Source organism: Pseudomonas sp. gcc21 (genome assembly GCF_012844345.1).
GTDB lineage: Bacteria > Pseudomonadota > Gammaproteobacteria > Pseudomonadales > Pseudomonadaceae > Halopseudomonas.
Genome location: NZ_CP051625.1, coordinates 567,698 through 1,029,070, shown reverse-complemented (window position 1 = coordinate 1,029,070; position 461,373 = coordinate 567,698). Strand labels below are relative to the sequence as shown.

The following is a 461,373-nucleotide window of genomic DNA, read 5'->3' as shown; positions in this document are numbered from 1 at the left end:
AGAGACTGGGCCCAGTCCGGCAATGCTGTGTAATGCAGATGGTGCGGGCCTGCCCAGATGTACAAGGCAATGATGGCCCAGAAATGCACGATCGACAGACGATAGGAGTAGATTGGCCGCTCTGCTCGCTTCGGCACAAAGTAGTACATCATTCCCAGAAAACCGACCGAAAGAATAAAGCCGACCACGCTGTGCCCGTACCACCACTGGATCATCGCATCGGTCGCGCCGGCATAGACCGGGTACGCCTCCATCAACGATATCGGTATCGAGATGTGATTGATCACATGAACCATGCCGGTGACGATGATGAATGCGCCGTAAAACCAGTTGCCGACATAAATATGCTTGACCGTACGCCGTGCAATGGTGCGAAAAAACAGCCAGGCGTAGGCAATCCAGACCAGTGTCATCCAGGTTGCAATCGGCCAGATCATCTCAGCGTATTCCTTGCTCGCTGTGTAACCCAGCAGATAGGTGGCTATGATCGCCACCAGCGCCAGCTGCCAACCCCAGAACACGAACTGAGCCAGCCGGTCAGATATCAGTCGGACCCGGCTGGTGCGCTGCACGACGTAGAACGATGTAGCGAACAGCGCCCCGCCGCCGAAAGCAAAGATCACCAGATTGGTGTGGATGGGCCGCAGGCGACCAAAGCTGATCCAGGGCAGGTCAAAGTTAAGGGCGGGCCAAACCAGCTGAGCGGCGATAAACACACCGGTCGCCATACCAATCACACCCCACAACAGCGTTGCGATGGTGAACTGGCGTACCACATGGTAGTTATACGTCGCGGTTGGCTCGGCTGGACGGCTCATAAATCTCCCTGGAAAATATTTACATACAGCTGAGCGCTGCTTCGGAAAGGCGGATATTGTCGGCGTTGGAATGATTCACCGCAAACGAATAAAAATTGTGGTTGAGTTCAATATAATTTGATTTCGATCAAGTCGCGCCAAAGCACATCGGTGCTATGAGGGGATGCTCAGTCAGCCCCTGAACAGGAGGAAAGGCGTAGGCGGCAGGATTGACCTGCACGCCATGTCCCACCGGCAGTCGCACACCGCCGGGGGTCAGGCTGCGCTCAGCTCGCCTTGAGGCCCAGACGCTTAGCCAGCTTGTGCAGGTTGCTGGGGTCGATATCAAGCATCCGCGCGGCAGCGGCCCAGTTGTCGTTGGCCCGCTCCAACGCCGCGCGCAGATGTTGGCGCTGACAGGCATCGGTGAATTGCCTGAGGCTCGCCAGCTCACCTGCGCCATCACCTGGCGTAGCGGAAAGGGAAGCCGCGACCGGCTCATTGGCCGGAGCAGCGGACGCAATATCCAGATGCGCCGCTTCAAGGCTGATGATCCCCTGGCGTGAGCCATTCCGGCCAAGCGCCTTCAGCGCGGCGCGGCTGATGACATGTTCGAGTTCGCGAACATTGCCCGGCCACTGGTATCCGAGCAGCGCCTGCTCTGCTTCAGGAGAGAGGCGCAGACTGCGCACGCCCAGACGGATGCGGTTCAGTTCAAGAAAGTGCCCGGCCAACAACAGGATGTCATTGCCCCGATCGCGCAAAGGCGGGATCGGCACCGGGTAAACCGACAAGCGATGATAAAGATCGGCGCGGAAATCCCCTGCCGCCACCGACTCAGCCAGCTTTCGGTTGGTGGCAGCAATGATCCGCACATCGACCTTGATCGGTTTGTCTGCCCCGATTCGTTGTATCTCACCATTTTGCAACGTACGCAGTAGCTTGGCCTGAATCGACAGCGGCAACTCACCCACTTCATCGAGCAGTATGGTCCCGCCATGCGCTGCGTCGAAGCGTCCTCCCCGATCGGTCATCGCACCGGAGAATGCGCCCTTCACGTGGCCGAACAGTTCACTTTCCGCCAAAGTCTCCGGCAAGGCTGCGCAGTTCACGTGGATCAGCGGCTTGTCGGCGCGGCGAGAATTGCTATGCACCCAGCGTGCGAACAATTCCTTGCCCACACCGGTTTCCCCTGACAACAACACCGGGAGTTCGGAATCGGCAACCACGCTCAGCTCTTCAAGCAGCCCGGTGACAATCGGACTATGGCCGAGCACGTGCTCGTCAATTGCCGGCAGCCCAGGCTGCTCGCCGGTCCGGGAAAGCCGTAGCGTGCGGTTTTCCTGTTCCAGTCGCGTGACCCGCACGCAGGCTTCGATCAATGGAATCATTGCCTGCAATTCGCGCCGCGCCGCCTCGTCAAAGGTGCCGGCGCGCAGCGCATCCATGGTCAATGCGCCCCATAGGCGCCCTTCACCATACAGACTGACGCCCATGCAATCGTGCACGGGCAGCGGCTCGCCAGGTGAACTGTCCAGCAGGCCATCGTAGGGGTCGGGTAACGGGCTGTCAGGGTCGAACCAGGTGGGCTCCTTCCTCGATATCAGTGCCGCCAGGCGTGGATGACTGGCGATCTCGAAGCGCCGTCCGAGCGCCTCCTGAACCAGCCCCGCAGCGGCCAGGGGCTTGAGACAATCTTCGGATCGCTGCAGCAACACCACGGCGCCACACTGGAAATGTTCGCGCAGGACATGGACCAGCCGCTGCATGCGCACCGCTGCAGGCAGCTCAGCTACCAGATCAGGCAATATCAAGGGTTCAATCATGGGTTCAATTAACCATTAGAAGGGCTTTATTACCCTCCAGGAAGTGGGTACAAGCGACCCTTTTATACTAATTTCCATTGAAATTCAAATGCTTGAAACCTGGCACAAGGCTTGCTCGGTCTATTGGGCAACGAACCATCCTCCTATCGAGATATCCGCCATGACACCTGACTACCTGAACACTCCGCTGGGCGATCTGGCCCGCTCCATTCCCGGCGCAACGCGCGTATTTCATTCGCACCGGCTCGATTTCTGTTGCAACGGGCACGTTACCCTGGCCGAAGCAGCCAACCGCAAGCAGATCAGCGCCCAAGCCGTCAGCGACGAGCTGAGCCATCTCCAGACAGGTAGCACGACCGATACCGATTGGCGTCAGGCTTCACCCTCGGCATTGATTGAGCACATTCTTGAGCGCTACCACGATACGCACAGGGAACAGCTCCCGGAACTTATCAGATTGGCTCGGCGCGTCGAACAGGTCCATGGGCAGCGCCCGGACTGCCCGAACGGATTGGCCGACCACCTCGATAACATGCAGCAGGAACTTGAGAGCCACATGTTGAAAGAGGAAAAAATCCTGTTTCCGATGCTTATTGAAGGCCAACACAGCGCAGCGGCAGGGCCCGTCACGGTCATGCGCTTTGAACATGATCAGCATGGAGAGTCGCTGGAAGAATTGATGAGACTGACCAACGACATTACTCCCCCTGCGGGCGCATGCAACACCTGGCAAGCGCTGTATCGGGGGCTTGATGAATTCCGTCAGGATCTGATGCAGCACATCCATCTGGAAAACAACATTCTGTTCACTTTCAGCCCACGTATCGCCGACGAGCCCGCAAATAGCTGCTGCTCTGTCTGCTCTGGCAAATAAGGACGGGCCCATGAGCGGTAGTACCGACTCGTCACGGCCCTTCGGGCAGCGGCTGGTTGATCGCTTTACAGCCGGTCTCGTCTACAGTGGCCATAGCGGCAGGCACAGCGGCCGGCCAGAAGGCGAGAACGGCTATGGCCGGGCCAGGTGCAAGCAAGACACCGGCCAGCGCACTCAGCGGCAGGGTAAGGCAGCCCGGCTTCGCCAGCGCAATGTCTGGACCTGTTGATGTCTGCCAAGGGAACGCATGTCCTATGAGCAAGAGAGAAAATTATGCAAAGCAGTAGCAGACCGATCGCCCTGTTCGGGTTGAGCTTCCGACCGTTCTTCCTGACCGGCGCTGCGTATGCCCTATTTGCCATTCCGCTGTGGATTGCCGCTTTCCTGGGATATCTCCCGGACTGGCAGCCCGCGGGGGGCTGGTTGGCCTGGCATCGGCACGAGATGTTGTTCGGCTTTTCAGTCGCGATCATCGCCGGGTTCCTGTTGACCGCCGTGCAGAACTGGACAGGCGTGCCCGGACTGAGTGGCAAGCCTCTGGCGCTATTGGCAGGATTATGGCTGGCAGCTCGCCTGGCCTGGCTGCTGAACACGCCTATGTGGCTTCTGCTGCCATTGGAACTGGTGTTCCTCCCTGCGGTTGCCGTGGCCTTTGGCTTGAACCTGTGGAAGGTGCGTCAGTATCGAAATTTCCCGATTCTGTTGGTCATCGGGCTGCTCGCGCTGTGCAACCTCTGTTCGATGATCGGCATCCAGACCGGGGATGATTCGCTGCAGCGGCGCGGCGTGTTCGGCGCCCTATGGCTGGTGGCTGCGCTCATGTCGGTCATTGGCGGTCGGGTGATCCCGTTCTTTACCCAGCGTGGTCTGAACTTACCCGCGGCTTCGCCTGCCCTGCCCTGGCTGGATACGGCACTTCTGGTGGGTAGCGTTCTCATCGCCGTTCTGATGCTGGGCGGCTGGGGGCTGGCTTCCAGTGCCTGGCAGATACCGCTATACCTTCTGGTGGCTGCGGGACAGATCGCCCGCCTGGTGCGTTGGTACAATCCGGGCATATGGCGGGTGCCCCTGCTGTGGTCATTACACGTAGCCTACGCCTGGATGGCCGCGGCGCTGCTGGCCATGGCGATGTGGCATTCGGGTTTCGAAATCGGCTTGAGCCAGGCGACGCACCTGCTTGCCATTGGCGGAATGTCCGGCCTGATCCTCGCCATGCTGGCCCGCGTAACACTCGGGCATACTGGCCGGCCGCTGCAACCGCCTGGCTACATGAACCTTGCGTTCATTCTCCTCAGCGTGGCGGTTCCGGCACGGGTCTGGCTGATCGAATGGTCTGCTCTGGCCGGATTCTGGCTCGCGGTACTATGCTGGAGCATCGCATTCGCGCTCTATCTCTGGTACTACGCGCCACTGCTGTGTAAGCCGCGTCCAGACGGTCGACCGGGCTAGACGTGCCCGCGGGCGTCGGGGTTCCCGCCGCCCGCTGGATCGCAGCCGACACGCCTCATGCGCCGGATTATCCGGCGCGTTCGGTCTTGCCAGAGACCCCTCTAACCTGCACGTCGCATGCCGATCAATACCCCTTTATTTCCCCGTCCAGATTTGCCCCTATGCCGGTTCGCTGCTATCACTAAAGCACGTGATTAAACTAAAGCGCCGGGGGTCCTATGCAACGCTTAGTCAGCTCCATGAAAATTATCGGCATTGCCGTACTGTTTTTTATGGTGGTTGCCATTGGTTATGCCGCATTCATGTCAATCAAATACTGGAACGGCATTTCCGTATGAGTTTCGGGAATTCTTTTGACAATCTGGCGGACTGAAAAAAATGAATAAAAGACAAACCAGAATATTCGCTATAGCCTCCACGGCGATTTCGGCTCTGGTATTTCTGATCCTCACGGTCGACAGCCACCGGCAATTTCCAGAACTTACCAACGCGGATACGATTACGCCTCAGGTTACTCACGGCAAGGATGTATGGCATAAATATAACTGTATCAACTGTCATACCCTGTTTGGTGAAGGCGCCTATTACGCGCCGGATCTCACCAAGATTACGCAGCATAGGGGCGAGGCGTATCTGAAAGCCTATATGCGTGATCCGTCCAATTTCTATGATGAAGAAATCCATCGTCGGCTCATGCCCAAACAGGATCTCAGCGAAGAAGAGATCAACGACCTGATCATTTTTCTCGACTGGGTCGCGAATGTTGACAACCAGGGCTGGCCACCCCGTCCGATTCTGGTGACCAACAGTCTCGCGCAACATACGCCTGGAGCGGATGTCACGACTGACCCCAGCGTTACGCCGGTGGAAAGCGGATCCGATCCGCGGGCATTGGGAGAAAAGCTGTTCAACTCGGCCGTGCCCTCCTGTAACGCCTGTCATTCCACCGCGCCGGGCGTGACCATGGCCGGACCCTCGATGGCTGGCCTGGTAGGTCGTACCGAAGAGCTGCTCGCCTCCGGCGATTACGGCGGCGAAGCGGCTGACGTCGAAGCCTATATCCGTGAGTCGATTGTCAGTCCCAGCGCACACCTGGTACCGGGCAGCATGTTTTCGGCGGACGGCGTGTCGTTCATGCCAACTACTTATCCGGAAAGCCTGACCGATGAACAAATAGACCACCTGGTGGCCTATCTGACCTCGCTCAGATGAATCGCGCCGCGCGCCAGAAAAAGTTGACGGAGAACAATCATGCGCTATAAATCCCAGTCGGTTGCCTATTGGTACTTTGCAGTATCGATGGGGCTGTTCGGATTGCAGATGGTATTCGGCCTGTTATCGGCCACCAAATATCTTGGACCGGATCCGCTGTTATACGTCCTGCCTTTTGATGTGACCAAGGTTATCCATACCAACCTGCTGATTGTTTGGGTGCTTGCCGCGTTCATGGGCGGTACCTATTGGTTGGTGCCCGAGGAATCAAGACGCGAATTGCACAGCGTCAAGCTGGCCTATATTCAACTGATACTCTGGGTGCTGATGGGCGTCACCGCGATCATCGGTTACCTGTTCCGTTACGGCACCGGTAATAAGTTGCTGGAACAACCCTTACCGCAGAAACTGGTTATCGTGCTGTGCATGGGGATATTCCTCTACAACATCGGTATGACCATCAAGAAGTCCGGCCGCTTTACCACTACCGAAGGGGTGTTGTTACTCGGTCTGGTCAGTTCTGCCGTCCTGTTCATTCCGGCCTTGCTCCACTACGAAAACTACACCGTGTCGATCTTTTATCGCTGGTGGACCATCCACCTGTGGGTGGAAGGCGTCTGGATGATGATCATGGGCTCGTTCCTCGCCTATCTGTTGATCCGCCTGTCCGGCGCGGATCGTGAGGTCATGGAAAAGTGGCTGTATGTGATCGTCGCACTGGTATTCATCGCGGGTATTCTGGGTACTGCTCACCACTATTACTGGGTTGGCGTGCCGACGTATTGGTTGCCCCTCGGCGGTTTCTTCAGTGCTCTTGAGCCAGCCGCACTGGTTGGCATGGCGATCATGGCCTACGGTGCGATCCGCCGCTCAGGCATGGCGCACCCCAACGCTCTCGCGCTGCACTGGGCGGTGGGCAGTGCTGTATTTACCCTGTTCGGCGCGGGTCTGCTCGGCCTTGCGCACACTTGGCCAGGCATCAACAAATGGACCCATGGCACATTGATTACCGCCATGCATGGCCACGCTGCGTTCTACGGTGCCTACGTGATGATCAACCTGGCGATGATCAGCTACGCGCTACCGGCGCTTACCCGAGGTCGTCCTGAAGGAGGCACCACCATAGGCTACTGGGCGTTCTGGCTGCAGCTGGCAGGTATGTTCGGCATGACCCTGTCCTTCGCCACCGCAGGTATTGGCCAGGTCTATCTTGAACGGGTAATGGGCATGGGCTATCTGGATGCGCAGCTGAAGATCCAGGTTCATTTCCTCATGCTGATTGCCACAGCGTCGATTTTCGTGACCGGGGTAGGCTTGTTCATCTACGACTTCTTCCGGTTCCCGCCGCGCCTGATGATCTCGGACGATACGGAACAGGTATCGCCGCGCGAACCGGTCACTGATGATGCGAGGTCCCGGGTTTGACTGTGATGTCCACACAAGCGCCTCCGCAGCAGGGGGAGGCGCCCTTCTATATCCCTAGCGGAGCTGAAGTAGAATTGTTCGAGCAGTCCCATGCGCGCAACCTGGCAGTCATGCTGAAAGGACCGACGGGTTGCGGCAAGACCCGTTTCGTCGAGCACATGGCCTGGAAACTGGGGCGGCCTCTGGTCACTGTCCAGTGCCATGACGATCTGACCGCCAGCGACCTGGTTGGCCGCTTTCTGATTCGAGCCAACGACACTGTCTGGCAGGACGGTCCGCTTACACGCGCCGTCCGCGAAGGCGCCATCTGCTATCTCGATGAAGTGGTCGAAGCGCGTCAGGACACTGTGGTGATACTGCACTCGCTCACCGACCACCGTCGTATCCTGCCGCTGGACAAGACTGGTGAACAGCTTGTAGCTGCGCCCGGTTTTCAGTTGGTGGTGTCCTATAACCCGGGCTACCAGCGCATGTTGAAGGATCTCAAGCCGAGTACCCGCCAGCGTTTTGTTGCGATGGATCTCGACTTTCCGCCACCTGAGCAGGAGGCCCGGATCGTCGTCACCGAGGGCGCTATAGATGAGCCCACCGCCCACGCATTGGTTGCCCTCGCGCTGCGCCTGCGCGAGCTACGCGATCACGGACTGGCCGAGGTGCCGAGCACGCGCCTGTTGATCGCGGCGGCCAATCTTATTGCCACCGGCATCCCGCCGCGTACGGCGTGCTACGCAGCGGTGATATCCCCCCTGTCCGACGACGAGTCCCTGGTCGCCGCGATGCGAGACCTTGTCGACGCTACCTTTGTCTGAGTAATCATGGCCGAAGCTGAAGACGTAATCACCGACGCCGCACGCTACGCCACGATTTTCACCCGCAATCTCTGGCGCCGGTATCGCCCTCCGCCTCCGGGCCCTGTGCTGGTGGCGCTGGACGATGTAGCCAGCCGCCTCGATCTGCTGTGTACCGGCGTATTTGGCAATCGCTATCCGATCCGCGCCGCGCAAACGGGAGCACGTCCAACGCTGCTGACGCTTCTGTTCAGACGCGATCCTGCGCCGCGGACCCGCGCGGCCGTCCCGGCAACGGACGGCTGCAGCATCTGGCTACCCCGTGATGCGGGCACGCCCGACGTGGCACAGGGATCGTCCTGGTACCGCGTGCTCGCGCTGCAGCAGGCGATGCGCATTCAGCGTGCAAGCGCCACGCTCGTCTCGCCGGAGATGAAACCACTGGTACGTGACCTGTATTTGCTCCTCGAGGCAATGAATGCCGATGAGGATCTGAACCGACTGCTGCCCGGCATGCGCGGCGCACTTGATGCTGCCCGGCAGCAGGCTCTGCAGAACCGGCCCGAGCTGGAAGGGTTCTCTGCGCCGCGCCAGAAACTTGAAGTATTCCTGCGTCGGCTACTCGAGCGGCGCTGTGGTGATCCGCCGGCAGATCTGCTCTGCGCCACGGCGGAACAGTCGCTGCAGCTGGCCTTCCGCCTGGCACCTGAATTTGCGCCAGATGAGCAATCCGTGCGGCTGCTGGGTCTGCGTCCGCTTTACCCGGATTGCTGGACCGGTGCACTCAAGCCCGCCCAGGCCGAAACAGATAACAAGGCGGGGCCCGCTGTGGGCGCAACCGACGAGGCGGACGATGACCCCGCAGCCCCGCGCAGCGCCCGGCTGGAGCGTCGACCGACAATACGGGAAGCCAAGGAAGATGAGGACGATGACTCAGGCCCGGGTCCCTGGATGGTTCATCCTGAGGGGGGACACGAACATGCGGAAGACCCCATGGGCCTCAAACGCCCGGTTGATCTGGACGACGCAGCCAGCGCCGCCGAGTACGGCGAGCTCGTCTCCGAACTTCCGGAGGCCCGACTGATCTCTACCCCGGGCAGGCCCAAGGAAGTACTGCTAACTGATGATCCGCCCGAGGAGCGCGCCCGCCGCGTAGCAGGACGCAGTGATCCCCGCGGCAACCGGATTCGCTATCCGGAATGGGACTATCGCAGCAGCACTTATCGTGATCCCGGCGCTACTGTGCGGCTGCTTGATGCGGTGGCCGGCCCACAGGAATGGGTTGATGAGACACTCAGAAAGCATCGTCCGATGCTGGACTCCATTCGCCGCCACTTCGAGATGCTCCGTGCAGAGCCGGTGTTATTGCGCCGCAGGCAGGACGGCGACGATATCGATCTGGACGCCTATCTGGAAAATCACGCAGACTTTCGGGCCGGGCTTCCACGCTCCGACGCGCTCTACCAGACCCGCCGCGCCATCCGCCGAAACGTCGCGATTACCTTGCTGATCGACGTCAGCGGGTCAACCGATGGTTGGGTGTCGGGCAACAGACGCATCATTGATGTGGAGCGCGAAGCCGTCCTCCTGGTATGCATGGCATTGGAGAGTCTGGGTGAGCCCTACTCTGTCCAGGCGTTTTCCGGAGAGGGCCCGGGCGGCGTCACCGTACGTGAACTCAAGGGTTTCGACGAGCGCTACAGCAACGCCGTAGCCCTTCGCATTTCAGCCCTGGAGCCGGAACACTACACCCGCGCCGGTGCAGCCCTGCGCCACGCCACCAGCGGCCTGATGCGCCAAGCCGCCGAGCATCGCCTGCTGATCCTGCTGTCTGACGGCAAGCCTAACGACATCGACGATTACGAAGGACAGTACGGGGTTGAAGATATGCGCCAGGCCGTTAACGAGGCCTCCCTGCAGGGGATTTTCCCCTTCTGCCTGACAATCGACAGACAGGCTGCAGCCTATTTGCCCAAGGTGTTCGGCGCCAATCGCTATGCGCTGCTGCCCTCCCCTCAGCGTCTACCCGCCGTACTGCTGGAATGGATCAGGCGATTGCTCATCTAGTAGTAGCCTGACCAGCGACCGGATCCAGCCCAATCAGGCGCGCGGTAGAAGCCATCGGCAGCCTCGGCTATCATCTACCCAGAAAGAGGCATGGCTTGATGTAGATCAAGTGCTTACCCTCCCACGCACATCCAAACGCGAATTCAGCCCATGCAATTGCCTGCGCAACATCATCATCGAGTCCTTCAGCATCCAATGCTTTCGTCATTTCCCGCAGAGGTTCAGGCTGAAATGCTGGCCGAGACCGTCTACCGGGAATACCCGGCCCAGGCGCTGATTCTGCGTCAGGGTGATCCGGCCGATCGATTCTTTCTGGTGCTTGAAGGTGCTGTTAAGTTGTTCCGCATCTCACCTGATGGAAAGGAAAAGGTCGTCGAGGTGATTCAAGCAGGCCACACTTTCGCTGAAGCCGTGATGTTCATGCAACGTCCGGTCTATCCTGTTTGTGCCGAAGCATTACAGCCCGTGCAGCTGGCGGGTTTCTCGAACAAACTCATGTTGCGCAGTCTGGAGAGCAATCCGCAAACCTGTCTGCGATTGCTCGGACATTTGAGCGTGCGTCTGCATCAGCGTCTCGATGAGCTGGAAAACCTGACCCTGCAGAATGCCACGCAGCGCTTCGCGCTGTACCTGGTCAGCCAGATCAAGGATCGCTCCGACGATACCGTTGAGCTGGATCTGGGCCTGCCCAAAGGCTTGATCGCTGCACGTCTGTCGATCAAACCCGAAACCTTGTCGCGTGCCATGGCAACGCTGCGGGACCTTGGGCTGATAGGCAGCCAGGGCCGTCATATCCAGATTCCCAGCGTCAGCAAGCTCTTGGCCGAGTTCGCCTGAGACGTTGTGCTCGATTAGCACTCAACGCTGAGTATTCAGCAGGAAACTGAATCATGTTCAGGCAAGTACTATGGCGCACCCTGGCTTCGATCAGCCTCGGACTGGGTGCGCTGGGCATCGTCTTGCCGGGCCTGCCTACGACGCCATTTCTGTTAGTCGCCGCCTGGGCTGGTGCCCGAGGATGGCCCGCCCTGGAAGCACGCCTGCTCGCCCATGAGCGCTATGGCCCGGTGATCCGCGACTGGCGCAATGACCGCGCAGTACCGCGCAAGGCCAAATGGATGGCCTCGTTGCTGATGTTGAGCAGTGTGGTCATGATCTGGTTACTTCCTGCCCCCGACCTTGTCCGCTGGTTGCTGCCAGCTTTTCTGCTGTGCGTCGCCATCTGGCTCTGGACGCGCCCGGAAAGCTGACCGCTGGTCCATTCTCCCCCTGCAGCCGGGTTGCGAATACCCTCACGGTTTAAATGACCCTGTTACAGAATGGTGCATTCCACCCACACCATTAAATATACTGCAGAATCAATTACATAGCGTTCGGCATGAAGCTTGCTTTGATATAGATCAAGAAAACGAAAAAATTCGTTCCCGTTCAAACCAAGGAGTACATCTACATGTCCAGCAAGATTTTAGGCTTATGTCTGGCAACCGCCTTTGCGGTAGCACCGCTCGGTATCACTCATGCCGAAACCCATGACCATGCGCACGGACACGAAGCGCACCAGGCACATGGCATGGGCGAGCACGCCATGCAGTTGAACGACGGCAGCCAATGGGAAACCGACGCCCCGCTGCGCAAGGCCATGGGCATTCTGAGAAACGACATTCGCCCGTTGATGCCGGAGATTCACCAGGACACGCTTGAGGGCGAACGCTACCAGGCACTCGCAAGCAGCGTGACTGAACAGGTGAGCTATATGATCGAACATTGCGAACTGGAGGGCGAAGCAGACGCGCAGTTGCATCTGGTCATTGCGGATCTGATGACCGCCGCCAAGGTAATGCAGGGAGAAGTAGCGGATCAGGCGCAGCGTTTTGGAGCAATTCGAATGGTGGGGGCGTTGAATAACTACGCTACCTATTTCGACGATGCGGGCTTCGAGAAGCTCAGCCATTGATTCGCGGTGCGGCTGCAAAGCTATACGCATGGATTGGCTTAGCGATCCATACGCTGCTTGACCTTGGCGTAGCGCAGGCGCGCTACACCCCCAGGGTTCGCGGTCAGAACACGGCCCCGAAGACTGGGTTTCCTGGGGTTGGTGAGCGCCTGCTCGCCGACGGGGTTGGTTGGCTAAGCCATGCATCCGGACTCGTCTGGCGGGTTTGGCGTTGCTGCAGACCTGGCACGCAGGCGCGCTACACCTCCAGGTTGCATCAGTGCATGGATTGCCCGTGCTGGGTGGAAGCGGCCTGCTGCAATACGTCCTGATCGATATCCTCAAAACGCAATACGCGCCCGCCATGCTCGTGTGCCAGAGCCTGCGCAGCAGATTCATCGGCGAAACTGGCCAGCGTCGCGCCCATAGCACCCTGTAGCGGAATATCGATTACGTAGTAAGCCTGTTTCGCATCCACCAGGTGAGCATCATCGGGCGCGCTCCACTCGCTCTGCCCCATATCGTGAACAAACAACGAAACGTCACTGATGCGGTTTTCTGGCTGCAGCCACCAGCCGAGCATCTCTGCGGTTGAGCAGAATTTGCGTACGCCTTCGTTGCCGACGCTCTGTCCTTTCGGGCCTTCAAATTCGCTGATCACCATTCCGCAAACGTGGCATGAGTCTTCCTCATGGAAGGCCACCGGCTCGCGTGCTACGTCGTCTTCTTCCTGCTTGCCACAGGCCAGCAGGCCCAGACTCAGCAGAGTGATTGCAGCCAGGCGCGCGCTGCGTCCGTGAAGATAGTTCATCATTCTGAAATCCTTAGGGTCACACGACCCGTCGACGAAACAACCAATAGGCCAATAACAGCGAAATACTCACCCACACAACCAGGCATCCCCACAACAGCCAGCCTGATACAGGTAAATCATCGCCCAGTGTCAATACGCCGACGGCGCTGCTGCCGACATCAAAGCCAGACAGGTTGATCAGGCGGTAGATATCGGTTGGGTTGAACAGGAGCAGCCAGGGAAGCAGGTCCGGATTGAACTTGCCCTCGCTGATAACCAGCACCGCCAGCAAAGCGAGATCGAATACCAGTACGAACAGGAACCATAGCCCAAGCGCCAGACCGGCGGCGGTGGACTTTTCCCGGGCCAGGCTGCTCAGCACATAGGCCAGTGCCAGAAATACCCAACCCAGCAGTGTCGATGAGATCATGAACCGACCGAATGCCCATACCAGCAGACTCAGCTCGACATCCTCGACCAGCGCTGCGATGGCCAATGCCGCGCATCCGAAGCCAATCAAGGTGGCCAACGCAAGAATCAGCCCATGACCGAAAAACTTGCCCAGTAATATCTGTCCGCGACCAAGAGGATAGGTCAGCAGCAGCATCAGGGTTCCGCTCTCCTCTTCACCGACGATCGCGTCATAGGCGAGCATCAAGGCGATAAGCGGCATGAGAAAGGTTGCGAGACTGGCGAGGCTGGCGATGGTAGCGGGAATGGACGTAAAGCCGACCTGGCCGGAGGCGGCGGCGCCAAACCAGGCGATGCCGACGGCCAGAAGCGCGAATACCAGACTGATCGCCAGCAACCAGCGATTGCGCAGGCCGTCGCTCAACTCCTTGCGCGCAATATTCCATATCTGGTTCATGCCGGTACTCCGTTTGCCTTGTCCATGTAGTGGCGGTAAAGATCGGTAAGCGATGGCTGGTGGATTTCGATGTCGGTCAGTTTTTCGCCCGCAAGCAGCTGCCGGAGCAGATCAAGCTTCTGGTCGCCACGCGCTACGACTTCGATGCCATCATTGCCGAGCGGCGTGGCGCGGTGCCCTGCTGCATTCCAGCGTTGCATCCACGACTCACGGTCGATCACGCCGCTGACGCGAATGCGCTCCGGCAGTTCCGCTTCGTGGCGCAAGCTTGCCAGCGTACCGACCGCTTGCAAGCGCCCACTGGCAAGGATGGCCCCGCGGTCGATATGCCGCTCGACACCCGGCAATACGTGCGAACACAGAATGACACTGCAACCTTGCTGGCGGAGCCCGTCAATCAGGCTGTACAGATCTTCAGTCGCAACCGGATCCAGCCCCACCGTGGGCTCATCAAGCAGCAGCAGACGGGGCTCGCCGAGCAAGGCCTGGGCCAGCCCGAGACGCTGACGCATGCCTTTTGAATAGGTACGCACTCTGCGGTCCGCTGCATGACTCAGTCCGACCTGCTCCAGCAACTGGTCTGTCTGGCTGGGTGCGGCATCTTTCAAGCGCGCAAAGTGACGCAGCGTTTCCCTGCCGCTGAGCTGCCCGTAGAAGGTCACGTTTTCGGGAAGGTAGCCCAGGGTACGACGCACCTGCGGATCGTTCGGCTCGCGGCCCAGCACCCGCACCTGACCTTCAGTAGCGTTGAGCAAGCCGAGTATGAGCTTCATGGTAGTGGTCTTGCCTGCACCGTTGTGCCCGAACAAGCCAAGCACTTCACCCTCGCCCAGCGTGAGGTCCAATTGCTCGAGCACGGTCATGGCGCCGTAGCGCTGGGTGAGATTCTGGATTTCAACTGCATTCATCGGGTGGTTTCCTGAGCCAGTGCCGGACTGTCCGCCGGTAGCTTCATGAGCGGATGACTGTCCTGCACGCCCGGCGATTTGGTGACCGGGAAAACGCGTTGCACCCAGCGCAACAGTTCGATGGCCGGGCTGTTCATCAGCAAGCGCACCTGGGGATAGAGCCAAAGCAGGCGGTCAATGTTGTCGTTTGGTTCATAGGACACATCGCCAATCCCGTCGTTGTCGCGATCCCAACCCAGGTAATCGCTCCAGTAGTTACCCTGGCCATCGACCGACCATTCCTGGGTGCGTGTCGCCACGTATTTCACTTGTTGCTGGTTTGCCAAAAAGGCGTTGCGGCTGATCTTGTTATCCTCAGAACCAGCCGTAAGATGTATACCTAAGCCGCTGTTTTCGAAGTGGTTATTTTCTATCGTATTGAACAGCGAATTATAGATGAACAACGCCTTCCCCTCGGCTCCCGAGATCATGGTATCGCCCGTGTCGCCTTGATGGGCGTAGGAGACAAAGTTGTCACTTATCGTCGAGTAGGTGATGTAGTTCATCAGAATGCCGTAGTTCTGATCGTGCTCGGACCGGTTGCCGGTAACGGTCAGCTGACGGCTCTGCATCAGCGCATAACCGGTGCGGGTGTTGCGCGTGGTATTGCCAATGACGGTGTTGTCGTGGGAAAACATGTAGTGCACGCCATAACGCAGGTCTTCGAGCGTATTGCCCTCAATCTGATTACCGTTTGAGTTGCCGATATACACGCCGTCCCGGGTGTGGCGCACCTGGTTGTCGATTACTCGGGCGCCCTTGGTGCTGAACAGGTGTATGCCGTTCCCTCGGTTTTGCGAGCGAATACCCTTATCGCCCTGAACATCGTTGCCAATCACGCGTACGTCACTGGTCTGATCGATCCAGATTCCGAAACCCGGGCCGCGCAGGCGGTTGCCTTGCAATGTCGCCCGGTCGGCCTCCGGATGCAGGAAGATGCCAGCATCCAGTTCAGTCAGATTCTGTCCCCAATCCACTAGCGTGCAGTTTTCAAGGGTAACGTCTGGCGCGCTTATCTCAACGACATGTCCCTGGCCCTGCCCGTTCAGTATTGCGCCCTCTTCGCAGCGCAGATGAATGGGCTGGTCGATGAGAAACTGGCCCTGATATTCCCCTTCCGGGAGAAGCCAACGATTGTCACCGTCGGCAGACAGTGGCAGATCAGTGATGTTCTGCGGAGCCGCCTGAACCGCTCCGGAAAAATACAGTAATACACACATGGCACTGAGGCATGAAACCGCTCTCGCCGGTTTATTCGGCACTGCTTTTACCTTCTTCGGATGCTATCGAAAAACAGCCCGGCGGATAGCCGGGCTGCTGAGTCGTGCTGATAGCGGCGCTATCAGGCAGGTTCGACCATCATCCGTCCGCACATTTCCATGTGCAATGCGTGACAGAACCAGCTGCAGTAATACCAGAACAGACCGGGCTTGTCGGCAGTGAAGGTAATGGAAGAGGTCTGCTGCGGACTGATCTCCATGCTCACACCGTGGTTCACCATGACGAAGCCGTGGGTAACATCTTCGATCTGGTCGATGTTGGTAACCGTAACAGTCACCTCATCGCCTTGCTTGACGGTGAATTCGGTAACCCCATAGGCGGGGGCAAAGGAGGTCATGTAAACACGTACCTTGTTGCCGTCGCGGATGACCTTATTGTCGGCTGTCAGGTTGATGCCGTCCTTCTCGGCCATCTTCACTGTTTCAGCAAAGAACGGGTCGTCGCGGTCCCAGACCTTCTTGGTGCGGATCTGATCACGACGCGCCATGATGCAGTCATGCGGCTCCGCAAAAGCCGGGCCGTCGTGGACCAGCTTCATTTCATCGCCGGAAATATCGATCAGCTGATCATTTTCAGGGTGCAACGGGCCGGTCGGCAGGAAGCGGTCCTTGGCAAACTTGCTCAGTACCACCAGCCACTTGCCGTCGGCTTCAGACGTTTCGGTCAGCGAGGCGTGGGTGTGACCCGGCTGGTAATGCACGTCCAGCTTCTGCTTGATGTAGTTGACGTCTTCGCCGTTATAGGCGCGGACGGCTTCTTCCATGTTCCACTTGACGATCTGGCTGTCGATGAACAGCGTGGTATAGCCATTGCCACGACCATCAAAGGTGGTATGCAGCGGTCCGAGGCCCAGTTCGACTTCGGCTGCAACCACTTCCCGCGGGTCATCAAACTTATCGGCAAACAGATCGTCAAGCCGGTCAATGGCGATCATGGTGACCGTCGGGGACAGCTTGCCGGCGGCAATGAAATACTTGCCATCCGGAGAGGTGTTGCAACCGTGGGGGTTCTTCGGAACCGGGATATAACGCGTCAGCTCAGAGCCGGCTCGGCCGTCAACAACCGGTACCTTGGAATCACCCAGCGTGCTGAATTTGCCATCTGCAACGGCTTTTTCTATGCGCGGGATATTGAACACCACTACCCAGTCACGCTCTTCGCGCATCATACCGCCCAGATCGGTGGCTTTTTCTGAGTTGTAGCAGGTAGACGCCGCATATTTGCCGGTGTAGTCCGCGTCAGTATTGTCCAGGTTACCGTCGACGATCACCTGGAAGGCCACTTCCATGCTCTCGGCATCGATCACGTTGAACATGGTGTAGGCGTTTTCCCCAGTGAGATCAAAGCTCGTTCCGTCGTTCGGATGCGGAATGATGAACTCGGCGTTGGCGAAAACGTACTTGGTGTGCGGCACTTTCTGCAGGCGCAGACCATGGATCGACTGGACGTTGGGGATCGTGGTGATCTTGTCCGTCTTCATGATATCCAGACGAATACGGGCGACGCGACTGTTAGCCTTGTCGTTGATAAACAGATACTTACCGTCGTACTTGCCATCAGTCATGGAGATATGCGGGTGATGGCAGTCGCCATTCAGGAACTTGGCACTGTCGCCCATGATCCGCTTACTTTCATTGGTCAGGCCCCAGCCTGTCGCGGAATCGATGTTGAATACCGGGATGCGCATCAATTCGCGCATGGATGGAACGCCCATCACCCGAACCTCACCCTGATGTCCGCCGCTCCAGAAACCGTAGTAATCATCCAGCTCACCCGGGCCCACGTGAGTCTTGGACTTGGCCTCCTTGGCTGCCTGAGCAAAGGCCTCGCGGCTCATGATGGAGCTGCCAAGCGCAGTCGCACCCACGACCGCTGCCCCCGTCATGGCGCTGGCACCGAGAAAGCCCCGGCGGCTTAGTCCCTTGGCTTCGAGTACTTCGGTGTTCTTCTCTTTGTCACTCATCTTTCGGCTCCTTGGATACAGCTTTAGTCTACAAACTCGGATGTACAACGTTTGGTTCAAGTGTTAGTTCAAGGTTCAACCACATGTACCGGAATCAGCTCGGGAACAGGCTCCTTCTTGCCTTTGCGAGCCCGCTTGTTCTTGAGAATCAACGGCGGACATTTTTCGTCATTGTGGTAGGTCATCTGGCAATCCAGGCAGTAATGACATTCGTTGTGGTTGATATGTCCGTCCGGATGAATAGCCTGGATCTCACACTCCTTGGCGCACAGCTGGCACGGGTCGCCACATTCCTTACGGCGCTTGAGCCAGTCAAACAGGCGGAACTTCGATGGAATAGCCAGGGCGGCGCCGAGTGGGCAAATGTATCGGCAGTAGACCTTGCGCGTGAAAATACTGATCACCAGCAGAATCACCGCATAGAGTACAAACCACCATTGGCGATCGAACCTCAGAGTAATCGCCGTCTTGAACGGCTCGACCTCGGCCGCACGTTCTGCGACAGCCATGGATTCCAGCGAAATGGCAAAGAGCACCATGAGCACTATGTACTTGATCGCCCACAGACGCTCATGTACAGCAAAGGGTAGCTCGTACTGGGGCACTTTCAACTTGCGCGCGGCTTCATTGATCAGCTCCTGCAGCGCACCGAAGGGACATAACCAACCGCAGAAAACGCCCCGACCCCACAACAGAATGCTGGCGGCGGTGAAGACCCACAGGATGAAAATGATTGGGTCGGACAGGAACAGCTCCCAGCGAAAGTCTTCGAATACGGCATGCACGAAGGTCAGCACGTTGACGACAGACAGCTGTCCCAGCAGATACCAACCGAGGAATGTGACGGTGAATATCAGATACCCGCGGCGTAGCCAGTGCAGGAAAGTCGGGTGTTTGGTCAGCTTGTCCTGGAAGAACAGGATGCCAAGCAGCACCAGCAGCGCAGTGACCACGACGCCGATCTGCCAGCTCTGCTGATACCAGATATTGACCCACATCGGACGGTTGGCTTCTTCGATCGCCGCCAGTTCCGACTCTGTGAGCGGCGGCCGTTCGATGTACTCTTCAGGCAGCTGATATGGCAGTTCGAAACTGGTAAATACACTGCTTACCGGCCCGGTTTGGCGGCGTACCAGCAACTCCAGCGACCAGGGTGTACCGGGATCGAAGCGATGATTCTCGCGCACGATGAAAATCGACATTTCATCAAAGTCAGGCATGCCTGCAGCGAAGACGTCAGATAGCCGCTCGTGGTCCATATCGCGGAAACTGATCATCTCGCCGAACTGGCGCAGCTGCACCCGATCGAAGATGCCGCCGCGCACATAGCCAGACCCTTTGTAGGAGTAGTCACCCCGGCCCATCACGGCAATGGCGTGCTCGCCCGGTTCAAGGTCTTCCATCAGGAACCGGTACTGGTTGTCGCCCAACAGGTTGCGGCCAATGGTCGGCGGGTTGAGATGCGCGGCATACATGTCGATGAAAGTCGTGTCGACCTGCTCCGGTGCAGCTTCGTCTATGCCTTCTGCTTCGGTCCCCCGAAAGGCTTCGTCGATCTCGCCGTGGGTGAGATGCAGACGGCGAATCGCGCCGTTCCCGGTAAGGGTCGCCCAGTCCGCCTCCTGATACACATCATCGCGCACGGTGGCCGGCTTGGTCCCCGTTGCACTGGCGGCATCAACCAGACCCAGCGATACCGCGACGGTATGAGCTGACCCCATGACAATTTCGCTGACCACCATGACGGTCACCGTTGCTCCGCTTACCGCGTCCACAGTGACGGCGTTTTCGTCACGCGAACGCCCCACCACCACACGCTGGTTAACCGAAATGCCGTCGTATTTGGCGGTGAAGTCGTGCAGCTTCTGCTCGGGAATACCAATCAGCAGGATGGGTTCGTGGTGCTCCAGCACATAGGCATCCTGAATCACGCCTCGCGGATCGATAATCACATGAACATTGATAGGTTTGCCGGAATAGGCAGGAATGTTGGTGACATTGATACTCTCGTAGGCATAACCCACAACCTCTTCGCCGGCATACAGGGTGCGAACGTCGTACTCACCCTCAGGCTCGGAAATAGTGTCAACTTTGGGCAGCGCGGTCTCAATCCGCTGCTGAATCAGGTCTGCATAAACCTGTGCTGCAGCCGTCTGAAACGCCCCCAACCCCAGGATGAGGCAGATGATTGCTCTGCATACCCATGAGACATTGATTGGGTTGTTCATCTAGCAAAACTCCGGAAATAAAGGGGAGGCTTTAGGGTTTGCGGCAAGTGTAGAGATCCATTCAAGCTGCGGATTTGATCAGCGTCAATTTGCATCCTCTACCGTAGCGATAACGAACTTGAACGTTTGCTGCTAATTGGTGACTTATCGATGAATATAGCGGCAGATTGGAGTCAATCATCGAGATCAGCGCGATTGACCAGAGAGCCCCGCGACCCCATGTCGCAGGCGTGAGGCGGAACCAGCCGAAGTTTTCTCCACCCATGTCGGGTCATGGTGAACAACCGGCCGAACAACTGCCATACCCCTTCCTACCTATTGACGCAGACAGTGCTATTGGTCGCTGCCGCAAACGAAACGGTACATCTCACCACTAATGGTGATTATTACCACGCCGCAGCCGGGTCGAAAATACTTGCACGCCTACTTTCTCTTTATAGAACAGTGACTTATAAACTGGCATAGCACTTGCTATTAGTCCTGCACAGGCATCCGATCCGCTTCGACGGCTTAACTACCTTTCGAGCAGGATCCAGATCAGGACGAAACGTATGAACGATCTTGCAAGCACCAGTGCACTCCATCAGCCCGAGCACAACGGCATCTACTACCGGGCCACAGGTAATGAAACCGAACTATTTGAACAGGCCGCCCGGCATCAACTCCCGGTGCTCATCAAGGGTCCCACCGGTTGCGGCAAGACCCGCTTCGTTCAACACATGGCCGAACGTCTGGGGCGCAAGCTGTACACAGTGGCCTGCCATGACGACCTGACCACCGCGGACCTCGTCGGCCGGCACCTCATTGGAACTGACGGCACCTATTGGCAGGACGGCCCTCTGACCCGCGCAGTACGTGAAGGCGCCATCTGCTATCTGGACGAGATTATCGAAGCGCGCAAGGACACCACGGTAGTCCTGCACCCGCTTGCTGATGACCGCCGCATTCTGCCGCTGGATGCGACTGGCGAGTGCCTCGAAGCTGCCCCCGGCTTCATGCTGGTGGTGTCCTACAACCCCGGTTACCGCAACCTGTTGAAAGGACTCAAGCCGAGCACTCGCCAACGGTTCGTGGCGATGACCTTTGACTACCCCGAAGCAGCTGCAGAAATCGACATTCTGGTTCGCGAAGCCGGCATCGAAGTTGCTCTGGCAACACGGCTGGTTCAGCTGTGCAATGCCTTACGCCATCTCGGCACACATGACCTGGAGGAAGCGCCTTCTACCCGACTACTCATACATACCGCTCGCCTGATGCGTGCCGGCCTTGATCCCGTCGCCGCCTGCGAAGCCTGCCTGGCGCAGCCGCTGAGTGACGACCCGACCACTCAGGCCGCCATCCTTGACGTGGTCAAGGCGCACTTCGGGGCGAACACCCACCCTGCGACAACCTTACAACAACTGAAAACCAGCGCCTGAGGAGCTTCTGAAGAACGTAGTTATTCAGAGGATTCCCGAGTCTGATCTGCCACAGCTTCAGAACTACTAACACGATGAGGAAATAATCATGTCGGAGCGTTTTACCAAGGGCATGGCCCGAAATATCTACTACGGGGGCGGCATGTTTTTCATGCTGCTGTTTATCGGACTGACCGTGGACACCGTGGTGGCGATTCCTGAGCGCGAGAACCGCGACCAGCTCACCGCTGAGGTCGCTCACGGCAAGGAGCTCTGGGAAGAGAACAACTGTGTTGGCTGCCATTCACTCCTGGGTGAAGGCGCCTATTTCGCTCCCGAGCTGGGCAACGTCTTTGACCGTCGCGGCATGGGCAACGAAGAAGCCTTTCATGCCTACTTTTCCGCCTGGATGAAGGCGCAGCCGATCGGCGTTCCCGGCCGCCGGAAGATGCCGCAATTCAACCTGACCGAGGAAGAAACACGCGCCCTGTCCGAGTTCCTGATCTGGACATCGCGTATTGATACCAATGACTGGCCGCCGAACAAGGAAGGCTGAGGAAACCTGACCATCGCTCGCTACGTTTTGCAAAGGTTTCCTAGAACTGACCCGGTTCCCATTACGCAAGGATTATCAAATTATGAAATATGCAAGTCAGTCGGTAGCGAAGCCCTACTTCGTTTTCGCCATGATTTTGTTCGTCGGCCAGATCGTTTTCGGCCTGATCCTCGGCACGCAGTACATCATCGGTGACTTCCTGTTCCCGGAGATTCCCTTCAACGTGGCCCGCATGGTCCACACCAACCTGCTGATCGTGTGGCTGCTGTTCGGCTTCATGGGCGCAACCTATTACTTGGTGCCCGAAGAATCCCAGTGTGAGATCTACAGCCCGTTGCTGGCGAAGATCCTGTTCTGGGTTTTCGCGACCGCCGGGACCCTGACTATCGTCGGTTATCTGTCCGTGCCGTACGCCACACTGGCGACGCTCACCGGCAATCATCTACTGCCGACCATGGGCCGCGAGTTCCTTGAACAGCCAACCATCACCAAGATCGGAATTGCCCTGGTCTGCGTAGGCTTTCTGTTCAATGTCTGCATGACCATCCTGCGTGGCCGCAAAACGGTTATCAACATGGTGCTCATGACAGGTCTGATCGGTCTGGCCGTGTTCTGGATGTTCGCTTTCTACAATCCCGTATCGCTGGTGATGGACAAGTACTTCTGGTGGTGGGTTGTGCACCTGTGGGTGGAAGGCGTCTGGGAACTGATTCTGGGTTCGATTCTGGCCTTCATCCTGATCAAGACCACTGGCGTTGACCGTGAAGTCGTTGAAAAGTGGCTGTACCTGATCATCGCCATGGCTCTCATCAGCGGCATCCTGGGTACCGGACACCACTTCTTCTTCATTGGTGCACCCGGCTACTGGCTGTGGATCGGTTCGGTCTTCTCCGCTATCGAGCCGCTGCCGTTCTTCATGATGATGGTATTCGCCTTCAGCATGCTGAAGCGTCGCCGCCGCGACCATCCGAACAAGGCTGCCGTTACCTGGGCTGTCGGCTGCACCATCATGGCGTTCCTCGGCGCCGGTGTATGGGGCTTCCTGCACACTCTGGCTCCAGTCAACTACTACACACACGGGACTCAGCTGACTGCTGCCCACGGCCACCTCGCGTTCTACGGCGCCTACGTGATGATCGTCCTGGCAATCATTTCCTACGCTGCGCCACTGCTGCAAGGTCGTGAAGCCAACAGCCCGCAGGCACAGCGCTGGGAAATCGCATCCTGCTGGACAATGAGCATCTCCATGCTGCTGATCACACTGCTGCTGACCGCTGCAGGCGTGGTACAGATCTGGCTGCAACGTATCCCTGACGATGCCGGCGCGCTGGGCTTCATGGCCACTCAGGATGCGATCACCGTGATCTACTGGATGCGTCTGGCTGCAGGTGTGGGCTTTGGTATCGGCGTGATCATGTATCTGTCGAGCTTCATCGTTGCCCTCCGTCCTAACGAAGTCACTGAGTTACCCGCTGCAGCAGCGTAAAGCCTGTAGCCAAACCATGCCGGCAGTCCCCTGCCGGCATCTCCCTCCGGAATTCACCAAGGAGAGATCCATGCACCAACTGCTCTCCAGCATCCAAATCAATAGTCTCTGCGCCTTGCCGCACCCCCTCCCTGCGATCGAGAAGGACTGAACGATGGAAGAACTCGTAGGCATGCGTTGGCACAATCTGGTGACTCGCCTGGCGCGTACCAGTTATCCCGAAGCCCAGGTTCGACTGGAAGATCAGGGCCCGCGCCTGGCCATGGTGTTTCGCGCGCTGGGCGGCGACCCCGGCCTGGTGATCAAAGCCGCCACCGAGCGCACCTTTCGACCTCCGCGTCACTGGCTCGAAAAAATCGCCGGCACCGGTCGCCAGTACGCCATGGCCTGGCGCGATCACGACAGTGTACGTCTGCCCGCCGTGATCCAGACTTACCCGACCACCGAACTGAACAATGACCTGTATCTATGGCTGGTGGCTCTGGCCAGCCAGAGCGGCTCACCCGCTACAGGCGACTGGCTGGTATGGAACCAGACCCAGGTTACCGCCACGCTGGAACGTTTTCCGGGTTTGGTGTCGCTGTATGAGCGGCTGGCGACTGAACTGGTTCGTATCCGCCCCTCTGTGAACACGCTCTCCGCTGCGCAGGCTCGTCGTGAACGCTGTCTGCAGGCGGCCATCCTCGAGCCTGGAAGTCAGCGAAGTCTGCCCCTAGCCGATGGCGATCCGCTGCCTGTTCCGCTGTGGCTGTATCCGGCGCTGCATCAGGATCAGGCCGCCGTGTCGCGTACCGATGACAACGACGGCACCAGCTCTGGCGCGCCCAAACCCAAGGAAGGCAAGGGCCGCAAGCGCGCCGAATTTGTTGATGACATAGACGGGCGCGACGGGCTAATCGTGTTCCGCCTTGAAAGTCTGTTCTCCTGGTCCGAGTTTGTACCGGTGGACCGCACCGTCGACGACAGCGAAGACGATGATGCGGACCGCGTTGCCGACGATCTCGATTATTTGAGTCTGTCACGCCACGGCGATGCCGGCGCGTCCCGTCTGCGTCTGGATCTGGATCTGCCCTCCGCAGCCGAGGACGACATCCCGCTCGGCGCCGGCTGCCTGTTACCCGAATGGGACTGGCGCAAGGAGCAGCTGGTAGCCCGGCACTGCAAGGTTATCCCGATGCTGCCGAAGGATGCCGTGCCCTGCACCTTGCCGTCGCGCTTGCAGCCACTTGCCGGTGAGCTGCGCCGCCGCTTTGAAGCGCTGCGCCCGCAGCAAGGCTGGAACAAGCGTCAGGCTACTGGCCCCCTGCTGGATATGGAGGCCTGCATCCATTTCGCTACCGCTCGCCGGCGCGGCGAAGCCAACGCCCAGCCGGCGTTATGGCGTCAGCAATCGCCGCAACAGCGTGATCTTGCCTGTCTGGTGCTGGCTGACCTTTCCTTGTCCACCGAAGCCTATGCCGATAACCAGCATCAGGTGATCGACGTCGTGCGCGACAGCCTGGAACTGCTGGGCGAAGCACTGGACGCAGGCGATGACTCCTTCGCGATGTATGGATTCTCCTCGCGTCGACGTGACCACGTGCGTTTCAGTCTGATCAAGAACTTCGCCGAGCCCTGGGGCGCGCCAATACACGGCCGCATTCAGGCGTTACGCCCTGGGTATTACACGCGCATGGGCGCGGCGATCCGTCAGGCAACGGAAATTCTCAAGGAACAGCCCGCCGAGCAGCGCCTGTTGCTGCTGCTGACTGATGGAAAACCAAACGATCTGGACCTGTATGAAGGGCGTTATGGTATGGAAGATACCCGCCATGCCCTGATCGAGGCGCGCCGTGCCGGCCTCGAACCCTTCTGTGTGACCATCGATCACGAGGCGGCGGATTACCTGCCCTATCTGTTCGGCCCACAGCGATTCCATCTGTTGCAAAAAGCCGCTGACCTGCCTGCACTCCTGCCGCAGTTGTATCTCCTGCTGACCGGACGCACGCCATGAACGCACGCGAACGAATAAATTTGCCCTTGGGTGCCGAAGTAACGGAAGCGGAGATACCCGGCGATCTGGCGATGTGGTTCTTCATTTTCGCCGAACTGGCGGTTTTCGCTCTATTGCTGGGCGGGATGGCGTTTGCCCGCGGCACCTGGCCCGAAATGTTCAGCGCCGGTGTGGCAACGCTGCATCCCCAAGCGGGGCTGATCAACACGCTGGCGCTGCTCACCGGAAGCTACTGGGTGGCTCGCGGTGTCGCCGATATGCGTGCGGGGCGGTTGTCGAGCTTGCCGCGATGGTTCTATGCCGGCGCGGGCAGCGGCGTTATCTACGTCGTGATCAAGACTGTTGAATACGTTCAGCTGTTCAGCGCGGGGTACAACCTGCGCACTGACACCTTCTACTTCTTCTACTTTTTCACCACCTTCTTTCACATGATGCACGTGTTACTGGGGATGGTGATCCTGCTCGTAGTCGCCCGGCGCTGGCAGCGCGGCGTGTATCAAACGCCTGGAGCGCGGCGAATGGCAGCGGACTCGGCTGCCAGTTACTGGCACATGGTGGATCTGGTATGGCTGATGCTGTTTCCCCTGCTTTATATACTGCCGTGAGGTACGCATGACGACTAAACTGACGTACAGCTGGCTGGCACTGCTCGGTCTCACCGCGCTGGGCTGGTGGTTGGGGCACTACACCGAAGGGAGTTGGCTGCTATGGGCAATCATTCTCCTCAGCGCGATCAAGGGCCAATGGTTGATTGACCATTTCATGGGACTGGCTCAGGGTCCGAAGTTGTTCCGCGCTATCGTCAGCGGCTGGCTGGTGATCATTCTCGCCAGTATGGCGATGTTTCTGTAAAGGTATCGCATGCGAAGCTGTGATTGCCTGTGTTCAGCCGTCGCCCAATCGCGCAAGATAAGTCATGACCGAAAACACCACCCAATCTGCTGACGTAACCGGGACTGCCGACACGAAACATCGTCATTCCATCGTATCCAGAGCGATCATCGCCTGCGCCACCATCATCTGCATCACCCTGCTGGGCATACTCGGGAACAGCTATGTGACCAACGCGCTGGAGGGAGACGCCGAAGCAATCAACGTAGCCGGCAGCCTGCGCATGCAAGCCTGGCGACTCGCAGCGACCGCGGAAGCCGATCCTGAAGGCCTGCAAGTTTATGTCGAGAAAATGCAGACGACTCTTGAGTCTCCGAGCCTGCGAGCTGCATTGGAGCGCCACCGCGACTCTGCCCTGCCCGCCTTGCATACGGCTGTGGTCGATCAGTGGCAACGCAAGATGCGCCCACTACTCGTTGGCGAGGCGCCCCAGGTACAACCGTTGAGGGAGCAAGCTTCGGTATTCGTCGACCTGTTGAATGGGATTGTCGCCACTCTGCAGCGGCGATCTGAACACAATCTGGCGCTGATACAACGCGTGCAGTTGGGTACGCTCCTGGTCATCCTGCTGAGTACCTGCGTCCTTATATTTGATCTGCGAAAACACCTTGCCGCCCCCTTGCGCCAGCTCTCCGCCCTCGCCCATCAAGTCAGCCGCGGTGACTTCAGTGGCCGAATCAGACCGGGCAGCGGAACAGAACTGGACCTGCTCGCCAGCACCTTCAATAAAATGAACGAAGAACTCGCCGGTCTGTATGCGGACATGGAAACCAAGGTCAAAGACAAAACTGCGGAACTGACCCACACCAACGCCGCGCTGCACCTGCTCTTCGAGAGCGCCCGAATGCTTTACAACCAGCCTGAGGACCCTGTGCGCATGATGGCTCGCTCACTCGCGGCCGTGCGGGAAGCGCTCGGCTGCGGTCCGGTATCGCTTTGCCTGAACAATGGCGCAGGGGGTGGTAACTACGCCGCGGTTAGCTCCGAAGGTAGCGAGCCGCCGCACTACTGCAAATTATCCAGCTGCGCCGAGTGTCCGGCGGACCTGAAGGATTCTGAGCTGGAATGCCTGGATCGGCTGGTCAGTTTCGAACTGCACTCAGGCCGGACTCATCTGGGCAGTTTACGCGTCGAGCAAGTAGACGGCGAACCGCTCAAGCCCTGGCAGGAGCAGGTGCTGATTACGCTCGCCGACTTGTACGCAGCGTCCATGAGCCTGGCCAATATCGGTCAACAGCAGGCGCGTCTTGCATTGATGGAAGAGCGTGCCGTGATCGCCAGGGAGCTACACGATTCCCTCGCACAAGCGCTGTCTGCACAGAAATTGCAATTGGCCAGGCTCAAACGGCAGGTCGAAAAAGGCTGCGGACCGAGCGAGCTGGCTGAAACGCACGAGCAGATCGAACAAGGGCTCGCTGCAGCCTACCGCCAACTGCGTGAGCTGCTAACCACCTTTCGTATACAGGTTAACGAGCCGGGCCTGAAACCGGCGCTGCAGGCCACCGTCAAGGAGTTCAGCCGTAACTCCGGCGTGGAGATCGCGCTGGACTACCAGCTGGATCATTGCCCGCTTTCACCCAATGAAGAGATCCACTGTCTGCAGATTGCCCGTGAGGCACTGAGCAACGTCATCAAGCATGCCCAGGCAGATCAGTGCGGCATTCAGCTGAAGCAGGATGGGCAAGGAACCGTGTCGGTATCAGTCGAGGACGACGGGATCGGGATCGCCGAAACCACCTCCCCTGAGGGTCACTACGGGCTGAGCATCCTGCGCGAACGCGCCAGCAGCCTCGGCGGTACGCTAAATATTCTCAGAAAACAAACTGGCGGAACCCGGATAACGGTGAACTTCCCGCCTGATTATCGAACCGTAGTCCTGAAGGAATACGTTGCACATGAATGAAACAGAGAACATCCGAATTCTGCTAGTGGACGACCACCCCATGATGCGCCGCGGTCTGCGTGACCTGCTGGCCATGGAGCCTGATCTCGATCCGGCCGGGGAAGCCGGCAATGGCGTGGACGCCATCCGCCTTGCCCACGAACTCGAGCCTGACCTGATTTTGCTTGATCTGAACATGCCGGGCATGGGTGGGCTCGAGATTCTGCGCCAGATGCGACTCGAGCAGATTGATGCCCGCATCATCTTCTTTACCGTATCCGACGATCACGACGACGTGCTCGAAGCGCTGCGCAGCGGTGCTGACGGTTATTTGCTCAAGGATATGGACGCAGAACAGCTGGTCGAACAGATACGCCTCGCCGCACTCGGCAAGCTGGCGCTCAGCGCCGAACTGACCATGGTGTTGGCCGATGCCATTCGCAGCCGGCCCGAAGCTGAAGCCCCGGAACCACAGGCTCACCTTACCCGACGGGAGCGGGACGTATTGCGCCAGATCGCCAAGGGCCAAAGCAACAAGATGATTGCCCGGGAACTGGATATCAGCGAAGGCACAGTGAAAGTGCATGTCAAACGGGTGTTGAACAAACTCGGCATGCGCTCGCGTACTGAAGCAGCGGTTTGGGTGGTAGAGCAGAATCTGGCGTAGAGGATGAGAGCACCTGCGCTTGTCCCTCCCGGGGGTGTAGCGCGCCTGCGCTACGCCAGAGTAGCAGCCGATTAAACCTGCTCACCGAAAGCACTGAGCCTGCTTCCGCGAGCCGACAGGGCCGCGCTGACACGCTGCAAGTACATCCCTGTAAGCTCGGTGATGACATCCCTGTCATCAAACGGTCAGCGCAACCCTGTCGCCTCACTCCGCCTAGGAGATTCGAGTTGCCAGCTAATCTCAACATCCGTTTCGTTCTCTCAGCCGCATCCATACCTGATCGAGCCCGCCGACTGTCAGGGTGAAGCAAGTGTTGAAAACAGGGATGTTTTCATCAAGCCCCCAGGGACGGGTTGACGGCGTCTTGCGCAATCCTGGCCGTTGGCGGGCGGATGGCTCCAATATCGCCGTCGCAGCATCGCCGTCGCAACCACTGCAAATTCGAATCCCCCTAGCCCCCTTTTTCAAAGGGGGAACCAGTCTGTGCTTCGTCCCGCCTGATGCGCACGTTTGCTGATATCAATGATGCGGATACAGTTGAAATTCACCGCCATACGGAGGCCCGACCAAGCCGGCCGACTGTCGGGGTGGAGCAAGTGTTGAAAATAGGGATATTTTCACCAAGCCCCCAGGGACGGGTTTACGGCGTCTTGCGCAATCCTGGCAGCTGGCGGGCGGGTGGCTTCAATATCGTCGCCACAGCAACTGCAAATTCGAATCTCCCCGGCCCCTTTTTCAAAGGGGGGACCGGTCCGTGCTTTCTCCAGCCTGATTCGCAAGGGTCAAGAGTCCGTGCTCTTTTCCAAAGAGGGAACGAGTTCGTGCTCCGCCCGGCGCGAATTCATCAGCGCAGCACAGTTAACCTTCGGATCAGCCCCCGCCCGATCAGACTAGATCGCTTCATCCTGGACAGAACGGCTATGGATCAGCTCCACGATCTGTGTCTCCAGTTCGTCGGCCTGTTCCGGCGAGCAGTCCTCACCGAAGCGTTTGCGTACGCCATAGTCGCTCAGGGTGACATGGATATCGGGTGTCACGCCGACATTGTTCAGGCAGGCTTTGGCACACTGCAGCTTGCAGCCGTCCACCGCGATAATCTGGCGGCCTGATTGCGCAGTCTTGACCAGGGGCGCAACCTTGCCACCGACGCCGGCGATGCAGGACATTTCGGCAATACCGGCACGGTCAATCCGCAGGGCGAGCGTATTGGCGAGCTGCGCCACGTTGGAGCAGCCCGAACAGGAATAGATAAGTGGGGAATCTTTTGCATTACTCATTGGCACACCTCCAGGGGCCAATTGTCATGCGCTGGGTTGCTGCACTCCTTGATGCGGATCAATTCCTGTCGCCCCGGCTCCCAACCATTGAATCAGCTGCCACAACCGCGGCGGCAAACGATCAGGGTCCAGACTGTCCATCAGGTTTTTTATTTCCAAACCCAGTTCGGTATCGCCTTCAATGATCAGCCGACGCCGGAAGAACAAGGTATCAGGGTCCTCCTGACGGCTGGCCAGTAACAGGAATTCGCGCCAGTTCCCGCGAATGCACAGATCCGAGGGAGCGGTTCTATCCAGGCGCAGGCCCTTATCCGTGCGGGTTACGTTCCAGGCCAGACCCAGATCTGTCACCTCCAGGCGTAACCAGCGTCCGCGTAGACAGTCAAAATCACCGTCGGCAACCGGCTCGGCGAATATCCTGGCCATGGTCTTTTCGATCACCAGCCGCTGGAGAGCGAAAGGCAGGTGCCGGCTCAATGGAAGGATGGGATCGCCTGCGCGCAATGCCAGACTCGCAAGGTTCAGCATAAGCCGGCCTCCTCTACTCTCAACATACCGGGCTGGCCGTACCAGTAGCCGTTGCAACCATCGATTGCCAGCGGCGGCTCGGCACCTCGTCTGACTTCGTCAAAGGTGCGAATGATATCCAGCGTCCCGTTTGAGGCGGGGCTGATACGCAGGGCGTCAATGCCCATGTCGCGCATGCGTGGATACTCAGCGAGCAGGTTGCTCACCCCGGCGGACATGGTCTGGATGCCATTAAGCGTGAATAAAGGCTGGCCTTCCTGGCTCGTCATGGACAAACCATCAGGATATTCCTGACAGATAAAACCGCAGTCGTCCTTGGGTCTGTTTTCTGCGCGAGCCGTGAAACAGCGCGCTGAATAGGCAAGCGGCAGATGGCCCCAGGCGAATACTTCTATCTCGGGCAGGACGAACCCTTCATCAGCTGCCTGATGCATGACGGCCTGAATCAGCTCGCCGGAACATTCCACCGGCGGCACCCAGCGGACCATGCCCTGCTCAGTCAGTTGCTGCAGCGCCAGCGCGTTGTACAGGTTGAGTGACGAGCCGCCAACAAACGCGACGCCTTTGCTGGTGAGGTAGTGCACCGCGGCCATATCATTGGCTTCCACCATGATCTCGCCGTTGTCGCATAGCCGCCGCAAGCCAGAGAGTTCGGACGCTGCTTCAATCAATGCCAGGCCTGATACAACGACCTGCGCACCGCTCTCGCTGCGCAGGTCGCGCGCCAGCCCAAGCCAGTCATCCAGAGACAATGCGCGACGCTTTGAACAGACTGTTTCACCGATATAGATGACGTCCAGTGGCTCGCTGGCAACGTCGGCATAAAAATCCATGATCTGTTGCCGCGTCCAGTAAAACAGGATAGGTCCCAGTGTTAATTTCATTGCTCTCCCCTCTACTGCCAGGCGCGGTGATAAGCGCCCAGAGTGGTTTGACTGCCTTCTGAAACCTTATCGAGTGCCTGCATCCACGCGGGTTCAACCGAATAGGCCCTTGGATTGGCGGCGAACCGGTCCAACGCCTGACGCCAGACGCCGGTCACCTGCTCAACGTAGGCAGGGCTGCGCTGGCGGCCTTCAATTTTCACTGCCGTTACACCGATGGCAGCCAGTTGCGGTATCAGATCCAGCGTGTTCAGGCTGGTGGGTTCTTCGAGGGCATGAAAACGTTTGCCATTGACCATGAAACGGCCCTTGCAGAGGGTCGGGTAACCCGCCGCCTCGCCCTCATCGTAGCGGTCTATCAGCACATCGTTCAGGCGTGAGCTCAGTACTTCATCTTCCTGGTTCCAACGCACGGCGCTGGCGGGCGAGCAGACGCCGCAGAGATTCGGTGATTCGCCGGTTACGTATGAGGATAAGTGGCAGCGCCCTTCGGCCATGATGCACAGACTGCCAAAGGCGAAGACTTCGACCGGCACCGGGCTGGCCTCTGCCACCTGCCGCACCTGATTCAACGAGAGCACTCTCGGCAGTACTGCCCGGCGAATGCCGTAATGTTCATGGTAATACTGCAAGGCGGCCGCGTTGGTTGCCGAGCCCTGCACAGACAGATGCAGGTTAAGCCCGGGGTGATGTTTGGTTGCATAGGCCAGAACCCCAGGATCCGCCGCGATCAGGGCGTCCACGCCCAGATCCGCAGCGTGATCGACAGCCCGGCGCCAGCGTGCCCACCCATCAGGCAAGGCATAGGTATTGACCGCGATATAGATCTGACGCCCCTTCTGGCGGACCAGATCAACACCGCTCTGCAGTTGTTTGTCTGTGAAATTGAGACCGGCGAAATGGCGCGCGTTGGTGTCGTCGCGAAAACCGGTGTAGATGGCGTCAGCACCCTGACGCAGCGCTGATTTCAGCGCGGGCAGGCTGCCTGCTGGACAGACCAGTTGCATAGTGGCTCCCTGGTGGTGTGAATCGCGGGCCACTTTGCGCTTTTCTGATCCAGCCGGCCTTGATCATGGTCAATGCATCGGTGCTCTCAGGCATCAGGAACGCCGTCAGCACCGTGCGGGTTAGTGCTTGTGGTCAGTGCGCAGCACATCGGGTGGGGTCAGATAATCACTGCTGCTACCCCGTCGCTCTTGACCTGCCTCAATCTCCATCCGGGCAATGCTGCGCAGGTGCACTTCATCAGGCCCGTCAGCGATGCGTAGTGCGCGGGAGCTGATCCACAAATCGGCCAGGGGCGTATCCGGGGTCAAGCCCATGGCACCGAATACCTGCATAGCGCGATCGATTACATTGCCGAGCATGGCGGGTACAACGGCCTTGATCATGGCGATCTCCCGACGTGCCTCGCGCGCGCCGCTCTGGTCAATCATCCAGGCCGTTTTCAATACCAGCAGGCGAGCCTGTTCGATCTCCATACGCGAACGCGCAATCCAGTCGGAAATACTGCCGTGCTGATGCAGATAACGACCGAAGGTACGACGCTCCTGCGCGCGATCGACCATCAGTTCCAGCGCCAGCTCGGCCATACCGATAGCGCGCATGCAATGGTGCACCCTGCCCGGCCCCAGCCGCGCCTGAGCCATCATGAAACCGTCGCCTTCATTACCCAACAGATTGGTTGCTGGCACGCGCACGTTACGGAATACCAGTTCGCTATGCCCCTCAGGTGAGACGTGGTGCATCACAGGAATGTTGCGTACCAACTCCACGCCGGGGGTATCGAACGGCACGATGAGCATGCTCTGCTGTTTGCGCGGCTCTCCGTCCGGATCAGTCTTGCCCATCACGATCAGGAACTTGCAATCAGGGTGTGAGGCATTGGTAATGAACCATTTGCGCCCGTTTACCACATAGTCGTCGCCATCGCGGCGGATCAACGTCTGGATATTGCTGGCGTCCGAGGAGGCCACATCCGGCTCGGTCATGGCAAACGCCGAACGTATTTCGCCTTCAAGCAGTGGCTGCAGCCAACGTTCGCGCTGTTCCGGCGTCGCAAACATATGCAGCAATTCCATGTTGCCGGTATCCGGCGCGTTGCAATTGAACACCTCGGAAGCCCAGCTGACCCTCCCCATGATTTCCGCCAAAGGCGCGTATTCGAGATTGGTCAGACGCGTACCCGGCTCGTCATCACACAAGGACGGCAGAAACAGATTCCACAGTCCCTCCTCACGAGCCAGCGCTTTGAGGTCGGCCATGAACGAAACAGGAAACTGGCCTGCCGCGACTTCACTCTGCCATTGACCCAGGCGTGGCACGATATGCTGGTCAAGAAACTCGCGCACCTGGAGACGCAGCGTTTGGGTGGCGGGACTGTATGCAAAATCCATAATTGCTCCTTTGTTTTGTGCCATGCAGCGCTGGCGTTACAGCGTCATGAAGGGCTCAGCCTGTTGATCGGTAAACTGTTGAATCTCGAAGGGCGAACGCTGCGGTCCTGGCATGCCCGGGCTACCCTGCGGCATCCCGGGCAAGGTGATGCCGTGGATGGCTGGCTGCTGTTTGAACAGCTCGGCTATGGCGTCGTAGGGCACATGCCCTTCCACATGATAGTTGCCGATTTTCATGGTGTGGCACGAGCCGAGCCCGTAAGGCAGCCGCGCCTGCTGTTTGATCTCGGCCATATTGGCGTCGTCAACAATGGTCACCTGTATACCGCGGATTTCGAGGAGACGCGCATATTCGTCGCAACAGGTGCAGTCAGGATTCTTGTAAAGCGTCGCGTCGGTGGGCATTGCTGCCTGGGCGGTGGCAGCCGTACCGAGCAGTGCAGTCGCGACAAGTGCTGAAGTAAAGTTTCGCAGCATGGGACGTCCCCGGGTTGTATGAGTACAGGGTCATTCAATCACCGCTCAGGTGCCGCATCCTTGATCTGGCTCAAGGACTTACGGCGCTCCGCATCCGACTTCTGGACGAGCAGTACCGGCAAAGTTAGCGCCCCAAACGAAAACGCCCCGGAACACTGGGTTCCGGGGCGTGTTGGCTGCGGTGCTGGTTAGTGCCCGCTAGCGTGGTCTACTGCCTCCTCGGTTTCGAAAATCTCCGCGTTAGCTTCACCGTTGACAGTCAGGATACCGACCAGACCTTTTTCTGCGCGGGACAGAGCGTGGTCCACCAGAATGTACTTGCCTGGATATTCAGTATCGAACTCAACCATGGTGGCGCCGCCCGGAGGAACCAGTGTGGTTTGCACATCGGTCAGCGGAGGGCTGGTCAGTGAGGCCTGATCGTATACACGGTCAAAGATCTCGCCAATCACGTGGAAGCTGGACACCAGGTTGGGGCCGCCCACACCGAAGAAGATCCGTACAGTCTCGCCTACTTCAGATTCCATGCTATGGGTGGCAGACAGCGCATCCATGGAGCCGTTGAACATCATGTGCTCAGGACGCTCGTCGAGCAGTTTGTCCAGCGAAAACTCCTGCAGACCGGATGAACCGTGACGCTGTGCAGTGTACAGCTCGCCCTGCATGACATAGTACTCACGATCAACCGGAGACAGACCACCTTCAGGTTCGACCAGAATCATGCCGTACATACCATTGGTGATGTGCTGAGCCACCATCGGCGTAGCGCAGTGGTAAACATACAGGCCGGGCGCCATTGCCTTGAACGAGAAGCTCTTGCTGTGGCCGGGTGCAGCCTGGGTAACCGCAGCACCACCGCCAGGTCCAGTTACCGCATGCAGGTCGATTGAGTGAATGTGCGCGCTATCAATTGAGTTCTTCATGTTGATGTTGACGGTATCGCCTACCCGTACACGCATCATCGGACCCGGAACAGTATTGTTGAAAGTCCAGAACTTATAGCTTGCACCGTCGCTCAGACGACCTTCGACCTCAGTGGTCTCCAGTTCAAAAGTCACTTCCTTCGGTCCGCGATTACCGACCGGCTCACCGACTTCGCTTGGGTTCTTTGACAGATCTGGGAAGTTGCTCGCGGTGGTTTCCTGCGGATCGCCTACGATCAGCTTGCCGAACATCCCCGCAGCCTTATGACCTGGCAGCGTGCAGAGGTATTCGAAGGTGCCGCTCTTGCTGGCACGGAACACCACTGCAGTCGCCGAGCCCTTGCCGCCGATCTGATCGGATTTCACGCTGAAATCGGGAATCGCGAAATCATGGATGGCACCATCGCCGTTCACGACGTTGACCTGCACCACTGCGCCCTCGGCAACCCGCATCTCTGGGTTGATCTGGCCCTTGGTTGGACCCGCTTCACTGACATAGACCAGCTTGCCATCTGCTATATCGGTTCGAAGGGTAAAGACAACGTCCGGCACATACTTGACGTCCGCAGTATCGCCGGGGTGGTCAGCGAATGCAGGCGCGCCGAATCCGACGAGTCCGCAAAAGGTAAAAAGATAGAGAAGGAAGGTTCTCATAGATTCGATCCCAGATCAGGTGAGACCCTGCCACTGCAGAGTCGGAACGTGCCCAGTCGAGAGAACAATCGGCCTGCCTATCAGACCCAACCCCCTCTTCCGAGCTTCAGGTTCAGGCTACAAGCGAGAGGTTAGTTGACCCTTGACGGATATCAAATCGCAGCGCGAGCAATCGACTAGAGAATGCGGTCGTTTGTCGCATGCGAGAAAAGCTGCAGGCTAGAGCTGCCGAGGCGTGACGGACAATGAAGCGGTGACAGCACTGAACAGGGTAAGCGGTAACCGAAGGGACGAAGAACAAGAAAATAGGACAGGATAGGAGGATGCTACTGGAATGGTGCCCGGAGCCGGAATCGAACCGGCACGGAGTTGCCTCCGAGGGATTTTAAGTCCCTTGCGTCTACCAGTTTCGCCATCCGGGCTAGCAGGTACTAAGTCCAGCAGGTACTGAATAATGGAGGCCGAGGTCGGAATCGAACCGGCGTTGACGGATTTGCAATCCGCTGCATGACCACTCTGCCACCCGGCCTCTGAGGGTGTGCTGCATTGGCGAAACCAACACAACATAAAACTGGAGCGGGAAACGAGACTCGAACTCGCGACCCCGACCTTGGCAAGGTCGTGCTCTACCAACTGAGCTATTCCCGCTTTGGAACGGCGCTCATTCTATCTTTCTGCGCCGGCCTGTCAAGTCATTGATTCAGAAAATATTATCTGTCGATCTTTTGATCACTGTCCATGCTCATATACGGCCATGCAGCGCGCAGATACACGTACATCGACCACAGCGTCAGCACCGCAGAAATCATCAACAGCACATAGCCAAGTATCACCCAGTTAGTGATATCCGGAGTGTTGGCCAGCAGCACCACCAGTGCGACCATCTGCGCGGCGGTCTTGTATTTGCCCAACCGGGAGACCGCTACCTGCGCCCGCGCGCCCAGTTCAGCCATCCATTCGCGAAGCGCTGAAATCACGATCTCACGTCCGATAATCACCATCGCCGGGGCAGTCACCCAGAAATTGGCGTGGCTCTGCACCAGCAGCACCAACGCCACCGCCACCATCAGTTTGTCAGCTACAGGATCAAGAAAAGCGCCGAAAGGAGTACTTTGCTCGAGCTTGCGTGCGAGGTAGCCGTCCAGCCAGTCAGTGATGCTGGCCAGGGTGAACACCACAGAAGCGGCCAGGTAGCTCCAGGGATAAGGCAGGTAGTAAAGCAGGATGAAGATCGGAATCAAGCCGACCCGCATCAGGGTCAAAACGTTAGGAATGTTCATGGAGTCTCGGCAACTGGGTTATGCAAGCATTCTAATCACTATGTAGCGCGGCATAAATCTGTTCCGCCAACTTTCTGCTTATACCAGGCGCCTTGCCGATTTCGATGGCGCTGGCGCGCTTCAGTTCCTGCAGGCCACCGAAGTGTCTGAGCAGGTCACGCCGGCGCTTTGGTCCGACGCCTGCGATGCCTTCGAGCGTCGAGGTGTTGCGCGTCTTGCCCCGCCGCTGTCGGTGACCTGTAATGGCGAACCGGTGCGCCTCGTCACGGATCTGCTGGATCAGATGCAGTGCCGGGGAATGGCCGGGCAATACCAGCTCGTTGTGGGGGTCGTTCAGGTACAAGGTTTCCATGCCTGCCTTGCGGGTCACGCCCTTGGCCACACCAAGTAGCGTCAGATCATGCACCATCAGTTCTCCGAGAACGTCCAGGGCCATGCTCATCTGCCCCTTGCCGCCGTCCACCAACAGGATATCCGGCATCTTGCCCTCGCCGTCCTTGAGCCTGTTGAACCGCCGGCTTAAAGCCTGGCGCATGGCGGCGTAGTCATCACCGGCGGTAACGCCTTCGATATTGAAGCGCCGGTAGTCACTCTTGATCGGACCTTCAGGGCCGAACACTACGCAGGAAGCGACAGTCGCCTCCCCGCTCGAGTGGCTTATGTCGTAACACTCCAGGCGGGTCGGCATTTCGTCGAGTTTGAGCGCTTCCTGCAGCGCCTCGAAGCGTGCCTGCATGTTCTGCTTGTTCGATAGCATGCCGGCCAGCGCTGCGTCAGCGTTGGTCACGGCCATGTTCTGCCAGCGGCTGCGCGTACCGCGCACGCGGTGGCTGATCGTCACGCCGAACCCGCGCGCCACGGCCAATGCCTCAGCAATGACCGGCAGATCGTCATGGGTCGCATTGACGATGATTTCCCGTGGCAGCTCACGCTCGGCATCGCCCAGATAGTATTGCGGCAGGAAGGCGGCAAGCACTTCACCTGGCGTCTGTTCGATAGGCACGCGCGGAAAATGGTTCTTGCTGCCCAGCACCCTGCCCTGTCGAACCATGATGACGTGCACGCAGGCGCCACCGGGTGAGACGGAGGCGGCAATTACATCAACATTGCCATGTTCGGTATCGACGTTCTGCTGATCCTGAACCCGGCGCAACAAGGCAATCTGGTCACGCAGTTCAGCGGCGCGTTCGAAATCCAGATTTTCTGCAGCGGCGTCCATCGAACGGTGCAACTCATCGGCCAGCGCGTTGCTGCGCCCCTCGAGAAACATCACCGAATGCCGCACATCCTGTTCGTACTCGAGCTTGTCGACCAGGCCTACGCACGGTCCCTTACAGCGTTTGATCTGGTATTGCAGGCAGGGCCGCGTGCGGTTGCGGTAATAGCTGTCATCACATTGCCGAACCTTGAATGCCTTCTGCAGCAGACCGAGGCTCTCGCGAATCGCGCCGGCACTGGGATAGGGACCGAAATAGCGCCCCTTGGCTCTTTTGGTGCCGCGATGCAGGCCCAGCCGGGGGAAGTCATCTTCGCTGGACAGAAACACGTAGGGATAGGATTTATCGTCCCGCAACAGGATGTTGTACGGCGGCCGGGACGCCTTGATCAGGCTTTGCTCAAGCAGCAGCGCCTCGGTTTCGTTGGCGGTGATGGTGGTGTCGATCTGACGGATGCGCGCGACCAGTGCTTCGGTCTTGGGGCTCAGGCCCGTCTTGCGAAAGTAGCTCGACAGACGCTTCCTGAGGTTCTTTGCCTTGCCGACATAGAGCAGTGTGCCCTGCTCGTCGAGCATACGGTAGACGCCGGGTTTGTTGCTTGCGGTAGCCAGAAAGGCCTGCGCATCGAATTCCGTGTGGATCATGCTCAATAGCGTACGGTTTCGATCATGCCGTGGCGTACAGCAAGCAGCGCCAGCTCGACGTCACTGTGGATACTCAGCTTCTCGAAAATGCGGTAGCGGTAGGTATTGACGGTCTTGGGACTCAGGCAAAGCTTGTCGGAGATGCTCTGCACCTTCTCGCAATTGACGATCATCAGCGCGATCTGCATTTCCCGTTCGGAGAGGCTATCGAATGGACATTCGCTGGACGGATCATAGAGTTTGGTGATCAACAGCTGGGCGATATCAGGACTCATATAGCGCTGCCCCGCGTACACCTTGCGGATCGCCGTCACCATCTCGTCCAGTGCCGCGCCCTTGGTCACGTAACCGGTAGCGCCGGCCTGCATCAGTCGCGTCGGGAACGGCTCTTCGTCGCACACGGTAACCGCGACGACCTTGAGATCCTTGTTCTGCACTATGAGTTTACGGGTGGCTTCCAGGCCGCCGATGCCGGGCATACGTACATCCATCAGCACTACGTCCGGCTTCAGCGCACGGGCCTGCTCGAGAGCGGATTCGCCACTATCGGCCTCGCCTACGACACTGAGGCCCGGCACATCGCTGAGCATGCGACTGATGCCCATGCGTACCAGATCATGGTCATCAACCACGAGTACCTTGATCAAATCCCACCCTCTTGCCAGGAAATCCGGTCGACATATTCTTCCCCAGGGTCTCCGGCAGACCGAGGGGCAGAGCGAGCAGCGCCCGCTCCGTTATTCACTGGCAGCCACAATAGCAAACTGAACCGGTAAGGGAAATGAAGCGTCGATGACCGGATTTGTGCTCGGGTGCGCAGTAAAAGTCCCTGAATAGACGCGCTAGCTTGCCGCGGCGAGTCTGCCACCGGTCAGTTTGGCGGCCAACTCCTCCAGACAGCCCGGATCATCAATGGTCGACGGGATGCTGTACGCTTCGCCGTTGGCCATTTGCCGCATGAGTCGGCGCAGAATCTTGCCGGAGCGGGTCTTGGGCAGACGTGGCACGATCAGCGCACCCTGAAAACACGCGAGCGCGCCGATATCCAGCCGGATCAAGGTACGCAGCTCGGCGCTGAGTTCCTGCTCGGAAATATCTACACCGTTCTTCAGCACCACCAACCCCAGCGGCAGTTCGCCCTTGATCTCGTCAGCCACTCCGATCACCGCGCATTCTGCTACCGCTGAATGCGAGCCAACCACTTCCTCCATTTCGCCGGTGGACAGCCTGTGACCTGCGACATTGATGATGTCGTCCGTACGACCCATGACGAAGACGTAGCCATCGCGGTCGATATATCCGGCATCACCGGACTGATAGTAGCCGGGGAATTTCTCAAGGTATCCGGCGCGGTAGCGCTCGGGATTGCCCCATATCCCTGTGAGACAACCCGGCGGCAAGGGCAGCTTCAAGCAGATATTACCCTGCGTGCCGGATTCGAGAGCCAGGCCCTCGTCATCCAGAATCTCGAGCTGATAACCTGGCATCGGCCAGGTGGCCGAACCGGGCTTGGCCTCCTGAATCTCGTACCCTGCAGGGTTGGCTGCGATCGCCCAGCCGGTTTCCGTTTGCCACCAGTGGTCGATTACCGGGATACCGAAATGCGCCTGCAGCCAGTCCCAGGTCGGCGGATCAAGCCTTTCCCCGGCGAGGAACAACCGCTCAAGCCGGCTCAGATCGTACTGTCGCGCCAGCTCGGCATCGGGATCTTCCTTGCGGATGGCACGGAATGCAGTCGGCGCGGCGAAAAGCGTCTTGACGCCGTATTCCTCGCAGACCCGCCAGAAGGAGCCGGCGTCCGGGGTGCGGACCGGTTTGCCTTCGTACAGCACCGTGGTGCAACCAGCCAGCAGCGGACCGTAGACGATGTATGAATGCCCGACGACCCAGCCCACATCCGACGCAGCCCAGAACACGTCGCCAGTCTGCGCGCCGTAAACCGCCTGCATGCTATAGCGCAGCGCCACCGCATGCCCACCGTGATCGCGCACCACACCCTTGGGCTTGCCGGTCGTGCCGGAGGTATAGAGCACATACAGCGGATCAGTTGAATTCACCGGAACGGCATCGACCGGGTGTGCGCAGTCCATGGCCTGTTTCCAGTCGATATCACGACCGGGTTGCAGGGTAGACGGGCACTGTGGACGCTGAAACACGACACAGTGGCGAACCGGGTGAGCGGCCTCATTGATTGCAGCGTCCACCAGCGGCTTGTAATCGATCAGCCTGTCGGTTTCGATGCCACAGGATGCGGTCAACAGAATATCTGCCTTGGCGTCGTCAATCCGGACCGCAAGCTCGTGCGGAGCGAAACCGCCGAATACAACGCAGTGGACCGCTCCCAGGCGCGCGCAGCCGAGCATGGCGATGACGGCTTCGGGAATCATGGGCATATAGATCACCACGCGATCACCTTTGCCGACCCCCAATTCCTTGAGCATGCCAGCGCAACGCGCCACCTTGGCGGTCAGGCCGTCATAGGTGATCTGCTGTTTGCAGCCGGTCACCGGCGAATCGTAGATAATCGCCGTCTGGCTGCCCCGCCCCGCCTGGACGTGAGCGTCCAGTGCCAACCAGGCGGTATTGAGCTTGCCGTCGGCAAACCACTGATGCTGGCCGTCTTCATCCTGGCTGACGATGTTCGTTGGCTGGGTATGCCACGCCAGTTTGCCGGCCTGTTCGGCCCAGAAGATTTCCGGCTGAGTGATCGATTGCTGATAGTCGTGCTGATAGGTATGGGTTTGGGTCATGGGGGCGTCCTCTTTCTTATGGGTCCAAGACTAGACCTCAGCCCCCGAAAGGGAACTAGACTTATGTCGGTGCCTACTTAGGTAGACCTAGACTTAGGTCGGATGGGAGCCCGCCGGCCCCCGCGGCAGACTCGCAGAACAACCATGACAGGCCATGTCGATGACAAAAGAAGAAGCCTTTTCGCAGGCGGGCAAAACGGCGGTCATGCAGAACGTGCATGGCACCATGGCCTTCCTGCAGAGCTACCCGCCATTCAACGCCATGGAAGCCAGCCATCTCGCCTGGATGGTCGAGCACTGCCAGCTGCGCTTCTATGCCAAAGGCGAGTCGATTATCCGCCCGCAGCAAGGCGTGGTGCAGGACTTCTACGTCGTCAAACAGGGCCTGATTCGCGGGGAACGATTGGTCCCCGGCCAGCCAACGCCTGACACCACGTTCGAGATCGGCGTGGGTGAATGCTTCCCGCTGGCAGCACTGGTCGGCGAACGTGCCACCCGCACAGAGCATATCGCCAGCGAAGACTGTTTTTGCCTGACCCTGCCGCGTGTTCACTTCGTCAAACTGTTCAAGCTATCAACCGTGTTCCGCGACTTTGCGCTGCGTGGCGTGAGCAGCCTGCTCGACCAGGTCAACCAGCAGGCGCAGACCCAAGCGGCCGAACAGCTGGGCGAGCAGTATTCGCTGGAGACCAGACTGGATGTACTGGCAACCCGGGCGCCTGTCACCTGCCAGCCCGATACGCCGGTACGCGAGGCGGTAAAGCGCATGCATGAGGCCAGCGTCGGCAGCATCATCATTACCGATCCAGGAACGCGTCCGCTGGGCATCTTCACGCTTCGCGACCTGCGCGCCATGGTCGCTGACGGCGGTGTCGGGCTCGACGCCGCCATCAGCGAAGTCATGACCGCCTCGCCTTTTCATCTATCGCCGTCCCACACTGCATTCGATGCCGCGATCGCGATGACCAGCCGTCATATTGCTCATGTCTGCGTGGTCCGGGACGACGAGCTGGTAGGTGTTCTTTCCGAGCGTGACCTGTTCTCCCTGCAACGTGTCGACCTGGTGCATCTGGCACGCACCATTCGTCAGGCCCCTGACGTGGACGCATTGGTAGCCATGCGGGAGGATATTCGGCGCCTGGCTGAAAGCATGCTGGCGCACGGTGCGTCCTCTACCCAAATTACACGGATTATCACGCTGCTCAACGACCACACCGTGTGTCGGGTGATCGAGTTGTGCATCGAACAGCATGGCGATCCGGCTGTACCCTTCACCTGGCTGGTCTTTGGCAGCGAGGGCCGGAGCGAGCAGACGCTGCATACCGATCAGGACAACGGCATTCTGTTCGAAGCCGACTCTCCGGCTCAGGCCGAACAGTTTCGTACGCAGCTGCTACCTCTGGCGGATCGTATCAACCATGTCCTCGCCCGATGCGGCTTCACGCTGTGCAAGGGCAACATCATGGCCAACAACCCCGAGCTGTGTCTGTCGCGTACAGAATGGGCCGAGCGTTTCGACCGGTTCATTCGCACCACCACACCGGAAAACCTGCTTTCCTCATCGATCTACTTCGACTTCCGAGTGATCTGGGGTGATGCGTCCGGCGCGCACAGACTGTTCGAGGCAGTGCTGGACAAGGTCGCAAGCAACACCCTGTTCCAGAACCGCATGGCCCAGAACGCGCTGATGTTCCGCCCTCCGATTGGTCGGTTTCGCGACTTCGTACTGGCACGTAGCGGCGCAGAAAAAGACACGCTTGATCTCAAAACGCAGGGTTTAACGCCCTTTGTGGACGGCGCCCGGCTGTTGGCACTTGCCAATGGCATCAGCGAATGCAATACGCTCGAACGATTCCGCCAGCTGTGTGATGCCGGCGTGATCGAACCGCTGGATGCCGGAGCCTATGAAGAGGCTTATCACTTCATTCAATTGACACGTATGCAGCAGCACCAGAAGCAGGCCCGGGCAGGTGAACCCTTCAGTAACCGAGTTGACCCCGACACGCTGAATCACCTGGACCGCCGCATCCTGCGTGAATCCTTTCGCCAGGCCAAACGTCTGCAATCCAGCCTGGCGCTGAGGTATCAGCTATGAGTGCGCTGGCCTGGCTGCCAAGACTGCGCGCACCCAAGCTGACGGAAGAGCAGCAGGAACGCCGCGCCGCCCTGCCCCCCGCGCAGCCCTTCGATGACACGCCCTTGCAGGACACCCGCCTGGTAGTACTTGACCTGGAGACCAGCGGACTGAACGTGCACCGGGACCTGATACTATCCATCGGCGCGGTCGCCATTGAACAGGGCGCCATCCATTTTGGGGAACAGTTTGAACGGACTGTATTTCGTCCCAACCACCAGGTGACCGAGACCGTGCTGATCCACGGCATTTCGCCCAGCGCCATTGAGCAAGGCGGCGCAGCGGCCACGACCTTGCTGGATTTCATGGAATTCGCAGGCGAGTGTGTTTTCCTCGCCTACCACGCGCCCTTCGATTACCGAATGCTATCCCGCGGCCTGCGTCTGGATCTGGGGCACAAGCTGCGGCACAAGTTTGTCGATATCGCCGAGCTGGCGCCGATGGTCTGTCCCGAAGCTGAACTCAACCGCGCCTCACTGGATGACTGGGCAGCCTATTTCGGACTGAACAACAGCCAGCGCCACAACGCGGCGGCGGATGCGATGATAACCGCCGAAATAACACTGATTTTGCTGAGTAAAGCCCGCGCCCAGGGCATTGTGACCCTCGCCGACATGCACACCCGACTGGGCCACTGGCGTCACCTGCGGCAAGCTCGCAGCGGCGGCATCTAGCGCATGACTCTCCGGTCATATCCGCGCTAGAAGCAGCATGATTCCTGCCATTGGCTGCACGTTCGCCATTAATTTCATGACCTCTATGGCTAATCGATAAAAACCTTGGTAATTTCCGCGCCTTCATTTATCCCGGAGTATCGGATGAAAAAGTCTGCCTGGTTCAAAACTACCCTCGCTGTGGCGATCGCCACCGTTTCCAGCCACAGTCTCGCCAATGGCCTGACCATCAACGAACAGAGCGCCAGCAGCATGGGCACTGGTTTCGCTGGTCGTTCCTCATCAGCCATCGATGCCAGCACCGTGTTCGGCAACCCAGCCGGCATGTCCAAACTGGACCGTGCCGAAGTCAGCGGTGGCTTCGCGGTAATCGACGCCAGCACTGACATCAGTGGCGGAGACAACGGACGCGGCACAAACGACGGTGACATGGTCCCGCTGGCAGCCATCCCCTTCGGTTACTACGTACGGCCGCTGAACGAGAAGATGCATTTTGGTCTGGGCATGTACGCGCCCTTCGGTGTGATCAGCGACTATGAAGACGGTTTTGCCGCGCGTAACCACGGTCTGTACAGCAAGGTACAGGTCGTCACCCTGCAGCCGACCCTGAGTTATCAGATCACCGACCGGGTATCGGTGGGTTTCGGTCCGACGATCAACAAGATCGACGGCAAGCTGACCAGCAATCCTTTGACGCCAGTCGGTGAACTTGAAGTGAATATCAAGGGCGACGATGTTGGCTACGGTTTCAATGCCGGCGTGTTGGTTGATGTCACCGACAAGCTTGCTTGGGGCCTGACTTACCACTCGAAAGTCGACTATGAACTGGAAGGACGCACCCGTATTACCGGTGCGCCCGCACCCGTTGGAATCAATGGTAGTTACGATGCCAAGCTGGACTTCACATCCCCCGAATCGGTCGATACATCTGTTACTTACCAGCTTGACGATCAATGGACTCTGCACGCAGGGACTACCTGGACGCGGTGGAGTCAGCTGCAAGAAATCGTGGTCGATAACCGAGGCGTCACCGGGCCGTTCGCTGGAGCCTTCACTTCGATTGACGAACAGCTCACCTGGAACGACACCTGGTCCTTCGCTTTCGGCGCTGCCTACCAGCTGAATCCGCAGTGGGTGCTGCGTACCGGTTTCGCGCTGGATGAATCCCCCACTACCGACGCTGACCGTACTGTCCGCATCCCGGTGGGTGATCGCAAGATTCTGTCCCTGGGTGCCGGCTGGAACGCTACTGACGATCTGACTGTGGATTTTGCCTACGCCTATCTCCGCGAAGACAAATCAGAGGTCAACTACGACGACTACAGCGCCGAGTTCCGCAATACAGCTCATGGCCTGAGCACTCAAGTAACCTACCGCTTCTGATGTACCGAATACGCCCCGCTCTGTCGGGGCGTTTTCATATTGCCCGCTCCAGATTTGGCTCGCCGACGGATTGCGATGTTTTCATCAGTTGGGCGGTCAATATCACGCTCACCACGGACGCCGCGCCCAGCAGCGCAAAGAACCAGCCATAACCCAACGGCTCAGCCAGAAAGCCTGACAGGGATGCGCCAAGAAAGTAGATCAGCAATTCAAAACACACCAGCACGGTGAAATCCGTTGCGGTCTGATTCTCCGAGCATTGCGCCATGAAATGCGCGTACAGGGCCGTCATCGTCAGATAACGGATAGCCAGAATACCCAGCACGCCGAAGGCCAACAGCCCGTCAGTCACCGCTCCCAGCAATAGCATGGCGGCTATCAGTCCATACATGACGCTTCTCAGCCAACCGCACACCAGCAGCCAATAAACCGCACCGTTACGCCGCACCAGCCAGCCGGCGCTGATCGCAGCCAGTACTCCTACCCCGGCGCCGAATACGGAAAACAGTAAACCGATGTGCGTCAGGGACCATCCCGTATCCACCAGCATTGGATTAAGCATGGCCATTGCCGGCGCCTCCACCGTCCTGAACACCAGTATTACCAGCAGCAGACGGCGAATGTCCGGACGAGCCAACACGCGCGCCCAGCTTGGCCGGTCCAGGCGAGCAGCCAGCGTGGGCGCCGGGCCTTCACGCATCTTCAGTACCGCCAGCATGGTGAAGCCAATCAATGCCGCCACGCCCAACACAGCGGTCGTCCAACCGTAGCGCTCATACAGCCAAAGGCTTCCGGCGCCGCCCATCATGCTGCCGAGCGCAACGCCGACACTTTGCGCGCTGCTGGAAAAACTGTGCTGACTGCGCGCTACCGCTTCGATTGCATAGCCATCTATCGCGATATCCTGCGTAGCAGCCAGTGTCGATATTGCCAGTGCGATCAGCACAAACGTCAGAATGCCTGCGCCAGTACCCACCGAAGCCAGCAGTAGAAAACCTGCCAGCACGGCGAGCTGCGTAAAGACTATCCAGGTACGCCGCTTGCCCAGTCGCGGAACGTAGAAGCGGTCGACATAGGGTGCCCAGAGAAACTTTAACGCCCAGGGCAGAAACAACAGCGACAGCATACCTATCCAGCGCAGATCAACTGATTGCTCACGCAATATCGCCGGCACCGCAACGTTGAAAAAGTACAGCGGCAACGAATGCGCCAGATACAGCACCGTGATGGTGGTCAGCGCCAGGCCGGGAAACGCCATGTTTGCAGTATTACGCATTACATAACGCGAGACGCTGCGTTGCCCAGTTCAGCGCCTCTCGCTCGTCCATGGTCACGAAATAAGCGAACGGCCAGGCCTTGTGCATTGATGCAGAATCCAGCCTGTTCAGCTCGTCCGGCGAGCCAGCGATGCGCGCCAGCCCTTTGCAGTGCGCCAGCAGTGCGGCTTTGCTGGCTTTGAACCAGACGGCCTGCAGCTGCCGATATCCTTCGGGCAACTGAACCTGCTCGGATGAGGACGCAATGACGGTGAAGGATTGCTCGCGCGCCAGCATGTTGCTCATTTCATTCAACCAGTCGTTGAATTGCTCTGTACTGATGTTTCCATCAAAGCGGATGCGCACGACCGGCCAGCCACTCTGGACCACGGGCATCAGCGTTCTGCTCCCACTTGCACGCCAAGCGCGCTTGCTTCCCGCGGATAGGTCGCTAGAAACCGGGCGCGCTCGCAAAAATACAGCATGGCTGTTTTTTCCGGCATATGAATCAGCCCCTGGGATTCATAGCACAGCGCTTCGGCGACCACTTCGTAGGCTTTAACGCTATGGTCCGGCTCGCCAACGATCCTGCGCGCCGGGCTGTACTCGAAGATGAAGTGCGACAGCATGCGAACGATCGGCCGTAAGTGGCCCTTGCCGAATGCCGAGAGCTCACCTATCAGCAGATGCCAGCCGAAATCGTCAACCTCAGCGGGATAATAACGGGCAAGCCGATCGCGGGCCGCTTCGTAAATTTCCGCGTAGCCCACCCATTGTCCGTCCACACTGATCAGATACAGCCGCTGATGATCATCGGCGAGCATCTTTTCGAAATGCACATTCAGCTCGGTCATCGGCTTGTTCAGCTGCCACTGCGGAACGACGTGTCCGGCGTGCATCCAGCGGTACAACAGCGGCATATCCTCAGGGTAGCGAACCTGACGCAGCCCTATGCAGGTGTGCTGATAATCGTCCAGCTGATACTGGTCCGGAAGCTGCGAAGAGCGGGTATCAAGCATGGGCAGTTTTTCCTGTGCGGGCCGGAAGACTCCAGCGTTTCAATACGTCCCGGTTGATCGGGTTGGGCATCATGTTCAGTACCACCGGCTCTGGCCGCTCGGCTGCGTCGGCATACCCGCGGGAGAACAACCGCACACGGTTCAGGCAGACCTTTTCGAAGGCCGGACGCTGCAAGGCAAACCGCTGTATGCGTTCTTGCAGCTGCGGATGGGCTCGATGAAATTCATCAACCACATCAGCCAGCAGCTGCCAGAAAGCCACCTCGTCTTTGCCGAAGTCCGTCGTGAAAATAGCGCAGATAAAGCGGTAGTGAACGACAAACAATCCGCTGAATACGAAATGCGCCAGTTCCGCTGCCGGCAGCCGGTTCAGCACACTGGCTTCAGGCGGAAGTGTCTGCAGTTCGGGAAAGGCTTCCTCTACCAGGCAGACGTCATCGACGAAATCCTTCAGCACCATCTTCTTCGGTACGCCGCCTTCATGAACCAACAGGCTGTTCTCGCCGTGGGCGGAAAAAGCCACTCCGTAGCGATAGAGCCAGTGCAATAAAGGCGGAACGCAAACGTGAAAATAAGCGCTCAGCCAGGCTTGAGGTGATAACCCGGAGCGGGATATCAATACCTCCAATACCGATCGACCCTTGCCATCGCGGTGCACCAGGGCGGCCTGGGTAATTGCCTGTTCGCCGCTTTGCAGACGGGGCTCGACACTTTCACGCCACAGGCAGCCAAACAGCTCACGGAACTGGTACGGCGCGCCTTCGATTGCGTCAAATGCCGGCTGGCTAACGGTAACGGTAGCGACTTCGCCGAGCAGAACCAGGCCGCTTTCACGCAGATAATGGTCACTGGCCAGCATCTCCTGCAACCAGGCAGTCACAGCCGGCGCTGCCTTGTTACGGTCATTAGGCAGGCCGCGGTAAACGGCTGTATTAAGGATGCTCAACGACAGCTTTATGTAATGCCCTGCCGGCCGCGAAGCATTGCTGAATGTCCGTATCGATTGCATCGGCAAATGACGCTCACCCGTACTGCCAAGCAGAATAATGCGCTGCGCTGCAATGTCCCCAGCGTAGGATGGCAGAATCCAGTCATGCCATTGCCAGGGGTGTACCGGCAGTAGGAAAAACTCATCCGGATCAACCCCCGTTTCAGCCACTTGAGCGAAAAAACGACTGAGGGTTTGCTCATCCAGCTCTGACTGATAAAGCCGCGTCTGGCTCCACTCGCTGGTGCTGTTGAACTGCGCCAGATCCCGGTGCACCGCAACCCAGGGCAGCGCGAGCGAGGTCCGCCGCTCGGGAGCGTAGGTCAGGTAATCCTCGTAACCAAATCCGACCCGCCCCTTGCTCATCACAATCCAGGGATGGCCGCGCATCACGCCCTCAACCTCGCTGGCAGACAGCTCGATTATCTGATCACTGGGCAATTGCGCGCTTGCCAGCAGATGCGCTTCGGCCAGCCGGGTATTGTTCAATTCGCGCACCAGATGCGTCAACGTGAACGGCTGGACATTCACATGCGCGCCAATGGCAAGGATGAACGCGTTCAAGTCCGAGGCCGGCTCGTTATGTCCCTGCACCCGCGCTGACCCCGGTTCCACCAGCCAATGCCCGAGTTGATAACGCCGGGCGCGGAAGTGGCAGACCAGCTCACCAAGCCTCAATAGATAGGTGCCATCGGTCAGCTTTTGGGGCTCGATGATTTCTTCATAGCTGAACTCGGCAATCAGCATTTCGATCAGGCGCTGCCCTGCCCCGCGCCAGTCCTCGTAGCCGATTTGTAGTTGTGCATATTCCACGATCTAGATTCCCCTGGCCTGGATGGATGAAACAGTGGCGCAGCTGCTGCGGCTGGTGGCAGGCGCGCCAAAACGCTGGAAGCAGTCTGCCCGACCCAGCTGGAAGCGTTCATACCCCAGCAATTGATTGGCTATGATCGCCGCGCGGTGCGCGCCCAATCCAAGATCGGGCGCGCCGACACCGTGGGTGTGTAGTTCGGCGTTCTGTAGAAACAGCCGGCCGTTCGCCGAATGCAGCGCCTGGTAATGCTCGTCGATAATCAGCCTGCCGTGCTGGTCGAGCTCAAGACAGGACTGCAGGCCCTCGACACATCCGGGCAACGCGTGACGATAGCCAGTGGCGGCCACCAGATAATCGGTGCTCAAGGTAAATTCGCGGTGCTGATCGAGTTGTTTGAACTCCATGATGATGCGACCTCCATCAAACCGGGCTGACAGCAGTTCGCTGTGCGCGGACAGGGCGACGTGGCTCTGGGCGCCCCCGACGGTGCGGTGGTAAAGATCTTCATAGATTGACCGGATGGTCTCAAAATCGATGCCCTTGTAGAGCAAGCCCTGATTGGCCAGAAGTTGGTCTTTCCTGCCTTGGGGCAAGCTGAAAAAATGTCGGGTGTAGTCAGGTGAAAAATGTTCCAGACCCAGCGGCGAATACTCCATGGGAAAGAATCCCGGCGAGCGGGTTAGCCAGTTCAATCGAAACCGTGGATCTTCATAGGGATCTAGCTGACGCTCGAACAGGTATTGAAAAGCTTCAGCAGCCGACTGGCCGGAGCCGACTATGCTGACATCCCCCTGCTGGTGTTCATGCATGCGCGGGTGAAATTGGCTGGAGTGGAAACAACGATCCGGGTGCGCGGCGGCCAGCGCCTGCAGGCATTGGGGCAACGCCGGCGCCGTTCCGGTGCCCAGTACCAGGTCACGACACTGGAAATGTTCAAGCTCGCCGCGGTTCATCACCTGGACCTCAAAACCCATGGGCAACGCATGAATCGCCACGACTCTGCTGGCAAACCTCAATCTCTCGATCTGCTTGCTCGCCCACCGGCAATAGTGATTGTATTCGCGTCGGGGGATATGCATGTTTTCAAGAAAATAAAACCGGTAGAGCCGGTCCTGCTGTTTGAGGTAGTTAAGGAAACTGAACCGGTTGGTAGGCTCGACCATGGTGACCAGATCGGCCATGAAAGGCACCTGCAAGGTGGTGTTCGGCAATAGCATGCCGGCGTGCCAGGCAAACTCCGGCTGCTGCTCGAACAGCAGATAATCAAGTGAATCAGTGTCTTCCAGCAATGCCGCCAGGCTCAGATTGAACGGGCCGATACCTATCCCAATGAAATCAAGCACTGGCTACCTCCGTTCGGGTTTCACGCAAGGGGTTGCGAACCTGCACATACACGGACTGCCTGTCCAGCGGCGCCACCAGCTCGTCGAGCCCATGCAGCCGCGTCAACAGGTTGCCCTTGAATGGCAAGGTGTCGTGGCTCAGTAAGGCCTGTATCAGGCCGGGGTTGAGCTGCCGGTGCGCATGCAGAAATTCTCGCAACCGGTAGAGTAAACGGCCTTCGTCAACCAGACCGGTCCCGCCCAGGGCGCCGATCAGACCGAACAGCGTGTTGCCGAAGAAGTAATAGATGAAACGCTCCTCGACAAAGGATTCCGGGCCCACCGAATCGGCCTGCATGCCCAGTTCGGGAAACTGCGCAAGAACGCGCCCGGCCCGCTCGCGAATGTAGTAAAAGCCCTGGTTGTCGCGGAGCCAGAACCGCCCCGGCCACAGGTCGTCCAGCTCAAGCAAAGTATTCTGTTGGTGCGCTTCGAACGCCATGCCGTAGCGGGCATACAACGTCAGCAAGGGCCCAACGGCAATATCCAGAAAGCGCTCCAACCAGCGCATGGCAACCAGCTCGGCCGGTTGTGCAGTCCGCTGTACCAGCGCACTCAGGATGCTATGCAGCCGACCTCGTCCGGTGAGCGGATGATCCTGGCACAGCGAGGCCATGCAGGTAATCTGCTGGTAAGCGGTAAAGGGGTTTTCCCGCAGGATGCAGATGGACTCGCTGACGAGCTGCCCGTTGAGCTTGATACCCAGCCAACCCGGGTCGTTCAGAGCTGCCAGGGTCGGAAACTCTTCTTTCAAAACGACGCCGAATGCACTGCGCCAGAGGCGGCAGCTGATCTCTCCGCGCAGGCATTCATGCGCCAGGTTGATGCGCACTGAGTTGGTGATGGCGACCGATAGCGAGGGCTTGAACATCCAGGGTGCATCGCTGACGAGCGTGCGCACCGAGGTAGTCGGGTGCATGGTCCAGCCGAATGCGCCCAGGCTGATCGCCTGGCTGGCGGCGGTGAGTTGACGCCATAACGGTTGGCCCATCAGAAAGCGCGCCTGCCAGGGATGCAGGGGAAGTAGTTTCCATTGCGGATACTCCGCCATGGTTTGCAAGGCGGATGCGGGTACTGCATCCGCCTGCAGCAAGCTTTTACATAGCAGAGAGCTGATATCGCCTTCTTCCGCGTGCCCTTCGGCCAGAATATCGGGATGCACCAACCAGAAATGCAGCGCGAATTCGCCTTGGGTTTCAGGCGAATAGCGCAGAAATTCGTCATGCATGAAGCCCTGACGGCTTTTCGACGCAGGATGCATGTTATGCCCGAGCAGCAACGCCTGTTCCGACTGCTTGAAGCTTTGTTGCAGCTGCGTCAGCTCATCCAGCCGCTCGGTACGATGCTTGAGAAATACGGCCAGCGCATCACGGCTCTGTACCCAACGTTCGAGCAATCCCGACGCGTCCAGGTTGTTCTCGGCGTTGTGCACGACATCTTCGAGAACCAGCGCGGCCAGCGTAACCGGGCTGGCCTGACGCCATTGGTAGTCGCGCCAGATGCACGGCAGCGAAGCGAATCGATGGCGGCCGACGCTACTGGCGTACTCCAGCGGCACTGCCACGGTGATGCTGAATGGCTCCAGACACAGCCATAACAGCGTGTGCTTCCCACTGAGCGCCAGCTGGGCACGGGTCTGCTCGTCGACCGGAATCAGGCAGCCTCGCCCGGTTTCCTGCAGGTAGGCATTGATCAGCTGTTGCAGGGCGATGCGGTTGGCAACCGCTACCGCATTCATGCCGAAGCCTCCAGGCTACTGGCGAGCCCGGCATGCGCCTGGGTGGTGATCATTTTCAGCAGCGCATCGATATCCTCCAGGATGCACAGCGGATTCAGCAGCGTCAGCTTCAGGCATACCTTGCCGCCCAGACTGGTTACGCCGATATTTGCCTTGCCTGCATTGAACAGCGAGTCGGCAAGGTTCCGGTTCAGCTCATCCAGCCGCGCCCGCTCCAGGTTCGGGCTGGCAAAGCGGAACAACACGCTGGAAAGTTGTGGCTCACATAGCAACTCCAGATCCGGCATTCCACGAATGCGTTGCGCCGTCTCGCTGGCCAGTTGTATGGCATGTTCAATCAGCGCGCCAAAGCACTCGGTACCCAATGCATCGAGACTCATCCAGAGCTTCAATACATCCGCGCGGCGGGTCGTTTGTAGCGAGCGACCTACCAGATTGGGAATGCCCTGTTCTTCGTCGCTTTCAGAGTTCAGATATTCGGCCTGACAATGGATGAACCTGAAGTGGTCGTCATCCCTGAGCAAAAAAGCCCCACAGCTGATCGGCTGCAGAAAGTGCTTGTGAAAGTCGATGGTGATGGAATCAGCCCGTTCCAGTCCGGCCAGCCAATGGCGGTAGCGTGCAGACAGCAGTAACGCCCCGCCCCATGCCGCGTCCACATGCAGCCAGATATCAAACCGCGCGGCCAGATCAGCCAGCGCCGGCAAGGGATCGATAGCACCGGCGTCCGTAGTCCCTGCGGTTCCGACGATAGCGGCAATGTGGTCGCCAGCGCCAAGCAAACCATTGATGGCGCGCTCCAGCTCGACCGTGTCGATCTGGCCGGTTTCGGTGGTTCGCACAGCCACGACCGATGCCCAGCCCAGCCCGAGCAGCGCCATGTTCTTGCCAATGGAAAAGTGCGCCGCCTCTGAACAGAGGATTTTGATTCGATGTGCGTCCGGCGGGAGCCCCTGCTCGCGTACCGAGCGCCCCCATACAGCCTGCACCAGGCGATCCCGCGCCAACAGCAACCCCATCAGATTGCTCTGCGTACCGCCGCTGGTAAAAATACCCGCATCGCCTGGAGGGTAACCGACACGACTGCGCAGCCATTCGATGAGCTTGAGTTCCATCATTGTCGCAGACGGGCCCTGATCCCAGGAATCAAGACTCTGGTTGGCTGCGTTAATCAGCACTTCTGCGGCATGGCTGATGGTCAGCGTTGGACAGTGCAGGTGCGCTGCACACCAGGGATGATGCGGCGCGACGGCGTTGGCCAGAAACAGATCGGCCGCGTGCTGAAGGGCGCGACAGTTGCCAGCGCCGGAACCTGTGAAATCTGCTGAAACCTGCCCGGCGAGGTGTTCAACGCTACAGCCTGAATACATCTGCCGACGCCCCAGCCACTGGCATGCCTCATCGACCGCCTGCTGCATGACCGCACGGTATTGCGCTATCGAGCTGTTCTCACCACTGAGTACCAGCTGCTCGGCGCCGGCGGGCAAGCTTTCGTCTGCCTTCATGTTCGTCCCGTCTGTCTGTTTGAGCGGCTGTTTCGCATTGCAAAAAGCCGCTTTAGCGCGACACAAGCTGAACTGCTTCCGGGAAAAATCACCCGCCACTACCGTGCCATCAAATACGAACTATTATCATTTGCTGTTGATAACGGCTAACGTAGAGGTTATAAAACGTCCTGTCAACAAGACATATTTCAAATTCATCTCATCGTCTGGAGGCTTTCCGATGCCACGTACGTGCGCGCTCACACTCTCTCTTTCCTGTCTGGCAATCGCCTGCGTGGAAGCCGCCGAACAGCACGAGTCAGCGTTGGCATTGCCCGCCACGACTGTTTCCACTACACGTATGCCGGGCACCGTTGCGCAGATAGCCGGAAGCGTGCAGCGGATCGAGGCTGCTGAAATTCAACAACAGAGCGCCGCCGGCACCAAGCTGGCGGATGTGGTGGGCTTTTTGATTCCTTCACTCGGTGCCAGCAGCGGCACCGCCAGTAATTACGGACAAACCATGCGTGGCCGGCAGGTACAGGTACTTATCGACGGCGTTCCGCAGACAGGGTCGCGTGATGTCGCACGCCAACTGAACAGCATCAGCCCTGACTCGATCGAGCATATCGAGGTGCTCAGTGGGGCCACAGCGCTATACGGTGCGGGCGCAACGGGCGGAATCATCAATATCGTAACCAAACAGAGCCAGGGCGAGCCCCTGGCTTTTCGTTCGCGGATCGGTGTGGCGGGCGGTGAGCTCGACGGCGATTCACTGACCTACGAGCTGGGGCAAAGCGTCGCTTTCGCGCGGGAGTCAGTGGACGGATTCTTCGGTATCAACGCAACGGAGCGCGGCGCGCGGCTGGACGCCAGCGGTGATCGGATCGCCCCGGAGCCAGCGCAAACCAGCCGGGAAGATACCCGCACGCTGGACCTCAACGGCCGGCTGAATATTCAACTCGGCGAGGCCCGCCAACTGACGCTCAGTGCCCAGCATTATGATGACGAGCAGGATACCGACTACGGTCCCGATTATGGTCCAGGTCTGGCGGCATTGTTGGTTCCGGGCTTTCAGCCCTCACTGGACGCTGTGGACGGCCTGGTTCTGGATGACCAGCCGCGCACCCGACGCAACCGCTTCAGCGCCACTTACCAGGACGAGGATGTACTCGGCCAGCAACTCACTGCCGAAGCCTATTACCGCAAGGAACGTAGCCGCTTTTATCCCTTCGCTACGCCCTTCTCGGTAAGTAATGCATTGCCGGCATTGATGGCATTGCCCGTCACGCCGGCGGAGCGCGCCGCACTGGCTGAACGCATTCAGGGCAGCGCCATTGCAGTGTTGCAATCGGAGTCCGAGGTTGAAGTCACCGGGCTCCGGCTGGCACTGCAGTCGGGCCTGGACGTCGGCGGGCGGACCACCGAACTGGTCTATGGCGTGGATTACGAGCAGGAGCAGAACAACCAGAATGCCGATAGCTTCGATCTTGCGACCTTCATGACAAGTAACGGGCTGGTGCACGACTTTACCGGGAGCCAATATGCATACGGGCCCGATGTCGAGATCGACAAGCTGGGCGCGTTCTTGCAGACCCGCACGCCACTGACCGAGGCGTTGAGCTTGCAGGCCGGGGTTCGCCACGAACGCATCCGCAGCGAAAGCGACGCGTTCACCCCCACGGCTGAAGCCCTTCTCGCGGACCTGGGCAGCGATTTCGGGCTGGGTTATGCACCGGGTGCGGTCGCCTCAGGCTCGGTGAGACACAACGCAACGCTGTTCAATGTCGGCCTGGTTTATGATCTCGACGACCAGCAGCAATTATTCGTGAATTTCTCCCAGGGCTTCAGTCTGCCGGATATGCAGCGCGTGCTGCGCGACGTGACGCCAGGATTTACGGTCTCTTCCGACAATGTCGAGCCGATCAAGGTGAACAGCGTTGAAACGGGCTGGCGACACGATGGCGCACGTATGGATGCTTCGGTCACGGCGTTCTATAACCGCTCCGACAAGGTGGTGCAGTTCCAGCGCGATTTCAGCGTGAGCGTTGCCGACACCGATGAGCGCGTTTACGGAGCCGAGACCCGCCTCGCCTATCAAGTTGCACCGCAGTGGTCACTCGGCGGCAGCCTCGCCTACACCCGCGGCCAGTTCAAGGACAGCAGCGGCACCTGGCGTGATATGAACAGCTTCCGCGTATCACCGCTGAAAGCCACAATTTATGGCGCCTGGGACCGCAATGGATATGGTGCGCGGTTGCAGATGTTGGCCATTCGCGGAACCGACGATGCCTACGAGGATTCGCTGCGCGCCAGCTTTGATGCCAATGTGCGTCCGACACCGGCCGCACAGATCGACGGCTACGCCGTGACCGATCTGCTCACCTATGCCGAGTTGGCAGAAGGAACACTGGAGCTGGGCATTTACAACCTGTTCGACCGCGATTATCGCTCGGTCTATAGCCAGGAGGCCGAGGCGACCTATGGCAGTTTGTCGGCCATTCCCGCCGAAGGCCGCACGGTTGCGCTGAGTTATTCGCTGGAATATTAGGGTCTGTTGCCGTTCGGTGATTGGAAGCCGACGGCAAGGCTATGGAGGGTCAGGTTCCATCCTGGCCGGCTTATTAGACGGCGATGCCGCTGGTCGAGGTGGAGCTCGACGCTCCATAGCGCCGTGTTTATTTCGGGCAGTGTACTTGTCGGCGACGTCCATGGTCGAGCTGGTGCCCGACCCTCCCAGAAGAACCATTTCACACATTGCAAGGTGTTCGCCGGCATTTTTGTTCGCCTAACGCCTACTGCGGTCCCACAGATTCTGGTACAGGCTGCATAGGTTTTTGTGGGGTGCGTGACTCACGGCGATAACCAGCCATCCGCCCCGCCAATGTCGCTATTGCTCCTTCTCGCTATCATCCGCTCTGAAACCAGAGCTCTGCAGCTATTGCAAACAGCTACGCATACCCCTCAATAGCTATCCAGCCGGCCAATGTCCCGTGTTTGCAGCCGCGCCTCGGCATCCTGATTGTTCGCCAGCATATCGAACAATTCCGTCTCCTCCGGTATCGATGCCAGCTGTGCGCGTAGACGATACATGTCCTTGAGAAGCTGGTGGGCGGTGATCACGTTCGCCAGGATGTCCTGTGTGTCGTGGCAACCAAGGCAAGGAGGGATCCGCTCAAGCACCTGGGGATGACTAAAGTTCTGCGAGTCAGCCAGGTCTTGAGCAGATTGGGATTGGCATTTTCCAGATAATTGGCCATGGATTGATGCATGCGCTGTTCGCGATCAGTCAGAAAGTCGAGCGTCATTCTCATTCGCTCATACTGCTGTTCGCCGGCTAAACGGCGGTACTGGGCGGCCAGTTGATTGTGGAACTCGACGACCCATTCCAGCAGATCCTGCACTTGACGAAACGCCATGGTATTTCTCCCGGATCCTGTTCAACTGCGTTCGGTCAGCCCGCGCTTCAATAACACCGTCGTCAGGCGTGCCGGCCTTGTTCTCTCCAAACACAGTACAGGTTCCAGAATCACAACGGGCAGAGCAAAGGAGTTACCTCTTCTGCGTATTGATGAATTTGGCAGCCTCCTGCCGGAAACGAAGAAGCCCTCATCGCTGAGGGCTTCTTGTGACAGCATCTAGAGCTTAGTGGGCAACTGCTGCCCCTGCTCCGCGTGGCACCCGGATATCCTCGATCAGGTGCTGGATATGCTCCGGTGGTGCCTTGGTGAATGAAGCCACGGCGACCGCAGCAATGAAGTTGAAGATCATGCCGAGTGTGCCAATACCTTCTGGCGAAATGCCAAGCCACCAGTACGCCGCATTATCCATTTCAGGACTGATGAACTTGAAGAACACAATGTAGCTGAAGGTAAATGTCAGACCGACGATCATGCCGGCAATGGCGCCTTCCTTGTTCATCTTCTTGGAGAAGATCCCCATGACGATGACCGGGAAGAACGATGCCGCTGCGAGACCGAAGGCAAACGCCACCACCTGCGCCACAAAGGCCGGCGGATAGATGCCGAATATGCCCGCAATCAGGATCGCCACCCCCGCAGCAATACGTGCGGCCAACAGCTCTTTTTTCTCGCTGATATTCGGCATCATGTTGCTCTTGAGCAGGTCATGCGAAACTGACGTCGAAATCACCAGCAACAGACCCGCCGCGGTGGACAGTGCGGCAGCAAGCCCACCCGCAGCGATCAAGGCGACAACCCAACCAGGCAACCCAGCGATTTCCGGGTTGGCCAGAACCATGATATCGCGGTCTACATAGAGCTCGGTTTCGGCCGGAGTAGGCTCGTTGGTCACCAGGCGCTGACCATACTCACCGGTTTCCCCTGCAAAATTCGGCGCGCCAACGAAAGGTGCGCCAGGGCCGTACTGCACGATGCCGTCGTCGTTCTTGTCCTGCCAGGCAACCAGGCCTGCGATTTCCCACGTTTCGAACCAGTCAGGCAGCTCGGTGTAGGCGGTGTTAGGCACACTGGTCAGCAGATTGGTACGTGCGAAAGCTGCTACAGCGGGCGCTGTGGTATATAGAATCGCAATGAACAGCAAAGCATAACCTGCTGATTTACGGGCATCCCGCACAGTTGGCGTAGTAAAAAAGCGAACAATTACGTGCGGCAGGCCGGCGGTACCTACCATCAACGCCATGGTGATGAAGAACACGTCGATAGTTGATTTGGTGCCGTCGGTATACTCATTGAAACCCAACTCGGTACCCAACCCGTTGAGCCTGTCCAGTACTGACATGTCCGTACCGCTTACTGTGCTACCAAAACCCAGTTGCGGGATGGGGTTGCCGGTAATCAGCAGGGAGATATAGATGGCCGGAACCATGTAGGCGAACATCATCACGCAGTACTGCGCCACCTGGGTATAGGTGATGCCCTTCATGCCGCCCAGTACGGCGTAAAAGAATACGATCGCCATACCGATGATGACGCCGACGTTGATATCAACCTCGAGGTAACGTGAGAACACGATACCGACACCCCGCATCTGACCGGCCACGTAGGTGAACGAGATGAAGATCACGCAGATAACCGCCACCACACGGGCCGTCTGCGAGTAATAACGCTCGCCAACGAACTCAGGGACAGTGAACTTACCGAACTTGCGCAGATAGGGAGCGAGGCACATCGCGAGAAGCACATACCCGCCCGTCCAGCCCATGAGGTAAACGCTGCCATCGTACCCGGTGAAGGAAATGATACCGGCCATGGAGATGAAGGATGCAGCGGACATCCAGTCAGCACCGGTCGCCATCCCGTTTGCAATAGGATGAACGCCTTTACTGGCGACATAGTATTCGCTGGTGCTGCCGGCCCGGGACCATAGCGCGATCCCGATATAGAGCGCAAAGGTTGCGCCGACCACCAGATAGATCAGAGTTTGGGTTTCCATTCATTGGCTCCTGTTTTTATTCTTCGTGGACATCGTATTTACGATCGAGGCGATTCATCTTCCATACATAAACCCAGATGAGTGCCACGAAGGTATAAATGGAGCCCTGTTGAGCAAACCAGAATCCTAGCGGGAAACCGAAAAACCGGATGGTATCCAGTTCATCTACAAACAGAATGCCGGCACCGAAGGACACCACGAACCAGATGACCAGCAGCATGAGCATGAATCGCAGGTTCTCCTTCCAATAGCCGCGCGCTGCGTCTTCTTTCGACAAGGACATAACCATCTCCAATTGTTGTTTTTATTGCATAGTCACGTTAGCACCGCATCGGCAAACGTCGACTACGACTTTCGTAGGAAGTTATCCGAAGACCGCCGTTACATCCTGATGAAAAAAATCAGAATTACTTCACATCACATTGATTTAACTATGATTATTGCGACAGCTTCTCCCGAAAATAGCCAGTGATGCCAGATTGCCTGCTACTAATGTCTTAGTCTTGGATTTGTCTGATACGTCGACAAAAATGTGATCTGACGCACGCCACCTGCCCTGCCGCCCAGTACCAACGTTCCGTTTTCTTACGGCTGGAAGCGCGATGCTTTTGCCCGCGTCCCAGGATGGTTTCCGGCCGCTGCTTCAGGCTGCTCAGGACGAGGACCGATACGCTGGCCGGGGACGCCTGGTCACATTTCCCTCGTTTTTCCTGTATAGTCCTTTACACGACGAAGCAATCCAACCTACAGCGATGCTTCTGACCACATCCTGCTTTACCTTCAAGCTGCTGAATTAGAACAATATTACCCATCGACAGAGGGGTCACCGGCAGCCGTATCATCGTTAGAGGAGATAACTTATATGAGAGTCGCCATTATCGGTGCCGGCCCAAGCGGGCTCGCTCAACTGCGTGCATTTCAATCAGCCCAGCAAAAGGGCTGCGAAATCCCTGAACTGGTTTGCTATGAAAAACAGGCGGACTGGGGCGGATTATGGAATTACACCTGGCGAACCGGCCTCGATCAGCACGGCGAACCCGTGCACGGCAGCATGTACCGTTATCTTTGGTCAAACGGACCGAAGGAATGCCTCGAATTTGCCGATTACACCTTTGAAGAACACTTCGGCAAACCCATTGCCTCCTACCCTCCCCGCGAAGTCCTTTGGGATTACATCAAGGGGCGCGTCGAGAAAGCCGACGTACGCAAATACATTCGCTTCAACTGTCCGGTCCGCCAGGTCACCTACAATGACGATACCGAGCAGTTCACGGTGGTTGCGCACGACCATGAAGCTGACGTGGTGACGACAGAAATCTATGATCACGTCATCGTTGCGTCCGGACATTTTTCCACGCCGAACGTGCCCGAGTTCGAGGGTTTCGAGCGATTCAATGGCCGGATACTGCACGCCCATGACTTCCGCGATGCGCTTGAATTTCGAGGGCAGGACGTGTTGTTGGTAGGTAGCAGCTACTCCGCCGAAGATATCGGTTCGCAATGCTACAAGTATGGCGCACGCAGCATCACCACCAGCTATCGCACGCGTCCTATGGGTTTCGAGTTTCCTGACAACTGGGAAGAGAAACCGCTACTGCTCAGAGTCGATGGCAATACTGCTCATTTCAAGGACGGCACCTCCAAGCGGATCGATGCGATCATTCTGTGCACCGGTTACCTGCACCACTTCCCGTTTCTGGACGAGTCGCTGCGACTGAAGACCAATAACCGCCTGTGGCCGCTCGATTTGTATCAGGGTGTCGTGTGGGAAAACAATCCCAAACTGTTTTACCTCGGCATGCAGGATCAGTGGTACACCTTCAACATGTTTGATGCCCAGGCCTGGTATGTCAGAGACGTACTCCTTGGCCGCATCGCTCTGCCCGATCAGTCTGCGATGCGGGAGGACAGTCAGGCGTGGCGCGCCCGTGAAGAAGCGCTCGATACTGACGAAAGCATGATCGAATTCCAGGGTGATTACGTGCGCACGCTGATCGAGCAGACAGATTACCCAAGCTTCGACATTGATGGTGTGAACAAGACCTTTCTGGTGTGGGAAGAGCACAAGCACGAAAACATCATGACCTTCCGTGACTACTCCTATCGCTCACTGATGACAGGCACCATGGCCCCGCGGCACCACACGCGCTGGCTGGAGGCGATGGATGATTCGCTGGAGGCTTATCTGGCCGAGCCGGAGCACCGCAGCACGAAGGCTTCTACCCGGGCGCCTGCCAAAGCAGTATGACAGTAGCGGCGGCCTGACCGCCCCAGTATGCCGCTGAGCTCTACAGCAAGCCCGCCCCCGTGCGGGCTTGCTGCATTGTGGACGATGCACTTGAGGTACAAGCATTCCTAACCAGCCTGCGCCAGCAAGGCACTCAACCTTTAAGCGATTCGATCTCGCGTAAGGGGACGCCCATATCGCGCCAGTCGGCCGGGTGACAGCTGAACAGTAGAATCTGATGGCGTTGGGCTGCGTCAAACAGGATGCGCTTCATTTGCGCGAAGCGTTGGGCATCACTGTGGACCAGCGCATCGTCGAGAATGATCAATGTCGGGCGACCGGCTTCCTTCAACAGGTCTGCATAGGCAAGCCGACTGATCAGCCCCATCTGTTCACGCGCACCGAAACTGAGCAGTTCGAAATCGCCGCGTTCCTGTCCCCCACGCACCAGCTGTCCTGGAACCAGATTCTCGTCGACCTCAAGCGTCGCCTGCGGAAACAGCAGCTGCAGATAATGATTCAGGTGTCTTTGCAGAGGCGCCTGAAGTTGCCGGGTAAGCGCCTGCCGCTTGCCCTGTAGCAGGCTGGCCAGCAGACTGAGCGCACGGGCACGCTTTTCAAACTGCTGCACTCGCCGCAGCTGCGATGCATGTTCCGTAGCGCTCTTGCCTCTGCGCTCTTCCAGCCCGTCTGCATCCTGCGCCTGGAGCTGACTCTGCAGGCGGATGATCTCTTCCTTACGCTGTCGGTTCGCCAGTTCAAGTTGAGCCGCGCTAGTCTGAAATCGCCTGATATCCTGCTGCAGGATATCCGGGCGAGCGGTCTCGATCAGTTGGGCACGACCGTCGATAGCCTGCTCCAGCTGAGCCTGTTCATGGCGCAGCACAGTGAGCGTTTCATTACAGTCACGCTCCTGCTGCTGGCGCTGCGGGCTAGCCAGGCGCGCTTCAAGCTGACGGCATTCGTTCTCGGCGGTGTGCAATGCCTGCTGACACTGAATAAGCCGTTCCTGCAGCTGACGCTCGGCCAGTTCAGCTTCGCGCAGCGCAGTGGATGCCTGCTCCAATTGCTGCTCAGCCACGTCTGGCTGAATGACAGCGGTGGCGGGATCAACTGGCGCCTGTGCCTGCAACTCCGTCTCGACCTGCAGCACCTGATCGCGCAAAAGCGCCAGCTCATGCCGCAGGGCCTCAATTCCCTGAGGCGCATGGAGCGCCAGCATGCGTTCGTTCCCGTTGATTTCAGTACATAGCATGCGGGTCTGTTCGACTCGCTGAACTGCCTGCGCGACATCGTTCAGCTGCGCTGATTCAAGCTCGGCCGCCAATTTCTCACGCGCCCGGTCCAGCTGACGCGCCAGCTCGCCAAGATCCTGGCCGCCCGGTGCGATACGCAGGGTGCCGATGCCTTCGATCTGTAGCTCGGTCTTCTGCAACAGGCGCCGCACCCCCTTCCCGCTCAACGCCTCGCCATCGAGCAGCAACCGGCGCTCCGCAGCGAGCTCGAACTCCAGTACCGTCGCGATACTTTCCTGACGGATTTCCAGATCGCGCAGCGCATTGGCGAGTTGTTGCAGTCTGGCGAGCTTCGTTTCATCAAGCTGCACCCCTGCGAGTTGACGTTTCTGCTCCTGAAGCGTGACGTCCAGCGCTGTAGCCTGCTCGATGGCGGACGTCAGCTTTACCAGCTGGTCGTTGAGGGTTTGAAGCTTGTGTTCGAGCGCGCGGCGCTGCGCCTGTTGCCGGCTGGCCCGGTCAACTTCGCGCGCCATGTCGTAGGCGGCCGCGGCTTGTTTCAGCGCTTCGTTGGTGCTCAGCTGCTGCTCAGCGAGCTCATTTGCCTGCTGAAAGAGTACGTCCCGTGTGCTTCTACGCTCCGCCAACTCATCAGCCTGTGTCTGAAACCCGTGCAGCTGCTCGATGACCACCTGCATGTGATGACGGCACTTGAGCAATGCTTGCTCGTCTGCGCTTTGCAGCTCCCCAAGCTGCTGGACCTGGGCATATTTCGCTTCGGCCTCCGCTTGCTGAGCGCGTAATGCCTCCCAGGGACACTGAGCATCGTCCATCGCCTGCTGCGCTGTCAGCTCGTTCAAACGGTCGACCTGCTGACGGTATCGGTCCACCCGCTCGTCGAGTTCACCCAGCGCCAGCGAAAGCCTGTCTACCTGTTCGAGGGCCTCCCGATAGGCACCGCGCGGCTTGCCGGTTCGGGTAAGCAATTCCCCGAGTTCACGCTCCACCTGGTCGAGTATTTCATCACCGCTGCTGCTGGTCACTTCTCCCAGGGTTGCCCCAAGCACCGACTTCAAATGATCTCCGGCAAACTCCACGGCCGAGCGCAGCTCATGGCCGCTACCCTGCTCTATCCATAACAGACCAGGAATACCCCAGTATTCAGACCGGCTTGCACCGCGTCCAGGAAACTGAAAGCCAAGCAAAGCAGCCAGACGGTCTTCAGCCTCGTCACCGGACAGGACTTCCTCTCCAATGCTGAGATCGCAGCGTTTACGCGCCAGAAAGCGCTTCTTTAATCTGCAAACCTCACCCGCATGTGCAAACTCAAGCTCGATTTCAGGGGCGGCGCCGGAGTCACCCCATGGGCGCAGATGATCAACACTGCTGGAGCGATGCCGCTCAAAAAAGGCCGCCCGAATGGCCGCAGCGACAGTGCTTTTACCTGACTCGTTTGGTCCGCAGAAGAGGTTCAGGCCGGGATCGAATCCCGTGATTTCAACAGCTTGACGGAACTGGCGGAACTGGTTGATGCGCAGATACCCCAACTTCATTGCGCACCCCCTTCGCTCTGACGATCGCGCAACAGCCCGGATAGAATCACCAGCGCCTCCCGAGCCGTGCCGGCTGCGTCGCCCTGTTGCGCCTGACGCAACTCTTCAATCACCTCACCGAGATAGCCGTCAGCCTGTAAATCGGCAATGTCGGCTTCGGTGGGATACAAACGAAGATCCTGCAGATCGTATTCAAGATAGCGGTGGAACGCCTCCGCCCTGCTCAGGGCCTGATGCAAACGTTGTTCCCCCGCCAGGTCCAGATGGCCAGACAAGGCGATGCTGACGACCGACGGCTGAGCCAGTTGCTGCAGCTGATCAATAAACAGATCCAGATCCGAGGGCAAATCGAGCTGCTGGCTCCACTGCAGCCATGGGAACTGGCCGACAGCAACCGCAGTGACCTGCGGCTCGTCGCCGGGGCGCTCAATGCTGACATCCAGCAGCTGACCCGCACCGTTGCTCTTGAAGCGGTCCTGTTCAGGCGTACCGCTATACCAGGTACGCGCATCGATACGCTTGCAACCATGCCAGTCACCCAGCGCGAGATAATCGAGGCCGGCACGCTCGGCCCGATCCGGCGCGATAGGATTCGGCGAGTCGATATCTTCAGCCAGAATGCCCTGAACGCTGCCATGGGCAATGCCGATACGCAGCAGCCCGGGCGGCGTTTCGGCATGGTCGAACCATTCGGTGAGGTCACTATAGGTGTGCCGCTGCGTCAGCGGACCGGCCAGAACCGCCAGCTGCTGTTCAGCAAAGACCAGCACGCCCGGTTGTAGCGCAACGTGCACGTTATCCGGGATCGCCTCGAGCCGCTCGGCACGGGTCCACACACTTTCGGCCAGCGCGGCGTCGTGGTTGCCGGGAATCAGTATCCAGGGGCCTGCGTATCCTTGCATGGCCATGAACAGACGGCGGATGGTCCGGTCCGAAACCGTTTGCGCGTCAAACACATCGCCCGCGACCAATACCGCGTCAACATTCCGTTGATTGGCGAGCTGAGCTATACGCTCCACCGTACTGATCCGCGTTTCCGCAAGAACCGGCCCGTCTTCCGGACCGAAACGCTCATATTGTCGACCGATCTGCCAGTCGGCGGTGTGCAGGAAACGCGGCATCAGGTGTCCTTGTGGTCTCACTATCCAGCAACGCGGCGACCGGTAAGCAGATAGTAGATGAGTTTCAGGCTGGCGGAAGCGTCGCCATATCAATTACGAACCGGTATTTCACATCGCTCTTGAGCATGCGCTCGTAGGCTTCGTTAATCTGATCCATCGAGATCATTTCAATATCCGAAACGATACCGTGTTCAGCGCAGAAATCGAGCATCTCCTGCGTCTCGGCGATGCCGCCAATCAATGATCCGGCAAGTCGACGGCGACGGAATACCAGGCCAAAGACATCCGGTGATGGATGTGGCGTAGCCGGCGCGCCTACCAGCGTCATCGTTGCATCGCGCTTGAGCAGGACCATATAGGCGTCGAGATTATGCGGTGCGGCAACCGTATTGAGAATAAAGTCGAAGCTATCGCGGTGCGCGTCCATTTCGTCCTGATTCTTCGAAACGACCACTTCGCTCGCGCCCAGACGCAGCGCATCCTTTTTCTTGTCCGGCGAGGTAGTAAAGAGGACGACCCTGGCGCCCATTGCATTGGCAATTTTGACCGCCATGTGGCCAAGCCCGCCTAGCCCGACGACGCCTACCTTCTGACCCGGCCCGACCCTCCACTGACGCAGCGGCGAGTAAGTGGTAATGCCGGCGCAGAGCAAGGGTGCCACAGCGGCCAGGTTCTCCGTGTGGCTGATGCGCAGGACGAATTTCTCATCCACTACGATCTTGCTGGAATAACCGCCATAGGTATTCTCGCCGCCAGCAACCGGGCCGTTGTAGGTACCGGTGAAGCCGTTCTCGCAGTATTGCTCCAACCCCTCTGAACAGGACGCGCAGGCCTGGCAACTGTCGACCATGCAGCCGACGCCAGCCATATCACCCACTTTGAACCCAGTGACCTGCGAGCCCACCGCAGAAACGCGGCCAACAATCTCGTGACCCGGAACGGACGGATAGAGTGTGTTGTTCCAGTCGTTGCGGGCGGTGTGCAGGTCTGAATGGCAGACGCCGCAGTAGAGAATATCGATCTGTATATCCTGGGGGCCAGGTGTCCGGCGTTCGAAACGAAACGGCGCCAGCGGCGCATCAGGATTTGTCGCGGCGTAACCAAGTACTTCAGTCATGGGTTTGCTCCTGCAGAGAGGTGAGGCAGTGCGTCGTGTCATATCTCGACTCGATGCAATGCGTGCAGTTCCGCGCATGGGTCTGTTACAGATATCTGAGGCCGCCCGTCGCGCTGCAAGCGGGCGTTCCATTTTCCAGGAGTTTCATTTTCGGATCTGCGCACCTGCGGGACGTTAAGACACCCTCCTCGCGTATTGCGGTCCGGCAATCAGCTCTTTTGCGATGCCTCTTCGTCCAACGCTGCCAACGCGTCGGCATTATTCTTGAACGCTTTGGCAAAGATATCCCGACGTCTCGCCATGAAGAGGCTCGCCTCCTCGGCCTGTTGTTCTGATAATGAGGGTACGGCTTTTAACAACACCTCACCAAGCGCTTCAGCCAGTTCCAGCATTTTATCGTGACGGTCGGCTTCGGCTTTATCCATGAATAGCTGCTCCGGGTCTCTGCTGCTTCGATACACAATTTCAACGGCCATGCTTCACCTCAGGCTGTACGTGAGTCCTTTTATGCCGGGATCAGGCGAACACTGCCCGCGATCTCGGTCGGGGCATTGTACTGTATAGACATACAGGGTCATAGAGGAACGACTGCATCTGCCAGGTTAGAGGCCTGACAGATGCATGAATGTCGCGTAAGAAGCCGTGCGAAACCTACGAAGGGAAAACCTGAAGGTTAGGAGCAGACCGGTCCGACTGGCTTGATCGGGGCTGTCTGACGACCCGCGATGGGCGCGCTCAGTATCTTGTATACCTCGCTCCACATCGCTTGCGATTGTTTTTTCAACGCCTCAGAACGCAGCATCAGACGGACCGAAAGCTCCTGGGAGCGCTGTTTATCGGTCAGATATTCCAGCACATGGTCCAGCTCTTCTTCGGACATGCTGATATCCAGAATACCCGGCTCGAATCCATAGTCGGCAAACAGCATCTGGTATTTGTGACTCCAGCCAGTGGCCAGTGACGGAACGCCCTGGGACAACGCGCTGACCAGCCCGTGGAAGCGGCTTCCGACCGTACCCCGACACGCACCAAGAATACCCTTGATGGCAAGCGGATTGGCTTCAATGACGACCGGGATTCCCCCGACTGCCTGGGAGACTTCGCGCGCCAGGTTCAGGTCGTCCTCGCCTTCATGTACCAACATGAAGGGCTTGGCACCCTTGTCCAGCAGCCGCTGGGCAGCGCGCTTAAGAAAAGGCACGTAGCCCTTGGCGACCGCTTCACTGGTCTTGTCCATCATCCGGTAATTCGGAACGATGGCGATCTGGTGGGTCGCAGGATCGAAGTAGTCGGGCACCGTACCTTGCAGGAGGTTGGTGAAGTCCGGACACATCTTGATTTTATCCTGCTCGCCGACGATATCGGTCAGGTGCTTGTAGGAGACCGGTTCACGGGCAAAGATCAAATCGCAGTTGCCGACAAACTCCTTTACCGCGGCCTTGCTCCGCTCATCACGGAAGGGACCGAACGCCTGAGGCATGAGAATCACCTTGGTGCCGCGCTTTTTCCAGCGGCGGCTGGCACGGGCCAGTTCCTCGGATAATTGGGCACCCCACTGATCGGTATAGGCGAAACCAGCTGCATCCAGAACCACGTCGATCTCACTATCCAGCACTACGCCATACATTTCGCGCAGACGGGCCGGAACGAAAGCAGCCAAGTCCCCGAAAGGGATGTTCTTGCGCCACAACCAGGCTTTTTGATACAGGCCAAGCTCGGCTCTGCCACGGTAAGGATAGGGGCCGGTTTCCCGGCTCGGTTCCATGACGAGCCTGGCATTGGGGCAATTACGGCGAAGTTGTTGCACCACAGCATGCAGCATCAGCTCGGCGCCCTTGTTCACAAACCCGGCTTTTCGGATTTCAATGTTCATACTAACCTCGCCTCAATTCTTTGATCGTCTCGGGTACGCTGATGAATGCATGAAACAGCATGCTTTTGCTCATCATCACGAACAACGCCCGAGTCTTGCTCGACAGCAGCAGGCTGAAATAGCCTGCTATGGAATAAGAAATCAAAGTAGCAACGGCTGCACCCGCCACGCCATGACTTCTGATAAAAAAGTAATTCAAAACAATATTGCTGATCGCACCGAGTCCCTGGGTAATCAGGGAAAAGATGAAAACTTCTTCCAGAATGATCCACTTGCTGAACAGCGCCCGCATGAATACGAATATCGACGCGAATATGTGGACTGAAAGCACCTGCGCCGCAGCCGAGTAAGCATCGCCATACAGCAGATCAATCACCCAGTCAGAGAGCAGAAATACCACAACAGACAAACAGAAAGCTGAAAGGAACAGCAGGTCGAATATGACTTGCATCAGCCGCTTGTACTTCTCTTCGCTGTGATCACGTACATCAATGATCTTCGGAAAGATGGATGCCATCAATACTGTCGGAATGAGATACCAGGCTTCCGACAGTTTGGAAGCGGCGGCATATTGGCCGACGGCATTATCCCCCAAGATATACTGCAACATGATCTGATCTACCTTGAGGTAGATCACAGCAGACAGTGAACCCAGAAAAATAAGAAAGCTCTTGCCAAGCAATTCCTTGGTCAAGGGCCAGGAAAAGTCGAAACGGAACGAGCGCTTCAGTGCCAGAGCGTAGATGACCAGAATCAGCGAGGTCAGCATAATGATGACCACATGCGCGGCCGCGATCCATACCAAGCCTAGCCCCGCCACCGCAAGGATGATCTTGAGGCCGTTTCCACCCAGCTGGCCTACCGCGCCGGCGATAGCGGCATACTTCGCTTTGACGCGCGCCTGAAACCAGTCGATCAAGACCTCGAAGGGCGTAAAAAACAGCGCCAGTCCGATCAGGGCCAGGACCAGAAAATCCCGGTCCTGGCCAATGAACCAGGTGCTGATCAATATCGCATAGGCGATGAACGATGCGACCACCTTGGTCATAAAAACCGACGAGAGGATACGGTCTTCTTGATCCGGCCTTACCCGCAACTCCTTGACCACCAGACCGGTCAGCCCAAGGTGACAGACAATTGTCAGCAAAGCCACCAGCGACAGCGCGTAGTTAAGATAGCCAAAATCTTCCGGGCCCAGGTAACGCGCCAGCACCACTGTCGCCGTGAGGCCAATGCCCAGCATCAGAATTTTTTCGCCGAGCATCCAGCTGGAATTGGAAAGGTAGCGCTTGAACTCTAAAGCTGCCTTCATTCGCCGTGGGCACCCAGACTGCTATATACGCGCGCCTCGTCGAGGGAGAGTTTTTGTGAATAGGGGACCAGGCCTTCTTCTGCGGCGTAGCCGACAGAAATGAACATCACGATACGTTCGTCGGGCTCAAGGTTCAGCAACCTGGTCGCTGCATCTTCCCGCTCGGGGATGTCTGGCCAGTTGATCGAACAGGAAGCAACGCCCTGGGTTTCCAGCGCAAACATGAACGACATCGCGGCCAATGCGCCGTCGATATATATAACGTGCCGGTCACGCACGTGCGGGTAAGCGCGAAGCCGCCCCACCACCGCTACCATCGCTGGAAAGTTATGGCTAAACCCGGCCACACCCATAGGCAGCTCGGACACCTGCGCTACCGAACCCGGGTCGTCAAAAATCATGAACTTGTAAGGCTGGCGGTTGCAGGCGCTGGGAGATTGGACAGCCATGGCCACGGCGTTATCGATTATGTCACGGGGTACCGGGCGGTCCTGATACCAACGCACCGATCGGCGGCGCATGCACAGTTCTGTAAACGACTGGAAATCCACCGGTGGCGCTTGCATATATGCAGCAAAGGGCACTCTTTCTGAATCGGGATGGCGCAGGCTTGAGGCACAGGAATAAGGTGAAGGCAGCTCTCGGAAAACAGCGCGGGCAGCGTCGATATTCGGATGATTTCCGGCGGTTTCGAAATACGACTTGAGTACGTCGTGCGCCCAGCTGACTTCGTCGCGGTCCACGGTTCCGGCCAGCGAATCGCGATAGGAGTCGACTGTCTGCATGATGTAATCCACCGCAAACACATCGCGGCGAGGCTGCATGATCAGTCCTTTCTCAATGCGATGGATGGCGCGCCTGAGGAAATAATTAACCGATTCGGTACCGGATTGATTCTCTTCATGCCGAAGATGGCCGCCAACCACCGCACGTGCTTCCCGATCAAACGCATCGGAGAAAAAAGCATAATGGAACCGCCGCAGAATAGCTGAACGAGACAATGCACGTAGCCAGGCGAGCGAAAGTTTTCCTTGATACTGCTTCAGACTTTGAATGCTTTCTGGCCGCAGTACTTTCTTCAGGGCTACTTTCAGCTTTTCCATTTTCTTAACTGCACCATGATTAGTTGATACGCTGCGAAGGTCAATAAAGCCTATTTGATATCATCGAAACATCATCGTCGGCCAATACTTAACCATTTGGCTGTCGTTATGATTTCAATGGATAAACTTTACAGGGATATCGCCGATATGACTTTTGAGAGGGCGCGAAGTTTAGTCCTAATCTGCGATTTTTACAATTTGAATACTTTGTCACATTTTAAAACAAGAGAATCACGACCAAAGCTTGCTCGAGATTGCCAAGTTTGTTAAACGACGCATCTGACCTATGCCCCGCTTCGTGAGAAGTGTGGCAGCTTCCACCGCGCGATCCAACTATTCCAGGCTTGAACGCTCACAACCTGGTTATGTCGATATGAGATATCGAACAGCCATACGTTATACTCGCTGCGCCTTGCGCCGTGGAACATCAAGCCGCTTACCCGCCCCTAACGTGTATAGAGTGCCGTCCAGCATAACCTTATGTGGCCCCGCCCAGTCATCTGGCACCGCCAGCCTTACCAAGTCATGAGTGATCTCCAGCTCCAACCAGTGTCCTCTGAAGCGTAGACGCAAGCGCATGGACGACACCTCCTCCGGCAGGCCGACGTCGAGCGAAAGAGTGTCGTCGTGAACCTCGAGCCCGGTCTGGCCGCGCTGGATCAGGTCGACAGTGCCAGCCATGGCACCTAGATGTATTCCCTCAGCAGTTGTACCGCCCTGAACATCGGCAACATCGCTTTCCAGCGCCTCGTTCAATAAAGCCCAGGAGTGACGGCGATCGCGTCGCGCCAGAACCCATGAGGAAACGATTCGACTGAGCGTCGAACCGTGGGAGGTGCGCTTTTCGTAATACTCTATGGTGCGCGTTTTCCAGCCGGCATCCAGCTGATACCCAAGCTGCTCAAAAAGGCTATCGAGCTCATGAGCCGAGAACAAATAGAGCAACATCACTACATCGGCCTGCTTGGATGCTTTGTAACGGTTGACTGTATCGCCCTCCGCTTCCAGCAGACGATCCAGGCGGTGAATATCGCCGTACTTCGCTCGATAGCCATCCCAGTCGAACTCTTCAAGGCGCTCATAATCTTCGAACTGGCTGATGATCCCTTCATCGTGGAACGGCACGAAGAGTTTCCGACTGATGTCGTCCCAGGTATCGGGCTCAGCGGGTGACAGGCTCAACGCCGCGCACAGCTCATTCTGACACTCTGTACCGACTATCCGGTATGCGTCGATTGCGCGCTGCAGCACCCAAGCGACCATGACATTGGTATAGGCGTTATTGTCCAGCCCGGGTCCGTCCCGCCAGGGATACTGATCGTGAAACTCATCCGGCCCCATCACACCACAGATATCGTAGCGCTGACGCTGCGGATTCCAGGTCACGGCGCTGGCCCAGAAACGCGCTATTTCAAACAGCATTTCAGCGCCGAAGAATCCAAGGAATTCCCGGTCGCCGGTGACTTCGTAATACCGCCACACGTTGTAGGCCACCGCAGCATTGACGTGTCGCTGAAGATAGCTGTGATCTTCGATCCAGCGTCCGGACTTGGGATTGAGGTGCACCCGCTGACTTTCTTCCCGGCCATCACTGCCGCTCTGCCACGGGTACATCGCGCCCTTGAATCCGGCCTCGGCGGCTAACCGGCGCGCTTCATCAAGCCGACGGTAACGGTAACGCAGCAACGCGCGGGTTACCTCCGGAATGCGCGAATTGATAAAGGGAAATATGAACAACTCATCCCAGAAGATGTGTCCCCGGTAGGCTTCCCCGTGCAGCCCGCGGGCGGGTACGCCGACATCAAGGTCGATGGTATGTAGCGACGCCGCCTGCAGAAGGTGGAATATATGTAGCCGTAGAATCATCTGCGCACGGTCACTGCCCTCCAACACCACATCGCAGCGATGCCAGAGTCGAGACCACGCCCCGGCATGCGTTTCAAGCAGCTCGGCAAACTTCCCATATCGCTCGATCGCCTGTCGGGCGGCCAGAGCCGGCTCTGAAATGGCGTTGTCCCGGGACGTATAGAGTCCAACTACCTTTTCTATCCGGGTTGCCACGCCCGGCTGTACGTCAAAGCCAAGGGTCTGGCCGACATAATCGTCCTCGACGATCAGGGCGCGATCGACGTTCAACCGTCTGTCTTGCTGGTACGCTTCGGTGCGTGCGGTCTGGGCGATACGCAAGCGCGATTGGCTGGTTTCGCTCAACAGTTCAATTGCATTCTCGCCAGCCGGCCCCGCAGCCAGGGTGATCAAATGCGTGCTTGAGAGCTGGCTGTAACGTGCTACGCCGGCATTGATGACACGCCCATCCAGGGCCGTGCAAACCGTCATCCGGCCGCCCCAGTTTTCAGGTGTGATATCCCAGCTCAACGCGGCCAGGTGCGGATCGCCCATATGCACAAGGCGTCGGGTAGCCAGCGTGGTTTCCCTTCCATCACGGTCGCGAATCCGTAAATTGCGTTCCAAAACCCCATTCTTGAGGTCAAGCTTCTGCTTGTAGCTCAGCACGTCGACCGCAAGGAGATTGAACCAGTCGCCATCCTCGGGCTTAAAGCTCAGACACAGCCAGTTCGGCATATTGACCAGATCTTCGTTAACGATCTCCCGTCCTGCTATTTCCGTAGCCAGACGATTGTAGCCGCCGGCGAGATAGGTGCCGGGGTAATGGATGTCACCCGCTCCAGCCTCCTCTGCCGCACCGCGCGTGGCAAAGTAGCCGTTACCCAGCGTACACAGTGCTTCACGCAGCCCCTCCTGGTCCGGCTCGAAACTGTGATACTCCAGCGACCAGGTGGTCATCAGGTCCGCTCCTGCAGCTGCGTAAGTCTCGACAGAAATTCTGCAACAGAGTGCGTATCAGCAAGACGATAGTGCGCAGCCGTCACACAGGGTTCGGTGGCGACCAGGATGCCGATACCCTTGCGTTCGCGCAGCGCAAGAAAGGCGTCTTCATCGGTCTCGTCATCGCCCAGGTAAATCGGGACTACCTGGTCAGGGTGATCAAGGTCGAGCGCACTTAGCAGCCAACTCAGCGCCTTGCCTTTATCCCACGGCAGACTGGGGCGTAGTTCGAATATTTTCTTGCCGCCAGCCCTGCGCAGGACCGGAGCGGCTTGAGCTATCGCCGCATCGACTGCCGCACTGACGGCTTCGATATCAGAGTCGGCGACTAATCGATAATGCACGGCGATGGCGTAGCGTTTGCGCTCCACCAAGGCGCCCTCAATGGGCGCAAGCTTGTCTCGCAGAAGTCTTTCGGACGAATCCAGTGCGGGCATAACGCCCTCGGCTTGCCTGTTTTCCATGCATAAACCGCTCGGACCCTTGATATCAAAGCCGTGACTGCCGGCATAAATCAGGTTTTCGAGAGCCACCAGTTGTTCAACATCGCGGCGGTCACGGCCGCTGATGATCGCCACGGTATGCCGCTCGGCCAATTGCACCAGCGTCGTGCGGGTCTCGTCGCTGAGCACGGCCATCTCCGGGCGGTCCACAATCGGCGTGAGGGTCCCATCGTAATCCAGAAAGACGACCGGCTTCGCGCGCTCGAGCCGCTTGGCGATAGCGTTGAAGTCCGCCAATGCATCGGGAAGAAGCGATTCGTCAGCTGGCGGCGACAGAACGACCTCACCCAGATCATCAACAACGTGATGTGCGCCGCATTCGAGGAGCTGGTCGCGCATGGTACTGCTGCGGTCTATGCCGATAACCAGCCGGTAACCCGCGTCGCGCGCGGAACGGACACCTGAAAGTGCGTCTTCGACTCCAAGCGCTTGCTGCGCCGGCACGCCCAACAACTCAATGGCCTTCTCGAAAATGTCCGGGTGCGGCTTGCCTTTGAGTCCAAGGCGGATCGACTCCAGGCCATCGACTCGCGCGTCGAACAGATCGCTTAATCCGGTCTTCTCCAGCACCACCAGGGCGTTCTCGCTGGACGTTACAAGAGCGGTCTTCAGGCCGCGCTCGCGTAACCTGCGAATAAGCGCAACCGTGGTGTCGAACACCTCGATTTCGCCCTGCTCGAGGAGATTTTTAAACAATAGATTCTTGCGGTTGCCGAGACCGCAAATAGATTCTTCTTCAGGCGAGTCTTCGGGCGTACCGTACGGCAGGGTTATAGAACGGGATTCAAGAAAGCCCGCGACGCCTTGATAGCGGGGCTTGCCATCCACGTAGCGAAGGTAGTCGGTGTGATCATCGAAGGGCCGAAAAGGCTCGCCGCCCTGCGCGGCCCGCTTAAAAAGATAAGAGTCGAACAGTGTCTTCCAGGCTGCGCTATGGACAGTGGCAGTTCGTGTAAGCACCCCGTCCAGGTCAAATACAGCGGCACTGAATGCTGCGGTATCGATGGTAACCATACTCGCCCCCTGACTTGGCATCTAAGCTCTTAGGTGCCTATGCAGTGTAGTCGTTCCGAGCGATCTTATTATCAAAGGGAGCTGCGCAGATGTCGTCGCCAAGGTCAGTCGGTAAGGCTCGGCGGGTTATTCCGCGGTCATGCCCTGCGCCTGCAGCCGCCACAGCGTATCAAACTCACCAGCCAGATTACGCAGCTCCTGTGGCGAGCCATCTTCCACGAGCTGTCCGTTTTTGAGCACAATGATTCGGTCGAAGGACGCCAGGGTGGAGAGACGGTGGGCTACGGCAATGACGGTACGGTTCTGCACCAGATTATCGAGTGCTAACTGAATCTCCGCTTCCGACTGGCTATCCAGCGCCGATGTCGCCTCATCGAGTATCAGTATTGGCGCATTCTTGAGAAATGCCCGAGCGATCCCGAGACGCTGGCGCTGCCCGCCGGAAAGCATTACGCCCCGCTCTCCCACTAGCGTGTCGTAACCCTGGGGGAGCTCACGGATAAAACCATCGCAAAATGCCTGACGTGCAGCTTCGATAACTTCGCCGTCGCTGGCGTTTGGGCGGCCATAGCGAATGTTCTCGCGGATACTACGGTTGAACAGCGCGGTCTCCTGCGGAACAACGGCGATTTTCTCGCGCAGACTGTCCTGGCTGACGCTGCGTATATCCTGCCCGTCAATGAGGATGCGCCCGCTCTGCACGTCGTCGAGACGCTGGATGAGACTGATGAGTGTCGATTTGCCCGCGCCCGACGGGCCGATGACCCCAACTTTCTGATCCGGGTTGATGCGCAGATTGAAAGCATCGAATACCCGTCGATCTCCGGGATAGCTGTAACCAACGTTGTCGAACAGGATCTCGCCTTCTGCTAACGCCAGCGGTGCGTCCGGATCCTCCAGCCCATGGGGCTGCACAATGATGCGCAAGGTATCGTCAATCGCGCCGATCTGCTGCGTTGTGTCAACCAGCGCCAGAGCCAGATCGCGCGAACCATGCAGAATCCGGAAGGTCAGTGCGCTGACCAATACCACGTCCCCGGCGGTCACCTGACCCGAGGACCATAGCGATATAGCCCAGATCAGCATGCCGCCGGCCATCAGCGCGAGACATATGTCATGTAGAACGCGTGCCTTTTCGAGATACATCCAGCTTCGACGCTGAGCCCTGGCTTCATAGCCAATTTCTGAGGCCAGACGCTCGCTCTCTCTGTCTCTGGCTGAAAACGCCTTGATCGTCCAGACGTTGGATACCGCATCAACCAGCTCCCCGCCAACCCGAGCAGCCTGCGCCGCGAAGCGCTGATGCTTGGCCCGCCCCTGGATTCCGAATCCGGTGATCAACGCGGCGACAATCGCGACGAACAGAACGAGTGCCACCGCCATTCGCCAGTCAACCGTGAACAGCAACACCACTGCGCCGAGAAAATCCACGATTGGCGGTATGATTTTCCAGGCGAGACCGCCGTAAATCGCGCCTGCCGAGGCTCCGAGCGCCGAAATGCGATTCCCCAGCGATCCGGCAAAATGTTCATGAAAATATCGCATCGGGTGGCCGGTGAGATGCTTGAACAGATCCACCCGAATATCCACAACACTGGCGATGACAGTCCGACACCCGAGCCAGCCACCTAACCGCCAGAGTACGTTTTCAATGACTATCAGGCTGAGAAACAACGACAACGGGAACCACACTGAGGCAGTGGCCTGGTTGTCCTCCGCCATCGCATCAACCAGCAGCTTCATTCCGTACTGTACGGCTACGGCGCATCCGGCGGCGCCCACAATCAGCAGAAACAGCCCCCCGAAATGCCACGGCCTCTGAATGACGTAATGCCAGAGAAATGCCAGTGGGCGATTAGGTAACCTGGGCCGTGAAATGGTGGCTGGGCTTTCGATATTATTCATGGCCAAGGTTGGTCAGGACGGCTGGCTCGGCTGATGGATCGAACCGCGCCTGCTGGGTTTTCAACTCATCGGCAAGCCCTTTATGTATCGGACGCTGACCGTTCGCATCAGGAAAACCGAACAGGCCGACTGGGCAATGACGCTCGTCCGTCCACCCGGGATAATCGACGATGGGATACAGGCAGATACCTTCAACCGGAACGCCGTGCTGCATGGCCAGCCAGACCTGCTCGCCTACATAGCGCAACCAGTCTCCACGCAAGTCGCCTTCTGCGCCAGTCTCCGCGACCATAAGCGGCCGCTTGTATCGGTGATATATCTCGCTCAGGATTCCTCTCAGCGGACGATAGTCAGGGCTGCCACGTTCTATCACCGGTCCGTTGAGATACCATTGATTGTCGGAATAGTAATTGACGCCGACGATATCCAGGTACTGCGGCGCCCCGCCCAGCCCAGGCCAAAGCTCGCCGCAGAGCATGTCCCACGCCTGGAACTGGGACAGACGGAAATTTTCAGCGTCGCGCACCGGACCGGGACGATCATTCGAAGCAATAACATGAATTGCCGGGTCGACCTGAACGAAACGTGCGCGTGGCTCAACCTCGCGTATCGCGTCCATAGCCGCGATGGTAGCCCTGATCAACTGGTGCTTCAGCTCAAAACCGCGCCCGCGGGCCATCGGATTGAAATAGGCTTCATCTCCCCCCGCCCATGACCAGAAGGAAATTTCGTTGAGCGGCGAGTAGTACGGCACGGCGTCCGATTCGTCCTTTACCAGCTGCGCAACAGACGCAGCGTAGCGTGCAAAGTGCTCGACAAATTGTGGTCGCCAGATATCAATGTGATCAGGCCATCCATAGTGGCAGAGATCCCAGATCACCTGGGTCCCCTGCCGCTCCGCAGCCTTTAGTATGGGTAGAAAGCTGGACCAGTCGTACTGTCCTGTCGCGGATTCGATTAAATGCCAGCGCAGACCGTCGCGCACGCTGTTAATCCCGAACTGCTGTAATAGGGCATAATCCTGTGAAGCCCATTCAACATGTCCAGTAACATCAAGCATGTCGAGACGTCGCCCGTCACTGCGTCTATGGTTCGAACATTCGAACCCCCCCAGCAGAAAACTTTCGAACAGACTTGGCTGATGCATTGCCCTCTTCCTCTAGCTTGCTACTGGGCCGTGTTGGAGCGCTGTTCCGTAGTGTCACCTGCCATCACTTCTGCACCGGCCTTGGCTTCGATACGCTTATAAAGGGCCAAGGCCTGACCCACCACCTGGTCCATGTTGTAGTACTTGTAAGTCCCGAGTCGCCCCAGAAAGGTGACGTTGCTAACGGTATCGGCGAGCTTCTGATAACGCTTGTAAAGCTCATAATTTTCAGGCCGTGGGACCGGGTAGTACGGATCGCCATCATCCGATGGGAACTCATAAGTGATACTGGTTTTAGCGTGGACCTGACCGGTGAGATGCTTGTATTCACTGATGCGGGTATAAGGTATCTCCTCGTTGGGATAGTTCACTACGGCTACCCGTTGAAATTGCTCCTGGTCCAACGTCCGATGTTCGAATTTCAGGCAGCGATACGGGAGTTCGCCGAACCTGTAGTCGAAAAACTCATCCACAGGACCGCAATATATCAGGTGGTGATAGGCTACTTCGCTCCGAATTTCGCGATAATCCGTGTTCAGCATTATCTGGATATTCGGATGATTCAGCATCGCTTCAAACATCCGGGTATAGCCATGCTTCGGCATTTTCTGAAAGGTGTCAGTGAAATAGCGATCGTCTGTGTTGATACGTGTTGGCACCCGGGAGGTCACCATTTTATCCAGCTGAGACGGGTCCAGGCCCCACTGTTTGCGCGTATAACCACGGAAGAACTTTTCATATAACTCGCGCCCGATCTGGCTTATGACGACATCCTCACTGGTCTTGATATCTCCGACAGGCTCAGCTTTTGAAGCGAGAAACGCAGCGGCCTCGGTATCGCTTGCAAGATGCAGGTCATACAGTTTGTTGAGCGTGGTTCTATTGATCGGAATGGGTAATATCTGACTGTCTACCATCGCCAGAACCCGATGCTCATAGGGTCTCCATTGCGTAAATCGGGAGAGGTAGTCAACAATCCGCTGGGAGTTGGTATGGAAAATATGCGGCCCATAGCGGTGGATTAACACCCCTGCATCATCGTAGAAATCGTATGCATTTCCGCCAATATGAGGCCGCCTGTCGACAACCAGCACCCGCTTGTTCAGGCCTGCAGCGAGCCGCTCGGCAATAACGCTACCGGCAAATCCAGCACCAACAATAAGGTAATCAAAGCTGGCGGTTCGGTTGGGCTTAAGCTCGAAGAGATTTCGCATGCGCGTACTGGAGCCACCCGAGAGTGGGCTAGAAATATCATCAAGTGCTGTTATATCTCGCATCTGATTTTCCCCATCATCAGCTCCCACGTGTTATCCCAGGACATATCACCGAGTACAGCGTCTGCGGCGTCACAGAACTTGGCATGGTCGCTTGCGCTCCTCAGTGCATCCTGCACCGACTCAACAAAGCGATCCGGGGTGTCTCCGATATAAACAACGTCCGTATCCCCGTATGTACGGACCACATCCTTGATGGGAGTGGATACGACCGGGCAACCGCCCGCCAGAAATTCAGGCGTTTTCGTTGGGCTGATGAAACGGGTAGATTCGTTCAATGCGAATGGCATGATAGCTACGTCCCAACCAGCCAGGTATTCCGGCAATTCTTCGTAGGTCTTCGCGCCTAGATAATAAAGATTTGACCGCTGCGGGAGGCTGGCGGGGTCTATCTTCACCACAGGCCCGACCAGCACGATATGCCACTGCGGACGAAGATCTGCGATTTTAGTGACCAGATCGATATCCAGCCGTTCGTCGATGACGCCATAGAAACCGAGGCGCGGGTGTGGAATGTTCGCCTGGTCAAATGGGTCAGTTTGAATATGCCGTGCAGAGGAGAAATGCGCGATGTCCACACTGCTTGGGAACGCGTGAACATTGCAGTGAAGCTCCCGTTTAGCCTCCCACAAGCTGAAACCGCCGGTAAAAACAAGATCTGCGCGCCGCAACAGCTCATGTTCGAGCTCAATCATCTCAAGCGGCGCGCCGCGGAACGCTGAAAGCTCATCCATGCAATCGTAGATTGTCAGGCATGGACGCAAGCCATCGGTAATATTCAATGCCATCGGCGTATAAAACCAAAGCACTGGCTCCTCAACCCCAAGTCGGTAAAGGAAGTCTTCGAGCAGTTCACGCTGCAGTTGCTCAGCCTTCTCTGCTATACAACCCTGGGGAAGATGCGGGATCAACACCCGCACGCCTTGTTCTTCAAGGCGAACTTCAAGCCAGGGCTGTGCGTTATCGGATAGCAGTGGCTCTTCGAAAAAAAGGACATTGAAGTCGCGGGTAAACCTGCACATCAGATGCTGTGGACGCTGGTAAACAAAGTTCCAGCGTAGGTGAGACATAACCAGAAGCGTCGGAAGATGATTGGAAAATGCGAGCCCTGCAGCTGCGAGGCTCGGATTACGAGATTTGCCGATATTGGTTTGGAAGGGGCCCGCCCAGCTCATATTGCACCCTCGATCGACCGGTGCCTACTGGGTTCCACTCATCAGGCGCACGGCGCAAAAAAGTCAGCGCGGCCATGCGCAGATGCGGAATATCAGATAAGAAAAACTTGTTGCAGTCGATACAACAGCGACTTTCAATAGCAGCACCCAGACAAGGAGCGCCTAGCTTATTGACGCAGCGAAAACGAATCGGTTCCCTGTCGTTGACAGGCTTGAAATGAGACGAGCGACGGCCCGATTTTCAGATGAGGTATGGCGAACAGAAAGTAATTTGCGTTGGTGATCTACGTTGGTTCGCTTCAGGGGGGGGGCCAAACGAATTTTCCGTGCCCAAAAGAGAACACCCCGACCTGTATCCAGATCGGGGTGTTCTCGGTATAAGCGCTTGACGATGACCTACTCTCACATGGGGAGACCCCACACTACCATCGGCGATGCATCGTTTCACTTCTGAGTTCGGGATGGGATCAGGTGGTTCCAATGCTCTATGGTCGTCAAGCAATTCGTTGCTGTGCGGCTGTTAGTCCACACGGCGTAAAGGGTTGGGAGCGTGATAGAAGCTCGGACAAGGGGGTAACTGTCATCTCTGCAGTTCCAGACTGTCGTTCAATCGGTGTCTTGTATAACACGGTAAATTGCTTGGGTGTTATATGGTCAAGCCACACGGGCAATTAGTACTGGTTAGCTCAACGCCTTGCAACGCTTACACACCCAGCCTATCAACGTCGTAGTCTTCGACGGCCCTTCAGGGGAGTCAAGCTCCCGGTGAGATCTCATCTTGAGGCAAGTTTCCCGCTTAGATGCTTTCAGCGGTTATCTCTTCCGAACGTAGCTACCCGGCAATGCCACTGGCGTGACAACCGGAACACCAGAGGTTCGTCCACTCCGGTCCTCTCGTACTAGGAGCAGCCCCTCTCAAATCTCAAACGTCCACGGCAGATAGGGACCGAACTGTCTCACGACGTTCTAAACCCAGCTCGCGTACCACTTTAAATGGCGAACAGCCATACCCTTGGGACCGGCTTCAGCCCCAGGATGTGATGAGCCGACATCGAGGTGCCAAACACCGCCGTCGATATGAACTCTTGGGCGGTATCAGCCTGTTATCCCCGGAGTACCTTTTATCCGTTGAGCGATGGCCCTTCCATACAGAACCACCGGATCACTAAGACCTACTTTCGTACCTGCTCGACGTGTTGGTCTCGCAGTCAAGCGCGCTTTTGCCTTTATACTCTACGCACGATTTCCGACCGTGCTGAGCGCACCTTCGTACTCCTCCGTTACTCTTTGGGAGGAGACCGCCCCAGTCAAACTACCCACCATACACTGTCCTCGATCCGGATAACGGACCAGAGTTAGAACCTCAAAGTTGCCAGGGTGGTATTTCAAGGTTGGCTCCACGCGAACTGGCGTCCACGCTTCAAAGCCTCCCACCTATCCTACACAAGCAAATTCAAAGTCCAGTGCAAAGCTATAGTAAAGGTTCACGGGGTCTTTCCGTCTAGCCGCGGATACACTGCATCTTCACAGCGATTTCAATTTCACTGAGTCTCGGGTGGAGACAGCGCCGCCATCATTACGCCATTCGTGCAGGTCGGAACTTACCCGACAAGGAATTTCGCTACCTTAGGACCGTTATAGTTACGGCCGCCGTTTACCGGGGCTTCGATCAAGAGCTTCGCCGAAGCTAACCCCATCAATTAACCTTCCGGCACCGGGCAGGCGTCACACCCTATACGTCCACTTTCGTGTTTGCAGAGTGCTGTGTTTTTAATAAACAGTTGCAGCGGCCTGGTATCTTCGACCAGCCAGAGCTTACGGAGTAAATCCTTCACCCTAGCCGGCGCACCTTCTCCCGAAGTTACGGTGCCATTTTGCCTAGTTCCTTCACCCGAGTTCTCTCAAGCGCCTTGGTATTCTCTACCTGACCACCTGTGTCGGTTTGGGGTACGATTCCTAGTTACCTGAAGCTTAGAGGCTTTTCCTGGAAGCATGGCATCAACCACTTCGCTTTCTTAAAAGAAAGCTCGTCATCGGTTCTCGGCCTTAGGATCCCGGATTTACCTAAGATCCCAGCCTACCGCCTTAAACAAGGACAACCAACGCCTTGCTGGCCTAGCCTTCTCCGTCCCCCCATCGCAGTAACTAGAAGTACGGGAATATTAACCCGTTTCCCATCGACTACGCCTTTCGGCCTCGCCTTAGGGGTCGACTCACCCTGCGTCGATTAACGTTGCGCAGGAACCCTTGGTCTTCCGGCGTGGGAGTTTTTCACTCCCATTGTCGTTACTCATGTCAGCATTCGCACTTCTGATACCTCCAGCCAACTTCTCAATTGACCTTCACAGGCTTACAGAACGCTCCTCTACCGCACATCCTAAGATGCACCCGTAGCTTCGGTGTATGGTTTGAGCCCCGTTACATCTTCCGCGCAGGCCGACTCGACTAGTGAGCTATTACGCTTTCTTTAAAGGATGGCTGCTTCTAAGCCAACCTCCTAGCTGTCTAAGCCTTCCCACATCGTTTCCCACTTAACCATAACTTTGGGACCTTAGCTGACGGTCTGGGTTGTTTCCCTTTTCACGACGGACGTTAGCACCCGCCGTGTGTCTCCCGTGCTCGCACTCACTGGTATTCGGAGTTTGCATGGGGTTGGTAAGTCGGGATGACCCCCTAGCCCAAACAGTGCTCTACCCCCAGTGGTGATACACGAGGCGCTACCTAAATAGCTTTCGAGGAGAACCAGCTATCTCCGAGCTTGATTAGCCTTTCACTCCTATCCACAAGTCATCCGCTAACTTTTCAACGGTAGTCGGTTCGGTCCTCCAGTGCCTGTTACGGCACCTTCAACCTGCCCATGGATAGATCGCCCGGTTTCGGGTCTATACCCTGCGACTGTTCGCCCTATTAAGACTCGGTTTCCCTACGCCTCCCCTATACGGTTAAGCTCGCCACAGAATATAAGTCGCTGACCCATTATACAAAAGGTACGCAGTCACGGAACAAGTCCGCTCCCACTGCTTGTACGCATACGGTTTCAGGTTCTATTTCACTCCCCTCACAGGGGTTCTTTTCGCCTTTCCCTCACGGTACTGGTTCACTATCGGTCAGTCAGGAGTATTTAGCCTTGGAGGATGGTCCCCCCATGTTCAGACAACGTTTCACGTGCGCCGTCCTACTCGATTTCACAGCTAAGAGCCTTTCGTGTACGGGGCTATCACCCACTACGGCCGCCATTTCCAGGGCGTTCCACTAAACTCTAAACTGCTTAAGGGCTGCTCCCCGTTCGCTCGCCACTACTTGGGGAATCTCGGTTGATTTCTTTTCCTCGGGGTACTTAGATGTTTCAGTTCCCCCGGTTCGCCTCACACACCTATGTATTCAGTGTGTGATACCCAGCTTATGCTGGGTGGGTTTCCCCATTCAGAAATGTCCGGATCATAGCTTGTTTGCCAGCTCCCCGAACCTTATCGCAGGCTACAACGTCTTTCATCGCCTCTGACTGCCAAGGCATCCACCGTATGCGCTTATTCACTTGACCATATAACCCCAAACAATCTGTGCTGTTGCCAGCGCGACTGATGAAGTCACATGTTATATCGACATGATTTCACGACAATCCGGAACTTGCGTTGAGATTACAAGTTACCTTAGCCATAACCCTGTGCAGTGAAACACAGCGCTATGTCTTGTCTTACTTCTATCACTTTCCCAAATTTTTAAAGAGCGGCTGGTGTAAAGACCAGACATCAATGATCTACCGTACGGCAATCATTCATGTATGAACTCTAGGTCCAGCTAAGGCGTTGTTGTTGCGTCGGTACGTCGGTACGTCGGTCTGTCTTGGTGGAGCCAAGCGGGATCGAACCGCTGACCTCCTGCGTGCAAGGCAGGCGCTCTCCCAGCTGAGCTATGGCCCCTTTAAGAACCGTCGCACCTCGACAATTGGTGGGTCTGGGCAGATTCGAACTGCCGACCTCACCCTTATCAGGGGTGCGCTCTAACCAACTGAGCTACAGACCCAATTATCTCGGGCTGCTTCGTTATAGCCAGTTCGCTTTGACCTCACCCTACCTTTTATAAAACCAGGAGGCGCGATCTAACCAACTTAGCTACAGACCCAATCGCCTTTCTATTGAATCAAGTAATTCGTGTGAGTGCTTGAAGAGTGTCGAGATCTATCGATTAAGGAGGTGATCCAGCCGCAGGTTCCCCTACGGCTACCTTGTTACGACTTCACCCCAGTCATGAATCACACCGTGGTAACCGTCCTCCCGAAGGTTAGACTAGCTACTTCTGGTGCAACCCACTCCCATGGTGTGACGGGCGGTGTGTACAAGGCCCGGGAACGTATTCACCGTGGCGTTCTGATCCACGATTACTAGCGATTCCGACTTCACGGAGTCGAGTTGCAGACTCCGATCCGGACTACGAACGGTTTTTCGGGATTAGCTCCACCTCGCGGCTTGGCAACCCTTTGTACCGCCCATTGTAGCACGTGTGTAGCCCTGGCCGTAAGGGCCATGATGACTTGACGTCATCCCCACCTTCCTCCGGTTTGTCACCGGCAGTCTCCTTAGAGTGCCCACCATTATGTGCTGGTAACTAAGGACAAGGGTTGCGCTCGTTACGGGACTTAACCCAACATCTCACGACACGAGCTGACGACAGCCATGCAGCACCTGTGTCTGAGTTCCCGAAGGCACCAATCCATCTCTGGAAAGTTCTCAGCATGTCAAGGCCAGGTAAGGTTCTTCGCGTTGCTTCGAATTAAACCACATGCTCCACCGCTTGTGCGGGCCCCCGTCAATTCATTTGAGTTTTAATCTTGCGACCGTACTCCCCAGGCGGTCAACTTAGTGCGTTAGCTGCGCCACTAAGAACTCAAGGTTCCCAACGGCTAGTTGACATCGTTTACGGCGTGGACTACCAGGGTATCTAATCCTGTTTGCTCCCCACGCTTTCGCACCTCAGTGTCAGTATCAGTCCAGGTAGTCGCCTTCGCCACTGGTGTTCCTTCCTATATCTACGCATTTCACCGCTACACAGGAAATTCCACTACCCTCTACCGTACTCTAGTTCAGCAGTTATGAAAGCAGTTCCCAGGTTGAGCCCGGGGATTTCACACCCATCTTACTGAACCACCTACGCGCGCTTTACGCCCAGTAATTCCGATTAACGCTTGCACCCTCTGTATTACCGCGGCTGCTGGCACAGAGTTAGCCGGTGCTTATTCTGTTGGTAACGTCAAAGTTGCTACGTATTAGGCAACAACCCTTCCTCCCAACTTAAAGTGCTTTACAATCCGAAGACCTTCTTCACACACGCGGCATGGCTGGATCAGGCTTGCGCCCATTGTCCAATATTCCCCACTGCTGCCTCCCGTAGGAGTCTGGACCGTGTCTCAGTTCCAGTGTGACTGATCATCCTCTCAGACCAGTTACGGATCGTCGCCTTGGTGAGCCATTACCCCACCAACAAGCTAATCCGACCTGGGCTCATCTGATAGCGCAAGGTCCGAAGATCCCCTGCTTTCTCCCGTAGGACGTACGCGGTATTAGCGCCCGTTTCCGGACGTTATCCCCCACTATCAGGCAGATTCCCAGGTATTACTCACCCGTCCGCCGCTCTCAAGAGAAGCAAGCTTCTCTCTACCGCTCGACTTGCATGTGTTAGGCCTGCCGCCAGCGTTCAATCTGAGCCATGATCAAACTCTTCAGTTAAAAAACTGCTTGGGTTTTGAGAAAACCCTAAACTTGGCTCAGCTTTACAAATAAACTCGATGAATTCACAGAGTAACTTGCTTGGCTGATAATCTTGCGATCATCGAGCAATTCAGCAAGCACCCACACGAATTACTTGATTCAGATTGTTAAAGAGCGATTCGGCCGGCGCTTCCGCCTGACCAAGGCCGCGCATTCTACGCTAACCTTCTGATCCGTCAAGCAATTTTGTGAAGTATTTTTGCTGCTTCACTTGCTGCTTGAGTGGCCTGAACAGCGCTGCTGTTCCGTGCCAGGGAGGCGCATTCTACAGGAGCCAAGCTCGCTGTCAACACCTTCCGCAAACCTTGATGAGCTTCCTCATCGCTGCGAACAACCGATCCAGCCAACCCTTCGCAGAGCGGCGCATTCTACGCCTTCTTCCCAGCCTGTCAATTGAAAAAAATACGCTCTTTCAAGGATTAAAGCCTGTCAGCGTTTTGGCGCGCACTTAAAGCGCGCCAATAAAATGTCGCTGCAGGGCAGCAGAGTGACGCCTGCAGACATTACTTCCAGCGGGGCGATGCATGAACATATGGCAGGTTTTTCACAGTTTGATAAAAACGAGGGAACAATGGATGAGCATCGCAAAGCGGATTGCCTTGATTACTGGCGGAATGGGTGGGATCGGAACATCGGTCAGTCAACGTCTACATAAGGAAGGTTTCATTGTCGTAGTTACCTGCACACCCGGATCCAACCGGAGAGACCAGTGGCTGAATGAGCAACTGGATGCCGGTTTTGAATTTCACTGCGTTGAGTGCGATATCACCGACTGGGGATCGACGTGCAATGCCTTTGAAAGCGTGCGCCAGAACGTGGGCCCGGTTGATGTGCTGGTAAACAACGCCGGTATCACCCGCGACGGCAGCTTTCGCAAGATGACTGCAGAAAACTGGCACGCCGTCATTAATACCAACCTGTGCGGCATGTTCAATACCAGTAAGCAGGTCATCGAAGACATGCTGCAAAAGCGCCGGGGTCGCATTATCAATATCTCATCGATCAACGGACAGCGCGGCCAGTTCGGCCAAACCAATTACTCCGCAGCGAAGGCCGGCGTTCACGGGTTTTCCATGGCCCTCGCCCGCGAGGTGGCCGCCAAGGGCATCACCGTCAACACAGTGTCCCCCGGTTACATCGAGACCGAGATGACCGCCGCCATCCGCGACGACATTCTCGAAAGCATGATCGCCAGCACTCCGGTCGGCCGTCTCGGTCACTCCCAGGAGGTCGCATCCATCGTCGCCTGGCTGGCCTCGAGTGAATCAGCCTATGCAACCGGCGCAGACTTTTCGGTAAATGGCGGGATGAACATGCAATGACCTTCGACGGCCAGTTTTCATAACGCTTCGGATAAAAAACCTGCTCACAAGCAGGGCTGGATCGAAACTTTCGGGATTCCCCGAGGGCATCTGCTTTCAACTGGATTATAAAATATGAACTTACAACAGCCATTCGGTAGTCATTGGTCAGCCCAAACGCCTTTCATGGCCAACATGACTCTGCAACAGATTCGCCTGTTGATCAGCAACCATCCCTGGTTTAAAGGACATAACGTTGACGCATGGTTTGAGCTGCCAGACGAAACTCTGAGCGAGCTGCAATCCGAGTATCAGCAAGAGTGGATCAGCCTCGGCCAGCAGATGTTTACCCTGCAGCCATTCAGTTTCAGTGATCGTCGCTTCGCCAGTGACAAATGGAACGACCCGCTATTCGGTTCCATGGCCGCCTACTACCTGTTGAACTCGGATTTTCTGCTGCGCCTGGTGAATGCAATGCCGATTGAATCTGAAAAGCCCCGCCAGCGGCTGCTCTACCTGATGGAGCAAGCCATCGCTGCATCTGCTCCCAGCAACTTCCTGGCGAGCAACCCCGACGCGCTTTCACGAATGTTCGAGACTCAGGGCGCAAGCCTTTATACCGGCATGCTGCACTTGGCAAGCGATATGCGCGAAGGCAAATTGCGCCAATGCGATGCGGGTGATTTCACCGTTGGTGTGGATCTGGCAATCACGCCCGGCGAAGTGGTGTTTGAAAACGAGCTATTCCAGCTTTTGCAGTACTATCCTCTGACCGAGACTCAGCATCAGCGCCCGGTGTTTATCGTTCCTCCGTCAATCAACAAGTTCTATATCCTGGATATGCGCCCGGAAACCTCCCTTGTGCGGCATTTGCTTGAACAGGGGCATCCAGTGTTTTTGATCTCCTGGCGCAACTTCTCTCAGAAACAGGCGCATATCACCTGGGACGATCAGATTGAGGACGGGATAATCAGAGCCTTGCAGATCACACGCGAAATCAGCGGTGAGCGGCAGCTAAACTGTGTCGGCTATTGCGTCGGCGGCACAATGCTCAGCACTGCGCTTGCCGTATTGGCTGCGCGAGGTGACCGCGACATAGCCAGCCTGAGCCTGCTGGCCACCTTCCTCGATTTCAGGAATACCGGGCAGATCGACGTGTTCGTGGACGAGGAACTTGTGTCATACCGCGAGCGAACCATCGGCGGCCAGGGCGGACCGACAGGCCTGTTCCGTGGCGAAGACATGGGCAATACCTTCTCCATGCTGCGCCCGAACGAGTTGTGGTGGAATTACAGCTCCGAAAAGTACCTCAAGGGGGAGAAACCCGCGCCGCTGGATCTACTGTTCTGGAATAATGACAGCACCAACCTCCCCGGCCCGATGTATTGCTGGTACCTGCGCCATACCTATCTGCAGAATGACCTGAAATCCGGGGATCTCGAATGCTGCGGAGAACGGATGGATCTGCGCGCTCTGGACATGCCTGCCTACCTGGTCGGGACCAAGGAAGATCATATCGTGCCCTGGGATAGCGCCTATGGCAGCACCGGTATTCTCGCTGGTAAAAAACGATTCGTGCTCGGCGCTTCGGGGCACATCGCGGGGATCATCAATCCGCCGGCGCGCAAGAAGCGCCAATACTGGACCAACACTGAGCTGCCGGAAAGTCATGAGGCCTGGCTTGAAACAGCAGAGGCGCATCCGGGGAGCTGGTGGACTGACTGGTTCGAATGGCTCGCTGAACATGCGGGCCCGCAGGTTCCGGCGCGCGACAAGATGGGCACTGCTGACTATCCCATCATCGAACCAGCACCGGGGCGCTACGTCAAAGAATGAGATCGCGCCCGATCCGGCATACATCCGCAAGACTCTTGCTGGCCTGCCAACCTTTCAACAGGCTGCGGCATGCTCCCGGTAACGCCCCGGAGGCATGCCGAACCAGCGAGCGCTGGCCTTGTAAAAGCTGCTTTGATCGTAAAATCCAAGTCGATCAACAATTTCGGTCAGACTGTATCGAGTGCGCCGAAGATAGTAGTCAGCCATTTGCTGGCGTGCTTCGTCGATTACTTCCTTGAACTGAACCCCTTCCCTTTCCAGGCCACGTTGCAGGGTGCGCTTACTGACGCATAGCGCAGCAGCAATGGTATTGATATCGCACTCTCCCCGGCTCATGTGTTCCATTACCAGCGCACGGACACGGCTGCGCAGTGAGCAGCCATTGAGCTCACTCAGACGCGCTTCGGCAAATTCCTCGTGTAACCGCGCGAGCATCTCGTCGGCAGTGCTCAAAGGCAACTGCAAATCCCGCCTGTCAAAGACTATCCCCATGGACGGCATTCCGAAGCGCAACGAACCGCCACACAGCGTCTGGTGTGCTGTTGTGTCAGTGGGCTCGGGATAGGTAAAGTCGACAGCCAACGGCTGCAATACCTGACCGCCGACAAGCCAGCGCAAAAACGCCAAAGCCGCTGCCACCTTCACATCAGCATACAACCGTGGCATAGGGAAGCCCGCTTCGGGAAGTTCGTGTATCTGCAGATGCATTCCGCCAGCTGTCTCGGTCAATGTGATGGATTCGCCATTGCTCAATAACGAGCAGTAACGGCACAGGCTTTCCAATGCATCTTGCAGGGTGGCGCTGGACATCATCACGTAGCCAACCAGCAACATATGCCCTGGCGCCAAGCTGGGATAGACCTTCAGGCCCACATCAGCCGGCACCTGCGCAGCGGCCATCTCTACCAGACGATAAACTTTCTTGCGTGCGTAGAAGGCGTTCTTGTCCTTCAATTTGCGTACGTCCAGCCCAGCCTCTGCGGATAATCTGTCGACATCCAGCCCTTCGGCTTTCAAGGTTCTGATCAAAAGCCCTACATAGCCAGTACTGACTCTGTACATGCCAAATCCTCATCAACCGATACCGGGAGACCCCGGAACCAAAGCAACCATGCGCCAATCGGCTTGCTTCGCCTCCGCACTATTGTTGTTATCCAGCATTACAAAGCGATGCGAAACGGAAATAGTAAAGAGCACAACGTACAACAGATAATAGGCCATGCAAGGCTACCAAAGCATTGATGGCCATATGACTCACGGTGAAGCAGAACTCCTGTTGGGGTAGAGTAATGCACAAACCAAACTTGACGAGCATCTCATGTCAGACCACACCCAAAGCCCGCCCCGGCTGATCAAGAAATACCCAAACCGCCGATTGTACGATACGCACACCAGCAGTCATCTCACGCTGGCCGATATCCGCCGGCTGGTAATCGAGCAGATCCCTTTTCAGATTGTTGATGCCAAAAGTGGCGAAAACATTACCCGCGCCATTCTGCTGCAGATAATCCAGGAAGCCGAAAACGAAGGCGAGCCGATATTTTCCAGCGACATGCTGCAAAGCATCATTCGTTCCTACGGACCCTATCAGGGACTGCTCGGTGATTATCTGGACCAAAGTATCCAGGGCATTCTGGACGCACAGGCTCAAGTCGGCGCTCAAACCGCACAGGTCTGGAGCGAACTCCTGAATAAGCAGGTCCCGGTCATGCAGGACCTGATGCGCCAGTATCAGGAGCAGGCCAGGCATCTGCAGCGGAGCAACCAAGAGCTGTTCGGAATGTTTGGCGGCGTTGTCGGCAAAAAGTCTGACAAGGGAAACGGAACCAAAAAAAATGGCGACGGGGATTAACCCCGTCGCCATTTATCGCGCTTGAGCTGTTACTGGGCAGCGCCAGCTGCCTGTGTAGCGTTACGGCTCGCCTGACCTGCAGCGGAAGTAGCGGCGGCCATGCCGCTTTCCGCCATTTCCGCAGCCTGCTTGGCAGCTTTCTGGGCGTTTCCGTATACCGTGCCTGCGCTTTCAACGGCTGACTTGAGCACAGTCACCGCCGGCTCGGCAGCTGCAGGTGCATTCTTGGCAATAACTTCAACCATGTCCTGTACCTGCCGGGCGCCCGCCTCCACCTGCTGTTCAGCCAACCGGGAAATTTCCGACTGGGTTCCGGACAGTACTTCGTACACCTGTCGGTTGAATTCGCTCAAACGCTCAGCCTGGGCGGTAGGCTGGAATAATGAGGACTGCAACTGGGCAAAGGACTGCGGATCGCGAACAGACAACAGCTTGCCCAGGTTGTCGAACTGCTCCTCGCTGGCAGTGCGTAATGCCTTGAACTGCAGCTGACTGAGCTGTTCGACGCCACTGAATACCGCGCTGTTAACCTGTTGCAGCAGGTCCAGGTAGCTTTTCTGTGCGTTCTGCAATTTTTCCGGTTCGATAAAAGACATGAGCTTCACTCCTGATAGGGGATTAGGCGAAGGCAACCAGCTCAAGCCATCGCATGATGCGGATTATTGCGCTGCAAAATAGTTCTTGCAAGCGTTTTTTGTGCGCTGCACAATCCTTATCATTGAGCGCGCCTCGCTAATTATCTCGTCAACAATGCGCTCTGCCGCCTTTGTCGATGTACAGCGAAGATGAGGAAACCATCATGACTCAGAATAATTATGTTGCAGAGCAACAAAGCAATTACACTGCATTAGAAGAGCTCCCCGGGCGATTGGTTCGGCTGCAGGGGGTGTATCAACAGGCGTTACTGGCGGCTGCCCACCGAAGTCATAAAGAGAGCCTGAAACCGTTTCTCCAGCAGCAGTTACCGCTGCCCTCTACCCTGGACTGGCTGGAATACCTGAACGACGCCGGCCAACGCAGCCTGCTATTCATGGATACGCTGCGGCAACGGGGCGACAACACTCTGGCCCATCAGCGTAATGCCTTTCCTCTGCTGATCAGCTTCGACTATGAAGTGCTCGTTGATGGCAAGGACCTACCGCAACCGGTTAACTACTCACTGCTGCGTATCATTCCCGATGCAAAGCAAACGATAGCTGAGACCAAACAGCCCATCATCATAATTGAACCGCGCGGTGGCTACGGCGCAGGGATTGCGGGCCTGAAACCGGATTCGGAAATTGGCGAGAGCCTGCGAGCGGGGCATCCCACTTACCTTGTATCCTTCAGCCATTCGCCGGTATCCGGGCAAACACTGGAGCATGTCAGGCTGGCACAGGCCCGCTTTATCGAGGCAGTCAGCGCACGGCATCCGGAGGCCAATCAGCCCGTGGTTATTGGCAACTCGCAGGCCGGCTGGGCCTTGATGGGCTTGGCAGCTGCGCGTCCCGAATTGCCCGGATTGGTGATCATCAACGGGGCACCCCTATCCTACTGGGCTGGCGGGGCGGGACGAAACCCGATGCGCTACGCGGGCGGAATGCTGGGCGGCGCATGGTTGACTCGCCTGGGTAGTGATCTCGGGAGCGGCCGTTTCGATGGCGCCTGGCTGGTTAGCAATTTCGATAACCTGGATCCGGCCAACACGCTTTGGGCCAAGTATTACCGGCTGTTTCGCAATATCGACACAGAGCAATCGAGCTTCCTTGATGTCGAACGCTGGCGGGGCAATCCGAGTCTGTTCAACAGCGAAGAGATCGAAACCACTGTGGATGAACTGTTCATTGGCAATCAACTCGTCAATGGACCGAAGAATCCGGGCAGCGGGGTCGATCTGAGCCAGATCACGGCTCCTGTCGTGATGTTCTGCTCCTATGGCGATAACGTCACGCCACCGCAACAGGCATTGAACTGGATCGCCGAGGTATATCCCAGCGATCTGGCTCTTCGCAGTGCCGAGCGCACCATTGTGTATCTGAAGCATGCCACGGTCGGCCATCTGGGCATGTTCATGTCCGGCAAAGTGGTACGGCGCGAACATCGGGCGTTGCTGGGCGCGATTGAAACCATTCAGAATCTGCCAGCAGGCCTATTCGAGATGTTGGTCGATGATGTGCCCGGCACACAAACAGGCAGCGCGCCGGAATATCGGGTTCGCCTGGAACCCAGAAGCATTGCCGATATCATTGAGGAAAATACCGACACGCAGAACGACGAGCGTGAGTTCTGCCTGATTCGCCGTGTCTCCGAGGCCAACAACAGCGTGTATGACTGCTATGTGCGGCCCTGGATGCGGGAATTGGTGCAGGAACCGGCAGCCGAGATGATCCGCAAAACCCATCCCTTCCATCAGCAACAGGTAGTCTGGAGCAGTCTTAATCCGCTGCTATGGTGGCTGCCCGGAACAGCCGAGCAGGTGCGCACGAAACGTCAGCCGGCGCGTGAGAATAACCCGCTGCTGGCCTGGCAGGACATGTTCTCGCAGCAAGTAACCAATTTGTTGGATACCTATCGCGAGGTACGGGACGCAACCCAGGAATATTGTTTCCGCAGTCTCTATGGTGGGCTGAGCTCATTCGCCGAACCACAGCCATCCGGCTCTGGTGTGTCAACCACTCACCCCGAAGTGCAAGAGCCCGCCGCGCAAATACATGAGGCACCCACTCCGGATGAGAAGCTCGATGCAACGCAACAGCAGCCTGTAGCGGTGACGGAGCAACCCGTTCCCGAGGCCAGCCCCGCGCCGAAAAAGACAGCAGCCAAAGCCACCGCAAGCACAAAGTCCGGGCCGGCCAAGCGCACGGCAACCACACGCGCTTCACCGGCCAAGCGCGCAGCCAAACCTGCCGCCACCGCGCGCAAGACAGTCAAAAAGCCGCGTAAGAGCGCAGCAGCTGCTACTGCTCAGCAGGCCAGCCCTACTCCGCCAATGCCGCTAAAACTGCCCAAGACTGATCCAGCCGCAGCGATCCATACAGAGGCAACCGTGCTCAAACAGCAGAAACCGGCCATCAGGAAACCCAAAGCCAAGCAGCCTAAGCCCGATGATCGATCAGCTGATTAAAACTGATCCGCTAACACACTGAAGTGAAACCATAGGGCACCGGCCTGCGTCGATGCCCTCCTGGGCGCAGTTCACAATCATGTACTGGGCGGCAACTGATAGCTCCAGGTCTCAGTCAATATTTTGCTGCCGTTCACCAGGGCCGCGCGCATCTCTACAGGCCGCTGCGGATCCTTCACTTTCAACCGCAACGTCATGCGCCACCCTTCCGTCACCGGGTTGCGTTGCAAAAGGGTTTCCAGCACTTCGGCATTTTCATCAACGCTTACCTGCGGCATGACCTCCGCGTCGCCTGGCAATTTGGTCAGCACCGGCCCTTCGAAATCGATCAGCATGCCGGTGCTCCCATCCAGATGACGGATAAGGTTGCTCTGTTTGATCTCTCCAGGCGTGCGCAAAGTCTGCTGGACCCAGGCGATATTGTCGTCCAGTAGCGCAGGCTCGTTGGTCGTCCAGCGCATCCGGTAGGCAAACTCCAGCGGCTGTCCTTTTTCCGGCATTTCATCAGGCGTCCAGAAGGACACAATGTTGTCGTTGGTTTCGTCCGCCGTCGGGATTTCCACAAGCTCGACCTTGCCTTTGCCCCAGTCACCCACGGGCTCTATCCAGGTGCTGGGTCGCAGATCGTAGCGATCATCAAGATCTTCATAGTCTGAAAAATCACGGCCACGCTGCAACAGACCAAAACCCCGTGGGTTCTCTACCTGAAAAGTACTGACGGAAACCTGCTTGGGATTATTCAGCGGACGCCATAACCACTCGTCGTCGCCTGTATGAATGGCCAGACCATTTGAATCATGAATGGCGGGACGGAAGTTTGCGGTGGGTGAAGGCTGGTTCGGGCCAAACAGGAACATGCTGGTTAGCGGCGCGATGCCCAGCTTGGCGACTGAGCCCCGCATGAACACCTTCGACTCCACATCGACCACTGCATCGCTGCCGGTCTTCAGCGTGAATTTATAGGCGCCCGTAGCACTTGGAGAATCCATCAGCGCATAAAACACCAAGTGAGTGTCTTCGGGCTTGGGTCGTTCAATCCACAGCTCGCGGAAAGCCGGGAACTCCTCACCACTGGGCAGCGCAGTGTCAATTGCCAGGCCGCGACCGGACAGACCATAGATATGGCCTTTGCCGATAACTCGGAAATAACTGGCACCGAGAATGCTCATCACTTCATCCTCCTTGCCTTTCTCGTTGATCGGATAAAGGATCCGCACGCCTGCGTAGCCGAGCTGGCTGGTGGTCTGCCTGTCGAAACGCATATCGCCGAAGTCGAAGCTTTCCGGATCGTATTTGATTTCCTCAACACGCGAGCCAACGATCTCGTTGATCCTTACCGGCGTGTTGAAATGCATCCCCTGATGATAAAAAGCAAGCTTGAATGGTGTGTCCTGCTCCCTCCATTCGAACTTTTCAGGCTTGGGTTGCATTTTCTGGTAATCCGCAAACTCCATCTCGCTGAATTCAGGTGGCAAGTTGCTTACCGGCTCGACATAGGGTTCATTTACCAATGCTCTGGCTTCAGCGGCAACCTCATCCAGAGAAAACGCGTAGACCTCGAAAGGAACAAACAGCGAGGCCGAAGCCAGCCAGAATAAATAGGAAAAAGGTCTGCTGCGCACAGCAACCTTGGTGCGTAAGAGCATCACGGTTGTCCCCCAACTGTGGAAAATAAAGCCGACCCGAGCTATGAGTCCGGCGCTGACTAAGATGCGGATGATTTGCTTTCGTTCACCGGTACCGGGCTGCCGGTCGCCTGGTATTTCGCAACCAGATATTGCCGAACCGGCACGACCGCCCGCTCCTGCACACGCAGACAAAGCAATACGGTCAGCGCCAGAAACAGCGGATAGTATCCAATCGAAAGCATCTGGTTTCCCGCCGCCACGGCACACGCCGGCCAATCGCTGAAGCAGTCATGAGAGGCAACGCTGAGTATTTTTTCTGAACGGGAAAACAGCGTGAATGCCGGTACATGCAAGACAAACAAAGGCAGCGAAGCTGTACCCAGACGTTGAGACCAGGTTCTAAGCCAGTCGCTATCCGGCGCGGCCACCAGGGCGCAAAGGTAGATCAGCGCAAGCTGCGCGGGCAGCATGAGGCCATTGTGGAGCAAGAAGTACCAGAACTGTTCACCCTGCACCAACCTGGCAGCACCGAGAAAGCTGCACAGCACAAAAACCCCCAGTGTCGCTTTGCCCTTCAGTCCCGGCGTGCGTCCTGCATCCTGCATCTGACGAAACAGGCTGTACAACACAATGCCGGCAAGGAATTCGGGCAAGCGCAACAGCGGCATCCGATGCAGCATACCGGTATAGGGCATTCCCAGTTCCTGCTGATATATCACCCAGGCCGGTGGCACCAGGTACAGCAACGTGAGCACTGCGAGCCACAAATACCTGTTTTTCAGAGTCATCAATCGCGGCGCAAGAAACGGGAACGTTATATAGAAGAAAAACAGCGCGGATATCGACCACAGCGGCGGATTGAACGTCAGGTAATAAGGATTCCAGGCCTGCAGCATCAGTAACTGCAATGCCGAATTGATCAGCAGCTCTGTATCGCTCATCCAATGCTCGAGCACGCTACGCGAAGCGCCAGCCAGGTCTTCGTTAGTGTCATACACCACGAAACGCACACTGGCTTTGAGATCGTCAGGCGGTATCGCTAGATGGCTGATAACAAAGATCACGATGACCGTCAGCGCCAATGAGAACAGATGCAACGGATACAGATTGGCGAAACGCTTGAAGAGGAAACTCCCGGCCGGCTCGCGCAATTGACCGTTACGACAATACACATGCGCCAGCAGAAATCCGGACAGAACGAAGAAGGTACTGGTGGCAAAGAACCCCACCCCGCTGAGCTGCTTGATCAGCGGAAGTTTCTGCTCAGGGTAATTGTGCAGAGTATGAAATATGACAATGTACAAGCCCAGCGAAAACCGCAGCCATTCCAACCCGATAAAGTGCTCGGTACGGCTGCGCATCATCCAGCCAGGTGTTCATGACAGGAAAAAGCGAGACAAAAACGGAGGTTCTTCATAACAGAGCGGCTCTCAGAGAATCAACTTTCGGCGCCGAAAAATATCGAACGATGCGCTTGTGACGCTCAGTTGCTTCGATCCGTTCCGTTACCCCGGTACGAGTACCGAGATTTATGACTCATCTGTGAACCCTGCAATTCGGGGCCGTCTCAGTTGGAACATCCGGGAAACATACCGGGAAACAATGTGACATACAGGCGAAACAGCCGGCCCGGGCTGTTTCGCCTTATCGAGCGCGCCTATGCCGCCATGCGCTCACACTCCTCTGCGCACGCCATGCAGGCGTCAGCGCAGCGCTGGCAATGATCCGCCTCGTGCTTCCTGCACTCCTCGCCACAGGCGCGGCATACCTGCGCGCAAACCCTGCAGAAAGCCTTCGCAAATTCGCTATCCCGTGCCATGAGCGCTGCTGCAGTACGGCAGACGTCAGCACAGTCCATATCGGTCTGGATACACCGCGCCATCATCTTCACGTCGTCTTCACGCAGGCAGGACGCAGCGCAGGTGTCACAGGCAACCGCGCACTTCAGGCACGCCTGAATACAAGCTTCATACATGCTGTTGGTCATTGAGATACTCCTCTTTCGGGAAGGGGGCCAGTAACTGACACATAGCTTGGGACAGGACTCGAGCGAAGCAGGTTCAATTCCGGTGAGCAGCGGGCTTTAATCGGGAACAAGCTCCGGTACACAACATACCGAACGCAGTGCCGCCCGTGTAGTCACAAAAAGAGCCCCTTATAAGACAGGTAACTGTGGAAATCGCACTCGTTTTATTGGCCACCCTGATTGCTGGCGTAACCCTTTGTGATCAGTAAGTGACGGTATTCAGCACGGGGATACTACTGCTTGCTGACACAGTGTTTCTTCTCAGCCTTGACGACTCCGGGACGCTCAAAGGCATCACCAAGGAATTGCGCAGCAGCATCGACAACTTCGTTCAATTCAGCCGGGCTGGCGACTCATCAGAGCAATCGTCCGAATCGGAGAAACACAGACTCCACAGCATTGCTTCGAGGCTTGGGCTTGATAGCGGCCAAGAGGCATTTGATGCGACCTTTGAAGAATACCTGCCGAGACGTCGGCGGCTACTCGCACTCTGCGAAGATGGCTGGGCTGTTAACTAACATTCAAGCGCCGGTATGGCTGCGCTTACGAAACGCGAGCCGGGAGAGCGCACCACCTGCCCGTCCAGGGAAACAGTGCGCCCTCCAGGATCTAACGCTCGGTCTTAACGATCAGTCTGCAAACACCTCGCCGATACCGGACTTCACCTCGGCTGCATCGCTCAGCTCGACATACTGCTGGGTCTGGGCGTCATACTCCGGAAAATCCAACTCGCCCGGAATGCCCGGATTACCCGTCTTGGCAAAATTCGTCCAGATGGTGAGCATCCGGTCGATAACCTGGGCATCCGTTTCGTCAAATCCGGCTGACGCAAAGATATCCGCAGGGTCGCCTTTCGATCCCGGCACACCATTACCGTTGAGATCTCCAATCACCAATGACTCGCCCGTCGCCGGGTCTATAACCAGACCAAGCAGATAATGAGTAATCACGCTTTCAGGCATGTTGAACATATAGGCCAGTTCCGCTCCGTGATAGGCCTGCACCCCGCGCGCCTTCCAGCCAGCCGGTTGATGAGAGAACAGCGTGGCGTAGGTTGGTTCACTGTTGAGCGGGGCCATCCACGGGAATACCTCTATCACCGTATTGGTAGGATCCGGCGTGTCGTTCGTATTGATGGTGAACATGAAGGGAACATCATTATCCATGTCAGTCTCGAAGCTGACACGCTCGCTGGTCGGCAGGTAGTGATTATCAACGTTGGTATAAGGAATAAGATTTGCCGCAGCTTCAACCACTTCCAGCCAACTGCGAGAGCGCATTTCCTCCAGCGACGCTGCGTCCAGCTGGGTTTGTAATCGAGTGCCAATGGCTTCTGCCGCATCCAGACTGCGAGTGTCGGGTATCAGTGTGCCGCTCTGGCTGATCGCCTTATGAAACAAGCCGGCAGCCTTAGGCGACGCCATCAGCGAAAGCACCTTGCGCCCTCCTCCGGACTCTCCGAAAATCGTCACGTTGGATGGATCGCCTCCAAATGCAGCGATATTATCCTGCACCCACTCCAGCGCCATGATCAGGTCCATCTGTCCGTAATTGCCGGACCCGCCGTAACCGCTTTCGGCGCTGAGTTCCGGGTGCGCGATATACCCAAATGGCCCGAGCCGCTGATTGACTGACACCTGAACCACACCCTTGCTGGCGACAGCCAAGGGATTGTTAAACGGCTTGGTGTTACTGGTTAACGAGGTAAACCCGCCGCCATGAAACCAGACCATAACCGGAAGGCCATTGGCTTCCTTCGGGGCGGTAATGTTCAGGTATAGCGAGTCTTCGCTCATACCGCCTTCCCCGAAACGCTCCAGGCCGGGATTTTGTGCCGCCTGATCGCTCCAGCTGACCGCCTCGCGGACTCCCTCCCAGCCAATAACGGGCTGCGGAGCTTTCCAGCGCAAATCGCCCAGAGGTGGCTGCGCATAGGGCACGCCGAGAAATTGCCAGGCCGATTCGTCAGCCTCGAAGCCACGCAATTGCCCGCTGGTTGTTTCGACTATCTTCCGCGGGCTGGTTGAACGCGCAAAATGCTCTAGCGCGTCAGCCATGGACGCCGCCTTGCGCGGCCGCGGGTCAGTATCCGAAAACACGCCGGCGGCTTCGAGCCGGGCCAGTATCGGAGCCAGCGCAGCGCTGAAGTCTTCCGGAGATTGATCCAATTGAATGTTGCCAGCACTCAACGAGACCTCCCCCCTGATGGGCTCGCTGAGCTCGATGCCATTATTGAGATTGCCGTCAGCGTCCAGTGACTGCAGCAAAACCAGCATATTGGTCACACGCTGATCCTCGGCAGCCGTTGCGCCTTCGACGATGCTGAGTGGCGTCAGGACATCGCTTCCCGTCGCCGAGCCCAGCTCGAGGTCGCCTATTGAAAAGGTCAATATTTCCCCGTCCACGAAGGAAAACTCTCCCCGCTGGTTGGTCATACCTTCGCCGGTCGTTTCGCCGCTGTAATCCAGCCCGGCTACGGCACTGTCAACAAAGACGCCGGTACGGTTGGTCACATCTTCGTCGTCATCAGAATCTGATGAGCCGTCAAGACAACCTGCCAAGGGCAATACAAATGGCAATAAGGAGACGGCAAACAATGCCTGACGAGTAGACCTGGGTACCCTGAAGTGGTGCATACATACCTCCAATTATTGTTTTTGTAGAGTAGTAGCGCGGCTTGCGAGCAAGGATGAAACGCTCCCCGCCTACGGCTCGGCCACGGCAACTCGATAGAGAGAATAGGTGCGCTTTGTGTGCTCGCCAGGGCTGGAATCCGTACGATTGTGGGGGTGTCTAAAGATGAGGCATGGGGTGCAAGGGAGACGGTCAGCGATAATGGCTCGGTGGTAATTTTATTTGGCTGGCGTTCGGCTCACGCATTGATGGTCGTGCCGTGGCTTCAGTGCGAGCTTGCAGCCCTGGCCGCAAGTCTGAAATGGCGGTGCGCGAGACAACTAAAGCCGCGGACGAGACTCAGGCGCCTGGACTATGAATAGCCATTCACATTATTGATCGCACTGCACGGCTTGCCAGGCAGATGCAAGCGCACATTACCGCTGAACAGGAAGTGTGAGAGTGGCCCGCCGCATAATTCGCTGATGGTATGCGCCATATGCGCGGAGTCGGTAAAACCTGCGTCATGTGCCAGTTCGGTCAGTGACACCGTAGGCCCGCCTCCGGCTCCCAGGTAACCATGACGGTGCACCTGTTCAACCAAGGCAGGGGAATTCAGTAGTAGCTGCGTCGCGCGGTGGAGCTTGAGCCAGTGACAGTAGGTCCGCAGCGGCAGACCAACCGTGTCCGAAAACAGGCGGGACATCCAATGGTATGAAAGGCCAAGCCGGCTGCTCAGCTCATCCAGGGCAATATCGCCCTCCTCTCTGAGCATGACCATGGCGCTGTTGATCCGGGCATCCAGCTTCTTGGCTGCCGGCATCAATTGCGCAGCAATCGAAGCCATTTCGTCATGCAATTGTGTTGCCGTTTCAGCAGAAAGTTCGCCAAGGTAGGCCGCATCCATCGTCGCGTCCAGATGTACAAAAGCGTCACGGTCCAGCGGCAGCGGTCCGCTCGCGTGCAGCGATGCAAAAGCCGGAAAGGCGTCGTGCAGAGGATTCAGATGCACGCTCACCAACTTGATCCCCGGCGCATGCACACTGCGCAATTCCCCGGGCGCGATCGCAACCGCCTGCACGGTTTGGTCAAACTCCCCACACTTCAATCGAAAGGGCGTCCCACAGGCTGTCATCAGGAGCATGACGTAGAAACGTTGGGTGATGCCGACAGACACGCACGGGCTGGTAAACAAATGACCGCGTTCAAGCCAGTACAACTGATCCTTCAGGATGTGCGCGAGATGCCCGAACGGGCGAATGTCTTGTGGGTCCAGCGCGCTCAACCCCTGATGTATGTGACGCACGTCTCATTCCCCGCATTGCCATGACCGAATCCATTGTTCAGCGCAAGTGCATACAATCCTTGGCAATGCATCGGGTCAATTATCGACTCCGGCGCCTGTTCTGCCTGAAGACTACAACCGCGTAGAACAAGGCGCTCGGCCTATATCTGCAGTTCTGGTCGTAGATCACAACAATAATGCTTCGCCCGACTTGGAGGAGACTGCATGGCTCCTTCCGCACGCGCCGGAGCCTCAGCAGGAGACATCCAATGCAAGCGAAAACAAAAACCGGGTTGGTACCTGGACTGGTCGCGCTCACTCTGGCGGCGGTGACGTCCCTTCCGGCAACAGCGCAGACAGAATCCCGGGGTTACACCGAAACACGCTATCCCCTGGTACTGGTTCATGGTCTGGCGGGTTACGACAACATCGGTCCTCTTATCCAGTATTTCAATGGAATACCCGAGACGCTCGAGCGCTATGGCGCGTCAGTGCACGTAGTTCAGGTCGCAGCTTCCAATAGCACAGAAACCCGTGGCGAGCAGCTGCTCGAACAAGTTGAAGACATTCTCGCCGTCACTGGCGCGGAAAAGGTCAACCTGATCGGTCATAGTCACGGCTCCATGACCGCGCGCTATGTTGCCGGTGTTCGTCCGGAACTGGTCGCCTCGGTAACCTCTGCGGGCGGCGTTAACTGGGGTAGCGCCATGGCTGACGTGCTGGGTTCCAGCCGCGCAACCATGGCTTTGGTCAACGCGTTTTCTTCGATCATCGATGCGTTGTCAGGTGGCGGTTACAAGCAGGACGCACAAGCTGCCGCGAGGCAAATGTCCACGGCGGGCGCACTGGTATTCAATCGCGACTTTCCCGCTGGAGTGCCCTCCCGCTACTGCGCTGATGACGGTGCCCATGAGGTTGACGGAGTGCGTTATTACTCCTGGGGCGGAGATCGATTGCTGACCAATGCGCTGGATCTCACCGACAGCATGCTGCTGGTCACTGGCCAGTGGTTCGGTGAGCCCAGCGACGGTGTGGTTTCTGTGTGCAGTCAGAAGCTCGGGCAGATTATCAGCGTCAATTACCCGATGAACCACCTGGATGTGAATAACCAGGTTGCGGGACTGGTCGGGCTGAGCTTACCGCATCCGCTGACCGTTTGGCGTCAGCACGCAAACCGTCTGCGCAACGCAGGTCTTTGAAATGCCGGGCACCGGCAACGGTGCCCTTCTCGGAGATTCAATCATGAGCAACAGAATCATTCTGACGCTGACTGCGGCCAGCGCTGTCGCCCTGGTTGTGGCTGTGGGAAGCTGGAAGCTATCCGGGACGGAGACAACAAGACCCTCCGCACCGGACAATACGCAGGCGGCTGACGTCCCTCCCCTCGCTCATAAGCAGCTAACACCCTCGCCTGATGCGCTTCCTGGCGCAGCGTTGCTCGAAGGTGTCGACGTGATCAATGGCATTACCTTGTATCCAGACGGCGGCCTGCAATACAACCTGCAACTGCGGCATCTGTTCGACCACTTCCTTGGAATGGCGGGATCGTCGGAACGTATACACGCAGCGCGCGAAGCACTGAACCAACACATGCAATCGGCAGCTATTGAGCCGCCACCCCGCGAACAAGCGCTGCAGGCATTTGATCAATACGTCGAATACCTGCGGGAGGCCGAGCTGGTCGAGCTGAACAGCTACGAAGCGGAGGATCTGGAGCGCACCTTTGACGTACTGTTCGGCCTGCGGCGCAGCCTGCTGGGTACAACGCTGGCTGCTGCATTCTTCGGTGATGAGGAAGCACTGGAGCAGATAATCCTGGCGCAGAGACGTATCGCCACCGACACTCAACTCAACCAGGCCGAACGCGAAGCGCTGTACGCAGAACTCGAAGAAAACCTGCCCCCGCACCTACAGGAATCACGGCGTCAGGCTACAGCCGTCACCCGCTTGCATCAGGAAACCGCAAGCCTTCGCTCAGCGGGAGCCTCCCTGAACGCCATCCAGCAGATGCGTGAACAGCAGGTGGGATATGAAGCGGCGCAGCGCCTCGCCGAACTCGATCAGGTCAGAGCTGACTGGGCTGAACGTGTTAAGGACTATCAACGCGAACGTGACGCAATGCTGGAGGCCGATCGGCTAAGTGAGGAGGAGCGTGACGCAACACTTGCTCGCCTACGAGACCGGCTATTCAACGAAAACGAAGCGCGGCGCATTGCAGCGCTGGACAGGATGGGAGATTCACATTGAAGAACATCGGGCTGTACGGTGCTCGCCGCCCAGCCCAATGCCGAATGGCACAGGCCCGATGACTTACATCTGCGCCTGTAGATAGTTTTCCAGGCCAATCAACTTGATCAACCGCAACTGCTGCTCAAGCCAGTAGGCATGGTCTTCTTCGGTATCCTTGAGCTGGACTATGAGAATATCGCGAGTGCCGTAGTCGCGATGCTTCTCACACAGAGCGATCGCGTTGACGAGATTGGCCCGTACCTCGTATTCCAACCTGAGATCAGCAGCCAGCATGTCGGGAACGGTAAAGCCCGGGTGGATCGCCGTCGGCGTCATATCCGGCTTGCCCTGAAGAAACAGGATGCGCTTCAGAATCGCATCGGCGTGTTCGGTTTCCTCTTCCATCTCATGATTGATACGCTCGTACAGCTTGCTGTACCCCATGTCCTCATACAGACGCGAGTGCAGAAAATACTGATCGCGTGCGCCGAGCTCCCCACGCAGCAACTCGATGAGACAGCTAATGACATCCTGATGGCCCTGCATGGTAAAGACTCCAAACTGCAATTCTGTTGACGCGAATTGTGCGCTGATAGCGGCCGGAATGCCACTATGAGGCCACTGCTTGAGACATATTAGGCTCAGCGCGCGGCAGAAAGACTCTCAGTAGCGTGCTCTGCCAAGACAGCCTTAAGCTCTTCGGCACCCTCTTTACCGAGCCAGCGTGTCCCATCCAGCGAGAGATGATCGTCATCGCGGTAAAGCAGGATCCCGTCCGCCCGCGCAGTGCACTGCGTGCGATCGCATAGCAAAGGCGTGGGATCAAATATACGCAGAGTCGGATATCGGGACAGTAGCCCGTTCAGTAAAGGCCGGTACTCCTCAGCCCTCTCGCGAATCACGTCGTAATCAACCGCGCAGGTGGTCCTTGGAACGCGGCTGACGAAGCGGTTGGGGCTCCAGCTGATGCACTCGCGAGTGTGGAACGGCAGTTCGGGCACTGCATGCATGAACACAACCTGTTTACCCGATGCGACCAGCCGGTCCAGCGTAGCGCTCATGGCTTTGCTGAATACAGCTTCACGATCCAGCCCCTGTGCCTCTGGGTCATCGGGAAGCTGCAGGGTTTCATCGGACACATAATCCGGTCCATCCTTGAGCTCCCGACCGGAGATGTAACTCATCCATCGTCCACCGAGAAAGATAGTCTCGATCGCGTCGTCCGAGATTGCGTGATCGAGCGCCGCACCCATGGGCTGCCGGCAGTCATCAAGCACGCCTTCATCGCTGACAGCGACGCCGTACAACGGCATACACCCGCCCTCTGCCAGTTGCATCAGATTCACTCCGAGCGGCGCTAGCTGTTCCGCCATCCCCCAGTAATAGTGATTGGCGTGGCTATCGCCAAGAATGATTGCAGTCGGTCGCCGATCGGGGTCAGCGACAAGGCAGTCCAGATCGATATCGTCGGAGAGCATTCCCTTACACTCATCGCCGCGGTTCAGACTATCGGGCCACTCAAGCGCACGCGATTCGATCTTTGTCTGCGCGTCTTTCAGCCGGAAGCTCAAACCGTCACGTACAAAGATATTGGAAGACGCCCCCATAAGCACAACGCATAGCGTGACAAGACTGGCCACCGGCACCCATCCTTTACGCGACCGGACGGGTGTTTCGATAAAGCGATAACTGAGCCAGGACAGCAAGAATGCTATTGCCACTGCACTAACGACCATAGAGGCGGTGACATCTGTACCCTTGACGATGCGAAGCAGCGACAACAGAGGCCAGTGCCAAAGATACAGAGCAAAGCTGATTAGCCCGACGCTAACCATTACCCTGTTGGATAGCAGGTAGCGGTTGATCGGATTAGCGGGTCCGGCTGCGATCAGACTGACGGCACCGCCCACAGGCAAAAGCGCCCACCAACCCGGGAATGCGTTGTGTTGGTCAATAAGCGCCAAGCCCGCGCTGATAAGAGTGATGCCCAACGCTGCCAGCAATAAGGCACTATGCGACGAAACCTGTAACCGCGCCGGGTGCCGAAACTGGACCCAGGCCAGTGCTGCGCCGGCGAGCAGCTCCCACGCCCTCGCAGGTAACAGAAAGTACGCCGCAGCAGGGCTCGACGCCACTGTAAGCACGTTGATCAAAAACGAGCCTGCAATCGAGATTGCAAGAAACCAGCCCACACACTTGAGTCGCCACGCGACTACCGCAAGCACCGGCCAGAACAGGTAAAACTGCTCCTCGACACCGAGCGACCACAGATGCAACAACGGCTTGAATTCCGCAGCCGTATCAAAGTACCCGCTCTCCTGCCACAGCAGAATGTTCGCGACAAAACCGAAACCACCAAGCGAATGCTTGGCCAGTTGCGCATACTCGACAGGCAATAACGCATGCCACCCAAGCACAAGCGTGGTGGCAATCATGAGGATCAGCGGCGGGAAGATACGCCGTATCCGGCGCGCGTAGAAATCTGCGTAGCTGAATCGTTCTCTCTGCAGCGCCTTGAAGACGATGGTTGAAATCAGATACCCAGAAATGACGAAGAAGATATCGACACCAATGAACCCGCCAGGCAAGAGCACGGGGAAGGCGTGAAAAAGTACGACAGCCAATACGGCGACGGCCCGCAAGCCGTCAATATCGGCTCGGTATTTTAGATCTGAATGTGGTTTCGTCATGTGTCTACATCGTGGGTGTCAGGAGGCGCTCGATGCGCACGTACATGCGCGCCTTCGGGCGCGCCGGCATTGTAACTCAATGAATCTGATAGCCAAGCCGCGGCAAAGCATTAACAGAGCCGCCCTGATTGAGCTCAAGCAAGCGACGGTGCCGCAGAGGTACTGCTTGACCTGATCTGCCACGAGCATGTTGATGTCCGGCGCTCCATTTCGCGCTGGCAGTAACGATTCCATTGGCTGGCAACGACAGGGGTTGCTTTGCGGAAAGCCGAACGGCAAGCGCTAACCAGCCGCTACGCCGGACCAGAACGCCAACTTGCCAAAGCAAGATCTTTGGGCAGAGTGTTGTTCCAATCGCCCGGAAGAAGCTAAGGGTTTCTATCCTACTAAGCGTCCTAAGCGTGATCGGTAAAACTGACAAGACGAGGCATTACCCGCCCGCAATTACCGGGCGGGTTGACCGCAGCACTACAGCTCGATTTCGCTAGTGATCGTGTCACTGGCAAGCATGCTCGCCACCCGGCTTGCCAGCACATCCAGCGTCAAAGGCTTGGTCAATAGCTGCATGTGCGCGCCAAGGAAGTCGCCCTGGGCCATCGCGCTTTCCGCGTAGCCCGTCAGAAACAACACGGGTAACCGCGGCTGTAACTGCTGGATCACCTCAGCCAGCTGGCGGCCATTCATACCGGGCAATCCGACATCCGTGACCAGGAGATCAACCTTCTCGAGCGTATGAAAGCGTCGTAGCGCTTCTTCCGCATCACAGGCTACACATACCTGATAGCCGAGTTCTTCCAGGACTTCCTGGTTGATCAGGCGCACCGAATCATCATCCTCCACAAGCAGGATCGACTGTCCCCGCCCGGACGCCGCAGACTCAGGCACAACCCGGCTGGCGGACGCGACCCTGGAATGCTCGGGCAGATAAATAGAAACAGTCGTGCCAGCATCCGGCACACTACGGATGCTCAGCCGCCCGTCACTTTGCTTGGCGAATCCGTAAACCATCGATAGTCCGAGCCCGGTGCCCTGCCCTATGGGTTTGGTGGTAAAGAACGGCTCCATAACCTTGTCGAGCATATTTTCTGGAATGCCATAGCCCGTATCCTCGACATCGATGCAGACTTGTCCCAGCGACGACGCAACAACCGCATCTGGAGCATCCGCGCTATTCAGGAGCCGGGTACGAACTGACAGATCACCGCCATGGGGCATGGCGTCACGTGCATTGATCACCAGATTCAGGATAGCGTTTTCAAGCTGGTTGGCGTCTGCGCATATCCAGGGGTCTTCGCTGCACAGATCAAGACTCAGCGATATTCGCTCCGAGACTGTTCGTTGAAGCAGGTCCTTGAGGGCGGCAACAAGCTGGTTGATCGACAATGGTTTGGCATCCAACGGCTGCCGCCGGGAAAAGGCCAGCAAGCGCTGGGTCAGACCTGCGGCCCGCTGGGCGGATGTACGCGCGGCTTCCATGAACCGAGCGACATCATCAACCTTCCCCTTAGCAATACGCATCTTGATCAGATCCAGCGCGCTGATGACGCCAGTCAGCATGTTGTTGAAATCGTGCGCGATCCCACCGGTCAATTGGCCTACTGCTTCCATTTTCAGCGAATGCCTGAGCTGTTCTTCGGCGCGTGCTCTTTCGTCGCTTTCGGTGCGCAGGCGCTCTATTGCGGCATTCAATTCCCGGGTGCGTGCCTGCACCTGAACTTCCAATTCTTCGTTAAAGCGTCTCAACGACAGTTCTGCCTGTTTCTCCTCGCTTATATCGAGGATGACCGACGCGGCACCGATAATCTCCCTAGCGTCGTCGTACAGGGGTACAGCGCTGACTCGCATCCAGGACTCGCGATCATCATCACGCAAATGGCAGAAATCGATTCCGTTGACAGGCTCGCCTCTCAGCGCCCTGGCGCCGGGATACATGTTCGGTTCGAGCTGTCTGCCCGCCGCGTCAGAGGCGACCCAACGTGCAGCGATATCGGGTTCCCGGGAGGGAATAACGCCCTCCGGAAGATACTCCCGAAACAGCGGGTTGCTGATTATTGCGCGGCCTGCAGCATCCATGAAGCAAATACCAACCGGTACGTTCTCCAAGAGAATCTGCAGACGACCTCGTTCTTCAGCCAGTTCGGCAAGTCGGTCGCGCATATCAAACTGGCGTTCGCGCGAACCCCATGCGGCGTCAACTGCGCTGATCAGTGACGCGGAGCTGAGGGGACGTTCGAGCACGATTACGTAGCCTGCCGAGGCCGGCAACCGCCGGCGCGCTATTTCTGTGTCACGCCCGGACCGACCATTGTTCGACGCCAGCAGAATGATCGGAATATCTGACCAGCTCGGTTGCTCACTCAACGCCTCGTCAAGCGCTGCAACGCTCCCCAGAAGCGCTTCTTCAGTCAGAATGACCAGGCCCGTCTCGGCGCCTAACGCCGAAGACAGCTCGGTAAGGTTCTGGTGAACCGAAACGGAATATTTCTCGCCGAACAGTTTGCTCAAACTCAGGGTGTCAGCCTTGAACGGCGCAACGATCGATAATGTCCTGTTTCCAGACTGTCGCTCAGTCATCACGCTGGCGTTCTTCCATAAGGGGCCGATCTGCTCCGAAATACTCTGGCGTACCGGTTAACACACCGCGGAAATTTACCAGCGGCTCGCCAACCCGCACGCCTTTGGAATCGATCCGGAGCTCACGAATAGCGTCCTCGTGTGCACCGCCGCGATGCTTCAACACCGAGACCGCTTTGCGCAATCGCCCCTGTGCTTCGAAGAAACGAATCAGGATCACCAAATCAGACACGTAGGAAATATTCAGATTGCTAGCCATCGACCCGACGAGCCCATGCTGGGGATTGATCAGAAAGGTCACTACGCCCAGTTGACTCAGATACGACAGCAGCTCATGCATCTGCAGGACCAGCTGTTTTTCCTGCGGCATCGCAGCCATGTATCCGTTGAGGCTATCAACCACAATCATTCTGCAGCCTCGTTCCTCCACTTCGGTGCGCACCCGCCAAGCGAACTCACCAGGAGAAATTGCCGCAGGATTAATCTGCTGGATTAACAATAGACCGTCCGCAATATACTGGCTGAACCCCAACCCCATGCTGTCCGCTCGACTGATCAGCGTAGCAACCCGCTCGTCGAACTGATAGATCGCGCATCTCTCGCCCCGGCTACAGGCGGCCGCAAGATACACCAACGCCAATGTGGTCTTGCCCGCGCCCGCCGGGCCAGTGATCAACGTGCTCGTACCTCTCAGCGGCCCGCCGGCGAGCAAATCGTCCAGTTCATCGATGCCGCTTTTTGCCGCTTCGCCGGTGAACTGGACATGATGACTGGAGGCTATCAGGCGGGGATATACCTCGAGCCCGCCCTTGCGGATTTCGAAATCATGGTAGCCCGCAACAAAATCGACGCCGCGGAGTTTCTGGACCTGTAATCGCCGCCTTGCGGCGCCAAAATCCAAAGTGAGTCGCGCCAGGGTAATCACCCCATGACACAGACTGTGCAGATGGTTATCACATTCGCCGCCTGAGCCGACCATATCGTCCAATAACAGTACGGTAATATCGCGGCCCGCGAAGTACTGCTTCAGCGCAAGCACCTGGCGCCGATAGCGCAACGGATCCTGCGCGAGCAGCCGCATCTCGGAGAGACTGTCGAAGACAAGCCTTTTGGGTTGCAACGCGTCCACGCGGTCCTGGATCAGCTTGATGGTGTTACCCAGTTCGGCTTCCCAGGGATGCAGAATCGATTGCTCGTAGCTCTCACCCAGCACTTCCGCGGTAGACGCAAACTCGAATAGATTGATCCCATCCAGCGACCAACCGTGCGAGTGAGCGACACTCTCCAGCTCTTCGGCAGTCTCAGAGAGCGTGATATACAGAACCGACTCCCCTGCGGCCACGCCTGCAAGCAGAAACTGAAGGCCCAGCGTTGTCTTACCCGAGCCGGGCGTCCCCTCCAGAAGGTAAAGCCGATTGCATGGCAATCCACCGTTAAGAACTGAGTCCAGCCCGGTATTACCAGACGAGACAATCGGGCGCGCTTTTACCATTCCTATACCTCTCGCAAGGGGCTGAACCCCACTAAGGCGACGTTGCCTTGAGCCGCCAGTATGCAGCCGACGAACCTGCTCGCCAAATCAATTTCCAGTTCAACACCAGCAATTTCAGGGAAAAAGCGGCTTCTATTGACCGACGGAACGCAGCGATATTGGCGCGCTGAGGTTCATTGCCAGAAGCCTCCGGCGCGCCACTGAGCTGAACTAGCGAAGGCAGCGATAACGCTTCAGGATGACGAGTACGCTTTCGGGGATCGCGCCTGCGAAGCCGGCGCAGACAATGCGAACTCGGAGAGAACATAATCAGAAAACAAAAAAGGCCGATCATTTCTGACCGGCCTTTCTGTTCAATATTGGTCGGGACGGAGTGATTCGAACACTCGACCCCTTGCACCCCATGCAAGTGCGCTACCAGGCTGCGCTACGCCCCGACGATGCTTCGACGTTGTCTGTCGAAGCGGGTCGCATCATACAATAACTACCTGAAATGAGAAAGGTTTTTTTCATCTTCAGGTAGCCACCGATGTTACGGCGTCTTGAGCACCTGCAGCACCTCTTCCAGTTCTGAAATCGTCTGGCGGATGAGTTGCTTGTAGTGCGTGACGTCTTCCTTGGCCTCTTCACCGGACAGGCGCTGGCGGGCGCCGCCGATAGTGAAGCCCTGGTCGTACAGCAAAGCACGGATCTGTCGAATCATCAGAACGTCCTGCCGCTGGTAATAACGACGGTTACCCCGACGCTTGACCGGAGAGAGCTGCGGAAATTCCTGTTCCCAGTACCGCAGTACGTGCGGTTTGACTTCGCAAAGCTCGCTCACTTCGCCAATGGTGAAGTAGCGTTTACCAGGTATGGCTGGCAGTTCCTGGTTATGGCTGGGTTCCAGCATAAGCTTCTACTCGGGCCTTGAGTTTTTGCCCCGGGCGAAAAGTCACCACACGACGGGCAGTTATAGGAATCTCTTCACCTGTTTTCGGGTTTCGCCCAGGTCTCTGACGCTTGTCGCGCAGGTCAAAATTACCGAATCCGGACAGTTTGACCTGCTCGTTGCTCTCAAGAGCGTTGCGAATCTCTTCGAAAAACAGCTCCACCAGTTCCTTGGCTTCACGCTTGTTGAAGCCAAGTTCTTCGTGAAGACGTTCTGCCATTTCCGCTTTTGTCAGAGCCGTCATAGGCTATTTCCTTAGTGTGGCGTTGATTCCTTGCTCCAGGGACTCGAGCACCTCGTCCATGACAGCGTTCACCTCATCATCGGTAAGAGTGCGCGATGAATGTTGTAACGTCAAGCCAATGGCCAGGCTTTTGCTATGAGGATCAATGCCCTTACCTTCGTAAACGTCAAACAGTCTGAGGTTTTTCAGGTGCTGACCGGCCACTTCGCGGATCCTGTTGAGCAAATCATCCGCCGCCACAGCCTTATCGACCAGCAGTGCAATATCCCGGCGCACCTCTGGAAAGCGCGATAGCTCGGCGAAGACCGGCAAACGTCCTTCGCTGATACCGGCGAGCTCCAGTTCGAAGACAAAGACCGGGGCGTGCAGATCAAGCTCATCAACCAACAATGGATGCAGAGCACCCAGCCAACCGACCGTTTGGCCATCACGGGTAATCTTCGCAGTCTGACCCGGGTGCAAAGCTGGATGCTCCGCTGGCTCGAATCGAAAGGCCGAACCGCAGCCGCCCTGTCCCAGAATCGACTCGACATCACCTTTGACGTCATGAAAATCCAGTTTGTCATTACCGTTGGCCCAGCCTTCAGGCTGCCGAGCGCCACAGGCGATACCGGCAAGCACTGGCTGCTGTAACAGTGAACCATCGGTCTGGGGCAGGAAGCGTTGACCACTTTCAAACAGACGCACGCGCGACTGCTGACGGTTGAGGTTGTATTCCACAGCTTTGCAAAGGCCTGGCCACAGCGATGTACGCATTACTGCCATATCAGCCGAAATCGGGTTGGCCAGCGCAAGAGGTTCAATCTCAGGGTCAAACAGCTTGTTCAGGCCCGGCTCGATGAAGCTGTAAGTGATGGCTTCGTGATAGCCGCGCGCGACCAGCAGACGACGCAACGCTGGCAGCTCGCCTCTGGATTCCGACTTGGCTGCCAGGTTCAGTGAGGCAGTGGGTGCGGTAGCAGGCAAACGGTTATAGCCGTACAGGCGCGCCAGCTCTTCGATCAGATCAACCTCGATCGAGATATCGAAGCGATAACTGGGGACGTCAACCTGCCACTCACCGGTTCCGCTGGCTTTGACGCCGAGACCCAGACCACCCAGGTAGGACTCGACATCGTCCGCAGGCAGCTCCATACCCAGCATCTGCGTGATGCGTTCATTGCGCAGTGTGATCTGGCTGAGCTTGGGCAGGGCATTTTCATTTACGGCTTCGACAATCGGACCCGGCTCACCGCCGACAATCTCAAGGATCAACGCGGTGGCGCGCTCGATGGCTTCACGCTGCAAGCGCCAGTCAACGCCGCGTTCGAAACGATGCGATGAATCGGTATGCAGACCATACCCGCGTGCCTTGCCGGCGATAGCGATGGTGTCGAAGAACGCACTTTCAAGGAATAGATCAGTGGTTGTCTCACCGACGCCGCTGTGCTCACCACCCATGATGCCGGCCATAGCCAGTGGCCGTTCGTGGTCAGCGATAACCAGCGTGTCGGCGCGCAGTGCAATCTCCTGGCCGTCGAGCAGCACAAGCTTCTCGCCCTCATCTGCCATGCGAACCCGGATGCCGCCGCGAATTTCTGCCAGGTCGAAGGCATGCAGCGGCTGGCCCAGCTCGAGCATGACATAGTTGGTGATATCCACGACTGCATCGATGCTGCGAATGTCGCTGCGACGCAGACGCTCAACCATCCATAACGGGCTCGGACGCGACAGGTCGACATTGCGCACTACGCGGCCCAGATAGCGCGGGCATGCCTCGCTTGCGAGCAGCTCTACGGGGCGGGTTTCGTCGTGTACAGGGGCGATCGCTTCGACCTGCGGGCGGCTCACCTGCTCGCCATAGTTGGCGGCAACTTCACGAGCCAAACCTGCAATGGACAGGCAATCACCGCGGTTCGGTGTCAAATCGACTTCGATAATCGCGTCGTCCAACCCCAGATATTCGCGCAGGTCCTGGCCGACCGTTGCGTCAGCGGGCAGTTCGTACAATCCATCGTGATCATCGGACAGATTCAGTTCAGCCGCAGAACAGAGCATGCCGTGGGATTCGACGCCACGCAGCTTGGCCTTTTTGATCTTGAAGTCTACACCCAGTTTGGCGCCGACCATGGCGAACGGAATCTTGATGCCGGGGCGCGCGTTGGGCGCACCGCACACCACCTGGAACTGCTCATTGCCGCTGCTAACGCTGCACACACGCAGCTTATCGGCGTCCGGATGCTGTTCGGCGCTGATGATCTCGCCCACCACAACACCGCTGAATTCGCCGGCGGCTGGCGTTACGCTGTCGACTTCAAGCCCGGCCATCGACAGGCGGGCTACCAGTTCGTCGCGGCTAACCTGCGGATTAACCCAGGTACGCAACCACTGTTCACTGAATTTCATTATCTATTCCTGCTTTCAAAGAGTTTGGGTGGCGGCTATCAGCGAAACTGCTCGAGGAAACGCAGATCGTTATCAAAGAAGATCCGCAGATCACCCACCCCATAGCGCAGCATTGCCAGGCGCTCTACACCCATGCCGAAGGCGAAGCCCTGGTATTTCTCAGGATCGATACCCGACATCCGCAGAACATTCGGATGCACCATGCCGCAACCAAGCACTTCGAGCCAATCGGCCCTCTCTTCGCCGTTTTTCATCACTACACGGCGAATATCGACCTCGGCCGACGGCTCGGTGAAGGGAAAGAATGACGGCCGGAAACGCACCTCCAGATCGGCCTCGAAGAATTCGCGCAGGAACTGCACGATAGTGCCTTTGAGGTCAGCAAAACTCACGCCCTCATCAATCAGCAACCCTTCCACCTGATGGAACATAGGCGAATGCGTCTGATCCGAGTCGCAGCGATAGACACGGCCCGGACAAACGATCCGGATCGGTGGCTTGCGGGTTTCCATGGTGCGTATCTGTACCGGCGAGGTATGGGTACGCAGCAAGGTATTAGCGTTGAAATAAAAGGTGTCGTGCATTGCCCGAGCCGGGTGATGACCGGGTATGTTGAGCGCCTCGAAGTTATGATAGTCGTCTTCGACTTCGGGGCCTTCCTCGACGGTATAACCGACGTGGGCAAAAATCTCTTCGATCCGTTCCATTGTACGAGTAACCGGATGCAGACCGCCGCTAACCTGGCCACGGCCCGGCAGCGTGACATCGACACGTTCAGCAGCCAGACGCGCATTCAACGCCGCGGCTTCCATGTCGGTCTTGCGTGCATTCAGTTCGCTTTGCACCCGTTCCTTGGCTTCGTTGACCATGGCGCCAACCTTCGGGCGCTCTTCTGCGGGAATATTGCCCAGCGTCTTCATGACCTGAGTGAGCTCGCCCTTCTTGCCAAGATACTGCACGCGGATCTGTTCCAGCGTATTGACGTCAGCGGCTTGCTGAACAGCCTCCAAGGCTTGGGAGACCAGGGCGTCTAGGTTTTCCATTCACACACTCCAGAAACAAAAATAGGGGAAGAGCGATGAGGCTCTTCCCCTATTAATGACGTTGCCAACCGGAGCCAGGCTCCGGTGATTGTCGTAACGAGGGCTTAAGCCAGGCTAGCCTTTGCTTTTTCGACAATCGCGGTAAACGCCGCTTTTTCGTTCACAGCCAGATCGGCCAGAACCTTGCGGTCGATTTCTACGGAAGCCTTCTTCAGGCCAGCAATCAGACGGCTATAGGACATGCCATTCTGACGAGCGCCGGCATTGATACGGGCAATCCACAGAGCACGAAACTGACGCTTGCGCTGCTTGCGGTCACGATAGGCATACTGACCAGCCTTGATGACCGCCTGCTTGGCAACACGGAATACGCGTGAACGCGCACCGTAGTAGCCTTTGGCGAGTTTCAGAATTTTCTTGTGACGCTTACGCGCCATTACACCACGCTTAACACGAGCCATTCTTTAGATCCTCTAACCTTAGACTTAACGGAGACGCAACATGCGTTCAACTTTCTGGACATCAGCAGCGTTGAGCTGAGATGTGCCACGCAGCTGACGCTTACGCTTCGTGCTCATCTTGGTCAGGATGTGGCTCTTGAATGCGTGCTTGTGCTTGAGGCCGCTTCCGGTCTTCTTGAAGCGCTTCGCAGCACCACTTTTGGTTTTCATCTTTGCCATGTTCGTTTCTCCGCTTAGAGCGTTAATAAAGATAATCGCAAGGCCTGGCGTTGCCCTGGAGATTACTTTTTCTTCTTGGGAGCGATGACCATCATCAGCTGACGACCTTCCATTTTCGGGTGCTGTTCGACGGTACCGTATTCAAGCAGGTCCTGTTCGACCCGTTTCAACAGTTCCATCCCCAGCTCCTGATGGGCCATTTCGCGGCCGCGGAATCGCAATGAAACCTTGGCTTTATCCCCGTCACTCAGGAAACGTATCAGGTTTTTCAACTTGACCTTATAGTCTCCCTCTTCCGTCCCTGGACGAAATTTGATTTCTTTGATCTGAATCTGCTTCTGATTCTTCCGTGCAACAGCCTGCTGTTTCTTCTTCTCAAAGATGTGCTTGCCGTAATCCATGAGTCGACAAACTGGCGGCTCTGCGTCGGGGGAGATTTCAACCAGGTCGAGCTTGACCTCCTCTGCGGCGGCCATGGCTTCCTGAATGGACACGATACCGATTTGTTCACCTTCTGCGCCAATCAGGCGCACTTCGCGCGCCGTGATGTTTTCGTTGATCGGCGGGCGTTGTGCGGCTCTTTTGTCTTGTCTCATCTCGCGTTTAATCTTTATAGCTCCGAATTCGGGCGGCCTCGCTGTGCAACGGCACGGGACAGGAACTCGGAGAACTCGGCAACAGTCATGGAACCCAGATCTTTACCCTCCCGCGTGCGCACGGCCACAGTGTGCGATTCGACTTCCCTATCGCCTACTACCAGCAGGTAAGGAGTCTTGTGCAAAGTATGCTCCCGGATTTTAAAGCCGATCTTCTCGTTTCTCAAGTCCGCTACGGCCCGATATCCCATTTCATTCAGCTTTTTCTCCACTTCGGAGCAGAATTCAGCCTGATTATCGGTGATATTCAGAACCGCAGCCTGAGTCGGAGCCAGCCATGCCGGAAAATCGCCTGCGTAATGTTCAATGAGAATGCCGATAAAACGCTCGAAAGAACCCAGAATTGCACGGTGCAACATGACCGGCGTTTTGCGCGAGCCATCTTCAGCTACATACTGCGCGCCCAGCCGGCCCGGAAGCATGAAATCAAGCTGCAAGGTACCGCACTGCCAGACACGGCCGATGCAATCACGCAGGGAGAATTCGATCTTCGGACCGTAGAACGCGCCCTCGCCTGGCTGCAGCTCCCAGTCCAGACCTGCTTCGTTCAAGGCATCTTCCAGGCCTTTTTCAGCCTGATCCCACAGCGCATCATCACCGACACGGCTTTCCGGGCGGGTAGACAGCTTCAGCTCGACATCATCGAAACCGAAGTCGCGGTACACCTGGAGTGTCAGCGCGATGAAGTCAGCGGCTTCGGCTTTCACCTGCTCATCGGTACAGAAGATGTGAGCGTCATCCTGGGTAAAACCACGCACGCGCATCAGGCCGTGTAGCGAACCCGAAGGCTCGTTACGGTGACAGGAGCCAAATTCTGCAAGGCGTAATGGCAGCTCGCGGTAGCTTTTCAGGCCCTGATTGAAGACCTGGATATGGCACGGGCAGTTCATCGGCTTGATCGCGTAGTCGCGACTTTCGGACTCAGTGGTAAACATCGCCGCCGAGTAATGTTCCCAGTGACCGGAGCGCTCCCAGAGGACGCGGTCAACCACTTGCGGCGTGCGGATTTCCTTATAGGAAGCCCCACGCTGTACCTGTCGCATGTACTGCTCAAGGACCTGATAAACAGTCCAGCCATTCGGGTGCCAAAACACCATGCCCGGTGCTTCTTCCTGGGTATGGAACAAGCCCAGACGCTTGCCGATCTTGCGATGGTCGCGTTTTTCGGCTTCTTCCATTCTCTGGATATAGGCCGCAAGCTGCTTCTTGTCTGCCCAGGCAGTGCCGTAAATACGCTGGAGCTGTTCGTTCTTGGCGTCACCGCGCCAGTAGGCGCCAGAAATACGCGTCAACTTGAAAGCTTTCAGAAAGCGCGTATTGGGTACGTGCGGACCGCGGCACATGTCGACATATTCTTCGTGGTAGTACAGACCCATCGCCTGCTCGTCCGGCATGTCCTCAACCAGACGCAGCTTGTACTCCTCCCCGCGGGACTCGAACACTTCAATCACCTGGTCGCGCGGCGTAACCTTTTTGATGACGTCGTATTCGGTATTGATCAGCTCGCGCATCCGCGTTTCGATCGCCGCCATATCCTCAGGCGTAAAAGGACGCTCGAAGGCAATATCGTAATAAAAGCCTTCATCGATGACCGGACCGATGACCATCCTGGCGGTCGGATACAACTGCTTGACCGCATGCCCCACAAGGTGAGCACAGGAGTGGCGAATGATCTCCAGCCCTTCCTCGTTTTTCGGCGTAATGATCTCGAGAGAAGCGTCCTGCTCGATGAGGTCACAGGCGTCGACCAGGCGGCCGTCGATCTTGCCAGCCAGTGTGGCCTTGGCAAGACCGGCACCAATGGATTGAGCGACCTCGGCAACCGAAACCGGGTGATCAAAGCTGCGCTGACTGCCGTCGGGAAGAGTAATAACAGGCATGTGCCGTTCCTTCTCAGTGGTGGCCCCTACGCAAGGCCACATGATGATAATTGCCAACCGACTTCGCCTGATGCAGTTCCTCCGGCAAACGATCGCCGGCAACCTTGGGGTTGCTGCATGGACGCGCCGAATGACGCAAAGGGGGATTTTATCAATGCTTCGAAACTGCAACTCTCTGATTTCAAAGGGAATCAACAACGCGCGAAGCACCGGAAAGGCGGTACTCTATCACAATGGAATCAATAACTTAATCGCTGTGTCAGGGAAGCCGGGCTGCATGGACCTATGATGTTCACGCGGCGCCTTAGCTGGCGTGAATAGCTTGAACTCGAAATCTCCCCTAGCCCCACTTTTTCAAAGAGGGGAGCTGGTTTGTGCGGGCTGTGGACTCCGAACTTGTCACCGTTCATATAGCTCATCACACCCAGACTGTTAAGATCCCAGCCAAGGGTACAAGCTGCCGGGGACTAGGTGCCGGCATTGGTCTCCACACATTTCTCATGCTGCGTCTGGGCGAAATCGGAAATAGCCTTCTGAGGATCGTCCGTGTTGATGGGCTCTTCATAAGCGCTGTTGATGATCGCCCGGGAATCGGGGTCGATTTCGCCGCCAAGCTGCTCCTCCATGTTCGAAATCAGCGTTTCTTTCTCAACGCCCTGCTGCCGCATACGCATGTAGTTTTCCGAAACGCTGCGTGACAGCTCACATGTAGTAGCGGTATCTCCAGGAGGCGGTGCTGCGACAGCTGCAGTCTGTAGTGCGGATAGCCCTACGCTTGCGAAAGCGCAGGTGGTGGCGAGCAGGGTTGAGAACTTCATAACGTGCTTCCTTCTCTGTCTGGCTCAGGGAAACGCATGAGCGTTGATCTGGAGATCGGGAGCGCACACCTCGGAAGGCTGGCGCCGTCTCGATAACAGCAGACTGCCATACCAGGCAAGGATTCCAAAAACATCACAAAAAGCAGACGAAAAAAAAGGCGACCCTGTCGGATCGCCTCTTTCTACCCGTGCAGTTCGGGCTTGTTTGGTAGGCACGAGCGGATTCGAACCGCTGACCCCCACCATGTCAAGGTGCCTGCCTAGCCGGGTTAACCCTTTGATGCTGAAAGGAAACCGCTCTATTTTCAGGCCCCAGAAAAGCGGCACACCTCCCTATAACAATCAATAACTTAGACACTGTATTTTCCTACAGTGGTCTGCCCGCATCCGCCCGTCCGGGCAAATCACATCCCATTCACAGAATCATATGCTTCTCGCACGCAGACAGACCCAGCGGTTGACTACCAACCCTCAAGCACTTAAACCGATTACCCATAGAACCCGCCGGGCGGGTATATATTTTGAATTAAATAGTCAGAAGTCCATTTTTTGCTTGCGAGCAATCACCCACGTTACCACTGGCCATAGAGGATCGTTCCGAGTAGCGGTTTTATGAAGCGGGTGCCACTTTGCGTGAGGAATGCCTGCAAAACGGAGGTGATTCCGAACCACGCCCCAAACGTCGAAATTACCCCATCCGCCGGACTCAAGGATTTCCGCCCATCCTTTATGCAGTAACACCAGCGCCTCGGGGGTGAATCGCCAAAAATCTCCCGGATGTCCGTGGACAGGATTGATGAAACATGTGGTATGGATTGCAATGCCTCCAGGCTTAAGAACCCTAAAGCACTCATCTATGGCTTGCTGGGGATTGCCTTCAATATGTTCTAAGACTTGATCAGACAACACAATATCAAAGGTATTATCATCAAAGTCCAGGCTCAACATATTGTGCTCTGGGTAGTTAGCTTCAAAGACTTCAGACGGGTCGAGCCCAAGCACATCAATTAAAGACTTTGAGTGACTGATGCTGAGCACCTTACCCTCGCGTACTGGCAAACCCTCGCCTACAAATCCGAGGCGCCGATACATCGAATAGCGGGTTATGTGAACGCCTTTCTCTAACCCCAGCGTGCTGGCTAACCATAAAGCACCGCGAAACTTACGAAACATGCTCATTTCTGCTCCCTGAAGTGGCAACCCATAATGGCTCCTTTGTCGTAGGGCGCAATATGACACAGTTACACCTCCACCTCATACTGATCCAAAGCCGGCGCGGGCCCCGCAACCCTGCCGTCCACCACGAATGCCATCAGCCCCACCGCTACGCTCACTCCCTGCACTGCCACGCTGGTGCCGTTGCGCAGCTGTACGTTGCTGGTGCCGTTGTTGCTGTTGATGCTGGTGACTGTGCCGACGGTGCGGACGCCGCCGGGCAGCAGGCCGATGAAGCGTTTCCACGGGTTGACTGTGCTCATGCGCTCTCTCTGTGATGCCGTTCGAGTTTGAGTGATTGTTTGACGCGGCTGGCTCCTACGCCGTCGGCTGTGATTTCAGTTGCCAGGCACAGGCCGCGCCATGTTTCGTCGATGTCGCGCACTTCGCAGAGCATGGCCGGCTGCACCAGGCCCGGTGCTGTTTCGGCATGAAACAGCGGTATGTTCAGGGTGACGATCTCCTGATTGCCGCCTTTGCACATCTCCGCGATGCCGCGATGGCGGGCGGCGTCGGTGCCGGTGAGCCAGTCGGCGTACACGTCAGGCGCTTCCAGCTCGCCTGCTGTGCCTGCGCGGCGCACTTTCATGGCTACGCCGTGGGTGGTGCCGCTGACGTAGCAGCTGTTCCATTCCGGCTGTGGCTGCCATTCGCTGCCCCACTCACTGACCATGGCGGCGGGGATGATGCGGTCCATGATGGCGCTGCTCCACTGCCAAACTGGTTCGCGGTAGCGCGGCAGGATGGTGAGCTCGTCAGTAGCCAGCGCTGGGGATACGACGCCGCCTACGGTTTCGGCTAGGGTGGCTATCACCTGCATGGCGGTTTTGTCCTGATAGCTGAACGCACCGGGTGGCATGGTCCAGTCCGGTGGGCCGAAGGTCCAGGTGTCCCAGTTGAGGGTGAAACCGGTGTACTCGAGTTCGAGCACGGCGGCTTGTTCCGCGTTGATAGGCGCGGTGTTTACCTGGCTGCGCTTGGGCGCGTAAGGCTCGGCCAGCAGCTGAGACCGACTGACGCCTGTGATGCTGTAACGCTCGTCTGCCAGCTTGCCGGTGCCTGAATAGCGCTCGACCATAAACAGCCAGGTGTGGCCGTTGATGGTGGCTTCGATTTCCTTGGGGCCGTTGGCATCCGGGCGCACCTGTGCCAGCGATGTGCGGCCGAACAGTTGCGCGCTCAGCGTCCAGGCGAAGCTGTCAATGTCCAGGTTGATGCGGATACCGGTGGCATCGAGCGGTGTGCGGTCGGGCAGCACTGCCAGCGATACACTGTTGGCGATCATGTAGGTCTCCAGTATGTCCGGCTCGTCAGGATCCGGAACAGGTATAACCACCGGGCCGTCATAGTCCGGGTAGGTGATGCCGGTTATCTTGCCGTCCAACACTTGCGCCTTGCCCCAGGGCAAGCGCAAACGCAGGTCCAGCCGGCGCGATGTACCCCAGCGGACAAAGCCGGACGCATCGATCGGCCCGATGCGCCCGGGTGTGGCTGGCGGTACGTAGAAGTGGAAGAACACGGCAGCGTCAGTGAGCGGTGTATAAAGCCCGCCCCGGAATGTAAAGGCGACTGCCCCGCCTGGGTGGTGCAGGGGCGCGTCATCGCCACGCGGTACGCGCCTGCCGTGCTCGTTGCTGCGCCGATAGCGCGTGCCAACGGTGCTGTCTTTGAATGGTGGGGCTGGGTCGTAAGCAATGCTGACTTTCCAGTCAGTCGAGCGAATACTTGCGTCCCAACCTTGCGCCGTGCCTGAATCCTTCGGCGTCAGGTTGTTCCACTGGCTGCTGGTTGCGCCGTCAGCCGGTGATGCCTGCTCCCAGCCCTGCTGCAGATGAGTATCCTTGACCGGTACGCCGCTCCAGTCGAAGCGGTTACCGCGATCCCTGACAACCGTTTCTCCCCAGGCCGATGCGGTAGCGCCCTGCTTTGCCGGTGCATCGCCCCAGAGTGCCAGCGCGGCCTTGGCTTGCAGCTGCTGCGTCTTCGACCAGGCAGAGCTAACGCCAATGATCAACCCTGGCGGTGGGGCTGGGATATTGGCCGGGGTGCCGCCGGAGTCGAAGGCCAGCGGGGATGGGGGCGTGTAGGCATCACCACCGAACTGGAGGTCGGCTGATCCAGGCTGGTAGGTCATGGGGACTTCCTTGGGTTAGAGAGGCGGGCCTACGTTGGGGAATGGTACGGTTTGTGGTGTGAAGTCTTCGGTATAGCGAGCGATGCCTTTAGTGATACGGAATTCATCGAACTTAGCGGAAGCGCCCCACCTGCTAGATCTGTATGAAGGCATGTACATCATGCCAATGGAAAAAGGCTGGGATGTGTTTTTCCATCCAGTCGAAAACTCCACCTCAATAACCATTAACCCATTAATGAATACTCTATGGTGAGCCCCATCAAAAGTGTGCGCTAGGTGGTATCTCGTAAAGAGTTCAAAAAGAAGATCGTCAGACTGAGCTGACGGATGGGAACTATGTCCTCCACGAAGATCAAGCCATATATTAGTTCCATTTAGCAGACTGAGCCCGTATTCACCGTAGGAACCATCGGAGGGCTGCCCCCATAAGGCGCTTCTCTCTCGGGCTGGCCCGGGAAGGGACGTAAACATCACTGTTGTTTCAATAGTAAACGGTGCAAGGGGATCGTTTATGGGATTAATGGTGCTACATCCGTCATCCGGCCCATCGCATAACAAGCTGCCACTGCCGTAGATTGGGCCGGCGCTTGTTATACTTGCAGCACCATCAAAGCTCCACGCTAGCCCCTTCTCGTCGCTCAAACCCTCGTCAAAATGCAACAACGCCACCACGTTATCCCAATGCGGATCAAACTCCTTCTCCTCCCACTCAATATCACTTACCGGCCCATGCGCTATCGGCTGGTAGTGCCTGATCGCCTGCAGCATCGCCGTGCCCACCGGCTGCGGAATCCCGGCACGGGCGTTCCACCAGTCGGGTTCGGCAGCGGGCAGCGCTCCCGGTTGGGTAACCTGGTACATCCAACCTACAAATTGAGTTGGCCGGATGAGGTCGCCGTAGGCTACCGCCATGCCTGGTGCAAAAGGACGACCCCAATCGTCTATGGCCACTGCATAGATGCGGCTGGTTGGCAGGCCGGTGATGGGTAGCGTGGCGACACCCTCGGCGTTGCTTGCACCTGCACCACACACCCGCCACTCCCCATCAGCCGGGAGCTCAATGGCCACCACCCGACGCGATGCCGGGAGATCTTCTACGCGAACGGTCGCTGTTAGCGTGCCGAACCACAGGTCTGTTTCAGCCATCAGTCTGCATCCCCGCGAATCTGTATCTTGAACTGGTCGTCATCCACCGAGCCCTGGCCGCTGACGACGGTGCGTACTATCCACTGTGGCCCCAAACATGCATCGGTGTTGAACCGCACGGCGTTGCCCGAAGCCCAGCCGGTGCCCCAGCCTGCAGCCCGAATAACGAAGTACGGCACGCTGGTGGCGGGGTTGATGGGTGAGCAGTCGGTGCTGATGTTGCCGGTGGTGATCACGCCGAGCTTTTCTTCTACAACGTTAAAGCTGCTTGCGCTGGTAAAGATGATTGCCCATTTGCCGGCGATCGCGCCCATGTTGGTGATTTCCAGCGGGTAGTTCAGCTGGTTGTATTGCGCGGTGGTGCTGTTGCCCAGCGGGGTGTCGCCCCAGTTGGGGGAACCCTGGTTCCAGGTGGATTGCGTGAACCAGCGATACACCCGCGCTTGCAGATCGCCCCAGGTCACAGCGCTGCTGACGAAGGTTTCGTTGGCGGGCAAGTCCCAGGGCAGTGGCGAGCCGAAGCTGATGGCGCCGCTGATCTGCACTTCAGTGCAGACGGTCATGTGTTCTACCCGATCGCGGATGGTCAGCGGTGGCGTGAGCGGGTTGCCTTCGGCGTCTTCGCTCAGTACCGGATCTGCCCAGGTGAGCGTGCCGAGCTCGCGATCTGTCGTGTATTGGTCCGGGCGCATGGCGATGCCGTTGGCGTCGACCACTTCGATAGCGGCCTGATATTCCCGCTCAAGCTGTACTGTCTGCCCTGCTGCGGGTACCACTTGGGTTTCGGTGGTGTGGTGGATCACTAGCACGTCACCGTCACGGTAGATGGGCACGCGGCCGTCAGCTGGCAGGCGCACCGGGTCCAGGCCCAGCAAATCGGCGGACATCGGCAGGCTGGTTTGCACCACGGCGTTATAGGTCACCAGCACGGCGATCACCGGGACGGATGCCGCGCCGGTTATGTCTTCCGGGTCGGTGGTGAAGCGCAGGCGGACGATACCGCTCTGGATATCCACCGTGCCGTGGATGATGCCGCCGCCGGTGACGTTGCCGTTTAGGTCAGCGGTACCGGTAACGATGGCGCTGTTGTCGGCGCGCACTACGGTCAGCTGCAAGCTGGCCGGGCGCAGCGGCGCACCGGGTGTGCGGAAGACCACCTCTGTGGTGCTGAATCCGCCCGCCTCTGTCAGGCACGCCAGACGGTTGACCGCACCGCCCTGCGCTGCAGGGTAGCTTTGCAACGTGGCAACGCCGGTACTGTAGTCAATCGCACCCACGGCGGTACCGGCGTTGGTCGCGGTACTGATCGCGCGGAACAGTACGCCGGAGCGGTCAATGTAGGTCTCGCCGCCCCACTGGAATATCAGGCTACCAGGCACGATCGGGTTTGCTACGCCCGGCAGCAGATCGATCTGCAGCTGGGGCGCGGCGACGCTGTCGGTTTGCGGTTCGTAGGTCGCGCCGGCGGATTGCGCGCGGACCATGAGCGTGCCGCCGAACATCTCCTGTCGCTGAACCGGCGTCGTGACCGTGCGCGGGACTGAACGGTATTGCTTGCCTGCCACTATGGCCATGTTAAACCTCGATCAGATCGTATTTGACGTCGTATTCGGCGTAGTCGTACAGCTGCTCGACCTTCAGGCTGAATGCGCCGGTGCTGTAGTTGATACTGCCGGTGTAGCCCTGCCAGTTGCCGGCGCCGTCGTCATTGGCTTCATGCTCGACGGTGACCGTGCCGGTATAAGTACCGCCACTGGTGCCCACTGCAGAGGGAACAAGCGCCGTGCGCTGGCACTGCCAGCGGATGTTCACGCTGCCGGGCTCCAGGGGCGCGCCGGCGATGGTGCCGCTGACGATGCCGCCGGTGTCCGGGCTGGCGGTCATGGGTGTGTCGATGTCATGCCCGGCGCGTTCATAAGCAAACTGGACCGTGCTGCCGGCGTCCGGGGTTGCAGTTAGCAGCAGGCTGACTTCACCTGTTGCATATACGATTCGGCCGGTACCGGGCTCGCCGGTCAGTGTTCCGTCGCCGTTATCCGTCAATGGCTTGGCCGAGCCGCCCATGGTGACGGTAGTCGCAAGGCTTCCGGGCTGGATGCCGTCGTGCGGCAAGCGATGCTCAACGCGTATTTCCGGTGCGCTACCGCTGCCCACATGGGTTTGCAGGTTGTTATCCAGCTGGCCGATGTAGCTGTAAATCAGGCTGGTACCGACATCCGGCAAGGCGTTCAAGCTGACGCTGACCGAGCCGCTGGCAAAGTCCACGGTGCCACTGCCCTCGCCTGTCAGTTCGCCGTTCCCCTGGTCGCGTAGCTCGTACCATTTGCCCAGCGCCATGAAGCTGACCGACAGCGTGCCGGGGCGTGGTTTGGCGTTTGCCAGGTTCAGCGTGTAGGCAAAGCCGCGGCTGCCCAGTGTGATATCGATCTCGCCAGTGATGGCCTGGCCGCTGATGGCTGTCGCCGGCCGATAGTTTACGGATGCGCTGCCGGTAAAGGTCGAACTGCGGAAGGCGTTGATCTCGCCAGACTCATAATCAACGGTGATGCGGCTGAAGCTGTTGCTACCGCTGCGGTGCGTCAGCTCACCTTTGCCGTCGTCAGCATAGATGCCGCCGCTGATGCTCAGCTCCACCGATAACTGAAACGCTCCGGTGGTAAGAAACGCCCGGCTTTGGCCAGACGTGACCTGGGTGAAGCTCAGCGTCAGGGAACGACTATCAGGCGTGCTGGGTACTAGATATCGGGCGCGGGCGCCGCCGCTCTGGTTGGTTAGCGCGCTTTCACGCGTGGCGCTGGGCACTAGCTGTGAGTACACAGAATCCACTACGACCGTCATATCACCCGAAAGCGCCGGCTGCGCCAATTGGCTGATGCCGTAATAGCGCGCGGAGTCGGCAACTTCGGTGGCTCGAACCTTGGATTTGTCCTCGCCAGACAGGTTCTTCTCCGAGGTCCCGGCCGGTGTGACCTGCCCGCCCGGATAGAGGGTGGTCAGCGGGCTAGTGATGCCGAGAGTCAGCCGGCGGCGGGTGATAGTAATGAAGTTGCCGCCGCCGTAATCAATGATGAACTCCTCTTCACTGCCTTCCACCGACCCGATGCGGACATACTGATTCACTAAGCCATGCACAAGCTGGTACACCTCCCCAATTTCAGGCAGGCGCGCTTCAAGTCTCTGGATCCCCGTGATTGTTCGCTGCCCCGCGTATTGATCGCCCAGCAACTCGAACTGCGCAATGGTGCTGGGCACCACATAGCCCTCGATCACCGACCGCGCATCCACCCGCTCGTCAGTCTGGCTGCCCGTGTTGAACAGCAGCACCGACACGCGGGGGTCAGCCGGGCCCTTGGTGATGATCGAATGCACGCCCAAATAAGGATCGGCGTTATCAGTCATCACGCCGGCGAAGGTCTTGCGCAGGCTGATACGACCCAGGGTGCGGTCAAGGCGGCTGATATCGGGAAACAGGTTGTTCACTTCGCCATCGGTTACCGCGTCACCGGTGGCGCGGCCGCCACCGTCTTCCTCGTCGGTCAGGCGCTGGGATTTGAGCAGCTTTACGTCTTCGACGTTAATCGTCATGCAATCTCTCCGGCATTAAAAACCCCGCTCGGTGGCGGGGCTCAGGGTTCTGGGTCGGGCTCGGGCTCGGGCGGCGGGGCCACGGTGAGCAGTCGCAGATTGATCAGGTAATCGCTGTCGGGCGTTGGGTACGCTTCGCGGAACAGGGGCTCAGCTGTCAGCGGTGCGCCGTTGCTGCGATTGAAGATCACGTGAAACTGCCTGCCGTCTGCCAGGGTCAGCTGCATGATCCGTCCCGGCTCGTCGCGCATGGCCTCCAGCTGGCGAACCACTGACAGGGGCGTCCAGACGCCGCCATTGCTGCGCAGCTCAATCTCTCTGCCGTGCAGCTTCACGCCGTGCTGCACCAGCAGCGCCCCGGTGATGGAGCGCTCCTGTGTCTGCGCCACCGCGTCATGGTCGAACTCGTTGACCCACTGCAGTTGATCGTCCAGCTGCACATCGTCCAGGGTGATGTACATCAAATGGTCCTCAGTCCGGATTGTTCAAGAATGCTCAGCAGCTGGTCTTCCTGCCCGGGCGGCACGCTCACATCGACCGCACTGCCCCGCGCTGTCTCCAGGCGGATGATGGTGGCGGGTGCCGGTGTGGGTGCTGTGGTGCCGGGCGCTGTGGCCTGTGTGGGTTCGCGTCGGTTCTGTCTGGCTTCCTGCTCCCGTACGCGCGCGGTTTCCGATTCAACGGATCTGAGCAGGACCAAGGCTTCGTTGATATTGGATGCTGCGCTACCGTCCCCAGCGGCGCGGGCTTCGGCCAGTTGGGCCTGCAGGTCACGCCGGCGGCTGGCCATGCGGCGGCGCTCGATCGCTTCTTCATTGCCGCGCAGCTTGTCCAGTTCATCGCGCAAACTGTCCACGGTGCTGCGCGTACTGTCGCCCAAGGACTTCATGCGCTGTTCGGCGCTGGCGATGGCGCTATCAAGCTGTCCCAGGTCGGACTGGTCGAGCAGGTCGAGACTGCCTTTCAACGACATTGCCTGAGTGCGGAAGCCAGCAAGGCTGGTTGCGCCGCTTTCGTAGCGCTCCATCAGCTCCTGCAGGGACAGTTTCTGTTTCAGGTATTCCTTGCGGATCTGCTGGCTCTGGCTGATGTTCTCCGATGCCCACTTGGCCCACGGCCCGCGCATGACGTTGGCCAGCTCGCGCTGGGTCTCGCCCATGGCTTCGTCCAGATGCTTGAGTGATTCGCGGGTGGCCTCGACGCCGCTGGTGTCGATGGTCATATCCGCATTGCTGATATCGTTCATCGAGTCGAACGCGGCCAGCGCTTGCTTGCTGAGCGCGGCCAGCGGTTCGCGGGCTGCGGTCATGACTGAATCGACGTAGCCGCCCCAGGCGTTCATTTCCTGTGCGCGTTCGGCGGCAGCCGCGCTGGCCTCGCTCGCCGCCTGTTGCTCGGCGGCCTTCTTTTCGTTCAGCGCCTTGGTGACGTAGTCGATCTGGCCAGCCAGTGAACGCTCGGACTTGCCATGCTCGTCGGTCGCCTTCTTGACTTCGGCCTTCTGCTTTTCCAGCTCCGCCAGGGCCTGCTTGTATTCATCGGCGGTCAGCTTGCCGTCGCCGTACATCTTGCGGATGGCAGAGCTCAGCTTGGTGATATCAACATCTGTCTGCGCGGTACCAATCGCATTCTGCACATCAGCGAAGCTTTCAAGGCTTTTAACCAGTTCATTGATACCGACGTTGGCGGCGGTCGATGAAGTGCCAAGCTTCTTGATGCGGTCGTTGGTTAGGATCAAGCCAGTGTTGTATTCCTCCTGACTGATGGTGCCGTCGCGGTAGGCTTTGTGCAGGGCATCTTTCAGGCCGTCGAGCTGGTCGACCGTTTCCGCGGCATCGATCAGCTTCATGGCGTTAGCCATGTCGACAATCGCGGCCTTGCCGGTAGCGGCAGCGTCTACTGCGCTTTTGGCGAAGCGTGCGTTGAGCTCTTCAACCTTGGCGGCGGTCGCTTCTGCTGCGGCCAGTTTTTCCTGTTCCGCATCCTTCGCGGCGTCGGCGCCAGCTTTGCTGGTCTTCTTCTGGTGATCGGCTGTGATATCCCAGGCGTTGCGGATGTCCTGGCCATCTTGCTCGATCTGCGCTACGAACCCATCGCGCATACCGTTCAACGCTTCGCGGGCGCTCTTCACGCTCGCGTGAATCTTCTCGCCGCCAAGCAAGTCCGGGATCTTGGCGGAGACGGCTTCGACTGCGCCAAGCATCAGCCCCATGGTGCCGGTGAAGGCAGCGCCGATGCCCGATATCCCAGCCGTCAGGCCGTTGAACAGGGTGCGGAACGGGGCGACGAACAATTGCACCCTGGTGCGGGTTTCGTCGATCTTGGTGCCGAACTGATTCAGCCAGGCTGCACTGTCGTCTGACAGCTGTTTGAAATCGACCGCCCCCAGTTCCTTGGCAAACTCTTCGACTTTCTCAATGCCCTGCACAAACGCATTGCTCAGCGCCTGTGCCAGGTTGTCCAGCGTGCCGTCCTGATCCATGCGATCGATCTGATCGGCAAGACCGGTCATACGCTCCTTGACCTCATCCATGGCGCCGGAATCAGCAATGCGGTCAAGGAATTCAGCGGCGCTGTTGCGCAGCAGGTTCATTTTGCCGGTGAGCGTTTCCAGCCCCGCAGCGGCTGCGCCATCAGCCGTGCGGCCGATCTCGTCAATCAGCAGCTTGACGGCATCGCGGCCCAGCAAGCCCTTGGCTGCCATGTCCTGCAGCTGAGCGGTGGTTTTGCCCATGGCCTTTTCCAGCAACGGCCAGACGACCACACCGCGTTCGGTGAGCTGCAGCACCTCTTCCTGCTGAATCTTTTCCTTGGCCCACATCTGACCGAGCGCGCCGGTAATGCCCTGCAGGCGCTCCATGCCGCCGCCAAGCTGTACGGATTTATCCGTAATGGCTTGCAGGCTGCCGTCCATGGGGTCGAGGCCGTACGCCTTGAGCAAGGCGAAGGCTTCGGTTACATCCGGGATCAGCTGGCCGGTCTGCTTGGCGAAGTCACTGATCCATGCCGTGGCCTTCTCGCCCTCTGCGACCGAGCCCATCAGGCCGGTGATGCGCAACTGCATCTGCTCGAAGTCGCTGCCGGTTTCAAGCATCGAGCGGATGCCGTCACGCACCAGGTTCAGCCCGCCCTGCACCAGGCGCATGGCAGCGTTCAGCGATACATAGGCAGCAGCGAAACCCAGCACGCGCTTGCCGGCTGAATTCATCGCCTCCTTGGCGGAGTCAACGCGGGTCTTGTGCTCGGCAGCGGCGCGGCCAGCCGCACGCTGCTGGCGTTCCAGTTCGCGGAGCTGCTTGGTGTTGCCGGTTACGGCGGTCTTGGCCCTGTCGACTTCGGCGGCCAGGCGCTTCTCTTCTTCGGACAGGTTGCGGGTGTCTATGCCTGCGGCCTGCGCAGCCGCTTCCATCTCCTTGGTCTGAGCGGTCAGGCGGTCCAGCTCACGCGCAGCTTTTGCGGCTTCACGTTCTGCGCTGCGCAGCGATACGGTCAGGCCTTTGCTGGCAGGGTTCTTTTCCAGCTCATCCTGCAACGAGGTGATGCGCTTTTCGGTGCGGTCAAGGGTGGTCTGTGCCCGCTCGGCAGCGGCGCTGGTGTTCTTCAGCCCTAGCGCAAGCCCCTGCGCACCTTTGGCGTTGTCCAACGCTGCAGTCAGCTCCTTGCCTTCGGCGCTGACCTTTTGCAGGGCCTCTGCCGCCTTCTTCGCCTCGGGCGACAGCTCGTCCTTGCCGCGTAGAACAAACTGAATCAGGCGGTCTTTAATGGACATTCGAAGAACTCCAGGCAATAAAAAACCCCGCCGGAGCGAGGTTGGTTGAATCACATGAATGCTAATTCCAGGAGGTTACACAGCCATCTTCAACGTATAGATATTGATGGCCAGGATAAACCCACTGGTCTGCCCCATGTGAACTGCGATTGATTTTCACAGGCTTGCCCCACGACCGGATTGCCTGATCGGTTGTCATGCCTGGGAAAATCTGTTTCTTAACGATCGCTGTTCTAACTGTCTGATCGCTTACGGCGCTGCAGCCGTTTCCTCCACCGACAACCGTAACCGCAGCCCGATCTTTTAGCTGATGCTTCGCCTGCTCAGACGAGCGGGTCGTATCGGCCCACGGTACATAATCGCTTCCTCCGCTTGGAGGATCATTCCTGACAGATAACTTGCCGCCAACAGATCCGTCAGGACACGCCTGCTGACTAAATATGGTTTGCCCGTTTGGTCCTTCGCAACGAAACACTGTCTGAGACGTAACACCGCTGCTGAAAAACACTAAAGCGACCGCCGCAATTCGAAGCATCTTCATCATTCCCTTGCTATATACCAGCCAGTCACACACCCGTGCTGACCAAACGTCACTACCTGGTCTCCTGCTGGATTCCAGTATTCCCATTCATCGCCACCTGGGTAGCGCTGACGGATCTTTGTGGGCTCGCCCCACACTCGCTGGACGTCCGCTGCTTTCATTCCCACCTTGATGATCTGTTTGATCTGAAAGGTACGAATGTCAGAGCTGCTGTAGTTAATACAGCCTGCGTCTTGCGCTGCTGCAGCTTGCGAGGCCAGACCGATGCATACGGTGGCCAGGGAAATGCTCAGCTTTCGAAGTAGTGGAATCATGGCTCCCTCCTGTCCATGCAAGGGAACCATAACCTGCCTACTGGCACAGCGCCAGATTAACTGCCTTTGTGCACAAGCTCCATGGCGCAGAACTTACTGATGCCCGGGTCAGTGACCAGGTCATCGGCCAGCAGTTCGACGGGTGCTTCGAGGCGCAGGTACTCGGTACCGAATACCGGCAGCTCGGAGATCAGGCCGAACTTGGCGCGGCGGGCGCGGACGCTGAAGGGCTCCCCGCTTTGCGCGTCGTTGAGGCCGGCTACGTAGATTTCCAGCTCTACCTGTCCGGCTGTGAGCATCTGCACCACGCTGGCGGGCAACGGGGTGTAGCTGGCCGTTACGCCTGCAGGAGTGAACTTGCTGGCATCCTTGACGATGATGCCGTGGGGCACCAGCTGATAGTCCACGCCGGCAACCAATGGCACGACAGGATCACCCACTGCATTGATGGTGACGGTCTCGTCAGTATCGGGCAGCGTGGCGAAGGGGATCAGCTCGCCGGCGATGCCTTCACACACCAGCGGCTCGTCAGTGATGGCGGCTGCTTCGGTAACCTGAATGGTACCGCGCACGACGCGGGCCAGGTTGGTGGGTGTGAGGTCATACATGCCGATAGTCGCGGTGACATCGGTCACGCTTTCGCGCACGTTGCGGTTACCGCCACCGCCCCGGTAGTTCGGCAATGTGGTGCGGTTGGTGGCGTACGAAACGCTGAAGGTGTCGCAGTTGCCGATATCCAGCAGTGCAGCCTGGGATTGATAGGTGCGGGCGTAGATGGTGCCCTCACCGACAAACGAACGGTCGATCTGTGCCATGGGTGGCAGCTCCTTTACTTGCTTTTAGCTTCAGCCGGCGCAGGCTCGGCAGCGGGTTTGTCGGCCTTGGGCTTGGCGATAAAGCCGTGGGCCTGGGCAAAAGTGACGGCACCCGGTGACAGGTCTTGCACGCCCTTTTTGTAGTGCACAGTGGTGCCGCCCGCGGCGTAGTTGAACGCCTGGGTTACGTTGTGTTTAGGCATGACTGCCTCCGGTTATTTAAGGGGTTGGATGTAGGTGATCTGCAGGGGCATGACGTGCGCGGACCAGCGCTGACCGGGGCCGGCCAGCATGGGGGTTTCCGGCTGAAAGGCTGCGGTCTGTACACCGCTGATCCGGATGCCGGCACTGACGCCTGCCAGCGCGCACTTGATCGCCAGCCGCGCGCCACGCAATGCCGTGCCGGCATGCCGGGTACGGGTGATGGGCGTGATGTTGAGCGTCAGACGCTCGCGAACACTCCCTTGCCCTGCCCGCTCGATCTCTTCGGTAATGCCCGGCTGCACAATAATGAAGCGATCAGGCAGCGAGGTATCATCGGCATCGATGATGCGCATCACGTTGTCCTCTTCCACCAGCGCGCCAAAGTCTGGCACGGCTGCAAGGCGGTCGAGAATGTCGGTGATGATCTGGTGTTGCATGTCGGTGGGCATGTCAGGGCACCTATGGCACGACGTAGAAGGTGATCATGTGGCCATCGTCAGCGGCGATGCCGTCGATGTGCAGTGTTGCCCCATCCACGATAAAGCCGCCCTTGCGGTCCAATGGCTGCACCAGGCTGCGCAGAACGGTGATGGTCACGGCACGGTCTACCATGCCGCTGGCCATATCGATCCGCTCTACGTCCCGGTCCACCATCAGCGCCAGCTGCTCAGCCAGAACGGTCCCGTTTCGGTCAACGTAAGTGCCAGCCGAATCGGCCAGCTGTGTGCTGCCGACGCGGTGCAGGCGCTCTAGGGCGCGACCGAAGCGGGGGCGCATCAGTTGCTCAGCAACAGATCAGCGGTGCCGTTGGCTTCGGCGGTAACCAGCTTGCCGCAGGCGATTGCGCCTTCGGTTGACGCTGCGACTACTTCACCTTCCAGCAAGCCTACAGCAGCGCCGGCTGTGAGGCCGGTTGCGGCTGAGACGGACCAGACACCACCAGTATGAGCGGCGAAGGATTCGCCAGCGGCTGCGGTTGCAACGGCAACGACTACCAGCGCGCCGATGGCATAGATGCCGCCAGACATTACGCCGCCAGCGGGTGCGGTCATGGTTAGGACGCTGCCGTCCTGCTTGTAATTCTTGGCCATGTGGGGAATTCCTCGATTGGCATAAACAGAAAACCCCGCCGGAGCGGGGTTTGATCAGGTCAAGCGGCTATTACGCGCCGGGCATCTTGAGCATGGTGCGGTGGCTCAACGGTGCCACGCCGGCATCGATGCGCACCTTGAACGCTGCGCCGTCGACGGTGAAGCCCTGCGTCTGCTCCAGGTACGGCTTGTCGTTACCGTCCAGATACGCCACCTCGATGGTGTCGTACATGGACTGGTCCGCCGTCATGTAGCTGGTGGTCGGGCTGTGGTCATCCAGACGTGGGTCAGAGATAACCTGCAGCTTGCTGCGCACCGGGTTCGGCACCTTGGCATCAGCCAGGGCCGGGTCAAACTCGGCAGCCAGTAGCGCAATGGCGGTCGGCTCCAGCGCCACTGGAGTCAGCAAGTACTTGGGACGGATGTCCAGAGTCGCCTTGCCGTCCTTCTGGGTGCGCATCTTCTGCATGCCCGCGCCAATGTTGGCGATAGACAGCGCAGCAGCCGCCAGCTGGTTCTTGTGGTCAGCATGGAACAGCGTTTTGCCGTCGGCCATCTGTGGGTTGCCGGTCAGGACTGCATAGACCAGATCGCCCACGGTGCGGATGGCCGCGCGGCCCATCAGTTGCGGAATCCGCGTCAGTGCAGACAGGTCGTCATTGATGACCGCCTGACGAGTGATGCTGAACAGCTTGCCGTAGGTGGCCAGCATGATCTGCTCGCCAGTATCGCCCACAGTGCCGTACTTGTATTCAGCACCCTCCGGCACTACGTCGAGGCTCGGGAAGGTGGACAGATCCACGCGCTTGGAGGCGCGGAAGTCGGTCAGCGTGCCCTTGGCAGTCCACTCTGTGAAAGTCTCTGCCGATTCCAGGAAGCCTTTCAGCATGGCTTTATGCGCCACGTCTGCCAGCAAATTGCCGAAATCCGAGCTGGAGTGAGTGAATGCCAGGCCTACCACGCCAAGGCGATCCATACCGGCGATGCCGATTCCGCGGTGGCTCAGCGAAGCGCGTGCGAGCTCGCCAAGGCTCATGCCGGAGAACTGGTTGCCCGACTCCAGGGTGGCCATCATGGCGCGTGCTTCGATCGCGTTGCGTACCGAGTCGCCGATGATGTTGCCGTTGCCCGCGTGAATGATCACGTTCGGGTTGGTCGACGCTTCGGAGGGCGTGGTGTTCTCGCCCAGCTTGGCCAGCAGCTTGTCCTTGGCTTGATCTGCGGTGACGTTCATGTCGAGCAGGCAGGCGTTGAGCAATTCTGCATGGCTGGTGCCGAACCCGCCGAACGCGGCGGTGATGCCTTCGCGGCGGGTGGTTTCCTGTGCCTGCAGGCGTGCCTTGATGTCCGCCTCAGATGCGGCAGCGGCCGGCGTCTGGGTAGCGGGCGCAACAGGCGCAGCAGGGGTTGGGGTGGCAGCCGGTGGCGTAGTGTTACCTTGCGCGCGGGGCTGCATCAGGGCTTTTAGAGCTTCGGGCATGTGGTCAAACTCCTGCATGCGTTTTGAGGACAGTTGTGCAGCCGCTTGCAGCGGCTCGGTGATTTGGTCGGCAAAGCCGGCCTCGACGGCCTCACGGCCAGTCATCCAGGTCTCGCTCTTGAGCAAGGCCTTGATGTCTTCTTCGGGTTTTCCTGTTTTGGTGACGTAGGCAGAAATCAGCGTGCTTTCGACTTTATCCAGCAGCTCGGCGTAGCGGCGCATATCGTCCGCATCGCCGCCCTGAATGCCCCAGGGCTTGTGCACCATCATCATGGCGTTTTCGGGCATGTAGATGGTGTCGGCAGCCATGGCAATAACGGAGGCCATCGAAGCGGCCAGGCCGTCGATGTGCGCTTCAACCTTGGCCGGGTGATTCTTCAGCAGGTTGTAAATGGCGGTGCCTTCGAACACGTCGCCGCCGGGTGAGTGGATGCGCAGGCTGATCAGTGACAGGTCACCCAGAGCCTTGAGGTCCCGGGCGAACTGCTGCGCGGTGATACCCCACATACCGATCTCGTCATACAGCAGCACTTCGGCTTGCCCTTTGGCGATGGCCTTGAGGCTGTACCAGCTCTGCTGCGGTTTGTTGGTTGCAGTCAGCGCGGCCATTGGCGCCAGCAGCGTCTCACTCTTCAGTTTGCGCATTGGCGCCTCCTTCTGTGGAAAATTCCGGACCCGGTACCGCCAGATTGCCGCCGGCCTGGTTGACCAGGGCGCGGGCCTCTTCCGGTGTGATCATCTTGCCGACGCCGAGATAGACCTTTTGCACCGCTTCCACGGGGCTCATGCCTTCCTTGCGTGCGGCGTGGTAGGCGTCGGAACTGAACACCAGATCCTCGGCCCGGTTGGTCTTGATCTCAGCCACGCGTGAGCGCTTGAGCTCCTGCGGGTTGCGGCCGCGTGCGCGGGCGACTTCGGCTTCATCAGCGAAGCCTGCTTTCACCAGAATCTCCCAGGCGTCCGCCTCTTTCTTCGGATCGATCCATGGCATGACCGGGCCCTGGTAGACAGCGCCAAAGATGGTGCGCGGGTCCACGTCGGCGGGCACCTGGATCTGTCTGGATGCGATGGCAATGGACAGCCATTCGCGGTAGACCGGGCGGCACCAATAGTCGATAAATTCATGCTGCAGCAGGTCGTAACCCAGATGCGCCTCGACCAGCTCCTGGCGCTGCGCGCTGTAGGTGCCGTCGTAGCTGCGGGCGATGGTCGAATACGCGCCGCGGGTACCGGCTGCGACGGCGCGGAGCTGTCCGTTGCGGAAGCCTTCAAGGAAGGGGTTGGGCCGGTTGCTTTCGATCATGCCGATGTCTTCGCCCGGCAACAGGGTGTCGATCACCATGCCGGGGCCGATCGGGAATGTGCGGTCCGTTGCTTGCGTGCCGGGCGTGTAGGCGTCCGGGTTGCCCTTCTTGATGTACATAGCCAGGGCGGCGCTGATGCGGGCGGCTACCCGCTCCGATTCCTCGTAATCCTTGATCTCGGCCAAGCGGATCAGCACCGCATGCAGTAGCGGAACGCCGCGGTTCTGGCCGATGCGTTTGCGGTGGGCAATGTGAATGACGCGGTCCGACTCGACCCGCTTGGTCGTGGTCGAGTCCATCCAGTAGCCCTGCATGTCGCCGGGGTGTTGCTTGTACAGGTGATACGCCCTCACCCGCCGCCATGCGTCGCGCTCGACCCCCTGCAGAATCCCTTTCGAAATCTCGCTGTAATCGAACGGCAGGTAATCTGGCTCAAGCAATTCCAGCGCAAAAGGGATGCTGGTCAGGTGCGTGTAGTTGGCTATGCGGCCCCGCAGCTTCTGTGCCAGGGCTTCACCGTCGCGCAACCAGGTGCGGCAGACCAGCCGCTCCATTTGCGGGCGGCTCAGTTCGCCGGAGGCTTCAGGGCGCAGCGACCATTCCGACCAGGCTGCTTTTATCTGCGCGGCGAACTCCAGATGTACATCGCCGGCGATATCCAGCGGCAGTGGTTCAACGCCGATGCCGGAACCGCCCACCACCCGCTCTTCGAGCCGGTCGAACAGACCAGTGACCAGGTCGTGGTTCTCGTCCAGCCAGCGGGCCTGCTCACGCAAGGATTTGCCGGCCAACTGGATGGCAAGGTCTGCACTGTGCGGCTCGCCCTTGGCTTTATGGGTGCGGCTGGGACGGGCTGCCTCGTAGGCGCGGATCGCCTCGCGGGCACCCAGCCGGGCGACAACCGCGCCAGGGGCGAAGGGCTCTATGATTCTATCGATTAGGTTCTTCATTCGAACGTCGCCAGGGAGTAACCGAACCGCCCGCCTTTGGTGGCTGCAGTCTCGGATGCAACGCGGCGCTCCCACTCTTGCTGGCCATCGCGGATCTGGTTTAGGTCAGCCATGGTCAATGTCCGACCGCCGAAGGTGACGCTGCGCCCTTCCAGCACAGCCATTTCGGCCTCGATGTATTTGTTGAGCATCTGCTGCGCTTGGGTCATAGCCATGAGCTTCCACTGTCGAGTTTCAGCCAGCCACTTGCTGCTGGCTGCTGTGTTGTTTGGGTTGGGGTTTTGCTGATCACTTCGGCTTCAACGGGCCTAGCGGCACTCAGTGCGAGTGCATCAAGGTCCAACCCGAAGCGTTGCTGACTGATACGCAGCGCTGCCAATGCGTACACGAAACAGTCCAATGCTTCGTTGCGCCGCCCGCCTGCGTCCCACCGATATACCCGCTGGCCCTTCTCGATCTTCAGGCGCTTGGTTTCGGCGGTGAGCTGTTTGAGCTCGTCCTCGTCGCAGATCTCGTTATTGGCTGGCAGGTGAATGACGCCCGGTTGCGGCACAGCCTGCAGCGCTATATCCGGTTGCTGCTTGAGCCGGTTGAAGATCAGTTCCTTGGCGTTGTCGGTGCCCACCTCGGTGAGGTACACGCGGCTGCCCTTGGTGCGGGTGCGCGGGAAGTTCGCAATGGGCTTGCCGTACACGTTGGCGCCCTTGATCGGGACGACCCATTGCACGCCATGCTTGCGGCTTTCGGCGTAGACCTCGTCGGTGTAGTGACCGCCTGAGTCCCAGCACCAGCGTTCAACCTTCATCTGGATGCCGTCGGCGCGGGTGTAGAGCTGGTGCAGCTTGAGCCCTACCTTGCGGCGCAGCTCGTCGCTTGCCGGGTCGCCGTTGAGAATCCAGCGATCCACCAGCCAGCATTCCTCACCCTGACCGAATGCCCAGACGCGGGCTTCGTAGCGGTCATCCTGCGTATCGATGCCGCCCATAAGCGCTACCGCCAGCAGTGGCACTTGCGGATAGTTCTCGCGCCGACCATACAGCTGCTCCCACTCGACCTTCTCGCCCTGGTCTTCTTCCCAGGTCTCGCCCAGCGTGGTGTTGGTGAAGGTCTTGAGCTTGCTGATGTCGCCCTTGGCTTTGTAGAAATCGAGAACGATACGGCCCCAGGTGGTGAACGGGCTGTAGGCGGTCCAGATGTGCCAGGTGATGCTGTCGGGCGTCGGTATCGGCTGGTCGTCGGTGTCGAAGTAATCGATCCCGTCGCGCGTCCAGATACCGGTCTTGTCGCAGATCCAGCGGCCAGCGGCGTGCTGGTCCTGCACTTCGTGCTGCTGAATGACGCAGCCGGTGTGCTCGCACACGTACCAGGCGTTCTGTGGCCGCTCGGGATCCCACTTGATGCCGTAGGCGCAATCCTTGCCGCCCCACTTCAGGTATTGCTCTTGCCGGCAGTGCGGGCACGGCACGTGCAACCGGAAGTAGTGCGGCGACTCGCTGGCGGCTGCCTCAATCTGGCAGGTGCCTTTGATCTTGGGCGTACTGCCCCGAATGGACTTGGGGAAGGTCGAGCCTTCAATCCGCTTGTCACCCAGGAAGGTCGGGCTGCCCTCTTTCTCTACGTCTGGCTCGAACGCTGCCAGCTCGTCATAAATAATCGTGTCAACGGACTTTTCGCGGTAGTTCTTCGCGGCCGCGCCACCCAGGCACCAGAGCTGCTTGGAGTGACTGAATCGCTTGGTGTCCAGCGTGTTGTCGCGGTGCTTCTTGCCGTGCCATGGAGCCAGGGCAAAGATGCTCGGCACGTCGCGAATCATCGTTTCAACGTGGGCCTTCATGAAGCCCTGCGCAGCGCCATCAGTCGGCAACAGCAGCAGGATGTTCCGGCGCTTGTGCTCGATCTGGTACGCGGACGCTGCCAGCAGCATCTTGGAGTAGCCAACCCGGGCGGACTTGATGACGTTGACCGTGCGGATCTCGTCATTGCCCATCGAATTGAGAATGGCAACCTGGAACGGCAGGGTCTCCCACCGCCCTTCCTGGTAGCTCGATTCGCTCGACAGGTAGAAGTTCTCGTCGGCCCACTCCACCGGCGTCATCGGGACTGGACGCGACAACGGCGTCAGCCCGGTCCGAATTGCTCCGGCAAGCTCAGTGATCTGTTGACTCGAGATATTCATCCATTAGTCCGGGCAGGCGTTCATCAAGGGTCGCCGCCCGGTTTCGTGCCTTGGCCAGCTCGCGCTGGACCGATTCGATGTGTCTGACCTCAAGGTCTGGGTGGCGACGCTTCAAAGTGAGCGGCAGCGTGTCGAGAATCGAACTGATCTCCGCTGCCACGCGGGACAACACGAAGGTCGCAAACCCGGTCGGCACCGACTTGCGCTCGGAAACTTCGTTCTTCAATTCCTGGCCTTTGGCCTGTGCAGAGGTGAGGCGCAATCGCTCCTGCACCAGCTTGGCCTCAGCCATGGGGTCAAGGTCGCCTTCCGGATCTGTCGGTTGGTGCTTCTCGCTCTGCAGGCTCAGCCGGTTTTCCACGACAGCATGTGCGGTGAAAAACGCTTCGCGGCCGATGCGCGCTACTGGCTCAACCCGCCATTTGTCGAAGGCCTGAACGGAAATCCCCAGGCTTGCGGCCATCTCTGACTTGTTGAGCCAGCCGCGCTGTTTGGTCGGTTCGGATTTGGCCATGATGAAACAACAACCTCGTCCTGAAAAAACCTCATATGAAGCTCGACACCGGGCCTCGAATAACCCTCAGTGGGGGTGGGGCCCGGGAGTACCTTTTGAAATTTTGCGAGGCAGGCGCGGAGCCAGGCCCCATCAGCCCAGAGCATCAGCAATAGCCCTGTCGATAGCGCTTTCAACCAATGCATCATTCTCGATGACCTTGCGTACAGTGCCGTGAAAGTCGAAGCGCGCCGCATAGTCCGGCTCGCTAACGAACAGCAATACCACTTGCATTGAGCTGCCCCGCCGCTCTCCTATACCTATCGGTGCGTCACCCCGGCTCAGCACAAAGAACGCTTGGCCGTGGCCCTTCTTCGAAGACTGTCGACTGCCTGTCGCGTTGTGGTCAGAGCCAGCCCGGTCCATTGCTCTGAGGCCGGACAGGATCTGCATCATGTGCCCGCGCGATATGTTGCCGTACGCATCGAGCCGAGCGCCTTTCCCCGGCGCAATGAACTTGCCGCCTGGCAGTATCCCTGCCTGCCGCAACCATCGCTCCGATGCCTTGACCTCACGCGGACCTCCATACACCTGCGGTGCAAACCAATCCTCCGGCGCCTGCCCCCCACTGCTGCCGCTCTTCTCGTCCTTCACCCAGACCGCAGCTTCTGGGTTGGATGGCTTGGCGTAGGTGATGCGGAATGCATTCAGCGTGAAAGGCGTGGGCCTGTCGAACACGCTCTGTGCCTGGCCGCGCAGCTCTTGCTCTGCGACCTTGACCGTTTCGTTCAGCGCCTGCGCAAGAGCGCGACCGGATCGGGCGGGCCCCAGCTGGTTGAGCGCCTGCATGGCGTCATCCAGATCAGTGACCTTCATGCTGGCTTTCATCTGCAGGTCTCGCGGATGTAGTCTTGCAGGCCTGTCAGCTTGGCGCGGTCCGCTGTCAGTTGCGCTCGTAGGGTGTGATAAGCCTCTCGAGCGTCTGCTGTGAGTTCAGGGGCGGCTCCATCATCCAGGCTGGTGGTGCTGGGGGTGTCGGACACTCTGGGGCAGCTGGCGTTGACGCGCAGCCCGACAGTGCCAGCAACAACAGCGGCACGGAGCTCATCATTCTCACGCTGCGCATCGTGCAACTCCCGGGTGTGCCGGGCATCAAGTGCCGCGGCATCAGTGATCAGTTCACGCTGCAAGCGCAGCGTGTTGGTCAGGCTGTTGGCCTTTGCTTCGGCACGCGACAGCTGATCGGTAACCTTGGCTATCGTTGCGCTATGGCGGTCGAGACGCCACCCCAGCAGCAGCGCTGCCAGTAGCAGCAGGCCGCACAGACTCAACAGGATTCGGTTCATTGCGCACCCCTTCAAGACACAGCTGGCGTTCAGCTTCACGCCGGCGTACAAGCCCGTTCAGCTTGCGACCTCCCGCGTATACCCAGCGCGGCAGCTCATTGCACGCACCGATCAGGTCGCCATTGCGGGCCTTGCGTACCAGCGTTGATCCCTGGAACGCACCGCTGCCCACGTTGTAAACAAAGCTGCCCAGCGCTGCGCGTGTCGCTGGTGGCAAGCCGGGCAACTGAGCATCAACGGTAGCCAGTGCATGGCCCAGATCAGCGAGCAACAAGGCTTCGCACTCCGCCTCGGTCATCACCTGGTCAAGTTCAGCCGTGGCTGTGTGCCCGTAGCACACCGTCGGGATGCCGACCGGGTCCAGATACCCAACCAGCTCGCGGCCTTCAAAATAGCCAACGATGGTCGCGGCAATGGCGGCTGAGCCAGCAATCAATGACTTCTGGACGATGTTCATTTCTTGCCCCATCCCCGGATCATTTCCCGATATTTGGGAACCAGCAGCACGATCTGCAGCACCATATACAGCGCCGTGGTCGCGTACGCGATGGAGGACCAGTCAACTGCGCCGGTTGCCCCTGTTGCAGCAACGACGATGCCGGGCGATGCCTTGGCGGCACCCAGCGCGGCGTCATGGGCGAGTTGAGCTGTATTGGACATCGGGATTCCTCCAGCCGAGGATCAGCGCCCTCCGCACAATAGAACCTGCCTCATCGGCAAGCGGTGTAAGACTGGCTCCGCGATACCGTGCTGCCTGCCGGGGAGCGAAGGTGCAGGCACGGGAGCCAGAAACAGAAAGGCCCAGCGCAATGGCCGGGCCTGAAATAAAAAAAGCCGCACGATTTGAGCTTGAGGCGACCGGGTGACTCCCAATCCGTCCAGAGGCTTGGCGGCTATAAAGGTGCGCAGATAGCGCAGACAAAAACGAAAAAGCCCCGGCTGTTAAGGCCAGGGCTTTATTCTCAAGCGGTAAAACCGCAATCTGCGCACAATCTACCTGTTTCGTGTTAACACAGTCAACACTTAAAACACTATATGTTGTGCTATGCCGCCATCAGCACGTCTATATTTGCCTCGACGTATGCCCTACCCGCTATTAACAGCTCCCGCGCCTTGAGTCTGGACAGGCCCAGCATCCGCCCGACTGCATGCATCGTACGCCCCGTGCAATAGTAGATGCGCAGGCAGTCCGCCATTTGCGGATCACGGCGCCACATACGGGCCACAATGGCGTCAATCATCAGCGCCTCATCGTCGGTAATCGCAGCAGCCGGGGTTGATTCCGTCGCCACGTTGTCCCGCATCAACGCATGCAGTGGGCTGGTGTAGCCCGGCACGCCAGATTGCTGCCAGACCCAGCGGCCCCAGTTCTCCAGCAGGTTCTCGGCATCGGTGCGCGACATAGTTAATCCCCTGTCCAGTGACCACGGTGACCGCCTCGGCCAGTGTCTTGATAGTCGCGTTCAGGGCCTGATGCATGCTGCCCTGCCCGCTCCAGCTGCCGTGCGCGCTCAAGCGTATGGGTCAGCATCCGCCCCAGCTCAATGGTGATGTCCTGCCCTGCACTGGGCAGCCAACCCACGCCAGCGCAGGTGACACAGTCGAGCTCATGAAACAGCCCGCGGGTGAGGCCCTTGCCCTTGCACTCGTGGCAGCGGCACGGCATGCGCAGCGGCTGAATGAAATCAGGTCCGGATCGCTTCATTGGTCGCCCTCCGACAGGAAGGTCAAGCGCACTACGCCACCCTTGATAGGTGTGTCACTGATCGTCGGGGCCGTGCGGAAGCGGGAATCATCGACGCCCAGCGCGTCCGCCACGCCATCGCGGCCCGGCTTGAACGCACCGGTACAGTTATCGTCGTCTCGATGGCGGCGGTCAGGCGGATAGAACACAATCTCAATCGGGATCGGTCCGCTGACGGGGGCCTTCAGCTTCGCCTGCATGGCGAGAATGCGGCAGGTGGAGCGGTAGCGCTTGGCGATGCGGGCTTTCGCTGCCCAATGTGTGCGGGCGTTGGGTGACAGCTCTTTGGGCGGCCATGGCAGATCAATTATCATTTTTCTTGCACCTCTCTATTACCGCTTCCATCGACTTGAATCGCTGCGGCCTCTTCCCAGAGCTGGAGCTGAGCCAGTACACCGGGTGAGGCATCAGCGCGATGTACAGCCTGTACTTGCCGTTGCCCCAGGTGTCCGGCGCAATCTTTGTCCACCTGGTGGAACGGGTCGTCTCTTTCGAACCAGCACTCGCCACAGATCAACCGTGCGGGTCTGTGTAATGCAGGCCGTCATTCGAGTTGCGCCCGATCTGCTCCATGCGCGCCTCGCCTTCCGTCCATAGGTTCTGCAAATCGAGATCAACGCCCCGGCTATCCTCTTCGCGCATCTCCTGCCAGCGCACCAGGCTGTCGATCACATCCTGAATGTCATGGGCCAGATCCTTATGCCCCCGCATGCCAGCGCAAAGCAGCTTCTTAACGGCGTGATCGATGGGGCCTGCTGGAACGTCGAACAGCTCAACCACCCGGTACACATCGACCATGCGCAGATGGGACACGTCTTTCTTGTAGTGCCCGTGATCCCGCTTTTGCTGCTTTTCCATTGAATTGCTGCCTCTCTTTTTACTGTTCCCCGGTAATGCTGCATCCCGCGCCCGCTCTGGCTTAGGCGGCATTTGCGCAAACCGCCTTTTCGCCGTCGATCAAGCCGTGGATTGCATCAAAGCCTCTTGCATCTAACCAGTCATGCCAGCGCTTGAGCGCATCCAGCTTGAGGTCATCCGCCGTGGTGTGAATGTAGGTCTGCGCTGCAAAGCCCATCGCATGGTTCAGCAGCAACTCCCCGATCAGGTAATCCACGCCAAGGTCAGCCCAGCCGGTACGGGCCAGCTTGCGCAGGTCATGGCTCGACCATTCGCCGCCGCTGATGCGATTGAACAGGTAGCTCGCCGCCTTCTCGGACATCGCATTGCCGGGTGTGCCTGGGAACACAAAAGCGCTGTCCTTGTGCCTGAGATTCAGGCTCGCCCGATACCGCTCCAGCAGCGCGCACACCTGCTCGGTTAGCGGCATCACATGCTCAGTGCGGGTCTTGGTTGCATCGGCCGGGATAATCCACACGCGGTCGCTCAGGCTGATATGCCTCCACCGGGCCTGACGGGTTTCCCCTACCCGCGTACCGTGACACAGCATCATCAGCGGGAGCATTGCCTGGGCTGCGTCCTGCTCCCAGATACCTGCGAGCTTCTGCAGCAGTGCCTCGGCATCCATCGAATGAAGCCGTGCTGCCTTGGGCTTAATGCGGGCCTGTACAAACTCACAGAACTTCATGCTGGCCATCGGGTTATCACCGATCAGCTCCAGACGGTGCGCCTGCTTGAATGCCATCGTCAGGATGCGCAGGTTCTGCCGCACATAGCTCAGTGACAGCCGCTCCTGTAGGGGCCACATCAGACGGCGATCGATCACTTCCCGGGTAACCTCTCGCAGCGGCACAGTACCCAGCAACGGCTCGAGATTGCAGTTGATGGCCGATGCCACGCCAGACCGGCGCTTAGCGCTCAAGCTGCGATCACGCTCCACGCGGGCGCGGTACCATTCCAGCAACTCGCCGACAGTGCTCCATTGGGCCGAGCCAACCACAGCAGCCGGATCCGCTGCCAACCGCGCACGCAACTCAGGCAACATCCCCAGCACCGCCTTGGCTGACAGCTCCGGCCAGGTGCCGACCTTGTGCCACTTCTTCGCCCGGATCAGAAACCAGCTTGCGCCGGTACGGTCCTGTCGAAAGCGCAACCGCAACCCGGGGTGGCGAGGGTCCCGCAAATCACCCGCAACACCCTCCGCCTGACGCTTGATCTCCGCCTCGCTCAGCTGCACCTCAGCGCAGCTCATGGCGTACCCCCCAGCAGCCACGCGCACAGCATCACCCCGCCAACGAATCCCACCCACAGCACCATCGTCAGGCCAAGGATGCGCAGCCCCGCCACGCCCACGTACTCAAGCTTTTTCGTCATCACGCGCACGCCCCAGTCAGTGAATTACGCAACCCAGCCAGTGCAGCCCTCGCGGTGGCAGGGTCGCCCTTGCGGTGCACATCACGCGGCAACGCCGGCGCCGGTTCGGCCAGCTGCTCACCCTGCGCCACGCGCTTGAGCACCTCGGCGTAAGCGGCCGCAAACTTCAAACGCCCCACCTCGGCAGGCAGGGTCAGCAGGCTGTGCCGGCTGCACTGGATCGCCGCATGGAATACCGCCACATGGCTCCAGCGCTCATGCCCCGCCACAGACGGGTGGCTGTTGCGCTGCGCCTCCCAGTACGCCGTCTCGGCATCAGGCGCACCCAGCTCCGCAGCGGTTGGCCAGCAGCGCTCGATGAACTTGCCCACCGATGGAATGAAATCACCCGGCTCCTGTCGGCAGCGGGACAGCCCGCGCTCGATCATCGCCCACTCGGTGATGCCCGCATCCAGCAGCGCCTGGGTCCACTCCGCCTTGGTCAGCCGGTACAGCTCCTCGCTGTTCCACGCCTGCTTCCACGCCGGATAGATCGAGCGCAGACGGGCGAACAGATCGTTGATCAGCTTCTCGGTGGCACGCTTGACCTCGGGTGGCAGTTCCTTGGCCTTCACCGGCGCGGCGGGAGCAGCAGGCGACGCAAGCAACTTGCCGGCGGATGGAATCAGTTGGTTAACGGTTTTCATGGTCACTCTCCCAGCCAGCCGGTGGCGGTGTCATCGAAGTTCGCCCCATTGGCCTGTCTGGCCCGCAGCGGCACCACACGAGCACCCTGCACCTGGTCGCGCTTGATCCAGTTGATCAGCGCACTCACAAACTCCGTCTCGGGCTTCACCGTCGCCTTCGCGCTGTGGTGCACCACGAACGGGCCGATGGCATCAGGGGTGAACAGGGTGATATCCAGCCCGGCGCGTTTGGCGTAGGCCGCCAGGGTCTTCGGGTCGGGTTGCCACTCCAGGTGCATGGCGATCACACCGGCTGGCAGATCGTCAGGCGTCGCATGCGGAGTGTGAGGGGGGTTTAAATCTTCTTTAGTTCTAGTTCTAACTCTAGCTCCGGTAGGTGTCCGCTTTTTGTCCGCATCGCTTGCGGACACTTTGCGGACACATGACTTACGCTTTGCGTCCATGCTGCGCCGTTTTGCGGACGCACCGTTGTGTTCATCGAAGTTTACGACACGCAAACCGCCTTCTGCCTTGATCATCCAGCCGATATCAATCAGCGCTTGGCCAAGCCCGGTCACGCCGGTTTTGCGGTCAATGGCGCGCACTGTCAGCTCAGACAAAAAGCCATCCTCTGAATGCTCGTCAGCCATCGCCCACAGCCAGTACAGGCCACCCACTACCATCGCCTCCGGCTGGTCCGTCATATCGCACAGGCGCGACACACGGGGGTCATTCCACAGGTTCGTGCGCATCTTTATCCATTCGCCGGCCATCAGCTCAGCCCTCCCACTTTCAGCGCCAACTCAGCCAGCCCTTTAGGTGTGACGCGAACCTGTGACGCAAGCCGTTGTAACCCTTCGTCACTGCCCAAGACCGTTACCTTGTGCTCGAGCAATCCAGCAGCCAGCCGCGGCTGATAACCCAGCCAATGCGCGCAGCCTTCACGGCGATAGATCCAGCGGTTCACCTGCATCCACTCCAACAACACCTTGCGCTGTACGCCGAGGTGCTTGGCCGCGTCAGTCATGCACAGCGTGCCCCGGGCAGTGGCCAGACGGTTCAGTGCGGCAATCTTCGGCGCCTGCTCTTGTGTGACGAGGCGTAGTGACGTGACCTCATCAGCCAGATCGGCAGCCAAGCGCAATGCTTCGGGTAGGGTTTGGGGGATGCGGAGCTGATTGGCTTCCAGCTCTTGCCAGCGGTCAACGAGACGCGCTGTGAACTCGGGGGATAGTTGGGCGACAACAACGATACTGTCGCGCTTGCCCTGGTCACCGGTGAACAGGTAGTGGCTCGACGGCCTGCCGCCTGTTGAGGGCTTTTCCTCAATCTGAGGAAAAGTGATAACGCCCTGCTCCGCCAGTGTTTCGATGGTGCGCTTCACATTGTCGTGCCGCTTTCCAACCAGGCCAGCTATTTCGCTGCTGCTTAGTGTGATGCTACTGCGTGACGCCCTGTCGTGTGTTGCCTTGATCATGGTATTCATATAATCTTTCCTCATTGCTACTGCTGTATCGAGCCCGGTCTAGCCACCGGGCTTTTTTGTGCCTGCGATTTAGCTGTTCCGTTGTCCTCATCTATCAGTGCAAAGGGAAAGCCCCTCTTTTCCATGGTCTGCACTGAAAAAAATTACTGGATAACTAAACAGGCCCCGCAGTGTTCTTACTTCCCTTGTCCCGCTGATCGATAATGTTTATGTCAAGCAGCCGCCAGCTCAGGCCAGACGACCATCCAGTCGTTCGGGCGAAGCTCTTGGCGGGTAACAAGGCGATTGGTCGCGACCTCAATGCGAGCCGCAGTTGCGGCGGACGCAGCCTTGTTCCCATAGCCGATCTGGCGCAGGTAGCCGCGAGAGGTACCTGTAGCGATAACCTGCTCGTCCGTGGCCGTCTTGACCCAATCGAGCAGATCGTTATGTCGGATTCCCATATGAACCTCCGGTGGTATTGCCCAGCATTATTACCGTCCGGTAATCACAAATCAATACCATCCGGTCATTTACCTTCTAGTAATGGAAATGGATTATTCAGACATGGACATACGCGAAGTGCGCAGACGCAACCTCAAGTCGCTAATGGATCGCGAATTCAATGGAGTTCGTGGGGCGCAGTCGCGCCTGGCGGAGAGACTTGGAAAGCCACAGAATTTTATCTCCCGCTGCTTGGCGGCCCCTGAGCGCGCAGGGTCGAAAACGATCGGAGAGGATTTTGCGCGAGAGATTGAAAAGGCATTCGGGCTAGATTGTTATGCCTTGGATCGCCCTATAGCCGCGTCGGCAGACATAAAAAAACCAGAAAATAATAAAGACAAGGAGAGCAACGTGATCGCTGCTGATTTCTCCAGCAAGGGCAAGCTCAAGGACGGGGAGATATCCATCCCTCAGTACAACGTGCGCGGCGCCCTGGGCCACGGCCAGATACCTGCGGACTACATCGAGACAATCCGGCACGTGACGGTTCATGAGTCTCTGTTGTCCGGGCGCGGCATCTCATTCAGCAAGGCCGATAATCTGGCCATCATCACTGGCTTCGGCCAAAGCATGGAAGGCACCATCAACGACGGCGACCCGCTGATAGTTGACCGCGGCGTCAACCAGTTCATTGGTGACGGTATCTATGTCCTGACCTGGGACAACCTGCTCTACGTCAAACGCCTGCAGAAGCACTCCCCCACCCACTTCGACATGATCAGCGACAACCCCCGGCACAAGGATCAGGTGATCAACATCTCAGATGTGACGGTACACGCACGGGTGTTGCTGGTTTGGAACGCAAAAAAACTTTGAAGCTGGCTATCTATGCACGTGTCTACTAGGGCGCATGCTGCTGGCTTGGAATGCTCGTAACTTATAAATCGACCGCTCTTCAACTTCAAGGAAGGATCCAATGGCAGAGATCGCCATCTCGCGTGTCATCGTGCACGAAATCGTAAAAGAACAGCACAAGTCCATATCCAAAAGACACATCCGAGAAACCGTGCTAAACAGCCAAAATGCTACGGTTAAAAAATTAGTTGAAGGCGTGACGAAGGTCTATGGAACCCGCATGAACGGCGCTCATTACGGGACGTTTAAGACGACCCATGATAGAGGTCCGTTTCCAGATGGCTACAAAACCTACATCAACAGCTCCCAAGGCGATGGCGATTTTATCGCTCTTAGTAAGATAGCTATGGGTGAGCTGTATCGCCTGGCAGAAATCGCCACAGCGTCAACCGGCGGTTATTTCATGTTTGCTGATTACGTGATTGCTGCTGAGCGCTTTCTGCTCGTGGTAATGATCAAGAAAACACCTGGCATCACCATAAGCCCGAACCTTGAGCCTGAGGAACTCGATCGGCTTGAGCTCGATAGAATATCCTCAGCTGCAAAAATCAACATAGCGAAATACGCTGCTTTTTTAAGCGCGAGCGAAGAACAAAAACAATCGATAAACTATCTCAGCTTCATCAGTCCGAGCTCATCCAAAGGCACTTCCGGCTATTTTATCTCAGCAATCGGGTGCTCGAAAGGATCTACGTCTTCTCAAGCCACCAAGCGGGTCCTAACTGAGACAGAGAAATGGTTTACCGAACGAGCAGACTGGAAAGTAAACACTAAAAGACTGAGACAAGAGCTAACGGATTATCTTTCCCAACAGAAAGCAGACGAGAAGTCAGCAAGACTTTCAGACATTGGAGAAATTGTCCGAAAGAGCATTCCGACGAAATATTTGGAACAAGCAGAGACCATTGTCGAAGAACTGACCAAACATCTTAATAGCGAGGACATTGGCGTTCCAGTTGAGTTCCCAGTCCATGCTGGCGAGCTAAAGAAGAATACACATATCAAAGGGAAAACAAAGAACTGGAACCTCGAATTCGACCGTATGGCGCTTGGTAAAAGCGATGCCGCTACCGTATACTACAACAGTAAAAGTCAAACCATCACACTAAAGAACCTTCCTGAAGAGCTGCTGTCAGAAATACAGGCTCAGCTCAAACTTGGTAGCTAGCACGAATGAATATAAGCTCGCTGGTCCAACTCTATAGAATAAGCCATAAAATTTCCTTCGAAGAAGGTATCGTTTCAGGGGTTATTCCTTTCGAGAACGGGCTGCGAATGATTGATGAAATCGCGACCAGTGGCAGTGCAGTAGTTGATCATCTCACGGTAGATGGTGTGTCGGTCGACACAGATTATATGGAAGACGCCCCTTCCCAGGGTTGCGAGATATCCTTTCGGATTCACACGCACTCTCAGAGTTTGTCCACCTTTCACCAAAACTTGACCGCATTGCTCGCCTCCGGCTCAGAGATTTCTCGCGGCGTCTGCCCATCTCAATACTATATCGTGGGACTGGATGCCTATTCGGAAGACATAGAACCCCATTGGGCCGTTGAGGCTATTTCCACCGCCTGCAAAGCTGTTTCCCTTCTCGCCAAGGTTGCACATTATCATGACAGCAAGAGCGAGACAGGTTGTCTTCAGCTCGTATTCGTCGATGCCGGTTCCGCGCAATCAATAAAGCCGTTACTTATCAATACCGTGGTTTCAGAAGAGATCATTTCGATATGCCGCGACATTGACATTACTCTTCTTGAGCAACTAGCCCAGGCGGCACCTGAATCGGATCCGCACTATGCGAGCCGCAGGGGCGTCTTTTATGCAACCGTATCAGAGTTTCTGGGCGGACCCAGCGCAAAAGAAGATAGCTTTAAAAGGCTTCTTTCTGGATGGACTAAATTCTCCGAACTATTCCAGGCTAACCTTAATACATACTTCAGTGGCTTTGCATTTCACAAAGCCAAGAGAGAGGTCGCAGAAGCGGAATTTGACATCGCATCACAATACTCAAAGATCCTTGGAGATATAACAGGGAAATTGCTGGCAATCCCTGTATCTTTCGCAGCACTCATAGCCTTATCCAAGTCTGATGACTTGCTTGAAAGCATATTTCTGGTTCTAGGTCTAACGTTTGCTTCTCTTGTCATCAGCGGAATTGTCCATAATCAGCGTCGGCATTTCAGTCTCATCAAGCAAGCGAAAAATATCGTCATTGATTCCATAGACGGAAAGACTGATTCGTATCCTGAAGATTTGCGCGTCTCCATTGAAAAAATGAAAACATTCCTTAAAGTGGACGAGTGTCGATTACAGTGGACATTGGCCGCACTGCAGATACTCGCCTGGATTCCCGCTCTCATAGGTACCGCGTATCTGTATTACGCCTAGCCTAGAATGTCAGTTCGTGCCGAGACGGCAGACAATGAATTATTAAGACAAGGGCCTGGCTCCCGGCCTCATTCCAAGCACGCATTGCATCTTCCACCCCCTTCCCGCCACTGTGTCTTTCGCTGCTAGGGCAATCCCTTACCCTGTGGTCAGCTACCTCCACCCTTCCCGCTTTGCCCCACAGAAGTCACATACCCGATACGCCCCGTACCACCCATCTCGCCTACGCATATCACCATGACAGCTCAGGCACTCCCCATCGCGTAAGGCCGCATGCCGGCGATACAACCTGTACACATTCCAGGCAAACAACCCGCCGCCTGCTATGGATACCCCTGCGCCAGCGAATATGGAAACCAGCGTAAGCGGATCAGACAGTCCCAGGTAAGGGCTGAACTGTTGCAGCCCGCGCTGAGCCCAGGCCATGACCACCAGGCCAGCGAGAAAAGCCATAAATGGCGGGAGCAAAAAACGGCCGTAACGCAACATCCGTGTGATATCCATATCCCTGTTTTTCCTCAGAAAAAGAACATTCTACCATCCCGGATCGCATCGCGGTTTGATCCTGCCCCGCGTCTTCCGGCGTGGTCCTCCCAGCGCCATGCCGATAAATATTACCTATTGGTATTGACCAATGTATTACCTCACGGTAATCTTTATTTCATCGAAGCAAACCACCGCTTCCCAGGGCAGCAAGCCGGAGCCCAAATCCGGTACAGGGGATGCCTCACCCCGCTCGTGCAGCGTCGATCGAGAAAAGAGAGTGCCGGTAGCCTGCGCGTGACCGGCTGTTGGATCCTCAGGATCCCCGAGAGTGCCAAGGCACAGCCCAGCCCACCGTGGTTTAACGGAGGCACAGAGTTTCCTCATGCACCTGGTCACCGGGTGCATCGGGAAACAGCAAGCAGGAGCAGACACATGAACGCAATTGTTCACAACCAATGGAAAGGATTTCTCGACATGGGCCTGGCCCTGAGAGAGCTGGAATTCACCTTGATGGTAGCCGCCGGCATGACGGGCAAAGAAATAGCAAAGCAAGCCGGCTTGGCCCCCGACAGCGTTAAGAAGCGCATCGCATCGGCCATGTTCAAGCTCAAGGCTTCGAACCGGCCCCAGCTGATCGCCAACGCCATCCGCAACGGCATTATCGCCCCGCTCGCAATACTGCTGATGGTGTGCACGGTAGTAATCGGCGGCACACCCGATCTGGAACGCGCCCCAAGAGGCAAAGTCCGGATAACCAGAATCGCAAAACCCGGCACCCGGGACGACCTGCTCTACAACCCGTTTGATTATGTATAGGCGGGCTTACTAATCGAAACGCCAGACAAGCGCTTCCTCGATGATCTTCGGTGAGGGTCATCCGGGAAACCACAAGGAGAAAGGAAATGGACTTGATCCATAAATCGGCCATGACGATCGCCAGCGCTACGCAAGGCAACCCGGTCATCGCTACGTTCGTTGTCATCATGTTCGTCTTGGGCATACAGATGCTTGAGGTAACCGTGGAACAGCTCATATGGGGCGAGCGCTTCGAGCACTGGCTAGACGTGGTGATCATCGCCGCTTCTATCGCATACGCGGCCTACGTCGTTTACGCCTGCGCATTGTTTAACTCTGGCAGGTGATAACCACCCGTCAACGGATCGGGCCAGCCTCGACTGTTAGCCGCTTGCCTACCTCAAGCACGCGCTGTACACGGCGGCGCAGGCGCACCGAAGGTTAAATCCGCCAGCCAGGATATTTGCTCCCCATACGGCTCACCTGGAGCCGGGCGCCACACAGGCGACTGGCCGGGCGAAAGCGGCCACTTATTCCAGTACTGGTATCAGCAGCCACAAACGATAGATACCCATAGCCGCGACCACAACTGCAATCGAAAACAGGCAAAAAGCTGCAACGTTAAGCTGCCTGGGGCGACCGGATATTTTGGCGTATCCGGGCAGAACAGTGTCCTGGGTAATGATTTCCCGGTAAGGCCTGCAAGCCATCTCACCGATACCCCACAGGGTGCCGGCAAGCGACAGCAATATGACCGTCAGGTTATCGAATTGCAGCTCGAAGGTGAGCGCGGCAAACAATAGTAGAAAACACAGAATCATCATGATCTTGAACCATTCATCGGCGATAAATCGCGCCAAAACAGAGACCGCCATCCGGTCTGCCCTCCTTTGCAAGCTGCGTCGTGTGGTGCGCGCAGCATAGCGCAAAGCCCGTCACCTGGGCAGTGGTGAGCAGCCGGGGCTGACCGGCACCTATTCACCCTGGGCGAACGCTCGATCAGCCCGGCACCTCAAGGAAGAGATCATGAAAACGTTCGAAGCAATCCTTCTCGCAATCGTGCTGTGCCTGGTCGCCGGCGAGCTTGACCGCTCCACCATGGCCCGTCGACCAGCCAGGCCACGCAATACCACCGTCGTCAGAGCGGCGGGCAAGGATCCATCAGCCCCCGTCTTCATCTTTTAAAGGAATCCCCATGTTGATACTCACCCGCCGCATTGGCGAAACCATCCTCGTCGGCGATGACGTACGCATCACCGTTACCGGCGTCGCCGGGCAACAGGTACGGCTGGCAATCGACGCACCGCGCGACGTGCCGGTTCACCGCGAGGAAGTGTACGACCGCATCAAGGCTGACATCGAAGCCGCGCCAGCCAGCTGACAACCCGCCCTACCGCACCCACAAAAGGAAGTGACCATGCAACCGATCATCATTGAATCAGCAGGCCGTCGCGTACTGCCCTCCACACAGCCAAGCGGCACCTGGTGGCAGCTCACCATGGGCGGCCGCGTTATCGGCTGGGCCGAGGGTTATCCCGCCGCCGTCGCCAAGCGCGAGCGCTACGAAGCAGCAAGGAGTAACCGCCATGCCCAATCCAGTTGAAGACCTGAGCCTGAGCGTCGCAACGATAGCGCTGCTGGCCCGGCTGGATGATCTGCATGACCAGCGCAATCCGGAGCGGGCCAACTTCCAGCACGCCTGGTGCCAGGGTTACCTCACCGCGCTGATGATGATCGGCACCATCACACCCGACCAGCGCCAGCGCCTTGCAGAGCTGGCCGCCAACGCCCGGGAGCACGCGCCATGTTTGCAGATAGCGCCATGACCGCAACGCCGCGCGCCGCGGGCACGCCAATAACCCCTATGCGCATCCCGGTGGTGTACATCGCCGGCCCCTACCGCGCCAAGAGCCGCGCCGGCGTTGAGCTGAACATCCAGTCAGCCCGCGCCATGGGCATGCAGACAGTGCGCAAGGGCTGGTCCCCGCTGATACCCCACGCCAACACCGGCGGGCTGGACGAAGCGGCGCCGGATATACCCGATGACTACTGGCTGGCCGCAACCATGGAGCTGATGCGCCGCTGTGATGCGGTCCTGCTCTGCCCCGGCTACCACACCTCAGCCGGTACCGAGGCCGAGGTAGCCGAAGCCGCCCGCCTGGGCATCCCCGTGTACCGCTCGCCCCGCGAGCTACCCAGCGCCAAGAACTGGACATCGATTCGCCTTCACGACCGCTAAGCAGCAGGAGCGCAGTATGCTTGAGCAATCCATTCCCGCCTCACACCTCGCCGCCACCGCAGAGCTTGAAGCCCTGAAGCAAGCCTTCTTCGCCGCCGGCGGCCGCATTGAGCACACAGGCGTTACCGTCGCCAACATCAAGCCGAACAGCCCATCAGGCCTCGCCGCGCACCAGCGCCACAAGGCGCGCCGCGATCGGTACCGCGCCAAGGTGCTAGAGGCCTTCAACAACCGGCTGAAGCTCAGCGAGATAGCCGCACACGCAGACTGCTCCCGCGAGCTGGCTGAATCCATACTCAAGGAAGAAGGCCTGAACCCGACCGAGCATGCGGATAAAGGCCCGACGCCAGAACAGCTGGCTCAGCTACGCAAAGACGCCAAGGCCGGCATCACCCAGCGCAAGGCAGCCGACGCACTCGGCGTGCCGCGCGGCACGCTCAGCCGGTGGTGCAAGAAGTACAACCTGCAGTTCGGGAGGCAGCCCGCATGACCGCCAAAACCAGCGCCCAGCGCATGGCCGAAAAACGCGCCCGCGACAAGCTGCGCGAAGAAGAGCGCCAGCGCCGCCTGCTCGCCTACCGCATGCAGACCGATGTGTATCACGCGACCGCCGAACACCTGGAGCGGATCATGACTGCATGTGAACTGGACGAGAAACAGGATGCCGTCACGCGTTTGATCCACAACGCCTCGCGCCTCACCGACGAACAGTTACGCGACTTCATGCGCAACCCATAGCGTCACACCGCACCGTCACACCAGAAGCAGCCATGACCAGAAACCACACCGGGCACCGGATTGGCGAATGCCATCAGCGGGCCAAGCTGAGCAGTGCCCAGGTAGCCGCCATGCGCGCAGACCACGCCGCCGGCCTCAGCTACCGTCGCCTTGCTCTCAAGTATCACTGCGGCATCAGCACCGCGCGCGACATCTGCACCTACCGCACGCGCTGGGCTGGATAGTCCCGACCTTCGAGGCCGATATGAACGCACGCGTCAAAGCCCCCGTCAGCAGTCCCGCACAGCATCAGAATAACCTCACCAAGCTGCTCGAGCAGAACGCGCACCGGCACCAGCTTTTCGATGTGTTCCGCGACTTTGTGGAAATGTCCGCCCTGGCGATCAGCAACAGCGTTGACCTGGCCAACCAGGCACGGCGCGAAGCCCGCTATATGGACATCATCAAGGCGTACAACAAGGAGGAAGCCGCACGCTTTCCGAAGATGCTGGGTGAGCTGGTCTGTGCGCTGGAGTGCGGGCCGGATGATGTGCTGGGGCAGGTGTTCCACTCGCTGGAGCTGAGCAACGCAGCGCGGGGCCAGCTCTTCACCCCGTACAGCGTGTGCCAGGTGATGGCCCGCATGCAGGTAGGCGATACCCCGGACCTGCGCCAGCGCATCGAGGAACGCGGATTCATCACAGTCAGCGAGCCGGCCTGCGGTGCCGGCGCCATGGTGATCGCAATAGCCGAGACCATGACTGACCGGCGCGTCAACTACCAGCAGCATCTGCATGTCACGGCCGTGGATATCGACCCGCGCGCCGTGCACATGGCCTATCTGCAATTCAGCCTGCTGGGCATTCCCGCTGTCGTGATTCGCGGCAACGCGCTGCTGCTCGAAGAGCTCGAGCACTGGTACACGCCGATGCACGTCACTGGCCTGTGGGATTACAAGCTGCGCCGCGGTTACGCCCTCGGCAGCGCCCTGGACCAGACCGAGCCGGCGCCAGCACCCGCGCTACCGGAACCACCCACCCCTGCACTGCCGCTGCCCGTGCCCACGCACAACCAGGAAGCGCAGTTCGCTTTGTTCTGAGGTAATTCATGACCCGCAAGCCATGGACCGGCCCCGAGCTGGTCCGCCTTGAAACGCTCTACCCCAACACGCCCATGCGCCACCTGGAAGTCATCTTCCAGCGCAACGAGCGGGCGATCTACGCCAAAGCTTATGGCATGGGCCTCAAGCGCAGCGCTGAATACCTCGCCAGCCCGGCAAGCGGCAGGCTGGTACCAGGCGACAAGCGCGGCGCCAACTGCCAGTTTCAAAAAGGCCAGACGCCCTGGAACGCCGGTAAAAAGGGATGGCAGGCAGGCGGCAGAGCGGCGGAAACGCAGTTCAAAAAAGGCGAAATGGCTGGCCGGGCGCAGGCCCTATACAAACCCGTCGGGCATGAGCGCATCACCAAGGACGGCATCCTGCAACGCAAGATCCGCGACGACGGGCCACTCCACCGGCGGTGGAAGTCGGTTCACTCCATTATCTGGGAAGAACAGCACGGCCCCATACCCGCCGGCCATATCGTTGTGTTCACAGACAAAGGCCCGCGCCACACCGACATCACAATAAACCGGCTGGAGTTGATCAGCCGTGCCGAAAACGCGCGGCGCAACACCATCCACCGCTACCCGCCCGAACTCAAGCATGTCATCCGCAAGCTGGCCAAGCTCAAACGAAAAGTACAGGAGAAACAACGTGAAGAATCAAACGGATCTCATTGATCGCATGGCGAGTCTGATGGACAAGATCGAGCAAGGCACTATCGATATCGACAAGGCCGGCGCCGTCATCAAGGCTGCCGATGTCGTCGTCCAGGTGATGAAAACCGAAGCCGCTATCTTCTCCAGCAGCGGCGGCGCCATGCGCCCCACCTTCCTCGCCATGGACTACCAGCCGCGCAAGCCATCGCTACCCGCCCCGGTGGCGGATGAAGAAGCCGAACAGGAACGCGAGCGCCAGCTGATCGCGCAGCGAAAGGCAACGCTTCAAGACAGGCATAACCGCGTATGAACGCCTTCGCAGGGAGACGCCACCCCATGACACCGAACATGATTGAACCCGCACCGATAGCGGAAAGCGTGGATAGCCTGGATGCCGGATCATTGCGGGAGAAGTACAAGGTGCTGATGAATGAGCATCAGGCTCTGGCTGCGAGTTACGAAAGCTTGGTTAGGCAGACGACGCAGTTTGAGCAGGCGTTGGAACTGTTCGCAAAGAGAGCAATTAGCATCTGCGGAGGCGAGGCAGGCGAATGGGATTCGGATGAGGTTATTCCCCAGAAGAACTACGCCCAGGCATGCGAGAACCGAATACGCCGACTGCGCGATGAGTTCCGCGCAGCACTGGCAAAGCAAAGGAGTGATGTATGAGCAAGGAACTGGAAGAATTGAAGCCGTGCCCGTTTTGCGGTGGCGAGGCGAAACGGATCACTTTGGACGATGAGGCGAACTTTGACGGTGACGCCATCGTCTGCACAAGTTGCGATGCATGCTCCCGCGTGGTGTTTGGCGAGAAGGAAGGATTGGTTGATGCATGGAATCGCCGCCAACAAGCCCCGGCAGAGCCGCTACCGTACTGGGAGCCTTGCAACCCAGGTTGCGACCCTGAGTTCAACGGTCAGCGTAGCAAGCATTGCGCGCAGCTATGCCACGGCGCCCGTGCAGCACTGGCAAAGCATGGGGAGGCAGGGGAGTGAGCTATAACCCGCTAATCACCCTCGCGACAAATGCAAAGCGGCGCCACATGGAAATGCAGTGCGACCCGCAATGGGTGCTCGATCTGGCAGCAGAGCGCGACGAACTCCGCACTGCTCTAGCCGCTACTGACAAGCTTGCAAGCGAGACAGCGCAGCGGAATGAGGATATGGGGCGGGTGCTGATCAACTGCAGGGAATGGGTATATCCACCAGAGGGAAACTGCAAGTGTGATTCATGTGCTGACGCTGCAGCGCTTTTGTCGGCCATCGATGCGGCGATTCAGGGAGCCAAGCCATGACGGACCATATTGCTGAGACCCGCAAAATGGTCACGCTGCCTTATGAAGTATCCCGCTGCGCCGGCCGAATGGATCTACTGCCAGACGGCCATTGGTGCAAGCAGCGTGATACCTGCAAGCGGTATCTGGCTTTCGTCGCATGGGACCGTGAGGCGGGCATTCCGGACTACAAGGGCATCCGCGTGACGATGGCAACGCCGGACTGCAAAAACAAGATAGAAGTTGAATCGCGCGGGCAGCCCGCCGATTGAAGGGGAGGTAACAAACCATGGCCAAGGTACTGGCACAGATAACCGTCAACATGCCGCGCCTGATGGAGGCCGCCGAATACCGCAAAATGCGCTATGCCGGTGGCAAGCCCAGCGTTCAGCAGATTAAAAAGTGGATTGAGGAAGGCGAACTGGAGGGTGAGGTCCGAGGCGGCATGCATTTCGTCGACGTGCAATCCGCCCTGCTCGGCTCGGACGATCCGCTGCTGGCTAAAATGCTGGAGGTGGGCTGATGTCTCCGCGGCGCCGGGGCGTCGGCAACCGAACCCTGCCGGCAAACCTCTACCCAAACGGCAAGTATTTCCAATACCGCAACCCGCTGACCGGCAAGAAAACCAGCATCAACAAAACACTGCAGGAGGCCATTAAGCTGGCCAATGCAGCCAACGCGAAGCTGATGCCGCTGGTTGCGGATTCCCGATTATTTGAATTAATCACTGGAGAAGAAGCGCCCAAGTTACTGAAATTGCTGGACCGATTCGAAACCGAATGGCTACCGGAGCGCGACCTGGCACCCCGCACCCTGGCGGAAGTGCGCATCAAGCTGGAGCGCTACCGCAAGGACTTGGGCAGCAAGCTTATCGGGCAGCTGGACGTGCTCGAGCTTGCCGAGTACCTGGACCAGTTCAGCAATAACGCTTACACCAAGCATCGCGGACTGATGATCCAGATATGGACCTTCGCCGTCGCAAAGGGCCTGGCTGATCGTAACGTGGCTGAGCTCACCCTGCGCAAGAAGGAAGCCGAGAAGAAGCGTCAGCGCCACACCGAGGCGGGCGTGAAACGGATACTGGAAGCAGACACCACGCCTGCATGGCTCAAGCGTGCAATCCGCCTTGCCCTGCTCAGCCTGCAACGTCGTGAAGACCTGGTGCGCTGGGAACGCTCAGCCGTTGATATGGCCGCCAACACCATCCGCATCAGCGCCAGCAAGACGCAGAACTATGACAAGCCGGTGCATCTGGAGATCGACATGGGGCCAGACCTGCGGGAGCTGGTGCAGGAGTGCTTGAGCGAACCAATCCTCAGCCCGTATCTGATCTGCTACAAGCCAAAGCGGCGCCAGCGCTCACAGATGGAAGCCAAACTGCACTGGTCAGCAGTCACCGAAGACTATTTCAGTAAGGCCTTCCGCACCGCACGCGATGAATGTGGCGCCTATGACCACATCGCCGAGCCAGCCGCACGGCCAACGGTGCACGAACTGCGCGCACTGGGTGCGTGGATGTATCAGAAGCAAGGCTTCGAGCAGGAATACATTCAGGCACTGATGGGACACGCGACGGAGGAAATGACAGCCTACTACCAGGAGGGACACGAAGCGAAGAAGGGACCGGCATACCTGCGGGTGCAGGCCGGCTTGAAACTATGATGGGTGGATCGTTTTCCCAATCTATTCCCAATCTATTCCCAAACAAAAAGGGCGACCCTCTCGGATCGCCCTCTATGTACCGCCCTAGAGCGGTTTGTTTGGTAGGCACGAGCGGATTCGAACCGCTGACCCCCACCATGTCAAGGTGGTGCTCTAACCAACTGAGCTACGTGCCTGCAATGGCCGCGAATTCTACGCAGCACCCAAAAACCTGTCAAGCATAAGTAGCTGAAAAAACTGAAATTAAAAGGCAACGCAAAAGCACTGCCGGCTAACGCCTTACGCCCGCGTCCTGCCAGGCAATTGAGCCTGCGTGCTGTTCAGTGACCCAGGCCTCAGACCATTCCTATTGCTAGACCTTCATCAACTGCGCGCGCAGCTTCTGAATCTCATCGCGCATTGACGCGGCCTCTTCAAACTCGAGATTACGCGCGTGCTGATACATCTTTTCCTCCGCCTGCTTGATGCGCTTGGTAATCTCGGAAGGCGAACGCAGTTGTCCGGCGTTGTAATCCGCTGCGTCTTCGGCAGCCTTGAGCTGCTTACGCTTGTTTGAGCGGCTATTGCTGCCCGGCACCACTGCACCTTCCAGAATGTCCTTGACGCTTTTGGTCACCCCTACCGGCGTGATGTTGTGCTCGAGATTGAAGCTTATCTGCTTCTCCCTACGGCGCTCGGTCTCACCGATCGCACGCTCCATGGAGCCGGTCATCCGGTCCGCATATAGAATTGCCTTGCCGTTCAGGTTACGCGCCGCGCGGCCTATTGTCTGAATCAGCGAACGCTCGGAACGGAGGAAACCTTCTTTATCGGCATCGAGTATCGCGACCAGCGAAACTTCAGGCATATCAAGGCCTTCTCGAAGCAAGTTAATCCCGACTAACACATCGAAACCACCGATACGCAGGTCGCGGATAATCTCGACACGCTCTACCGTATCAATATCCGAGTGCAGATAGCGCACTCGCACCCCATGATCCGCCAGATAATCCGTCAGATCTTCGGCCATGCGCTTGGTCAAGGTAGTAACCAGTACCCGTTCACCCTGAGCTACGCGCAAACCGATCTCGGATAAGAGATCATCAACCTGACTGGTGGCCGGACGCACCTCGATCTTGGGATCGACCAGACCGGTTGGACGTACAACCTGCTCCACCGTACGTCCTGCGTGCTCCTGCTCATAAGGACCAGGCGTTGCGGAAACGAAGATGGTCTGCGGCGAAATGGCCTCCCATTCATCAAAACGCATCGGCCGGTTGTCCAGTGCCGAAGGCAAACGAAAGCCGTATTCGACCAGTGTTTCCTTACGCGAACGGTCGCCCTTGTACATGGCCCCGACCTGGGGCACTGACACGTGGGATTCATCGATAATCAACAAAGCGTTCTGCGGGAGATAATCAAACAGCGTGGGCGGCGCTTCGCCATGCGGACGGCCGGAGAGATATCGGGAGTAGTTCTCGATGCCATTGCAGTATCCGAGCTCGAGAATCATCTCCATATCGAAACGCGTACGCTGCTCCAGACGCTGCGCCTCGACCAGCTTGTTCTGCCCCGTGAGCGTCTCAAGCCGCTCCTTGAGTTCAATCTTGATCTGCTCCACGGCATCGACAAGCTTTTCTCGTGGCGTCACATAATGTGATTTGGGATAGATAGTTACGCGCGGAACCTTACGTAGTACCTCACCGGTAAGCGGATCAAAGAAGCTAATCGTTTCCACCGTTTCGTCAAACAGCTCGATCCGCACCGCTTCAAGATCGGATTCCGCCGGGAAGATATCAATCACATCGCCGCGCACCCGGTAGTTGGCGCGCGACAACTCCATGTCGTTACGCGTGTACTGCAGTTCGGCCAGCCGGCGCAACAGCGTGCGCTGGTCCAGAATATCGCCACGGTCCACGTGCAAAACCATGCGCAGATACGACTGTGGATCACCGAGACCATAGATAGCCGACACCGTGGCAACGATGATGGCGTCCGGACGCTCGAGCAGTGCTTTGGTAGCGGACAGTCGCATCTGCTCAATGTGATCGTTAATGGAGGCGTCTTTTTCAATAAAGGTGTCTGAAGACGGGACATAGGCTTCAGGCTGGTAATAGTCGTAATAGGAGACGAAATATTCGACGGCGTTGTTCGGAAAGAATTCGCGGAATTCCCCGTACAGCTGTGCAGCCAGTGTCTTGTTCGGCGCCATGATAATCGCTGGACGCTGCACCTGCTGAATGACATTCGCCACGGTAAAAGTCTTGCCTGAGCCCGTTACCCCCAGCAGTGTCTGATGCGATAGCCCGGCTTCAATACCTTCAACCAGCTGGGCGATTGCAGTAGGTTGATCGCCTGCCGGCTTGAAACGGGTTTGCAGGTTGAATTGGCTCATATTCTCGGGTCCACCGGGTAACGGATACCCCGACATGATAGCACCGCGGTCAACCGGTTCCGGGTGACGATCCCGCCGAAAAAGGCGTCGAATGATTTCAGGATACTGCGCCACTCGCAGATAAATGCGGGTCTGTTTATAATGTGCGACCCTGAATGCCACATACCATTCACCTGCCCGAGTCCCCTATACCATGAGTCTGTTCTTCCCCGTCGAAATGGCCCCGCATGATCCAATCCTGGGCCTGAACGAAACGTTCAATGCTGATACCCGCGCGGAAAAGGTCAACCTTGGCGTCGGCGTATATTATGACGAGGCAGGCAAACTGCCGTTACTGAGGGCCGTACAGGCCGCTGAAGAAGCTCGCGTTGCCGAGCACGCGTCCCGCGGTTACCTGCCAATCGATGGTCTTGCTGCCTACGACAAGGCTGTTCAGGAATTGCTGTTCGGTGCCGATTCTTCAATCATGCAATCCGGCCGACTGATCACGGCTCAATCGCTGGGCGGAACCGGCGCGCTCAAACTGGGGGCGGATTTCCTGCATCGCCTGACCGACAAGCGCCTGGTGGCGATCAGTGACCCCAGCTGGGAAAACCATCGCTCACTGTTCGAAGCGGCCGGCTATGAAGTCGTAACCTATCCTTACTACAACCCCGAGACGCACGGACTGAACCTGGCTGGCATGCTTGAAGGCATCGAAGCCCTGCCCGAGGGCAGCGTGGTATTGCTGCACGCCTGCTGCCACAACCCCACCGGGGTAGATCTGGGCCTCGCTGACTGGGCTCGGGTGATCGATGTGATCCAGCGATGCAATCACGTGCCCTTCCTGGATATCGCCTATCAGGGTTTCGGTGAGAATCTGCAGGACGACGCGCTGGCTGTACGCTTGTTCGCCGAGAGCGGTCTGCCCTTTCTGGTGGCCAGCTCGTTCTCCAAGTCCTTTTCCTTGTACGGTGAGCGGGTCGGTGCATTAACCCTGGTCACCCGCGATGCAGACGAGAATGCGCGCGTTTTGTCTCAGCTCAAACGCGTCATTCGTACCAACTATTCCAACCCGCCAACACATGGCGCCAAGATCGTTTCGGCAGTCCTCAACAATGCTGAGTTGTATGCGTTGTGGGAAGACGAACTGGCAGAAATGCGCGAACGCATCCGCGGAATGCGCCAGTCGCTGGCGGAGAAACTGAAAGCCGAAGGCGTCGACCAGGATGTTGAGTTCATTCAACGGCAGCGCGGAATGTTCTCCTATTCAGGGCTGAGCAAGGAGCAGGTGAAGCGTCTGGCTGATGAGTTTGGCATTTATGCCGTTAGCAGTGGTCGGATATGCGTCGCCGCGCTGAATATGAACAACATCGACTACGTCGCCAAAGCCATGGCAACGGTCCTGCGAGAAGCCTGACTAACAGCTGCGCATTGACTCAAAAAGCCTTTTCAAGGCGTTGACTTTGATGGTTATTTTGGTAAAGTGCGCAGCGTTCATTCCGCGATAGCTCAGTTGGTAGAGCAAATGACTGTTAATCATTGGGTCCCAGGTTCGAGTCCTGGTCGCGGAGCCATATCTTGGAAAACCCGGCAAATGCCGGGTTTTTTATTGCCTGGATTTCATGTCCAGATGCCAGCCTTGGCTTCTGAATCTGGGCTGCTCGAAGCCGGACCGATCAGGGATTCACGTTCCGGCAGGTACGTCCGGCTCACAGCTGATGGCCACACGTACGCGATTGATATGCCGGCTGAAGACTTGCGTCACCACGGTGTGCTCGCCAGGATCCAGACGAATACGGCTTTCCGGCGGGCGCTCCGGACCGTTCACGAAGGTGGCGCGACACAATGCCCGTTCGGCGCCCTCGTTTGCCAGCGTAACCGTCGCGATGTTGCTCAGATAGGAGCTACTGGCGATGACCGATACGCCTTTCGACTGGATTTCGACGTCCACCGGAAACGCCCAGGCAGCCAGTGGAAACAGCAACCCAGTCAACAGACCTGCGGAAGATTTGCGCATAATGATCGCTCCGTTCAATGTCTCGTTTGCAGCCTTGGCCAGAGGAAGGACTGATGAAAGCACCCCGCGTCACGTTGGAGCAATGGCGAACCCTCCAGGCAGTGGTTGACCACGGCGGATACGCACAGGCGGCAGAGGCACTGCACCGGTCGCAGTCATCGGTCAGTTACACCGTATCCCGAATGCAGGAACAACTGGGTGTGCCTTTGCTTACGATCGAAGGCCGCAAAGCCGTGCTCACAGAGGCCGGCACGGCATTGCTGCGGCGGTCGCGCAGCCTGATTGCTCAGGCCAGCCAACTCGAAATGCTTGCCTGGAATATGGACCAGGGCTGGGAAGCCGAGGTTCAGTTGGTCGTGGATGCGGCCTACCCCACAGACCGCCTGGCCCGCGCACTCCAGGCGTTCATGCCGCTTAGCCAGGGTTGCCGTGTGCAGGTCCGGGAGGAAGTACTCTCCGGCGTGGAGGAATATCTGATCAGTGGAACGGCCGATCTTGCCATTTCCGGGCTGAGCATTCCGGGCTACCTCCCACAACAACTCAACGCAGCCGAGTTCGTCGCGGTGGCACATCCACAACACCCGCTTCATCAGTTGCAGCGCCAGCTCAATCACCAGGATCTGGAACAACACCTGCAGGTAGTCATCCGCGATTCAGGCAGGCGCCAGCCGCGTGACGCAGGCTGGCTTGGCGCTGAGCAGCGCTGGACTGTCGCGAGCCTCAGTACAGCGGCCAAACTGGTCAGCAGTGGGCTGGGGTTCGCCTGGTTGCCGCTGCATGAAATCACCATGCAACTGGAAACAGGACTGCTAAAGGCACTGCCCCTGCAGCAAGGCGCTCACCGATCCAGCTGGCTGTATCTCTACTCGAACAAGGATAAGCCCCTCGGCCCCGCCGCAAAGATACTTGCCGACCTGATTATCGAGCACTCAACAGCGCCCTAAGCGCTGAAGGCTGGACTTTTGAGCTGATTACAGGTTTGCTTACCGCCTCGGAACAACCATCCAGTCATAACACCTATGGAGTCAGACGAATGTTGAAACGCCTGTTCGGCGCGTGCGCGCTGATGTTGATTGCCAGCTCGGCCGTCGCCGAAAATCCCCATGTGCTGGTAACCACCAGTCTCGGTGAGATCGAATTGGAACTGAATGCAGAAGAGGCACCTATCAGCGTGGAAAACTTCCTGCGCTACGCGGATGCGGGTCATTATGACGGCACGATCTTTCACCGCGTCATTCCCGGCTTCATGGTGCAGGGCGGCGGTTTTACACCTGATATGCGCCAGCGTCCGGTCGGCAAGCCGATCAAGAACGAAGCCGACAACGGCCTGCGCAACGACCGCTACACCGTCGCCATGGCCCGGACCCAGGTGGTGGACAGCGCCACCAGCCAGTTCTTCATTAATCTGACCAACAATGATTTCCTCAACCACGGCGGGCGCGATTTCGGTTATGCCGTATTCGGCAAGGTGGTTGATGGAGAGCACGTTGTCGAGACCATCGCCAAGGTCCCGACCGGCAACCAGGGCGGCCATCAGAACGTGCCGACCAACCCGGTTACCATCGTCAGCGTTGAGCGCATCGACCAGCCCGCCGAGTAACGCTGGCGACGAAAGCCGTTATTCCGCTTGCCGGAACGGCAAATAGCTGCGGGCATCGCTCTGATATTCAAGCATGCCCGCCCGTTCCCGGCGCAGAAAGTCTTCCACCGCTTCATGTAACCCCGGCTGCAATTTATGCCAGGACTGCGTTAGCACGGGTTCAAAACCGCGAATCAGTTTATGTTCGCCTTGTGCTCCGGCATCGAACCGGGAAAAGCCTTCGGCAATGCACCGATCCATCCCCTGGTAAAAACACGTCTCGAAGTGCAATCGGTCGAATTCGTCCAGGCAGCCCCAGTAACGGCCGTATAATGTGTCATCCCCGGCCAGGAACAGCGCACCGGCCACATCCCGGCCATCCAGTCGCGCGAAGACCAGTCGCATCGCATCGGCCATTCCCTCCGTCAACAGACTGAAAAAATCCCGGGTCAAATAGGGATGCTGACCACGCTTCAGGTAGGTGGCTGCGTAGAACGGATAGAAGCGGTCCCAGTCCGCCTCGGTTATATGCTCCGCAACCAACCATTCGAACTCGATTCCCTGAGCCGCCACGGCCTGACGTTCCTTGCGAAAGTTTTTGCGCTTGCGTGAACTGCAGGCAGCCAGAAAGTCCTCGAAATGACAGTAGTCGCGGTTATACCAATGAAACTGACACCCTAAGCGCTGTAGCCAGCCAGCGGACGCCAGCGCCGTGTTTTCTTCGCCCTGATTGAAAAGCAGATGCAGGCTGGATATTTCGTTGCGGTCGAGCATCGAGTCGAGATGAGTGAGAATAGCGGAGCGGCTCTGCTCGCACCGAGCCATCAGGCGCGGGCCCTGAACAGGCGAAAACGGGATAGCTGCCAGATACTTCGGGTAGTATCGCCGCCCTGCCCGCTCCCAGGCATCAGCCCATTGGAAGTCGAAGACGTATTCTCCGTAGGAGTGCAGCTTCTGATACAACGGCAACAGCCCCTGCAGACTGCCGTCGGCGTTCTCCACTACCAAGTGCGAAGCGATCCAGCCTTGTTCAGCCGTGACGGAACCGCTGCTCTCCATTGCTGCGAGAAAGGCGTGCCGCAGGAAGGGATAACCGGAGGGGACCAATGCATCCCACGAAGCAGACGGGACTTCGTTGATGTGGTTGAGTTGACGTATTTGCATGGCGACAAGCATGCCATACGCCGGGACCATTGTGCGGCCTGCAGAAACCAGTTGGTTGACTTCATATGTCTGAATCACGGCGGAACCACGCTGTCATAGCGCGCGTCCCGCCAGCAAGCAGCGGTTACTGCTCCGCCCAGTCCAGAAAGACTTCACGGCTTTCAGGGCTCAGCATCAGCCACAGCTGCTGAAGCGTATTCAGCGTCGCGTCATTATGCGGCAGGGTCTGATCGGGCGCGGCAGCAGCAGAGGGCGTTGAAACCGGCGCAGAAACCGCCTGCGGTGCGCTGTTCAATGGCGCGACGGTAGATTTGGTACTGTCACTTGACGTCTCTCCGCCCAGCAACTGTTTAACCGGGGAAGCCGGTTTTTCGCCTGCTTGCGTGGCGATCCGCTCACCAGTACGCAGGTTCTCTGCCCAGCCGGAAAAACTGTTCTCCATTTTCTGGGCTTCCCGGAGATTGGCGGGCTCCTGGAATGTAAGACGCCAGCGGTCACCAGCTTCACCGTTCAGACTGAAGACGGCACTTCGTGTACGGACCACCTCATGGCTCAAGCCGCCCCCGATGTCGAATATATTCTCGTAGTAGGCACTGATCTGGTACTCGCCCGGCTGCAGATGCAAAGCCTTTGTATCAGCGCCAAACATCGAATTTGCCGCCGGTACCTCTTGTCCATTGATGCTCATGACCTCAAGCGTATCGGGCATCTGCACCACAACCACTTCACCTTTTGGCAACTCGTGCCCTTCATACAACTTGACGTGGGACTGCTGGGCACAGGCAGATAGCAAGCCGGCTAGGGCAATACACATGACGCGACGCATGAAAACTCCTCGGTAAGGTGAGCGAATTGAAGGCTAGCGCCTCAGGGCCTAGCTCTTCATCCGTGTCGGTTACAACTGGGGAACAAGATTAAGAAGAATTGATTGCAATTCGATGACAAAAAAACCGGGTTGTCTCGTAGAGAGCAACCCGGTTCGGCATTGACGAATTTCTAAATGTAATTAGAAATCGTAGCGCAGCCCCACGGACAGGCCTGATGCTTTCTCGCCCAATGCATCGGCGCTCTCCGGGTCAGCAGTACGCGCCTGGCTCCAGGGCGTCAGGTCAGCAAGGTCATCATTATCGACGACCGCATAGTTGGCATAAACGCGCACGGCCTTGTCCAGTTTGTGCTCAACACCCAGCACCCACATATCGCTGTCAGCGTCGTCCGCATCGGCGGAGCGGGTCATCCACATACCTTTCAGCGCCGTATTGGCAGCGATCTTGAATTCGCCGCCCAAACCGTATGTGTCGGAAGTCAACAGGTCTCGTTCCAGAGCTGTAACGCTGTCATTCTTGTAATCAACTGTTTGATAGAAGCCAACCAGCTTGAAGGCGTCATTCAGCTTATAGGCGCCAGCAGCGCGGAGGCCATCACGCTCACCGCGACCGGTGTCTTCCTCAGCCATTTCGTAAGCCAGTGCCGCTTCAAACGGGCCGCCTTCATAGATCAGCGCCATGCTGATTGCGTCGGTGTCCAGCGCATCACCGCTCTCATCAAGCTCGACAGACTGACCTTCGTGAACCGAATAGGCCAACCGGCCAGTGAGCCCGCTGAAGGTCGGGGTGGAATACTGGATAGTATTGTCGTAGCGCTCGTCGAAACGGGCGTCACCGATACGGGTCAGGTTACGCATATCGCCGACCTGATCACCGAACAGGTTGGCCGGGCCGCGAGCGGTCTTGAACGGGCTGTCGAAGCGCCCCATTTGCACAGCACCAAAGTTGCCATCCAGGCCGACAAAGGTATCGCGGGTACTCAAATCAGATCCGCCGTCACTGTTGCCGGTAGTGAAATTAATCTGCTGCTCAATCTGGAAGAACGCACGCAGGTTCGGGTTGATCTCATGGTCGCCTTTGAAGCCAAGGCGTGAAGAGTTGCTCGAAAGGTTGGTTTCGGAATAGTCGGCACCGTCGTCAAGAAAGTCGGTGGATACGTGAGCGCGACCGTAGATATTAATGTCTGCCATTGCCATAGCGGGCATTGCAGCTGCAGCACCAACAACAATCGCAATCAACTTCTTCTTCATCGGAAAAACTCCTTCGGGTTTGTATAACGTCATCCTGCGAGTGACTTGACGTCGTTGTTTCGACCGAAGCGATTATGGAAATCCGATGTGACAGCAAGCTTGCTGTTTTATGAAGGTTTTAAGTCTGCGGAACTTTTTGAGGGGCGTGTTGGTAGGGGTTTTGGAAGCTGGAAGGTAGGAGTGTGGCGTTAGGCTTGGGGCAAGAGAATCAAGCGAGGATTTACGCAGACAGCCAGGGTTTAAAACCCTGGGGCGTCCTGCGGACGCCATCGCGGCGGGTCGCCCCTCCCACAACAACCCGCGGCAATGCTGGCCATGAGGCCAGTCTGATTTACAGCTTGCGCAGAATCACACAGCCAATCGAATACCCCGCTCCGAAGGAGCAAATCACACCGTGGCTACCTGCGGGCAGGTCGTCCTGGTGCTTGTGGAACGCGATAATGGAACCCGCAGAGCTGGTATTGGCATATTCATCCAGTACCACGGGCGCTTCATGCTCTTCCGGATCACGGCCGAGCAGCTTTCGGGCGATGAGCATATTCATGTTCAGGTTCGCCTGGTGCAGCCAGAAGCGTTTGACATCAGTAACCGGCAGGTCCGTCTCCTGCAGATGTTTGCCGATCAAGTCAGCCACCATTGGACAGACCTCCTTGAACACCTTGCGACCCTGCTGGATAAACAGTTTGTCAGGCAGGTCCTGGCCGCTTTCATCGGCCCGGTTGAGAAAACCGAAGTTATTGCGGATAGCGTTAGAGAACTTGGTCAGCAACTTGGTACCGAGCACTTCGAACTGGTTCTTCGAAACCGCTTGATCGGCACGTTCCACAATAACCGCAGTACAGGCATCGCCAAAAATGAAATGGCTGTCACGGTCACGGAAGTTCATGTGGCCGGTACAGATTTCAGGGTTGACCATCAGGATCGCCCGCGCCTGGCCCAGCTGCACCGAGTTGGCAGCTGTCTGGATGCCAAAGGTGGCCGAAGAGCAGGCAACGTTCATGTCGAAGCCAAAGCCCTCGATGCCAAGCGCTTCCTGGACTTCCACGGCAATGGCCGGATAAGGGCGCTGCAGGTTCGAGCAGGCAACAATAACGCCGTCGATGTCCGCTGCCGTACGTCCAGCACGCTCCAGCGCCTCGGTTGCCGCCTTGACCGACATTTCGCACAGGATCGACCACTCATCATTGTTGCGCTCGGGAATGTCAGGCTTCATGCGGTCGACGTCGAGAATGCCGCTCTTGTTCATCACGTAGCGACTTTTGATGCCTGAAGCCTTCTGGATAAACTCGGTACTGGACGGCGACAGCGCCTCCACCTCGCCCCGGCTGATCGCCTCGGCGTTCTCTTCGTTGAATTTCGTCACGAAGGCATTGAAACTCCCGACCAGCTCCTCATTACTGATGCTGTTCGGCGGGGTGTACAAACCTGTTCCGCTTATCACGACTCTATGCACGGTCGGTCCTCGTCAATTAGTGTTGGTGTCGCGCATCGTTGTCTCACGAAGCTGCGACGGTATTTCAGGGCTGTGCTGTTCAAGCCAGGACAGCACCAGCGGGAAGTGATCCACCTCGGCCTGCGGATGCGTCAGCAGGTCATTGTGCCCGTAGTCCCGCGAACAACCGGTGCCCTTCTTCAGTCGTATGATCTGCGCGTCATGTTCGCCCAGCTCGCAGGCAAAGGCCTTGACGTCGGAAAAATGCCCCAGGTGGTGGTCATCATTGCCCGCCAGATACAATCCAGCGGGCCAGGCCAGAGTTCTCAGTGCCAGAGCATAATCGAAAGCGTCCTGCTGATCACGCCATTCACCGCCCCAGGCCCACTGCAGATGCTCTGCGTGCAGTCTGAGCGATACATCAGCCGAGCCAATACCCAGCGAACAGGCGGGGATCAACCCCTTGCGCCGGCCGATGAGCGGCGCCACACGCCGCCATAACAGTTCCGACGGCAGGCTTTGCGGACGCAAGCCAGCCTGGCGCGCACGGCTGCCGGCAAAATGCACCAGACCGGCAACTTTGCCCAGTACCTCTGGTCGGCGAATCAATGCGCTCGCCAGCAAGACACTGCCCCAGCCATGTCCGGCTGCGAAAAAGGGTTCGTCCGGATGGTTGCGTTGAATCAGATCGAAAAAAGCCGGCAGGTCTTCGGTAATGATCTGATGCTGACTGATTTCCATACCCGGTTTGAGCGCCGGCTTGCTCTTGCCGTAACCACGAAGCTCCCCGATGTATACGTCGAACCCCGCTTCTGCGAGAAAGACTGCGAGCCCGCCGCCTGAATTCAGATGGTAGATATGCTTGTCTTCCGCCAGCCCGTGGATCAGCAGAATCGCCGGGCCGCCCGCGCCGGTGCGTACGTGCTGGACGTGCAGCCGTACCTCCGCCGAGAGGGAAAGCAGTTCAGAGCTGATGAGCAGTTGCGTCACAGATTGATCCTTGTATCTAGACTGGCTACAGCGCCGGCATCAGGCGGGGATTTCCTGCCACAGTTTATTCAGCCGCTTGGCCGACACCGGTACGCGAGTGCCTAGCTGCTGGGCAAACAACGATACCCGATATTCTTCCAACAACCAGCGCCAGGTGACCAGGCGATCGTCCCACCGGCCTTCCTGGCGATACTTCTCAGCCCTGGCGCGATACTGCTGCGATAGCTGCTGGATTTCATCGGTCCACACGCGGTCACGCTGCACCTGCGCGGACAATTTGTCCAGCCGCTGATCGAGGGCATTCAGATACCGCGGATACTGGTCCAGCCATTCGGCCGGAACTTCCCGCACGAATCCCTTGAAAACAAGGTTACTCAGTTGCTCGCGGATATCATTCATCGCCAGCGCCCATGACAGGTCGATTTTGCCCTTGAGTCGCTTCTGAATACTGTGCCAGCTCTTGAGAATGTTCAGTACCTGCGCGGCGAGCTTTTCTGCTGCCGGGACGAAGTCCCCACGGCCCTGCTCAAGCAGCTGATCAAGCGTCTGCGGATCTCGCGGCAGCGGTTGCCCGGCTGGCAGGAACACCCGATCTACCGTCGCCAGCAGGACATCATCGGTCAGCTGCTGCTGGTTACCCAGTTCACGGAAGTAGATAGCCGCCTCCTTCATAGCAGGTACTTTCTGCCGTAGGAATTTCACCTGTTCGGGTAACCGTTGCAGCAGTAGCCGCTGCACGCCGCGCCGGTGCGCCTGTTCCGCTTGCCCTTCGATATCGAAAAGCTGCTCGATTACTTCATCGCCCTGATCAACCCAGGCCGGCCAGAACGTCACGGCGATCCCCGCCTGTTTACGGTTCACCGTCTGCGGCAAGACGTATTCGCCGGGTGCTCCGGCAGGCGCCGCCTGCTGCGCCGTCGGGGGGTGCTCCATCGCAGCGACAGTCTGGCCTGACACCTGACGACACAGAGCATTGAAGTCACGACCGGTGGCAATCGGGGTGCCATCCGCATCCACCACTTCGAGTCGCATCAACAGGTGGTCTTCTACCTTGACCTCATCCCATACGTCTTCTGGCAGGCGCGCGCCTGTCATGCGGCTGAGCTCGTGACCGAGCACCTCGGTCAGCTTGCCCTGTCCGAAGGGCATACGCTCAAGCGCAGCGCGGACAAAATCCGGTACGGGAACAAAGTTCTTGCGCAATGCCTTGGGCAACCCACGTACCAGCGCAAGGCATTTGTCATAGATCAGCCCCGGCACCAGCCAGTCGAGACGCTCTTCCGGTAGCTGCCGCAGCAAGGCTGCCGGCACACGGAGCGTTACGCCATCTTCGGCATGCCCTGGTTCAAAACGATAGCTGAGCGGCAATGCAACGCGCTCCCAGCGCCAGGTATCAGGATACTGCTCGACGCTGACTTCGTTGGCATCGCGCTGCAGAAGCTCCTCGCGGGTCATGTGCAACAGCATGGGGTCGGTCTGGCTTTGCTTTTTCAACCAACGTTCGAAACTCGCCAGCTGATAGATATTTGCCGGAATCCGCGCATCAAAGAAACGATAGAGCGTTTCGTCATCGACCAGAATGTCCCGCTTGCGGGCCTTGGCTTCAAGCGCCTCCAGTTCCTCAAGCAACGCCTGGTTGGCCTTGTTGAATGCCGAGCGGCCATGCCATTCGCCTGCCACCAACGCCTGCCGGATGAAAATTTCGCGGGACGCGACGGGGTCAATCGGCCCAAAGTGCACTTTGCGTTTTGGCACTATGATCAGCCCGTACAGGGTGACCTGTTCATAAGCGACGACCTGCCCGCGCCTTTTCTCCCAGTGCGGTTCGCTGTGATTGGTCTTGACCAGGTGCCCTGCCAGCGGCTCGACCCACAGCGGATCGATCTTGGCTGCGAGCCGCCCGTATAACCTGCGCGTCTCGGTCAGCTCGGCGACCATTACCCACGCCGGCCGCTTTTTGGCCAGCGCCGAGGAGGGATGCAGCATGAAGCGACGTTGCCGCGCGCCCAGGTAATCGCCCTCCTCCATCTTGTTTCCGAGCTGACTGAGCAGCCCAGCGAGCAGTGCCTTGTGCACCGCATCGTCAGCTGCCGGTTCCTTGTTTACAGATAGATTGAGTTCTCGGCAGGTCAAAAGTATCTGCCGATGCGTTTCGCGCCACTCGCGCATGCGCAGATAATTTAGAAAGTTACGCCGGCACCAGCTGCGTAGTTGATTCTGGCTCAGCTCCTGACGCTGGGATTCAAACCCGCGCCATAGATTGATGAAGGCGGCAAAGTCGGAATGCTCGTCCTTCCATTGGCTATGCGTCTGATCGGCCGCCTGCTGCCGTTCGATGGGGCGCTCGCGCGGATCCTGTACCGCAAGGGCGCTGGCGATAATGAGTACTTCATCCAGGCTGTTGCGTTCGTTCGCCTCGATCAGCATCCGCCCAATGCGCGGGTCAACCGGCAGGCGTGCGAGTTGACGCCCCACCTCGCTGATAACGCCGGCCTTGTCCACCGCGCCCAGCTCCTGCAACAAGTTGAACCCGTCACTGATGGCCCGGCCATCCGGCGGCTCAATGAACGGGAAATCCTCGATCCGGCCCAGTCGCAGATGCAACATCTGCAGAATGACTGCCGCAAGGTTGGTGCGCAGGATTTCCGGATCAGTAAAGGCAGGACGGCTTTCGAAATCCTGCTCCGAATACAGTCGTACACAGATACCCGGTGCGACCCGCCCGCACCGCCCTTTTCGCTGATTGGCGCTGGCCTGGGAAATCGCCTCGACCGGCAGTCGCTGAACCTTGGAGCGAGGGCTGTAACGGCTTATCCGCGCCTCACCTGGATCAATCACATAGAGAATGCCCGGCACCGTAAGCGATGTTTCCGCCACGTTGGTAGCAAGCACCACCCTGCGTCCGGCATGGGATGCGAAAATCTTCTGCTGCTCGGATACCGACAGGCGCGCATACAACGGCAGGATCTCGGTATGCCGCAGGTTGGCCTTGCGCAGATATTCAGCGGTGTCGCGGATCTCCCGCTCGCCCGGCAAAAATACCAGCGCATCACCCGGCGGCAGACGGTTGGCCCGCTCGTGTGCCTCCATCTCCTGCAGGGCTGCAAGAATCCCCTGATCGATGCTGAGGTCTTCCTCGATCTGGTTGCCCTCCTCGTCATTTTCAGAGGCCAGCGGGCGATACCACAGATCCACCGGATAGGTTCTACCGGACACCTCGATGATGGGGGCGCCGTCGAAATGGTCGGAGAAGCGCTCGAGGTCGATGGTGGCAGAGGTAATGATGATTTTCAGATCAGGGCGCTTGGGCAGGATGGTTTTCAGATAGCCCAGCAGAAAGTCGATGTTGAGGCTGCGTTCGTGCGCCTCGTCGATGATCAGCGTGTCGTACTTGTTCAGGAACCGATCATGCTGGGTTTCGGCCAACAGAATCCCGTCGGTCATCAGCTTGACCAGCGTGCGCTCATTGCTCTGATCAGTGAAACGCACCTGAAAGCCAACCAGTTCTCCGAGCGTGGTGCCTATTTCCTCAGCGACCCGGGTGGCGACTGTGCGTGCAGCCAGCCGCCGTGGTTGCGTGTGTCCGATCAGGCCATGGGCGCCGCGGCCAAGCTCCATACAGATTTTTGGAATCTGCGTGGTTTTGCCCGAGCCGGTTTCGCCGGCAATCACCACCACCTGATTATTGGCTATCGCCTCGGTGATCTCCGCGCGCTTGGCCGCTATCGGCAGGTTGTCGTCATAACGCATCAGCGGGATGCTGGCCCGACGCGATTCGACCTTCGAGCGTGACGTCTCGAACCGCGCAAGCCATTGCTCAAGCCGGGCTGGCTCAGGCTGTTTGCGCAGAGCGTGCAACTGTCTCAGCAAAGGTTGCCGGTCGGCGGACATGGCCTGATCGAGCTTGGCGGCTAATGCATGAAAATCGGTCATTCGTTCCTGTCTGTTTCAGATAGCGGAAAAAGCAAAAACCCCGACCGGGCAACCGGACGGGGCTTATTGTCGCAAAGAACCGTGCGCGGGTGTTATTTCGCGCCGAGCTTCTTCAATTCCTCATCGCGCAATTCGCGTCGCAGAATCTTGCCGACGTTGGTGGTAGGCAATTCTTCACGGAACTCGACCTGACGCGGCACTTTGTAGGCTGTCAGCTTCTCGCGCATGTGGGTTTTGACCTGGTCGGCGGTCAACTCAGCACCCGGCGCCTTGACCAGAAATACCTTGATCGCTTCGCCTGACTTTTCGTCCGGCACGCCGATTGCGGCACATTGCACGACGCCCGGGATCGCAGCCATCACGTCTTCCAGTTCGTTGGGATACACGTTGAAGCCGGAAACCACGATCATGTCCTTCTTCCGGTCGACGATGCGCATATAGCCGTCTTCCTGGATCACAGCGATGTCACCGGTTTGTAGCCAGCCGTCGGCACTGAGTATCTCTTCGGTCGCTTCCCGACGCTTCCAATAGCCCTTCATGACCTGCGGGCCTTTAACGCACAGCTCGCCGCGCTCGCCAATCGCCAGTTCATTACCCTCATCATCGATCACCTTGCACAGGGTCGAGGGTACCGGCAAACCGATCGTACCGAGCTGCACAGCGCTGGACGGGTTCACAGATACCACCGGGCTGGTCTCGGTCATGCCATACCCCTCGCAGACCTGGCTACCCGTCACTTTTTCCCAGCGCTCGGCAGTGGCCTGCTGCAATGCCATACCGCCGGACAGGGTCAGCTTCATACCGCTGAAGTCCAGCTGGCGGAACGCGTCATCGTTGCACAACGCAGCGAACAACGTGTTCAAGCCAACGAAGCCGCTGAATTTGACCTTGGAGATCTCCTTCACAAACGCAGGAATATCGCGCGGGTTGGTAATCAGGATGTTGTGATTACCCGTGACCATGACGGACATGCAGTGAAAGGTGAACGCGTAAATGTGATACAGCGGCAAGGGGCAGATAAACACTTCTTCACCGTCGCGCAGCTCCGCCGGCATGACCGCTTTGCATTGCAGCATGTTGGCTATCAGATTGCGGTGAGTCAGCATCGCACCCTTGGCAACGCCGGTCGTACCGCCGGTGTACTGCAGCACGGCTGTATCGTCGCCCTTGGGGCTGGCTTCAGTCAGCGCTGCGTTCTTGCCAGCGGACATGGCTTTGACGAAGGTCGTCGAACCGGGAATCGAGTAGTCAGGAACCATTTTCTTGACATGCTTGACCACGGCATTGATCAGCAGCCGCTTGAAGGTCGGCAGCATGTCAGCAACTTCTGTCACCACAACGTGCTTCACGCCGGTCTTCGGGACCACTTCCTGCGCCAGGTAAGCCATGTTTGCCAGACAGACCAGTGCCTTGGCTCCAGAGTCGTTGAACTGATGTTCCATTTCCCGAGCGGTATACAACGGATTGGTGTTCACAACCACGAAACCGGCGCGCATGGCACCAAATACAACGATGGGGTATTGCAGGACGTTCGGGAGCTGGATGGCGATGCGGTCGCCTGGCTGCAGCCCGGAGTGCGCTTGGAGGTAGGCAGCAAACTCACCCGATAATTGATAGAGCTCGCCATAGGTAATGGTCTTGCCCAGATTACTGAACGCTGGCTTGTCAGCAAAGCGTTCGCATGATTCCTTCAATACAGCAAGCACACTGGGGTATTGGTCGGGATCGATTTCCGTAACGATGCCAGCCGGATACTTGTCCTTCCAGAAATTCTCGTGCATTAGATGCCCCGCTCCTTAGCTCGACCGGTCATGCCACAGCCGATTCGCTTTTTTTGGGTTTCCGCAATGATGTGACTTTCGATTCAAATATGAATATTTGGCCCAATTGAGTCGAAAAGTGGCCGAAGATTAGCAGTTTTTCTATAGCGCGACCAGTAACTCAATTTCCCTTGTTTGGCGTTGTGACAGTAGGCAAAAAAGCTGGCGTTGACGGGGATAAAAAGGTTTACCGGCCAACAGGCCAGCACTGTCAGTCTGGAGGAAAGACGTTTGCTTGAAGGCTGCCCTGCCGCCCCGACGCAGAACCTGGGGCTTGAAAACAACGCTGCCCATCGCCGGAAGCCGGACGATGGGCAGCTGTCACCTGCGAAAATCACTGGCCGCGCAGTTCGCGGCGCAGAATTTTGCCCACTGGCGTCATAGGCAGAGAGTCGCGCAGCTCGTAATGCCGGGGCACCTTGTAGCCGGTGAAGTTCTCCTTGCAGTACGCCTTGAGCTCTTCGATTGTCAGATCCGGTGAGTTGGGCACTACGAAAAGCTTGACCGCCTCGCCGGACTTCTCGTCTGGCACACCGATAACAGCCGCATTGGCCACCTTCGGGTGAGCCGCCACAACATCTTCAATCTCGTTCGGGTACACGTTGAAGCCGGACACGATCACCAGATCCTTTTTCCGATCCACGATGCGTACGAAACCGTCGTCCTCGATGATGGCGATATCACCGGTCTTCAGCCAGCCATCCTCGATGGCCTCGGCAGTGGCATCAGGCCGCTCCCAATATCCAAGCATCACCTGCGGGCCCTTGACGCACAGCTCGCCACGCTCACCGATAGCCGTTTCGTTGCCATCGTCATCAATGGTTTTCAGCGCGGTGCCCGGTACCGGCAGACCGACATAGCCGAGGCGCTGCAGACCATCGCTTGGGCTGGAGCATACAACCGGGGAGCATTCGGTCAAACCATAGCCCTCGCCAATACCCTTGCCTGTTTTCTTTTCCCAGCGGTCGGCGGTTGCCTTGACCAGCGCGGTGCCGCCAGAGGTAGTGCCTTTCAGATTGGAGAAATCAATCTGGTCGAACTCGGGATGGTCCATCAGGGCCACGAAAAGCGTATTCAGCCCGACCATTGAAGAGAACTTCCATTTCTTCAGCTCCCGCACGAAACCGGGAATATCCCGCGGGTTGGTAATGAGCACGTTATGGTGACCGGCGACCATCATGCACATCAGGTTCACGGTAAAGGCGAAGATGTGATACAGCGGCAGGGGCGCGATAATGACCTCCCCTGAGTCGTTCATGATCTTCTCGCCGTTCTTGTTGAGCTGCTGCATGTTGGCGTAGACCTGCAGCATGTTGGCGACCAGGTTACGGTGCGTCAACATGGCGCCCTTGGAGGGGCCGGTGGTGCCGCCGGTGTATTGCAGAACCGCAACATCGTCCATGGTTTTGCCGACCTGGCGAGGCGAATTGCCCTTGCTGCGGGCCAGAGCAGCCTTGAACGAGACTGCTTGAGGCAGCTTGTATTCCGGCACCAGCTTGCGCACATGTTTAACCGCAAGGTTGGTCAGGGCTCCCTTGAGCGTGGGCAGCATGTCACCCATGCGCGCTTCGAAGAGATGCTTGATCTCGGTATCGGGCAGTACCTGCTCGACCAGATGGCCAAACACGTTCATATACACAAGGGCCTTGGCGCCCGAATCGGTGAACTGATGCCGCATCTCCCGCGCGGTATACAGCGGATTGGTATTCACCACTACCAGACCAGCGCGAATCGCCCCAAACACCGCCACAGGAAACTGCAACACGTTCGGCATCTGAATAGCGATGCGATCACCCGGTTGAAGATCCGTGTGATTCTGCAGATAGCTGGCAAAGGCCCCGGCCTGTTTTTCCAGCTCACCATAGGTAATCGTAGTGCCCATACACGTGAAGGCGGGACGCTCGGCATACTTATTACAAGAGCGCTCAAACACATCAATTATGGAGCTGTATTGGCTAAGGTCTATATCGTTAGGGACGCCGGCGGGCCGTTTATCTTCCCAGAATGCTGCATCCATTATTCTTGTCCTCTCTCCTGATTGGTTTATTTCGCGGCCTACAGCGATCGAGCGGGCGCAACTGTGCTCAGCAAACTACCAGTAACTCGGTTTGGTGCAAATTACAGATCTGCTTCATCAGCAACATGAATATGGCATCTGCACCGGGCTCCGCCAACCCTGTTGACAGCTGCGGTTACAAGTTGCAACTGCGGTAGAATTGACTCATCGCCCTCGCCGCCTACATCGGCAGGATTCATTCGAAACCACCACCTGGAATGCCACTCATGCAAATGCTCGAAAACCGCACCTATGACGAACTCTCGGTTGGCGACAAGGCCAGCGTTACCCACACGGTCACAGAGCGTGACCTGATTCTGTTTGCCGAAGTGTCCGGTGATGTGAACCCGGTCCATCTGGACGAAGCCTTCGCCGCAACAACGCCTTTCAAGGGTCGGATTGCCCACGGCATGCTCGCCGGGTCGTTCATCTCCGCCACCATCGCGTGTGAGCTCCCCGGTCCCGGCTCCATCTATATAGGTCAGGAACTGAGTTTCCTTCGTCCGGTACGCCTGGGTGACGAGATTCGTATTGATCTCGAAGTGCTTGAAAAGCTGCCTAAGAACCGCGTCCGGATCGCCACACCGGTGTTCAATCAGGATGGCAAGAAGGTTGTTGAGGGGGTTGCGACCGTTATGGCACCCACCGAGAAAGTCAGCCTGGCCCGCCCGGTCCTGCCGTCTGTAACAGTCGCGGAGTGATGCGACGCAGTTGGCATTACCGGGGCACCGGTAGTGCCAAACGTAAAGATTTGTTGCAGAGTCCGCCCTATTAAGTAGAATGCGAATTCTTCTCATTTTGATTAGGATTGACACGCATGCTCGCTCCAGCTCTGCATATCCTGTCCCTTGGCGGCCCAGTCGTTTGGGTTTTAACGCTCTTCTCGATCGTTGCGCTTACCGTCGCGCTAGTAAAGCTGGCTCAGTTCTGGAGCATGCGCGACGGCGGCGACGCAGTCGTTAAGCAAGCAATTTCTCACTTCGCCAATGGCGAACATTCGCAAGCGCTGGTCCTGGTTAAAGGCCGGCGTGCGCCCCGTGCACATCTGATCGCACAGGCTTTGCAGCTGATCGACCAGGGCAAGCTGCACGGCGACGCGCTGTCTCAGGAAGTGATGCGCCAGGCGAGACAGGTCATCTCTGACCTGGGCCGATACCTGCGGATTCTCGAAGTCATCGCCACCGTGGCGCCATTGCTGGGGCTGCTGGGCACCGTGTTGGGCATGATCGAAGCCTTTCAGGCGATGGAAGCTGCCGGTGAACAGGTGAATCCCGCGGTTCTTTCGGGAGGGATTTGGGTAGCGCTGCTTACCACCGCCGTCGGGCTCGGCGTAGCGATTCCTGTCTCCCTGGTACATAGCTGGCTGGAACGCCGTGTCGAGTTTCAGGCGGGCGTGATCCAGAACGATCTGGAGCATCTCCTGAGCCTGGATACAGCACGCAGCACCGCGGCGGTGGATGCCAAATCCCACCTGAAGCTTGCCTGATGCAACCCGCCGCCCTATACAACCGCAGGTCACGCAAGATCAGCCTCACGGCGTTGATCGACGTGGTGTTCATTCTGCTGATGTTCTTCATGCTTACCTCCACGTTCAGCCAGTGGAAAGCGGTGGATTTTCATTCACCGGTGAGCACAGATGAACCTGTCGATAGCCAGCCGCTGATGCTGGTTCTGCGCGCCGATGGCTCGATGCGTCTGGCCGATGGCTCACTGGAAATAGGCGCAACTCAAGACGTATCGCCTGCTGCATTTGCCGCGGACAGCACGCTGATACTGCTACCGGAAGCAGATACCCGCGTACAGCTCATTATCAGCCGCCTCGAAGAACTCAAGCGGTTGGGTGTGGCCGTCACCATGGGCGGCGTCGCCTCACCCGGTGCCAACGAAGGGGGCGGACGCTGACCATGCGCGAGCCAACCCTGATGTCCCGTCGCGGATTACGTTCCGCGGACGACAGCCTTATTCCGCTGATCAATATCGTCTTCCTGCTCCTCATTTTTTTCATGGTCGCAGGCCAGATCGCTCAGCCGCAGGATGCGGACATTCGTCCACCGAGTTCAATAAGCCGCCTGGCTCTGGAGCCTGCGGAAATCGAGCTGTCGATGAAGGTGAACGGCGCGCTGATGCTCGATGGAGTGACGGTCGACCCAGACACCCTCGAACGACGACTGAATTCCTTAGCCAGCGAGGAAAGCGCCGTGCGCGTATCGCTGCGAGCCGATCGCGATGCCACTGCAAGCGAGCTGGACAAGGTATTCACACTGCTCCGCGAACTCGGCGTCAGCACGATCACGCTGCATTCCCTGTACAGCGAGGCCGAGTGATGACAGCGCGCACCTGGATCGCCGCCCTGACCGCCGCTCTGGCTTTGCATATTGGTTTCGCTGTGGCTCTGGCCACTCGCTCAACTGAAACAGTCAGCTCAGCCCAGGACGAAGGCGAGTTCGGGCTGGAAGTGGGCCTGGGAATGGCCGGCAGTTACGCAGAGGCTGTTGACCAGACTGCACCGGAACCGTCGGAAACAGTCGAACCGAGCAACGAGCCGGCACCCCAAACCGAGCCGGAGTCCGCACCAGAGCCCGAACCGAAAGCAGAGCCAGTTGTTCAGCCTGCGCCTACGCCCAAGCCCAAACCCAAGCCCACGCCCGAGCCCAAGCCCAAGCCCAAGCCCAGCCCCGAGATCAAACCCGTCACCAAACCCGCGCCTGATGTGGCGGACATCAAGGTTTCCCATACGCAGACGGCATTGCCCGAGAGCAAGCCAGAGACCGCCGAACCGCAGTCACCATCCAGGCCAGCCGATGTGCAGGCGCCGTCCGCCGAGCCTCGCAAGCCCAGCACCGTCGCAACTACCCGCGCAACCGGACGAGAGTCGACGCGACAGGCCGGTGGCAACAAGGGGGATGCCAAGAGCTATTTCGCTGACCTGATGGGTTGGCTGAATCAACACAAGGAATACCCGCCGCACCTGAAGAAGGAAAAGATCCAGGGCACCGTTGTCCTGCAGTTTTCCATCGACCGCGACGGACAGGTTCTGAGCGCATCCATCAAGAAAAGCTCCGGCAATGCCGGGCTGGACCAGGCTGCGCTCGACATGCTGGCCAAGGCTGAACCGCTACCGCCCATCCCGGATTCGATGGGACGCGATCGGATCTCCCTGGCTGTTCCCGTTGAGTACTCCCTCATCACCCGATAGACACCCATAAGGACTGAACGAAAATGTCTGCGAAAACCTTGCGACCCATGACCCTGCGCGCAACCGCGCGCCCTGCCCTGACAGGCCGCAGTGCCCTGGCGATCAGTATTTCAGCTGCCCTGTGTACTCCGTTGGCCTTTGCCCAGGAGGACGAAACCTTCGAGCTGGATACGCTGCAGATCGAAGAGCGCACCCTGGACACAAACCCCTACGCCGAGCCTGGCGCACCCTACAAGGCGAAATATTCCGGAGACCGTCGCAAGGTGATGCCGCTGGCAGAAACGCCGCAGACCATCACCGTTCTTACCCAGACGCAGATTCAGGACTCCGGCAAGGACGACCTGAAGGAAATCCTCGCGGCGCAGCCCGGCATTACTCTGGGTACTGGCGAAAACGGCAACGCTTTCGGCGATCGATACGTCATCCGCGGCCATGAAGCGCGCAGTGACGTATTTGTCGATGGTCTTCGCGATCCGGGCATGACTACGCGTGAAAGCTTCGCGCTGGAACAGGTCGAAATCACCAAGGGCCCGAGTTCGACATTCGCCGGCCGCGGTTCAACAGGCGGCGCCATCAACGGCGTGACGAAACAGGCCAGCTCAGAGTACAGCTTCAACAAGATCCAGGGCGGCATCGGCACTGACGACCACCGCCGCGTTACGCTGGACAGCAACCTCGCGATCAGCGACGACGTCGCCGTACGTCTGAACCTGCTGCACGCCTATGAAGAGGTGCCGGACCGTGATCCGGCTGACCGCGAGCGCAACGGTATAGCCCTGGCTGGCGCCTGGCAGGCAACTGACAAACTCGATTTCAAGGCGGACTATTACTACCTCGACGCCAAGGACATGCCTGATCTCGGCTCCTACCTTGATGCGGACAACGACCCCAACGATGACATCCCGGTCTACGCGCAGCGCAACGACTTCCTCGAATCAGACGTCGAAACCCTGACCTTCCGCGTCGGCTATGACTTCACCGATAACCTGCGCCTGGAAAACGCCATGCGCTACGGCACCACCGAGAACGGCTACATCGTTACCGGCGCGCGCGGCAACACCGACCTGATCTCAGGCACACCCACCATTGGGCTGAGCACGCACAACGGTTGGCAGGAGGTCGATTACTTCGCGAACATCACCAACCTGTATTTCGATACTGAACTCGGCGGCATGCGCAACCAGTTCGTATTCAGTACCGAGTACAGCAAGCACGACGTGGAAAACGGTCGATTCGACATTGCCAACAATGGCGCGCCCAACTGTGTTCTGTCTGGCCGTGGCGGCGCCTCGCCGGGCTATTGCATCATCGACCCGGCCGGCAACGAAGTGGCTGACATCGACGAACTCTTCCAGCGCAGTTATGCGAAGGGAGCCAAATCCTCCGACTATTCCATTGATACGCTTTCGGTATCGCTGATGGACACCATCGATCTCACCGACAGGTGGATCCTGGCGGCCGGCATCCGTGCCGACCGTTTCGATTACACCAACCTGGTAACCGGGCGTGATGGCGTAACGACCAAATATGACTACTCCGATACATTGTGGAATGGCCACCTCGGTCTGACTTATAAAATCAATCAGTACGGCAATGTCTACGCCACTTACAGCACCTCAGCGGAAATCAATGGCGGTGAGTCGGATGTCGGCGGCAACTGCGGCTACGGCGGGCTGTGCGGCAGCGCCGACCTGATCGGTGAAAGCAAACCTGAGAAATCAGTGAACTACGAACTCGGCACCAAGTGGAACTTGATGGATGAGAAACTGCTGCTGACCGCTGCTGCATTCCACATCACCAAGGATGACGTCATGGAAGGCGCCGATTATGAAACGACAGGCACCCTGAATACCGGCAAGAACCGTGTCCACGGCTTCGAAGTCAGCGCAGCCGGTAACATCACCGATAAGCTGAGCACCGTGGTCGGTGCGGCGGTGATGAACGCTGAGATCATCGATAGCGTGGACGAGGAAAACGAAGGCGGAACGTTGGCCCAGTTTGCTGACAAGAGCCTCTATGTACAAATGCGTTACCAACTCACACCGGAGCTCGCAGTGGGCGCAGCAAGCACCTACCGCAGCGAGGTCTATTCAGGTCAGCCTGATGCGGCCGCTGGCGACCGGCATGTACCCTCCTATACCGTTTACGATGCGTTCGCCAACTACCAGTTCAACAAGAACCTGTCGGCTCGCTTGAACGTAAACAACCTGACCAACGAGGACTACTATCTTGCCTCCTACCGTAGCGGCTCGTTTGCCTACATCGGCGACCGGCGCAACGCGCGGCTGACCCTGGCCTACGAATTCTGATTCGTAGCTAGCCTGGACCGGCCCGGTGATATTCTCACCGGGTTCGGCCACGCCGCTCACACACCGGTTCGTCAGGATGCACCATGACAGTTCACCCCCCGCTGGAGCAGATTCCAGCCGACATTCTCGCCGCCGCGGATTATGAAGATCGCGCGGCCCAGCACATTCCCCCGCCAACGCTTGCCTGGCTTGCAGGCGGCAGCGGCACCGAGCAAACCCTGCGCGCCAATCGCGAGGCGTTTATTACCGTGCGGATAACTCCGCGTCTGCTGAACAACTTCCAGACAGCCAGCACCTGTCAAAGCCTGTGCGGCACATCGCTTGAGCATCCGATACTGCTGGCACCCGTTGGTCATCAGCAACTCCTGCATACTGAAGCGGAGCGCGCCGTTGCACGCGCTGCAGACGCCACCGGCACCTGTATGGTCGCCAGCACCCTGAGCTCGCTGCCGCTGGAAGATGTCTGCGCTGCAACCGCCGCAAGCAAATGGTTCCAGCTGTACTGGCAGCCCCGCCGGGAGGATACGCTGCGCCTCTTGAGCCGCGCAGAAGCGGCTGGTTATCAGGCCATTGTCCTGACTCTCGACACGCCGGTTCAGGCGTTAAGCCGCCGCGCGCACATTGCCGGCTTTCGCTTGCCAAGCGATACGCCGCCCAACCTGGCCGAGTGCAAGCCGTTACCGCAGCGCGCGCTTGCACCAGGCCAGAGCATTCTTCTACATGGCATGATGTCCGAAGCGCCAGACTGGGACGATCTGGAGTGGCTGGTGACCCAGACCCGTCTGCCTGTTCTTGCCAAAGGCGTAAGCCATCCGGCTGATGCCGTGCGTTTGAAAACACTGGGTGTCGCCGGACAGATCGTATCCAATCATGGCGGCCGGTCTCTTGATGGCGTGCCCGCCAGTCTGCATTGCCTCGCGGCAGTGCGCGAAGCGGTCGGGGGCAATTACCCGCTGCTGCTGGATAGCGGCATTCGCAGTGGGACGGACGTTTTCAAAGCGCTGGCGCTTGGCGCCGACGCGGTACTGATCGGGCGATTACAGGGTTACGCCCTGGCGACCGCCGGCGCGCTGGGCGTAGCGCATATGCTCAAGCTTCTGCGCGAGGAACTGGAGGTGTGCATGGCGCTTGCCGGCACCCCGACACTGAGCGATATAAACCCGGGCTGTCTGATGGGGGACTGAAAATGCTGATGGTCATCGACAATGTACTGAGCAAAGATGAGGTAAGGGAATGTCGACGCCATCTGGACCAGGCCGACTGGCAGGATGGCTCGCATACAGCCGGCACCCTTGCCGCCGGCGTCAAGCAGAACAGGCAGATCGACGCGAACGCAACTATTGCAGTGGAGCTTGGCAATCACATTGTGCGCAGGCTAGGCAGTCATCCGCTGTTCATTTCCGCCGCCCTGCCGGAGAAGATCTACCCGCCCAGATTCAACAGCTATAGCGATGGGGGCCATTACGGTGCTCATGTGGACGGCGCGGTGATGCCGCTTCCCGGCAGTCATGGCACGCTTCGAAGTGACCTGTCGGCTACGCTCTTTCTGTCTGAACCAGAGGAATACGATGGCGGTGAACTCACCATCGAAACGGCCTTTGGCGCGCAACAGATCAAGCTGGCCGCCGGTGATCTGGTGCTGTATCCATCTACCAGTCTGCATCGGGTCGAACCGGTAACCCGGGGAACGCGGGTGTGCTCGTTCTTCTGGATCCAGAGCATGGTACGTGATGAGGGCAAGCGGAGCTTGCTGTTCGATCTTGATCAGTCCATTCAGGGATTGACGCCGCGCCAGCCGAAGGCTGACCCGGACATCCTCCAGCTGACCGGCGTATACCACAACCTGCTGCGCCGTTGGGCCGAGGTTTAAGCTACAGGTTTTTACGGCTGAACCCGCTCGCCGTTCCGGGCAGCCACCAACTTACTTGGCCAGGTATTTCATCCCCTCTTCCAGACCTTCCAGGGTCAAGGGATACATACGGTCTTCGATCAGGTCACGGATGATGCGCGTCGAGGAAGTGTAATCCCAAGCATCTTTGGGATAGGGATTAATCCAGATGAGTTTTTTGTACTGCTGCATGAACCGCTGAATCCAGACGTGCCCGGCTTCCTCGTTCCAATGCTCGACGCTCCCACCCGGCTGAGTGATCTCATAGGGCGCCATCGCCGCATCGCCAACAAACACCACCTTGTAGTCCGGCCCGTACTTGTGCAGCAGGTCCAGCGTGGAGGTCCGTTCGGCCGTCCGGCGCATATTGTTCTTCCAAACTGATTCGTACACGCAGTTATGGAAGTAGTAGTACTCGAGATGCTTGAATTCAGTGCGACAGGCCGAGAAGAGCTCCTCGCAGACCTTGATATGCGCGTCCATGGAGCCGCCGATATCGAACAGCAACAACAGCTTTACCGCATTACGCCGCTCCGGTCGCATCTGGATATTTAACAGGCCGCCATCACGTGCGGTATGGTCGATGGTACCGTCGATATCCAGTTCGTCAGCCGCACCCTGGCGTGCAAACTTGCGCAGCCGACGCAGCGCGACCTTCATGTTGCGCGTTCCCAGCTCAACCTGGTCATCCAGATTCTTGTATTCGCGCTTGTCCCAGACCTTGGCCGCTTTACCCTGCCGCTGACCCGCATCACCGACGCGGATGCCCTCGGGGTTGTAGCCACCGGAGCCGAAAGGACTGGTGCCACCGGTGCCAATCCACTTGTTGCCGCCGGCGTGACGCTCCTTCTGTTCCTCGAGGCGCTTCTTGAACTCCTCGATCAGCTTGTCCAACCCGCCGAGCGACTTGATCTTCTCGCGCTCTTCGTCGGTCAACATGCGCTCGAATTGCTTGCGCAGCCAATCCTCCGGGATCAGCGCTTCCAGCAACTGATCCAGGTTCTCCAGCCCTTTGAAATAAGCACCGAACGCGCGATCGAACTTGTCGAAATGGCGCTCGTCCTTAACCATGACGGTGCGAGCGAGGTAATAGAATTCGTCCATGTCGGCGAACACCACATGGTGTTTCAACGCATTGATCAAATCCAGCAGCTCCCGCACCGACACCGGCACCTTCGCTGCGCGCATTTCGTTGAACAGGCCCAGTAACATCGGGCACCCCCTTTATCTACGGGTAGACAACATTTCCAGGGTCCGGTGGGCGAACCCCGAATGCATCGCCTGTAATGACACGGCTTCGATAATGGAGCGCGTCCTGGCTCGGTCGCCTGACCGCACTCAACGAAGTTCGATCAGCGATTCTGCCGGCGCGTCATGAATGCCAGGCGTTCCAGCAGATGCACATCCTGCTCGTTCTTCAGCAACGCACCGTACAACGGCGGGATAGCCTTGGTCGGGTCGCGATCACGCAGGACCGCCTCCGGAATCTGGTCAGCCATCAGCAGCTTGAGCCAGTCGACCAGCTCGGATGTGGAGGGTTTCTTTTTCAGGCCGGGCACCTTGCGCACATCGAAGAAGATATCCATTGCTTCGGAAACCAGCTCTTTCTTGATTTCCGGATAGTGGACATCAACGATCTTCTGCATGGTCTCGCGGTCAGGGAAAGCGATGTAGTGGAAGAAACAGCGACGCAGGAAGGCGTCGGGCAGCTCCTTTTCGTTGTTCGAGGTGATGATGATGATCGGGCGTTGCTTGGCCTTTATGGTTTCGTTTGTCTCGTAGACAAAGAACTCCATTTTGTCGAGCTCTTGCAGCAAGTCATTGGGGAACTCGATGTCGGCCTTGTCGATTTCGTCGATTAGCAGGATAGCGCGTTCTTCGGATTCGAACGCCTCCCATAGCTTGCCCTTCTTTATATAGTTGCTGACGTCATGCACCTTGTCGACGCCAAGCTGGGAATCGCGCAGGCGGCTGACCGCATCATATTCATACAAGCCCTGGTGTGCCTTGGTGGTCGACTTGATATGCCAGGTGATCAGTTTGGCGCCCATCGACTCAGCCAACTGTTCGGCCAGCATGGTCTTGCCGGTGCCGGGCTCACCCTTGATCAGCAGTGGGCGTTCCAGAGTAATTGCAGCATTAACCGCCAGCTTCAGGTCGTCAGTGGCGACGTAAGACTGAGTGCCTTCGAACTTCATCGGGGAATTCCTCGGACGAAAGCCCGGTTGAACCAGGCCATACAGGGATAAACGAGGGCGAAACTATAGCTTGGGGCTTGATGGGGTGTAAACGAAGGCGGACCATTCGCCACCTGAATGGATATCAGATTGCCTGTACCCGTCCGGCTCAGGACCCCTCTTCTTCAGTACCCAGCGAGCGTTCGAACTGAGGTGTGAAAGCTTCTACGAACGCATTGCGCAAGATAGCGAAAAAAGCCTGCATTGCACTGACTTCAGGGTCATCCAGCGACCCCTCGAGTTCAATCCGGGTGGCAAACTGGTCAGCTGAGGGATTGGACAGTACCTCTTCCCCGCCATGGACCAGCGCTTCCCATATACCGCGGAAGAAGCCCTTGTCTTCGTTGGCGACATCCTGCTCGAAATCGAACACTTCAACTTCGCGCAGCAAGGGTTTGACGTAGCCACTCAACTGGCTTTCTTCCGCCTCGATCTCCATGACGACCTCGCCGTGACCGGCCTTGAAATCAAAATTGCCGTAGGCCGCGGCAAAATCATTCAACCGGGTCAGATCTAGCCCATCCAGACGCATCCGCGCGTCGAAGTTTTCAAAGCGCAGCAAGGGATCAAAATTGGCCTGGGCTTCAACCGGTGCGTGGTCGAGAAAGTCAGCTGTTCCTTCGAGACGGGCGTCCCTGGATCCGTCCTTGTCTTCCGCGTTGGTTAGGTTGTACACCATGACATCGACGTTGGTGGCATAGACGTTCACGGGCGGCTCGGAGGTGAAATTGCGGAAATGCACGCTGCCGTTGTCGTAATGAAACTCATCGATATCGACTTGCAGGAGTTGCTTCACCGTGTCGCGCCAGTCGACCTCGTCGCCATACTGATCGGCTTCCGCTGGGCCATCGACAAAATTAAGCTCAGGCTCCAGAAGGTGTATCTTGATCGCCAGTATCTGCTCGCGAATCAACGGTGCCCAACGCAGCGACAGGTCCGCTTCGGGCGCCTGAAAAAAGGGAACCTGCTCGTTGTCCTGAACCTTGTGAACGCTGACATTTTTCAGCGTCGCCGCACCGCGCCATATTGCCAGGTCGACATCCTCGACTTCGCCCCGGTAATCTTCGCCCATACTGGCCATTTTTTCGTTCAGCGTATCGCGAACAATACCGGGCAACGCCACGCGTAGCGCGACCAACAGAAGCGCTATAATCACGAGCACGACGAGCAGGATGCTTAAAGGCTTTTTCATACTCAACTGACCCCGCGTCTCGGGCTCAGTTCAGCGAATCCAGTATGACCGAACCGCCCCACCCGTCAGGGCACAGGTGTTAATAAGAGGACCAACCCATGAGCCATATCTTTGCTGATAATTCACAGTCCATCGGTAACACGCCGCTGGTCAGGATCAACCGCCTCGGCCCCAAGGGCGTGGATATCCTGGCGAAGATCGAAGGGCGTAACCCGGCCTACTCCGTCAAGTGCCGCATAGGTGCGAGCATGGTCTGGGATGCCGAAGGCAGCGGTCGCCTGAAACCCGGAATGACCATAGTCGAACCCACTTCAGGTAACACCGGCATCGGTCTGGCTTACGTAGCAGCCGCCCGCGGATACAAACTGATCCTGACCATGCCAGCATCAATGAGCCTGGAGCGGCGCAAGGTTCTCAAGGCACTCGGCGCCGAACTGGTGTTGACCGAGCCGGCACAGGGCATGAAAGGCGCGATTCAGAAAGCACAGGAGATCGCCGCGTCCGACCCGGAACAGCATCTGCTGCTGCAACAGTTTGAAAACCCGTCCAACCCGGATATTCATGAAAAAACCACCGGACCCGAAATCTGGAAAGATACCGACGGGTCAATAGATGTACTGGTCTCAGGGGTAGGCACTGGCGGGACACTGACTGGCGTATCGCGCTATATAAAGAACCAGTGCGGCAAAGCGATAATCTCGGTCGCGGTGGAGCCGGCATCTTCGCCGGTGATCAGCCAGACGCTTGCCGGTGAAGAGGTGAAACCCAGCCCGCACAAGATTCAGGGTATTGGCGCGGGTTTCGTTCCGGCCAACCTGGATCTGAGCATGGTCGATCGCGCCGAGCAAGTCACAGACGAAGAGTCCAAGAGCATGGCCCTGCGCCTGATGCGAGAGGAAGGCATCCTCTGCGGGATCTCGGGCGGCGCAGCCATGGCCGCTGCGGTACGTCTGGCGCAGTTGCCCGAAATGCAGGGCCAGATGATAGTCGTGGTCCTGCCTGACTCTGGCGAACGTTATCTTTCCAGCATGCTCTTTGACGATCTGTTCAGCGAGCAGGAGCTGGTCCAGTAAATCGGCGAGCCTTCGCCACGGCGGGTTCTCTGGCCCGCCGCCCCTTCATTCGCCACAGGCCACTTACCAAACATGCCGTTGATACATGTACGTATTGCCCAGCACATCCTTGTCGGGTTTGATGTCTACAGAGCCCGTTTCCAGGAAATTACCCGCGGCGCGCGCAGCCGTTTCGAGCAGGCGCGCTGGGTCGATATTCAGGACGCTTCGACTGCGCGCATTAACATGTACGAAGAATGCGTCAAAGCGACCGCGCACAGCCTGAACGGGCAATTCGAACTGACCGACATCATGGATGTCCGCAACTGGCCGCACATCCGCGATGCATATATAGAGCTGATCGATCCACGGCTCGATGGAGAGCTGGCAGAGACCTGGTACAACTCGATCTTCTGCCGGTTCCATCGTCACGAACTGATCAGTGACCGCACCATGTTTGTCCACACCACCAGACCGGTAACCCGCCCGCCGTCACGTATACCACTGACCAGAGGATTCATATCCGAAGGCTCGCTGGAAGATCTGGCGCGACAGATTCTTGAGGAATACAGCTTCGAAACGCCATGGCACGACTTCGATGGCGATTGCGCAAAAATCGTCGCCTATCTAAGGCAGGGCTTGCCCGATTGGGCCCAGCTGGATCGCGGATTGACGGTAGAGATAATTCAGAACGTGTTCTACCGCAACAAGGGCGCTTACCTGGTGGGCAGACTCCTCAGCCAGGAAGAGCAATGGCCTTTTGTGTTGCCGCTTGTTCACCATGAAAATCAGGGCATCAGCGTGGATACCCTGATTACCGATGAAGCAGAAGTGTCGATTATCTTCTCCTTCACCCGCTCCTATTTCATGGTCAATGCACCTGTGCCCTGCGAGATGATCAGCTTCATCAAGCGGCTGCTACCGGGCAAGCATATAGCCGAGCTGTACACCGCGATCGGCTTTTATAAACAAGGCAAATCCGAATTCTATCGCGCCCTGATCGAACACCTGGCGCGCAAGGAAGATCGGTTCGTCATGGCGCCGGGGGTACGCGGGATGGTGATGAGCGTTTTTACGCTTCCCGGCTTCAACACCGTATTCAAGATCATCAAGGACCGCTTTGCTCCGTCAAAGAACATTGACCGGGCGACCGTCATCGAAAAATACCGGTTGGTGAAACGCCACGACCGGGTCGGCCGCATGGCCGATACGCAGGAGTTCTCGGACTTCCGTTTTCCGCGCGATCGATTCGACCCCGACTGCCTGGCAGAGCTGCTGGAGGTGGCGGCCCAGACAGTAATAGAAGAAGGCGACGTCATCCTCATACGGCACTGCTGGACCGAACGGCGCATGACGCCCCTTAACATCTATCTCGAAACAGCCAGCGAGACCCAAACTCGCGAAGTGCTGCTGGATTACGGAAAATCGATCAAACAACTAGCCGCTGCGAATATTTTTCCGGGCGACATGCTGCTGAAAAATTTCGGCGTAACCCGCCATGGCCGCGTGGTGTTCTACGATTATGACGAGATCAGTTACCTGACCGAAGTGAACTTCAGGCATATCCCCGAGCCAATGTATCCCGAGCAGGAAATGGCGTCCGAACCGTGGTACTCGGTCGGGCCCAACGATGTCTTTCCGGAGGAATTCCCGGTTTTCCTGTTCGCCGATATCAACCACCGCAAGCTGTTCGCCAGCATGCACGGTGAGCTGTTCGACGCCGACTACTGGAAGATGCTGCAGGAAAAAATCAGCGCTGGGCAGATCATCGATGTATATCCCTACAAACGACCTGGCGTCGAGGCAGGCCGCGCCTCCGTGGATGTTTGATAGCAGCCTTGCCGAGGGCCCGCAGCCCCTCCGATCCGACATTCAGTAAAAAACCGACGAAAGGGATGTTATTTTCTGAAACTGTCGTATACTGAATTTCGTTCATTTGGTGCCTGAACGCGACTGTACAAGCATTGCTTGACAGGATCTGCTTTAAGGCGCACAGTGAGCGCGTAGGTTTTCAAGATAGAGTAGTAGGCTACAAGCGCACTTTTAGTACGTAAGTTTGTCATTCTCGTAATCTTCGATTCCCGCGCTACCATTGAGTCTGCTCACGTGAGTGTTCTCAAGTATTTTAATTTGATAGGAATTATCCGAAATGGCAACTGGTACAGTTAAGTGGTTCAACGACACTAAAGGCTTTGGCTTCATTACTCCGGACGGCGGTGGTGATGATCTGTTCGCCCACTTCTCCGAAATCAAGGTTCAGGGCTTCAAATCCCTCGCCGAGAACCAGAAGGTGTCCTTCGACATCACTACTGGTCCTAAAGGCAAGCAAGCTGCGAACATTCAGATCATCGGTTAATCCGGTATCTGACTAAAAAACCCGGCCCCGGCCGGGTTTTTTTCGTCTGGACTTTGTGTATCGTCTGCTCTGCCCTGTCTCCAACCCTGTCTCCAACCCTGTCTCCGCTTTCGTCCTCCCCCGCGCTAATCTAAAAAAAACTCGCCTGCCCAGCCGGTAAGTCGTACCCTAGGGGCCAACGATCCGAGGGAGCCAAGATCGCTTGAAAACCAGCATCTAGCGCCCGCCACCCATTGTCCGGAAGAGGTTTTCGCAGTGGACAGTAGCAATGAAAAAAAGAGTAACGACGCGCTTCGGTTGAGTCTGTTTCGTGCCGCCGAGGCCATCGTCAGCGAGTTGGGCGCATCCCAGCTTACCTTCGCCAGTCTGAGCGAACGCACCGGCGTTGATGAATCGACCCTTCGCGCCGAGTTTCCAGACCGTGAAGCTCTGCTGTCAGCCATGATCGAACACCGCCTGGAGCGTTTCCGTGTCCGCTGGGGAGCCTATGAAAGCGTTCTGCCCGATGAGCCCATGCGTGAGCTCAAGGCCTTGCTGCTCAGCAACCTGAGTGAATCGACAGAAGAGAAGAATCTCGATTCGGCAATCTTCGCAGCTGCAGCCAGTAATCCAGCGCTACTGCGCACGACGTCCGATGACATACAGGGGCTGTTCGATATTCTGGAGAAATCGCCCCTGGGCCTGGCTCAGGCAAGCATCCTGTTCTTTTCGGTTCGCGGTTATCGACTGTTCGAACAGATCGGCATTTGCCCCATGACTGACAGTCAGCGGACCGATTTCCAGGAACAGATCATGCAGTTGGCAAGAAACATGTACGAGCAGAAAACCGGCGAATGACTTGATGCGGGGCAGCGCACTGCCGCTGCCTCGGCTGCTCCCTGGAGTCTGCGCCTGTTCATCGCGGCTCCGTCCCCTCAGGTTGCGTTTCTCGTAAAGCCATGCAGCCATGCGGCGCTGCGAGACCTGGCAAGTGAACAACCTTTACCTGCGGAACGCCGCTAGGACTGGCGCCATCCGAAACAGCCACGCGGCTCGCAATGAAACGGGAGCAGACCCTAGCGAGCTGCCGCTGCCGACTCGTTACTTCTGCCGCGCCAATGCCGCCAACCGGCACGCAACAGAACCAGCCCTACGTAGGCAATACCCGCGATCACAAGTGCCAGACTGAGATTGCCCAACATTCTGCCCACGTTGTCCCCCGTATCGAATAGCGTATCCAGCAGCCATATAAAGAAAGCCGGAGCCATCCACGGCTCCGCCGGATCAACCCGCGCCGGGACGAATAACAACACCGCAGCGATCACCCAAAGCGGTTCGCGTACGAACCACCATTTGATCCAGCGGGTCATTTGCCACCAGACCAGCCAGGCACAGGCTGCCGCAGCAAGATAAATCATCCAGACAGTCTGGTATTCGGATTCATTCAACATGGGTGGTACAACCGGTGTGAGTGTGCGAGCAGCTATAATATCGTTTTTACCATCCGAGGTCCCAGACTGATGCCACCCGTTGCCCGCCGAGACGAAAAAGCGATAGATCCCTATGCCTGGCTGGAGCAGCGCGATGCTCCGGAAGTCCTGGCATATCTGGAAGAAGAAAACCGTCATACCGAAACATGGCTGGCGGAAAATCAGGATCGTCGCGATCAGCTCTTCGAGGAAATTCGCGGACGCATCCGTGAGACAGACTTGTCGCTTCCCGCCACCAAGGGAGGCTGGCTATATTACCAACGCACCGAGGCCGGTGCCGAATATCCGCGCTTCTACCGGTGCCCCCGTCCGGACAATGGCGGCCTCGAGATTGACCCAGCGACGCAACAACTGCTGCTCGACCTGAACGTATTAGCCGGTGATGACTTTCTGCATCTGGGTGGATTCACGATCAGCCCGGACCACCACTGGCTGGCTTATAGCCTTGACCGTCAGGGTAACGAGACCTATCAGCTTTACCTGAAAGATCTCAGTACCGGTGAGGTAACCGAGCTTGATCTACCCCAGGCTGATGGCAGCCTGACCTGGGCGAATGACAGCACGACGCTGTTTGCGATGAGTATGGACGAGACGTCTCGCCCTTCGACATTGTGGCGATTGCGACCGGGACAGCCTGCGCAAAAGGTATTTCACGAAGCTGACCAGCGCTTCTACGTCCACGCCTACCGCAGCAGCTCCGAGCAGTGGCTGATGCTTGCCTGCGACAGCAAGAACACCAGTGAGGTGCGGGTGTTATCGGCGGATGAGCCTGAAGGCCAGTGGGAACTACTTGCCGAACGCCATGAAGGGCACGAATATCAGGTCGATCATGGCCCGCAGGGTCTGTTCATTCGCAGTAATGCCCAGGGTGAGAATTTCTGCCTTTATCGTTGCGACCCTCTGACTCCTTCGCGGGATCACTGGGAAATGTTCGTAGAAACCGACTCGGCCCGCACACTGGAAGACTTTGATGTACAACAGCACGGGCTGGTTCTGCATTACCGCGACCAGGGGTTGATCGCCCTTGAAGTGCGTCCGCAGGCCGGCGCCGCTTATACCGTACAAATGCCTGATGCCGTCTACAGTTTGCACGTACAAGGCGGCGAAGAATACGTCAGCGAGCGCATCAGACTGCGCTATGAATCGCTGAACCGGCCAGCTCAGGTTCGCGCATTGGACCTATCCAGTGGTGAACAACAGATACTCAAGGAAACGCCGGTAGAAGGACCATTTTCAGCAGACGATTACAGCGTCAGGCGCGAATGGGCGACGGCACCAGACGGCACGCGCATACCTATCAGTCTTGTCGGTCGGCCAGGCAGCCTGAACGCCCTGGCGCCCTGTTATCTGTATGGATACGGCTCCTACGGCGCAAGCATGGATCCCTGGTTTTCCCACGCCCGACTTTCACTGCTGGATCGCGGCTGGGTGTTCGCCATCGCCCATGTGCGCGGCGGCGCAGATATGGGAGAGGCCTGGTATCAGGCGGGCAAACTCGAGCACAAGGAAAATACCTTCAAGGATTTCATTGCCTGCGCGGAGCATCTGATAGAGAGAGGATACACCGACAGCCCGCGACTGGTTGTCGCCGGCGGTAGCGCCGGCGGGCTGCTTATCGGCAACGTCATCAATCAGCGACCTGAGCTGTTCGCTGCAGCGGTGGCAGATGTGCCTTTTGTCGATGTATGGAACACCATGAACAATCCCGCCCTTCCTCTGACCATTGGCGAGTACGAGGAATGGGGCAACCCGGCCGAGACGCAGGTGGCAGAACGCATCAAGGGCTACGCCCCTTATGAACAGGTCCGCAAACAGGATTACCCGGCGTTATTCGTTACGGCCGGATACCACGACATGCGGGTTCAATACTGGGAGGCTGCCAAGTGGGTTGCCAAACTGCGCTATCACAAGACTGACCACCGTCCGCTGCTGCTACGCACTCAGATGAGCGCAGGGCATGGCGGGGCCAGTGGACGTTATCAGGCCATGCGCGAACTGGCCGAAGAATACAGCTTTCTACTTGCGGTTATCGAAGGCTGACGGGAGCCCAGTTATGCCTGCATAGCAACACAGAAAGCAATACTCCAGAGGCGAAGCAAAAAGGGCCGGACTGTCTGCAGTTCGGCCCTTTCCTTTTCTGGATCAGTAGCGATTGGCTACGTCGTCAAAGGTTTCCTGAATGGTTTTAGATGGCTCAGGCGTCAGCAGCGTGACGATCACGATGGCAAGCGTTGCCAGAATGAAGCCGGGGATAATCTCGTACAGACCGATAGTGTCGATCTGTTTGTAGACCACGACGGTTATGCCGCCCACGATGATGCCAGCCAACGCGCCATTGCGGTTCATGCGCTTCCAGAACAACGAGAGGATGACCGCTGGGCCAAATGCAGCGCCAAAGCCGGCCCAGGCATAGGACACCAGGCCCAGCACCGTGCTCTCTGGATTGAATGCAAAGATCAACGCCAGAACGGCGATACCGACCACGGCGAAGCGCCCTACCCAGACCAGTTCGCTCTGGGTGGCATCACGGCGGAACAACGCCTTGTAGAAATCTTCCGCCAGCGCTGAAGACGACACCAACAGCTGCGAGTCAGCGGTGGACATGATGGCAGCCAGCACTGCGGCGAGCAGGATACCCGCCACCAGCGGATGCATCAGTGCCTGGATCAGCGACAGAAACACCGTCTCGGCGTCTTCCAGGCCAGCCTCGCCAAAATAGCCGATTCCTACCCAGCCGGTCATCAACGCAGCGAACAGGCAGACCGCACTCCAGAGCACCGCAATACGCCGCGCGGTAGGCAGCGCTGCGTCATCCCCGACAGCCTTGAAACGCGCAAGGATATGCGGCTGGCCGAAATACCCCAACCCCCAGCCGAACAAGGAAATGATGGCAACGAAGCCGAGCGCCTCCCCATCGACATCGGTGAAAAACGACAGTAATTCGGGGTTGGCTGCTTCCATGGCGTTGCGCGCTTCGCCCCAGCCGCCCATGGTGTTCAGTGTCATCAGCGGAACCACGACCAGTGCCGCTGCCATCAGCAGGCCCTGAATGACGTCAGTCCAGGACACCGCAAGAAAGCCACCGAAAAAGGTGTAGGAAACGATGATCAACGTCCCCACGACGACGGCCAGCTCGTAGCTCAGGCCGAACGTGCTTTCGAACAGCTTGCCTGCAGCAACCAGACCCGAACTGGTATAGAACAGGAAGAACAGCAGGATGAACACAGCCGAGATCACCCGTAGCAGACGGGACTTATCTTCAAAGCGGAATTCGAAATAAGCCGGCAGAGTCAGCGAATCATTAACCGCGTGGGAATACACGCGCAAGCGCCGCGCCACGATCAGCCAGTTTAGATAAGTGCCCGCCAGCAGCCCGGCGGCAATCCAGGTCGCTTCATAGCCAGCGACCAATGCATATCCCGGCAGCCCGAGCAATAACCAGCCACTCATATCCGAGGCCCCGGCGGAAAGCGCTGCAGTACCTGGCCCGATGGTGCGACCACCGAGGATATAGTCGGACAGATTGCTGGTTCGCTTGTAGGCGATAAACCCGATTGCAAGCATGATAGCGATGTAGACGGCGAAGGTAGCCGTCAAAATCCCTGCATTTCCAGTCATGTTTTTAGCTCCTTGGTGCTAGGGCGTCGAATACGGTTCTCATGCCTGCCCCGTTTGGCCCTGGATATCGGGCTCGTTCATCAGATCCCGCCTGATCGGAATGCAATTCTGCCACAGCACGCTCGCCGAAGGTTCATGAATGGCCTGCTGATATCAGCAGTGACAGCCCCGCAGTGTCCCCATTAAGGCACTCAACCCGATACGCATCGATTCAGGCCAGCACAACGCTACCGGCTCTGCATCCACATTAGTTCAAAGTCAGCCATCCGACGAGTCGAACTTGACATTTGAGCACAGCACCTTGCGGTCATAGAGGCGCTATTGAAATACAGCAATGCAGGCACCATCTCATTGCAAGAGACTCACAATATTGAATTCAACCATTACAGGAATCTTCAATGACTGATCAGTCTTCAACGAAACCAGATTTCATCGAAGGGGACGAGCAGGAACATAAACAGGATTTCGAACCTGGCACCGGTCTGGTCATTCCCAACCAGCGGCTGCCGGATAAAATCTACTTGTTGCCCATCCACAACAGGCCGTTCTTCCCGGCCCAGGTCATGCCCGTGGTCATCAACGAGACGCCCTGGGCAGAGACCATCGAGCGGGTCGCCAACACTCCCCACCACGCGCTGGGTCTGTTCTATGTGGACGCGCCGCTGGATGAAAGTGGCGACATTGACAGCACCCATCTCCCGGAGATCGGCTGCGCAGTCAAGATCCATCATGCGGTCAAGGAAGACGGCAAGATCCAGTTCATAGCCCAGGGGCTCACCCGCGTTCGCATATCCAATTGGTTGACTCGCAAGCCGCCCTACCTGGTCGAGGTCGAGTATCCCGAGTCACCGACTGATGAGCGCGACGAAGTGCGCGCCTATGCCATGGCACTGATCAACGCGATCAAGGAGTTGTTGCCGCTGAACCCGCTCTACAGCGAGGAGCTGAAAAACTACCTGAACCGCTTCAGCCCCAATCAGCCTTCGCCGCTGGCGGATTTCGCGGCGGCGCTGACATCCGCACGCGCGGAAGAGCTGCAGGACGTGCTGAACACGATTCCTATCCTGCGGCGCATGGAAAAAGTGCTGGTCATGCTCAAGAAGGAGATCGACGTTGCGCGGCTGCAGGGCGAGATCAGCGCGGAGGTAAACCGCACCATCACCGGGCATCAGCGCAAGTTCTTCCTGAAAGAGCAGCTCAAGGTTATCCAGCGCGAACTGGGATTATCAAAGGACGACCGCACGGCAGATATCGAGCAGTTCCGCCAGCGGCTGGCGGACAAGACATTGCCCGAGCCAGCCAGCAAGAAAATCGAGGAGGAACTGCAGAAGCTATCAATACTGGAGACCGGCTCCCCTGAATACGGCGTAACCCGCAATTACCTGGACTGGGCCACGTCGATCCCCTGGGGCCTGACGCATACCGACAAGCTGGATATCAAACATGCCCGCAAGGTGCTTGACCGTGATCACGATGGGCTCGAAGACGTCAAACAACGCATACTCGAGTTTCTCGCTATCGGTGCGTTCAAAGGCTCGGTTTCAGGCTCGATTATCCTGCTGGTCGGCCCGCCTGGCGTAGGCAAGACCAGCATTGGCCACTCTATAGCGGAAAGCCTGGGGCGCCCGTTCTACCGGTTCAGCGTTGGCGGGATGCGTGACGAAGCCGAGATCAAGGGTCACCGTCGTACCTACATCGGCGCCATGCCGGGTAAGTTCGTACAGGCATTCAAGGATGTTGGCGTGATGAATCCGGTGATCATGCTCGACGAAATCGACAAACTCGGCAGCAGTCATCAGGGCGACCCGGCCTCGGCGCTGCTCGAAACACTGGACCCGGAGCAGAACAGCCAGTTTCTCGATCACTACCTGGATATGCGGCTCGACCTGTCCAAGGTGCTGTTCGTATGTACAGCCAATACGCTGGACAGCATTCCCGGCCCGCTCCTGGACCGCATGGATGTGATTCGCCTGTCCGGGTATATCGCAGAGGAAAAACTGGCCATCGCCAAGCACCATCTCTGGCCGCGACAGCTGGAGCGCGCCGGACTGCGCAAGAGCCAGTTGCGTATTACGGACAAGGCACTGCGCGAGATCATTGAGGGTTATGCACGGGAAGCTGGCGTGCGCAATCTGGAAAAACAGCTGGCCAAGATCATCCGCAAATCGGTCATGCAGCTACTGGACGACCCTGAGCGCAAGGTCAGCATCAAGCCGGACGACCTCAAAACGCTGCTCGGCACCCCCGCATTCCGTACGGAAAAGACACTCAAGGGTGTCGGTATCATTACCGGCCTGGCCTGGACTTCGATGGGTGGCGCAACCTTACCCGTCGAAGCAACCCGCATTCATACTCTTAATCGGGGGTTCAAGCTGACCGGCAAGCTTGGAGACGTGATGAAGGAGTCGGCGGAAATCGCCTATAGCTACGTCTGTGCCAATCTTGGACGGTACAAGGCAGACAAGAGCTTCTTCGATGAAGCCTTCGTGCATCTGCACGTACCCGAGGGCGCGACGCCCAAGGACGGCCCCAGTGCAGGCGTAACCATCGCCAGTGCGCTGCTCTCACTGGCGCGCGACGAGGCGCCACGGGAAGGAATTGCCATGACCGGGGAAATCACGCTGACCGGACAGGTCTTGCCTGTCGGGGGTATCAGAGAGAAGGTTATCGCAGCGCGTCGGCAATCCATTTATGAACTGATACTGCCTGAAGCCAATCGAGGTGATTTCGAGGAGTTGCCGGATTATCTGACCAAGGGGATGACCATCCACTTCGCCAGTCATTTCCGCGATGTGGCCAAGCGACTATTCAGCTAGCGAACCCGTATCAGCTAGCAAACCGGAGCCACTGCGCCCGTCCAGCGTGCAGCCAGACTGGCGCAGTGACCCGATTATCCCTTAACTGTCACGACGCGGTGTTTGCGTGCCCTGCTTGCCAGGGAAGAGGTCCTCGTCGTCATCCAGCTCTTCGACCTCGGGCATCTTGCGCAGACCATCACGGAGCATTTCGTCATCATGCGGCTCCGGTTGCGCCTCGGGGTCCTGACCTTCCGGGTCGCGATTGCCTGGCGCGGGGGTCAGCCCTTCGATCAGGTCCCAGTCAGGATCCAGCGTAAAATCGTTGAGATTCAACTCGCTGGTTTCCTCATCGGCGGCGAGATCGTCTGACGCGTAAGGCTGGGTATTGTCTGCGAACCCATCGAAATCTTCGTCCAGTAATGGCTCGAGTTCATCAATCTGCTCAACCTCATCATTGCGTCCGGCAAACAACGTCGGGTAGCTGGATTTGATTTCATCAATGCGCGCTGAGTTGCCCCCGAGCGCGAGGACCGCCTGTTCCTGCTCGACAAACTGGCGCAGCTCGCCCAGCTCCGCGAGCACTCGCAGCTGCTGATAGCGCAGGTCCAGACGCTTGGGATTCTCTTCAATTGCCCGCTCCACCATCACCAGTGCTTCAGCAAAGCGCCCGTAGGTGATATAGAGCTCCACGCCATCGAGCGGGTCCACCGAGCGCGTCACTCGAGGAGACACAGCTTCTTTAACCATAGTGGTTTGCACTGCAGCCTCGGCCGCCAGGGACGCCGCCGCCGCTTCAGGCACCGTCAGCTCTCGTCCGTCGATTGTCGTTGTGTCTGCTTCCTGCTCATCCTGCTTACGCTTCCACAGCCATGCCAATACTCCAAGCAATGCTGCGAGAAGACCCAATAGCACAGGCCACCAGCGGGTGAAGAACGTCTCGTTGCGGGCTTGCGGCTCAGGCAAGACAACTTCAGCAGCGATAGCCCCGGATTCCGGTTCAGCGCTGCCGGTCGCCGAGACAGTGCCGGTTTCCTCAGTGCCCTCATCAACTGTGCCTACCGGCGCGATATCGTCCGGCGTGCTTTGTGCCTCGGAGGCCTGGGCTGCACGCAATACCTCAAGCTCCGCCTGCAGATTGGCAATCTGGCGGTCACGCGCATCCAGCTCGTTCAACAGCACATTGAATCGCGCCTCCAACGATTGCAGGCGCTCAAGCAGCACCTGATTGTCGGCGATCGCGGTGTCCGGGGTGGTTTCTTCGATCCGGAACCGCGCAGCGGGATTCGACCCGGCCCCTTCCGAACGCACGCGCTCAGTGGATGACGCTGCCTCCGGTGTATCGGACCTGGCCACCCGTTCCGCTGCTGCCTGACCAGGCCGTGCCTCCCGAGCCCCTGCACTGGTTGTGGTCGAGTCTGCCGAGCCGGTCTGCGCTGTGGCCTCAACGCCCAACTGCTCTGCAGTGGGAAGCACCAGCGTGGCATTGCTGCGCAGCCGACCAATATCGCCGCCAATGAACGCGTCTGGATTAAGGGCCTGGATAGCCAGCAGGTTATTGCGGATCGAAACCGAATCGGCCGGACGCGTTTTCTCCGCTATTTCCCAAAGGGTATCGCCGGCGACCGTGGTGTAAGTGCTGGCACCTGGCTGCGCGGATATATCCGGCAATTGCGCTTGCGAGGCAGGCGCAGCAGAGCGATTAGTAGAAGGAGAACCGCTGGCGGTGCGCTGAGTTGGCGCTGCGGATGCTTCACGCACGGGCGTCTGGCTCAACACACCTGAGTTAGGGTCGTACAGCGGTGGGTCGAGCAAGAGCGTGTATTCACGCAACACCCGGCCGTTGGGCTGACGTAGCTCAACCAGGAAATTCAGATAGGGCTCAAGTACCGGCTTGCTTGACTGGATACGGACGGCCAGTTCGTTGCCAGTGACCACTGGCGTAAAGCGCAGGTCGGACAGGAAGAAAGGACGTTCGATACCAGCATTGGCAAAAGCGTCAGCGCCAGCGAGCGATACCCGGATCTCATCCGGAGCGATTCCCTGGCTGCCTTGCAGCTGAATGACGGCGTTCAAGGGCTGATTCAGGGCGGATTGCAGTTCAACCTCTCCTAACCCCAGGGCATTGCTCAAACCTGCATAAAGAGCCGCCACCGAGGCGACGCCGAAAACGAACTGGCGCTTTACTGCCATACCCTATCCTCTGTTATATGAACGACAAACGCTGTGCTGCGTCGTCGCCGTCTCCCCACGCCGACAAGATCTTCCCCTTGCGACAGATATCACTATGACATCACAACGACTGAAAAACGAGCTGCGCAATGACTCAGTCGTCAAAAAATGGTTCGCGGTGCGTATCATAACCGTAATGGTCATTTTCATGACATAGCGGGTCGTCCGGGAGCTGCTGTACTGAGAAGCGCCGGAATCGTCATAAACGCTGAACAGCTGTAGCTACTGCGGTCGCAGTTTGTGCCGTTGAAAGCGGCAAGGCCCACCAAAGGCGCTGGACTGTCCCCGCCCTCTTACGCCTCGTTTTACGCTAAAATCCGAACCTTCAGACGATCCGGACCTGACCATGACGGAAGTAGACAAACTGTTCGCCGCCCCACTGAACCGGGTGGCTGACTTCGTATTCGATCATGATGTGGCGAAAGTTTTTCCCGACATGATCAAACGCTCTGTACCCGGTTATCCCACCATTGTAGAGAGTATTGGGCTGATCGCCGGGCAATACGCTCAACCAGGCAGCCTGATCTATGACCTGGGTTGTTCCCTCGGTGCCGCCAGCCAGTCCATGCGCCGTCACGTGCGCGCCGACGGCTGCCATATCCGCGCCGTCGATAATGCAGAGGCGATGACAGAACGCTGCCGCGAGTATCTCACCGCACAGGATTCGATGGTGGAGGAGCTGACGCCCATCGACGTGGTGCATGGCGATATTCTCAACCTGCGGTTCGAGCCCTGTTCCGTCGTGGTACTGAACTTCACTTTACAGTTCATCAACCCGGAACAGCGCCTGGGCCTGCTTACGCGCATCTACGATGCCTTGTTGCCCGGCGGCATCCTGATCCTGTCCGAGAAGTTGCGCTTCGCTGATGCGAATACTCAACAAAGCCTCGAGTCACTGCACTACGCCTTCAAGCGCGCCAACGGTTATAGCGAACTGGAAATTGCGCAGAAGCGCACCGCGATTGAAAAGGTGATGCTGCCGGACACGCTGGAGACGCATCTACAACGGCTGCAGGAGGCCGGCTTCAAGCACGCCCATAGCTGGTTCCAATGTCTCAACTTCGGCTCGATGATTGCCCATAAATGATTGATTTCGCACCGCTGTATCGCAGCCTGACAGGTACGCCGCTCGAACACTGGTTGGACCCCCTGCCCGCTGCCCTAGAGAAACGTATGGAAACTGCGCGCAAGCACGGCGATCTGCCGCGCTGGCAAGCCTGTCTGGAACTGTTGCCGGACCGCGCGCAGCCAAGCGTTCAGTTGCAGGATCGTGTCACGATCGGCCGGGCCGGCGAGCTGACTGAGGCCGAGCACGCGCAGCTCGAACAGTCGCTGCGAGGCCTGCACCCCTGGCGCAAGGGTCCCTTTGAGCTGTTCGGCATTCATATCGATACCGAATGGCACTCCGACTGGAAGTGGCAGCGCGTAGCGCCGCACCTGTCGCTGGAAGGCAAACGGGTACTGGATGTCGGTTGTGGCAACGGATACTACATGTGGCGAATGTGGCAAACCGGAGCCCGACAGGTTATCGGGGTGGATCCGAACCTGTTGTTCATGACGCAGTTCGAGGCGGTGCGGCATTACCTGCCGGACGCGCCCGTCTGGCTGCTACCGCTAACGCTGGAAGACCTGCCGGAGCCCACCGGCGGTTTTGATACCGTGTTTTCTATGGGGGTGTTCTACCACCGACGTTCCCCGATCGACCATCTGCTACAGCTCAAGGCCTGTATCGCGCGAGGTGGAGAACTGGTGCTGGAAACGCTGGTTATCGAAGGCGACGAGCACAGCTGTCTGATGCCGCAGGACCGCTACGCCCAGATGCGTAATGTGTGGTTCCTGCCGTCGGTGGCGATGCTTGAACGTATGCTGAGTCGCGCGGGGTTCGTCAATATCCGCTGCGTTGATCTTAATCGCACCAGCACCGAAGAGCAGCGCAGTACCGACTGGATGCGCTTCCAGTCGCTACCGGATTTCCTCGATCCCGATAATGCCGCACTGACCTGCGAAGGGTACCCGGCCCCGCTACGCGCGACGCTGATCGCCGAGCTACCCTGACCTTCCGGTAAAGCGCTATCAGCCGAACACTGTGACGGTCTGACGGCTGATAGCAACCAGCTCACCGCGCTCATTCCAGGCTTTGGCTGCGGTATGGCCGTAACCATCCTTGGCGCGCTCGATTTCCGCCCGGTATAGCAGGGATTCGGTATTGCCGACCTGCGGTTGTGGCTGCATGAATTCGATGGTCCAGGTCAGCGTGCTGGCCGGTGCCCGTTGCGACAGGTGCGGTAGCACCGCAGGCGGCCACACATCCATCAGTCCCAGGATATGCCCTTCGTGGATATCGCCTTCGTCGTGGCTGAAGCTCATCCAGCCGCCCATTTCGCGCTTGCGGCTATTGGTAAATGGCAGATCGCCGTAAAGCCAGCGCACCGCGAAGTGCTGAATAAAATCGGGACTGATTCCCTTGACGAAAGGCAGCTCCTTGCACTCCTGCGGAGCCTTCGCCTGCGGCGCCTCTTCAGCGGCGACATCAACAACGGACTCACGGGACGCGCCAAAGCTGCCCTGAATAATGCACATCGTCTGGCCATTCTGCATGGCTCGGCCAAGGATCTGCGTGACTGCCTTGCCTTCTCGCAGTACCTCGGCTTCTACCTGCATCGGTTCTCCGGGCGCGACCGGACCGACAAAGGTAATTGCCAACGACCGAACCGGGCGGCCGCTGGCTTTGGCGCGCATGCCTTCAAATACCAGCGCGGCGATCAAGCCGCCATAGCCAGCCCGACCCTGGGCCCAGGTGGCGGGGACAGTAACCTGATGGTCTGGAGATTCAGCCAGCGCAGCGAGCAGATCAGCGAAAGTCATGGGTGTCTCTCTTATGAATGTTTTCAGTATGTTAGGTGATACTGCCAGGGCCGCAAAGACCTGCTCAGGCATCATCCAGCTGCGGAATGTAGCCTTATGGTGCGGACCCGCCGATCAAGCGCAGCCCGCACAACCAGCCGAGCGCCAGCCAGGCCGCCGGGAGCTCCGGCCAGTCGTGCTCACCCAGACCATTCAGCGTAAAGCCAGGCTCACCCGCCCGCGCGAGCAGTTGAGTCTGCCACCAGACAACATAATTGCCGGAACCCGGCTGGTAACGTTCAAGCATGATAGTACGCAGCCTGAGAGGCAGAGACTCGAACAGAAGCTCATCGATCGCCGGGAAGATCTTCTGTTCGTTTTCCAGATACGCTGATTCGGCAGCAGGCTTCAGATCCAGTTGCCGGGTAAGCACGACCAGTTGCGCAGCGTATTCGCGGTGGCTGTGCAATGGATCCAGCCGCACGCGCCAATCGAGCTGAAGCCGCTCGATTGCCTCTATCAAGGTGTTGGGGCCGGCGCTTGGTGCATCAAGCAAAGACGCCAGCCAGCGACGCTGATGAAGCGGCAAGACCTGCATGAGCAGTCCGAGTTCGTCGCTACTTGAACCCGCCCGCGGCTTCCAACCCGACACTTCCGTGTCAGGGATTGCAAGCATCCGAGCGCAGCGAGCGGACCAATCGGCCGGCTTCAACTGTTTCTGTAGCGCTTCCCAGCGCTTGACCAGCGTTTTGCGCCGCTTGGCCAGCCAGCGCTCCATCAACCAGCGCTGGCGTGACTTATAGGGTTGGTTCATCCTTTACCTTACCTAAGCGTTCCCGAATTCCGTTGATGACGCCGCGGTTGTCCTCGGCCAACATATCGCGGTCCGGCAGCGGCACTGCTCTACACAAATCCAGGGTGAAGTGACCCAGTCGAGCGCTATACAAGCCGACCCCTATCCCCTGCCCTATACGGGCTGCCAGCTTTTCCATTATCCCGGACAGCAGACTGTCACTCAGTGCACCGATGGCCATCTCGGTGCCGCCGGCCAGGGCAATATTGCGCAGCACGTGACGCGCCAATCGCCAGCGCCCGAGCTGTCCCATCGGCAATCCGAAACAGACCGCTACCCGTTGCATCATTCGCAGGTTCCGCCAGACCACCAGCATGAGATCCACCGCGACCCAGGGACTGGTCGCTACCAGCATGCCCGTGCCTATGGCACCGCGACGCACCATTTGCCGCGCCTGCAAATCCAGCGGTTGATAGAACAGCAGATTCAGCCGCCGGCTGATTTCATCAGCACCGTGTGAGCCATCCAGGTCAGCGCAGGCGATGCGCATGCGCGAGGCCAGCGGTGTATTGGCGTACAGGTCCTGTAGGCGATCCAACCAATCCACAGCCAGACGCTCGCGCGGATCAGCCAGCGCCGCCTGCATCTCCAGACGCAACTGCTCGAGCTCGGTCAGTCGCCCGCGATGACGGCGCAGGTCGCGCCAAGCCATTAAACCCGTGCCGGCAATACCGACACCCAGCGCGCCCAGCAACCCACCCGCCACCGGATGCCACTGCCAGGCAGCCAATGTCCAGGTGGACCATTCATACACGGCGCCGCCGAGCGCAACACCCACTGCCGCGCGCCACAAGCGACGCGGCCACAGACTCAGGGGTGGTGCGTTGATCGCGCCGGGCAAAGGTAGCTCTTCGGCAATTTCCTGCTCGCGCGGGGTCATGCTGGCTTCGCCAATAATGCGGGTGCGCGTCAGTTCGGCCTCGGTGGCAGGCTGCTCCCAGGTTTCCAGGATTCGGGTTTTCTCGCGCGGCATCTCGTTCTCTTTCATAGCTGACTCCCATCCACCAGCCAGCCGATCAGGTCATCCATACGGTAGTGGGGAAAGGGTTCGTTGCGATGCAACCCGGGCGGTGGGCGCAACCTGAGCAGTTCAGGTCCTTCGACCTTGAGATCGAGCGGAAGGTGTTCGGGAATACTGCCGGGCTGGTAACGCACCCAACCGGTTTTACCGACCAGCCCGGCCACCAGCGCGTCACCCTCCTGACGCGTCGAACGGATCGCTGCCAGCGGAAAACCGCGCACTTTCACGCCGCCATGCCTGACTTCGGACAGGCTATCGGTAACCAGGTCTTCCAAACACTGTTGCACCGCTCGCTGCTGTCCGGGCACCACCTGATCAACCTTGGTTGCGCAGACCGCCAGCTGGTTGATGCGCGGCTTGAACAACCGCTCGAAGAAACTGTTACGGCCATAGCGGAAACTTTCCAGCACTGACTCAAGCCCTGCTTTAAGGTCGCTTAGTGCATGCTGACCTGCATCCATCGGCGCCAGCATATCGACCAGCAGTATCTGCCGATCCAGCCGACTGAAGTGCTCGTCATAGAACCCCTTGACGATGTAGTCGCGATAATAGTTGAAGCGCGCTTCACACTCGGCCCACCAGCTGCCCTTGCTGCCACTGCTGTGCTGGTTCGCGGATAACAGCGGTACAAACCGCAGCATCTCCGGCGCAACACCACTGCCAGGCAACAGGAATCGGCCGGGCTGGTTGCGTGCCAGCCCCGCCTCGCTGCGGCAGCGCTGTAGAAACGTGGTCCAATCTTCGGTGAGCTTTGCCAGTTGCTCGGGATCGTGCGGCTGGTCAGTTTGCAAGGCCATCAGCTCGTCCCGCAGGGGTCCGGCCAGACTGCGTCTTGGTTCGGTATCCAGCCAGCTGCGCATCTGTTCGCACCACTGGCCGTAGCTCAGGCGCAGTAATGGCAGATCGAGCAGCCACTCGCCCGGATAATCCAGGATCTCGAGCCGCAGTGAACGGGGGCCGTGCAGCTTCTTGAGAAACCCGCGCGAGCGAAAACGTAGATCCACCACAACGCGGGACAAATCGCGGGTGGATTCCGGCCAGCTGGCCGGATCGAGCGACAATGACCGCAGCGCCTCAAGGTACGGAAAAGGCTGCTCGACTGAATCACGCTGCCAGCGGACTGATTCCAGCCGGTCAAAGGGCGCACGTCTGGCCAGCAAACCTCGCTGGTGATTCTCCAGCTGATTGATCAGGCTGGTGATGAAGGTAGTTTTACCGGCGGCGCTGAGTCCGGTTACTCCGATCCGTAATCGCTGGGTAGTGAGACGTCCGGCCTGTTCCCGGGCTTGCTGCACGAGCCCGTTTTTTTTCCGTACTACCATGCACCTGCTCCAGTAATCATTTATGGTTAGGAAGTATTGCACAACAGCTAAAAGGAATTGAGGTAGCACTAATGGCATATTCTGACACTCACAGCAAAACCATCGGTTACCTGCTGTGGATCTTCGGGTTCATGGGCGCTCACCGTTTCTACTACGGCAAACCCTGGACCGGCACGCTGTGGTTCTTCACGCTGGGCCTGTTTTTCATCGGCTGGATTGTCGATCTGTTTCTGATTCCGTCCATGGACGATAAAGCCGATCGGCGCTTTCGCAGCGGCCCGATCAATTTCAATCTCAGCTGGGTATTGCTCACCTTCCTCGGCATTTTTGGCGCTCACCGTCTGTATCTGGGCAAGTGGATCACCGCGATCATTTATTTCTTCACGGGCGGCCTGTTCCTGCTTGGCGTGCTGTATGACTACTGGACGCTGAACGAGCAGATCTCCGAGAAAAATATCCAGCGCTCGTGGTGAAGCGGGCGATGGATATCGGGCGAATCAGGTAAACTGGCGGCCTTTTTTTAGCCGGTCAGACTCATGCTTACGCGTCTTTACCAACTCATAGAACACAGCTGCTGCCGCAATCCGGGTGCGCCTGCGCTTGTCTGGCGCGACCAGGTTCTTGTCTACGCTCAGCTGCGGGAAAGCGTCGAGGCTTTTGCCGGCAGCCTGCAGGCTCTGGGCATTCAGCGTAACGATCGCATCGCTGTCTACCTTCCAAAGCAACCTGAAACCGTGATCGCGCTATTCGGCAGCAACCGCGCAGACGCAGTCTTTGTTCCGGTCAATCCCCAGCTGAAAGCCGACCAGGTCGGCCACATTCTGCGCGATGCAGGCGTTCGCTGGCTGGTTACAAGCGCTCAACGGGCGGGTCAGCTGAAAGACATGCTCACTGACTGCGCTGAGCTGGCCGGCGTCATTCTGGTTGATAAGTCCGCGGAGCTGCCGGTCCGAACGCTTCTCTGGACTGATCTGCCTACCGTCCAGCCAGCACCATCCAGATCGATCGACAGCGATATGGCCGCGTTGCTTTACACCTCCGGCAGTACCGGTCAACCCAAGGGGGTGATGCTCAGCCAGCGCAATATGCTGGTGGGCGCGCAAAGCGTTGCCGGATACCTCGGGAACACACCCGAGGACCGGCTCCTGGCGGTACTCCCATTGTCCTTCGATTACGGCTTGTCGCAGCTCACCACGGCTTTTTTGCGTGGCGCGAGTGTGGTGTTGCTCGACTATCTGCTGCCGCGCGATGTCGTCAAGGCAGTGGCGCGATACCAGGTGACCGGCCTGGCCGGTGTGCCGCCTCTCTGGCAACAGCTGGCCGAACTGGATTGGCCGGACGAAGCCCGCTGTTTGCGTTATTTCACGAATTCCGGCGGCCGCTTGCCCGCAGCCACATTGCAGGTCCTGCGTGCAGCACAGCCCCAAGCGTTGCCCTATCTGATGTATGGCCTGACCGAAGCGTTCAGGTCCACCTGGCTGCCGCCCTCCCGAATCGACGACAAACCCGGTTCGATCGGCATCGCCATTCCAAACGCCGAAGTAATGGTGGTGCGTGACGACGGCAGCCTGTGTGACGACGGAGAAGAAGGCGAGCTTGTACACCGTGGAGCGCTGGTCGGCATGGGGTACTGGAATGATCCTGCACGAACCGCCGAGCGATTCCGGCCGGCACCCTCCCAGCCGCGCCAACAGCCGATCCCGGAACTCGCGGTGTGGTCAGGCGATCGGGTGTATCGCGACGCTGATGGCTTCATGTTTTTCGTCGGTCGGCGGGATGAGCAGATCAAATGTTCCGGGTACCGAATCAGCCCCGATGAGATTGAACAGACATTGCTGGAAAGCGGCCTGATAGATGAGGCTGTGATTACCGCTGCGGAACATCCCGCTCTCGGCCAGGCGCCCATCGCTGTGCTACGTGGCGATCGAAATGTCGAAGCCGAATTGCAGGGCTGGCTCAAGTCGCGGCTACCCAACTATATGCAGCCCCAGGCCTGGATCTGGACCGAAACGATACCGCGCAATGCCAATGGCAAGTACGATCGAAGCCTGTTGCGCCAACGCTACGCACAACAGTTCGATAACGCCTGAGCGCTGCTCAAAAGGCCCAAACGATTCAAGGTAACGCAATGAAACCGGAAGACCTGCAACTACTCCTGACACGGGAGATGCCCTTCGGCAAATACAAGGGCCGACTCATTGCAGATCTACCAGGCCATTATCTGAACTGGTTCGCCCGCGAAGGCTTCCCGCCCGGAGAAATCGGCCGGTTGTTGGAGTTGATGCAGGAAATCGACCACAACGGTCTGTCGTACCTGCTTGATCCGCTGCGTGGCGACGCCCGCCGCGCCAGACCTTAACCTTTGAATCAGGACAGATATGACAACGCACGCCGCCTTTGCCAACCTGCAGATTCAGGCCAACCAACTACTGATAAATGCGCAGACATTGCAGCGACTGACACTGCGTGCCGGCCAGACGCCCTTCTATGCCTATGATCGCGCCATGATTCGGCGTCGCGTTGCAGAACTGCGCAGCGCCCTCCCTGATCGGATTGAGCTCCACTACGCAATCAAGGCAAACCCGATGCCAGCAGTGGTGCAACTGATGGCCAGCGAGGTGGACGGTCTGGATGTCGCATCCATTGGTGAGTTGCGAACAGCTCTGGACACCGGCATGGACCCGAAAGAAATCAGTTTTGCCGGGCCAGCCAAGGGCGACCATGAGCTGGCTGCGGCAATCGCCAGCGGTATCATGCTGAATGTTGAATCCGTTGGTGAGTTGACACGCATCCGGGCGCTCGCCCAACAACTCGGCCTGCAGCCGCGAATCGCCCTGCGCGTAAACCCTGACTTCGAGCTCAAGTCCTCCGGGATGAAAATGGGCGGCGGTGCAAAACCCTTCGGTATCGACGCCGAACAGATCCCTGCCTTGCTGGATACCCTGCGCGAAGGCCCGCTGCAACTCTGCGGCCTGCATATATTCAGCGGTTCACAGAACCTGCGCCAGTCTGCGATCGAAGAGGCCCAGCTACAGACCTTCGCCCTGGCCAAGCGTCTGAGCGACGCCTGGGGCAAGCCCTTTGAACTGATCAACCTGGGTGGCGGGCTGGGTATTCCGTATTTTCCGGGTGAGCAGGCCCTTGAACTACCAGCGGTAGGCAAGCATCTGCAAAGCCTTATCGATGAAAATGCCCAGTGGCTTGGCGAGACCCGGCTGGTCATGGAGTTGGGCCGATATCTGGTTGGCGAAGCGGGCTACTACGTATGCCGCGTGATTGAGCGCAAGGAAAGCCGCGGCCAGACGTACCTGATGTGCGACGGTGGATTGCATCATCATCTGGCCAATTCGGGAAACTTCGGTCAGGTGCTGCGCAAGAACTATCCCGTGCTCATCGGTAACAAGGCCGGGTTGCCGTCAACCGAGACAGTGACGGCCCAGGGCCCGCTATGCACACCATTGGATATCCTGGCTGACAAGATCAGCCTGCCCGAAGCTGAGCCGGGCGATTGGGTAGTCGTCCTGCAATCGGGCGCCTATGGGGCCAGTGCCAGCCCCGCGACCTTTCTTGGACACCCGACCGTGGTGGAGATGCTGGTCTGAAGCAGCGCGCTCTGGTTTATAGCAGCGCCCTTCAGACAGGGTCATTCCGATATAACAGCTCATCCGGAAGGTGAACCAGATAGTCCTCCGGCTCAGGGGGCATCTGCAGGTGATAGCCCTGGCTTTTCAGGTTTTCCATCACCTTGAGCACGTCCTCACGCGCGAGTTTACGTTGCTCGGTCAGGACCAGATCCATGGCGTGTTCCGGCACGCCAAAAACGACCGACAGATGTCCGGGCAGCTCGTCCAGATCCGTTTCTTTCGGAACGTAAAGATACATACCCGGCTTGCGCTTGCTGCGGTAGATCGACACTTCAATTTGCATATTCAGCCTGCATTGGCTACGTTGAGTAATTCGGCGCCCATCAGTTCGCGCCGCCAACCATTCAGTTCGTCGGGCAGGCTGTAAGGGCCTGTTGGATAACCCGTACGTACGATAGCTTCGAGTACCTTTTTTCGAAGCATCACTTCAGGTGCAATATTCAGCCGGACCGCGTGCCGCTGGCCGACCTTGCGCAAAGACTTCAGCAGACGATTGGCATCCGCGGGTAAAGGCTCAGGCAAGGGTTGTGGCCACTCGGATTCGGGTATCGCCTGGCCCTGACGGATCAGCTCGAGCACCATCTCGCCATCGTGCCGGACCGAGCGTGGATGCATGTCTTCGATCCGCGACAAGGCCTGCAAGGTGTCTGGCTGACGCTGGGCAATAGGCACCATCGCCGATTCGCGCAAGATGCGATTACGCGCCTGGTCACGCTGCCGCGCTTCCCTCTCCCTCCATGCCGCAAGCAGCTTGAGAATCGCCAGTTCATCAGGCTTCAGGCGCCAGGCCTGTTTGATGCCCCGATAGGCCTGGTCAGGATCCTGCAAGACCCCGACGTGGCTGCCCTGCTCCGCCGTATCGCTGAGCAACCAGGCGGTGAGACCCGCTGCCTCGATACGCGGAGCCATGCGTTCATATATTTGCGCGAGGTGCAGCGCATCGTCTGCGGCGTATTGTAGCTGCGTCGGACTCAAGGGCCGCTGCAACCAGTCCGACCGCGTTTCATCCTTGGCCAGTTCGATATCGAGCAAGGCCTTTACCAATCGGGAATAGCCCATGGAAAAGTCCATGCCGAGATAGGCAGCCGCCAGCTGTGTATCAAATAACGGTTGCGGCACCACACCACACAGATGATGAAAGACTTCCAGATCTTCGCTACAGGAATGGAATACCTTGATCACCCCGGGAGCGACCAGCAGCTCGACCAGAGGCGCCCACTCGGTGATAGCCAGCGGGTCGATCAGATAGGCATGTTGTCCATCGCCGATCTGGATCAGACCCGCTATCGGGTAGAACGTCTCGGTGCGTACGAACTCGGTATCTACCGCAACATAAGGCAACTCAAGCCATCGCTCACACCACTCTGCGAGCACTTCATTGCGATCAATAAATAATGTTTTCGCCTGGGTCACTTCCATCATGTTTTCCTCGTTTCGCGGCGAGCCCCGACGAAACGTCAACAGACCCAAACCAGACGCAAGTATACCCGATCCGCTTCAGGCCGCACTGCATCGAACCCCGGTAAAAGTTTTGCTATTGCTATCAAGAATATGCGTTACCGACCGATATCAAGGCATACCACTCGGGAAATGGATTAGGCATGGTTTCTTTCAAGCATGTACCGCTGAAATACAAGTTCTGGGCAGTGAACGGGGTTTCCTTCGTCAGCCTGTTGTTACTGGTATTGGTCGCCCTGTACGCCGAGCAAAACGCTTTGCATAGCGAGCGCAAAGCACTAGCCGCGTCATTGATTCATAGCCTGCCTGAAAACCAGGCCATACCCGGCCTGAGCTGGACCAACCCGGCAGCGATACGCAGCCAAGCGAAAGCCGGCGCCGGCACGTCTGGCGTCTGGATCCCGGGAAAAGATCTGACGCAAGCTACTGGCGACCTGTTCGGTGTGTGGGTCGCGCAGGTCGATGGGCAACAACGTGCCCTCGGTGTTCAACGCCAGGTCTATATGGCGTTGCTGTTTTCCAGAATTACTACCTACGCCCCTGCAGTGTTTCTGCTGATGCTCGGCGTTCTGGTGGTCTCCCAGATACTGATCCTGTTTATTACCCGCCATATCATCGCGGTGCGTGACGTCATGTTATCCGTGCAGGAAACCGGTGACTTGCGATTACGTGCCCGCGCTGACACGCGTGATGAAGTCGGCTCCATCGCCAGAGCCTTCAACGCCATGCAAAGTGCCCAGCAAGAAGTAGTAGGCTCGGTTCGCCAGGCAGCCGAGCAGCTGGACCGCAGAGCCAGCGAACTGGCAGGACTGATGGCTCGGGTCCGCGACGGGATGACGGCGCAACAGGGTGAGACCGACATGGTCGCCGCTGCCGTTAACGAAATGGGTGCCACTGTACAGGACATTGCCGGCAACACCGCGCAAACCAGCGAACGCTCCAACCGTACAGACGGCTTGGCGCGCGAAGGTCGTGATCAGGTCGTTCGGGTTAGTCAGACGATTACCGGACTGGCGACCAGCATTGAGCGCTGTACCCAGCATATGCAGAACCTTGAAGGCCACAGCCAGGAAATCAGCGGCGTAGTGAGGGTGATTGGCGAGATTGCCGAACAAACCAACCTGCTTGCGCTGAATGCTGCCATTGAGGCTGCCCGCGCCGGTGAATCCGGGCGCGGTTTCGCCGTGGTAGCGGACGAGGTCAGAGCGCTGGCTCAACGCGTGCAGACATCTACCAACGAGATTCAACGGATGATCGAGGGACTACAGCGCGGCACAGGTGATGCAGTGCGGGACATGCAGGACAGCGCACGTTTGACCCATGAGTCGGTTGAACAGGTAGAACAGGCAGGCGTTTCGTTGGCCGAGATTACCGCAGCGGTCACTGCTATCCGTGACGGCAACTCCGAGATTGCTTCAGCCGTCGAGCAGCAGAGCCAGGCGGCGGAGGCCATTACCCAGAGCGTCATCCAGATACGTGACGTTACAGAACAGACTGTAGATCAGACACGTCAAAGTGCCAGCACCAGCGAACAGCTGGCATCCCTGGCGCATCAGCTGACGGATTCGGTAAGCAGGTTGAAAACCTGAAGTTCTGACTGAGCGTCATTGCCAAGCGAGGTGCAATAACGCCCGTCGAGACAAGGCGGGATCAGCACTTACTGCAGAGCGATGCGGGCACGATTCTTTTCGACAGTGGCCGCGCCAATACCCGAGACTTCAGACAGAGATTCGACGGAGGCAAAATCGCCATTAGCCTCACGGTAAGCAACAATGGCGTCCGCTTTGGCTGCGCCGACGCCCTGCAGAGTTTCGGCGATTTCCGCAGCACTGGCGTTGTTGATGTTGACCGAAATGACCGATGACGGGGCCGCGGTTGTTTCTGCGACAACCGGGAGCGCGAACCAGGACGACAGGACAAACAGAACAGCAAGATATAAAGCTTTCATAGGTTTCTTCCTTGATTTGAGTGAAGCCGCACTGCCTGCGAATACTCGTACGCTGGCCGACTATCCCTGCGGCTTCTCAAACGTAGAACAACCCAACCCCATGAAGCAAAACGGATCACCTGATTTGTGATCCGCTAGCCATAGCTCTCGCCACTACTGTGCGCTACATCTAGATTGCAGACAGCCCCCGCTGCAAATCTGCGCGGAGATCTTCCACGTCTTCCAACCCTACCGCCAAACGGATCAGGCCTTCATTGATACCGGCTGCCAAACGTACCTCGGGTGCCAGTCGACCATGGGTCGTGCTGGCCGGATGGGTGATGGTCGTCTTGCTGTCACCAAGATTCGCGGTGATAGAAAGCATGCGGGTGGCGTCGATAAAACGCCACGCGGCATCGCGACCGCCCTCAACCTCAAAGCTCACCACAGCGCCGAAACCGCTTTGCTGCGACTTGGCCAATTCATGCTGCGGATGAGATGCAAGCCCGGCGTAGTAAACACGCTGGACGGCTGATTGTTGCTCCAGCCACTCGGCAAGAATCTGGGCGTTTGCGCAATGCTCTCTCATGCGCAAACGAAGCGTCTCGAGCCCTTTGAGGAACACCCAGGCATTAAATGGACTGAGTGTGGGACCGGCGGTACGCAAAAACCCGACGACTTCCTTCATCTGCTCACTGCGTCCGGCGACTACGCCGCCGAGGCAACGCCCTTGCCCGTCAATGTATTTGGTTGCCGAATGCACAACGATATGAGCACCCAGCTCAAGCGGCTTCTGCAAGGCCGGCGTGCAGAAGCAATTATCTACAACCAGCCAGGCACCCTGCTCATCTGCCACCGCCGCCAGACCGCGGATATCCACCAGTTCTGCCAGCGGATTGGAGGGAGATTCGACAAAGAACATCCGCGTATTCGGTTTACACGCAGTCTGCCAGCCATCCAGGTCGGCGAGGCGCACATAATCAACCTCAATTCCGAAGCGCTTGAAATACTTGTCAAACAGACTGACGGTAGCTCCGAACACGCTACGCGATACCAGGATATGGTCGCCGGCAGAGCAGAGACTCATGACCGTAGCCAGAATCGCAGCCATGCCCGATGCGGTAGCAACCGCCTGCTCTGCGCCTTCCAACGCGGCGATACGCTCCTCGAAGGTGCGCACAGTCGGGTTCATGTAGCGTGAATAGACGTTGCCCGGCGCATCACCGGCGAAACACGCCGCCGCATCCGCCGCACTGCGAAACACATAGCTGGAAGTCAGAAAAAGCGCTTCGCCGTGTTCCGCCTCGGGACCGCGGCGTTGTCCGGCACGTACCGCCAGCGTATCGAAGCCGGCATCATCGAGATCGCTGTTGAGCCGACCCGGTTCCCATTCTGTTGTCATGTCAGTCTCCGGATCACTCAACCGTTGTGTTTGTGCAGATCAATCATTTCGTTGTGAATCTCGCCGCCAGCCTTGGCTGCGTCGTTACGTGCCTGTTCGATCTTGCCGAGATAGGCTTCATTCACGTCGCCGGTTACATATTCACCATCAAACACCGAACAATCGAAGCGACCGAGTTTCGGGTTGCCCTCGCGCACGGCATCGACCAGATCTTCGAGGTCCTGGTATACCAGCCAATCAGCCCCGATCAGTTCGCAGACTTCTTCTGTCGTGCGGTTATGCGCGATTAATTCATGCACGCTCGGCATATCAATACCGTATACATTAGGGAAGCGAACCGCAGGGGCCGCCGAGCAGAAGTAAACATTCTTGGCGCCGGCTTCCCGGGCCATCTGAATAATCTGTTTGCAGGTAGTGCCGCGTACGATGGAATCGTCAACCAGCATCACGTTCTTGCCGCGGAATTCCAGCTCGATGGCATTGAGCTTCTGGCGAACGGATTTTTTACGTGCTGCCTGGCCCGGCATGATGAATGTGCGGCCGATGTAGCGATTCTTGACAAAACCTTCGCGAAATTTCACGCCCAGGTGATTAGCCAGCTCGACGGCCGACGTGCGGCTGGTATCAGGGATCGGAATGACCACATCAATCCCGTGATCAGGCCGTTCACGCTGAATCTTCTCGGCAAGCTTCTCGCCCATACGCAGGCGCGCCTTGTACACCAGAATGCCGTCAATCATCGAGTCCGGTCTCGCCAGATACACGTGTTCGAAAATGCATGGCGAATACTGGGCGTTATCTGAGCACTGGCGCGTGAACAACTCACCCTGCTCGGTGATGTAAACCGCTTCACCGGGAGCCAGATCACGGATCAGCTCAAAACCCAGTACATCCAGCGATACACTTTCCGAGGCGATCATGTACTCAGTTCCGTTCTCGGTTTCACGCTTACCGAACACGATCGGACGAATGGCGTTGGGATCACGGAAGCCGACGATGCCATAGCCGGTGATCATGGCGATAGCCGCGTAGCCACCCCGGCAGCGGGTATGCACTGCACGCACAGCATTGAAGATATCTTCCTCACCCGGCTGCAACTTGCCTGCCCGCGCGAGCTCGTGAGCGAATACGTTGAGCAATACTTCCGAGTCGGAGTTGGTATTGACGTGACGCAGATCGGACTCGTAAATCTCCCGCGACAGCTGCTCAACGTTCGTCAAGTTGCCGTTGTGCGCAAGGGTGATGCCGTACGGGGAGTTGACATAAAACGGCTGAGCCTCAGCAGAGCTGGACGATCCGGCCGTGGGATAGCGAACATGGCCGATACCCATGTTGCCAATCAGACGCTGCATATGACGCTGATGGAAGACGTCTCGCACCAGGCCGTTATCCTTGCGCAGGAACAGTCGGCCCCTGTCGCTGGTAACGATGCCGGCGGCGTCCTGGCCGCGATGCTGCAGGACGGTCAGGGCGTCATAGAGCGCCTGATTGACGTTCGATCTGCCCACAATGCCAACAATGCCACACATACCTGAACCCTTTCGTTAACGTTGAAACGCGCTCGCCGAGGAAGGCGGAAATCAGCGGCCTATTAAACCCAGGATGAAATCCTTGGACCAGTCGGCCACCAGCAAAAAATGAGGAATGAGCTGGGATTGACGCCACCAGTCATCGGCTTCTACCGGGGCCAGGCTTAGCAACCCGGCCGCCACGACCACCAGCAGGACGCCTCGCGCGGCACCGAAAACCATCCCGAGGAAACGATCAGTACCCGATAGACCGGTCGCTACCACCAGCTGACCGATCAGGTAGTTGAGCAATCCACCCAGTATCAATGTGAGAACGAAAAGAATACCGCAGGCCACGATTACACGCAGCGATGGTGTTTCGATATATCCCGTCAGCAGATCCGCAAAGGCTCCGCCGAACATCCAGGCGACCAGACCAGCGATAACCCAGGTCAGCAAGGACAAGGCTTCCTTGACGAAGCCGCGAGAAAGGCTGATCAGTGCCGATACGACGATGGTCCCGATTATTACCCAATCTACCCAGGTGAATGTCACTATTCGGCGCCCTGCTGCGAAAAGTGCGTCATTCTATCAGAGCGCCGTCGCGGATCGAAACATCATTGCGCGCGATTATCGGCATCGTACGCGACGACCATTCCCTTGCTGCCATGCCTGCGCGCCAGTTCGTCACGCAGGCGGTTAGCGCCCGCACGATCGATCACCGGTCCGACAAATACGCGGGTGACGGACTGACCGTCCACGCTGGAAGATTGGGTATAAGCGTTGTAACCCTGAGTCAACAAGGTTTCGCGCAGACCCTCTGCATTCGCGCTACTGGAAAAGCTTCCCAGCTGCACCACCCAATCGCCAGACGGAGCGGAAGCTGCTCGCTCCGGCTGCGCAGATGCTGGCTCGGCAGGCGCTGGCGGAACTGCGTCAGCAGCGGGTGGCGTCGGTGCCACCGCAACCGCTGGCTCAGGTGGCTCAGACGGTTCTGTAGGTTCGGGCAACGGAATCGGTTGGGGATCGGGCAATGGCGTAGGGGGCAAGTCAGGGACCTGTTCAGGCTGCGGTAACTCCACAGGTGCCGCCACATCGATCTCGCGCTCGTCCATCTGCGGTGCAGGCGGGGCATCAATCTCTACCGTGACCGTTTCGTCCTGTCCGGACAACAGCATGGGCAGGAACACCACGGCAGCTACGATAAGTACCAGTGCGCCGATAATGCGCTGCTTAAGGCCTTGATCCATCGGTCAGCTCCTGAGTGTGTTCGGAAAGCCAGAGTATGGCGTTTGCCACGCAAAAAAACGATCCGAAAATCACTATTTCGGTGGTCGCGGGGGTGTTATCCAGCGCATCCCGCAAGGCGTCTGCGACGGACTCAAAGCGCTCGGCACGCTCGCCTCTTGCAATCAAATGCTCCGCAAGCTCCTCGGCGGGCCGGCTGCGCGGGCTTGGCAGCGGCGTGACAGCCCAGGACTCGAACAATCCGCTCAATGGCGCCACCACACCGGGGAGATCCTTGTCCGAAAGCAACCCGAAAATGGCGTGACGGGTAACCGACCGCTGTCGCAATGACGCGCCCAGGAACGCGGCTGCGTGGGGGTTATGCCCGACATCGAGGCACAGCCTGCGCGGCTGACCAAGCCAGCTGACCGTGCGCCATTCCACGCGCCCTGGCACATAGGCGTCACGCAGGGCCTGGGCTGACAAGGTGTCCGACAAATCCAGACCAGCAGCCCAGAATGCCTGAAGCGCTACGGCCAGGTTGTCCCGGGGAAGGCGTACCGGCGGAAGATTATCAAAGGTGCGCGGCTGGCCATTTCGATCGAGCCCGTGCAAGGTCCAATGTTCGTCTGCGAGAGGCGACCAATCGAAATGCGTGCCGCGCTGCAGCAACGTCGCATTCAGCCGAGTCACCTCCCCAGTGAAGGTCGAAGGAAGATCGCGTTCGCCGCATACGACCGGGCGCCCCTGGCGAAGAATGCCGGCTTTCTCAAAGCCCACCAGCTCTCGCGTATCGCCAAGGTATTCCTGATGATCCAGACCGATGCTGGTGACCACAGCGACATCCGCATCGACCACGTTGACCGCATCCAGCCGACCGCCCAGGCCAACTTCAAGCACGACGGCATCCAGCTTTGCTTCCTTGAACAACCACAACGCCGCAAGCGTACCGAACTCGAAGTAGGTAAGCGAAACGTCTTCCCGGGCCTGCTCGACAGCCTCGAAGGCGAGGCAGAGCTGATCGTCAGTCGCCAGTTGTCCGGCAATGCTGATGCGCTCGTTGTAGCGGACCAGGTGCGGGGAGCTGTAGCAGCCGGCACGCATGCCAGCCTGATGCAGGAGCGACGCAAGCGCGGCGCAGGTACTGCCTTTGCCATTGGTTCCCGTCACGGTGAACACCAGCGGGGCCGGCCGCAGCACGTTCAGCTGACGGGCAACCCGACTGACCCGCGCTAGCCCCATATCAATTTCCTTGGGGTGCAGCCCTTCCAGACGTGTCAACCATTCGGTGAGACTGCGCGGCGTCATCAGACCTCGTCGGCCTCGTCTTCCGCTGTCTCGGTGAGCTCGGTTCCGGGCTGAAGCGCAACGCCGGTCATCATCGACAGAATGCTGGCCACACGGTCGCGCATTTCCAGGCGTGAGACGATCATGTCCAGGGCGCCGTGCTCGAGGAGGAACTCGCTGCGCTGGAATCCGGCCGGCAGCTTCTCACGGACGGTCTGCTCGATCACGCGCGGACCGGCGAACCCGATCAAGGCGTTGGGTTCGGACATGTTCAAATCGCCAAGCATCGCCAGACTCGCCGACACACCGCCATACACCGGATCAGTCATCACGGAAATGAAGGGAATGCCCTCCTCCTTGAGCCGAGCGAGCGCGGCGCTGGTCTTGGCCATCTGCATCAGGGAGAACAGGGCTTCCTGCATCCGCGCCCCGCCGGAGGCCGGAAAGCACACATAGGGAATACGCTCGCGCAGGGCGATCTCAGCACCCCGCACGAAACGCGCGCCGACCACGCTGCCCATGGAACCGCCCATGAAACTGAACTCAAAGGCGCTGGCGACGATGGGCATGCCCTTCAGCTTGCCCTGCATGACCACCAGGGCGTCCTTCTCGCCGGTTTCCTTCTGCGCAGCGGTCAGACGGTCCTTGTATTTCTTGCTGTCGCGAAACTTGAGTTTATCGACTGGCTCCAGTTCAGCCGCCACTTCGCTGCGGCCTTCCTTGTCCAGAAAAATGTCCAGCCTGCGACGGGCATTGATGCGCAAGTGATGTTCACACTTGGGACACACGTCCAGATTCTTTTCCAGCTCCGGCCGATACAGTACCGCATCACAGGAGGGGCATTTACGCCATAGACCTTCTGGTACGCTGCTCTTCTGAGCCTCAGAGCGTACGATGGAAGGAATCAGTTTATCCACCAGCCAGTTGCTCATTGCCAATCCTTATTCAATTTATCTGCTGTTCGAGTTGAACTGCTCACTGATCCATCGCCAGTCGCATATCCCTGATGGTCGCAGCGATCGCTTCGCGAGCCTGTTCCGGCTGGCTGGCGTAGGTCGCGATCTTGTTGACCAGTACCGAACCCACGACCACGCCGTCAGCTACCTTTCCCACCGCCGCAGCGGATTCGCCGTCGCGTATGCCAAACCCGACGCCGATGGGCAGATCGGTGACAGTGCGCAGCGCTTCGAGTTTGCTTGCCACATCGGTGACGTCCAGAGCACTGGATCCGGTCACACCTTTCAGTGAAACATAGTAGACATAGCCGCTGGCCTGTTCGCAGATCCGGCGGGCACGGTCCAGGGTTGTTGTTGGCGACATCAGGAAGATACAGTCCAGATCATGCTGTTTGAAAAAGCCAATCACTTCATCGGCTTCCTCAGGGGGCAGATCAACTGTCAATACGCCGTCAACTCCGGCTTCAGCTGCCTCACGGGCAAAGGTTTCATAGCCCAGGCGCTCGACCGGGTTCAGATACCCCATCAGCACGACAGGTGTAGTCTGGTCGCTTTCACGGAACGCGCGAACCATATCCAGCACCTGCCGCATGCTAACGTGATGCAACAGCGCACGCTCCATCGCCTGCTGGATCACCGGACCGTCTGCCATAGGGTCGGAGAATGGGATGCCCAGCTCGATGATATTGGCGCCCGCCTCGACCAGTGCATGCATCAGAGGTAGCGTCATTGACGGATCCGGGTCGCCTGCGGTGACGTAGGGAATCAGGGCTGTGCGGCCTTCACTGCGCAGGTTCTCAAAACATTGTTGAATTCGGCTCATTTCAGACTCTTCTAGATGCTTATTCCGTCGATGCCTGCAACGGTGTGAATGTCCTTGTCGCCACGCCCGGAAAGGTTAATGACAATCCTCTGATCCTGGCGCATGGTCGCAGCGAGCTTCATGCCGTATGCAACCGCATGACTGGATTCCAGCGCCGGCATGATGCCCTCGATCCGCGTCAGTTCGCGGAACGCGCTAAGCGCTTCGTCATCGGTGATATTCACGTAATTAACCCGACCGATATCCTTGAGCCAGCTGTGTTCCGGCCCGACGCCAGGGTAATCGAGCCCTGCGGAGACGGAATGGGTTTCGATGATCTGACCGGCATCATCCTCCATCAGGTAGGTGCGGTTGCCATGCAGGACACCTGGACGACCGGCGCATAACGGCGCTGCGTGCTGCCCTGTCTCGATACCGCGGCCGCCGGCCTCGACACCGAACATTTGCACTGCAGAATCTTCGAGAAACGGGTGAAACAGACCAATCGCATTGGAGCCACCGCCTACGCAGGCAACCAGCGCATCAGGCAACCCACCAGTCTGATCCAGACATTGCTGACGGGCTTCGCGGCCGATGACACACTGGAAATCACGGACGAGCTTGGGGTAAGGATGCGGACCGGCGACGGTACCGATAATGTAGAAGGTATCGTCCACATTCGTCACCCAGTCTCTCATTGCCTCGTTCATGGCGTCCTTCAGGGTCCTTGACCCGGACGTCACTGGAATGACTTCAGCACCCAGCAACTTCATGCGATAAACGTTCAATGACTGGCGCTGGACATCCTCTGCACCCATGTACACCTGGCATTTCAGGCCCAGTCGGGCAGCCACGGTCGCTGTCGCAACGCCGTGCTGGCCCGCGCCGGTCTCGGCAATCACGCGTGGCTTGCCCATGTGCTTGGCAAGCAGCGCCTGACCGATAGTATTGTTTACTTTGTGCGCACCGGTGTGATTGAGGTCTTCACGCTTGAGATAGATCTGCGCTCCCCCTACCTTAGCGGTGAGACGCTCAGCCAGATAGAGCGGCGACGGACGGCCCACGTAATGTGCGAGATCTCGATCAAATTCGGCTTGAAAGTCGGCATCGGCAGACAAACGGCTGTACAGCGTCTCGAGTTCTTCGAGCGCATCCATCAAGGTCTCGGACACAAAGCGTCCGCCGTAGGGGCCAAAATGCCCCCGGTTATCCGGAACAGCTGAAAAATCGATCGGGTTAGAGTCAGACACGCTTGGCCTCTCTGATAAAAGCATTGATTTTGTCGAAATCTTTCCTGCCCTTTGTAAGCTCTACACCGCCGCTCACGTCGACGGCCCAAGGGTGGGCCTGAGTGATTGCCTGTTGGACATTGGCAGCATCGAGCCCACCTGCCAGTATCAGCGACCACTTTCGCTCAACGGGAATCATGGTCCAGTCAAAGACCTCTCCTGTGCCACCAGGTACGCCAGGGCGATAACTATCGAGCAGGATGCCGCAGGCGCCCGGCCATTGTGCAGCCGCCTCATTGACGTCCTGCCCGGGCCTGACGCGGATGGCTTTCAGATAGGGAATTCCGAATTGCTGGCAGAACTCGTCTGGCTCGTTGCCATGAAATTGCAACATATCCAGGCGAACCTGAGCCAATACTTCGCGAATATCTTCGGCGGTCGCGTCAACAAACAGCCCCACTGTGGAAATAAAAGGGGGCAGCGCCTGCTGAATGGTGCGGGCTTGTTCGATACTGACGGCACGCGGACTGGCTGCATAGAATACCAGGCCAAGGGCATCAGCTCCGGCGGCGGCCGCAGCCAGCGCGTCCTCCACCCGGGTGATGCCACAGATTTTTACTCGTACCATTCGCTACGCCCGTATGAATTCGAGGGCTGACGATAGTAGCAGATCATCCGGGAAGCGTCAGTCGCCCAGAGAATTCAACGCAGACAGAAAATGCGGGCCCATATACCGACGTGGAAGTTGGAACCGCTCCGGATAGGTCACATCAACCAGATACAGACCGAAAGGTGGCGCGGTCAGCCCGCCTTCCCGTCTGTCGCGGCTTTCAAGCACCTCTGCGGCCCACTCCACCGGCCGCTCGCCACATCCGATTTCCATCAAGACGCCGGCAATGTTGCGCACCATGTGATGCAGAAAAGCGTTCGCCCGCACGTCCAGCACGATGAACTGGCCGAAGCGAACCAGGCGCAGATGATGGATCGTCTTGACTGGCGATTTAGCCTGACAGGCCACCGCTCGGTAGGCGGAGAAATCATGCTCACCAACCAACAGCGCCCCGGCCTGTTGCATGCGGTCGATATCGAGCTCCCGATAATTCCACGTCACTTCATGGGCGAGATGCGCCGGCCGCACCGGGTCGTTGTAAATCACATAACGGTATCGACGGGCCTCTGCAGAAAACCGGGCATGGAAGTCCTGCTTCACCGGATGCGCCCACGCCAGGCTGATATCACCTGGCAGGTTGGCGTTCGCGCCATGGAACCAGTTGGCCATGGAGCGCCTCGCATCGCTGTCGAAGTGAATGATCTGACTGGACGCATGAACACCGGCATCCGTCCGTCCCGCACATACAGTCTTGACGGGATGATCAGCCACCCTGGAAAGCGCCTTTTCGACCGCCTCCTGAACACTGCGGACGCCGGCTTGTTGGCGTTGCCAGCCACGATAGGTCGTGCCGCGATACTCGATACAGGCGGCTACCCTTGAAACAACAGCGGCCGCCTCAGGGGCGGCCGCTTCGAAGGTTTGTGAAACCATTTGTCAGGCCAGTTGCTCCATCATTTCACGCGCATCCTTCTGCTGTTGATCATTCCCTTCTTCGATCACTTCAGCGAGGATATCACGTGCACCTTCCTCGTCACCCATATCCACGTAAGCGCGGGCGAGATCCAACTTGGTCGCACATTCATCAGTACCGGACAGGAAGTCGAATTCGTCTTCCATGCTCTCACTCATGGCCTGATCGGTGGGCATATTCCCGGTAAAGGGATCCAGGGCGTCAGGCAAAGACGAAAGCTCTTCGTCTTTGGACTCCTCAGCCTCGGTTTCCGCTTCGATCGACGCGTTGAGTTCGGATTCAAAATCCGCGAGATCGGCATCTGAGAAACCGAAATCATCGTTTGTCTGTTCGTCTTGCGCAGCCTCGCCGGTGCTGGTTGCGGCAGCATCGGTCTCAAGCGGGTCGATGACATCAAACTCGGTCAGCGCGTCATTCTCGTTACGTGGAGGCAACACCAGATCAGAGTCATCGACATCGTCAGCAAACCCAGATGATGCCGTTTCGGTATCAAACTCGTCATCCAGATCGAAATCGAATCCGGCAGCAGATGCTTCATCAGTAGGCTCAGGCTTGGCCAGCTCTTCGGCAAGGGAGTCGTCCAGATCGAAATCCAGATCAAACCCATCGCTCTCAGCCTGCTTGTCTTCGAAAAGACTGTCTTTCGGCTGGGCAGGCTCGTCGAGGTCACCAAAGTCGAAGTGGCGGGCATCTTCTTCGAAGAGTGAGTCGCTCGTATCGTCGGTGCCTGTCGTGGCCGTATCGAGTTCAAGGTCGAACTCATTTTCGTCCAGATCACTGATTACCATGGAAGCGCCGACCAGGCCAGCTGCCATCGCCGGGAAGCGCGCGTTCATTTCCTTGAGCTGCGTATCCGCCCCGCCCAGATGCTCGACCGCTTCAGCCTGCTCCGCGTAGCCCTGGGGATGATCCTGCAGCGCCTCCACCTCCATCAGCTTGAGGCGCAGATCAGTACGTCCCGGCTCTTGATCGATTGCAGAACGCAAAACTTCGGCCGCCTCAGCTAGCTTCCCGTAGGCAATGAGCGCATCAGCTTCGGTAATTACGTCCCGATCAAGACGCTGCTCATCTTCCGGTTCGGCAAATTCGGCCAGAGCGACGTTGAAATCCTCACCATCATGCACACCGGCATCGTTGTCTGTAGCGACTGAAGACGCGAGAAACTCGTCGGACAGCTCCTGCTCGCGGCGTGCGTTGCGGCGCGAAATCGACATAAGGATCAGCAACAAAACGAACAGAGCCGCAGCACCCGCCACCAACATCAGGGTTTGATTTTGCAGGAAGCGCTGCAGTGTCTGCTCAATACCCCCTTCACCGGCTGTGCTGCTTTCTGCCGTGTCGGCAGATTGCACAGGCGCAGCTGCCGCTTCAGGTGAAGGCGTTGCTTCCACAGGCTCAGTGATGGTCGGCGATTCAGCGACAGCGACTGGTTCAACGGGCGCAGCGGTGGACGATTCGGCCTCGTCTTCCAGGCTTGACACTTCCGCCAGAGCGGCTTCGTCCTGCGCATTGGCAGAGTCCGCTTCGTTAACCGGTTCGTCAGTACCTGCCAACTGCGGGTCAACCGGAGTCTCTTCTTCAACAACAGTCTCAGACACGCCAGCCTCGGCGCCCGCCTGCTGCGCTGCTACGCTCCCCATTTGCTCCTGTAACGCTGCAAGCTGAGTGTCTTTTAGCGTCAGCAGCCGCTGCAAGGTCTCCAGTTGACCTTGAACATCTTCGAGACGCGAAGCCAGCTCGGCTTTTTCACTCTCAGCGGAATCCAGCTGTTCCTTGGTGCGGTCAAGCGCATCACGCAATTGTCCTTCGCCGTTTCCACCAGCCGAGTCGGAACCGCCGCCCTCTTCTGATCCGGCAACCAACCGCAACGAGTCACTGGTATCCGCTTCGGCTGGAGCCGGGGCCGCCGTGTCTCGCTGACGTGCGTCAAGCTGGCGTTGCGATGGTTCAGCTGCCCTGCGGCCGCTTTGCCAGGCGCTGGTCTGTTGTGCAACCTGCTCCATTGCGTCAGCCCGGCTTCGCTGCGATGCCTGCTCGGCATCTGGCAGCGTCAACGTCTGGTTTGCCAGCATGGTATTGATGTTCTGATTCAGGAATGCCTGGGGATTGAGATCCTGAATGGCCAGCATCGTCTGGTGTACAGAAGCACCTTGCGGCCGGTGTGCCAGGGCAATTTCCCACAACGTATCGGAAGGACTGGTCCGCAGCGTTCCACCTTCAGAGGCAGCGGACGGAGCCTGCTGAACCGGGCGTGCAGCCGCAGCCTGTTGCGCAGGCCTTGAAGGCGCTGACGCTGGCTGCCGTGGGGCGCTCGGAGGGGTGACAGGCGCAGCTGCGGCGACTGGAGCAGAGGATGACTGATACAGGGGCGGGTCAAGCAGTACGGTAAATTCGCGGAGCACGCGACCTGACGGCCAGCGGACTTCCATCAGGAAATTCAGGAAAGGTTCGTTAACGGGTCTACTGGAGGTGACCTTGATTACCGCTCGCCCGTCGGGCTTGATAACCGGGGTGAAGTTCAGATCGGTGAGAAAAAACGCACGGTCAATCCCTGCCCTGCCGAAATCGTCTACGGACGCAAGGGTCGGCAGGATCTCTTCGCTGGATAAATCCTTGACCTGAAGCAGCTCGATCTCTGCTTCGAGAGGTTGATTCAACGCCGAACGCAGGTTTATATCACCTACTCCCAGAGCCAGAGCCATATTGGAAGACATCAAGGCACTTGCCGCGGTGACAGCCAAAACCAGTTTGCGAACCATAGCGAAAATCCTTTGCTTTATCGTTTTTTCACGCGTCTAAGACTCCGGCAGTCTCGATCGGCCCTGTACTTCCCCCATCCGATAGAGACTGCCCGTGTTACTCGCTAGAGCCTTAAGTAAGTCTGCTTCTGCAAACCTTAACCGCTAAGTCGAAATCCACAGCAAGTATTGATTACAAAAAATCTTTTATCAACAACCCAGCGACTTCAAGACTGTTAAGTGCGACACCTTTTCGCAGATTATCTGACACGGCCCACAGATTGACCGATTGCGGTTCGAGGCGGTCCTGACGCAGACGGCTTATCCATACGTGATCACTGCCGGTAGCATCGCTGACTGGCGTCGGATAACCACCCTCCGCCGGCTTGTCCAGGAGTTTGACTCCCTTGGCTTTGCGCATGAGCGTGCCGAGGCGCTTTTCGGCTATCACCTGTTCGGTACGTGCCTGCACCGCCTGTGCGGTGCCGAAAAAGATCGGCACAAGCACGCAGGTCGCCGAGACCGGGAGCTTCGGCATATCCAGAACCCGTCGCAAGTCGTCTGCAAGGCGCAATTCGGACTGGCTGTCGCCATTCTCGTCTATCTCTCCGATGCGCGGAATCAGATTGAACGCAGCCTGCTTTTCGAATGCGCCCCGCTCTGCAGGCTGACCATTGAGCAGCCGCCCCGTCTGCAATGCCAGAGCCTCGACCTGCTCCTTTCCCTGAGTAGACATGGATTGATAGGTCGCGATATTCACCGAAAGCAGCCCGACCTCATCGCGCAGCGGTTTCAACGCGACAGCAGCCTGGGCGACTTCACTATCAGGGCAGGCAACGATGCGCCGCGCTGCAAATCCGGACAAGGATTCAGGGTTAACCTCAGCGACCACCAATGGGATGTCAGCATCACGAAAGGCACCGGTCGCATCAACCACAGCACAGCCAGCCTGCACGGCCTTTGGAGCCCATTCGGCGGCGAGTTCCATGTCGCTAACAAACAGCACTAGCTGAACCTGGCTGAAGTCGAACTGCTCGACGATTTCCACCCGCTGGCTCTGCCCATGAACCATCAGCCTGCCGCCTGCGGCTTCCCGGGTTTCAAGCAAATGCACCGTAGCGAAGGGAAATGCGTGATCTTCCAACAGACTCATCACGCTCTCACCAACGATCCCGTACACACCTACGATTGCTACATCACATGACTTAGTCATTACAACCTCTTGTTTTAAAACAAAAAGGGCATCCCCGATAGTACGGGAATGCCCTGTCAGGTCTACTCCAACCTGTGAGCCGGATCAGCCTCAGTCTTCTTGCAGAATGTTCAACATACGGCGCAGCGGCTCTGCAGCGCCCCACAGTAACTGGTCGCCTACAGTGAACGCGGACAGATACTGCGAACCCATATTCAGCTTGCGCAAGCGGCCTACCGGAACCGTCAGATTGCCGGTAACAGCCGTGGGAGTAAGGTCCCTGAGGGTCGCTTCCTTCTCGTTCGGCACCACTTTCGACCACGGGCTGTGAGCATCCAGCATCGCCTCGATATCGGCGAGCGGCACATCCTTGTTCAACTTGATGGTCAGCGCCTGGCTGTGGCAGCGCATGGCGCCAATCCGAACACAGATGCCATCTACCGGAATGGGACGACCGCTGCGACCAATAATCTTGTTGGTCTCGGCCTGAGCCTTCCACTCCTCGCGGCTCTGGCCGTTCGGTAACTGCTTGTCGATCCAGGGGATAAGGCTGCCAGCCAAAGGCACGCCAAAATGCTCAACCGGGAAACTGTCGTCACGCAGAGTTGATGCAACAGTGCGATCAATTTCGAGGATCGCACTGGCCGGATCGGCCAGCTTGTCGGCGACAGAGGCATTAATGGTGCCCATCTGGCTGATCAGCTCACGCATATTCTGCGCACCGGATCCGCTGGCTGCCTGGTAGGTCATGGCGCTCATCCATTCGACCAGGCCGTTTTCAAACAAGCCTCCCAAGCCCATCAGCATCAAACTTACCGTACAGTTGCCACCGACATAGGTCTTGACCCCGTCACGCAGCGCCTGGTCAATATTCCGACGGTTAACCGGATCAAGGACAATGACCGCCTCGTCTTCCATGCGCAGCGTGGAAGCAGCATCGATCCAGTAACCATTCCAGCCTTCGGCGCGCAGCTTTGCATACACAGCCTGGGTGTAATCGCCACCCTGACAGGTGATCACAACGTCCAGCGTCTTCAAGGATTCGAGATCGAAGGCGTCCATCAGCGGCGGAATATCCTTACCGATATCCGGACCCTGACCGCCCACATTGGAGGTGGTGAAGAACACCGGCTCGATATTGTCGAAATCGTTTTCTTCACGCATGCGTTGCATCAGCACGGAGCCGACCATGCCACGCCAACCTACCAGTCCAACTCTTTTCATATTCGCCCCCCGGGGGGTAAAAATTCAGGAACAGCTGCATCCGGCATCAGCCGAATGCACGTAGCCGTACAGATTACAGGTTTTTCAATTCCGCTACCACGGCATCACCCATCTCGGCGGTGCCTATCCGACGGCAGCCCTCCGACATGATGTCACCGGTGCGCAGCCCTGTGTCGAGCACCAGGCTCACCGCTTTCTCGATGGCATCAGCGGCAGCTACCTGATTGAAGCTGTAACGCAGCATCATCGAAACAGACAGTATGGTCGCCAGAGGATTGGCGATGCCCTGCCCCGCGATGTCCGGCGCGCTGCCGTGGCACGGCTCATACATGCCCTTGTTGTTGGAGTCCAGCGATGCTGAGGGCAGCATACCAATGGAGCCGGTGAGCATCGATGCCTGGTCGGACAGGATGTCCCCGAACATGTTATCGGTGACGATAACGTCGAACTGCTTGGGTGCGCGCACCAGTTGCATGGCAGCGTTATCGACATACATGTGCGACAGCTCGACCTCGGGGTAATCCCTGGCCACTTCTTCAACCACTTCCCGCCACAACTGGCTGGAGGCGAGTACGTTGGCCTTGTCGACCGAACACAGCTTCTTGTTGCGCACCATAGCCATGTCAAAACCAACCTTGGCGATACGACGAATCTCACCCTCACTGTAGGGCAAAGTGTCATAGGCCTGTCGCTCCCCGTTCTCAAGGGTCCGGCGCTCACGTGGCTGGCCAAAGTAAATACCACCGGTCAATTCGCGCACGATGAGAATATCCAGCCCGGATACCACTTCGGGCTTGAGCGTCGAAGCGTCGGCCAGCTGGGGATAAAGGATGGCCGGACGCAAGTTGCCAAACAGCGCAAGCTCCGAACGGATTTTCAGCAACCCTCGTTCGGGACGCAGAGCCGGGTCAATCGTGTCCCATTTGGGTCCGCCTACTGCACCCAGCAAGATCGCATCGGCCTTACGCGCTCGCTCAAGCGTTTCATCCGCCAGCGGTGAACCATAGCGATCATAGGCAGCGCCACCCAGGTCGTCAGTCTCGAGCTGCATATCGAGGCCGAACTTTTCGACTGCCAGATTAAGCACCTTGACCGCCTCGGCCATAATCTCCGGACCAATACCATCACCGGGTAAAACGAGAATCTGCTTACTCATAATCTCTCTCTGCTAACGCCTCAGCGTCTGGTGAACACGGATCAACGACCGCCCACAGTACAATCACATCAGTGGTGAAAGAGCCGTCGCCTTCTATCTCGAAATAACTTTTAACGTCTGCGCTAACGTCTTGTTGTAACTTACGAATAGCGTTGGCCATAACGTCAGGCGTCCGCATGCGCTCGACCCAGGAGCCAAACTCCAAATGCAATTTCTGCATGCGATAACCCGACACAACCAACCCGGCCGAACCGAACATGTCGCACCATTCGGCCGCAGAGTAATCGCGCACGTGGCTGGTGTCGCGTAACAGCTCAACTGCCTGGAGGTAGGTATCCAGCAGGGCCATACCAGGCGAAGCCACATCGACAAACGCAACTCGACCGCCGGGCTTGAGCACCCGCCTCACTTCGCGCAACGCCTGCAGCGGGTCGTACCAGTGGTGCGCCGAATATCGGCTGAATACAAAATCGAAGCTCTCATCGGCGAAAGGCAATTGCTCCGCCGCGCCCTGCCTGACATGTATATTGCCAAGCTTTTGCGCCGCAGCGCTGGCGGCGACAGCATCAAGCATCGCCTGGGACAGATCATAAGCGACAACGAACTCTGCCAGTGGCGCAACCTGAAAGCTGACATGACCGCCCCCGCAGCCAAGATCCAGTACCCGAGCCTGCGGAATTTGCGTTACCGCCTCTGCCAGCTCCGCGAGCTCTGGCCCAGCCGAATGAACGGCGCTATGCAAATAGGCCTGAGCCTGCTCGCCGAATTGCCGGAGAACGATCTGGTCATGTGTCAATTTATTCATCGCAACCCTCCGACGAGCTGGCACACCAACGCTGATTTACTTGATGGCCCCAAACAGCCACGGGTTGTTCTGTTTGTGCAGCTCTTCAAAGCTCTGGATCGCATCGGCGTCCTGTAGCGTCAGGCCGATATCGTCCAGACCATTAAGCAGGCAATGCTTGCGGAACTCGTCGACTTCGAAGGAATAGCTGACGCCATCTGGCCGAGTAACCGTTTGAGCTTCGAGGTCAATTGTCAGCTGATAACCCTCTTCCGCCTCGGCCTGCTGAAACAGGTCGTCAATATCTTCTTCCGCTAAAACAATAGGTAACAATCCATTCTTAAAACTATTGTTATAAAAGATATCAGCAAAACTTGGCGCAAGGATGGTTCGAAAACCGTATTCTTCCAACGCCCATGGCGCATGCTCGCGGCTCGAGCCGCAACCAAAGTTCTTGCGCGCCAGTAGTACACTTGCCCCCTGATAGCGCGGCTGATTGAGCACAAAGTCGGGGTTCAGTGGGCGGTTTGTCGAGTCCTGTCCCGGGAATCCTTCATCAAGATAACGCAGCTCATCAAACAGGTTCTGACCGAAGCCAGTACGCTTGATGGATTTCAGGAACTGCTTCGGAATAATCAGATCCGTATCGACATTGGCGCGGTCAAGCGGTGCAACCAAACCGGTGTGCTGTGTAAAAGGCTTCATGCGCTTACCTCCTGCTTGAGCATTTCCCGAACGTCGACAAAATGGCCAGCAATAGCGGCCGCGGCTGCCATCGCGGGGCTGACCAGGTGCGTGCGGCCACCGTTGCCCTGACGCCCTTCGAAGTTACGATTGGACGTGGAAGCGCAATGCTCGCCAGCCTGCAGGCGGTCAGGGTTCATTGCCAGACACATCGAACAACCCGGATCGCGCCATTCAAAACCGGCGGCCAGAAAGATCTTGTCCAGCCCCTCGTTTTCAGCCTGTTCCTTGACCAAGCCAGAGCCCGGTACAACCATAGCCTGCTTGATCATCGGCGAAACGTGGCGACCCTTGGCGACAGCCGCTGCGGCGCGCAGATCTTCGATGCGCGAGTTGGTGCAGGAGCCGATGAACACACGATCAAGCTTGATCGAGCTGATCGGCTGGTTGGCTGCGAGCCCCATATACTGAAGGGCGCGCTCATAACCGCTGCGCTTGACGGCGTCCGATTCCTGCGCTGGATCCGGCACCTTGTCATGAATAGCCACGACCATTTCCGGGGACGTGCCCCAGGATACCTGAGGCTGAATCTGCGCCGCGTCCAGCTCGACCACTGTGTCGAACTCAGCGTCGGGATCCGACACCAGGTCCTGCCACGCTGCAACGGCCCGCTCCCAGTCGTCGCCCTTGGGCGCGTAGGGACGCCCCTTGACGTAATCGATGGTCTTTTCGTCGCAGGCAACCAGTCCGACCCGCGCACCCGCCTCGATGGCCATGTTGCAGATGGTCATGCGGCCTTCGATCGACAGGTCCCGGATCGCGGAACCGGCAAATTCGATTGCGTGCCCGTTCCCACCGGCTGTACCGATTTTGCCGATAATGGCCAGAACAATGTCCTTGGCCGTCACGCCAAAGCCTAACGTGCCTTCGACATTGACCAGCATGTTCTTCATTTTCTTGGCAACAAGGCACTGGGTCGCAAGCACGTGCTCGACTTCAGAGGTGCCGATGCCGTGGGCCAGGGCTGCGAAAGCGCCATGCGTTGCGGTATGCGAATCACCACAGACAATGGTCATACCCGGCAAGGTTGCACCCTGCTCCGGGCCGACCACATGCACAATGCCCTGACGGCGATCGGTCATCTGGAACTCCATGATGCCGAAGTCCTGACAGTTGTCGTCCAGGGTGGTGACCTGCAGCTTAGAGACCTGATCGTCGATACCCGCTACGCCCGCCGCCCGGTTGGTCGTCGGCACGTTGTGATCCGGCGTCGCCAGGTTGGCATCAATGCGCCAAGGCTTGCGACCGGCCAACCGCAAACCTTCGAAAGCCTGCGGTGAAGTCACTTCGTGCAAGAGGTGACGATCGATATAAAGCAGTGCGGAACCATCGTCCCGCTGTTTAACCAGATGGTTATCCCAAAGCTTGTCGTAAAGCGTCTTGGCGGACATGCTGATCTCCTGAGTCAGGCCGGAAACGGTCGGACGCCGTTATGCGGAACCTGCGTTGCTAATCATGATGGATATTAAAAGTTGGCTTTCAATAAAACAAATTCATTATATTCATGGTTTGGATTACCAAGTGGAATACCATGGATACTGCCAATTTGTCTGCGTTTCTTGCGGTGGCGGCTAGCGGCTCATTCTCCCGCGCGGCTGAGGCCCTGCATCTTACCCAGCCGGCGATAAGCAAGCGGATCGCCGCCCTCGAGACGCAACTCGGCTCTCGACTGTTTGATCGGATAGGTCGCCACATTACTCTGACGGAGGCAGGCCGTGTGCTCAAACCACGCGCGGAAGACATCATTGGAGTCCTGGGCGACACCCAGCGGGCGCTCAGCAACCTGTCGTCGACGGTGCAGGGACGGTTGTCCCTCGCCACCAGCCATCACATAGGGCTTCACCGGCTACCGCCAGTGCTCCGGCAGTATACCAAGCGCTATCCCGAGGTCGCGCTGGATATCCATTTTCTGGATTCCGAGGTGGCCTACGATCGCGTGATGCATGGCGAAGTCGAACTGGCGGTGATTACCCTGGCACCAAGCGTTGAGCCGCCGATCATTGCCGAGAACATCTGGAACGACGTACTGGAGTTTGTCGTCGCCCCGGATCATCCGCTTGCGGTCAAACAACACGTCACGCTGGAACAGCTCGCCAGCTACCCGGCGGTATTTCCCGGACTGAATACCTTCACCCATCGCGTCGTCAGCCAGGTGTTCGAGCGACACGGTATTAGGCCACTGATCAGCATGAGCACCAATTATCTCGAGACCATAAAGATGATGGTCTCCATCGGCCTGGCGTGGAGCGTATTACCCCGCACTATGCTGGACGATCAGGTGCGCAGCCTGACCGTGCCGGATACTCATCTGGCCAGAGATCTAGGGTGCATCTGGCATAGTGGCAAAACCATGTCAAACGCAGGGCGCGCCATGATAGATATGCTGAAAACGCACCCAGCGCAAGTTTACGGACCGTCGGCCTTGTAGCCCGTTAGCCAACCAGCTATTTTCAAGACAGACCGACTTACCTACCGCCGCAGGAATCTTCCATGGAGTTTGTGTCAGGGGCCTTTGTAGCTGACACCGGGCAATATCAGGATGATGCTTTCGGCATCCTTTTCCATCGTATGCCCACAGCGGGACTTCTGGTGTGCGAGCAATCCAACCGGATCCTGGCCGCGAACAGTGCGTTCGATCAGTTGTTTGGCTGGGAGTCACAGGCGCTGCAAGGCCTGCCGGATGAGCGCTTCCCGCTTTGGTGCGATGCCGCCGAGCGCCGGCGATGGCTTGCTCGATACGCAGCCGGACAGTTTCCGCTAACGCTTGATACATCCCTTCGCTGCCGCGACGGCAAGACGCTGGCGTGTCGCCTCAGCATCGAACGTGTATCCCTTGCAAGCCAGCCTCACCGTCTTTACCTGCTCCAGCCGCTTGTACATTCGACAATCAATGACGGCCCGCTTCAGTCTCGCGCAGCAGAACCCATTCTCCCTGATCAGGATAGCCTGGCTCTCGCGCTGGACGCTTCACAAATGGGCATATGGGAGCTGGATATCAGAAACGGCGTGCTGAACGCCTCGGCACGTTCGGCCGCGCTGCACGGCTGCTCTCCGAATGCCTGGAAAGGGCCGCTTAACATCTTCATGGCGGTTGCGCTCAAAGAGGACCAGCGCGCCATGCGCCGCGCATTCGTCGCCATTTGCCGCGGCCGCCGGCGACGTCACCGTCTCACCTACCGTATAAGCCAACCTGATGGCAGGCTAAGGTGGCTCGAAGCGACGGCGCGCCTGGACCGGGACGCTGAAGATCAACCATTGCGCCTGACCGGGACCCTGCTTGATATCACTGCACGGCGCCGCAGCGAACAGGCACTGGTTGAGAGCCAACAGAAATTCTCGGAGCTGTTCCAGGTCGCACCCGAGCCATACCTGCTGATCTATACGGACAGCGGCGTGATCATTGAACTCAATCGCGCGTTCATTCGCACCTTCGGATACTGCCAGCAGGATCTAATTGGCACGCCGATGAGTAACACCAGCCTGATAGGCTCTTCTAAAGAATCCCAGGCGGTGATCAGTGAACTGCAAGCTGGCAAGACGGTGCACCTGGACGAGATAGAGGTGCGTCATATAGATGGAACGCTACACATCTGCGAACTTTCCAGCGCCCTGTTTACCATCAACAGGCAACATTGCACGCTCGTAAGTCTCAAAGACATTACTGCGCGCAAGGCCGCGGAAAGCGCCTTACGGGCCTCTGAAAACAAATTTTCCCGCGCCTTCCGCGCCAGCCCCGACTCAATCAGCATCACCGAAAAACGCTCGGGCCGACACCTCGACGTCAATGAGGGTTTTACACGCCTTACCGGCTTCACGCCGGTCGAAGCCATTGGTCGTACCAGCGCAGAGCTGGAGTTGTGGGCCGAACCCGGAGAACGCGACGCGATCCTGGCGGAGCTGAAGCGCTGCGGCCGGATACGCCAGCGCGAGCTACGCCTGCGGGATAAATACGACCAGATTCGCATCGTGCTGATATCTGTCGAAACCCTCGACATCAACGGCACCGACTGCCTGCTGACTACCGCCCGTGACATCACCGAACAGAAGTACATAGAAGAACGGGTCCGTCACCTCGCCTACCATGATGCGCTGACCGATCTGCCCAACCGATTGCTACTCAGTGACCGGCTCGTGCAGAACATTGCGCTATATAACCGTCACAGACTGAAAGGCGCGTTGCTGTTTTTTGATCTCGATCGTTTCAAACAGATCAACGATACGCTGGGACATGCGTTCGGTGATGCCGTGTTGTGCGAAGTAACGCGGCGCATGCTCTCGGTAGTACGCAAGGAAGACACAGTCGCGCGGCTGGGCGGCGACGAGTTTGTGGTACTTATCAGCGGTCTTGAAGAAAACGAACAGCCCTTTGCGGAACAGATCAGTCAGAGTGCAATGAAATTGCTCAATGTGCTGGCCGAGCCGATGGATATCGATGGCCACAGCCTGCAACTCAGCACCAGCGTAGGCATCGCGCTGATCCCTGATCACGGCGACAATCCTGAGACCTTGTTGAAGCGCGCCGATATTGCGCTCTACCGGGTGAAAGAAAGCGGCCGAAACGGCATTGCCTTCTTCGAAGAAGCCATGCAGACCCAGGCTGCCGAGCGCCTGGCAATGGAAAAGGAGCTGGCACAGGCTCTGCAGGCTGGTCAGATGCGAATCCGCTATCAACCCCAGTTCGATGTCTCCAGGCAGCGCATTATCGGCGTCGAAGCCTTCCTCTTCTGGGATCATCCTGATCGCGGTTGGTTGGCGCCGGATACATTCGAAGACGCACTGGAGCAAAGCGACACACTGATTGAAACCGGCCACTGGCTACTTGAACAGTCCTGCCAATTGCTTTCCCGGCTGCTGGATGCGGGGCTGGTCGAGCCGGTTCAGTTTCGTGTCAGCGTCAACGTCAGTGCACGACAGTTCCACCACCCCGACTTCAGTCGACATCTTCACCATGCGCTGGAGATCCACGGCGTCCCGCCTCGCTGTCTCAAACTCGGGATACCGGAAAGCGCGGTAATGCAGGACATGAGCGGAACCCTGGCCAGAATGACCGAGCTGCACCAGCAGGGCGTACTGCTCTCGATCAATAATCTGGGCGCTGGTTACTCATCGCTCAATTACCTCAAGCGCTTGCCTGTCGATGTGCTCAAGATCAATCAGTCCTTCGTTCAGGACTGCGCAGCCAGCCCGCACGACGCTGCGGTCGTACGCGCAATCATCGGTATCGCCCATAGCCTCGACCTGGAAGTGGTAATAGAGGGCATTGAAACCCGTGAGCAGCTTGCCGTGTTCGATCAGCTGCCCTGCGACTACTTTCAAGGGCCGCTTTTCTGCCCAGCGGTGGACGCAGCGAGGTTGACCCATATGCTGAACGTTTTCCGCATCGCCCAACAGAGCCCAGCTGCCGACTGATATGCAACCTGCCGCACAATTGTAGAAAGTTAATTCAATATTGAACTATTGCGCATGGGATGATGTCCAAGGCCCGGCATAATCGCCGGCCGTGCCGGAATCCGGAAAAAGGAAGCGTTACCCATGAATAAATCAATGCTGTCAGGAATCGTCATCGGCGCCATCGTGGCCACTGCAGGCGGCGCTATCGCCGGATATAACGCACTGGCGCCCAAGACGCCCACCCATGCAGAAGTCATCAGCGTAGAGGAGATCAAGGAAGACGAGCGCACTGCACGGCAGGTATGTCAGGACGTGGCAGTCACCCGTCAGAAGCCGGTCCAGGATCAGCATCAGATTCTCGGCTCAGTTGCAGGCGCAGTCGTCGGCGGCGTTCTCGGCAATCAGGTTGGTGGCGGCAGCGGCAAGAAGATTGCCACCGTTGCAGGCGCTGCTGCAGGCGGCTACGCCGGCAACAAGGCGCAGGAAAAACTGCAGGCTAACAGCACCTACACCACCATCGAAAACCGCTGCGAAACAGTGTATGACACTAACACCAAAGTGGTTGGTTACCAGGTTGATTACCGCATCGGCGAGGAACAGGGCAGCGTTCGCATGGACGAGCACCCCGGCAAACAGATTGCCCTGACTGACGGCAAACTGAATCTCGATACGCTCTGATCCCTTTTTCGGACCTTAGATGAAGACCGAGCTTGCGCCCGGTCTTTTGGTTTTAAATCTCTGCTTCGGCTTCCCTGCACATTTCCAACCAGCGTTCTATACCCGCGCTGCGAAACTTGTTGCGCTGAAGCACGAAATAGAAACTCCGCTTGAAATCTCGCTGCGGCACCGGCAAGGGCACCAGACTGCCGCGCTTGAAGGCTTCGACCAGCGTAATGGCTGATAGACAGCCGATCCCCAGCCCCGCTTCCACCGCCCGCTTGATCGCCTCAGTATGCTGCAGTTCGAGCTTGAATTGCAGACGCGGCAGCAACCCATGCAGCGCCCATTCGAAGTGCTGACGGGTTCCCGAGCCTCGCTCTCGCACCACCCACTCGGCTTCCACCAACTCCTCGTCTGTCAGCCATGGCTTACCTGCCCAGGGGTGATCCGGCGCGCAGAACACGATGAGCTCATCGTCGCGCCAGTGTTTCATTTCCAGGTCAGGGTGATGTGTTTCGCCTTCAATCAATCCAATATCAAGTTCGAAATTCGCCACTTTACGTACGATCGCTGCGGTATTGGCGACCTCAAGCTCGACGCGGGCGCCGGGCTGCTCGACCATGTAGCGCGCCATGATCTCTACCGCAAGGTAATTGCCGATACTCAGGGTTGCGCCCACCTTGAGATCCCCGACATCGGCATGACTCGCCAAGGCCAGCTCAAGACTCTGCGCCTGATCAATCAAGGCGCGAGCCCTGGGCCGCACGGTGTTTCCCAACTCATTCAGCTGCAACCGCTTACCGACCCGATCGAATAGCTGCACGCCGAATTGTTTCTCCAGATCGCGCAGCGCACTGCTGGCCGCCGACTGTGACATCGAGAGGCTTTCTGCGGCGCGCGTGAGATTCTCGTAAAAGGACGCAGCAAGAAAGACCTCCAGCTGGCGTAGCGTGAATTTCATTATCGGTTTTTCCGTTTAGCCAAATAGATACAAGTCGCTTAACCGATATAGTACCAGAGCGTAATATTCACGCCATCAGACGGGCTAAGGAGCATTTCAAGATGGCTGGATTCAACACCGAACGCGTTCTCAGCGTGCATCATTGGACGGATAATCTGTTCAGTTTCAAGACCACCCGTGATCCGGGGTTCCGCTTCAAGAATGGTCATTTCATCATGATCGGATTGGAAGTAGAGGGTCGCCCCTTGATGCGCGCTTACAGTATCGCCAGCCCGAACTACGAAGATACCTTGGAGTTCTTCAGCATCAAGGTACCGGATGGCCCGCTGACGTCGCGCCTGCAGAATATCAAGGAAGGCGATCAGATCATGCTGAGCCGCAAACCGACCGGCACCCTGGTCCTCGACCATCTGATTCCGGGCCGGAATCTGTACCTGCTCAGCACGGGTACCGGCTTGGCCCCTTTCATCAGCATCGTCCAAGATCCGGAAACCTATGAGCAATACGACAAGGTAATTCTGGTGCACGGTTGCCGGTACGTGCGTGAACTGGCGTATCAGGACCTTATCGGACAGGATCTGCCAAACCATGAATATTTCGGCGACATGGTGCGGGACAAGCTGATCTATTATCCGACCGTCACCCGCGAGCCATTCCGCAATCAGGGTCGACTTACCGACCTGATGAATAGCGGGAAGTTGTTCGATGACATCGGCCTGCCCCCGATTGATACGGAGAACGATCGCTTCATGCTGTGCGGCAGCCCGAACATGCTCAAGGATACCTGCGAAATCCTTGATGCGCAGGGCTTCAAGGAAGCGCGGCACGGCGATCAAGGCCACTATGTGATCGAACGGGCGTTTGTAGAAAAATAGGCTGAACGCCAACACCTGAAGTGCCGGCCTCAAACGAGGCCGGTATTATCTCCGCGTTACAGGCAGGATCAGGCATTACTCGACGTAGAACATCTGCCGGGTCATCCCACCATCAATCAGATAGTTCTGCCCGGTAATGAACCCGGCATCCGGCCCGAGAAGGAATGCTACCAGCGCTGCAACATCAGCGGGTTGCCCTACCCTGCCTGCGGCGTGCTGCTCATGATCAACGACCCTTAGCGGATCGCTGGCTTGCTGAACCGGCGGTCGCGTATCGATCCACCCGGGACTGACCGCATTCACCCTGATCTCAGGCCCCAGGCTTACCGCCATGGCATGCGTCAGCGCTACCAGCCCACCCTTGCTCGCCGCGTAGGCTTCGGTCTGCGCCTCAGACTGGACCGCGCGGGTTGAAGCCATGTTGACGATGGCACCGCCACGCCGGCGTAACAATCCGACCGCATGCTTGGACAGCAGGAAGGCGCCGGTCAGATTGGTGCCGATCAAGCGATTCCAGCTTTCCAGACTCAACTGCTCAAGCGGACCATTATCCGGATCGGCGATGCCGGCGTTATTGACCAGGCCGTCGAGCTGCCCGAAGTCCTCTTCGACGCGCTCCATGCAGGCAATCACGCTGGCTTCGTCTGCCACATCGAGGGTGACGAACTCGACTGTGCCGAGTCGCGCCAGCTCCTCGGCGGCCTCCTGCCCCCCTGCCTCATCTATATCAGCCAGTACCACCGACCACCCGTCCCGTAACAAACGGGTAGCCACGCCATAACCAATACCCCGAGCAGCGCCGGTAACCAGCGCCACCCTACCATCCAACGGAATCATTTATGGAGTCGTCCCACCGCGTGGGCCGGCAAAGAACCAGACGATCAGGCCGATCACCGGCACGATCAGAATGAACAACACCCAAAGCACCTTGGCGAGCGTGCTTGCACCACTCTGCACGATTTTGATGATGGCCCAGATACTCAGAACGAGTATGACCAAACCAATTAGACTGCCGCCTAAATTTTCCATCGCTAAGCCCTTGTTTTGAGAAGTCCTTCTCCAGTCTAGACCAACATCAGAGCTTCGCTTGCGCAATGGATAACGCAGCAGCAACCGAACACAACGATGGCATCACCGGGCTCAGATTTCCGGCAACTCGATGCCCTTGGCCAGACGCTCATCCCGGATGACGCACCGCACCCCTTCCGCGTTATGTCCGAGGCGAACCACCAGGCACTCGGGTCCAGCGCCCTGTCGGAACCAGTGGATCACCCCCGCCGGAACCGAGACCAGGTCTCCCGCCTCACACCCCAGTGCATACAGGTGGTTCGCCTGGTGCAGGCAGAATACACCGCGTCCTTTAACAAACAGGCGCAAGCCTGCCTCAGTGCAGCTTTGTTCGGGTTCGCCAGCGTCTGAGGGAGGCGTTGCGTAACGGGGTATGGCCGGCAACCGGATGATTTTTCTGTGCGGGTAGTCATCGAACCGGCTTTCAAGATTATCGAGAATCCGCGCATCATCCTCGTCGCCATTGAATGCAGCGGCGATATCAATACTGTCGTATCTGATGGAAACCGCTTCCAGCGTGGCGGCGATATCCTCGCGGTGCGTCAGCAGCTTTATCGGGTTCAACAGATTTTCGTGGTGATACACCGCCAGGAAAGTCATGGCTCTCCGCCTCTGATTGTTCGATTGATGGTCTTGGTCATATTCAGCTGTCATTGGGCTCGACCGGGTAGACGCCACTGCAGCATCAGCGCTGCCAACAAGGCAGCAAAACTGGCTATTGCAAAGGTCCAGAACGGCCCGATGCTGGTCCAGCTGTAGCCTGAATATAGCGCACCGAGTGCGCCACCTACCCCGGCCAGCGTCGCGTACAAAGCCTGTCCCTGTCCCTGCATCCTCTCGCTGAAACTCTGCTGGACGAAATGGATCGCGGCGACATGAAAGCTGCCGAATGTTGCAGCGTGGAGCAACTGCGCAAACAACAGTACGACCAGGTGATCAGCCAACCCGCCCAACAATAACCAACGCAGCGCCGCCAGCGCAAAGCTCACCACCAGCATCTGCTTCAAGCTGCAAAAAGCCAGTATTCGGGTCATCAGGGCGAACAGCAGAATTTCGGCGATCACGCCAAACGCCCACATCACGCCAATCACGCTGCGCGTGTAACCGAGCGCTTCCAGATGCAACGTGAGAAAGGTGTAATAAGGCCCGTGGGACAGCTGCATGAGTGCCACACATACAAAGAATGCCGGCACACCCGGGCGACGCAACTGTCTGAAAAATCCCGCCGCCAGCTGGCCGCCCTCCTTCGCCAGGCGCGACGGTGGCGCCGGAACCAGCAGACTACATAGAAAAATGGCCGACATGATAGCGAGCATGACCACCGGGTACACATTCAGATCGTACGCCTGCAGCAGCCAACCCAGGCCCACCACGGTGGCGATAAAGCCCACCGACCCCCACAGCCTTACCTGACTGTAGCGAGCTGACTGGTCGCCCAGATGCGCCAGCGTAATGGCTTCGAATTGAGGCAACACTGCATGCCAGAAGAAACTGTGCAACGCCATGATCAACGCCAGCCACAGATAATCCTGGCGCAGGAAGATGCCGGTGAAGCACAACGCGGTAGCCAGCGCACCACAGCGAACAATCAGCAGGCGCCGCCCGCTTGCATCGCCCAACCAGCCCCACAGGCTGGGCGCCACGCAACGCATCAGCATGGGAATGGCGACCAGCTCACCGATGCGTGCGGCCGAGAAACCCAGGTGATGGAAATACAGCGAGAGAAACGGCGCTATGCCGCCGAGCAACGCGAAATAGGCGAAGTAAAAGCCCGATAGTCGCCAGTACGGCAAGGTCATGCTCCTGGCAGGAATGTCTGATCAGCCCCGCCTGTGCTGGCTTGAACGTCAGCCAGACGGGACGCAGCAGTCAACCGAACGATTACAACTGACCGAGCACGGGCGTGGCCACCTGCACATCTGCATTCTGCCCCCGATGGCGCAACAGATGGTCGAGCAGCACAATGGCAACCATCGCCTCGGCAATCGGTGTGGCACGAATTCCGACGCAGGGGTCGTGTCGCCCCTTGGTAACAACCTCAACAGGATTACCAGCAATATCAATGGATTGGCCAGGAGTCGTGATACTGGATGTAGGCTTTAGCGCCAGGCTTGCGACAATCGGCTGGCCCGATGAAATGCCTCCCAGCACGCCGCCCGCATGGTTGCTCTTGAACCCGGCGGGGGTCATTTCATCGCGATGTTCAGTGCCGCGCTGAGCGACCGAGGCGAAACCGGCACCCATTTCTACGCCCTTCACCGCATTGATATTCATCAGCGCATAGGCCAGCTCGGCATCCAGGCGATCAAAGACCGGCTCGCCGAGACCTGGCGGAACGCCTTCGGCAACCACGGTTATCCTGGCTCCGACAGAATCCTGATCCCTGCGCAGCTGATCCATATAGGTTTCCAGCTCAGCCACCTTGCCTGGATTCGGGCAGAAAAAGGCGTTCTGATCAACCGATTCCCAGGTCTCGAAGGGAATCTCGATCGGACCCAGCTGACTCATGTAGCCGCGAACGGTGATGCCCTGGGATGCCAGATATTTCTTGGCAATAGCACCGGCAGCCACGCGCATGGCTGTCTCCCGTGCAGATGAGCGCCCGCCTCCGCGGTAATCGCGGATGCCGTACTTGTGATGGTAGGTATAGTCGGCATGGGCAGGTCGGAACAGGTCCTTGATTGCCGAGTAGTCCTTGGACTTCTGGTCGGTGTTGCGAATCAGCAGCCCGATCGGGCATCCCGTTGTACGCCCTTCGAATACGCCGGAAACGATCTCGACCTCATCCGCCTCCTGGCGCTGGGTTGTGTGGCGGCTGGTGCCCGGTTTGCGACGGTCCAGCTCATGCTGCAGATCAGCCGTGCTCAGCTCCATGCCCGGAGGGCACCCGTCCACAATAGCCATCAAGGCGGCGCCATGGCTCTCGCCGGCGGTGGTGACAGTGAACAATGTGCCAATGGTATTTCCGGACATGCGCGCAACCCGAAGTCGATGATTGAAGGGCCAGCAGTATAGCGTTCCGTGTCGGAGGGTGACAGCCTGTTGACCCGGCACCGGTCCCGCCCTGCTCGCGAGTTGCGAACCCCGATCCCGGGTTGCGACAACAGCCGAACACACCCTAAGCTTTGGTTTTCGCAGCGACGAGCGTTCCGATGGAAGCGGTTCTGGGATTCATCCTGCCGGCTGGTCTTAATCCGGGACTTGCCACCCTGCTGGTCATCGCCGCCGGAGTCACTTCGGCGATCACCGCGTCACTGGGGATCGGCGGCGGCGTTGCGCTGCTTGCAATCATGGCGTTGGTCATGCCCCCCGCGGCGATCATTCCGGTTCACGGGATGGTGCAACTGGGCTCGAATTTCAACCGCGCCCTGATGACTGCCCGCCACATCAAGCTCACAGTTATCGCCTGGTTTCTCCCCGGGGTGCTTCTGGGAGCCTGGCTCGGCAGCCGGTTTCTGGTGAATCTGCCGCTGGCACTGGTTCAAGTGTGTATCGCGGGTTTCATTCTGCTGCTCTGCTGGGGCCCGCAAATCCCCAGGATCGCCACCGGACCGGCTGGGACCCTGATCGCCGCCACACTGACCACCTTCGTCAGCCTGTTTGTCGGCGCTACCGGTCCGCTAGTGGCTGCCTTTGTCAAACAGCAGCAACAGGGTGACCGCTTCGCCACCGTGGCAACCTTTGCCGCCGCGATGACATTGCAGCATGCACCGAAGGCATTGGTTTACGGCGCCGCCGGGTTCGTATTCGTTGAATGGCTGGGGCTGATACTGGTGATGATCGGGGCTGGCGCAATCGGCACCTGGCTTGGGCTGACGCTATTGAAAAACCTCAGCGATCAACGCTTCGGCTTGTATTTCAATCTGCTGCTGACGGTGCTCGCGATCCGATTGATCTGGGATGCGCTGAGCAGCTGGTAATGATTTCAAGTTTTGGCCCGCGCCGCCGATAAGCCTGTGAACCCTACCGGACATCACTCATGAGCAGCGCGGACCAACCCACCCTCAACGCAACAGAATCCCAGTCGCCACGGGATCCGTTTGCCCGCGCCCGACCCACCGACTTTCACTGGATCTTGCTCAGACCGGTGTCGGTGCTACGCAAAACCATTCAACCGGAAACACTTGCCCAGGTGGCCACCACCCGCGAACGCATCGGCAACCTGGAGCTGTATCGCCTGCAGATCCGGCTGGATGGCGAACAGTGGCAGGAAGATGGCAACCGGCTTGAAGTATTGGTCGACCACAGCCGCCAACGGGTGCGCTTTGGACCCAGCGGCGTGCGCATTGCTCCGGCGCGGCGCGGTATAGCCGGGTATCTGCTCGCTCGGCTGATCGACTGGTGTCAGCGCAATGTTCCGGAATATGTGGTCACGCCGATGATTCTTGATGATCAGGGCCTAAATGAGGAACTACAGGAAGTACGCAGGAAGCTGCTTAAGCGCGCCGGATTCGATATCAGCTTCAATCCGGACGCCCCAGCCCAGGGCCGCGCCCAGACCAGCCATCTGCAGCATCTGATCGGCAGCTGGAACACCGAGCGCGTGCAACCCATCGAGCCGGGAGAACTGCTGCACCAACTGCGCGAGCAGGAAGCGGCCCAGCTGCAACAGCAACGTCAGCTCAATACGCTGCAGGCGTCACTGGAAAGCTATAAACGCAACGATATCGGACACCGCTTCGCAATCGGCTGCCTGATCGTATTCTCGATATTCCAGGCCATATTGCTGTTATGGGTAGTGCTTCGCTAAGTAGCTACAGCGAGGCCTGAAACAGCTCCTGATGGTCGCGGCATTGCGCCGCGCTCAGCACGAATACACCATGCCCGCCGTGTTTGAAGGGTACCCACTCGAAGTCGACTTCAGGCCACTCGGCCATCACGTGAACCATGCTGTTGCCCACTTCGATAACCAGAACGCCATCCTCGGTAAGATGATCAGCGGCTTCTGCAAGAATACGCCGCACCAGATCCAGACCGTCCTCCCCGCATGCCAGACCTATCTCCGGCTCATGCTGATACTCATCCGGCAATCCATCCATATCCTGTGCATCCACGTAGGGAGGATTGCTCACGATCAGATCGAAGCGCTCGCCCGGCATGCCGTCGAGACCGTCCGACCAGCGCGCCTCAACCCGATCCTGAACCTGATGCGCTTCGATGTTGTCCTCCGCCACAGCCAGGGCGTCGGTGGACAGGTCTGCGAGTACCACCTCGGCCTGGGGAAACGCGTAGGCGCAGGCAATACCAATGCAGCCGCTACCGGTACACAGATCCAGAATCCGGACTGGGTCGCGTTCCAGCCAGGGTTCGAAGCGATTGGCTATCAACTCTGCGATCGGCGAGCGTGGCACCAGCACTCTTTCATCGACGATGAAATCAAGGCCGGCAAAGCGTGCGTGCCCGGTCAGGTAGGCTGCGGGAATACGTTGGTCTATTCGTTGCTGCAGCAACGCGATCACCGCTGCACGCTCGCTTTCGGTGACCCGACAATCCATGTAGTCCTGCGGCGTCTCCCAGGGCAGCGACAAGCCACTCAACACCAGCAGGCGCGATTCGTCCCACGCGTTATCCGTGCCATGCCCGAACCACAGGCCGGCCTCATGAAAACGACTCACGCCCCAGCGAACGAGATCCTTGATGGTGGTTAGCGCGGCGAGTTCAGTCATGGCAAAGCGTCCTTGAATCGAAGCCGTCATTCTAGCAGGCAGGTCAAAACCGTGGCGCGGGTTTTCTCGCCCGAGGCATAAGCCATAGGGGCTGGTACACTATGCGTCTGCCAATTATGTGTTGACCATCATGACCCACGATTCCAACGAAACCGACGATCTGGACCTGTTCAGGCAGGCGATCCGGGGCGTAAAACCGATCAAGGTCGATCAGGCCGATACCGGCAAGCCTCGCACTGATCACGCCAGGCTAAAGACGCTGCGTCAGGGCGCCGTCCGGCCGGATAACCGTATCAAGGTCGACGGGCTGTCGGATCAGTTCGTCATGGATGTGCAGCCGGAAGAAGAGCTGGCCTGGGCGTCAAACGGTGTACAGGAAAGCCAGCTGCGTAAACTGAAGACCGGCCAGATACCCTTCGACGGCACCATCGACCTGCATGGCATGACCGTGGAGAAGGCGCGCGAGATTCTCTGGGAGTTCATTGCCGAGGCTAACCGGCTGGAGATCCGCTGCGTACGCGTGACCCACGGTAAAGCCATGCGCAAGGACGGCCGCAAACCTATCCTCAAAAGCCACGTAAATACCTGGCTGCGTCAACACCCCAAGGTGTTGGGTTTTACCTCATGCATTCCGCGCCATGGCGGCACCGGGTCGGTTTACGTTTTGCTAAAGCGAACCATGCTCGAAGGACGGGACGAATAACTGGCCAGACCTGTTGACGCCGTTCACCAGGAACGGCAACAGACCCGGGCGGCTCAGGCTTCGCTGGTCGACCGCTCCGTCAGGTATTCGATAACGGCTCGCTTGTCGCCACTGAACACCACCCGCTGCTCCTTCCCGGCCCGCTGGTAGGCATACATCGGATCGTAATAGTGCGTCAGCAGCCCGGCGATCCAGTCACGGTGGGCGTGCACCTCCCCACTACGCTGCTGAATCTCCAGCGCGTGGCGCATCATTGCTTCGAGAGACTGGAAGCGCTCGCCGCCCAACCGCTTGCGAATACGTAGCAGGCTGCCCAGCAGGAACTCGGAAAACGCGGCGAAGGCGGCCTCGGGCTGCTCGGGATGTAACAGTGCGTATTCAGCGTGCATATCCGTCACATAGTCCTGAAGGATTCGCTCGACACGGTTCTCGAAGCTTTCCTCAAGCCAGATCAGCGGCGCCTCCTGCATGGCGCGGAACAGCTCGATCGGCACCGTACAGCTGCCAACCATGCGGCCCTCGTCCTCCAGCACCAGCGTTTGGTGCCCCTTCGCCCGGACTTGGAGCACTTCAATGGCCAGACGATTCTCGAAATCAATCTGTCCTGGTTGAGGCGTCGAGCGTCGGCCAAAGCTCGAGCCCCGGTGATGGGCATGACCTTCCAGATCCAGACTGGACTCCAGCGCGGCGATCACTTCGGTTTTTCCGGTGCCGGTCAAGCCGGCTACCAGCTTCAGATCGCACTCGCGAATCGCCTCGTCCAGAGTATCGATCAGAAAACGCCGTAACGCCTTGTAGCCACCGGCAACACGCGGGTAATCCACCCCCGCCTCAGCCAGCCACTGCTGGACGATCTGCGAGCGCAAACCGCCACGGAAACAATAGATATAGCCTTCGGGGTGCGCTTGGGCAAAGGCTTTCCAGGCTTCGACGCGCTGCGCCTTGACCTCGCTATTGACCAGCTTGTGACCCAGATCGATAGCCGCCTGCTGGCCCTTCTGCTTGTAACAGATACCCACCTGCTCGCGTTCGTTATCCAGCATGAGCGGCAAGTTGACCACTCCTGGAAAGGCGCCCTTGGCAAACTCGACCGGCGCCCGTACATCCAGCAAGGGTACGTCGTTCAGAAAAAGACGCGAAAAATCCTGCGTGTCCGCGCGCATCAAACGACCTCGACGCAGGGGCCGGCATCCGCGGCCACGCACTCACCAATCGGCTCAAGCGGCAGGCCTTCTGCCTCGGCAAGCGCGAGGAACGCTGCCTCAGCCGCCGGATCGACCGCAACCAGCAAGCCACCGCTGGTCTGCGGATCGCACAGTAAATTGCGCCAGGCCTGCGGCATATCCGCGACCTTGTGTCCGTAACTGGCAAAGTTGCGCCCAGTGCCGCCTGGAACGCAACCGGCCGAGAGATAGTGATCGACGCTGGCCAGACGCGGCACCCGCGTATATTCGACGCGCGCCTTGACGCCCGACCCTTCGGCCATCTCCACCAGATGGCCAAGCAGGCCAAAGCCGGTGACATCCGTCATCGCCTGTACGCCTTCAAGCGTTGCGAACTGCGCACCGATACGGTTGAGACGGCACATCAGATCGCGCGCCACACCGGCGTCCTCGTCGCGCAACTTTTTCTGCTTTTCTGCGGTAGTCAGGATGCCTATACCGAGGGGCTTGGTCAGATACAACCTCGCGCCTGCACGGGCAGTATCATTACGCTTGAGCTGGCTACGGGTGACCTGGCCAGTCACTGCCAGACCGAATATGGGCTCCGGCGCGTCAATCGAGTGTCCTCCCGCCAACGGCATGCCCGCTTCTGTGCAGACTGCACGGGCACCAGCCATGACGTCACCCGCTACGGCGGCGGGCAACAGATTCACCGGCCAGCCAAGAATGGCGATCGCCATCAGAGGCGTGCCGCCCATGGCATAGATATCGCTAATGGCATTGGTCGCGGCGATACGGCCGAAATCGTAGGGATCATCGACGATGGGCATGAAGAAATCGGTGGTACTGACAATGCCGCGCTCGTCATCTATCCCGAAAACCGCTGCATCATCCCGGCTGGAATTACCCACCCACAACTGTGGAAACGCCGGGCCGGGCTGTCCGACCGAGAGGATCTCGTCCAGCACCTGTGGAGAAATCTTGCATCCACAACCGGCGCCATGGCTGTATTCGGTCAAGCGAACTGAGTTTTTCATGCCGTCTCTCCTGCCAAGTCAAGAGCGGCATTCTATCAGGCCTTTAAAGTCTATTGCCGTTTCATCGCAGCCGCGACACAGCAACGCGGCTCGCTATGAACGAGCATCAGACCCCAGGAACCGGCCTATGCGATGGATGGCGTCTTATTACCTTCGTCGAAGCCGTTACGAAGCCTGGACGTCGGGCTTGATCCCCTCGAAACGATCCAGGGTGTCGCTGGCGACCAACCGGCCGAGCTCGATCAGCTCCGGGGCGCGGTGAAAATCAAAGAAGCGGCTCAGGCGTTTCGGCACTTCCATCAGCACATCGGGCGGATATCCGGCAATCTTGTACTGCGTCAGCGAAGCCTGCATCGTTTCGAATGACAGGTTGACCAGTTCCAGCATGCTTGCCGGACCGACATTCTGCTCCACGCGTACCGGGGCCGTTTCGTCCTGTTGGCGGATTGCTGCCTTCTCTGCCGGCACCTCATCCTCGCCAGGCTGATCCAGCGCAACCACATCATCCGCCGAGCTTGCACGACGGCTTATCCAGTTGCGCATATTGATGCTGCCCACCCAGTGATCCCATTGCTGACGTATCGGCGCCGACCGCTCGATCACCGGCAGACTGTAACCGTAGGTATGCATGCCGTTAAGGTTGACCGCCACAATCAGATCGCAATGGGAGGACACCACCGGAACAATCGGTAGCGGATTGAGCAGTCCGCCGTCAACCAGCACCCGACTACCCTGACGAACTGGCGAGAACAAGCTAGGTATCGCTGCCGATGCGCGCATGGCCTGGTGCAGGCAGCCCTGCTGGAACCAGACTTCCTGCTGGTTGGTCAGGTCAGTCGCCACCGCGGTGAAGGGTATCTTCAGATCCTCGATTCGCACATCGCCGACGATTTCCCTGACGCGGCCGAAAATCTTTTCCCCACGGATCGCACCGAGATTGCCAAACCCTACATCCAGCAGCCTCAGCACGTCGATATAGGCCAGACCGGAAACCCACTCCCGATAGGCCGACAGCCCCCCTGCGGCATACACACCACCTACGACCGCGCCCATGGAGCAACCGGCGATGCATTCGATGGAATACCCGCGACGTTCCAACTCTTCGATCACGCCTATATGGGCGTAACCACGGGCCCCGCCACTGCCCAGAACCAATGCAACGCTGCGTCCCATGCTGCCTTTTCCTCTTCTCATTAAACTCGATTGACGACGGGTTTCACTCTCAGCATGATGCCGGGATAATTTTCACCATATCAAGGCAACCCGTGAACAAACGCCGTACCTTTCTGCTGAAACTGGCCGCCGTAGTACTCATTCTTGCAATAACGCTGGCCGTGTTGGGAGCCTGGATATTTCACAGCGCGGAAGCACAGCGCAGCGGCACGCTAAGACTGCAGGGCATGGAGCAACCGGCGCGGGTGTATTACGACACCTGGGGAGTGCCACACATTGACGCACAAACTGACCAGGATGCCTATCGTACTCTTGGCTACCTGCACGCCCAGGACCGCCTGTTCCAGATGGATCTGCTGCGCCGGATCGGCGCCGGGCGCCTCTCCGAACTCTTCGGCCAGGAGTCGCTGGCAACCGACCGCTTCTTTCGCTCACTGGGTATCAGCCGGTTCGCCCGCGACTATGCCAGGCGCATGGAAGAGAATGCCGACGCGCCGCACGTCCAGCTGATAAATGCGTACCAGAGCGGCATAAACCAGTACATCGACCAGGGTAATGTGCCGGTTGAGTATCGCTTGTTGCTTAGCAAGCCGGACTATTTCACTACGGCTGATATCGCTCATGTCATGGGTTACATGGCGTACTCGTTTGCTGAAGCTTTCAAGACCGACGCCCTGGTCGATCATGTTCGCGGCACGCTGGGCGAACGGCATATGCAGGACCTGGTCCCTGGGTGGCCAGACACCAGGCCGCCCACATCTCCGCCAGCGCAGAGCGCCTCGTTGCTCGGGCCGTTGCTTCAGCGGGTTGCCCACGTCGAAAAGCACCTGCCGGTCGGCCAGTTCCTGGGCAGCAACGCCTGGGCAATCAAGGCGAGCCGTAGCGCAAGCGGTGCCCCTATGCTGGCGAACGACCCACATATCGGGTTCTCGGTTCCTGCCACCTGGTATGAAGCGCATATCCGCACCCCTGAACATGAAGTCTACGGGCATTTCCTTGCCGGGTTGCCGTTCGCGCTGCTGGGCCAGACGCGGCATCACGCCTGGGGCCTAACCATGCTGATGAATGATGAAGTGGACTTCTACCGTGAGCGCGTTCATCCGGACAAACCAGACCATGTATGGACCGACAATCGCTGGCAAAAGCTGACCGTGCACGAGGAAGTGATCAAGGTCCGCGGCCAGGAAGACCGCCTGATCCGGATGCGCAGCTCCAGGAACGGGCCTATCATCAATGACCGTCTGGACGCCTCGGAAGAGGTCGAAGCGGATCGTCGCCCGGTCAGCCTGTTCTGGACCTTTCTCAATCCCGAAAGCGACTCGACCGAGGCCTTTTATGGGTTTTCAAGGGCCAGCAACATGGCCGAGTTCGAGGCCGCAGCAGCAAAGCACTGGTCTCCCGGACTCAACGTTGTGTACGCCGACGTGGAAGACAACATTGCCTCCTGGGCGATTGGCCGTATGAAACGCTGGCCGAAAAGCAACAACAGCTTCGCCCTGCTCAGTGGCGGCAGTGATCGGGACAAATTCCTTGGCTACCAGCCATTCGCCCTCAACCCGCGCACGGTGAACCCCTCCGTCGGGCATGTATACAGCGCCAACCACCCCTATGATCAGGACAATCCGCGGCGCCTGGTGCCTGGTTACTACGCCCCGTCCGAGCGCTCCCAACGGCTGGCCGAGCTGCTGGCCACCGATCAACCCATGGATCAGACGTTTTTCCGTCATATTCAGCTGGACACCCGCCGCTCCCAGTCGGCGGCGATGATTACCGATGCCCTGCCATTGCTCAGCGAAGAACTGTTCCGGGAAGAGCTGCGCACCTCGGCAGCACGCGCCAGGGAATTGCTCGCGGAGTGGAATGGCGGATTCGAACGCAACAGCGTGGGCGCCACCCTTTACCAGCGCTGGCATGACCAGCTGATGCGAGCGCTTTTCGCCGATGAGCTTGGCGACCAGTACGAATTTTTCAAGAACACCAACATGGCTGAGAAAAGCCTGCTCAGTCTGTATTGGAAACCTGCATCGCCGTGGTGGGACAACCGTGAGCAGCCGGTGCTCGATGGTCGCCAGGCAGCCGTCGAACACGCCTGGATCAATACAATCGAAGCGCTTACGGAGCAACTGGGCACAGACGTTGATGACTGGAAATGGGAGCGTGTCATACGGCTCGAGCATGCCCATCCGCTGGCGGAGAAATTACCCTTCGGCGCGCTTCTGAGCAGTGATCCGGTACCCGTCGACGGAAGCAAGGAGAGTATCAACAGCATGACCTTCGCACTGGATCAGGATGTATACCAGGTCAGTGCCGGGCCTTCCGCGCGCCGGCTGGTCGATCTGGGCAACCTTGACGGGACGCTCGGCATCCTGCCGCTCGGCCAGTCGGGCAATCCCTTCGACCCGCATTACGATGATCAGGCGGCGCTGTTCAACGAGGGCCGCTACCGCACGCAATTGTTCGACTGGGTGTCGATCCAGGGCCTGCCTGATCGCTTGAAAGTCAAGCCTTCCCGGAAACGCTGAGGCGGGCCTGCTGCACATCGGATCCAGCCGGATCGGCTGAGATCAGGAGAGGGTTTCACGTTTGCCCACCAACAGCTGGGGAACCGGGATTTGTCTGCAACCCGCGCCCTGAAACAAGGCGCGGGAGTAGCCCTAGATCTTGACGATACGTATCCCCGCCCCTGGGGTTGCTTCGCCGACCTCCAGCCGCTGCTTACGAATCCCGCGATCGGCAAGTCCCTGCACCACAGCCGGGGCCTGAGCTCCGTGTATAACAACACGCAAACGGGTATCAGTGCGCAGCGCGCGGTTCAGAAGATCCAGCCAACTCGCCATCGTCTCCCCTTCGGGGTCTTCCAGTTCGGCAGCAGGTACATTGAAATGCCCTTCGCTGTTGATAACCTTCAACAGCGTCGCGGGCGTTGGATACAGAGCGCGTTCAACCGGCTGGTCAGGAGTGAACTGATCAACATGTAAATAGACCTGGCGGTTGCCACGGGTAATCACATAAAGGCTGAGGAATCGCTGAGGCTTCTCATCAACACGCATCGCCAGATACGCCTGGTTATCATCGGGACCATATAAGCGAGAGAAACCGATGACCTGACTCGCCCAGGTACTGCTGCTTCCGCACTCGCGACCCTCGCAGAAGTACAGCATGGTCGTGTCGTTATCCAGCAGCTGCTGGGTTGCATGGGCGAAAGCCTCATCTGCGTCATGCCCCGAAGGGATCAACCAGGAGACCTGCAGGAGTGAGCCGACGGTGCGTACTTCGCGCTCGGCCCGCAATTTGTTGTTGATGCGCCGTACGCTGCCAATGGCTACGCCATGGTCAATGTTCTCCTCAACGTTCACTCTGGCAACTTCGGCACGGGGAAAAGGCTGAATCATCAATTCATCCGGGATCGCATCAGCAGCCTGCAGAAAGGCGGATAACACGGTAAAAGCCAATCCCATCAACAGCAGAGCCGGTCGTCTTCTTGACGGCATTTGTTCTCCTCAGCGTTGCAGCATTACCGCGCCTCCCAAGGGGTTTACGGGGCCAAGCCAACCAGGCTTCAGCCGGTCATGCGGTGGCATGAGCCTATAGCAATGTCCGACCTTCTGATAGCCTCGGCCAGCGCTTGTAGCCGGTCAAGCGAGGCTTTTGAAAAAACTGTCAATAATCGTTGCGACCTCCGGGGCGGCCTGCTCCAGATGCAGGTGATGTCCGCCTTCAAGTCGATGAATCTGCAGATTCTGAAACTGCTCAAGCAGTGCTGATGCCTCTGGTCGCCTTGAGAAAATGCCTTCACTGGCGACAACCAGGCAGGTGGGCGTGCGTATTGCTTCAACTATCGCAACGGCCTGCTTAGGTGTGAAGCGAAGCGCCGAAGGCAACATCAATTGCGGATCGGTTCGCCATGTCCAGCCGCCCTGCTCCGGCATCAGCCCGCGCTCAACCAGACAGCTGGCAGCGGCACGTGACAAGGGCATGCTGCCGCCGAGAATACGGGCGGTAGTTGCCTTCTCCGGCGAAACGTAAACCGGCTTGCGCTTCTTGCTGGTGGCCAGACTGGCTTCGAGAAAGCGCGCCATTTGCGCCGGCGTGTCATCCGCGTTGGAGGTGATCGGCATCAGTCCGTCTATCAGCGCAGCGCCCAGGATGCGATCGGGGACGCTGGCAGACAGTATGCTGCTGATAATCGCGCCCATTGAATGCCCGAGCAGCGCGAACCTGTCCCATCCCATGCTTTCGACGACCTGTAACACCGTAGCGGCTTGCTGCCACAGACTGTAGCCGCCGGCAGGCAGGTGACCGGAAAGACCGTGACCCGGCAGATCCAGCGCAACCAGATACACTCCGTCGAGATCCGGTGCGATAAGGTCGAAGGTGGCAGCGTTATCCAGCCAACCGTGCAGCCCTATGACCGGCAGCCCGTCAGGCTTGCCCCACACTTTTGCGGCAACTTCGATAGAAGGCAGAGTAAAGCGGACTTCGTGACTCGCGTGTTCCATAAATCCTGGGATCCTGAAAAAGGTAGAAAAATCTATACATCGAATACGGTGGACCCAGCGTCGCGCGCATGGAACGCAACACGGGCGACCGGGTATCGCTCAACCATCAGTCCGATGCGGGCGTCTCCTGCCATAGCACTCGCTTGCCGCTGACCGACCACATCTCGAGCTGGTCCTGATAGGTAGCTGCAACCACATGCCGCTTGAGCTTTAGCGTCGGAGTGATAAAACCGTTATTCACGTTCCATTTATCACGCATCACGACCAGGCAGGCGAGCTGCTGATGCTGCGGCAGACGCTTGTTGGTGTCATTGAGGATGCGCGAGAGGCGCTCCTCAATAGTTGGCTCCTGAGTGGCTGATTCAGCCTCGTGCAACTGCACCAGCGCTATCGGCTGCGGCAGGTTCTCGCCCAGTACGCAGGATTGCTCGATCAGCGTACTGGCATCCAGCAGCCGCTCGATCGGCCCGGGCCGGATTACCTTCCCGGCGCGGGTAGTGAATACATCCCGGGCGCGGCCGATGACCCGCAGAAACCCTTCCTTGTCGACCTCGCCGAGATCACCGGTGTGCAGAAAGCCATCCTGATCGAGCATCCGCGCGGTCCCGTCAGGATCCTTGAAATAGCCCAGCATATTCGCCCGGCTGCGCAGCAGGAGCTCACCATCCTCCGCGAGCCGGCATTCGACGCCCGGGTTCGGCAAGCCGACCCAACCTGATTTGAATCGCTGAGGTCTGCCAAGGTGGGAATAACCGCAGTTTTCGGTCATGCCGTAAATTTCGACGAGGTTCATGCCAAGACGCTGAAACCAGCGCAGCATGTCATCCTCTGGAGGCGCTCCGCCGCTGACGGCGTAACGGATATGGTTGAGGCCTAACGCCGTCAACACCATGCGGGCAGGAATCCGGCGAAGCAGGGGTATCTTCAGTAGAGGATCCAGCACAATCGCCGGAACCCGGCGATATACGCTCTGCCGCAGCTTGGACCAGAGCCGCGGCACACCGAAAAACACCGTTGGGCGGGCGCGGCGCATGTCGCGCACGAAGGTGTCGGAGCCATGCACAAAATAAATCGTCTCGCCACCAAGCAGCGAAGCAATCTGGACGAATTGCCGCTCCGCTACATTGCTGAGCGGCAGGTATGACAGCAGCCGATCGGTGTCGTTGATTACGAACAGACGCAGCCAGTTGTTCGCCGCGTGATACATGGCGCTGAAGCTGAGCATCACGCCCTTGGGCGGGCCCGATGTGCCTGCGGTATAAACCAGCGTCGCGACGGCGGCAGGATCTGGCAGGCTGTTTCCGGTCAGCGGCTCGTTGCTATTCAGCAGGCCCTGCCAGGACAGCGAATCGTCATTGTCTGGCGCCAATGGCAGCGCGAGCCAGGGAATATCCGGGTATACGCTGGGTCGTACGCTCTGCCAGCTGTCCAGCTTGCCGATGAAAGCCGCCCGACACTCGGCGTGCTCCAGTATCTGGCGCACCGAATCGCTGTCCAGCGTCGGATAGATCGGCACACTGACATGCCCGGCCATCCAGATCGCCAGGTCGGCTATTATCCAGTGCGCGCAATTTTTCGAGAAAAGCGCAATATGGCTGCCGGAGTCCAGCTCAAGCGAGCGTAGATAAGCCGCGATCCGCCGGGCCTGATCGCCCACCTGAGCCCAGGTGAATTCCTCGACGCTCGCGTCCGCGTGGGGCTGAACCAGATAGATCTTGTCCGGATGCGCCTGCTCCCGCTCAAAGAAGCTTTCGAGAGCGGACGAAACAGCCAGTTTTACCTGATCTGGCATTTGCTGGGCCTCGTGGACTTTTTGTTATTACCGCTAGGTGCTGAATGAGCAAGGAATGGCATCACCCGACCAAGCGTTTCGGACCTCACTATCCCATGCTCAAAAAGGGCAAACAAGCGCAGAACAGCGGCAAGCGCGCTGATTCTGCAGATGAATGTCAGATCATTTGACCCGTTGCGCCAGACCGGCCGCCACGTACTCCAGATCAAGGCAGACCAGTCCTGCGGTAGGCATCGGGTAGTGACCGCGTCGATGCCCCTCCACCAGCAGGCTTATCAACTGACTGACCAAAGGCTGATGACTTACCAGCAGCAGATTCTGCTCGGTTTGCTGTTCCAGCTGGCGGATTACAATGCGCGGATCAGTTTCAGGTACCAACCAGTCGACGGTGCTGATTTTGCCGCTATAGCCGGTTATCTGGCAGGCCAGTTCAGCGGTTTGCTGTGCGCGCACCAGCGGGCTGGCAAGCACAGCCTCAAGCGGCTCACCGGCCAGACGGGACATGACTGCACGAACCTCTTGCCGGCCTGCCTCGGTCAGCTCACGAAGAGCATCGGTAGGCGCCTGCGCCTCGGCCTGACCATGACGAAGTATCCAGAGCCTCATGATGGCTGTACGGGGCCAGTGGACGAGTCGCCGGACGCTTCAGAGCCCGCGTCGGCAGCTGATGCACTGGCTGCACTGGCTGCAGAGACCGGCTGAACACGGCTGACGCGCCATTCAGCCTGGGGGTCCGGCCACTCCATGAACGGCCACGGCTTCTGCTCAGTCGCGCCGGTCGCAAAACGGCCGATCTGCCAGGCATACTGCGACAGGCTATTTCCGAATCCGGTCAGCCGTGGCTCATAGGAGCCGTTGAGTAGCTGCGAGCCGATCTGTAGCACCACTACCACGACAAGCAGCAGCTCGGTGATCTGCCACGCGAGCGCAAACAATAGGATATAGAGGAGGCGCAGCCAGAAATCGGCAGAGGTAATGGCTGTCTTGGCATGCTTCATAGCGTGGCGTTCCCGGTATTAACATAGGAGGAGAATTCAACGTCGTCTTTCTGAGAAGCTGACATAAGCCGACCGATCACATCAGCCAACGGCTGACCTTCAAACAAGATAGCGTGCAGTCCGGCAACCAGGGGCATATAGATGCCCTCTTCGTCGGACTTCTGCTTGAGCACACGAAGCGTGTTCACCCCTTCAGCAACTTGCCCCAGTTGCGCCACGCTGTCTTCGAGCGTCTGGCCTTTTCCGAGCGCAAAGCCAACCTGAAAGTTTCGTGATTGCGGCGACATGCAGGTAACCATCAGGTCGCCGATTCCGGCGAGACCGAGAAAGGTCATGGGATTGGCGCCCATGCTGACCGCAAACCGGGTCATTTCCGCCAGCGCCCGCGTGACCAGCATGCTCTTGGTGTTTTCCCCGACGCCCATCGCTGCTGCCATACCGGAGATGATGGCGTAGACGTTCTTCAACGCACCGCCGAGCTCCACACCAAAACGGTCCTGGCTTGCATACACCCGGACACTCTTGCTGCCCAGTACCGCCTGAACCTCACTGCACAACGTCTCGTCCCGGCAGGCAATCACAGTGGCAGTCAGCGCGCCAGCGGCCATTTCGCGGGCCAGGTTAGGCCCCGACAGTACGCCAACCCGGGCGCCCGGCGCCTCGGCTTCAACTATCTGACTCATCAGCAGAAAGCCAGGATGCTCTATGCCCTTGGTGGTGCTGACGACGCCCTTGCCTGCCAGATCGGGCCCGATCTGCTGCAACACATTGCGAAAGGCTCCGCTGGGAATAGCCAGAAATATCAACTTGGCTGACGCTAATGCGGCATGCAGATCGGTCGTGACAATCAGGCGCGGATCCAGCGCTATGTCCGGCAGGTATCGGCTGTTGCGGTGCTCGCGGTTGATCTCGTCCGCGACGGTCTGATCACGTAACCATAAGGTCACTTGCACCCCATGCGAGGCCATCAGATTGGCCAGAGTGGTCCCGAAACTGCCCCCACCCAGAACGCAAACCGGCTGTTTTTGCTCAGTCATGCAAGATCCTTTGTTCAAATGACAAACGGCATTATAAGTTCACAGCACGATAACAGCGATGCGGGAGTGGCAAAACCTGTTCTCGCCGCTATGATGGCGCCGCCTCAAACAGCCAGGACAGCTCAGGACATGATCGAAACTCGTAGTCTGGTCGTTTTATTGACGATAGTGATGACCGGTGCGGTTCAAGCCAGGGAAAGCAGCCCGCTCGGTAGCCCCGAGCTGCCGACGGTGCTCAGCGCTACGCGGCTCAGGCAAGCGCCCGCTGACGTCCCTGGCAGCATGACGGTCATTGACCGGGAATTGATTCGCGCAAGCGGCGCACGGGACGTGCCCGAACTGCTCAGACTGGTGCCGGGCATGCTGGTTGGCTACCACTCGGGCAACACCGTCAACGTCAACTACCATGGCACCAATGTAAGCGAAGCCCGCCGCCTGCAGGTGCTGGTGGACGGCCGTTCGATTTACCGCCCCGGATTTGCCACGATCGACTGGTCCGGACTTTCGCTGGCAATGGATGACATCGAACGTATCGAAGTATTTCGCGGGCCGAACACTGCGGCCTACGGGGCGAACGCCCTGATGGGTGTGATCAACATTGTTTCCCGTGATCCGGCCGGCAGCCTGGGTACACGCCTGAAAGTAACCCGCGGCACCCGGGGCGTCGATGACCGCTACGGCAGCCATGGCTTCAAAGCAGGCGAGACCCATATGCGACTGAGCATCACCGGAAGACGCGATAACGGGTTTGACCACAACGAAGATGGCGAGTCCACTCGCGACAGCCAGCGCAGCGATGCTTTTACGCTGTCCGGCACCACGGATATCGATTCAAGCCAGACGCTGGCGTGGCAACTGGGCGCTGCGGACGGCTCCCGTCAGGCTGACTATGATTACGAAGCCATGGCGCCCGGCAACCCCGATTATCCCGGCGCGGAAGGTTCTGCCTTCGAACGTCTGATCAGCGAGCATGCGCCTTCTTCGGATTCTCGCGATCGCAACTGGTTCGCCTCGGCGCGCTGGAGCAATGATATTTCCTCCACCCACAATTTGCAGGCGAGTACCTCCATCCAGCATATGGAACGGCTACGCCAATGGCGCGCCTGCGACTCGCCGGTTGTATTCTCACCTGACCTGAAAACGATTTATCAGGCGGATCCGCAACTGGCGCGGCATCTGAACAAATATTTCCGTGGCAAGCTGGATGATGCCGAAGCCTTGCAGGCATTATTTCCCGGTGATAAGGCAGCGCTCTTCCCTCTCGCCGAAAAGGTCATCGCCCAGCATGACGCGTCACTCGACACCGGCCCGGTCTGCTGGGATATCAACCATACGATGAGGGAGACGCGCTATGAGGTTGAGTTGCAGGACACCCTGCAGCTTACCGAGCAGCTGCGCACAGTGTTCGGCTCGAATCTGCGTTATGACCGGGTCCGCTCAGACACCATTTTTAACGGCGTCGTGGACAACCGGACGCTCCAGCTTTTCGCCAACATTGAATACAGGCCCCACAACCGATGGTTGTTGCACGCTGCCGGCATGGCTGAGGACAGCGAGCTGACCGGCTATTCATTCTCCCCGCGCCTGGCCGTGCACTATCTCCTCCGCCCGAGCCATAGCTTGCGGGCTGTGTACTCGGAAGCGATACGTACTCCGGACATGTACGAGAACCACGCATCCTGGACCTATCGTCCGACCAACATGAGCGGGGCTCCAACCCTCAGCCGAACCTACTATGCCCATGCGAAAGGACCCGGAAACCTGAAGCAGGAGCACATGCGATCGGCTGAGCTCGGCTATAACGGTTACAGCCACCGACTCGCTCTATCGATGGATTTCCGCGCTTTCCATGAGGAAATCGACGATATGATGAGCGAACCTCTGCAACTGAAGAACTTTGTCCCGAGCAACGCAGGGTTCGTACGCTTTACCGGCGCTGAGGGACAACTGGATTGGCAGGCAACGCGAACCGATCGTCTTCGGTTGACCTACGCCTACATCGATTTTACCGCGGCACATAAACTGGATCGGCGCCTGACCCCGCGCAACAGCGGCTCGGTGGCGTGGCTGCGGCAATGGCCTGGCGGCTTTGACAGCAGCCTAATCTATTACGGCGCCGATATGCTCAACGAACGGCGCTTCGAGCGTGTAGACTCCCGGGCCGGAAAGCGACTGGAGCTGACCCGCAGCAGCAGTCTGGATCTGGCGTTGACCTGGCAGTACAGGCTGGATGACGAAGGCCTGACCTGGTCCGAGAATCAATTCGCCAGCCCAAGCCATTACTATCTCAGCGCCCAACTGAGTTTCTGAGCGCAGGGAAGCAGCGTATGATCGCGGCTCCATTCAGACTAATGAATCATTGACAAGGATGTTTAATGGCTCTCTCTACCTTTGCGGCCCTATGCAGGTGAAGCGCCTGAAAGGGCTGCTATGTACCTGCCTCGTGCTGCTTGCCCTCCCGGGCTGGGCCGCCAACCTGACGGTAATAGCGCCCGAGCGCACCGAGTTGACAGACCATTTCACTGTCGCACTGCGGCAGCTTCGGCCAGCCGACAACATCCTGATGCATATACTTGGCGAGCCGCTATCGACAACATCTGCCGACATGGTAGTGACCATGGGATGGCGGGCAGCCCAGTGGCAGCAGGCACATCATCCCGAGACACCGACCGTCGCCACCTACGTCAGACTCGAACAACTTCAGCACGACCCGCCTGAATTGCTTCGCGGCTCGCGTCATATACTGCTCGCCAGTCCTGAACCCTCCCGTCAGGTAGCACTTGCGCGCTTGCTTCTCCCCCGCATCGATACGCTCGGCCTGCTGTATAGCGACGCCAGCCGCATACAACTGCCTGCCTGGCAGCAAGCGGCCGAATCCGCAGGCCTTACATTGCTCACCGAGCTAGTTGAAGCAGAGGACAACCTTGCACGTCCTCTTATCGACGTCCTTTCGCGCAGCGATGTGTTGATGGCCATCGATGATCAGACGATTTACCGGGCCGACACCCTAAGAACCCTGCTACTGACCAGCTATGCCCGGGACAAGCTCATGATTGGGCCCAGCGCGCCGTTCATTCCGGCTGGAGGTCTTGGCACCACGTTCAGTTCGCCTGCCGATATGGCGCGCAGTGTCAGTGAGTTGCTGGACGAGCGCGTTCCTGCCGGCCTGAGTTACCCGAAACATTTCTCCGTCGTCACCAATCCACACGTCGCTCGCTCTCTCGGCTTTCCGCCGCCTGATGACGCCGCACTATTGCAGCAGCTGATAAATAGGGAGACCGGACAGTGAACCACTGCAAGCCGGGCAGTATTCATAACCACCTGCTACTGATCGCTCTCGCCCCTGCGGTCATACTCGGGCTGACTTTACTCTTGTATTTCGTCAATGCGCGGCTGGATGACGTTCAACGCCAGCAGTATGAAACCGGCGAACTGATTGCCCAACAGCTGGCCACAACGGCGGAGTTCGGGGTTGTAACAGGTCACACGGCTACGCTGGAAAACCTCATATCAGGCGCCCTGCAGATTCGCGACGTACTGGCTATCGAAGTGTATGACCGGGATGGTGAGCTGCTGGTCCGATTACCTCGCAAAGCCAGAAATCCCCAACCGGGGGCGGCCAACCTGGTGTTCAATGCCGACATTCTGCGTCAGCGCATAGAATTGGATCACGAACTTCATATGCTGGATGTCGCAGAGAGCGCCGATGCGGAGCACGATTTCCTGGGCCAGGTGAAGGTAATGCTCAACCATGAGACGTTAAGCGATCGGCGCGAGGACATACTCTGGAGTGCCACCTTTACCGGCCTGGCTGTGCTAGCCACCCTGTTCCTTGCACTGCGCCTGGCCCGTAAGCTGGCCATGCCCTTGACCCATATGAGCAATGCCATTCAATCGCTGAAAAATGGCCGGTTTGAAACGCGCCTTACCGGTGAAGGAAACGACGAGATCGGCCGCCTGGGCGCGAACATCAACGCACTTGCATATCAACTTCAAGAGACGCGCGAACTACAACGCCTTGCCATCAAGGACCTGACCGCCGCCAGGGAAGAGGCCGAGCGGGCCAATAACGCCAAATCAGCGTTTCTGGCGATGATGAGCCATGAGCTACGTACGCCCATGAACGGTGTGATGGGTATGCTGCAATTGCTCGAAACTACTGCGCTCGACTCGGAGCAGGCGGAATACGTGCATATCGCCGGCGAATCGACTCATCATCTGCTCGATGTGATCAACGACATTCTCGACCTGTCGCGTATTGAAAGCGGCACCATCGAATATGAACGCATTCCCTTCAATTTGCGCGAGAAGCTCGCCAGCGCGATTGCACCCTTTGAATACGCTGCCAGGCAAAAGGGCTTGCGTCTGATTGCGGATCTTGAAGGTCCGCCGGCACTGAGCGATGTGACCGGTGACCCTACCCGCCTGCGCCAGATACTGGTCAATCTGATTGGCAATGCCTTGAAGTTCACTGCGCAGGGCGAGATCCATGTCAGAGCTCGCTGGGAGCAAGAAGCCGCAAAAGTGATTCTGCATTGCGAAGTAAGGGATACCGGCATCGGTATCGCAGCGGATCGCCTGGAAAGCATGTTTGAAGCCTTTCAACAGGCTGACAGCAGCACCTCGCGGCGGTTCGGCGGGACAGGGCTCGGACTGTCCATCGCCCGCACATTTGCGCGCAGCATGGGCGGGGATCTGAGCGCAACCAGCGAGCTGAACGCAGGTTCCTGCTTCATCCTGCGCCTGCCTTTTGACCGGTCCACCTTCCTAGCCAGCGCGCCACCGCCGCAACCGCCACGCAGCAATCCGCTCCCGGGCGCATTGCTGCTGGTTGAGGACAACCCGGTCAATCGGATGGTTATCGAAGGCATGCTGCGCAACAGGGGGCACGAAGTACAAACAGCGCAAAATGGTCAGCAGGCTATCGACCTGCTCACTGATCCGCAGCGGGCGTTCGCTGGCATTTTGATGGATATACAACTGCCAGACATGGACGGCATTGCCGTTTATCAGCGCTACCTGCAGTACTGCAAGCAGCATGATGTGCCGCCGGTGCCTTGCATCGCTCTGACCGCCAGTGCGCTGACTTCAGAGCGTCTGGCGTGTGAGCAAGCCGGCATGAGCGGCTTTCTGAGCAAACCTCTATCAGCCCTCGCACTGGATCAGGCCATCGATGCCTGGCTCTTGCAGCGGCATTTACCGAACTGATCGAGCATCATTCTGTTCGGCGGTCAGCGGACGCGGCAATGGAATCTTGGCCATTTAATAGAGAAACTAAGGCATCCATCATCAAACAGGACCTGACAATCGATGAGTGCCAACGCCGCTTCGCCAATCACCCTGGAGTCTCCGTTTACCACCCTGCCGGATCTGATCGCTCAACACGGACGTGACCGTTCGGAGCAGACAGCACTGATTCAGGATGATCGCCGCGTCACATACGGAGAGCTGGACCGGTTGGCCAACCGCGTGGCCGCCTCTCTGCAACGTGACGGCCTTGAGCCAGGCGACAGCGTTGCGATCTGCGCCAGCAATTCGGCCAATTACGCCATCCTGTTTATCGGTGCTTTGCGCGCTGGCGTCGTCGTTGCCCCCCTAGCCCCCTCCTCCACTCCTGAAAGCCTGCTGATCATGCTCAAGGATTCAGCAGCAAAACTGTTTTTCGTTGATCAACATACCGACCACGAGCTGGGCGGAGTCAAGGAGCGCATAACGCTACCCTTGTTCACCCTGGACGACAGCCGCCCCGCCGACGGGTTTTCCGAGTGGATGACCGACACTGCGCCGCAACCGGTAACCCTCTCGCCCGAGATGCCTTTCAATATCATCTATTCGTCCGGCACTACCGGCGAGCCCAAGGGCATCGTGCAATCGCATGGCATGCGGTGGTCCCACATACAGCGCGGCCTGGCGTTTGGCTATGGCCCGGATTGCGTCACGCTGATGTCGACCCCGCTGTATTCAAATACCACGCTGGTGTCCTTCCTGCCGACCCTGGGCCTGGGCGGTACGCTGGTGCTGATGAGCAAGTTTGACGCCAAAAAGTATCTCGAGCTTGCCGCCGAGCACCACGCCACTCACAGCATGCTGGTCCCGGTGCAGTACCAGCGCATCATGGCGCGAGACGATTTCGAACAATACGACCTGTCCAGCTTCAAGATGAAGTTCAGCACCAGTGCGCCTTTTCACGCGGAACTCAAGGCCGACATTCTCAAGCGCTGGCCCGGTGGGCTGCTGGAGTTCTACGGCATGACCGAAGGCGGCGGCTCCTGCATGCTTGCCGCACACGCGCATCCCGACAAGCTCGCCACTGTCGGCAAGCCTCTGGACGGTCACGATATGCGTGTGATCGACGAGGATGGCAACGAACTGCCACGCGGCGAGATTGGGGAAGTGGTCGGACACTCGGTAGCCATGATGACCGCCTACCTGAACAAACCGGAGAAGACAGCCGAAGCGGAATGGTACGACAGTACCGGTAAACGCTTCATCCGCACCGGTGACGTCGGCCGTTTCGACGAAGACGGCTTCCTGACATTGATGGATCGACGCAAGGATATGATCATCAGCGGCGGCTTCAACATCTACCCCAGCGATCTGGAAACCGAACTGCGCAAGCATCCGGATCTGCAGGAAGTCACCGTGATTGGTGTGCAATCGCGCAGCTGGGGCGAGACGCCGGTGGGTTACGCCGTACTCAACCCGGGCGCGACTACCGCTGCCGAAGAGATCCTGCAGTGGTTCAATGCGCGGGTGGGCAAGACCCAGCGGCTGAACCGCCTGATACTGACTGATGAGCTACCACGCAGCGCCATCGGCAAAGTGCTCAAACGAGAGCTACGCGACAGCTTCCAGGCGACCTATGGCGAGCTGGACTGACGCTGAACTCACTATTGATCCAGCTACCGCCGGGGACAAGAAATTTTGTCCTCGGCGGGCCTTGCGAGTATCCTCTAGCGCCTCTGGTCTGACATGGTGTGACTTTCGCCCCTGGTCAGCAGTCTGAGCTTACGCTGGCGGATGCCCCACACAATTATTACCGCCAAGCCGAATCATTAGCGCCCCACGATTGGGGATGAGCAGGAGCTTCTATGTCTAGACAAAACGCGTACAGCCGGGAAGAGCTGCTACAGTGCAGCCGCGGTGAATTATTCGGTCCCGGTAACGCGCAATTGCCCGCCCCGAACATGTTGATGATCGACCGGATCGTCCATATCAGTGAGACCGGCGGCCGCTTTGGCAAGGGTGAGATCGTTGCCGAGCTGGATATCCATCCTGACTTGTGGTTTTTTGCGTGTCACTTCGAAGGTGATCCGGTCATGCCCGGATGCCTGGGTCTGGATGCGATGTGGCAATTGGTTGGCTTCCATCTTGGCTGGTTGGGCTTTGAGGGCCGCGGTCGTGCGCTCGGCTCCGGCGAAGTGAAGTTCTTCGGTCAGGTCCTGCCGACCGCGAAGAAGGTTACCTATACTATTCATATCAAACGCACCATCAATCGCTCCCTGACTCTCGGCATCGCCGATGGCAGCATGGCCGTTGACGGTCGCGAGATCTATACCGCCGAAGGTCTGCGGGTAGGTCTGTTTACTTCTACTGACAGTTTCTGAGGATCATCACTATGCGTCGCGTCGTGATTACCGGTATGGGTATCGTGTCCTGCCTTGGCCAGGATATCGAATCCGTGGCTGCCAGCCTTAAAGAAGGCAAGCCGGGCATTACCTTCAACCCTGAGTACAAGGAAATGGGCCTGCGTAGTCAGGTCTCCGGCAGCGTTAAGATAGATCTGGATGCCGCCATTGATCGCAAGGTCAAACGTTTCATGGGTGACGCTGCAGCCTTTGCTTATCTGTCCATGCAACAGGCCATTGCAGATGCCGGTCTGTCAGAAGAGCAGGTCAGCAACTTCCGCACCGGTCTGGTCGCCGGCAGTGGTGGCGCCTCGACACTGAACCAAATGGAGTCGGTGGATATTCTGCGCGAGAAAGGCGTGAAGAAGATCGGGCCGTATCGTGTGCCACGTACCATGAGCAGCACCGTGTCTGCCTGCCTGGCCACCCCATTCAAGATCAAGGGCGTCAACTACTCTATCTCCTCTGCCTGCGCGACCAGTGCGCATTGTATCGGTCACGCTGCCGAACTGATCCAGCTGGGCAAGCAGGACATTGTCTTCGCCGGCGGCGGCGAAGAGGAACACTGGTCCCAGTCCATGCTGTTCGACGCCATGGGCGCATTGTCCACGCAATACAACGAAACGCCGGAAAAAGCCTCACGCGCCTATGACAGCAAGCGTGACGGCTTCGTCATTGCTGGCGGCGGCGGCATGGTTGTGGTCGAAGAGCTGGAACATGCTCTGGCCCGTGGCGCCAAGATCTACGCTGAAGTGGTTGGTTATGGCGCAACCTCGGATGGTTACGACATGGTTGCCCCCAGCGGCGAAGGCGCTGTCCGTTGTATGCAACAGGCACTGGCTACCGTTGATGGCGCCATCGAATACCTCAACACGCACGGCACCTCTACTCCGGTCGGCGACGTTGCAGAGCTCAAGGCCATCCGCGAAGTATTCGGTGACAAGGCTCCAAAAATCAGCTCGACCAAGAGCCTTTCAGGTCACTCGCTGGGTGCGGCCGGTGTACAGGAAGCTATCTACTGTCTGCTGATGATGCGCGATAACTTCCTGGCCGCCTCGGCCAACATCGAGGAGCTGGACGAGAACGCAGCGGACCTGCCAATCCTGCGCGAGCGGCTGGATCAGGCCGTGGATCTGATGATGTCCAACAGCTTCGGCTTCGGCGGCACCAACGCTACGCTGATCCTCAAGCGCTGGGCCGACGCCTGAGCCTGCATGGAGGTTGATGCCTCGCCTGCATAGTCAGCACTGACAGACGCCGTCATCTTGTGGGATGGCGGCGTTTTTTATACACCTTCCTTTGGATGAAGCGCCCCTGCGCTAGGCCAAAACTCATATTCAAAGCCTTCATTCTCGCCGAGCTTGCTCCAAGGCGACCCTGGGGTTGTAGTGCGCCTGCGTTACGACCAGGCTGATCCATGCCCGGCTAATCTGCCCAAGCGAAACCGACTCCCCCGGACCACAGCGAATCGAACCGCCATGTTAAGGTCGGGTCACATACAGAAGCGCCTGTCGCTCCCACTACTGACCCTTACGCCGGAGCCCCATGAACCAGCAAGCAGACATTCGCCGCCTGTTACCCTCTGTCGATCAGGTTCTCGCCTGGCCGCTCATCCGCCAGTTACAGCAAGATCATGGTCAGCCACTGGTCAAACAGGCTGTGATCGAGGAGCTGGATCAACTGCGTCAGAATAATTGCCCGTGCGAGACGGACCAGCTCGCCGCAGCAGTAGAGGATCACTTGCTGCGACTGCTAACCCCGTCCCTGCGCAAAGTCTTCAACCTGACCGGCACTGTCCTGCATACCAATCTCGGTCGTGCACCGCTACCCGAAGAAGCCATTCAGGCAATGTGTGACGTCGCCCGCGGCGCCAGCAATCTTGAGTTTGATCTGGACAAGGGCAAGCGCGGCGATCGTGACAGCCACGTGGAGGCCTGGCTGTGTCGACTCACCGGCGCCGAAGCCGCGACGGTGGTGAATAATAACGCCTCAGCCGTATTGCTGATGCTCAACACTTTGGCGCGCGGCAAGGAAGTAATCGTATCGCGCGGCGAACTGGTAGAGATCGGCGGCGCCTTCCGCGTGCCTGACATCATGCAACGCGCCCAGTGCAAACTGCGCGAAGTGGGCACCACGAATCGCACCCATCTCAAGGACTACAAGGAGGCGGCGAACGCCCGGACAGGGTTGATGATGACAGTGCATACCAGTAACTACGTTATCCAGGGCTTTACCGCCAGCGTACCCGAAGCGCAGTTGGCGCAGGCCGCGCATGAGCATGGCGTGCCCTACACAGTGGATCTGGGTAGCGGCAGTCTGGTGGACCTGCGGCGCTGGGGATTGCCCTACGAACCGACCCCGATGGACAGCCTGAATAACGGGGCGGATCTCGTGTCCTTCAGCGGGGACAAACTGCTGGGTGGTCCTCAGGCGGGGATTATCGTCGGCAAGCGTGAGCTGATTGATAAACTAAAAAAGAATGCCCTCAAGCGCGCACTGCGATGCGACAAGGTGACCCTCGCCGCGCTGGAAGCAGTACTGCGCATCTACTCCAACCCCGATCGACTCGCCAGGCACTTGCCCAGCCTGCGCTGGCTAAGTCGACCACAAGCGGAGATCGCCGAACAGGCCGAACGCCTGCGGCCGGCGATGCAGCTGTGGGCAGGCGAAGCATTCAGCGTGACCTCGGAACCTGTAATGGGCCAGATCGGCAGCGGCGCCCTCCCCGTCGAGCAACTTCCCAGCCAGGCGCTGGTGCTTTCTCCCATGGCGAGAAAGCGCGAGGCCAACCGCAGCCTGCAATCCGTTCAGAAAGCGTTGCGCTCATTACCAATCCCCATCATCGGACGCATCAACGACGGGCGCCTGATTCTGGATCTGCGGTGTCTGGATGAAGAGTCGGAACTGTTGGACCAGCTGGCAAAGGCGCCGCTGTCTTACGCCGTTACTCTTTAGGCGCGCCGGCGGTCACAAAGCGCGCAGCTGACATTGACCTTTGCGGCTTAACGCAGTCCCATGGATATAGCTGTGTCATGCACCGAATCGCTGCCCAGGCACAGTCTACAATCCAGCACCGTCACCGGGAGTTCCGCCCATGACATATTGTCGTGTCATCCAGCTGCTGTGCCTGCCGGCGCTTTTCACAGGGTTTTTGTTGACCAGCCCGGTATACGCCGACGGTGGACATTATCGAGCCGCTCCGCCTCAGACGAATTATTATAGCGACAGGCATTACCGCGCGCCTGACCATTACCGCGCGACGCACGAGCGCTATCGCTCGGCGCCCTCAGTGCAGGTGCAATCCAGCGGTTATCGGCTGCATTTCAGCTCGGAGGATTCTCGCCCGGGACTCAGCCCGAGCTACCAGGACCGCCATCACGAGCGCAGCCGGCACCACCGGGCAGACCAACAACACCGCGGATACGACAGGTCCTCGCAATATCGTAAGCACAGACCGCATAACCCGCAGCCGCATGCGCATCCAGGCAATCCACGGGCGGGCGAAAACCGGCTAGGCTCGGGTAATTCTCAAATGCGCAGGCCACCCCAGATGCATGACTCGGGCCCGATGCAACGCCGCCAATACGAGCGCCGTTACCGTTAGCCCCCGTCGCGCTCACCGACTTCAGCCGGGCAGCGCGACCCGGGCTCGTTTTGTCGCTGTGTGTTGAGCCATGCACGCCATCACCAAGGTACCTGCCCCGCACGCGGCCATGACAGCCGTCATGGGCACCGCCGTACCATCATGCAGAATACCAACCAGTGCAGAGGTAATCCCCGCTATCACGAATTGCATGGTACCCATCAACGCCGACGCAACCCCCGCCTGGTGCCCCTGCCCGGCCATGGCTTCCGCAGATGAGTTGGGGAGTACCAGCGCAATCACAGCCACACTGCCAAACAACGGCAGCAGGAACGGCCACAGCGTATCCGGTTGGTAGAGCGCGACCCCCAGCAGGATGAGGTTGCACGCGGCGAAGAATATGGTGGTAAATCGCAGCAGCTTCATCGGGGGATGACGGCGCAGGAGCCAGCCATTGACCTGTGCGAACAGAATGAAACCGGACGCATTGACCGCGAAGAACCAGCCAAAATGCGCGGGCGCTACGCCATACAGCTCGATAATCAAGAACGGAGAACCGGCGATATAGGCGAACATCCCGGCCATCGCGATACCACCGGTAAGCGCGTGAAACATGAACAGCGGCTCACCCAGCAACCTGCGGTACCGTCCCAGTGCGCTGGACAGGGCCGGTGGCGTAGCGCTAGGCGCCAGCGTTTCCTTGAGCCCGAAAAAGACTGCCAGGGAAAACGCCGCAGAAAAGAGCGTCAGGAACAGGAATATCCATGTCCAGTTACCCAACGCCAACAGCCAGCCGCCGGCCAACGGCGCCAGGATGGGCGCAACCCCCATTACCAGCATCAACTGCGAGAACGCCTTGGCGGCTTCAATCGGCTCACATAAATCCCGCACCACCGCCCTGTTCACTACAATACCGGCGCAACCGCCGAGCGCCTGAGCGAAGCGCGCTGCGATCAGCCATTCAAGCGTGGGTGCCAGAGCACAGGCCAACGACGCGGCGCAGAAGAGCCCGATACCGAACAGCAAGGGCTTGCGGCGCCCAAAGCGGTCTGCGATCGGGCCGTAGAACACCTGACCCAGCGCTAACCCCAGGAAGTAGGCGGAAAGACTCAGCTGGATGTGCTCGCTGTCCGTCGCGAATACTTCGGCCATTGCCGGAAAGGCAGGCAGGTACAGATCTATGGCGAGTGGACCAAAGGCACTCAGACCACCCAGGATGAGAAGTATCTTTAACGGCATAGGGTATTCCGGAGACGAGCCCCGACTGGTGCGCAGCCGGAACCAAAGCGATCATGATGACAGAAACAATTGCTGCATGCCTGCAACAGACCATTGCACTGATGGATCCCGGGCGGATCAAATCCTGCCTTTTGAGTTACGGCGGACATCGTCAACAAATCCGTAGCGCCCCGTTATCGGCAGGTTTCGATTCAAGGTAGCATAGCGATCCCACTTTCGACCGGAGCCCTCATGTCAAGGCCTCACCAGTACGAGACACTAGGCTTCGCTCTGCGTTTCATCGCGCCCTATCGCTGGCGGGTCGCAGGCGCTCTGCTCGCATTGGTGTTCACGGCAGGGATCACGCTTTCACTCGGCCAGGGGCTTCGCCTGATGGTCGATCAGGGATTCGTCACCGGCTCACCTGAGCTGCTTAATCAGAGTGTCAGCGTTTTTCTGCTGATGGTAGTGGCGTTGGCCATCGGCACCTATGCGCGCTTTTATCTGGTGTCCTGGATTGGCGAGCGAGTCGTGGCGGACATCCGCCGGCAGGTATTCGATCACGTCATTGACCTGCATCCCGGTTTTTTCGAGACCAACCGCGGTTTAGAGATTCAGTCGCGGCTCACTGCTGATACCACCGTGCTGCAGTCAGTGATCGGATCGACGCTGTCCATCGCTCTGCGCAATGGACTGATGCTGATCGGTGGCATCGTCCTGCTGGTGGTTACGAATCCTAAACTCACCAGTATCGTCATGCTGGCTGTCCCATTGATTATTGCGCCGATCATCTACTTCGGTCGACGCGTGCGCAGGCTTTCACGGCTGAGTCAGGACCGGGTCGCGGACGTCGGCAGTTATGTCGGTGAAGTGCTCGGTCAGATCAAGACGGTCCAGGCTTACAATCACCAGGCGCAGGACCGGGCGCGTTTCAGCACCGTCGTCGAACAAGCCTTTGAAGTATCCAGAAGCCGCATCCGTCAGCGCGCCTGGCTGATGTCCATCGTGATCGTGCTGGTACTTGGCGCAATCGGGATGATGATCTGGGTCGGTGGACTGGATGTTATCGCCGGCAGGATCAGCCTCGGTGAACTGGCCGCCTTTCTGTTTTACAGCCTCATTGTGGGGCTTGCGGCCGGCGCGCTTAGCGAGGTGATTGGTGAGTTGCAACGGGCCGCGGGCGCCGGCGCCCGTATCGTCGAGCTGCTGCGTACCAAACAGGAAATCAGCGCACCCAGGACCGGTTTGCTGCAATTACCTGAGAGGCTTTCGCAGGGCATCACCTTTGAGCAGGTGTATTTCAGCTTTTCCACCCGCCCTGATTTGCCGGTGATCAGACGTTTTTCCCTCGATATACGCCTTGGGGAAACGCTTGCGCTGGTCGGGCCGTCCGGCGCCGGAAAGTCCACCTTGTTTGATCTGCTGCTACGCTTTTTCGATGTCACCGACGGACGCATCACCATTGATGGTCTCGATATCCGTTGCCTCGACCCGGCACAAGTGCGCGCCTGCTTCGCACTGGTTTCGCAAAACCCGGCACTGTTCTACGGTAGCGTAGCCGAGAACATCCGTTACGGGCGCCCGGAAGCAGACGAGTCGGCTATCGAGGCTGCTGCCCGCGCCGCACACGCCGATGAGTTCATCGCAGACATGCCCAACGGCTATGAGACGCAACTCGGTGATGCAGGATTGGGTCTGTCAGGCGGGCAGAAGCAGCGGTTGGCCATTGCCCGTGCGCTGTTGACCGATGCCCCGATTCTGCTGCTCGACGAAGCAACCAGCGCGCTGGATGCACGCAGCGAATATCTTATTCAGCAGGCCATGCCCAGATTAACCAAGGACCGGACAACCATCGTCATTGCCCACCGTCTGGCAACGGTAAAGAATGCGGATCGCATCGCGGTAATCGATAAAGGATGCCTGGTTGCGCTAGGTACGCACGATGAGCTGGTAAGACATAACGGCCTTTATGCACGCTTGGCCGAGCTGCAATTCGGTACAGCGACGATTTGACAGCAGAACGCGGGCCATGAGCGGCCCGCATCCCAGGTGCTTAGTTCAAATCAGTCAAGCGATTGGAAGAACGCCGCGCTTTGGCTCGCAGCAAAGCCAGGCCATTCGTGGTTTCTAGAGTTAGGCTGCTCTGCCAGGCTGTACTCACACCAGCGCACCGGATATCCGGTGTCACAGTTGGTGTATTCCACACAACCATTCTCAAGCTGACGCGTCTCCTCGCCACACATGTTGGCGTCTACCCAGTATTGTCGCTGGGCCAGCCCGTCTGTATAGGGAATGAGTTTGTCCTGCGGATCGTGTGCTGCCCAGGCCGCAGCGCGCCCGACGCACTCCGAAGCGCTCTTTTGCGGCGGCGCCGAAGCGACGGCCGAGAATGCGCGAACCACATCGCCCCGTTCACAGGCCAGGCGAGAAGCGAACAAACCGCCCATACTCATGCCCATGGTGAATACACGGTTCTCATCCACACAGGCTTCGCCGCGCAGTTCTTCATACATCGCATCGAAGAAGGCCACATCCCGCGAGCCAACGGTCTCCCAGCTCCTACGCTCGGGATATTCCGCTGCGCTGGGAACCGGCATGCCCTGGGGGTGGACCACTATCGCAGCTTCGCCCATGGTTTCGACTATGCCGTTGGTCGCTTTGTAGTTGTTGTCCTTTCCCTTCAGTTCGTCTCCGCGTCCGTGGAAGCTGAATACCACCGGGTAAGCTTTCTCCGGATCGTAGCCAGTCGGAAGGTCAAGGATATAACGCCGGTCATCCCCGCCCACTGCGATAGTCCGGCTACCGGCTTGCGGTGCTGGTCCGCCGCAGCCTATGGACGGTGCTGCAGGCGTGGGTCCCGCAGTTGGCGGTGGTGGCGGCTCGGCTATCGGATCATCAGCCGGTGGCGGATCTACCGGGTCAGCTGGAGCAGGATCGCCAGTGACCGGCGGCTCAGTGCCAGCGTTTGTGCCAGGGTCTGTGCCAGGATCTGCGCCTGGCTCAGGTTCGGTAATGACATCAGGCGCGGTTTCATAATCGTCATCGTCGTCTCCGCTGCTACAACCCGTCGCCAGAATCGCCAGCGCCACACAGTAAAGCAATTTATATTTGGTCATCGTGTCCCCCTTATAGTCACCCGGAACATTCCGGTGGTCAGCAGCAGACGTGAAGCAGACTGCACGAAAGGAAACACGACGTTTTCAAGAAACATTTTCCTACTACGACTTACTCGCACGCTCAAGCCACAAGCGTCAGCCGAGTCTGACGCCCCGCCCCTTGTAAAGTGCAGTCTTGACCGTTCGGCTTGTGATGAACTTCAACTTCAGCAGTGAGTTTTTCGCTCAACGGATACTGCCAAAATGCCACTTTCAGGGAGCTTGCTGTTTTCCAGCAGCGACTTCAGTAATAGGCGGGCGGTGAGCGTTATCGATAGGTGATGGTTGGGAAAGCGAGGCCAGCCGGCCCGCTTTCCCACGGCTGGTCAGTCAAGTGCAAGAAAGAAGTCGGCCGCCGCGCGAGGAGCGAAACTCGGCCATTCGTGATGATTGGAATAGGGCTTGTCTGCCTGGCTGTATTGACACCAGCGCGCCGGGTAACCCGCATCGCAGTTGGTGTATTCAACACAACCGTCACTCAACTGGCGGGTTTCCTCACCGCAGACGTTGGCGTCCAGCCAGTAGTCCCGAAGCGCCAGCCCATCGGTTGTGTAATCGATCAACTCGTCCTGGGGATCATGGGCGGTCCAGGCGGCGGCGCGCCCGACGCACTCGGTGGCGCTTTTCAATGGTGGCCCGGCGGCAGCCGAAGCAAATGCCCGCACCACATCACCGCGTTCGCATGCCAGCCGGGCAGCAAAGAAGCCACCCATGCTCATGCCTGTCGTGAATACGCGATCTTCATCAACACAGGCTTCGCTGGTTAATTCGTTGTGTATTGCGTCAAAGAAGGCGATGTCACGATCCCCGGTACGCTCCCAACTGTCCCGCCCCGGTTCAACCGGTGCGCTCGGATCGGGCACACCCTGAGGGTGGACAAGTATCACGGCGTCACCGACTGTTTCCTTGAGACTGTTGCTGTCGCGATATTCGCCAGCCTCGCGCCCCCGACCATGGAAGCTGAATACTAGCGGATAGGCTTTGCTGGCATCGTAGCCGGTAGGAAGATCGAGAATGTATTGCCGGTCAATACCGGCCACAGAGATGGTACGGGCGCCCGCTTTCGGCGCCGGCCCGCCGCAGCCGATCGAAGGCGCTGGCTGTGATACCGCGCCGCCGCCCGCTGGTGGGTCGCTGACAGGGGGTTCTTCGGCGGGTGGCTCATCGATTGGCGGCGGATCAGTTGCTGGCGGATCCTCTACGGGTGGCGGATCAGCTGGAGTATCCGTTGGGGTATCAACCGGTGTATCGGGTGTATCCGATCCGCCTCCGCCTCCCCCGCCACAGCCTGTCGTCATCAGCGCCAATGCCATCCAGCACGCCAGATTGGTCTTCGTCATAGTGTTTCCTTTTTTCCGTGTTCAACCGGATACCTATCCGGCGGTCAGCAGCTGGCGTGAAGCAGATTGCACGAAAAGGAAACACGACGTTTCAACAAACATTTTCCTGGAACGACTTGCCACAACGCTCTTGCTACAAGCGTAGCGCTAGGACGCTGTACCGCTTGAAAAGTGCCGTTCCGCAGGCAGCGGTTTGCGAACCGTTCGTCACTTGGAGGACATTGTTTCAACCGCCAGGCGAAGCTGGTCCATCGCCCGCTGCAGGTTGGTTCGACGGGTGCCGATATTCAGCCGCATGAAGCCGCTACCGCCCTCGCCAAAGCTGATTCCGGGATTGAGTCCCAGCCCGGCCTGCTTGATGAAAAAAGCCTTGAGCCCGGCATCGTTTAACCCCAGTCCACGACAATCCAGCCAAAGCAGGTAGGTGCCTTCCGGTTCGATCAGACTGATGCGGGGTATATGCTCGTGCAGGTATTCGCTGACGAAACGGCGGTTGTCCTGCAGATAATTCAGCAACGCATCCAGCCACGGGCCGCCGCATCGATACGCCGCTTCGAACGCAGTAAGACTGAAGGGATTGGCCTGCTCCATGTGCAGGGTTTCGAATACCTGCTTGAGTGCCTTGCGGTGCTCCGGATCGGGAACCACCAGCGCTGACAGCCCCAGCCCGGGTACATTGAACGTCTTGCTCGGCGCCACCGCGGTAACGACCTGATCGCCCGCCTGCGCCAGATTGGCCAGCATCAGATGACGTTTACCGGAAAACACCAGATCACAATGAATGTCGTCGGACAGCACCATCAATTCATGGCGCCGGGCAATTGCCAGCACTGCGCGTAATTCCTGTTCATCCCAGACGCGCCCGACGGGATTATGCGGGGAGCACAGAATCAGCATCCGCGCACCCGCCGCCGCGCATTGTTCAAGGTGCTCCATATCCATCCGATACCGCCCGTTTTCCAGGCGCAACGGATTATCGATCAGCCGCCGTCCAGTCTTGTTGACCGAGCTGAAGAAAGGTGGATACACCGGTGACTGGACGATAATGCCCTCGCCCGGCTTGGCAAAGGCCATGATGGCTGCGTGAATAGACGGCACGACTCCGGGGGCCATGAGTATCCAGTCACGTTCGATATGCCAGTCGTGCCGGGTAGCAAACCAGTCGATCATTGACTGATACAAGCTATCGGGGAACAGGCTATAACCGTAAACCGGATGCTGCGCACGTTCGACCAGCGCGCGGGTGACCGCTTCGGGCGCAGCGAAATCCATGTCGGCCACCCACAGCGGCATCACATCCTCGCCGCCGAACACCGCCCTGCGCGCATCGTATTTGACAGACTGGGTGCCTTCGCGGCAGATCTCCTGGTCGAAATTAAAACTCATATCCGTGCTCCCTCGCTTGTTGTTCAAAAGGCGTGGCGCTAACGCGCAATGCATATAACAGCGACATCCCTCGACCATCGTGATCCTCAGGTTCACTAATCCCTGCTCCATTCAGGCTCACCACCCCCGGAAAGGCAAGTGCTTGTTGCTTGACAAACACCAGCTTTGAGAGCTTGTTCCAGACGCCTCGCCGCTGCGTTTCAGCCCGCATGAACGCGCTTCTGCAGCCAGGGTTGCATAGCCTCATTAACCTGCCTACGCTGGGACAAGGGTTGGTTGACTCAGCGCGAGCCAGCAGCCCTTGCGTTTCAGTGACGCATCTATAAAACAGGAGGCTTGATGTCACTTTCCCGCTTGAGTTCACCACGCTTGTTTCGCCAGCAATGTTACATAGGCGGGAACTGGGTCGATGCCCAGAACGAAGCCCGTATCAGCGTAGACAACCCCGCCACCGGCGAGGATCTCGGCAACATTCCATCACTAAGCGCAGCGGAGATCGAATCAACGATTGATACTGCCCAGACGGCTTTCGATTCCTGGAAAAAAACCACCGCCCAGGAGCGCGCCAATCTGCTGATGCGCTGGTATCAGCTTATGCTTGATCACCAGGAAGATATCGCCACCCTGATGACCATGGAACAGGGCAAGCCACTGGTTGAATCCCGTGGCGAGGTAGCCTATGCCGCGTCCTTCGTTCGCTGGTTTGCCGAAGAAGCACCGCGCATGTATGGCGAAACCATCCCCGGTGCCAAACCTGGCCAGCACATTATCGTCACCCGCCAGCCGGTGGGCGTCACGGCAGCCATAACGCCGTGGAATTTCCCGGCGGCGATGATCACCCGCAAGGCCGGCGCGGCGCTGGCAGCCGGCTGCAGCATGATCGTCAAGCCTTCAGAGGCAACTCCTTATACGGCACTCGCACTCGCCGAACTCGCCCACGAAGCGGGCATTCCGCCGGGCGTGTTCAACATCGTTACCGGTGATTCGAAGATGATCGGCAAGGTGCTGACCAGCAGCCCGATCGTGCGCAAGCTCAGTTTCACCGGGTCGACCGGCGTCGGCAGCCAGTTGATGGCCCAGTGCGCAGAACATATTCAGAAGGTTTCGTTGGAGCTGGGCGGCAACGCACCGTTCATTGTCTTTGATGATGCGGATCTCGAGCGCGCCGTTGAAGGTGCGATGATCTGCAAATTCCGCAACACCGGGCAGACCTGCGTCTGCGCCAACCGTTTTCTGGTCCAACGCAGCGTACACGAGAAATTCGCTTCGCTGCTGGCCAAGGCAATGGGCGAGCTGAAGCTCGGCAATGGTCTTGACGACGGCGTCACGCAGGCCCCTTTGATCAACCGCGCGGCGGCTGAAAAAGTGCAGCAGCATTATCAGGATGCGATTGATAAAGGTGCCACCCACCTTTACGGCCCCGCTCCCGATAGCGACGAGGGCAGTTTCGTACACCCTGTGTTGATTTCCGACGTGTCGACCGAGATGCAGGTGTGCCACGAGGAAACCTTCGGACCGCTGGCGGCGATCATGACCTTCGACACAGAAGAAGAAGCCATCCGCATTGCCAACGATACGCCCTATGGCCTGGCAGCCTACTTTTACAGCCGCGACATTCACCGCTGCTGGCGGGTTGCCGATGCGCTCGAAGCGGGCATGGTGGGTGTCAACGAAGGCGCCATATCCAACCCGATGGCGCCCTTCGGTGGTGTCAAGGCATCTGGCCTCGGCCGCGAGGGATCACGACACGGTCTCGAGGAATATACCGAACTGAAATACATCTGCATGGGCACGGAGTAAATTCTATGACCGAGCAATCCGATATCCGCATCGCATTGATGCCAGGGGACGGTATTGGAGTGGAGGTCATGGATGCCGCCGAAATGGTGCTGGAAGTACTGCGTGAAACCTACTCGCTGCCACTGATCTGGGATCGTCTCGACTGGCCAAGCACCGCCTGGCACAAAGAGTACGGCGAGATGATGCCAGCCAATGCGCTGCGCCGGGTGTGCGTATATGACGCACTGCTAATGGGCGCGCTGGGCGATCCTGGCCCGGTCAGCGACCCGAATCGCTACAAGCTGTCCGACAGCATCTCGCTTGAGCCCCTTTTGACTTTTCGCAAGGGGCTGGACCTGTGGGCCTGTGAGCGACCCGCACGTTTGCTGCCGGGGGCCCCGCGGTACCTGGCCGACCCACGGGCAGCGGACGTCGACATGCTGGTCATCCGCGAAAACAGTGAAGGAGAGTACGTCAATCAGGGCGGCCGCTTGAACAAGGGTACGCCCTATGAAGTGGCGACCCAGCTGGAAGTCTTTACCCGGCGTGGCACCGAGCGGCTGATACGCCATGCCTTCCTGCGTGCCGAGCAGCGCATGGCGCAACGGGATGCGGCACGGCAGTTTTATTGTGAGGAAAAGGGGCACGCGCCGGCGCAGGTCTGCCTGATCACCAAGCGCAACGCTCAGCCCACCTGGGGAGAACTCTATACCGAAGTCTTCGCGGAAGTGGCCAGCGAATTTCCGCATATAGGGGTAGCCCATCAGTTAGTCGATGCGGCCTGTATGAAATTTGTGCAGAACCCCTGGGAATTTGACGTGGTCGTCGCCAGCAACCTGCACGGCGATATTCTGACCGATCTTGCTGCCGTGTTGTCCGGCGGGCTCGGGTTGGCTCCATCCTGCAACATCAATCCGGACAGTCGCGAGCTGCCCGCGCTGTTCGAACCGACACACGGCAGTGCTCCGGATATTGCCGGCCAGGGCAAAGCGAACCCGGCGGCCATGCTATTGACCACCTCCATGATGCTCGAATGGCTCGGCTTCAACGAACCCGCCGAGGTTCTACGCAACGCTGTGGCCCGCGATCTGCATGCTGCAGGGGGGCAACAACGCAGCTGCCAGGCTATTACCGCCGGCGTGATCGAACGCCTCAACAGCTGACACCGAATCGCGGCGGCGTTGCCGTCGCTACCGCTTCACCGGGACCCAGGCCCCGTCCACCCGACAGGAGTCTCTATATGAGTCACTTATCACCCTTGTTGAAGCAATCCAGCCGCGTCTGCGCCGACCATGGCCAGGGTAGCTGGCTTTATGACACCGATGGCAAGGCCTACCTCGATTTCACCTCCGGAATAGGTGTGACCAGCACCGGGCATTGCCACCCGACGGTGGTCGCGGCGGCGCAGGAGCAGGTCGGCAAGATGATCCACGCGCAGTACACCACCGTCACGCACCGGCCGATGCTTGAGCTGACCGACCGACTGGTCGAGAAGATGCCGTCCGGCATCGACTCGATAGCCTTGAGCAACTCCGGTTCCGAAGCGGTAGAAATGGCCATGCGCCTGGCCAGGCACGCTACGCGGCGGGCCAACATTGTGGTGTTCAACGGTGGCTTCCACGGCCGCACCATGGGCGCTGCCTCGCTGACCACCTCTGGCACCAAGGTACGTACCGGCTTCCACCCGATGATGGCGGGCGTGGTGGTTGCGCCCTACCCGCACAGCTGGCGTTACGGCTGGAGCGAAGAACAGACCAATGCGTTCTGCCTACGCGAGCTGGACCATATCCTCAAGACCCAGACCGCCCCCGAGGACACCGCTGCCATCCTGATCGAACCGGTACAGGGCGAGTACGGCTACTACCCCGCCAATACCGCCTTCATGCAGGGGCTGGCCGAGCGCTGCAAAAAACACGGCATCCTGTTGATCTGTGACGAGATCCAGGCCGGTTACGGACGTACCGGCAAGTTCTGGAGCCATCAGCACTTCGATGTCCAGCCCGACATTCTGATCACCGCCAAAGGCCTGGCCAGCGGTTTTCCGCTCTCGGCCATTGCTGCCTCGGCGGAGCTTATGGCCAAGGGCGCACCCGGCTCCCAGGGCGGCACCTATGGCGCCAACGCGGTGTCGTGCGCGGCGGCGCTGGCCACCCTGAGGGTGATTGAGCAGGAGAATCTGATCGAGAATGCCGCTGCCCGCGGAACCGAGTTGTGGGATCAGCTGCATGCACTGCAGGGTGACTACCCGATTATCTCTACCATTCGCGGCAAGGGGTTGATGCTGGGGATGGAGATTGGCAAAGGGCCGCAAGAGCCGATGCCCGACGTCGCCTTACGCCTGACCGAGGCCGCAGAAGCGCAGGGCCTGCTGTTATTGCGCTGCGGTATTGACGGCCAGATTGTGCGCTGGTTGCCGCCGCTGGTGGTGACTGCCGAGGAGGTAACCGACGCAGTCGGACGTTTCGCCAAGGCGCTGGCCGAGGTCCAGCCATGACCGAGGTGCTGGTACTGGTTGCGCCCGGGGACGAAACCTTGCCGGGGCTTGAAACGCTGCCGAGCGAGGTTCGGGTGCGTACGGTCAGTGAAGAGTCCGAACTGCGCGCGGCGTTGACGGACACAGACGTGTTGCTGGTGACGGACTTTCGCACCGGCGTGCTCGAGCGCTGCTGGCCGGAGGAGCACCGTATCAAATGGGTGCACACGGCCAGTGCCGGGGTCGACGCGCTGATGTTCCCTGCCCTGGTAGCCAGCGATGTTCAGATCACCAATGCCCGCGGCGTGTTCGACCGCGGGATCGCCGAATATGTGCTGGGCGCTGTACTCATGTTCGCCAAGGATACCCTCGGGAATCTGTCGCTGCAGGGCCAGCACCGCTGGAAGCACCGCGACACCGAGATGATCACTGGCAAACATGCGCTCATCATCGGAGCCGGCTCGATTGGCGGCGAAGTCGCAACACTGCTCTCGGCGGTGGGCCTGAAAGTCACAGGCACCGCGCGCAGCAGCCGCGACGATCCGCGTTTTGATTCGGTTGTCAGCAACGATCAGCTGCTCGAATTGCTGCCGCAGGCGGATTTCGTGGTGATCACCGCACCCTTGACTGATGACACTCAGGGTCTTTTCGATCGTCGCGCCTTCCAGGCCATGCAGCCTCACGCGCGGCTGATCAATGTCGGGCGCGGAGCTATCGTCGTAACCGATGATCTGGTCGCTGCCTTGCAAGAGGGCGACATTGCAGGCGCAGCACTGGACGTGTTCGAACAGGAGCCCCTACCGCAGGACCATCCTTTGTGGGACATGCCCAACGTGATGATATCGGCGCATATGGCCGGCGATTTCATCGGTTGGCAACAGGCACTCGGCGAGCAGTTCGTCGCCAACTTCAACCGCTGGCAAAAAGGAGAGGCTCTTTTCAACCAGGTGAAAAAGAGCTGATACGGCGAAGGCGGGCTGCGATCGCGCGGCTACGCCCCATCCGTCGAAGGACGTGTTTTTTCGTGTAGAGCAAGACGACGGGAGAAACAATCATGTCCAAAGACATACTGCAGCTGACCGCTGTTGAACTGCTTGCGCGCTATCGGGATAAAAGTCTGTCGCCAGTAGAAGCCGCCAGCGCCATGCTCGATCAGATTGAGCGGATAGATACCCACACCAACGGCTTCTGCCTGGTGGATCGGGACACAACACTGGGCCTGGCCAGTGAATCCGAACAGCGCTACCAGAACGGTGAAACCCGTGGCCTGCTCGATGGCGTGCCGGTGGCGGTGAAAGACGTATTCCTCACGCCGATGTGGCCTACGCTCAAAGGCTCGAAAACCGTAGACCCGGCCAGCACCCTGAACAAGTCCGCACCCGCAACGGCCGCTCTGTCCCGCCACGGTTACGTGCCGATCGGCAAAACCACCACCCCGGAAATGGGCTGGAAGGGTGTGACGGACAACCCTATCGATGGCGCCACCAATAACCCCTGGAATCCGGAAAAAACCGCTGGCGGCTCAAGCGGTGGCAGCGGCGTTGCGGTCGCGCTGGGCATGGCACCTCTGGCGCTGGGTACGGACGCCGGCGGCTCCATCCGCATACCCGCGGGATTCTGCGGCATCGTCGGGCTCAAACCTTCCTTCGGCGAAGTACCCCACTGGCCAGCCAGCCCCTTCGGCACCCTCGCCCACGCCGGTCCCATGACCTGGACCGTGGAGGACTGTGCGCTGATGATGAACGTGCTCAGCGAAGCCGATCATCGCGATACCAACGCCGTACCCCGGCGCAACATCGACTATCTGGCCAACCTCAAGAAAGGCGTGAAGGGCCTGAAAATCGGCTTCAGTCCCAACCTGGGTTACGTCGACGTGGATCCTGAAATTGAAGCTTCAATTGCCGAGGCTGCGGAAGTTTTCGAGCAGCTGGGTGCAGAGGTAATCCGGGTCGATCCGGGATTCAGCGACCCGCTCGCCGCATTCGGACATCTGTTCTATGGCGGCGCTGCGAATGCCATGCGCGATCTGGGACCGAAGAAGCGCGAGCTGATGGACCCGCAACTGGTGGCCGTCGCGGAAAAAGCTTCGCGCCTGAGCATGCTCGACTACCTCGGCGCGGTGAACGAATCCATGGCGCTGCGTGAACGCATGGCCACTTTCCATCAGAAATATGATCTGCTGCTAACGCCCACCCTGCCCCTCACCGCCTTCGATACCGGTCGCGAAGTTCCAGTGGACTGGCCCAGTACACGCTGGCCTACCTGGACACCCTTTACCTACCCTTTCAACATGACCGGCCAACCTGGCCTGGCCGTGCCCTGCGGCTTCGACAGCAACAACATGCCGATCAGCCTCCAGCTGGTGGGCGCGCGCTTCAATGACGCGCTGGTATTGCAGGCCGGTTATGCCTACCAACAGGCTGCGCCACTGACTGACCGTCGCCCATCGTTGTTCAGCGCCTGAGCGCCAGGAGGTCACATGTCTTTGAGCAATATGGACATCGAGCTGTACGAATCAGAAGATCCGATCTGGAATCCGGCGCTGCTGACCATTCCGATTCCCGGCATTCGCCGTATGGTCAACATGGCAGCAGGTATGAAAGATGTGATTCACCTGTCCATCGGCCAGCCGGATCTGCCGACGCCGACCAACATCATCGACGCGACAATCGAGGCGCTGCGCGCGGGCCAGACCGGTTACACCATGGATGCGGGGCTGCCGGAATTACTTGAATCCCTCGCTGTGTATTACAGCGATCGCTACCAGCGCAAACTGACCTCGGAAAATATTCTCGTCACCACCGGCGCTACAGAGGCTATTTATCTGGCCCTCACAGCGGTCTCGGCCCCCGGACGGCATTTCATTGTGCCGGACCCGGCTTTCACGCTGTACGCCCCGTTGATAAGGATGAACGGCGGCGAAGTCACCGAGGTGCGAACGCGTGTCGAGAACAACCATCAGCTCGATCCGCAGGAGGTGATCGACGCGATAGAGCCGCATACCTACGGCATCGTACTCAACTCGCCGAGCAATCCGACCGGTACGGTCTATCCCAAGGAAACACTCGAAGCCATCCTCGAGGAAGCCGCCTACCGGGATATCCAGGTGATCAGTGATGAGGTCTACGACCATCTGATCTATGACGGCAAGGAGTATCCGTCCGTGTTGTCATGCGCCAGCGATATCGACAACGTGATGGTGATGAGCAGTTTCTCGAAAACCTACAGCATGCCGGGCATGCGCATCGGCTGGATGATTGCCAGCCAGGCGGCGATCAAGAAACTGCGGCGCTACCACATGTTTACGACCACCGTCGCCAATACGCCCTGCCAGTGGGCAGGCGTTGCCGCACTGCATGGGGACAATGCCTTTATTGACCATATGCGCTCCGAATACACACTACGCCGCGACCGGCTGGTGGAACTGGTCGAGCAAACGCCCTACCTCACCGGTTACAAGCCAGAAGGCGCGTTCTATTTGTTTCCCTCGTTGCCCGAAGGCGTAAACGGCACCAACGTCGCGCTTCGGCTGCTCAAGGAAACCGGGGTTTGCACCATTCCTGGTGAAACCTTCGGTAGTCACTGCAGCAATGCCATTCGACTGAGTTATTCGACTTCGCTCGAAAATATCGACAAGGCGTTCGAACGCATCATCCCATGGATGGAAAAACAGGATTTCGGATAACCCCAGACCAGCGCGGGCGACTTATTGATTTACAGTGCCCGCGCTGGCGTCTCCCCCGGGAGTGATACGGGTCACTCCGACCGGGTTCAAACCGGTCTATCCTGTCTGGTGCGCAAACCCGATCGCAGATCCCGTCCATGCCCGTTCCCAGCCTTCTTGACCATCTATACCGCACCCAATCGCGCCGCGTACTGGCAACGCTCATTCGCCTGCTCGGCGACTTCGAGCTGGCCGAGGAATCCATGCATGAAGCCTTCGCCGCCGCGCTACAGCAATGGCCTGAACAGGGAATTCCGGACACCCCCACCGCCTGGTTGATCAGCGCGGGGCGCCACAAAGGTATCGATCAGATACGCCGTAGGCAGACGGCCAGCCAGCACCGGAAACAGCAGATCGAGCTTGATGAAATCCCGACGCACAACTTCGATGACAGCAGCATCAATGATGACCAGTTACGTCTGATATTTACCTGCTGTCATCCAAGCCTGGCGCTGGAAACCCGGTTGGCTTTGACGTTACGTGAGATGTGCAGCCTGACCACCGAGCAGGTGGCGCGAAGCCTGTTGCAGCAACCGGCAACTATTGCGCAGCGCATCGTGCGTGCCAAACGCAAGATTCGCGATGCGGCGATTCCCTACGAGGTTCCCGAAGGCAAGGCGCTTTCGGAACGTCTACACAGCGTATTGCGAGTGGTCTATCTGGTATTTAACGAGGGCTATTCCAGCAGCGAAGGTGCAACGGTCACCAAGGTGAATCTGGCAGATGAAGCGGTGCGGCTCGGCAGGCTGTTGAGTCAACTGCTGCCGCAAGCCGAGGTGTACGGCCTGTTGGCGCTGATGCTGCTGCAGGACTCGCGTCGCGCTGCGCGGCAGGGGTCCAATGGTGAACTGGTTCCCCTTGAGGAACAGGATCGGCAGTTATGGGACGCTGCCAAGATCGCGGAAGGCTTGCAGTGTCTTGATGCGGCCATGCAAATGCCTCAGCCGGGTGTTTACAGTGTGCAGGCCGCCATCGCGGCGGAGCACGCCCGCGCCGCAAGCGCAGCCGATACCGACTGGGGCGAAATCGCTGAACTGTACGATGTGCTCATCCGCCTCGATCCTTCCCCAGTCATTTCACTGAACCGCGCGGTGGCTGTTGCCATGCGTGACGGCCCCCAAGCCGGACTTGTTCTGTTGGAGCAGTTGGCAGATGCCCCAGAGCTGCAAAGCTACCACCTGTTTCACGCAGCCAGAGCGGACTTGCAGCGACGCGCTGGCGATGTCGGCGCAGCACGCGAGGCATTTCAGCGGGCGATCGGCCTCACCCGGCAGGAGCCGGAACGCCGTTTCCTGCAGCGTCGGCTGGATAGCCTGGGATAAACATGTCGGCCTGTCGATTTGCGCCTGCCTGGTACGACTATCAAGGCACGTGACAATCAACCAGGGAGACAAACATGAAATTCATGCTGATACGCAGAGCCGATGCCAACACCGAGAAGGGCATCATGCCTTCTGAGGAGATGCTCAACGCCATGGCTGAGTACAACGAAAGGATGCAACGCGCAGGCGTATTTCTGACCGGGGATGGACTTACACGCACTTCTGCGGGCTACCGAATCAATTTTGGCGACGGGGTACCCACCGTGGCACAAGGCCCCTTCGACGAGAATGAAGTCATTGCCGGTTACAGCGTGCTACAGGTCGATTCCACCGAAGAAGCCCTCGAGAGGGCCAGACAGTGGCCGGTGCAGGACAACAACGGCAACGTCTCACTTGAACTGCGTCGCTATTACGAGCTGGCGGACTTTGCACCTGGCGCAGCGCTGAATCGCCATATGGACCTTGAGCAGCAACGCCTCAGACGTCCGCAAAGTCTTAGCCTGTACCTGGCATTCGCCGGGAACTGCCGTGACGCCTTCGGCTTTTATGCCGACACGCTGGGAGGCGAGATCGAAGCCATGCTCACCTTCGAAGAAACGCCCATGGCGGCAGACTTCCCAGTCGAGACCCGAGATCTGATCGCCCACGCGCAGCTGCGCATCGGCCGGTATCTGATTATGGGCAGTGATATGGCCGGCGACAGCTGCGGGCAAACGTCCGGCGGCTCGACGATAGCGCTGGAATACACCGATACGACGCAGGGCAAGCAGATATTCGATCAACTCGCCGCAGGCGGTTCGGTACAGATGCCCTTCGAGAAAACCTTCTGGGCCGAAGGTTTCGGCACGCTGACCGATCGCTATGGCGTTAGCTGGATGCTCAATTGTGGCTTGATAAACCAGCCCGCCTGAGCCAGGCCAACGATACGGAGAGAACCATGAAATATGTCGCCCTGGTATACCTGCAGGAAAGCCTGATCAATAGCATGTCAGAAAGGGAGTGGCACGACCTCAATCAGGAGTGCGTCGGTTGCGTCGAAAAACTTACCCACCAGGGCAATTACCTGGCTGGCGAAGCGCTGCAACCCACTACTGACGCCACCACTGTCCGCATCCGCGACGGCGAAACGGTCATTTCTGATGGCCCTTTCGCAGAGACCAAGGAGCAGCTCGCCGGCTTCTACCTGCTGGACGCCCGCGATCTCAATGAAGCCCTGCAGCTCGCCACCCACATCCCACCCGCTCGCCTTGGCAGTGTGGAAGTCAGACCCGTGCGTGAACTTCCGCCGAAGGATACCTAGCGCAAAAGATGGCCCTGGGACGGGTAGTCCCAGGGCTTCGATCCGTGGGTAAAGATGTGATGCCGTCGTAGACACCGGACGGCCGGCGTAACGACCGCCGCAGAACGCCCTTTTATGCATTCAACCTTATGGCTGGTGGACGACCTTCGTTTTGGCTCTATCGAGCCAGCCTCCCCTACAAGTCCACGACTGGTTCGAACCCACCGAATATCATGCGCTTGCCATCGAAGGGCATCGGGTTCACGTCGGGCTGTACTCGCGGATCGGCCATAACCTTCTGCATGCCCTCGTCCCGCACGGCTTTGGATGGCCAGACGATCCACGAAAAGATCACCGTTTCGTCTTCCTTGCATTTCACTGCCATCGGAAAAGACGTGATTTCTCCGGGAGGCACATCGTCACCCCAGCATTCCACGAAGCTGATGGCCCCGTATTCCTTGAATACGTGACCCGCTGATTCGGCATGTTTGCGGTAGGCTTCCTTGTTGGCAGTCGGCACCGCTCCGACAAATCCGTCAACATATGACATGACATTATCCTCGCTGGCTTGCGATCATCCCGGATGGATGATGCTCTCCTCAGTCGCACCAGAAACCGCGAAATCGACATCAGCTAAGCCGCACGGTGAAAAATAATAGTGCCGAGGATAATCAGGATGCCCGCCACGCCGAAGTTGGGAGGCAGGCCCTCGCCGAGCAGCAGAATGGCAATCAGCGTGCCTACCAGCGCAGCCACCAGGCCAATCTGGCTGAGGTAAACGGGGCCTGCGATTCGCTGCAGGACGAAGAAGAAGAAATACACCACCGCGAATACCGCTGTTTCCGCCAGCAACAGCATCACAACCCGCGCCGAACCGAACAACTCGCTCAGGCGACCGGCTTCAAGGGTCAGCGCGAAGGGTGAAAGGGCCAGCGCACCACCGAGCATCATCACGGCCGCGAGGAAAACCGGCGCAGCGTTCTGCGGCCAACGCCAGGTGCGGTAAATATTGCCGAAGGCCAACACCACCGGCATCAGCATTACCAAGGCTGCCCAGCCATACGCCCCCTCCGCATCGCTGCCTTTGGATAGCGCCAGCACTACCCCGCCAGCCAGGCCAAGCAAGACCCCAGCGAGACGGAGCATGCGCAACTGCTCCATGCGCAACGTGACGGCCAGTAGCCAGGTCACAAGCACCGGAAACGCCAGGCTCAGCGCTACAAAGCCGGCGCCTACATGGCGTACGGAGAGAAAGGAAACAGCATTGGGTATTGCAAACAGGATGCCCGACACCACGGCATATTCGAGGGTACGCCGGTTAACCGGCATGGGTTGGCCGCGTGCTGCAGTGAGCCCGGAAAGGATCAACGCGGCAGCGATCAGGGCCGTCATCAGAAAGCTCAGGCGGGGGGCGCCAGATTCATCTGCCAACTTGGCAATAACCAGCGACAGAGCCAGAAAACTTCCCACCAGCAACAGACACCCCAAAGCATGAATGCCGGCCCGTCTTGACTGGATATCGCGCTCTGCCACCTCGTTCATGTCTTCTCCATTAGCCATCGTGTTTACCGCAGCTATGCGCGAGCCTGCATCGCTTCGACAAGAATGGAGCTGCGATCGTTCTTCGCAATACTCAGGCCAGGCGCGGATGGCCCCGGCACGGGCGCGCCGCAAATGCGCACCCATCAGCTATGCTGCGATGCAAGCATTGCAAAATGCCACCTGCGTCAAAACATTGAGCATCGTTATGAATTTTTGAGTACCTGACTGTGTCGACAGGGAGCTCGACCTATCGAGTCTTAGGAAGCGCTGAATAATTCCTTGCGCTCTCTGGCTTTCAGGCTGGTTCGCAATCGAGGCGCGGTTTTGAAGGCATGCCGGGGCCTGTCGAGAAACCGCAACGACGAGTGCGGGCCAGCCTGAAAGCCCCGAAGGGCGCGGCCTGAAGCATGCACCTGCTGCGTTGTACTTCTTGTTAAGGGCTACGGCCGTTAACTGCGAAGCACGCCTGGCATCTGCACGCTTCAGGTCACGCGGAGAATGCTAGGAATTGTTCAGCGTTTCCTTAGCAGCACATGGATAAAGCCTGAGGTATTAATGATGCAACGCAAGCCCGGTCCATTTCTCGCGCGATGGATGTTATTGCTGGCGGCATTCCTGGCGCTGCTGGTCAGCCTTTCGATGGCGCTCCCGGGAATATGGCTGGCAGTGCTTGGCGGCTCCTTCTATTACGCGGTTGCCGGCGCGGCAGGCACCCTCGCGTGCCTGTGGGTGCTCAGTGGCCGTTATGGCGCAGGCGTCGGGCTTTTCGCCCTGGTCACTATTGGTACGGTCCTATGGGCCCTATGGGAAATCGACCTCAAGGCCTGGATGCACGCCTGGGGCTTCGATCTGGCCGGACGTACCGGCCTGCATCTCGGCCTGCTGCTGGCGATGGTGTTGGCGCTTGCGTTCATTAGCGGGGAGCCTTCGCGCCGTTCGGACCACGGGTTGGCGGCGATGATTCTGGGCATTCCCTTGTTATTGCTTGCCCTTGTATCGGGCGTCGGGTATCTGGTTCGCGGCTCAGCGGACGATCCGAAAACGCCGCCTCAGGCGGTGGTTACCGATGCTGCACCGCTGGCTACGGCGATTGAATCGACAACTGATCCAGAGGAATGGCGTGCCTTCGGGGGGACCAACCACGGGCAACGATTCTCCACCGCAGACCAGATCACGCCGGAGAATGTCGCGCAACTGACGCAGGCATGGGAATTCCACACCGGCGACCTGCCACCCAACACGCGGGTGGCGTACGCCTTCCAGAACACGCCGATCAAGATCGGCAACAGCCTGTTTGTCTGCTCGAGCAGCAACCAGGTTTTTGCCCTGGATCCCGCGACCGGGGAACAGCAATGGCACTTCGATCCCCAGGTCTCGCCTGACGTCATGGAATCCATGCAGAGCGTGGCCTGCCGCGCAGTGGCCTATCATGCGTCGACCAGCGCTCAACCTGACGCCAGGCAGTGCGCACAGCGCGTATTGCTGGCTACCGCAGACAGCCGACTGATTGCCCTCGATGCGCATACCGGTGAGCAGTGCCGCACGTTTGGCAACAGCGGTACGGTAGATCTGGGTGAAGGACTTGATAGCCAGGAGATCGGTTTCGCCTCGAGCACGTCCGGGCCAGCTGTCGTCGGGGATCTGGTGATAGTTGGCCAACAGGTCAGCGACAACCAGCGCCGCGATGCGCCTTCAGGGGTGACGCGTGCCTATAGCGTAACGACCGGCGAGCTTGTCTGGGCGTGGGATGCCAAGCGCGTCGATCGGCCGCGGCATCGCCTGGGACCGGGCGAAACCTGGCCTCAGGGCACACCGAATGTCTGGACCGTGATCTCGGCGGACGAACAACTGGGCCTGGTTTACCTGGCTACCGGCAGCCCGGCAAATGACCATTGGGGCGGCGACCGCAGCGCAGAGGAAGAAGAATACACAGCCTCGGTGGTTGCTGTGGATGCTGCTACCGGCGACACCCGCTGGCATTTCCGGACCGTGGACCATGACCTGTGGAATTACGATCTGGGTGCGCAACCAACCTTGACCGACATGGAAATTGACGGACAGTGGCGGCGCGTGCTGCTACAAGGAACCAAGAGCGGTTCGATCTACGTACTCGACGCGCGCACTGGCGAACCCCTTACACCCCTTGAAGACCGCGCCACGCCTGAAAGAACCGTCGAGGGCGACTGGACCTCACCAACCCAGCAATATTCTACGGGTCTACCCAACTTTGCCGGCGCACCGGGGCGCGAGCCCGAGCTGATTGCCGAAGAACACCTGTTCGGACTTACCCCGCTGGACGCATTATTTTGCCGCATCCAGTTCAAGCGCATGCGTTACGAAGGAATATACACGCCGCCTACGGATCAGGGCGACGGCACCCTGGTATTTCCGGGTAGCCTTGGCGGACTGACCTGGGGCGGGTTATCGGTCAATCCGGAACAGCAGATTCTGATCACCAGCAGCAATCGACTACCGGACCGGGTGAAGCTGTATCCGCGCCTCGAGGTGCTGGACCCACCGGTGGGCAGCGGTGGTGCGCGCCCGGATCAGGACATTGCGCCACAAGCCGGCGCCCCGTTTGGTGTCGACAACACCATGTGGCTATCTCCGCTTGGAGTACCTTGCCTGGCACCGCCATGGGGCTTTCTCTCGGCAACCGACATGCGTACCGGAGAGCTGCTCTGGAGCCAACCGCTCGGTACCGCTGAAGATGCAGGCCCGCTGGGCATTGCTACCCGCATGAAATTGCGTATCGGCACACCGAATGTCGGCGGCGCAGTGAACACCCGCAGCGGCCTGACTTTCATTGCCGCCGCGCAGGACAATTATCTGCGCGCCTTCGATACACGTACCGGTGATTTGCTCTGGGACGGTCGTTTGCCGGCTGGCGCACAGGCGAGCCCCATCACCTATATACATGCGGGGCGGCAATACGTCGCCATTGCCTCCGGAGGAGATGCACGCCTCGGCACTCCCATCGGAGACAGCGTCGTGGTGTTCACCCTTCCGCAATAAATATTAACGATACCGCCGCTGGCCCAAGACCCATACTTGGCCTAGCCTTTCATGTGCGGCTGCAGATATGCGCAGCCGCAACATTGAGAGATTGTCATTGAGGCTTATCACGTCACTAGCACCAGCGTGAACGAAGCAGCGTGGGGCCCCGTTCTCTCACAGGGCAGCAGTGGCTGCGGTAAGGTTTCGAGGCTAATCGATTTAACATTGGCTGTAACAGCCCTGCCGGAGGAGTAGCCAACATGTCCAGTAAATCCGGTGTCGCTCTGTTGTTCTCGAGCACAGCTACACCCGAGCATGAACGACAAACATTCCAGGCCCTGGGGACCAGGATCGCACGGCTATTGGGCCTGCCCTACCAGGGCATTTTCGCCGACACAGCATCTTCAGACGCCCCACCCTATTTCGTTCCTTCGGACACGCTGGTCGGCGTCTCGAACTATGAGAAACTGGCCATTCGCGACGAAAACGATTTTTTTGGTGGCCTGGTGGCGCAGCCATTCATGGGCACCAAAGCGATATCCCACCCGCTACACCATTCCGCGACATATCAACCCGAAGGCTGGACAGATCGCTTCCATTCCATCGCCGCAGATGCAGTGCTGCCAGGCTATAGCGCATTCTGCATAAAGGATGCGCTTGCTGCGGGAGCAGAGATGCTCCGCGCCGGGCCAATACGGCTCAAACCGGTCCTGGCGCGGGCGGGAAAAGGCCAAAGCGTAATAACCAGCCTGACCGAACTCCAAGACTTCATGGATCAGATCAATGAGACGGAACTGGCGATATGGGGCCTGGTTCTGGAAGAAAACCTCACCGACGTCATAACGTATAGCGTAGGCCAGGTAAGACTCTGCGGCGTAGTGGGAAGCTACTGCGGAACGCAGCGGCTAACCCGCGACAATACCGGCCAGTTGGTATATGGCGGTTCGGATCTACGTGTGGTCCGAGGGGATTATCCCGAGCTGCAGAAGCTCGGCCTCTCGCACTCTTTCAAGCTTGCTGTGGAGCGTGCACAGCAATATGAACGCGCCGCACTGGAAAGTCTGCCGGGGATTGTTCTGTCCCGCCGTAACTACGATGTCGCCGAAGGAACCAATCAACGTGGTGAACGCGTAACCGGTGTATTGGAGCAATCCTGGCGTATCGGCGGAGCGAGCAGCGCCGAGGTCCTGGCGATCGAAATGTTGAACGCCGATCACTCACTCGCGCAAGTGCAAACCTCGACGCTGGAGATCTACGGTAAAGACGCTGAACTCCCCGCTGACGCGACGGTGGTATACAGCGGTGAAGACAGCGAAGTCGGCTACCTGACCAAATGCGTAAAGGCCAACCATGACAGCTAACAAGGACCCCATCGATATCCTGGTTGAGGATCAACACATAGCCGGCACCTTCATGGCGCCGGAATCGAAAATGCCTGGCATTCTCTTTGTGCACGGCTGGGGCGGGAGTCAGGCGCGCGACCTTGAGCGCGCCAAGGGCATCGCTGGTCTGGGCTGTGTGTGCCTTACGTTCGATATGCGTGGCCATGTTGCAACGCAGGTACAAAAGGAAACAGTCACCCGGGAGCACAACCTGGCGGACCTGCTCGCCGCCTATGACCAACTGTCCGAGCATCCGGCTGTCGATCCCTCCTGTATCGCAGTCATCGGCACCAGTTACGGCGGCTATCTGGCGGCATTTCTGACCACTCTGCGCCCGGTCAAATGGCTCGCGCTCAGAGTGCCGGCATTGTATTGGGACGATGAATGGACGACGCCCAAGCAAGCGTTGGACAAGGTCAAATTGATGGATTATCGGCACGGCCGCCTGACCCCCGAAGATAACCGGGCCCTGGCGGCCTGCGCCGGGTTCGAAGGGGACGTATTGATAGTGGAATCGCAATACGATGACCGCGTGCCCCATGCGACCATCATGAGCTACCGCTCTTCCTTCGTCGGCGCTCACTCCTTGACCCACCGGATTATCGACGGGGCGGATCACGGGCTCAGCCACGAAGGATGTCAGCAGGTCTATACCAAGATTCTCACGCGCTGGGTCAGTGAGATGGTCATAGGGGCTCGCGTCGGTATCTGAGCATCGCCGGGCGGCCAGCGAGACTGGCCGATCGGCCGGGATTCGGGCACCATTGGCGAATGACTCAGCACGCTCCCCTCCCCCCGTCGGTCGCCTATCAGCGAGCCGTTCGGCAGCAAGGTTTCGAGATCGATCTTGCACAACAACAAGCCGTTCAATTGCTGGACGACTGTCATCAGGCGCTACATTCCAGCCATGCAACGGCAGTATCCGGTGTTTATCTCTGGGGCCCGGTCGGGCGTGGCAAGACCTGGCTGATGGACGCGTTCCATCAAGGGCTGACCGTTCCGGCGCGACGCCAGCACTTTCATCGATTCATGAGTTGGGTACACCAGCGGCTGTTTCAGCTGAACGGCACAGCCAATCCGCTGCATGCGCTTGCCGATGAACTGGCCCGTGAGGTGCGAGTGCTGTGTTTTGACGAGTTGTTCGTCAACGACATCGGCGATGCAATATTGCTAGGCAACCTGTTTCAGCTCGTATTTGATCGCGGGGTCGTGCTGGTAGCGACGTCCAACCAGCCGCCCGATCAGCTGTACGCCGATGGGTTCAACCGCGAGCGGTTCCTTCCGGCTATCGCTGCCCTTAACCAACACATGCACGTGGTAAGCGTGGACGGCGGGGTTGACCACCGCTTGCGCGCTGGCCATGAGCACCAGCGATACTGGGTCGTCAACGGGACAAGCACCGGTCCCCTTCACAACATTTTCAACCAGCTGAGCAGCGACGCACCGGCGAGCGCAGGCTCTTTACAGCTGGGTCACCGCGAAGTGCCTGTGCTCAAGCATACTCCGTCGGTCGCCTGGTTCAGTTTCGATGCGCTATGTCGACAAGCCCTGTCGACACTTGATTTCATCGGTCTGTGCGATAGATTCGAGGCGATACTGCTCAGCGGTGTTCCTTGTCTCAGCGCCGCGCAGCGACCTGCACGGATCGCTCGGGGGACTGAAGACGGTGTTAGTCGGGTGATCGCGGGTGATCGGGAGCTACCCAGGCTTTCGATTCATGACGACAGCGTGCGGCGCTTCATTGGTTTGGTCGATGAATGCTATGACCGACGCATCCCGTTGTATATCGAAGCCGCAGTTCCCTTATCCGAGCTGTATACCGAAGGCCATCTCACCTTTGCCTTTCGCCGAACCCTCAGCCGCCTTCAGGAAATGCAACGCGAACGTTTCGGTGCCGACCACACCAGAGCCGATTGACGGTTTCCGGGGAGGCGGCAAATCAGGTGTTATAACCAAAGAAGCCCTCAGCGCTTGCTTCAAAGGCATGGAGTTCTTCCATTGCTTCGGTAATCAAACGGCGTGCGCGCTCCTCACCTATCACATCCGTAATAGCCGCCGACATGCGGGTTTTGCCTCGTAATACGGCGTAACGAGCGTGTTTTCGGGCCTCAGCCTCGTACATGGCGTCCGCGCAACCATAGCCATCCCAATCGGAGACCGATGGCAACGAAGCACGCGTTGCGGTGCCGGCTACCAGACGAGGCCGGGCCTGTTTCCTGTGATCACGCATGTTGCCTCCTTGTTTTAGTATGGACAGTCCTGCTGTCAGCGCCTATGCGTACTGGCTGCACGATCGAAGTGGACCGGGTATAGCGATACCAGGCCCAGGCATAGCCGACCAGCAGATAAGGCACGACGAATAATGAGCTAAACGACAACAATGTAAGAAGTGAGTAGCTCATGTCGTTGGGTGATTGCTGGTCCGTTCGGATACCACTGAGTAACCCGACCGCTACGTGCTCGGGGTTCAGCAACGTCAGGGTTCCGGCAATGAAAACCAGCAGCGCCAGACATGTAACGATCATCGCCAGACCGGACAACGCGACGACACGCCGCATGAACCAGACCAGCAATGCGACACGCCATAGCGTGACGAACCCGAGCAGACTGGCATTAACGAACTGGGCATTACGCAGTGACAGGAACGCTTCCACCGGCACCAGAAACAGCAGGCCAGGAGGCGCGGTCATCATGAGGAACAGCAGTAGCTCGGGGAGAGAGCCGTTTCGCGGACGGAACGGCAGAAGCAGTAAACGCAGCAGCACTGCGAGCGTCGCGACATATAGCAGCGAACCCACACCAAGCTGTTGCCAGAGCTCGGCGCGCGGGTTGTTCCAATAGCGGCCGATACCGGTCAGTAGCGTAACGCCCAGGCCGAAAGCGAAATACCCCAACCACTGATCGCGAACCATACCGCGGGGCTGGCGGAAGGTGAGCATCCGCCCGCTATCAGCCAACACCCTGCGTAGCGCAGTCATTCGGACAGGTGTGGTGCACAATGCCATCCGCTAGTGCTCACCCGCCGGCACCGGCTGCTGAACTGGCTGAACGGCGACAGGTGTTTCCTGACGGATCAGGGATATTCGATAGAGATGTTCGGACTTCTGCGCGACTGCCAGTACAAATCCCTCGGGGATGGCCTCTTCGGCGATATCTATTGCAGCGTCCAGTTCATCCTGCAGCGCGTTGCGGTATGCGGTTATAACCTGGTGATCCAGCGCGGATCCGGCTCCCGTCAAAACAATGCCGATACACAGCAAACGACCTGGAAAAACCTGAAAGAACTGCACGAAATCGAAGCCGTGCGCTTCGGTGTAATAGGTGCGATCCGGACCGAGGAACAATGAGATCACACCGAGGATCATCAATGCCACGCCGGCGCAGCTGATCAAACTGATCCAGGTGGTGGTCGGCCTGGATGTCTGCAAGCGAATCTCGGCGGGTAGATCCCTGAGCCTGATGGCTTTTCGTGCTCGGTCCACTATGAATTCCCTTCCCTTTATCTTGAGCCGTCCTTCGCCCATGCATTGACGCCAGGCTACCCTGGCCACGACGGGATTCTGCAACCGCGACGCCTGCAGGCCAAGCCCGCTTACCCAGGAATGGGAGCTGGTTCGCTGGTTAGATACCGCTAAGCCCGGTTTCGGGTGGCCGGTACCCCTTCAGCGTTATTCTCCTGTCGGTGTTCAAAGCGGTACCCTCGCCCCGATCGTCCCATCATTTCACTAGCAGCGGCTTCCCGCCGAGCTGTCGCGCAGAGGTTCAGACATGTGGTTCCAAGGAAAAAAGCTCCAGCGCCTGAAAGGAAAAGTTGCGGCTGAGCAGCAATTGCTACGGCAAGCACAACAAAAGATAGAAGAGCTGGAACAACGCAATGTGAATCTCGAGGCCGAGCTGGAACAGTTACAGCATGAGCAGCGGATCAATCAGCGAGTCATGTCGGGGTTGTCACGTTTCGGCGATTCACTGTCCTCACTGCGCGATTCCTTTGCGGGTCTGAGCAGTCTGCTCGATTCACGGCGTGCTGATTCGCAGCAGATTGCCACCGAATCGTCGAGTAGTGCCCGAGCGATGCTGGAGCTGATTGCCAGCCTGGCGGGAATCAATCAGCAGATGAACGATACGGCTGATGGAATGCAGAATCTCAACAAAGAGGCGTTGATTATCAACCGTCAGGTTGAATTGATTCGCTCGGTTGCCGACCAGACAAATCTTCTCGCACTCAATGCGAGTATCGAAGCAGCGCGGGCAGGCGAACATGGGCGTGGCTTCAGCGTTGTCGCTGAAGAGGTGCGTGCCCTCGCCGCGCGCACTGACCAATCGTCGGCTGACATAGCTGGCGTGGTAGAGCGTATCCGCCATCGAGTTACCGATGCCACGCAGCAAAGCCAGACTAATGCACGCACAACCGAGCAGCTCAGTACTTCCGCGGAAGCATCCCGGGCGCGAATGGACGGCTTGCTTGAGCTGGCCCAGGTGTCCTCGGCGACGTTGGAACAGGCCGCCTTTCTCGCCGAGATCGAGTTAGCCAATCTTGAAGAGCTTGAAATCAAATTGACGGTCTATCAGGTTCTATCCGGACAATCAGACCGGACCTCGGCTGACATACCGGATGAGACGGAGTGCCGGTTAGGCCAATGGTATTACCAGGGCGAAGGCAGCCGACTGTTTCGTCTCGACGGTGATTTCAATGCCATTGAAGCGCCGCATCGCGCGGTTCATCGCAAGGCTCAAGCGGCATTGGACGCGTATTGGAGAGGTCAATACGAAGAAGCAATCACCGCCATGGAGGAGATGGAACGCAATAACCTGGACGTCATGGAACGCATGCGTCGCTTGATAACCGCCACGGATCACGCTAAGGCTGGCGGCTAACCGGTTCAGCTCGCTTCTTCAGACCCGCCAGCTTCTCCAGCGCTGCAATCGTAGGCGTCACCGTGTAATAACAGTCGTTACTACGGTAGGCCAGAAACGGCCCATCAAGACGAATCAGTTGCTCCGGTCGCTCGGTCCGCCCGTTGCAAGTGGTGCTGACGGTGCCGACCTGCTGCCATCGGCCGTCCACTAAGCTATAGGCTGATCCGGTAACGTACCGACCTGTTCTGAACACCAGCCAATCAATTTCGCGGACCTGCCCGGAAGCAAGATCGGGGCGCATAGCCATGCACTGCGCATCGCTTTTCATGCACTCTTTTTGCAGCCGGGCAATTTCGGCCAACAATTCTTCGGGCAGAGGGTGAGCCGAGTGCAGCATTGACGCGACGGCCTTCATATCGGTGAGGTCAACCTCCGGTTCCAGGCTCCAGCGTTGCTCCTGCTTGCGGACTGCGCTGACACGGCGAGCCACTTCCGGATGAGTGCGCGCCAGCTCGCTGTTTTCAATCCGCTCCAGCGCGCGGATACCGTAGGTACCCAGGTCGAAGCGCAAATGCGCATAATCGAACTCGGAGTGGTCGCTGCGTCCATCAAGAAGTCGATCAGCCTGACTTTCAGCAGTCCATTTGCGTAGGTCGGCCAAGGGCGAATTGACTAACAGCAGCACGCCAATGACGAAAATGGCCAGCCACCGATTGGCCGCGCGGATAAGCGCAAACGCCCCGTCCCGGCGCCAGATGATCGAAATGGTATAGCTGAAGCTGAAGCCGCTGATCAGTAGCAGAATGACGGCGGCCCAGAGTCGGTCAAGGGTCAGGCCATACTGGTCTATCCGCAACCACAGCGCCCAGGCAGCAAGCAGCGAACTGACCGGCAGCGCCGCAACCGCAACGAGAATGAAGTAGCGCAGCGACGGGCGATAATTGTGCTCGCCGCTCACCAGAACCGCATTGAAGGCAAACAAGAGCACCAGAGTAAGCAGCATCAACAGCGTCGCGGCGCTACCGGTGTCCCATACCGGCTGCACGCCAGTAATGGGCAACGCCGCCAGGAACAGCAAAATGATACCGGCAACCAGTGGGAGCAGCGCTTTGATCAGCGCCTCGCACATGTGTTGAACGGTGGCGATAAATCGAATGCGCTCGCGGATAAGAACTAATCCGAGCCCCATTACCAGCCAGGTAACCGGATAAATAAAAGCGATGCTGTCGAAAAGAGCCTTGAAAAAACCGATGCCTATGGCAGAGAACAGACCTCCCCACAAAAGCAGCAACAACCAGAAGGCTCCGACAAACAAACCCAACTGAGCGATGGTGAGTGCCTGCTGCCATGAAAGGTACAGCATCCTTTCGTAACTGAAACCCCGGCTGTCATCTGTGGCCCAGGTTCTGAACAGCATAGCCAGTATGAAAAACGCGACGCTAACCGAGACAACGAAGGCCGGTGTAAACGGATGGCGATGCCGGCTCGAAGTGCTTGCGCCCTCCTCGACCCAACCCAGATGCCAACCCAGACCGAACAGCAGTACAGCCAGCCCCACACCCGCAACAAGATTCCGCCGATCCTTTATCCGCTCCACACCCAGATAGAAAAAAACCGGCAGGCCTATCGCGACCGCATAGAGCGCCTTGAGCCAGGGCAGCTCGGTGACCGGCCAGAACTCATCTTCAATCGCAAGGTGAAGGAAGTACAGGGCATAACCCTGGGCGATAGCCAGAGCGATGAGGCCATAGCGCGTACCGGTATCCAGATGCGTTTCTGCTGTTGTAGCCATGGTCTTCCCTGGGATCATCTAGCGACACCGGCGAGGATACTACGCAAGGCGTGAAATTCAGAATACGAAACGGATCGGCGCCTGAATCTGGAAAGGGTCGTCAATACTGATTTCGTAGCGGGTCAGACCACCAGCTTCTGGTGGCTCTGAGCCAGGCCAGGCAATATCCGGCTCTGCAGCGAGGCTGGAATGGTTTCGGGCGCTCGCCGACTCGCCTTCCAAGCCAACCAACGCAATCAGGACCGAAGTGACGACAGCAACCAGTGCAACGGTTGTGTGATGAAGCAGGGGCTCACGGCAGCGGGATTGATGGGATTTGAAATCAATGAACATAGGATATCCGTTCCATGTGGAAACACCGTGTCGTGCCTGAAGCAACGCCACTGCAAGATGGGAATCAGGCCGGCGTTGGGAATAGCCGCCTCACAGAACGGCTTGGTGAGCACTCAGCGGGGAAGAGATTGTGTTGCTGCGTTGCAGGAAGTTCAATCACCCTGCTTTGAATTCGCGGTGCAGTTCTCAACTGGAACGATATCTGCTCAGTAGCGCTCGCCGCGCCTAGGCACGCCTAACCATCGGCTGTCTATCCGGGCGCTCCGCATAGGTTCAGTCTCCACGGCTTAAAAAATCTCAGACGCTTGGTGGGCTGCGCCAGGTCAGCCGTGCCGAAACCGGTATCGATCAATAGCAATCCGTTGTGGTCAGTCTCGATCAACAGGCAATGGCACATATAGCCTGAGTGAACGCGCGCACCCTGAACTTCCCCGCTCATTCCAAAGAAACGCTGATGCCTCGGATGGCAAGACTGATTCATGCCGGGTAGGCTAGAAATGATTCTTCAGTAGTGAGCGGAGAGAGCTGTTGACCGATACCTATCACATCCCGGCACAGTTATTGGCCAACGCCAATAGAGTCGTGGTCTTTACCGGTGCCGGCGTCTCGGCAGAAAGCGGAATACCGACCTTCCGGGGCCGCCTTTCTGGGCTATGGGAGCGCTTCGAACCCTCACAGCTGGCGACGCCCGACGCTTTTATGGCCGACCCCGAACTGGTGTGGGGATGGTATGAATGGCGGCGCACGCTGGTATGCAATGCAAAACCCAATGCTGCGCACATTGCCATCGCTGAACTCGCCGCGCGGGTACCGAGACTGACGGTGGTGACTCAGAACGTCGATGATCTGCATGAGCGGGCCGGCAGCGCGGGGGTGTTACATCTGCACGGTAGCCTGAATGCGCCGCGCTGCTTTGACTGCGGCGCTTCCTTTCCGGACGCTGCCATGAAGCCGCAGGAGCCTGACGCTGGCAGGCGGCTGGCCCCGCCGCGGTGTCAGCACTGCAGCGGAATGATTCGCCCGGGCGTGGTCTGGTTCGGCGAGTCGCTGCCCGAGCAGGTGTTCGCCCGTGCGTTCGAAGAGGCCAGTCAGTGCGACCTGTTACTATCAATCGGCACGTCTGGACTGGTGCAACCCGCAGCCCAGATACCCGCGCTGGCCTTGGCCGCCGGTGCCAGTGTCGTCCACATCAACCCGGAAAATGTCGATAGTCGCATGCAGAACGCCTACAACCTCACCGGCGCGGCTGGAGAGGTGATGCCTGAACTGCTCAGAAGAGCCTTCAGCGGCTCCCCTTGAATACCTTACTGGAACATCCAGAAATTGGGGTGCTCGGAAGCAGGCTGCGCGGTCTGCTGCTGAGTTGGCCGGATGCTCTGGATGATATGTTTGATGATGCCCATGGTTGATCCTCGTGATTGATGAGAGCTGGACGCTATCCTGCCCCACACAACCTCATAACCAAAATATATTGATGCTATCCACCTGATAGCTTTTGATTTAACGACCTCGTCGCCGTTGAACAATGGCCGTTACGCGTTCTCTGATTATCTGATTTCATCCGTTGCGTTAATCACCTCATTTCATTTGGGGCTACCCGGAGCATTAGAGCCATGGCAAATAATCGACTTCCACGACATGTTGGCTTTATTCCGGATGGCAACCGACGCTGGGCCGTCGAGCACGGCATGGCAAAAGAAGCTGGCTACGGATACGGCATCGAGCCGGGCCTGCAGTTATTCGAGCAGTGCAAACAACTAGGCATTGAAGAGGCATCCATCTATTGCTTCACGCAGGACAATACCAAGCGGCCCGCGACGCAGAAGCAGGCGTTCCGGGATGCGTCGGTGGCCTTTGCATTGGAGGTGGCACGCCGGGGCGCCGCTTTGCTGGTGGTGGGCGATGAGAGCTCCGCGCAGTTTCCCGAGCAGCTTCGAACATTCAGGGAACGCCAGGGCGAAGGGATCAAGGTCAACCTGTTGATCAATTACGGCTGGGAATGGGATCTGGCCGGCATGCGCACCGGCGCGCTGCGTTCAGACGCGGTGTCGCGTCTGGATCTGATCGTACGTTGGGGCGGTGGACGCAGGCTCAGCGGCTTTCTGCCGGTTCAATCGGTATACGCAGACTTTTTCGTGCTGGAGCAATACTGGCCGGACTTCGAGCCGCAACATTTTCAGGAAGCACTCGCCTGGTTCCGCATGCAGGACCAGACGCTCGGGGGGTGACAGTACCTTGCGATTGGCTTCTGTCCTGCAACGCACGGTGGGCTGAAGGTGAACGCTCGGCGCTCTATCGGGTCTATCGAAGTAACGAGCACTCCGAGGGAGAGAATAATGGCAACTCTGAAATTACTCGCCACTGCAGTCACTTTCGCTTCGATAGGCCTCTGCCTGCCGGTTTCCGCCCATGATCACAACGATGCCGAGCATGGCACCGAAACCAGTATGGAGCATCAGTCACCCGCTGCTAACGCCGGCGGAACCCCGGGCGACAAAGGCGTCGGTGGCTCCGTCGCGGTACCGGGTTCAGACACGGGTGCAGAGGAGACCACTCCGTACACCGACGTGGGTGAAGATGTCGAAGAGCCCCGCGACGACCGTGAGCTGGACGACGTCACCCACGATCGAAATAACGACTGACAGACGGGAGACCGGCTTGCGGTTCACCAATGATTACAATCAGGCGGAGCTGATCGAGCGCGGTCTGTATGTAGTACTCATGCAGGACGATGGCTGGACCGTCGCCGACGGACCCGGGACGCGAATACTCGCCGTCGATGAGCTCCAGTCCGCCGGATATCATTTACCGGTTCGATTTGAACGTTACGAAGATGCCGCAGCCGCAATTCGTTCCGGCCCGCCAGAATGGTTCAACACTCAGCCTGACTCAGCGTGGGTCAGGCACTGTCTGAACGCCGGCGCGACCTATCAGGAAGAATACGAAGCATCCCCTGGCCCTTCCAACAGCTCCAGCAAGTCTGGCTGATCGAGTTGGTAAGTCACCACTCGTCGGAATACCAGCGCGTCTCCCTCCTCCCGGAACCACTCGAAGGCGAACATTCCGGCATTTTGCCGGCCAGACGCCATCTCAGGTAGGCGCGTTGCGTTGCGCTTGTTTCGGGGGGACCTCTCGAAGTCTTCGCCTACGACAGCCGAAATAGCCACCATTTAGCTACCAATCGAACGCCACTCAACTGGACCTGAGTGCCATTAGCCTGCCCACTCTGCCTGCATTGAGCATCCGTCTCGCTTGCACTAGGATGCCGCCCCGTCGCACCTGGCCGCTTGTTGCAGCTGCCGGTAATGCGATCTAAAGCAATCCCTTCCCTCGTTTCACGCAAGCGCAAGCGTGCCCATGCAGGTGCACAGCGCTCCAGGAGATATGCCAGTATGGCAAGAACCCATAAAGCAGTCGGCAAATGGATCGCAGCCGTCACCTTTGGCCTGTTTGCAACCACCAGCGTGGCTACAGCCGCTGTGGATCTGGTTGGACTGAACATAGCCGGTGCAGAATTCACCAGCAGCGCATTGCCAGGCAAGGCAGGCACTCACTATTTTTTCCCCTCTCGTAAATTGCTCGAGACATGGAACGACAAGGGCATCCAGACCATTCGCTTCCCCATCAAGTGGGAACGCTTGCAGCCCAAACTGAACAAGGATTTCGATCCGGGCTATGCGGGTCTGATCGACAAGTTGTTTACCGATGCCGCGGCCAGTGGCATTGATGTTCTGCTGGATGTGCACAACTATGCGCGCTACCGCGACAAGGCTATCGGCACCAGCTCCGTGCCCTTCAGTGCCTTCCGCGATCTTAACGAACGCATCGCCAAACGCTGGGGTAACCGCAGCGCGCTGATCGGCTACGACATCATGAACGAGCCCTACGGTAGCGCCGACAAGTACTGGCCCAAGGCAGCGCAGGCCGGGATCGACGGTATCCGTAAGCACGATCGCCAAACCGCGATCTATATCGAAGGCATGTCCTACGCCAGTGCTGAACGTTGGAACTGGCACGGCGACAAGTTGCTCAGCCTGGACGATCCGATTGATAACCTGGTGTTCTCTGCCCACGTTTATCTTGATCCCGACGGCAGTGGCACCTATAAGAAAGGCCCTGCTTCCAACCTCGATCCGATGATCGGCGTCAAGCGCGTAGAACCCTTCGTCAAGTGGCTGAAGAAGAACTACAAGCGTGGGCATATCGGCGAGCTGGGTGCGCCAAGTGATCCGAAATGGATGAAGGCGATGGACAACACCCTGGCTTACCTCCAGAAAAACTGCATTCCTGTGACGTACTGGGCTGCTGGTCCGTCCTGGGGCAAGAACAAGCTGTCGGTCGAACCTAACAAAGACGGTTCAGACAAGCCGCAGTGGAAGGTTCTGAAGAAGTATGTTGGTCAGGGTAACTGTTCAGTTATCGGACCCACGCCGTAACGGCTATTGCCTGTCCCGGTGAAGCGCGGATGCGCTTCACCGGAACGGGTATCCGGCATTATTTCAATAGCACGTCCTTGGCACGATTGATCAGCGCTGCAAGATAAGTACTCCCACCCCGATCAGGATGCATCTTCTGCATCATCAGCCGGTGGGCTTGAATGATGTCCTCCCGCGTTGCGCCCTGCTCCAATCCCAGAATCTCCAGCGCATCCTGCTCTGAAAGCGAGCGGCCACTGTCTTCTTGTCTAGCCTGCGAGCCTTCACCGGTTGCATCGGGGTCGTCTTCTCGCCAGGAATCGCCGAAGCGTCGGTCCAGATAGGTTTCCAGCAATCGCGCGGAATCCTCATCGCTTTGCCGGCAAAAAACCAGCAGGTCGATAAATTCAGCCTCTTCCAGCTCGGCCAGTGTTCGTCCGCTCATCGGTCCGGCAAGAACCCGTCCGGACATGTCGCCAGAGTCATGATCCAGCGTCATTTCCAGTATCGATGTCGCCACCCTCGAGGTGTTGCCCGCTTTCGGCTGCGTCTGTGAACCCATGCCCGGAATACCGCCCCGGAATAGACGCCCCAGTACCAGGCCGGGAAGTAATCGACGCGCCAAAGGCAGCAGGCCGGCGAGCAACCCCAACACCAGATAGAAACGACCGCTAAGCGCGAGAAAAATCAGAACCAGCACACCGCCTGTCCCCAGCAGCATGGCTGCTGCTCGGGGGCGCTGGGCGGGCGGCTGGCTACGAACCCACGCCCAACCGAGCGCACCGAACAGCGCCACCAGAACCAGTAAGGCGACCATCAGCGTATCTGCCCGGTCAAGCGCTTGACCTCGTTCGAGCTGCGCTGGGAATAATCTCGCAGCGCCTTGACCCCGCCCGAAGCGTAAACAGCCACGGCACCGAGCAGGTCCTTCAGCAACTGCGGGCTGCTGCGATCGAAGGGAGCGTAGGCGCCGCCTGACAGTTTGCTGATCTGCCTGAAAACGGCCGACGCGTGCGGGTCACTGCCCTCCTGAAACATGAACACGGGGGTGCGCAACATGCCCAACTCACCCGCTGTATGACAGAGCTCATCGATTGACTCTTCGCAGCAGTCGCCGATGAAGACAACGGCCTTTACCGGCTGGGTGCGAGTCTCGTCGCGCGCGTGCGCGAGGACGCGGCTGATCTGGGTGATCCCGCCAAGGCATTTCACTCCGTTCATCAATCCGAGTAATTGGGATGTATCGCGGACGAATCGGGTCGATTTGAATTCGCGGTAACCACGGTAATAACACAGTTGTATCGCCAGCCCGCCGACATCCCGCGTCGCCAGAAAGAGTTCACTTTGCAAGTGGCTCGCCTGGTCCCAGGTCGCTTCGCGGCTGGCGGTAGCGTCAAGCGCAAAAATCAACCTCGGCTGTCCCGCAGCGTCCTTGGGCAAGGTGCGGACCTGGTTTATAAACTGATCGATGGCGCGTTTGTCGGACTGCGCAGGCAAGGATTTGTCGGACATAGGCATCAGCTAGCGTGAACGGAGCAGAATCGGGCCGTCTCCCGGTGGGCGACGGTTCTGAGTTCAGCTTACCGGTAAAACCCCATTCGATAGAACCCGGAATGTATCCCGGCGTTACCGTTCAGCGCTGGCAAAGACCATGCAGCCGCTGGTGTCAGCCAGCGGCTGCGTTCACCCTACCTGTAACCCATGCAGTTGGCGTAGTAGGTCGTCGTTGCAGGCCAGTCGGAAAATATACCGATCACGCCGACATCCCGCGCGAGCACATCGATCACCGTATAGATATCACCATCATTGTTGATCGCATCGTTTATGCCCTGGTAATACCAACCACCGCCTTCTGCGAGTGGGCCACTACGCTCGATCGACCAGGCGATCATTTCCAGCCTGGCATCACGCGCATTCTGCGCATACTCCGACGGAACGATCTCCCCTGCTCCATCCAGCGTCAGCATTTTCCATATTGCCGGAGCCAGAATCCGCACGCCCCTTGCGTGCAGACTTTCCATATAGGCCAGCGAAGTGGTTTCGGCGGTATGCGGCGCTTCGTCAAGGAACACTGCCTGGCGGGCGAAGTCCGGCGTTTCGTTGATCCAGAACAGCACGTCATCAAGCAGGAAGGATTGGGGCCAGACGTGATCGGGGTCGATGCCGGCTTCGACATAGTCTTCGATCATCTGACGAGCGTAGTCCTGCTGCGTGTAATCACCCTCATAGGGCATATCCACCACCGGCGTTTTCAGCTCGGGTGCGAACTTGACGCCGAGCTTCCGGAACAGCTCGATGCTTTCCTTGTGGGTCATCAGGGTGCCGCGTGCCGCATACAGATCTGTCCGCCAATCCGCAGTGCCGCCCAGGTATTCCTCCGGCGTGGTCGCCATGGGACCGAAAGCATCCATCTTGCCTTCGAGGCGCTTGAACTCTTCGAGCGTAATGTCGCTGGTACGGCATTCGGCCTGAGCTGGCGTGCCGCTGGCCGGATCTGCAGGAACGAAGGGTTGCGTGCACTTGGCATTCAATTCAGGAATGGCAACGATGTTAGTAGTGGTGTGCAAGTCATTCTGGGCATGCCGGCACACCAGCTCACGGTCCTTGGTGAAGGCCACATCGCATTCCAGTATCCCGGCCCCCATGCGCGCAGCGGCCACATAGGATTCGACAGTATGCTCGGGAAACTGTAGCGGCGCGCCCCGGTGTCCGATGGAAAAGTCGGTGGGCTTCATACGCCCGGACCGGCAGGCCTGAAGCTTGTGCTTCAGCGGACCCTCGTCCATATCGTCAACCAGCCAGAACGGCCGCGGACCGAGGTGAACCGCCTCATCGCCCTTGCCCTTATGGTGCGAGCCCCGGCCACCGTCGTCGAAATCAGTATGTCGATCGGGTAAAGGGCCGTTATTGGCGCAGGCTGTGCCTGCAGCCATGACGCCGGTCGCCAGCAACACAAAAGTCAATGAACGAGCGAGCATGTCAGTCTCCTTCGAAATGAATGTCAGGATACTCTCGCAAGGGTCGATGTCTGGTTCGTGAAGTTTCGGTGAAGGTACTAATTCGCAGCCAGGACTAGGCTGCGCAGTATGACGGGTGCCTACCTGGGGGTGTAGCGCGCCTGCGCTACGCCAGGTTCCTTTCGCGAAGAGCCAGGATGGGTCTCCGCTTGGGTTTCAGTGCAGCACAACCAGACGATTGGGCAGCTGGTTGCGCTCATGCGTCGCTGGCAGCTTCTGTTGCAGCTGCTCGCCACAGGCTTCGATACAGCGCAGAAAGCCTTGCAGGACATTGCCTTCACGAACATCCGTTGTGAAGCGCGCGACGACCGACTCCCAGACCGCATCGTCGATCTGACTAGAAATACCGCGATCAGCCAGGATTTCAACGTAATGCTCTGCCTCGGATACGAAAATCAGTATGCCGGTGTCACCATCGGTGTGATGCAGATTCTGTTCGATGAATTGTCGGCGTGCCAGATTGCTGGCTCGCCAGTGCCGGACCGCACAGGGGATCAAGCGAGTGGTGATGGCCGGTATGCGGAACACCAGCGCCAACACGATAAAAGCGGCCCACTGCGCCAACAACAGATAGCCAGCGCTCAGCCATTGTGTAAAAAACACCACTGTGCCGGGCACCAGCAGCGCAAGCAGGCTGGCCCAGAGCAGAGGAATATAGCGGTAGTCATCCGCTTGCCCGGCCAGCACGGTCACCAGCTCGGCGTCCGTATGTTGTTCAATGCGATCTATCGCATCGGCTACCTGTTTTTGTTCACTTTCGGTGAGAAGAGTCATCGCGTTTCCATCGTTGAATTACCAGCCTCCAGAAGCGCCACCGCCTCCGAAGCCACCGCCGCCGCCACCAAAGCCGCCACCGCCGCCGAAACCGCCGCCTCCGCGACCGCCTCCCATGCCGCCAAGCAGGGCTCCAGCAAGCATCGCTGTACCCAGCCGACGTCCCCCGCCGCCTCTTCCACCTCCACCGATGAGACCGAGGAAGATAAACAGCAACAGGATAAAGATGCCAACCGGCGGTTGGTCTGGCTGTTGGGCGCCCGGCCGAGGTGCAGCCGTGCGTAGCGGATCACCACCCAGCACCTGAACTATCGCTTCGGTGCCCTCTACGATGCCTCGCTCGAACTGCCCCTGACGAAATGCCGGTGTGATAATGCTGTTGATGATGATCGACGACTGCGCGTCGGTCAGGCGTCCTTCCAGACCATATCCAACCTCGATACGCAGGCGGCGATCATCACGCGCCACAATCAGCAGCGCACCGTTATCTTCACCCGCCTGTCCGATGCCCCATTCTCGGCCGAGTTCAACGCCAAACTCTTCGATGCTGCGGCCGCCCAGGCTTGGAATGGTCACTACTACGACCTGTTCGGACGTAGCCTGCTCATGCCCCGCCAGCATCTGGGTGATGCGAGCTTCCGCCTGAGTGTCGAGCATCTCTGCCTGATCGACCACCCGGCCGGTCAGCTCCGGCAAGCTCAGCTCACCCTCTTGCTCCTGAGCGACGAGCCCGCTGGCCCACAGCAGCACTATCAGGACAATGGAAAAGCGCACGCTCATTCGAATTGCACTTGTGGCGCCTGATCGGCGTTCTCGGTGGTCGCTTCGAAATTCTCGCGCAACGGCATATCGCTATACATGATGGTGTGCCAGAGCCGTCCCGGGAAGGTGCGAATCTCGGTGTTGTACTGCTGTACGGCACTCACATAATCGCGGCGCGCTACGGAGATCCGATTTTCGGTGCCTTCCAGCTGAGACTGCAAAGCCAGAAAGTTCTGGTTGGACTTCAAATCGGGGTAGCGCTCGGACACAGCCATAAGGCGACTAAGCGCACCGGTGAGCTGCGATTGTGCCTGTTCGAAGGCGCGCATTTTTTCCGGGTCGTCCAGATCGTCCGCGCTGATCTGGATCGAGGTCGCCCTGGACCGCGCTTCGGTTACCGCTGTCAGGGTTTCCTGTTCCTGACGGGCAAACCCTTTTACGGTTTCCACCAGGTTGGGGATCAGGTCGGCACGACGCTGATACTGGTTTTCCACCTGCGCCCAGGCCGATTTCACCTGCTCGTCATAGGTGGGAATATTGTTGATGCCACAGCCTGCGACCAGTGAGGTCATCAGCATAATGACAGCCAGTTGCAGGGTGTGCCGATAGCGCTTTATATGCATGGTCATCCGTCCGTCAGGATTTAAATCACGAAGAATTATCTTCAGAGCTACCCTAACAGAGACTACTCGCCGCTGCGCGAGTTCGGGCAACCTCAGTGCCAGGCGTCAACCAGGGGCTCAGCTTCAGCCGTTTCGATCTCTGGGCGCTGACGCAACCAGCTGACAACGGCTTCACGATCTTCCTCGGTCGCCGAGCCACGTCCGGCCTTGCAAACGAATCCACCGCCAACCCAACCGCCGAACTCAAGCCCACGCGGAGCAATGACTTCCGCGATCAGAGCATCGATCAGCGTATCGGCTTGTTCGTCGGTCAGCGCTTGTTGAGGCGTCGCGGTGAAATTGAAGCCCAGTTCCTGAAATTCATCGACGCGCATCTTTTTTCTGAGGCGGCGGCTACGTTGGCTGGTCATGATCTCGTCTCTCTATCTGTTGAATTTGGCGCACACTCTATCCGGATGAGTCGCCCGGTGCATGTGATTATTCCGCTGCTCTGGATGCCTCGAGCAGTTCGCGAAGACGATCCATTCCCTGCGCGACCCGCCTCGCTTCACCCTTGAGGCTCAGCTCAACCTCGCGTTTGCCCTCTGCGTTGGGCAGGCAGGCCAGTCGCAATTCCGGGAACTCGCTGAGCAGCCGCTCCATAGCAGGAATCAGCGGTCCTTCACTGGTATCGCTGAGCAACAGCGTCTGGCTGACCCTGACGCCCGGCGCCTGAAGGTCGGCGTAATGATGATCCAGCACCCACTCCACCATCGGCCAGGCCATTTTCGGAAAGCCCGGCACAAAATGATGCTGCTGTATGGAGAAACCGGGAATGCGGTTGATCGGATTGGGGATGATCAGACTGCCCGCCGGGTACTCGCCCATGCGCAGGTGATGCGCGTTGAGCCGATCACCCAGTTGAGCGCGTATCTCGGCCTCCGCTTCAGGATGCAATACGATATCCAGACCCAGCGCAGCCGCAGCGCATTGTCGCGTCAGGTCATCCGGCGTAGCACCAATACCACCAAAACTGAACACGATGTCGCCGCTGGCAAAGGTCTCGGTCAGCGTGCGGGTAATCAGTTCAGGATCATCAGTGATGGTACGTACCCAGGCCAGCTCAAGCCCTCGCTGTTCAAAACGCGGAATCATGGCCGGCAGGTGAGCATCCTGCTTGCGCCCGTTAAGCAGCTCGTCGCCAATCAGAATCAAACCAAACCGAGGAGATGTCGTATCACTCATGCGCGCTCCAGTATCAAGCAAACCTGTACCAATCCCGGCCTCTATGACGAAGCCGTACTCGCAGTGCCGTGCTGTCCATGGTCTTCCGATCCTTGTCGGAAAGAACTTTTGAAATCACGTCTATAACTGTTTGAGCGGTAGCCTCGCCCCGATGGCAAGGCGTTCGATCGTTTTGCCCATAGTGCCACAGCGATCAGTGTGAGCCATGGGGAGAAAACGGCGACTGCGGGAAGCCTGGGAGCGTAAACTGCAAGCTGATCCCGATCCTGAGGTTTTCGGATGACTTTCGACACGCTTGGTCTGTTTGAACCTTTGCTGAAAACACTGGCCAGCCTGAACTACCAGACCCCGACGCCTCTGCAGCTGCAGAGTATCCCTGCGATGCTGCAGCGTCGGGACCTGATCGCTACGGCGCAAACCGGAACGGGCAAAACGGCCGGTTTTGCACTACCTCTCTTGCAACTGCTTATGACGGCCGGTGCGCCGGTGCGCGCTAATTCAGTGCGCAGCTTGATCCTCGTCCCTACTCGTGAACTGGCCGAGCAGGTACACCAGAGCGTGAAGACCTACGGTCAAGATCTACCGCTGCGCACGCTCGCCGCATACGGCGGCGTCTCTATCAACCCCCAGATGATGGCCCTGCGCAGAGGCGTAGATGTATTGATAGCCACACCTGGCCGCTTGCTCGATCTACACCGTCAAAATGCGATTCGCATGAGCCAATTGCAGGTTCTGGTAGTGGATGAGGCTGATCGCATGCTGGATCTCGGGTTCGCCGACGAACTGGACGCTCTGATCGCAATTCTGCCGAGGCAACGCCAGACCGTGTTATTTTCCGCCACGTTTACTGCGCGGCTTGAACAGCTGGCCGCACAGATCTCCAAGGATCCGCTGCGTATCGCTGTCAGCACACCCAACGCCGCAGCGAGCACTGTCCAGCAGTGGCTTGTGCCGGTGGACCGCAAACGCAAGACCGAGTTGTTTCTACATCTGCTGAGAGATCGCGAGTGGGGCCAAGTGCTCGCTTTCGTGAATACCCGCAAGGGAGCAGATTGTCTGGTACAGGCAATTCGGGCCACCGGCACCCGTGTGGAGGCAATACACGGCGACAAGCGGCAACCCACAAGGCTGCGGGCGCTGGAAGAGTTCAAAGCCGGCGAGATTCAGGTATTGGTGGCAACCGGTGTGGCGGCGCGGGGCCTGGATATTGCTGATCTGCCGCTGGTGGTAAACGTCGATCTGCCTATCGTTCCCGAAGACTATGTTCACCGGATTGGCCGGACCGGACGCGCAGGCGCTTCAGGAGAGGCTGTCTCGCTAGTAAGCGCCGATGAAGTGACGCATCTGGCTGCAATCGAGTCGTTGATCGGTGAACTCCTGACGCGTCGTGAAGAAGCACAGTTCGAACCCGATCATCGCCTGCCGGTAACTACGACGGGTGGGCAGATCAAAAAGAAGCCCAAAAAGCCTAAAAAGCCCAAACAAACAATACAGCCACCCCAGCCAGCGCCAGTCACTGCGCGGAACAGCAGGATTCATCTGGGAGACTGGCTGGAGAATGAGCCTGGCGATAAGCCTAAACCTGCCGTGTCGTCGTCATCCACCGGTAAGCGAGCATCTGCCCGGCGGCGATAACGACAATCCGCTCAATAGTTGTATGGCTGTGCAACCTTCGCTCCGATCCGTTACCAGATGAAAACTGTCGAGCCAGGTGGCACCCGATCTATGGCTCGAGGCGTACTTCTATTCGCTGATTCTGTCGCGCTATCGCATTCCATTCTCCGGCGAGCATGAAAGCGCTCATCTCTGGATACTCTACCAGCGGGTCAGGTTGTTCCGCAGGCTTCGCTACCAGACGAATACGGCTGCCTTCGACAAGAGGCTCCCGGTTGGCAAAGTTGGCGAAGCCCACAGAGAAAAGATCTGTACTGCGGCCCCAGCGAGCCGCCTCCACGCCAAAGAGCTCGCAGTCCCCTAACCGTAAATCATCCGGCGCAACGACCATCTCGCCGCGGTCGTCCTGTACCAGACAGAAATCGCCGACATGCGCCGTCAGATGTATAACGCCCTGGAAACCGCCACCGTGCAACATCTGTATCAGCTCACTGACAAAGCTGAGACGCCGGTCGTTGAAGGGGAGCTCGTCCGGCGCATATTGCCCATCGCGGTTCAGTGCCCATTCGAGCCCGCGAAGCAGCGATTCCTTCTCGTGCTCCGCACGGCCACGTTGTTGAGCCAGGGCACCCAGCAGAACGCTGCCCTGTTCCGGAGCGGGCTTGCTGAGTTCGGCGACGGGTCCGGCCTGTGCAGCATCCGGGTCTACCAAAAGAATCTTGTAGGTCAACATCATCAACAAGGCGCCAAGCACAACGCCCCCCACCAGCGACGGCCAGCTGCGCTGGACGGGCGGTTCAAGCGGAGGCGTCTGGATTTCATCGAAGAAGCGTCGCAGGTCCGACTTCAGGCTTTGGTGCAGCCTGGAGACCTGCTGCTCGAGCTGCGGCTTGAGTAGCTCGATCATCGCTTCGTCCGCCGCCTCGCGCGCCAGGCTATTCATTTCCGGAGGTGTGCGTGAAGGCTGCGGCGCCGCCGCGGTCTCTTCCGCCTGGTCGGCCTCATCTGCCCCAGCGCCAATCAGGCGCAGCGAACCAAGCACCACCTCCAGATCCGCTGGCTTCACTTCCTTGGGTAATACACCCACGGCGCCCAGCGCCCGGGCCTGACCAAGGAACAGTTCTTCGCCATCCTTCGAGGTGTACATCATGATGGGAATCAACGCAGTGGCGGGGTCGCGCTTGATGATTCCGACCGCCTCGAGACCATCCATGCCGGGCATCATGTGGTCCATGAAAATCGCGTGCGGCTTGGTGTAGATGAGATATTCGAGGGCATCTTCAGCGGACTCGACTTCGTCCACGATGATGCCGTGCTGCTCGAGGAGTCGTTTCAGGACAAGGCGTGCCGAACGAGAATCGTCGACCACCAGTGCGCGTTTTGAACCCATGGCCATATCCGCTTTTTTAGCTGGCATCAGGCATTTGCCTGATAACGTATTATTTCGGCCAGCATAGGGAACGCGCCGGTTACAGGCACATACCTTGTTGCGAATCTGTGACGGTGTGCGCGGCCAAAATGCAACTCTGCAATACAATCGTGACCGCTATCAGGGCGCTATCGCCCGTATGGGGTAATAGCAAAAACGCTTTACCCAACGGCTTGGCAATACAGCCAATGAAACTTTTTGTATGGTTTTTGTAGCCGCGCCAATATCCACCGCAATTGCCGGATACAATCCGCCCCAAACGGTCGATCCAAAATCCGTTCGAAGCACATCAAATCGGTTCATGTCGAGGCGAACACTGCTTTCCGGTTCGGAAACCACGTTCGTAAAGGAGAAATTAATGTACAGGAAGTTTGGCATTGCGTTGCTGGCTGTGTTCATCGGTCAGGCACACGCCAAGGTTGATCCTCAACAGGCAGAGCGTCTGGGACGCGATCTTACGCCGCTCGGCGCTGAACAAGCCGGCAATGCTGCCGGCACCATTCCGGCATGGACCGGAAGTGTCAAACCACCCGCTGGCTACCAGCCTGGCATGCATCACCTTGACCCCTACAAGACCGATGCTGAACTGTATCGAGTCGACAGCTCGAACATTCAGGAACATGCCGAACAGCTGCCCGACGGCATGATTGATCTGCTTGAACGCAATCCTGAGTACTATCTGCGTGTTTACCCGACTCGTCGGAGCGCATCGGCTCCCCAGCGTATCTACGATGCCACACGCCGAAACGCCGTGAATGCCGAGCTCATGTCCAACGGCAATGGCATCAGCGGAGCCTCCGCCGGCATTCCCTTCCCTATCCCGCAGGACGGTATGGAAGCCATCTGGAACCACATCCTGCATTACAAGGGCGACCAGAATCACTTCATCAACAGCCAGGCCGTGGTGATCAACGGCAACAGTAACCTTATCAAGCGCGACCGGCAGATCTTCTATGTCTACGGCCGCGAAGGCATGACCGAAGCAGATCTGGATAACACGCTTCTGTATTACAAGTACGTGGTCACCGCACCAGCCAAGCTATCAGGCACAGCTCTGGTGGTACAGGACCCGATGGACCAGGTGCTGACTACCCGCCGCGCCTGGCGTTACAGTCCGGATAATCGTCGGGTCCGCCGCCTGCCCTCGCTTGCGTACGACTCGGTCCAGCCTGATACCAGCGGACTGGCGACTGCAGACGTGGTGGATTCATACAACGGCGCGCCGGATCGTTATGACTGGACGCTGGTCGGCAAGCGCGAAATGCTGGTGCCGTACAACAGCTACGCCGTGCATCAGCAGGGCATCCCGTACGACGAAATCATCCAGCCGAAAGCGCTCAACCCGGAGCTACTGCGCTACGAACTGCATCGCGTATGGGTGGTTGACGCTCAGCTGAGATTCGGCCTGCGCCATCCATACGAGAGCCGTCGCTTCTACATTGACGAGGACAGCTGGCAGATTCTTGCGGTAGATCTGCGTGACAAGGATGGTGAACTGATTGGCCTGCAGGAAAGCCACCCGATCAATTACTACGAGGTGCCCATGGTGAGCAGCACGCTGGAAACGCTGTATCACCTGAAGACCGGTGACTACTTCGCTGACGGGCTGGATAACAACGAACCGATGTACAATTTCGACGTTGAGATGAACCCGAGGGACTTTTCGCCGCAAGCGCTACGCCGCAGCGGAAACTGAAATCAGAGGTGTGCTGCCGTTTCCTGGTCACCAGGAAAACGGCAGCAGACTACAGAATGGCGAAGATCACGGCTGCCAGCATGGCGCCAACGATTGCTCCGCCAAGGGCTGCGGGCCACATTTCCAGCACCGGCGCGTTTTTGGCTGGCTTGATCGACTCGCGCATGGCTTTGAATTCCGACTTGACGATTGACTGCATCCGACGCGCGTGCGCGTCCAGGTGCGGCCGCATAAACCGGAACATCGCCTCTTCTGCTGCTTCGCGTCCCAATGTCCCGGTTTCAGTCGCCACCGCGGGCGAAGCAACCGTCTCGACTGCTGCCTTCTGAACGGGTGCTGGCTCCTCCTCCGGCTCAAGCAATTTCAGCGAATCCAGCGCGGCAGCCAGATCGGCAGACTCAATACCCTTGGGAATCACCCCTACAGCGCCAAGCGCCCGGGCTTGGCCGAGAAACACTTCGCCGCCTTCCTTCGAGGTGTACATCATGACCGGGATCATCCCGGTGGCAGGGTTGCCCTTGATGATGCGCACAGCCTGGAAACCATCCATGCCCGGCATGGTGTGATCCATGAAAATAGCGTGCGGTCTTCGATACAGAAGATACTGCAAAGCGTCTTCGGCCGAATCGACCTCATCCACTATAAGTCCGTGCTGTTTTAGCTGGCGTTTCAAGACGTGGCGTGCCGAGCGCGAATCGTCGACTATCAGAACCCGTTTAGAACCCATGTCCATTCTGCCCTTTTCCAGCATCGCGCCTCATGCGTGATGCAGATCCATATCGCGTAGCATAAAAAATACGCCCTCTGCAGACACAGCTGTCTTTCATAAATGTGACGTCGTTAGCAACGATCAACCTGGCCGTCGTCAACGCTTGACGTTAAATGGCCATAGCTGGCCTGGCCGCCCAGCTTTTCAGTTATCTGAATGTGATGTGCATTTGCCCTTCCGCCCTTGATTGATGCGCCTGAGTCTCGCTTGTCAGGTTTCGAATGCTTTGACGAAACGGGTATGATTCACGGGCAGCGTGCGCGAGCAGCGCGACGCGCACCAGGCGCAGACCTGATCCGTCTTAATCAATCGAGGAATTACCATGCATCGTCTGACCATGTTTATTGCGGCAGGTGTTTTCAGCCTGTCGGGCGCAGCTACCGCCAGCAGCTTCATCGGTACCACCGATGCCATCGGCTCATCGCTCGCCAACACCGTTGAGGCGACCAGCGACATCACCTCCTCGGTAGGTGACGACAAGGTGGTTCTGGAAGCGCGCGAAGATGCAGCAAGCTTCGTGGGCAGCGACGGCGACGTCCGCGGGGTGCGCCTGGAAGCAGCCCTGACGCATATTCGCAGCGCACTGCCCGAACTCGAAGCAACTGATATGCAATTGGCCGCCGCCATCCTGGCACTTTGAATGAACCCTGATCTGCCACATCGGCATGGGTAGCGCCCGACTGCTGCAGCGCAGTCGCCTCGCCCGTTTGGCTCTGCGCTGCGCCGGTCTGGCACTCTTGCTAGCCACTAGCCCGGCACAAGCTGCACTTGAGTGGCAGCTGGCTGATAAGTCGCTCACCGCTGAAGAAGCAGCAGCCAGCCGCACATTGCTTGAACACACCAGCAATATCCTGCCGCCTCAGCTGGTCCAGCAACTGGGCCGCCCGATACAGGTGGAATGGATAACCACCCTGCCCACCGAAGTCATCGGACGCGCCACCCCGGGCGGCCAGTTGCAGCTCAACCGCCGATTTCTGTCAGCACTGATAGCCGGCGATAACGCCGTTCTGCCGGCGGGCCGCACACACGGCACACTGCAGCGCGAGCTAGTCGCCACCCTTGTGCATGAAATCGCGCACTTTTACGATCGTGGCATGTACTTGCCGAACGACTATCAGCAATTGCTGCGGCGTTGCCAGGTTCGGCACGACACGCTTAGTGCTATCGGGCTACCTTCAGAATGCCGTGGTCAGGTCAGCCGGCGATATACCCTCAGTGATGACCCTCGCCTGCTTGACCTGGCCGGCTGGCCGGAACGGGTCGGCGAGCGCGGGCAGAGAGAATTGGAAAACCGCCAGCTGACTCGCACCCCTGACGATTACGAGCTGACCAGTCCACGGGAATTCGTAGCCGTTAATCTGGAGTATTTCCTGACAGACCCGCAATACCGCTGCCGTCGCCCTGCGCTTCATGCGTATTTCGCACGTCATTTCAGCTGGGCACCGCGCTTCCCATCCAACTGTGCCGGCGAACTTCCGTTCATTAACGCCGGCCTTGACGCTTCCAGTCCCGCCCTGGGCTGGCTGGACCCCGAGCGCATTTATCAGGTGCATTACCTGCTCGCCGAACCAAACGATGCCTGGGCAAGCCGTTGGGGGCACAGCATGCTGCGTCTGGTTATGTGCGCGCCAGGCAGGCCACGCGGGCCTGATTGCCTGCTTGATCTCGAGCACCATCTGGTGCTGTCGTTTCGAGCTTTCGTCAATGACGTGCAGCTCTCCAGCTGGGATGGCTTGATCGGCAACTACCCTTCGCGACTGTTTCTATTGCCATTCAATCAGGTCGTGGACGAGTACACCAAACAGGAGCTGCGCAGCCTGAGCTCTATCCCGCTGCGTCTGGATCGAGCCCAGCAGCTTGGCCTGGCCAGGCGCGCCGCGGAAATGCACTGGAGCTATGACGGCACCTACTATTTCATTTCCAATAACTGTGCAGTCGAGACCCTGAAGCTGTTGCGCAGCGGCAGTGACCATCGAGCGCTGCGCGACCTCGATAGCATGACGCCCATCGGCTTGTTACGTAGCCTCGAAGCGCGTGGCCTTGCCGACACCTCGGTGCTGCAAAACCGCAGCGAGGCACTGCGTAAAGGCCTGTTTTTTGATTCCTATCGCGAACGCTATCAGCGGATGTATTCGGTGGTGCGCGAACGGCTTCAAGTACCGCCACGCGAAGTGGAGGGCTGGTTGGACTGGCCCGCCCGAGACCGCCAGCGCTGGTTCGCCAAGTCAGATCACCGAACTGCGGCGGCGTTGCTGCTACTGGAACAAGCGGCGCTGCATCGCCTGGCTCTGGCAATCAGGCACGAGCTGAAAAAACGTTATCTATCCACTGACCGTCTGGCTGATCACGATCTCAGCGAGACGGCGGATCTGATGCGCCAGGCGATGCTAGAGAGCAGTTTTTTGAGCCGGCCTGCGCAATTGCTCCCTGACGGTTACGGGCTACCCCAACCGGAAGAATGGCAGGCCTTGGAAGACAGCAGCGGCAAGCGGCAGCGTGCGCTGCTGGACAGGCTCCAATCGCTGGATCAAGGAGTCCAACGGCTATTGACGCCTGACCAGGTCACCGAGCTTGAATCAACCCGAACCAACATCAGTCAGCTGGGTGATCTGCTGCGCCAGTTGCACCGGGACGCTGGCGGGCTGGAGCTCCCCTGACTCGTGTCCGATCCATGTAGCGCCTGGCAAATTTAGTCCACATCGCCGCCTGCCGAACTATGCTGGTCTTTCTCGACAAAAAGCCTAACGTGACGTTGATGAAAAGGAGCCTACATGAAAACAATCGGCATGCTCGGTGGGATGAGCTGGGAATCCACACAAAGCTATTACACTGCCCTCAATCGGGGAATCAACCAGCAGCTCGGCGGATTGCACTCGGCCAAGATTATCCTGCATAGCATCGACTTTGCGGAACTCGCCGAGATGCAAGCGCAGGATAACTGGGACCAGGCCGCCGCCTTGCTCGGCGATGCTGCGGTGGCGGTGCAGTCGGCCGGTGCGGACTTTCTGCTCATCTGCGCCAACACCATGCATAAAGTGGCGCCAGCGATTCAGCAACGCATCGGCATTCCCATTCTGCATCTCGCCGATGCGACGGCTGGCGTACTCAAAGCTGACGGCATCACCCGGGCCGGCCTGCTCGGCACGCGCTACACAATGGAGCAAGCCTTCTACCGGGAGCGCCTTGAAGCCCAAGGCATAGACGTGCTGGTGCCGGAAGCACAGGATCGCGCCCTGGTACATGACATCATCTACTCTGAACTCTGCCAGGGCATCGTCACGGAACAGTCGCGAACCCGCTATCTCGCTGTGATTGATGAACTGGCTGCGAACGGTGCCCAGGCCGTGATCCTGGGCTGCACGGAAATTGCCCTGCTGGTTCAACAACAACACAGCACCGTGCCGCTGTATGACACGACGCAGATTCATGTCAACGAAGCTATCGCTTACGCTATCGGCCACGATAGTTAGGTACGCTGATCAGGGCCGCCTGTTTTTCAGGGTCGCCAGAAAGCTGGCCATGTTCTCGGCGTCCTCTTCGGTCACACCCAAAGCGGGCATGGCACTGAGCGGGTCTACCTCCTGCGGTGAACGTAGCCAGCGGATCATGTTTTCCCGCGTATTCGGTAGCACCCCGGCAATGAATGCGCGGTTGGCGATGCCGCCCAATGGCGGTCCGACATGCGCGACCGCCCCGGTAATGCCCGGAATGGCATGGCAGGTTACGCAGCCATATTGTTGAACTGCCAGAGAACCTTTCTCCTCTGGCGTTTCGCCGGTTGATGCGCGTGCAGGCGAGGCCGCAGCTCCTGGGCTGGGCTCCGGCGCGCCGAGGGAAGCAACCAGCTTCTGATAATCCTCAGCGCTCAGATGCGCCGATTGCTTGATGAATGCCACGACGCTCCACATCTGCTGCTCGCTCAGGCGATACTTCCAAGGAGGCATCCCGGACATCTTGATGCCGTGATTGATCACCCAGTACAACTCCTTGGCACTGCGGTCGCGTGCCATGCGTGCGTTGGCTGCCGGCACCGGCGTCATGCCCAGCGCGAATGCGTCAGGGGCTACGCCTGGTGCGCCATGGCATTGCACGCAATTGTCCCGATGCAGCCGCAGGCCCTCGCCTTGCCAATCGAAACCCTCCAGCGGCGGTGCGTTGATCTCCTCCGCACGCTGACTGATGGAGGCGCGCAGCGCTTTGTCGACTACCGCATACACTGGCTGGGTGTGCTGTTTCAGGGCCGAGACGTTGTACACGCCCAGATAGACGAACAACAAACCGCCCACGATGCCAAGCAACATCAGCCCCAACAACGTAGCCATTACGTAGACAATCGGCTTCTTGCGTCGCGAGATAGTCATTTCGTTCCAATCACTTCAGTGTATCCAGATAAGCGGAAATGGCTCTGGCCTCCTCTTCTGTCAGGCCGAGGTTCGGCATTGCCGTACGCGGGTCCGCTCCCTGTGGGTTCATCAGCCAGCGCACCATGTTCTCCGGTTGGTTAGGCACTACCCCACCGAGATAGGCGCGCCGACCAATCAATTCGAGGCTTGGCCCGACCAGTCCGTCCGCCCCGGTTATACCGGGAATCAGGTGGCAACTGCCGCAGCCATATTCTCGTGTCAGCTGAGCGCCGTGCTGCGCCTGCGCTTCGGATTCGTCGGTTCCCCAGTGCAAATCCGGGCAGCCCGCCAGCATCGCGAGCGTTAACAGCACCATTACTGATCGCACAGGGCGCGTGCCTTTGACCAGCCGACGCAGCGGCGACGCGAATGCCCTACTGCTGCGCATGACCGGCTCCTCTTGCACTATCGATCTGCTCCGCGCGACGGGCGCTGTTGCGCATATAGCTGGCAACTTCCATTAAAGCCGCCACGACATACACCAGCCCGGATGGCACCCACATGATCAAGCCGCCCAGCTGCTGGTCTTCCAGCGCACTCAGACCCCATGCCGGCGCTGTCCGCAGATAAGGCGCATACCAGACTTCAGGCGAGAACGTCAGTAGCGCGCCGAGTACACTGGCATGTACAGCGGTGGTGAACAGATACAGCACGCCCACCGCAGAGCCGTTCTGGCGCGCCCGTACCAACGCCCACCAGAACAGCAGAGCCACCCAGAAAAAACTCAGGTGCTGCAGCGCATGAACCCAGGTATTTTCCAGGCCCGCAGAAAACAGCGCAGGCAGATGCCAGCCCCATAGCACCGCAAAATGCACCAGCCAGGCGACCAACGGCGTGGCAAGCCAGGCCCAGAACCAGCGCAGACCGTGTCCGCGCAACAGCGCGCCCGCGCCGAGCCCAACCATGCGCGGCACGCCGCGCAACATGGCGGCGCCGGGACGGCTCAATATCAGCAGGGGCGCCGTGATCAGCATCATCACTTCATGCTGCAGCATGTGCGCGGCAAATAGCTGCTCACCCAGCGGATCAAGGGGTGAAGCCAGGGCGATCCCCAGCGTCAGCCAACCTGCCCAGAAATACCACTGGCGGCGCTTGAATGCGGCAGCATCAGACTGCGATCGACGACTCTGCCGCCTGATGCCGATTGCATAGGCCACCCCCATAACAAGCAGCAGTGCCACCGCAACCGGGTCCACATGCCACCAATGAAACTCACTGCTCGCCGGCCCGACAAGATGGGCATGGCTCGGCATGGACACCAGCGCGACCATCATCGTCAGGCATAAACGGCTCATTGGCATGGGCTCAGTACCAGGTTGGGTATGCTCTGCATGACAATCACGCCCAGCATCAAGGCGCTGATAAGCGGACCGCCCGCGGCCAGGAAGCGGCTGCGACTGCTGGCTTCATGCCCCAGCTGGCGGACCGCACGCCAATTGCGCCAGGCCAGGTACAGGCCAGCCCCGGCGATGACCAGCATGCACAGGGCGACGATATTCAAGACCAGCGATATGCTCTGTGGAGCGACATTTCCGCCCCGGTTGCAGTACCACTCGACAATGCTATAGCTGATCGCCAGATGCAGGCCCCACGCCGCAAGAGCCAATCCCCAGCCCCCAATCAGCGCGAGAACACCAGGTCCGCTGTTCACATCGGCACGCGTGTCAGTCACAACAGCCTCCGCTCATGATTACCAATCGCCCAGTCACAGCCATCTCGGTACCCAATAAACGACCAGATACAGCGGGATCCACACCAGGCTCACGAAATTCCAATACAACGTGTCGACCACCACGCCAATCTTCTGTTGCGGATTGAAGTAACGCTTGATGCCCAGGATCCCGACGACCAGCGTGCCGGCCGCAGCCGATATCAGGTGCACAAAATGGAAGCCCGTAATCGTCCAGACAATCGAGCCGTAAACGTGTTCGTCCCAGCGCATGCCCAACTCCTGGAACTGCTGCCAACGGAGCATCAGCACAGTGCAGGCCAGCCCCACCGACGCAAACATCGCTATCACGAATCGGTTGTACTGCTCATTTTCGATGCATTTACTGCCCCACTGCATGGTCATGGAGCTTCCGAGCAACAGCGCCACGGAGATTGACGGCAGCAACAGGGGCGGCGGCTCAACTCCTTCCGGTGGCCAGGTGGGGGCCATGAGGCGCAGATAAAAATAGGTGGCGACAAATGCCATGAGGACGGTGGCCTCGATCACTACCAGCCCAAGGATGCCCCACCAGACCGGCGCTTGCCGGCCGGGATTGAAGCGTGAGAAGTCACCGACATCGATTACGAAGCGTTCGCGCACGTCAATTCTCCTGCCACGGCCGGCGCGGCCATAACCAGCCAACGATCATCCAGAAGCTGAGGAAAAAACCGACCCAGAATCCCCATGGGCTGAATATCGTTCCGATAAAGCCAATGCTCACCGCCACGGCAAGCAAAAACGGCCAAACAGTCGGCTGTGGCAGTATCACCACGGCCTGCGGCTCAGCATCGACCAGTGTGGTCACCAGCACCTCGCGGCGGTCATCACGCAAGCCGGTGACAAACTGACGCTCATTGGCGATGGCGTCGTCCCAGAGCGGCGTCCCGCTACGCAGGACCGGAATATGGCGGAAATTGTAATTGGCCGGTGGCGAGTCGGTTGCCCATTCCAGGGAGTCGGCGTCCCATGGGTTCGGGCCGGCAGGCGTCCCGCGCAAGCGACTCATCCACATATTCAGGAAGGTCAGTCCGAAACCCAGCGCAAGCACAAAAGCGCTGAGACTGATGAACAGGTTCAAGTTCCCCCAGCCCATGGTTTCCAGATAGGTGTAGACACGTCGCGGCATGCCCTCCAACCCGAGCTGATGCATGGGAAAGAATGTGGCATTGAGACCAATGAATATCAGCGCGAAACTCCAGCGCCCGAGCCGTTCGGACATCAACCGGCCGGTCACCTTGGGATACCAGTAATAGATCCCGCCAAACAATGGCAGCACGGCCCCACCAATCAGCACGTAATGGAAATGAGCCACCACGAAATAGGTGTCGTGCACCTGCATATCGAAGGGGATCGACGCCACCATTACCCCGGTCAGTCCGCCGATCACGAATACCGCAAAGAATCCCAGGACGAACAGCATAGGCGTAGCGAAGCGTATACGCGCGCCCCACAGCGACGCGATCCAGCAGAAGATCTGCACGCCGCTGGGTATGGCGATCATGGCGCTGGCCCCGGTAAAAAAACTGAGCCCCAGATGCGGCAAGCCGGTGGTGAACATGTGGTGTACCCACAGGCCGAAGGAAACGAAGCCAATCGCAACCAGAGACAGCACCATTGCCGTATAGCCAAACAGACGCTTGTGCGTGAACGTAGTGATGATTGCCGACAGAACGCCGAGGGCCGGCACGAAGATGATGTACACCTCCGGATGCCCGAAGAACCAGAACAGGTGCTGCCACAGCAACGGCTCGCCCCCGCTGGCGACCACGAAGAACTGGGTCATCAGGGTACGGTCGAGCATCAGCAGGATACTGCCCACCATCACCGTGGGCATGGCGAACACGATCATGAAAGACATCACCAGAATCGCCCAGACGAACAGCGGCATGCGATCAAGCGACATGCCGGGCGCCCGTTGCTTGAAGATGGTGACGATCAGCTCCACCGCTGCGGTCAGTGCCGACAGCTCGATGAAGGTAATCATGGTGGTCCAGATATCCATGCCCTTGCCCGGCGAGAATATGTTGTTGGCCAGCGGCACGTAGGCAAACCAGCCGGCCGCTGGTGCCATGCCGAGGAACAACGACAAGTAGAGAACGATACCGGCGATGAGATACACGTAATAGCCGAAGGCGTTCAGACGCGGGAAACACATATCCCGCGTTCCGATCATCAATGGCACCAGATAGATGCCCAGCCCCTCCATGATCGGCACCGCAAAGAAGAACATCATGGTGGTGCCGTGCATGGTGAATAGCTGGTTGAAGAGCTCGGGCCCGATGAGGCTGTTCTCCGGCGTAATCAGCTGCAAACGCATCAGCAGCGCCAGCACCCCGGCCAGCGCGAAGAAGACCAGCGAGGTAATAATGAAGCGGAAGCCGATCTTGCGGTGATTGACGTGGGTGAACCAGCCGATAAACCCGGGTGGGGACGCCCAGGTCTGGTCCAGCTCGGCGGTGGCCTGATCCGAATGCGCTGAGGATGTGGATCCGGGCATGTTGGCTGTCGCTTGGGTCACGTGCGGTCCTTGTTCTGTCAGCAGCGGGTTAACTTCACCGCAGGCTTTGCAAATAGCCGATCAAGGCGGTCAGTTCGCCGGGCTCGAGCATGGTTGGCGGCATCAATACGCCAGGCTTGATGCCCTGCGGATCAGATATCCAGCCACCAAGATGCCCTGCTGTATTGGGTCGCGCTCCTGCGGCGAGCGTCAGGCGAGAGCCGAAATGGGTCAGATCCGGCGCAGGTACCGGTTTATCTCTGGCTGCAGTCCGGGCCTTGCTCAGGCCGCGGACATCGGCAGAAAGCGGATCCTTGCTGTCAGTCTTCGCTGCGTTCGCCAGGGCTGGCGGCGTGACGCCGCGAATCACATGGCAGCTAGCGCACCCAGCGGAAACGAAGGCCTCACGGCCACGCTGCAGCATTGGTGAATCTGCCCGACGTGCGGGCTGCGCCTGGTGCGCGAGCCAGGTTTTGAATTCTGCTGCCGGCTGTGCGATGACCCTGAAGCCCATCAGCGCATGCTGGGTGCCACAGAACTCTGCGCATTGGCCATGAAAAATGCCGGCTCGCCTGGCGGTGAACCAGCTGCTATTGGTCTGGCCGGGTACCAGGTCGGTCTTGCCGTGAAGGTTAGGCACCCAAAAGCTGTGAATCACATCCTCGGAGGTCAGCGAAAATCGTACCGGGCGGTCCACCGGCACGTGGATTTCGTTGGCGGTGGTGGCGATCAGTTCGCCGTCGGGATCCAGGTAGCGGATTTCCCACCACCAGCGCCAACCGATAACTTCGATGTGCAGCGCGCCATCCGGCGGCCTGGATGAAATGTTATTGCCCAGAAACAGGCTCCCTGCCACCAGGGCGATCAGCACTGCCAACGGGACAGCCACGCCAGCGGCGATTACCAGATTACGACTGGCAACATAGGACAACCGGCGTTCTTGCCGCCGCGCGCGCCATAAACCCACTGCCAGAATGAACATCACCGCAGCGAAGATCAGGCAGCCTCCGACCAACATCGCCATCCATAACGAAGCGATACCGGCGGCCTGATCACTGGCGGGCACGAGCGCCGTCTGGTTGGGTGGGCTGGCTATCGAGGATTCGGCCAGCAATGCCGTCGCCAACATCAGCCCGTTGCTGCATCGATGCGTCATACGGCCAGTTCAGAGCTGTCGGGCCAGCGATCCCGGCCCGTTGCGATAAGAAAAATAATGGTTGCGATGTTGATGGCGGCTACCTCCATAACGACCAGAGCGCCTGTTGTTACCGGTATCTCACTGAGCTGTGTGACGGCAGGTTATCGGCCACCCGTCCTCGGCTGGCGGAGCCAAGCGCCCGGTTCACTCGGCGATCACCGCTGCCTGATTACACGGCGATCAGCTATGTCCCTCTGGGACAGTGATCCTCTCGATTGATTCCGAGCGCCGCTGACACCCAACTGCATTCAGGCTGGCCACGCCGGGCAAGCGCGACCATGCCTCTCGCTGGAACTCAGAGGATTTCCAGTCCTTCGCATTTGTAGTCACCGATAAAAATGTCGTCCTGCAGTATCGTCCCGTCCAGATTGAAGCAAAACAGATAGCTTTCGGTGCGATCACCAATCTCGACACTCTTGAGGGCGACGCATTCGTCAGAATGCCCCGGTAGAAGCTTGAACGACGAAACACCGCGCTCCGGCACACGTTCACCTACCGCAACGACGCGGATATCACTGAAGTCTTCGTTCGCGATCAGCAACGTGTTGTTGCCGCGCTCACGCTCGTCAATGGCTTCATCGAACGGCTCTGAAGACACCTTGCGCGGGAAGAACAGCCATTCGCGGCGATAGGGATGCCACTCGGCAGCCTCATGGATGACATAGCCGTGCTCCCCAACCCGCAACGCCTCACGCATCTTCTGATAACGCTCATGCCAGTCGACGCTTTGCAGGCCGTAGTTGCGGTCCAGTATCTTGACCCATTCTTCAGCTGGCTTCTTTCCATGGCTACCTACGATCAAATGATCGTCCTTGAGTGTCGCCCATTCAGACTTGAAGCCTTTGAATTCCTCGTCCCCGCTGCCCGTCATCAGGATATGCCTGGGCACCAGTTGATTCTCGTCGCGCACCTCACATACCAGGCCGGTACGGTCATCAAAGGTGACCAGTCGTTTGCCGAACATTACCAACTCGGAAAACTCCGCACCCCGGCCAGCTTCAGCCATCAGGCTCACCAGCTGATGTTCGCCGCCTTTCGCAGCGGGTACATCTTCGAATCTGAATGTCACCTTACCGGTAGAAGGGTCCGGGTTCCGGTAGAGGCGGTCGTAGCGCAAGGTGGACTGCCACACGTGCTGCCCGCTTTCCAGGGCGACGCGGGACGCATGGTCCTCGTCGACAATGATCGCCAACGTATATTGTCGTGCTGAGCTATCGTAGCGTTCGATACGTGCGACATCGGCGCGTAAAGCTTCCATATGGAACACTCCTGAAGATGAGCCTTACTGGCTGTGGACTCGGGTCATGACATAACCCCAGGGTCTAGGGAAGCTAGGACTGCCGGGCTCAGCTCAGAGTTTCATTGGAGGCGCACCACTCACGCCAGCGCCGGGTCAGATTCTGATGAGCGTCCGCGATTTTCCGGAACTTGCAGAGCCCGTCAGTGACGTAAAAATAACGGGCAGCCCGAAGAATCAATGCGTGCTGAAGAAGGCTCGCCCTGCGCTCCAACGAAACGAGGAGACCCAAGATGAACAGAAAAGACCTAATCACTGCTTGCAGTGCTGTCGTTCTGTCTACTTCAGCGTGGGCACAGGATCCGCAACAGATGCCGGATGATAGCTGGATAAGCATCAGCGGCACCGTTGAATCCGTCAGCCCTAACGCTTTCACTCTGGATTACGGCGACGCCACGGTCATCGTGGAAATGGATGACGCCGCTCGGGACGCTGATGCCTACAAACTGGTCAAGGGAGATCGTGTCACTGTAGACGGCGTGATTGACGACGAATTCTTTGAGGCCACCAGCATCGAGGCAAGCAGCGTTTTCGTAGAAAACATCGGAACCTATTTCTTTGCCAACCCTGTCGATGACGAGACGACGCGCGTACAGCGAACCTTCGCTCCGGTCACCTACCCGATCATAGAAGGCGCCACCTCGATACAAGGAACAATTACAGGAATAGACCGCGAGGACGAAACCTTCCAGCTCAGCACCGGGACCCGGCTAGTTACCGTCGCAGTGGGCGAAATGACTAACAATCCGCTGGATGATGAGGGATACCAACAACTTCAAACGGGAGATGAGGTTGTCGCCACAGGGACTCTCGATGACCGATTCTTCGAAGGGCGAGTATTCATAGCCGATTACGTAACAACCATGGCCAACCGGCAGTGACGCCGCCGGGCATAGGCTCGATAACATGACTCGATGAACGGTTTTGCCGCCTCGCTGTCAGTAACAGTGAGAGCAATCCAACAACTCTCCAACCGAGGATAAATCATGAACCTAGTAACCAGAACATTCCTGTTGAGTATCACACTGCTGTTTGCAGTTGCCGGTTGCAACACGATGGAAGGCGCAGGCCAGGATATTGAAGCGGCAGGCGAAGGCATCGAAAGAGAGTCGCGGGAAAATCGCAACTACTAAGCCTAGTCGGGCTGGAATGTGTTACGCCCGGCTTGCCCAAGCCGAGCGTATCCAGCTTGACGCGCAGTCATCCCGGGCAAGCGCCCGGTCTCGTTGTAGTATGCAGCAACAACTCCGTCCTTCTCTGACGTCCACTCAGAGTGCGTATTGACGCCCTTGTTATGAGTCAGGCTTGGAGGCATAGATATTGAATGAGTTTGCGGATTCCAGGTAAATCATGCGGACATGCTCTTTAGGATTGGAATATTCTTTCTCAATCGAATGCCCCGCCATCATTCTGGTTACCTTAAGCCTCACAATCTCCGCCTCTTCGTCGATTTCCATTTCTGTCGGTCGAATAGCATATGCGCCATTCAATGCGTCCGACCAAGACAATACCTCCCATTTTTCCTGCTCCAGGATACCTTTGGCGAGCACTCTCAACTCCTTCATTTGGAGATCAGTGAGCACGATCACTCCCGAAATTCATAACGCTAGCGGCAGGGGCGCGACGTGAGGAGCGTCCCTTGGCCGCATTTGTTAAGAAACTAGCTGACTCAATGCTGGCAGAAATGGTGCAACAACGGGCCCTAACACCTGCATGTGATCTGCAAGAACAGACATGAACTTGTGGTAGTGTTCCTTAAAATGCTCGGTACCCTGGGTCACTTGCATGCCTTCGACTTCTTCCCGGACTTCTGTAATTAACTCGGGCTGGTTCAGCCCCTCCAAAGCAGCGAGGAGATCTCTGAACAACTCATCGTTATGCGCGGCGTAGCTAGCGTTCTGTTGAAAATCATGCCCCCCGGTTGCGACATTTTGAACGGTACCGTTTATATAGGTGTTAAAAATCTGGTGCACCTTCTCTGGAGGAACGCTCGCTGAATTCACGGGAGCTTCGCCAGCGTTAGGATCTTCGCTTTCGATCTCTATGACGAAATTCAAAATTCGGTTCCTGATTTCATCCAAGGCAGCTATCAAAGCAGTGATCGGAATGACCTTCCATGCCTGCATACAATTCATGTTTTGATAGATTTTCTGACCGACCATAGCTACAAAATCTGGGTTCCAAGGCTCTTGGCAGGTACCGCCGTCAGACTTGGCAACTAGAGCTTCTATGGAAGCTACCGGGTCCATGATGTTTGAGCGCGACATTGTTTCTCGAAATTCTTCGGGAAGACAGAATAACGGTATATCTGAATCACACCGGGTTTCGTGGAGGCCTCAACTCTTGAGAGAATGAGGCATGAAGAAATCCAACAGCTACTCCCCTGAAGTCCGTGAACGTGCTGTCCGCATGGTTCTGGAGAACTTGAACGACTACCCATCTGAATGGGCAGCCATTGAATCCATTGCGCCCAAGATTGGTTGTGTCCCGCAGACGCTACACGGCTGGGTGCGCAAGCACCAGACCGATAGCGGCCAACGTTCGGGCCAGACGACTGAGGAACGCGAACGTATCAAGGCGCTGGAACGCGAGAACCGTGAGTTGCGCAAAGCGAACGAGATTCTGCGCCTAGCCAGTGCTTATTTTGCCCAGGCGGAGCTCGACCGCCGCAACAAACCCTGAACGCCTTTGTGGATGAGCATCGTGACCGTTATGGAGTCGAGTCGATCTGTCGCGTAATACAGATCGCTCCGTCTGGTTACTACCAGTATGCAGCCAGAGCGCGCCAACCCGAGCTACGAAGCGCACGTGCTAAGCAGGACGAGCTGTTGAGCGATGAAGTCCAGCGTGTCTGGGATGACAACATGCAGTGCTACGGCGTCGTGAAGGTGTGGAAGCAACTCAAGCGAGAAGGCATTCACGTCGCCCGATGTACTGTGCAACGGTTGATGCGCCGGCTTGGTGTACAGGGCGTTCGGCGCGGTCATGTGATCCGTACCACGATGCCTGATGAGAAAGCGGTTTGCCCGCTCGACAAGGTCCAGCGTCACTTCCATGCTGGTCGACCAAATCAACTGTGGGTCTCAGACTTTACCTACGTTTCTACGTGGCAGGGCTGGCTCTATGTAGCCTTCGTTATCGATGTCTTCGCTCGACGAATCGTTGGCTGGCGCGTGAGCAGCAGCATGAAAACAGACTTCGTCCTGGATGCGCTGGAACAGGCCCTCTGCGCCCGACAGCCAGGCCAAATGGACGGTCTGGTTCACCATAGCGACAGGGGTAGCCAGTACGTCTCCATCCGTTATACGGAGCGTCTCGCTGAAGCTGGAGTAGAGCCCTCTGTTGGCAGCAAAGGAGACAGCTATGACAACGCCTTGGCTGAAACCATCAACGGTTTGTATAAGGCTGAGCTGATTTATCGTCAGTCCTGGCGCAGCCGAGAAGCAGTGGAAATCGCTACCTTGAAATGGGTTCATTGGTTCAACCACCAGCGCCTACTGGGTTCGATCGGATATATACCGCCGGCAGAAGCTGAGGCAAACTTCTACCGGCAACACAACGGTCAGGCTATGGCGGCCTGACTTAAATGAAATGGCCTCCATAAAACCCGGTGTGATTCACTCCCTTAGTGGAGCGAACTATCTCCTTAACTTTCTTTACAGTGATATGCAATATGTAGCCAGGCAAGTCGACACATTTCAGAAACTCAAAAATTACGTGGTTACCAAAAGAATGGGCTTGAAAAAGGGTTTGAGCAATATCATTTGCCTCTTCTACGTCCTGAAACCCATCCCATGCACGATGCTTATTATCACCATTTTCAGATATACCTATGTATATATCTCCACCACCGGCATTTGAAAATGCAGAAACTGTTTCTGAGAGCTTCGCTGGCTTTATTTCTTTTGCTTTAACATCATTAAGGTAGTTTTCTTCTACATTAATTATTTTTTCGGCTTGTTCTCTGTCGATTTCGTAAACAGGGTACATTTATATCTCCAACTTACGATTTTACGGTAGTTTTGGCTAACGCTCGCAGCACGGGCAAATTTGTAGCGCAGCGGAAAATTTGTCCCTGTGCCTGCGATTGTTATGAGCCTTGAATTCAATCGATAGCAGCAAAATTAAGACCAGAAACCATTTGCGATATGTTTAGGTTTTTCTTTATGCAGAAGAGTCTAATCATATCCCAGACATTACTCTCACACCCTTGCAAGACAATCCAGAATACTGGTTGACCATCATCAAGATTATCAAAACTTAAAACCCCCGAGCGTTCTATCTCTTGGAAAATTGAATGCAGGTAATTTCGGTCTAGCTGCGTAACACGCTCAATTTCATATGGATCAACGTATATATTCTCGGTTTCTCTGCCCAGAAAATTTAATTCGTACTTTGCCCTAGACAAGGAAATTGCAAAAACCTGTTTTGCATCCGGCGAAAGAGAAGCAAGCCTATCTAAAGCTGAATTAAACGCTATTACTTCTTCGTCGACATGCTCCGGTTCACGAAAATCTTCTCCAAAAACTTCAATGTATAGAGTTCTCAGACTAGAAAGCTTACCAACGACTATGCCTGAGGTCACATCGGATATGGTAGACTGCATTTGGTGAACAAAGCGGTCAATATTGCTGTATATTTCCTCATGCTGCCGCTTTATTTCTTGCAATCTTTCAACAGGATAAACCTGCTCTTTGTTAGTTTCTACGTGATGATCATAGCACATCAACATCAAGTTTTCGAAGGATCTGCGATCCTCATTAGACATATTAGGATTAAATCGCTCGCCACCTGGTAAGGCTGCTTCAATGTGACAAATCTGGCCAACGAAATTACCTTCGTTGTTGAACATGGGATGACAGCATCCTGGGAAAGCACATTGATTACCTGATAAAGAATATAATCTTCTCAAAGTATCTGAGGATGGCTGTAGCCTTTTAGGTGTCTCCATAAACTTTAACTATCCTTCTATGTCCGATATGGCGCTTCATAACAGTGATTAGACGGAATTCAATCATATTGCATATTCGTTGCTTCCGGATAACAACACTGTTTCCCTCGTACTGCCGACCCGAAAGTACCCGAAAAACAATCATCTACAACCAATGATGCCGCCGGCACCGTAATCGCATGACTTCCACATTTCGTGATTCCTACGAGGGACCAGGGTCCGTTTCGCCCCCTCAGCCGCATGAAAGCTCTGGGCGCGCTACCGCCCTACCCGTTTTCAACGGGCATAGGCGTGCCTTGATAGCGCAATCGTGAGACAGGAAACGGCTGTCCTTGCCGCTAGGCGGGCGAGTCGATGGCGTCCCTTGCCGGCTTCGAACATATAACAGCATTGCGGGTATTACTAACCCGCACACAGCCGGCAGCGTCTTGCCTGATCCATACCCCCGCCCGCCCCCTTCTGCTATCATCGCACCCCTTTCATCAGCTAACCGGAAAGTACCCAAACGCCCATGTCTCAGAATGCCAGCCAACGCCAGATTCTTGTAACCAGCGCCCTGCCCTATGCCAATGGTTCGATCCATCTGGGGCATATGCTCGAGTACATTCAGACGGACATGTGGGTGCGTTTCCAGAAGCTGCGTGGGAATCAGTGCATTTATGTATGCGCAGACGATGCCCATGGTTCCGCAATCATGTTGCGAGCGGAAAAAGAAGGCATCACGCCTGAACAGCTGATTGATAACGTGAAGGCGGAGCATTCAGCCGATTTCGCCGACTTTCTGGTCGATTTTGATAATTATCATTCCACGCATTCGGAAGAAAACCGCGAGCTGTCTTCGCTTATCTACGAACGGTTGAAAGAAGCCGGCCATATCAGCACGCGCTCGGTGACCCAGTACTTCGATCCCGAGAAGAAGATGTTTTTGGCCGACCGCTTCATCAAGGGCACCTGCCCGAAGTGTGCTGCCGAAGACCAGTACGGCGACAATTGTGAGAAATGCGGTGCCACCTACGAGCCCACCGAACTGAAGGATCCGCGTTCGGCTATTTCCGGCGCTACGCCGGTGCTGCGCGACTCCAAGCATTTCTTTTTCCGCTTGCAGGACTTCTCCGACATGCTCAAGCAATGGACCCGCAGCGGGGCCTTGCAGGAGTCGGTAGCGAACAAGATCTCCGAATGGCTGGATTCCGGCCTGCAGGAATGGGACATCAGCCGGGACGCGCCCTATTTCGGCTTCGAGATCCCCGGCGAGCCCGGCAAGTATTTTTACGTATGGCTGGACGCACCGGTCGGCTACATGGCGAGTTTCAAGAATCTGTGCGCGCGCCGCCCGGAACTGAGTTTTGATGCCTACTGGGGCGCCGACTCCACCGCTGAGCTGTACCACTTCATCGGCAAGGACATTATCAATTTCCATACCCTGTTCTGGCCGGCAATGCTCGAAGGGGCGGGGTTCCGCATGCCTACGGCGGTCAACGTACACGGTTACCTGACGGTCAATGGACAGAAGATGTCCAAGTCCCGCGGCACCTTTATCAAGGCGCGGACCTATCTCGAACATCTGTCGCCCGAGTATCTGCGTTACTACTACGCAGCCAAGCTGGGACGCGGTGTGGAAGATCTGGATCTGAGCCTCGAAGACTTCGTCCAGAAGGTCAATTCCGACCTGGTCGGAAAGGTCGTCAACATTGCCAGTCGCTGTGCCGGTTTCATCCACAAGGGCAACGGCGGCGTAATGGTTGCGGCCAATCCCGCACCGGAGCTGACCGACGCCTTTGCCGCCGCTGCGCCCGGCATTGCCGATGCGTACGAAAAGCGTGATTTTGCCCGCGCCATGCGCGACATCATGGCGCTGGCTGACAAGGCCAACGCCTACATCGCTGACAAGGCGCCCTGGGCGTTGAACAAGCAGGAAGGCAAGCAGGACGAAGTTCAGGCGATCTGCTCGCTGGGCATCAACCTGTTCCGTCAGCTGGTTATTTTCCTCAAGCCCGTTCTGCCACGCCTTGCCGCTGACGCCGAAGCCTTCCTCAACGTGCCTGAGCTGACCTGGAACAGCCACCAAACACAGCTCGCCGATCACCAGCTGAACCCGTTCAAGCCGTTGCTTACGCGGATCGAGCCGGCGAAAATCGACGCCATGATTGCAGCCTCCAGGGAAGATCTGGGAGCAGCTACCGAAGCCGAGGCTTCGACGGGCAATGGTGAGCTGGCCAAGGAACCGATTGCCGAGGAAATCGATTTCAATGCATTTGCTGCGGTTGATCTGCGCATCGCCCTGATCGAGAAATGCGAATTCGTTGAAGGCGCGGACAAACTGCTGCGTCTGACGCTGGATATCGGCGACGCCAAGCGCAACGTGTTTTCGGGTATCAAGAGCGCTTATCCCGACCCGAGCAAACTCGAAGGCCGGCTGACGCTGTACGTGGCCAACCTGGCTCCGCGCAAGATGAAGTTCGGCGTATCCGAAGGGATGGTGCTGGCAGCTGGCCCCGGCGGCAGAGAAATCTACCTGCTCAGTCCCGATGCGGGCGCCAAACCGGGGCAGCGGGTCAAATAAAATGGCTGGAAGCTGGAAGCTGGAAGCTGGAAGGGTGAGATTGGCGTTGTTGGCCGGTTGTTGCGCTCGGTTCGGGCGACGAAAGGCAGCGGCCATAGCGCTATAGGTGTCCTTGATCAATGTTCCCAGCGACTTCAAACACGGTTAGATGACATGACGGAATTTGCCCTGATCCTGGTCAGTACCATACTGGTCAACAACTTCGTACTGGTGCAGTTTCTCGGACTCTGTCCGTTCATGGGCGTGTCCGGCAAGCTGGAAACGGCCATCGGCATGTCGATGGCAACGACCTTCGTACTGACGCTGGCGTCGATTCTCAGCTATCTGACGTTCCAGTACATTCTGGTGCCCTTCGAGCTGGAGTTTCTGCGCACCATCTCCTTTATCCTCGTGATCGCTGTGGTGGTGCAGTTCACCGAAATGGTGGTGCACAAGACCAGCCCCCTGCTCTATCGCGTGCTGGGCATCTTCCTACCGTTGATTACTACCAATTGCGCCGTGCTCGGCGTAGCGCTCTTGAATACCAACCGCGCCGAACAAACCTTCATGAAATCAGCCTTCTACGGCCTCGGCGCAGCGATCGGCTTTTCGATGATTCTGATCCTGTTTGCGGGCTTGCGTGAGCGCATCGCCATCGCCGACGTTCCGACGCCTTTCCGCGGCGCGGCCATTGGCATGATCACCGCTGGCCTGATGTCCCTGGCGTTCATGGGCTTCACTGGACTCATAAGGTTATAAGCATGGGCATCGTCGTTACTGCCATTCTTGTACTGCTTGGCCTGGCGCTGATATTCGGCGCGATCCTCGGCTACGCCGCGATCCGTTTCAAGGTTGAAGGGGATCCGATTGTCGATCAGATCAATGCTGTGCTGCCGCAAACGCAGTGCGGTCAGTGTGGCCACCCCGGTTGCAAACCCTACGCCGAGGCCATCGCCAATGGCGGCGATCCAATCAACAAGTGTCCACCCGGTGGCGAAGCCACCATCCAGGCGCTGGCTGACCTGCTCGACGTCGAACCGCTGCCGCTGGATGCCGAACACGGCGAAGAAAAACCGCGCATGGTTGCCTATATCCGTGAAGCCGAATGCATCGGCTGCACCAAATGCATTCAGGCGTGCCCAGTCGACGCGATCCTCGGGGCCGCTAAACAGATGCATACCGTCATCGTCGACGAATGCACGGGTTGCGATCTGTGCGTCGAACCCTGCCCGGTGGACTGCATCGACATGTTGCCGCTGCCGACTACGCCGCAAAACTGGAAGTGGGATTATCCCTTGCCTGGCAAAACCCTGATCGCTACTGATGCCCAGCGAGGCGCCGCATGACCCGAGCTACGCCGATCAAGATCTGGGATATTCCCGGCGGTATTCATCCGCCTGAAAACAAGCATCAGTCCACGGCCAACGGACTCGAAATCGCGCCGTTGCCGGCGCGTTTGATACTTCCGCTACAGCAGCATATCGGTGCACGCGCCGAACCGGTCGTCAGCGTTGGCGACAGAGTACGCAAGGGACAACTTCTGGCCGAGGCCAATGGTCTGGTCAGCTGCCCATTGCATGCACCGACTTCCGGGACCGTCACTGCCATCGGGCCTGCGCCCTACCCCCACGCCTCCGGCCTGGAGGAATGGGCGATAACGCTGGAAAGTGATGGCCGCGACGAATGGACTGACCTCGAGCCGATCAAGGATTTCCGAGCGCTGGAAGCAGCGCCCCTGCTGGAGATTATCCGGCTGGCGGGCATCAGTGGCCTGGGCGGAGCGGGTTTTCCGACGGCGGTCAAGATCAATGCGCGACCGGAGCAGAAGATTCACTCGCTCATCATCAACGGCACCGAGTGCGAGCCCTACATCACCGCAGACGATACGGCGATGCGCTACATGGCCGCTGAGATCGTCGCCGGCATCGAAATCCTCATGCACATCCTGCGTCCTGAGGAAGTGCTGGTCGGCATTGAAGACAACAAGCCTGAAGCCATCGCTGCGATGCGGGAAGCGGTTGGTGAGCGTGATATACGCATCGTGCCCTTTCCAACCAAATATCCGTCCGGCGGCGAGAAACAGCTGATCCAGATTCTGACCGGCAAGGAAGTACCCAGCGGCGGGCTGCCCGCCGATATCGGCATGGTCTGTCAGAACATCGGCACGCTATTGGCTATTCACGATGCGGTGCTCCTGGGCCAGCCGTTGATCAAGCGCATCACCACGCTGACCGGCGAAGCACTGACGCATCCGACCAATGTCGAGGCGTTGATCGGCACTCCCATCCGCGATCTGCTCGAATTTGCCGGTCTGCAACCGGACCGTTTGTATCGACTGGTCATGGGCGGCCCGATGATGGGCTTTACCCTGCAAAGCATGGACGCGCCGATCATCAAGACCAGCAACTGCCTGCTCGCCGGCACGCAGGAAGAATTACCGCCACCGCCCGTTGCACAGCCCTGCATACGCTGCGGTCTGTGCTCCGAAGCCTGCCCGGCAATGCTATTGCCGCAACAGCTGCACTGGTTTGCACTGGGCAAGGAATACGACCAGCTTGAACGTCTCAACCTGTTCGACTGCATCGAATGCGGCTGCTGTTCCTACGTGTGCCCCAGCAGCATTCCGCTGGTGCAGTATTACCGCGCAGCCAAGTCCGAAATTCGTGCGCTTGAGCTGCAGCAGCACAAGGCCGAGCATTCCAAGCAGCGATTTGAGCAACGCCAGCAGCGCTTGCAACGCGAGGCCGAGCAGAAAGAAGCCGACCGCAAGGCCCGTGCTGACAAGGCTGCCCGCATGAAAGCCGCCAAGGAAGCCGGTACGGCCTCGCCTGACACAGCCGCTCCCGCCGAGCCGGACGTTGCCCGTGTCACAGCGCAGAAGCCCGCGGGCCTCAACGCCGAGCAGAAGCAGCTGAAGATTGCCGCCGCTACGGCACAAATGGCACTAAAGAAGGCGCAGAAGCAGGTTGCCGCCAACCCGGATAATGCAGAGCTGAAAGCGCAGGTTCCGGTACTTGAGCAGGCCTGGCGCGAGGCGCAGCAGCGCTTTGATGCCAGCCTCGGCGAAGCCTCGGTTAAAACCACGCCGGCACCTTCGGCCGCTGCGGATGACGAATCCAAACGGCTGAAGATTGAAGCCGCGATGCTGCGCGCCAGTCTGAAAAAAGCTGAGCGCGCTACCGGCGATACGCCCACCGAGGAGCAGGAGAAGGAAATCTACGCCCTGCGCGAGCAAGTCGCCGTAGCCGAAGCGCGCCTGCCCAAGGAAACCGCAACAAAGAAACCGGTGGACGAGAACCTGAAGAAAGCCAAGCTCGACGCAGCCATGGCCAAAGCCGCGCTGAAGAAAGCCGAACGCGCCCAGGCTGATAATCTGGATGACCCCGCGTTACAGGAAGAAGTCGAACGCTGCCGGGATGTACTGACCGAGGCGCTGAGAAAGCTCGAACAGGCGGAGGCCAATACCAGCCAGCCTGTACCGGAGCGTGAGCGAGTCGACAAGAAACCCATCGATGAAGCAACGCGTCAGCGCAAAACCGAGCTGGCCATGGCCAAAGCAGCCTTTAAAAAAGCCGAGCAATCGTTCAAGCAGGCGCAGGAAGCCGGCGCCGATATAAGTTCGGCGCAGGCTGAGCTGGATCGCACCAAAGAAGCGCTGAACACGGCCGCCAAGGCGCTGGCCGAACATAGAGCCAGCAAGGAGACTGACTGATGGCGCTGGTTCGCATGACCTCGCCCCATGCACGGGGTAACAACCGCACCCAGACCATCATGCTCTGGGTGGTTGCGGCGACGCTGCCCGGCGTGTTGGCCATGACCTGGTTCTTCGGCTTCGGCACGCTGATCAATATCCTTCTGGCCAGCGTGGTCACCCTCGGCGTTGAGGCCTTGATCCTCAAGCTACGCAAGCGGCCGGTATCGTTCTTTGTCACGGACGGCAGTGCACTGGTAACGGCCTGGTTACTGGCACTCGCATTACCGCCGTTGGCGCCCTGGTGGCTGGTCGCAATCGCCGCGAGTTTCGCTATTGTATTTGGCAAACAGCTGTACGGCGGATTGGGGCAGAATCCGTTCAATCCGGCGATGCTCGGCTACGCCGTGGTGCTTATATCCTTTCCGGTCGAAATGACCTCCTGGCCCGCGTGGCGCGGCATCGAGCAGAGCATCCCCGACGTCTCCGCCACGCTTGGTCTTATTGACGCCCTCCGTCAGGTGTTTGGCTTTTCTGCCCAGGCGGTTGACGGTTGGGCGCATGCCACACCGCTGGACATCCTCAAGTCCAACAGCGGCTTGACCGTCAACGAACTGGCTGCCAGCCAACCGGTGTTCGGAACGCTGGGTGGAAATATCTGGGAGTGGGTCAACCTGGCCTATCTGGCTGGCGGTCTGTTGCTGATCTACAAACGCGTTGTGTCATGGCATGCGCCGCTGGGCATGCTGGGTACGTTGGCAGTCATGAGCCTGCTGTTCTGGGGCGGTAGCGGTTCTGACTCGAATGGCTCGCCCATGTTTCACCTGCTCAGCGGCGCGACCATGCTCGGTGCGTTCTTCATCGTTACCGATCCGGTGTCCTGCGCCACCAGCAAACTGGGCCGCGTAGTGTTCGGCATCGGTGTCGGTTTGCTGGTCTATATCATTCGCGCCTGGGGCGGATATCCCGACGCGGTGGCCTTTGCGGTGCTATTGATGAACCTCGCCGCCCCGACTATCGATTACTACACCACTCCGCGCACCTATGGCCATCGCAAGGCCGAGCGCGGCATGGGCAAGGTTGACTGATATGGAAAATCCAGCCACAGCCGGTCACTCAGTGCTGCGCAATAGCATCATCCTCGGGATCTTCGCGATGGTCACCGTCGGCTTGATTGCCGTGACGCAGCAGAGCACCGCTGACCGCATTGCTGAAGAAATTCGTCGTGCGCAGATGAGCGCATTGACCGAGATCCTGCCTGCCGAACAGCATGACAATGACATGCTCAACGACACCTTCATGGTGGATGACCGTGAATTTCTGAATTTGCGCGGCCCCGCTGAAGCCTATCGCGGCAGGCAGGACGGGCAAGTCGTTGCAGTCATCCTGCCGGTGATTGCACCGGACGGGTACAGCGGACGTATCGATTTGCTGGTCGGCATTCGTGCTGACGGCGAGCTGGCCGGCGTGCGGGTTCTCAATCACCGGGAAACCCCGGGTTTGGGGGACAAGGTCGAGGTTGCCAAGAGCCCGTGGATCCTGAATTTCGACGGCAAAAGCCTGAGCATGCCAGCCCCGGAGAACTGGGGTGTGCGCAAGGACGGTGGTGCCTTTGATCAGTTCACCGGGGCAACTATCACACCGCGCGCCGTGGTTCAGGCCGTCTACCGCGCGTTGCAATACTTCGATGAAAACCGCGACAGCCTGCTTGAGCTGTCCAACCAGGAGCCTGCCAATGGCTAGCACCCGATTTTCTGACATTACCGCTGACGGCTTATGGCATAACAATCCCGGGCTGGTCCAACTGCTCGGCCTGTGTCCGCTGCTGGGCGTCAGCAGCACTGCAGTGAACGCGCTCGGTCTGGGTCTGGCGACCATTCTGGTACTGACTGGCTCGAACCTCGCCGTATCGATCATCCGCAGCGCCGTGACGGATGCGGTGCGATTGCCCGCCTTCGTCATGATCATTGCCGCATTGACCACCTGCGTCGAGTTGTTGATGCAGGCGTTCACCTACGAGCTGTACCAGATCCTGGGTATTTTCATTCCGCTTATCGTGACCAACTGCGCCATCCTGGGCCGCGCGGACGCCTACGCGGCCAAGCATCCAGTGCTGCCCTCATTACTCGACGGCTTCATGATGGGGCTCGGCTTTGCACTGGTGCTGTTGGTATTGGGATCACTGCGCGAGCTGGTCGGTTACGGCACGCTGTTCAGCGGTATGGACCTACTGCTGGGACCGTTCGCAGCGGACTGGCGCGTCGTGGTGTTCCCGAATTACAAGGAAGTGCTCTTCGTTATTCTTCCACCAGGTGCCTTTGTCTTCATGGGCTTGCTGATCGCTTTGAAGAACGTCATCGACGCCAGGGTAGCAGAGCGTGCCGCGGCACAGGCTGCGCAGCCAACAGCCGGTGGCAAACGCGTGCGGGTGACCGGAACGATTAGCTAGAATGAACAAAGCCAAACGCTACGAAATTTTCCGCCGGCTGCGTGAAGACAACCCCAACCCGACCACCGAGCTGAACTTCAGTACGCCCTTCGAGCTTCTGGTGGCGGTCACGCTGTCGGCACAGGCCACCGATGTAGGCGTGAACAAGGCGACCGCCAAGCTGTTTCCAGTCGCCAACACCCCTGAAGCCATCTATGCCCTGGGCGTGGACGGCCTGTCGGAATACATCAAGACCATCGGCCTGTACAACACCAAGGCTCGAAACGTGATCGCTGCCTGCAAAATGTTGATCGATCTGCACGGCGGGCAGGTTCCGGAGGATCGCGCCGCCCTCGAAGCCCTGCCCGGGGTCGGGCGCAAGACGGCGAACGTGGTTCTGAATACTGCCTTTGGGCATCCGGAAATGGCTGTGGACACCCATATCTTCCGGGTCAGCAACCGGACGCGCATCGCGCCGGGCAAGAACGTAGTCGAGGTAGAAAAGCAGCTACTCAAGCATGTGCCCAAGGAATTTCTCGTCGATGCGCACCACTGGCTGATCCTGCACGGCCGCTACGTATGCAAGGCGCGAAAGCCTTTATGCGGTAGCTGCCTCATCGAAGACCTGTGTGAATACAAGGCAAAGACTGAGGACTAGCGGGCAATTCGATATTTTTGCGCGTTTTGATTGAAAAATTCTATTTCCGCTGATCGCGGCCAGCCGCTATAAGGTGCGCAAATGGCATCTTCATAGTGGAGTTGAGTCATGGCTAAAGCGAAAGTTGAACTGGAACTGGATGATGATGATTTTGTTGAAGAGGATGACGCGCCAGAGGCTGACTCAGCGCCCAACTCCAAGGCAAGTCTGACCAAACGCCGTCTGATCGATAATTATCTTGAGGAACGCAGACTGCAGAAACAGTTGACTGATTACGACTTCGAATAAAACCGAGGCGGAAGGGCTTATCCCCCTTCCGTTTTTGTTTGCAAGCGCGTCGATGACGGCCGCTATCATCGGCCGTTCTGGCCTCGCTCCGACCTATTGACCCTCCTGCCGCCAATTAGCGAAATCAATCGCGAAGATTATTGTTTTCTTTTTGCTTGTCCGGCCGACAGCCCCTAGTATCACCTCATTAAGAATGATTCTTATTCATTTCGAGGTACACCATGGTCAAGACAGCTACTTTTGCGCTAATGCATTTCTCCATCGCATTTTGCGTGGTCTATGCCATGACCGGCAGCTGGTTGCTGGGTGGCGCGGTTGCGCTTGTTGAACCTGCTGTAAATACTGTTGCCTATTACTTCCATGAACGGCTCTGGCAGCGGATTGAATATCGCAAGCTGTTGCGCAGGGAGAGGACCTCTCAGCCGATGATGCATGCCTGATCAACATACCGGTTGGCCCAGGGTCTGCTGACGTTTCGCAACGCAGGACGAAACGACGACAGCCTGACCGAAAGAGGACGCATTCGAGGCTCTCGTTCGGGTTATAGTCGGCGCATTCAACCGGAAGGAAATATGAAAAGAATCATAGCAACCGCGACTTTGAGCATTGCGCTGTTTGGACATTGCGCCGCCCAGGCTGAGGATTTCAGCTACAGCGAAGAAAACGCCTTCATGGCGACCATCGCCAGTACGCCGCCGCAGCAGGCAGCACCCGTTCCCGCCGAAGTAGATGTTCAACAGGACAATCTGTCCGTTCGGGTGTTGCCTGACCGCGCGCTCCCACCTGTTCTTTCGGGGTTTGACGAGCTTGATTTCAGACTTGCCTGGCAGGATGAGCCGGCCCCTTTGATGTTTCTGATTGCCGGTACCGGTTCCGGTTTCGATACGGCCCGCATGGACTATCTGAAGCGGGTGTTCTGGCAAGCCGGCATGCACGTGATTGTTCTGTCTTCCCCGACCAACCATGATTTCATAGCCGCCGCATCACGTTCCGGCCTGCCCGGTCTGGGCCGGCGCGATGCGCGTGACTTGCATACCGCCATGTCCATGGCAGTGGAGAAAGCCCGCGAAACCAAGGGCATCGAGATCACCGAATACCATATGGCCGGCTTCAGCCTCGGCGCCCTGAACGCTGCGTTTGTAGGCGAGCTGGATCAGCAGCTTGGCCAGTTCGATTTCTCGAAAATCGTTCTACTGAACCCGCCCGTCGACCTTTACACCTCGGTGACGCGCCTGGATGCCCTGCCCTATACCCGCGTTGAAGGCGTGGACGGCACCGATAACTTCTACGAACACATCTTCGACAAACTCTCACGCTATTACGCCAAGCGCGGCACCATCGACGTTCAGGCTGGGCTGTTTGCCGAGATCCAGGCCTCGGATGAAGCCCTGACCGATGCCGAACTGGCCATGCTGATCGGCGCGGTATTCCGCTTCGCCGCGGCTGATCTTAGCTTCATGTCGGATGTGATCAACCGCGGCGGCCTTTACGTCCCGGTCGATGAGAAGCTCAAGGTCAGTACCTCGCTGACGCCCTACCTGCGCCAGGCACTGTTCTGCAATTTCAGATGCTATATGGAGACCCAGCTGTATCCGGACTGGCAGACACGCAACGCTGACCAGAGCATTGAAGACATGTCGCAGGAATCCAGTCTGCGCAGCATTGAAGACTATCTGCGCGACAACCGGGATATCGCCATGGTGACCAATGCGGACGACTTCATTCTGACCCGGGAAAATTACCAATACCTTGCGGAGCTTTTCGGCGAACGGGCATTCATCTATCCACGGGGCGGGCACGGCGGCAATCTACAGCACAAGGACGTCGTGGCGCGCATTCTTTCCTTCGTGGAGGCCACTGATAATGAATAAGCTCGCAGCAGCAACTGCATTCGCCCTGCTGGCATCCACCAGTGTCCAGGCACAGACCGCCAACGCCCCGCAGTATCGAGATCCATTGGAGACACTGGAGATCAATCGCGAAGCGACCGAATACCAGTTCGAGCGCTCAAGCTTGCGCGCGTTGAAGGTGCATGACCCCATCGAAGGCTTCAACCGTCGCGTATACCGCTTCAACGCACGCTTCGACGAGTATGTGTATCTACCAGTCGTTCGCGGCTATGTCTGGGCCACTCCACGTTTCCTTCGCACCGGCGTTTCGAACGTTTTCAGCAACCTGGGCGACGTATCCAACCTGGCCAACAGCCTTGCGCAGGGCCGCATTCAGAAGAGCGCGCGTACTACATCGCGGTTGCTACTGAACACGACGCTCGGGGTTCTGGGAATATTCGATGTAGCCAGGGCAATGGGGCTGCCGCAGGAATCGGAGGATTTTGGCCAGACGCTCGGGACCTACGGCGTACCGCCCGGCCCCTATCTGGTCATTCCTTTCCTGGGGCCCTCTTCGCTGCGTGACGGCACAGGGCGCCTGGGAGACTGGGCCATTCAGGATGAGGTCGATTTCCTCAATAACCGCGAGCACAAGAACGAGCACAAATGGTCCTACGGACTCCAGGCCGTTGACCTGCGTTACCGGACACCCTTCCGTTATGGTGCGCTGGACAGCCCGTTCGAGTACGACCAGGTCCGCTATCTGTACACCAAGTTGCGCGAGCTGCAGATCAGTCAGTAATCAGGGACAGCGCCAGGTACCCTCGGGTGCCTGGCTCTGATGATGTGTGACAGCAAGCCGGCTTGACGGGCCAGAAAGGGCCGGCCGGGCGAATACAAGCCAGCTCTGCTTTGCCACGTCCCTGTGGAAACCCTAGCCCACCCGAAAGATGATGTGGTCTTCCCAATCGTCTTCGTCTACGGCCCCTTCGGCGAGCATACGCCCCGCCTGCGAGACGCCGACCTGGTGTACCGCCTGGCGGTTACCGCACACAAGATGATGCCACGGGGGCAGATCATCGCCCTCGGCGACCAGTCGATAAGCACAGGTTGGCGGCAGCCAACCGAAGTCTTTGGCGTCCTTGGGCGTTAATTGAATGCAATCGGGTACCTGCTTGCGCCGGTTTTGATAGTCGCTGCACTGACAACTGTCCCGATCCAGCAGCTTGCACGCCACCCGGGTGTAATAGATAGCGGCGGGGTCGTCCTCGTCCTCAAGCTTCTGCAGACAGCACAGACCGCAGCCGTCACACAATGACTCCCATTCCTGCTGATCCATCTCGGCGAGGGTCTTGCGCTTCCAGAAGTCTCTAACGCGCTCCGCCATGCTCAGGCCTCCTCGCCGATCACATCGGACAGCCACAGGATCAGCTGTTCGAAACTCACCGGCCAGTCGAGCTCATCGCCGGTGTCTTCACGTTTGAGAACAGGGATACGCAGCTGGTAGCGCTCCATCAACGCCGGGTCTTCGGTGATATCCACCTCGTTAACCCGCACGCCATTGCCGACAAAGGGTTGCAATAGCGCAGCCGCGGCCTCGCATAGATGACACGCGGTGGTACCGTACAGAGTGATGGTCAGCGCAGAAGACATGACAGTTCCGGGAATTATGGCAAAGCCGGCTATTCTACTCCGGATTGCCGGCGCGCTAAATCTCCGCCGACGCTTGGCAGTCCTGCGGGCATGTCACATACTCCGGGCAAATACGGGGAGAACGGAATGGATTGGGAAACACTGCTGTGCCGGGAACGCCTCGGCAAACCAGCCGCAAGCTCGGATGAACTCGGGCGCACGCCCTTTCACAAGGATCATGACCGGGTCATCTTCTCCGGCGCCTTTCGCCGGCTAGGCAAGAAAACCCAGGTTCACCCAGTCTCCAGCAATGACCATATCCATACCCGCCTGACTCACAGCCTGGAGGTCGGCTGTGTCGGGCGCTCGCTCGGTATGCGCGTCGCCGAGATGCTCCGTGGGGAGTTACCCGAATGGTGCGAACCCGCAGACATCGGCGTTATCGTCCAGGCCGCCTGCCTGGCTCACGATATCGGTAACCCGCCCTACGGACACTCCGGCGAGGATGCTATCCGGCACTGGTTTCACCAGGCCGAGAATCAGGGCTGGCTGGATCCGCTGACCGACGCACAAAAACTGGATTTTCTGAACTTCGAGGGCAACGCCCAGGGTTTCCGGGTTCTGACGCAGCTGGAGTATCACCAGTTCGAGGGCGGCATGCGCCTTACCTACGCCACGCTCGGCGCCTATCTGAAGTATCCGTGGACCTCGCGGTACGCTGACAGTCCCGGCTACAAGAAACACAAGTTCGGTTGCTATCAGGGTGAGTTCGCGCTTCTCGAACAAATCGCCGCCAAGCTCGGCCTGCCCGCGCAGGATGAACACAGTTGGGCACGGCATCCGCTGGTGTATCTGGTCGAGGCGGCAGACGATATCTGCTACGCACTGATCGACCTGGAAGACGGCCTGGAAATGGAGCTGCTGGCGTATTCCGAGGTAGAGGGACTGCTGCTGGACCTGGTCGGTGACGACCTGCCGGAAACCTACCGCCAGCTCGGCCCCATGGATTCAACACGCCGCAAACTGGCGATACTGCGGGGCAAGGCAATTGAACATCTGGTCAATGCCGCCGCCGAAGCTTTCGTTGAGCAGCAACCTGCTCTGCTCGCTGGCAAACTGCCCGGCGACCTGGTTGAGCATATGCCCGCCAGGGCGCGCCACTGCGTGCTGGAAGCCAAAAGTATCGCGCGCAAGAAGATATTCCAGGACAAGCGCAAAACGCTGCATGAGATTGGCGCCTACAGCACGCTGGAAACGCTGCTGGACGCCTTCTGCGGCGCGGTCAATGAACTACACACCGGCTCGCATCTCAGCTTCAAGCATGAACGCATACTCGACCTGATGGGCAACAACGCACCGCGTCAGGACTGGGATCTGTATAGCAGTTATATGCGGGTCATCGACTTCATCGCCGGGATGACCGATTTGTATGCAGCAGATATCGCGGCGCGGATTCGCGGGATAAATCCCGGGTAACCGGCGGCAAACCCGAATCCCCCCTAGCCCCCCTTTTGCAAAGAGGGGAACTTGGCCGTGCCAGTCGGGCCGACATGTGCCTGTGCGAGCTCTATGCGGCCGGCGATGATGAAAACTCGCAACCGCTCAAAGCGCCCTCAGCAGAATAGCTGCTGAAGGAATCTGTGAGGACGGCAACGAACACTAGCCAGTGGCGATAACGAAATCGGCCCCCGACAAAAAGTGCTAAACGGATCTGAAGTTCGGCGGCAAGCACCCGGCCGCAGGCGATAACTATAGTCCGCAGCAGCGCAGACCAGTTCCCCCTCAAAGTGCCAAACGGATCTGTAAGTTCGGCGGCAAGCACCCGGCCGCAGGCGATAACTATAGCCCGCAGCAGCGCAGACCAGTTCCCCCTTTGACAAAGGGGGCTAGGGGGATTCGGGTTTACGCGGTTCGCGAACCTCGCCCCGATTGGCCATCGTCAGCCGCTGCAGCAGCTGATCAACCAACACCAGATGCGCAGTGATTGCATGGGTGGCAGTCTGGAAGAAGGTCGCCGCGCGAAGCCGGTTACCCCCTTCGGCTGCCAACAATTGATCAATGAGCTCAAGCAAGCGGTCCAGGCAATCTTCGGCCTCCTGCACTTTGGTTGTCATGTGCTGACGTAAGGACGGGTCGGCGTGCAGTTGTGCGAGTGGCAGGTAGGCCTGCTCTGCGATTCGCATACGTAGCGCCTCCAGCTCTGTTCGCAGTGTCGAATCATCCGCGCGACGCACAAGAATGCCTGAGCCAATGGCACGGGCCTGGCCTAGAAGCTCGGTGTGCTCGAGCAGCTGCAACCAGCACCCGACAGGCTGTGTGGCGAGGCCGCCCAGGCATTCGAGGTCATGCCGATCGGCGATGTCTCGGATCACCTCGAGCAATAACGCCAGCATCCGATTGTGCAAGCGCAGGCTTGTCTCGGCGCTGACCTCCTGCTGCTGTGCGCTTTCAATCTGGGCCCATCGGGCCAACGCCTGATGCCAGCCCGGATACCATTGCAGGCTGCCTTCGTGAGCCTGACAACGTACCAACTGACCGGAAACTTCCTGATGTACCGCCCAGCGTCGGGCCTGCCAACTGCCCTCGCCCGACATTTCGCCAAAGCTTAACCCCCGATGCTGCTGCACCAGTTCCAGCAACTGCCGCAGGCAAGCTATACGCTCGAGTTCACGCACGCAGGCTTGACCGCGCTCGTGCATACGCTTGCGACGAGAATGCAAGAGCAGCGAAGCGGTCAGAAGAATCAGAAGAGCGAGCGCAACAGTGCCGAGGACCATGTTTGCGCTCCAGGAAGGATCAGGACGCGTCCGGTTGTTCCGAACGATCAGAGAGTAACTCGATGCGGTAACCGTCCGGATCTTCGACGAAGGCCAGCACACTGGTGCCATGTTTCATCGGGCCCGGCTCGCGAACTACCTTGCCACCGGCTTCGCGGATCTGCTCGCAGGCTTTATAGACATCATGCACTTCGATAGCGATATGCCCGTAACCGGTACCCAGCACGTAATGATCGGTATCCCAGTTGTGGGTAAGTTCGAGAACTGCATTCTCCGCTTCGTTGCCGTAACCGACAAAGGCCAGAGTGAACCGGCCTTCGGGATAATCCTTGCGACGCAGCAGCGTCATACCCAGCACCTCGGTATAGAAGGCGACGGATTTGTCCAGGTTACCGACGCGAAGCATGATGTGTAGGAGTCTCACGCGAATCTTTCCTCGCTTGTCGAAATGAATAGAGGGGCTCAGCAACTGAGGAGAGACCCGCCATCAGATGGCCGGCCTCGTTCTCGTGTGCCGCTGATATCAGAGCAGCTTGCGGCCCTTGCTGGCAGCAATACGCATGCGCAGCGCATTCAGTTTGATAAAGCCGGCTGCATCGGCCTGATCATAGGCACCCGCGTCGTCTTCAAAGGTGGCAATAGCAGCATCAAACAGCGAGTCGTCAGACTTGCGGCCCGTAACGATGACGTTACCCTTGTACAGCTTCAAACGTACAACACCGTTCACATCAAGCTGGGACGCATCGATCATCTGCTGCATCATGACGCGCTCCGGGCTCCACCAGAAACCGTTGTAGATCAGCTCGGCATACTTGGGCATCAGGCTGTCTTTCAGGTGGGCAACTTCACGGTCCAGGCAGATGGACTCGATCGCGCGGTGTCCCTTGAGCATGATGGTGCCGCCGGGGGTTTCGTAGCAGCCGCGGGACTTCATGCCGACAAAACGGTTTTCGACGATATCCAGACGGCCGATGCCATTTTCGCCGCCTACCTTGTTCAGATACGTCAGCACTTCGGCGGGGCTCATCTGTTTGCCGTCAATGGCGACGATGTCACCCTTGCTGTAGGTCAGTTCGATGTAGGTCGGCGTGTCCGGCGCGGCTTCCGGAGATTTGGTCCAGCGCCACATGTCTTCTTCATGCTCGGCCCAGGTATCTTCCAGAACACCGCCTTCATAGGAGATGTGCAGCAGGTTGGCGTCCATGGAATACGGGGATTTCTTCTTGCCGTGGCGCTCGATCGGGATGCCGTGCTTGGCGGCGTAGTCCATCAGCTTCTCGCGGGACAACAGATCCCACTCGCGCCAGGGAGCAATAACCTTGACGCCGGGCTTGAGTGCGTAAGCGCCCAGCTCGAAACGTACCTGATCGTTACCCTTGCCGGTGGCGCCGTGGGAGATGGCATCTGCACCGGTCTCGTTGGCAATCTCGATCAGACGTTTGGCGATCAGCGGACGGGCAATGGACGTGCCCAGCAGATATTCACCTTCGTATACGGTGTTGGCGCGGAACATGGGGAACACGAAATCACGCACGAACTCTTCGCGCAGGTCATCAATATAGATTTCCTTGACGCCCATCGCCTGAGCCTTGGCGCGGGCCGGCTCGACCTCTTCGCCCTGGCCGAGGTCGGCTGTGAAGGTAACCACTTCGCAATTGTGAGTGTCCTGCAACCACTTGAGAATTACCGACGTATCCAGTCCGCCCGAATAGGCCAGGACGACTTTTTTCACATCAGTCATTACGCGCTCCCTTGAAGGTTCATTTCCGTCGCCGCTGAGAGCGCCGGTCAAAGGCGCTATTCTAGCGCCCGGCAGCGAGGAATCACAGAGCGGATACGTTTGGTGGAGTCAGCGATTGGCTATAAGGAGCCACTCGCTGGTCGGTGAATGAGGCGACCCTGTGGCGGAGCGTGCGACCCAGCAGAGCAACTGGCCCGCAGCCTTCGATCAGAGCACCATGACCGCCAGCCAGCCGAAGGCAATCAGTGGCAGGTTGTAGTGCAGAAAGGTGGGCACGACCGTGTCCCAGATATGGTTGTGCTGGCCATCCACGTTGAGACCAGCGGTCGGCCCAAGCGTTGAATCCGATGCCGGCGAGCCCGCATCGCCCAGCGCGGCTGCCGTACCTACAAGCGCCACAATCGCCAGCGGGCTGAAGCCCAGCTGCAGCGCCAGCGGCACGTAGATGGCAGCAATGATAGGAATGGTCGAAAATGAAGAACCAATTCCCAGCGTAATCAGCAGGCCGACCAGTAACATCAACAACGTTGCCAATCCTTTGCTATCACCGATCATCTCGGCGGAGCTCGCCACCAACGTCTCGATCGAACCGGTGGCGCGCATGACTTCAGCAAAGCCGGCCGCAGCAATCATGATGAAGCCGATCATCGCCATCATTTTCATGCCTTCGGTGAAGACGTCGTCCGCCTCGCGCCAGCGCACCACACCGGATACGGAAAAGATCACAAACCCGGTCAGTGCGCCAATAATCATCGAATCAAGCAGCAGCTGGACAACGAACGCGGCAGCTACGGCAAGCAGAGCGACAACCAGCGACAGCGGGTTGTAGCTCACGCTTTCGCCACCCGTTTGCTCGATACGCGAAACGTCATAGCTGCGCGGGCGCCGGTAGCTGATGAAGATCGCCACCAGCAAACCACACAACATGCCGAGCGCCGGCAACCCCATCGCCTGCATGACGTTGACCTCGCTGACATCGGCGCCGCTCTCGGTGAGATTGGCCAGCAGGATGTCGTTCAGGAATATCCCGCCGAACCCCACAGGCAGGAACATATAGGGAGTGATCAGACCAAATGTCAGCACACAGGCAACCAGCCGGCGATCCAGGTTCAGCTTCGCCATGACCATCAGCAGGGGCGGGATCAGCAGCGGAATAAAGGCGATATGAATGGGCAGGATGTTTTGCGAGGATAACGCCACCGCCAGAATGACACCCAACAGCATGATCTTGAGCAGACCGTGCCCCGCCTCGTTTCGCTGACTGATCATGCCCAACGCGCGATCAGCCAGTGCATGTGCCAGTCCGGACTTGGCGATTGCCACCGCAAAGGCGCCCAACAGCGCGTAACTCAAGGCCACGTTGGCGCCTTTGCCGAGCCCGTTCTGGAAGGCTTCGAGCGTTGCCTCAAGGCCCAGTCCGCCCACCAGCCCGCCGGTTACCGCCCCGAGAATCAAAGCGACAACCACGTGCACCCTGCACAAGCTCAGCACCAGCATCACTGCAACAGCTATGACTACGGCGTTCATCGTTGGAGTTCCTGTATTTGCTTACAGACTGCCAGACCGGCGCTGGCTGAAGGGCGCGTACTCTGCCGCATAGCCCGAATGCTGTCAAAAAATGCCCTGCTGGGTACCCTTCGCGCCCCTACCCTACCAAAGTCTAATTCCCGCGAGCGAATCAGTGGATATGCCCCGCTTCCGCAAGCAAGCGCTCAAGAACAACGTTTGAAGACACTCTCTGCGCTAACGCCTGATTCCACATGGGCCAGCGCTTGGCCAATGTTCGACCAAGGTCTTACGGTCGGGTCGCCAAACGCGTGCTTTATTGAGTGGCGCTGCCGGTTGATGCCGGTTCGCTACCATCAATCAGGAGAATAATAATGAAAAAGCTTGGCAAACCCAGCGCTCTGGCCGCTGCCGTCGCCCTTTCGCTCACCCTGCCTTCCTCGCCGGGCGCCCTTGCGTCCCCCTTCGTTGATGATGCCAGTGGTTCACTGCAGCTGCGTAACTACTATTTCAATCGGGATTTCCGCGATACCGGGGCGCGACCGCAAGCCGAGGAATGGGCGCAGGGCTTTATTTTTCGCGGCAAATCCGGTTATAGCCATGGCGACCAGGGGCTGGGGTTGGATGTTCACGCAGCGCTGGGTCTGAAGCTGGCGTCCGATGACGATCACGCCGGCACAGCATTGCTACCCAATGCATTGGGCGACGAAGGCCCGGACAGCTATAGCCATATCACCTTCACTGCCAAAGCCAAGATCTCCGAGACCGAACTCAAGGTAGGCGGGCTGACCCCGTCTGTCCCGGTACTGCAGGCCAGCGACATCCGCTTGTTGCCGCAGACTTACACCGGTGCGGCGCTGACGATGAACGAGATCAGCGGGCTGGCGTTACAAGCGGCTCAGCTGCGTGAATTCAATCAGCTGAACAGCACCAATCGCGAAGATATGATCGCCAACATTGGCGGCACCTCTGACCGCTTCAACTATTTCGGTGGGGCCTATACCTTTCCCGCACAGTCCTCCGACTCCACCACACTGGGGTTGTGGCGGGGTGATCTGGATGGCGTCTATGACCAGAACATGATCAACCTGCTACACAACATGACGCTCGGCGACTGGAAAGTCGGCGCCAACCTGGCCTACTTCGACAGCGACATCGAAGCCGGCAGCACCGACAACAAGATGAAGTCCGTGATGCTCTCGGCCGGCACCGGTGCGCATACCTTCCGGCTCGGCTACCAGCATAGCGATGGCGACTCCGCATTCCCCTATATAGCGTTGAGCAACCCCTATGTCGCCAACTATATCCAGATACTGGATTTTGGCCGTCCTGACGAGAAGTCCTGGCAGGCCCGCTATGATCTTGATTTCGCTACGCTCGGGGTTCCTGGCCTCAAGGGTCTGGTGCGCTATGTCAGCGGCGACAACATTGATATCGCAGTTGCGGACAAGGAATGGGAACGGGATATCGACTTTACTTACACCGTTCAGAATGGTCCGCTGAAAAACGTCTCCATTCAATGGCGTAACGCGATGGTCCGCTCCGACGTAGCCGGTGACATAGACGAGAACCGGCTGATCCTCAACTACACCATCGCACTGCGGTAGGCGAATCCTGGAGGTGTAGCGCGCCAGCGCTACACCAGCCTTGGCATCGCAACCCTCCCCATCGGCGCATCCGAATGGGGCCCGCGGTGCGTACCGACCCCTGGACCGCGAGCCCGGACCGCCCTGCGGGTGTAGCGCGCCTTGCGCTACGCCAGGTCTGGCTACCGCACCCAACGAGTCGACTCAACACCCCAAAGCTGCGCCTGCAGCGCTTCGACGTGTAATATTGCGATCCAATTGTTTTCCCGGCATGCATAGAGACTTAACGCATTCATGGTCGCCATTCACGTACCCTCCCCCGCACTGACACTCCGGGCCGGCCACAGCGCCATCGAACACATCCGCCAGAACGGGTTGCAACCCACAGACGTGCACATGATCCCCGGTGCCGCTGGCGGTCCCAAGGCGCTGGGTATTCAAGGGCTGGATCTGGCACTTTTTGGAGACTGGCTACCGCGTGCCGATCAACCCCGCAGTCTGATCGGCGCCTCGATTGGCAGCTGGCGGTTCGCTGCGGCCTGCCTGCCGGATGCGGTTGCTGGCATCAAACGCCTGGGAGAGCTCTATACCACGCAGCGGTTTCCTCGGGGCATCAGCGTTGCAGAAATCAGCCTGCGATGCGGCGTTATGCTCGATGACCTGCTCGGCAACGAGTTCGAGCAGTTGCTACGCAACCCCCTGTATTACCTGAACGTGGTGGTGGTCCGCAGCCTTGGCCTGCTGCAGCATGATTCGCGTTCCCGACTGGCGCTTGGGTTGGGTGGCGTGATGGGTGCCAACCTGTTGGGACGTCGGTTTCTCAAGCGACACTTCGAGCGCGTCATTCTGCACGACCCGCGGTTGCAGCCTCCGCTCGCTGCGCTGGTCGATTTCAACAGCACTCACGTGCACCTGAGCCCCGCCAATATGCGCCAGGCCTTGCTGGCTTCCGGATCAATTCCTATGGTGATGGAGGCAGTACGTGATATTCCGGGCATGGCAACGGGCGCTTATCGCGACGGCGGCCTGCTCGACTATCATCTGGACTTGCCCTATCAGGCGCCGGGCGTGGTGCTGTATCCGCACTTCATTGACCGCATCGTACCCGGCTGGTTTGACAAGACGCTGCCCTGGCGGCGCGGTAATCTTCAACAGTTGAAGGATGTATTGCTGATGGCGCCGTCCCGTGAATACCTCGCTTCCCTGCCCTACGGCAAACTGCCGGATCGCAAGGACTTTACCCGGTTTATGGATGATGACCTCAGCCGGGAAAGATACTGGCGCACGGCGATGGCGGAGAGCGCCCGACTCGGTGACGAATTCCTCGAACTTGCAGAAAGCGGTCAGCTGATTGACCGTATCCAGCCGCTTTAGATGCTGCGATACATGGCACTGCCAAGGCCCAGCCGCTCTGCGCTGGACGATGGCCTGATACTGATGCGGTTGGCGGTGTTGTATAGCGCCCTAGGCTTGATCAGCCATTATTTCGCAGCCTGGACAATGCGCCAGGTCGGTCAGCAATTCCATATCGATAGCCAGTTCCTGATGCTGGATGCGCTCTTCGCCGCGTCGGTCATGCTGGGTAGCTTGCTGATTGCCTGGTTGTTGCAACCCGCTGCGCCACTGCGCTGGCTGTTCGGTGCTCACATCAGCCTGCGGGGCGTGCTATTGGCTGTGCTGGGCGCAACGGTGATGGTGTATGCCGCCGAGCCGCTCGCCGGCTGGTTTGATCTGCGCTTGCCCGATAGCGTACTGCTCCCGGAAGACCAGGCCAGGCCGCAAGCGGTAACGCCCCTGCTGGATCTGACCGGCAGCCGTTTATTCGCAGCGCTACTGATTGCCGTGTTGTGGGTACCCGCCGCCGAAGAGCTGATTTTTCGCGGCTGGCTATTCAAGGCGTTGGCCCAGACGCGCCCGGGCGTACTGGTGGCCTTGCCAGCGTCGACCCTGATCTTCGCTCTGCTGCATGGCTTCTACAGTCCCGGTGGCGTGTTGGTGATTGGTTTGCTGGGTCTGTTCCTGGGCTGGCTTCGCTGGCGCTACGACCAGCTCTGGCTGTGCGTACTGGCACACGCGGTGTACAACGGACTGACGCTGCTGATGGTAGCGATCCAATGAAACCCGTTGCTTACAGCTGTCCGTTATGCAGCGCGCCGACCTCGCCTTACTGCACCGACCGACGGCGCGCTTACTATCACTGCGCTGTCTGCGGCCTGGTGCATGTTCCAGCAGATTGGCATCTGGATACCCAAGCCGAACGAGCCATCTACGATCTGCACGAGAATGACACCGATGAGCCCGGTTACCGTCGCTTTCTATCGCGTGTCACCGAACCGCTGCTAGCCAGATTACAGCCGGGCAGCGAGGGCCTGGATTTTGGTTGTGGTCCTGCACCGGCGCTGGCTGCCATGCTCTCGGAGCAGAGTCATCGTGTTGCCCTGCATGACATCTACTACCACCCCGCACCCGAAGCACTGGAACGCGCATGGGATTTCATTACGGCGACCGAGGTTGTTGAACACCTGGCACGGCCAGCCTGCGAACTGGACCGACTATGGCGATGCCTGAAACCCGGCGGCTGGCTCGCCATCATGACCAAGCGTGTACGCGACCAGCAGGCATTTCAGACCTGGCATTACAAGAATGACCTGACGCATATCAGTTTCTTCAGCAATCAGACATTCGAGTGGCTGGCCGAGCGCTGGGAGGCAGAGCTGGAAATTGTCGGAGCGGATGTTGTAATGCTGCGCAAGCGCGCGCAATGATCGTTTACCTCGTAGCGATCAATCCAGTACGCGCCGGGAACCGCTGAACCAGCGCTGCCAATGACTGGCGTGCAGATTGTCGACCCGCACGTGGCCGCCAGTACTCGGCGCGTGAAGGAAGCGACCGTCGCCAACGTAGATTCCGGCATGGTTGACCTTGCGCCCCTGCATCGAGAACAACACGAGATCACCCGGCTGCAGGGAATCCGATCGCCGTGCGGGCAATGCGCTCAGGCCGGAGGTCGTCCGCGGCAGACTGACACCTGCGGATTCGCGATAGACGTAGTTGATCAGCCCGCTGCAATCGAACCCGGTATCCGGGGACATGCCGCCATAACGATAAGGCGTACCCAGCAGACTGAATGCGTGGAAAATGACGTCGTCGTACGCCTGTCCTGAAGGTGCTGGCGGGGCCGCGCTGACCTGAGGCGCATGGGTTGTCGGCGCACTGGAGCAACCTGCAATAACCAATGTTGCGGCGAGCATCATAAAACCCGGTAAACGCATGGAGCCGTCTCGATAGCCGATCATAGGCGTAACACTGCCCTGCCATCATCAGCCGGTCAAGATCAATGGTTCACGGTATGGCCCAACATTACAGACAGCTGCGACATGGGTCGCCCGCTCTCGGCATGCCATTGGTTAAATGCCGCCTGCGTAGCGGCCAGATCACGCTGGCTGCTCGGTACTTTATCGACCACGCCCTGCGCCTTGAGCGCTGCGACCACGTCGTTACTGGGTACGAAAGTATCCTTGCCGAGCATGCGCAGATAGCGCGGCGCCGACAGCCCGCCCATCTGATTGCCGCGCCGGGCAATCAGTCTCCACAGGCCGGTAATATCAGTGACCGGCCAATCCGCGATGAAGTTACCCATCGACCCGTGTTCAGCACTGATATCAAGAATCATCTGCGCGTTACGCGGAACACTGCGGAGCTTGCCCAGATGCCGTATCAAGCGGGTGTCCTGCATCATCCGCTCGATATGCTCGGCACCCATCAAGACGACCTTCTCCGGATCAAAACCAAAGAACGCCTGCTCGAAGGCCGGCCATTTGGCATCGACCAGGCTATGTTTCAGGCCCGCGCGGAACACCCGCAGCGCCAGCGTCGACAGATAGCGATCGTTACTGAGCCGCCGCAGCTGATCGTCAGTGGCCGGCACCGGCAGACGCGCCTCCAGCGCAGCACGAGAACCGAAACGGTTCAGGCAATACTCTTCCAGCCAGCTATAAGTGCGCAGTTCGGGCATCAGACATTCATGACATTGAGAAAGCGTGGAGTGGCCTGGTCGTCGATTTTCAGGCTGGCGAAATCGAACAACCTGGCATCAGCCAGCTGGGAAGGATGCACATGACGCAGCGAGCGGAAAATGCTCTCGATGCGCCCGGGGGTTTCGCGCTCCCAACTTTGCAGCATTTCCTTGACCACCTTGCGCTGCAGGTTTTCCTGCGAGCCACAAAGGTTGCACGGAATAATCGGGAATTCACGCAGCTGCGAGTAGGCTTCGATGTCCCTCTCGCTACAGTAGGCGAGCGGACGAATCACTACGTTGCGCCCGTCATCCGACAGCAGCTTGGGCGGCATCGCCTTGAGCGTGCCGCCGTAGAACATGTTCAGGAAAAAGGTCTCGACGATGTCGTCGCGGTGATGCCCGAGGGCGACTCGCGTTGCGCCTATCTCGTCGGCAAAGGTATAGAGATTGCCGCGTCTCAGGCGCGAACACAGCGAGCAGGTGGTCTTGCCCTCCGGCACCTTCTCCTTGACGATCGAATAGGTATCGCGCTCCAGAATGTGATACGGCACGCCAACCTGCTCCAGATACGCCGGGAGAACGTGTTCCGGAAAACCAGGCTGCTTCTGGTCAAGATTGACCGCCACCAGCTCAAAACGGATCGGCGCGACCTTCTGCAGATGCAGCAGCACGTCCAGCATGGTGTAGCTGTCCTTGCCGCCGGAGAGGCACACCATGATCTTGTCGCCGTCCTCGATCATGCCGTAGTCCGTAACAGCTTCAGCAGCGAGGCGGCGCAGACGTTTCTGCAGTTTGTTCTGGTTGACGCTCAGGGTGGACATGGCAGAGGAATCCGGAAGGAGGTAAAGCCGGGTATTTTACCCACAATTACCGCCTATAAAAACAACACCCCCTGACGACCAGACGATCGTCAGAGGGCGTTTCCATCCGGAGCATCTCTGGCGCCTCGACACGAGGCGCCAGCCGGGCCCCTGATTAGCGCAGGTAGACCGGGCCGATGCCAAAGCCCCAGAAAATGACGGCCGTTGCCATCATCGCAACAAGCACCACCAGGCCGACCGCCAGAATCGAGCTGGAAAATAGGAAACCTTCCTCAGGCGGGATATCCATGAAGATCGGAATACCCTGGTATAGCAGGTAGGTGGTGTAGGCGACCGCAGCGGTGCCAACCACCATCAACAGCCACAGGTTCGGGTACAAGGCGCATAAACCCGCCAGGAACAACGGCGTTGCGGTGTAGGCAGCGAATACCAGACAGTCACTCAAGGTGGGGCTTGAATCGTAGGTGCGTGCCATCCAGTGAATGAAGGCGCCCATGACCACTACACCCGCCAACAGAGCGATATAGGATAGCGCGGTCATGTACATCGCGCTTGCCTGGGTCAGCTTGACGGGGTCGACCGTACCTATCGACCAGCCGACCTGGGTAGTGCCGATATAGGCCGATACGACTGGAATCGCGGCGAGAACAAGAACATGCACAAGGTAGGTCGGGCCGATGGTGCGTTCCTCGCCCTTGATTTCCCGCCATTCCTGATCAGGGTGGGTGAACAATCCCATGACGTGTTGGATCATCGTGCGGCTCCTCGATTTATTATTCATTCCTGTCGTCTACGGCTGGGCCGGCGGCAGGTGCGAAGCTGTGACAGTATGTCGCAGCCCTTGCGTTGACTATAGTCAAAAAGCGTACGGAAAAAAGCAGGCCGGTTAGAGGGATTGGCGACTTCAAGTAGAACGGTAATAGCGTTTTAGAATTAAAAATGCTTCGTTGATGCGCTGTACATGCTGTGTATCGCCACCCCGATCAGGGTGATGAGTACTCATCAGGGTGCGATAACGCTGCTTGATTTGCGTGAACGTCGAGTCAACGTCCAGCTGCAGAAACGCCAGCGCCTGTCCAACCTGGCCATCCAGAGCAACCGACTGTCGGGTCCAGAATGAATCCAGTAGCGCCTGTACATCCGCCGCATTGGTCGCAGCCCACTGCTGCCAATCCAGATAGTAGGTGCGCAGCGGATCGGACAGAGCCAGGCCGGGACGGGAGACTGTGACAGGCGTTATAGCGATACGCATTGCACCGATTTGCAACTGGAGTCCGGCGGGGTTTAGCGCATCAGACAGCCGATACAGCGTATGGAAGAGCAGAAAGTGCAGCCGGAACAATTGCAGCGGATCGCTGAAAGCGCCCGGTATGGCAAAGACCGACTGCGGATAATCCGCAGCCAGGCGCTTGATCAGCGCATGCTCGCCCAGGCCCTCCGGAGCCGCTTCCAGGATGGCAAGCAGATGTTGATCGAACCCCGTGGGCAGTAAATCTTCGGGTGTGGCAGTCATGGCGGCATTCTAGCATCGCCTGTCAGGTCCGGTTGCCCGGATGCGCTGATCCGGGCAACCGGACTCAGGATGGCCTGCCTGCCGCGGCGTCTACCGGCTCCTGCGTTTCGACTTCGGGCTGGCGAGAATCGTCAGCCTCTGACGGGTGTACCTGATCTTCCAGCGCCAGCTCAAGCATGGCATCGGTTGAGTGCACCATAGGCACGAACTGCGCCGGTTCCTCAACGATGCGATCTCTGGAATTGCGCGCCTGAAGAAACGCATACAGGGAGCAAGCCGCGAACAGCACCGCGAAGAACACGGGCAGCGCACTCGGCGCGGTCATGCCCATCAAAAAGCCCGCCAATGCCGGTCCAAAAGCCGAACCAACGCCGTTCAGCATCAGCAATGCGGAATTCCCTGAGAGAATTTCATCATGGTGCAAGTGGTCGATCAGGTGCGCGACCAGTGTCGGATACACCGCAAAGGCACCTGCGCCGAATATAGCGGCGGCAACCAGCAGCATCTGCATGGACGACGCGAACACCAGCATCAGCAGCCCACCCAGCGCCGCAACACCGGTGACGATTGCCAGCGCGTGCCTTCTGTCGATCCTGTCCGAGAGCAACCCCAGCGGCCATTGCATGATCATGCCCCCGAGAATGGTAAGCGACATGAAGCTTGCGACCGCTGCTGCGTCCATCCCCAGCCGGTTCACATACACAGCGCCCAAACCCCAGAACCCACCCATGGCCAACCCGGCCAGCAACGATCCCGAGACCGCAACAGGCGCAGCAGCCCATAGGCGCTTCAGTGAGAGCGCAGGCGTCTGGGAAATTTTCGGCTGCGGCAGTCGCGTCGCGGTAACCGGCAGGATGGCAGCCATCAGGAAAATCGCAGCAACGGCGAACAGCACCGCCCCGAGGGGGTTGCCGAATCGCAGTAATTGTTGTGACGCGGCCAGCGCCCCGAGGTTGACCACCATATACACCGCGAAAACCTGGCTTCGACGCTCGGAGGGCGCCTCGGAATTCAGCCAGCTCTCGACCACGGTATAGATGCCCACCAGCACGATACCGGTCAACACGCGCAATACGAACCAGAATGCCGCGTCGACTATCAGCACATGCAGCAGAATGAAGGCTGCGGTAGCCGCAGCGCAGAACGCAAAGGCACGAATATGCCCCATGCGCCGGATGAGTTTGGGGCACACCCAGGTGCCAATAATGAAACCGGCGTAATAGGCCGAACCCAGCAACCCCAGCGTCTGATCACTGAAGCCTTCGGCACTGCCACGCAGCGGCAGCAAGGTATTCAACAGCCCGGTGCCCATGAGCAACAGGCCAATTCCCGACAAAAGCGCCCCAATGGGCAACAGTATTGGAATCATGGATCCGTTTCCCCCTCCGGTTCCAGACAGCATTTTCCAGCCTGTTGTTACAGCTGAACTGAACTGCGGTTAGCCAGTCTCGCCATCGCCTGCCTCAACGATGAGCCCGATCCCGACGCTGCCGCTTCGCTGACCGCTCAAGTCTGGTTCGACAATCCTGAGCCGGTGCGTTCCCTGACAAAGCTGAAACCGGCGCATCTATACTTACATGAGGACAGGAGACCTCGGAGAGCTGGTCATTCAAGGTCGATCTGGTTAGGGTCGGCTGAAATGCACTGACATGTTTCGTTCAGATGAAGGTTCCAATGGCCCACAAGCAACTTCTGATAGTCGCCCATGCCCCTTCGCCCAACACCCGCCTGCTGGCCGAAGCGGTATTGCGCGGCGCACAGAATCCCGAAATTGAGAGTGTTGAGGCGCGCTGGATTCCGCCTCTGGAAGCCACTCCTGAGGACGTCCTCTCCGCCGACGGGATTATTCTCGGCACCACCGAAAACCTGGGCTACATGAGCGGGGCGCTGAAGGATTTTTTCGACCGTTGTTACTACCCGGTACTGGAGCAAAAGCAGGGACTACCCTCCGCCCTCTACATTCGGGCTGGCCTGGATGGCACCGGAACCCGGCGCGCCGTGGAGAGCATTGTCACCGGGCTACGCTGGAGCTGGGCCCGGGATCCGCTCACGTTCAAAGGTGAATGGCGCAGCGACTTTGTAACCGATGCAGAGGAACTCGGCCTGTACATGGCCGCCGGCCTGGATAGCGGGATTTTCTAGTGACCACCCCAATGTGTGTACTGCCTCCACCGCTTCGGTTTTATACTAGGCTCATGAACGATCTTACCGAAGCAGTCGAACAGGCATACCAACGCGCAGAGCAACGTCTGGGCAGAACATTTGTACGTCCACGGGTGACGCTGGATCTGCGGGGACAACGTGCCGGGGTCGCCTACCTGGGGCGCAACCTGCTGCGCTTCAACGAACGCATGTATCGGGATAACCAGGAAGATTTTCTGCTACAAACCGTCCCCCACGAAGTTGCCCACCTTGTCGCCCACGCGCTGCACGGCGGCAACATCCGTCCCCATGGCATCGAATGGCAAACCCTGATGATAGACGTGTTCGGATTAGAGCCGAAACGCTGTCACGATTATGCCGTTCCGGAGCGACGCCGCACCCATTACTACTATCAGTGCGGCTGCCCTACCCCCATCTCCTTTACGCCGCAGCGTCATGCGTGGGTAGGCCGCGGCAGGCGCTACCAATGTCGGCGCTGCGGCGATCTGCTGAAGTTTACGGGAAAGTTGCAGTTTGCCTGAGGGAGGCTGGAGCTGCTGCATCGACGATTATCACCACGGCGACCCGGCTCTATTGCGCTTAGCCACGCCTCCAGCACCGACGCACCAACAGCCGTTAAAGCGGCGGCGCCTCATTAGCCCGGCGCAGCAACTGGATATAGGGCCGAAGCGAATAGCCAAGCTGCTGTTCCAGCCGGTCTGCCCATTCCAGCATTGCCACCCGGTCGAGTTGCAGCTCGCCGCTTGCGGGTACGAACAACAGGATATTGCCCTCTTCCACTGCCACCTGCAGATACCGATCACCAAACAGATCCTGCAGTAACCGCGACGCATAGGGCTGGCCGGTTTCGCCCATTTGCCATTGATTGATCACCATTACTCCACCCGGGCGCAACGTTCGGTGGCATGCCTGGAAGAATTCCTTCTGCATTTGCAGACGCGAAATCCCCCCTTCCATATACAGATCCATAAACAGCAGATCACAACTTGACGGTGCCGATCTGACATAGGATTCAGCGCAACCGATGCCTACATGAAACCGTTCATCCCGGGTCAGACCCAGCCAACGACTGGCCAGCTCCACGACGGCGGGACGGAGCTCGATAGCGGTCAACTTTCCAGACTGAAAGTGCTCTATCAGGCAATTCGCCAATGCGCCGCCGCCCAGCCCCAGCATGAGCGTGTCCCGCGGCGTCGACTGCCAGAAGCAGCCCAGCAGCATAGCCCGCGTATAGTCATATTCGAGCCACGCGGGCTCTGCAACGAAACTGCAGCTTTGTTCGGTCTGCTCACCGAAATACAGAAATCGATAGCCCTCAGCTTCGGTAATTCGAAGCTGACCGTAATCATCGCGCAGTTTCTCAAGGAGTACTTCTTCGTCGTTCATCAGCAGGCGCCTCAAACAGCGATAGAGTCGCTTGGCAAAAGGTAGGAAATGTCTTTCAAGCATGCCTGAGGTTACCACTGCCCGGATGCATTAACACTGATGAAGCCTCTCAACGCCATAATCTGCATCCAAGCCGCTGCATTGCGTAATCCGCTGTCCATACCCCGTACGCATCCCCTTGGCGAAAACTGACGCATCTTGCGAAGACGTCGACGTTAACCGCTTAAAACCACCTGTTTGGGGGGATTTCATCACTTATCCTCCACAGTATTATTTCCCGGCCATGACGCAACTTGCCGCTCCCTGGGGATGCGCTGTCGGCAATACAAACAATAATAGACCGAGGAAACACCATGTCTTTGATGATCAGGATCAAGCACTGCGCCTTTATCGCCGCAGCGCTGACCTTAATGAATATCGGCACCGCCAACGCGGTCAACCCGCCGGTAAGCGGCACAGCAGACACAATGATTATTGGCGATTCGGTGTTCGCCCTGAGCGGTGACATCAAGGAATATCTTGAAGACGACCTTGGCGAACCCATCACCAGTCACGCCCGCTCAGGCTGCCAGATGATCGGCGGAAACCTGATCTGCTCGCGGCGCTATGCGATTCCAGAGCAATATGACAACGCATCCAAGCGCGGCATCAAGACAGTCATCATGAATGGCGGCGGCAACGATATTCAGCTCAACGATTGCAGCCCTTCCCTCGAAAAATGCATGCCGCTTCTGCAGGATCTTGAAGATGAAATCGCTTCGCTGGCTCAGCAGATGCAGGCTGACGGCATCGAAGAAATCATCTTCCTCGGTTACTACAATGCCAAGGGCAGCGCGGCAGCCATGCGGGAAATCAATGAATACAGCATGAACTACAAAGCCAGAACCTACCCTGGCCTTGGCATCACCTTCGTCGACGTCCGTGACCGTTTCAACGGCAACGAAGACCGTTATATCGCCAACGACGAAATCCATCCTACCGCGGAAGGTTCACGCGTACTGGCAGACCTGCTACTTGAAAAGCTGACTGACTGACCGGTTCTAACCCGGCGGTCCGCCACGGCTGGCGGGCCGCTTTGTTCACGCCGCACATTCCGCAACCGACTCCAACTACGCACCCGAATACCGCACCGCGCACGCCTGTCACGCCCTCCCGTAGAACCCGCGCCGAAGTTTCGCGCAGCCCCCTTTCCCTTGAGCCCTCCGTCAGCCTGGGTCCATAATGCGCACCCTCTCCGCTTTACCCGCAGGCTGCCCCGATGTTTCGCTGGTTCGAACAACGTATCAATCCCTTTCCTTCCGAGGAACCCACTGAGCCGCCCCGTACGCTGCTTGCCTTTTGCCTGCATTTTACGCGTGGAAGCTGGGCGTACCTGTTGATTGCAGGCCTGTTGATGGCCGGTATTGCGGTCGCCGAGGTATGGCTGTTCAGCTTCCTCGGCAACATCGTCGATTGGCTTTCGGAGCAGAACCGCGAAACATTCCTGCAGACAGAAGGCTGGAAACTGGCGGCCATGGCGTTGGTGGTCATCGTCCTGCTACCCGGACTGGTACTTACCAATTCCCTGGTGACCTATCAGACGCTGATGGGCAACTTCCCCATGCGCATCCGCTGGCTGGTGCACCGCTACCTGCTGCGCCAGTCGATGGCGTTTTATCAGGACGAGTTCGCTGGCAGGATCGCCACCAAACTGATGCAGACCGCGTTGGCAGTGCGCGAATGCGTCATCAAGCTGATCGACGTGCTCAACTACGTAATCGTGTACTTTCTCGGCACGCTACTGGTGGTCGGCATTGCCGATTGGCGACTGGCCATGCCTATGCTGCTCTGGTTTCTGGGTTACCTGCTCCTGATGCGTATTTTTGTGCCGGTAATGGGCAAAGTTGCCGAAGAACAGGCCGACGCCCGTTCAATGATGACCGGCCGCATTGTCGACAGCTACACCAATATCCAGACGGTCAAGCTGTTCTCCCATGCCGGTCGCGAATCCAGCTTCGCCCGCGAAGGCATGGACGAGTTCATGACCACCGTGTACCGGCAGATGCGCCTGGTCACCCAGATCAATGTCTCGCTTTACGCACTGAACGGCATATTGCTACTCAGCGTTGCCGGGTTGGCGATCTGGCTGTGGCTCAATGCCGCCGTAAGCGTGGGAGTGGTGGCAGTAGCCATTGGATTGGTGTTGCGCCTGTGGGGCATGTCGCAGTGGATACTGTGGGAAGTGTCCGCACTGTTTGAAAATATCGGCACCGTGCAGGACGGCATCAACTCCATCTCCCGGCCGCAGGTCGTCGAAGATGCGCCTGATGCCGTGCCGCTGAAGGTCACCCGCGGGGAGATCAAGTTCGAGGACGTGCGCTTCCATTACGGCAAAGGCCACGGCGTGATGGAGCACCTTAACCTGCATATCCGACCGGGCGAGAAAATCGGATTGGTCGGCCGCTCCGGTGCGGGCAAATCCACGCTGGTCAATCTGCTGCTGCGCTTTTATGACGTCGAAGGCGGACGCATCCTGATCGACGGAGTGGATATAGGCGGCGTGACGCAGGACTCTCTGCGCCAACACATCGGCATGGTCACCCAGGACACCTCCCTGCTGCATCGTTCCGTGCGGGACAACATCCTGTATGGCAAACCGGATGCCGATGAAGACATGATGCTGCAGGCTGCCCGTCGCGCCAGAACCGACGCGTTCATTCCCGACCTGCGCGATGCCAAGGGTCGCCAGGGTTACGACGCGCATGTCGGCGAACGTGGCGTTAAGCTCTCCGGCGGCCAGCGTCAACGCATCGCCATTGCGCGGGTCATGCTCAAGGATGCGCCGATACTGATCCTGGACGAAGCAACCTCGGCGCTGGATTCGGAAGTAGAAGCGGCGATCCAGCAGAGTCTGAACATCCTGATGGAAGGCAAAACCGTCATAGCCATCGCCCACCGACTCTCAACCATCGCCGAGATGGACCGGCTGATTGTCATGGATCAGGGACATATCATTGAAGACGGCAGCCACAGCGAACTGCTCGCACGCGGCGGATTGTATGCGCAGCTCTGGGCGCGGCAGTCGGGTGGGTTTCTGGCTGAGGATTGACGGTTAGGCCAAGCTCGAAATCGAATCCCCCCTAGCCCCCCTTCTTCGAAGGGGGGAACTGTCCGTGCCAGGCATGGACCCTCTGCAGTGATCTACTATTCCCGGACGCACAATTGCGCTGACGACTACGAACGAACGCGCTTCCAACATCAGCTACACCAATGCCTAAACAAGCCCGCCGACTGGCAGGCCGGAGCAAGTGTTGAAAACAAGGATGTTTTCACCAAGCCCCCAAGGACGGGTTCACGGCGTCTTGCGCAGTCATGCCAGTCGGCGGGCGTAGGCGTCAGGCTTCTCGCCCTGGGCTTCCGGACTATTCAATGCAACGCAAGCCATCACTGACCTGAATACCCCCAATCACCGGCATTTTCCGGAGACTGGCCATACAATCAGGCAGACCTTTTCAACTACTCGGCCTGCCAGCGCGGTGAGCCGAGCGAGCGCACACACCGAGGCCCCATGAAAACACGCATAACAGAACTCTTTGGCATCCAGCATCCAATCATCCAGGGCGGTATGCACCATGTCGGTTACGCCGAACTCGCTTCGGCCGTTGCCAATGCCGGCGGCCTGGGCATGATCACTGCCCTTACCCAGCCGAACCCGGCGGCGCTTGCTGAAGAAATTCGCCGCTGCCACGAAATGACCGACAAGCCCTTCGGCGTCAACCTGACATTCCTGCCCTCGGTAAACCCGCCGGATTACCCGGGCTACGTCGACGCCATCATCAAAGGCGGCGTGAAAGTAGTAGAAACCGCTGGCAACAACCCGCAGAAGTACCTGCCCGCGCTGAAGGAAGCCGGCATCAAGGTCATCCACAAATGCACCGCCGTGCGCCACGCACTCAAGGCGCAGGCCATTGGCTGCGACGCGGTGAGTGTCGACGGTTTCGAATGTGGCGGTCATCCAGGCGAAGACGATGTGCCCAACTTCATCCTGCTGCCCCGCGCTGCTGAAGAGCTTGAGATCCCCTTCGTCGCCTCGGGCGGCATGGCAGATGGGCGCTCACTGGCGGCCGCGCTGGCGCTGGGCGCCGAAGGCATGAACATGGGCACGCGCTTTATTGCCACCCGCGAGGCGCCGGTTCACGAGAACGTGAAGCAGGCGATTGTCGCCGCCAGCGAACTGGACACCCGACTGGTCATGCGTCCGCTGCGTAACACCGAACGGGTCATGACCAACGAAGCTGTGGAACGCCTGCTGGAAAAAGAACGCCGTCTGGGCGCAGACCTCAAGTTCGCCGACATCGCCGCGGAAGTAGCTGGCGTTTACCCGCGCATCATGAAAACCGGCGAGATGGATGCCGGCGCATGGTCGTGCGGCATGGTTGCGGGTCTGATCAACGACATCCCCACCGTGCAGGAACTGGTCGACCGCATCATGGCCGAGGCTGAAGGCCTGATTCGTGATCGTCTGGCGGGCATGCTTAACGGTTGAATTGACGGTCAAGAACAATAACGGAGATTTTCATGAGTTTTGATACCCCACTCTATCTGTGCGGACCCTTGCGCGAGCCCCGCCAGATGCTGGCCGATCAGGAATACAGCGGCCACACCTCGATCCACGACGACAGCATGGCAGAAAAGCTTGGCTTCAGAGCCGGCCCGATTGAGGGCCCCACGCACTTCAGCCAATTCGTCCCGCTGCTGGTCGAGGTATTCGGACAAGCCTGGTTTGAACGCGGCTGCTTCTCTTCGCACTTCCAGAACATGGTGGTCGAGGGCGAGCAGGTGCGCGCCTTTGTCGAACGCCCCACCGCAGGCTCGAATCGAGTACGTTGCTGGGCGGAAAAGGCCGACGGCACACCGGTACTGGAAGCAAGCGCCAGCCTGGGTCCTGACGACGGGCCCACACTGCTGGAAGACCGCATGGCCAAGCTACGTCCGCCAGAGAAGCTGGTCATCTTGTCCGAGCTGAAACTGGGCATGCGCGGCGCCGAGGAAGAGCATGTGCGGATGGAGCCTGATCAGCATATGGGGAATCTGTATCCGTTCTCGCTGAACCAGAAACTCGAGCGCATCACCGAGAATTCACCTTGGTATTCGGACGCGCAGGCCACGCCCTGGGGCCGTGCAATCATTCCTCTGGAGATGGTCAGCGTGCTGGCAGAATACACCAGCAAGCAGGCGGCCTTCCCGGTCAAGCAGCCGGTGGTGGGTCTGTTTGCCGATCAGGAAATCCGCATGATCGACGGCCCCCTGTTCGTTGGTGAGGACTACCTCATTCGCCGCGAAGTCGTCGCGCTGTCCGAAAGCAAGCGCACCGAGTCGTACTGGGTGCGCACGCATATCTACGATGCCACGGGCACAACGCTCAAGGCGCAGATGCTGCTCAACCACGCTACCCTCAAGCACTCGTATGCCAACTACGAGGCCGAAGCCTCCGCCTGAGGCCGAGCCGCGGCGCCGAATCCGTCCCGGCGAATGTACCGGGACGGATCATCTTCCGATCGATCCTTACAGCTTCCCTTCCATTGCCATCCGCACGTAGGTCGGATCAAAGCGCAGCTGCACATTGCCGGCGTCACCCAGCACCGAGCCATCGGCGAACTCCATGCCGATCACGTCCGGACTGGGTGCACCGTTGCCCAGCAAGCCCTTGTCGAAGGAAAACAACCGCACCTTGTCCATGGTCTCGCGTAAAGCCGAGTCAGTGGTAAAAGCGTGTGTATCAGCAGCCGTATAGAACAGCATGGTCTCGGCCAGCTGAGCGTCATAACTGGCCAGATCTGTTCCCGCTTGCTCGGCCATGTAGGTACGGGCAGCCCTGGCTTCATCGCTATCACCCGACATCAGCTCCAGCGTTTCGAACCAGGCGCCCACCAGCGCCTTGCCCAGTTCAGGGCTGGCCTTCAGCACCTCAGTATTGACCGCCATCATGTCGATGATTTCGCCCGGGATCTGGGTCGAATCGAATACTTGCACGGCATCGGACGACTGTTGCTTGATCAGGCTCAGTTGCGGGTTCCACACCGCAGCAGCCGTCACGTCCGGGGTCATGAAAGAGGCAACCGCATCAGCATCCGAGGTGTTCATCACCTTGATGTCGCGCTCGGACATGCCGTTCATTTCCAGAGCCCGCGCCAGCAGATAATGCGAGACCGACAGTTCTACAAGATTGACCTGCTGACCGCGAATGTCCTCCATGCTGGTGCCGTTCTTCAGCAGCACGCCGTCGTTGCCGTTGGAGTAATCGCCGAGGATCAGCGCGGTAGTATCCACCCCGCTCGCCGCCGGAATGGTCAGAGCGTCCATATTGGTCATGACGCAGGCGTCAAAGGCACCCATGGTGTACTGGTTGATGGACTCGATGTAATCGTTGAATTGCACGACCTCAATCTCGATGCCGTATTTGTCTGCCCACTTATCAACAATGCCGTGATCCGCTGCGTAAGCCCAGGGCATCCAGCCGGCATAGATCGACCAGCCGACCTTGAAGCTTGGCTTCTTCTCATCTGCCATTACGCCGGTTGCCAGGCACAGACTGGTGGCCAGCACGGCGGCCCATTTCCCTAGTGACGATTTCAGCATGGTTCTTACCTCGTGTATCAATGAAAAAGCTTTCGCTCCGAACTCAATAGTGCGGCGCGGTATAGCGGTTAAGGGTCGGGGATTCGTGTTCATACCAGGCGGCGGCGTCCTGGCTGAAGCCGGTGGCCTGATCAAAACGGAGTGCGGCTTCCAGAGTGTCCACGGTGAAGCGACGCTCACAGCGTGCGCCTTGGATCGTCAGGTGTTGAACGATCTCACGGGAATCAGGAAGGTATTCGAAGCCATCCAGCGGGCAGAGCGATTGCCCGACGCGGGTCGGACAGGTCGAGTGATCTATTGAATAACCTGTGGTCAGAGCGCCTGAGGCCACGGAGGTCTCGAAGTTGAATAGATGTGCCAGGCGTTCGGCATCGCCTACGGCGCCGGCGAGTTCATCGCGCAATAATCCGCTCCGGCTGCGCGGCACAACAGCCTCGGCGCGCCCCAGCACCAGCGCGGCATAATCGCCACAGATGATGAGGCCGCCGCCACGATGTCTAAGCGCGCCGGTGTCCAGATTACGCTCCTCGATCAGTCGCAGCCCAACCAGCGGGCCGGTACGGGAAGGCTGCAGACGCCAGTCCTCGACATAGGCACCGCTAGGAGCGAATTCGATCATGCAGTTACCGACGCGCTGCAATATGGCCGGTTCAGGCCAGCGGTTGTGCAGCTGCAATGAGGCTTCGTCACGCCAGCTCAGTGCTTCGCCGTTCCAGTCAGACTCTGCTGCCCAGCCTTCGTAGTTGGCCAGCACATCGAGTTCGGCAGCCGTGTAATCGGCCCATTTGCGTTGAGGCAGCTGCAACGGCTCGACCGGCAGTCGCAGATCGATGGTGAAATTGCGACTCTGAATCCAGCACACCGTCGTGCGGGTGTCCGTCAGGCCATTGGCAAAACTGATTGCGCGGCGCCTGAAATACCCGAGCATCCAGTCCGGCACGCCACTGCTCGCGGTCTGCGGATACCTTTCCAGCAATTCGTTGAGCGTCATGCCGGCTCCCCCTGCTTGCGTCCGGGATGCCCGAAGGACGCCAGGCCGCGTGCCCCATCCGGCATGGTTAAATCGCCGCTTTCAAGGCGACGCTTGAGGTATCCGAAAGTCTGCACCGTTTGTGCAAACAGATGATCGCCACAGCGTACGGGCTCATATCGCGCCGGCTCTGCCTCGCTCAAGAGCTCGGTTACCGGTGCGATCACCGTGTCGTAGTCACAGGCACAGAACAGCGGAAACGCGTAGCGCTCCCCGGCAACCTTGCGCACCCGATGCGACGTGGCGACATACATCCCGTTGCTCAGTACTTCGAGCATATCGCCTATGTTGATGACAAAGGCGCCCTCAACCAGCGGCACATCAATCCACTCCCCTGCGCCGTTGAGCACTTCCAGTCCCGGCGCCGTAGGTAGCAGGATGGTGAAGCATTCATAGTCGGTGTGCGCACCGATTCCCGGGCGGTCCGCGGCCTCCGGGTTGAATGGATAATGGATCAGTCGGAGCTGGCTGGGCGGCGTCGTAACGTAGCGGCTGAATGCGTCTTCCGGCAGGCCCAGCGCCAGGGCGAAGCCCTTGAACAGCTGATTGCCGAGAGCAAGTACCGCATCGTAATAAGCCTTTACGTCTTCCTGGAAACCCGGCATATCCGCCCACTGATTCGGCCCAAGCATCGGCCGGCGCTCCTCACGCGGGTGCAGATCAAATCCGACGTCATAGGCCTCCTTGTGGTCGATGACGCCGGAGCCGAACTGCTCCTCGCCTTCCGGCACATAGCCGCTATGGTTGCTCGAATGGCCGATATAGTGGCGCATCTTGTCCTGTAGCGGCTGCGCAAAATACTCGCGAGTGCGTGCCAGCAAGCTATCGATCAGCGTCTGGGGCACGCCATGCCCGGTTATATAAAGGAACCCGGCATCCTTCGCTGCGCTGCCCAGCTGCAAAGCAGTTTCCCTGCGCCTGGCCTGGTCGGCGGAAAACAGCCCCGAGACGTCAACCACCGGAAGGCGGGTAAATGCGGAATGTATGTTTCGAGTGCGTAGCGGTTCAGACGCCATGGCTCACCTCCTGTTCGAATAATCGAGATGTCACCTGGTCGTCCAGGGCGGGTGCGAGCGGGTAATGGTCAGACGCATTGTTTGGCCTGTACTCCGATCGTCCCGGGTCGTCCCGGGAACTCAGCACCTCGCAGAGAGCGGTAGGCTCCCTGCTCTTCCGGGCAAAGCAAGACTCATACCATTGGTCGTAGCAGCCCAGGCGAGCGCCGCCGCAGCGTCTGTTTAGAGCCTCCGCAGGGACGACACCCACTGTATTAACCATCCAGCACGCACCACAAAAGCGCACCCGTGCCCGTCCTCGGTGCGATCTCCACGCCCGAAACGGGGCACGACCATCAGGCCGGAATCGCCTTCCAGAGCTCACGACGCACGAAAATCGGGAGGCCGCGCCTCTTTTTCGGGCGCTGGCATGGCGATTGCTAAATGTCTGGTGCAGGAAGCTGCGAAGTAAAAATGGCTGACTAGGGTTCCGGCTCGCATGGCGAGTGACTGGTCCGAGAGTTGGCGACCTCCAGTGAGGTTACACGGCGGGACAAAAGCCCGGGAGAACAGCGTCTTAGAGCGCAGCTCCGTGCCGTCATGCCACAAACTGGAGGTCAAACATGCGCCGATCAGCACCCGAAATGCGATGGATCCCGCGCCGCAACATAACCGGGATAAGCAGTACCGCTACGGGTAACTCTGGTGAACGACGAGAGTCAGCCCCATGCGCCTGATCAACGTCCGCCCCGGCAAACCCGGCAGACTGCTCCTGCTTTTACTGCCCTTCGCACTGTTGGTGCTGGTGTACCTGTCCTATTCAGCCCAGCGCCTGGACATCAACCCCAACGACAAGCTACTGCCAAGCCCGGCACAGATGACGGCGGCGATAGACAATCTCGCCCTGCAGCCGGACCGGCGCACCGGTGACTACCTGTTCTGGCAGGACACCGCATCCAGCCTGCAGCGCATTGCGATCGGCCTCGGCGTAGCGGCACTGGTCGGCTTGTGTCTGGGTGTGGCGGCCGGCGCGATTCCATTATTCGGCGCAACGCTTTCGCCACTGCTTGCGGTGTTGTCGATGGTGCCGCCGCTGGCATTGCTGCCCATTCTGTTCATCGTGTTCGGGCTGGGTGAGCTGTCCAAGGTCGTGCTGATCGTTATCGGCATCACGCCCATCATCGCCCGCGATCTGGAACAGCGCGCCCGGGAGATTCCACAGGAACTGCTGATCAAGGCCCAGACCCTCGGCGCGAATACCTGGACGCTGATCCTGCGCGTGATCCTTCCGCAGTTGCTTCCACGCTTATTGATCAGTCTGCGCCTGGTGCTGGGTTCGGCCTGGTTGTTTCTGATTGCCGCCGAAGCCATCGCCGCCACCGACGGTCTGGGCTATCGCATCTTTCTGGTGCGCCGCTACATGGCAATGGACGTCATCCTGCCCTATGTCGCCTGGATCACCCTGCTCGCCTGGACCATGGACTTCGGTCTGCGCGGTCTGACGCGCCTGGCCTTCCCCTGGTATGAAGGAGCCAAGTCATGAATGACGCCACCCTCGTTACGCCACCGCCCTTTCTTCAGGTGAAAAATGTCTGGCAACAGTACGGTGATCAGATCGTCCTGGAGCGGTTGAATCTGACCTTTGCAGAAGGCGAATTCTGCACGCTGGTCGGCACCTCCGGCTGCGGCAAATCGACTTTTCTGCGCATGCTGCTGGGCCAGGAAGCACCCAGCCGCGGCGAAATACTGCTCGACGGCCAGCCCCTGCAGGGCGAACCCGACGCCAGCCGCGGCGTAGTTTTTCAGCGCTACTCAGTGCTCCCGCACCTGAGCGTGCTGGATAACGTGGCGCTCGGTCTGGAACTTCCCAGAGCGCCGCTTTTTGGTCGGCTCTTTGGCCGCGCCAAACGCGATGCCCGCGACCAGGCGGCGGCGATCCTGAACAAGGTGGGCCTGGGTCACGCGCTGACCAAATACCCGGCGCAGCTCTCCGGTGGCATGCAGCAACGTCTGGCGATCGCCCAGGCGCTGATCATGAAGCCGCGCATTCTGTTGCTCGACGAGCCCTTCGGCGCGCTGGATCCGGGCATTCGCAAGGACATGCACGCGCTACTGCTGGAGCTGTGGCAGGAAACCCGTCTGACCGTCTTCATGGTGACCCATGACCTGTCCGAAGGCTTCACGCTCGGTACCCGGTTGATGGTGTTCGACAAGCCACGCATCGACCCTGACGCGCCGCACGCCTACGGCGCCCGCATCACCTACGACATTCCGCTCAACAGCAACCGGCTGACCACCGCCCGCAGCGCTGTCGAGTCGTTACCCGAACACATCGTCCACAGCCTTACTTCAGCTGCATAAGGAGCCCCACATGACTGCTGAACTGACCCTGCGCCCAACGCTGTACGAGGAGACCGTCCCCGGGGGCGGACACACCTCCTTCGTACTCAAACGCGGTCAATTGCTGCGCATTACCGATCCCCAGGGCGGCGCCAACGTCAGCCTGATGCTGCTCAACGCGCACGAAAAGAGTGAGCGGCTGAACCTGCCGGATACCCTGAAGTGCCAGCACACCGCCCGCCTGACCGCCGGCCACTGTCTGTACTCGGACATGGGACGGGTACTGGCTGCGATTACCTCCGACAGCTGCGGCTGGCATGACAGCTTCGGCGGCGTACTCAACGCCGCCGAGACGGCAGAAAAGTACGGTCAGGGCCGCTACCAGGAGCTACGCAACAGCTTCTACCGCAATGGCCATGACAACCTGCTGGTGGAAATGGGCAAGTGGAACCTCAACCAGCAGGACTTGCTCATGACCCTCAACCTGTTCAGCCGCATCAATGTGGACGCCGATGGGTGCTTCGAGTTTGTTCCTGGCAATTCAAAACCCGGCAACTACATCGAACTCTACGCGCCCATGGACAGCCTGGTGATTCTGACCGCGCTGCAGCATCCCATGGACCCCAACCCAACCTACGATCCACGCCCGGTCCAGCTCAGCTGGCATCAGGTCGAGAGCGACGGGATCACCGTGCTCTGCCGCACCGCGCGCCCGGAGAACACCCGGGGTTTCCACAACACTGAACGACTCTACGTCTAGGGAAACCGAGATGATGACCGCAAGCGACAAACATCCCGAAGCCGCCGTTTTTCAGGCCACTATCCCCGCCGGTGAACCTTTCCTGTTCGATATCAAGGCCGGCCAGACCCTGCGCCTGCTCGATCTGGAAGGCAACCAGGCCGTCGATACCCTGTTCTTCAGCGCTGCGAACCCGCGTGAGCGTTTTGATCCTCAACGCACGCTGCGCAAACAGAACCGCGTGTATCTGTCCAAGGGCACGGTGCTCTATTCCAACCTGGGCAATCCCCTGCTGACCATCGTCGCCGACACCTGCGGCCGGCACGACACTCTTGGCGGCGCCTGTGCGCAGGAAAGCAACACCGTACGCTACGCGCTGGACAAGCGTTACATGCACAGTTGCCGGGATAACTTCCTGCGCGCCTGCCTCACTGACGGGCGTCTGGACAAGCGTGATATCGGGGCAAACATCAACTTCTTCATGAACGTGCCGGTGACCAGCGAGGGCGGCCTGACCTTCGAGGACGGCATCTCCGCTGCCGGCAAATACGTCGAGCTGCAGGCGCACATGGACATCATCGTGCTGATTTCCAATTGCCCGCAGCTGAACAACCCCTGCAATGCCTATAACCCGACACCGGCACAGGTGCTGGTCTGGGACTGACTGATCGATCAGCCACGGACGACCGTGGTGCAGAAGATAACAGCGGGACGGCCCGCCTCCCCTCCCGAGGGAACTGCCATGTTCGATAAACTGCTTATTGCCAACCGCGGCGCCATTGCCTGCCGCGTTCTGCGGACCCTGCGCCAACTCGACGTAAAGGGTGTCGCGGTCTATTCCGAAGCCGACGCCGCCAGCCTGCATATTCAGCAAGCCGATGAAGCCCATAGTCTCGGCGAAGGCCCCGCGGCTGGCACTTACCTGGCCGTGGACAAGATACTCAGCATTGCCCAGGCCAACGGCGTCCAGGCGATCCACCCTGGCTACGGGTTTCTATCCGAGAACGCGGCTTTCGCCGAAGCCTGCGAGGCGGTCGGCATCGCCTTTATCGGCCCGACGCCGGAGCAGCTGCGCGTGTTCGGCCTGAAGCACACCGCGCGTGCGCTGGCCAAACAGCATAACGTGCCGCTGCTCGAGGGCACCGAGCTGCTCGAAAGTCTGGATGCAGCCCTGACTGCCAGCGCCCAGATTGGCTATCCGATCATGCTGAAAAGCACCGCTGGCGGTGGCGGAATCGGCATGCGGGTTTGCCATAACGAGCGCGAACTCAGCGAAGCCTTCGAAGCCGTCAAACGTCTCGGTCAGAACAACTTCAGCGACGCGGGCGTATTCATCGAGAAATACATCCAGCGCGCCCGCCACCTGGAAGTGCAGATATTCGGTAACGGCGAAGGCGAGGTCATTGCGCTGGGCGTGCGCGACTGCTCGGTTCAGCGGCGCAACCAGAAGGTACTGGAAGAAACCCCCGCGCCCAATTTGCCCGTGGGCATGGCCGATGCGCTGTGCCAGGCGGCCATCAAACTAGGTAAAGCCGTGCAGTACCGCAGCGCCGGTACGGTGGAATTTGTATACGACGGCGATGCCGAGCAGTTCTATTTTCTCGAAGTGAACACTCGCCTTCAGGTCGAGCACGGCGTTACCGAGCAGGTATGGGGCGTTGATCTGGTGCGCTGGATGATCGAACTGGCCGCCGGCGATCTGCCGCCTCTGCGCTCGCTGGCACAAGCGCTGAAGCCAGAGGGTCATGCCATTCAGGCGCGGCTGTATGCTGAAGATCCGGGCCGTGACTTTCAACCGAGCCCGGGGTTGCTGACTGCGGTCAACTTCCCACATGCCGACGGCAAGCAACTGCGCATCGATACCTGGGTAGAGGCTGGCTGTGAAATCCCGCCCTATTTTGACCCGATGATTGCCAAGGTCATCAGCTGGGCACCTTCCCGAAATGAGGCCAGCGTCGGCCTCGACACCGCATTGAAAGACACCACGCTGTATGGCGTCGAGACCAACCGCGACTACCTGCGGCAGATCCTGGCTGATACGCCCTTCGCCAGCGGATCACCCTGGACGCGGTGCCTGGAACAGCTCGAATACCATGCCACCACCTTCGAAGTGCTGAGTGCCGGCACCCAGACCACCGTGCAGGACTATCCCGGCCGGCTGGGTTACTGGGCCGTTGGCGTTCCGCCGTCAGGTCCGATGGATAGCCGCGCCCTGCGCTTGGGCAATACCCTGCTGGGCAATGACGCAGGCGCGGCCGGCCTGGAAATAACCATGAGCGGCCCCTCCCTGCGCTTCAATACCGATGCGGTGATCGCTGTGACCGGTGCGCCTCTGCCGATCAGGCTGGACGGTATCGAACAACCCATGTCCACCGCTGTGCTGGTAACGGCCGGCAGCACTCTCACGCTTGGGACTATTGCCGGCACGGGAGCACGCAGCTATCTATGCGTACGCGGCGGGCTCCAGGTGCCTGAGTATCTTGGCAGTAAAAGCACCTTTACTCTGGGCCAGTTCGGCGGCCACGGTGGCCGGGCATTGCGCGCTGGAGATATATTGCACCTTGCGCCGCTTACCTGCACCTCGGTAGGCACGACTCTGCCAGCAGCGCTGATTGGCGAGCTTGCGGATGTGCGCGAAATCCACGTCATTTACGGGCCCCACGGCGCGCCGGAATACTTCACTGATAGCTACATCAAGACCTTCTTCACCACTCATTGGGAGGTGCATTTCAACTCCAGCCGGACCGGTGTGCGACTGATCGGCCCCAACCCGGAGTGGGTGCGCGACAGTGGCGGCGAAGCCGGATTGCACCCCTCCAACATTCACGACAACCCCTACGCCATCGGCGCCGTGGATTTTACTGGCGATATGCCAGTCATTCTGGGCCCGGACGGCCCCAGTCTTGGCGGTTTCGTTTGCCCGGTAACGGTCATCGAAGCTGATTTGTGGCAGCTCGGACAGCTCAAGGCCGGGGACAAGGTTCGATTCGTACCCGTATCCATCGAGACCGCGCGCGAGCTGGCCGGCACCATGAACGCAGAATGCGCCCGCCTGCGGCCACAGGCGTGGCGCAAAGCCGAGGATCTTGCCGTACCTGAACTGTCCTCCCCGATCGTGCTGGATCTGGGGCAGGACGACAAACGGCTGGTCGCACGGCTGGCTGGCGATACGCATCTGCTGATGGAAATCGGCGATGCAGAGCTCGATCTGGTCCTGCGCTTTCGCGGGCACGCCCTGATGCAGGCGCTTGAGGCCAGTCAGCTCGACGGCGTGATTGATCTGACGCCGGGCATCCGTTCTCTGCAGGTGCACTATCAACCGGAGACACTCCCCCTCGCGTCGCTGCTGGAGACCATCACAGGCCTGTGGGATCGGGTGTGCGCGGCGGACAACCTCAAGGTGCCGTCACGCATCGTGCATCTGCCGCTGTCCTGGGATGACCCGGCCTGTCAGCTGGCGATCGAGAAATACATGACCACGGTGCGCAAGAACGCGCCCTGGTGTCCGAGCAATCTGGAGTTCATCCGTCGTATCAATGATCTTCCGGATCTGGATGCGGTGCACCGCACGGTGTTCGATGCCAGTTACCTGGTGATGGGGCTGGGTGATGTGTATCTCGGGGCCCCGGTGGCCACCCCGCTGGATCCGCGTCACCGTCTGGTGACCACCAAGTACAACCCGGCGCGCACCTGGACGGCGGAAAACTCGGTGGGCATCGGCGGCGCCTACATGTGCGTATACGGCATGGAAGGCCCAGGTGGTTATCAGTTCGTCGGCCGTACGCTGCAGATGTGGAACCGCTACCGCGAAGTCGCCGCCTTCGATGGCAAGCCCTGGCTGCTGCGCTTCTTCGATCAGATCCGCTTCTACCCTGTCTCCGCTGACGAACTGTTGCGCATTCGCCGCGACTTCCCGCTCGGCCGGTTCGACCTCGAGATCGAACACAGCGAATTGTCCTTGGCTGACTACCAGGCCTTTCTCGACCGTGAAGCATCCGAAATCGGGGATTTTCGTACCCAGCAACGTTCAGCATTCGCCGCCGAACGCGAGCGCTGGATTGCATCCGGACAGGCCGATTATCAAAGCATCGAGCCAGCGCCGGAACCCGAAGAGGACGCCCCGCTTGAAGAGGGCCAACACAGCGTCGAAAGCCACATTGCCGGCAACCTCTGGCAGGTCCAGGTTGAGCCCGGCGCTGCCGTCAAGGCAGGCGATGTGCTGGTGATTCTTGAATCAATGAAGATGGAAATTCCGCTTACCGCGCCCCACGACGGGATCGTACGTGAAGTCCGGGCTCAGCCCGGTTCAGCCGTGCGAGCCGGTCAGCGGGTGGTCGTTCTGGAAGAGGTCCGTGAAACATGCCAATAAATACCTTTGATCTGCGTTTGGACACCCTGCGCCTCGCTTACAGCGAAGGTCAGTTGACCCCGCGCGAACTGATACGCAGCCTGCGCGACCGGGCCGAAGCCTTGAACCCGGACTTCAACCTTTTCATCCATCTGCTCAGTCCGGCTGAACTGGAGCCCTATCTGGATGCGCTGGATGGCAAGCGGCCCGCCGACCTACCCCTCTTCGGCATACCCTTCGCCATCAAGGACAATATTGACCTGGCCGGGGTGCCGACCACCGCGGCCTGCCCCGCCTTTGCCTACACGCCCAATCGCAGCGCTACCCTGGTCGAGCAGCTGATTGCCCTGGGCGCAATTCCGCTGGGCAAGACCAACCTCGATCAGTTCGCCACGGGGCTTAACGGCACACGCTCGCCCTACGGTGAATGCCGCAACAGTGTGCATCCTGATTATCCTTCGGGCGGGTCAAGCGCCGGGTCTTCACTGGCCGTCGCCCTGGGTGTGGCCAGTTTCACGCTGGGTACAGACACTGCCGGCTCCGGCCGCGTGCCTGCAGCGCTGAACAACCTGGTCGGGCTCAAGCCCAGCAAGGGCTTGCTGTCCACCGCTGGCGTCGTTCCGGCGTGCCGCACATTGGACTGCGTGACATACTTTACTGCCACCGCGCAGGAGGCCAGCCAGCTGTTGGCGCTCACTGCCAAAGTTGACCCGCGTGACCAGTACAGCCGCAAAAACCCATTGTGGAATGACAGCTCAGCCTTCGGCGCAGTAACGTCTTTCCGCTTTGGGGTACCCGCGCAGCCAGAGTTTCTCGGTTGCCCAGAAAGCCCGGGGCTGTTCGACAAGACCATCGCCGACCTGCAAGCCATGGGCGGCGAGCCGGTCGAGATCGATTTCGCACCCTTTGTGGAAGCAGCCAAGCTGTTGTACGAGGGCCCCTGGGTCGCGGAGCGTTACAGTGTCGCTGGCGAACTGATCGAGCGACAGCCGGAGGCGGTACTGCCCGTGATTCGCGCCGTACTCGAACAGGCTCCTGGTACCACCGCAGTGCAGGCGTTTCGTGCCCAGTACCGGTTGCAGGAACTCAAGGTCATGTGTGATGCAATCATGGCGAGCGTCGACTGTGTATTGACCCCGGCCTTCCCGCGTCCGGTAACTCTGGAGGAATTGCACGCCGAACCGGTCAAGCGCAACGCTGATCTGGGTTATTACACCAATTTCATGAACATGCTCGACTTTGCAGCCGTAGCCGTACCAGCGGGCTTTATGAGTAATAGCTTGCCCTGGGGCGTCACGCTGTTCGGACGGGTCTTCACCGACCAGTACCTGCTCAGCCTCGCTGCCGGCCTGCAACGACAACATGGGCTACCTCTGGTGGGCAGGACCCGACTCAGCGCGCCGCCACCGCAGCAGCCAGCGCGCAGCGATCGCGCGCGGCTGGTTGTCTGTGGCGCTCATCTGGAGGGACTTCCGCTTAATTGGCAACTGCAGCAACGTGGCGGCCGACTGGTCGAAGCCACCCGCAGCGCACCGGATTACCGGCTCTATGCACTAGCCGGCGGACCGCCCTATCGTCCAGGCATGTTGCGCGTGGCAGAAGACGGTGCCGCCATTGATGTGGAGGTGTGGGAATTACCAAGCAGCGAGCTGGGCTCCTTTCTGACCGGCATACCCGCCCCGCTGGGTCTGGGTAAGGTACAGCTCGAAGACGGCCGGTGGGAGACGGGATTCATCTGCGATCCCTACGGGCTGGCGGGTGCCGAGGACATTACCGGTTTCGGTGGGTGGCGCGCTTATCTAGCCAGTAAAAGCCAGCAACCACCCCTACCGATAACTGCCTGAGGCAGCAACGAAGCGACAGGAGCGCTCCGGCCAGCCCGACTGCGCCGGATCACTTCAGTCTGCATCAAAGGTGATATGCACCGAGGCAGCGCTACGGTTGGCTTCACCATGGTACACGGCTTCGATGTTGTTACCCTCAGGGTCCAGCACAAAGGCGGCGTAGTATCCGGGATGGTAGTCGCGGTCACCTGGCGCGCCGTTGTCGGTGCCGCCGTTGGCAAGGGCAGCGCGGTAAAAACGGTCCACCTGCTCCGGATTGTTTGCTTGGAAAGCGAGATGTTGGCGACCGGTCAGTTCGCCAAGCGCCGCGGGGGAATCCGCGCTCGACACGACCAGCTCGTCCGCCCAGAAAAGCCCGTCTTCTCGCCCGCCCAGCGGCACGCCCAGAACATCCAGCACGGCCGTGTAAAAGCGCTCCGCCGCAGCCAGGTCACGCACGACGAGCTGGATATGATCGATCAGCCTGCCGCGATGGAGTTCCAGAGTTTCCATAATGTTCACCTGTACGGTTTGATTATCGACTACTCAGGATAGATCGCAGTTTGGCCCTTCGCCAGGAGAATGAAGGATCACCCGTCCCTGGGCGAACAGCGGCGGTTTTAACGTCAGAGCTATTACTTTTCACCTACCGCAACGACGTGTCCGTCACGCGGGTTGACCCGCCCCAGAACCAGATCCTCGATCAGCTTTTGAGCCGACTCGAAGCCCTCATGGCGAGCGACGTTCATCCACGGCGCGCCTGCATCGCTCACGCGGGCAATGAAAGCCAGTTGCGCTTCATTGAAACGGCGCGTGACTTCCTTCGGCCCCCAATCGGTGTTGCGTTTCTTGATCTGATAGGGCGCAAAGTAAGGCTGCGGCTGCGGACCTGGCAGGCTCTTGTCGGCTTCGTCGAGGTGATCCTGCGACTGGGCAGAACCGGCGTAGCAGTCGTAAACCAGGGAGTCGCCGAAATGGTTATGCACGCGGGCGCGCAGCGCATTATCGCCGGCAAAGTCCACATAGAGCGTCGGCACCTTCGGGTCCAGCGATTCCAGTTCGTCATAGGTCACGGCTTTTTCATAGCAGCCGAGCGAGTCGACAAAATCGCGATTGCCATTGGACGTCCAGCCCAGCAGCTTCACGTCGTCACGATTTTCCAGACAGAAGGCTGTGCCGTAGGCTGTCTTGCTCGAAGCGCTGGAGACCAAGAGCTGTTTCGCACCAAAAAAGTTGTTGTCCTCAAGGAAGTCCGCAAGCATGAACGAAGTGATAAACAGAGGCCGCAACAGCGCCTGATAGGGCTCGTTTTCCAAACGGTAAGCGGCATCAGTGGTGGTGCGCTGGTAATGGTTATAGGCAGAGGTCAGATCCAGCCGATGCGGGGCACCGTCATAGAAACCGCGCTCGCTGACGCGTACCGGCTGCATGACCAGGAGCGTCGCGATCGGCCAGTACCCATAGAATCGCTCGCCGGGCTCCACGCCTTCAACGGTGGACTCAACGACTTCAGCGAAACCCCAGGCAGGCATGTGTCCCCAGCCTTTAGCGTTAGTCGGAAAGAAACTCCAGTACCGCAGATGCGGCGTATCACCAAAGGCGGCGTAGGTGATGTTATTGGCGGTGATCGCCAGATCAGTGATTTTCAGCAGCGCCTCGCCGGCTTTGAGCGTCGGTAGTTCGGATCTGACGATGCGAGTGCGTTCCAGTGCCGATTTATCAGTTTGGAGCTGGGTTAAAGTAGTCATGTTCATTCATTCCCGTCTGTGAGGCCAAGATGCAAAGACTGTATCCCATCGACTCGGCTCCAGGGTTCGGTTATCGCTGAATGCGTACCCGTGCACCGGAACCCCGTACCAAGCCGCTAAAACGCCCTTCCCAGGCCCGCGCGAAAGCAACAGTGCAGGCAATTTTTGACACCTATGTTCGGATTTGGCAGCGCGATGGCTGGGAGCGCATCAGCACCCGCGCCATCGCTCTGGAATGCGGCATTGCGGTGGGTACGCTGTACGATTATTTCCCCAGCAAGATGGCTCTGCACTCCGGCTATATCCGTCACTGCATCGAGGCGCTTATTCAGCAAGTCGAGCAGACTGTAGTCGAACCAGAAGCTCTGTGCTGGGAGGAACGCGTCCACCGCTTGTTGCAGCTGGTGTGTGGCGTCGAACGATCCGGCCTGCCCTGGTATCACCCGAAGCTCCTGGGACTGGAACCAACGGTCGCGGAGCACAAACATCAGCAACGGGCGCATGATGAACTCAAACAAATGTGGGGGCGTGTATTTCGGGCCTGCACAGACCTGCCCCGTCCGGTCAGCGCTGAAACCATCGAGGCACTGCATCTGGCTGTGTGGGGCGGCCGGCGCTACAGCATTCTGTTGGAGCTGGGTGAGGATGAGGTTCGGAGTTGGGCAAGTGAGATGGAGCGGATGTGTCGGGGAGTGGTTTTGGGAGGTGAGTGAGTCAACGAAGTCAGCTAACTTTATTCCAGCTAGCTTTGTTAGCTAATGAGCTGCTAAAGAGCTCGCGTCATGATCAGGCTTACTATTTTCTGCCAGATCGCTATCGCCGCGGCGGTTCGGCGCTCCGATCGCCACGAGTTTACGCCTTCCACTGATGAAAATGTTCCGTATCGTCGATCAGAGAGATTGACTCGAAACTAAGCCTCGCGTTATCCGGTGGGAGGCGCGACTCGCGGCGAACGGCGTCCACAGGACGCCCGGGGGTTGATTCAGACTCACCCAAACTCTACCGATCCCGGACCGCCCGCGAAGCCAGCACTATCCGGTCCGCCGGCACCCTCAGCTGGGTCATCAGATATTCCTTGAACGCCTCCGACCAATCCTGCCGCTCGATGGCGTCTGCCATGCAGCTCAGCCAGATATCCCGCGCCGTCTCATCAACAGCCCAACGCGCGTGAAATGCGGGAATACTGATCTGACCGTAACGCTCACGATACAGTCGCGGACCGCCCAGCCAGCCACAGAGAAAGCAAGTCAGCTTGTCCCGGGCTTCGCTTAGATCATCAGGATAAAGACGACGGACGACTGTCGCTCCCTCGGAGCTGTCCATAATCTGATAAAAGTCGTCTACCAGTTGGCGGATGCCGTCGTAGCGTCCTGCGGCCTGAAACGAGGCGTCACCCTCACCAAACTGCGGCATTCTCAAAATCCCTCATCTAACGTGCCGAGCATATTCATCAATCGAAAAAACCCTTGAGCTGCTGCTCGCGCTGCTGCGCATGGTCGGACATGCACAGCTGATAAGCAGGAAGGCGTACCGATCCGCCCTGATTGATAGCGAATCGAGCATCGCAATCCGTCTTGCGAAACGCTGTCCATTGATTCTGCGCACGGACCAGCAATTCCTGTGCTTTCAATGCGTTCGGATCGTCCTGGCCTTGGGATTCGAGCTCACCGAGCAGTGACCTGAACGCATCATCGAGGCTTGCGTCTGCACCTTCACTTTCCTGCGTCACGCAGTCGATGATGTCTGCATCCGAGATAAATCGGCCGCATTCGCTGCCAGCCATCACCTGCGACGACAACACCAGCATGCTGCCAGCGATAAAAGATTTCATAGACCTCATACCTTATTGTCCCTTCAACCGGGTCTCCGAAGATTATCAGCAAACCTTCGATCCAGCCGCTTGTCACACAGACAGGCATCAAAAAAAGAGGACATGACATGGCGCATAAATTCAAGGTCGGTGACCACGTCAGCTGGAATTCCGAAGCCGGGAGGGTCAGCGGCACCATTACCAAGGTGCACACCTCCGACACCACGTACAAAGGGCATACCCGACGAGCAAGCGAAGACGCGCCGCAATATGAGATCAAGAGCGACAAGACCGATCACATCGCCATGCACAAGGAAGATGCGCTCAGGAAGCTGAAGTAAGTATGGCGTTTCCCGAAACCGTCTGGACAATCGGTCATTCAACCCGCTCGATCGAACAATTAGTCGCGGTGCTTCAGCACTACAGGATCGAAGCAGTCGCTGATGTGCGCCGCTTCCCTGGCTCTCGACGACTGCCTCAGTTCGGTAGCGAGGCCCTGCAGGCGAGCCTGGCACGTCACGGCATCGCATACGAGCTGATTACAGAACTGGGCGGTCGGCGACGCCCTGCCGCGGATTCGGTTAACACTGCTTGGCGCAACACCTCCTTCAGAGGATATGCCGATCATGTTTCGAGTGAGGAATTCAGGACCGGACTGCAGCGCTTGTGCGAGCTTGCTATGCAGCACCGCACCACGATGATGTGCGCCGAAGTGCTATGGTGGCGCTGTCACCGCTCGCTGGTGTCGGATGTGCTGAAGGTGGCAGGCAGCAGCGTCGTGCACATTCAGGATGAGCAAAACAGCACTGAACATCCCTTCACGCGTCCCGCCCGCTTGTACAAAGGCACACTCACCTACGATTCAACGAAAGGCGAGCCTTTGAACGAGAAAGAGCGGAGCCAGGGAATCCAGACGCAACTGGATATCTAGTATCTGCACCGGACAGGCATCGCTGCCCGCCCTGTTCTATCTTTAACCCACACTTCTGAGCCGGAGCCTTGATATGGCGGACCAAAAAGACGACATGCGCAAATATTCATCCCAGGTAGTGGATGGCGTCGAAACCGCCCCGGCTCGCGCCATGCTTCGTGCCGTGGGCTTTACTGAAGACGATTTCAGCAAGCCGCAGGTCGGCATCGCCTCGACCTGGGCCAACGTGACGCCCTGCAACATGCACATCAACCGGCTTGCCGAAGATGCCGGGCGCGGCGTAGACGCCAATGGCGGCAAGAGTGTCATCTTCAACACCATTACTATTTCCGATGGCATTGCCAACGGCACCGAAGGCATGAAGTATTCGCTGGTGTCCCGTGAGGTAATCGCCGACTCGATCGAAACCGTTGCCGGCTGCGAGGGCTTTGACGGCCTGGTTGCCATTGGCGGCTGCGACAAGAATATGCCCGGCTGTCTGATCGGCATGGCGCGGCTGAATCGCCCTTCCATTTTTGTTTATGGCGGCACCATCAAACCGGGCGCTAATCACACCGATATCATTTCTGTGTTTGAAGCCGTCGGGCAGCATGCCAAGGGTGATATCGACCTGCTGCAGGTGAAGCAGATCGAAGAAACCGCCATTCCCGGACCGGGCTCCTGCGGTGGCATGTATACGGCCAACACCATGGCGTCGGCCATTGAGGCGCTGGGCATGTCGCTGCCCGGCTCCTCTGCACAGAACGCGGTCTCGCTGGACAAGAACGAGGACTGCATCAATGCCGGGCGACAGGTGTTGGAGTTGCTCAGACAGGACATCAAGCCGCGGGACATCATCACCCGCAAGGCCTTTGAAAATGCCATCCGCGTGGTGATTGCGCTGGCCGGCTCGACCAATGCCGTGCTGCATCTATTGGCCATGGCCCATGCGGTGGACGTGGAGCTGACTCTGGATGATTTCACCGAGATCGGCAAAACCACACCGGTGCTCGCCGACCTGCGCCCCAGCGGCCAGTATATGATGTCCGAGCTGGTTGAGATTGGCGGCATACAACCGTTGATGAAACGTCTGCTGGATGCGGGTTTATTACACGGCGACACGCTGACGGTCACCGGCAAGACGCTGGCTGAGAACCTCGCCGATGTGAAGGACTACCCCGAGGGCCAGCAAATCATTCGGCCTTTCTCCGAGCCAGTTAAAAAGGACTCTCATCTGGTGATCCTCCACGGCAATCTGTCTCCGGACGGCGCCGTGGCGAAGATCACCGGCAAGGAAGGACTGCAGTTTGCAGGTAATGCCCGCGTCTACCACGGTGAGGAAGCCGCGCTAGCTGGCATTCTGGACGGCCATGTGGTTGCCGGGGACGTAGTGGTAATCCGCTATGAAGGCCCTAAAGGCGGGCCCGGTATGCGCGAAATGCTATCCCCGACCTCTGCGATCATGGGCAAGGGGCTCGGCAAAGACGTCGCACTGATCACCGATGGTCGCTTCTCCGGCGGCTCTCATGGGTTCGTAGTTGGCCACATAACACCGGAAGCTTTCGACGGTGGACCCATCGCTCTGGTAGAAGATGGCGACCGCATCAGTATCAATGCTGAAACCCGGGAGATCACGCTGGACGTAGCAGACACTGAGCTTGCCAAGCGCCGAGCCAAATGGCGCAGGCCCGCTCCGCTGTATCAGCGCGGCGTGCTGGCCAAGTATGCGAAGCTGGTGTCGAGTGCTTCAGAGGGTGCCGTTACTGATAAATAGGGCCGACAATCAAATCAACTCCGCATGCCGAATCCCGACAGCGGTTCTCTGGGGGTGTAGCGCGCCTGCGCTACGCCGAAATTGTGCGCCAATAGTAAGCCGTGTCGGGGGTTCAAACTTTCCGAAATCCCTGTCCAGTCTCCCGTGAAACGTACCGCTGATTAAGCTTTGCAAGGAGTGGGTAAAGACATTCGAACGACCATAGGATAAACAGCATGCGACTCTGGACACTGCATCCCAAATACCTCGATCCAAAAGGCCTCGTGGCGCTGTGGCGTGAAGGCTTGTTGGCCCGCGCGGTTCTGAACAATCAGACGAAGGGCTATAAACAACATCCTCAGCTTGAGCGCTTCCGATCGCACCCGGAGCCGCTTGCGGCGATTGATGCCTATCTTGCGCTGGTACTTGCTGAAGCACATTCCCGAGGCTACCGCTTCGATATCAGCAAGATTGACCCTTCTCTGACCGCTGCGCCCATCACTGCCACTACCGGCCAGATGGAATGCGAATGGGTCCACCTATTGAACAAGCTACAAATTCGTAGCCCGGATTTGCATAAGCGCTGGCTTGAGATTGCCAACCCCGATTGCCATCCCCTCTTCGTCATGACGCCCGGCCCGGTCGCGTCCTGGGAACGGGCACCCATTGTTATCAGCTAGCTCAGCTTTCAGCCCTTCTCACACCTCGATCGATCTGACTTGATACGTCTTGCCCGCTCTGGCACGCAATCTGCACCCCTCCCCGGCACATCCATCCAGATAACCTTCAAGGGGAGCATATGAATAAGAGCTTCTGGAACGCAGGTCACACGCCCACGCTGTTTGCCGCCTTTCTATACTTCGATCTGAGCTTCATGGTTTGGTATTTGCTAGGCCCATTGGCGGTGCAGATTGCCACGGATCTGGCCCTCACTGCACAGCAGCGGGGCATGATGGTCGCTACGCCGATTCTTGCCGGCGCCATCCTGCGGCTGGTTTTGGGCTATCTGGCGGACCGCGCTTCACCCAAGACAGCCGGGATTACCGGCCAGCTGGTGGTGATCAGCGCGCTGCTTTTCGCCTGGTTGATGGGTATCAACAGCTATAACCAAGCGCTATTGCTTGGGGTTGGTCTGGGCTTCGCCGGCGCGGCTTTTGCCGTGGCGCTGCCGCTCGCGTCGCAGTGGTATCCCGCGGAGCACCAGGGCACCGCTATGGGCATCGCTGGCGCGGGCAATTCCGGTACAGTGCTGGCGGCGCTGTTCGCGCCTGGTCTGGCCTACCTGTTCGGCTGGCAGAATGTGTTCGGCCTTGCGCTTATTCCACTGGTCGCGACGCTGATTATTTTCATCCTCGTGGCGCGTAACGCTCCTGCGCGCCCGAAGCCAAAGGCGGCGCGGGATTATCTCAAGGCCCTAAGCGACAGGGACAGCTGGTGGTTCATGTTCTTCTACAGCATCACCTTTGGTGGTTTCATTGGTCTGGCCAGCGCCCTCCCCGGTTATTTCAATGATCAGTACGGACTGGATCCCGTCACTGCGGGCTATTACACCGCAGCCTGCGTCATGGCCGGCAGCTTCATGCGCCCCCTCGGCGGTGCGCTGGCCGACCGGGTCGGCGGCGTGACTGCTCTGTCATGCATGTATGCGGTAGCCGCGCTGTGTATAGCCATCGTCGGCCTCAACCTGTCGAACTCCTTTGCTGCTCTGGCCCTGTTCGTCGCAGCCATGCTTGGGCTCGGTGCAGGCAATGGCGCTGTTTTCCAGCTGGTTCCGCAACGCTTTCATGGAGAGATTGGCGTCATGACCGGGCTTATCGGTATGGCTGGCGGTGTCGGCGGCTTTGTCCTGGCCGCAGGCCTCGGCACGCTCAAGCAGTACACCGGGGATTACCAACTGGCCCTGTGGCTGTTTGCGGGGTTGGGCATGCTCGCCTGGATCAGCCTGCTGAACGTGAAATACCGCTGGAGGACCACATGGGGTTCATCAGGGATGACGGCGGCGCGGGTCTGATCGGAAAACCAAGTAGCGCTCGGCCACGCCAGGGGCCGCGCCGGCACTCGGTAGTCGAGCTGTTCCTGGGGGTGTAGCGCACCTGCGCTACGCCAAACCTCCAGCAACTTCAATGTCCGTCGGCGCGTCCGAACGCGGCCCGAGCCGCACGCCAACCCCAGGAAAAACAAGCCCGCTGCCGCTTGTACATCCCAGACGGTGCAGCACGCGTACGCTACTTCTGATGCCACGCGCAGCTTTTCCGATCTGCTGGGATACACCGTACCGTTCGCACCACCAATGCACATAAAGGCATCAATGCGGTGCAATCAAGCGCCTGATAATTCCTGCAGAACCGCTCTAGCCCGCGGTTCAAGCTGACAGGCAACCTGGCACAACCTGTGCACTCCTCTCACAACAAAACGAGGTGTCCATCACCGCGATGGGCGCTCCCGCTAAACAAGCGCTGGGTATTTGCGCGCATAAAAGGAGCACTCCATGCAGAAGCTTAAACTGGTCCTGATTGGCAACGGCATGGCCGGCATCCGCACCCTTGAAGAGCTGATCAAGCTGACTCCTGATATGTACGAGATCACGGTCTTCGGTGCAGAACCGCACCCCAATTACAACCGCATCATGCTCTCCCCAGTGCTGGCGGGCGAGCAGACCTTCGACGACATCATCCTCAATGGTCTGGACTGGTACCAGGACAACGGCATCCAGCTACATCTTGGCCGCCGAATCGAGAAGATCGACCGCATCCGGCGGCGCGTTATCGCCGACGATGGCACCGAAGCCGAGTATGACCGGCTGGTTCTGGCGACAGGTTCAAGACCTTTCATGCTGCCTGTGCCGGGCAACGACCTGGGCGGCGTGATCGGCTACCGCGATATCGAAGATACCCAGGCGATGCTCAAGATCGCGCGGCGCTACAAGCATGCCGTCGTCATAGGCGGCGGTCTGCTTGGACTGGAGGCTGCCAACGGGCTGAAGCTGCGCGGCATGAACGTAACCGTTGTGCATATCGGCGAAACATTGCTCGAACGTCAGCTCGACAGAACCGCTGGCACTCTGCTTCAGCAAGCCCTGGAGGAGCGTGGCCTGAATTTCCTGTTGCCCAGATTCACCAGCGAACTGGTCGACGATGGTGCGGGGCGGGTGTGCGCCGTGCGGTTCAACGATGGTACCGAGATCCCGGCTGACCTCGTGGTGATGGCGGCGGGCATACGACCCAATACCGAGCTGGCCGAGTCCGCCGGACTGGCCTGCAACCGCGGCATCCTGGTCAATGACACACTGCAAACCTTTGATCCGCGCATCTACGCGATTGGTGAATGCGTCAGCCATCGCGGCATCGCCTATGGCCTGGTTGCGCCACTCTTTGAGCAGGCCAAGGTGTGTGCCAACCACCTCGCCATGCTCGGCTTCGGCCGTTATCAGGGGTCGATCACCTCGACCAAGCTGAAGGTGACAGGCATCGATTTGTTTTCCGCCGGCGATTTCCTGGGCGATCAGGAGTGCGAATTCATCACACTGTCCGATCCGATCCGCGGCGTGTACAAGAAACTGGTAATCAAAAAGGATGTGCTTGTCGGCGCCTGCCTGTACGGCGATACGACCGACAGCGGATGGTACGTGCGCCTGATTCAGGACGGGCAAGACATCAAGCAAATCCGTAACCACCTGATGTTCGGCGAAGCCAGCATCAATGCACAGCCCGCCGGCGAAATCCGCCGCATAGATACCAGCTCGGCGCATCAGATCGCGCACTATGTAGAGCCGCTGAGAGCCACAGCATGACCGTGAAAACCGCCTCCACCTGCTGCTACTGCGGCGTCGGCTGCGGCGTGCTGATCGAGCATGACGGCGAGCGCATTCTCGATGTACAGGGCGACCCGACCCACCCGGCCAATTACGGCCGCCTGTGCACTAAAGGCTCGACCCTGCACAAGACCGGCGATCTCGCAGCCCGCGCCCTGTATCCACAATTGCGCCTGGGCAAAGGGCTCGCTCGCTCGCGTGTCGACTGGGATTCTGCCATGAGCCATGCAGCCCAGATGTTTGGGCAGGCCATCGCCGAACACGGGCCGGACAGTGTCGCGTTCTATATATCCGGGCAACTGCTGACAGAGGATTACTATGCCTTCAACAAACTGGCGCGCGCGCTGATCGGCACCAACAACATCGACAGCAATTCGCGGCTGTGCATGTCCAGTGCGGTGGTCGGTTACAAACGCAGCCTGGGCGCCGATTCGCCACCCTGTTCCTATGAAGACATCGAGCGCAGCGATTGCGTACTGATCGTCGGCAGCAATATGGCTTACGCGCACCCGGTGCTGTTCCGCCGACTGGAGCAGGCCAAGGCCGAGTTCCCGGACAAACGCATCATCGTGATCGATCCCCGCCGTACCGATACCTGCGACCTCGCAGACCTGCATCTGCAGATCAAGCCAGGAACAGACGTTGCGCTGTTCCACGGCCTGCTGCATCCATTGCTGTCCGAGGGCCTGATCGACCGCGCCTATATCGAAGCGCACACCCGCGGTTTCAGCGAACTCGAAGCGCTGGTCGCCGATTATCCGCCGGCCGTGACCAGCGTGCTTTGCGGTATTGCCGAAGCAGACCTTGTTGCGGCTGCGCGCATGATCGGCAGTGCGCCCAGCTTTCTGTCTCTATGGTGCATGGGGCTGAACCAGTCGACTTCCGGCAGCGCCAAGAACAGCGCACTGATAAACCTGCATCTGGCCACCGGCCAGATCGGCAAGTCCGGCAGCGGCCCTTTCTCGCTGACCGGACAACCCAATGCCATGGGCGGACGCGAGACCGGTAGCCTGTCGAATCTGCTGCCCGGACACCGCGATGCTGGAAACGCCGAACATCGCGACGAGGTAGCGGATTACTGGGGGGTTGATCGGCTGCCATCCGCGCCAGGGCTCAGCGCCATTGAGCTGTTCGAAGCAGTGCGTGACGGTCGCATCAAGGCGCTCTACATCGCCTGCACCAACCCCGCGCAATCCCTGCCGGACCAGACGCTGGTACGCGAAGCGCTTGCAGCCTGCCCCTTTGTGATCGTTCAGGAGGCTTTCGGTAATACCGAAACCTGCCAGTACGCTGATCTGCTGTTACCCGCCGCAAGCTGGGGCGAGAAACAGGGTTCGGTGACCAATTCCGAGCGCCGCATCAGCCATGTGCGCGCTGCGATACCTGCGCCCGGTGAGGCCCGCGGGGACTGGGCTATCGTTTGCGATTTCGCCCGCAGGCTGGAAAAACAGCTCCGCCCGGGCCAGCCGAGCCTGTTCAACTTCAGCGCACCGGCCGAGCTGTTTGACGAATTTATCGGTCTGACCAGGGGCCGCGATCTGGACTACAGCGGCCTGGACCATGCGTTGATCGAGAAGCTGGGGCCGCAACAATGGCCTTTCCCCGCCGGCGCGACGGCCGGCACGCGGCGCCTGTACGCCGATGGTCGTTTTCCCACCGATGACGGACGTGCGCGCTTCCTGCACGAGCCTTACGTTCCCGCAATAGAACAGCGTGATGCCGAGTACCCGCTCACCCTGAATACCGGTCGCCTGCGTGACCAGTGGCATGGCATGAGCCGCACGGGTACGGCGGCGCAGCTCTTCGGGCACGTGGATCAGGCTCAGCTGAGCCTGCACCTTGACGAACTTGAACGGCGCAATTTCAGCAACGGCCAGCTTGTCAAAGTGACCAGTCGGCGTGGCGAGCTGGTCCTGCCCGTGCTGGCTGATGACCAGCTTCGTCCCGGACAGGCATTCATCCCCATGCATTGGGGCGATCGCTATCTCAAGGGACTCGGAGTCAACGTGCTGACCCAGCCAGCCTTCGATCCGCTGTCAAAACAACCGGAGCTCAAGCACACCGGCATTGATGTACAACCGGTTGCCCTGGATTGGGAGCTGTTCATTCTGGTCGAAGGGGATGTGCAGCAACGGTTCGACGCGCTACGCCCGCTATGTGAGGCGTTTGTTTTCGCCAGCTTCGCATTGACTGGCCGCGATCGGCCGGCCCTTCTGATCCGCGCCGCTCACACCGTCGCGCCGGATGCGGCCTGGATGAACAGTGTCGACAGGTTACTCGGTGTGGATGAAGGCGCCGTGCTTGTGTACGACGACCCAGCCCAGTCTGTCAGCAAACGCATCAGAATCGATCAGGGACGCATCACCGCTATCCGCTTGACCGGCGAAGCCGCAGCCCGCGACTGGTTACGCGGTTTATGGGAAAGGGGTGAAGTCAGCTCCCCCCTGCATCGCTGGTTCATGGCGCCGCTGGCTTCACCACCCGGTGGCGCAGCAGCCACGGACAAAACCATTTGCAACTGCATGAACGTCAGCGCCAGCCGCATTCGGGCCTGCGTCGAAAACGGAATGGATCTGCAGGGTTTGAAGGAACAGCTGGGTTGCGGTACGCAATGCGGTTCATGCGTGCCGGAAATCAAACGCATGTTGGCGATCCATGCGGTGACTGCGTAGCCATAAGGCGTAGCGCACTTGCGCTACGCCTTATCTCTTGCCAGGCCGGCTCGGCTTACTCAGCGATCAACTGTCGCAGCACGTAGTGCAAAATACCGCCCGCCTTGAAGTAATCCACTTCGTTTCGGGTATCTATCCGGCACAGCACTTCGAAGCTGAAGCTGTCACCGTTCGAGCGGGTTCCGTTCACCGTCAGCGTCTGGCCCGGCTGGATGCTATCGGTGATGCCCTGGATATCCAACACTTCATGCCCATCGAGCGCCAGCGCTGCGACGTTCTGGTTATTGAGAAATTGCAGAGGCAGGATGCCCATGCCGACCAGGTTTGAGCGGTGAATACGTTCAAAGCTCTCTGCAATCACCGCCTTGACGCCCAGCAGGTTGGTGCCCTTGGCGGCCCAGTCACGGCTGGAACCGGTACCGTATTCCTTACCCGCAATAACCACCAGAGGCGTGCCTTCGCTCTGGTAACGCATAGCAGCGTCGTAGATCGACATCCGCTCGCCGGAAGGCGTATGGATGGTTTCCCCACCCTCTTCGCCACCCAACATGCGGTTGCGGATACGGATATTGGCGAAGGTGCCGCGCATCATCACTTCGTGATTACCGCGGCGTGAGCCATAGGAGTTGAAGTCCTCCGGCTTGACGCCCAGGCTCTGCAGATATTCGCCAGCCGGGGACGTCGCCTTGATGTTACCGGCCGGAGAGATATGGTCGGTGGTGATTGAATCACCGAATACCGCCAGCACACGCGCGCCTTTGATGGGTTCGAGCGGGGCCAGGGGCTGATCGATCGTCTCGAAATACGGTGGATTCTGAACGTACGACGACTGGCTGTTCCAGTCGTAGGTATTGCCCTCGCTTACCTTGATCGACTGCCAATGCTCGTCTCCGCTGAATACGTCGGCATAGCGCGAACGGAACATGCTGTCTTCAACCAGCGCTACAGCCTCGGCGATTTCAGCATTGCTCGGCCATACATCGCGCAGAAACACCGGCTTGTTGTCCTTATCCAGACCGAGTGGCTCTTCCATCAGGTTCATACGGGTATTGCCGGCCAGAGCATAGGCTACGACCAGCGGCGGAGATGCGAGCCAGTTAGCCTTGACGTGTTGATGCACGCGCCCTTCGAAGTTGCGGTTGCCTGATAGCACCGCCGACACCACCAAGTCGTGTTCGCCAATGGCCTGAGCAATGGGTTCAGGAAGCGGGCCGGAGTTACCGATACAGGTGGTGCAGCCATACCCGACCAGGTTGAAGCCAAGCTGGTCAAGGTATTGAGTCAGGCCGGCTTTCTCAAGGTAATCCGTGACCACCTTGGAGCCCGGCGCCAATGAGGATTTCACCCAGGGTTTGCGCTGAATGCCGCGCTCGATAGCCTTCTTGGCGACCAGCCCGGCCGCCATCATCACGTTGGGATTGGAGGTATTGGTGCAGGATGTGATCGCGGCAATCACCACAGCGCCGTGCTCGAGTACATGTTTTTCGCCATTCAGCGTTATGCATGCCTGGCTGCCTTCGGCGCCCACCGCCGTTCCGCCGCCGCCCTCGCCTTCCAGCCGAGCTTCTTCCTGATCGGCAGGCTTGACCTGCAAACCCAACAGTTCGTCGAATGCCTTGCTGACGTTACCCAGCTCGACCCGATCCTGTGGACGACGCGGGCCGGCGAGACTGGGTACAACCTCGCCCAAATCCAGATGCAGGGAATCAGTGAATTCAGGTTCATCGCCGGGGTTGCGCCACATGCCCTGCGCCTTGCAGTACGCCTCGACCCGCTCAACCACTTCGGGCGGACGACCGGAGAGTCGCAAATACCCAAGGGTAACCTCGTCAATCGGGAAGAAACCGCAGGTAGCGCCGTATTCGGGCGCCATGTTGGCAATAGTAGCCCGGTCAGCCAGCGGCAGGTCAGCCAGACCATCGCCATAAAATTCCACAAATTTTCCTACTACGCCCTTCCTGCGCAGCATTTCCGTCACCGTCAGCACCAGGTCGGTGGCCGTCATGCCTTCCTTGAGTCGCCCCGTCATCTTGAAACCGATCACTTCCGGAATCAGCATGGACACCGGCTGGCCCAGCATCGCCGCCTCGGCTTCAATACCGCCGACACCCCAGCCCAACACACCGAGACCGTTGACCATTGTGGTGTGTGAGTCGGTGCCTACCAAGGTGTCCGGATACGCCCATTGCTTACCATCGACTTCTGACGCCCAGACGCTTTGCGCCAGGTACTCAAGATTTACCTGATGGCAAATACCGGTGCCGGGCGGCACCACGCGGAAGTTATTGAATGCCTTCTGGCCCCAGCGCAGGAACTCGTAGCGTTCGCCGTTACGCTGCATTTCTATCGCGACGTTATCGTTGAAGGCACTCGCGTCGCCAAAATGATCGACCATGACCGAGTGATCGATTACCAGATCGACCGGTGACAGGGGGTTGATCCGCTGCGGGTCGCCACCCGCTCGGGCGACGGCGTCACGCATTGCTGCCAGATCGACCACCGCGGGAACACCGGTAAAATCCTGCATTAATACCCGAGCCGGACGATATTGAATCTCGCGGGCGGATGACCGGTTCTGCAACCAGTCCGCCATCGCCTGGATATCGTCACGGCCGACGGTTACGCCGTCCTCATGGCGTAGCAAATTCTCCAGCAGCACCTTTAGAGATTTGGGCAAACGGTCCAGATTGCCAAGCTGCTCGGCGGCTTTGGGCAAGGAATGATACTGGTAGGACTGGTTTCCGACCTGCAGGGTAGACATGGTACCCAGACTGTTCACTTGGGACATTAATCAAATCTCCTTTCGGGCTGACCGACGGATAGCGGCCAAGGCGTTGGGTTTAGGGTCACCCTGAACTGACATCAAAGCCATTGCAACCGGGGCCAACATGTATGCTGCGACAGGGATTGCACATTGATACAACCAGCATAGACAACAAATGAGACGCCAACGTTTCCTCCGTCTGGCAATGTGCTTTCTCAAGGCAGCTGATCGGGCCGAAGCAACAACGTGCTCCCCGTCTTACCCAGCCGCAAGCCGGAATGCTAGAATGTGCGTTTTTGCACATCATCAAGGAACAAGACCTATGTGCGGCATCGTCGGCGCCATCGCTCAGCGCAACATCACCCCTATTCTCCTGGAAGGCCTTCGTCGTCTCGAATACCGGGGTTACGATTCAGCCGGCGTTGCGGTTATTGCTGAAAACGATGGCATTCAGCGCGTCCGCGCGGCAGGCAAGGTAATCGAGCTGGAAAACAGCCTCGCTGCGCAGCCCGCCAACGGCCACCTCGGCATTGCACATACCCGCTGGGCCACCCACGGCAAGCCGGCGGAACGTAATGCGCATCCACACTTGTCCACCCGTCTGGCGATCGTGCACAACGGCATTATCGAGAACCATGCTCCGCTGCGGAACAAACTGAAGGAGCTTGGCTACGACTTCACTTCCGACACCGATACCGAAGTGGTCGCGCATTTGCTGGCTCACCATTACGCAGAGTCGAAGGATTTGCTGGACGCGTTCCGCACCACGCTGTCCGAGATCCACGGCGCTTACGCTCTGGCAATGATCCATGAGGACGAGCCGAACACGCTGTATTGCTCACGCATGGGCAGTCCGCTGGTGATTGGTGAGGGCAGTGAAGAACGTTACCTGGCATCTGACCCACTGGCGTTGCTGCAGGTAACTGACCGCTTCCGCTACCTGGAAGAAGGTGATTACGCGCGTATCAGCATCAACAACTGCGAGATCTGGGACGCCGGACATCAAGCCGCAGAACGTCCGGTCAAGCGTTATGAACACGCAGCGCATAGCCTGGACAAGGGCGAGTACCGGCATTTCATGCTCAAGGAGATTTTTGAGCAGCCCAAGGCCATCGAAGAAACCCTCGCCGGTACGCTCGGTGAAGACCATGTGTTGACCGCCCTGCTCGGCCCCGACGCGGAAACCCGGCTGGCCGATGTGGAAAACATCCATATCGTGGCCTGTGGTACCAGCTATCACGCAGGTCTTGTTGCCCGCTACTGGATCGAATCTCAGGTCGGGATTCCGTGTCAGGTTGAGGTCGCGAGCGAATACCGCTACCGCACCGTGGTCGTGCCGGCCAATACACTGCTCATTACCATTTCCCAGTCGGGCGAGACTGCCGATACCCTGGCCGCACTGCGCTATGCCAAGACCCAGAATTATCTGGCATCTCTCGCCATCTGTAACGTAGCGGGCAGCTCGCTGGTGCGCGAAGCCGACTGGCGCTTGCTCACCCATGCCGGCCCGGAGATTGGCGTTGCCTCGACCAAGGCATTCACCACTCAGCTGGTTGCGCTGCTGTGGCTCACCACTGCCCTTGCGCAGGTGCGTGGTGCCGGCAAAGAACAAATCATCGCAAACATCATGGCCCTGCGCGCTTTGCCTGATGTGATTACCAGGGTGCTCACGCTTGAGCCCGCTATTACTGAACTGGCCGAACGCTTTGCCAACAAGCAGCACGCCCTGTTCCTGGGCCGCGGCACGCATTTCCCCATTGCGATGGAAGGCGCTCTAAAGCTAAAGGAAATCAGTTACATACACGCAGAAGCTTATGCAGCAGGGGAGCTCAAACACGGGCCCTTGGCACTGGTCGATGAAGACATGCCTGTGGTGAGCGTGGCACCCAGCGACAGCCTGCTCGAAAAGCTCAGATCAAACCTGGAGGAAGTTCGCGCCCGGGGCGGACAGCTGATCACCTTCGCCTGCGAAACGATTGAGCAGAACGCAAACGACGAGGGCAACGAAACCATCGTTCTGCCGTGGGTTGAGGAATGCATCTCGCCGATTGTCTACACCATTCCCCTGCAGCTGCTCAGCTATCACGTAGCGCTGGTCAAGGGGACTGACGTCGACAAACCGAGAAACCTGGCCAAATCGGTGACAGTGGAGTAATCAAAGGCGCCCGGTGCGTTGCCAGCCGAAAAGCGGATTCAGCCGTTTGTTGTCGCGTCCGGAACATGACGCTTCGATCAAGGGCCAGGTAGATCCGGATGTACCTGCCCCGCCCTCCCATGCTGCGTTCCTGCGATCATCTGGGTGCGTAAAAACCCTCGATCATCCGAAGATCAACCGGACGAAACTGCAGCTCAACACGATTCGGACCATGCACCTGACTGATAACCAGGCGCTTGTCGGGCGATACGTCCTGCAACCGACCTTCATGCACCCGTCCGGCCAGAGTTGTCAGGCGTAGCCGCTTTCCTCTGTACAGGTCCGGCTCTTCCACCACTGTCAATACACTCAATGGGTGCCAGGCAGCGAGCTTGGGTTCCACAGCAGCTGTGGGTAGTACTGCTTCCGTAACAGCTGGCTTCTTGAAAGTAACGTCACGGCTCGCCAGCGTCGCCAGCCAGGCTGGCGTTTCCTCCAGCGCTGCTGTTCCGACCAGCCAGGTTTTCTGCGCAGCGGGGAGATGCAACTGAATCTCCAATGTAGTCGTGCCATTGCTTTGAGGGTTCAGATCCAGATCGAGGCTGTACTCGCCGGGAACGACCCTGACCCCCGAGTCGGTTAACGCGCCTTGATACCAGCGCAGCCGAACCTGCGGCCACTCACCCGGATCGGTAGGTATGCGTTCAATAGAGGGGCTGACCAACAAGGATGGGGCGGAGGTGAAACGAATAGCCAGGGAACGACGGACCTGGTTGCCTCTGGCTTCTTCAAATACCAGCTCATCACCGTGCCAGAAAGCCCGCTGCGGCTGAAAAGACTGCCCCGCGACCTCGCCTCGAAGCGCTAACGAGGACTCGGACGTTTCACGCCACTCCCCTGATACAAGCGCCGCAAAACGATCCGGATGCAGCTGATGTAGCAATCCGAGCCCTGATACCGCTGCCAGAAAGCCCAGACATAGCGCCAGCCGCGGCAGAAGCGGGTAGCCGCGATCGCGCATCAGCACGGCGACAAAAGGAAACGTCAGGGCCAGAAGAACGAGACCGATGGACAAATGCCTGGACTGCACAACCAACCAGATCCACCCCGCACAAACGAGGCATATTCCACTCAATATCAGCAAAGCATCCATGCTCTTGGCCCTTTGAACGAGTCTGTAAGCGTGCGACAGCGATAGCAACGCAGCGAAAACAGCCTCTAGTCCAGCTTGAAATGTGCCCGGGCAGTGGCGATCGGCTCATTGGAGCGACTCTGCCAGGCGGTGATAGCTACATTACCGACACGCCGCCCCTGGCGCCATACCTGACAGCTGGCGTAGGTATCCTTCTTTAGTCCAGCACGCAGATAGTCAATCGAGAAGTCAATGATCTTGGGGAATTGCGGACTGTTCATGAATAGCATCAAGTGCAACATTGCTGCCTGTTCCATGAATCCTGCAATGACGCCACCATGGATGGCTGGCAGCACCGGATTCCCGATATTGTCATCGCTCATGGGCAAGCGGAAAAGCACCTCGTCGCCTAGCGCCTGCACCTGGATACCGATCAGCTTCGCGTAGGGTACGGCGTCGATCAACGGCTCGTAGTCGCCACTGTCGTGTGCCTGACGGATTAACGTTTCGATTCTTGCTGCATCCTGACTCATGCTGCGCCCTCGTCGATCGCCCGTGCCAGTTGACCGGTTGCACCGGGCTTCCCCATCCGCATGAAAGTGCCGACCACGTGGGCGATGGGTTCCTCCCGGGACGACTGATAGGCAATGCCCCGTGTGAAAATCACTGTAGGCGTGACCCGGTAGCATTCGGCAAATCCGTAAATGGCCTCGCCCGGCTGTGCGGGCCGCATGTAGTCGATGCGCAGATCCAGCGTCGGACAGATTTCAAATTCGGGGAGGAAACAAACGGTAGATATCCCGCAACAGGTGTCCATCAGGGTGGTAATGGCGCCTCCGTGGACCAAACCGTTAATTGGATTCCCGACTATTTTTTCGCTATAGGGCAATTTCAGAACAAGTCCGTCCTGATCGGCCTGCTCCACGCTGATGCCAAGCACCTGGCAATGGCGCAGCACGGAAAGGAAGTTGCGCGCGCGGTCTTCAATGGTTCCCATGATCTTCCTGAACTGAGGCTTACAAGCGCCGCATTCTAACAGAGAATACTGAGTCAGAGCCGGCCACAGCGGGCGTCAAGACAGGCGCTCTGGAACTAACCCCCTAATAACATGACCAAAGCTGTGAATATATTCACAGGAGAACGCTATGAAAAAACTCTGCGCAACAGCGGTACTGGTCGCTAGCTTTGGTTTGCTCGCCGCATGTGGTGGTGACGAAGAAGAAGTGGAGTATCCAGCGGAAACGACTGACGAAAGCACCATGGGCACCAATGACGGCATGGGCGCTGATCCGGGAGCAACCGGTACAGGCACCGGTACGGGCACAACGGGCACCGGCACCACTGGCACTGGCACTGGCACTACCGGAACAGGCACCGGCACGACTGGGACTGGCACCGGCACCGGCACCACTGGTTCAGGCACTGGCACTGGCACCACCGGTACTGGTACCGGTACTACTGGCACTGGTACAGGCACCGGTACTACTGGCACTGGTACAGGCACCGGTACTGGCACAACTGGCACCGGCACCCAGTAATTACTGGTAGCGGTTTTTTGCAGGGTGCGCCCCAGAGCGCATCCTGCTTATCGCGGTCTTTCCCCCTCCTTCCCTTCTAGCCGCGCTCCTCGCGCCATCCTCTGCCCCACCGTCGAAACACCGATGCTCAATCAGGATTATCCGGCGTCGGATCGACGAATGCCGTCGGCGTAAACATCATCGCCTCAAGGACATGAGAATGGAACTCACGCCGGTATAACACCCAGACGACCCAGGTAGTGGCTGCAAGGAAAAGGAAAGGATTGATAAACCAGGCCAGAGTCGCCAGCGCAAAATAATAGGAGCGCAAACCGAGGTTGAACGAATAACCCGCCATCGACAGTACCCGTGCAGCCCTTGCTGCATAGGCCTTTCGTTCCGCTTCGTTAACGCGTTTTTCACCCACCAGGGGCGCTGACCCAAGCAGGACGGACGCGAAATTGTATTGGCGCATCCCCCACGAGAACGTGAAGAACGCATAAACGAAGATACCTAGCATCACCAACAGCTTGAACTCGGATGCGCCACGGCTGACCGGCACCACGAACGGGAGATCCTGCAGCAGGCTTTCCGCACGATCTGTCGCACCCATTACGGTGATTAAACCCGCCAGGATCAACAATGTGCTCGACGCAAAAAATGCGGTATTGCGCTCCAGGTTGGCAATCACGCTTACGTCAGCAATACGCTGCTCACGCATCAACAGCCGGCTCATCCAATCCTTGCGGTACAGGTGCAGCACACTGGCAAGGCAGGCGGTATCACGCGCCTTGCGCCGCGCATAGTATGTGTAACCCACCCAGCACGCCAGAAACCACGCAAGCGCGAGCGTGTTGAGCCAGACATTTCCGGCATCAGGTAGCGTCAGCATCAAACCAGCCTCAGTTGTCGGCAGCATGACGCAAAGCGCCGTGCCGACTACGGTCAACAACAATGGCAACCACCAGCATAACCACTACCGGTACGAGCCAACCCAAACCCTGGGAAGATAACGGCAAAGCCTGCAACCAGGTCGTTTCAGGCTCCATCAGGCCGGCGGCCTTGAGCCCATCCATGACGCCGAATACCAGCGCCACCAGCATGACCGGTCGCATGATGTTCTGTGGCCGCGCCCAACCATGAACCAGCAAACCCACCAGCACCAATACAATAGCCAGTGGATACAGCCCGACCAGCACCGGAATAGAAATCCTGACCAGGTTATCCAGGCCCTGGTTTGCCACAGCCATACTGAACAGCGTGAACACCCAGACGACAGCGGAATAACTCAACGGCATGATTCTGCTGAAGAATTCACCACAGGCGACCATCAGACCCACCGCGGTGGTCAGGCAAGCGAGGGTGATAACAACACTCAACAACATGCTGCCGGCCGTGCCAAAACGAAACTGTACGAATGCCGCCAGAATACGCCCCCCGTTAGCGCCTGGTTCTACCAGAGAACCACTGGTCGCACCCAGTTGGAACAATGCGAGATAAACCAGCGCCAGCCCGATTGCAGCGATGAGTGCGGCGACCATCGTGTAACGCGTGACCAGCCCGAGGTTATCAATCTGCCGGTCGCGAATGGCCGTTGTCACGACGATGCCGAAGACCAACGCTCCCAATGTATCCATAGTCAGATAGCCTTGCAGGAAACCCTCAATAAAGGGCGCGCGCCTATATTCCGCCGCAGCAGGCGCGACCTCCCCTGCCGGAAACAGGATGGCGGACAAACCCAGAACAACCAGGGCAGCCACCAGAATCGGTGTTATGTATTTCCCGACGTTATCCATCAGTCGCCCCGGCTTGAGCGCCAGAAACAGCACTGCCGAGAAAAACACCAGGGTATAAACCAATAACGCCTGCCAGCTGTCCTGGACGAAAGGCACAATGCCGATTTCGTAGGAGACCACTGCAGTCCGCGGCGTGGCAAACAGCGGCCCGATTGCCAGATACACCAGTACAGCCAAGGCCACGCCGGGCGATCGGCCCAGTGGACTAGTCAGCTCATTGACGCCACCGCCCACTTTAGCCAAAGCAACCAGGGTCAGCAGCGGCAACCCTACAGCAGTGATCAGGAAACCGAGCGCAGTCGGCCACATGTTTTGCCCTGCAACCAGGCCGGCTTCAGGCGGAAAGACGACGTTACCGGCGCCGAGGAAGAGCGCAAAGGTCATAAAACCCAGCGCAAGCAGATTTGCGGATGACAGTTTTCTCACGGGATCTCTTCAATTCAGGCCCATCCGGTAGAGACAAGCGATAACCCCGGCATTATAGATGACCAGAAAAACAAAAACCCCGCCGAAGCGGGGTTTCATCTGACACAAGGGCCGAAGCACGAGCGGTCAGTTATTACTTCATTGCCCAGCCAGTCAGCTCGGACAGTGCCTTGCCGATATCTGCCAGCGAACGCACAGTCTTGACGCCCGCATCTTCCAGCGCGGCAAACTTCTCGTCGGCAGTACCCTTGCCGCCGGAGATGATCGCACCCGCGTGACCCATACGCTTGCCCGCCGGAGCGGTTACACCCGCGATGTACGAGACCACAGGCTTGGTGACGTTGGCTTTGATATAGGCTGCAGCCTCTTCTTCAGCGCTGCCACCGATCTCGCCGATCATCACGATCGCTTCGGTTTTCGAATCCTTCTCGAACATCTCCAGGATGTCGATGAAGTTGGAACCCGGAATCGGGTCACCACCGATACCTACACAGCTTGACTGGCCGAAGCCTGCGTCAGTGGTCTGCTTGACCGCTTCGTAGGTCAGGGTGCCGGAGCGCGAAACGATGCCGACCTTGCCTGGCTGGTGAATGTGACCGGGCATGATGCCGATCTTGCACTCGCCGGGCGTGATCACGCCGGGGCAGTTAGGCCCGATCAGGCGTACGCCCAACTGGTCGCAGACGACTTTGCAGTCGAGCATGTCCAGCGTCGGGATGCCTTCAGTGATGCAGACAATCAGCTTGATGCCGCCATTGGCCGCTTCAAGGATGGAGTCTTTACAGAACGGCGCAGGGACATAGATCACGCTGGCAGTGGCGCCAGTCTGCTCTACCGCTTCGCGCACGGTGTTGAACACCGGCAGGCCCAGGTGCGTCGTGCCACCCTTGCCCGGGGTCACGCCGCCGACCATCTGGGTGCCGTACTCGATAGCCTGTTCGGTGTGGAACGAACCCTGTGAACCAGTGATGCCCTGGCAGATTACCTTGGTATCTTTATCGATCAAAATGCTCATTTATTTACCCTCCGCGGCCTTGACGACTTGCTCAGCAGCGTCGGTCAGACTGGTTGCTGCAATGATGTTCAGACCACTTTCCTGCAATACCTTGGCACCCAGGTCGGCATTGTTGCCTTCCAGACGCACCACTACCGGCACCTTGACGCCGACTTCCTTCACCGCACCGATGATGCCTTCGGCAATCATGTCGCAACGAACGATACCGCCGAAGATGTTGACCAGAACGGCCTTAACATTGCTGTCGGACAGGATGATCTTGAAGGCTTCGGTAACGCGCTCTTTGGTCGCGCCGCCGCCCACATCCAGGAAGTTGGCAGGCTTGCCACCGTGGTGGTTGACGATGTCCATGGTACCCATGGCCAGACCGGCACCGTTGACCATGCAGCCGATGTTGCCTTCAAGGGCAACGTAGTTCAGTTCGAACTTGGCAGCGTGGGCTTCGCGCGGATCGTCCTGTGACGGATCATGCATTGCACGCAGTTTTGGCTGGCGGTACATGGCGTTGCCATCGATGCCAAGCTTGGCATCCAGGCAGTGCAGATCGCCGTCGGCCTTGATGACCAGCGGGTTGATTTCCAGCAGTGCCAGGTCATAGTCGGCAAACAGTTTGCCCAGACCCATGAAGATCTTGGTGAACTGCTTGATCTGGTCGCCCTGCAGGCCCAACTGGAACGCGAGGTCACGGCCCTGATAAGGCTGCGGGCCTACCAGCGGATCGATAGTTGCCTTGAGAATCTTCTCGGGAGTCTCTTCTGCAACCTTTTCAATCTCCACGCCACCTTCGGTAGATGCCATGAACACGATACGGCGGGTAGAACGGTCAACCACCGCACCCAGATACAGTTCCTGAGCGATATCAGTGCAGGACTCGACCAGAATCTTGGCGACAGGCTGGCCTTCAGCGTCAGTCTGGTATGTTACCAGGCGCTGGCCCAGCCACTTCTCAGCGAAAGCCTTTGCATCTTCCTTGTTCTTGATCAGCTTGACGCCGCCAGCTTTGCCGCGACCACCAGCGTGAACCTGAGCCTTGACGACCCACTCGGTACCACCGATCTTGTCACAGGCTTCTGCCGCTTCTTCGGGCGTGTCTACAGCGTAACTCTTGGAGACAGGAAGGCCGTACTCAGCGAAGAGCTGCTTTCCCTGATATTCGTGAAGATTCATACTTGTCTACCGTTTTGATCGTGTAGGAATTGCGTTCATGGCAGCGGCCAGACCGCGCCGCCGTCACCCTCACCAGGCGATGCATCATCGTCATGCAACATGATTCATCACTGGTTATCACCCGCAGGTGACTGGCCGATCACTCGACCTGTGCTTGCAGATAAGGGCCAGGTGGCCGGCGGATAATGACCCGCCGGTCACAGGGGCGATATCTTAACGCTTCTTGCGATTGGCTACATGAATTGCGTGGCCATTTACTGCTAGCGCTGCTTCCTTCAACGCTTCTGATACAGTCGGATGTGAGAAGACCATCATGCCGATGTCTTCTGCACTGGTGCCGAACTCCATGGCAATGGCGCCCTGCTGAACCAGTTCTGCTGCACCCGGACCAATCACGTGCACACCCAGTACACGGTCAGTCTTGGCATCCGCAATCACTTTGACCATACCAGTAGTTTCATTGGCAGCGACCGCACGACCGTTGGCTGCGAACGGGAAAACCCCGACATTCACTTCAACGTTCTCGGCCTTGAGCTGCTGCTCGTTCTTGCCGACCCATGCAATTTCCGGGTGGGTATAGATAACGGAGGGAACGAGATCATAATTCATCGCCGCCTTCTGACCGGCAATGCGCTCCGCAACCATCACGCCTTCTTCTGAAGACTTGTGTGCAAGCATCGGGCCGCGAACCGCGTCGCCCACGGCATAAACGCCTGGGGCACTTGTTTCACAGTAGTCATCAACAAAGATCACACCGCGCTCGTCCAGATCGACACCGCAGTCAGAGGCCAGCAGATTCTCGGTATAAGCACGACGGCCAACCGCTACGATCAGCTTGTCGAACGTCAGTTGCTGCTCGCCGTTGGCGTCGGTGAAGGATACGGTTACCTGCTCGCCCTTGACCTCAGTAGCAGTCACTCGAGCACCGAGGCGAATCTGCAGCCCCTGCTTGGTAAAGGTCTTGAGCGCTTCCTTGGCAATCTGCTCATCGGCAAGGCTGAGGAATTTGTCCAACGCCTCGAACACAACGACTTCAGCACCCAGCCGGCGCCATACCGAACCAAGTTCCAGACCGATAACGCCGGCGCCAATCACGCCCAGCTTTTGCGGAGTGGCCTGAAAATCCAACGCGCCGGTAGAGTCGACAATGATGTCTTCAGTCAACGGAGCGGGTGGAATTTCGATGGGACGCGAACCGGAAGCGAGGATGACATTGCCCGCCTCAATAACCGTAGTGCTGCCATCTTTCGCAGTGACTTCGACCTGCTTGTTGGCCAGCAGCTTGCCGTGCCCTTCGATGCTGGTCACGCCATTTGCCTTGAACAGCGAAGCGACGCCACCAGTGAACTGCTTGACGATCTTGTCCTTGCGGTCAATCATCGCCGGCACATCAATGCTCACACCCTTGGTTTCAATGCCGTGCAGCGCCAGGCCATCCTGCGCTTCATGAAACTTCCAGGAACTGTCCAGCAACGCCTTGGACGGAATACAGCCTACGTTCAGGCAGGTGCCACCCAGGGCCTGCTTGCCGTCCTTACCTACGTACTCTTCGACACATGCGGTTTTCAGGCCCAGCTGCGCGGCGCGAATGGCTGCAACATAGCCACCCGGACCGGCACCGATTACGACCACATCGTATTTCTCACTCATATCCATTTCCTCTATTTGCGGCGGAGCTCAGAAGCTGTCAGTACCTATTGCCCCTGACAGCTTGCCGCTCGAAGCTGAACGCGTTTGACTGAATCAGATTTCCAGCAGGATGCGCGCTGGGTCTTCCAGCAGATCCTTGATGGCCACCAGGAAGCTGACCGCTTCCTTGCCGTCAATCAGGCGATGGTCATAGGACAGCGCCAGGTACATCATCGGCAGCACTACGACCTGACCATTGACCGCCATCGGGCGTTCCTGAATTTTGTGCATGCCAAGAATGGCTGCTTGTGGCGGGTTCACGATCGGCGAAGACAACAACGAACCAAACACACCGCCATTGGAGATAGTGAAGGTGCCGCCAGTCATTTCTTCCATCGACAACTTGCCATCGCGCGCCTTGCGGCCGTAATCAGCGATGGTGCCCTCGATCTGCGCCAGCCCCATATGTTCGGTGTTGCGCAGGATCGGCACGACCAGCCCACGATCGCTGGATACAGCTACGCCGATATCCTGATAACCGTGGTAAACAACGTCATTACCATCAATCGAAGCGTTAACCGCGGGGAAGCGCTTGAGCGCCTCAGTCGCCGCCTTGACGAAGAACGACATGAAGCCGAGACGAATGCCGTTGTGCTTCTTCTCGAACTGATCCTTGTACTTCTTGCGCAGATCCATGATCGGTTTCATGTTGACTTCGTTGTAGGTAGTCAACATTGCCATGCTGGACTGGGCATCAACCAGACGCTCGGCGATACGCGCACGCAGACGTGTCATGGGAACACGCTTTTCAATGCGGTCACCTTCGCCCAGCGCTTCGGCACCCGATTGGGCAGCGGCGGGCTTGGCAGGCGCGGCAGCGGGCGTAGCCGGTGCGGATTTCTTCGCCTCTATCGCGTTGACCACGTCTTCCTTGGTAATGCGTCCGCCCTTACCCGTGCCGGAAATCTGCGATGCGCTCAGACCGTTCTCTTCGGCCAATTTGCGCGCGGCAGGCGCCATGATTGCATCGTCAGCTGACTCTGCAGCCGGTGCAGCAGCGGTAGCCGCTTCCTGCTTGGGTGCTTCCTTGGCAGCAGGCGCGGCAGCGGCGGCGCCTTCGTTCAGGGTGCCGAGCAATTCCGCACTGAGCACGGTCTCGCCTTCACCTTTGACGATATCTCCGAGTACGCCATCGGCTTCAGCCAGTACTTCCAGTACGACTTTATCGGTTTCGATATCAACGATCAGCTCGTCGCGCTTGACTGCATCACCTGGCTGCTTGTGCCAGGTCGCCACGGTGCCGTCGGCAACCGATTCAGGGAAAGTAGGGGCCTTGATTTCAATAGCCATGGTCGATCCTTATCAATTCTGTTGTGTCTGCAACGGCTTAGATGGTGAAAGCGTCTTGCAGGAGTTTTGCCTGTTGTTCTGCATGCATGGACGCATAGCCACCAGCGGGGGCAGCCGAGGCCTCCCGTCCAGCGTAGTCCAGATACAGGTTGTCGATCTTGTGCTGGCCGATTACCCGACGCATGTGATGCTGACTGCAGTACCAGGCGCCCTGGTTCATCGGCTCTTCCTGACACCAGACGACCTTCTTCAATGACTGGTAGGGAGCCAACGCTTCAGCCAGATCTTCCTCAGGGAACGGATACAGCTGCTCGATACGTACAATGGCAGCAGTCTCGTTACCTTCGGAGCGGCGTTTTTCCAGCAAATCGTAGTAGACCTTGCCGCTACACATGATGACGCGGTCAACTTTCGCTGGATCCAGCGTATCGATTTCGGGAACGACGGTGTGGAAAGACCCATCAGCCAGTTCTTCCAGACTGGATACCGCAAGCTTGTGACGCAGCAGTGACTTGGGTGTGAGCACAATCAGCGGCTTGCGCAGCGGGCGAATGACCTGTCGGCGCAGCAGGTGATAGATCTGCGCAGGCGTAGTCGGTACACAGACCTGAATATTGTGCTCGGCGCTGAGCTGCAGGAAGCGCTCGAGGCGAGCAGATGAATGCTCAGGCCCCTGCCCTTCGTAACCGTGCGGCAACAGCATCGTCAGTCCGCATAGACGGCCCCACTTGTGCTCCCCACTGGAAATGAACTGGTCGATCACAACCTGGGCACCGTTGGCGAAGTCACCGAACTGGGCTTCCCAGATAACCAGCGCGTTGGGCGTAGTGGTTGCGTAACCGTATTCAAAAGCCAGTACCGCTTCTTCTGACAGCAGGGAGTCATAGATATCGAAGCGCGGCTGGTTCTCAGCAAGGTTGGCCAGTGGAATATAGCTGGTGCCGTCCTTCTGGTTATGCAGCACAGCGTGACGGTGCGAGAAGGTACCGCGGCCAACATCCTGACCGGAAATACGAACCGGGTGGCCTTCATGCAACAGCGTGGCGTAGGCCATGGTCTCTGCAAAACCCCAATTCAATGCCAGACCACCAGCAGCCATCTTGCGACGGTCTTCAATGATCTTGCCAGTCTGGCGCTGCACTACCAGACCATCAGGCAGGGTATTCAGCTTGTTCGCCAGATCCTGCAGGGTCTTCAGATCGAAACGGGTATCGTGGCGCGCAGTCCACACGTGACCGAGATACGGAGCCCAGTTGACGAAAGAGGTACTGTCGGGCTCCTTGACCAGGCTTTTTACAACATGGTCGCCGTTGTCCAGAGCGGTCCGGTATTCATCAATCATGCCCTCGACGTCTTCACTGGTCAGAACGCCGGCCTGCACCAGCCGATCGGCATAGATATCCCGCGTTGTCGGATGTTTGCTGATGACCGAGTACATCAGCGGCTGGGTACCCGATGGCTCATCCGCCTCGTTGTGACCACGACGGCGATAGCAGACCAGATCGATCACGACATCGCGCTTGAACTGCATGCGATAGTCAACGGCCAGTTGGGTGACTGACAGGACCGCTTCCGGATCGTCGCCGTTGACGTGCAGGATCGGCGCCTGAATCATCTTCGCCACGTCGGTCGCGTACTCGGTAGAGCGGGCGTCTTCCTGGCGGCTGGTAGTGAAGCCGACCTGGTTGTTGATGATGATATGGATGGTACCGCCGGTCTTGTATGCGCGGGTCTGGGACATCTGGAATGTCTCCATGACCACACCCTGGCCGGCAAAGGCGGCATCACCGTGAATACTGATCGGCAATACCTTGTCACCCGTGGCGTCGTTACGGCGATCCTGACGGGCTCGTACCGATCCCTCTACCACCGGAGATACGATCTCCAGGTGCGACGGGTTGAAAGCCAATGCCAGATGCACTTCGCCGCCGGATGTCATCACGTTGGATGAGAAACCCTGGTGATATTTGACGTCGCCGGAGCCCAGTTCCAGCTTGGACTTGCCTTCGAATTCGTCAAACAGATCGCGCGGGTTCTTGCCCAGCGTATTGACCAGTACGTTCAGGCGGCCACGGTGCGCCATACCCAGAACGATCTCCTGAGTACCGTAGGAGCCGGCACGCTGGATGATTTCATCCAGCATGGGGATCATGCTTTCGGCGCCTTCCGCGCCAAAACGCTTGGTACCTGGATATTTGGTGCCGAGATACTTTTCCAGGCCTTCGGCAGCAGTCAAACGCTCAAGCAGGTGCTTGCGGCTTTCCACCGAGTGCTGGGGACGGCCACGTACCGTTTCCAGACGCTGCTGGAACCAGCGACGCTGGGCCGAGTCGACGATGTGCATGTATTCAGCGCCGTAGGTCGAGCAATACGTCGACTGCAACGCTTCAAGAATTTCGCGGAGGGGCGCTTCTTCCTTGCCGATTTTCAGCTCACCTGTGCGAAACACAGTGTCCAGATCGGCATCGGTCAGAGCGTAGTCATCGAAGGTCAGATCAGCGATCTTGTCCCGAACCCACAAGCCGAGCGGATCGAGACTGGAGGCCTGGTGTCCGCGCATCCGGTAGGCCTGGATGAGACGCAGCACATCTACCTGCTTCTTCTCGTGCTCACTGCTGACTTGTCCACCCGCGCTCGCCTGGGGACGGCGGCTACTGGTCGCGAGCTTCTCGAAATGTTCGCGAATGGTGGAATGGGAAACATCCGAGGCGGCGTGTCCGTTGATCTGCGGCAGCTTCTGGAAATAACTGCACCATTCTTCGGCTACGCTGTTCGGATCGTGCAGATAGAGCTCATAGAGCTCTTCAACATAGGAGGCATTCCCACCGGATAAGTGAGACGTGCTCCACAGCTGCTGCATTTCGCTGTCTGGCATGCTTGGTCACCCTCTTTAAGGGGACACCACCTGGCGCAAGACCATTAATTGGCATAAGTAACTGCCTTCCGTGCAGGCTATGAGTAAGACGTTCGACAGTGTCGCTGCCGTTCCCTGCCTTACCAGACCCTGCTACCCGGAATATCGCCGGCCCCGACAGATAGTTCGGGTGTTACCCGAGTGCCCCTGTTGGTTTATAGGTATTACAAACCGCGGCTTTGTGGGCTGCGGTTCGACTAATTCTGACCGGCTCCCTATAGCAGGAGCCGGCACAGGCCAACCTTAATGCAGAATCACGCCAATCAGGTACCGCTCTGCAACAACATGTTGCGGATGTGTCCAATCGCACGGGTCGGATTCAGACCCTTCGGGCACACATTCACACAGTTCATGATGCCGCGGCAGCGGAATACACTGAACGGATCGTCCAGAGAAGCCAAACGCTCATCGGTCTTGGTGTCGCGGCTGTCGGCCAGGAAACGATAAGCCTGTAGCAGACCAGCAGGACCGATGAACTTGTCTGGATTCCACCAGAACGAAGGACAGGAAGTGGAACAGCATGCACAAAGGATACATTCGTACAGGCCGTCCAGCTTCGCCCGTTCCTCAGGCGTTTGCAGGCGCTCAATCGCGGGCGCCGGCGTGTCATTCTGCAAATACGGCTGAACCTTCTCGTATTGCTTATAGAAGATGCTCATATCCACGACCAGGTCACGTATTACCGGCAAACCAGGCAAAGGTCGCAGAACCAGCTTGTTGTTCTTCACCACCTCTGACAGAGGAGTGATACAGGCCAGGCCGTTTCTCCCATTGATATTCATACCATCGGAACCGCAAACACCTTCGCGGCAGGAGCGACGATAGGCCATACCTACGTCCTGCTCCTTCACCAGAGCCAGCACGTCAAGAACCATGATGTCCTTGCCGCCAGTGTCGATCTGGAAATCCTGCATATAGGGAGCGTTATCGCTCTCCGGGTTATAACGGTAGACGCTTACTTGCAACATATCGGTCACCCTTAATAAGTACGCACTTTAGGCTCGAAGCTCGGCACTGTCTTTGGCGAGAAATTCACCGCACGCTTGCGCAGTTCCTTGGTCTCGGGCATGTACAGGCTGTGGCACAGCCAGTTCACATCGTCCCGATCCTCGTAATCTTCACGTGCGTGGGCACCACGGCTCTCGGTCCGGGTGTCAGCAGCAATCGCTGTGGCCTCGGCGACTTCCAGCAGGTTTTGCAGTTCCAGCGCTTCGATCCGGGCAGTGTTGAACGCCTGGCTCTTGTCGTCGATCTTGACGTTGGCGATACGCTCGCGCAGCTCGGCCAGTTGCTTGATACCTTTCTGCATGAACTCACCGGTACGGAACACACCGAAATAGTTCTGCATGCAGCTTTGCAGTTCCTTGCGCAGCGGCGCGACATCTTCACCGGTAGTACGCTCATTCAGACCAGACAGACGCGCCAGGGACGACTCGATATCCGATTCTGAAGCGCCGCGATGATCAATGCCTTCCTTCAATGCGCTTTCCAGGTGCAGACCGGCTGCACGGCCGAAGACCACCAGGTCGAGCAGCGAGTTGCCACCCAGACGGTTGGCGCCGTGTACCGATACGCAGGCAACTTCACCAACGGCGAACAGACCGTCGATGATCTGATCGTTACCCTGGGCATCCTGAGTCAGTGCCTGGCCGTGAATATTGGTGGCGATCCCGCCCATCATGTAGTGACAGGTCGGAACAACAGGGATAGGTGCCGTGACAGGATCCACGTGGGCGAAGGTCTTGGACAGCTCACAAATACCGGGCAGACGGCTGTGCAGAACTTCTTCACCCAGGTGATCAAGCTTCAGCATCACGTGATCGCCATCGGGACCACAACCGTTACCGGCGATAATTTCCTTGACCATCGAGCGTGCAACGACGTCACGACCAGCAAGGTCCTTGGCGTTCGGAGCATAACGCTCCATGAAACGCTCGCCGTGCTTGTTGATCAGATAGCCACCTTCACCCCGGCAGCCTTCGGTAACCAGCGTACCCGCGCCGGCAATACCGGTCGGGTGGAACTGCCACATCTCGATGTCCTGAACCGGTACGCCCGCACGCAGCGCCATGCCGACACCGTCGCCGGTATTGATCAGTGCGTTGGTAGTAGACGCATAGATGCGCCCTGCTCCACCGGTAGCCAGTACGGTGGCCTTTGAGCGGATATAAACGGTCTCGCCGGTTTCAATGCAGATAGCGATCACGCCGACCACAGCGCCGTCCTGGTTCTTGACCAGATCAACCGCATACCATTCATTAAGGAAGGTGGTGTCGTGCTTGACGTTGTTCTGATATAGCGTGTGCAGCAGTGCGTGACCGGTACGGTCAGCGGCAGCACAGGTACGGGCAGCCTGAGTCGGGTTATCCGGACCTTTGGACTGACCACCGAACGGACGCTGATAGATGCGGCCCTGCTCGGTACGGGAGAAAGGCAGACCCATGTGCTCAAGCTCGAATACGGCTTCGGGGCCTACCGAACACATGTATTCGATAGCGTCCTGATCACCGATATAGTCGGAACCCTTGACGGTGTCATACATGTGCCAGCGCCAGTCATCGTTCGGATCGGCCGAGGCGATCGCACAGGTGATGCCGCCCTGGGCAGACACGGTGTGAGAACGGGTCGGGAATACCTTGGTGACAACGGCGGTCTTGTGACCACCCTGAGCCAGCTGCAGCGCCGCGCGCATACCAGCGCCACCACCACCTACGATGATGGCGTCAAAAGTCAGTGTACGAATAGTAGCCATTTAGAAACCCCAAAGAATCTGGACGCCCCAGACGAACAGGACAAACATTGCCAGCCCGCAGACAGTCTGGAAAAGGAAGCGAACAACGGTGGCAGACTTGCCCAGTGCCATCGGAGTGAGATAGTCGGTAGAGATCGTCCACATTCCGACCCAGGCATGCACACTCAAGGCGACCAGCGTCAGCAGACTGAAGATGCGCATCCAGTTCTGGCTGAACAGGTTATGCCATTGTTCGAAAGTCAGATCAGGGTTGGCGATCAGGTAACCGAGCAGAAACAGGGTGTAAACAGCTAGCACAACCGCAGATACGCGCTGCGCCATCCAGTCATACAGGCCGCTGCGCGACAGGTTGGTGACGTTGGTTACCATATCCATACCCCCAGAAGAACAATCAGAACAGCGGAGATGACGATCACCGCCTGCGCGCCACGCTTGCCACTTTCGAGCCCTTCACCAACGCCAGCATCCATTACCAGGTGCCGGATACCAGCGACCAGGTGATATAGCAGAGCGGACAAGACGCCCCATGTGATGAACTTGACTAGAGGGTTCGCGAAAACATCCTGAACCTGCTCGAAGCCGCTTTCGGAACTCAGTGAGCTGTTCAGCATCCATAGCAGGCCTGCTATGGCGACAAACAGAATGATGCCCGAGATACGGTGAGCAATAGATGTATAGGCAGTGACAGGAAGTTTGATCGTCCTGAGGTCTAAATTGACAGGTCTTTTGCTATTCACGGCTATATTCACACTTATGGCCCTGAGGGCAGGGCTGGATTATAGGAAGGCGCACTCGCGTGGGTACCTAAGCGTCCATACAGGCAGCCATGCCGGGATAGACAGAGGGCAAATGGGCCGCTTTTCCGGACAGGGAGTATAGAGACTCAGCCCCTTGATTACAATGCGATACACTCTTTCCAGCGGGCTTCTCCAGACCGTGCTGTGCGGTTAACGCCCGCGATCTAGCCGCTTATTGACTGCCTTAATCACGCCTATAACCATTCGCTATCCGCATAATTGACAAACGGGATTATGACCTTATAGTGATGCGGGCCCTGCGTGGGGGCACACTTTCGATACCATCAAACAGGAGGCCTCATGGCTGATAAAAAGGCGCAATTGATCATCGAGGGCGCTGCCCCCATCGATCTGCCAGTTTACTCTGGCACCCTAGGCCCAGATGTGGTGGATGTCCGCGGTTTGACGGCAGAAGGGGTCTTTACGTTCGATCCCGGTTTCATGGCCACATCATCCTGTGAATCAAAGATCACCTACATTGATGGCGACAAAGGGATTTTGTTGCATCGCGGTTACCCGATCGAGCAGCTGGCTGAACAGGCCGACTTCCTCGAGACCTGCTACCTGCTGCTCAAGGGTGAACTGCCAACTGCCGAAGAGAAGAGCAAGTTCGACTCCACCATCAAGTGTCACACCATGGTGCACGAGCAGCTGTCTCACTTCTTCAACGGTTTCCGTCGGGATGCGCATCCCATGGCGATCATGTGCGGCGTGGTCGGCGCACTGTCGGCGTTCTATCATGACTCCCTGGATATCAACGACGCCCATCATCGGGAAATTTCGGCGATCCGCCTGATTGCCAAAATGCCCACTCTGGCAGCGATGGTATACAAGTACTCGGTTGGCCAACCGTTCATGTTCCCGCGCAACGACCTGTCCTATTCGGAAAACTTCCTGCACATGATGTTCAACACACCATGTGAAGAGAAGAAGGTGAACCCTGTTCTGGCCAGGGCGATGGATAAGGTTTTCGTGCTGCACGCAGACCACGAGCAGAACGCATCGACTTCAACCGTGCGTCTGGCCGGCTCTTCAGGCGCCAACCCCTTCGCCTGTATTGCTGCGGGTATTGCTGCACTGTGGGGCCCTGCTCATGGCGGTGCCAACGAAGCGGTTCTCCGGATGCTGGATGAAATTGGTGATGTGTCCAACATCGACAAGTTCGTCGCCAAAGCCAAGGACAAGGACGATCCCTTCAAGCTGATGGGCTTCGGTCATCGCGTCTACAAGAACTTTGACCCCCGCGCCAAGGTCATGAAGCAGACCTGCGACGAAGTGCTGGGCGAACTCGGCATCAACGATCCGCAGCTTGAACTGGCAATGAAACTGGAAGAAATTGCGCTCACTGATCCGTACTTCATCGAGCGCAACCTGTATCCGAACGTGGACTTCTATTCCGGCATCATCCTCAAGGCCATCGGCATTCCCACCGAGATGTTCACGGTAATCTTTGCCACTGGCCGTACGCCGGGCTGGATCGCACACTGGAACGAGATGATCAGCAATCCGTACAAGATCGGTCGTCCTCGCCAGCTGTACACTGGCTCGCAGCAGCGGGACTACCCAGGCAAGTGATACGAAAAACCCCGCCATTGAGCGGGGTTTTTTTATCAGGGATTCGAGATCAGGCGGTTTGCTGCTCCCACCATCGCAAGATCATCAGTGCTTCATCGGCATTTTCGCCGCATACCTGCGGATCGGCTGCGAACTGACTGCACACCGGCGGACGCAGCGGGGAAGTGAAGATTCCACAGCGGTTATCCGGCGTCAGGTTGATGCAGGCCACGCCTGCGGGCTTGCCCTCAGGCATACCCGGAATGGGTGAGGATATTGAAGGCGCTATACAGCACGCGCCACAGCCTTCCCTGCATTTCATCTGACCACCCCGCTCGAATTCTTACCATAAATCGTTCCGGATCAAGGCAAGGATGACCACCAGAGGTCCGGCGCGGTAGTTTATTTGCAGCGCTCAAACCTGGCAATCAAACTCGATGTGTCCCAGCGCCCTCCTCCCATGGCTTGAACGTCTGCATAGAACTGATCAACCAGCGCTGTGACCGGCAGCTGAGCTCCGTTCACGCGGGCTTCATCCAGGACGATGCCGAGGTCCTTGCGCATCCAGTCCACCGCGAAGCCAAAATCAAACTCACCGGCAATCATGCTCTTATGGCGGTTTTCCAGCTGCCAGGATTGTGCCGCACCCTTGCTGATCACCTGCATGGCGGCTTCTGCATCCAGACCAGCACAGCGGGCGAAATTAAGGGCCTCGGCCAGCCCCTGCACCAGCCCTGCAATACAGACCTGATTGACCATTTTCGTGAGTTGCCCGCTTCCCACTTCTCCCATCCGCCGCACCATTTTCGCGTAACTGCTGATGGCGGGCCGCGCCAGGTCATATACGGCTTCTTCTCCACCGACCATGACCGTAAGCTTGCCAGTCTCCGCACCAGCCTGGCCTCCGGATACCGGGGCATCCAGAAAGCCGACGCCCTTGGCATTGCAAAGCAGGGCCATCTCCCGCGCCACGCCAGCCGACGCGGTGGTATGGTCGACCAGGACAGCACCGGATCGAACGCCTTCCAGCACACCGCCGGGACCGCTGACAACCTCTCGCAGATCATCATCGTTGCCCACGCAGGTCATGATTAAATCACGTTCGACTGCGGCCTGGGCGGGCGTAGCAAAGGCTTCGCCGCCGTACTCGGCGACCCAGGCCCGAGCCTTCTCAGCCGTACGATTGAAAACCCCCACCTCATGCCCTGCACGTATCAAATGGCCAGCCATTGGGTAACCCATTACGCCCAAACCGATAAAAGCGATGCTCGCCATATTACCTCCCGGGGTGGTGTTGAATTGGACGGGCTCTTCAGCGTGAGCGGCTGGATTCGGACTCAAGCGAAGCAGCTAGATGGGGTAAATCATAACAGGGGTCAAGGGAGAAGGCCGCAGGTTGCCTGCGGCCTCAGGCTGCGATGCCGGTTCAGTCGTCGACTTCGATTTCAGTCGCGATCATTTCTCCGTTGGTTTCCTCATAGTCCACTTCGACGCGCATGCCCTGCTGGAGATCGCTGAAGGATTTGAGCTCGTCTTCGTACTCAGTCTGCTCATTGGTCGAGAACGACTTACCGTCGACAACCAAAGACATGGCTTCCTTATCAATCGACTCGATATTGCCTTCGATGTCGTCAGCGTGAGCCGAGGCAGCGGTCAAACCGAGCGCCAGTGCGGCTATCCAGGCAGTTGCAGAAGCTTTCATAGGTAACTCCGAGTTGTTGGGTACACACATAGCTGACCCTCAAACGAAACACAGGTTCACACTTCCAGCTCAAGACACACCTTGCCGATTCACCCTGACGAAGACAGAAAGTACCCGCCTTACGATGATTTGGATTGCCGCTGCGGGAGACGCATCGGCATAATGTTGACCCTTTTTATCCCTATCAGGAGCGCAACAATGTTCACGGTAAACGAATACTTCGAAGGCAAGGTTGCCTCCATCGCCTTCCGGCAGCTAGAGGGCGCAGCGACCGTCGGCGTCATGGCGCCCGGAGAGTACGAGTTCGGAACCAGCCAGCTGGAAATCATGCACGTGATCAGCGGCCACCTCACCGTGAAATTGCCGGGCAGCGAGCAGTGGGAGGAATTCAGCGCAGGCATGCAATTTACTGTGCCAGGCAATAGCCGGTTCCATCTCCAGGTCGAGCAGGACACGGCATACCTCTGCGAATACCGTTAACAACGCTCCAGATCAAAGGGGCGAGCTGACGATCTGTCGGCCCGCCTGACACCTCACTGAGCAATCAGCTCTGCATTTGAGCTTCGGTCAGGCCCTTCGCATATTTTTCGATAAAAACCGGCGGCATGCGTCGCGGCTTGCCGGAGCTCATCTCAATGCAGGCAAAGATCGTTTTTGCCCGTAGCAGTGTCGCCTGGTCCGACTTGCGCACCAGTTGGAAATGGCGGGTCATGCGCAGCTTGCGGTCCCAGCGCACGATCCATGTCGCCATCACCAGCTCGTCGTTCTCATAGGCCGCGCCAAGGTAGTCGATCTCGTGACGCACCACCGCCATCGCTCTGTCCAGTTCGCGATACTCCTCCACGCCCAGGCCCAGTGACTGGGAATGATTCCAGGCGCACCGCTCCAGCCAGCCGACATAGACGGCATTGTTGGCGTGCCCCAATTCGTCAATGTCAGTCGCCTGAACGGTGATTTCGCAGGTATGCGGGTTGTCGAGATCCCAGTTCACAGAGTCAGCTCCTTAAGCGCATTCAATAGGCATGCAGCATACCATCCGCCGTGCCGTCATATGTTTTCGGCGAGATGCCCTCGATGAATATGCATCCTCGTGGTGCATGGGCCTCCACCTGGTGAGATGCGATCACTCGACTTGCCGCACTGACAGCCAACCGGCTAGCGTGTAGGCATACTCCTGACGGAAGCGTTCGCATGTTCAAGCACCTGCACTTTCCCATTCTGGTTATCAATCCGCACATTGGCCGGCACGACGTAGCCGGCACTCAGCTTGCAGAACTCTTCAAAGGGTTGGAGCAGGAAGGATTTGAAGTGCTTGGTACCGCTTCGACAGACGAGGGGCGCCTGATTGCCGAGGCGCATCGGGGATTATCCTGCATTCTGTTTACTGCAGACCTGGAGGCCGATCTCGCACCCGTGCGTGCGCTATTTGACGCTGCGCATTCGCGCTCGCCCGAGCTGCCGATCATGGCGTTGAGCATTCAGCAGAACCTGGATAGCGCCAAGCTCGCCGAGCTGCGCAACCTGCACCAGTTGCGCGGGATCATCTACCTGTTCGAGGACACCCTTCCCTTCATCGCCGGACAGATAGCGCGCACTGCTCGCTCCTATCTATCCCAGCTATTACCGCCTTTCTTCAAGGCGTTGATGGACTACACCGGACGCGCCAGCTATTCCTGGCATTCGCCCGGACACGGCGGCGGTGTTGCTTTTCGCAAAAGCCCTGTCGGGCGTGCGTTTCATGACTTCTTCGGCGAGAACACACTGCGTTCAGACCTGTCGGTATCGGTGCCAGGTCTTGGCTCGCTGCTCGACCATAACGGCCCTATTGCCGCGGCGGAGGCCAATACCGCCCGCACCTTTGGCGCTGACCACAGTTTCTATGTCGTTAATGGTACGTCCACCGCCAACAAGATCATCTGGCACGCCTACGTCACCCGCGACGACGTGGTGCTGGTAGACCGCAACTGCCACAAGTCGATCCTGCATGCGATTATCATGACCGGCGCGATACCCGTTTACCTCACCGGCTCGCGCAATGATTACGGCATCATCGGCCCGATCAGTCTCGATTCCTTCTCACCCCAGCGGCTGCGCGAACGACTGGCAGAGCATCCGCTTTTGCAGGGACGCGAAGCCAGGATCCGTCTGGCGGTTGTCACCAACTCGACCTACGACGGACTTTGCTACAACGCCGAGCTGATCAAGGACGAACTTGAGGATGCTGTCGATATCCTGCATTTTGACGAAGCCTGGTACGGCTACGCTGCCTTCCACGAATTCTATGCCGGCCGCCACGGCATGGGCCGTCACCGGGGATTCCCCCGCGCACAGCATCCGTTGGTATTCGCTACGCAATCGCCCCACAAGGTATTGGCGGCCCTGTCCCAGGCCTCGATCATTCTTGCGGAAAACAGCGACGAGCAATCACTGGATGAGCAGCGTTTCAACGAAGCCTTCATGATGCACACCTCCACTTCGCCGCACTACGGCATCATCGCGTCCATTGATGTGGCGACGGGCATGATGGCCGGCGAGCCGGGTCGCTCATTGGTGCAGGAAACCCTCGACGAGGCGCTGTCGTTCCGCTGTGCCATGCACCAGATTGCCGAGCGACTTGATGAAGAGCAGTGGTGGTTCGACCTCTGGGAGCCCGCGGAAGCGTTGAACGCCGAACCGCTGTCAGCGCAGGACTGGACACTCGATAACGAGGCCGAATGGCATGGGTTTGGCGCGATGGCCGACGACTACGCGTTGCTTGATCCGATCAAGGTCACGCTGCTCACGCCCGGCGTAGAGGAAAAAGGACGCCTGGCCCGAAGCGGCATTCCCGCCGCTATCGTCACGCGCTTTCTGGCCGAGCGCGGACTGGTCGTCGAGAAAACCGGGCTGTATTCCTTTCTGATTCTTTTCTCACTGGGTATTACCAAGGGCAAATGGAGCACGCTGGTGTCCGAGCTGCAGGAATTCAAACGGCTTTATGACATCAACGCACCGCTAGAGGTGACACTGCCCGGTATCGCACGGTCGGGGCATTACAGCAGTATGGGGCTACGCGATCTCAGCCAGCAACTGCATCATTTCTACAAGACACAGCGTTTGGTAAAGGTCTCCCGGCAGCTATATACCGAACTGCCGGAAATCGCGTTGCGGCCAGCGGATGCATACCAGGAAATGGTGCGGGGGAATGTGGAATCAGTTGCCATCGAACAATTGGCAGGCCGCATAAGTGCAGTAATGCTGGTGCCCTATCCGCCTGGCATCCCGGTGATCATGCCCGGGGAGCGTTTTCCTGCTGACAGTACCGCGATCGCAGACTATTTGCAGATTGCCTCAGCGCTAGACCGTCAGTTTCCAGGATTCGAGAGCGATATCCACGGCTTGCGCCAGCTACATTCCACCGACGGGCTACCAGCCTTCCATGTCGATTGCCTGAGAATTTGAGCCAGCTAGGCCCCAGACAGGGCCCGCAGTGCGATGAGTGATGACGACTCTTTCTCGGTCCTCAACATTCCTCCGCTTCAGGTCACACTGCCGTCATGAAAGAGTCGCAGGCTGGGCACTCTTCCTGTTGAATATCGGCCTTGCAACGACCTGCACATTCTCATCAGGAAGAGCATCGGATCGAGTTCTGGTCTGCGCCCGTCGCGCGAATCCTGGAGCTCACTCAGACAACTCGCGTTATCCGCCCCGGCGCAGATAACCAGGCCAGGAGCAGCTGCAATGAACTATCGAAGCCTGAACGACCTCTCAACGCTAATCAATGATCATGCCGGCAACTTCCCCCGTGACGTCGAACTGGTAGTTGGGGCGTCCCGTGGCGGCATGCTGGTAGCGAACATCATCGCGCTGAAACTGAACCAGCCGAGCACGGACCTGCAAACACTACTGCGTAGCGACGTCCTACCCGAAACCGGCGCTGCAAGAATATTGCTGGTCGATGACTGTCTGTCGAACCCACACTCATTGCACCAGGCAAGCGAGAAACTCAAACAGCATTGCGCCGCGTCGGTGACGACCCTGGTAGCCTTCGCCGAAAGAGAACACGTGCTGGATATAGACCTGGTGCTGGAGGTGCTTGAGCATCCCCGCGTGTACGAGTGGAACATCATGCATCACCCGCTGGTCAGCCAGGCGTGCTTCGATATCGACGGCGTGCTATGCGTTGACCCCACTCAGGCCGAGAACGACGACGGTCCTGAATATCGCAACTTCCTCAGCGCTACCCGACCGCTTCACATCCCTTCGCTACCGGTAGCGCACCTGGTAACCAGCCGACTCGAAAAATACCGCACCGAGACGGAGCAATGGCTACAACGGAACGGCGTGCGCTATGGCACCCTGCATATGCTGGATCTGCCCTCGGCCGAAGAACGGCGCCGTCTCAACATGCATCATAAGTTCAAAGCCGAGATATACCGTAACAATCCGCTGGCGCAGTTGTTTATCGAGAGCGAAAAAGCACAGGCAATCGAGATCATGCGTACTGCCGGCAAGCCAGTGTTCTGTATCGAGACCAACCGCATGTACGTGCCTGGCATGAAGCCGAATGAACTGGGTGCAGCACCATCAGGCGGGCTGCGCAAGGCGCTGGGCAAGGCACGGCGCTTGCCGCGACGCGTAGTGGACACGGCGCTCGCCCGGCTCATACCCATCGCGCAGTAGCCACGCGTAAAACCGACACCGGCGCCTATCGCGCCGGCATACCGGTCCGCCGCAGCTTTCACGAGCACAAAAAAAGGGCCGACATTGAATGTCGGCCCTTTGAAGTGGTGGAGCTAAGCGGGATCGAACCGCTGACCTCCTGCATGCCATGCAGGCGCTCTCCCAGCTGAGCTATAGCCCCGTGGTCTTGCGACCGCCGATACGATATTACCTGTACCGGATCAATAATGGCGTCCCCTAGGGGACTCGAACCCCTGTTACCGCCGTGAAAGGGCGGTGTCCTAGGCCACTAGACGAAGGGGACGCAAACCCTTCTATGCGTTTGAGGCTGGGTGCCTCAAGGCATCAGTGATAAAACAGGTCAACGCAGAACGTTGACCAAAAAAATTGGTGGAGCTAAGCGGGATCGAACCGCTGACCTCCTGCATGCCATGCAGGCGCTCTCCCAGCTGAGCTATAGCCCCGTCTTCTGGACGGGGCGCATATTATGATTCATGCCATGGTCTGTCAACAGAATTTAACGCAAAACAGCAACTTAACGCGTCAAGCCCGCCGCAGCCCGGCGAACCGGGCTTGAGCATTCACGCACTCATTGCCGCGAGCAGCTTCTCCCAGGCCTTGACTTCCTTCTTCGAGCTTCCGCCAAGCAGCTCCAGTGCCTGACGCAACCTGAAGCGAGTCAGGTCCGGTCCCAGGTGGGCCATGGCGTCCAGTACCGAGACTGAACTTGCCTGGCCGGTGATCGCAGCGAAAAGCAGCGGCATCAAATCCCGAAGCTTGAGCTCCAGCCCCTCTGCGATGAACTGAATGCTCGCAGTGATGTTGTCCTTGTCCCATTCGCGTAGCGCCTCCAGCTTCCACAGAAGCAGCTGCAACGCCTGGCGAACCTGATCAGGCGATAACTTCTTGTGGACAAACAATTCGGGAGCCGGATTCACCTTGCCACTCAGGAAAAAGCCCGCCAGGGGAACCAGGTCGCTGAACGTCTCGACCCGCGCTTGAACCAACGGCACCATAGGGCGCAAGTATTCAGGGTTGAGCGCCCAACGCTGGACCGCCTGGATAAAATCATCCTCGGACAGTTCGCGAATCCACTGACCGTTGAGCCAGGCCAGCTTCTCGACGTCAAAGATCGGTCCACCCAATGAGACACGCTGAATATCAAAGTGAGCCACCATCTCATCGAGGGAGAACTTCTCGCGCTCATCCGGCATCGACCAGCCCATTCGCCCCAGATAATTGAGCAAAGCGTGCGGCAGATAGCCCATGCGCTCGTAGAAGGTAATGCTGGTGGGATTCTTGCGTTTGGAGAGCTTGCTCTTGTCCGGATTGCGCAGCAGTGGCATATGGCACAGCTCAGGCATATCCCAACCGAAGAACTGATACAGCAGCATGTGCTTGGGTGCAGAGTTGATCCACTCTTCGCCGCGCAGTACATGGGTGATACCCATCAGATGATCGTCAACCACGTTAGCCAGGTGATAGGTAGGCAAGCCGTCCGCCTTCATCAACACCTGCATGTCCACCTGTTCCCAGGGGATGTCGATCTCGCCGCGCAGCATGTCCTGCACCGTGCAGATACCTTCGTTCGGGACTTTCATACGCACCACATGCGGTTCGCCGGAGGCCAGGCGACGCTCAACCTCCTCAGCCTGCAGACTGAGGCAGTGACCGTCGTAACCCGGCGTCTGCTTGTTGGCCATCTGCTCTGCGCGCAAGGCATCGAGCCTCTCAGAGGTACAGAAGCAGCGGAAAGCGTGGCCGTTGTGAATCAACTGCTCGCTGTGCTCCCGGTAAATCGCGCTGCGCTCGCTCTGCCGATACGGGCCATGCGGGCCGCCAACATCCGGACCTTCATCCCATTCCAGCCCCAGCCAACGCAACGAATCAAGGATCTGCTTCTCCGATTCGGCGGTGGACCGTACCTGATCGGTATCCTCGATACGCAGGATGAACTGGCCGCCGTGCTGGCGAGCAAAACACTGGTTGAACAATGCGATATAAGCCGTGCCGACGTGGGGGTCGCCGGTGGGGGACGGGGCAATTCGGGTACGAACAGTCATGAAGTCTCTCGTCAGAAACAACCCGGTTGGATCGCGGGCTGTACAGGAAAAAGGGAATCTTATCAGCGCTTAAAGGTTAGTCTCTAGCGGCCGGTCGATGAATGTCTCGAGCCGTTCGATCATGTAGTCGATGAACGCCTTTACCTTCATCGCCTGGAAGCGTCTCGAAGGATAAAGCGCATACAGCTCAGTGGACGGTAGCACTGTACCTTCCAATATGCGGCACAGCGTGCCCTCCTCCACACAGGGCTCGGCAATGAACGCGGGAACGTTGATGATGCCGGTGCCGGCCAGGGCGGCTTCACGGGCGAAGGTGATGTTGTTCACCGTCATTACCGGGGTAATGGTGACGCTTGTCTGGGGCTGCTGGAAGTGCCACTTACGTCCACCGTCCATCAGCGTCTGGATGCAACGGTGCGCGGAAAGGTCTTCAGGACGCTCTGGCATTCCGTACTGAGCAATATAGGCCGGGCTTGCGTACAACTGTCTCGGGCTTGCAAGCATCGAGCGGGCCACCAGGCTCGAATCCTGCGGGCGCCCACGATGGATGGCGATGTCGATGCCCTCCTCGACCGGATTGACAACCCGCGTGGTGAGCTCCACCTCGACCCGGATCGAGGGATAGCGGCACATGAACTCTCCGACCACGCCGCCGAGAAACAGCTGGCCGAATTCGATAGGCGACGTTATTCGCAGCAGGCCGGTCGGCTCGCTTTGCAACTGCATGATAGCCTGCTCGGCTTCAGCAAATTCCTGCATTATCTGACGGCAACGCTCATAGTACGCCTGCCCGACTTCGGTCAGGCGGAGTTTGCGTGTGGTCCGGTTGAGCAGACGCACGCCGAGGCGGGATTCAAGCTGAGCAATCCGCCTGCTGACCGTGGACTTCTGCATGTTCAGAGTCAGCGCAGCACTGGTAAAACTGTGGCACTCCACCACCCGGGTGAAAACGAGCGCGTCATCCAATCCCATGACAACTGTTCCTGTAGCGCAACAAAGTATGCGAATTGTAAACCTTCAGTCTCGTCGGCGTAATAACCGACTGATTAACTGACTGTCTGGTAGCGCTACAGCGGACAGAGCGGTAGGATCAGCGATGTAAAATATTTCAAACATAGGTGTGCCATGTCCGCTACGCCGCATACTGCGTCCTACTACGCCGCAAGCGCCAACCCCGCCCCTCCCCGACCGCCACTCAACGGAAACCATGACACCGATGTATGTGTTATCGGGGCCGGTTACACCGGTATTTCGGCGGCGCTGTTTCTACTTGAACACGGGTTTCGAGTCAGGGTACTGGAAGCCGCCAAAGTCGGTTTTGGCGCCTCTGGGCGCAACGGCGGTCAGATCGTCAACAGCTACAGTCGCGACATTGACGTCATCGAGCGGACGGCGGGTGCACAGCAGGCGCAGCTATTGGGAGAGATGGCCTTCGAAGGCGGCCGGATCATTCGCGACCGCGTAGCGAAGTACGCCATTCAGTGCGACCTCAAGGACGGCGGCGTATTTGCTGCCTTCAACGCCAAGCAGATGAAGCAGCTGGAAGAGCAGAAGGCGTTGTGGGAGCGGTACGGCCACAGCCAACTCGAAATGCTGGATACCCGGCGAATTCGCGAGACAGTGGCTACCGATTTGTATGTCGGCGGCATGCTGGACAGGAGCGGCGGCCATATTCATCCGCTCAATCTGGTGCTCGGTGAAGCGGCAGCGGTTGAATCATTGGGCGGCATCATCCATGAGCAATCCGAAGTCATTCGTGTAGACCAGGGCGCAAAGCCAGTCGTGCATACCGCTCAGGGCCAGGTCACCGCCAGGTTCGTCGTCGTGGCCGGTAACGCCTATCTGGGTAACCTGATTCCGGCGCTAGCCGCCAAATCCATGCCATGCGGCACGCAGGTGATCGCAACCGAACCCCTTGGAGAAGATCTGGCGGGATCACTCTTGCCACAGGATTATTGCGTAGAGGATACGAGCTATCTACTGGACTATTACCGTCTCTCGGCAGATAAACGCCTCATCTTCGGGGGCGGCGTGGTATACGGCGCTCGCGATCCGGCGAATGTCGAAGCGATGCTTCGTCCCAACCTGCTGAAAACCTTTCCTCAGCTGAAGAACACCCGAATCGACTATGCCTGGACAGGCAACTTCCTGCTGACACTGTCGCGCCTGCCCCAGGTCGGCAGGCTGGGCGACAATATCTATTACTCGCAAGGCTGCAGCGGACACGGCGTAACCTATACCCACCTGGCCGGCAAGATCATTGCCGAAGCCTTGTCTGGGCAGGCCAAACGCTTCGATGCCTTTGCCAATCTGCCGCACTACCCCTTCCCCGGCGGTCGCCTGTTCCGCGTTCCCTTCACCGCGCTGGGCGCCTGGTATTACCAGATCAGGGACAAGCTGGGTCTATAATCGCATTACCAGTCGGAACCCTGGAAACCGCAAGGGGGTCGATTGATTGGAGTTTCTGCACCGGCTTCCGGTTGCAGCCCCGGGGAACCGGAATATACGGCTGACCGCACGGACAGCCAAACAAAAAGAAACAGGAGTTGTAATCATGAAATTACTGCAATCAACCAAACGCTACATTTCTATCATGCTCACCGCCCTGTTCATGCTGACCAGCCTGGCAAGCATTCAGGCTCAGGCATCAACCACCATGGTGGGTACCCATGAGCTTATTGCTGAAGAGAAGCTGAATCTGGACCGTGACGCGCTAAAAGGCATGCTTGCAGACGAGGCTGTGCAGGACAAGCTGGCCAGCATGGGCGTATCCCCTGACCAGGTCGAAAAGCGTATCAACAGCCTGACGGCCAGCGAGCTCGCCCAGTTCAATGCCCAGCTCGACAATGCCCCTGCCGGCGCCGGTGTCGTGGGTGTGATCGTACTGTTTCTGGTGATCTTTGCCGTTACCGACATTCTGTGTGTGACCAATATCTACAGCTTCATCAATTGCGCCCGGTAAGCCCCCGTGTCGCCGCTATGGCGCCTTGTTGTCGTGCTTGGGCTGACAGCATTGCTGTCGGCCTGCGCGGGTCGGCCCGTCATTACTGACCAGCATCAGCTCCAGGACATACCCCGTGACGTCCTGCTGACCGCAGTTCCCTTTCATCCGCAGGATGAATATCAGTGCGGCCCTGCCGCGCTGGCAATGGTGTTGAATCACCAAGGCCTGGCCGATACGCCCGATTCACTCGTCGAGCGTGTATACATCCCCGAGCGCCAGGGCAGCCTTCAGGTTGAAATGGTCGCGGCGGCGCGCGAAAGGGATCTGCTTGCCTACCCGCTCGACGGAAAGATCGAGTCGGTCTTGCGCGAAGTAGCAGCGGGCAACCCGGTGCTGGTCATGCAGAACCTTGCCCTGAACTGGTACCCGCAATGGCATTACGCGGTAGTAATAGGTTACGACCTGGATCAGCAGGTCATGATTCTTCACAGCGGCTTGAACGCCGATCAGCGCGAACCGTTCAGGCTGTTCAATAAAACCTGGACCAGAGCTGACAACTGGGCGCAGGTCATGCTTCCGCCAGACCAGTTACCCGCCACCGCCGAGCCTTTGCCCTACCTCACCGCAGCTAGCGAACTGGAAGAAACTGGCAGGCTGAGAAGTGCCCGAACCGCATATGAAAGGGCGCTCAAGCAGTGGCCGGACCAGCCCGCCGCGCGTTTCGGACTGGGCAATGTCGCCTGGGCTCAGGGCCAGCGCGAAGAAGCGGCCCGGCATTTTCTTCAACTCACCCGGGAGCATCCAAAAGTCTCGGTAGGCTGGAATAATCTCGCCGTTACGCTGGAGGCGCTGGGTTGCACAGCAAGCGCCAAGCAAGCCCGCAACTGCGGAACTGGCCAGCCCGACTGTCCGTCTACATTCCACGAGTCTCTACACGAACAGTGTCAGCTTCACTGAATATTCCCAAGAACATCTATTACATAATCAAAAGTTAGAAAATTTCGGAATTGAATAATTTAACACTTGTTAACTAAACGAAGTCTTTCCTTGATCAGGGGAGTCAACCATCAGACAGCAAAACTGCCAATCCCTGCACAAAATTAGAAACCTCCGAACGAACAAGATCACACCACTGGAAGCGTCGATCTAGAGCGCTTGACATATCACTCACTAAATCGCTAACCGATATTCGTAACGTTTTTCTGGCGCCACCAGCAATAGTTCAAATCAATCTGCCATATAGCAAACCAGCGCACAGTTCGTGCCTTGTCGACGCCCACGCTCGCAACTAGGATACATCCAGCCAAACGACATATGCGCAACTTATTGCGCTATCGAAAACCCTCGTTTGGTTATTCGTGAAATGTGGCGACACCAACTCGAATATAAAGAGTAAAGCTGCACATACAGTTCGACGCGGTAGTTGATGTTCCGGATAGAACACAGCATCGAATAAGGATCGCGATCGACAGGTCGCAACATCAAGGATAGATGGCGCCCATGCCCGTACAGCATTACCTCGAAAACGTGGCTCGCAAGCCCATCAACGATGCCGACTTCGCCGGCACGGATGTGCGCTACTCGCCTGAGTTCGAAGGGCTGGAAGCGGAACTCGCGAAAACCGGCTCACTTCATCAAGGCGAAGCGACCGATTGGGAAACTGTACGCGTCGGCGCAGAGGCAATACTGACCTCCTCATCCAAGGACTTGCGCGTTGCCGCCTGGTTAGCATGGAGTTTGTTTCAACAGCAGTCCTTCACCGGCCTGCATGCAGGGATCGCCGTTATCCATGCATTGTGTACCGAACACTGGTCAACGCTTCACCCCCTCAAATCACGCACCCGCTCCGCCGCGTTACGCTGGTTGCAGCCTCGTCTGGAACAGGCCCTCGGTGAATGTTCGCCACAACCGGATCATTTCGACACGCTGAGAGCGATGGCTGAGCTGTTACGCGGTCTTGATACACATCTAAGCGCTCAACCAGGTTTCGACTCGCCCGAGCTGCTGCCCTTGTGCCGGCGATTCGAAGAGCTGATCAAACGCAATGAACAGGAGCAAACGCCTCCGCCGGCTGCCCCAACGCCTGTCAGACAGATAACCGCATCATTGCTCAGCGCCGATATGGAGACCCCTCAATCCAGCAAGGATGCCCATAAGCTGCTTCGCCAACTGCAGGATCAAGGGCGTCAGCTTTGCGGCTGGTGGCAGCAACAAAAGGTCGGGGATGTACGCAGCATCAAGTTGTCCAGAACCTTGCTATGGCTGCCAATCGACAAGGTTCCAGAACACGACAGCAACAAAATCACGGCCCTGCGTGGATTGCCTGCAGACCGTTTGGCCTCCTACCAGGAGCGCCTCGCCCAAGGGCATCACAGTGAACTCCTGCTGGATCTTGAAATCAGCATCGCCAGAGCCCCCTTCTGGCTGGATGGACAATATCTCGCCTGGCAGTGCTTGCAAAAGCTCAATAACGAAGCAGGCATGCAGGAGCTGGAATTACAGCTCGGCGCGCTTATCAGACGGCTGCCCGATCTTCCCGCCTTGTGCTTTCACGACGGCGTGCCCTTCGCCAGCAGCGAAGCGCTGCACTGGATCAACACCCGGGTGCTGGCGCAGAGCCCCACCCAATCCGACGCCCTCTCTGTCTCCGCACCAGGCGAATCCACAGCCGCCTGGCATAGCGCACTGCAGGAGACACTGATCGTGTTACGCGACGACGGATTGAAGCCAGCCGTGCAACACATAAAGCACGCCAGCCAACAGGCCACCGGTGGTCGCGAGCGCTTTCACTGGAAGCTCGCCCAGGCGCGCCTGTGTTACCACGCCGGAAAATACGAGATGGCGAACGTCCAGCTCGAATCACTCGATCAGCATCTCCAGGCCAGTGGCCTGGAGGACTGGGAGCCCGATCTCAGCCTGCAGGTGCTCAGCCTGCTGTATCGCTGCTGTGAGCGCTTGCCGCAGCAGCACGGAATGCGTGAACGCAAGGAAGAGATCTACCGCAGGTTGTGCCACCTCGATCTTGAAGTGGTACTGGACCAGGCCTTCGGGCCATAACTGTAACGGAGAACGACCATGGCCAAAGACGGCTCAGTAGCACCCAAGGAACGTGTAAATGTCACCTTCACCCCGGACACCGGAGGCGCTCAGGAGGAAGTCGAGTTGCCACTGAAACTGATGGTGCTGGGGGATTTCACCCAACGTCAGGATGACCGCAAGATCGAGGACCGCAAACCCATCGCGATCGACAAGAACAGCTTCGATGAGGTGCTTGGCAAGCAGGACCTGAGTCTGACCTTTGCTGTTCCGAATCGGCTGCAGGAAGACGGCGGCACGGAAGACCTTGCTGTGCAGCTGAAGATCAATTCGATGAGCGATTTCAACCCAGGCAGCCTGGTCGATCAGGTTCCAGAGCTGAAGAAGCTGATGGAGCTGCGTGATGCACTGGTCGCGCTGAAAGGTCCGCTGGGTAACGCACCAGCATTTCGCAAGGCAATCGAGAGCGTGCTGAGCGATGACGACTCGCGGGAACGCGTGTTAGCCGAACTGGGCCTGGCCGACCAACAACCGCAAACCTGATCCACTCAGACAAGGACGCTATTCATGAGTACTCAAGCCGCAGCCGCCGCCGGGCAAACAATTGGCGAAGTCAGCATTCTCGACAGCATCATCGCCGAAACCCGGCTCACGCCTGAAGATGAAGCCTACGGCATCGCCAAGCGTGGCGTATCGGCCTTCATCGAAGAACTGCTCAAGCCGCAGAACGAGAAAGAGCCGGTCAAGAAGGCGATGGTCGACCGCATGATCGCCGAGATTGATGCCAAGCTCAGCCGGCAAGTGGACGAAATTCTGCATCACCGTGATTTCCAGGCGCTGGAATCCTCCTGGCGCGGACTCAAACTGCTGGTCGATCGCACCAACTTCCGCGAGAACATCAAGCTGGAGCTGATCAACGCGTCCAAGCAGGATCTGCTGGAGGACTTCGAGGACAGCCCTGAAGTTACCCAGTCCGGTCTGTACAAGCACGTCTATACCGCGGAATACGGCCAGTTTGGTGGCCAGCCGGTGGGCGCACTGATCGCTAATTACTTCTTCGACCCCAGCGCTCCGGACGTCAAGACCATGCAGTACGTGGCGAGCGTCGCCAGCATGTCCCACGCGCCCTTTATCGCTTCGGCCGGCCCGAAGTTTTTCGGGCTGGAAAGCTTCACCGGCCTGCCGGATCTGAAGGACCTGAAGGATCACTTCGAAGGCCCGCAGTTCGCCAAATGGCAAAGCTTCCGCGAGCAGGAAGACGCACGTTATGTCGGCCTGACCCTGCCCCGCTTCCTGCTGCGCAACCCCTATGACCCGGAGGACAACCCGGTCAAGAGCTTCGTCTACAAGGAAAACGTCGCCAACAGTCATGAAGATTATCTGTGGGGCAACACGGCATTCACCTTCGCCACCCGCCTGACCGAGAGCTTCGCCAAGTTCCGCTGGTGCCCGAACATCATCGGCCCGCAAAGCGGCGGCGCAGTCGAGGACCTTCCGCTGCACCACTTCGAAAGCATGGGCGAAATCGAAACCAAGATTCCCACCGAAGTATTGGTCTCTGACCGCCGTGAATATGAACTGGCCGACGAAGGCTTTATCGCCCTGACCATGCGCAAGGGCAGCGACAATGCCGCGTTCTTCTCCGCCAACTCCACGCAGAAAGCCAAGTTCTTCGGCAACAGTGAAGAGGGCAAGACAGCTGAACTGAACTACAAACTCGGAACCCAGCTGCCCTACCTGTTCATCGTCAACCGCCTGGCGCATTACCTGAAAGTACTGCAACGCGAGCAGATCGGTTCCTGGAAAGAGCGTACCGATCTCGAGCTGGAACTGAACAAGTGGATCCGCCAGTACGTTGCCGATCAGGACAACCCCAACCCTGAAGTGCGTGGGCGCCGTCCGCTGCGCGCGGCACAGATCAACGTCAGTGACGTTGAAGGCGAGCCAGGCTGGTACCGGGTAACGCTGAGCGTGCGGCCGCACTTCAAGTACATGGGCGCCGATTTCACCCTGTCGCTGGTCGGCAAGATGGACAAGGAGTAAGCACCGTGAGCTATGGCAGCCTGTTCGAGCGCCTGGGTGGCGAAACCGCCAGACGCAGCGGTTGGCAGCACGAGAAGGCAATCACCGCTTCTGTTGCCAGCCATCTGGCGAAAATGCTGAGTACCCGGGCCGGTAGCGTTCAGGCGCTGCCGGATTACGGGCTGCCCGATCTCAATGACATGCGCTTGTCGCTGCACGACTCCTTGCAACAGGCGCGTATCGCAATCGAACGCTTTATCGAGAACTACGAACCCCGCCTGTCGAAAGTGCGAGTCATCTCGTTGCCGCGTGACCATGATCCGCTGAGCCTGGCCTTTGCCGTTGAAGGCTTGCTCGAAGCAGATGGTTTCCGGCAACAGGTGAGTTTCTCGGCGCGCCTTGATGGCAGCGGCCAGGTACGCGTTCAATAAGGAGCACAGCTATGTCCGGCAAACCGGTCGCGCGCGTCGGCGACATGACTGAATGTCCGAAAGACAAACACGGCAGCAATCCGATCATCGAGGGATCGCCCGATGTACTGATCGAAGGCATACCGGCTGCGCGCATGGGCGACCCAACGGCATGCGGCAGTACGCTGGTCGGCGGCGTCAGTGGCAGCGTAATGATCAACAGCAAGCCCGCCGCAATATTGGGTAGTACCGGAGATCATGGCAATGCCGTGGTAGCAGGCTCGACGACCGTTGTAATCGGCAAATGACTGCCATGTATTCAAAGGACTGATCCGTGTCATTCAACCACTATTACCAGAGTGAACTATCGGCGCTGCGCCAGCAAGGCAAGCGCTTTGCCGAGCGCAGCCCCGCGCTGGCGCCGTTCCTCGGGCAGAGCGGCCGCGACCCGGATGTCGAGCGTCTGCTCGAAGGCTTTGCTTTTCTAACTGGACGGTTGCGGCAGAAACTGGATGACGAACTGCCAGAGCTGACCCATTCGTTGATGCATCTGTTGTGGCCCAACTATATGCGGCCCCTGCCGGCCTTCAGCATGCTGCAGTTTGACCCGCTGAAACGCGCCGGACCCGCGCTTGTGGTCGAACGTGACACACCGGTGGAATCAAAACCTGTCGAAGGCGTGACATGCCGGTTCCGCACCACTTACACCACTGAGGTCATGCCCTTGGCGCTGAGCCAGCTGGACTACTCAGTCAAAGGTGACGGGGCGTTGCTCAATCTACGGCTGAACATGACCGCAGACGGCCACCTCGGCGATCTGAATGTGCGCAGCCTGCGACTGCATTTAGCGGGAGAGCGGTATATCAGCCAGATGCTGTACTTGAGCCTGCTGCGGCACCTTCAGGGAATCAGTCTGGTATTGCTGGACAAGGCCGGCAAACCCGTCACCGACGCCAACGGCGCGCCACTGGCCAGCCTGCATATCGGAGCGGATCAGGTCACGCCGGTAGGTTTTGCCGAAGACCAGGCGCTGATCCCCTACCCTTTGAATACCTTCCGCGGCTATCGCTACCTGCAGGAATACTTCGCCTTTCAGGAAAAATTCCTGTTTGTCGATGTGGGTGGCCTGGAGCGTATCCGTCAGCTGCCTGCGGACGTGCTCAAACAGGTGCGCGGCGTGGAGCTGCGGTTTGATATCCGCAAGTCCAGCCTGCAACGCATCCGTCCTACGCTGGATAACGTCCGTCTCTATTGCACACCGATCGTAAACCTGTTCAGTCATGACGCCACGCCCATTCGCCTCGACGGCCGCCAAGATCAGTATCTGCTGCGCCCGGCCGACTACGGCAGCAACCAATGCGGTGTGTTTTCCGTTGATCGGGTGACCGGCTGGAAACCGGGCGGCATGGGCTACGAGGAATACGTGCCCTTTGAATCCTTCGAACACGACACCAGCTTCGATGTGGATCAGGCCCGCCCGCATTACAGTCTGCGCCAGCAACCCTCCTTGCTCGGTGATAACCAGGACACCTACCTCAGCTTCGGCCTGCGCCAGGTTGATCAGCACGAAACCCTGTCCATCGAGCTGACTTGCACCAACCAGAATCTGCCGCGTCAACTGGCGCTCGGTGATATATGCCTGCCCAGCGAGGAAACGCCGGAATTTCTCACGTTCCGCAATATCAGTGCGGTGACGCCTTGCTATGCACCGCCCTTGCATGAGGATTTTCTCTGGAAGCTGATCAGCAACATGTCACTGAATTATCTGTCACTGGCCAACGTCGAGGCGCTCAAGGTGATTCTCGAAACCTACGACCTGCCGCGCCATTACGACAAACATGCAGCCAAAGTCAGTCAGCGCCTGCTCGGCGGCCTCAAACATATCGGCCACAGCCACGTCGATCGTTTGCATCGCGGATTGCCGGTCCGAGGGGTGCGCACGGAATTATTGATGGATCCGGAAGGGTATCTGGGTGAAGGCGATCTGTTTGTATTCGCCTCGATACTGAATGAGTTCTTTGCACTCTACGCCAGCCTGAATTCCTATCACGAGCTGGTCGTTAAAAGCACACAGGGAGAAGTGTACCAATGGACGCCGCGCATGGGGCAGCAACCCCTGCTTTGAACACCCTGCCAGGCAGGAGTATCCGCGAGTACAGCCTGTTCCAGGGCGTCCTCCTGGTGCTTGATCAACTGCGCCAGGCGCATCCGGACCTGGATGACGAGGCGCTGTATGACCTGCTCGAATTCCGGGCGAACCCAAGCATGGGGTTCCCCGGGAGCGACATTCAGAGCGTCGAGTTCTTCACCGAGGACGGGCAGTCGCGCGCCACCCTGTGCGTGAACATGGTCAGTCTGTTTGGCGCCGGATCACCGATTCCGGCCTTCTATGGCGAACAGGCATTGGGCGAGACGCCCGACGGCAATCCAACGCGTGTATTTCTGGACCTGTTCAACAACCGCTTGCAACGCCTGATGCTGCCGATCTGGCAGAAATACCGTTACCGCGCGCGGTTTACTGCCGGCGCGCAAGACCCGTTTTCCGCACGACTCTTTGCCCTGATGGGCCTCGGCGGAAGCAACATTCGTAGCGCTACCGAGCTTAACTGGAAACGCCTGCTGCCGTATCTGGGCCTGTTGAGCATGCGCGCTCAGTCCGCAGCCCTGATCGAATCGGTGTTGCGTTACTACTTCAAGCACCCGGATCTGCGCATCGAGCAATGCCTGGAACGCCGGGTAGATATCCTGCCGGAACAGCGCAATCAGCTGGGACGCGCCAACAGTACGTTGGGCTCCAGCCTGGTACTGGGCGACAGCGTGCGCGACCGTAGCGGCAAGTTTCGCGTACACATACGCCAGCTGAGCTGGGAGCGCTTTCACGAATTTCTGCCAGTGGGAGCCGGCTACCAGCCACTCTGCGCGCTGGTGCGCTTTACCCTGAGAGATCCGCTGGATTACGACATCCAGCTGCAGTTACGCAAGGAAGACATACGAGACCTGCGCCTGGGCGCCGAGAACCCGTGCCGGCTGGGCTGGACAAGCTGGTTGGGGCTGGAGAACGCCGACGCGGTTGTCACGCTCGCCGGACAGACACATTAAGGACGATGAAATGATCAACGTAGACCTGCAAAAACTGGTCAAGACACTCGACGCAGCCAGCCGTGCTGATCTCGAAGGAGCCGCTCAGCGCTGCGTCGTGCGCGGCGGCACCCAGGTACTGGTAGAAGATTTGCTACTCGGCCTGCTTGATCGGGCCGACAGTCTGCTGCTGCGGGCCCTGCAGGACGCGCAAATAGACGCAGCCGATCTGGCCCAGGCACTCACTATCCGAACCCAGCAAAGCGAGTCGGGCAATCCGGTCTTCTCCGTTGAGCTGGTGCAATGGCTTCAGGACGCGCTGCTCGCAGCGAATCTGGAACTGGGCCGCGGCGAAATAGACCAGGCCGCGCTGCTGCTGGCATTGCTGCGCAATCCATTACGTTACGCCGGCAGCCGCTATCAACCGTTACTCGCACAACTGAATATCGATCAATTGCTCAGCTTCGCGCTCTCTGAACAGTCCACCGAAACCACGGCTGGTCCGGCCCGCACTTCCGAATCCGCGCTCGGACGTTTTACCCACAACTTCACGCAACAGGCCCGGGACGGCAAGCTGGATCCGGTGCTGTGCCGGGATGCCGCGATTCGCCAGATGATCGATATCCTGGCCCGGCGCCGCAAGAACAACCCGATCGTGGTGGGTGAAGCCGGTGTCGGCAAGACCGCCATTGTCGAAGGCCTGGCACTGCGCATCGTTGCGGGTGAAGTGCCCGACGTGCTCAAGGGCGTGGAACTGCTGTGTCTCGACCTCGGACTGCTACAGGCCGGCGCCAGCGTCAAAGGTGAATTCGAGCGCCGCCTGCAGGGTGTAATCGACGAAGTCAAAGCCTCAGCCAAGCCGGTCATCCTGTTCATCGATGAAGCCCATACCATGATCGGCGCAGGCGGCCAGGCCGGCAGTAATGATGCAGCCAACCTGCTCAAACCAGCCCTGGCACGCGGCGAACTACGCACCATCGCCGCGACCACCTGGAGCGAATACAAAAAGTATTTTGAAAAGGACCCAGCTCTGGCACGCCGCTTCCAGCCCGTGCAACTGCACGAGCCAACCGTAGCCGAGGCTGTCACCATCCTGCGCGGGCTGGCACCGGTTTACGAGCGCAGCCATGGCATCTATCTGCGAGACGATGCCGTTGTCGCGGCGGCTGAATTGTCCGCACGCTATCTCGCCGGCCGACAGCTTCCGGACAAGGCGGTCGATGTGCTCGACACCGCCTGTGCGCGCGTACGCATTGGCCTGGCAGCCGCACCCGAAGCCGTTGAACAATTGCGCGGCGAGATCGCCGAAGGTGAACGCCAGCGGACTGCCCTGCGCCGAGATCACGAAGCCGGTCTGAGCATCGATACCGATGCCTTTGATCAGCTCGAGACCCGCTTGCATGAAGCAGCGAGCCAATTGAGCGAACTGACCGCACGCTGGGAAACCCAGCGCAATCTGGCCGAACGCCTGCTTGATCTGAGGATGCAACACGCGCAGCTCACGGCTACGCGGGATGATTCAACCCAGCCAACGGACGAATCCCTCTGCGAGCTGGGTGATGCTCTGCGTGACACCCGCCAGGCGTTACTCGAGGCGCAGGCCAGTGCACGGCTGGTCAGCCATGAAGTGTGTCCGCGCCTGGTCGCGGAAGTCATCAGCCACTGGACCGGCATTCCGCTGGCACAGCTGGCCCGCGAACATAACGCCAGCGTCAGCGCTTTCGCAGAAAATCTTCGGGCCCGGGTGCGTGGCCAGGAGCAGGCTGTGGAGGCGTTGGACAGAGCCATGCGTGCCAGCGCAGCCGGACTCAGCAAGCCTGATGCCCCGGCAGGTGTTTTTCTATTGGTAGGCCCCAGCGGCGTGGGCAAAACCGAAACAGCGCTGGCGCTGGCTGACCTGTTGTATGGCGGCGAACGCTTCCTCACCACCATCAACATGTCCGAGTTTCAGGAAAAGCACAGCGTCTCGCGCCTGCTGGGTGCACCGCCGGGCTATGTGGGCTATGGCGAAGGCGGCATGTTGACCGAGGCCGTCAGACAAAAGCCCTACTCGGTGATTTTGCTCGACGAAGTCGAAAAAGCCGACCCGGACGTGCTCAACGTCTTCTACCAGATCTTCGACAAGGGCGTGGCCAATGATGGCGAAGGCAGGGAAATAAACTTCCGCAATACGCTGATTCTGATGACCTCAAACCTGGCCAGCGATCGCATTGCCAGCCTGTGCAACCAGGATCAGCGCCCCTCAGCAACTGATCTGGAACAGGCGATCCGCCCCGCCTTGAGTCATCACTTCAAGCCCGCATTGCTGGCACGCATGACCATCGTGCCCTATTACCCCGTCGATGGCGACGTGCTGCAAGAGCTGATCAGGCTCAAGCTGGCACGCTTCGGTGAGCGTCTGCAGCAGCGCCAGCTCGCATTCACTCACTGCGACAAACTGGTAGACCATTTCGCCCTGCGCTGTGGCAGCAGCGAGAGCGGTGCCCGTCTGATCGATCACCTTATCGACAGGCATCTGCAACCCCTTGCGGTGGATCGCCTGCTCGCGGCCATGGCTGCGGGCGAAACACTGAGAAGTGTTCACGCCACGATCGACGAACAGGGAGCAGTCAGCTGTGAATTCGCCTGAGGCTTCGGCCATGTTCAGCCAGATCCAGCAACCGCTGCAGTATGCAGAAGCCCTCCTTGCGCGCCTTGCCGATCTAAGCGGCCGGGCCAATCGTGGCGCCCTGCTTGATGGTCTGGTCGAAGCGGCGGCCGAGTTGGCCGGTTGCGAGCTGAGTCAACTGTATCTGCTGGACGACACCCATACCCGGCTATACCTCACCGCCGAATGGATGGACGGCTCAAGGCAGCCAGTCGTTTCCGCCAGCCTGCCCAGTGATTACCACGCGGAACAACTGCTGCAATACAGCCTGTGCCAGAACCAGGTGGTGTCTCTCGCCGGGCTGGATCGCAGCATTCATGACATCAACTTCCTGCCGTGTACAGCTGATGCCTGGCGCGGTCTGCTGTGTTTGCCGTTGCTCAACGAACACAAGCACGTCGGTGGTCTGTTGCTGGTCGCCAGCCGCAGCGCCTGCGATCTGAAGCGCTTTACCGATTCGCTGGCATTGTTGGGCAATTGCATATTGGCGCAGCTGCATGTGTTGCATCGCCTCGGCGTACCGCAGCCCGAGCAGTCCAGCGAGATGCAGAACAGCCCGCCCTCCGCCAGTGGTTACGGTCTGATCGGCGATAGCCCGCGCATGCTCGCTGTATACAAACTGATCAGCAAGGTGTTGCACAACCCGGTGAACGTCATGCTGACCGGCGAGACCGGCACAGGAAAGGAGCTGGTGGCCCGTGCAATCCATGACTTCGGCTTCCGCCGTAGCAAACCCTTCGTGGTGCAGAACTGCGCCTCCCTGCCGGAAAACCTGCTTGAGAGCGAACTGTTCGGCTACCGCAAAGGTGCCTTCACCGGTGCCGATCGGGATCGCAAGGGGCTGTTCGACGAAGCGGATGGCGGCACCCTGTTCCTCGATGAAATCGGCGATATGCCGCTGACTTTGCAAGCCAAACTGCTGCGCGTTTTGCAGGAAGGCGAAGTCCGGCCGCTGGGCAGCAACGAAACACACAGGGTCGATGTACGCATTCTTGCCGCAACCCATTGCGACCTGCGGGCACTGGCCGATCAGGGCCGATTCCGTGAGGACCTGTTCTACCGGCTTTCGCATTTCCCTATTGAATTGCCGCCGTTACGCGAGCGCAGCGAAGACATTCTGCGCCTGGCACGGCATTTCACCGACAAGGCCTGCCGGTTTCTGCAGCGCGATCCCTGCGACTGGTCAGACGCGGCTCTGCAACAAATTGCCGCCTACGGATTTCCCGGCAACGTGCGTGAGCTAAAAGGGCTGGTCGAGCGTGCGGTACTGCTCTGCGAGGGCAACTTGTTATTGCCCGAGCATTTCAACCTTCAGCCCAGTGAGCCGACCCAGAACGTACTGACTCTGCGCGAACGTCTGGAACAGGTTGAGCGCAACCTGCTGATGGATTGCCTGCGCAAGAATCAGGGCAACCAGACCAGCGCCGCCAGCGAATTGGGCCTGCCGCGGCGCACCCTGCTGTACCGCATGCAACGGCTGAACATCAACCCTGCCGAGCTCAAAACCAAGGAGAGATTCCATGTTCAGTCCAGGTAATGAAGCGCACTTCAACCTGACCATCGATGGCACCGAGCACGACTTCAAGGTCCTTGAGTTCACCGGCCACGAAGCCCTGTGCCGACCCTATCGCTTCGAACTGGATCTGGTCAGCGAAACGCCTGACCTGGACATCGAAGGCTTCCTGCACAAGCCCGCCTTTCTCGCTTTTGCTGCCGATGGCAGCGGCGTTCATGGCCTGATCCACAGCATCGCCCAGGGTGAAGCCGGCAAACGCCTGACGCGCTACCGCATTACCCTGGTGCCGCAACTGGCCTACCTGGCACACCGCACCAATCAGCGCATCTTCCAGCATCTATCCGTACCGCAGATCATCGCGCAGATGCTCGAAGAGCATGGCATTCAAGGCAATACCTACCGTTTTCAGATGGGCAGCCAGTACCCGGAACGGGACTACTGCACCCAGTACGACGAGACCGATCTACATTTCCTGCAGCGCTTATGTGAAGAAGAAGGGATTCACTACCACTTCGAACACTCAAATGAGAGCCACACCATCGTTTTTGGCGACGACCAGACCTCTTTTCCCAAGCTGGCACCGACCCGCTTCGAACAGGGCAACGGCATGGTGGCGGATGAGCCGGTTATCAAACGCTTCGCCCTGCGCCTGGAAACCCGCCCAAGTCGGGTAACCCGCCGCGATTACAATTTCGAGAAGCCCCGCCTGCAACTGGAGAGCGCCGCGCGGGGCACAGCCGCCCCGGATCTGGAAGACTATGACTACCCCGGCCGCTTTACCGACCGCGAACGCGGCAAGCATCTGGCTCAGCGCAGCCTGGAACGCCACCGCAGCGACTACCGCCTGGCCGAAGGGACAAGCGACCAGCCATTGCTTGTAACCGGACATTTTCTACCGCTCGCCAACCACAGCCGCGACAGCTGGAACGATCTCTGGCTACTCACCGAGATTCATCACGAAGGCAAACAGCCCCAGGTATTGGAAGAGTCAGTCACCAGCGATGTCACGGCTGCTGATGGGTTCACCCAGGGCTACCGCAACCGTTTCACTGCCACGCCCTGGGACGTGCCGTATCGTCCCCAACTCGAACACCCCAAACCCCAAGTGCTGGGCAACCAGACCGCAGTTGTAACCGGCCCGCAAGGCGAAGAAATTCACTGCGATCAATACGGTCGCATCAGGGTCCAGTTCCATTGGGACCGCCACGGCCAGGCCAATGACAAGACCAGTTGCTGGTTACGCGTCGCCGGCAGCTGGGCAGGCGACCGCTACGGCGGCATTGCGATTCCCCGCGTCGGCATGGAAGTGCTGGTCTCCTTCCTCGAAGGCGATCCGGATCAGCCATTAGTCACCGGCTGCCTGTATCACAAAGAGCATCAGGTCCCCTACGATTTGCCCGCCAACAAGACCCGCAGCGTTTTCAAGACACTCAGCAGCCCCGGCGGTGAAGGCTTCAACGAACTGCGCATTGAAGACAAAAAGGATGAAGAACAGATCTTCATCCACGCCCAGCGCGACTGGGATCAGAACATTCAGCACAACCAGAGCATCCGCGTCGGCAACGAACGCCACGACCGCGTCGAAGCCAACAGCTACACCGAACTGCTCGCCGAAGAACATCACACCACTCACGGCGACCGCAGGACGGAAATCAAGGCTGATGACCATCTGACAGTCGGCGGCACTCAACACGTCAAAATCGGCACTGCTCAGCTTATCGAGACCGGCCACGAAATCCATTACTACGCCGGGGACACACTAGTGATCGATGCCGGCATGGAACTCACCGCCAAGGGTGGCGGGAGTTTCGTCAAGCTCGATCCCAGTGGCGTGACGCTTAATGGCGGGAGCATCAAGATCAATTCGGGCGGCAGCGCGAGTAACGGAGCAAGGATCGGCGCTCTGGGGGCAACGCTACCCTTCATGGCTGCGGCCGATCAGCCAGGTCGCATCCTGGCAAAGGCCAACCCTTCCGCCAAGTTCCCTGAACCAGAGCTTGATATGCGGGTCACCCCTGTCATCGAAGCCGAAACGATCGAGGATGAAGAAGAGGAAGAAGAAACCGAGCTACCTCTCACGCAACTAATTACCTTGAGAATCGGCGTATTCTTCGATGGCACCGGAAACAACAAGGACAACAGCGAAAGCGTCGCTGGATGTCGAGCTGAAGATGTCGGCCTCGAAAATATAGCCGAAGAGATTCGCCAACACTGTGCCGCTCACGGCTTTGATGGACAGGGAAGCTCGCCTGACAATAGTTACGGCAACGACTTGACAAATGTGGCACGGTTATACGCTATTTATCGAGACGACTCCCATCAGAAGCTAGCGCCTGACGCTAAGCAGGCGTCCCTCCCTGTTTATTTGGAGGGCATAGGCACACGCAGCGGTGGTTCCGATTCTCTCTACGGTCTAGGAACTGGACGTGGGCAGACGGGAGTTCGAGAAAGAGTAGAAGCAAGTCCTAGAAGAATTGTTGAGGCTTTGAGTTTTTTCGCCTCGCAGAGCCCACACATCCGAATTGAGCGTATCGAATTCGACGTCTTCGGTTTTAGTCGAGGTGCGGCCGCGGCACGGGATTTCGTCAATGAAGTATTGAAAGGCGTTGATAGCTTGATCGCCGCTGCATTACCGCCGGGTTCTGGCGCGTTATATCCTTCATTCCAATGGCGCGTCGGTACCGATGTACAGATAGGCTTTGTGGGTCTTTTCGATACAGTTGCAGGCATCGTTTCTCCGGGCCTGATGGATCTTAGCCCCCATAACCACAGAAACTCAGGGGTCAACCTGAAGCTAGCATCAGGCGTCGCGGAGAAGGTTGTACAGCTTGTAGCTCGCGATGAGCATCGACATAACTTCTCGCTTAATAGTGCAGCAACGGCAGACATAGTGTTGCCCGGGGCCCATTCCGATATCGGTGGCGGCTATATGCCCGAAGCCGTAGAGAAAGTTCTCCTGAGTCGTCCGAGAAGCAGCTTGGTAAGACGTACCACACCCAATGAAGAGACCAATGCATGCATTTCAACGAATACTGAGCTGAACGAAAGACTCGTGCAGCTTCAGCGTTATGGAACCGGAATTTCAATCGAAAGTTGGTCAATAGATCGTCCCTTCAATCGCCGGCGTGACCTCTACCCCGAGAAACAAGTATTTTGCGCTATAAAAAGCGAGCGCAAAGTCTCGGGCGCTCTTTCCCTTGTCTATTTTCGAGTGATGCGCGAGCTGGCTAGCAGAGAAGGCGTGCCGCTGGATAGTATTCCCGCCATTCCACACCTTGCTCTCCCACCAAAACTGGAGCCGATTTACGTGAAGATTTTGAGATATGCCTCAGGGGAGTCAGCTCATCTAGCGCTAACGGACGAAGAGGAAGCATTGTTATACAGGCGTTATATTCATCAATCGGCCAATTGGAATGCTGCCAATGGCTGGAACAACAGCAGTATTTCTTTATTGTTCATCAACCGCCCCGCGAAGGGCAACGAGCGCACGGTACATCGTTATGATTAAAACTCGAATCGTTGCGCTGCTGACAGGTTTAATGATCAGCGGTTGTACCTCTGGATTCGCCAAGCCTCTCCCCTACGACGCATGGTTCCTGGGCTTCTTTGCGCCTAGCTATATGGAAGTCTGGATTGAGACCGCTGATGTCGTAGATGTCGACGAGCACCTGTACCGACAGGCTATGAGCGGCATTGCCGCTATCCAAACCCCTCCTGAAAACCGCGGTAACCCGAAGGGCTGGCCCGAGCACCCTGGTATGGGGAAAGGCAAGCACGTCACCGGAGCGCGACTTCCAAAACTTATTTACGTCCGTTGGCAATCACTGGCAGAACCTCAAACGTACGACGTTTACATTGAGGTTACACCAGAAATCCGAGCACTCATGGTTGAAAGCGAAGAAGTGTATTGCAGACCTCTTAGTAAACAAGTAACCGATCACCGCAAGGTGTTAACCGTAGGCTTAGCACCTGGAGGCATAGCAAAAGCATGGGTTGGAGGCCCCTGCCTGACGTCTATCGAAGTCGCCCGTGTCGCAGGAAAAGTAGTTACGCGCGGGCCCTACTTGGGCAAAATGAATGGCGTTTATGCCGCAAAACTACGCCCCGAATCTCAGACTTATGTGAATAAGTTCGGAATCCCCTTCGGCTCATGGTAAAGGGCGAAACTGAGACGGGGATTTTCGACATGCTCAGAGCGCGACTCCCCGTATTTTTGGCTGCTGCGTCTTCCGCACAAGCCCGCACCTCTCCGGCAACTGGATTCCACCCTCTTATCCGTCAGAAATAACCACGCTGCCGCGCCCACGAGGCAACCTTCTGCACTGCCTTGCCCAACGAAACAGGCTGAGCGAAACCCACGAACGAACTGAAGGCCGACGGGCCATTTAACGTTTATCGGGCTAAGCCACGACCAAGATTCGTATATCGGTACTCTTTGGCAATTGTGGGCGCTTGAGGTTTGGAATATGCGACAAGGGTCTCAGGCTAGGGCTGGAGACGGTCTGACTCTGTATGGCTGAGGTCACTTAAAAAGTACTATTGGGCCACGACGATTATTCGCGCAATGGACTTTGGGATGGCCAGCCCCGGCCTCCCCTGACAGGGAAGTACGAGCCATGAGCCTGGCTATGAACACGGATGTAGTGCCAAGGGTTTCAAACGCCTCTCGCGTTTTATTGACCAGCGATTCTTCTACGCCTTCTTTTTCCCGCCGGCGCCTATCGCTTCGATTTCTATGTTCTTCAGGAATCATGCTTACCAATAGCACTTTAGAACCGGTTATCTCCTGGCCCGGCATTGCGGTCCAGGCCAGCACCCTTGCGGTCAATAACTGGGCCTGTCACCCGACTGCAGGAAAGCTATTTCCCACACGTCGCACCTCGCATTAATCAGTCAACAACAAGCTTTGGAGAGCAATCGAGCATGTTGAGAGAAAGAATCAGAGAAACAAACGGACGCAGTATCGCTGTTTTACTCGCCATGAGCATAGCCCTCGCCGGTTGCAGCAATCACAGATTCAACGATGACGACTATCGCCCCCTCGGAGAGTCGCAAACGGTACAGCGCAGCAGTTAAGCGTAAGGAGTAGGAAACCATGGAATTGGTATTCGATGTGGTCAGCGCCCAGCAATTTACCGCTGGTTTTCCGGCCACCATGACCTTCAAGAAAGCTGGCGGGATTATCGGTCGGGCCGACGGTTGCGACTGGGTTATTCCTGACCGAAATCGCGTTGTATCGGGCCGCCACGCGCTGGTTACGTTCGAGAACGGCGCTTTTCATCTGACGGACACCAGTAGCAACGGAATCAGCATACGGGACTCTGGTGTCCGATTACTCAAAAACGAACCTCATCGCATCGAACATGGAACCGTCTATAACTTTGGCGAATTCGAAATCCGCGCGCGCCTGATTCAGGATCCTGCGGTATACGAATCCGACCTCGGCCGCCCCGAAGCGTCAGGCAGCATTATTCCCGACGATGCATTCCTGGATCTCGATCCTCTGAACGCGCTCGACCAACAGGAAAGCGCCTATGTGCAGAAGAGCGATCTGGATCTGTTCGACATCCCCTCCCCCGAGGATGATGCTCAACAGGACTATGCTCGCATCGATATGGAAAGCCTGCTGGTCCCGGAGATGGTCGCCGCACCGGTCCCCGCACCGCAGCCCGAGACACCTCCACCACCGTCACGCATGCCGTCGCGCTTCTGGGAGCGATACAGCGATGCGCTTGGCGTCGACCTGGATGATCTGGACGACGAAGAAAAAGAGGCCCTTGCGGTCGCTGCGGCCAAGTTGCTCAAGCAAAGCATCGCTGGTCTGCAACAGAGCCTGAAAACCCGAAGCGATCTGAAAAGCGAAATGCGGCTGGCGTTGACCGCCGTTCAGGGCGCCGACACCAACCCACTCAAACATGCCAGCGAAACCAGCGAAGCCCTGACCGGCATGCTACGCAATTCAAAGCCGGGCCAGATGCCTGCATCCAGAGCCGTCAGCCTGGCTTTCCGTGATTTGCAGGCTCACCAGGTCGCGCTGATCTCAGCCAGCCGCGCCGTAGTCAAGGCTGTGCTGGATCAACTGGCACCCGACCAGCTTGCTCTGCGCTTCGAAAGCGAGAACAAGTCGCTGCTGCGCACGGCGGGCGGAAACTGGCGCGACTACAGCCGTCTGCATCATTCCATGCAGCGGGATGATGAATGGAGCAAGCGCCTGTTTGCCCGTGATTTCGCCATGGCCTACGAAGAACAGGTCCGCCTGATCGCCACCCTAAGCACCGACATTCAAGGATGAATCCCATGACGCGCCTCGCCACCCTCGCTTTGTTTTCTGCCCTCGCCCTGCTCGGCGGCTGTTCCGGTCTGACCAAGGTGGACCTGTCGCTGGAAAGCAGCAACAAGCTCAACCCGGACCTGAACGGCCGCCCCTCTCCGGTGGTTCTGCATCTGATCGAACTCAAGCATCCGGTCGCTTTTGAAAACGCTGACTTCTTTTCAATCTATCAGCACCCCCGCGAAACCCTCACGCCCGACTTTGTGCGCCTGGAGGAGCTTGAATTGCGTCCAGGTGAGCGCCGCAATGTGAAATTCTCAGTAACAGAGGACAGCCGTTATCTGGGCATCCTGGCCGCCTATAGAGACTTGTCCGGCGGAGAATGGCAGACCGTGATTCCGCTTCGCGCGAAGAAAAAACACAACGTTTCGCTATATCTGGACGAGCGCGGAATCCGGAACTCGGGCGACACGGCTGGCAGGGACTGAGCCATGAGCACACAGAAAGTCGTCTGGCAGGAAGGCATGCTGCTGCGCCCGCAACATTTCCAGCAGAACGATCGTTACTTTGAAAATCAGATCAAATCGCGCACTCAGCGCTTGGACATTTACCCCTGGGGCTTTTTCAGCCTGGAGATAGATAACCAGTTTCTCAGCATGGGCAAGCTCGTCGTCAGCCATGCCAGCGGCGTGCTGCCTGATGGCAGCCTGTTCGATCTGGGCGCCGAGCGCGAACCCCTGGCACTGGACATTCCGCCCAACACGTCTGACCAACCGGTATTTCTTGCCTTGCCGCTGGTCACGGGCAATCACGTCGAGACGCGTCGACCGGAACAAAAGGATGTATTGGCGCGCTTTACCGCATATGACGCAGAGGTAGCCGATTCCAATGCGGGCGATACCAGCAGCAGCCAGGTGAGCTGCGGACTCCCCGACTTTCGACTGCTGCTAGGTGAACAGCAGAGCGATCAAGCCTACGTAAAACTCAAGTTATGCGACGTACTGGATACGACCCCCGACGGCGTTATCAGTCTGGATCCGGAGTTCGTCCCGACTTACATACACTTCCAGGCCAGCAGCTTTCTGCAATCGTGCATGAAGGAAACCATCAGCATGCTCGCCCACCGCGGCGACATTCTCGGTGAGCGTATCCGCGCCACCGGCAAGGTCGGCAGCGCCGAATTTGGCGACTTCATGATGCTGCAGCTGATCAACCGCTACGAGCCCATCCTGCGGCATTACATGAGCATCGAGCAGATCCACCCGGAACAGATTTATCGGGAATTACTTGGCCTGCTTGGGGAATTGTCGACCTTTGCCAGCGAAACCAAGCGACCGCGTCTGGATAGCCGATATCAGCATAGCGACCAGGGCTCGAGCTTCCGGAAGTTGCTCGATGCGATTCGCCAGGTGCTGTCGATGGTGCTAGAGCAGCACGCCGTCGAACTACCGCTGCAGCAACGTCAATACGGTATTCAGGTCTCCCCATTGCACGACCACAAGTTGCTGGGCTCGGCCTCGTTTGTACTGGCCGCCAGCGCGCAATGTGATTCGGAGGAACTACGCAAACGTCTGCAGGCGCATCTGAAGATCGGCCCGGTCGAGCGAATTCGTCAGCTGGTCAACCTGCATTTGCCAGGCATCAAGGTCAAGCCGTTACCAGTCGCGCCGCGCCAGATTCCTTTCCATGCCGGCAAAACCTACTTTGCGCTGGAGCTCGGCTCGGAAGATCTGGCGCAGCTCGAGCGCTCCGGGGGCTTTGCATTCCACGTGTCGGGCGAGTTCTCCGCACTCGAGCTGAAATTCTGGGCGATAAGGAATCAATAACATGAACAACGAAATGGATTACCGCCAGGACGACCAGACCGTCATTCTCAATCGCAACGGCAACCTTCCAGCGCAGACCCCATTGACCGATTTCGACGCCCCGCCGAAGTACGAGAAACTCGAGCAACGCATGATCTATGCAGCGCGGATTCGCCCTGCCGAGAGCTACAACTTCAGCCTGAATCCGCTGGTCGCGATGGCTTCCGGATTGCTCTCTGAGGTGGTGCGGCTCAAACACAGCTACGAGCGAGAAGACTTGCACGCGCTGAAGGATCGTCTCAGTGCCGAGATCAAGTTGTTCGAGCACCGCGCCCTGCAGAGCGGCGCCGAAAGCACCGAAGTCATGGCCGCGCGCTATGTGATTTGTACCGCCCTGGATGAAGCAATTGTCACCACGCCCTGGGGTAACGAAAGCGAATGGTCGCAGATGAGCCTGCTAAGCAGTTTCCATAACGAAACCTTTGGTGGCGAGAAGTTCTTTCAGCTGCTCGAGCGCCTGTCGCGCAACCCGGTGAAGCACCTTGCCATGCTTGAGCTGATGTACCTGTGTATCTCACTCGGCTTTGAAGGCAAGTACCGCGTCATGCCACGCGGCATGATGGAACTGGAGGTCATCCGTGACAGCCTGTATCGCCAGATCCACCAGATCCGTGGCGACGTACCCCGCGATATCTCGCCCCATTGGGAAGGCCTCAAGGATGCACGCCGCAACCTGATCCGTATCGTGCCCTGGTGGCTGGTCGTGCTATTCACGGCGGTATGCCTGGTGACGCTGTTTACTGGCTTCAGCTGGGTGCTCAGCGAACAGCGCAGCGCTGTACTACAACCTTTTGAACAGCAGGATGCTGCTCCGATCGTCACGCCGTTTTCAGGGATGAACTGACATGAAATCGCAACTGTTTCGCTTTGCCCGCTTCGCGCAGCTCAACCAGCTATCGCGGCTTCCACAGCTGCTGCGTCGCGGCTGGGCCTTGAGCCTATGTCTGGTACTCGCGTTGGCGGCACTGGTCTGGTTCGTCGGCCCACTGCTGGCAGTCAATGACAACAAGTTCTGGGCATCCGCCAGCAGCCGTCTGGTGACCATCAGCCTGCTGTTTTTGATCTGGGGTCTGTCGATGGTGTTCTTCAGCTGGAAAGCAGCCCAACAGAAGAAAGCAGACGAGGACGATGAGGACGCACAGGAACGTCTGCGCCGGGAAGGGTTGATCGTTGAAGAGCAGGTAGAGCTACATAGCCGATTCAAGAGCGCTCTTCGTACCCTGCGCCGATCGAACCTCTACCAGGGACGCAGCGAGCGCTGGCGCAACGAATTGCCCTGGTATTTGCTCATTGGCCCGGAAGGCAGCGGCAAGACCAGCTTGCTGGATTTCTCAGGTCTGGAATTTCCGCTCAACCAGACCGGCCAGCAGCGCCTTACCCGTGAAATCAACGGCACCCGTTATGCGGACTGGTATTTTGCCGAGCACGCCGTGCTCATCGACACGGCCGGACGATACCTCAGCCAGCCGGCCGAAGACATCGACGGTATGGGTTGGCAAACCCTGCTCGGCCTGTTGCGTCGCCGCCGCCCTCGCCCGCTTAACGGCGTGCTGGTGAATGTTCCGGTCGAACAGCTGTTGCAAGCCAGCGAACAAGAGTTGGAAATCCTCGCCCGGCAGACTCGACAGCGTCTGCACGATATCAATCAACGCCTCGGGGTAGAGGTGCCGGTCTATCTGGTGCTCAGCAAGGCTGACCGCATCGCCGGTTTTGACGAATTTTTCGATCAGTTGAGCCGTGAGGACAGTGACCAGGTATTCGGTACCAGCTTCCGCAAGGAGCAGGACGGCACCGATACTCAGGTCGTCCGCCGGGAATTCGAAGAGCTGCTGCATCAGCTCAACAGTCAGGTCATCATGCGGATGCATCAGGAGCGCGACCATCAGCGCCGCGGCCGCATCATGGATTTCCCGCATCAGCTGAGCCAGATCGGCGAGCCGCTGAGCCTGTTCATCGAGCTGGCATTCGCCGGCAATCGTTATCAGCGTGCCAGCCAGTTACGCGGCTTTTATCTGACCAGCGCGCCGGAGCTGCAGCATGGCCTGGATCCGCTTACCGCCAGCATCGGGCGCAACCTGGGGCCCGCGGGCAATGATTTGCCGACTTTCCGCAACGGCCGTGCGCGCTTTATCCACAATCTCATGAGCAAGGTGATATTCCCGGAAGCCGAGCTTGCAGGCCTGGATGACCGCGAGTTGAAGCGCATCGGCTGGGGTCAGCGCTCGCTGTACGCCGCTGCGGTGATATGTCTTGCTGTTTTCGGCTTGAGCTGGGCCATGAGTTTTTCGAGCAATCATGACCGTCTGGAAAAACTGCGGGACCTGGCGCAGGAGCTCCAGGACCAGCGCCAACAGGCCAGGGATGAGCAGGATGCACTGGCTGCCCTGGACACGCTGGATACAAGCTACGCCGCAACCCAGGTCTTTCCGCCAAGCGAAGACGTCGGCTGGTTCCAGCGTGGCGGGCTCTATCAGGGGGAACCGGTAAACAGCATCGTTTACCGCACCTATCGGGATGATCTCGAGTCCGTGTTGCTACCCCGCGTGGCACGGCAGATTGAGGAGCAGATACGCGCCAGTCTCGATAATCGCGAGGGGCTTCTGGCCAGCCTGCGCGCCTATCTGATGCTCAATCTTGAAGGTCGGCGTGACGCCAAATACCTGCAGGAGTGGATGGCCGCAGACTGGTCCCTGCGCTACGCCGGCAACAGCGAAGCCCAGCATGGTTTGACTGCCCACTTCAGCCGTTTACTGGACGGCTCCTTCAGACCCTACGCGTTGGACAACCGACTGGTTGCTGATGCCAGACAACAGTTGCGTAGCGAATCACTCGCCGCTGTGGTTTACCGAATGCTGCGCGAACAGGCACGCAATCTGCCTGACTACCGGCTGGAACAACATCTGGGGCCGCAAGCCGCCCTACTGACCAGCAGTAATAACATCATCCCGGGATTCTATACCAAACGGGGATACGACAGCATGTTCGTGGCCCAGGGCGGCGATCTGGTCAAGAATATCCTGCGTGATAATTGGGTGCTGGGCGGCAGCGATACACTGAGCCGCAATGATCTCAATCGCCTGATGGTCGAAATGGAAGAGCTGTATTTCCAGGACTACGCGGGTTACTGGACGGACGCGCTGGCAAGGTTACATCTGGAGCCGCTTGGCGATACCGCGCAGGGCTCTCTGCAACTGGCCAGGCTAACCGCTTCCAATTCCCCCATCCTCCAGCTGCTGTTGCAGGTCAGGGAAAACACGTCCTTCAGCGACGCACCGGAAACGGCCGATTCGCTGCAAGCCAAGGTCAATCTGTTGCAAGCGGAGAACGCTCGCAAGACATTGGAACGACGTTTCGAGCCTTTACACCGGTTACTTGATGACAATGGTGGGCCAGCACCGGAACTGGCGAGCAGCCTGCAGGCAGTGGATGCCTTGCAGCTTCAACTGACCAGCCTGGCTCAGGCCAGCGTGCCCGAACAGGCTGCTTTCGACATGGCACGGGCCCGGATGGATGGTCGGCGTGACGCCATCAACCAGGTCCGCGCCAGCGCCGCGCCTCTACCCCAGCCCGTCGGCAAATGGTTTGAGGCCCTGGCGGCAGATAGCTGGATGATGGTTCTGGCAGATGCACACAGCTTCCTCAACCAGCGTTACCGCAGCGAGCTTTACGCGGCGTACAACGATTCGCTGCACCAGCGCTATCCATTCAACACGCAGAGTGAAAGTGACGTCGCACTGACGGACTTCCGCGAATTCTTCCGAGCCCAGGGGATTGCCGACAGCTTCTATGAACGCTACCTGAAATCTTTCCTGAGCGATGCCAACGGAACCTACCGTGTGCGCCAGATCGACGGCAGAGGCATGCCCATGTCGCGTCAGTTTCTTGCACAGATGGGCAATATTCTGACCATTCGCAAAAGCTTTTTTGCGGAGAATCCGAACGAGCCTCAGATCCTGTTCAAGCTTGAGCCCTACTCACTCGATTCAAGTCTCGGCCGCGCCAGCTTCCGCTTCGGCAGTCAGCAGATGGAGTACCGTCACGGCCCTATCATGCAGACCGCCTTCCAATGGCCAGCGCAGACCGAGGATGGCCGCGTGACCCTGCAGCTGGAAGACCTTGGCGGACGCCGCGTGAGCCTCGATGAAAAGAGTGGCACCTGGTCACTGTTCCGCATGCTGGACAAGGTCGAAGTAGGCAAGCACACCGATCGGGATGTTCTGATGCTAAAAGCAGACCTGAGCGGGCTGCGGGCAAACTATCTGTTGCACAGTCAACGTTCGCCCAATCCGTTCGAGACCGGCTCATTGCGCGCCTTCAATCTGCCCGCGAGGCTTTGATAGTGGCACCTGACTTCCCATGGCGAAGCGCCGGGCGAACCCACACCGGAAAGGTCCGCGCGCGCAATGAGGATGCGTTTCTGGCGCTAGCAGACAAACGACTGTGGGCCGTTGCCGATGGCATGGGCGGGCACCAGAATGGCGCCCTTGCCAGTCGGCTCATCGTTGAGCATCTGGCGGAGCTGCCTGTACAGGGCACCATGGATCAGCGCGTAAAGGATGTCCGGCGTTGCCTTCACCTGCTTAACCGCAGACTTACTCAGGAACTGACGGTCACAGCTGAGCAGCCGGATCCGGTGATAGGCAGCACCGCCGTCGTTCTGTTGATTGAAGGCGACCATGCCGTGTGTCTGTGGGCAGGCGACAGTCGGTGTTATCTCTGGCGCGGCGGCACCCTGTTTCAGCTTTCCCGCGATCACTCGTTTTACGAGGAATTAATGCAGGAGGGCCGTATGGATCCTGCTAAAGCGGCCCAACATCCCTCGGCTCGCGCGTTGACCCGGGCAGTTGGGGCCAACGAGACCCTGACACTGGATCTGGTGGAGTTCACCGTCTACCCCGGCGACACGCTGTTGCTGTGCAGCGATGGGCTGTACCAAGAGATGACGACCGACACCATCGGCCGCGGACTGAGTCAGCCCTCGGTCAGCCTGGCGTTGCAGAAATTATTCGAGCTGGCCATGGATGGCCCTGCGCGCGACAACCTCAGCGCAGTAATCATTCGTCAATGAACGAGATGGAGTTAGCTATGGATACCCCCCTCATGGACGAGGATGCCGATCTCACCCTTATGGTCGGCGGCAGCCCTTCCGCAAACATCGAGAGCGTACCGCCATCCCGGGTTGCGGCATTGCCGGAAGTGCTCTGCAAACGTTACAAGGTGGAACGACTGCTGGGCGTTGGCGGAATGGGCGCAGTGTATCGCGCGCGTGACCTGTTGCGTGAGCAATACGGCGATCCCGAGCCCTATGTGGCGTTGAAAGCATTGAACGAGGAATTCGCCCAGTACCCGGATGCCAGCGCCCTGCTCTATAGCGAGTTCGCGCTGACCAGCCGGTTGCGGCATTCAAACGTAATCCGGCTGTATGCATTCGATATAGACCCGCCCAGCCAACGCGCCTTCATGACCATGGAATTACTCAAAGGTCCGACGTTGGATCAAGTGCTCGCTGAGCGCCCCGACGGCCTTGCCTGGACCGAGTGCCAGTCCATCGCGATTCCTCTGCTTGAAGCACTGGAGTGTTCGCACACCATGGGCGTGCTGCATGGCGACCTCAAACCCAGCAACGTCATGCTTGCCGCCGATGGGCTGCGGCTGTTCGATTATGGGCTTGGGCAGCCGACTAAAGGCTTGCTGACCAGTTTGCCCCGGCTCAGCCGTTCGCGCATCGCTGCCTGGACACCTCGTTATGCCGCCCTTGAGCTATTGAATGGCGAAGCCCTTGCCGCGCCGGCGGATGTCTATGCGGTGGCCTGTGTACTGTACGAGCTGAGCAGTGGACACCATCCATTCAGCCGTCTGACCGCCAGGCAAGCCAAGGCCATGGAACAGGATAAAAGCCTGCAGCGTCCAGCGAACCTGCCAGAGCATTGCTGGCCGGCGCTGCAACGCGCCCTCGCCTTTGACCCCGAGCAGCGCGATATCGACGCATCCGGCCTGCTGAATGCGTACCGCAGCCCTGAGCCGAGCCTCTTGGGCCGCTTGTTTGGAAACAAACGTAGAAGTTAGGCACTCCAGCCTGGCAACGCGGCTCTATCAGGCCAGAGCTTTCAGTATTTTCTCAGCCACAGCGGCTGAACTGGCGGGGTTCTGTCCGGTAATCAGCTGTCCATCGACAACGGCATGCACCTGCCAGTCGCCAGCCTTGGCGTAGCGCGCGCCAAGACGCTGGAACTCGTCCTCAATCAGGAACGGCACCACATCGGTCAGGCCAACCGCAGCCTCTTCGCTATTGGTGAAGCCTGTAACGTCGCGCCCCTGGATCAGCGGCTGGCCATCGGTACTCTTAACGTGACGCAGAGCCCCCGGCCCATGACAGACAAATCCGTGCGGCTTGTTGCTGCCGGCGAATGCCTCAATCAGCGCAATGGACGTTTTATCTTCAGCCAGATCCCACAGCGGACCATGGCCACCGGGATAAAAAACCGCATCGAAGGTGTCCGCCGCGACATCCGACAGACGCCCGGTATTAGCCAGCGCCTTTTGCGCCTCGGCGTCGTTTCGGAAACGCTCTGTATCGTCAGTCTGAGCATCCGGCTCGTCACTCTTCGGATCAACCGGCGGGTGGCCACCGGCCGGCGAAACCAGTGTCACCTCAGCGCCAGCATCCTTGAACACGTAGTAAGGAGCAGCGAACTCCTCAAGCCAGA

413 protein-coding genes, 12 tRNA genes, 3 rRNA genes, 4 pseudogenes, 1 riboswitch and 1 other annotated feature (2 of these 434 only partly in view) are annotated in these 461,373 nt (G+C 58.3%); of the genes and pseudogenes, 187 read left to right on the top strand and 245 right to left on the bottom strand.

The window, feature by feature from the left end; translation table 11 throughout:
- Window positions 1-818 carry the 5' portion of a cytochrome-c oxidase, cbb3-type subunit I gene (gene ccoN / locus HG264_RS04885; protein ID WP_169406602.1) on the bottom strand. Its footprint begins 619 nt before the window's first position, so 818 of the gene's 1,437 nt are visible here — the first part of the coding sequence; its start codon is at window positions 816-818; its stop codon lies beyond the left edge, outside the window.
- A 266-nt stretch (window positions 819-1,084) separates the two neighbouring features.
- Complete coding sequence (gene norR / locus HG264_RS04880) at window positions 1,085-2,623, bottom strand: nitric oxide reductase transcriptional regulator NorR (RefSeq protein WP_169406601.1); 1,539 nt, start codon at window positions 2,621-2,623, stop codon at window positions 1,085-1,087.
- Window positions 2,624-2,783: 160 nt separating this feature from the next.
- On the opposite strand from norR, the gene ytfE reads away from it, so the two are divergent.
- The 10 genes from ytfE to HG264_RS04830 all read left to right on the top strand — a co-directional run bounded on the left by ytfE (window position 2,784) and on the right by HG264_RS04830 (window position 12,392).
- Window positions 2,784-3,497, top strand: a complete 714-nt coding sequence (gene ytfE, locus HG264_RS04875; RefSeq protein ID WP_169406600.1) for an iron-sulfur cluster repair protein YtfE — start codon at window positions 2,784-2,786, stop codon at window positions 3,495-3,497.
- A gap of 10 nt (window positions 3,498-3,507) precedes the next feature.
- Window positions 3,508-3,726 carry a hypothetical protein gene (locus tag HG264_RS04870; RefSeq protein ID WP_169406599.1) on the top strand — a complete coding sequence of 73 codons (219 nt, stop codon included), beginning with the start codon at window positions 3,508-3,510 and terminating at the stop codon, window positions 3,724-3,726.
- 44 nt (window positions 3,727-3,770) lie between these two features.
- Complete coding sequence (locus HG264_RS04865) at window positions 3,771-4,946, top strand: NnrS family protein (protein ID WP_169406598.1); 1,176 nt, start codon at window positions 3,771-3,773, stop codon at window positions 4,944-4,946.
- Window positions 4,947-5,324: 378 nt separating this feature from the next.
- Window positions 5,325-6,158, top strand: coding sequence for a cytochrome c family protein (locus HG264_RS04860; RefSeq protein ID WP_169406597.1), 834 nt, complete (start codon window positions 5,325-5,327; stop codon window positions 6,156-6,158).
- Window positions 6,159-6,197: 39 nt separating this feature from the next.
- Window positions 6,198-7,583, top strand: coding sequence for a cbb3-type cytochrome c oxidase subunit I (locus HG264_RS04855; protein WP_169406596.1), 1,386 nt, complete (start codon window positions 6,198-6,200; stop codon window positions 7,581-7,583).
- 5 nt (window positions 7,584-7,588) lie between these two features.
- Window positions 7,589-8,392 carry a CbbQ/NirQ/NorQ/GpvN family protein gene (locus HG264_RS04850; RefSeq protein ID WP_169406595.1) on the top strand — a complete coding sequence of 268 codons (804 nt, stop codon included), beginning with the start codon at window positions 7,589-7,591 and terminating at the stop codon, window positions 8,390-8,392.
- A 6-nt stretch (window positions 8,393-8,398) separates the two neighbouring features.
- A complete protein-coding gene (locus tag HG264_RS04845; RefSeq protein WP_169406594.1) occupies window positions 8,399-10,438 on the top strand; it encodes a nitric oxide reductase activation protein NorD in 2,040 nt (679 codons plus the stop codon).
- 195 nt (window positions 10,439-10,633) lie between these two features.
- Complete coding sequence (locus HG264_RS04840; RefSeq protein ID WP_169406593.1) at window positions 10,634-11,275, top strand: Crp/Fnr family transcriptional regulator; 642 nt, start codon at window positions 10,634-10,636, stop codon at window positions 11,273-11,275.
- 53 nt (window positions 11,276-11,328) lie between these two features.
- Complete coding sequence (locus tag HG264_RS04835) at window positions 11,329-11,688, top strand: YbaN family protein (RefSeq protein WP_169406592.1); 360 nt, start codon at window positions 11,329-11,331, stop codon at window positions 11,686-11,688.
- 200 nt (window positions 11,689-11,888) lie between these two features.
- Window positions 11,889-12,392 carry a hypothetical protein gene (locus HG264_RS04830; RefSeq protein WP_169406591.1) on the top strand — a complete coding sequence of 168 codons (504 nt, stop codon included), beginning with the start codon at window positions 11,889-11,891 and terminating at the stop codon, window positions 12,390-12,392.
- 256 nt (window positions 12,393-12,648) lie between these two features.
- Here HG264_RS04830 and HG264_RS04825 read toward each other — a convergent pair whose 3' ends face one another.
- From HG264_RS04825 to nosR, 6 genes are all read right to left on the bottom strand, one after another.
- On the bottom strand, window positions 12,649-13,182 hold the full coding sequence (locus HG264_RS04825) for a nitrous oxide reductase accessory protein NosL (protein WP_169409010.1): 534 nt from the start codon (window positions 13,180-13,182) through the stop codon (window positions 12,649-12,651).
- Window positions 13,183-13,201: 19 nt separating this feature from the next.
- On the bottom strand, window positions 13,202-14,032 hold the full coding sequence (locus HG264_RS04820; RefSeq protein ID WP_169406590.1) for an ABC transporter permease: 831 nt from the start codon (window positions 14,030-14,032) through the stop codon (window positions 13,202-13,204).
- On the bottom strand, window positions 14,029-14,940 hold the full coding sequence (locus tag HG264_RS04815) for an ABC transporter ATP-binding protein (protein ID WP_169406589.1): 912 nt from the start codon (window positions 14,938-14,940) through the stop codon (window positions 14,029-14,031). Before HG264_RS04815 ends, HG264_RS04820 begins: the two co-directional genes overlap by 4 nt.
- A complete protein-coding gene (locus HG264_RS04810; protein ID WP_169406588.1) occupies window positions 14,937-16,199 on the bottom strand; it encodes a nitrous oxide reductase family maturation protein NosD in 1,263 nt (420 codons plus the stop codon). Before HG264_RS04810 ends, HG264_RS04815 begins: the two co-directional genes overlap by 4 nt.
- 122 nt (window positions 16,200-16,321) lie before the next feature.
- Window positions 16,322-18,223 carry a TAT-dependent nitrous-oxide reductase gene (gene nosZ, locus HG264_RS04805; RefSeq protein ID WP_169406587.1) on the bottom strand — a complete coding sequence of 634 codons (1,902 nt, stop codon included), beginning with the start codon at window positions 18,221-18,223 and terminating at the stop codon, window positions 16,322-16,324.
- A 68-nt stretch (window positions 18,224-18,291) separates the two neighbouring features.
- Window positions 18,292-20,451, bottom strand: coding sequence for a transcriptional regulator NosR (gene nosR / locus HG264_RS04800; protein WP_169406586.1), 2,160 nt, complete (start codon window positions 20,449-20,451; stop codon window positions 18,292-18,294).
- Window positions 20,452-21,002: 551 nt separating this feature from the next.
- Between nosR and HG264_RS04795 the strand changes: the two genes are divergently transcribed.
- The 8 genes from HG264_RS04795 to narL all read left to right on the top strand — a co-directional run bounded on the left by HG264_RS04795 (window position 21,003) and on the right by narL (window position 29,323).
- A complete protein-coding gene (locus HG264_RS04795; protein ID WP_169406585.1) occupies window positions 21,003-21,869 on the top strand; it encodes a CbbQ/NirQ/NorQ/GpvN family protein in 867 nt (288 codons plus the stop codon).
- An 88-nt stretch (window positions 21,870-21,957) separates the two neighbouring features.
- Window positions 21,958-22,404: a cytochrome c gene (locus HG264_RS04790; protein ID WP_169406584.1), complete on the top strand. Its 447-nt coding sequence runs from the start codon at window positions 21,958-21,960 to the stop codon at window positions 22,402-22,404.
- Between the two features lie 82 nt (window positions 22,405-22,486).
- A complete protein-coding gene (locus tag HG264_RS04785; RefSeq protein ID WP_169406583.1) occupies window positions 22,487-23,890 on the top strand; it encodes a cbb3-type cytochrome c oxidase subunit I in 1,404 nt (467 codons plus the stop codon).
- Window positions 23,891-24,044: 154 nt separating this feature from the next.
- Window positions 24,045-25,883 (top strand): nitric oxide reductase activation protein NorD, encoded by a 1,839-nt coding sequence (locus HG264_RS04780; RefSeq protein WP_169406582.1) that lies wholly within the window; start codon window positions 24,045-24,047, stop codon window positions 25,881-25,883.
- Window positions 25,880-26,488, top strand: a complete 609-nt coding sequence (locus tag HG264_RS04775) for a cytochrome c oxidase subunit 3 (RefSeq protein WP_169406581.1) — start codon at window positions 25,880-25,882, stop codon at window positions 26,486-26,488. Before HG264_RS04780 ends, HG264_RS04775 begins: the two co-directional genes overlap by 4 nt.
- A gap of 7 nt (window positions 26,489-26,495) precedes the next feature.
- Complete coding sequence (locus HG264_RS04770; protein ID WP_169406580.1) at window positions 26,496-26,735, top strand: cytochrome C oxidase subunit IV family protein; 240 nt, start codon at window positions 26,496-26,498, stop codon at window positions 26,733-26,735.
- Window positions 26,736-26,799: 64 nt separating this feature from the next.
- Window positions 26,800-28,677 carry an ATP-binding protein gene (locus tag HG264_RS04765; protein WP_169406579.1) on the top strand — a complete coding sequence of 626 codons (1,878 nt, stop codon included), beginning with the start codon at window positions 26,800-26,802 and terminating at the stop codon, window positions 28,675-28,677.
- Window positions 28,670-29,323, top strand: coding sequence for a two-component system response regulator NarL (narL, locus tag HG264_RS04760; protein ID WP_169406578.1), 654 nt, complete (start codon window positions 28,670-28,672; stop codon window positions 29,321-29,323). Before HG264_RS04765 ends, narL begins: the two co-directional genes overlap by 8 nt.
- An 890-nt stretch (window positions 29,324-30,213) precedes the next feature.
- Here the strand turns inward: narL and HG264_RS04755 are convergent.
- The 14 genes from HG264_RS04755 to HG264_RS04690 all read right to left on the bottom strand — a co-directional run bounded on the left by HG264_RS04755 (window position 30,214) and on the right by HG264_RS04690 (window position 42,353).
- Window positions 30,214-30,600 carry a putative zinc-binding protein gene (locus HG264_RS04755; protein ID WP_169406577.1) on the bottom strand — a complete coding sequence of 129 codons (387 nt, stop codon included), beginning with the start codon at window positions 30,598-30,600 and terminating at the stop codon, window positions 30,214-30,216.
- A 24-nt stretch (window positions 30,601-30,624) separates the two neighbouring features.
- Window positions 30,625-31,128 carry an SCP2 domain-containing protein gene (locus tag HG264_RS04750; RefSeq protein ID WP_169406576.1) on the bottom strand — a complete coding sequence of 168 codons (504 nt, stop codon included), beginning with the start codon at window positions 31,126-31,128 and terminating at the stop codon, window positions 30,625-30,627.
- Window positions 31,122-32,012, bottom strand: a complete 891-nt coding sequence (locus HG264_RS04745) for a U32 family peptidase (protein ID WP_169406575.1) — start codon at window positions 32,010-32,012, stop codon at window positions 31,122-31,124. Before HG264_RS04745 ends, HG264_RS04750 begins: the two co-directional genes overlap by 7 nt.
- Window positions 32,013-32,023: 11 nt before the next feature.
- Window positions 32,024-33,019 (bottom strand): peptidase U32 family protein, encoded by a 996-nt coding sequence (locus HG264_RS04740; protein ID WP_169406574.1) that lies wholly within the window; start codon window positions 33,017-33,019, stop codon window positions 32,024-32,026.
- Window positions 33,020-33,139: 120 nt separating this feature from the next.
- Window positions 33,140-34,408: an acyl-CoA dehydrogenase family protein gene (locus HG264_RS04735; protein WP_169406573.1), complete on the bottom strand. Its 1,269-nt coding sequence runs from the start codon at window positions 34,406-34,408 to the stop codon at window positions 33,140-33,142.
- A gap of 36 nt (window positions 34,409-34,444) precedes the next feature.
- On the bottom strand, window positions 34,445-34,885 hold the full coding sequence (locus HG264_RS04730; RefSeq protein WP_169406572.1) for a DUF411 domain-containing protein: 441 nt from the start codon (window positions 34,883-34,885) through the stop codon (window positions 34,445-34,447).
- 188 nt (window positions 34,886-35,073) lie between these two features.
- Entirely contained in the window at window positions 35,074-36,462 is a 1,389-nt protein-coding gene (gene nirK / locus HG264_RS04725) for a copper-containing nitrite reductase (protein WP_178102801.1), read from the bottom strand.
- Window positions 36,463-36,797: 335 nt separating this feature from the next.
- Window positions 36,798-36,884 (bottom strand) — tRNA-Leu (locus HG264_RS04720).
- Between the two features lie 33 nt (window positions 36,885-36,917).
- Window positions 36,918-36,991: transfer RNA gene (locus HG264_RS04715), tRNA-Cys, on the bottom strand.
- A 43-nt stretch (window positions 36,992-37,034) separates the two neighbouring features.
- Window positions 37,035-37,110: transfer RNA gene (locus tag HG264_RS04710), tRNA-Gly, on the bottom strand.
- Between the two features lie 62 nt (window positions 37,111-37,172).
- Window positions 37,173-37,742, bottom strand: a complete 570-nt coding sequence (pgsA, locus tag HG264_RS04705; RefSeq protein WP_169406571.1) for a CDP-diacylglycerol--glycerol-3-phosphate 3-phosphatidyltransferase — start codon at window positions 37,740-37,742, stop codon at window positions 37,173-37,175.
- 31 nt (window positions 37,743-37,773) lie between these two features.
- The gene (gene uvrC, locus HG264_RS04700) at window positions 37,774-39,600 is read right to left on the bottom strand and encodes an excinuclease ABC subunit UvrC (RefSeq protein ID WP_169409008.1); all 1,827 of its coding nucleotides are present in this window, start codon (window positions 39,598-39,600) and stop codon (window positions 37,774-37,776) included.
- A 5-nt stretch (window positions 39,601-39,605) separates the two neighbouring features.
- Window positions 39,606-40,250, bottom strand: coding sequence for a UvrY/SirA/GacA family response regulator transcription factor (gene uvrY, locus HG264_RS04695; protein ID WP_169406570.1), 645 nt, complete (start codon window positions 40,248-40,250; stop codon window positions 39,606-39,608).
- A gap of 195 nt (window positions 40,251-40,445) precedes the next feature.
- Window positions 40,446-42,353: a propionyl-CoA synthetase gene (locus HG264_RS04690; RefSeq protein ID WP_169406569.1), complete on the bottom strand. Its 1,908-nt coding sequence runs from the start codon at window positions 42,351-42,353 to the stop codon at window positions 40,446-40,448.
- A gap of 160 nt (window positions 42,354-42,513) precedes the next feature.
- Between HG264_RS04690 and HG264_RS04685 the strand changes: the two genes are divergently transcribed.
- The 3 genes from HG264_RS04685 (at window position 42,514) to HG264_RS04675 (ending at window position 46,544) form a co-directional block, all read left to right on the top strand.
- Window positions 42,514-44,448, top strand: coding sequence for a putative nucleotidyltransferase substrate binding domain-containing protein (locus HG264_RS04685; RefSeq protein WP_169409007.1), 1,935 nt, complete (start codon window positions 42,514-42,516; stop codon window positions 44,446-44,448).
- Window positions 44,445-45,161 carry a PolC-type DNA polymerase III gene (locus HG264_RS04680; RefSeq protein WP_169406568.1) on the top strand — a complete coding sequence of 239 codons (717 nt, stop codon included), beginning with the start codon at window positions 44,445-44,447 and terminating at the stop codon, window positions 45,159-45,161. Before HG264_RS04685 ends, HG264_RS04680 begins: the two co-directional genes overlap by 4 nt.
- A 144-nt stretch (window positions 45,162-45,305) precedes the next feature.
- A complete protein-coding gene (locus HG264_RS04675) occupies window positions 45,306-46,544 on the top strand; it encodes an OmpP1/FadL family transporter (RefSeq protein ID WP_169406567.1) in 1,239 nt (412 codons plus the stop codon).
- A 34-nt stretch (window positions 46,545-46,578) separates the two neighbouring features.
- On the opposite strand, the gene HG264_RS04670 is transcribed toward HG264_RS04675, so the two are convergent.
- Genes HG264_RS04670 through HG264_RS04640 form a run of 7 tightly spaced genes read right to left on the bottom strand, consistent with a single transcriptional unit; the run spans window position 46,579 to window position 55,246 of the window.
- A complete protein-coding gene (locus HG264_RS04670) occupies window positions 46,579-47,820 on the bottom strand; it encodes an MFS transporter (RefSeq protein WP_169406566.1) in 1,242 nt (413 codons plus the stop codon).
- A complete protein-coding gene (locus HG264_RS04665; RefSeq protein ID WP_169406565.1) occupies window positions 47,813-48,196 on the bottom strand; it encodes a hypothetical protein in 384 nt (127 codons plus the stop codon). Before HG264_RS04665 ends, HG264_RS04670 begins: the two co-directional genes overlap by 8 nt.
- Window positions 48,196-48,819: a GNAT family N-acetyltransferase gene (locus HG264_RS04660; protein ID WP_169406564.1), complete on the bottom strand. Its 624-nt coding sequence runs from the start codon at window positions 48,817-48,819 to the stop codon at window positions 48,196-48,198. The genes HG264_RS04665 and HG264_RS04660 overlap by 1 nt, the downstream gene beginning before the upstream one ends.
- On the bottom strand, window positions 48,812-50,620 hold the full coding sequence (locus HG264_RS04655) for an IucA/IucC family siderophore biosynthesis protein (protein WP_169406563.1): 1,809 nt from the start codon (window positions 50,618-50,620) through the stop codon (window positions 48,812-48,814). Before HG264_RS04655 ends, HG264_RS04660 begins: the two co-directional genes overlap by 8 nt.
- Before the next feature lie 3 nt (window positions 50,621-50,623).
- On the bottom strand, window positions 50,624-51,964 hold the full coding sequence (locus tag HG264_RS04650; protein WP_169406562.1) for a lysine N(6)-hydroxylase/L-ornithine N(5)-oxygenase family protein: 1,341 nt from the start codon (window positions 51,962-51,964) through the stop codon (window positions 50,624-50,626).
- Window positions 51,957-53,741, bottom strand: coding sequence for an IucA/IucC family siderophore biosynthesis protein (locus tag HG264_RS04645; protein ID WP_169406561.1), 1,785 nt, complete (start codon window positions 53,739-53,741; stop codon window positions 51,957-51,959). The genes HG264_RS04650 and HG264_RS04645 overlap by 8 nt, the downstream gene beginning before the upstream one ends.
- Entirely contained in the window at window positions 53,738-55,246 is a 1,509-nt protein-coding gene (locus HG264_RS04640) for an aspartate aminotransferase family protein (RefSeq protein ID WP_169406560.1), read from the bottom strand. The genes HG264_RS04645 and HG264_RS04640 overlap by 4 nt, the downstream gene beginning before the upstream one ends.
- Window positions 55,247-55,466: 220 nt before the next feature.
- Here HG264_RS04640 and HG264_RS04635 point away from each other — a divergent pair, with 220 nt between their 5' ends.
- Window positions 55,467-57,776 carry a TonB-dependent receptor gene (locus HG264_RS04635; RefSeq protein ID WP_169406559.1) on the top strand — a complete coding sequence of 770 codons (2,310 nt, stop codon included), beginning with the start codon at window positions 55,467-55,469 and terminating at the stop codon, window positions 57,774-57,776.
- A 413-nt stretch (window positions 57,777-58,189) separates the two neighbouring features.
- Here the strand turns inward: HG264_RS04635 and HG264_RS04630 are convergent, their stop codons facing one another.
- From HG264_RS04630 to HG264_RS04615, 4 genes are all read right to left on the bottom strand, one after another.
- The gene (locus HG264_RS04630; protein WP_169406558.1) at window positions 58,190-58,348 is read right to left on the bottom strand and encodes a hypothetical protein; all 159 of its coding nucleotides are present in this window, start codon (window positions 58,346-58,348) and stop codon (window positions 58,190-58,192) included.
- Window positions 58,345-58,644: a hypothetical protein gene (locus tag HG264_RS04625; protein ID WP_169406557.1), complete on the bottom strand. Its 300-nt coding sequence runs from the start codon at window positions 58,642-58,644 to the stop codon at window positions 58,345-58,347. Before HG264_RS04625 ends, HG264_RS04630 begins: the two co-directional genes overlap by 4 nt.
- 226 nt (window positions 58,645-58,870) lie before the next feature.
- Window positions 58,871-60,640 (bottom strand): sodium:solute symporter family protein, encoded by a 1,770-nt coding sequence (locus HG264_RS04620; RefSeq protein WP_169406556.1) that lies wholly within the window; start codon window positions 60,638-60,640, stop codon window positions 58,871-58,873.
- Window positions 60,641-60,656: 16 nt separating this feature from the next.
- A complete protein-coding gene (locus tag HG264_RS04615) occupies window positions 60,657-60,923 on the bottom strand; it encodes a DUF4212 domain-containing protein (protein ID WP_169406555.1) in 267 nt (88 codons plus the stop codon).
- A gap of 579 nt (window positions 60,924-61,502) precedes the next feature.
- Here HG264_RS04615 and HG264_RS04610 point away from each other — a divergent pair.
- Entirely contained in the window at window positions 61,503-62,888 is a 1,386-nt protein-coding gene (locus HG264_RS04610; RefSeq protein WP_169406554.1) for an NAD(P)-binding domain-containing protein, read from the top strand.
- 133 nt (window positions 62,889-63,021) lie between these two features.
- Here HG264_RS04610 and HG264_RS04605 read toward each other — a convergent pair whose 3' ends face one another.
- The 18 genes from HG264_RS04605 to HG264_RS04520 form a co-directional block, all read right to left on the bottom strand.
- Window positions 63,022-65,655: an AAA family ATPase gene (locus HG264_RS04605; RefSeq protein ID WP_169406553.1), complete on the bottom strand. Its 2,634-nt coding sequence runs from the start codon at window positions 65,653-65,655 to the stop codon at window positions 63,022-63,024.
- Window positions 65,652-66,776, bottom strand: coding sequence for a DNA repair exonuclease (locus tag HG264_RS04600; RefSeq protein ID WP_169406552.1), 1,125 nt, complete (start codon window positions 66,774-66,776; stop codon window positions 65,652-65,654). The genes HG264_RS04605 and HG264_RS04600 overlap by 4 nt, the downstream gene beginning before the upstream one ends.
- Window positions 66,777-66,840: 64 nt before the next feature.
- Window positions 66,841-67,893: an NAD(P)-dependent alcohol dehydrogenase gene (locus HG264_RS04595; protein WP_169406551.1), complete on the bottom strand. Its 1,053-nt coding sequence runs from the start codon at window positions 67,891-67,893 to the stop codon at window positions 66,841-66,843.
- Window positions 67,894-68,102: 209 nt separating this feature from the next.
- Window positions 68,103-68,369 carry a YebG family protein gene (locus HG264_RS04590; protein ID WP_169406550.1) on the bottom strand — a complete coding sequence of 89 codons (267 nt, stop codon included), beginning with the start codon at window positions 68,367-68,369 and terminating at the stop codon, window positions 68,103-68,105.
- A 197-nt stretch (window positions 68,370-68,566) separates the two neighbouring features.
- Window positions 68,567-69,766: a polysaccharide pyruvyl transferase family protein gene (locus HG264_RS04585; RefSeq protein WP_169406549.1), complete on the bottom strand. Its 1,200-nt coding sequence runs from the start codon at window positions 69,764-69,766 to the stop codon at window positions 68,567-68,569.
- A gap of 1 nt (window position 69,767) precedes the next feature.
- Complete coding sequence (locus HG264_RS04580) at window positions 69,768-71,078, bottom strand: flippase (protein ID WP_169406548.1); 1,311 nt, start codon at window positions 71,076-71,078, stop codon at window positions 69,768-69,770.
- The gene (locus tag HG264_RS04575; RefSeq protein WP_169406547.1) at window positions 71,075-72,181 is read right to left on the bottom strand and encodes a nitroreductase family protein; all 1,107 of its coding nucleotides are present in this window, start codon (window positions 72,179-72,181) and stop codon (window positions 71,075-71,077) included. The genes HG264_RS04580 and HG264_RS04575 overlap by 4 nt, the downstream gene beginning before the upstream one ends.
- 396 nt (window positions 72,182-72,577) lie before the next feature.
- Window positions 72,578-74,986, bottom strand: a complete 2,409-nt coding sequence (locus HG264_RS04570) for a glycoside hydrolase family 65 protein (RefSeq protein ID WP_169406546.1) — start codon at window positions 74,984-74,986, stop codon at window positions 72,578-72,580.
- Window positions 74,986-76,545 (bottom strand): trehalose-phosphatase, encoded by a 1,560-nt coding sequence (gene otsB, locus HG264_RS04565; protein ID WP_256663775.1) that lies wholly within the window; start codon window positions 76,543-76,545, stop codon window positions 74,986-74,988. The genes HG264_RS04570 and otsB overlap by 1 nt, the downstream gene beginning before the upstream one ends.
- Before the next feature lie 126 nt (window positions 76,546-76,671).
- Window positions 76,672-78,450: an ABC transporter ATP-binding protein gene (locus HG264_RS04560; RefSeq protein ID WP_169406544.1), complete on the bottom strand. Its 1,779-nt coding sequence runs from the start codon at window positions 78,448-78,450 to the stop codon at window positions 76,672-76,674.
- Window positions 78,443-79,597, bottom strand: coding sequence for a beta-glucosidase (locus HG264_RS04555; RefSeq protein WP_169406543.1), 1,155 nt, complete (start codon window positions 79,595-79,597; stop codon window positions 78,443-78,445). The genes HG264_RS04560 and HG264_RS04555 overlap by 8 nt, the downstream gene beginning before the upstream one ends.
- Before the next feature lie 20 nt (window positions 79,598-79,617).
- A complete protein-coding gene (glf, locus tag HG264_RS04550) occupies window positions 79,618-80,874 on the bottom strand; it encodes a UDP-galactopyranose mutase (RefSeq protein WP_372240221.1) in 1,257 nt (418 codons plus the stop codon).
- Window positions 80,862-82,046: a glycosyltransferase family 1 protein gene (locus HG264_RS04545; RefSeq protein ID WP_169406542.1), complete on the bottom strand. Its 1,185-nt coding sequence runs from the start codon at window positions 82,044-82,046 to the stop codon at window positions 80,862-80,864. Before HG264_RS04545 ends, glf begins: the two co-directional genes overlap by 13 nt.
- A 383-nt stretch (window positions 82,047-82,429) precedes the next feature.
- Window positions 82,430-82,545 (bottom strand): 5S ribosomal RNA (gene rrf / locus HG264_RS04540).
- A 151-nt stretch (window positions 82,546-82,696) separates the two neighbouring features.
- A 23S ribosomal RNA gene (locus HG264_RS04535) occupies window positions 82,697-85,587 on the bottom strand.
- A gap of 303 nt (window positions 85,588-85,890) precedes the next feature.
- Window positions 85,891-85,966: transfer RNA gene (locus tag HG264_RS04530), tRNA-Ala, on the bottom strand.
- A gap of 26 nt (window positions 85,967-85,992) precedes the next feature.
- Window positions 85,993-86,069 (bottom strand) — tRNA-Ile (locus HG264_RS04525).
- A gap of 163 nt (window positions 86,070-86,232) precedes the next feature.
- Window positions 86,233-87,769, bottom strand: a 16S ribosomal RNA gene (locus HG264_RS04520).
- The 16S, 23S and 5S rRNA genes sit together here with 2 tRNA genes alongside, the layout of an rRNA operon.
- A 617-nt stretch (window positions 87,770-88,386) precedes the next feature.
- Between HG264_RS04520 and phbB the strand changes: the two genes are divergently transcribed.
- Together phbB and phaC are read left to right on the top strand one after the other, a co-directional pair.
- Window positions 88,387-89,133 (top strand): acetoacetyl-CoA reductase, encoded by a 747-nt coding sequence (gene phbB, locus HG264_RS04515; RefSeq protein ID WP_169406541.1) that lies wholly within the window; start codon window positions 88,387-88,389, stop codon window positions 89,131-89,133.
- Between the two features lie 114 nt (window positions 89,134-89,247).
- A complete protein-coding gene (gene phaC / locus HG264_RS04510; protein ID WP_169406540.1) occupies window positions 89,248-90,948 on the top strand; it encodes a class I poly(R)-hydroxyalkanoic acid synthase in 1,701 nt (566 codons plus the stop codon).
- A 54-nt stretch (window positions 90,949-91,002) separates the two neighbouring features.
- Here the strand turns inward: phaC and HG264_RS04505 are convergent, their stop codons facing one another.
- The gene (locus HG264_RS04505; protein WP_169406539.1) at window positions 91,003-92,010 is read right to left on the bottom strand and encodes an AraC family transcriptional regulator; all 1,008 of its coding nucleotides are present in this window, start codon (window positions 92,008-92,010) and stop codon (window positions 91,003-91,005) included.
- 256 nt (window positions 92,011-92,266) lie between these two features.
- Between HG264_RS04505 and phaR the strand changes: the two genes are divergently transcribed.
- Entirely contained in the window at window positions 92,267-92,800 is a 534-nt protein-coding gene (gene phaR / locus HG264_RS04500) for a polyhydroxyalkanoate synthesis repressor PhaR (protein ID WP_169406538.1), read from the top strand.
- Window positions 92,801-92,829: 29 nt separating this feature from the next.
- Here phaR and phaP read toward each other — a convergent pair whose 3' ends face one another.
- Entirely contained in the window at window positions 92,830-93,396 is a 567-nt protein-coding gene (gene phaP, locus HG264_RS04495; protein WP_169406537.1) for a TIGR01841 family phasin, read from the bottom strand.
- 203 nt (window positions 93,397-93,599) lie between these two features.
- Between phaP and HG264_RS04490 the strand changes: the two genes are divergently transcribed.
- Complete coding sequence (locus HG264_RS04490; RefSeq protein WP_169406536.1) at window positions 93,600-95,903, top strand: DUF3141 domain-containing protein; 2,304 nt, start codon at window positions 93,600-93,602, stop codon at window positions 95,901-95,903.
- 77 nt (window positions 95,904-95,980) lie between these two features.
- Here HG264_RS04490 and HG264_RS04485 read toward each other — a convergent pair whose 3' ends face one another.
- The 5 genes from HG264_RS04485 to HG264_RS04465 all read right to left on the bottom strand — a co-directional run bounded on the left by HG264_RS04485 (window position 95,981) and on the right by HG264_RS04465 (window position 103,476).
- A complete protein-coding gene (locus HG264_RS04485; protein ID WP_169406535.1) occupies window positions 95,981-97,549 on the bottom strand; it encodes a glucan biosynthesis protein G in 1,569 nt (522 codons plus the stop codon).
- Between the two features lie 59 nt (window positions 97,550-97,608).
- Complete coding sequence (locus tag HG264_RS04480; RefSeq protein WP_169406534.1) at window positions 97,609-98,895, bottom strand: acyltransferase; 1,287 nt, start codon at window positions 98,893-98,895, stop codon at window positions 97,609-97,611.
- 293 nt (window positions 98,896-99,188) lie between these two features.
- Entirely contained in the window at window positions 99,189-99,518 is a 330-nt protein-coding gene (locus HG264_RS04475; RefSeq protein ID WP_169406533.1) for a four-helix bundle copper-binding protein, read from the bottom strand.
- 668 nt (window positions 99,519-100,186) lie between these two features.
- The gene (locus tag HG264_RS04470) at window positions 100,187-102,193 is read right to left on the bottom strand and encodes a carboxylesterase/lipase family protein (protein ID WP_169406532.1); all 2,007 of its coding nucleotides are present in this window, start codon (window positions 102,191-102,193) and stop codon (window positions 100,187-100,189) included.
- A gap of 350 nt (window positions 102,194-102,543) precedes the next feature.
- A complete protein-coding gene (locus HG264_RS04465) occupies window positions 102,544-103,476 on the bottom strand; it encodes an AraC family transcriptional regulator (protein ID WP_169406531.1) in 933 nt (310 codons plus the stop codon).
- A 248-nt stretch (window positions 103,477-103,724) separates the two neighbouring features.
- On the opposite strand from HG264_RS04465, the gene HG264_RS04460 reads away from it, so the two are divergent.
- Window positions 103,725-104,654: a triacylglycerol lipase gene (locus HG264_RS04460; protein ID WP_169406530.1), complete on the top strand. Its 930-nt coding sequence runs from the start codon at window positions 103,725-103,727 to the stop codon at window positions 104,652-104,654.
- A gap of 43 nt (window positions 104,655-104,697) precedes the next feature.
- Window positions 104,698-105,702 carry a lipase secretion chaperone gene (locus HG264_RS04455; RefSeq protein WP_169406529.1) on the top strand — a complete coding sequence of 335 codons (1,005 nt, stop codon included), beginning with the start codon at window positions 104,698-104,700 and terminating at the stop codon, window positions 105,700-105,702.
- Window positions 105,703-105,765: 63 nt separating this feature from the next.
- On the opposite strand, the gene bfr is transcribed toward HG264_RS04455, so the two are convergent.
- The 49 genes from bfr to HG264_RS04215 all read right to left on the bottom strand — a co-directional run bounded on the left by bfr (window position 105,766) and on the right by HG264_RS04215 (window position 150,249).
- Entirely contained in the window at window positions 105,766-106,230 is a 465-nt protein-coding gene (bfr, locus tag HG264_RS04450) for a bacterioferritin (protein WP_169406528.1), read from the bottom strand.
- A 95-nt stretch (window positions 106,231-106,325) separates the two neighbouring features.
- Window positions 106,326-108,374: an acyltransferase family protein gene (locus HG264_RS04445; RefSeq protein ID WP_169406527.1), complete on the bottom strand. Its 2,049-nt coding sequence runs from the start codon at window positions 108,372-108,374 to the stop codon at window positions 106,326-106,328.
- A 468-nt stretch (window positions 108,375-108,842) separates the two neighbouring features.
- Window positions 108,843-110,948, bottom strand: coding sequence for a PAS domain-containing sensor histidine kinase (locus HG264_RS04440; protein WP_256663773.1), 2,106 nt, complete (start codon window positions 110,946-110,948; stop codon window positions 108,843-108,845).
- On the bottom strand, window positions 110,941-112,440 hold the full coding sequence (locus HG264_RS04435) for an ATPase domain-containing protein (protein WP_169406525.1): 1,500 nt from the start codon (window positions 112,438-112,440) through the stop codon (window positions 110,941-110,943). The genes HG264_RS04440 and HG264_RS04435 overlap by 8 nt, the downstream gene beginning before the upstream one ends.
- 360 nt (window positions 112,441-112,800) lie before the next feature.
- Window positions 112,801-112,877: transfer RNA gene (locus HG264_RS04430), tRNA-Pro, on the bottom strand.
- A gap of 95 nt (window positions 112,878-112,972) precedes the next feature.
- Window positions 112,973-113,332 (bottom strand): MerR family transcriptional regulator, encoded by a 360-nt coding sequence (locus HG264_RS04425; protein WP_169406524.1) that lies wholly within the window; start codon window positions 113,330-113,332, stop codon window positions 112,973-112,975.
- On the bottom strand, window positions 113,313-113,615 hold the full coding sequence (gene ihfA, locus HG264_RS04420) for an integration host factor subunit alpha (RefSeq protein WP_169406523.1): 303 nt from the start codon (window positions 113,613-113,615) through the stop codon (window positions 113,313-113,315). Before ihfA ends, HG264_RS04425 begins: the two co-directional genes overlap by 20 nt.
- 3 nt (window positions 113,616-113,618) lie before the next feature.
- Complete coding sequence (pheT, locus tag HG264_RS04415; RefSeq protein ID WP_169406522.1) at window positions 113,619-116,000, bottom strand: phenylalanine--tRNA ligase subunit beta; 2,382 nt, start codon at window positions 115,998-116,000, stop codon at window positions 113,619-113,621.
- Between the two features lie 38 nt (window positions 116,001-116,038).
- Window positions 116,039-117,043 (bottom strand): phenylalanine--tRNA ligase subunit alpha, encoded by a 1,005-nt coding sequence (pheS, locus tag HG264_RS04410; RefSeq protein WP_169406521.1) that lies wholly within the window; start codon window positions 117,041-117,043, stop codon window positions 116,039-116,041.
- Window positions 117,044-117,147: 104 nt separating this feature from the next.
- Window positions 117,148-117,504 carry a 50S ribosomal protein L20 gene (gene rplT / locus HG264_RS04405; RefSeq protein WP_036992253.1) on the bottom strand — a complete coding sequence of 119 codons (357 nt, stop codon included), beginning with the start codon at window positions 117,502-117,504 and terminating at the stop codon, window positions 117,148-117,150.
- A gap of 24 nt (window positions 117,505-117,528) precedes the next feature.
- Window positions 117,529-117,723 (bottom strand): 50S ribosomal protein L35, encoded by a 195-nt coding sequence (gene rpmI, locus HG264_RS04400; RefSeq protein ID WP_169406520.1) that lies wholly within the window; start codon window positions 117,721-117,723, stop codon window positions 117,529-117,531.
- A gap of 62 nt (window positions 117,724-117,785) precedes the next feature.
- A complete protein-coding gene (gene infC, locus HG264_RS04395) occupies window positions 117,786-118,337 on the bottom strand; it encodes a translation initiation factor IF-3 (RefSeq protein WP_178102828.1) in 552 nt (183 codons plus the stop codon).
- Window positions 118,334-120,259 (bottom strand): threonine--tRNA ligase, encoded by a 1,926-nt coding sequence (gene thrS / locus HG264_RS04390; protein WP_169406518.1) that lies wholly within the window; start codon window positions 120,257-120,259, stop codon window positions 118,334-118,336. Before thrS ends, infC begins: the two co-directional genes overlap by 4 nt.
- Before the next feature lie 467 nt (window positions 120,260-120,726).
- Window positions 120,727-121,077: a hypothetical protein gene (locus tag HG264_RS04385; RefSeq protein WP_169406517.1), complete on the bottom strand. Its 351-nt coding sequence runs from the start codon at window positions 121,075-121,077 to the stop codon at window positions 120,727-120,729.
- A 206-nt stretch (window positions 121,078-121,283) separates the two neighbouring features.
- Window positions 121,284-121,354: transfer RNA gene (locus HG264_RS04380), tRNA-Ser, on the bottom strand.
- A gap of 257 nt (window positions 121,355-121,611) precedes the next feature.
- Entirely contained in the window at window positions 121,612-122,256 is a 645-nt protein-coding gene (locus tag HG264_RS04375; protein ID WP_169406516.1) for a class I SAM-dependent methyltransferase, read from the bottom strand.
- 62 nt (window positions 122,257-122,318) lie between these two features.
- Window positions 122,319-122,555: a hypothetical protein gene (locus HG264_RS04370; protein ID WP_169406515.1), complete on the bottom strand. Its 237-nt coding sequence runs from the start codon at window positions 122,553-122,555 to the stop codon at window positions 122,319-122,321.
- Window positions 122,552-124,426: a hypothetical protein gene (locus tag HG264_RS04365; RefSeq protein ID WP_256663771.1), complete on the bottom strand. Its 1,875-nt coding sequence runs from the start codon at window positions 124,424-124,426 to the stop codon at window positions 122,552-122,554. The genes HG264_RS04370 and HG264_RS04365 overlap by 4 nt, the downstream gene beginning before the upstream one ends.
- Window positions 124,427-124,441: 15 nt before the next feature.
- Window positions 124,442-125,572, bottom strand: coding sequence for a LamG-like jellyroll fold domain-containing protein (locus HG264_RS04360; protein ID WP_169406514.1), 1,131 nt, complete (start codon window positions 125,570-125,572; stop codon window positions 124,442-124,444).
- A complete protein-coding gene (locus HG264_RS04355; RefSeq protein ID WP_169406513.1) occupies window positions 125,572-127,146 on the bottom strand; it encodes a hypothetical protein in 1,575 nt (524 codons plus the stop codon). The genes HG264_RS04360 and HG264_RS04355 overlap by 1 nt, the downstream gene beginning before the upstream one ends.
- 1 nt (window position 127,147) lies before the next feature.
- Window positions 127,148-129,157: a hypothetical protein gene (locus HG264_RS04350; RefSeq protein ID WP_169406512.1), complete on the bottom strand. Its 2,010-nt coding sequence runs from the start codon at window positions 129,155-129,157 to the stop codon at window positions 127,148-127,150.
- A 41-nt stretch (window positions 129,158-129,198) separates the two neighbouring features.
- A complete protein-coding gene (locus HG264_RS04345; protein WP_256663770.1) occupies window positions 129,199-129,618 on the bottom strand; it encodes a hypothetical protein in 420 nt (139 codons plus the stop codon).
- Window positions 129,618-132,926, bottom strand: coding sequence for a tape measure protein (locus tag HG264_RS04340; RefSeq protein ID WP_169406511.1), 3,309 nt, complete (start codon window positions 132,924-132,926; stop codon window positions 129,618-129,620). Before HG264_RS04340 ends, HG264_RS04345 begins: the two co-directional genes overlap by 1 nt.
- 61 nt (window positions 132,927-132,987) lie before the next feature.
- The gene (locus tag HG264_RS18790; protein ID WP_169406510.1) at window positions 132,988-133,461 is read right to left on the bottom strand and encodes a DUF4124 domain-containing protein; all 474 of its coding nucleotides are present in this window, start codon (window positions 133,459-133,461) and stop codon (window positions 132,988-132,990) included.
- Between the two features lie 5 nt (window positions 133,462-133,466).
- Complete coding sequence (locus tag HG264_RS04330) at window positions 133,467-133,781, bottom strand: hypothetical protein (RefSeq protein ID WP_169406509.1); 315 nt, start codon at window positions 133,779-133,781, stop codon at window positions 133,467-133,469.
- A gap of 56 nt (window positions 133,782-133,837) precedes the next feature.
- Window positions 133,838-134,596 (bottom strand): hypothetical protein, encoded by a 759-nt coding sequence (locus tag HG264_RS04325; protein WP_169406508.1) that lies wholly within the window; start codon window positions 134,594-134,596, stop codon window positions 133,838-133,840.
- A 14-nt stretch (window positions 134,597-134,610) separates the two neighbouring features.
- Window positions 134,611-134,799 (bottom strand): glycogen branching protein, encoded by a 189-nt coding sequence (locus HG264_RS04320; protein WP_169406507.1) that lies wholly within the window; start codon window positions 134,797-134,799, stop codon window positions 134,611-134,613.
- A gap of 12 nt (window positions 134,800-134,811) precedes the next feature.
- Complete coding sequence (locus HG264_RS04315; protein ID WP_169406506.1) at window positions 134,812-135,249, bottom strand: hypothetical protein; 438 nt, start codon at window positions 135,247-135,249, stop codon at window positions 134,812-134,814.
- Between the two features lie 10 nt (window positions 135,250-135,259).
- The gene (locus tag HG264_RS04310) at window positions 135,260-135,577 is read right to left on the bottom strand and encodes a hypothetical protein (RefSeq protein WP_256663769.1); all 318 of its coding nucleotides are present in this window, start codon (window positions 135,575-135,577) and stop codon (window positions 135,260-135,262) included.
- Window positions 135,577-135,891, bottom strand: coding sequence for a capsid cement protein (locus tag HG264_RS04305; RefSeq protein ID WP_169406505.1), 315 nt, complete (start codon window positions 135,889-135,891; stop codon window positions 135,577-135,579). Before HG264_RS04305 ends, HG264_RS04310 begins: the two co-directional genes overlap by 1 nt.
- Before the next feature lie 70 nt (window positions 135,892-135,961).
- Window positions 135,962-138,016: a ClpP-like prohead protease/major capsid protein fusion protein gene (locus HG264_RS04300; protein ID WP_218573041.1), complete on the bottom strand. Its 2,055-nt coding sequence runs from the start codon at window positions 138,014-138,016 to the stop codon at window positions 135,962-135,964.
- A complete protein-coding gene (locus HG264_RS04295) occupies window positions 137,997-139,625 on the bottom strand; it encodes a phage portal protein (protein WP_169406504.1) in 1,629 nt (542 codons plus the stop codon). Before HG264_RS04295 ends, HG264_RS04300 begins: the two co-directional genes overlap by 20 nt.
- Complete coding sequence (locus tag HG264_RS04290) at window positions 139,622-139,840, bottom strand: primosomal replication protein PriB/PriC domain protein (protein WP_169406503.1); 219 nt, start codon at window positions 139,838-139,840, stop codon at window positions 139,622-139,624. The genes HG264_RS04295 and HG264_RS04290 overlap by 4 nt, the downstream gene beginning before the upstream one ends.
- Window positions 139,831-141,801 carry a phage terminase large subunit family protein gene (locus HG264_RS04285; RefSeq protein WP_169406502.1) on the bottom strand — a complete coding sequence of 657 codons (1,971 nt, stop codon included), beginning with the start codon at window positions 141,799-141,801 and terminating at the stop codon, window positions 139,831-139,833. The genes HG264_RS04290 and HG264_RS04285 overlap by 10 nt, the downstream gene beginning before the upstream one ends.
- Window positions 141,773-142,315 carry a terminase small subunit gene (locus HG264_RS04280; RefSeq protein WP_169406501.1) on the bottom strand — a complete coding sequence of 181 codons (543 nt, stop codon included), beginning with the start codon at window positions 142,313-142,315 and terminating at the stop codon, window positions 141,773-141,775. The genes HG264_RS04285 and HG264_RS04280 overlap by 29 nt, the downstream gene beginning before the upstream one ends.
- A 132-nt stretch (window positions 142,316-142,447) precedes the next feature.
- Window positions 142,448-143,182 (bottom strand): hypothetical protein, encoded by a 735-nt coding sequence (locus tag HG264_RS04275; RefSeq protein WP_169406500.1) that lies wholly within the window; start codon window positions 143,180-143,182, stop codon window positions 142,448-142,450.
- Window positions 143,179-143,640 (bottom strand): lysis protein, encoded by a 462-nt coding sequence (locus HG264_RS04270; RefSeq protein ID WP_169406499.1) that lies wholly within the window; start codon window positions 143,638-143,640, stop codon window positions 143,179-143,181. The genes HG264_RS04275 and HG264_RS04270 overlap by 4 nt, the downstream gene beginning before the upstream one ends.
- A complete protein-coding gene (locus HG264_RS04265; protein WP_169406498.1) occupies window positions 143,561-144,097 on the bottom strand; it encodes a lysozyme in 537 nt (178 codons plus the stop codon). The genes HG264_RS04270 and HG264_RS04265 overlap by 80 nt, the downstream gene beginning before the upstream one ends.
- A complete protein-coding gene (locus tag HG264_RS04260; protein ID WP_169406497.1) occupies window positions 144,094-144,300 on the bottom strand; it encodes a hypothetical protein in 207 nt (68 codons plus the stop codon). The genes HG264_RS04265 and HG264_RS04260 overlap by 4 nt, the downstream gene beginning before the upstream one ends.
- Window positions 144,301-144,683: 383 nt before the next feature.
- The gene (locus tag HG264_RS04255) at window positions 144,684-145,043 is read right to left on the bottom strand and encodes an antiterminator Q family protein (RefSeq protein ID WP_169406496.1); all 360 of its coding nucleotides are present in this window, start codon (window positions 145,041-145,043) and stop codon (window positions 144,684-144,686) included.
- 2 nt (window positions 145,044-145,045) lie between these two features.
- Window positions 145,046-145,345, bottom strand: coding sequence for a hypothetical protein (locus tag HG264_RS04250; RefSeq protein WP_169406495.1), 300 nt, complete (start codon window positions 145,343-145,345; stop codon window positions 145,046-145,048).
- Window positions 145,342-145,698, bottom strand: coding sequence for an endodeoxyribonuclease RusA (locus HG264_RS04245; RefSeq protein WP_169406494.1), 357 nt, complete (start codon window positions 145,696-145,698; stop codon window positions 145,342-145,344). Before HG264_RS04245 ends, HG264_RS04250 begins: the two co-directional genes overlap by 4 nt.
- A gap of 199 nt (window positions 145,699-145,897) precedes the next feature.
- Window positions 145,898-146,242: a hypothetical protein gene (locus HG264_RS04240; RefSeq protein ID WP_169406493.1), complete on the bottom strand. Its 345-nt coding sequence runs from the start codon at window positions 146,240-146,242 to the stop codon at window positions 145,898-145,900.
- A 61-nt stretch (window positions 146,243-146,303) separates the two neighbouring features.
- The gene (locus HG264_RS04235) at window positions 146,304-147,533 is read right to left on the bottom strand and encodes a site-specific integrase (protein ID WP_169406492.1); all 1,230 of its coding nucleotides are present in this window, start codon (window positions 147,531-147,533) and stop codon (window positions 146,304-146,306) included.
- Window positions 147,530-147,655 (bottom strand): hypothetical protein, encoded by a 126-nt coding sequence (locus HG264_RS18570; RefSeq protein ID WP_256663768.1) that lies wholly within the window; start codon window positions 147,653-147,655, stop codon window positions 147,530-147,532. The genes HG264_RS04235 and HG264_RS18570 overlap by 4 nt, the downstream gene beginning before the upstream one ends.
- A complete protein-coding gene (locus HG264_RS04230) occupies window positions 147,655-148,341 on the bottom strand; it encodes a replication protein P (RefSeq protein WP_169406491.1) in 687 nt (228 codons plus the stop codon). The genes HG264_RS18570 and HG264_RS04230 overlap by 1 nt, the downstream gene beginning before the upstream one ends.
- Before the next feature lie 2 nt (window positions 148,342-148,343).
- A complete protein-coding gene (locus HG264_RS04225) occupies window positions 148,344-149,093 on the bottom strand; it encodes a DnaT-like ssDNA-binding domain-containing protein (protein WP_169406490.1) in 750 nt (249 codons plus the stop codon).
- Window positions 149,093-149,806 carry a phage antirepressor KilAC domain-containing protein gene (locus HG264_RS04220; protein WP_169406489.1) on the bottom strand — a complete coding sequence of 238 codons (714 nt, stop codon included), beginning with the start codon at window positions 149,804-149,806 and terminating at the stop codon, window positions 149,093-149,095. Before HG264_RS04220 ends, HG264_RS04225 begins: the two co-directional genes overlap by 1 nt.
- A gap of 212 nt (window positions 149,807-150,018) precedes the next feature.
- Window positions 150,019-150,249 carry a hypothetical protein gene (locus HG264_RS04215; protein ID WP_169406488.1) on the bottom strand — a complete coding sequence of 77 codons (231 nt, stop codon included), beginning with the start codon at window positions 150,247-150,249 and terminating at the stop codon, window positions 150,019-150,021.
- 103 nt (window positions 150,250-150,352) lie between these two features.
- On the opposite strand from HG264_RS04215, the gene HG264_RS04210 reads away from it, so the two are divergent.
- From HG264_RS04210 to HG264_RS04190, 5 genes are all read left to right on the top strand, one after another.
- Window positions 150,353-151,105, top strand: a complete 753-nt coding sequence (locus tag HG264_RS04210) for a S24 family peptidase (protein WP_256663767.1) — start codon at window positions 150,353-150,355, stop codon at window positions 151,103-151,105.
- Window positions 151,106-151,205: 100 nt separating this feature from the next.
- A complete protein-coding gene (locus tag HG264_RS04205; RefSeq protein ID WP_169406486.1) occupies window positions 151,206-152,312 on the top strand; it encodes a nucleoid-associated protein in 1,107 nt (368 codons plus the stop codon).
- Window positions 152,313-152,419: 107 nt separating this feature from the next.
- Complete coding sequence (locus tag HG264_RS04200; protein WP_169406485.1) at window positions 152,420-153,532, top strand: hypothetical protein; 1,113 nt, start codon at window positions 152,420-152,422, stop codon at window positions 153,530-153,532.
- 918 nt (window positions 153,533-154,450) lie between these two features.
- Window positions 154,451-154,834 carry a helix-turn-helix transcriptional regulator gene (locus HG264_RS04195; RefSeq protein ID WP_169406484.1) on the top strand — a complete coding sequence of 128 codons (384 nt, stop codon included), beginning with the start codon at window positions 154,451-154,453 and terminating at the stop codon, window positions 154,832-154,834.
- 86 nt (window positions 154,835-154,920) lie between these two features.
- A complete protein-coding gene (locus HG264_RS04190; RefSeq protein ID WP_169406483.1) occupies window positions 154,921-155,160 on the top strand; it encodes a hypothetical protein in 240 nt (79 codons plus the stop codon).
- Between the two features lie 183 nt (window positions 155,161-155,343).
- Here the strand turns inward: HG264_RS04190 and HG264_RS04185 are convergent, their stop codons facing one another.
- On the bottom strand, window positions 155,344-155,688 hold the full coding sequence (locus HG264_RS04185; RefSeq protein ID WP_169406482.1) for a hypothetical protein: 345 nt from the start codon (window positions 155,686-155,688) through the stop codon (window positions 155,344-155,346).
- Between the two features lie 151 nt (window positions 155,689-155,839).
- Between HG264_RS04185 and HG264_RS04180 the strand changes: the two genes are divergently transcribed.
- The 16 genes from HG264_RS04180 to HG264_RS04105 all read left to right on the top strand — a co-directional run bounded on the left by HG264_RS04180 (window position 155,840) and on the right by HG264_RS04105 (window position 162,465).
- Entirely contained in the window at window positions 155,840-155,998 is a 159-nt protein-coding gene (locus tag HG264_RS04180) for a hypothetical protein (protein ID WP_169406481.1), read from the top strand.
- Window positions 155,999-156,008: 10 nt separating this feature from the next.
- A complete protein-coding gene (gene csrA / locus HG264_RS04175; RefSeq protein ID WP_169406480.1) occupies window positions 156,009-156,194 on the top strand; it encodes a carbon storage regulator CsrA in 186 nt (61 codons plus the stop codon).
- Between the two features lie 36 nt (window positions 156,195-156,230).
- Entirely contained in the window at window positions 156,231-156,416 is a 186-nt protein-coding gene (locus HG264_RS04170) for a hypothetical protein (RefSeq protein ID WP_169406479.1), read from the top strand.
- Complete coding sequence (locus HG264_RS04165; RefSeq protein WP_169406478.1) at window positions 156,400-156,639, top strand: hypothetical protein; 240 nt, start codon at window positions 156,400-156,402, stop codon at window positions 156,637-156,639. The genes HG264_RS04170 and HG264_RS04165 overlap by 17 nt, the downstream gene beginning before the upstream one ends.
- A complete protein-coding gene (locus HG264_RS04160; RefSeq protein WP_169406477.1) occupies window positions 156,618-157,052 on the top strand; it encodes a DUF4406 domain-containing protein in 435 nt (144 codons plus the stop codon). The genes HG264_RS04165 and HG264_RS04160 overlap by 22 nt, the downstream gene beginning before the upstream one ends.
- A 16-nt stretch (window positions 157,053-157,068) precedes the next feature.
- Window positions 157,069-157,542, top strand: a complete 474-nt coding sequence (locus HG264_RS04155; RefSeq protein ID WP_169406476.1) for a helix-turn-helix domain-containing protein — start codon at window positions 157,069-157,071, stop codon at window positions 157,540-157,542.
- Window positions 157,539-157,790, top strand: a complete 252-nt coding sequence (locus HG264_RS04150) for a hypothetical protein (protein ID WP_169406475.1) — start codon at window positions 157,539-157,541, stop codon at window positions 157,788-157,790. The genes HG264_RS04155 and HG264_RS04150 overlap by 4 nt, the downstream gene beginning before the upstream one ends.
- A 32-nt stretch (window positions 157,791-157,822) precedes the next feature.
- A complete protein-coding gene (locus HG264_RS04145; protein ID WP_169406474.1) occupies window positions 157,823-158,014 on the top strand; it encodes a hypothetical protein in 192 nt (63 codons plus the stop codon).
- 20 nt (window positions 158,015-158,034) lie between these two features.
- Window positions 158,035-158,868 carry an N-6 DNA methylase gene (locus HG264_RS04140; RefSeq protein WP_169406473.1) on the top strand — a complete coding sequence of 278 codons (834 nt, stop codon included), beginning with the start codon at window positions 158,035-158,037 and terminating at the stop codon, window positions 158,866-158,868.
- 8 nt (window positions 158,869-158,876) lie between these two features.
- The gene (locus tag HG264_RS04135) at window positions 158,877-159,551 is read left to right on the top strand and encodes an HNH endonuclease signature motif containing protein (RefSeq protein WP_169406472.1); all 675 of its coding nucleotides are present in this window, start codon (window positions 158,877-158,879) and stop codon (window positions 159,549-159,551) included.
- A complete protein-coding gene (locus tag HG264_RS04130; RefSeq protein WP_169406471.1) occupies window positions 159,526-159,840 on the top strand; it encodes a hypothetical protein in 315 nt (104 codons plus the stop codon). The genes HG264_RS04135 and HG264_RS04130 overlap by 26 nt, the downstream gene beginning before the upstream one ends.
- Before the next feature lie 26 nt (window positions 159,841-159,866).
- Window positions 159,867-160,199 carry a hypothetical protein gene (locus HG264_RS04125; protein ID WP_169406470.1) on the top strand — a complete coding sequence of 111 codons (333 nt, stop codon included), beginning with the start codon at window positions 159,867-159,869 and terminating at the stop codon, window positions 160,197-160,199.
- Window positions 160,196-160,525, top strand: coding sequence for a Lar family restriction alleviation protein (locus tag HG264_RS04120; RefSeq protein WP_169406469.1), 330 nt, complete (start codon window positions 160,196-160,198; stop codon window positions 160,523-160,525). The genes HG264_RS04125 and HG264_RS04120 overlap by 4 nt, the downstream gene beginning before the upstream one ends.
- A gap of 295 nt (window positions 160,526-160,820) precedes the next feature.
- On the top strand, window positions 160,821-161,075 hold the full coding sequence (locus HG264_RS04115; RefSeq protein ID WP_169406468.1) for a hypothetical protein: 255 nt from the start codon (window positions 160,821-160,823) through the stop codon (window positions 161,073-161,075).
- A 17-nt stretch (window positions 161,076-161,092) separates the two neighbouring features.
- A complete protein-coding gene (locus HG264_RS04110; protein WP_169406467.1) occupies window positions 161,093-161,326 on the top strand; it encodes a hypothetical protein in 234 nt (77 codons plus the stop codon).
- Window positions 161,326-162,465 (top strand): tyrosine-type recombinase/integrase, encoded by a 1,140-nt coding sequence (locus HG264_RS04105; RefSeq protein WP_169406466.1) that lies wholly within the window; start codon window positions 161,326-161,328, stop codon window positions 162,463-162,465. The genes HG264_RS04110 and HG264_RS04105 overlap by 1 nt, the downstream gene beginning before the upstream one ends.
- A gap of 99 nt (window positions 162,466-162,564) precedes the next feature.
- Here HG264_RS04105 and HG264_RS04100 read toward each other — a convergent pair.
- Window positions 162,565-162,641, bottom strand: a tRNA-Val gene (locus tag HG264_RS04100).
- Between the two features lie 176 nt (window positions 162,642-162,817).
- Window positions 162,818-164,839 carry an excinuclease ABC subunit UvrB gene (gene uvrB / locus HG264_RS04095; RefSeq protein WP_169406465.1) on the bottom strand — a complete coding sequence of 674 codons (2,022 nt, stop codon included), beginning with the start codon at window positions 164,837-164,839 and terminating at the stop codon, window positions 162,818-162,820.
- Between the two features lie 193 nt (window positions 164,840-165,032).
- On the opposite strand from uvrB, the gene HG264_RS04090 reads away from it, so the two are divergent.
- Window positions 165,033-166,238 (top strand): amino acid aminotransferase, encoded by a 1,206-nt coding sequence (locus HG264_RS04090; RefSeq protein ID WP_169406464.1) that lies wholly within the window; start codon window positions 165,033-165,035, stop codon window positions 166,236-166,238.
- Window positions 166,239-166,319: 81 nt separating this feature from the next.
- Window positions 166,320-166,395, top strand: a tRNA-Asn gene (locus HG264_RS04085).
- Between the two features lie 110 nt (window positions 166,396-166,505).
- Here the strand turns inward: HG264_RS04085 and HG264_RS04080 are convergent.
- The gene (locus HG264_RS04080) at window positions 166,506-166,838 is read right to left on the bottom strand and encodes a 3-phosphoglycerate kinase (protein WP_169406463.1); all 333 of its coding nucleotides are present in this window, start codon (window positions 166,836-166,838) and stop codon (window positions 166,506-166,508) included.
- Between the two features lie 53 nt (window positions 166,839-166,891).
- Here HG264_RS04080 and HG264_RS04075 point away from each other — a divergent pair, with 53 nt between their 5' ends.
- A complete protein-coding gene (locus tag HG264_RS04075; RefSeq protein ID WP_169406462.1) occupies window positions 166,892-167,782 on the top strand; it encodes a LysR family transcriptional regulator in 891 nt (296 codons plus the stop codon).
- Window positions 167,783-167,871: 89 nt separating this feature from the next.
- Window positions 167,872-168,438, top strand: a complete 567-nt coding sequence (locus HG264_RS04070) for a peptidylprolyl isomerase (protein ID WP_169406461.1) — start codon at window positions 167,872-167,874, stop codon at window positions 168,436-168,438.
- Between the two features lie 18 nt (window positions 168,439-168,456).
- Here the strand turns inward: HG264_RS04070 and HG264_RS04065 are convergent, their stop codons facing one another.
- From HG264_RS04065 to HG264_RS04030, 8 genes are all read right to left on the bottom strand, one after another.
- Window positions 168,457-169,581 (bottom strand): GNAT family N-acetyltransferase, encoded by a 1,125-nt coding sequence (locus HG264_RS04065; RefSeq protein ID WP_169406460.1) that lies wholly within the window; start codon window positions 169,579-169,581, stop codon window positions 168,457-168,459.
- Between the two features lie 124 nt (window positions 169,582-169,705).
- Window positions 169,706-170,407, bottom strand: a complete 702-nt coding sequence (locus tag HG264_RS04060; RefSeq protein WP_169406459.1) for a DUF2057 family protein — start codon at window positions 170,405-170,407, stop codon at window positions 169,706-169,708.
- Window positions 170,408-170,587: 180 nt separating this feature from the next.
- Window positions 170,588-171,658 carry a porin gene (locus tag HG264_RS04055; RefSeq protein ID WP_169406458.1) on the bottom strand — a complete coding sequence of 357 codons (1,071 nt, stop codon included), beginning with the start codon at window positions 171,656-171,658 and terminating at the stop codon, window positions 170,588-170,590.
- 331 nt (window positions 171,659-171,989) lie between these two features.
- On the bottom strand, window positions 171,990-173,111 hold the full coding sequence (locus tag HG264_RS04050; RefSeq protein ID WP_169406457.1) for a beta-ketoacyl-ACP synthase III: 1,122 nt from the start codon (window positions 173,109-173,111) through the stop codon (window positions 171,990-171,992).
- Window positions 173,112-173,123: 12 nt separating this feature from the next.
- Window positions 173,124-174,080, bottom strand: a complete 957-nt coding sequence (locus HG264_RS04045) for an alpha/beta fold hydrolase (RefSeq protein ID WP_169406456.1) — start codon at window positions 174,078-174,080, stop codon at window positions 173,124-173,126.
- 39 nt (window positions 174,081-174,119) lie between these two features.
- Window positions 174,120-178,013, bottom strand: a complete 3,894-nt coding sequence (gene hrpA / locus HG264_RS04040) for an ATP-dependent RNA helicase HrpA (RefSeq protein ID WP_169406455.1) — start codon at window positions 178,011-178,013, stop codon at window positions 174,120-174,122.
- A gap of 92 nt (window positions 178,014-178,105) precedes the next feature.
- The gene (fadD1, locus tag HG264_RS04035; RefSeq protein WP_169406454.1) at window positions 178,106-179,794 is read right to left on the bottom strand and encodes a long-chain-fatty-acid--CoA ligase FadD1; all 1,689 of its coding nucleotides are present in this window, start codon (window positions 179,792-179,794) and stop codon (window positions 178,106-178,108) included.
- Between the two features lie 373 nt (window positions 179,795-180,167).
- Window positions 180,168-181,850: a long-chain-fatty-acid--CoA ligase gene (locus tag HG264_RS04030; protein ID WP_169406453.1), complete on the bottom strand. Its 1,683-nt coding sequence runs from the start codon at window positions 181,848-181,850 to the stop codon at window positions 180,168-180,170.
- Between the two features lie 266 nt (window positions 181,851-182,116).
- On the opposite strand from HG264_RS04030, the gene HG264_RS04025 reads away from it, so the two are divergent.
- From HG264_RS04025 to HG264_RS03990, 8 genes are all read left to right on the top strand, one after another.
- Window positions 182,117-182,590, top strand: coding sequence for a MaoC/PaaZ C-terminal domain-containing protein (locus HG264_RS04025; protein WP_169406452.1), 474 nt, complete (start codon window positions 182,117-182,119; stop codon window positions 182,588-182,590).
- A gap of 116 nt (window positions 182,591-182,706) precedes the next feature.
- Window positions 182,707-183,375 carry a MotA/TolQ/ExbB proton channel family protein gene (locus tag HG264_RS04020; protein ID WP_169406451.1) on the top strand — a complete coding sequence of 223 codons (669 nt, stop codon included), beginning with the start codon at window positions 182,707-182,709 and terminating at the stop codon, window positions 183,373-183,375.
- On the top strand, window positions 183,375-183,791 hold the full coding sequence (locus tag HG264_RS04015) for a biopolymer transporter ExbD (protein ID WP_169406450.1): 417 nt from the start codon (window positions 183,375-183,377) through the stop codon (window positions 183,789-183,791). The genes HG264_RS04020 and HG264_RS04015 overlap by 1 nt, the downstream gene beginning before the upstream one ends.
- 2 nt (window positions 183,792-183,793) lie before the next feature.
- Window positions 183,794-184,213 (top strand): biopolymer transporter ExbD, encoded by a 420-nt coding sequence (locus HG264_RS04010; protein WP_169406449.1) that lies wholly within the window; start codon window positions 183,794-183,796, stop codon window positions 184,211-184,213.
- Window positions 184,213-185,085, top strand: coding sequence for an energy transducer TonB (locus HG264_RS04005; RefSeq protein WP_169406448.1), 873 nt, complete (start codon window positions 184,213-184,215; stop codon window positions 185,083-185,085). The genes HG264_RS04010 and HG264_RS04005 overlap by 1 nt, the downstream gene beginning before the upstream one ends.
- Window positions 185,086-185,108: 23 nt before the next feature.
- Window positions 185,109-187,394 carry a TonB-dependent siderophore receptor gene (locus tag HG264_RS04000; protein WP_169406447.1) on the top strand — a complete coding sequence of 762 codons (2,286 nt, stop codon included), beginning with the start codon at window positions 185,109-185,111 and terminating at the stop codon, window positions 187,392-187,394.
- Between the two features lie 83 nt (window positions 187,395-187,477).
- Window positions 187,478-188,578 carry an alpha-hydroxy acid oxidase gene (locus HG264_RS03995; protein WP_169406446.1) on the top strand — a complete coding sequence of 367 codons (1,101 nt, stop codon included), beginning with the start codon at window positions 187,478-187,480 and terminating at the stop codon, window positions 188,576-188,578.
- A gap of 2 nt (window positions 188,579-188,580) precedes the next feature.
- A complete protein-coding gene (locus HG264_RS03990; protein ID WP_169406445.1) occupies window positions 188,581-189,264 on the top strand; it encodes a Fe2+-dependent dioxygenase in 684 nt (227 codons plus the stop codon).
- A gap of 51 nt (window positions 189,265-189,315) precedes the next feature.
- Here HG264_RS03990 and HG264_RS03985 read toward each other — a convergent pair whose 3' ends face one another.
- The 3 genes from HG264_RS03985 to HG264_RS03975 all read right to left on the bottom strand — a co-directional run bounded on the left by HG264_RS03985 (window position 189,316) and on the right by HG264_RS03975 (window position 192,711).
- Window positions 189,316-190,494 carry a VWA domain-containing protein gene (locus HG264_RS03985; protein ID WP_169406444.1) on the bottom strand — a complete coding sequence of 393 codons (1,179 nt, stop codon included), beginning with the start codon at window positions 190,492-190,494 and terminating at the stop codon, window positions 189,316-189,318.
- Between the two features lie 140 nt (window positions 190,495-190,634).
- Window positions 190,635-191,480, bottom strand: coding sequence for a MoxR family ATPase (locus HG264_RS03980; protein ID WP_169406443.1), 846 nt, complete (start codon window positions 191,478-191,480; stop codon window positions 190,635-190,637).
- Between the two features lie 148 nt (window positions 191,481-191,628).
- The gene (locus HG264_RS03975; RefSeq protein WP_169406442.1) at window positions 191,629-192,711 is read right to left on the bottom strand and encodes a DUF748 domain-containing protein; all 1,083 of its coding nucleotides are present in this window, start codon (window positions 192,709-192,711) and stop codon (window positions 191,629-191,631) included.
- A 98-nt stretch (window positions 192,712-192,809) separates the two neighbouring features.
- Here HG264_RS03975 and cysK point away from each other — a divergent pair, with 98 nt between their 5' ends.
- The 4 genes from cysK (at window position 192,810) to HG264_RS03955 (ending at window position 196,956) form a co-directional block, all read left to right on the top strand.
- Window positions 192,810-193,784 (top strand): cysteine synthase A, encoded by a 975-nt coding sequence (cysK, locus tag HG264_RS03970; protein ID WP_169406441.1) that lies wholly within the window; start codon window positions 192,810-192,812, stop codon window positions 193,782-193,784.
- 72 nt (window positions 193,785-193,856) lie between these two features.
- Window positions 193,857-195,593, top strand: coding sequence for a bifunctional isocitrate dehydrogenase kinase/phosphatase (gene aceK, locus HG264_RS03965; protein ID WP_169406440.1), 1,737 nt, complete (start codon window positions 193,857-193,859; stop codon window positions 195,591-195,593).
- A 319-nt stretch (window positions 195,594-195,912) separates the two neighbouring features.
- Complete coding sequence (locus tag HG264_RS03960; protein ID WP_036989629.1) at window positions 195,913-196,119, top strand: cold-shock protein; 207 nt, start codon at window positions 195,913-195,915, stop codon at window positions 196,117-196,119.
- 255 nt (window positions 196,120-196,374) lie between these two features.
- Entirely contained in the window at window positions 196,375-196,956 is a 582-nt protein-coding gene (locus HG264_RS03955; RefSeq protein ID WP_169406439.1) for a TetR/AcrR family transcriptional regulator, read from the top strand.
- A gap of 218 nt (window positions 196,957-197,174) precedes the next feature.
- Here the strand turns inward: HG264_RS03955 and HG264_RS03950 are convergent, their stop codons facing one another.
- Complete coding sequence (locus HG264_RS03950; protein ID WP_169406438.1) at window positions 197,175-197,549, bottom strand: MFS transporter; 375 nt, start codon at window positions 197,547-197,549, stop codon at window positions 197,175-197,177.
- A gap of 69 nt (window positions 197,550-197,618) precedes the next feature.
- Between HG264_RS03950 and HG264_RS03945 the strand changes: the two genes are divergently transcribed.
- Window positions 197,619-199,628, top strand: a complete 2,010-nt coding sequence (locus tag HG264_RS03945; protein WP_169406437.1) for a S9 family peptidase — start codon at window positions 197,619-197,621, stop codon at window positions 199,626-199,628.
- Between the two features lie 102 nt (window positions 199,629-199,730).
- Here the strand turns inward: HG264_RS03945 and putP are convergent, their stop codons facing one another.
- Entirely contained in the window at window positions 199,731-201,206 is a 1,476-nt protein-coding gene (gene putP / locus HG264_RS03940; protein WP_169406436.1) for a sodium/proline symporter PutP, read from the bottom strand.
- A 398-nt stretch (window positions 201,207-201,604) separates the two neighbouring features.
- Here putP and lon point away from each other — a divergent pair, with 398 nt between their 5' ends.
- Window positions 201,605-204,022 carry an endopeptidase La gene (lon, locus tag HG264_RS03935; protein WP_169406435.1) on the top strand — a complete coding sequence of 806 codons (2,418 nt, stop codon included), beginning with the start codon at window positions 201,605-201,607 and terminating at the stop codon, window positions 204,020-204,022.
- 81 nt (window positions 204,023-204,103) lie between these two features.
- On the opposite strand, the gene HG264_RS03930 is transcribed toward lon, so the two are convergent.
- Entirely contained in the window at window positions 204,104-206,194 is a 2,091-nt protein-coding gene (locus HG264_RS03930) for a FimV family protein (RefSeq protein WP_169406434.1), read from the bottom strand.
- 385 nt (window positions 206,195-206,579) lie between these two features.
- Between HG264_RS03930 and cmoA the strand changes: the two genes are divergently transcribed.
- Together cmoA and cmoB are read left to right on the top strand one after the other, a co-directional pair.
- Window positions 206,580-207,320, top strand: a complete 741-nt coding sequence (cmoA, locus tag HG264_RS03925; protein WP_169406433.1) for a carboxy-S-adenosyl-L-methionine synthase CmoA — start codon at window positions 206,580-206,582, stop codon at window positions 207,318-207,320.
- The gene (gene cmoB, locus HG264_RS03920) at window positions 207,317-208,288 is read left to right on the top strand and encodes a tRNA 5-methoxyuridine(34)/uridine 5-oxyacetic acid(34) synthase CmoB (RefSeq protein WP_169406432.1); all 972 of its coding nucleotides are present in this window, start codon (window positions 207,317-207,319) and stop codon (window positions 208,286-208,288) included. The genes cmoA and cmoB overlap by 4 nt, the downstream gene beginning before the upstream one ends.
- Window positions 208,289-208,306: 18 nt before the next feature.
- On the opposite strand, the gene HG264_RS03915 is transcribed toward cmoB, so the two are convergent.
- The 4 genes from HG264_RS03915 to HG264_RS03900 all read right to left on the bottom strand — a co-directional run bounded on the left by HG264_RS03915 (window position 208,307) and on the right by HG264_RS03900 (window position 212,273).
- Complete coding sequence (locus HG264_RS03915; protein WP_169406431.1) at window positions 208,307-209,098, bottom strand: acyl-CoA thioesterase II; 792 nt, start codon at window positions 209,096-209,098, stop codon at window positions 208,307-208,309.
- A 94-nt stretch (window positions 209,099-209,192) separates the two neighbouring features.
- Window positions 209,193-209,891 (bottom strand): hypothetical protein, encoded by a 699-nt coding sequence (locus HG264_RS03910; protein ID WP_169406430.1) that lies wholly within the window; start codon window positions 209,889-209,891, stop codon window positions 209,193-209,195.
- Window positions 209,875-210,918, bottom strand: coding sequence for a TIGR01620 family protein (locus HG264_RS03905; protein ID WP_169406429.1), 1,044 nt, complete (start codon window positions 210,916-210,918; stop codon window positions 209,875-209,877). Before HG264_RS03905 ends, HG264_RS03910 begins: the two co-directional genes overlap by 17 nt.
- A complete protein-coding gene (locus tag HG264_RS03900; protein ID WP_169406428.1) occupies window positions 210,915-212,273 on the bottom strand; it encodes a YcjX family protein in 1,359 nt (452 codons plus the stop codon). Before HG264_RS03900 ends, HG264_RS03905 begins: the two co-directional genes overlap by 4 nt.
- A gap of 71 nt (window positions 212,274-212,344) precedes the next feature.
- On the opposite strand from HG264_RS03900, the gene HG264_RS03895 reads away from it, so the two are divergent.
- The 4 genes from HG264_RS03895 to HG264_RS03880 all read left to right on the top strand — a co-directional run bounded on the left by HG264_RS03895 (window position 212,345) and on the right by HG264_RS03880 (window position 215,875).
- Window positions 212,345-212,746, top strand: coding sequence for a TM2 domain-containing protein (locus tag HG264_RS03895; protein ID WP_169406427.1), 402 nt, complete (start codon window positions 212,345-212,347; stop codon window positions 212,744-212,746).
- 63 nt (window positions 212,747-212,809) lie between these two features.
- A complete protein-coding gene (locus HG264_RS03890) occupies window positions 212,810-214,363 on the top strand; it encodes an acyl-CoA ligase (AMP-forming), exosortase A system-associated (protein ID WP_169406426.1) in 1,554 nt (517 codons plus the stop codon).
- Between the two features lie 38 nt (window positions 214,364-214,401).
- On the top strand, window positions 214,402-214,632 hold the full coding sequence (locus tag HG264_RS03885) for a DUF3820 family protein (protein WP_169406425.1): 231 nt from the start codon (window positions 214,402-214,404) through the stop codon (window positions 214,630-214,632).
- Window positions 214,633-214,651: 19 nt separating this feature from the next.
- A complete protein-coding gene (locus tag HG264_RS03880; protein WP_169406424.1) occupies window positions 214,652-215,875 on the top strand; it encodes a pyridoxal-dependent decarboxylase, exosortase A system-associated in 1,224 nt (407 codons plus the stop codon).
- 31 nt (window positions 215,876-215,906) lie between these two features.
- Here the strand turns inward: HG264_RS03880 and HG264_RS03875 are convergent, their stop codons facing one another.
- Both HG264_RS03875 and rnd read right to left on the bottom strand, forming a co-directional pair.
- The gene (locus tag HG264_RS03875) at window positions 215,907-216,200 is read right to left on the bottom strand and encodes a YcgL domain-containing protein (RefSeq protein ID WP_169406423.1); all 294 of its coding nucleotides are present in this window, start codon (window positions 216,198-216,200) and stop codon (window positions 215,907-215,909) included.
- A gap of 2 nt (window positions 216,201-216,202) precedes the next feature.
- Window positions 216,203-217,339, bottom strand: coding sequence for a ribonuclease D (gene rnd / locus HG264_RS03870; RefSeq protein ID WP_169406422.1), 1,137 nt, complete (start codon window positions 217,337-217,339; stop codon window positions 216,203-216,205).
- A gap of 179 nt (window positions 217,340-217,518) precedes the next feature.
- On the opposite strand from rnd, the pseudogene HG264_RS18785 reads away from it, so the two are divergent.
- Window positions 217,519-218,100 (top strand): annotated as a pseudogene (locus tag HG264_RS18785) (methyl-accepting chemotaxis protein); the annotation flags it as partial.
- Window positions 218,101-218,418: 318 nt separating this feature from the next.
- Window positions 218,419-218,964, top strand: coding sequence for a methyl-accepting chemotaxis protein (locus tag HG264_RS18780; protein WP_372240220.1), 546 nt, complete (start codon window positions 218,419-218,421; stop codon window positions 218,962-218,964).
- Window positions 218,965-219,032: 68 nt separating this feature from the next.
- Here HG264_RS18780 and HG264_RS03860 read toward each other — a convergent pair whose 3' ends face one another.
- The 18 genes from HG264_RS03860 to leuC form a co-directional block, all read right to left on the bottom strand.
- A complete protein-coding gene (locus HG264_RS03860; protein WP_169406420.1) occupies window positions 219,033-219,323 on the bottom strand; it encodes a helix-hairpin-helix domain-containing protein in 291 nt (96 codons plus the stop codon).
- Window positions 219,324-219,492: 169 nt separating this feature from the next.
- Complete coding sequence (locus HG264_RS03855) at window positions 219,493-220,704, bottom strand: O-succinylhomoserine sulfhydrylase (protein ID WP_169406419.1); 1,212 nt, start codon at window positions 220,702-220,704, stop codon at window positions 219,493-219,495.
- A gap of 17 nt (window positions 220,705-220,721) precedes the next feature.
- Window positions 220,722-222,233, bottom strand: a complete 1,512-nt coding sequence (gene purF, locus HG264_RS03850; RefSeq protein ID WP_169406418.1) for an amidophosphoribosyltransferase — start codon at window positions 222,231-222,233, stop codon at window positions 220,722-220,724.
- Between the two features lie 51 nt (window positions 222,234-222,284).
- A complete protein-coding gene (locus HG264_RS03845; RefSeq protein ID WP_169406417.1) occupies window positions 222,285-222,767 on the bottom strand; it encodes a CvpA family protein in 483 nt (160 codons plus the stop codon).
- A gap of 62 nt (window positions 222,768-222,829) precedes the next feature.
- Entirely contained in the window at window positions 222,830-223,462 is a 633-nt protein-coding gene (locus tag HG264_RS03840; protein WP_169406416.1) for an SPOR domain-containing protein, read from the bottom strand.
- Window positions 223,446-224,747 carry a bifunctional tetrahydrofolate synthase/dihydrofolate synthase gene (folC, locus tag HG264_RS03835; RefSeq protein ID WP_169406415.1) on the bottom strand — a complete coding sequence of 434 codons (1,302 nt, stop codon included), beginning with the start codon at window positions 224,745-224,747 and terminating at the stop codon, window positions 223,446-223,448. Before folC ends, HG264_RS03840 begins: the two co-directional genes overlap by 17 nt.
- A complete protein-coding gene (accD, locus tag HG264_RS03830) occupies window positions 224,747-225,658 on the bottom strand; it encodes an acetyl-CoA carboxylase, carboxyltransferase subunit beta (protein WP_169406414.1) in 912 nt (303 codons plus the stop codon). Before accD ends, folC begins: the two co-directional genes overlap by 1 nt.
- A 43-nt stretch (window positions 225,659-225,701) precedes the next feature.
- Window positions 225,702-226,505: a tryptophan synthase subunit alpha gene (gene trpA / locus HG264_RS03825; RefSeq protein WP_169406413.1), complete on the bottom strand. Its 804-nt coding sequence runs from the start codon at window positions 226,503-226,505 to the stop codon at window positions 225,702-225,704.
- 11 nt (window positions 226,506-226,516) lie between these two features.
- Window positions 226,517-227,734 (bottom strand): tryptophan synthase subunit beta, encoded by a 1,218-nt coding sequence (gene trpB, locus HG264_RS03820; RefSeq protein ID WP_256663766.1) that lies wholly within the window; start codon window positions 227,732-227,734, stop codon window positions 226,517-226,519.
- Window positions 227,727-228,341, bottom strand: a complete 615-nt coding sequence (locus tag HG264_RS03815) for a phosphoribosylanthranilate isomerase (protein ID WP_169406411.1) — start codon at window positions 228,339-228,341, stop codon at window positions 227,727-227,729. The genes trpB and HG264_RS03815 overlap by 8 nt, the downstream gene beginning before the upstream one ends.
- Window positions 228,342-228,398: 57 nt before the next feature.
- Window positions 228,399-229,256, bottom strand: a complete 858-nt coding sequence (gene truA, locus HG264_RS03810; RefSeq protein WP_169406410.1) for a tRNA pseudouridine(38-40) synthase TruA — start codon at window positions 229,254-229,256, stop codon at window positions 228,399-228,401.
- Between the two features lie 3 nt (window positions 229,257-229,259).
- Complete coding sequence (locus HG264_RS03805; RefSeq protein WP_169406409.1) at window positions 229,260-232,055, bottom strand: FimV family protein; 2,796 nt, start codon at window positions 232,053-232,055, stop codon at window positions 229,260-229,262.
- A gap of 172 nt (window positions 232,056-232,227) precedes the next feature.
- Complete coding sequence (locus HG264_RS03800; RefSeq protein WP_169406408.1) at window positions 232,228-233,247, bottom strand: aspartate-semialdehyde dehydrogenase; 1,020 nt, start codon at window positions 233,245-233,247, stop codon at window positions 232,228-232,230.
- Window positions 233,248-233,337: 90 nt separating this feature from the next.
- The gene (asd, locus tag HG264_RS03795) at window positions 233,338-234,450 is read right to left on the bottom strand and encodes an aspartate-semialdehyde dehydrogenase (protein WP_169406407.1); all 1,113 of its coding nucleotides are present in this window, start codon (window positions 234,448-234,450) and stop codon (window positions 233,338-233,340) included.
- Between the two features lie 73 nt (window positions 234,451-234,523).
- Entirely contained in the window at window positions 234,524-235,606 is a 1,083-nt protein-coding gene (gene leuB, locus HG264_RS03790) for a 3-isopropylmalate dehydrogenase (protein WP_169406406.1), read from the bottom strand.
- Complete coding sequence (locus HG264_RS03785) at window positions 235,599-236,411, bottom strand: class I SAM-dependent methyltransferase (protein WP_169406405.1); 813 nt, start codon at window positions 236,409-236,411, stop codon at window positions 235,599-235,601. The genes leuB and HG264_RS03785 overlap by 8 nt, the downstream gene beginning before the upstream one ends.
- A gap of 36 nt (window positions 236,412-236,447) precedes the next feature.
- Complete coding sequence (leuD, locus tag HG264_RS03780; RefSeq protein ID WP_169406404.1) at window positions 236,448-237,095, bottom strand: 3-isopropylmalate dehydratase small subunit; 648 nt, start codon at window positions 237,093-237,095, stop codon at window positions 236,448-236,450.
- The gene (gene leuC / locus HG264_RS03775) at window positions 237,092-238,525 is read right to left on the bottom strand and encodes a 3-isopropylmalate dehydratase large subunit (protein WP_169406403.1); all 1,434 of its coding nucleotides are present in this window, start codon (window positions 238,523-238,525) and stop codon (window positions 237,092-237,094) included. The genes leuD and leuC overlap by 4 nt, the downstream gene beginning before the upstream one ends.
- 140 nt (window positions 238,526-238,665) lie before the next feature.
- On the opposite strand from leuC, the gene HG264_RS03770 reads away from it, so the two are divergent.
- The 3 genes from HG264_RS03770 (at window position 238,666) to HG264_RS03760 (ending at window position 243,203) form a co-directional block, all read left to right on the top strand.
- Window positions 238,666-239,562 (top strand): LysR family transcriptional regulator, encoded by an 897-nt coding sequence (locus tag HG264_RS03770; protein WP_169406402.1) that lies wholly within the window; start codon window positions 238,666-238,668, stop codon window positions 239,560-239,562.
- A 62-nt stretch (window positions 239,563-239,624) separates the two neighbouring features.
- Complete coding sequence (locus HG264_RS03765; protein ID WP_169406401.1) at window positions 239,625-242,543, top strand: bifunctional diguanylate cyclase/phosphodiesterase; 2,919 nt, start codon at window positions 239,625-239,627, stop codon at window positions 242,541-242,543.
- Between the two features lie 123 nt (window positions 242,544-242,666).
- Entirely contained in the window at window positions 242,667-243,203 is a 537-nt protein-coding gene (locus HG264_RS03760) for a glycine zipper 2TM domain-containing protein (protein ID WP_169406400.1), read from the top strand.
- A gap of 52 nt (window positions 243,204-243,255) precedes the next feature.
- Here HG264_RS03760 and HG264_RS03755 read toward each other — a convergent pair whose 3' ends face one another.
- On the bottom strand, window positions 243,256-244,146 hold the full coding sequence (locus tag HG264_RS03755; RefSeq protein ID WP_169406399.1) for a LysR family transcriptional regulator: 891 nt from the start codon (window positions 244,144-244,146) through the stop codon (window positions 243,256-243,258).
- A gap of 101 nt (window positions 244,147-244,247) precedes the next feature.
- On the opposite strand from HG264_RS03755, the gene HG264_RS03750 reads away from it, so the two are divergent.
- Window positions 244,248-245,021 carry a ferredoxin--NADP reductase gene (locus tag HG264_RS03750; protein ID WP_169406398.1) on the top strand — a complete coding sequence of 258 codons (774 nt, stop codon included), beginning with the start codon at window positions 244,248-244,250 and terminating at the stop codon, window positions 245,019-245,021.
- Between the two features lie 75 nt (window positions 245,022-245,096).
- Here the strand turns inward: HG264_RS03750 and HG264_RS03745 are convergent, their stop codons facing one another.
- The 5 genes from HG264_RS03745 to aroC all read right to left on the bottom strand — a co-directional run bounded on the left by HG264_RS03745 (window position 245,097) and on the right by aroC (window position 249,062).
- Window positions 245,097-245,858 carry an SDR family oxidoreductase gene (locus HG264_RS03745; RefSeq protein WP_169406397.1) on the bottom strand — a complete coding sequence of 254 codons (762 nt, stop codon included), beginning with the start codon at window positions 245,856-245,858 and terminating at the stop codon, window positions 245,097-245,099.
- Window positions 245,859-246,050, bottom strand: coding sequence for a PLDc N-terminal domain-containing protein (locus HG264_RS03740; protein ID WP_169406396.1), 192 nt, complete (start codon window positions 246,048-246,050; stop codon window positions 245,859-245,861).
- 111 nt (window positions 246,051-246,161) lie between these two features.
- Window positions 246,162-246,689: a hypothetical protein gene (locus HG264_RS03735; RefSeq protein WP_169406395.1), complete on the bottom strand. Its 528-nt coding sequence runs from the start codon at window positions 246,687-246,689 to the stop codon at window positions 246,162-246,164.
- A 50-nt stretch (window positions 246,690-246,739) separates the two neighbouring features.
- A complete protein-coding gene (locus tag HG264_RS03730; RefSeq protein WP_169406394.1) occupies window positions 246,740-247,888 on the bottom strand; it encodes an MFS transporter in 1,149 nt (382 codons plus the stop codon).
- A gap of 82 nt (window positions 247,889-247,970) precedes the next feature.
- Window positions 247,971-249,062: a chorismate synthase gene (gene aroC, locus HG264_RS03725; RefSeq protein WP_169406393.1), complete on the bottom strand. Its 1,092-nt coding sequence runs from the start codon at window positions 249,060-249,062 to the stop codon at window positions 247,971-247,973.
- A 179-nt stretch (window positions 249,063-249,241) separates the two neighbouring features.
- On the opposite strand from aroC, the gene HG264_RS03720 reads away from it, so the two are divergent.
- Together HG264_RS03720 and HG264_RS03715 are read left to right on the top strand one after the other, a co-directional pair.
- Window positions 249,242-250,009, top strand: coding sequence for a sulfite exporter TauE/SafE family protein (locus HG264_RS03720; protein WP_169406392.1), 768 nt, complete (start codon window positions 249,242-249,244; stop codon window positions 250,007-250,009).
- A gap of 59 nt (window positions 250,010-250,068) precedes the next feature.
- The gene (locus HG264_RS03715) at window positions 250,069-250,839 is read left to right on the top strand and encodes a hypothetical protein (protein WP_169406391.1); all 771 of its coding nucleotides are present in this window, start codon (window positions 250,069-250,071) and stop codon (window positions 250,837-250,839) included.
- A 4-nt stretch (window positions 250,840-250,843) separates the two neighbouring features.
- On the opposite strand, the gene prmB is transcribed toward HG264_RS03715, so the two are convergent.
- A complete protein-coding gene (gene prmB / locus HG264_RS03710; protein WP_169406390.1) occupies window positions 250,844-251,755 on the bottom strand; it encodes a 50S ribosomal protein L3 N(5)-glutamine methyltransferase in 912 nt (303 codons plus the stop codon).
- Between the two features lie 130 nt (window positions 251,756-251,885).
- Here prmB and HG264_RS03705 point away from each other — a divergent pair, with 130 nt between their 5' ends.
- Window positions 251,886-252,458, top strand: a complete 573-nt coding sequence (locus tag HG264_RS03705; protein WP_169406389.1) for a Smr/MutS family protein — start codon at window positions 251,886-251,888, stop codon at window positions 252,456-252,458.
- A gap of 53 nt (window positions 252,459-252,511) precedes the next feature.
- Here HG264_RS03705 and mnmH read toward each other — a convergent pair whose 3' ends face one another.
- The 3 genes from mnmH to HG264_RS03690 form a co-directional block, all read right to left on the bottom strand.
- The gene (gene mnmH, locus HG264_RS03700; protein ID WP_169406388.1) at window positions 252,512-253,621 is read right to left on the bottom strand and encodes a tRNA 2-selenouridine(34) synthase MnmH; all 1,110 of its coding nucleotides are present in this window, start codon (window positions 253,619-253,621) and stop codon (window positions 252,512-252,514) included.
- A complete protein-coding gene (selD, locus tag HG264_RS03695) occupies window positions 253,621-254,658 on the bottom strand; it encodes a selenide, water dikinase SelD (RefSeq protein WP_169406387.1) in 1,038 nt (345 codons plus the stop codon). The genes mnmH and selD overlap by 1 nt, the downstream gene beginning before the upstream one ends.
- 165 nt (window positions 254,659-254,823) lie before the next feature.
- Complete coding sequence (locus tag HG264_RS03690; RefSeq protein ID WP_169406386.1) at window positions 254,824-255,831, bottom strand: patatin-like phospholipase family protein; 1,008 nt, start codon at window positions 255,829-255,831, stop codon at window positions 254,824-254,826.
- Between the two features lie 92 nt (window positions 255,832-255,923).
- Here HG264_RS03690 and HG264_RS03685 point away from each other — a divergent pair, with 92 nt between their 5' ends.
- Window positions 255,924-258,353, top strand: a complete 2,430-nt coding sequence (locus tag HG264_RS03685) for a penicillin acylase family protein (protein WP_169406385.1) — start codon at window positions 255,924-255,926, stop codon at window positions 258,351-258,353.
- A gap of 132 nt (window positions 258,354-258,485) precedes the next feature.
- Here HG264_RS03685 and HG264_RS03680 read toward each other — a convergent pair whose 3' ends face one another.
- From HG264_RS03680 to HG264_RS03670, 3 genes are all read right to left on the bottom strand, one after another.
- Entirely contained in the window at window positions 258,486-259,322 is an 837-nt protein-coding gene (locus HG264_RS03680) for a DUF4892 domain-containing protein (RefSeq protein WP_169406384.1), read from the bottom strand.
- A gap of 144 nt (window positions 259,323-259,466) precedes the next feature.
- Window positions 259,467-260,330: an alpha/beta fold hydrolase gene (locus tag HG264_RS03675; protein ID WP_169406383.1), complete on the bottom strand. Its 864-nt coding sequence runs from the start codon at window positions 260,328-260,330 to the stop codon at window positions 259,467-259,469.
- A gap of 106 nt (window positions 260,331-260,436) precedes the next feature.
- A complete protein-coding gene (locus HG264_RS03670; protein ID WP_169406382.1) occupies window positions 260,437-262,122 on the bottom strand; it encodes an AMP-binding protein in 1,686 nt (561 codons plus the stop codon).
- 44 nt (window positions 262,123-262,166) lie between these two features.
- Here HG264_RS03670 and HG264_RS18565 point away from each other — a divergent pair, with 44 nt between their 5' ends.
- Window positions 262,167-262,292: a hypothetical protein gene (locus tag HG264_RS18565; RefSeq protein ID WP_256663765.1), complete on the top strand. Its 126-nt coding sequence runs from the start codon at window positions 262,167-262,169 to the stop codon at window positions 262,290-262,292.
- Here HG264_RS18565 and sixA read toward each other — a convergent pair.
- The 3 genes from sixA to HG264_RS03655 are packed head-to-tail and all read right to left on the bottom strand — an operon-like array spanning window position 262,285 to window position 264,157.
- The gene (sixA, locus tag HG264_RS03665; RefSeq protein ID WP_169406381.1) at window positions 262,285-262,728 is read right to left on the bottom strand and encodes a phosphohistidine phosphatase SixA; all 444 of its coding nucleotides are present in this window, start codon (window positions 262,726-262,728) and stop codon (window positions 262,285-262,287) included. The genes HG264_RS18565 and sixA overlap by 8 nt on opposite strands.
- Entirely contained in the window at window positions 262,725-263,120 is a 396-nt protein-coding gene (locus tag HG264_RS03660; protein ID WP_169406380.1) for a DUF4389 domain-containing protein, read from the bottom strand. The genes sixA and HG264_RS03660 overlap by 4 nt, the downstream gene beginning before the upstream one ends.
- Window positions 263,117-264,157, bottom strand: a complete 1,041-nt coding sequence (locus HG264_RS03655) for an NAD(P)H-dependent glycerol-3-phosphate dehydrogenase (protein ID WP_169406379.1) — start codon at window positions 264,155-264,157, stop codon at window positions 263,117-263,119. The genes HG264_RS03660 and HG264_RS03655 overlap by 4 nt, the downstream gene beginning before the upstream one ends.
- A gap of 129 nt (window positions 264,158-264,286) precedes the next feature.
- Between HG264_RS03655 and HG264_RS03650 the strand changes: the two genes are divergently transcribed.
- From HG264_RS03650 to selA, 7 genes are all read left to right on the top strand, one after another.
- The gene (locus tag HG264_RS03650) at window positions 264,287-266,467 is read left to right on the top strand and encodes a TonB-dependent siderophore receptor (protein WP_169406378.1); all 2,181 of its coding nucleotides are present in this window, start codon (window positions 264,287-264,289) and stop codon (window positions 266,465-266,467) included.
- 97 nt (window positions 266,468-266,564) lie between these two features.
- The gene (locus HG264_RS03645) at window positions 266,565-267,446 is read left to right on the top strand and encodes a hypothetical protein (protein ID WP_169406377.1); all 882 of its coding nucleotides are present in this window, start codon (window positions 266,565-266,567) and stop codon (window positions 267,444-267,446) included.
- Window positions 267,443-269,365 (top strand): ATP-binding protein, encoded by a 1,923-nt coding sequence (locus tag HG264_RS03640; RefSeq protein ID WP_169406376.1) that lies wholly within the window; start codon window positions 267,443-267,445, stop codon window positions 269,363-269,365. The genes HG264_RS03645 and HG264_RS03640 overlap by 4 nt, the downstream gene beginning before the upstream one ends.
- 102 nt (window positions 269,366-269,467) lie before the next feature.
- The gene (locus HG264_RS03635) at window positions 269,468-271,036 is read left to right on the top strand and encodes a class I adenylate-forming enzyme family protein (RefSeq protein ID WP_169406375.1); all 1,569 of its coding nucleotides are present in this window, start codon (window positions 269,468-269,470) and stop codon (window positions 271,034-271,036) included.
- Window positions 271,037-271,248: 212 nt separating this feature from the next.
- Complete coding sequence (gene fabA, locus HG264_RS03630) at window positions 271,249-271,764, top strand: 3-hydroxyacyl-[acyl-carrier-protein] dehydratase FabA (protein WP_150301160.1); 516 nt, start codon at window positions 271,249-271,251, stop codon at window positions 271,762-271,764.
- Window positions 271,765-271,775: 11 nt separating this feature from the next.
- Window positions 271,776-272,993, top strand: coding sequence for a beta-ketoacyl-ACP synthase I (fabB, locus tag HG264_RS03625; protein ID WP_169406374.1), 1,218 nt, complete (start codon window positions 271,776-271,778; stop codon window positions 272,991-272,993).
- Window positions 272,994-273,330: 337 nt separating this feature from the next.
- The gene (gene selA / locus HG264_RS03620) at window positions 273,331-274,740 is read left to right on the top strand and encodes an L-seryl-tRNA(Sec) selenium transferase (protein ID WP_169406373.1); all 1,410 of its coding nucleotides are present in this window, start codon (window positions 273,331-273,333) and stop codon (window positions 274,738-274,740) included.
- Window positions 274,741-275,410: 670 nt separating this feature from the next.
- Here selA and HG264_RS03615 read toward each other — a convergent pair.
- Window positions 275,411-276,607 carry a multidrug effflux MFS transporter gene (locus HG264_RS03615; protein WP_169406372.1) on the bottom strand — a complete coding sequence of 399 codons (1,197 nt, stop codon included), beginning with the start codon at window positions 276,605-276,607 and terminating at the stop codon, window positions 275,411-275,413.
- A gap of 231 nt (window positions 276,608-276,838) precedes the next feature.
- Between HG264_RS03615 and HG264_RS03610 the strand changes: the two genes are divergently transcribed.
- Entirely contained in the window at window positions 276,839-278,599 is a 1,761-nt protein-coding gene (locus HG264_RS03610) for an ABC transporter transmembrane domain-containing protein (protein ID WP_169406371.1), read from the top strand.
- 50 nt (window positions 278,600-278,649) lie between these two features.
- Here HG264_RS03610 and HG264_RS03605 read toward each other — a convergent pair whose 3' ends face one another.
- The 4 genes from HG264_RS03605 to HG264_RS18475 all read right to left on the bottom strand — a co-directional run bounded on the left by HG264_RS03605 (window position 278,650) and on the right by HG264_RS18475 (window position 282,678).
- A complete protein-coding gene (locus tag HG264_RS03605) occupies window positions 278,650-279,702 on the bottom strand; it encodes a PHB depolymerase family esterase (protein ID WP_169406370.1) in 1,053 nt (350 codons plus the stop codon).
- Between the two features lie 365 nt (window positions 279,703-280,067).
- Complete coding sequence (locus tag HG264_RS03600; protein WP_169406369.1) at window positions 280,068-281,081, bottom strand: PHB depolymerase family esterase; 1,014 nt, start codon at window positions 281,079-281,081, stop codon at window positions 280,068-280,070.
- Between the two features lie 207 nt (window positions 281,082-281,288).
- Window positions 281,289-282,467, bottom strand: a complete 1,179-nt coding sequence (locus tag HG264_RS03595; protein ID WP_169406368.1) for a MalY/PatB family protein — start codon at window positions 282,465-282,467, stop codon at window positions 281,289-281,291.
- Window positions 282,457-282,678, bottom strand: a complete 222-nt coding sequence (locus HG264_RS18475; protein ID WP_218573040.1) for a hypothetical protein — start codon at window positions 282,676-282,678, stop codon at window positions 282,457-282,459. The genes HG264_RS03595 and HG264_RS18475 overlap by 11 nt, the downstream gene beginning before the upstream one ends.
- Before the next feature lie 128 nt (window positions 282,679-282,806).
- On the opposite strand from HG264_RS18475, the gene HG264_RS03590 reads away from it, so the two are divergent.
- The 9 genes from HG264_RS03590 to HG264_RS03550 all read left to right on the top strand — a co-directional run bounded on the left by HG264_RS03590 (window position 282,807) and on the right by HG264_RS03550 (window position 293,065).
- Window positions 282,807-284,267 carry an NAD-dependent succinate-semialdehyde dehydrogenase gene (locus tag HG264_RS03590; RefSeq protein ID WP_169406367.1) on the top strand — a complete coding sequence of 487 codons (1,461 nt, stop codon included), beginning with the start codon at window positions 282,807-282,809 and terminating at the stop codon, window positions 284,265-284,267.
- A gap of 5 nt (window positions 284,268-284,272) precedes the next feature.
- Window positions 284,273-285,409, top strand: a complete 1,137-nt coding sequence (locus HG264_RS03585; protein ID WP_169406366.1) for an isocitrate/isopropylmalate dehydrogenase family protein — start codon at window positions 284,273-284,275, stop codon at window positions 285,407-285,409.
- A 77-nt stretch (window positions 285,410-285,486) separates the two neighbouring features.
- A complete protein-coding gene (locus HG264_RS03580) occupies window positions 285,487-286,740 on the top strand; it encodes an aspartate aminotransferase family protein (RefSeq protein ID WP_169406365.1) in 1,254 nt (417 codons plus the stop codon).
- On the top strand, window positions 286,737-287,681 hold the full coding sequence (locus tag HG264_RS03575) for a D-2-hydroxyacid dehydrogenase (protein ID WP_169406364.1): 945 nt from the start codon (window positions 286,737-286,739) through the stop codon (window positions 287,679-287,681). The genes HG264_RS03580 and HG264_RS03575 overlap by 4 nt, the downstream gene beginning before the upstream one ends.
- Window positions 287,682-287,773: 92 nt before the next feature.
- Window positions 287,774-289,183: an amidase gene (locus HG264_RS03570; protein WP_169406363.1), complete on the top strand. Its 1,410-nt coding sequence runs from the start codon at window positions 287,774-287,776 to the stop codon at window positions 289,181-289,183.
- Between the two features lie 15 nt (window positions 289,184-289,198).
- Window positions 289,199-290,404 carry a pyridoxal phosphate-dependent aminotransferase gene (locus HG264_RS03565; protein WP_169406362.1) on the top strand — a complete coding sequence of 402 codons (1,206 nt, stop codon included), beginning with the start codon at window positions 289,199-289,201 and terminating at the stop codon, window positions 290,402-290,404.
- 137 nt (window positions 290,405-290,541) lie between these two features.
- Window positions 290,542-291,765 carry an RNA polymerase sigma factor gene (locus HG264_RS03560; RefSeq protein WP_169406361.1) on the top strand — a complete coding sequence of 408 codons (1,224 nt, stop codon included), beginning with the start codon at window positions 290,542-290,544 and terminating at the stop codon, window positions 291,763-291,765.
- Window positions 291,766-291,839: 74 nt separating this feature from the next.
- Window positions 291,840-292,676 carry a YciI family protein gene (locus HG264_RS03555; RefSeq protein WP_169406360.1) on the top strand — a complete coding sequence of 279 codons (837 nt, stop codon included), beginning with the start codon at window positions 291,840-291,842 and terminating at the stop codon, window positions 292,674-292,676.
- Window positions 292,677-292,702: 26 nt separating this feature from the next.
- Entirely contained in the window at window positions 292,703-293,065 is a 363-nt protein-coding gene (locus HG264_RS03550; RefSeq protein WP_169406359.1) for a YciI family protein, read from the top strand.
- Window positions 293,066-293,240: 175 nt separating this feature from the next.
- Here HG264_RS03550 and HG264_RS03545 read toward each other — a convergent pair whose 3' ends face one another.
- Together HG264_RS03545 and HG264_RS03540 are read right to left on the bottom strand one after the other, a co-directional pair.
- The gene (locus tag HG264_RS03545; protein WP_169406358.1) at window positions 293,241-293,594 is read right to left on the bottom strand and encodes a DUF1428 domain-containing protein; all 354 of its coding nucleotides are present in this window, start codon (window positions 293,592-293,594) and stop codon (window positions 293,241-293,243) included.
- 83 nt (window positions 293,595-293,677) lie between these two features.
- A complete protein-coding gene (locus HG264_RS03540) occupies window positions 293,678-294,586 on the bottom strand; it encodes a DMT family transporter (RefSeq protein WP_169406357.1) in 909 nt (302 codons plus the stop codon).
- A gap of 555 nt (window positions 294,587-295,141) precedes the next feature.
- Here HG264_RS03540 and HG264_RS03535 point away from each other — a divergent pair.
- From HG264_RS03535 to zapE, 4 genes are all read left to right on the top strand, one after another.
- Complete coding sequence (locus HG264_RS03535) at window positions 295,142-297,601, top strand: membrane-bound PQQ-dependent dehydrogenase, glucose/quinate/shikimate family (protein ID WP_218573039.1); 2,460 nt, start codon at window positions 295,142-295,144, stop codon at window positions 297,599-297,601.
- A 242-nt stretch (window positions 297,602-297,843) separates the two neighbouring features.
- Entirely contained in the window at window positions 297,844-298,944 is a 1,101-nt protein-coding gene (locus HG264_RS03530; RefSeq protein WP_169406356.1) for a DUF3182 family protein, read from the top strand.
- Window positions 298,934-299,677 carry a S9 family peptidase gene (locus tag HG264_RS03525; RefSeq protein ID WP_169406355.1) on the top strand — a complete coding sequence of 248 codons (744 nt, stop codon included), beginning with the start codon at window positions 298,934-298,936 and terminating at the stop codon, window positions 299,675-299,677. Before HG264_RS03530 ends, HG264_RS03525 begins: the two co-directional genes overlap by 11 nt.
- Window positions 299,678-299,736: 59 nt before the next feature.
- The gene (gene zapE / locus HG264_RS03520; protein WP_169406354.1) at window positions 299,737-300,882 is read left to right on the top strand and encodes a cell division protein ZapE; all 1,146 of its coding nucleotides are present in this window, start codon (window positions 299,737-299,739) and stop codon (window positions 300,880-300,882) included.
- Window positions 300,883-300,904: 22 nt separating this feature from the next.
- Here zapE and HG264_RS03515 read toward each other — a convergent pair whose 3' ends face one another.
- From HG264_RS03515 to HG264_RS03505, 3 genes are read right to left on the bottom strand one after another with little or no spacing between them, the layout of a single operon-like run.
- The gene (locus HG264_RS03515) at window positions 300,905-301,195 is read right to left on the bottom strand and encodes a hypothetical protein (protein WP_169406353.1); all 291 of its coding nucleotides are present in this window, start codon (window positions 301,193-301,195) and stop codon (window positions 300,905-300,907) included.
- Window positions 301,188-301,943 (bottom strand): hypothetical protein, encoded by a 756-nt coding sequence (locus HG264_RS03510; protein WP_169406352.1) that lies wholly within the window; start codon window positions 301,941-301,943, stop codon window positions 301,188-301,190. The genes HG264_RS03515 and HG264_RS03510 overlap by 8 nt, the downstream gene beginning before the upstream one ends.
- Window positions 301,944-301,973: 30 nt before the next feature.
- Window positions 301,974-302,447: a hypothetical protein gene (locus HG264_RS03505; protein ID WP_169406351.1), complete on the bottom strand. Its 474-nt coding sequence runs from the start codon at window positions 302,445-302,447 to the stop codon at window positions 301,974-301,976.
- 286 nt (window positions 302,448-302,733) lie between these two features.
- Between HG264_RS03505 and HG264_RS18775 the strand changes: the two are divergent.
- Together HG264_RS18775 and HG264_RS18770 are read left to right on the top strand one after the other, a co-directional pair.
- Window positions 302,734-303,384, top strand: a pseudogene (locus HG264_RS18775) (methyl-accepting chemotaxis protein); the annotation flags it as partial.
- 30 nt (window positions 303,385-303,414) lie between these two features.
- A complete protein-coding gene (locus HG264_RS18770; protein ID WP_372240219.1) occupies window positions 303,415-303,840 on the top strand; it encodes a CZB domain-containing protein in 426 nt (141 codons plus the stop codon).
- On the opposite strand, the gene HG264_RS03495 is transcribed toward HG264_RS18770, so the two are convergent.
- Window positions 303,824-305,614, bottom strand: a complete 1,791-nt coding sequence (locus HG264_RS03495; RefSeq protein WP_169406349.1) for a DUF4153 domain-containing protein — start codon at window positions 305,612-305,614, stop codon at window positions 303,824-303,826. The genes HG264_RS18770 and HG264_RS03495 overlap by 17 nt on opposite strands.
- A gap of 57 nt (window positions 305,615-305,671) precedes the next feature.
- On the bottom strand, window positions 305,672-305,947 hold the full coding sequence (locus tag HG264_RS03490) for a hypothetical protein (RefSeq protein ID WP_169406348.1): 276 nt from the start codon (window positions 305,945-305,947) through the stop codon (window positions 305,672-305,674).
- Between the two features lie 528 nt (window positions 305,948-306,475).
- Here HG264_RS03490 and HG264_RS03485 point away from each other — a divergent pair.
- From HG264_RS03485 to HG264_RS03465, 5 genes are all read left to right on the top strand, one after another.
- Window positions 306,476-307,246 (top strand): NAD-dependent deacylase, encoded by a 771-nt coding sequence (locus HG264_RS03485; protein ID WP_256663762.1) that lies wholly within the window; start codon window positions 306,476-306,478, stop codon window positions 307,244-307,246.
- A gap of 314 nt (window positions 307,247-307,560) precedes the next feature.
- Window positions 307,561-308,175: an undecaprenyl diphosphate synthase family protein gene (locus tag HG264_RS03480; protein WP_169406347.1), complete on the top strand. Its 615-nt coding sequence runs from the start codon at window positions 307,561-307,563 to the stop codon at window positions 308,173-308,175.
- Window positions 308,176-308,283: 108 nt separating this feature from the next.
- The gene (locus tag HG264_RS03475; RefSeq protein ID WP_169406346.1) at window positions 308,284-308,589 is read left to right on the top strand and encodes a hypothetical protein; all 306 of its coding nucleotides are present in this window, start codon (window positions 308,284-308,286) and stop codon (window positions 308,587-308,589) included.
- Between the two features lie 16 nt (window positions 308,590-308,605).
- A complete protein-coding gene (locus tag HG264_RS03470; protein ID WP_169406345.1) occupies window positions 308,606-308,935 on the top strand; it encodes a hypothetical protein in 330 nt (109 codons plus the stop codon).
- Window positions 308,936-309,339: 404 nt separating this feature from the next.
- Window positions 309,340-310,383 carry a glycoside hydrolase family 5 protein gene (locus tag HG264_RS03465; protein WP_169406344.1) on the top strand — a complete coding sequence of 348 codons (1,044 nt, stop codon included), beginning with the start codon at window positions 309,340-309,342 and terminating at the stop codon, window positions 310,381-310,383.
- A 58-nt stretch (window positions 310,384-310,441) separates the two neighbouring features.
- Here the strand turns inward: HG264_RS03465 and HG264_RS03460 are convergent, their stop codons facing one another.
- From HG264_RS03460 to HG264_RS03425, 8 genes are all read right to left on the bottom strand, one after another.
- A complete protein-coding gene (locus tag HG264_RS03460; RefSeq protein ID WP_169406343.1) occupies window positions 310,442-311,179 on the bottom strand; it encodes a molecular chaperone DnaJ in 738 nt (245 codons plus the stop codon).
- Complete coding sequence (locus HG264_RS03455; protein ID WP_169406342.1) at window positions 311,179-311,874, bottom strand: VWA domain-containing protein; 696 nt, start codon at window positions 311,872-311,874, stop codon at window positions 311,179-311,181. The genes HG264_RS03460 and HG264_RS03455 overlap by 1 nt, the downstream gene beginning before the upstream one ends.
- A gap of 176 nt (window positions 311,875-312,050) precedes the next feature.
- Complete coding sequence (locus tag HG264_RS03450; protein WP_218573038.1) at window positions 312,051-313,340, bottom strand: glycerophosphodiester phosphodiesterase family protein; 1,290 nt, start codon at window positions 313,338-313,340, stop codon at window positions 312,051-312,053.
- 195 nt (window positions 313,341-313,535) lie between these two features.
- Window positions 313,536-314,153 (bottom strand): TPM domain-containing protein, encoded by a 618-nt coding sequence (locus tag HG264_RS03445; protein WP_169406341.1) that lies wholly within the window; start codon window positions 314,151-314,153, stop codon window positions 313,536-313,538.
- Window positions 314,154-314,171: 18 nt separating this feature from the next.
- Entirely contained in the window at window positions 314,172-314,933 is a 762-nt protein-coding gene (locus HG264_RS03440) for a YgcG family protein (RefSeq protein WP_169406340.1), read from the bottom strand.
- Window positions 314,930-315,538 (bottom strand): LemA family protein, encoded by a 609-nt coding sequence (locus HG264_RS03435; protein WP_169406339.1) that lies wholly within the window; start codon window positions 315,536-315,538, stop codon window positions 314,930-314,932. Before HG264_RS03435 ends, HG264_RS03440 begins: the two co-directional genes overlap by 4 nt.
- Before the next feature lie 92 nt (window positions 315,539-315,630).
- Window positions 315,631-315,948 (bottom strand): YggL family protein, encoded by a 318-nt coding sequence (locus HG264_RS03430; protein WP_169406338.1) that lies wholly within the window; start codon window positions 315,946-315,948, stop codon window positions 315,631-315,633.
- Window positions 315,949-316,015: 67 nt separating this feature from the next.
- A complete protein-coding gene (locus tag HG264_RS03425; RefSeq protein ID WP_169406337.1) occupies window positions 316,016-316,762 on the bottom strand; it encodes a molybdopterin-binding protein in 747 nt (248 codons plus the stop codon).
- 279 nt (window positions 316,763-317,041) lie between these two features.
- On the opposite strand from HG264_RS03425, the gene HG264_RS03420 reads away from it, so the two are divergent.
- Entirely contained in the window at window positions 317,042-318,397 is a 1,356-nt protein-coding gene (locus tag HG264_RS03420; RefSeq protein ID WP_169406336.1) for a DEAD/DEAH box helicase, read from the top strand.
- 88 nt (window positions 318,398-318,485) lie between these two features.
- Here the strand turns inward: HG264_RS03420 and HG264_RS03415 are convergent, their stop codons facing one another.
- Entirely contained in the window at window positions 318,486-319,793 is a 1,308-nt protein-coding gene (locus tag HG264_RS03415; protein WP_169406335.1) for a response regulator, read from the bottom strand.
- Between the two features lie 370 nt (window positions 319,794-320,163).
- Here HG264_RS03415 and HG264_RS03410 point away from each other — a divergent pair, with 370 nt between their 5' ends.
- On the top strand, window positions 320,164-321,501 hold the full coding sequence (locus HG264_RS03410) for a DUF1329 domain-containing protein (protein WP_169406334.1): 1,338 nt from the start codon (window positions 320,164-320,166) through the stop codon (window positions 321,499-321,501).
- Between the two features lie 49 nt (window positions 321,502-321,550).
- Here HG264_RS03410 and HG264_RS03405 read toward each other — a convergent pair whose 3' ends face one another.
- Window positions 321,551-322,234 carry a PleD family two-component system response regulator gene (locus tag HG264_RS03405; protein WP_169406333.1) on the bottom strand — a complete coding sequence of 228 codons (684 nt, stop codon included), beginning with the start codon at window positions 322,232-322,234 and terminating at the stop codon, window positions 321,551-321,553.
- A gap of 358 nt (window positions 322,235-322,592) precedes the next feature.
- Between HG264_RS03405 and HG264_RS03400 the strand changes: the two genes are divergently transcribed.
- The 3 genes from HG264_RS03400 to HG264_RS03390 all read left to right on the top strand — a co-directional run bounded on the left by HG264_RS03400 (window position 322,593) and on the right by HG264_RS03390 (window position 325,740).
- Window positions 322,593-322,910: a DUF2388 domain-containing protein gene (locus HG264_RS03400; protein WP_169406332.1), complete on the top strand. Its 318-nt coding sequence runs from the start codon at window positions 322,593-322,595 to the stop codon at window positions 322,908-322,910.
- Between the two features lie 25 nt (window positions 322,911-322,935).
- Window positions 322,936-324,927, top strand: coding sequence for a DUF4105 domain-containing protein (locus tag HG264_RS03395; protein ID WP_169406331.1), 1,992 nt, complete (start codon window positions 322,936-322,938; stop codon window positions 324,925-324,927).
- Between the two features lie 114 nt (window positions 324,928-325,041).
- Window positions 325,042-325,740, top strand: a complete 699-nt coding sequence (locus tag HG264_RS03390) for an aspartate/glutamate racemase family protein (protein ID WP_169406330.1) — start codon at window positions 325,042-325,044, stop codon at window positions 325,738-325,740.
- 9 nt (window positions 325,741-325,749) lie between these two features.
- Here the strand turns inward: HG264_RS03390 and HG264_RS03385 are convergent, their stop codons facing one another.
- The 8 genes from HG264_RS03385 to HG264_RS03350 form a co-directional block, all read right to left on the bottom strand.
- Entirely contained in the window at window positions 325,750-326,631 is an 882-nt protein-coding gene (locus HG264_RS03385; protein WP_169406329.1) for a c-type cytochrome, read from the bottom strand.
- A 10-nt stretch (window positions 326,632-326,641) separates the two neighbouring features.
- Window positions 326,642-327,061, bottom strand: coding sequence for a cytochrome c family protein (locus HG264_RS03380; protein WP_218573037.1), 420 nt, complete (start codon window positions 327,059-327,061; stop codon window positions 326,642-326,644).
- A complete protein-coding gene (locus HG264_RS03375; protein WP_169406328.1) occupies window positions 327,048-327,968 on the bottom strand; it encodes a cytochrome c oxidase assembly protein in 921 nt (306 codons plus the stop codon). The genes HG264_RS03380 and HG264_RS03375 overlap by 14 nt, the downstream gene beginning before the upstream one ends.
- Window positions 327,965-328,345 (bottom strand): hypothetical protein, encoded by a 381-nt coding sequence (locus HG264_RS03370; RefSeq protein ID WP_169406327.1) that lies wholly within the window; start codon window positions 328,343-328,345, stop codon window positions 327,965-327,967. Before HG264_RS03370 ends, HG264_RS03375 begins: the two co-directional genes overlap by 4 nt.
- 33 nt (window positions 328,346-328,378) lie before the next feature.
- Window positions 328,379-328,984, bottom strand: a complete 606-nt coding sequence (locus HG264_RS03365; protein ID WP_218573036.1) for a cytochrome c oxidase subunit 3 — start codon at window positions 328,982-328,984, stop codon at window positions 328,379-328,381.
- 1 nt (window position 328,985) lies between these two features.
- Window positions 328,986-330,902, bottom strand: coding sequence for a cytochrome c oxidase subunit I (ctaD, locus tag HG264_RS03360; protein WP_218573035.1), 1,917 nt, complete (start codon window positions 330,900-330,902; stop codon window positions 328,986-328,988).
- 34 nt (window positions 330,903-330,936) lie between these two features.
- Window positions 330,937-332,037, bottom strand: coding sequence for a cytochrome c oxidase subunit II (coxB, locus tag HG264_RS03355; RefSeq protein ID WP_169406326.1), 1,101 nt, complete (start codon window positions 332,035-332,037; stop codon window positions 330,937-330,939).
- A gap of 337 nt (window positions 332,038-332,374) precedes the next feature.
- Entirely contained in the window at window positions 332,375-333,337 is a 963-nt protein-coding gene (locus HG264_RS03350) for a hypothetical protein (protein WP_169406325.1), read from the bottom strand.
- Between the two features lie 272 nt (window positions 333,338-333,609).
- On the opposite strand from HG264_RS03350, the gene HG264_RS03345 reads away from it, so the two are divergent.
- On the top strand, window positions 333,610-334,257 hold the full coding sequence (locus HG264_RS03345) for a DUF5666 domain-containing protein (RefSeq protein ID WP_169406324.1): 648 nt from the start codon (window positions 333,610-333,612) through the stop codon (window positions 334,255-334,257).
- Window positions 334,258-334,362: 105 nt separating this feature from the next.
- Window positions 334,363-334,509 (top strand): entericidin A/B family lipoprotein, encoded by a 147-nt coding sequence (locus HG264_RS03340; RefSeq protein ID WP_150303887.1) that lies wholly within the window; start codon window positions 334,363-334,365, stop codon window positions 334,507-334,509.
- A gap of 159 nt (window positions 334,510-334,668) precedes the next feature.
- Here HG264_RS03340 and HG264_RS03335 read toward each other — a convergent pair whose 3' ends face one another.
- Together HG264_RS03335 and HG264_RS03330 are read right to left on the bottom strand one after the other, a co-directional pair.
- Window positions 334,669-334,959: a hypothetical protein gene (locus HG264_RS03335; protein ID WP_169406323.1), complete on the bottom strand. Its 291-nt coding sequence runs from the start codon at window positions 334,957-334,959 to the stop codon at window positions 334,669-334,671.
- Window positions 334,960-335,028: 69 nt separating this feature from the next.
- Window positions 335,029-335,682 (bottom strand): hypothetical protein, encoded by a 654-nt coding sequence (locus HG264_RS03330; RefSeq protein ID WP_256663845.1) that lies wholly within the window; start codon window positions 335,680-335,682, stop codon window positions 335,029-335,031.
- A gap of 52 nt (window positions 335,683-335,734) precedes the next feature.
- Between HG264_RS03330 and HG264_RS03325 the strand changes: the two genes are divergently transcribed.
- Window positions 335,735-336,957 (top strand): IS3 family transposase gene (locus HG264_RS03325; RefSeq protein WP_169406321.1). Its coding sequence is split into 2 segments (ribosomal slippage): window positions 335,735-336,020 and window positions 336,020-336,957, totalling 1,224 coding nucleotides; the frame shifts between segments, so codons are not numbered across the junction.
- Window positions 336,013-336,129, top strand: a sequence feature (AL1L pseudoknot). Its footprint overlaps the gene before it by 117 nt.
- A 1-nt stretch (window position 336,958) precedes the next feature.
- Here the strand turns inward: HG264_RS03325 and HG264_RS03320 are convergent.
- Window positions 336,959-337,366: a helix-turn-helix domain-containing protein gene (locus tag HG264_RS03320; protein ID WP_169406320.1), complete on the bottom strand. Its 408-nt coding sequence runs from the start codon at window positions 337,364-337,366 to the stop codon at window positions 336,959-336,961.
- A 115-nt stretch (window positions 337,367-337,481) separates the two neighbouring features.
- Window positions 337,482-338,228: a hypothetical protein gene (locus HG264_RS03315; protein WP_169406319.1), complete on the bottom strand. Its 747-nt coding sequence runs from the start codon at window positions 338,226-338,228 to the stop codon at window positions 337,482-337,484.
- 610 nt (window positions 338,229-338,838) lie between these two features.
- Between HG264_RS03315 and metG the strand changes: the two genes are divergently transcribed.
- The 12 genes from metG to HG264_RS03255 all read left to right on the top strand — a co-directional run bounded on the left by metG (window position 338,839) and on the right by HG264_RS03255 (window position 350,565).
- Complete coding sequence (metG, locus tag HG264_RS03310) at window positions 338,839-340,890, top strand: methionine--tRNA ligase (RefSeq protein ID WP_169406318.1); 2,052 nt, start codon at window positions 338,839-338,841, stop codon at window positions 340,888-340,890.
- A 153-nt stretch (window positions 340,891-341,043) separates the two neighbouring features.
- Window positions 341,044-341,628, top strand: coding sequence for an electron transport complex subunit RsxA (gene rsxA / locus HG264_RS03305; protein WP_169406317.1), 585 nt, complete (start codon window positions 341,044-341,046; stop codon window positions 341,626-341,628).
- Window positions 341,629-341,630: 2 nt separating this feature from the next.
- Window positions 341,631-342,215 carry an electron transport complex subunit RsxB gene (gene rsxB / locus HG264_RS03300; RefSeq protein WP_169406316.1) on the top strand — a complete coding sequence of 195 codons (585 nt, stop codon included), beginning with the start codon at window positions 341,631-341,633 and terminating at the stop codon, window positions 342,213-342,215.
- A complete protein-coding gene (rsxC, locus tag HG264_RS03295; RefSeq protein ID WP_169406315.1) occupies window positions 342,212-344,581 on the top strand; it encodes an electron transport complex subunit RsxC in 2,370 nt (789 codons plus the stop codon). Before rsxB ends, rsxC begins: the two co-directional genes overlap by 4 nt.
- Window positions 344,581-345,648 carry an electron transport complex subunit RsxD gene (rsxD, locus tag HG264_RS03290; protein ID WP_169406314.1) on the top strand — a complete coding sequence of 356 codons (1,068 nt, stop codon included), beginning with the start codon at window positions 344,581-344,583 and terminating at the stop codon, window positions 345,646-345,648. Before rsxC ends, rsxD begins: the two co-directional genes overlap by 1 nt.
- Window position 345,649: 1 nt before the next feature.
- Window positions 345,650-346,303: an electron transport complex subunit RsxG gene (rsxG, locus tag HG264_RS03285; RefSeq protein ID WP_169406313.1), complete on the top strand. Its 654-nt coding sequence runs from the start codon at window positions 345,650-345,652 to the stop codon at window positions 346,301-346,303.
- Window positions 346,296-347,009, top strand: a complete 714-nt coding sequence (locus tag HG264_RS03280) for an electron transport complex subunit E (RefSeq protein ID WP_169406312.1) — start codon at window positions 346,296-346,298, stop codon at window positions 347,007-347,009. The genes rsxG and HG264_RS03280 overlap by 8 nt, the downstream gene beginning before the upstream one ends.
- A 1-nt stretch (window position 347,010) precedes the next feature.
- On the top strand, window positions 347,011-347,646 hold the full coding sequence (gene nth / locus HG264_RS03275; protein ID WP_169406311.1) for an endonuclease III: 636 nt from the start codon (window positions 347,011-347,013) through the stop codon (window positions 347,644-347,646).
- 108 nt (window positions 347,647-347,754) lie between these two features.
- Window positions 347,755-347,934 carry a PA3496 family putative envelope integrity protein gene (locus tag HG264_RS03270; protein WP_169406310.1) on the top strand — a complete coding sequence of 60 codons (180 nt, stop codon included), beginning with the start codon at window positions 347,755-347,757 and terminating at the stop codon, window positions 347,932-347,934.
- Window positions 347,935-348,155: 221 nt separating this feature from the next.
- Window positions 348,156-348,374, top strand: coding sequence for a DUF2061 domain-containing protein (locus HG264_RS03265; protein WP_169406309.1), 219 nt, complete (start codon window positions 348,156-348,158; stop codon window positions 348,372-348,374).
- Window positions 348,375-348,506: 132 nt separating this feature from the next.
- The gene (locus tag HG264_RS03260; RefSeq protein WP_169406308.1) at window positions 348,507-349,805 is read left to right on the top strand and encodes a serine/threonine protein kinase; all 1,299 of its coding nucleotides are present in this window, start codon (window positions 348,507-348,509) and stop codon (window positions 349,803-349,805) included.
- Entirely contained in the window at window positions 349,798-350,565 is a 768-nt protein-coding gene (locus HG264_RS03255; RefSeq protein ID WP_169406307.1) for a VacJ family lipoprotein, read from the top strand. The genes HG264_RS03260 and HG264_RS03255 overlap by 8 nt, the downstream gene beginning before the upstream one ends.
- A 132-nt stretch (window positions 350,566-350,697) precedes the next feature.
- Here the strand turns inward: HG264_RS03255 and HG264_RS03250 are convergent, their stop codons facing one another.
- The gene (locus HG264_RS03250) at window positions 350,698-351,150 is read right to left on the bottom strand and encodes a YcgN family cysteine cluster protein (RefSeq protein ID WP_169406306.1); all 453 of its coding nucleotides are present in this window, start codon (window positions 351,148-351,150) and stop codon (window positions 350,698-350,700) included.
- A 2-nt stretch (window positions 351,151-351,152) separates the two neighbouring features.
- On the bottom strand, window positions 351,153-351,416 hold the full coding sequence (locus HG264_RS03245; RefSeq protein ID WP_169406305.1) for a glutaredoxin family protein: 264 nt from the start codon (window positions 351,414-351,416) through the stop codon (window positions 351,153-351,155).
- Between the two features lie 126 nt (window positions 351,417-351,542).
- Between HG264_RS03245 and HG264_RS03240 the strand changes: the two genes are divergently transcribed.
- A complete protein-coding gene (locus tag HG264_RS03240; RefSeq protein ID WP_169406304.1) occupies window positions 351,543-352,871 on the top strand; it encodes a deoxyguanosinetriphosphate triphosphohydrolase in 1,329 nt (442 codons plus the stop codon).
- Window positions 352,872-353,281: 410 nt separating this feature from the next.
- On the opposite strand, the gene HG264_RS03235 is transcribed toward HG264_RS03240, so the two are convergent.
- From HG264_RS03235 to HG264_RS03220, 4 genes are all read right to left on the bottom strand, one after another.
- A complete protein-coding gene (locus tag HG264_RS03235; RefSeq protein WP_169406303.1) occupies window positions 353,282-354,172 on the bottom strand; it encodes a nitrate- and nitrite sensing domain-containing protein in 891 nt (296 codons plus the stop codon).
- Between the two features lie 19 nt (window positions 354,173-354,191).
- Window positions 354,192-354,596, bottom strand: a complete 405-nt coding sequence (gene gloA / locus HG264_RS03230; RefSeq protein ID WP_169406302.1) for a lactoylglutathione lyase — start codon at window positions 354,594-354,596, stop codon at window positions 354,192-354,194.
- A gap of 99 nt (window positions 354,597-354,695) precedes the next feature.
- A complete protein-coding gene (locus HG264_RS03225; protein WP_169406301.1) occupies window positions 354,696-355,913 on the bottom strand; it encodes an argininosuccinate synthase in 1,218 nt (405 codons plus the stop codon).
- A 207-nt stretch (window positions 355,914-356,120) separates the two neighbouring features.
- A complete protein-coding gene (locus HG264_RS03220; RefSeq protein ID WP_169406300.1) occupies window positions 356,121-357,440 on the bottom strand; it encodes a Na+/H+ antiporter family protein in 1,320 nt (439 codons plus the stop codon).
- 353 nt (window positions 357,441-357,793) lie between these two features.
- Between HG264_RS03220 and HG264_RS03215 the strand changes: the two genes are divergently transcribed.
- From HG264_RS03215 to HG264_RS03200, 4 genes are all read left to right on the top strand, one after another.
- Window positions 357,794-359,026: an OprD family porin gene (locus HG264_RS03215; RefSeq protein ID WP_169406299.1), complete on the top strand. Its 1,233-nt coding sequence runs from the start codon at window positions 357,794-357,796 to the stop codon at window positions 359,024-359,026.
- 273 nt (window positions 359,027-359,299) lie between these two features.
- Entirely contained in the window at window positions 359,300-360,379 is a 1,080-nt protein-coding gene (locus HG264_RS03210) for a patatin-like phospholipase family protein (protein WP_169406298.1), read from the top strand.
- A gap of 12 nt (window positions 360,380-360,391) precedes the next feature.
- A complete protein-coding gene (locus HG264_RS03205; RefSeq protein WP_169406297.1) occupies window positions 360,392-361,123 on the top strand; it encodes a CPBP family intramembrane glutamic endopeptidase in 732 nt (243 codons plus the stop codon).
- On the top strand, window positions 361,120-361,770 hold the full coding sequence (locus HG264_RS03200; protein WP_169406296.1) for a class I SAM-dependent methyltransferase: 651 nt from the start codon (window positions 361,120-361,122) through the stop codon (window positions 361,768-361,770). Before HG264_RS03205 ends, HG264_RS03200 begins: the two co-directional genes overlap by 4 nt.
- 18 nt (window positions 361,771-361,788) lie before the next feature.
- On the opposite strand, the gene HG264_RS03195 is transcribed toward HG264_RS03200, so the two are convergent.
- From HG264_RS03195 to HG264_RS03170, 6 genes are all read right to left on the bottom strand, one after another.
- A complete protein-coding gene (locus HG264_RS03195) occupies window positions 361,789-362,277 on the bottom strand; it encodes a C40 family peptidase (protein WP_169406295.1) in 489 nt (162 codons plus the stop codon).
- Between the two features lie 62 nt (window positions 362,278-362,339).
- On the bottom strand, window positions 362,340-363,011 hold the full coding sequence (locus HG264_RS03190; protein ID WP_169408995.1) for a DNA-3-methyladenine glycosylase I: 672 nt from the start codon (window positions 363,009-363,011) through the stop codon (window positions 362,340-362,342).
- Between the two features lie 8 nt (window positions 363,012-363,019).
- Complete coding sequence (gene ttcA, locus HG264_RS03185) at window positions 363,020-363,844, bottom strand: tRNA 2-thiocytidine(32) synthetase TtcA (RefSeq protein WP_169406294.1); 825 nt, start codon at window positions 363,842-363,844, stop codon at window positions 363,020-363,022.
- A 154-nt stretch (window positions 363,845-363,998) separates the two neighbouring features.
- A complete protein-coding gene (locus HG264_RS03180; protein WP_169406293.1) occupies window positions 363,999-364,598 on the bottom strand; it encodes a Yip1 family protein in 600 nt (199 codons plus the stop codon).
- Window positions 364,599-364,748: 150 nt separating this feature from the next.
- Window positions 364,749-365,357 (bottom strand): DNA-J related domain-containing protein, encoded by a 609-nt coding sequence (locus HG264_RS03175; protein WP_169406292.1) that lies wholly within the window; start codon window positions 365,355-365,357, stop codon window positions 364,749-364,751.
- Between the two features lie 64 nt (window positions 365,358-365,421).
- Window positions 365,422-366,726 (bottom strand): MFS transporter, encoded by a 1,305-nt coding sequence (locus tag HG264_RS03170; RefSeq protein ID WP_169406291.1) that lies wholly within the window; start codon window positions 366,724-366,726, stop codon window positions 365,422-365,424.
- A gap of 305 nt (window positions 366,727-367,031) precedes the next feature.
- On the opposite strand from HG264_RS03170, the gene HG264_RS03165 reads away from it, so the two are divergent.
- Window positions 367,032-367,499: a flavodoxin family protein gene (locus tag HG264_RS03165; RefSeq protein ID WP_169406290.1), complete on the top strand. Its 468-nt coding sequence runs from the start codon at window positions 367,032-367,034 to the stop codon at window positions 367,497-367,499.
- Between the two features lie 53 nt (window positions 367,500-367,552).
- On the top strand, window positions 367,553-368,041 hold the full coding sequence (locus HG264_RS03160; protein ID WP_169406289.1) for a SprT family zinc-dependent metalloprotease: 489 nt from the start codon (window positions 367,553-367,555) through the stop codon (window positions 368,039-368,041).
- Window positions 368,042-368,135: 94 nt separating this feature from the next.
- Here the strand turns inward: HG264_RS03160 and HG264_RS03155 are convergent, their stop codons facing one another.
- A complete protein-coding gene (locus HG264_RS03155) occupies window positions 368,136-368,906 on the bottom strand; it encodes a methyltransferase domain-containing protein (protein WP_169406288.1) in 771 nt (256 codons plus the stop codon).
- Between the two features lie 353 nt (window positions 368,907-369,259).
- Here HG264_RS03155 and HG264_RS03150 point away from each other — a divergent pair, with 353 nt between their 5' ends.
- The 4 genes from HG264_RS03150 (at window position 369,260) to HG264_RS03135 (ending at window position 374,384) form a co-directional block, all read left to right on the top strand.
- Window positions 369,260-369,940, top strand: coding sequence for an SGNH/GDSL hydrolase family protein (locus HG264_RS03150; protein ID WP_169406287.1), 681 nt, complete (start codon window positions 369,260-369,262; stop codon window positions 369,938-369,940).
- A 224-nt stretch (window positions 369,941-370,164) separates the two neighbouring features.
- On the top strand, window positions 370,165-371,994 hold the full coding sequence (locus tag HG264_RS03145; protein WP_169406286.1) for an ABC transporter ATP-binding protein: 1,830 nt from the start codon (window positions 370,165-370,167) through the stop codon (window positions 371,992-371,994).
- 459 nt (window positions 371,995-372,453) lie between these two features.
- Window positions 372,454-373,431: a nitronate monooxygenase family protein gene (locus tag HG264_RS03140; RefSeq protein WP_169406285.1), complete on the top strand. Its 978-nt coding sequence runs from the start codon at window positions 372,454-372,456 to the stop codon at window positions 373,429-373,431.
- A 32-nt stretch (window positions 373,432-373,463) separates the two neighbouring features.
- Window positions 373,464-374,384, top strand: coding sequence for a hypothetical protein (locus HG264_RS03135; protein WP_178102800.1), 921 nt, complete (start codon window positions 373,464-373,466; stop codon window positions 374,382-374,384).
- Between the two features lie 66 nt (window positions 374,385-374,450).
- Here the strand turns inward: HG264_RS03135 and HG264_RS03130 are convergent, their stop codons facing one another.
- The 3 genes from HG264_RS03130 to HG264_RS03120 are packed head-to-tail and all read right to left on the bottom strand — an operon-like array spanning window position 374,451 to window position 377,570.
- A complete protein-coding gene (locus HG264_RS03130) occupies window positions 374,451-375,524 on the bottom strand; it encodes a putative urea ABC transporter substrate-binding protein (protein ID WP_169406284.1) in 1,074 nt (357 codons plus the stop codon).
- Window positions 375,525-375,567: 43 nt separating this feature from the next.
- Complete coding sequence (locus HG264_RS03125; RefSeq protein ID WP_169406283.1) at window positions 375,568-376,515, bottom strand: hypothetical protein; 948 nt, start codon at window positions 376,513-376,515, stop codon at window positions 375,568-375,570.
- Window positions 376,512-377,570 carry an isopenicillin N synthase family oxygenase gene (locus HG264_RS03120; protein ID WP_169406282.1) on the bottom strand — a complete coding sequence of 353 codons (1,059 nt, stop codon included), beginning with the start codon at window positions 377,568-377,570 and terminating at the stop codon, window positions 376,512-376,514. The genes HG264_RS03125 and HG264_RS03120 overlap by 4 nt, the downstream gene beginning before the upstream one ends.
- 450 nt (window positions 377,571-378,020) lie before the next feature.
- A riboswitch (guanidine-I (ykkC/yxkD leader) is annotated at window positions 378,021-378,119 on the top strand.
- 157 nt (window positions 378,120-378,276) lie between these two features.
- On the opposite strand from HG264_RS03120, the gene HG264_RS03115 reads away from it, so the two are divergent.
- The 6 genes from HG264_RS03115 to atzF all read left to right on the top strand — a co-directional run bounded on the left by HG264_RS03115 (window position 378,277) and on the right by atzF (window position 386,820).
- Window positions 378,277-379,092: an ABC transporter permease gene (locus tag HG264_RS03115; protein ID WP_169406281.1), complete on the top strand. Its 816-nt coding sequence runs from the start codon at window positions 378,277-378,279 to the stop codon at window positions 379,090-379,092.
- Complete coding sequence (locus HG264_RS03110) at window positions 379,089-379,910, top strand: ABC transporter ATP-binding protein (protein ID WP_169406280.1); 822 nt, start codon at window positions 379,089-379,091, stop codon at window positions 379,908-379,910. The genes HG264_RS03115 and HG264_RS03110 overlap by 4 nt, the downstream gene beginning before the upstream one ends.
- A gap of 10 nt (window positions 379,911-379,920) precedes the next feature.
- Entirely contained in the window at window positions 379,921-380,649 is a 729-nt protein-coding gene (locus HG264_RS03105) for an urea amidolyase associated protein UAAP1 (protein WP_169406279.1), read from the top strand.
- A 10-nt stretch (window positions 380,650-380,659) separates the two neighbouring features.
- Window positions 380,660-381,292, top strand: a complete 633-nt coding sequence (locus tag HG264_RS03100) for an urea amidolyase associated protein UAAP2 (protein WP_169406278.1) — start codon at window positions 380,660-380,662, stop codon at window positions 381,290-381,292.
- 78 nt (window positions 381,293-381,370) lie between these two features.
- Window positions 381,371-384,997, top strand: a complete 3,627-nt coding sequence (uca, locus tag HG264_RS03095; RefSeq protein WP_169406277.1) for an urea carboxylase — start codon at window positions 381,371-381,373, stop codon at window positions 384,995-384,997.
- A complete protein-coding gene (atzF, locus tag HG264_RS03090) occupies window positions 384,988-386,820 on the top strand; it encodes an allophanate hydrolase (protein ID WP_169406276.1) in 1,833 nt (610 codons plus the stop codon). Before uca ends, atzF begins: the two co-directional genes overlap by 10 nt.
- Before the next feature lie 54 nt (window positions 386,821-386,874).
- Here atzF and HG264_RS03085 read toward each other — a convergent pair whose 3' ends face one another.
- Complete coding sequence (locus tag HG264_RS03085; protein ID WP_169406275.1) at window positions 386,875-387,312, bottom strand: VOC family protein; 438 nt, start codon at window positions 387,310-387,312, stop codon at window positions 386,875-386,877.
- A 122-nt stretch (window positions 387,313-387,434) separates the two neighbouring features.
- Window positions 387,435-388,547: a DUF2855 family protein gene (locus HG264_RS03080; RefSeq protein ID WP_169406274.1), complete on the bottom strand. Its 1,113-nt coding sequence runs from the start codon at window positions 388,545-388,547 to the stop codon at window positions 387,435-387,437.
- Between the two features lie 152 nt (window positions 388,548-388,699).
- Here HG264_RS03080 and HG264_RS03075 point away from each other — a divergent pair, with 152 nt between their 5' ends.
- Window positions 388,700-389,260 carry a TetR/AcrR family transcriptional regulator gene (locus HG264_RS03075; protein ID WP_256663760.1) on the top strand — a complete coding sequence of 187 codons (561 nt, stop codon included), beginning with the start codon at window positions 388,700-388,702 and terminating at the stop codon, window positions 389,258-389,260.
- A 286-nt stretch (window positions 389,261-389,546) separates the two neighbouring features.
- Here HG264_RS03075 and HG264_RS03070 read toward each other — a convergent pair whose 3' ends face one another.
- Window positions 389,547-389,960 (bottom strand): group II truncated hemoglobin, encoded by a 414-nt coding sequence (locus tag HG264_RS03070; RefSeq protein WP_169406272.1) that lies wholly within the window; start codon window positions 389,958-389,960, stop codon window positions 389,547-389,549.
- Between the two features lie 37 nt (window positions 389,961-389,997).
- A complete protein-coding gene (locus HG264_RS03065; RefSeq protein ID WP_169406271.1) occupies window positions 389,998-390,378 on the bottom strand; it encodes a lysozyme inhibitor LprI family protein in 381 nt (126 codons plus the stop codon).
- A gap of 107 nt (window positions 390,379-390,485) precedes the next feature.
- On the opposite strand from HG264_RS03065, the gene HG264_RS03060 reads away from it, so the two are divergent.
- From HG264_RS03060 to HG264_RS03030, 7 genes and pseudogenes are all read left to right on the top strand, one after another.
- Entirely contained in the window at window positions 390,486-390,698 is a 213-nt protein-coding gene (locus HG264_RS03060) for a DUF2945 domain-containing protein (RefSeq protein ID WP_169406270.1), read from the top strand.
- 2 nt (window positions 390,699-390,700) lie between these two features.
- Window positions 390,701-391,288 carry a DUF488 family protein gene (locus HG264_RS03055; protein WP_169406269.1) on the top strand — a complete coding sequence of 196 codons (588 nt, stop codon included), beginning with the start codon at window positions 390,701-390,703 and terminating at the stop codon, window positions 391,286-391,288.
- Between the two features lie 73 nt (window positions 391,289-391,361).
- The gene (ilvD, locus tag HG264_RS03050) at window positions 391,362-393,041 is read left to right on the top strand and encodes a dihydroxy-acid dehydratase (protein WP_169406268.1); all 1,680 of its coding nucleotides are present in this window, start codon (window positions 391,362-391,364) and stop codon (window positions 393,039-393,041) included.
- 215 nt (window positions 393,042-393,256) lie between these two features.
- A complete protein-coding gene (locus HG264_RS03045) occupies window positions 393,257-393,700 on the top strand; it encodes a pyrimidine dimer DNA glycosylase/endonuclease V (protein ID WP_169406267.1) in 444 nt (147 codons plus the stop codon).
- Between the two features lie 119 nt (window positions 393,701-393,819).
- On the top strand, window positions 393,820-395,031 hold the full coding sequence (locus tag HG264_RS03040) for a NarK/NasA family nitrate transporter (RefSeq protein WP_169406266.1): 1,212 nt from the start codon (window positions 393,820-393,822) through the stop codon (window positions 395,029-395,031).
- A 477-nt stretch (window positions 395,032-395,508) separates the two neighbouring features.
- Window positions 395,509-396,717 (top strand): annotated as a pseudogene (locus tag HG264_RS03035) (NAD(P)/FAD-dependent oxidoreductase); the annotation flags it as partial.
- An 89-nt stretch (window positions 396,718-396,806) separates the two neighbouring features.
- A complete protein-coding gene (locus tag HG264_RS03030; protein WP_169406264.1) occupies window positions 396,807-399,503 on the top strand; it encodes a nitrate reductase in 2,697 nt (898 codons plus the stop codon).
- Between the two features lie 55 nt (window positions 399,504-399,558).
- Here HG264_RS03030 and acnA read toward each other — a convergent pair whose 3' ends face one another.
- Window positions 399,559-402,291: an aconitate hydratase AcnA gene (acnA, locus tag HG264_RS03025; RefSeq protein ID WP_169406263.1), complete on the bottom strand. Its 2,733-nt coding sequence runs from the start codon at window positions 402,289-402,291 to the stop codon at window positions 399,559-399,561.
- A gap of 298 nt (window positions 402,292-402,589) precedes the next feature.
- On the opposite strand from acnA, the gene glmS reads away from it, so the two are divergent.
- Entirely contained in the window at window positions 402,590-404,422 is a 1,833-nt protein-coding gene (gene glmS, locus HG264_RS03020; protein WP_169406262.1) for a glutamine--fructose-6-phosphate transaminase (isomerizing), read from the top strand.
- 136 nt (window positions 404,423-404,558) lie between these two features.
- On the opposite strand, the gene HG264_RS03015 is transcribed toward glmS, so the two are convergent.
- The 3 genes from HG264_RS03015 to HG264_RS03005 all read right to left on the bottom strand — a co-directional run bounded on the left by HG264_RS03015 (window position 404,559) and on the right by HG264_RS03005 (window position 406,530).
- A complete protein-coding gene (locus HG264_RS03015; RefSeq protein ID WP_169406261.1) occupies window positions 404,559-405,554 on the bottom strand; it encodes a hypothetical protein in 996 nt (331 codons plus the stop codon).
- A gap of 65 nt (window positions 405,555-405,619) precedes the next feature.
- The gene (locus HG264_RS03010) at window positions 405,620-406,066 is read right to left on the bottom strand and encodes a PaaI family thioesterase (RefSeq protein ID WP_169406260.1); all 447 of its coding nucleotides are present in this window, start codon (window positions 406,064-406,066) and stop codon (window positions 405,620-405,622) included.
- Window positions 406,063-406,530, bottom strand: a complete 468-nt coding sequence (locus HG264_RS03005) for a PaaI family thioesterase (protein WP_169406259.1) — start codon at window positions 406,528-406,530, stop codon at window positions 406,063-406,065. Before HG264_RS03005 ends, HG264_RS03010 begins: the two co-directional genes overlap by 4 nt.
- A 148-nt stretch (window positions 406,531-406,678) precedes the next feature.
- Between HG264_RS03005 and HG264_RS03000 the strand changes: the two genes are divergently transcribed.
- Window positions 406,679-407,071: a hypothetical protein gene (locus HG264_RS03000; protein WP_169406258.1), complete on the top strand. Its 393-nt coding sequence runs from the start codon at window positions 406,679-406,681 to the stop codon at window positions 407,069-407,071.
- 127 nt (window positions 407,072-407,198) lie between these two features.
- Here HG264_RS03000 and HG264_RS02995 read toward each other — a convergent pair whose 3' ends face one another.
- From HG264_RS02995 to sdhC, 11 genes are all read right to left on the bottom strand, one after another.
- Window positions 407,199-407,942, bottom strand: coding sequence for a DUF599 domain-containing protein (locus HG264_RS02995; RefSeq protein WP_178102826.1), 744 nt, complete (start codon window positions 407,940-407,942; stop codon window positions 407,199-407,201).
- A 10-nt stretch (window positions 407,943-407,952) separates the two neighbouring features.
- Window positions 407,953-409,272, bottom strand: coding sequence for a branched-chain amino acid transport system II carrier protein (gene brnQ / locus HG264_RS02990; protein WP_169406257.1), 1,320 nt, complete (start codon window positions 409,270-409,272; stop codon window positions 407,953-407,955).
- Window positions 409,273-409,405: 133 nt separating this feature from the next.
- Entirely contained in the window at window positions 409,406-410,287 is an 882-nt protein-coding gene (gene sucD / locus HG264_RS02985) for a succinate--CoA ligase subunit alpha (RefSeq protein ID WP_169406256.1), read from the bottom strand.
- Complete coding sequence (gene sucC / locus HG264_RS02980) at window positions 410,288-411,454, bottom strand: ADP-forming succinate--CoA ligase subunit beta (protein ID WP_169406255.1); 1,167 nt, start codon at window positions 411,452-411,454, stop codon at window positions 410,288-410,290.
- 213 nt (window positions 411,455-411,667) lie between these two features.
- The gene (lpdA, locus tag HG264_RS02975) at window positions 411,668-413,104 is read right to left on the bottom strand and encodes a dihydrolipoyl dehydrogenase (protein WP_169406254.1); all 1,437 of its coding nucleotides are present in this window, start codon (window positions 413,102-413,104) and stop codon (window positions 411,668-411,670) included.
- Window positions 413,105-413,197: 93 nt separating this feature from the next.
- The gene (gene odhB, locus HG264_RS02970; RefSeq protein ID WP_169406253.1) at window positions 413,198-414,433 is read right to left on the bottom strand and encodes a 2-oxoglutarate dehydrogenase complex dihydrolipoyllysine-residue succinyltransferase; all 1,236 of its coding nucleotides are present in this window, start codon (window positions 414,431-414,433) and stop codon (window positions 413,198-413,200) included.
- A gap of 37 nt (window positions 414,434-414,470) precedes the next feature.
- Window positions 414,471-417,308: a 2-oxoglutarate dehydrogenase E1 component gene (locus HG264_RS02965; RefSeq protein ID WP_169406252.1), complete on the bottom strand. Its 2,838-nt coding sequence runs from the start codon at window positions 417,306-417,308 to the stop codon at window positions 414,471-414,473.
- 302 nt (window positions 417,309-417,610) lie between these two features.
- Window positions 417,611-418,315: a succinate dehydrogenase iron-sulfur subunit gene (locus tag HG264_RS02960; protein ID WP_150302222.1), complete on the bottom strand. Its 705-nt coding sequence runs from the start codon at window positions 418,313-418,315 to the stop codon at window positions 417,611-417,613.
- An 11-nt stretch (window positions 418,316-418,326) separates the two neighbouring features.
- Complete coding sequence (sdhA, locus tag HG264_RS02955) at window positions 418,327-420,099, bottom strand: succinate dehydrogenase flavoprotein subunit (protein WP_169406251.1); 1,773 nt, start codon at window positions 420,097-420,099, stop codon at window positions 418,327-418,329.
- A complete protein-coding gene (gene sdhD / locus HG264_RS02950) occupies window positions 420,100-420,468 on the bottom strand; it encodes a succinate dehydrogenase, hydrophobic membrane anchor protein (protein ID WP_150302224.1) in 369 nt (122 codons plus the stop codon).
- Window positions 420,462-420,836, bottom strand: coding sequence for a succinate dehydrogenase, cytochrome b556 subunit (gene sdhC, locus HG264_RS02945; RefSeq protein WP_169408992.1), 375 nt, complete (start codon window positions 420,834-420,836; stop codon window positions 420,462-420,464). Before sdhC ends, sdhD begins: the two co-directional genes overlap by 7 nt.
- Before the next feature lie 360 nt (window positions 420,837-421,196).
- Here sdhC and gltA point away from each other — a divergent pair, with 360 nt between their 5' ends.
- Window positions 421,197-422,471 carry a citrate synthase gene (gene gltA / locus HG264_RS02940; RefSeq protein ID WP_169406250.1) on the top strand — a complete coding sequence of 425 codons (1,275 nt, stop codon included), beginning with the start codon at window positions 421,197-421,199 and terminating at the stop codon, window positions 422,469-422,471.
- Window positions 422,472-422,520: 49 nt separating this feature from the next.
- Here gltA and HG264_RS02935 read toward each other — a convergent pair whose 3' ends face one another.
- From HG264_RS02935 to HG264_RS02925, 3 genes are all read right to left on the bottom strand, one after another.
- Window positions 422,521-422,772: a YkgJ family cysteine cluster protein gene (locus HG264_RS02935; RefSeq protein ID WP_169406249.1), complete on the bottom strand. Its 252-nt coding sequence runs from the start codon at window positions 422,770-422,772 to the stop codon at window positions 422,521-422,523.
- Between the two features lie 80 nt (window positions 422,773-422,852).
- The gene (locus tag HG264_RS02930; protein ID WP_169406248.1) at window positions 422,853-423,725 is read right to left on the bottom strand and encodes an NAD(P)-dependent oxidoreductase; all 873 of its coding nucleotides are present in this window, start codon (window positions 423,723-423,725) and stop codon (window positions 422,853-422,855) included.
- Between the two features lie 151 nt (window positions 423,726-423,876).
- Window positions 423,877-424,152 (bottom strand): DUF5666 domain-containing protein, encoded by a 276-nt coding sequence (locus HG264_RS02925; RefSeq protein ID WP_169406247.1) that lies wholly within the window; start codon window positions 424,150-424,152, stop codon window positions 423,877-423,879.
- Window positions 424,153-424,350: 198 nt separating this feature from the next.
- Here HG264_RS02925 and HG264_RS02920 point away from each other — a divergent pair, with 198 nt between their 5' ends.
- Window positions 424,351-424,632 (top strand): pyrimidine/purine nucleoside phosphorylase, encoded by a 282-nt coding sequence (locus HG264_RS02920; protein ID WP_150302230.1) that lies wholly within the window; start codon window positions 424,351-424,353, stop codon window positions 424,630-424,632.
- A gap of 64 nt (window positions 424,633-424,696) precedes the next feature.
- Here HG264_RS02920 and HG264_RS02915 read toward each other — a convergent pair whose 3' ends face one another.
- Complete coding sequence (locus tag HG264_RS02915) at window positions 424,697-425,143, bottom strand: thioesterase family protein (RefSeq protein ID WP_169406246.1); 447 nt, start codon at window positions 425,141-425,143, stop codon at window positions 424,697-424,699.
- A 200-nt stretch (window positions 425,144-425,343) separates the two neighbouring features.
- Between HG264_RS02915 and HG264_RS02910 the strand changes: the two are divergent.
- Window positions 425,344-427,071: pseudogene (locus HG264_RS02910) on the top strand (Orn/Lys/Arg decarboxylase N-terminal domain-containing protein); the annotation flags it as partial.
- A gap of 1 nt (window position 427,072) precedes the next feature.
- On the opposite strand, the gene HG264_RS18765 reads toward HG264_RS02910, so the two are convergent.
- Complete coding sequence (locus HG264_RS18765) at window positions 427,073-427,117, bottom strand: hypothetical protein (protein WP_372240218.1); 45 nt, start codon at window positions 427,115-427,117, stop codon at window positions 427,073-427,075.
- On the opposite strand from HG264_RS18765, the gene HG264_RS18760 reads away from it, so the two are divergent.
- Together HG264_RS18760 and HG264_RS02905 are read left to right on the top strand one after the other, a co-directional pair.
- The gene (locus HG264_RS18760) at window positions 427,099-427,593 is read left to right on the top strand and encodes a hypothetical protein (protein WP_372240217.1); all 495 of its coding nucleotides are present in this window, start codon (window positions 427,099-427,101) and stop codon (window positions 427,591-427,593) included. The two genes, HG264_RS18765 and HG264_RS18760, sit on opposite strands and share 19 nt — an antisense overlap.
- A 279-nt stretch (window positions 427,594-427,872) precedes the next feature.
- The gene (locus HG264_RS02905; protein WP_169406244.1) at window positions 427,873-428,814 is read left to right on the top strand and encodes a phosphoribosyltransferase; all 942 of its coding nucleotides are present in this window, start codon (window positions 427,873-427,875) and stop codon (window positions 428,812-428,814) included.
- Window positions 428,815-428,919: 105 nt separating this feature from the next.
- Here HG264_RS02905 and HG264_RS02900 read toward each other — a convergent pair.
- The 5 genes from HG264_RS02900 to HG264_RS02880 all read right to left on the bottom strand — a co-directional run bounded on the left by HG264_RS02900 (window position 428,920) and on the right by HG264_RS02880 (window position 431,849).
- A tRNA-Ala gene (locus HG264_RS02900) sits at window positions 428,920-428,995 on the bottom strand.
- Between the two features lie 47 nt (window positions 428,996-429,042).
- Window positions 429,043-429,118: transfer RNA gene (locus HG264_RS02895), tRNA-Glu, on the bottom strand.
- Window positions 429,119-429,202: 84 nt separating this feature from the next.
- A tRNA-Ala gene (locus tag HG264_RS02890) sits at window positions 429,203-429,278 on the bottom strand.
- 117 nt (window positions 429,279-429,395) lie between these two features.
- Complete coding sequence (gene gltX / locus HG264_RS02885) at window positions 429,396-430,877, bottom strand: glutamate--tRNA ligase (protein WP_169406243.1); 1,482 nt, start codon at window positions 430,875-430,877, stop codon at window positions 429,396-429,398.
- Window positions 430,878-430,946: 69 nt separating this feature from the next.
- Window positions 430,947-431,849: a LysR family transcriptional regulator gene (locus HG264_RS02880; protein ID WP_169406242.1), complete on the bottom strand. Its 903-nt coding sequence runs from the start codon at window positions 431,847-431,849 to the stop codon at window positions 430,947-430,949.
- 153 nt (window positions 431,850-432,002) lie between these two features.
- Here HG264_RS02880 and HG264_RS02875 point away from each other — a divergent pair, with 153 nt between their 5' ends.
- The 22 genes from HG264_RS02875 (at window position 432,003) to HG264_RS02775 (ending at window position 460,732) form a co-directional block, all read left to right on the top strand.
- On the top strand, window positions 432,003-433,286 hold the full coding sequence (locus tag HG264_RS02875) for an FAD-binding oxidoreductase (RefSeq protein WP_169406241.1): 1,284 nt from the start codon (window positions 432,003-432,005) through the stop codon (window positions 433,284-433,286).
- 145 nt (window positions 433,287-433,431) lie between these two features.
- A complete protein-coding gene (locus HG264_RS02870) occupies window positions 433,432-433,839 on the top strand; it encodes a PA2779 family protein (RefSeq protein WP_169406240.1) in 408 nt (135 codons plus the stop codon).
- A gap of 6 nt (window positions 433,840-433,845) precedes the next feature.
- The gene (locus HG264_RS02865) at window positions 433,846-434,778 is read left to right on the top strand and encodes a PA2778 family cysteine peptidase (protein WP_169406239.1); all 933 of its coding nucleotides are present in this window, start codon (window positions 433,846-433,848) and stop codon (window positions 434,776-434,778) included.
- Between the two features lie 543 nt (window positions 434,779-435,321).
- Window positions 435,322-436,878: a type VI secretion system protein TssA gene (gene tssA / locus HG264_RS02860; RefSeq protein WP_256663757.1), complete on the top strand. Its 1,557-nt coding sequence runs from the start codon at window positions 435,322-435,324 to the stop codon at window positions 436,876-436,878.
- Between the two features lie 18 nt (window positions 436,879-436,896).
- Window positions 436,897-437,400, top strand: a complete 504-nt coding sequence (gene tssB / locus HG264_RS02855; protein ID WP_169406237.1) for a type VI secretion system contractile sheath small subunit — start codon at window positions 436,897-436,899, stop codon at window positions 437,398-437,400.
- Window positions 437,401-437,424: 24 nt separating this feature from the next.
- Window positions 437,425-438,900 carry a type VI secretion system contractile sheath large subunit gene (gene tssC, locus HG264_RS02850; protein ID WP_169406236.1) on the top strand — a complete coding sequence of 492 codons (1,476 nt, stop codon included), beginning with the start codon at window positions 437,425-437,427 and terminating at the stop codon, window positions 438,898-438,900.
- Window positions 438,901-438,905: 5 nt separating this feature from the next.
- Window positions 438,906-439,310 carry a type VI secretion system baseplate subunit TssE gene (gene tssE, locus HG264_RS02845; RefSeq protein WP_169406235.1) on the top strand — a complete coding sequence of 135 codons (405 nt, stop codon included), beginning with the start codon at window positions 438,906-438,908 and terminating at the stop codon, window positions 439,308-439,310.
- Between the two features lie 11 nt (window positions 439,311-439,321).
- Window positions 439,322-439,597, top strand: a complete 276-nt coding sequence (locus HG264_RS02840; RefSeq protein ID WP_169406234.1) for a PAAR domain-containing protein — start codon at window positions 439,322-439,324, stop codon at window positions 439,595-439,597.
- Between the two features lie 26 nt (window positions 439,598-439,623).
- Window positions 439,624-441,414, top strand: a complete 1,791-nt coding sequence (tssF, locus tag HG264_RS02835) for a type VI secretion system baseplate subunit TssF (protein ID WP_169406233.1) — start codon at window positions 439,624-439,626, stop codon at window positions 441,412-441,414.
- Complete coding sequence (tssG, locus tag HG264_RS02830; protein WP_169406232.1) at window positions 441,378-442,388, top strand: type VI secretion system baseplate subunit TssG; 1,011 nt, start codon at window positions 441,378-441,380, stop codon at window positions 442,386-442,388. Before tssF ends, tssG begins: the two co-directional genes overlap by 37 nt.
- A 10-nt stretch (window positions 442,389-442,398) precedes the next feature.
- The gene (gene tssH, locus HG264_RS02825; protein WP_169406231.1) at window positions 442,399-444,996 is read left to right on the top strand and encodes a type VI secretion system ATPase TssH; all 2,598 of its coding nucleotides are present in this window, start codon (window positions 442,399-442,401) and stop codon (window positions 444,994-444,996) included.
- 10 nt (window positions 444,997-445,006) lie between these two features.
- Complete coding sequence (locus HG264_RS02820) at window positions 445,007-446,551, top strand: sigma-54-dependent Fis family transcriptional regulator (RefSeq protein ID WP_169408991.1); 1,545 nt, start codon at window positions 445,007-445,009, stop codon at window positions 446,549-446,551.
- Window positions 446,535-450,038 (top strand): type VI secretion system tip protein TssI/VgrG, encoded by a 3,504-nt coding sequence (gene tssI / locus HG264_RS02815; protein ID WP_169406230.1) that lies wholly within the window; start codon window positions 446,535-446,537, stop codon window positions 450,036-450,038. The genes HG264_RS02820 and tssI overlap by 17 nt, the downstream gene beginning before the upstream one ends.
- Complete coding sequence (locus HG264_RS02810) at window positions 450,031-450,687, top strand: DUF2931 family protein (RefSeq protein ID WP_169406229.1); 657 nt, start codon at window positions 450,031-450,033, stop codon at window positions 450,685-450,687. Before tssI ends, HG264_RS02810 begins: the two co-directional genes overlap by 8 nt.
- A gap of 823 nt (window positions 450,688-451,510) precedes the next feature.
- The gene (locus HG264_RS18555; RefSeq protein WP_256663842.1) at window positions 451,511-451,606 is read left to right on the top strand and encodes a hypothetical protein; all 96 of its coding nucleotides are present in this window, start codon (window positions 451,511-451,513) and stop codon (window positions 451,604-451,606) included.
- A 19-nt stretch (window positions 451,607-451,625) separates the two neighbouring features.
- A complete protein-coding gene (tagH, locus tag HG264_RS02805) occupies window positions 451,626-452,822 on the top strand; it encodes a type VI secretion system-associated FHA domain protein TagH (RefSeq protein WP_169406228.1) in 1,197 nt (398 codons plus the stop codon).
- Between the two features lie 5 nt (window positions 452,823-452,827).
- Entirely contained in the window at window positions 452,828-453,289 is a 462-nt protein-coding gene (tssJ, locus tag HG264_RS02800; protein ID WP_169406227.1) for a type VI secretion system lipoprotein TssJ, read from the top strand.
- Between the two features lie 3 nt (window positions 453,290-453,292).
- Complete coding sequence (gene tssK / locus HG264_RS02795; RefSeq protein WP_169406226.1) at window positions 453,293-454,627, top strand: type VI secretion system baseplate subunit TssK; 1,335 nt, start codon at window positions 453,293-453,295, stop codon at window positions 454,625-454,627.
- A gap of 1 nt (window position 454,628) precedes the next feature.
- Window positions 454,629-455,510 (top strand): type IVB secretion system protein IcmH/DotU, encoded by an 882-nt coding sequence (gene icmH, locus HG264_RS02790; protein WP_169406225.1) that lies wholly within the window; start codon window positions 454,629-454,631, stop codon window positions 455,508-455,510.
- A 1-nt stretch (window position 455,511) separates the two neighbouring features.
- The gene (gene tssM / locus HG264_RS02785; RefSeq protein ID WP_169406224.1) at window positions 455,512-459,003 is read left to right on the top strand and encodes a type VI secretion system membrane subunit TssM; all 3,492 of its coding nucleotides are present in this window, start codon (window positions 455,512-455,514) and stop codon (window positions 459,001-459,003) included.
- The gene (locus tag HG264_RS02780; protein WP_169406223.1) at window positions 459,000-459,734 is read left to right on the top strand and encodes a PP2C family serine/threonine-protein phosphatase; all 735 of its coding nucleotides are present in this window, start codon (window positions 459,000-459,002) and stop codon (window positions 459,732-459,734) included. Before tssM ends, HG264_RS02780 begins: the two co-directional genes overlap by 4 nt.
- Before the next feature lie 17 nt (window positions 459,735-459,751).
- Window positions 459,752-460,732, top strand: coding sequence for a serine/threonine-protein kinase (locus HG264_RS02775; RefSeq protein ID WP_169406222.1), 981 nt, complete (start codon window positions 459,752-459,754; stop codon window positions 460,730-460,732).
- Window positions 460,733-460,759: 27 nt separating this feature from the next.
- Here HG264_RS02775 and HG264_RS02770 read toward each other — a convergent pair whose 3' ends face one another.
- Window positions 460,760-461,373: the 3' portion of a type 1 glutamine amidotransferase domain-containing protein gene (locus HG264_RS02770; RefSeq protein ID WP_169406221.1), read on the bottom strand. 64 nt of this gene lie beyond the right edge of the window; only the last 614 of its 678 coding nucleotides appear in the window; its start codon lies off the right edge, out of view — the gene reads right to left on this strand; the stop codon is at window positions 460,760-460,762.

Bases quoted from the DNA above. Each gene is read 5' to 3' on its own strand.
- norR (WP_169406601.1), bottom strand. From the start codon at position 2,623: ATGATTGAACCCTTGATATTGCCTGATCTGGTAGCTGAGCTGCCTGCA.
- ytfE (WP_169406600.1), top strand. From the start codon at position 2,784: ATGACACCTGACTACCTGAACACTCCGCTGGGCGATCTGGCCCGCTCC.
- HG264_RS04870 (WP_169406599.1), top strand. From the start codon at position 3,508: ATGAGCGGTAGTACCGACTCGTCACGGCCCTTCGGGCAGCGGCTGGTT.
- HG264_RS04865 (WP_169406598.1), top strand. From the start codon at position 3,771: ATGCAAAGCAGTAGCAGACCGATCGCCCTGTTCGGGTTGAGCTTCCGA.
- HG264_RS04860 (WP_169406597.1), top strand. From the start codon at position 5,325: ATGAATAAAAGACAAACCAGAATATTCGCTATAGCCTCCACGGCGATT.
- HG264_RS04855 (WP_169406596.1), top strand. From the start codon at position 6,198: ATGCGCTATAAATCCCAGTCGGTTGCCTATTGGTACTTTGCAGTATCG.
- HG264_RS04850 (WP_169406595.1), top strand. From the start codon at position 7,589: ATGTCCACACAAGCGCCTCCGCAGCAGGGGGAGGCGCCCTTCTATATC.
- HG264_RS04845 (WP_169406594.1), top strand. From the start codon at position 8,399: ATGGCCGAAGCTGAAGACGTAATCACCGACGCCGCACGCTACGCCACG.
- HG264_RS04840 (WP_169406593.1), top strand. From the start codon at position 10,634: ATGCTTTCGTCATTTCCCGCAGAGGTTCAGGCTGAAATGCTGGCCGAG.
- HG264_RS04835 (WP_169406592.1), top strand. From the start codon at position 11,329: ATGTTCAGGCAAGTACTATGGCGCACCCTGGCTTCGATCAGCCTCGGA.
- HG264_RS04830 (WP_169406591.1), top strand. From the start codon at position 11,889: ATGTCCAGCAAGATTTTAGGCTTATGTCTGGCAACCGCCTTTGCGGTA.
- HG264_RS04825 (WP_169409010.1), bottom strand. From the start codon at position 13,182: ATGAACTATCTTCACGGACGCAGCGCGCGCCTGGCTGCAATCACTCTG.
- HG264_RS04820 (WP_169406590.1), bottom strand. From the start codon at position 14,032: ATGAACCAGATATGGAATATTGCGCGCAAGGAGTTGAGCGACGGCCTG.
- HG264_RS04815 (WP_169406589.1), bottom strand. From the start codon at position 14,940: ATGAATGCAGTTGAAATCCAGAATCTCACCCAGCGCTACGGCGCCATG.
- HG264_RS04810 (WP_169406588.1), bottom strand. From the start codon at position 16,199: ATGTGTGTATTACTGTATTTTTCCGGAGCGGTTCAGGCGGCTCCGCAG.
- nosZ (WP_169406587.1), bottom strand. From the start codon at position 18,223: ATGAGTGACAAAGAGAAGAACACCGAAGTACTCGAAGCCAAGGGACTA.
- nosR (WP_169406586.1), bottom strand. From the start codon at position 20,451: ATGAACAACCCAATCAATGTCTCATGGGTATGCAGAGCAATCATCTGC.
- HG264_RS04795 (WP_169406585.1), top strand. From the start codon at position 21,003: ATGAACGATCTTGCAAGCACCAGTGCACTCCATCAGCCCGAGCACAAC.
- HG264_RS04790 (WP_169406584.1), top strand. From the start codon at position 21,958: ATGTCGGAGCGTTTTACCAAGGGCATGGCCCGAAATATCTACTACGGG.
- HG264_RS04785 (WP_169406583.1), top strand. From the start codon at position 22,487: ATGAAATATGCAAGTCAGTCGGTAGCGAAGCCCTACTTCGTTTTCGCC.
- HG264_RS04780 (WP_169406582.1), top strand. From the start codon at position 24,045: ATGGAAGAACTCGTAGGCATGCGTTGGCACAATCTGGTGACTCGCCTG.
- HG264_RS04775 (WP_169406581.1), top strand. From the start codon at position 25,880: ATGAACGCACGCGAACGAATAAATTTGCCCTTGGGTGCCGAAGTAACG.
- HG264_RS04770 (WP_169406580.1), top strand. From the start codon at position 26,496: ATGACGACTAAACTGACGTACAGCTGGCTGGCACTGCTCGGTCTCACC.
- HG264_RS04765 (WP_169406579.1), top strand. From the start codon at position 26,800: ATGACCGAAAACACCACCCAATCTGCTGACGTAACCGGGACTGCCGAC.
- narL (WP_169406578.1), top strand. From the start codon at position 28,670: ATGAATGAAACAGAGAACATCCGAATTCTGCTAGTGGACGACCACCCC.
- HG264_RS04755 (WP_169406577.1), bottom strand. From the start codon at position 30,600: ATGAGTAATGCAAAAGATTCCCCACTTATCTATTCCTGTTCGGGCTGC.
- HG264_RS04750 (WP_169406576.1), bottom strand. From the start codon at position 31,128: ATGCTGAACCTTGCGAGTCTGGCATTGCGCGCAGGCGATCCCATCCTT.
- HG264_RS04745 (WP_169406575.1), bottom strand. From the start codon at position 32,012: ATGAAATTAACACTGGGACCTATCCTGTTTTACTGGACGCGGCAACAG.
- HG264_RS04740 (WP_169406574.1), bottom strand. From the start codon at position 33,019: ATGCAACTGGTCTGTCCAGCAGGCAGCCTGCCCGCGCTGAAATCAGCG.
- HG264_RS04735 (WP_169406573.1), bottom strand. From the start codon at position 34,408: ATGGATTTTGCATACAGTCCCGCCACCCAAACGCTGCGTCTCCAGGTG.
- HG264_RS04730 (WP_169406572.1), bottom strand. From the start codon at position 34,885: ATGCTGCGAAACTTTACTTCAGCACTTGTCGCGACTGCACTGCTCGGT.
- nirK (WP_178102801.1), bottom strand. From the start codon at position 36,462: ATGAGAACCTTCCTTCTCTATCTTTTTACCTTTTGCGGACTCGTCGGA.
- pgsA (WP_169406571.1), bottom strand. From the start codon at position 37,742: ATGAACATTCCTAACGTTTTGACCCTGATGCGGGTCGGCTTGATTCCG.
- HG264_RS04690 (WP_169406569.1), bottom strand. From the start codon at position 42,353: ATGACCCAAACCCATACCTATCAGCACGACTATCAGCAATCGATCACT.
- HG264_RS04685 (WP_169409007.1), top strand. From the start codon at position 42,514: ATGACAAAAGAAGAAGCCTTTTCGCAGGCGGGCAAAACGGCGGTCATG.
- HG264_RS04680 (WP_169406568.1), top strand. From the start codon at position 44,445: ATGAGTGCGCTGGCCTGGCTGCCAAGACTGCGCGCACCCAAGCTGACG.
- HG264_RS04675 (WP_169406567.1), top strand. From the start codon at position 45,306: ATGAAAAAGTCTGCCTGGTTCAAAACTACCCTCGCTGTGGCGATCGCC.
- HG264_RS04670 (WP_169406566.1), bottom strand. From the start codon at position 47,820: ATGCGTAATACTGCAAACATGGCGTTTCCCGGCCTGGCGCTGACCACC.
- HG264_RS04665 (WP_169406565.1), bottom strand. From the start codon at position 48,196: ATGCCCGTGGTCCAGAGTGGCTGGCCGGTCGTGCGCATCCGCTTTGAT.
- HG264_RS04660 (WP_169406564.1), bottom strand. From the start codon at position 48,819: ATGCTTGATACCCGCTCTTCGCAGCTTCCGGACCAGTATCAGCTGGAC.
- HG264_RS04645 (WP_169406561.1), bottom strand. From the start codon at position 53,741: ATGAATGCGGTAGCGGTTGCCAACCGCATCGCCCTGCAACAGCTGATC.
- HG264_RS04640 (WP_169406560.1), bottom strand. From the start codon at position 55,246: ATGAAGGCAGACGAAAGCTTGCCCGCCGGCGCCGAGCAGCTGGTACTC.
- HG264_RS04635 (WP_169406559.1), top strand. From the start codon at position 55,467: ATGCCACGTACGTGCGCGCTCACACTCTCTCTTTCCTGTCTGGCAATC.
- HG264_RS04625 (WP_169406557.1), bottom strand. From the start codon at position 58,644: ATGGCGTTTCGTCAAGTGCAGGATCTGCTGGAATGGGTCGTCGAGTTC.
- HG264_RS04620 (WP_169406556.1), bottom strand. From the start codon at position 60,640: ATGGAAACCCAAACTCTGATCTATCTGGTGGTCGGCGCAACCTTTGCG.
- HG264_RS04615 (WP_169406555.1), bottom strand. From the start codon at position 60,923: ATGTCCTTGTCGAAAGAAGACGCAGCGCGCGGCTATTGGAAGGAGAAC.
- HG264_RS04610 (WP_169406554.1), top strand. From the start codon at position 61,503: ATGAGAGTCGCCATTATCGGTGCCGGCCCAAGCGGGCTCGCTCAACTG.
- HG264_RS04605 (WP_169406553.1), bottom strand. From the start codon at position 65,655: ATGAAGTTGGGGTATCTGCGCATCAACCAGTTCCGCCAGTTCCGTCAA.
- HG264_RS04600 (WP_169406552.1), bottom strand. From the start codon at position 66,776: ATGCCGCGTTTCCTGCACACCGCCGACTGGCAGATCGGTCGACAATAT.
- HG264_RS04595 (WP_169406551.1), bottom strand. From the start codon at position 67,893: ATGACTGAAGTACTTGGTTACGCCGCGACAAATCCTGATGCGCCGCTG.
- HG264_RS04590 (WP_169406550.1), bottom strand. From the start codon at position 68,369: ATGGCCGTTGAAATTGTGTATCGAAGCAGCAGAGACCCGGAGCAGCTA.
- HG264_RS04585 (WP_169406549.1), bottom strand. From the start codon at position 69,766: ATGAACATTGAAATCCGAAAAGCCGGGTTTGTGAACAAGGGCGCCGAG.
- HG264_RS04580 (WP_169406548.1), bottom strand. From the start codon at position 71,078: ATGAAGGCAGCTTTAGAGTTCAAGCGCTACCTTTCCAATTCCAGCTGG.
- HG264_RS04575 (WP_169406547.1), bottom strand. From the start codon at position 72,181: ATGGAAAAGCTGAAAGTAGCCCTGAAGAAAGTACTGCGGCCAGAAAGC.
- HG264_RS04570 (WP_169406546.1), bottom strand. From the start codon at position 74,986: ATGACCACCTGGTCGCTGGAGTATCACAGTTTCGAGCCGGACCAGGAG.
- otsB (WP_256663775.1), bottom strand. From the start codon at position 76,545: ATGGTTACCATCGATACCGCAGCATTCAGTGCCGCTGTATTTGACCTG.
- HG264_RS04560 (WP_169406544.1), bottom strand. From the start codon at position 78,450: ATGAATAATATCGAAAGCCCAGCCACCATTTCACGGCCCAGGTTACCT.
- HG264_RS04555 (WP_169406543.1), bottom strand. From the start codon at position 79,597: ATGCATCAGCCAAGTCTGTTCGAAAGTTTTCTGCTGGGGGGGTTCGAA.
- glf (WP_372240221.1), bottom strand. From the start codon at position 80,874: ATGCGAGATATAACAGCACTTGATGATATTTCTAGCCCACTCTCGGGT.
- HG264_RS04545 (WP_169406542.1), bottom strand. From the start codon at position 82,046: ATGAGCTGGGCGGGCCCCTTCCAAACCAATATCGGCAAATCTCGTAAT.
- phbB (WP_169406541.1), top strand. From the start codon at position 88,387: ATGAGCATCGCAAAGCGGATTGCCTTGATTACTGGCGGAATGGGTGGG.
- phaC (WP_169406540.1), top strand. From the start codon at position 89,248: ATGAACTTACAACAGCCATTCGGTAGTCATTGGTCAGCCCAAACGCCT.
- HG264_RS04505 (WP_169406539.1), bottom strand. From the start codon at position 92,010: ATGTACAGAGTCAGTACTGGCTATGTAGGGCTTTTGATCAGAACCTTG.
- phaR (WP_169406538.1), top strand. From the start codon at position 92,267: ATGTCAGACCACACCCAAAGCCCGCCCCGGCTGATCAAGAAATACCCA.
- phaP (WP_169406537.1), bottom strand. From the start codon at position 93,396: ATGTCTTTTATCGAACCGGAAAAATTGCAGAACGCACAGAAAAGCTAC.
- HG264_RS04490 (WP_169406536.1), top strand. From the start codon at position 93,600: ATGACTCAGAATAATTATGTTGCAGAGCAACAAAGCAATTACACTGCA.
- HG264_RS04485 (WP_169406535.1), bottom strand. From the start codon at position 97,549: ATGCTCTTACGCACCAAGGTTGCTGTGCGCAGCAGACCTTTTTCCTAT.
- HG264_RS04480 (WP_169406534.1), bottom strand. From the start codon at position 98,895: ATGATGCGCAGCCGTACCGAGCACTTTATCGGGTTGGAATGGCTGCGG.
- HG264_RS04475 (WP_169406533.1), bottom strand. From the start codon at position 99,518: ATGACCAACAGCATGTATGAAGCTTGTATTCAGGCGTGCCTGAAGTGC.
- HG264_RS04470 (WP_169406532.1), bottom strand. From the start codon at position 102,193: ATGCACCACTTCAGGGTACCCAGGTCTACTCGTCAGGCATTGTTTGCC.
- HG264_RS04460 (WP_169406530.1), top strand. From the start codon at position 103,725: ATGCAAGCGAAAACAAAAACCGGGTTGGTACCTGGACTGGTCGCGCTC.
- HG264_RS04455 (WP_169406529.1), top strand. From the start codon at position 104,698: ATGAGCAACAGAATCATTCTGACGCTGACTGCGGCCAGCGCTGTCGCC.
- bfr (WP_169406528.1), bottom strand. From the start codon at position 106,230: ATGCAGGGCCATCAGGATGTCATTAGCTGTCTCATCGAGTTGCTGCGT.
- HG264_RS04445 (WP_169406527.1), bottom strand. From the start codon at position 108,374: ATGACGAAACCACATTCAGATCTAAAATACCGAGCCGATATTGACGGC.
- HG264_RS04440 (WP_256663773.1), bottom strand. From the start codon at position 110,948: ATGACTGAGCGACAGTCTGGAAACAGGACATTATCGATCGTTGCGCCG.
- HG264_RS04435 (WP_169406525.1), bottom strand. From the start codon at position 112,440: ATGGTAAAAGCGCGCCCGATTGTCTCGTCTGGTAATACCGGGCTGGAC.
- HG264_RS04425 (WP_169406524.1), bottom strand. From the start codon at position 113,332: ATGCTGGAACCCAGCCATAACCAGGAACTGCCAGCCATACCTGGTAAA.
- ihfA (WP_169406523.1), bottom strand. From the start codon at position 113,615: ATGACGGCTCTGACAAAAGCGGAAATGGCAGAACGTCTTCACGAAGAA.
- pheT (WP_169406522.1), bottom strand. From the start codon at position 116,000: ATGAAATTCAGTGAACAGTGGTTGCGTACCTGGGTTAATCCGCAGGTT.
- pheS (WP_169406521.1), bottom strand. From the start codon at position 117,043: ATGGAAAACCTAGACGCCCTGGTCTCCCAAGCCTTGGAGGCTGTTCAG.
- rplT (WP_036992253.1), bottom strand. From the start codon at position 117,504: ATGGCTCGTGTTAAGCGTGGTGTAATGGCGCGTAAGCGTCACAAGAAA.
- rpmI (WP_169406520.1), bottom strand. From the start codon at position 117,723: ATGGCAAAGATGAAAACCAAAAGTGGTGCTGCGAAGCGCTTCAAGAAG.
- thrS (WP_169406518.1), bottom strand. From the start codon at position 120,259: ATGCCTGTTATTACTCTTCCCGACGGCAGTCAGCGCAGCTTTGATCAC.
- HG264_RS04385 (WP_169406517.1), bottom strand. From the start codon at position 121,077: ATGAAGTTCTCAACCCTGCTCGCCACCACCTGCGCTTTCGCAAGCGTA.
- HG264_RS04375 (WP_169406516.1), bottom strand. From the start codon at position 122,256: ATGAGCATGTTTCGTAAGTTTCGCGGTGCTTTATGGTTAGCCAGCACG.
- HG264_RS04370 (WP_169406515.1), bottom strand. From the start codon at position 122,555: ATGAGCACAGTCAACCCGTGGAAACGCTTCATCGGCCTGCTGCCCGGC.
- HG264_RS04365 (WP_256663771.1), bottom strand. From the start codon at position 124,426: ATGACCTACCAGCCTGGATCAGCCGACCTCCAGTTCGGTGGTGATGCC.
- HG264_RS04360 (WP_169406514.1), bottom strand. From the start codon at position 125,572: ATGGCTGAAACAGACCTGTGGTTCGGCACGCTAACAGCGACCGTTCGC.
- HG264_RS04355 (WP_169406513.1), bottom strand. From the start codon at position 127,146: ATGGCCATAGTGGCAGGCAAGCAATACCGTTCAGTCCCGCGCACGGTC.
- HG264_RS04350 (WP_169406512.1), bottom strand. From the start codon at position 129,157: ATGACGATTAACGTCGAAGACGTAAAGCTGCTCAAATCCCAGCGCCTG.
- HG264_RS04345 (WP_256663770.1), bottom strand. From the start codon at position 129,618: ATGTACATCACCCTGGACGATGTGCAGCTGGACGATCAACTGCAGTGG.
- HG264_RS04340 (WP_169406511.1), bottom strand. From the start codon at position 132,926: ATGTCCATTAAAGACCGCCTGATTCAGTTTGTTCTACGCGGCAAGGAC.
- HG264_RS18790 (WP_169406510.1), bottom strand. From the start codon at position 133,461: ATGCTTCGAATTGCGGCGGTCGCTTTAGTGTTTTTCAGCAGCGGTGTT.
- HG264_RS04330 (WP_169406509.1), bottom strand. From the start codon at position 133,781: ATGATTCCACTACTTCGAAAGCTGAGCATTTCCCTGGCCACCGTATGC.
- HG264_RS04325 (WP_169406508.1), bottom strand. From the start codon at position 134,596: ATGGCACAGATCGACCGTTCGTTTGTCGGTGAGGGCACCATCTACGCC.
- HG264_RS04320 (WP_169406507.1), bottom strand. From the start codon at position 134,799: ATGCCTAAACACAACGTAACCCAGGCGTTCAACTACGCCGCGGGCGGC.
- HG264_RS04315 (WP_169406506.1), bottom strand. From the start codon at position 135,249: ATGCCCACCGACATGCAACACCAGATCATCACCGACATTCTCGACCGC.
- HG264_RS04310 (WP_256663769.1), bottom strand. From the start codon at position 135,577: ATGCGCCCCCGCTTCGGTCGCGCCCTAGAGCGCCTGCACCGCGTCGGC.
- HG264_RS04305 (WP_169406505.1), bottom strand. From the start codon at position 135,891: ATGGCCAAGAATTACAAGCAGGACGGCAGCGTCCTAACCATGACCGCA.
- HG264_RS04300 (WP_218573041.1), bottom strand. From the start codon at position 138,016: ATGCGCAAACTGAAGAGTGAGACGCTGCTGGCGCCAATGGCCGCGCTG.
- HG264_RS04295 (WP_169406504.1), bottom strand. From the start codon at position 139,625: ATGAAGAACCTAATCGATAGAATCATAGAGCCCTTCGCCCCTGGCGCG.
- HG264_RS04290 (WP_169406503.1), bottom strand. From the start codon at position 139,840: ATGGCTATGACCCAAGCGCAGCAGATGCTCAACAAATACATCGAGGCC.
- HG264_RS04285 (WP_169406502.1), bottom strand. From the start codon at position 141,801: ATGAATATCTCGAGTCAACAGATCACTGAGCTTGCCGGAGCAATTCGG.
- HG264_RS04280 (WP_169406501.1), bottom strand. From the start codon at position 142,315: ATGGCCAAATCCGAACCGACCAAACAGCGCGGCTGGCTCAACAAGTCA.
- HG264_RS04275 (WP_169406500.1), bottom strand. From the start codon at position 143,182: ATGAAAGCCAGCATGAAGGTCACTGATCTGGATGACGCCATGCAGGCG.
- HG264_RS04270 (WP_169406499.1), bottom strand. From the start codon at position 143,640: ATGAACCGAATCCTGTTGAGTCTGTGCGGCCTGCTGCTACTGGCAGCG.
- HG264_RS04265 (WP_169406498.1), bottom strand. From the start codon at position 144,097: ATGAACATCGTCCAGAAGTCATTGATTGCTGGCTCAGCCGCCATTGCC.
- HG264_RS04260 (WP_169406497.1), bottom strand. From the start codon at position 144,300: ATGTCCAATACAGCTCAACTCGCCCATGACGCCGCGCTGGGTGCCGCC.
- HG264_RS04255 (WP_169406496.1), bottom strand. From the start codon at position 145,043: ATGTCGCGCACCGATGCCGAGAACCTGCTGGAGAACTGGGGCCGCTGG.
- HG264_RS04250 (WP_169406495.1), bottom strand. From the start codon at position 145,345: ATGAAGCGATCCGGACCTGATTTCATTCAGCCGCTGCGCATGCCGTGC.
- HG264_RS04245 (WP_169406494.1), bottom strand. From the start codon at position 145,698: ATGATAATTGATCTGCCATGGCCGCCCAAAGAGCTGTCACCCAACGCC.
- HG264_RS04240 (WP_169406493.1), bottom strand. From the start codon at position 146,242: ATGGAAAAGCAGCAAAAGCGGGATCACGGGCACTACAAGAAAGACGTG.
- HG264_RS04235 (WP_169406492.1), bottom strand. From the start codon at position 147,533: ATGAGCTGCGCTGAGGTGCAGCTGAGCGAGGCGGAGATCAAGCGTCAG.
- HG264_RS18570 (WP_256663768.1), bottom strand. From the start codon at position 147,655: ATGACGAAAAAGCTTGAGTACGTGGGCGTGGCGGGGCTGCGCATCCTT.
- HG264_RS04230 (WP_169406491.1), bottom strand. From the start codon at position 148,341: ATGAAAACCGTTAACCAACTGATTCCATCCGCCGGCAAGTTGCTTGCG.
- HG264_RS04225 (WP_169406490.1), bottom strand. From the start codon at position 149,093: ATGGCCGGCGAATGGATAAAGATGCGCACGAACCTGTGGAATGACCCC.
- HG264_RS04220 (WP_169406489.1), bottom strand. From the start codon at position 149,806: ATGAATACCATGATCAAGGCAACACACGACAGGGCGTCACGCAGTAGC.
- HG264_RS04215 (WP_169406488.1), bottom strand. From the start codon at position 150,249: ATGGGAATCCGACATAACGATCTGCTCGATTGGGTCAAGACGGCCACG.
- HG264_RS04210 (WP_256663767.1), top strand. From the start codon at position 150,353: ATGGACATACGCGAAGTGCGCAGACGCAACCTCAAGTCGCTAATGGAT.
- HG264_RS04205 (WP_169406486.1), top strand. From the start codon at position 151,206: ATGGCAGAGATCGCCATCTCGCGTGTCATCGTGCACGAAATCGTAAAA.
- HG264_RS04200 (WP_169406485.1), top strand. From the start codon at position 152,420: ATGATTGATGAAATCGCGACCAGTGGCAGTGCAGTAGTTGATCATCTC.
- HG264_RS04195 (WP_169406484.1), top strand. From the start codon at position 154,451: ATGAACGCAATTGTTCACAACCAATGGAAAGGATTTCTCGACATGGGC.
- HG264_RS04190 (WP_169406483.1), top strand. From the start codon at position 154,921: ATGGACTTGATCCATAAATCGGCCATGACGATCGCCAGCGCTACGCAA.
- HG264_RS04185 (WP_169406482.1), bottom strand. From the start codon at position 155,688: ATGGCGGTCTCTGTTTTGGCGCGATTTATCGCCGATGAATGGTTCAAG.
- HG264_RS04180 (WP_169406481.1), top strand. From the start codon at position 155,840: ATGAAAACGTTCGAAGCAATCCTTCTCGCAATCGTGCTGTGCCTGGTC.
- csrA (WP_169406480.1), top strand. From the start codon at position 156,009: ATGTTGATACTCACCCGCCGCATTGGCGAAACCATCCTCGTCGGCGAT.
- HG264_RS04170 (WP_169406479.1), top strand. From the start codon at position 156,231: ATGCAACCGATCATCATTGAATCAGCAGGCCGTCGCGTACTGCCCTCC.
- HG264_RS04165 (WP_169406478.1), top strand. From the start codon at position 156,400: ATGCCCAATCCAGTTGAAGACCTGAGCCTGAGCGTCGCAACGATAGCG.
- HG264_RS04160 (WP_169406477.1), top strand. From the start codon at position 156,618: ATGTTTGCAGATAGCGCCATGACCGCAACGCCGCGCGCCGCGGGCACG.
- HG264_RS04155 (WP_169406476.1), top strand. From the start codon at position 157,069: ATGCTTGAGCAATCCATTCCCGCCTCACACCTCGCCGCCACCGCAGAG.
- HG264_RS04150 (WP_169406475.1), top strand. From the start codon at position 157,539: ATGACCGCCAAAACCAGCGCCCAGCGCATGGCCGAAAAACGCGCCCGC.
- HG264_RS04145 (WP_169406474.1), top strand. From the start codon at position 157,823: ATGACCAGAAACCACACCGGGCACCGGATTGGCGAATGCCATCAGCGG.
- HG264_RS04140 (WP_169406473.1), top strand. From the start codon at position 158,035: ATGAACGCACGCGTCAAAGCCCCCGTCAGCAGTCCCGCACAGCATCAG.
- HG264_RS04135 (WP_169406472.1), top strand. From the start codon at position 158,877: ATGACCCGCAAGCCATGGACCGGCCCCGAGCTGGTCCGCCTTGAAACG.
- HG264_RS04125 (WP_169406470.1), top strand. From the start codon at position 159,867: ATGACACCGAACATGATTGAACCCGCACCGATAGCGGAAAGCGTGGAT.
- HG264_RS04120 (WP_169406469.1), top strand. From the start codon at position 160,196: ATGAGCAAGGAACTGGAAGAATTGAAGCCGTGCCCGTTTTGCGGTGGC.
- HG264_RS04115 (WP_169406468.1), top strand. From the start codon at position 160,821: ATGACGGACCATATTGCTGAGACCCGCAAAATGGTCACGCTGCCTTAT.
- HG264_RS04110 (WP_169406467.1), top strand. From the start codon at position 161,093: ATGGCCAAGGTACTGGCACAGATAACCGTCAACATGCCGCGCCTGATG.
- HG264_RS04105 (WP_169406466.1), top strand. From the start codon at position 161,326: ATGTCTCCGCGGCGCCGGGGCGTCGGCAACCGAACCCTGCCGGCAAAC.
- uvrB (WP_169406465.1), bottom strand. From the start codon at position 164,839: ATGAGCCAATTCAACCTGCAAACCCGTTTCAAGCCGGCAGGCGATCAA.
- HG264_RS04090 (WP_169406464.1), top strand. From the start codon at position 165,033: ATGAGTCTGTTCTTCCCCGTCGAAATGGCCCCGCATGATCCAATCCTG.
- HG264_RS04080 (WP_169406463.1), bottom strand. From the start codon at position 166,838: ATGCGCAAATCTTCCGCAGGTCTGTTGACTGGGTTGCTGTTTCCACTG.
- HG264_RS04075 (WP_169406462.1), top strand. From the start codon at position 166,892: ATGAAAGCACCCCGCGTCACGTTGGAGCAATGGCGAACCCTCCAGGCA.
- HG264_RS04070 (WP_169406461.1), top strand. From the start codon at position 167,872: ATGTTGAAACGCCTGTTCGGCGCGTGCGCGCTGATGTTGATTGCCAGC.
- HG264_RS04065 (WP_169406460.1), bottom strand. From the start codon at position 169,581: ATGCAAATACGTCAACTCAACCACATCAACGAAGTCCCGTCTGCTTCG.
- HG264_RS04060 (WP_169406459.1), bottom strand. From the start codon at position 170,407: ATGCGTCGCGTCATGTGTATTGCCCTAGCCGGCTTGCTATCTGCCTGT.
- HG264_RS04055 (WP_169406458.1), bottom strand. From the start codon at position 171,658: ATGAAGAAGAAGTTGATTGCGATTGTTGTTGGTGCTGCAGCTGCAATG.
- hrpA (WP_169406455.1), bottom strand. From the start codon at position 178,013: ATGACCGATTTTCATGCATTAGCCGCCAAGCTCGATCAGGCCATGTCC.
- fadD1 (WP_169406454.1), bottom strand. From the start codon at position 179,794: ATGCACGAGAATTTCTGGAAGGACAAGTATCCGGCTGGCATCGTTACG.
- HG264_RS04030 (WP_169406453.1), bottom strand. From the start codon at position 181,850: ATGGATGCAGCATTCTGGGAAGATAAACGGCCCGCCGGCGTCCCTAAC.
- HG264_RS04025 (WP_169406452.1), top strand. From the start codon at position 182,117: ATGCAAATGCTCGAAAACCGCACCTATGACGAACTCTCGGTTGGCGAC.
- HG264_RS04020 (WP_169406451.1), top strand. From the start codon at position 182,707: ATGCTCGCTCCAGCTCTGCATATCCTGTCCCTTGGCGGCCCAGTCGTT.
- HG264_RS04015 (WP_169406450.1), top strand. From the start codon at position 183,375: ATGCAACCCGCCGCCCTATACAACCGCAGGTCACGCAAGATCAGCCTC.
- HG264_RS04010 (WP_169406449.1), top strand. From the start codon at position 183,794: ATGCGCGAGCCAACCCTGATGTCCCGTCGCGGATTACGTTCCGCGGAC.
- HG264_RS04005 (WP_169406448.1), top strand. From the start codon at position 184,213: ATGACAGCGCGCACCTGGATCGCCGCCCTGACCGCCGCTCTGGCTTTG.
- HG264_RS04000 (WP_169406447.1), top strand. From the start codon at position 185,109: ATGTCTGCGAAAACCTTGCGACCCATGACCCTGCGCGCAACCGCGCGC.
- HG264_RS03995 (WP_169406446.1), top strand. From the start codon at position 187,478: ATGACAGTTCACCCCCCGCTGGAGCAGATTCCAGCCGACATTCTCGCC.
- HG264_RS03990 (WP_169406445.1), top strand. From the start codon at position 188,581: ATGCTGATGGTCATCGACAATGTACTGAGCAAAGATGAGGTAAGGGAA.
- HG264_RS03985 (WP_169406444.1), bottom strand. From the start codon at position 190,494: ATGTTACTGGGCCTGTTCAACGAAATGCGCGCAGCGAAGGTGCCGGTG.
- HG264_RS03980 (WP_169406443.1), bottom strand. From the start codon at position 191,480: ATGAAGTTCGAAGGCACTCAGTCTTACGTCGCCACTGACGACCTGAAG.
- HG264_RS03975 (WP_169406442.1), bottom strand. From the start codon at position 192,711: ATGAAAAAGCCTTTAAGCATCCTGCTCGTCGTGCTCGTGATTATAGCG.
- cysK (WP_169406441.1), top strand. From the start codon at position 192,810: ATGAGCCATATCTTTGCTGATAATTCACAGTCCATCGGTAACACGCCG.
- aceK (WP_169406440.1), top strand. From the start codon at position 193,857: ATGCCGTTGATACATGTACGTATTGCCCAGCACATCCTTGTCGGGTTT.
- HG264_RS03960 (WP_036989629.1), top strand. From the start codon at position 195,913: ATGGCAACTGGTACAGTTAAGTGGTTCAACGACACTAAAGGCTTTGGC.
- HG264_RS03950 (WP_169406438.1), bottom strand. From the start codon at position 197,549: ATGTTGAATGAATCCGAATACCAGACTGTCTGGATGATTTATCTTGCT.
- HG264_RS03945 (WP_169406437.1), top strand. From the start codon at position 197,619: ATGCCACCCGTTGCCCGCCGAGACGAAAAAGCGATAGATCCCTATGCC.
- putP (WP_169406436.1), bottom strand. From the start codon at position 201,206: ATGACTGGAAATGCAGGGATTTTGACGGCTACCTTCGCCGTCTACATC.
- lon (WP_169406435.1), top strand. From the start codon at position 201,605: ATGACTGATCAGTCTTCAACGAAACCAGATTTCATCGAAGGGGACGAG.
- HG264_RS03930 (WP_169406434.1), bottom strand. From the start codon at position 206,194: ATGGCAGTAAAGCGCCAGTTCGTTTTCGGCGTCGCCTCGGTGGCGGCT.
- cmoA (WP_169406433.1), top strand. From the start codon at position 206,580: ATGACGGAAGTAGACAAACTGTTCGCCGCCCCACTGAACCGGGTGGCT.
- cmoB (WP_169406432.1), top strand. From the start codon at position 207,317: ATGATTGATTTCGCACCGCTGTATCGCAGCCTGACAGGTACGCCGCTC.
- HG264_RS03915 (WP_169406431.1), bottom strand. From the start codon at position 209,098: ATGACTTTCGCTGATCTGCTCGCTGCGCTGGCTGAATCTCCAGACCAT.
- HG264_RS03910 (WP_169406430.1), bottom strand. From the start codon at position 209,891: ATGAACCAACCCTATAAGTCACGCCAGCGCTGGTTGATGGAGCGCTGG.
- HG264_RS03905 (WP_169406429.1), bottom strand. From the start codon at position 210,918: ATGAAAGAGAACGAGATGCCGCGCGAGAAAACCCGAATCCTGGAAACC.
- HG264_RS03900 (WP_169406428.1), bottom strand. From the start codon at position 212,273: ATGGTAGTACGGAAAAAAAACGGGCTCGTGCAGCAAGCCCGGGAACAG.
- HG264_RS03895 (WP_169406427.1), top strand. From the start codon at position 212,345: ATGGCATATTCTGACACTCACAGCAAAACCATCGGTTACCTGCTGTGG.
- HG264_RS03890 (WP_169406426.1), top strand. From the start codon at position 212,810: ATGCTTACGCGTCTTTACCAACTCATAGAACACAGCTGCTGCCGCAAT.
- HG264_RS03885 (WP_169406425.1), top strand. From the start codon at position 214,402: ATGAAACCGGAAGACCTGCAACTACTCCTGACACGGGAGATGCCCTTC.
- HG264_RS03880 (WP_169406424.1), top strand. From the start codon at position 214,652: ATGACAACGCACGCCGCCTTTGCCAACCTGCAGATTCAGGCCAACCAA.
- HG264_RS03875 (WP_169406423.1), bottom strand. From the start codon at position 216,200: ATGCAAATTGAAGTGTCGATCTACCGCAGCAAGCGCAAGCCGGGTATG.
- rnd (WP_169406422.1), bottom strand. From the start codon at position 217,339: ATGATGGAAGTGACCCAGGCGAAAACATTATTTATTGATCGCAATGAA.
- HG264_RS18780 (WP_372240220.1), top strand. From the start codon at position 218,419: ATGCAGAACCTTGAAGGCCACAGCCAGGAAATCAGCGGCGTAGTGAGG.
- HG264_RS03860 (WP_169406420.1), bottom strand. From the start codon at position 219,323: ATGAAAGCTTTATATCTTGCTGTTCTGTTTGTCCTGTCGTCCTGGTTC.
- HG264_RS03855 (WP_169406419.1), bottom strand. From the start codon at position 220,704: ATGACAACAGAATGGGAACCGGGTCGGCTCAACAGCGATCTCGATGAT.
- purF (WP_169406418.1), bottom strand. From the start codon at position 222,233: ATGTGTGGCATTGTTGGCATTGTGGGCAGATCGAACGTCAATCAGGCG.
- HG264_RS03840 (WP_169406416.1), bottom strand. From the start codon at position 223,462: ATGGATCAAGGCCTTAAGCAGCGCATTATCGGCGCACTGGTACTTATC.
- folC (WP_169406415.1), bottom strand. From the start codon at position 224,747: ATGACGCCGCGCAGTCTCACCGAATGGTTGACACGTCTGGAAGGGCTG.
- accD (WP_169406414.1), bottom strand. From the start codon at position 225,658: ATGAGCAACTGGCTGGTGGATAAACTGATTCCTTCCATCGTACGCTCT.
- trpA (WP_169406413.1), bottom strand. From the start codon at position 226,505: ATGAGCCGAATTCAACAATGTTTTGAGAACCTGCGCAGTGAAGGCCGC.
- HG264_RS03815 (WP_169406411.1), bottom strand. From the start codon at position 228,341: ATGGTACGAGTAAAAATCTGTGGCATCACCCGGGTGGAGGACGCGCTG.
- truA (WP_169406410.1), bottom strand. From the start codon at position 229,256: ATGGTTTCACAAACCTTCGAAGCGGCCGCCCCTGAGGCGGCCGCTGTT.
- HG264_RS03805 (WP_169406409.1), bottom strand. From the start codon at position 232,055: ATGGTTCGCAAACTGGTTTTGGCTGTCACCGCGGCAAGTGCCTTGATG.
- HG264_RS03800 (WP_169406408.1), bottom strand. From the start codon at position 233,247: ATGACTAAGTCATGTGATGTAGCAATCGTAGGTGTGTACGGGATCGTT.
- asd (WP_169406407.1), bottom strand. From the start codon at position 234,450: ATGAAAAGAGTTGGACTGGTAGGTTGGCGTGGCATGGTCGGCTCCGTG.
- leuB (WP_169406406.1), bottom strand. From the start codon at position 235,606: ATGAGTAAGCAGATTCTCGTTTTACCCGGTGATGGTATTGGTCCGGAG.
- HG264_RS03785 (WP_169406405.1), bottom strand. From the start codon at position 236,411: ATGAATAAATTGACACATGACCAGATCGTTCTCCGGCAATTCGGCGAG.
- leuD (WP_169406404.1), bottom strand. From the start codon at position 237,095: ATGAAGCCTTTTACACAGCACACCGGTTTGGTTGCACCGCTTGACCGC.
- leuC (WP_169406403.1), bottom strand. From the start codon at position 238,525: ATGTCCGCCAAGACGCTTTACGACAAGCTTTGGGATAACCATCTGGTT.
- HG264_RS03770 (WP_169406402.1), top strand. From the start codon at position 238,666: ATGGATACTGCCAATTTGTCTGCGTTTCTTGCGGTGGCGGCTAGCGGC.
- HG264_RS03765 (WP_169406401.1), top strand. From the start codon at position 239,625: ATGGAGTTTGTGTCAGGGGCCTTTGTAGCTGACACCGGGCAATATCAG.
- HG264_RS03760 (WP_169406400.1), top strand. From the start codon at position 242,667: ATGAATAAATCAATGCTGTCAGGAATCGTCATCGGCGCCATCGTGGCC.
- HG264_RS03755 (WP_169406399.1), bottom strand. From the start codon at position 244,146: ATGAAATTCACGCTACGCCAGCTGGAGGTCTTTCTTGCTGCGTCCTTT.
- HG264_RS03750 (WP_169406398.1), top strand. From the start codon at position 244,248: ATGGCTGGATTCAACACCGAACGCGTTCTCAGCGTGCATCATTGGACG.
- HG264_RS03745 (WP_169406397.1), bottom strand. From the start codon at position 245,858: ATGATTCCGTTGGATGGTAGGGTGGCGCTGGTTACCGGCGCTGCTCGG.
- HG264_RS03740 (WP_169406396.1), bottom strand. From the start codon at position 246,050: ATGGAAAATTTAGGCGGCAGTCTAATTGGTTTGGTCATACTCGTTCTG.
- HG264_RS03735 (WP_169406395.1), bottom strand. From the start codon at position 246,689: ATGACTTTCCTGGCGGTGTATCACCACGAAAATCTGTTGAACCCGATA.
- HG264_RS03730 (WP_169406394.1), bottom strand. From the start codon at position 247,888: ATGACCTTGCCGTACTGGCGACTATCGGGCTTTTACTTCGCCTATTTC.
- aroC (WP_169406393.1), bottom strand. From the start codon at position 249,062: ATGTCCGGAAATACCATTGGCACATTGTTCACTGTCACCACCGCCGGC.
- HG264_RS03720 (WP_169406392.1), top strand. From the start codon at position 249,242: ATGGAAGCGGTTCTGGGATTCATCCTGCCGGCTGGTCTTAATCCGGGA.
- HG264_RS03715 (WP_169406391.1), top strand. From the start codon at position 250,069: ATGAGCAGCGCGGACCAACCCACCCTCAACGCAACAGAATCCCAGTCG.
- prmB (WP_169406390.1), bottom strand. From the start codon at position 251,755: ATGACTGAACTCGCCGCGCTAACCACCATCAAGGATCTCGTTCGCTGG.
- HG264_RS03705 (WP_169406389.1), top strand. From the start codon at position 251,886: ATGACCCACGATTCCAACGAAACCGACGATCTGGACCTGTTCAGGCAG.
- mnmH (WP_169406388.1), bottom strand. From the start codon at position 253,621: ATGCGCGCGGACACGCAGGATTTTTCGCGTCTTTTTCTGAACGACGTA.
- selD (WP_169406387.1), bottom strand. From the start codon at position 254,658: ATGAAAAACTCAGTTCGCTTGACCGAATACAGCCATGGCGCCGGTTGT.
- HG264_RS03690 (WP_169406386.1), bottom strand. From the start codon at position 255,831: ATGGGACGCAGCGTTGCATTGGTTCTGGGCAGTGGCGGGGCCCGTGGT.
- HG264_RS03680 (WP_169406384.1), bottom strand. From the start codon at position 259,322: ATGCCGTCAAGAAGACGACCGGCTCTGCTGTTGATGGGATTGGCTTTT.
- HG264_RS03675 (WP_169406383.1), bottom strand. From the start codon at position 260,330: ATGGAACACGCGAGTCACGAAGTCCGCTTTACTCTGCCTTCTATCGAA.
- HG264_RS03670 (WP_169406382.1), bottom strand. From the start codon at position 262,122: ATGCCAGATCAGGTAAAACTGGCTGTTTCGTCCGCTCTCGAAAGCTTC.
- HG264_RS18565 (WP_256663765.1), top strand. From the start codon at position 262,167: ATGAGCAAGGAATGGCATCACCCGACCAAGCGTTTCGGACCTCACTAT.
- sixA (WP_169406381.1), bottom strand. From the start codon at position 262,728: ATGAGGCTCTGGATACTTCGTCATGGTCAGGCCGAGGCGCAGGCGCCT.
- HG264_RS03660 (WP_169406380.1), bottom strand. From the start codon at position 263,120: ATGAAGCATGCCAAGACAGCCATTACCTCTGCCGATTTCTGGCTGCGC.
- HG264_RS03655 (WP_169406379.1), bottom strand. From the start codon at position 264,157: ATGACTGAGCAAAAACAGCCGGTTTGCGTTCTGGGTGGGGGCAGTTTC.
- HG264_RS03650 (WP_169406378.1), top strand. From the start codon at position 264,287: ATGATCGAAACTCGTAGTCTGGTCGTTTTATTGACGATAGTGATGACC.
- HG264_RS03635 (WP_169406375.1), top strand. From the start codon at position 269,468: ATGAGTGCCAACGCCGCTTCGCCAATCACCCTGGAGTCTCCGTTTACC.
- fabA (WP_150301160.1), top strand. From the start codon at position 271,249: ATGTCTAGACAAAACGCGTACAGCCGGGAAGAGCTGCTACAGTGCAGC.
- fabB (WP_169406374.1), top strand. From the start codon at position 271,776: ATGCGTCGCGTCGTGATTACCGGTATGGGTATCGTGTCCTGCCTTGGC.
- selA (WP_169406373.1), top strand. From the start codon at position 273,331: ATGAACCAGCAAGCAGACATTCGCCGCCTGTTACCCTCTGTCGATCAG.
- HG264_RS03615 (WP_169406372.1), bottom strand. From the start codon at position 276,607: ATGCCGTTAAAGATACTTCTCATCCTGGGTGGTCTGAGTGCCTTTGGT.
- HG264_RS03610 (WP_169406371.1), top strand. From the start codon at position 276,839: ATGTCAAGGCCTCACCAGTACGAGACACTAGGCTTCGCTCTGCGTTTC.
- HG264_RS03605 (WP_169406370.1), bottom strand. From the start codon at position 279,702: ATGACCAAATATAAATTGCTTTACTGTGTGGCGCTGGCGATTCTGGCG.
- HG264_RS03600 (WP_169406369.1), bottom strand. From the start codon at position 281,081: ATGACGAAGACCAATCTGGCGTGCTGGATGGCATTGGCGCTGATGACG.
- HG264_RS03595 (WP_169406368.1), bottom strand. From the start codon at position 282,467: ATGAGTTTTAATTTCGACCAGGAGATCTGCCGCGAAGGCACCCAGTCT.
- HG264_RS18475 (WP_218573040.1), bottom strand. From the start codon at position 282,678: ATGCGGGCTGAAACGCAGCGGCGAGGCGTCTGGAACAAGCTCTCAAAG.
- HG264_RS03590 (WP_169406367.1), top strand. From the start codon at position 282,807: ATGTCACTTTCCCGCTTGAGTTCACCACGCTTGTTTCGCCAGCAATGT.
- HG264_RS03585 (WP_169406366.1), top strand. From the start codon at position 284,273: ATGACCGAGCAATCCGATATCCGCATCGCATTGATGCCAGGGGACGGT.
- HG264_RS03580 (WP_169406365.1), top strand. From the start codon at position 285,487: ATGAGTCACTTATCACCCTTGTTGAAGCAATCCAGCCGCGTCTGCGCC.
- HG264_RS03575 (WP_169406364.1), top strand. From the start codon at position 286,737: ATGACCGAGGTGCTGGTACTGGTTGCGCCCGGGGACGAAACCTTGCCG.
- HG264_RS03570 (WP_169406363.1), top strand. From the start codon at position 287,774: ATGTCCAAAGACATACTGCAGCTGACCGCTGTTGAACTGCTTGCGCGC.
- HG264_RS03565 (WP_169406362.1), top strand. From the start codon at position 289,199: ATGTCTTTGAGCAATATGGACATCGAGCTGTACGAATCAGAAGATCCG.
- HG264_RS03560 (WP_169406361.1), top strand. From the start codon at position 290,542: ATGCCCGTTCCCAGCCTTCTTGACCATCTATACCGCACCCAATCGCGC.
- HG264_RS03555 (WP_169406360.1), top strand. From the start codon at position 291,840: ATGAAATTCATGCTGATACGCAGAGCCGATGCCAACACCGAGAAGGGC.
- HG264_RS03550 (WP_169406359.1), top strand. From the start codon at position 292,703: ATGAAATATGTCGCCCTGGTATACCTGCAGGAAAGCCTGATCAATAGC.
- HG264_RS03545 (WP_169406358.1), bottom strand. From the start codon at position 293,594: ATGTCATATGTTGACGGATTTGTCGGAGCGGTGCCGACTGCCAACAAG.
- HG264_RS03540 (WP_169406357.1), bottom strand. From the start codon at position 294,586: ATGAACGAGGTGGCAGAGCGCGATATCCAGTCAAGACGGGCCGGCATT.
- HG264_RS03535 (WP_218573039.1), top strand. From the start codon at position 295,142: ATGATGCAACGCAAGCCCGGTCCATTTCTCGCGCGATGGATGTTATTG.
- HG264_RS03530 (WP_169406356.1), top strand. From the start codon at position 297,844: ATGTCCAGTAAATCCGGTGTCGCTCTGTTGTTCTCGAGCACAGCTACA.
- HG264_RS03525 (WP_169406355.1), top strand. From the start codon at position 298,934: ATGACAGCTAACAAGGACCCCATCGATATCCTGGTTGAGGATCAACAC.
- zapE (WP_169406354.1), top strand. From the start codon at position 299,737: ATGACTCAGCACGCTCCCCTCCCCCCGTCGGTCGCCTATCAGCGAGCC.
- HG264_RS03515 (WP_169406353.1), bottom strand. From the start codon at position 301,195: ATGCGTGATCACAGGAAACAGGCCCGGCCTCGTCTGGTAGCCGGCACC.
- HG264_RS03510 (WP_169406352.1), bottom strand. From the start codon at position 301,943: ATGACTGCGCTACGCAGGGTGTTGGCTGATAGCGGGCGGATGCTCACC.
- HG264_RS18770 (WP_372240219.1), top strand. From the start codon at position 303,415: ATGGACGGCTTGCTTGAGCTGGCCCAGGTGTCCTCGGCGACGTTGGAA.
- HG264_RS03495 (WP_169406349.1), bottom strand. From the start codon at position 305,614: ATGGCTACAACAGCAGAAACGCATCTGGATACCGGTACGCGCTATGGC.
- HG264_RS03490 (WP_169406348.1), bottom strand. From the start codon at position 305,947: ATGTTCATTGATTTCAAATCCCATCAATCCCGCTGCCGTGAGCCCCTG.
- HG264_RS03480 (WP_169406347.1), top strand. From the start codon at position 307,561: ATGGCAAATAATCGACTTCCACGACATGTTGGCTTTATTCCGGATGGC.
- HG264_RS03475 (WP_169406346.1), top strand. From the start codon at position 308,284: ATGGCAACTCTGAAATTACTCGCCACTGCAGTCACTTTCGCTTCGATA.
- HG264_RS03465 (WP_169406344.1), top strand. From the start codon at position 309,340: ATGGCAAGAACCCATAAAGCAGTCGGCAAATGGATCGCAGCCGTCACC.
- HG264_RS03460 (WP_169406343.1), bottom strand. From the start codon at position 311,179: ATGGTCGCCTTACTGGTTCTGGTGGCGCTGTTCGGTGCGCTCGGTTGG.
- HG264_RS03455 (WP_169406342.1), bottom strand. From the start codon at position 311,874: ATGTCCGACAAATCCTTGCCTGCGCAGTCCGACAAACGCGCCATCGAT.
- HG264_RS03450 (WP_218573038.1), bottom strand. From the start codon at position 313,340: ATGCTCGCTCGTTCATTGACTTTTGTGTTGCTGGCGACCGGCGTCATG.
- HG264_RS03445 (WP_169406341.1), bottom strand. From the start codon at position 314,153: ATGACTCTTCTCACCGAAAGTGAACAAAAACAGGTAGCCGATGCGATA.
- HG264_RS03440 (WP_169406340.1), bottom strand. From the start codon at position 314,933: ATGAGCGTGCGCTTTTCCATTGTCCTGATAGTGCTGCTGTGGGCCAGC.
- HG264_RS03435 (WP_169406339.1), bottom strand. From the start codon at position 315,538: ATGCATATAAAGCGCTATCGGCACACCCTGCAACTGGCTGTCATTATG.
- HG264_RS03430 (WP_169406338.1), bottom strand. From the start codon at position 315,948: ATGACCAGCCAACGTAGCCGCCGCCTCAGAAAAAAGATGCGCGTCGAT.
- HG264_RS03425 (WP_169406337.1), bottom strand. From the start codon at position 316,762: ATGAGTGATACGACATCTCCTCGGTTTGGTTTGATTCTGATTGGCGAC.
- HG264_RS03420 (WP_169406336.1), top strand. From the start codon at position 317,042: ATGACTTTCGACACGCTTGGTCTGTTTGAACCTTTGCTGAAAACACTG.
- HG264_RS03415 (WP_169406335.1), bottom strand. From the start codon at position 319,793: ATGCCAGCTAAAAAAGCGGATATGGCCATGGGTTCAAAACGCGCACTG.
- HG264_RS03410 (WP_169406334.1), top strand. From the start codon at position 320,164: ATGTACAGGAAGTTTGGCATTGCGTTGCTGGCTGTGTTCATCGGTCAG.
- HG264_RS03405 (WP_169406333.1), bottom strand. From the start codon at position 322,234: ATGGACATGGGTTCTAAACGGGTTCTGATAGTCGACGATTCGCGCTCG.
- HG264_RS03400 (WP_169406332.1), top strand. From the start codon at position 322,593: ATGCATCGTCTGACCATGTTTATTGCGGCAGGTGTTTTCAGCCTGTCG.
- HG264_RS03395 (WP_169406331.1), top strand. From the start codon at position 322,936: ATGGGTAGCGCCCGACTGCTGCAGCGCAGTCGCCTCGCCCGTTTGGCT.
- HG264_RS03390 (WP_169406330.1), top strand. From the start codon at position 325,042: ATGAAAACAATCGGCATGCTCGGTGGGATGAGCTGGGAATCCACACAA.
- HG264_RS03385 (WP_169406329.1), bottom strand. From the start codon at position 326,631: ATGACTATCTCGCGACGCAAGAAGCCGATTGTCTACGTAATGGCTACG.
- HG264_RS03380 (WP_218573037.1), bottom strand. From the start codon at position 327,061: ATGCGCAGCAGTAGGGCATTCGCGTCGCCGCTGCGTCGGCTGGTCAAA.
- HG264_RS03375 (WP_169406328.1), bottom strand. From the start codon at position 327,968: ATGAGCCGTTTATGCCTGACGATGATGGTCGCGCTGGTGTCCATGCCG.
- coxB (WP_169406326.1), bottom strand. From the start codon at position 332,037: ATGACGCATCGATGCAGCAACGGGCTGATGTTGGCGACGGCATTGCTG.
- HG264_RS03350 (WP_169406325.1), bottom strand. From the start codon at position 333,337: ATGGAAGCTTTACGCGCCGATGTCGCACGTATCGAACGCTACGATAGC.
- HG264_RS03345 (WP_169406324.1), top strand. From the start codon at position 333,610: ATGAACAGAAAAGACCTAATCACTGCTTGCAGTGCTGTCGTTCTGTCT.
- HG264_RS03340 (WP_150303887.1), top strand. From the start codon at position 334,363: ATGAACCTAGTAACCAGAACATTCCTGTTGAGTATCACACTGCTGTTT.
- HG264_RS03320 (WP_169406320.1), bottom strand. From the start codon at position 337,366: ATGTACCCTGTTTACGAAATCGACAGAGAACAAGCCGAAAAAATAATT.
- HG264_RS03315 (WP_169406319.1), bottom strand. From the start codon at position 338,228: ATGTTCAACAACGAAGGTAATTTCGTTGGCCAGATTTGTCACATTGAA.
- metG (WP_169406318.1), top strand. From the start codon at position 338,839: ATGTCTCAGAATGCCAGCCAACGCCAGATTCTTGTAACCAGCGCCCTG.
- rsxA (WP_169406317.1), top strand. From the start codon at position 341,044: ATGACGGAATTTGCCCTGATCCTGGTCAGTACCATACTGGTCAACAAC.
- rsxB (WP_169406316.1), top strand. From the start codon at position 341,631: ATGGGCATCGTCGTTACTGCCATTCTTGTACTGCTTGGCCTGGCGCTG.
- rsxC (WP_169406315.1), top strand. From the start codon at position 342,212: ATGACCCGAGCTACGCCGATCAAGATCTGGGATATTCCCGGCGGTATT.
- rsxD (WP_169406314.1), top strand. From the start codon at position 344,581: ATGGCGCTGGTTCGCATGACCTCGCCCCATGCACGGGGTAACAACCGC.
- rsxG (WP_169406313.1), top strand. From the start codon at position 345,650: ATGGAAAATCCAGCCACAGCCGGTCACTCAGTGCTGCGCAATAGCATC.
- HG264_RS03280 (WP_169406312.1), top strand. From the start codon at position 346,296: ATGGCTAGCACCCGATTTTCTGACATTACCGCTGACGGCTTATGGCAT.
- nth (WP_169406311.1), top strand. From the start codon at position 347,011: ATGAACAAAGCCAAACGCTACGAAATTTTCCGCCGGCTGCGTGAAGAC.
- HG264_RS03270 (WP_169406310.1), top strand. From the start codon at position 347,755: ATGGCTAAAGCGAAAGTTGAACTGGAACTGGATGATGATGATTTTGTT.
- HG264_RS03265 (WP_169406309.1), top strand. From the start codon at position 348,156: ATGGTCAAGACAGCTACTTTTGCGCTAATGCATTTCTCCATCGCATTT.
- HG264_RS03260 (WP_169406308.1), top strand. From the start codon at position 348,507: ATGAAAAGAATCATAGCAACCGCGACTTTGAGCATTGCGCTGTTTGGA.
- HG264_RS03255 (WP_169406307.1), top strand. From the start codon at position 349,798: ATGAATAAGCTCGCAGCAGCAACTGCATTCGCCCTGCTGGCATCCACC.
- HG264_RS03250 (WP_169406306.1), bottom strand. From the start codon at position 351,150: ATGGCGGAGCGCGTTAGAGACTTCTGGAAGCGCAAGACCCTCGCCGAG.
- HG264_RS03245 (WP_169406305.1), bottom strand. From the start codon at position 351,416: ATGTCTTCTGCGCTGACCATCACTCTGTACGGTACCACCGCGTGTCAT.
- HG264_RS03240 (WP_169406304.1), top strand. From the start codon at position 351,543: ATGGATTGGGAAACACTGCTGTGCCGGGAACGCCTCGGCAAACCAGCC.
- HG264_RS03235 (WP_169406303.1), bottom strand. From the start codon at position 354,172: ATGGTCCTCGGCACTGTTGCGCTCGCTCTTCTGATTCTTCTGACCGCT.
- HG264_RS03225 (WP_169406301.1), bottom strand. From the start codon at position 355,913: ATGACTGATGTGAAAAAAGTCGTCCTGGCCTATTCGGGCGGACTGGAT.
- HG264_RS03220 (WP_169406300.1), bottom strand. From the start codon at position 357,440: ATGAACGCCGTAGTCATAGCTGTTGCAGTGATGCTGGTGCTGAGCTTG.
- HG264_RS03215 (WP_169406299.1), top strand. From the start codon at position 357,794: ATGAAAAAGCTTGGCAAACCCAGCGCTCTGGCCGCTGCCGTCGCCCTT.
- HG264_RS03210 (WP_169406298.1), top strand. From the start codon at position 359,300: ATGGTCGCCATTCACGTACCCTCCCCCGCACTGACACTCCGGGCCGGC.
- HG264_RS03205 (WP_169406297.1), top strand. From the start codon at position 360,392: ATGGCACTGCCAAGGCCCAGCCGCTCTGCGCTGGACGATGGCCTGATA.
- HG264_RS03200 (WP_169406296.1), top strand. From the start codon at position 361,120: ATGAAACCCGTTGCTTACAGCTGTCCGTTATGCAGCGCGCCGACCTCG.
- HG264_RS03195 (WP_169406295.1), bottom strand. From the start codon at position 362,277: ATGCGTTTACCGGGTTTTATGATGCTCGCCGCAACATTGGTTATTGCA.
- ttcA (WP_169406294.1), bottom strand. From the start codon at position 363,844: ATGTCCACCCTGAGCGTCAACCAGAACAAACTGCAGAAACGTCTGCGC.
- HG264_RS03180 (WP_169406293.1), bottom strand. From the start codon at position 364,598: ATGATCCAACACGTCATGGGATTGTTCACCCACCCTGATCAGGAATGG.
- HG264_RS03175 (WP_169406292.1), bottom strand. From the start codon at position 365,357: ATGACTGCCACACCCGAAGATTTACTGCCCACGGGGTTCGATCAACAT.
- HG264_RS03170 (WP_169406291.1), bottom strand. From the start codon at position 366,726: ATGATTCCAATACTGTTGCCCATTGGGGCGCTTTTGTCGGGAATTGGC.
- HG264_RS03165 (WP_169406290.1), top strand. From the start codon at position 367,032: ATGGCCCACAAGCAACTTCTGATAGTCGCCCATGCCCCTTCGCCCAAC.
- HG264_RS03160 (WP_169406289.1), top strand. From the start codon at position 367,553: ATGAACGATCTTACCGAAGCAGTCGAACAGGCATACCAACGCGCAGAG.
- HG264_RS03155 (WP_169406288.1), bottom strand. From the start codon at position 368,906: ATGAACGACGAAGAAGTACTCCTTGAGAAACTGCGCGATGATTACGGT.
- HG264_RS03150 (WP_169406287.1), top strand. From the start codon at position 369,260: ATGTCTTTGATGATCAGGATCAAGCACTGCGCCTTTATCGCCGCAGCG.
- HG264_RS03145 (WP_169406286.1), top strand. From the start codon at position 370,165: ATGTTTCGCTGGTTCGAACAACGTATCAATCCCTTTCCTTCCGAGGAA.
- HG264_RS03140 (WP_169406285.1), top strand. From the start codon at position 372,454: ATGAAAACACGCATAACAGAACTCTTTGGCATCCAGCATCCAATCATC.
- HG264_RS03135 (WP_178102800.1), top strand. From the start codon at position 373,464: ATGAGTTTTGATACCCCACTCTATCTGTGCGGACCCTTGCGCGAGCCC.
- HG264_RS03130 (WP_169406284.1), bottom strand. From the start codon at position 375,524: ATGCTGAAATCGTCACTAGGGAAATGGGCCGCCGTGCTGGCCACCAGT.
- HG264_RS03125 (WP_169406283.1), bottom strand. From the start codon at position 376,515: ATGACGCTCAACGAATTGCTGGAAAGGTATCCGCAGACCGCGAGCAGT.
- HG264_RS03120 (WP_169406282.1), bottom strand. From the start codon at position 377,570: ATGGCGTCTGAACCGCTACGCACTCGAAACATACATTCCGCATTTACC.
- HG264_RS03115 (WP_169406281.1), top strand. From the start codon at position 378,277: ATGCGCCTGATCAACGTCCGCCCCGGCAAACCCGGCAGACTGCTCCTG.
- HG264_RS03110 (WP_169406280.1), top strand. From the start codon at position 379,089: ATGAATGACGCCACCCTCGTTACGCCACCGCCCTTTCTTCAGGTGAAA.
- HG264_RS03105 (WP_169406279.1), top strand. From the start codon at position 379,921: ATGACTGCTGAACTGACCCTGCGCCCAACGCTGTACGAGGAGACCGTC.
- HG264_RS03100 (WP_169406278.1), top strand. From the start codon at position 380,660: ATGATGACCGCAAGCGACAAACATCCCGAAGCCGCCGTTTTTCAGGCC.
- uca (WP_169406277.1), top strand. From the start codon at position 381,371: ATGTTCGATAAACTGCTTATTGCCAACCGCGGCGCCATTGCCTGCCGC.
- atzF (WP_169406276.1), top strand. From the start codon at position 384,988: ATGCCAATAAATACCTTTGATCTGCGTTTGGACACCCTGCGCCTCGCT.
- HG264_RS03085 (WP_169406275.1), bottom strand. From the start codon at position 387,312: ATGGAAACTCTGGAACTCCATCGCGGCAGGCTGATCGATCATATCCAG.
- HG264_RS03080 (WP_169406274.1), bottom strand. From the start codon at position 388,547: ATGACTACTTTAACCCAGCTCCAAACTGATAAATCGGCACTGGAACGC.
- HG264_RS03070 (WP_169406272.1), bottom strand. From the start codon at position 389,960: ATGCCGCAGTTTGGTGAGGGTGACGCCTCGTTTCAGGCCGCAGGACGC.
- HG264_RS03065 (WP_169406271.1), bottom strand. From the start codon at position 390,378: ATGAAATCTTTTATCGCTGGCAGCATGCTGGTGTTGTCGTCGCAGGTG.
- HG264_RS03060 (WP_169406270.1), top strand. From the start codon at position 390,486: ATGGCGCATAAATTCAAGGTCGGTGACCACGTCAGCTGGAATTCCGAA.
- HG264_RS03055 (WP_169406269.1), top strand. From the start codon at position 390,701: ATGGCGTTTCCCGAAACCGTCTGGACAATCGGTCATTCAACCCGCTCG.
- ilvD (WP_169406268.1), top strand. From the start codon at position 391,362: ATGGCGGACCAAAAAGACGACATGCGCAAATATTCATCCCAGGTAGTG.
- HG264_RS03045 (WP_169406267.1), top strand. From the start codon at position 393,257: ATGCGACTCTGGACACTGCATCCCAAATACCTCGATCCAAAAGGCCTC.
- HG264_RS03040 (WP_169406266.1), top strand. From the start codon at position 393,820: ATGAATAAGAGCTTCTGGAACGCAGGTCACACGCCCACGCTGTTTGCC.
- HG264_RS03030 (WP_169406264.1), top strand. From the start codon at position 396,807: ATGACCGTGAAAACCGCCTCCACCTGCTGCTACTGCGGCGTCGGCTGC.
- acnA (WP_169406263.1), bottom strand. From the start codon at position 402,291: ATGTCCCAAGTGAACAGTCTGGGTACCATGTCTACCCTGCAGGTCGGA.
- glmS (WP_169406262.1), top strand. From the start codon at position 402,590: ATGTGCGGCATCGTCGGCGCCATCGCTCAGCGCAACATCACCCCTATT.
- HG264_RS03015 (WP_169406261.1), bottom strand. From the start codon at position 405,554: ATGGATGCTTTGCTGATATTGAGTGGAATATGCCTCGTTTGTGCGGGG.
- HG264_RS03010 (WP_169406260.1), bottom strand. From the start codon at position 406,066: ATGAGTCAGGATGCAGCAAGAATCGAAACGTTAATCCGTCAGGCACAC.
- HG264_RS03005 (WP_169406259.1), bottom strand. From the start codon at position 406,530: ATGGGAACCATTGAAGACCGCGCGCGCAACTTCCTTTCCGTGCTGCGC.
- HG264_RS03000 (WP_169406258.1), top strand. From the start codon at position 406,679: ATGAAAAAACTCTGCGCAACAGCGGTACTGGTCGCTAGCTTTGGTTTG.
- HG264_RS02995 (WP_178102826.1), bottom strand. From the start codon at position 407,942: ATGCTGACGCTACCTGATGCCGGAAATGTCTGGCTCAACACGCTCGCG.
- sucD (WP_169406256.1), bottom strand. From the start codon at position 410,287: ATGAGCATTTTGATCGATAAAGATACCAAGGTAATCTGCCAGGGCATC.
- sucC (WP_169406255.1), bottom strand. From the start codon at position 411,454: ATGAATCTTCACGAATATCAGGGAAAGCAGCTCTTCGCTGAGTACGGC.
- lpdA (WP_169406254.1), bottom strand. From the start codon at position 413,104: ATGAGTGAGAAATACGATGTGGTCGTAATCGGTGCCGGTCCGGGTGGC.
- odhB (WP_169406253.1), bottom strand. From the start codon at position 414,433: ATGGCTATTGAAATCAAGGCCCCTACTTTCCCTGAATCGGTTGCCGAC.
- HG264_RS02965 (WP_169406252.1), bottom strand. From the start codon at position 417,308: ATGCCAGACAGCGAAATGCAGCAGCTGTGGAGCACGTCTCACTTATCC.
- HG264_RS02960 (WP_150302222.1), bottom strand. From the start codon at position 418,315: ATGTTGCAAGTAAGCGTCTACCGTTATAACCCGGAGAGCGATAACGCT.
- sdhA (WP_169406251.1), bottom strand. From the start codon at position 420,099: ATGGCTACTATTCGTACACTGACTTTTGACGCCATCATCGTAGGTGGT.
- sdhD (WP_150302224.1), bottom strand. From the start codon at position 420,468: ATGGTAACCAACGTCACCAACCTGTCGCGCAGCGGCCTGTATGACTGG.
- gltA (WP_169406250.1), top strand. From the start codon at position 421,197: ATGGCTGATAAAAAGGCGCAATTGATCATCGAGGGCGCTGCCCCCATC.
- HG264_RS02935 (WP_169406249.1), bottom strand. From the start codon at position 422,772: ATGAAATGCAGGGAAGGCTGTGGCGCGTGCTGTATAGCGCCTTCAATA.
- HG264_RS02930 (WP_169406248.1), bottom strand. From the start codon at position 423,725: ATGGCGAGCATCGCTTTTATCGGTTTGGGCGTAATGGGTTACCCAATG.
- HG264_RS02925 (WP_169406247.1), bottom strand. From the start codon at position 424,152: ATGAAAGCTTCTGCAACTGCCTGGATAGCCGCACTGGCGCTCGGTTTG.
- HG264_RS02920 (WP_150302230.1), top strand. From the start codon at position 424,351: ATGTTCACGGTAAACGAATACTTCGAAGGCAAGGTTGCCTCCATCGCC.
- HG264_RS02905 (WP_169406244.1), top strand. From the start codon at position 427,873: ATGAACTATCGAAGCCTGAACGACCTCTCAACGCTAATCAATGATCAT.
- gltX (WP_169406243.1), bottom strand. From the start codon at position 430,877: ATGACTGTTCGTACCCGAATTGCCCCGTCCCCCACCGGCGACCCCCAC.
- HG264_RS02880 (WP_169406242.1), bottom strand. From the start codon at position 431,849: ATGGGATTGGATGACGCGCTCGTTTTCACCCGGGTGGTGGAGTGCCAC.
- HG264_RS02875 (WP_169406241.1), top strand. From the start codon at position 432,003: ATGTCCGCTACGCCGCATACTGCGTCCTACTACGCCGCAAGCGCCAAC.
- HG264_RS02870 (WP_169406240.1), top strand. From the start codon at position 433,432: ATGAAATTACTGCAATCAACCAAACGCTACATTTCTATCATGCTCACC.
- tssA (WP_256663757.1), top strand. From the start codon at position 435,322: ATGCCCGTACAGCATTACCTCGAAAACGTGGCTCGCAAGCCCATCAAC.
- tssB (WP_169406237.1), top strand. From the start codon at position 436,897: ATGGCCAAAGACGGCTCAGTAGCACCCAAGGAACGTGTAAATGTCACC.
- tssC (WP_169406236.1), top strand. From the start codon at position 437,425: ATGAGTACTCAAGCCGCAGCCGCCGCCGGGCAAACAATTGGCGAAGTC.
- HG264_RS02840 (WP_169406234.1), top strand. From the start codon at position 439,322: ATGTCCGGCAAACCGGTCGCGCGCGTCGGCGACATGACTGAATGTCCG.
- tssG (WP_169406232.1), top strand. From the start codon at position 441,378: ATGGACGCCGCGCATGGGGCAGCAACCCCTGCTTTGAACACCCTGCCA.
- tssH (WP_169406231.1), top strand. From the start codon at position 442,399: ATGATCAACGTAGACCTGCAAAAACTGGTCAAGACACTCGACGCAGCC.
- HG264_RS02820 (WP_169408991.1), top strand. From the start codon at position 445,007: ATGTTCAGCCAGATCCAGCAACCGCTGCAGTATGCAGAAGCCCTCCTT.
- tssI (WP_169406230.1), top strand. From the start codon at position 446,535: ATGTTCAGTCCAGGTAATGAAGCGCACTTCAACCTGACCATCGATGGC.
- HG264_RS02810 (WP_169406229.1), top strand. From the start codon at position 450,031: ATGATTAAAACTCGAATCGTTGCGCTGCTGACAGGTTTAATGATCAGC.
- HG264_RS18555 (WP_256663842.1), top strand. From the start codon at position 451,511: ATGAGCATAGCCCTCGCCGGTTGCAGCAATCACAGATTCAACGATGAC.
- tagH (WP_169406228.1), top strand. From the start codon at position 451,626: ATGGAATTGGTATTCGATGTGGTCAGCGCCCAGCAATTTACCGCTGGT.
- tssJ (WP_169406227.1), top strand. From the start codon at position 452,828: ATGACGCGCCTCGCCACCCTCGCTTTGTTTTCTGCCCTCGCCCTGCTC.
- tssK (WP_169406226.1), top strand. From the start codon at position 453,293: ATGAGCACACAGAAAGTCGTCTGGCAGGAAGGCATGCTGCTGCGCCCG.
- icmH (WP_169406225.1), top strand. From the start codon at position 454,629: ATGAACAACGAAATGGATTACCGCCAGGACGACCAGACCGTCATTCTC.
- tssM (WP_169406224.1), top strand. From the start codon at position 455,512: ATGAAATCGCAACTGTTTCGCTTTGCCCGCTTCGCGCAGCTCAACCAG.
- HG264_RS02775 (WP_169406222.1), top strand. From the start codon at position 459,752: ATGGATACCCCCCTCATGGACGAGGATGCCGATCTCACCCTTATGGTC.